General features: G+C 51.4%; 418 protein-coding genes, 8 tRNA genes, 1 other RNA gene, 17 pseudogenes and 2 other annotated features (2 of these 446 cut by a window edge). Of the genes and pseudogenes, 199 read left to right on the top strand and 245 right to left on the bottom strand.

The features are described from left to right. On the top strand, positions 1 to 229 hold the 3' portion of the coding sequence (gene potE, locus QUE74_RS04130; RefSeq protein ID WP_000075850.1) for a putrescine-ornithine antiporter. The gene continues 1,091 nt to the left of window position 1, outside the view; 229 of the gene's 1,320 nt are visible here — the last part of the coding sequence; its start codon lies beyond the left edge, outside the window; the stop codon is at positions 227 to 229. A gap of 56 nt (positions 230 to 285) precedes the next feature. Here the strand turns inward: potE and pgm are convergent, their stop codons facing one another. Together pgm and seqA are read right to left on the bottom strand one after the other, a co-directional pair. Beyond that, a complete protein-coding gene (gene pgm, locus QUE74_RS04125; protein WP_001297249.1) occupies positions 286 to 1,926 on the bottom strand; it encodes a phosphoglucomutase (alpha-D-glucose-1,6-bisphosphate-dependent) in 1,641 nt (546 codons plus the stop codon). Between the two features lie 25 nt (positions 1,927 to 1,951). Then, positions 1,952 to 2,497 (bottom strand): replication initiation negative regulator SeqA, encoded by a 546-nt coding sequence (gene seqA, locus QUE74_RS04120; protein WP_000848387.1) that lies wholly within the window; start codon positions 2,495 to 2,497, stop codon positions 1,952 to 1,954. Positions 2,498 to 2,681: 184 nt separating this feature from the next. On the opposite strand from seqA, the gene ybfF reads away from it, so the two are divergent. The 5 genes from ybfF (at position 2,682) to fur (ending at position 5,284) form a co-directional block, all read left to right on the top strand. Then, the gene (gene ybfF, locus QUE74_RS04115) at positions 2,682 to 3,446 is read left to right on the top strand and encodes an esterase (RefSeq protein ID WP_000773298.1); all 765 of its coding nucleotides are present in this window, start codon (positions 2,682 to 2,684) and stop codon (positions 3,444 to 3,446) included. A 139-nt stretch (positions 3,447 to 3,585) separates the two neighbouring features. Next, entirely contained in the window at positions 3,586 to 3,879 is a 294-nt protein-coding gene (ybfE, locus tag QUE74_RS04110; protein WP_001300829.1) for a LexA regulated protein, read from the top strand. Positions 3,880 to 4,018: 139 nt separating this feature from the next. Beyond that, positions 4,019 to 4,549, top strand: a complete 531-nt coding sequence (gene fldA, locus QUE74_RS04105) for a flavodoxin FldA (RefSeq protein WP_001018618.1) — start codon at positions 4,019 to 4,021, stop codon at positions 4,547 to 4,549. Between the two features lie 209 nt (positions 4,550 to 4,758). Next, a complete protein-coding gene (gene uof / locus QUE74_RS04100; protein ID WP_001695552.1) occupies positions 4,759 to 4,845 on the top strand; it encodes a fur leader peptide in 87 nt (28 codons plus the stop codon). Continuing rightward, positions 4,838 to 5,284, top strand: coding sequence for a ferric iron uptake transcriptional regulator (fur, locus tag QUE74_RS04095; RefSeq protein WP_000131701.1), 447 nt, complete (start codon positions 4,838 to 4,840; stop codon positions 5,282 to 5,284). Before uof ends, fur begins: the two co-directional genes overlap by 8 nt. An 83-nt stretch (positions 5,285 to 5,367) precedes the next feature. Here the strand turns inward: fur and QUE74_RS04090 are convergent, their stop codons facing one another. The 4 genes from QUE74_RS04090 to nagE all read right to left on the bottom strand — a co-directional run bounded on the left by QUE74_RS04090 (position 5,368) and on the right by nagE (position 11,606). Then, a complete protein-coding gene (locus QUE74_RS04090) occupies positions 5,368 to 5,694 on the bottom strand; it encodes a ChiQ/YbfN family lipoprotein (RefSeq protein ID WP_000733584.1) in 327 nt (108 codons plus the stop codon). Between the two features lie 49 nt (positions 5,695 to 5,743). Beyond that, positions 5,744 to 7,150 carry a chitoporin ChiP gene (gene chiP / locus QUE74_RS04085; protein WP_001258860.1) on the bottom strand — a complete coding sequence of 469 codons (1,407 nt, stop codon included), beginning with the start codon at positions 7,148 to 7,150 and terminating at the stop codon, positions 5,744 to 5,746. Between the two features lie 577 nt (positions 7,151 to 7,727). Beyond that, positions 7,728 to 9,392, bottom strand: coding sequence for a glutamine--tRNA ligase (glnS, locus tag QUE74_RS04080; RefSeq protein WP_001287134.1), 1,665 nt, complete (start codon positions 9,390 to 9,392; stop codon positions 7,728 to 7,730). Between the two features lie 267 nt (positions 9,393 to 9,659). Next, on the bottom strand, positions 9,660 to 11,606 hold the full coding sequence (nagE, locus tag QUE74_RS04075) for a PTS N-acetyl glucosamine transporter subunit IIABC (protein WP_001023142.1): 1,947 nt from the start codon (positions 11,604 to 11,606) through the stop codon (positions 9,660 to 9,662). 333 nt (positions 11,607 to 11,939) lie between these two features. Between nagE and nagB the strand changes: the two genes are divergently transcribed. The 5 genes from nagB (at position 11,940) to asnB (ending at position 17,898) form a co-directional block, all read left to right on the top strand. Beyond that, positions 11,940 to 12,740 (top strand): glucosamine-6-phosphate deaminase, encoded by an 801-nt coding sequence (nagB, locus tag QUE74_RS04070; RefSeq protein WP_001237071.1) that lies wholly within the window; start codon positions 11,940 to 11,942, stop codon positions 12,738 to 12,740. 59 nt (positions 12,741 to 12,799) lie between these two features. Further along, the gene (gene nagA, locus QUE74_RS04065) at positions 12,800 to 13,948 is read left to right on the top strand and encodes an N-acetylglucosamine-6-phosphate deacetylase (RefSeq protein WP_000271153.1); all 1,149 of its coding nucleotides are present in this window, start codon (positions 12,800 to 12,802) and stop codon (positions 13,946 to 13,948) included. An 8-nt stretch (positions 13,949 to 13,956) separates the two neighbouring features. Next, positions 13,957 to 15,177: a DNA-binding transcriptional regulator NagC gene (gene nagC, locus QUE74_RS04060; protein ID WP_000187594.1), complete on the top strand. Its 1,221-nt coding sequence runs from the start codon at positions 13,957 to 13,959 to the stop codon at positions 15,175 to 15,177. Positions 15,178 to 15,224: 47 nt separating this feature from the next. Beyond that, the gene (gene nagD / locus QUE74_RS04055) at positions 15,225 to 15,977 is read left to right on the top strand and encodes a ribonucleotide monophosphatase NagD (protein ID WP_000153129.1); all 753 of its coding nucleotides are present in this window, start codon (positions 15,225 to 15,227) and stop codon (positions 15,975 to 15,977) included. Positions 15,978 to 16,233: 256 nt separating this feature from the next. After that, positions 16,234 to 17,898 carry an asparagine synthase B gene (gene asnB, locus QUE74_RS04050; RefSeq protein ID WP_000337105.1) on the top strand — a complete coding sequence of 555 codons (1,665 nt, stop codon included), beginning with the start codon at positions 16,234 to 16,236 and terminating at the stop codon, positions 17,896 to 17,898. 41 nt (positions 17,899 to 17,939) lie between these two features. On the opposite strand, the gene QUE74_RS04045 is transcribed toward asnB, so the two are convergent. Further along, positions 17,940 to 18,377, bottom strand: coding sequence for a hypothetical protein (locus QUE74_RS04045; protein WP_000943486.1), 438 nt, complete (start codon positions 18,375 to 18,377; stop codon positions 17,940 to 17,942). A 331-nt stretch (positions 18,378 to 18,708) separates the two neighbouring features. Here QUE74_RS04045 and QUE74_RS04040 point away from each other — a divergent pair. From QUE74_RS04040 to QUE74_RS04010, 7 genes are all read left to right on the top strand, one after another. Further along, positions 18,709 to 18,785, top strand: a tRNA-Met gene (locus QUE74_RS04040). An 8-nt stretch (positions 18,786 to 18,793) separates the two neighbouring features. Then, positions 18,794 to 18,878 (top strand) — tRNA-Leu (locus QUE74_RS04035). A 23-nt stretch (positions 18,879 to 18,901) separates the two neighbouring features. After that, positions 18,902 to 18,976 (top strand) — tRNA-Gln (locus QUE74_RS04030). A 34-nt stretch (positions 18,977 to 19,010) separates the two neighbouring features. Next, positions 19,011 to 19,085, top strand: a tRNA-Gln gene (locus QUE74_RS04025). A 15-nt stretch (positions 19,086 to 19,100) separates the two neighbouring features. Next, positions 19,101 to 19,177: transfer RNA gene (locus tag QUE74_RS04020), tRNA-Met, on the top strand. A gap of 48 nt (positions 19,178 to 19,225) precedes the next feature. Next, positions 19,226 to 19,300 (top strand) — tRNA-Gln (locus tag QUE74_RS04015). Between the two features lie 37 nt (positions 19,301 to 19,337). After that, positions 19,338 to 19,412 (top strand) — tRNA-Gln (locus QUE74_RS04010). Between the two features lie 153 nt (positions 19,413 to 19,565). Here QUE74_RS04010 and ubiF read toward each other — a convergent pair. Then, positions 19,566 to 20,741 (bottom strand): 3-demethoxyubiquinol 3-hydroxylase, encoded by a 1,176-nt coding sequence (gene ubiF, locus QUE74_RS04005; RefSeq protein ID WP_000184587.1) that lies wholly within the window; start codon positions 20,739 to 20,741, stop codon positions 19,566 to 19,568. Between the two features lie 145 nt (positions 20,742 to 20,886). Here ubiF and miaB point away from each other — a divergent pair, with 145 nt between their 5' ends. From miaB to hscC, 11 genes are all read left to right on the top strand, one after another. After that, positions 20,887 to 22,311, top strand: coding sequence for a tRNA (N6-isopentenyl adenosine(37)-C2)-methylthiotransferase MiaB (miaB, locus tag QUE74_RS04000; protein ID WP_000162740.1), 1,425 nt, complete (start codon positions 20,887 to 20,889; stop codon positions 22,309 to 22,311). A gap of 152 nt (positions 22,312 to 22,463) precedes the next feature. Further along, positions 22,464 to 23,504, top strand: a complete 1,041-nt coding sequence (locus tag QUE74_RS03995) for a PhoH family protein (protein WP_001018040.1) — start codon at positions 22,464 to 22,466, stop codon at positions 23,502 to 23,504. Next, entirely contained in the window at positions 23,501 to 23,968 is a 468-nt protein-coding gene (gene ybeY, locus QUE74_RS03990; RefSeq protein ID WP_000084469.1) for an rRNA maturation RNase YbeY, read from the top strand. Before QUE74_RS03995 ends, ybeY begins: the two co-directional genes overlap by 4 nt. A gap of 89 nt (positions 23,969 to 24,057) precedes the next feature. Then, positions 24,058 to 24,936 (top strand): CNNM family magnesium/cobalt transport protein CorC, encoded by an 879-nt coding sequence (gene corC, locus QUE74_RS03985; RefSeq protein ID WP_001278605.1) that lies wholly within the window; start codon positions 24,058 to 24,060, stop codon positions 24,934 to 24,936. Between the two features lie 24 nt (positions 24,937 to 24,960). After that, the gene (lnt, locus tag QUE74_RS03980) at positions 24,961 to 26,499 is read left to right on the top strand and encodes an apolipoprotein N-acyltransferase (protein WP_000853067.1); all 1,539 of its coding nucleotides are present in this window, start codon (positions 24,961 to 24,963) and stop codon (positions 26,497 to 26,499) included. Positions 26,500 to 26,895: 396 nt separating this feature from the next. Next, positions 26,896 to 27,804 carry a glutamate/aspartate ABC transporter substrate-binding protein GltI gene (gene gltI / locus QUE74_RS03975; protein WP_001309342.1) on the top strand — a complete coding sequence of 303 codons (909 nt, stop codon included), beginning with the start codon at positions 26,896 to 26,898 and terminating at the stop codon, positions 27,802 to 27,804. 169 nt (positions 27,805 to 27,973) lie between these two features. Beyond that, positions 27,974 to 28,714 (top strand): glutamate/aspartate ABC transporter permease GltJ, encoded by a 741-nt coding sequence (gene gltJ / locus QUE74_RS03970; RefSeq protein ID WP_000020941.1) that lies wholly within the window; start codon positions 27,974 to 27,976, stop codon positions 28,712 to 28,714. Beyond that, the gene (gene gltK, locus QUE74_RS03965; RefSeq protein ID WP_000272807.1) at positions 28,714 to 29,388 is read left to right on the top strand and encodes a glutamate/aspartate ABC transporter permease GltK; all 675 of its coding nucleotides are present in this window, start codon (positions 28,714 to 28,716) and stop codon (positions 29,386 to 29,388) included. The genes gltJ and gltK overlap by 1 nt, the downstream gene beginning before the upstream one ends. After that, positions 29,388 to 30,113 carry a glutamate/aspartate ABC transporter ATP-binding protein GltL gene (gltL, locus tag QUE74_RS03960; protein WP_000631384.1) on the top strand — a complete coding sequence of 242 codons (726 nt, stop codon included), beginning with the start codon at positions 29,388 to 29,390 and terminating at the stop codon, positions 30,111 to 30,113. The genes gltK and gltL overlap by 1 nt, the downstream gene beginning before the upstream one ends. 117 nt (positions 30,114 to 30,230) lie before the next feature. Further along, on the top strand, positions 30,231 to 31,166 hold the full coding sequence (rihA, locus tag QUE74_RS03955; RefSeq protein WP_001207516.1) for a pyrimidine-specific ribonucleoside hydrolase RihA: 936 nt from the start codon (positions 30,231 to 30,233) through the stop codon (positions 31,164 to 31,166). Positions 31,167 to 31,249: 83 nt separating this feature from the next. After that, positions 31,250 to 32,920 carry a molecular chaperone HscC gene (hscC, locus tag QUE74_RS03950; RefSeq protein WP_000367901.1) on the top strand — a complete coding sequence of 557 codons (1,671 nt, stop codon included), beginning with the start codon at positions 31,250 to 31,252 and terminating at the stop codon, positions 32,918 to 32,920. Between the two features lie 59 nt (positions 32,921 to 32,979). Here the strand turns inward: hscC and djlC are convergent, their stop codons facing one another. Both djlC and QUE74_RS03940 read right to left on the bottom strand, forming a co-directional pair. After that, positions 32,980 to 34,431, bottom strand: coding sequence for a co-chaperone DjlC (djlC, locus tag QUE74_RS03945; protein WP_001354847.1), 1,452 nt, complete (start codon positions 34,429 to 34,431; stop codon positions 32,980 to 32,982). After that, a complete protein-coding gene (locus QUE74_RS03940; RefSeq protein ID WP_001030932.1) occupies positions 34,428 to 35,135 on the bottom strand; it encodes a DUF1266 domain-containing protein in 708 nt (235 codons plus the stop codon). Before QUE74_RS03940 ends, djlC begins: the two co-directional genes overlap by 4 nt. 100 nt (positions 35,136 to 35,235) lie before the next feature. Here QUE74_RS03940 and QUE74_RS03935 point away from each other — a divergent pair, with 100 nt between their 5' ends. Further along, complete coding sequence (locus tag QUE74_RS03935; RefSeq protein ID WP_001035664.1) at positions 35,236 to 35,790, top strand: tetratricopeptide repeat protein; 555 nt, start codon at positions 35,236 to 35,238, stop codon at positions 35,788 to 35,790. A gap of 9 nt (positions 35,791 to 35,799) precedes the next feature. On the opposite strand, the gene QUE74_RS03930 is transcribed toward QUE74_RS03935, so the two are convergent. Both QUE74_RS03930 and QUE74_RS03925 read right to left on the bottom strand, forming a co-directional pair. Beyond that, positions 35,800 to 37,227: a J domain-containing protein gene (locus QUE74_RS03930; protein ID WP_000786629.1), complete on the bottom strand. Its 1,428-nt coding sequence runs from the start codon at positions 37,225 to 37,227 to the stop codon at positions 35,800 to 35,802. Next, positions 37,224 to 37,931 (bottom strand): DUF1266 domain-containing protein, encoded by a 708-nt coding sequence (locus QUE74_RS03925; RefSeq protein WP_000367047.1) that lies wholly within the window; start codon positions 37,929 to 37,931, stop codon positions 37,224 to 37,226. Before QUE74_RS03925 ends, QUE74_RS03930 begins: the two co-directional genes overlap by 4 nt. Positions 37,932 to 38,094: 163 nt before the next feature. Between QUE74_RS03925 and ybeQ the strand changes: the two genes are divergently transcribed. Further along, positions 38,095 to 39,072, top strand: a complete 978-nt coding sequence (gene ybeQ / locus QUE74_RS03920) for a Sel1 family TPR-like repeat protein YbeQ (protein WP_000578174.1) — start codon at positions 38,095 to 38,097, stop codon at positions 39,070 to 39,072. A 69-nt stretch (positions 39,073 to 39,141) separates the two neighbouring features. On the opposite strand, the gene QUE74_RS03915 is transcribed toward ybeQ, so the two are convergent. Then, positions 39,142 to 39,624 (bottom strand): zinc ribbon-containing protein, encoded by a 483-nt coding sequence (locus tag QUE74_RS03915; RefSeq protein ID WP_001044880.1) that lies wholly within the window; start codon positions 39,622 to 39,624, stop codon positions 39,142 to 39,144. Positions 39,625 to 39,859: 235 nt separating this feature from the next. On the opposite strand from QUE74_RS03915, the gene leuS reads away from it, so the two are divergent. The 15 genes from leuS (at position 39,860) to lipA (ending at position 55,394) form a co-directional block, all read left to right on the top strand. Next, positions 39,860 to 42,442 carry a leucine--tRNA ligase gene (gene leuS, locus QUE74_RS03910; RefSeq protein WP_001157894.1) on the top strand — a complete coding sequence of 861 codons (2,583 nt, stop codon included), beginning with the start codon at positions 39,860 to 39,862 and terminating at the stop codon, positions 42,440 to 42,442. Between the two features lie 14 nt (positions 42,443 to 42,456). Then, positions 42,457 to 43,038 (top strand): LPS assembly lipoprotein LptE, encoded by a 582-nt coding sequence (gene lptE / locus QUE74_RS03905; RefSeq protein ID WP_001269673.1) that lies wholly within the window; start codon positions 42,457 to 42,459, stop codon positions 43,036 to 43,038. Then, complete coding sequence (gene holA, locus QUE74_RS03900) at positions 43,038 to 44,069, top strand: DNA polymerase III subunit delta (RefSeq protein ID WP_000620501.1); 1,032 nt, start codon at positions 43,038 to 43,040, stop codon at positions 44,067 to 44,069. The genes lptE and holA overlap by 1 nt, the downstream gene beginning before the upstream one ends. Before the next feature lies 1 nt (position 44,070). Continuing rightward, positions 44,071 to 44,712, top strand: a complete 642-nt coding sequence (gene nadD / locus QUE74_RS03895) for a nicotinate-nucleotide adenylyltransferase (RefSeq protein WP_000838896.1) — start codon at positions 44,071 to 44,073, stop codon at positions 44,710 to 44,712. Between the two features lie 23 nt (positions 44,713 to 44,735). After that, complete coding sequence (locus QUE74_RS03890) at positions 44,736 to 45,347, top strand: adenosylcobalamin/alpha-ribazole phosphatase (protein WP_001241880.1); 612 nt, start codon at positions 44,736 to 44,738, stop codon at positions 45,345 to 45,347. Between the two features lie 259 nt (positions 45,348 to 45,606). Then, positions 45,607 to 45,924, top strand: coding sequence for a ribosome silencing factor (gene rsfS / locus QUE74_RS03885; protein WP_001161664.1), 318 nt, complete (start codon positions 45,607 to 45,609; stop codon positions 45,922 to 45,924). Between the two features lie 3 nt (positions 45,925 to 45,927). After that, positions 45,928 to 46,395 carry a 23S rRNA (pseudouridine(1915)-N(3))-methyltransferase RlmH gene (gene rlmH / locus QUE74_RS03880; RefSeq protein WP_000776104.1) on the top strand — a complete coding sequence of 156 codons (468 nt, stop codon included), beginning with the start codon at positions 45,928 to 45,930 and terminating at the stop codon, positions 46,393 to 46,395. 30 nt (positions 46,396 to 46,425) lie between these two features. Further along, positions 46,426 to 48,327: a peptidoglycan DD-transpeptidase MrdA gene (gene mrdA, locus QUE74_RS03875; RefSeq protein WP_000776191.1), complete on the top strand. Its 1,902-nt coding sequence runs from the start codon at positions 46,426 to 46,428 to the stop codon at positions 48,325 to 48,327. A gap of 2 nt (positions 48,328 to 48,329) precedes the next feature. Continuing rightward, a complete protein-coding gene (mrdB, locus tag QUE74_RS03870; RefSeq protein ID WP_000131719.1) occupies positions 48,330 to 49,442 on the top strand; it encodes a peptidoglycan glycosyltransferase MrdB in 1,113 nt (370 codons plus the stop codon). A 10-nt stretch (positions 49,443 to 49,452) separates the two neighbouring features. Beyond that, entirely contained in the window at positions 49,453 to 50,541 is a 1,089-nt protein-coding gene (gene rlpA / locus QUE74_RS03865; RefSeq protein ID WP_001231428.1) for an endolytic peptidoglycan transglycosylase RlpA, read from the top strand. A 139-nt stretch (positions 50,542 to 50,680) separates the two neighbouring features. Further along, complete coding sequence (gene dacA / locus QUE74_RS03860; protein ID WP_001092082.1) at positions 50,681 to 51,892, top strand: D-alanyl-D-alanine carboxypeptidase DacA; 1,212 nt, start codon at positions 50,681 to 50,683, stop codon at positions 51,890 to 51,892. 109 nt (positions 51,893 to 52,001) lie between these two features. Continuing rightward, entirely contained in the window at positions 52,002 to 52,265 is a 264-nt protein-coding gene (ybeD, locus tag QUE74_RS03855; protein WP_000850550.1) for a DUF493 family protein YbeD, read from the top strand. Positions 52,266 to 52,365: 100 nt separating this feature from the next. Next, entirely contained in the window at positions 52,366 to 53,007 is a 642-nt protein-coding gene (lipB, locus tag QUE74_RS03850) for a lipoyl(octanoyl) transferase LipB (protein ID WP_000284042.1), read from the top strand. Between the two features lie 259 nt (positions 53,008 to 53,266). Then, complete coding sequence (locus tag QUE74_RS03845) at positions 53,267 to 54,220, top strand: YbeF family transcriptional regulator (protein WP_000378062.1); 954 nt, start codon at positions 53,267 to 53,269, stop codon at positions 54,218 to 54,220. A 208-nt stretch (positions 54,221 to 54,428) separates the two neighbouring features. After that, positions 54,429 to 55,394, top strand: a complete 966-nt coding sequence (gene lipA / locus QUE74_RS03840) for a lipoyl synthase (RefSeq protein WP_000042632.1) — start codon at positions 54,429 to 54,431, stop codon at positions 55,392 to 55,394. A 100-nt stretch (positions 55,395 to 55,494) separates the two neighbouring features. Here the strand turns inward: lipA and tatE are convergent, their stop codons facing one another. Continuing rightward, the gene (gene tatE, locus QUE74_RS03835; RefSeq protein ID WP_000503931.1) at positions 55,495 to 55,698 is read right to left on the bottom strand and encodes a twin-arginine translocase subunit TatE; all 204 of its coding nucleotides are present in this window, start codon (positions 55,696 to 55,698) and stop codon (positions 55,495 to 55,497) included. 128 nt (positions 55,699 to 55,826) lie between these two features. Next, a complete protein-coding gene (locus QUE74_RS03830) occupies positions 55,827 to 56,615 on the bottom strand; it encodes a deaminated glutathione amidase (protein WP_001354846.1) in 789 nt (262 codons plus the stop codon). Between the two features lie 95 nt (positions 56,616 to 56,710). On the opposite strand from QUE74_RS03830, the gene crcB reads away from it, so the two are divergent. Then, complete coding sequence (gene crcB, locus QUE74_RS03825; RefSeq protein ID WP_000939739.1) at positions 56,711 to 57,094, top strand: fluoride efflux transporter CrcB; 384 nt, start codon at positions 56,711 to 56,713, stop codon at positions 57,092 to 57,094. A gap of 53 nt (positions 57,095 to 57,147) precedes the next feature. Here the strand turns inward: crcB and cspE are convergent, their stop codons facing one another. Together cspE and pagP are read right to left on the bottom strand one after the other, a co-directional pair. Then, on the bottom strand, positions 57,148 to 57,357 hold the full coding sequence (gene cspE, locus QUE74_RS03820) for a transcription antiterminator/RNA stability regulator CspE (RefSeq protein WP_000034825.1): 210 nt from the start codon (positions 57,355 to 57,357) through the stop codon (positions 57,148 to 57,150). A 174-nt stretch (positions 57,358 to 57,531) separates the two neighbouring features. Next, on the bottom strand, positions 57,532 to 58,092 hold the full coding sequence (gene pagP, locus QUE74_RS03815; protein WP_001354845.1) for a lipid IV(A) palmitoyltransferase PagP: 561 nt from the start codon (positions 58,090 to 58,092) through the stop codon (positions 57,532 to 57,534). Between the two features lie 588 nt (positions 58,093 to 58,680). On the opposite strand from pagP, the gene dcuC reads away from it, so the two are divergent. Continuing rightward, complete coding sequence (gene dcuC / locus QUE74_RS03810; RefSeq protein ID WP_000955057.1) at positions 58,681 to 60,066, top strand: anaerobic C4-dicarboxylate transporter DcuC; 1,386 nt, start codon at positions 58,681 to 58,683, stop codon at positions 60,064 to 60,066. Between the two features lie 40 nt (positions 60,067 to 60,106). On the opposite strand, the gene dpiA is transcribed toward dcuC, so the two are convergent. Further along, on the bottom strand, positions 60,107 to 60,787 hold the full coding sequence (dpiA, locus tag QUE74_RS03805; protein WP_000126500.1) for a two-component response regulator DpiA: 681 nt from the start codon (positions 60,785 to 60,787) through the stop codon (positions 60,107 to 60,109). Continuing rightward, the gene (dpiB, locus tag QUE74_RS03800; RefSeq protein ID WP_001353363.1) at positions 60,756 to 62,414 is read right to left on the bottom strand and encodes a sensor histidine kinase DpiB; all 1,659 of its coding nucleotides are present in this window, start codon (positions 62,412 to 62,414) and stop codon (positions 60,756 to 60,758) included. The genes dpiA and dpiB overlap by 32 nt, the downstream gene beginning before the upstream one ends. 379 nt (positions 62,415 to 62,793) lie before the next feature. On the opposite strand from dpiB, the gene citC reads away from it, so the two are divergent. From citC to uspG, 11 genes are all read left to right on the top strand, one after another. Continuing rightward, positions 62,794 to 63,852 (top strand): [citrate (pro-3S)-lyase] ligase, encoded by a 1,059-nt coding sequence (citC, locus tag QUE74_RS03795; protein WP_000467722.1) that lies wholly within the window; start codon positions 62,794 to 62,796, stop codon positions 63,850 to 63,852. A 14-nt stretch (positions 63,853 to 63,866) separates the two neighbouring features. Next, positions 63,867 to 64,163 (top strand): citrate lyase acyl carrier protein, encoded by a 297-nt coding sequence (citD, locus tag QUE74_RS03790; protein WP_000700703.1) that lies wholly within the window; start codon positions 63,867 to 63,869, stop codon positions 64,161 to 64,163. Continuing rightward, positions 64,160 to 65,068 carry a citrate (pro-3S)-lyase subunit beta gene (citE, locus tag QUE74_RS03785; protein WP_000622357.1) on the top strand — a complete coding sequence of 303 codons (909 nt, stop codon included), beginning with the start codon at positions 64,160 to 64,162 and terminating at the stop codon, positions 65,066 to 65,068. Before citD ends, citE begins: the two co-directional genes overlap by 4 nt. A gap of 10 nt (positions 65,069 to 65,078) precedes the next feature. Then, positions 65,079 to 66,611: a citrate lyase subunit alpha gene (gene citF / locus QUE74_RS03780; RefSeq protein WP_000192245.1), complete on the top strand. Its 1,533-nt coding sequence runs from the start codon at positions 65,079 to 65,081 to the stop codon at positions 66,609 to 66,611. A gap of 3 nt (positions 66,612 to 66,614) precedes the next feature. Then, positions 66,615 to 67,166 carry a citrate lyase holo-[acyl-carrier protein] synthase gene (gene citX / locus QUE74_RS03775; protein ID WP_000550422.1) on the top strand — a complete coding sequence of 184 codons (552 nt, stop codon included), beginning with the start codon at positions 66,615 to 66,617 and terminating at the stop codon, positions 67,164 to 67,166. Continuing rightward, a complete protein-coding gene (gene citG / locus QUE74_RS03770) occupies positions 67,141 to 68,019 on the top strand; it encodes a triphosphoribosyl-dephospho-CoA synthase CitG (protein WP_000062467.1) in 879 nt (292 codons plus the stop codon). Before citX ends, citG begins: the two co-directional genes overlap by 26 nt. A 50-nt stretch (positions 68,020 to 68,069) precedes the next feature. Beyond that, positions 68,070 to 69,533 carry a citrate/succinate antiporter CitT gene (gene citT / locus QUE74_RS03765; RefSeq protein ID WP_000050323.1) on the top strand — a complete coding sequence of 488 codons (1,464 nt, stop codon included), beginning with the start codon at positions 68,070 to 68,072 and terminating at the stop codon, positions 69,531 to 69,533. A gap of 113 nt (positions 69,534 to 69,646) precedes the next feature. Further along, positions 69,647 to 70,453 (top strand): ribonuclease I, encoded by an 807-nt coding sequence (gene rna, locus QUE74_RS03760; protein ID WP_001354844.1) that lies wholly within the window; start codon positions 69,647 to 69,649, stop codon positions 70,451 to 70,453. A 229-nt stretch (positions 70,454 to 70,682) separates the two neighbouring features. Further along, complete coding sequence (gene rnk / locus QUE74_RS03755) at positions 70,683 to 71,093, top strand: nucleoside diphosphate kinase regulator (protein ID WP_000089742.1); 411 nt, start codon at positions 70,683 to 70,685, stop codon at positions 71,091 to 71,093. Between the two features lie 142 nt (positions 71,094 to 71,235). Then, positions 71,236 to 71,325, top strand: a complete 90-nt coding sequence (gene yldA / locus QUE74_RS29440) for a small membrane protein YldA (RefSeq protein WP_349813939.1) — start codon at positions 71,236 to 71,238, stop codon at positions 71,323 to 71,325. Positions 71,326 to 71,448: 123 nt separating this feature from the next. Continuing rightward, on the top strand, positions 71,449 to 71,877 hold the full coding sequence (gene uspG, locus QUE74_RS03750; protein WP_000278505.1) for a universal stress protein UspG: 429 nt from the start codon (positions 71,449 to 71,451) through the stop codon (positions 71,875 to 71,877). 121 nt (positions 71,878 to 71,998) lie between these two features. Here the strand turns inward: uspG and ahpF are convergent, their stop codons facing one another. After that, positions 71,999 to 73,564 (bottom strand): alkyl hydroperoxide reductase subunit F, encoded by a 1,566-nt coding sequence (gene ahpF, locus QUE74_RS03745; protein WP_001354843.1) that lies wholly within the window; start codon positions 73,562 to 73,564, stop codon positions 71,999 to 72,001. A 170-nt stretch (positions 73,565 to 73,734) separates the two neighbouring features. Beyond that, positions 73,735 to 74,298 (bottom strand): alkyl hydroperoxide reductase subunit C, encoded by a 564-nt coding sequence (gene ahpC, locus QUE74_RS03740; RefSeq protein ID WP_000052796.1) that lies wholly within the window; start codon positions 74,296 to 74,298, stop codon positions 73,735 to 73,737. Between the two features lie 372 nt (positions 74,299 to 74,670). Between ahpC and dsbG the strand changes: the two genes are divergently transcribed. From dsbG to QUE74_RS03720, 4 genes are all read left to right on the top strand, one after another. After that, the gene (gene dsbG / locus QUE74_RS03735) at positions 74,671 to 75,417 is read left to right on the top strand and encodes a thiol:disulfide interchange protein DsbG (protein WP_001360488.1); all 747 of its coding nucleotides are present in this window, start codon (positions 74,671 to 74,673) and stop codon (positions 75,415 to 75,417) included. A 207-nt stretch (positions 75,418 to 75,624) separates the two neighbouring features. After that, the gene (citR, locus tag QUE74_RS03730; RefSeq protein ID WP_001354842.1) at positions 75,625 to 76,527 is read left to right on the top strand and encodes a DNA-binding transcriptional repressor CitR; all 903 of its coding nucleotides are present in this window, start codon (positions 75,625 to 75,627) and stop codon (positions 76,525 to 76,527) included. Between the two features lie 146 nt (positions 76,528 to 76,673). Further along, positions 76,674 to 77,894 carry a phosphoadenosine phosphosulfate reductase gene (locus QUE74_RS03725; RefSeq protein ID WP_000029789.1) on the top strand — a complete coding sequence of 407 codons (1,221 nt, stop codon included), beginning with the start codon at positions 76,674 to 76,676 and terminating at the stop codon, positions 77,892 to 77,894. After that, positions 77,867 to 78,496, top strand: coding sequence for an IbrB-like domain-containing protein (locus QUE74_RS03720; RefSeq protein WP_000528558.1), 630 nt, complete (start codon positions 77,867 to 77,869; stop codon positions 78,494 to 78,496). Before QUE74_RS03725 ends, QUE74_RS03720 begins: the two co-directional genes overlap by 28 nt. Here QUE74_RS03720 and ybdL read toward each other — a convergent pair whose 3' ends face one another. After that, positions 78,497 to 79,657: a methionine-oxo-acid transaminase gene (gene ybdL / locus QUE74_RS03715; protein ID WP_000183933.1), complete on the bottom strand. Its 1,161-nt coding sequence runs from the start codon at positions 79,655 to 79,657 to the stop codon at positions 78,497 to 78,499. It lies immediately after the preceding gene. Between the two features lie 108 nt (positions 79,658 to 79,765). On the opposite strand from ybdL, the gene hcxA reads away from it, so the two are divergent. Further along, positions 79,766 to 80,854, top strand: a complete 1,089-nt coding sequence (gene hcxA / locus QUE74_RS03710; protein WP_001120478.1) for a hydroxycarboxylate dehydrogenase HcxA — start codon at positions 79,766 to 79,768, stop codon at positions 80,852 to 80,854. A 9-nt stretch (positions 80,855 to 80,863) separates the two neighbouring features. Here the strand turns inward: hcxA and QUE74_RS03705 are convergent, their stop codons facing one another. Both QUE74_RS03705 and cstA read right to left on the bottom strand, forming a co-directional pair. Next, complete coding sequence (locus QUE74_RS03705) at positions 80,864 to 81,061, bottom strand: YbdD/YjiX family protein (RefSeq protein WP_000460431.1); 198 nt, start codon at positions 81,059 to 81,061, stop codon at positions 80,864 to 80,866. 141 nt (positions 81,062 to 81,202) lie between these two features. Beyond that, the gene (gene cstA / locus QUE74_RS03700) at positions 81,203 to 83,308 is read right to left on the bottom strand and encodes a pyruvate/proton symporter CstA (protein WP_001043157.1); all 2,106 of its coding nucleotides are present in this window, start codon (positions 83,306 to 83,308) and stop codon (positions 81,203 to 81,205) included. Positions 83,309 to 83,619: 311 nt separating this feature from the next. On the opposite strand from cstA, the gene QUE74_RS03695 reads away from it, so the two are divergent. Next, positions 83,620 to 84,042 carry a DUF7832 domain-containing protein gene (locus QUE74_RS03695; RefSeq protein ID WP_000119449.1) on the top strand — a complete coding sequence of 141 codons (423 nt, stop codon included), beginning with the start codon at positions 83,620 to 83,622 and terminating at the stop codon, positions 84,040 to 84,042. A gap of 110 nt (positions 84,043 to 84,152) precedes the next feature. On the opposite strand, the gene entH is transcribed toward QUE74_RS03695, so the two are convergent. From entH to entC, 5 genes are read right to left on the bottom strand one after another with little or no spacing between them, the layout of a single operon-like run. Then, a complete protein-coding gene (gene entH / locus QUE74_RS03690; RefSeq protein ID WP_000637952.1) occupies positions 84,153 to 84,566 on the bottom strand; it encodes a proofreading thioesterase EntH in 414 nt (137 codons plus the stop codon). Positions 84,567 to 84,568: 2 nt separating this feature from the next. Continuing rightward, a complete protein-coding gene (gene entA, locus QUE74_RS03685) occupies positions 84,569 to 85,315 on the bottom strand; it encodes a 2,3-dihydro-2,3-dihydroxybenzoate dehydrogenase EntA (protein ID WP_000347644.1) in 747 nt (248 codons plus the stop codon). Beyond that, positions 85,315 to 86,172, bottom strand: coding sequence for an enterobactin biosynthesis bifunctional isochorismatase/aryl carrier protein EntB (gene entB, locus QUE74_RS03680; RefSeq protein WP_001007114.1), 858 nt, complete (start codon positions 86,170 to 86,172; stop codon positions 85,315 to 85,317). The genes entA and entB overlap by 1 nt, the downstream gene beginning before the upstream one ends. 13 nt (positions 86,173 to 86,185) lie before the next feature. Continuing rightward, positions 86,186 to 87,796 carry a (2,3-dihydroxybenzoyl)adenylate synthase EntE gene (gene entE, locus QUE74_RS03675; RefSeq protein ID WP_000027978.1) on the bottom strand — a complete coding sequence of 537 codons (1,611 nt, stop codon included), beginning with the start codon at positions 87,794 to 87,796 and terminating at the stop codon, positions 86,186 to 86,188. A 9-nt stretch (positions 87,797 to 87,805) separates the two neighbouring features. Next, positions 87,806 to 88,981 (bottom strand): isochorismate synthase EntC, encoded by a 1,176-nt coding sequence (gene entC, locus QUE74_RS03670; protein WP_001354841.1) that lies wholly within the window; start codon positions 88,979 to 88,981, stop codon positions 87,806 to 87,808. A gap of 188 nt (positions 88,982 to 89,169) precedes the next feature. Here entC and fepB point away from each other — a divergent pair, with 188 nt between their 5' ends. Beyond that, positions 89,170 to 90,126 carry a Fe2+-enterobactin ABC transporter substrate-binding protein gene (gene fepB / locus QUE74_RS03665; RefSeq protein WP_001234297.1) on the top strand — a complete coding sequence of 319 codons (957 nt, stop codon included), beginning with the start codon at positions 89,170 to 89,172 and terminating at the stop codon, positions 90,124 to 90,126. Between the two features lie 3 nt (positions 90,127 to 90,129). On the opposite strand, the gene entS is transcribed toward fepB, so the two are convergent. Further along, positions 90,130 to 91,380 carry an enterobactin transporter EntS gene (entS, locus tag QUE74_RS03660; protein WP_001041789.1) on the bottom strand — a complete coding sequence of 417 codons (1,251 nt, stop codon included), beginning with the start codon at positions 91,378 to 91,380 and terminating at the stop codon, positions 90,130 to 90,132. Between the two features lie 110 nt (positions 91,381 to 91,490). Here entS and fepD point away from each other — a divergent pair, with 110 nt between their 5' ends. Genes fepD through fepC form a run of 3 tightly spaced genes read left to right on the top strand, consistent with a single transcriptional unit; the run spans position 91,491 to position 94,296 of the window. Continuing rightward, positions 91,491 to 92,495, top strand: coding sequence for a Fe(3+)-siderophore ABC transporter permease (gene fepD, locus QUE74_RS03655; RefSeq protein WP_001354840.1), 1,005 nt, complete (start codon positions 91,491 to 91,493; stop codon positions 92,493 to 92,495). Continuing rightward, positions 92,492 to 93,484: an iron-enterobactin ABC transporter permease gene (fepG, locus tag QUE74_RS03650; RefSeq protein ID WP_000640941.1), complete on the top strand. Its 993-nt coding sequence runs from the start codon at positions 92,492 to 92,494 to the stop codon at positions 93,482 to 93,484. The genes fepD and fepG overlap by 4 nt, the downstream gene beginning before the upstream one ends. After that, complete coding sequence (gene fepC, locus QUE74_RS03645) at positions 93,481 to 94,296, top strand: iron-enterobactin ABC transporter ATP-binding protein (RefSeq protein WP_000140650.1); 816 nt, start codon at positions 93,481 to 93,483, stop codon at positions 94,294 to 94,296. The genes fepG and fepC overlap by 4 nt, the downstream gene beginning before the upstream one ends. Here the strand turns inward: fepC and wzz(fepE) are convergent. The 4 genes from wzz(fepE) to fes form a co-directional block, all read right to left on the bottom strand. Beyond that, positions 94,293 to 95,426, bottom strand: a complete 1,134-nt coding sequence (gene wzz(fepE), locus QUE74_RS03640; RefSeq protein WP_000096728.1) for an LPS O-antigen length regulator Wzz(fepE) — start codon at positions 95,424 to 95,426, stop codon at positions 94,293 to 94,295. The two genes, fepC and wzz(fepE), sit on opposite strands and share 4 nt — an antisense overlap. 214 nt (positions 95,427 to 95,640) lie before the next feature. Beyond that, positions 95,641 to 99,522 carry an enterobactin non-ribosomal peptide synthetase EntF gene (gene entF, locus QUE74_RS03635; RefSeq protein WP_000077685.1) on the bottom strand — a complete coding sequence of 1,294 codons (3,882 nt, stop codon included), beginning with the start codon at positions 99,520 to 99,522 and terminating at the stop codon, positions 95,641 to 95,643. After that, positions 99,519 to 99,737: an MbtH family protein gene (locus QUE74_RS03630; RefSeq protein ID WP_000885808.1), complete on the bottom strand. Its 219-nt coding sequence runs from the start codon at positions 99,735 to 99,737 to the stop codon at positions 99,519 to 99,521. Before QUE74_RS03630 ends, entF begins: the two co-directional genes overlap by 4 nt. A gap of 2 nt (positions 99,738 to 99,739) precedes the next feature. Beyond that, positions 99,740 to 100,942: an enterochelin esterase gene (gene fes, locus QUE74_RS03625; RefSeq protein WP_000125794.1), complete on the bottom strand. Its 1,203-nt coding sequence runs from the start codon at positions 100,940 to 100,942 to the stop codon at positions 99,740 to 99,742. Positions 100,943 to 101,184: 242 nt separating this feature from the next. Between fes and fepA the strand changes: the two genes are divergently transcribed. Then, on the top strand, positions 101,185 to 103,425 hold the full coding sequence (gene fepA, locus QUE74_RS03620; protein ID WP_001034938.1) for a siderophore enterobactin receptor FepA: 2,241 nt from the start codon (positions 101,185 to 101,187) through the stop codon (positions 103,423 to 103,425). Between the two features lie 174 nt (positions 103,426 to 103,599). Further along, positions 103,600 to 104,220 carry an enterobactin synthase subunit EntD gene (entD, locus tag QUE74_RS03610; protein WP_001364439.1) on the top strand — a complete coding sequence of 207 codons (621 nt, stop codon included), beginning with the start codon at positions 103,600 to 103,602 and terminating at the stop codon, positions 104,218 to 104,220. Positions 104,221 to 104,341: 121 nt separating this feature from the next. On the opposite strand, the gene hokE (QUE74_RS03605) is transcribed toward entD, so the two are convergent. Beyond that, positions 104,342 to 104,494 carry a type I toxin-antitoxin system toxin HokE gene (gene hokE / locus QUE74_RS03605; RefSeq protein WP_000956467.1) on the bottom strand — a complete coding sequence of 51 codons (153 nt, stop codon included), beginning with the start codon at positions 104,492 to 104,494 and terminating at the stop codon, positions 104,342 to 104,344. Between hokE (QUE74_RS03605) and QUE74_RS29435 the strand changes: the two are divergent. After that, a pseudogene (locus QUE74_RS29435) lies at positions 104,463 to 104,736 on the top strand (hypothetical protein). The gene hokE (QUE74_RS03605) and the pseudogene QUE74_RS29435 sit on opposite strands and share 32 nt — an antisense overlap. A gap of 107 nt (positions 104,737 to 104,843) precedes the next feature. On the opposite strand, the gene hokE (QUE74_RS03600) reads toward QUE74_RS29435, so the two are convergent. Both hokE (QUE74_RS03600) and hokE (QUE74_RS03595) read right to left on the bottom strand, forming a co-directional pair. Further along, entirely contained in the window at positions 104,844 to 104,996 is a 153-nt protein-coding gene (hokE, locus tag QUE74_RS03600) for a type I toxin-antitoxin system toxin HokE (protein WP_000956464.1), read from the bottom strand. A 350-nt stretch (positions 104,997 to 105,346) separates the two neighbouring features. Next, positions 105,347 to 105,499, bottom strand: coding sequence for a type I toxin-antitoxin system toxin HokE (gene hokE, locus QUE74_RS03595; RefSeq protein WP_001354838.1), 153 nt, complete (start codon positions 105,497 to 105,499; stop codon positions 105,347 to 105,349). Here hokE (QUE74_RS03595) and QUE74_RS29430 point away from each other — a divergent pair. Then, positions 105,468 to 105,697, top strand: a pseudogene (locus QUE74_RS29430) (hypothetical protein). The gene hokE (QUE74_RS03595) and the pseudogene QUE74_RS29430 overlap by 32 nt on opposite strands. A gap of 65 nt (positions 105,698 to 105,762) precedes the next feature. On the opposite strand, the gene QUE74_RS03590 reads toward QUE74_RS29430, so the two are convergent. Further along, a complete protein-coding gene (locus QUE74_RS03590) occupies positions 105,763 to 105,891 on the bottom strand; it encodes a hypothetical protein (RefSeq protein WP_001225242.1) in 129 nt (42 codons plus the stop codon). Positions 105,892 to 105,949: 58 nt separating this feature from the next. Here QUE74_RS03590 and QUE74_RS03585 point away from each other — a divergent pair, with 58 nt between their 5' ends. The 5 genes from QUE74_RS03585 to ybdG all read left to right on the top strand — a co-directional run bounded on the left by QUE74_RS03585 (position 105,950) and on the right by ybdG (position 109,918). Beyond that, positions 105,950 to 107,068 carry a YbdK family carboxylate-amine ligase gene (locus QUE74_RS03585; RefSeq protein WP_001122259.1) on the top strand — a complete coding sequence of 373 codons (1,119 nt, stop codon included), beginning with the start codon at positions 105,950 to 105,952 and terminating at the stop codon, positions 107,066 to 107,068. 65 nt (positions 107,069 to 107,133) lie between these two features. Beyond that, positions 107,134 to 107,382, top strand: a complete 249-nt coding sequence (locus QUE74_RS03580) for a DUF1158 domain-containing protein (RefSeq protein ID WP_000682513.1) — start codon at positions 107,134 to 107,136, stop codon at positions 107,380 to 107,382. Positions 107,383 to 107,446: 64 nt separating this feature from the next. Continuing rightward, positions 107,447 to 107,815, top strand: coding sequence for an MmcQ/YjbR family DNA-binding protein (locus QUE74_RS03575; RefSeq protein ID WP_000360942.1), 369 nt, complete (start codon positions 107,447 to 107,449; stop codon positions 107,813 to 107,815). Positions 107,816 to 107,909: 94 nt separating this feature from the next. Continuing rightward, positions 107,910 to 108,563 (top strand): oxygen-insensitive NAD(P)H nitroreductase, encoded by a 654-nt coding sequence (gene nfsB / locus QUE74_RS03570; protein WP_000351485.1) that lies wholly within the window; start codon positions 107,910 to 107,912, stop codon positions 108,561 to 108,563. Between the two features lie 107 nt (positions 108,564 to 108,670). Next, the gene (gene ybdG, locus QUE74_RS03565) at positions 108,671 to 109,918 is read left to right on the top strand and encodes a mechanosensitive ion channel YbdG (protein ID WP_001153126.1); all 1,248 of its coding nucleotides are present in this window, start codon (positions 108,671 to 108,673) and stop codon (positions 109,916 to 109,918) included. Positions 109,919 to 110,073: 155 nt separating this feature from the next. Here the strand turns inward: ybdG and pheP are convergent, their stop codons facing one another. The 5 genes from pheP to cusC all read right to left on the bottom strand — a co-directional run bounded on the left by pheP (position 110,074) and on the right by cusC (position 117,690). Continuing rightward, positions 110,074 to 111,456 (bottom strand): phenylalanine transporter, encoded by a 1,383-nt coding sequence (pheP, locus tag QUE74_RS03560; RefSeq protein ID WP_001354837.1) that lies wholly within the window; start codon positions 111,454 to 111,456, stop codon positions 110,074 to 110,076. Between the two features lie 101 nt (positions 111,457 to 111,557). Then, entirely contained in the window at positions 111,558 to 114,701 is a 3,144-nt protein-coding gene (gene cusA / locus QUE74_RS03555; protein WP_000573909.1) for a Cu(+)/Ag(+) efflux RND transporter permease subunit CusA, read from the bottom strand. Between the two features lie 11 nt (positions 114,702 to 114,712). Beyond that, positions 114,713 to 115,936, bottom strand: a complete 1,224-nt coding sequence (gene cusB, locus QUE74_RS03550; RefSeq protein ID WP_000717125.1) for a Cu(+)/Ag(+) efflux RND transporter periplasmic adaptor subunit CusB — start codon at positions 115,934 to 115,936, stop codon at positions 114,713 to 114,715. A gap of 15 nt (positions 115,937 to 115,951) precedes the next feature. Continuing rightward, positions 115,952 to 116,284, bottom strand: coding sequence for a Cu(+)/Ag(+) efflux RND transporter periplasmic metallochaperone CusF (gene cusF / locus QUE74_RS03545; RefSeq protein WP_000709873.1), 333 nt, complete (start codon positions 116,282 to 116,284; stop codon positions 115,952 to 115,954). 23 nt (positions 116,285 to 116,307) lie between these two features. Then, complete coding sequence (gene cusC, locus QUE74_RS03540; RefSeq protein WP_000074270.1) at positions 116,308 to 117,690, bottom strand: Cu(+)/Ag(+) efflux RND transporter outer membrane channel CusC; 1,383 nt, start codon at positions 117,688 to 117,690, stop codon at positions 116,308 to 116,310. 156 nt (positions 117,691 to 117,846) lie between these two features. Here cusC and cusR point away from each other — a divergent pair, with 156 nt between their 5' ends. The 11 genes from cusR (at position 117,847) to QUE74_RS03485 (ending at position 132,421) form a co-directional block, all read left to right on the top strand. Further along, a complete protein-coding gene (gene cusR / locus QUE74_RS03535) occupies positions 117,847 to 118,530 on the top strand; it encodes a copper response regulator transcription factor CusR (RefSeq protein ID WP_000770953.1) in 684 nt (227 codons plus the stop codon). Beyond that, the gene (gene cusS / locus QUE74_RS03530) at positions 118,520 to 119,968 is read left to right on the top strand and encodes a Cu(+)/Ag(+) sensor histidine kinase CusS (protein ID WP_000253809.1); all 1,449 of its coding nucleotides are present in this window, start codon (positions 118,520 to 118,522) and stop codon (positions 119,966 to 119,968) included. The genes cusR and cusS overlap by 11 nt, the downstream gene beginning before the upstream one ends. Before the next feature lie 263 nt (positions 119,969 to 120,231). After that, positions 120,232 to 120,663, top strand: coding sequence for an SMI1/KNR4 family protein (locus QUE74_RS03525; protein ID WP_237710163.1), 432 nt, complete (start codon positions 120,232 to 120,234; stop codon positions 120,661 to 120,663). Between the two features lie 307 nt (positions 120,664 to 120,970). Further along, positions 120,971 to 121,339: a hypothetical protein gene (locus QUE74_RS03520; protein ID WP_001139243.1), complete on the top strand. Its 369-nt coding sequence runs from the start codon at positions 120,971 to 120,973 to the stop codon at positions 121,337 to 121,339. Between the two features lie 31 nt (positions 121,340 to 121,370). Further along, a complete protein-coding gene (locus QUE74_RS03515; RefSeq protein WP_032193927.1) occupies positions 121,371 to 121,811 on the top strand; it encodes a hypothetical protein in 441 nt (146 codons plus the stop codon). 441 nt (positions 121,812 to 122,252) lie between these two features. Continuing rightward, complete coding sequence (gene nfrB, locus QUE74_RS03510; RefSeq protein ID WP_000383913.1) at positions 122,253 to 124,490, top strand: cyclic di-3',5'-guanylate-activated glycosyltransferase NfrB; 2,238 nt, start codon at positions 122,253 to 122,255, stop codon at positions 124,488 to 124,490. After that, positions 124,477 to 127,449, top strand: a complete 2,973-nt coding sequence (gene nfrA, locus QUE74_RS03505; protein ID WP_001354835.1) for a bacteriophage adsorption protein NfrA — start codon at positions 124,477 to 124,479, stop codon at positions 127,447 to 127,449. Before nfrB ends, nfrA begins: the two co-directional genes overlap by 14 nt. After that, positions 127,450 to 128,340 carry a DUF4434 family protein gene (locus QUE74_RS03500; protein WP_001224561.1) on the top strand — a complete coding sequence of 297 codons (891 nt, stop codon included), beginning with the start codon at positions 127,450 to 127,452 and terminating at the stop codon, positions 128,338 to 128,340. Between the two features lie 182 nt (positions 128,341 to 128,522). Beyond that, positions 128,523 to 129,284, top strand: a complete 762-nt coding sequence (envY, locus tag QUE74_RS03495; protein ID WP_001177464.1) for a DNA-binding transcriptional regulator EnvY — start codon at positions 128,523 to 128,525, stop codon at positions 129,282 to 129,284. Positions 129,285 to 129,796: 512 nt separating this feature from the next. After that, on the top strand, positions 129,797 to 130,750 hold the full coding sequence (gene ompT / locus QUE74_RS03490; RefSeq protein WP_001201825.1) for an omptin family outer membrane protease OmpT: 954 nt from the start codon (positions 129,797 to 129,799) through the stop codon (positions 130,748 to 130,750). Between the two features lie 186 nt (positions 130,751 to 130,936). Beyond that, positions 130,937 to 132,421 carry an alpha/beta hydrolase gene (locus QUE74_RS03485; RefSeq protein WP_001226378.1) on the top strand — a complete coding sequence of 495 codons (1,485 nt, stop codon included), beginning with the start codon at positions 130,937 to 130,939 and terminating at the stop codon, positions 132,419 to 132,421. A gap of 183 nt (positions 132,422 to 132,604) precedes the next feature. Here the strand turns inward: QUE74_RS03485 and QUE74_RS03480 are convergent. Then, positions 132,605 to 132,805, bottom strand: a pseudogene (locus QUE74_RS03480) (tail fiber assembly protein); the annotation flags it as partial. Between QUE74_RS03480 and QUE74_RS03475 the strand changes: the two are divergent. The 5 genes and pseudogenes from QUE74_RS03475 to QUE74_RS03455 all read left to right on the top strand — a co-directional run. Continuing rightward, positions 132,797 to 132,892: pseudogene (locus QUE74_RS03475) on the top strand (hypothetical protein); the annotation flags it as partial. The pseudogenes QUE74_RS03480 and QUE74_RS03475 sit on opposite strands and share 9 nt — an antisense overlap. Positions 132,893 to 132,966: 74 nt before the next feature. After that, positions 132,967 to 133,634, top strand: a pseudogene (locus QUE74_RS03470) (class I SAM-dependent methyltransferase). Between the two features lie 365 nt (positions 133,635 to 133,999). After that, positions 134,000 to 134,113 (top strand): YnaM/YnfT family protein, encoded by a 114-nt coding sequence (locus tag QUE74_RS03465; protein ID WP_120795384.1) that lies wholly within the window; start codon positions 134,000 to 134,002, stop codon positions 134,111 to 134,113. 68 nt (positions 134,114 to 134,181) lie between these two features. After that, a complete protein-coding gene (gene ydfK / locus QUE74_RS03460; protein ID WP_000836768.1) occupies positions 134,182 to 134,415 on the top strand; it encodes a cold shock protein YdfK in 234 nt (77 codons plus the stop codon). A 316-nt stretch (positions 134,416 to 134,731) separates the two neighbouring features. Beyond that, complete coding sequence (locus QUE74_RS03455) at positions 134,732 to 135,322, top strand: recombinase family protein (protein ID WP_000086514.1); 591 nt, start codon at positions 134,732 to 134,734, stop codon at positions 135,320 to 135,322. 97 nt (positions 135,323 to 135,419) lie between these two features. On the opposite strand, the gene QUE74_RS03450 is transcribed toward QUE74_RS03455, so the two are convergent. From QUE74_RS03450 to QUE74_RS03340, 23 genes are all read right to left on the bottom strand, one after another. Then, positions 135,420 to 135,995, bottom strand: a complete 576-nt coding sequence (locus QUE74_RS03450) for a tail fiber assembly protein (protein ID WP_000885616.1) — start codon at positions 135,993 to 135,995, stop codon at positions 135,420 to 135,422. Next, positions 135,995 to 138,691 (bottom strand): prophage tail fiber N-terminal domain-containing protein, encoded by a 2,697-nt coding sequence (locus QUE74_RS03445; protein ID WP_105287362.1) that lies wholly within the window; start codon positions 138,689 to 138,691, stop codon positions 135,995 to 135,997. The genes QUE74_RS03450 and QUE74_RS03445 overlap by 1 nt, the downstream gene beginning before the upstream one ends. Before the next feature lie 64 nt (positions 138,692 to 138,755). Next, entirely contained in the window at positions 138,756 to 139,355 is a 600-nt protein-coding gene (locus QUE74_RS03440; protein ID WP_001233071.1) for an Ail/Lom family outer membrane beta-barrel protein, read from the bottom strand. A gap of 70 nt (positions 139,356 to 139,425) precedes the next feature. Continuing rightward, complete coding sequence (gpJ, locus tag QUE74_RS03435; protein ID WP_286331898.1) at positions 139,426 to 142,923, bottom strand: phage attachment tail tip protein J; 3,498 nt, start codon at positions 142,921 to 142,923, stop codon at positions 139,426 to 139,428. Positions 142,924 to 142,982: 59 nt separating this feature from the next. Then, positions 142,983 to 143,555, bottom strand: a complete 573-nt coding sequence (locus QUE74_RS03430; protein WP_000847641.1) for a tail assembly protein — start codon at positions 143,553 to 143,555, stop codon at positions 142,983 to 142,985. Next, positions 143,552 to 144,295 (bottom strand): C40 family peptidase, encoded by a 744-nt coding sequence (locus tag QUE74_RS03425; RefSeq protein WP_286331897.1) that lies wholly within the window; start codon positions 144,293 to 144,295, stop codon positions 143,552 to 143,554. The genes QUE74_RS03430 and QUE74_RS03425 overlap by 4 nt, the downstream gene beginning before the upstream one ends. 5 nt (positions 144,296 to 144,300) lie before the next feature. Then, positions 144,301 to 144,999: a phage minor tail protein L gene (locus QUE74_RS03420; protein WP_069915653.1), complete on the bottom strand. Its 699-nt coding sequence runs from the start codon at positions 144,997 to 144,999 to the stop codon at positions 144,301 to 144,303. Continuing rightward, complete coding sequence (locus QUE74_RS03415; RefSeq protein WP_021562226.1) at positions 144,999 to 145,328, bottom strand: phage tail protein; 330 nt, start codon at positions 145,326 to 145,328, stop codon at positions 144,999 to 145,001. The genes QUE74_RS03420 and QUE74_RS03415 overlap by 1 nt, the downstream gene beginning before the upstream one ends. Further along, complete coding sequence (locus QUE74_RS03410) at positions 145,325 to 147,886, bottom strand: phage tail tape measure protein (RefSeq protein WP_069915654.1); 2,562 nt, start codon at positions 147,884 to 147,886, stop codon at positions 145,325 to 145,327. The genes QUE74_RS03415 and QUE74_RS03410 overlap by 4 nt, the downstream gene beginning before the upstream one ends. After that, on the bottom strand, positions 147,879 to 148,313 hold the full coding sequence (locus QUE74_RS03405; protein ID WP_000459457.1) for a phage tail assembly protein T: 435 nt from the start codon (positions 148,311 to 148,313) through the stop codon (positions 147,879 to 147,881). Before QUE74_RS03405 ends, QUE74_RS03410 begins: the two co-directional genes overlap by 8 nt. Then, the gene (gpG, locus tag QUE74_RS03400) at positions 148,295 to 148,717 is read right to left on the bottom strand and encodes a phage tail assembly chaperone G (protein ID WP_000479146.1); all 423 of its coding nucleotides are present in this window, start codon (positions 148,715 to 148,717) and stop codon (positions 148,295 to 148,297) included. Before gpG ends, QUE74_RS03405 begins: the two co-directional genes overlap by 19 nt. A 15-nt stretch (positions 148,718 to 148,732) precedes the next feature. Then, complete coding sequence (locus QUE74_RS03395; RefSeq protein ID WP_001360639.1) at positions 148,733 to 149,473, bottom strand: phage tail protein; 741 nt, start codon at positions 149,471 to 149,473, stop codon at positions 148,733 to 148,735. 7 nt (positions 149,474 to 149,480) lie between these two features. Next, positions 149,481 to 149,876 carry a phage minor tail U family protein gene (locus QUE74_RS03390; RefSeq protein WP_000683113.1) on the bottom strand — a complete coding sequence of 132 codons (396 nt, stop codon included), beginning with the start codon at positions 149,874 to 149,876 and terminating at the stop codon, positions 149,481 to 149,483. After that, positions 149,873 to 150,451 carry a phage tail protein gene (locus QUE74_RS03385; protein ID WP_001541219.1) on the bottom strand — a complete coding sequence of 193 codons (579 nt, stop codon included), beginning with the start codon at positions 150,449 to 150,451 and terminating at the stop codon, positions 149,873 to 149,875. Before QUE74_RS03385 ends, QUE74_RS03390 begins: the two co-directional genes overlap by 4 nt. 11 nt (positions 150,452 to 150,462) lie before the next feature. Beyond that, the gene (locus QUE74_RS03380; protein WP_000753007.1) at positions 150,463 to 150,816 is read right to left on the bottom strand and encodes a head-tail joining protein; all 354 of its coding nucleotides are present in this window, start codon (positions 150,814 to 150,816) and stop codon (positions 150,463 to 150,465) included. An 11-nt stretch (positions 150,817 to 150,827) separates the two neighbouring features. Further along, the gene (locus QUE74_RS03375) at positions 150,828 to 151,226 is read right to left on the bottom strand and encodes a DNA-packaging protein FI (RefSeq protein ID WP_000158905.1); all 399 of its coding nucleotides are present in this window, start codon (positions 151,224 to 151,226) and stop codon (positions 150,828 to 150,830) included. A 41-nt stretch (positions 151,227 to 151,267) separates the two neighbouring features. Beyond that, the gene (locus QUE74_RS03370) at positions 151,268 to 152,293 is read right to left on the bottom strand and encodes a major capsid protein (protein WP_000063277.1); all 1,026 of its coding nucleotides are present in this window, start codon (positions 152,291 to 152,293) and stop codon (positions 151,268 to 151,270) included. Positions 152,294 to 152,348: 55 nt separating this feature from the next. Further along, positions 152,349 to 152,681 carry a head decoration protein gene (locus tag QUE74_RS03365; RefSeq protein ID WP_001297109.1) on the bottom strand — a complete coding sequence of 111 codons (333 nt, stop codon included), beginning with the start codon at positions 152,679 to 152,681 and terminating at the stop codon, positions 152,349 to 152,351. Between the two features lie 9 nt (positions 152,682 to 152,690). Continuing rightward, on the bottom strand, positions 152,691 to 154,010 hold the full coding sequence (locus QUE74_RS03360; RefSeq protein ID WP_000123319.1) for a S49 family peptidase: 1,320 nt from the start codon (positions 154,008 to 154,010) through the stop codon (positions 152,691 to 152,693). Beyond that, positions 153,991 to 155,592 carry a phage portal protein gene (locus tag QUE74_RS03355; RefSeq protein WP_001297098.1) on the bottom strand — a complete coding sequence of 534 codons (1,602 nt, stop codon included), beginning with the start codon at positions 155,590 to 155,592 and terminating at the stop codon, positions 153,991 to 153,993. Before QUE74_RS03355 ends, QUE74_RS03360 begins: the two co-directional genes overlap by 20 nt. Beyond that, positions 155,589 to 155,795, bottom strand: a complete 207-nt coding sequence (locus tag QUE74_RS03350) for a phage head-tail joining protein (RefSeq protein WP_000198149.1) — start codon at positions 155,793 to 155,795, stop codon at positions 155,589 to 155,591. Before QUE74_RS03350 ends, QUE74_RS03355 begins: the two co-directional genes overlap by 4 nt. After that, complete coding sequence (locus QUE74_RS03345; RefSeq protein ID WP_097493970.1) at positions 155,792 to 157,717, bottom strand: phage terminase large subunit family protein; 1,926 nt, start codon at positions 157,715 to 157,717, stop codon at positions 155,792 to 155,794. The genes QUE74_RS03350 and QUE74_RS03345 overlap by 4 nt, the downstream gene beginning before the upstream one ends. Further along, on the bottom strand, positions 157,692 to 158,237 hold the full coding sequence (locus QUE74_RS03340; protein ID WP_000453580.1) for a DNA-packaging protein: 546 nt from the start codon (positions 158,235 to 158,237) through the stop codon (positions 157,692 to 157,694). Before QUE74_RS03340 ends, QUE74_RS03345 begins: the two co-directional genes overlap by 26 nt. 388 nt (positions 158,238 to 158,625) lie before the next feature. Between QUE74_RS03340 and QUE74_RS03335 the strand changes: the two genes are divergently transcribed. Together QUE74_RS03335 and iss are read left to right on the top strand one after the other, a co-directional pair. Further along, positions 158,626 to 158,820 (top strand): YlcI/YnfO family protein, encoded by a 195-nt coding sequence (locus QUE74_RS03335; protein WP_264714694.1) that lies wholly within the window; start codon positions 158,626 to 158,628, stop codon positions 158,818 to 158,820. A gap of 359 nt (positions 158,821 to 159,179) precedes the next feature. Continuing rightward, positions 159,180 to 159,473, top strand: coding sequence for an increased serum survival lipoprotein Iss (iss, locus tag QUE74_RS03330; protein ID WP_000738423.1), 294 nt, complete (start codon positions 159,180 to 159,182; stop codon positions 159,471 to 159,473). Positions 159,474 to 159,504: 31 nt separating this feature from the next. Here iss and rzpD read toward each other — a convergent pair whose 3' ends face one another. Genes rzpD through essD form a run of 3 tightly spaced genes read right to left on the bottom strand, consistent with a single transcriptional unit; the run spans position 159,505 to position 160,675 of the window. Then, positions 159,505 to 159,966, bottom strand: a complete 462-nt coding sequence (gene rzpD, locus QUE74_RS29545; RefSeq protein ID WP_001082739.1) for a prophage endopeptidase RzpD — start codon at positions 159,964 to 159,966, stop codon at positions 159,505 to 159,507. After that, positions 159,963 to 160,460, bottom strand: a complete 498-nt coding sequence (gene rrrD, locus QUE74_RS03320) for a lysozyme RrrD (RefSeq protein ID WP_001135277.1) — start codon at positions 160,458 to 160,460, stop codon at positions 159,963 to 159,965. The genes rzpD and rrrD overlap by 4 nt, the downstream gene beginning before the upstream one ends. Further along, positions 160,460 to 160,675 (bottom strand): phage lysis protein EssD, encoded by a 216-nt coding sequence (gene essD / locus QUE74_RS03315; RefSeq protein ID WP_000839596.1) that lies wholly within the window; start codon positions 160,673 to 160,675, stop codon positions 160,460 to 160,462. The genes rrrD and essD overlap by 1 nt, the downstream gene beginning before the upstream one ends. Before the next feature lie 588 nt (positions 160,676 to 161,263). Between essD and QUE74_RS03310 the strand changes: the two genes are divergently transcribed. Continuing rightward, on the top strand, positions 161,264 to 162,361 hold the full coding sequence (locus tag QUE74_RS03310; RefSeq protein WP_000737283.1) for a porin: 1,098 nt from the start codon (positions 161,264 to 161,266) through the stop codon (positions 162,359 to 162,361). A 189-nt stretch (positions 162,362 to 162,550) separates the two neighbouring features. Here QUE74_RS03310 and quuD read toward each other — a convergent pair whose 3' ends face one another. From quuD to QUE74_RS03225, 17 genes and pseudogenes are all read right to left on the bottom strand, one after another. Beyond that, complete coding sequence (quuD, locus tag QUE74_RS03305; RefSeq protein ID WP_001204780.1) at positions 162,551 to 162,934, bottom strand: antitermination protein QuuD; 384 nt, start codon at positions 162,932 to 162,934, stop codon at positions 162,551 to 162,553. 85 nt (positions 162,935 to 163,019) lie between these two features. Beyond that, positions 163,020 to 163,160 (bottom strand): YlcG family protein, encoded by a 141-nt coding sequence (locus QUE74_RS03300; RefSeq protein ID WP_032139865.1) that lies wholly within the window; start codon positions 163,158 to 163,160, stop codon positions 163,020 to 163,022. Continuing rightward, a complete protein-coding gene (rusA, locus tag QUE74_RS03295) occupies positions 163,157 to 163,519 on the bottom strand; it encodes a crossover junction endodeoxyribonuclease RusA (RefSeq protein WP_001099712.1) in 363 nt (120 codons plus the stop codon). The genes QUE74_RS03300 and rusA overlap by 4 nt, the downstream gene beginning before the upstream one ends. Continuing rightward, a complete protein-coding gene (locus QUE74_RS03290) occupies positions 163,516 to 163,806 on the bottom strand; it encodes a DUF1364 domain-containing protein (RefSeq protein WP_000774488.1) in 291 nt (96 codons plus the stop codon). The genes rusA and QUE74_RS03290 overlap by 4 nt, the downstream gene beginning before the upstream one ends. Then, on the bottom strand, positions 163,799 to 163,969 hold the full coding sequence (locus tag QUE74_RS03285; protein ID WP_000224919.1) for a NinE family protein: 171 nt from the start codon (positions 163,967 to 163,969) through the stop codon (positions 163,799 to 163,801). Before QUE74_RS03285 ends, QUE74_RS03290 begins: the two co-directional genes overlap by 8 nt. Continuing rightward, positions 163,969 to 164,424: a DNA base-flipping protein YbcN gene (gene ybcN / locus QUE74_RS03280; RefSeq protein WP_001053033.1), complete on the bottom strand. Its 456-nt coding sequence runs from the start codon at positions 164,422 to 164,424 to the stop codon at positions 163,969 to 163,971. Before ybcN ends, QUE74_RS03285 begins: the two co-directional genes overlap by 1 nt. Next, positions 164,421 to 164,522, bottom strand: coding sequence for a hypothetical protein (locus QUE74_RS03275; RefSeq protein WP_001309322.1), 102 nt, complete (start codon positions 164,520 to 164,522; stop codon positions 164,421 to 164,423). The genes ybcN and QUE74_RS03275 overlap by 4 nt, the downstream gene beginning before the upstream one ends. Positions 164,523 to 164,620: 98 nt before the next feature. Continuing rightward, positions 164,621 to 165,550, bottom strand: coding sequence for a BstA C-terminal domain-containing protein (locus tag QUE74_RS03270; RefSeq protein ID WP_000068668.1), 930 nt, complete (start codon positions 165,548 to 165,550; stop codon positions 164,621 to 164,623). A gap of 204 nt (positions 165,551 to 165,754) precedes the next feature. After that, the gene (locus tag QUE74_RS03265) at positions 165,755 to 166,072 is read right to left on the bottom strand and encodes a P22AR C-terminal domain-containing protein (protein ID WP_024165508.1); all 318 of its coding nucleotides are present in this window, start codon (positions 166,070 to 166,072) and stop codon (positions 165,755 to 165,757) included. 111 nt (positions 166,073 to 166,183) lie between these two features. Continuing rightward, the gene (locus QUE74_RS03260) at positions 166,184 to 167,710 is read right to left on the bottom strand and encodes a recombinase family protein (protein WP_000709069.1); all 1,527 of its coding nucleotides are present in this window, start codon (positions 167,708 to 167,710) and stop codon (positions 166,184 to 166,186) included. 57 nt (positions 167,711 to 167,767) lie between these two features. Continuing rightward, positions 167,768 to 167,918, bottom strand: a pseudogene (ylcJ, locus tag QUE74_RS03255) (protein YlcJ). A gap of 48 nt (positions 167,919 to 167,966) precedes the next feature. Further along, on the bottom strand, positions 167,967 to 168,299 hold the full coding sequence (gene emrE / locus QUE74_RS03250) for a multidrug efflux SMR transporter EmrE (protein ID WP_001070442.1): 333 nt from the start codon (positions 168,297 to 168,299) through the stop codon (positions 167,967 to 167,969). A 67-nt stretch (positions 168,300 to 168,366) separates the two neighbouring features. Continuing rightward, on the bottom strand, positions 168,367 to 168,669 hold the full coding sequence (locus QUE74_RS03245) for a protein ren (protein WP_000145912.1): 303 nt from the start codon (positions 168,667 to 168,669) through the stop codon (positions 168,367 to 168,369). Then, the gene (locus tag QUE74_RS03240; RefSeq protein WP_001605263.1) at positions 168,666 to 169,367 is read right to left on the bottom strand and encodes a replication protein P; all 702 of its coding nucleotides are present in this window, start codon (positions 169,365 to 169,367) and stop codon (positions 168,666 to 168,668) included. The genes QUE74_RS03245 and QUE74_RS03240 overlap by 4 nt, the downstream gene beginning before the upstream one ends. Then, complete coding sequence (locus QUE74_RS03235; protein ID WP_001605262.1) at positions 169,364 to 170,293, bottom strand: replication protein; 930 nt, start codon at positions 170,291 to 170,293, stop codon at positions 169,364 to 169,366. The genes QUE74_RS03240 and QUE74_RS03235 overlap by 4 nt, the downstream gene beginning before the upstream one ends. Before the next feature lie 86 nt (positions 170,294 to 170,379). Further along, positions 170,380 to 170,919, bottom strand: coding sequence for a toxin YdaT domain-containing protein (locus QUE74_RS03230; protein WP_001182899.1), 540 nt, complete (start codon positions 170,917 to 170,919; stop codon positions 170,380 to 170,382). A gap of 69 nt (positions 170,920 to 170,988) precedes the next feature. Further along, entirely contained in the window at positions 170,989 to 171,219 is a 231-nt protein-coding gene (locus QUE74_RS03225) for a transcriptional regulator (RefSeq protein ID WP_001067458.1), read from the bottom strand. A gap of 104 nt (positions 171,220 to 171,323) precedes the next feature. Between QUE74_RS03225 and QUE74_RS03220 the strand changes: the two genes are divergently transcribed. The 12 genes and pseudogenes from QUE74_RS03220 (at position 171,324) to QUE74_RS03165 (ending at position 177,295) form a co-directional block, all read left to right on the top strand. After that, positions 171,324 to 172,013, top strand: a complete 690-nt coding sequence (locus tag QUE74_RS03220) for a S24 family peptidase (RefSeq protein ID WP_000858975.1) — start codon at positions 171,324 to 171,326, stop codon at positions 172,011 to 172,013. A gap of 595 nt (positions 172,014 to 172,608) precedes the next feature. Further along, on the top strand, positions 172,609 to 172,815 hold the full coding sequence (locus QUE74_RS03215) for a phage encoded cell division inhibitor protein (protein WP_000233577.1): 207 nt from the start codon (positions 172,609 to 172,611) through the stop codon (positions 172,813 to 172,815). A gap of 75 nt (positions 172,816 to 172,890) precedes the next feature. After that, positions 172,891 to 173,187: a host-nuclease inhibitor Gam family protein gene (locus QUE74_RS03210; RefSeq protein ID WP_000995453.1), complete on the top strand. Its 297-nt coding sequence runs from the start codon at positions 172,891 to 172,893 to the stop codon at positions 173,185 to 173,187. A gap of 5 nt (positions 173,188 to 173,192) precedes the next feature. Continuing rightward, a complete protein-coding gene (gene bet, locus QUE74_RS03205; protein ID WP_000100847.1) occupies positions 173,193 to 173,978 on the top strand; it encodes a phage recombination protein Bet in 786 nt (261 codons plus the stop codon). Further along, positions 173,975 to 174,655, top strand: a complete 681-nt coding sequence (locus tag QUE74_RS03200) for a lambda exonuclease family protein (protein ID WP_000611716.1) — start codon at positions 173,975 to 173,977, stop codon at positions 174,653 to 174,655. The genes bet and QUE74_RS03200 overlap by 4 nt, the downstream gene beginning before the upstream one ends. After that, entirely contained in the window at positions 174,652 to 174,834 is a 183-nt protein-coding gene (locus QUE74_RS03195; protein WP_000149544.1) for a DUF1317 domain-containing protein, read from the top strand. Before QUE74_RS03200 ends, QUE74_RS03195 begins: the two co-directional genes overlap by 4 nt. Next, positions 174,807 to 174,998 (top strand): DUF1382 family protein, encoded by a 192-nt coding sequence (locus QUE74_RS03190; RefSeq protein WP_000548537.1) that lies wholly within the window; start codon positions 174,807 to 174,809, stop codon positions 174,996 to 174,998. Before QUE74_RS03195 ends, QUE74_RS03190 begins: the two co-directional genes overlap by 28 nt. A 76-nt stretch (positions 174,999 to 175,074) precedes the next feature. After that, complete coding sequence (locus tag QUE74_RS03185; protein WP_000188859.1) at positions 175,075 to 175,290, top strand: hypothetical protein; 216 nt, start codon at positions 175,075 to 175,077, stop codon at positions 175,288 to 175,290. Between the two features lie 98 nt (positions 175,291 to 175,388). Beyond that, positions 175,389 to 175,607, top strand: coding sequence for a TraR/DksA family transcriptional regulator (locus QUE74_RS03180; protein WP_264714713.1), 219 nt, complete (start codon positions 175,389 to 175,391; stop codon positions 175,605 to 175,607). A 47-nt stretch (positions 175,608 to 175,654) separates the two neighbouring features. Further along, a complete protein-coding gene (locus tag QUE74_RS03175) occupies positions 175,655 to 175,933 on the top strand; it encodes a DUF4222 domain-containing protein (protein WP_000488407.1) in 279 nt (92 codons plus the stop codon). Next, a pseudogene (locus QUE74_RS03170) lies at positions 175,905 to 175,967 on the top strand (helix-turn-helix domain-containing protein); the annotation flags it as partial. The gene QUE74_RS03175 and the pseudogene QUE74_RS03170, both read left to right, overlap by 29 nt. A gap of 164 nt (positions 175,968 to 176,131) precedes the next feature. Continuing rightward, positions 176,132 to 177,295 (top strand): integrase, encoded by a 1,164-nt coding sequence (locus QUE74_RS03165; protein ID WP_000051902.1) that lies wholly within the window; start codon positions 176,132 to 176,134, stop codon positions 177,293 to 177,295. Positions 177,296 to 177,310: 15 nt separating this feature from the next. Here the strand turns inward: QUE74_RS03165 and QUE74_RS03160 are convergent. After that, positions 177,311 to 177,387, bottom strand: a tRNA-Arg gene (locus tag QUE74_RS03160). A 242-nt stretch (positions 177,388 to 177,629) separates the two neighbouring features. Between QUE74_RS03160 and QUE74_RS03155 the strand changes: the two are divergent. Next, positions 177,630 to 177,944: pseudogene (locus QUE74_RS03155) on the top strand (response regulator); the annotation flags it as partial. A gap of 43 nt (positions 177,945 to 177,987) precedes the next feature. Here QUE74_RS03155 and QUE74_RS03150 read toward each other — a convergent pair. Further along, positions 177,988 to 179,201 (bottom strand): IS3 family transposase gene (locus tag QUE74_RS03150; RefSeq protein WP_404853199.1). Its coding sequence is split into 2 segments (ribosomal slippage): positions 177,988 to 178,913 and positions 178,913 to 179,201, totalling 1,215 coding nucleotides; the frame shifts between segments, so codons are not numbered across the junction. Continuing rightward, positions 178,804 to 178,920, bottom strand: a sequence feature (AL1L pseudoknot). (Overlaps the previous gene by 117 nt.) A 35-nt stretch (positions 179,202 to 179,236) precedes the next feature. Between QUE74_RS03150 and QUE74_RS03145 the strand changes: the two are divergent. Next, positions 179,237 to 179,575: pseudogene (locus QUE74_RS03145) on the top strand (LuxR C-terminal-related transcriptional regulator); the annotation flags it as partial. 2 nt (positions 179,576 to 179,577) lie between these two features. Here the strand turns inward: QUE74_RS03145 and sfmF are convergent. From sfmF to fimA, 5 genes are all read right to left on the bottom strand, one after another. Beyond that, the gene (gene sfmF, locus QUE74_RS03140) at positions 179,578 to 180,093 is read right to left on the bottom strand and encodes a fimbria assembly protein (protein WP_001255203.1); all 516 of its coding nucleotides are present in this window, start codon (positions 180,091 to 180,093) and stop codon (positions 179,578 to 179,580) included. A 10-nt stretch (positions 180,094 to 180,103) separates the two neighbouring features. After that, complete coding sequence (fimH, locus tag QUE74_RS03135; RefSeq protein WP_000691082.1) at positions 180,104 to 181,111, bottom strand: type 1 fimbria D-mannose specific adhesin FimH; 1,008 nt, start codon at positions 181,109 to 181,111, stop codon at positions 180,104 to 180,106. A 12-nt stretch (positions 181,112 to 181,123) separates the two neighbouring features. Continuing rightward, entirely contained in the window at positions 181,124 to 183,733 is a 2,610-nt protein-coding gene (locus tag QUE74_RS03130; RefSeq protein ID WP_001308462.1) for a fimbrial biogenesis usher protein, read from the bottom strand. Positions 183,734 to 183,763: 30 nt separating this feature from the next. Continuing rightward, the gene (fimC, locus tag QUE74_RS03125; RefSeq protein WP_000988390.1) at positions 183,764 to 184,456 is read right to left on the bottom strand and encodes a type 1 fimbria chaperone FimC; all 693 of its coding nucleotides are present in this window, start codon (positions 184,454 to 184,456) and stop codon (positions 183,764 to 183,766) included. Between the two features lie 219 nt (positions 184,457 to 184,675). Then, the gene (gene fimA / locus QUE74_RS03120; RefSeq protein WP_000776555.1) at positions 184,676 to 185,218 is read right to left on the bottom strand and encodes a type 1 fimbrial major subunit FimA; all 543 of its coding nucleotides are present in this window, start codon (positions 185,216 to 185,218) and stop codon (positions 184,676 to 184,678) included. 471 nt (positions 185,219 to 185,689) lie between these two features. On the opposite strand from fimA, the gene folD reads away from it, so the two are divergent. The 3 genes from folD to QUE74_RS03105 all read left to right on the top strand — a co-directional run bounded on the left by folD (position 185,690) and on the right by QUE74_RS03105 (position 187,399). Beyond that, the gene (gene folD, locus QUE74_RS03115) at positions 185,690 to 186,556 is read left to right on the top strand and encodes a bifunctional methylenetetrahydrofolate dehydrogenase/methenyltetrahydrofolate cyclohydrolase FolD (protein ID WP_000729155.1); all 867 of its coding nucleotides are present in this window, start codon (positions 185,690 to 185,692) and stop codon (positions 186,554 to 186,556) included. Position 186,557: 1 nt separating this feature from the next. Beyond that, the gene (ybcJ, locus tag QUE74_RS03110) at positions 186,558 to 186,770 is read left to right on the top strand and encodes a ribosome-associated protein YbcJ (protein ID WP_000190288.1); all 213 of its coding nucleotides are present in this window, start codon (positions 186,558 to 186,560) and stop codon (positions 186,768 to 186,770) included. A 107-nt stretch (positions 186,771 to 186,877) separates the two neighbouring features. After that, entirely contained in the window at positions 186,878 to 187,399 is a 522-nt protein-coding gene (locus tag QUE74_RS03105) for a metal-dependent hydrolase (RefSeq protein ID WP_001143562.1), read from the top strand. Positions 187,400 to 187,434: 35 nt separating this feature from the next. On the opposite strand, the gene cysS is transcribed toward QUE74_RS03105, so the two are convergent. Beyond that, entirely contained in the window at positions 187,435 to 188,820 is a 1,386-nt protein-coding gene (cysS, locus tag QUE74_RS03100; protein WP_000912345.1) for a cysteine--tRNA ligase, read from the bottom strand. 173 nt (positions 188,821 to 188,993) lie between these two features. Here cysS and ppiB point away from each other — a divergent pair, with 173 nt between their 5' ends. The 4 genes from ppiB (at position 188,994) to purK (ending at position 191,904) form a co-directional block, all read left to right on the top strand. Beyond that, complete coding sequence (ppiB, locus tag QUE74_RS03095; protein WP_000256010.1) at positions 188,994 to 189,488, top strand: peptidylprolyl isomerase B; 495 nt, start codon at positions 188,994 to 188,996, stop codon at positions 189,486 to 189,488. Positions 189,489 to 189,490: 2 nt separating this feature from the next. Continuing rightward, the gene (lpxH, locus tag QUE74_RS03090) at positions 189,491 to 190,213 is read left to right on the top strand and encodes a UDP-2,3-diacylglucosamine diphosphatase (RefSeq protein ID WP_000212257.1); all 723 of its coding nucleotides are present in this window, start codon (positions 189,491 to 189,493) and stop codon (positions 190,211 to 190,213) included. Positions 190,214 to 190,330: 117 nt separating this feature from the next. Next, complete coding sequence (purE, locus tag QUE74_RS03085; protein ID WP_001295318.1) at positions 190,331 to 190,840, top strand: 5-(carboxyamino)imidazole ribonucleotide mutase; 510 nt, start codon at positions 190,331 to 190,333, stop codon at positions 190,838 to 190,840. Continuing rightward, a complete protein-coding gene (gene purK / locus QUE74_RS03080) occupies positions 190,837 to 191,904 on the top strand; it encodes a 5-(carboxyamino)imidazole ribonucleotide synthase (RefSeq protein WP_000815514.1) in 1,068 nt (355 codons plus the stop codon). Before purE ends, purK begins: the two co-directional genes overlap by 4 nt. 233 nt (positions 191,905 to 192,137) lie before the next feature. On the opposite strand, the gene QUE74_RS03075 is transcribed toward purK, so the two are convergent. Genes QUE74_RS03075 through QUE74_RS03060 form a run of 4 tightly spaced genes read right to left on the bottom strand, consistent with a single transcriptional unit; the run spans position 192,138 to position 196,793 of the window. Continuing rightward, the gene (locus QUE74_RS03075; protein ID WP_000855350.1) at positions 192,138 to 193,034 is read right to left on the bottom strand and encodes a carbamate kinase; all 897 of its coding nucleotides are present in this window, start codon (positions 193,032 to 193,034) and stop codon (positions 192,138 to 192,140) included. After that, positions 193,031 to 193,846: an oxamate carbamoyltransferase subunit AllH family protein gene (locus QUE74_RS03070; RefSeq protein WP_001355193.1), complete on the bottom strand. Its 816-nt coding sequence runs from the start codon at positions 193,844 to 193,846 to the stop codon at positions 193,031 to 193,033. The genes QUE74_RS03075 and QUE74_RS03070 overlap by 4 nt, the downstream gene beginning before the upstream one ends. 10 nt (positions 193,847 to 193,856) lie before the next feature. Next, positions 193,857 to 195,116, bottom strand: a complete 1,260-nt coding sequence (locus QUE74_RS03065; protein ID WP_000495349.1) for a YlbE family protein — start codon at positions 195,114 to 195,116, stop codon at positions 193,857 to 193,859. Positions 195,117 to 195,125: 9 nt separating this feature from the next. Then, on the bottom strand, positions 195,126 to 196,793 hold the full coding sequence (locus QUE74_RS03060; protein ID WP_000580876.1) for an acyl-CoA synthetase FdrA: 1,668 nt from the start codon (positions 196,791 to 196,793) through the stop codon (positions 195,126 to 195,128). 316 nt (positions 196,794 to 197,109) lie between these two features. Here QUE74_RS03060 and allD point away from each other — a divergent pair. The 3 genes and pseudogenes from allD to allE all read left to right on the top strand — a co-directional run bounded on the left by allD (position 197,110) and on the right by allE (position 200,212). Next, positions 197,110 to 198,159, top strand: a pseudogene (gene allD, locus QUE74_RS03055) (ureidoglycolate dehydrogenase). Between the two features lie 21 nt (positions 198,160 to 198,180). Next, positions 198,181 to 199,416, top strand: a complete 1,236-nt coding sequence (allC, locus tag QUE74_RS03050; RefSeq protein WP_001355192.1) for an allantoate deiminase — start codon at positions 198,181 to 198,183, stop codon at positions 199,414 to 199,416. A 10-nt stretch (positions 199,417 to 199,426) separates the two neighbouring features. Next, on the top strand, positions 199,427 to 200,212 hold the full coding sequence (gene allE, locus QUE74_RS03045; protein ID WP_000540959.1) for a (S)-ureidoglycine aminohydrolase: 786 nt from the start codon (positions 199,427 to 199,429) through the stop codon (positions 200,210 to 200,212). 129 nt (positions 200,213 to 200,341) lie between these two features. On the opposite strand, the gene glxK is transcribed toward allE, so the two are convergent. The 9 genes from glxK to allA all read right to left on the bottom strand — a co-directional run bounded on the left by glxK (position 200,342) and on the right by allA (position 210,926). Continuing rightward, a complete protein-coding gene (gene glxK / locus QUE74_RS03040; RefSeq protein WP_001355191.1) occupies positions 200,342 to 201,487 on the bottom strand; it encodes a glycerate 3-kinase in 1,146 nt (381 codons plus the stop codon). A gap of 21 nt (positions 201,488 to 201,508) precedes the next feature. Continuing rightward, entirely contained in the window at positions 201,509 to 202,810 is a 1,302-nt protein-coding gene (locus QUE74_RS03035) for a uracil/xanthine transporter (protein ID WP_001355190.1), read from the bottom strand. Positions 202,811 to 202,866: 56 nt separating this feature from the next. Beyond that, positions 202,867 to 204,228 carry an allantoinase AllB gene (gene allB, locus QUE74_RS03030; protein ID WP_000006898.1) on the bottom strand — a complete coding sequence of 454 codons (1,362 nt, stop codon included), beginning with the start codon at positions 204,226 to 204,228 and terminating at the stop codon, positions 202,867 to 202,869. 60 nt (positions 204,229 to 204,288) lie between these two features. After that, positions 204,289 to 205,743 carry an allantoin transporter gene (locus QUE74_RS03025; protein ID WP_000401157.1) on the bottom strand — a complete coding sequence of 485 codons (1,455 nt, stop codon included), beginning with the start codon at positions 205,741 to 205,743 and terminating at the stop codon, positions 204,289 to 204,291. 169 nt (positions 205,744 to 205,912) lie between these two features. Continuing rightward, on the bottom strand, positions 205,913 to 206,791 hold the full coding sequence (gene glxR / locus QUE74_RS03020; RefSeq protein WP_000765850.1) for a 2-hydroxy-3-oxopropionate reductase: 879 nt from the start codon (positions 206,789 to 206,791) through the stop codon (positions 205,913 to 205,915). A 99-nt stretch (positions 206,792 to 206,890) separates the two neighbouring features. Continuing rightward, positions 206,891 to 207,667 (bottom strand): hydroxypyruvate isomerase, encoded by a 777-nt coding sequence (hyi, locus tag QUE74_RS03015; protein WP_000943562.1) that lies wholly within the window; start codon positions 207,665 to 207,667, stop codon positions 206,891 to 206,893. A gap of 12 nt (positions 207,668 to 207,679) precedes the next feature. After that, the gene (gene gcl / locus QUE74_RS03010; RefSeq protein ID WP_001355189.1) at positions 207,680 to 209,461 is read right to left on the bottom strand and encodes a glyoxylate carboligase; all 1,782 of its coding nucleotides are present in this window, start codon (positions 209,459 to 209,461) and stop codon (positions 207,680 to 207,682) included. An 89-nt stretch (positions 209,462 to 209,550) separates the two neighbouring features. Next, entirely contained in the window at positions 209,551 to 210,366 is an 816-nt protein-coding gene (allR, locus tag QUE74_RS03005; RefSeq protein ID WP_000141275.1) for an HTH-type transcriptional repressor AllR, read from the bottom strand. Between the two features lie 77 nt (positions 210,367 to 210,443). Continuing rightward, positions 210,444 to 210,926, bottom strand: a complete 483-nt coding sequence (gene allA / locus QUE74_RS03000; protein WP_000776388.1) for an ureidoglycolate lyase — start codon at positions 210,924 to 210,926, stop codon at positions 210,444 to 210,446. A 228-nt stretch (positions 210,927 to 211,154) separates the two neighbouring features. On the opposite strand from allA, the gene allS reads away from it, so the two are divergent. Then, the gene (allS, locus tag QUE74_RS02995; protein WP_000460133.1) at positions 211,155 to 212,081 is read left to right on the top strand and encodes an HTH-type transcriptional activator AllS; all 927 of its coding nucleotides are present in this window, start codon (positions 211,155 to 211,157) and stop codon (positions 212,079 to 212,081) included. 68 nt (positions 212,082 to 212,149) lie between these two features. Next, complete coding sequence (mnmH, locus tag QUE74_RS02990; RefSeq protein ID WP_001157975.1) at positions 212,150 to 213,244, top strand: tRNA 2-selenouridine(34) synthase MnmH; 1,095 nt, start codon at positions 212,150 to 212,152, stop codon at positions 213,242 to 213,244. A 2,524-nt stretch (positions 213,245 to 215,768) separates the two neighbouring features. Here the strand turns inward: mnmH and QUE74_RS02985 are convergent. The 11 genes and pseudogenes from QUE74_RS02985 to ybbA form a co-directional block, all read right to left on the bottom strand. Further along, positions 215,769 to 216,719, bottom strand: a complete 951-nt coding sequence (locus QUE74_RS02985; RefSeq protein WP_000556928.1) for a hypothetical protein — start codon at positions 216,717 to 216,719, stop codon at positions 215,769 to 215,771. Continuing rightward, a complete protein-coding gene (locus QUE74_RS02980) occupies positions 216,682 to 217,482 on the bottom strand; it encodes a M35 family metalloendopeptidase (protein ID WP_001063571.1) in 801 nt (266 codons plus the stop codon). Before QUE74_RS02980 ends, QUE74_RS02985 begins: the two co-directional genes overlap by 38 nt. Then, entirely contained in the window at positions 217,475 to 217,819 is a 345-nt protein-coding gene (locus QUE74_RS02975; protein ID WP_000888476.1) for a hypothetical protein, read from the bottom strand. The genes QUE74_RS02980 and QUE74_RS02975 overlap by 8 nt, the downstream gene beginning before the upstream one ends. A 77-nt stretch (positions 217,820 to 217,896) precedes the next feature. Then, positions 217,897 to 218,358, bottom strand: a pseudogene (locus QUE74_RS02970) (ISAs1 family transposase); the annotation flags it as partial. A 47-nt stretch (positions 218,359 to 218,405) separates the two neighbouring features. After that, positions 218,406 to 219,227, bottom strand: coding sequence for a hypothetical protein (locus QUE74_RS02965; RefSeq protein WP_001355187.1), 822 nt, complete (start codon positions 219,225 to 219,227; stop codon positions 218,406 to 218,408). A 23-nt stretch (positions 219,228 to 219,250) separates the two neighbouring features. Then, a complete protein-coding gene (locus tag QUE74_RS02960; protein WP_000342580.1) occupies positions 219,251 to 220,042 on the bottom strand; it encodes a M35 family metalloendopeptidase in 792 nt (263 codons plus the stop codon). Further along, positions 220,032 to 222,437, bottom strand: coding sequence for a type VI secretion system tip protein TssI/VgrG (gene tssI, locus QUE74_RS02955; RefSeq protein ID WP_052953571.1), 2,406 nt, complete (start codon positions 222,435 to 222,437; stop codon positions 220,032 to 220,034). Before tssI ends, QUE74_RS02960 begins: the two co-directional genes overlap by 11 nt. Before the next feature lie 281 nt (positions 222,438 to 222,718). Next, positions 222,719 to 222,838: pseudogene (locus QUE74_RS29540) on the bottom strand (hypothetical protein); the annotation flags it as partial. Positions 222,839 to 223,756: 918 nt separating this feature from the next. Next, positions 223,757 to 223,972, bottom strand: a complete 216-nt coding sequence (locus QUE74_RS02950; RefSeq protein ID WP_000115619.1) for a hypothetical protein — start codon at positions 223,970 to 223,972, stop codon at positions 223,757 to 223,759. A gap of 235 nt (positions 223,973 to 224,207) precedes the next feature. After that, complete coding sequence (gene ybbP / locus QUE74_RS02945; protein WP_000561886.1) at positions 224,208 to 226,622, bottom strand: putative ABC transporter permease subunit YbbP; 2,415 nt, start codon at positions 226,620 to 226,622, stop codon at positions 224,208 to 224,210. Then, positions 226,619 to 227,305, bottom strand: coding sequence for a putative ABC transporter ATP-binding protein YbbA (gene ybbA / locus QUE74_RS02940; protein WP_001110563.1), 687 nt, complete (start codon positions 227,303 to 227,305; stop codon positions 226,619 to 226,621). Before ybbA ends, ybbP begins: the two co-directional genes overlap by 4 nt. On the opposite strand from ybbA, the gene tesA reads away from it, so the two are divergent. From tesA to cnoX, 3 genes are read left to right on the top strand one after another with little or no spacing between them, the layout of a single operon-like run. Continuing rightward, entirely contained in the window at positions 227,276 to 227,899 is a 624-nt protein-coding gene (tesA, locus tag QUE74_RS02935; protein WP_001295836.1) for a multifunctional acyl-CoA thioesterase I/protease I/lysophospholipase L1, read from the top strand. The genes ybbA and tesA overlap by 30 nt on opposite strands. Continuing rightward, on the top strand, positions 227,889 to 228,698 hold the full coding sequence (gene ybbO, locus QUE74_RS02930; protein ID WP_000148959.1) for an NADP(+)-dependent aldehyde reductase: 810 nt from the start codon (positions 227,889 to 227,891) through the stop codon (positions 228,696 to 228,698). Before tesA ends, ybbO begins: the two co-directional genes overlap by 11 nt. A 60-nt stretch (positions 228,699 to 228,758) precedes the next feature. After that, positions 228,759 to 229,613 (top strand): chaperedoxin, encoded by an 855-nt coding sequence (cnoX, locus tag QUE74_RS02925; protein ID WP_001355184.1) that lies wholly within the window; start codon positions 228,759 to 228,761, stop codon positions 229,611 to 229,613. Positions 229,614 to 229,795: 182 nt separating this feature from the next. Here the strand turns inward: cnoX and fetB are convergent, their stop codons facing one another. Together fetB and fetA are read right to left on the bottom strand one after the other, a co-directional pair. Beyond that, positions 229,796 to 230,575: an iron efflux ABC transporter permease subunit FetB gene (gene fetB / locus QUE74_RS02920; RefSeq protein WP_001355183.1), complete on the bottom strand. Its 780-nt coding sequence runs from the start codon at positions 230,573 to 230,575 to the stop codon at positions 229,796 to 229,798. After that, positions 230,562 to 231,239: an iron efflux ABC transporter ATP-binding subunit FetA gene (gene fetA / locus QUE74_RS02915; protein WP_001157551.1), complete on the bottom strand. Its 678-nt coding sequence runs from the start codon at positions 231,237 to 231,239 to the stop codon at positions 230,562 to 230,564. The genes fetB and fetA overlap by 14 nt, the downstream gene beginning before the upstream one ends. A 145-nt stretch (positions 231,240 to 231,384) precedes the next feature. Here fetA and QUE74_RS02910 point away from each other — a divergent pair, with 145 nt between their 5' ends. Both QUE74_RS02910 and QUE74_RS02905 read left to right on the top strand, forming a co-directional pair. Beyond that, a complete protein-coding gene (locus tag QUE74_RS02910) occupies positions 231,385 to 232,302 on the top strand; it encodes an SPFH domain-containing protein (protein ID WP_000904502.1) in 918 nt (305 codons plus the stop codon). After that, positions 232,299 to 232,757 (top strand): NfeD family protein, encoded by a 459-nt coding sequence (locus QUE74_RS02905; protein ID WP_000970329.1) that lies wholly within the window; start codon positions 232,299 to 232,301, stop codon positions 232,755 to 232,757. Before QUE74_RS02910 ends, QUE74_RS02905 begins: the two co-directional genes overlap by 4 nt. A gap of 91 nt (positions 232,758 to 232,848) precedes the next feature. Here the strand turns inward: QUE74_RS02905 and QUE74_RS02900 are convergent, their stop codons facing one another. Beyond that, complete coding sequence (locus QUE74_RS02900; protein ID WP_001001644.1) at positions 232,849 to 233,211, bottom strand: hypothetical protein; 363 nt, start codon at positions 233,209 to 233,211, stop codon at positions 232,849 to 232,851. A gap of 365 nt (positions 233,212 to 233,576) precedes the next feature. On the opposite strand from QUE74_RS02900, the gene QUE74_RS02895 reads away from it, so the two are divergent. The 4 genes from QUE74_RS02895 (at position 233,577) to QUE74_RS02880 (ending at position 236,584) form a co-directional block, all read left to right on the top strand. Beyond that, a complete protein-coding gene (locus QUE74_RS02895; protein WP_000859808.1) occupies positions 233,577 to 234,593 on the top strand; it encodes a YadA C-terminal domain-containing protein in 1,017 nt (338 codons plus the stop codon). Between the two features lie 53 nt (positions 234,594 to 234,646). Then, positions 234,647 to 235,069 (top strand): hypothetical protein, encoded by a 423-nt coding sequence (locus QUE74_RS02890; protein ID WP_001339231.1) that lies wholly within the window; start codon positions 234,647 to 234,649, stop codon positions 235,067 to 235,069. Beyond that, on the top strand, positions 235,066 to 235,272 hold the full coding sequence (locus QUE74_RS02885; RefSeq protein ID WP_000664213.1) for a hypothetical protein: 207 nt from the start codon (positions 235,066 to 235,068) through the stop codon (positions 235,270 to 235,272). Before QUE74_RS02890 ends, QUE74_RS02885 begins: the two co-directional genes overlap by 4 nt. A gap of 88 nt (positions 235,273 to 235,360) precedes the next feature. Then, entirely contained in the window at positions 235,361 to 236,584 is a 1,224-nt protein-coding gene (locus tag QUE74_RS02880) for a hypothetical protein (protein WP_000898666.1), read from the top strand. Here QUE74_RS02880 and cueR read toward each other — a convergent pair whose 3' ends face one another. The 7 genes and pseudogenes from cueR to glsA all read right to left on the bottom strand — a co-directional run bounded on the left by cueR (position 236,585) and on the right by glsA (position 265,129). Then, the gene (gene cueR / locus QUE74_RS02875) at positions 236,585 to 236,992 is read right to left on the bottom strand and encodes a Cu(I)-responsive transcriptional regulator (RefSeq protein ID WP_001026747.1); all 408 of its coding nucleotides are present in this window, start codon (positions 236,990 to 236,992) and stop codon (positions 236,585 to 236,587) included. Beyond that, positions 236,989 to 238,164 (bottom strand): HlyD family type I secretion periplasmic adaptor subunit, encoded by a 1,176-nt coding sequence (locus tag QUE74_RS02870; protein ID WP_001014326.1) that lies wholly within the window; start codon positions 238,162 to 238,164, stop codon positions 236,989 to 236,991. Before QUE74_RS02870 ends, cueR begins: the two co-directional genes overlap by 4 nt. After that, positions 238,161 to 240,323 carry a type I secretion system permease/ATPase gene (locus QUE74_RS02865; protein WP_000739072.1) on the bottom strand — a complete coding sequence of 721 codons (2,163 nt, stop codon included), beginning with the start codon at positions 240,321 to 240,323 and terminating at the stop codon, positions 238,161 to 238,163. The genes QUE74_RS02870 and QUE74_RS02865 overlap by 4 nt, the downstream gene beginning before the upstream one ends. Positions 240,324 to 240,326: 3 nt before the next feature. After that, positions 240,327 to 261,100, bottom strand: a pseudogene (gene siiEA, locus QUE74_RS02860) (BapA-related adhesin SiiEA). Between the two features lie 108 nt (positions 261,101 to 261,208). Beyond that, positions 261,209 to 262,564 (bottom strand): TolC family outer membrane protein, encoded by a 1,356-nt coding sequence (locus QUE74_RS02855; protein ID WP_000090496.1) that lies wholly within the window; start codon positions 262,562 to 262,564, stop codon positions 261,209 to 261,211. 337 nt (positions 262,565 to 262,901) lie between these two features. Continuing rightward, positions 262,902 to 264,194 carry an APC family permease gene (locus tag QUE74_RS02850; RefSeq protein WP_000982160.1) on the bottom strand — a complete coding sequence of 431 codons (1,293 nt, stop codon included), beginning with the start codon at positions 264,192 to 264,194 and terminating at the stop codon, positions 262,902 to 262,904. 2 nt (positions 264,195 to 264,196) lie between these two features. Beyond that, positions 264,197 to 265,129 (bottom strand): glutaminase A, encoded by a 933-nt coding sequence (gene glsA, locus QUE74_RS02845; RefSeq protein WP_000883053.1) that lies wholly within the window; start codon positions 265,127 to 265,129, stop codon positions 264,197 to 264,199. Between the two features lie 261 nt (positions 265,130 to 265,390). Here glsA and copA point away from each other — a divergent pair, with 261 nt between their 5' ends. The 5 genes from copA (at position 265,391) to QUE74_RS02820 (ending at position 271,124) form a co-directional block, all read left to right on the top strand. Then, a complete protein-coding gene (gene copA / locus QUE74_RS02840) occupies positions 265,391 to 267,895 on the top strand; it encodes a copper-exporting P-type ATPase CopA (RefSeq protein WP_000083932.1) in 2,505 nt (834 codons plus the stop codon). A 428-nt stretch (positions 267,896 to 268,323) separates the two neighbouring features. After that, the gene (locus QUE74_RS02835) at positions 268,324 to 269,118 is read left to right on the top strand and encodes a TraB/GumN family protein (protein WP_000365144.1); all 795 of its coding nucleotides are present in this window, start codon (positions 268,324 to 268,326) and stop codon (positions 269,116 to 269,118) included. Positions 269,119 to 269,321: 203 nt separating this feature from the next. After that, entirely contained in the window at positions 269,322 to 269,801 is a 480-nt protein-coding gene (gene ybaK / locus QUE74_RS02830; protein WP_000186629.1) for a Cys-tRNA(Pro)/Cys-tRNA(Cys) deacylase YbaK, read from the top strand. A 23-nt stretch (positions 269,802 to 269,824) separates the two neighbouring features. Continuing rightward, positions 269,825 to 270,460, top strand: coding sequence for a DUF6896 domain-containing protein (locus QUE74_RS02825; RefSeq protein ID WP_001360451.1), 636 nt, complete (start codon positions 269,825 to 269,827; stop codon positions 270,458 to 270,460). Between the two features lie 160 nt (positions 270,461 to 270,620). Next, entirely contained in the window at positions 270,621 to 271,124 is a 504-nt protein-coding gene (locus QUE74_RS02820; RefSeq protein WP_000667003.1) for a hypothetical protein, read from the top strand. A 37-nt stretch (positions 271,125 to 271,161) separates the two neighbouring features. Here the strand turns inward: QUE74_RS02820 and ushA are convergent, their stop codons facing one another. After that, positions 271,162 to 272,814 carry a bifunctional UDP-sugar hydrolase/5'-nucleotidase gene (gene ushA / locus QUE74_RS02815; RefSeq protein WP_000771786.1) on the bottom strand — a complete coding sequence of 551 codons (1,653 nt, stop codon included), beginning with the start codon at positions 272,812 to 272,814 and terminating at the stop codon, positions 271,162 to 271,164. A gap of 217 nt (positions 272,815 to 273,031) precedes the next feature. Between ushA and fsr the strand changes: the two genes are divergently transcribed. Continuing rightward, positions 273,032 to 274,252, top strand: coding sequence for a fosmidomycin MFS transporter (gene fsr, locus QUE74_RS02810; protein ID WP_001251637.1), 1,221 nt, complete (start codon positions 273,032 to 273,034; stop codon positions 274,250 to 274,252). Between the two features lie 238 nt (positions 274,253 to 274,490). Beyond that, positions 274,491 to 276,167 carry a YbaL family putative K(+) efflux transporter gene (gene ybaL, locus QUE74_RS02805; RefSeq protein ID WP_000546224.1) on the top strand — a complete coding sequence of 559 codons (1,677 nt, stop codon included), beginning with the start codon at positions 274,491 to 274,493 and terminating at the stop codon, positions 276,165 to 276,167. 208 nt (positions 276,168 to 276,375) lie between these two features. Here ybaL and gsk read toward each other — a convergent pair whose 3' ends face one another. Continuing rightward, positions 276,376 to 277,680, bottom strand: coding sequence for an inosine/guanosine kinase (gene gsk / locus QUE74_RS02800; protein ID WP_000671574.1), 1,305 nt, complete (start codon positions 277,678 to 277,680; stop codon positions 276,376 to 276,378). Positions 277,681 to 277,831: 151 nt separating this feature from the next. Here gsk and aes point away from each other — a divergent pair, with 151 nt between their 5' ends. After that, positions 277,832 to 278,791 carry an acetyl esterase gene (aes, locus tag QUE74_RS02795; RefSeq protein WP_000801817.1) on the top strand — a complete coding sequence of 320 codons (960 nt, stop codon included), beginning with the start codon at positions 277,832 to 277,834 and terminating at the stop codon, positions 278,789 to 278,791. Here aes and hemH read toward each other — a convergent pair. From hemH to QUE74_RS02755, 8 genes are all read right to left on the bottom strand, one after another. Further along, entirely contained in the window at positions 278,788 to 279,750 is a 963-nt protein-coding gene (gene hemH / locus QUE74_RS02790; RefSeq protein WP_001250118.1) for a ferrochelatase, read from the bottom strand. The genes aes and hemH overlap by 4 nt on opposite strands. Before the next feature lie 131 nt (positions 279,751 to 279,881). After that, entirely contained in the window at positions 279,882 to 280,526 is a 645-nt protein-coding gene (gene adk / locus QUE74_RS02785; RefSeq protein WP_001220233.1) for an adenylate kinase, read from the bottom strand. A gap of 180 nt (positions 280,527 to 280,706) precedes the next feature. Continuing rightward, a complete protein-coding gene (htpG, locus tag QUE74_RS02780) occupies positions 280,707 to 282,581 on the bottom strand; it encodes a molecular chaperone HtpG (RefSeq protein ID WP_000678201.1) in 1,875 nt (624 codons plus the stop codon). A gap of 109 nt (positions 282,582 to 282,690) precedes the next feature. Continuing rightward, on the bottom strand, positions 282,691 to 283,296 hold the full coding sequence (recR, locus tag QUE74_RS02775) for a recombination mediator RecR (RefSeq protein WP_001195025.1): 606 nt from the start codon (positions 283,294 to 283,296) through the stop codon (positions 282,691 to 282,693). Next, the gene (locus tag QUE74_RS02770) at positions 283,296 to 283,625 is read right to left on the bottom strand and encodes a YbaB/EbfC family nucleoid-associated protein (RefSeq protein WP_000467098.1); all 330 of its coding nucleotides are present in this window, start codon (positions 283,623 to 283,625) and stop codon (positions 283,296 to 283,298) included. Before QUE74_RS02770 ends, recR begins: the two co-directional genes overlap by 1 nt. Positions 283,626 to 283,677: 52 nt before the next feature. Continuing rightward, on the bottom strand, positions 283,678 to 285,609 hold the full coding sequence (gene dnaX / locus QUE74_RS02765) for a DNA polymerase III subunit gamma/tau (protein ID WP_000122036.1): 1,932 nt from the start codon (positions 285,607 to 285,609) through the stop codon (positions 283,678 to 283,680). Beyond that, positions 284,281 to 284,345 (bottom strand) — a sequence feature (DnaX frameshifting element). It overlaps the preceding gene by 65 nt. Positions 285,610 to 285,737: 128 nt before the next feature. Then, entirely contained in the window at positions 285,738 to 286,289 is a 552-nt protein-coding gene (apt, locus tag QUE74_RS02760) for an adenine phosphoribosyltransferase (RefSeq protein WP_000127356.1), read from the bottom strand. 152 nt (positions 286,290 to 286,441) lie between these two features. After that, the gene (locus QUE74_RS02755) at positions 286,442 to 286,819 is read right to left on the bottom strand and encodes a DUF454 family protein (RefSeq protein ID WP_001188905.1); all 378 of its coding nucleotides are present in this window, start codon (positions 286,817 to 286,819) and stop codon (positions 286,442 to 286,444) included. Positions 286,820 to 286,888: 69 nt separating this feature from the next. Here QUE74_RS02755 and priC point away from each other — a divergent pair, with 69 nt between their 5' ends. Continuing rightward, positions 286,889 to 287,416: a primosomal replication protein N'' gene (priC, locus tag QUE74_RS02750; RefSeq protein ID WP_000844848.1), complete on the top strand. Its 528-nt coding sequence runs from the start codon at positions 286,889 to 286,891 to the stop codon at positions 287,414 to 287,416. Positions 287,417 to 287,429: 13 nt separating this feature from the next. Continuing rightward, positions 287,430 to 287,591 (top strand): pleiotropic regulatory protein RsmS, encoded by a 162-nt coding sequence (gene rsmS, locus QUE74_RS02745; protein WP_000051146.1) that lies wholly within the window; start codon positions 287,430 to 287,432, stop codon positions 287,589 to 287,591. A 211-nt stretch (positions 287,592 to 287,802) separates the two neighbouring features. On the opposite strand, the gene mscK is transcribed toward rsmS, so the two are convergent. Both mscK and acrR read right to left on the bottom strand, forming a co-directional pair. Beyond that, entirely contained in the window at positions 287,803 to 291,165 is a 3,363-nt protein-coding gene (mscK, locus tag QUE74_RS02740; protein WP_000177766.1) for a mechanosensitive channel MscK, read from the bottom strand. 127 nt (positions 291,166 to 291,292) lie between these two features. Next, a complete protein-coding gene (gene acrR / locus QUE74_RS02735; protein WP_000101739.1) occupies positions 291,293 to 291,940 on the bottom strand; it encodes a multidrug efflux transporter transcriptional repressor AcrR in 648 nt (215 codons plus the stop codon). A gap of 141 nt (positions 291,941 to 292,081) precedes the next feature. Between acrR and acrA the strand changes: the two genes are divergently transcribed. The 7 genes from acrA to pdeB all read left to right on the top strand — a co-directional run bounded on the left by acrA (position 292,082) and on the right by pdeB (position 300,635). Then, positions 292,082 to 293,275 (top strand): multidrug efflux RND transporter periplasmic adaptor subunit AcrA, encoded by a 1,194-nt coding sequence (gene acrA, locus QUE74_RS02730; protein ID WP_001353399.1) that lies wholly within the window; start codon positions 292,082 to 292,084, stop codon positions 293,273 to 293,275. 22 nt (positions 293,276 to 293,297) lie between these two features. Beyond that, positions 293,298 to 296,447, top strand: a complete 3,150-nt coding sequence (acrB, locus tag QUE74_RS02725) for an efflux RND transporter permease AcrB (protein WP_001132492.1) — start codon at positions 293,298 to 293,300, stop codon at positions 296,445 to 296,447. Positions 296,448 to 296,993: 546 nt separating this feature from the next. Beyond that, a complete protein-coding gene (tomB, locus tag QUE74_RS02720) occupies positions 296,994 to 297,368 on the top strand; it encodes an Hha toxicity modulator TomB (protein WP_000344800.1) in 375 nt (124 codons plus the stop codon). 25 nt (positions 297,369 to 297,393) lie between these two features. After that, entirely contained in the window at positions 297,394 to 297,612 is a 219-nt protein-coding gene (gene hha, locus QUE74_RS02715; RefSeq protein WP_001291435.1) for a hemolysin expression-modulating protein Hha, read from the top strand. Positions 297,613 to 297,783: 171 nt separating this feature from the next. Further along, positions 297,784 to 298,335 (top strand): maltose O-acetyltransferase, encoded by a 552-nt coding sequence (maa, locus tag QUE74_RS02710; protein WP_000102575.1) that lies wholly within the window; start codon positions 297,784 to 297,786, stop codon positions 298,333 to 298,335. Between the two features lie 115 nt (positions 298,336 to 298,450). Further along, positions 298,451 to 298,921, top strand: a complete 471-nt coding sequence (locus QUE74_RS02705; protein ID WP_000136192.1) for a YlaC family protein — start codon at positions 298,451 to 298,453, stop codon at positions 298,919 to 298,921. A gap of 163 nt (positions 298,922 to 299,084) precedes the next feature. Further along, positions 299,085 to 300,635 carry a cyclic di-3',5'-guanosine monophosphate phosphodiesterase PdeB gene (pdeB, locus tag QUE74_RS02700; protein ID WP_001355176.1) on the top strand — a complete coding sequence of 517 codons (1,551 nt, stop codon included), beginning with the start codon at positions 299,085 to 299,087 and terminating at the stop codon, positions 300,633 to 300,635. Positions 300,636 to 300,676: 41 nt separating this feature from the next. Here pdeB and QUE74_RS02695 read toward each other — a convergent pair whose 3' ends face one another. Then, a complete protein-coding gene (locus tag QUE74_RS02695; protein ID WP_000878140.1) occupies positions 300,677 to 301,030 on the bottom strand; it encodes a DUF1428 domain-containing protein in 354 nt (117 codons plus the stop codon). 119 nt (positions 301,031 to 301,149) lie between these two features. Continuing rightward, positions 301,150 to 301,246, bottom strand: an RNA gene (gene ffs, locus QUE74_RS02690) — signal recognition particle sRNA small type. 162 nt (positions 301,247 to 301,408) lie between these two features. Between ffs and QUE74_RS02685 the strand changes: the two genes are divergently transcribed. Next, a complete protein-coding gene (locus QUE74_RS02685; RefSeq protein ID WP_000409907.1) occupies positions 301,409 to 301,720 on the top strand; it encodes an MGMT family protein in 312 nt (103 codons plus the stop codon). Positions 301,721 to 301,750: 30 nt separating this feature from the next. On the opposite strand, the gene QUE74_RS02680 is transcribed toward QUE74_RS02685, so the two are convergent. After that, positions 301,751 to 302,323, bottom strand: a complete 573-nt coding sequence (locus QUE74_RS02680; protein WP_000779831.1) for a YbaY family lipoprotein — start codon at positions 302,321 to 302,323, stop codon at positions 301,751 to 301,753. Positions 302,324 to 302,540: 217 nt separating this feature from the next. Between QUE74_RS02680 and tesB the strand changes: the two genes are divergently transcribed. Beyond that, positions 302,541 to 303,401 (top strand): acyl-CoA thioesterase II, encoded by an 861-nt coding sequence (tesB, locus tag QUE74_RS02675; protein WP_001353401.1) that lies wholly within the window; start codon positions 302,541 to 302,543, stop codon positions 303,399 to 303,401. A 48-nt stretch (positions 303,402 to 303,449) separates the two neighbouring features. On the opposite strand, the gene amtB is transcribed toward tesB, so the two are convergent. From amtB to cof, 6 genes are all read right to left on the bottom strand, one after another. Beyond that, entirely contained in the window at positions 303,450 to 304,736 is a 1,287-nt protein-coding gene (gene amtB / locus QUE74_RS02670) for an ammonium transporter AmtB (RefSeq protein WP_000685029.1), read from the bottom strand. A gap of 29 nt (positions 304,737 to 304,765) precedes the next feature. Continuing rightward, positions 304,766 to 305,104, bottom strand: a complete 339-nt coding sequence (gene glnK, locus QUE74_RS02665) for a P-II family nitrogen regulator (RefSeq protein ID WP_000780338.1) — start codon at positions 305,102 to 305,104, stop codon at positions 304,766 to 304,768. Positions 305,105 to 305,284: 180 nt separating this feature from the next. Beyond that, complete coding sequence (locus tag QUE74_RS02660) at positions 305,285 to 307,066, bottom strand: SmdB family multidrug efflux ABC transporter permease/ATP-binding protein (protein ID WP_001256194.1); 1,782 nt, start codon at positions 307,064 to 307,066, stop codon at positions 305,285 to 305,287. Continuing rightward, on the bottom strand, positions 307,059 to 308,831 hold the full coding sequence (locus QUE74_RS02655) for a SmdA family multidrug ABC transporter permease/ATP-binding protein (RefSeq protein ID WP_001235620.1): 1,773 nt from the start codon (positions 308,829 to 308,831) through the stop codon (positions 307,059 to 307,061). The genes QUE74_RS02660 and QUE74_RS02655 overlap by 8 nt, the downstream gene beginning before the upstream one ends. A 29-nt stretch (positions 308,832 to 308,860) precedes the next feature. After that, a complete protein-coding gene (gene decR, locus QUE74_RS02650) occupies positions 308,861 to 309,319 on the bottom strand; it encodes a DNA-binding transcriptional regulator DecR (RefSeq protein ID WP_000884589.1) in 459 nt (152 codons plus the stop codon). Between the two features lie 152 nt (positions 309,320 to 309,471). Beyond that, positions 309,472 to 310,290: an HMP-PP phosphatase gene (gene cof, locus QUE74_RS02645; RefSeq protein ID WP_001355173.1), complete on the bottom strand. Its 819-nt coding sequence runs from the start codon at positions 310,288 to 310,290 to the stop codon at positions 309,472 to 309,474. Between the two features lie 99 nt (positions 310,291 to 310,389). Between cof and QUE74_RS02640 the strand changes: the two genes are divergently transcribed. Both QUE74_RS02640 and queC read left to right on the top strand, forming a co-directional pair. Beyond that, entirely contained in the window at positions 310,390 to 312,090 is a 1,701-nt protein-coding gene (locus QUE74_RS02640; protein ID WP_001238213.1) for an SgrR family transcriptional regulator, read from the top strand. A gap of 64 nt (positions 312,091 to 312,154) precedes the next feature. Further along, a complete protein-coding gene (queC, locus tag QUE74_RS02635) occupies positions 312,155 to 312,850 on the top strand; it encodes a 7-cyano-7-deazaguanine synthase QueC (protein WP_000817196.1) in 696 nt (231 codons plus the stop codon). A 51-nt stretch (positions 312,851 to 312,901) separates the two neighbouring features. Here queC and fadM read toward each other — a convergent pair whose 3' ends face one another. From fadM to bolA, 9 genes are all read right to left on the bottom strand, one after another. Continuing rightward, the gene (fadM, locus tag QUE74_RS02630; RefSeq protein ID WP_001194546.1) at positions 312,902 to 313,300 is read right to left on the bottom strand and encodes a long-chain acyl-CoA thioesterase FadM; all 399 of its coding nucleotides are present in this window, start codon (positions 313,298 to 313,300) and stop codon (positions 312,902 to 312,904) included. 105 nt (positions 313,301 to 313,405) lie between these two features. Next, positions 313,406 to 313,777: a helix-hairpin-helix domain-containing protein gene (locus tag QUE74_RS02625; RefSeq protein WP_000680297.1), complete on the bottom strand. Its 372-nt coding sequence runs from the start codon at positions 313,775 to 313,777 to the stop codon at positions 313,406 to 313,408. A gap of 150 nt (positions 313,778 to 313,927) precedes the next feature. Beyond that, a complete protein-coding gene (gene ppiD, locus QUE74_RS02620) occupies positions 313,928 to 315,799 on the bottom strand; it encodes a peptidylprolyl isomerase (RefSeq protein ID WP_000969382.1) in 1,872 nt (623 codons plus the stop codon). Positions 315,800 to 315,990: 191 nt separating this feature from the next. After that, positions 315,991 to 316,281, bottom strand: coding sequence for a nucleoid-associated protein HU-beta (gene hupB / locus QUE74_RS02615; protein WP_254892905.1), 291 nt, complete (start codon positions 316,279 to 316,281; stop codon positions 315,991 to 315,993). Positions 316,282 to 316,471: 190 nt separating this feature from the next. Beyond that, positions 316,472 to 318,826 (bottom strand): endopeptidase La, encoded by a 2,355-nt coding sequence (lon, locus tag QUE74_RS02610; RefSeq protein WP_001295325.1) that lies wholly within the window; start codon positions 318,824 to 318,826, stop codon positions 316,472 to 316,474. Positions 318,827 to 319,013: 187 nt separating this feature from the next. Beyond that, a complete protein-coding gene (gene clpX / locus QUE74_RS02605; protein WP_000130305.1) occupies positions 319,014 to 320,288 on the bottom strand; it encodes an ATP-dependent protease ATP-binding subunit ClpX in 1,275 nt (424 codons plus the stop codon). A gap of 126 nt (positions 320,289 to 320,414) precedes the next feature. Beyond that, on the bottom strand, positions 320,415 to 321,038 hold the full coding sequence (gene clpP, locus QUE74_RS02600; RefSeq protein ID WP_000122253.1) for an ATP-dependent Clp endopeptidase proteolytic subunit ClpP: 624 nt from the start codon (positions 321,036 to 321,038) through the stop codon (positions 320,415 to 320,417). Positions 321,039 to 321,283: 245 nt separating this feature from the next. Next, positions 321,284 to 322,582 (bottom strand): trigger factor, encoded by a 1,299-nt coding sequence (tig, locus tag QUE74_RS02595; protein WP_001198386.1) that lies wholly within the window; start codon positions 322,580 to 322,582, stop codon positions 321,284 to 321,286. A gap of 343 nt (positions 322,583 to 322,925) precedes the next feature. Then, complete coding sequence (bolA, locus tag QUE74_RS02590) at positions 322,926 to 323,243, bottom strand: transcriptional regulator BolA (RefSeq protein ID WP_000973448.1); 318 nt, start codon at positions 323,241 to 323,243, stop codon at positions 322,926 to 322,928. A 304-nt stretch (positions 323,244 to 323,547) separates the two neighbouring features. On the opposite strand from bolA, the gene QUE74_RS02585 reads away from it, so the two are divergent. From QUE74_RS02585 to QUE74_RS02545, 9 genes are all read left to right on the top strand, one after another. Then, the gene (locus QUE74_RS02585; protein ID WP_001295326.1) at positions 323,548 to 324,126 is read left to right on the top strand and encodes a lipoprotein; all 579 of its coding nucleotides are present in this window, start codon (positions 323,548 to 323,550) and stop codon (positions 324,124 to 324,126) included. Between the two features lie 43 nt (positions 324,127 to 324,169). After that, the gene (ampG, locus tag QUE74_RS02580) at positions 324,170 to 325,645 is read left to right on the top strand and encodes a muropeptide MFS transporter AmpG (protein ID WP_000098446.1); all 1,476 of its coding nucleotides are present in this window, start codon (positions 324,170 to 324,172) and stop codon (positions 325,643 to 325,645) included. Between the two features lie 460 nt (positions 325,646 to 326,105). Further along, a complete protein-coding gene (gene cyoA, locus QUE74_RS02575) occupies positions 326,106 to 327,053 on the top strand; it encodes a cytochrome o ubiquinol oxidase subunit II (RefSeq protein WP_001239441.1) in 948 nt (315 codons plus the stop codon). 21 nt (positions 327,054 to 327,074) lie between these two features. Continuing rightward, positions 327,075 to 329,066 carry a cytochrome o ubiquinol oxidase subunit I gene (gene cyoB / locus QUE74_RS02570; protein WP_000467180.1) on the top strand — a complete coding sequence of 664 codons (1,992 nt, stop codon included), beginning with the start codon at positions 327,075 to 327,077 and terminating at the stop codon, positions 329,064 to 329,066. Beyond that, positions 329,056 to 329,670, top strand: coding sequence for a cytochrome o ubiquinol oxidase subunit III (locus tag QUE74_RS02565; protein ID WP_000179807.1), 615 nt, complete (start codon positions 329,056 to 329,058; stop codon positions 329,668 to 329,670). Before cyoB ends, QUE74_RS02565 begins: the two co-directional genes overlap by 11 nt. Continuing rightward, positions 329,670 to 329,999 (top strand): cytochrome o ubiquinol oxidase subunit IV, encoded by a 330-nt coding sequence (locus QUE74_RS02560; protein WP_000019869.1) that lies wholly within the window; start codon positions 329,670 to 329,672, stop codon positions 329,997 to 329,999. The genes QUE74_RS02565 and QUE74_RS02560 overlap by 1 nt, the downstream gene beginning before the upstream one ends. Positions 330,000 to 330,010: 11 nt before the next feature. Then, entirely contained in the window at positions 330,011 to 330,901 is an 891-nt protein-coding gene (gene cyoE / locus QUE74_RS02555) for a heme o synthase (RefSeq protein WP_000971336.1), read from the top strand. 184 nt (positions 330,902 to 331,085) lie between these two features. After that, positions 331,086 to 331,397 (top strand): type II toxin-antitoxin system TacA family antitoxin, encoded by a 312-nt coding sequence (locus tag QUE74_RS02550; protein WP_001353405.1) that lies wholly within the window; start codon positions 331,086 to 331,088, stop codon positions 331,395 to 331,397. After that, the gene (locus QUE74_RS02545) at positions 331,381 to 331,923 is read left to right on the top strand and encodes a GNAT family N-acetyltransferase (protein ID WP_000227787.1); all 543 of its coding nucleotides are present in this window, start codon (positions 331,381 to 331,383) and stop codon (positions 331,921 to 331,923) included. The genes QUE74_RS02550 and QUE74_RS02545 overlap by 17 nt, the downstream gene beginning before the upstream one ends. A gap of 55 nt (positions 331,924 to 331,978) precedes the next feature. On the opposite strand, the pseudogene QUE74_RS02540 reads toward QUE74_RS02545, so the two are convergent. Continuing rightward, positions 331,979 to 332,914: pseudogene (locus QUE74_RS02540) on the bottom strand (tetratricopeptide repeat protein). Between the two features lie 416 nt (positions 332,915 to 333,330). Between QUE74_RS02540 and QUE74_RS02535 the strand changes: the two are divergent. Continuing rightward, positions 333,331 to 334,695, top strand: a complete 1,365-nt coding sequence (locus QUE74_RS02535; protein ID WP_001000949.1) for an MFS transporter — start codon at positions 333,331 to 333,333, stop codon at positions 334,693 to 334,695. Positions 334,696 to 334,822: 127 nt separating this feature from the next. On the opposite strand, the gene yajQ is transcribed toward QUE74_RS02535, so the two are convergent. Further along, positions 334,823 to 335,314, bottom strand: coding sequence for a nucleotide binding protein YajQ (gene yajQ, locus QUE74_RS02530; protein ID WP_001138904.1), 492 nt, complete (start codon positions 335,312 to 335,314; stop codon positions 334,823 to 334,825). Positions 335,315 to 335,481: 167 nt separating this feature from the next. On the opposite strand from yajQ, the gene panE reads away from it, so the two are divergent. Both panE and yajL read left to right on the top strand, forming a co-directional pair. Continuing rightward, positions 335,482 to 336,393 (top strand): 2-dehydropantoate 2-reductase, encoded by a 912-nt coding sequence (panE, locus tag QUE74_RS02525; RefSeq protein ID WP_000705835.1) that lies wholly within the window; start codon positions 335,482 to 335,484, stop codon positions 336,391 to 336,393. Then, positions 336,356 to 336,946 carry a protein deglycase YajL gene (yajL, locus tag QUE74_RS02520; protein ID WP_001276328.1) on the top strand — a complete coding sequence of 197 codons (591 nt, stop codon included), beginning with the start codon at positions 336,356 to 336,358 and terminating at the stop codon, positions 336,944 to 336,946. The genes panE and yajL overlap by 38 nt, the downstream gene beginning before the upstream one ends. Positions 336,947 to 336,999: 53 nt before the next feature. On the opposite strand, the gene thiI is transcribed toward yajL, so the two are convergent. Beyond that, positions 337,000 to 338,448: a tRNA uracil 4-sulfurtransferase ThiI gene (gene thiI, locus QUE74_RS02515; protein WP_000668697.1), complete on the bottom strand. Its 1,449-nt coding sequence runs from the start codon at positions 338,446 to 338,448 to the stop codon at positions 337,000 to 337,002. A 205-nt stretch (positions 338,449 to 338,653) separates the two neighbouring features. On the opposite strand from thiI, the gene xseB reads away from it, so the two are divergent. The 5 genes from xseB to QUE74_RS02490 all read left to right on the top strand — a co-directional run bounded on the left by xseB (position 338,654) and on the right by QUE74_RS02490 (position 344,590). Then, the gene (gene xseB, locus QUE74_RS02510; protein ID WP_001124935.1) at positions 338,654 to 338,896 is read left to right on the top strand and encodes an exodeoxyribonuclease VII small subunit; all 243 of its coding nucleotides are present in this window, start codon (positions 338,654 to 338,656) and stop codon (positions 338,894 to 338,896) included. Further along, positions 338,896 to 339,795, top strand: coding sequence for a (2E,6E)-farnesyl diphosphate synthase (gene ispA, locus QUE74_RS02505; RefSeq protein ID WP_000347242.1), 900 nt, complete (start codon positions 338,896 to 338,898; stop codon positions 339,793 to 339,795). Before xseB ends, ispA begins: the two co-directional genes overlap by 1 nt. Before the next feature lie 24 nt (positions 339,796 to 339,819). Beyond that, the gene (dxs, locus tag QUE74_RS02500) at positions 339,820 to 341,682 is read left to right on the top strand and encodes a 1-deoxy-D-xylulose-5-phosphate synthase (protein WP_000006828.1); all 1,863 of its coding nucleotides are present in this window, start codon (positions 339,820 to 339,822) and stop codon (positions 341,680 to 341,682) included. Positions 341,683 to 341,861: 179 nt separating this feature from the next. Next, positions 341,862 to 342,836 carry a 1-deoxyxylulose-5-phosphate synthase YajO gene (yajO, locus tag QUE74_RS02495; protein WP_001199776.1) on the top strand — a complete coding sequence of 325 codons (975 nt, stop codon included), beginning with the start codon at positions 341,862 to 341,864 and terminating at the stop codon, positions 342,834 to 342,836. 230 nt (positions 342,837 to 343,066) lie between these two features. Beyond that, a complete protein-coding gene (locus QUE74_RS02490; RefSeq protein ID WP_000978307.1) occupies positions 343,067 to 344,590 on the top strand; it encodes a pentapeptide repeat-containing protein in 1,524 nt (507 codons plus the stop codon). A gap of 176 nt (positions 344,591 to 344,766) precedes the next feature. Here QUE74_RS02490 and pgpA read toward each other — a convergent pair whose 3' ends face one another. From pgpA to nrdR, 6 genes are all read right to left on the bottom strand, one after another. Then, a complete protein-coding gene (gene pgpA, locus QUE74_RS02485) occupies positions 344,767 to 345,282 on the bottom strand; it encodes a phosphatidylglycerophosphatase A (RefSeq protein WP_000154047.1) in 516 nt (171 codons plus the stop codon). Further along, positions 345,260 to 346,237, bottom strand: a complete 978-nt coding sequence (thiL, locus tag QUE74_RS02480) for a thiamine-phosphate kinase (RefSeq protein WP_000742109.1) — start codon at positions 346,235 to 346,237, stop codon at positions 345,260 to 345,262. Before thiL ends, pgpA begins: the two co-directional genes overlap by 23 nt. Positions 346,238 to 346,314: 77 nt before the next feature. Continuing rightward, positions 346,315 to 346,734: a transcription antitermination factor NusB gene (nusB, locus tag QUE74_RS02475; protein WP_000801125.1), complete on the bottom strand. Its 420-nt coding sequence runs from the start codon at positions 346,732 to 346,734 to the stop codon at positions 346,315 to 346,317. Positions 346,735 to 346,753: 19 nt separating this feature from the next. Beyond that, positions 346,754 to 347,224 (bottom strand): 6,7-dimethyl-8-ribityllumazine synthase, encoded by a 471-nt coding sequence (gene ribH, locus QUE74_RS02470; protein ID WP_001021161.1) that lies wholly within the window; start codon positions 347,222 to 347,224, stop codon positions 346,754 to 346,756. An 88-nt stretch (positions 347,225 to 347,312) separates the two neighbouring features. Continuing rightward, on the bottom strand, positions 347,313 to 348,416 hold the full coding sequence (gene ribD, locus QUE74_RS02465; RefSeq protein ID WP_001150480.1) for a bifunctional diaminohydroxyphosphoribosylaminopyrimidine deaminase/5-amino-6-(5-phosphoribosylamino)uracil reductase RibD: 1,104 nt from the start codon (positions 348,414 to 348,416) through the stop codon (positions 347,313 to 347,315). 3 nt (positions 348,417 to 348,419) lie between these two features. After that, positions 348,420 to 348,869, bottom strand: a complete 450-nt coding sequence (gene nrdR, locus QUE74_RS02460) for a transcriptional regulator NrdR (RefSeq protein WP_000543535.1) — start codon at positions 348,867 to 348,869, stop codon at positions 348,420 to 348,422. A 150-nt stretch (positions 348,870 to 349,019) separates the two neighbouring features. Between nrdR and QUE74_RS02455 the strand changes: the two genes are divergently transcribed. Both QUE74_RS02455 and tsx read left to right on the top strand, forming a co-directional pair. Next, positions 349,020 to 349,559 carry a SadB/YajI family lipoprotein gene (locus QUE74_RS02455; RefSeq protein ID WP_001314529.1) on the top strand — a complete coding sequence of 180 codons (540 nt, stop codon included), beginning with the start codon at positions 349,020 to 349,022 and terminating at the stop codon, positions 349,557 to 349,559. A 297-nt stretch (positions 349,560 to 349,856) separates the two neighbouring features. Further along, complete coding sequence (gene tsx, locus QUE74_RS02450; RefSeq protein WP_001295328.1) at positions 349,857 to 350,741, top strand: nucleoside-specific channel-forming protein Tsx; 885 nt, start codon at positions 349,857 to 349,859, stop codon at positions 350,739 to 350,741. 241 nt (positions 350,742 to 350,982) lie between these two features. On the opposite strand, the gene QUE74_RS02445 is transcribed toward tsx, so the two are convergent. From QUE74_RS02445 to queA, 7 genes are all read right to left on the bottom strand, one after another. Continuing rightward, positions 350,983 to 351,963 carry an IS110-like element IS621 family transposase gene (locus QUE74_RS02445; RefSeq protein ID WP_000399529.1) on the bottom strand — a complete coding sequence of 327 codons (981 nt, stop codon included), beginning with the start codon at positions 351,961 to 351,963 and terminating at the stop codon, positions 350,983 to 350,985. A gap of 275 nt (positions 351,964 to 352,238) precedes the next feature. Then, complete coding sequence (yajD, locus tag QUE74_RS02440) at positions 352,239 to 352,586, bottom strand: HNH nuclease YajD (protein WP_000974813.1); 348 nt, start codon at positions 352,584 to 352,586, stop codon at positions 352,239 to 352,241. 128 nt (positions 352,587 to 352,714) lie between these two features. Further along, positions 352,715 to 353,686, bottom strand: a complete 972-nt coding sequence (gene secF / locus QUE74_RS02435) for a protein translocase subunit SecF (RefSeq protein WP_000046637.1) — start codon at positions 353,684 to 353,686, stop codon at positions 352,715 to 352,717. A gap of 10 nt (positions 353,687 to 353,696) precedes the next feature. Beyond that, positions 353,697 to 355,544, bottom strand: coding sequence for a protein translocase subunit SecD (gene secD, locus QUE74_RS02430; RefSeq protein WP_000934822.1), 1,848 nt, complete (start codon positions 355,542 to 355,544; stop codon positions 353,697 to 353,699). 27 nt (positions 355,545 to 355,571) lie between these two features. After that, positions 355,572 to 355,904 (bottom strand): preprotein translocase subunit YajC, encoded by a 333-nt coding sequence (gene yajC / locus QUE74_RS02425; protein WP_000007629.1) that lies wholly within the window; start codon positions 355,902 to 355,904, stop codon positions 355,572 to 355,574. Positions 355,905 to 355,926: 22 nt separating this feature from the next. Beyond that, entirely contained in the window at positions 355,927 to 357,054 is a 1,128-nt protein-coding gene (gene tgt / locus QUE74_RS02420) for a tRNA guanosine(34) transglycosylase Tgt (RefSeq protein ID WP_000667319.1), read from the bottom strand. 54 nt (positions 357,055 to 357,108) lie between these two features. Beyond that, complete coding sequence (queA, locus tag QUE74_RS02415) at positions 357,109 to 358,179, bottom strand: tRNA preQ1(34) S-adenosylmethionine ribosyltransferase-isomerase QueA (protein ID WP_001266492.1); 1,071 nt, start codon at positions 358,177 to 358,179, stop codon at positions 357,109 to 357,111. A gap of 92 nt (positions 358,180 to 358,271) precedes the next feature. Here queA and acpH point away from each other — a divergent pair, with 92 nt between their 5' ends. After that, positions 358,272 to 358,853, top strand: a complete 582-nt coding sequence (gene acpH / locus QUE74_RS02410; RefSeq protein WP_001009863.1) for an ACP phosphodiesterase — start codon at positions 358,272 to 358,274, stop codon at positions 358,851 to 358,853. Between the two features lie 20 nt (positions 358,854 to 358,873). On the opposite strand, the gene QUE74_RS02405 is transcribed toward acpH, so the two are convergent. From QUE74_RS02405 to phoB, 6 genes are all read right to left on the bottom strand, one after another. Next, the gene (locus QUE74_RS02405; protein ID WP_000155939.1) at positions 358,874 to 360,319 is read right to left on the bottom strand and encodes a hypothetical protein; all 1,446 of its coding nucleotides are present in this window, start codon (positions 360,317 to 360,319) and stop codon (positions 358,874 to 358,876) included. Between the two features lie 185 nt (positions 360,320 to 360,504). Continuing rightward, the gene (gene malZ / locus QUE74_RS02400) at positions 360,505 to 362,322 is read right to left on the bottom strand and encodes a maltodextrin glucosidase (RefSeq protein ID WP_000979372.1); all 1,818 of its coding nucleotides are present in this window, start codon (positions 362,320 to 362,322) and stop codon (positions 360,505 to 360,507) included. A 154-nt stretch (positions 362,323 to 362,476) separates the two neighbouring features. Further along, positions 362,477 to 363,850, bottom strand: coding sequence for a proline-specific permease ProY (gene proY / locus QUE74_RS02395; RefSeq protein WP_001353407.1), 1,374 nt, complete (start codon positions 363,848 to 363,850; stop codon positions 362,477 to 362,479). Between the two features lie 75 nt (positions 363,851 to 363,925). Beyond that, positions 363,926 to 365,245 (bottom strand): branched-chain amino acid transporter carrier protein BrnQ, encoded by a 1,320-nt coding sequence (gene brnQ / locus QUE74_RS02390; RefSeq protein ID WP_000149639.1) that lies wholly within the window; start codon positions 365,243 to 365,245, stop codon positions 363,926 to 363,928. A gap of 406 nt (positions 365,246 to 365,651) precedes the next feature. Further along, the gene (gene phoR / locus QUE74_RS02385) at positions 365,652 to 366,947 is read right to left on the bottom strand and encodes a phosphate regulon sensor histidine kinase PhoR (protein ID WP_000893620.1); all 1,296 of its coding nucleotides are present in this window, start codon (positions 366,945 to 366,947) and stop codon (positions 365,652 to 365,654) included. 57 nt (positions 366,948 to 367,004) lie between these two features. Continuing rightward, positions 367,005 to 367,694, bottom strand: a complete 690-nt coding sequence (gene phoB / locus QUE74_RS02380) for a phosphate response regulator transcription factor PhoB (RefSeq protein ID WP_000113933.1) — start codon at positions 367,692 to 367,694, stop codon at positions 367,005 to 367,007. A 189-nt stretch (positions 367,695 to 367,883) separates the two neighbouring features. On the opposite strand from phoB, the gene sbcD reads away from it, so the two are divergent. From sbcD to araJ, 3 genes are all read left to right on the top strand, one after another. Beyond that, the gene (gene sbcD / locus QUE74_RS02375) at positions 367,884 to 369,086 is read left to right on the top strand and encodes an exonuclease subunit SbcD (RefSeq protein WP_001221329.1); all 1,203 of its coding nucleotides are present in this window, start codon (positions 367,884 to 367,886) and stop codon (positions 369,084 to 369,086) included. Then, positions 369,083 to 372,226, top strand: coding sequence for an exonuclease subunit SbcC (sbcC, locus tag QUE74_RS02370; protein WP_000698966.1), 3,144 nt, complete (start codon positions 369,083 to 369,085; stop codon positions 372,224 to 372,226). Before sbcD ends, sbcC begins: the two co-directional genes overlap by 4 nt. Positions 372,227 to 372,351: 125 nt before the next feature. Further along, a complete protein-coding gene (gene araJ, locus QUE74_RS02365) occupies positions 372,352 to 373,536 on the top strand; it encodes an MFS transporter AraJ (protein ID WP_001360439.1) in 1,185 nt (394 codons plus the stop codon). Between the two features lie 131 nt (positions 373,537 to 373,667). On the opposite strand, the gene mak is transcribed toward araJ, so the two are convergent. Then, complete coding sequence (gene mak, locus QUE74_RS02360; RefSeq protein ID WP_001219294.1) at positions 373,668 to 374,576, bottom strand: fructokinase; 909 nt, start codon at positions 374,574 to 374,576, stop codon at positions 373,668 to 373,670. Between the two features lie 124 nt (positions 374,577 to 374,700). On the opposite strand from mak, the gene rdgC reads away from it, so the two are divergent. Next, positions 374,701 to 375,612 (top strand): recombination-associated protein RdgC, encoded by a 912-nt coding sequence (rdgC, locus tag QUE74_RS02355; protein WP_001360438.1) that lies wholly within the window; start codon positions 374,701 to 374,703, stop codon positions 375,610 to 375,612. A gap of 77 nt (positions 375,613 to 375,689) precedes the next feature. Here rdgC and QUE74_RS02350 read toward each other — a convergent pair whose 3' ends face one another. From QUE74_RS02350 to QUE74_RS02320, 7 genes and pseudogenes are all read right to left on the bottom strand, one after another. Further along, a complete protein-coding gene (locus tag QUE74_RS02350; protein ID WP_241957439.1) occupies positions 375,690 to 376,109 on the bottom strand; it encodes an SF0329 family protein in 420 nt (139 codons plus the stop codon). A gap of 32 nt (positions 376,110 to 376,141) precedes the next feature. After that, positions 376,142 to 378,421: pseudogene (locus tag QUE74_RS02345) on the bottom strand (DUF2773 domain-containing protein). Positions 378,422 to 378,564: 143 nt separating this feature from the next. Beyond that, on the bottom strand, positions 378,565 to 378,849 hold the full coding sequence (gene ppnP / locus QUE74_RS02340; protein ID WP_000941942.1) for a pyrimidine/purine nucleoside phosphorylase: 285 nt from the start codon (positions 378,847 to 378,849) through the stop codon (positions 378,565 to 378,567). 71 nt (positions 378,850 to 378,920) lie between these two features. Next, positions 378,921 to 379,598: an AroM family protein gene (locus QUE74_RS02335; RefSeq protein WP_001276407.1), complete on the bottom strand. Its 678-nt coding sequence runs from the start codon at positions 379,596 to 379,598 to the stop codon at positions 378,921 to 378,923. A 257-nt stretch (positions 379,599 to 379,855) separates the two neighbouring features. After that, entirely contained in the window at positions 379,856 to 380,047 is a 192-nt protein-coding gene (gene yaiA / locus QUE74_RS02330) for a protein YaiA (protein ID WP_001142439.1), read from the bottom strand. Positions 380,048 to 380,096: 49 nt separating this feature from the next. Further along, positions 380,097 to 380,621, bottom strand: coding sequence for a shikimate kinase AroL (gene aroL, locus QUE74_RS02325; RefSeq protein ID WP_000193393.1), 525 nt, complete (start codon positions 380,619 to 380,621; stop codon positions 380,097 to 380,099). 182 nt (positions 380,622 to 380,803) lie between these two features. After that, positions 380,804 to 381,262 (bottom strand): YaiI/YqxD family protein, encoded by a 459-nt coding sequence (locus QUE74_RS02320; RefSeq protein ID WP_000158159.1) that lies wholly within the window; start codon positions 381,260 to 381,262, stop codon positions 380,804 to 380,806. Between the two features lie 119 nt (positions 381,263 to 381,381). On the opposite strand from QUE74_RS02320, the gene proC reads away from it, so the two are divergent. Then, the gene (proC, locus tag QUE74_RS02315; RefSeq protein ID WP_001295331.1) at positions 381,382 to 382,191 is read left to right on the top strand and encodes a pyrroline-5-carboxylate reductase; all 810 of its coding nucleotides are present in this window, start codon (positions 381,382 to 381,384) and stop codon (positions 382,189 to 382,191) included. A 16-nt stretch (positions 382,192 to 382,207) separates the two neighbouring features. Here the strand turns inward: proC and adrA are convergent, their stop codons facing one another. From adrA to QUE74_RS02290, 5 genes are all read right to left on the bottom strand, one after another. Then, positions 382,208 to 383,323, bottom strand: a complete 1,116-nt coding sequence (gene adrA, locus QUE74_RS02310) for a diguanylate cyclase AdrA (protein WP_000484052.1) — start codon at positions 383,321 to 383,323, stop codon at positions 382,208 to 382,210. A 101-nt stretch (positions 383,324 to 383,424) separates the two neighbouring features. Next, positions 383,425 to 383,745, bottom strand: a complete 321-nt coding sequence (gene psiF, locus QUE74_RS02305; protein ID WP_001295332.1) for a phosphate starvation-inducible protein PsiF — start codon at positions 383,743 to 383,745, stop codon at positions 383,425 to 383,427. Between the two features lie 118 nt (positions 383,746 to 383,863). Beyond that, positions 383,864 to 385,279, bottom strand: a complete 1,416-nt coding sequence (gene phoA / locus QUE74_RS02300) for an alkaline phosphatase (RefSeq protein WP_286331896.1) — start codon at positions 385,277 to 385,279, stop codon at positions 383,864 to 383,866. Positions 385,280 to 385,379: 100 nt separating this feature from the next. Further along, the gene (gene iraP, locus QUE74_RS02295) at positions 385,380 to 385,640 is read right to left on the bottom strand and encodes an anti-adapter protein IraP (protein ID WP_000792970.1); all 261 of its coding nucleotides are present in this window, start codon (positions 385,638 to 385,640) and stop codon (positions 385,380 to 385,382) included. A 181-nt stretch (positions 385,641 to 385,821) separates the two neighbouring features. Next, positions 385,822 to 386,025 (bottom strand): hypothetical protein, encoded by a 204-nt coding sequence (locus QUE74_RS02290; protein ID WP_001353412.1) that lies wholly within the window; start codon positions 386,023 to 386,025, stop codon positions 385,822 to 385,824. A 77-nt stretch (positions 386,026 to 386,102) separates the two neighbouring features. Here QUE74_RS02290 and ddlA point away from each other — a divergent pair, with 77 nt between their 5' ends. Then, positions 386,103 to 387,197, top strand: coding sequence for a D-alanine--D-alanine ligase (gene ddlA / locus QUE74_RS02285; protein WP_000413663.1), 1,095 nt, complete (start codon positions 386,103 to 386,105; stop codon positions 387,195 to 387,197). A 182-nt stretch (positions 387,198 to 387,379) separates the two neighbouring features. Here the strand turns inward: ddlA and QUE74_RS02280 are convergent, their stop codons facing one another. Further along, a complete protein-coding gene (locus QUE74_RS02280; protein ID WP_000056900.1) occupies positions 387,380 to 387,592 on the bottom strand; it encodes a DUF2754 domain-containing protein in 213 nt (70 codons plus the stop codon). 259 nt (positions 387,593 to 387,851) lie between these two features. On the opposite strand from QUE74_RS02280, the gene QUE74_RS02275 reads away from it, so the two are divergent. Beyond that, a complete protein-coding gene (locus QUE74_RS02275; RefSeq protein ID WP_000763146.1) occupies positions 387,852 to 388,160 on the top strand; it encodes a YaiY family protein in 309 nt (102 codons plus the stop codon). 57 nt (positions 388,161 to 388,217) lie between these two features. Here QUE74_RS02275 and yaiW read toward each other — a convergent pair whose 3' ends face one another. After that, positions 388,218 to 389,312, bottom strand: coding sequence for a surface-exposed outer membrane lipoprotein YaiW (yaiW, locus tag QUE74_RS02270; RefSeq protein WP_000092059.1), 1,095 nt, complete (start codon positions 389,310 to 389,312; stop codon positions 388,218 to 388,220). A gap of 12 nt (positions 389,313 to 389,324) precedes the next feature. Beyond that, positions 389,325 to 390,545 (bottom strand): peptide antibiotic transporter SbmA, encoded by a 1,221-nt coding sequence (sbmA, locus tag QUE74_RS02265; protein WP_001353414.1) that lies wholly within the window; start codon positions 390,543 to 390,545, stop codon positions 389,325 to 389,327. Positions 390,546 to 390,896: 351 nt separating this feature from the next. Between sbmA and ampH the strand changes: the two genes are divergently transcribed. Next, positions 390,897 to 392,054 (top strand): D-alanyl-D-alanine-carboxypeptidase/endopeptidase AmpH, encoded by a 1,158-nt coding sequence (gene ampH, locus QUE74_RS02260; protein ID WP_000830728.1) that lies wholly within the window; start codon positions 390,897 to 390,899, stop codon positions 392,052 to 392,054. Here ampH and iprA read toward each other — a convergent pair whose 3' ends face one another. Then, complete coding sequence (iprA, locus tag QUE74_RS02255) at positions 392,055 to 392,678, bottom strand: hydrogen peroxide resistance inhibitor IprA (protein ID WP_001355161.1); 624 nt, start codon at positions 392,676 to 392,678, stop codon at positions 392,055 to 392,057. Positions 392,679 to 392,763: 85 nt separating this feature from the next. Beyond that, positions 392,764 to 395,751, bottom strand: a complete 2,988-nt coding sequence (locus tag QUE74_RS02250; RefSeq protein WP_000556429.1) for an autotransporter outer membrane beta-barrel domain-containing protein — start codon at positions 395,749 to 395,751, stop codon at positions 392,764 to 392,766. A gap of 525 nt (positions 395,752 to 396,276) precedes the next feature. Here QUE74_RS02250 and hemB point away from each other — a divergent pair. Beyond that, a complete protein-coding gene (hemB, locus tag QUE74_RS02245) occupies positions 396,277 to 397,251 on the top strand; it encodes a porphobilinogen synthase (RefSeq protein ID WP_001295337.1) in 975 nt (324 codons plus the stop codon). A gap of 39 nt (positions 397,252 to 397,290) precedes the next feature. Here hemB and tauD read toward each other — a convergent pair whose 3' ends face one another. From tauD to tauA, 4 genes are read right to left on the bottom strand one after another with little or no spacing between them, the layout of a single operon-like run. After that, positions 397,291 to 398,142 carry a taurine dioxygenase gene (gene tauD / locus QUE74_RS02240; protein WP_000004061.1) on the bottom strand — a complete coding sequence of 284 codons (852 nt, stop codon included), beginning with the start codon at positions 398,140 to 398,142 and terminating at the stop codon, positions 397,291 to 397,293. Continuing rightward, positions 398,139 to 398,966 carry a taurine ABC transporter permease TauC gene (gene tauC / locus QUE74_RS02235; protein ID WP_000114588.1) on the bottom strand — a complete coding sequence of 276 codons (828 nt, stop codon included), beginning with the start codon at positions 398,964 to 398,966 and terminating at the stop codon, positions 398,139 to 398,141. The genes tauD and tauC overlap by 4 nt, the downstream gene beginning before the upstream one ends. Continuing rightward, positions 398,963 to 399,730: a taurine ABC transporter ATP-binding subunit gene (tauB, locus tag QUE74_RS02230; protein WP_000942292.1), complete on the bottom strand. Its 768-nt coding sequence runs from the start codon at positions 399,728 to 399,730 to the stop codon at positions 398,963 to 398,965. The genes tauC and tauB overlap by 4 nt, the downstream gene beginning before the upstream one ends. Positions 399,731 to 399,742: 12 nt before the next feature. Further along, positions 399,743 to 400,705: a taurine ABC transporter substrate-binding protein gene (tauA, locus tag QUE74_RS02225; protein ID WP_001018414.1), complete on the bottom strand. Its 963-nt coding sequence runs from the start codon at positions 400,703 to 400,705 to the stop codon at positions 399,743 to 399,745. A 302-nt stretch (positions 400,706 to 401,007) separates the two neighbouring features. On the opposite strand from tauA, the gene QUE74_RS02220 reads away from it, so the two are divergent. From QUE74_RS02220 to fghA, 9 genes are all read left to right on the top strand, one after another. Continuing rightward, positions 401,008 to 401,637, top strand: a complete 630-nt coding sequence (locus QUE74_RS02220) for a response regulator transcription factor (protein WP_000621909.1) — start codon at positions 401,008 to 401,010, stop codon at positions 401,635 to 401,637. Continuing rightward, the gene (locus tag QUE74_RS02215; RefSeq protein WP_000089294.1) at positions 401,637 to 403,178 is read left to right on the top strand and encodes an MASE1 domain-containing sensor histidine kinase; all 1,542 of its coding nucleotides are present in this window, start codon (positions 401,637 to 401,639) and stop codon (positions 403,176 to 403,178) included. Before QUE74_RS02220 ends, QUE74_RS02215 begins: the two co-directional genes overlap by 1 nt. A gap of 72 nt (positions 403,179 to 403,250) precedes the next feature. Further along, entirely contained in the window at positions 403,251 to 404,567 is a 1,317-nt protein-coding gene (gene uhpC / locus QUE74_RS02210) for an MFS transporter family glucose-6-phosphate receptor UhpC (protein ID WP_072157011.1), read from the top strand. Further along, positions 404,564 to 405,595 carry an ABC transporter substrate-binding protein gene (locus QUE74_RS02205; protein ID WP_000783756.1) on the top strand — a complete coding sequence of 344 codons (1,032 nt, stop codon included), beginning with the start codon at positions 404,564 to 404,566 and terminating at the stop codon, positions 405,593 to 405,595. Before uhpC ends, QUE74_RS02205 begins: the two co-directional genes overlap by 4 nt. 68 nt (positions 405,596 to 405,663) lie before the next feature. After that, entirely contained in the window at positions 405,664 to 407,742 is a 2,079-nt protein-coding gene (locus QUE74_RS02200; protein ID WP_000084160.1) for an ABC transporter permease, read from the top strand. An 11-nt stretch (positions 407,743 to 407,753) separates the two neighbouring features. Beyond that, positions 407,754 to 408,800: a ferric ABC transporter ATP-binding protein gene (fbpC, locus tag QUE74_RS02195; protein ID WP_000078830.1), complete on the top strand. Its 1,047-nt coding sequence runs from the start codon at positions 407,754 to 407,756 to the stop codon at positions 408,798 to 408,800. 159 nt (positions 408,801 to 408,959) lie between these two features. Then, positions 408,960 to 409,235, top strand: coding sequence for a formaldehyde-responsive transcriptional repressor FrmR (frmR, locus tag QUE74_RS02190; RefSeq protein ID WP_001141271.1), 276 nt, complete (start codon positions 408,960 to 408,962; stop codon positions 409,233 to 409,235). Between the two features lie 34 nt (positions 409,236 to 409,269). Continuing rightward, positions 409,270 to 410,379, top strand: a complete 1,110-nt coding sequence (gene frmA / locus QUE74_RS02185) for an S-(hydroxymethyl)glutathione dehydrogenase (RefSeq protein ID WP_000842102.1) — start codon at positions 409,270 to 409,272, stop codon at positions 410,377 to 410,379. 92 nt (positions 410,380 to 410,471) lie between these two features. Then, positions 410,472 to 411,305, top strand: a complete 834-nt coding sequence (fghA, locus tag QUE74_RS02180) for an S-formylglutathione hydrolase (protein WP_000419073.1) — start codon at positions 410,472 to 410,474, stop codon at positions 411,303 to 411,305. Between the two features lie 126 nt (positions 411,306 to 411,431). Here the strand turns inward: fghA and QUE74_RS02175 are convergent, their stop codons facing one another. From QUE74_RS02175 to QUE74_RS02140, 8 genes are all read right to left on the bottom strand, one after another. Next, positions 411,432 to 411,971, bottom strand: a complete 540-nt coding sequence (locus tag QUE74_RS02175; RefSeq protein ID WP_001096714.1) for a DUF2058 domain-containing protein — start codon at positions 411,969 to 411,971, stop codon at positions 411,432 to 411,434. 102 nt (positions 411,972 to 412,073) lie between these two features. Continuing rightward, positions 412,074 to 413,285: a 3-(3-hydroxy-phenyl)propionate transporter MhpT gene (gene mhpT / locus QUE74_RS02170; protein WP_001355160.1), complete on the bottom strand. Its 1,212-nt coding sequence runs from the start codon at positions 413,283 to 413,285 to the stop codon at positions 412,074 to 412,076. A gap of 409 nt (positions 413,286 to 413,694) precedes the next feature. Continuing rightward, positions 413,695 to 414,714, bottom strand: a complete 1,020-nt coding sequence (mhpE, locus tag QUE74_RS02165; RefSeq protein ID WP_001013506.1) for a 4-hydroxy-2-oxovalerate aldolase — start codon at positions 414,712 to 414,714, stop codon at positions 413,695 to 413,697. Continuing rightward, positions 414,711 to 415,661: an acetaldehyde dehydrogenase gene (gene mhpF, locus QUE74_RS02160; protein WP_000044305.1), complete on the bottom strand. Its 951-nt coding sequence runs from the start codon at positions 415,659 to 415,661 to the stop codon at positions 414,711 to 414,713. The genes mhpE and mhpF overlap by 4 nt, the downstream gene beginning before the upstream one ends. Further along, entirely contained in the window at positions 415,658 to 416,467 is an 810-nt protein-coding gene (gene mhpD, locus QUE74_RS02155; protein ID WP_000160738.1) for a 2-keto-4-pentenoate hydratase, read from the bottom strand. The genes mhpF and mhpD overlap by 4 nt, the downstream gene beginning before the upstream one ends. A gap of 9 nt (positions 416,468 to 416,476) precedes the next feature. Next, positions 416,477 to 417,343: a 2-hydroxy-6-oxonona-2,4-dienedioate hydrolase gene (mhpC, locus tag QUE74_RS02150; protein ID WP_000121878.1), complete on the bottom strand. Its 867-nt coding sequence runs from the start codon at positions 417,341 to 417,343 to the stop codon at positions 416,477 to 416,479. A 17-nt stretch (positions 417,344 to 417,360) separates the two neighbouring features. Continuing rightward, the gene (mhpB, locus tag QUE74_RS02145; RefSeq protein WP_000543448.1) at positions 417,361 to 418,305 is read right to left on the bottom strand and encodes a 2,3-dihydroxyphenylpropionate/2,3-dihydroxicinnamic acid 1,2-dioxygenase; all 945 of its coding nucleotides are present in this window, start codon (positions 418,303 to 418,305) and stop codon (positions 417,361 to 417,363) included. A 1-nt stretch (position 418,306) separates the two neighbouring features. Next, complete coding sequence (locus tag QUE74_RS02140; protein ID WP_001007398.1) at positions 418,307 to 419,971, bottom strand: bifunctional 3-(3-hydroxy-phenyl)propionate/3-hydroxycinnamic acid hydroxylase; 1,665 nt, start codon at positions 419,969 to 419,971, stop codon at positions 418,307 to 418,309. A gap of 190 nt (positions 419,972 to 420,161) precedes the next feature. On the opposite strand from QUE74_RS02140, the gene QUE74_RS02135 reads away from it, so the two are divergent. The 7 genes from QUE74_RS02135 (at position 420,162) to lacA (ending at position 429,157) form a co-directional block, all read left to right on the top strand. After that, positions 420,162 to 420,995, top strand: a complete 834-nt coding sequence (locus tag QUE74_RS02135) for a DNA-binding transcriptional regulator (RefSeq protein ID WP_001168074.1) — start codon at positions 420,162 to 420,164, stop codon at positions 420,993 to 420,995. 114 nt (positions 420,996 to 421,109) lie between these two features. Beyond that, on the top strand, positions 421,110 to 421,886 hold the full coding sequence (locus QUE74_RS02130) for an MBL fold metallo-hydrolase (RefSeq protein WP_000705451.1): 777 nt from the start codon (positions 421,110 to 421,112) through the stop codon (positions 421,884 to 421,886). 19 nt (positions 421,887 to 421,905) lie between these two features. Then, entirely contained in the window at positions 421,906 to 422,859 is a 954-nt protein-coding gene (gene ovrA, locus QUE74_RS02125; protein WP_001247700.1) for an OI-19-encoded virulence regulator OvrA, read from the top strand. Positions 422,860 to 422,895: 36 nt separating this feature from the next. After that, positions 422,896 to 423,978 (top strand): DNA-binding transcriptional repressor LacI, encoded by a 1,083-nt coding sequence (lacI, locus tag QUE74_RS02120; RefSeq protein ID WP_000805872.1) that lies wholly within the window; start codon positions 422,896 to 422,898, stop codon positions 423,976 to 423,978. A gap of 122 nt (positions 423,979 to 424,100) precedes the next feature. Further along, positions 424,101 to 427,175, top strand: a complete 3,075-nt coding sequence (gene lacZ / locus QUE74_RS02115; RefSeq protein ID WP_000177964.1) for a beta-galactosidase — start codon at positions 424,101 to 424,103, stop codon at positions 427,173 to 427,175. A 51-nt stretch (positions 427,176 to 427,226) separates the two neighbouring features. Next, entirely contained in the window at positions 427,227 to 428,480 is a 1,254-nt protein-coding gene (gene lacY / locus QUE74_RS02110; RefSeq protein WP_000291532.1) for a lactose permease, read from the top strand. 65 nt (positions 428,481 to 428,545) lie between these two features. Further along, positions 428,546 to 429,157 (top strand): galactoside O-acetyltransferase, encoded by a 612-nt coding sequence (gene lacA / locus QUE74_RS02105; RefSeq protein WP_001355158.1) that lies wholly within the window; start codon positions 428,546 to 428,548, stop codon positions 429,155 to 429,157. Between the two features lie 102 nt (positions 429,158 to 429,259). On the opposite strand, the gene cynX is transcribed toward lacA, so the two are convergent. Genes cynX through cynT form a run of 3 tightly spaced genes read right to left on the bottom strand, consistent with a single transcriptional unit; the run spans position 429,260 to position 431,607 of the window. Continuing rightward, positions 429,260 to 430,441 carry a cyanate transporter CynX gene (cynX, locus tag QUE74_RS02100; protein ID WP_032194001.1) on the bottom strand — a complete coding sequence of 394 codons (1,182 nt, stop codon included), beginning with the start codon at positions 430,439 to 430,441 and terminating at the stop codon, positions 429,260 to 429,262. A 5-nt stretch (positions 430,442 to 430,446) separates the two neighbouring features. Then, on the bottom strand, positions 430,447 to 430,917 hold the full coding sequence (gene cynS, locus QUE74_RS02095) for a cyanase (protein WP_000616244.1): 471 nt from the start codon (positions 430,915 to 430,917) through the stop codon (positions 430,447 to 430,449). 30 nt (positions 430,918 to 430,947) lie between these two features. Further along, a complete protein-coding gene (gene cynT, locus QUE74_RS02090; RefSeq protein WP_000658646.1) occupies positions 430,948 to 431,607 on the bottom strand; it encodes a carbonic anhydrase CynT in 660 nt (219 codons plus the stop codon). 109 nt (positions 431,608 to 431,716) lie between these two features. Between cynT and cynR the strand changes: the two genes are divergently transcribed. Next, positions 431,717 to 432,616: a transcriptional regulator CynR gene (gene cynR / locus QUE74_RS02085; protein ID WP_000952468.1), complete on the top strand. Its 900-nt coding sequence runs from the start codon at positions 431,717 to 431,719 to the stop codon at positions 432,614 to 432,616. Positions 432,617 to 432,735: 119 nt separating this feature from the next. Here cynR and codA read toward each other — a convergent pair whose 3' ends face one another. The 31 genes and pseudogenes from codA to QUE74_RS01935 form a co-directional block, all read right to left on the bottom strand. Beyond that, positions 432,736 to 434,019 (bottom strand): cytosine/isoguanine deaminase, encoded by a 1,284-nt coding sequence (gene codA, locus QUE74_RS02080; protein WP_001355157.1) that lies wholly within the window; start codon positions 434,017 to 434,019, stop codon positions 432,736 to 432,738. Further along, positions 434,009 to 435,268 carry a cytosine permease gene (codB, locus tag QUE74_RS02075; RefSeq protein WP_000076233.1) on the bottom strand — a complete coding sequence of 420 codons (1,260 nt, stop codon included), beginning with the start codon at positions 435,266 to 435,268 and terminating at the stop codon, positions 434,009 to 434,011. Before codB ends, codA begins: the two co-directional genes overlap by 11 nt. A gap of 327 nt (positions 435,269 to 435,595) precedes the next feature. Beyond that, positions 435,596 to 437,482 carry a propionate--CoA ligase gene (gene prpE / locus QUE74_RS02070; protein ID WP_000010306.1) on the bottom strand — a complete coding sequence of 629 codons (1,887 nt, stop codon included), beginning with the start codon at positions 437,480 to 437,482 and terminating at the stop codon, positions 435,596 to 435,598. Between the two features lie 39 nt (positions 437,483 to 437,521). Next, the gene (prpD, locus tag QUE74_RS02065) at positions 437,522 to 438,973 is read right to left on the bottom strand and encodes a 2-methylcitrate dehydratase (protein ID WP_001275843.1); all 1,452 of its coding nucleotides are present in this window, start codon (positions 438,971 to 438,973) and stop codon (positions 437,522 to 437,524) included. 33 nt (positions 438,974 to 439,006) lie between these two features. After that, complete coding sequence (prpC, locus tag QUE74_RS02060; RefSeq protein WP_286332205.1) at positions 439,007 to 440,200, bottom strand: bifunctional 2-methylcitrate synthase/citrate synthase; 1,194 nt, start codon at positions 440,198 to 440,200, stop codon at positions 439,007 to 439,009. A 43-nt stretch (positions 440,201 to 440,243) separates the two neighbouring features. Continuing rightward, a complete protein-coding gene (locus tag QUE74_RS02055) occupies positions 440,244 to 440,822 on the bottom strand; it encodes a DUF4376 domain-containing protein (RefSeq protein WP_000701861.1) in 579 nt (192 codons plus the stop codon). Between the two features lie 14 nt (positions 440,823 to 440,836). Further along, on the bottom strand, positions 440,837 to 442,801 hold the full coding sequence (locus QUE74_RS02050; RefSeq protein WP_286331895.1) for a prophage tail fiber N-terminal domain-containing protein: 1,965 nt from the start codon (positions 442,799 to 442,801) through the stop codon (positions 440,837 to 440,839). Between the two features lie 44 nt (positions 442,802 to 442,845). Then, entirely contained in the window at positions 442,846 to 443,421 is a 576-nt protein-coding gene (locus QUE74_RS02045) for a tail fiber assembly protein (RefSeq protein WP_286331894.1), read from the bottom strand. After that, positions 443,421 to 443,975: pseudogene (locus QUE74_RS29535) on the bottom strand (phage tail protein); the annotation flags it as partial. The gene QUE74_RS02045 and the pseudogene QUE74_RS29535, both read right to left, overlap by 1 nt. Before the next feature lie 48 nt (positions 443,976 to 444,023). Next, positions 444,024 to 444,251 (bottom strand): annotated as a pseudogene (locus QUE74_RS29530) (phage tail protein); the annotation flags it as partial. A gap of 98 nt (positions 444,252 to 444,349) precedes the next feature. Continuing rightward, the gene (locus QUE74_RS02035) at positions 444,350 to 444,922 is read right to left on the bottom strand and encodes a YmfQ family protein (RefSeq protein WP_286331892.1); all 573 of its coding nucleotides are present in this window, start codon (positions 444,920 to 444,922) and stop codon (positions 444,350 to 444,352) included. A gap of 3 nt (positions 444,923 to 444,925) precedes the next feature. Then, positions 444,926 to 446,005: a baseplate J/gp47 family protein gene (locus QUE74_RS02030; RefSeq protein WP_129049175.1), complete on the bottom strand. Its 1,080-nt coding sequence runs from the start codon at positions 446,003 to 446,005 to the stop codon at positions 444,926 to 444,928. Then, the gene (locus tag QUE74_RS02025; RefSeq protein WP_000372931.1) at positions 446,005 to 446,355 is read right to left on the bottom strand and encodes a phage GP46 family protein; all 351 of its coding nucleotides are present in this window, start codon (positions 446,353 to 446,355) and stop codon (positions 446,005 to 446,007) included. The genes QUE74_RS02030 and QUE74_RS02025 overlap by 1 nt, the downstream gene beginning before the upstream one ends. 53 nt (positions 446,356 to 446,408) lie before the next feature. Then, entirely contained in the window at positions 446,409 to 447,059 is a 651-nt protein-coding gene (locus QUE74_RS02020; protein ID WP_286332203.1) for a phage baseplate assembly protein V, read from the bottom strand. Then, entirely contained in the window at positions 447,059 to 448,270 is a 1,212-nt protein-coding gene (locus QUE74_RS02015; RefSeq protein WP_286331891.1) for a phage baseplate assembly protein, read from the bottom strand. The genes QUE74_RS02020 and QUE74_RS02015 overlap by 1 nt, the downstream gene beginning before the upstream one ends. Next, on the bottom strand, positions 448,254 to 449,603 hold the full coding sequence (locus QUE74_RS02010; protein WP_225384826.1) for a DNA circularization protein: 1,350 nt from the start codon (positions 449,601 to 449,603) through the stop codon (positions 448,254 to 448,256). Before QUE74_RS02010 ends, QUE74_RS02015 begins: the two co-directional genes overlap by 17 nt. Beyond that, a complete protein-coding gene (locus QUE74_RS02005; protein WP_105282958.1) occupies positions 449,603 to 451,843 on the bottom strand; it encodes a phage tail tape measure protein in 2,241 nt (746 codons plus the stop codon). The genes QUE74_RS02010 and QUE74_RS02005 overlap by 1 nt, the downstream gene beginning before the upstream one ends. Continuing rightward, positions 451,833 to 451,991: a hypothetical protein gene (locus QUE74_RS02000; RefSeq protein ID WP_000178828.1), complete on the bottom strand. Its 159-nt coding sequence runs from the start codon at positions 451,989 to 451,991 to the stop codon at positions 451,833 to 451,835. Before QUE74_RS02000 ends, QUE74_RS02005 begins: the two co-directional genes overlap by 11 nt. A 14-nt stretch (positions 451,992 to 452,005) precedes the next feature. Then, positions 452,006 to 452,389 (bottom strand): hypothetical protein, encoded by a 384-nt coding sequence (locus QUE74_RS01995; RefSeq protein ID WP_000172649.1) that lies wholly within the window; start codon positions 452,387 to 452,389, stop codon positions 452,006 to 452,008. Continuing rightward, positions 452,386 to 452,760 (bottom strand): hypothetical protein, encoded by a 375-nt coding sequence (locus tag QUE74_RS01990; protein ID WP_000023097.1) that lies wholly within the window; start codon positions 452,758 to 452,760, stop codon positions 452,386 to 452,388. Before QUE74_RS01990 ends, QUE74_RS01995 begins: the two co-directional genes overlap by 4 nt. Before the next feature lie 12 nt (positions 452,761 to 452,772). Next, positions 452,773 to 454,194 (bottom strand): phage tail sheath C-terminal domain-containing protein, encoded by a 1,422-nt coding sequence (locus tag QUE74_RS01985; RefSeq protein ID WP_105282957.1) that lies wholly within the window; start codon positions 454,192 to 454,194, stop codon positions 452,773 to 452,775. Further along, positions 454,187 to 454,396, bottom strand: coding sequence for a DUF2635 domain-containing protein (locus QUE74_RS01980; RefSeq protein ID WP_001371970.1), 210 nt, complete (start codon positions 454,394 to 454,396; stop codon positions 454,187 to 454,189). The genes QUE74_RS01985 and QUE74_RS01980 overlap by 8 nt, the downstream gene beginning before the upstream one ends. A gap of 13 nt (positions 454,397 to 454,409) precedes the next feature. Continuing rightward, positions 454,410 to 455,063, bottom strand: coding sequence for a DUF1834 family protein (locus QUE74_RS01975; RefSeq protein WP_077788439.1), 654 nt, complete (start codon positions 455,061 to 455,063; stop codon positions 454,410 to 454,412). Beyond that, positions 455,060 to 455,491 (bottom strand): gp436 family protein, encoded by a 432-nt coding sequence (locus QUE74_RS01970; protein ID WP_000119402.1) that lies wholly within the window; start codon positions 455,489 to 455,491, stop codon positions 455,060 to 455,062. Before QUE74_RS01970 ends, QUE74_RS01975 begins: the two co-directional genes overlap by 4 nt. Before the next feature lie 3 nt (positions 455,492 to 455,494). Continuing rightward, positions 455,495 to 455,836: an HI1506-related protein gene (locus tag QUE74_RS01965; RefSeq protein ID WP_047088856.1), complete on the bottom strand. Its 342-nt coding sequence runs from the start codon at positions 455,834 to 455,836 to the stop codon at positions 455,495 to 455,497. A 3-nt stretch (positions 455,837 to 455,839) separates the two neighbouring features. Next, positions 455,840 to 456,748, bottom strand: a complete 909-nt coding sequence (locus QUE74_RS01960) for a Mu-like prophage major head subunit gpT family protein (RefSeq protein ID WP_047088855.1) — start codon at positions 456,746 to 456,748, stop codon at positions 455,840 to 455,842. Between the two features lie 10 nt (positions 456,749 to 456,758). Then, positions 456,759 to 457,154 carry a hypothetical protein gene (locus QUE74_RS01955; RefSeq protein ID WP_042966128.1) on the bottom strand — a complete coding sequence of 132 codons (396 nt, stop codon included), beginning with the start codon at positions 457,152 to 457,154 and terminating at the stop codon, positions 456,759 to 456,761. After that, positions 457,155 to 458,270: a phage protease gene (locus QUE74_RS01950; RefSeq protein ID WP_047088860.1), complete on the bottom strand. Its 1,116-nt coding sequence runs from the start codon at positions 458,268 to 458,270 to the stop codon at positions 457,155 to 457,157. It abuts the gene before it with no gap. A 209-nt stretch (positions 458,271 to 458,479) separates the two neighbouring features. After that, on the bottom strand, positions 458,480 to 459,031 hold the full coding sequence (locus tag QUE74_RS01945) for a phage virion morphogenesis protein (RefSeq protein WP_050937630.1): 552 nt from the start codon (positions 459,029 to 459,031) through the stop codon (positions 458,480 to 458,482). Beyond that, positions 459,028 to 460,194, bottom strand: a complete 1,167-nt coding sequence (locus tag QUE74_RS01940) for a phage head morphogenesis protein (RefSeq protein WP_042966127.1) — start codon at positions 460,192 to 460,194, stop codon at positions 459,028 to 459,030. Before QUE74_RS01940 ends, QUE74_RS01945 begins: the two co-directional genes overlap by 4 nt. After that, on the bottom strand, positions 460,181 to 461,373 hold the 3' portion of the coding sequence (locus QUE74_RS01935) for a DUF935 domain-containing protein (RefSeq protein WP_097759602.1). It continues 403 nt past the right edge of the window; only the last 1,193 of its 1,596 coding nucleotides appear in the window; its start codon lies beyond the right edge, outside the window; the stop codon is at positions 460,181 to 460,183. Before QUE74_RS01935 ends, QUE74_RS01940 begins: the two co-directional genes overlap by 14 nt.

Below are 461,373 nucleotides of genomic sequence, written 5' to 3'. Positions count from 1 at the left end.
TATTCTGTCGATGGCGGCATTAGTCATTATTCAGAAGGTCGCCAATGTGCCACCATCAAAAGCGAAAGTAGCAAACTTTGTTGCCTTTGTTGGTGCGATGTACAGTTTCTATGCGCTGTACTCATCCGGGGAAGAAGCCATGCTGTACGGTTCCATCGTGACCTTCCTTGGTTGGACACTGTATGGTCTGGTATCACCACGCTTTGAACTGAAAAACAAACACGGTTAAAAAAGCGAAATAAAAAAGGGCGATCTTCCGACCGCCCTTTTTCTTATTTAATGTGTTTACGCGTTTTTCAGAACTTCGCTAACAATCTCAACCGCTTCTTTCTCGATCTGCTTGCGATGTTCTTCACCGAGGAAGCTTTCGCAGTAGATTTTGTATGCGTCTTCCGTGCCTGACGGACGCGCGGCGAACCAGCCGTTGTCAGTCATCACTTTCAGACCGCCAATAGAAGCACCGTTGCCCGGAGCAGCAGTCAGGCGCGCGGTGATCGGGTCGCCTGCCAGGGTGCTGGCGCTCACCATTTCCGGAGACAGCTTAGACAGCGCCGCTTTTTGTGCGGAAGTCGCAGCTGCCTGCAAACGGTTGTAGCTCGGCGCACCAAAGCGTTTTGCCAGTTCGTTGTAGTGTTCCTGCGGGTTCTTACCGGTAACAGCAGTGATTTCCGCCGCCAGCAGACACATAATGATACCGTCTTTATCGGTGGACCACGGCGTGCCGTCGAAACGCAGGAAGGAAGCCCCTGCGCTCTCTTCGCCGCCAAAGCCGAAACTGCCGTCGAACAGACCATCAACAAACCATTTGAAGCCTACCGGGACTTCTACCAGCTTACGGCCCAAATCATTGACCACACGGTCGATCATCGCAGATGAAACCAGCGTTTTACCGACAGCAACATCTTTGCCCCACTGCGGACGATGCTGGAACAGGTAGTTGATCGCCACCGCCAGGTAGTGGTTCGGATTCATCAAACCTGCCGGAGTGACGATACCGTGACGGTCATAATCCGGGTCGTTAGCAAACGCCAGATCGAACTTATCACGCAGTGCCAGCAGACCCGCCATCGCACACTCGGAGGAGCAGTCCATACGGATCGCGCCGTCTTTATCGAGGTGCATAAAGCGGAAGGTTTGATCGACCTGATCGTTAACGATGGTCAGGTTAAGGTTGTAATACTCGCCAATACGCTTCCAGTATTCGATACCGGAACCGCCCAGCGGATCAACGCCCAGCGTCAGGCCCGCTTTCTGAATCGCCGCCATATCAACGATATCGGCCAGACCTTCCACAAACGGCTGCACCAGATCCTGCTCTTTCACATGACCGGATGCCATCGCTTCGTCAAGGGAGATACGCTTCACGCCTTTCAGGCCATCGGCCAGCAGTGCGTTGGCCCTGTCTTCCACCACTTTGGTGACGTTAGTATCAGCCGGGCCACCATTTGGCGGATTGTACTTGATACCACCATCTTCCGGCGGGTTATGGGACGGTGTAATCACGATACCGTCTGCCAGCGGGCCACCTTTTTTATTGTGAACCAGGATGGCATTGGAAACGGCAGGCGTCGGAGTGAAGCCATTGTTTTCCTGCACAATAACATCTACGCCGTTCGCTGCCAGCACTTCCAGTACGGAAATGAACGCAGGCTCGGACAGGGCGTGAGTATCTTTACCCACATAGCAAGGGCCAGTGATGCCGTTTTTCGCACGTTCTTCAGCAATTGCCTGAGCGATCGCCAGAATGTGCGGCTCGTTAAAGCTGTGGCGCGCTGCACTGCCACGGTGACCGGAAGTACCGAATTTCACCGCGTGCTCCGCATTCCCTGCTTCTGGTTTCAGTACATAATATTGCGCCGTCAGTTGGGCGACGTTAATCAAATCACTCTGTTGTGCAGGTTGGCCTGCACGATTGTGGATTGCCATTGCTTTGTCCTTTGTCTGCAACGTTTTAGATAGTTCCGCAAACCTTCTCAATCAATTCCGCCGGGAATTGCATCGACTGCATGATGTGTTCGATCATGCTGCATTTACGGCCGGTGTTGGTGTTGGTGATCACCCAATACGGCGTGCCTGGCACATGTTTCGGCTTGGTCTGATTACCATTTTTCAGCAGCGTTTGTTCATCTGCCGCAAAGTAAACGCGTGTACGACCGTGCAACGATTCCGTGGCCTCGGCAAACGCCTGGGCGTCAAGAGAATATAGTGTAGACAACAGCAGCATGAAGCGATTGACCGCTCGCTTTTGCTCTGCGTATTCGTCTGAAAGCAAAAGTTCACGCATTGCGCGAACCTTGTCTTTAATCGTTTTGACCGGCTTCGCTTCGACGATAGCAGGTGACGCAACGCGAACCTCTTTCGTCACCGGAGCAGCAGGCTGTGATGCGGCGGAAAATTTCAACATACGCCGTAAAATGTCGGATGCGCTCTCGCCGATATGCTTAGTGTGGCTGGCAATATAGCTGTAGAGTTCATCATCAACTTCAATCGTTTTCATCTTAATCCAGTGCAGTGTCTTAGCTGAATACAAGTCGCCAGGAGTATATGAATAAATCCCGGCAGCGGATAGCGTCAAGCCTGGCTTGCAGAAAAACTCGGATTAAACCTTATTTGTTGCAGCCCTGTGGCACAATGGTCAACATAATACCCTAACCCGACAACGCGAAAAAAAGAACTTTGCCATGAAATTGAATATCCGCGCGCAAACTGCACAAAACCAGCACAATAATTCTCCCATCGTTCTTGTCCATGGTCTGTTTGGCAGCCTCGACAACCTTGGCGTACTGGCTCGCGATCTGGTAAACGATCACAATATCATCCAGGTTGATATGCGTAACCACGGTCTTTCCCCGAGAGATCCGGTGATGAGTTACCCGGCGATGGCCCAGGATCTTGTTGACACTCTGGATGCACAGCAGATCGATAAGGCAACATTTATTGGACACTCAATGGGCGGTAAAGCGGTGATGGCACTGACTGCACTGGCCCCCGATCGCATCGATAAACTGGTGGCGATTGATATCGCGCCGGTCGACTATCACGTACGCCGTCATGATGAAATTTTCGCGGCTATCAACGCAGTCAGTGAATCCGACGCGCAAACTCGCCAGCAAGCAGCGGCAGTAATGCGCCAGCATCTTAATGAAGAAGGGGTGATTCAGTTTCTGTTGAAATCTTTTGTTGACGGGGAGTGGCGCTTTAACGTGCCGGTATTGTGGGATCAGTATCCGCATATTGTGGGTTGGGAGAAAATCCCGGCATGGGATCACCCTGCCCTGTTTATCCCAGGCGGCAATTCTCCGTATGTTAGCGAGCAGTATCGTGATGATTTACTGACACAATTTCCACAGGCACGAGCGCATGTGATTGCTGGCGCGGGTCACTGGGTCCATGCTGAAAAACCGGATGCGGTATTACGCGCTATCCGTCGCTATCTCAATGATTAACGTAACTGATTAAAAACCCAGCGTCCGCGTCGCTTTCCGCGCGTGGGCGTTGGCGTGACTCATCGCGCTGATGTATTATGGCGCGCTATCCATCCGGGCAGGCGCCTGGCTGATTGTTTCCCCCGAAGTCACCAAGATCATGGCCAAAGAACAAACGGACCGTACGACATTAGATCTGTTCGCGCACGAGCGTCGACCGGGACGACCGAAAACTAATCCGCTTTCGCGCGATGAACAGCTGCGTATTAATAAACGCAACCAGCTAAAACGCGACAAAGTACGTGGCCTTAAGCGTGTCGAACTGAAGCTAAACGCGGAAGCTGTCGAGGCGCTGAACGAGCTGGCGGAATCGCGCAATATGAGCCGTAGCGAACTGATCGAAGAGATGTTAATGCAGCAACTGGCGGCGCTGCGTAGTCAGGGCATCGTTTAAATTTCCACTTTCATGTAGCACAGTGTGCAGTCCTGCTCGTTTGCTGATTCCGCAAGACTGCCTGTTCTGCTATGATTGCCTTTATCCGTGGGCAATTTTCCACCCCCATTTCAATAAGTTTCAAGAGGTTATTTCACTCATGGCTATCACTGGCATCTTTTTCGGCAGCGACACCGGTAATACCGAAAATATCGCAAAAATGATTCAAAAACAGCTTGGTAAAGACGTTGCCGATGTCCATGACATTGCAAAAAGCAGCAAAGAAGATCTGGAAGCATATGACATTCTGCTGCTGGGCATCCCAACCTGGTATTACGGCGAAGCGCAGTGTGACTGGGATGACTTCTTCCCGACTCTCGAAGAGATTGATTTCAATGGCAAACTGGTTGCGCTGTTTGGTTGTGGCGACCAGGAAGATTACGCTGAATACTTCTGTGACGCATTGGGCACCATCCGCGACATCATTGAACCGCGCGGTGCAACCATCGTTGGTCACTGGCCAACTGCGGGCTACCATTTCGAAGCATCAAAAGGTCTGGCAGATGACGACCACTTTGTCGGTCTGGCTATCGACGAAGACCGTCAGCCGGAACTGACCGCTGAACGTGTAGAAAAATGGGTTAAACAGATTTCTGAAGAATTGCATCTCGACGAAATTCTCAATGCCTGATGTGATGCGGCGTAGACTCATGTCTACGCCGTATTAATAGATAATGCCAATCAAAATAATTGCTACAAATTTGTAACTTTTGCTGTTGTACCTGTACAATGTCCCGGTGTTCAAGTGGCCTTGCCGTTGTAAATGTAAGCTGTGCCACGTTTTTATTAACAATATTTGCCAGGGACTTGTGGTTTTCATTTAGGCGTGGCAATTCTATAATGATACGCATTATCTCAAGAGCAAATTCTGTCACTTCTCCTAATGAAGTGAACCGCTTAGTAACAGGACAGATTCCGCATGACTGATAACAATACCGCCCTAAAGAAAGCTGGCCTGAAAGTAACGCTTCCTCGTTTAAAAATCCTGGAAGTTCTTCAGGAGCCGGACAACCATCACGTCAGTGCGGAAGATTTATACAAACGTCTGATCGATATGGGTGAAGAAATTGGTCTGGCTACGGTATATCGCGTACTGAACCAGTTCGACGACGCTGGTATCGTCACCCGCCACAATTTTGAAGGCGGTAAATCCGTATTTGAACTGACACAGCAACATCACCACGATCACCTGATCTGCCTCGACTGCGGCAAGGTTATCGAATTTAGTGATGATTCCATCGAAGCGCGTCAGCGTGAAATTGCCGCAAAACATGGCATTCGCCTGACTAACCACAGTCTCTATCTTTACGGTCACTGTGCCGAAGGCGATTGCCGCGAAGATGAGCACGCGCACGAAGGCGAATAAGCCAGTCTGAACGAGAAAAGCCAACCTGCGGGTTGGCTTTTTTATACAAGGGACATAAGAAAAGCGAGAGTTACAGCTCTCACTTATTTGTTATTGCTGCGAATTTCCTGCCAGACCTTATCACAATCGGTTTTCACTGCCTGGTCATTACCGGTTTGCGTTGCCTGAATGCACTGCTGATAATCCAGCACACGGACACTTTCCTGCTCGGCAAATTGCTGATGTTGTTTCTCTTTCTTCAGCACGTTTAACACGCTCTGACAGGCTTCAATTTTTTCCGGCGAACCTTGCGCGGTGTTGATACAGGCGCTGTAAGCTTCTTTCAGATGGCTGTCTTCCTGTGGCGCGGTGGATTGTGCACAAGCCACCAGCCCCGATGCCATCATGGCGATGAGAATCAGTTTTTTCATTGCAAATTCCTCAAACGTGCGGCAGGCACAAAACCTGCCGCGTCGGGCATCAGAAGATGGTGAATGGTGCGATTACCATAAATTTCACGTCACGCTCATCCTGGAAGATGTTGCCGTAACCACCGCCCCAGCTTGGGATGTCGGAGTGGTTGTCGTATTCGGTAAAGTGCAGTTTGAACATCGTGCCTTTGGCGCGACCGTCCTGAATGGTGTAGACCGCATCCAGGCTGTATGCAGACTCTTCAATAGTCCGGTTTTTGTCGTAGTACGCATCCGGATTGCTCTGCCAGGTAGCGGGTTTAGCATCCCATGCGTAAACGTAGGAAGCGCCGATGGCGAAGCCTGGAAGATTCCAGTTTTTCAGGTCATACATCGCACCGAAGAAGACCGCTTTTTCGCCGTTGGCGTTGAAGTCAGAACGGTTATCCCACCAGATATCCAGGCGACCGTTCGAGGAAGCGTAGGTTGGAGTCATACGTTGCAGGAAGTATCCCTGCTGGCCGTCGGCTTTAACCCAGGTGCCTTCCAGACGCAAATCCACTACGTCAGCCGCCCGGTAACCAAAGGTCAACGCTTGCAGCCAGGCGGTGCCGTCATAAAGATCGTTGACGCTGCGATCGTCAACTTTATCGCGCGTACCGTAGAACTGGTAGCTGGTGGTTAACGGGCTACCGGCGATATCAAATTTGTAGCTGGCTTTGGCAAAATATTGATCGATATACCCTTCTGCCTGACCAAATGCCGCTTCCAGTACGAAGTTATTTTTGAAGTCGTACTTCGCCCCAAGGGAGTGTAGATAATCAACTTTGGTGGTTTTATCGTTCTGATAAAACTCATCCATTTCCAGATGCCACGGCGCTTTATATTCGTTGGTCCACATGTAGGAGAAACTCAACGCACCAGCATCGCCGTAATCAAAATTCGCCCCCGCTTCCGCCCCCTGATAAGTACCCGGCATAAAGCTCCAGTGCGGCGCTAACAGCGTCTGACCGGTTGGCTGAATATAACCTGCCCGCGCCCACACCGGACCGTATTTAAATTTGGCCGCTGCTTTATACAGGCTTATACCGCTTTTATCGCCGGACCAGTCTTCGTCATAGGCTTTATTGCTTTTTGAAAACGCGATTTCGTTCGGGTGAGAACTGTCGCCGTTTTCCGCCATTTCAATCGCCGTAAACGCCGCAATATCAAGGCCGAACATATCAGCAGCATAACCAGACTGAAAATCGAGGTTGGCATTCCAGGTGGAGTGAGAAAGGTTGGTTTTGTATTTATCGCCGTCGGTAACGTCTTTACGGTCGCGTTCACGCTGCCAGTAATAGATACCGCCGGTTAAGGTTGAATCGTCGATGAATCCTTCGGCGCGAGCCTCCGGCATTGCCATAAAGCCCGACATTGCTGTAACACTGGCGATAGCCAGCGCCAGCGTACTACGTTTGCCACTAAACGTACGCATGGGTTAATCCTCTTTGACGTATAAATTGCTGCACCAAAGGTGAACAGCGAAAAAAATAAAAATTAAAAAAGTAGCGTTGAGAAAAGTCTCGCTGACTACAGGAACAGACTATTTTTCGCGACGCGAATTATCAATCTCTTTCTGTAACCAGAATGTAAGAACATGAGCAACCGCACATATTTTGATGATTTTTGTTACAAGGCTTAAGTTTGCAGTTGAAAGGCTTGCAGAAGAATAAAAGCGTGAATTTCCAGCAAGATGAAAACGGTTACATTTTATTTAATTATGGTTTGTGATTTTAAATTTGTTTTATGGATAAATTGCGAAGCGGAATTAATTCGCGAAGAAAAGCAAAAAAAACGCCGCAGAGCGCGGCGTTTGGGTTTGTTTGCTATTTCTTGCCGGATGCGGCGTGAACGCCTTATCCGGCCTACAAAAGCACGCAAATTCAATATATGGCAGAGATCATGTAGGCCTGATAAGCGTAGCGCATCAGGCAATTTAGCGTTTGAAACTGTTTCTATGTTTCTTGCCGGATGCGGCGTAAACGCCTCACCCGGCCTGGTAGAACTTAAAATTACTCGCCTACTTTCGCCCAGGTATCACGCAGCCCAACGGTGCGGTTAAATACCGGTTTTTCCGCCGTAGAATGGCGGCTGTCGAGGCAGAAATAACCTTCACGCTCAAACTGGAATGCTTTACCCGCTACCGCATCTTTCAGCGAAGGTTCAGCAAAGCCCTGTTTGATCACCAACGATTCCGGGTTAATCACCGACAGGAAATCATCCGCAGCACCTGGGTTCGGCACGCTGAACAGACGATCGTACAGGCGGATTTCAACCGGCAGCGCATGTGCCGCGCTCACCCAGTGAATAACGCCTTTCACTTTACGACCATCTGCCGGATCTTTGCTTAAGGTGTCGGCGTCATAAGTACAGAAGATGGTGGTGATATTGCCTTCGGCATCTTTCTCCACGCGTTCTGCCTTAATAACGTAAGCATTACGCAGACGCACTTCTTTACCCAGCACCAGACGTTTGTACTGCTTGTTAGCTTCTTCGCGGAAATCGGCGCGATCGATCCAAATCTCACCGCTAAACGGCACCTGACGGCTACCCATTTCCGGTTTGTTTGGATGGTTCGGCATGGTAACCATTTCGCCTTCGCCCTGGTAGTTTTCGATAACCAGTTTCACCGGATCGATAACCGCCATTGCGCGCGGGGCGTTTTCGTTGAGATCTTCACGAATGCAGGATTCCAGCGACGCCATCTCAATGGTGTTGTCCTGCTTGGTCACGCCAATGCGTTTGCAGAACTCACGAATAGAAGCCGCCGTGTAACCACGACGACGCAGACCGGAAATAGTCGGCATACGCGGATCATCCCAGCCTTCAACGTGCTTGTCGGTCACCAGCAGGTTCAGCTTACGCTTGGACATCACGGTGTATTCCAGATTCAGGCGCGAGAATTCGTACTGGCGCGGATGAACAGGAATGGTGATGTTGTCCAGTACCCAGTCATACAGACGACGGTTATCCTGGAACTCCAGCGTACACAGAGAGTGTGTAATACCTTCCAGCGCATCGCTGATGCAGTGGGTGAAGTCGTACATCGGGTAGATGCACCACTTGTTACCGGTCTGGTGGTGTTCAGCAAACTTAATGCGGTACAGCACCGGATCGCGCATCACGATAAACGGCGAAGCCATGTCGATTTTCGCGCGCAGGCAGGCTTTACCTTCTTCAAAACCACCGGTACGCATTTTTTCGAACAGCGCCAGGTTCTCTTCAACGCTACGGTCGCGGTACGGGCTGTTTTTACCCGGCTGAGTCAGGGTGCCACGATATTCGCGGATCTGTTCCGGTGTCAGTTCATCAACATACGCCAGGCCTTTATTGATCAGTTCGATCGCATAGGCGTGGAGCTGATCAAAATAATCGGAGGAGTAACGGACGTTACCAGACCAGTGAAAACCTAACCACTCTACGTCGTTTTTGATCGAATCGACATACTCGATATCTTCTTTTACCGGGTTAGTGTCGTCGAAACGCAGGTTGCACTGGCCTTTATAGTCCTGGGCGATCCCGAAGTTCAGGCAGATAGATTTCGCATGGCCAATATGCAGATAGCCATTCGGCTCCGGCGGGAAACGGGTGTGTACTGTGGTGTGCTTACCACTGGCCAGATCTTCATCGATGATCTGACGGATAAAGTTAGTCGGGCGGGCTTCTGCCTCACTCATCGTGGATTCCTCAAAGCGTAAACAACGTATAACGGCGTATGATCTTATAAGCGGGACAGGCTGACAACTGTTAGTTAGTGAAAATCGAAAATCTCACTGAGATTATGGGGATGATTGATGAAAAAAAAAGCGGCAGAGAAGATCTCCACCGCTTTTGCCAGTCCTGCGTCATTGTTGGATGCGACGCTTAAGCGTCTTATCCAACCTGGACTGAGATTTTGTAGGCCTGATAAGACGCGTCATGCGTCGCATCAGGCATGAAGCAGATTACTTTTTGATTTCATACAGCGGCGTTTGACCCGCCACAACATGACCTTGAGCTTTAATGATAAGGCCGCTGAAATCGTCGATATTGCTGCAAACCACCGGGCTAATCATCGAACGGGCGTTAGCGTTCAGGTAATCCAGATCCATTTCCAGAATCGGTTGCCCTGCGCTTACTTGCGCCCCCTCTTCCACCAGACGTTTAAAGCCTTTGCCTTCCAGCGCTACGGTGTCGATACCCATATGGACGACAATCTCAGCGCCTTTTTCGGTTTCCAGGCAGAACGCGTGATTGGTGTTGAAGATTTTCACGATTGTCCCTGCGGCTGGCGATACGACGATTTTATCCGTCGGTTTCACCGCCACACCGTCACCCACCGCTTTGCTGGCAAATGCTTCGTCAGGAACCTGATCCAGCGCCACAACATCACCGGTAATCGGCGATACCAGCTCCGCGACAGACACCGCGTTTGGTACGGCCTGCGGTTTTGCTACAGGCACGGTAGTTGCAGGCGCAGTTTCAGCAGAGGCGGCTGCTACCGGACCACGGGCAACGACTTTCTTCATTGCATCGCCAATGGATTCCGCTTTCGCGCCAACAATCACCTGAATAGTCTGTTTGTTCAGTTTTACCACCCCAGAAGCACCCAGACGTTTACACATCGCATCGTTGACGCGAGCTGAGTCAGCCACCGTCAGGCGCAGACGAGTAATACAGGCGTCAATGGCTTTCAGGTTGTCAGTGCCGCCAACCGCAGCAATATAGTTGGTCGCCAGTTGATTGAGACCTTCTTCAGTGTTGCTGTTGGCTTCTTCAGTAACGATCTCGTCTTCTTTATCTTCGCGACCCGGCGTTTTCAGATTGAACATGCGGATAACCACACTGAACACCACGAAGTAGATAGCGAAGAACACAACCCCCATCACCAGCAGCATCCAGACGTTCTGGCTGGCGGCCGGCAGGTTATACATCAACGCGTAGTCGATAGCCCCCGCAGAGAAGGAGAAGCCAGCATGGATACCCAGCAGCGTTGCCACAAACAGGCTGATACCCGTCAGCAGTGCGTGCAGGAGGTACAGCAGCGGCGCAAGGAACATGAACAGGAATTCCAGCGGCTCAGTCACACCGGTCAGGAACGCAGTAACAGCAACAGAAAGCAGCATACCGCCAACCATCGGACGACGCTCTTTCGGTGCTGCGAAGTACATCGCCAGCGCCGCACCCGGCAGACCGAACATCATAATCGGGAAGAAGCCGGACATGAACATCCCCGCGGTGCCGTCACCGGCATAGAAGCGGTTAATGTCGCCGTGGAAAACCGTACCCGCCGCGTTGGTGAATTCACCAATCTGGAACCAGGCGATGGTGTTCAGTACCTGATGCAGACCGGTTGGGATCAGCAGACGGTTGATGAAACCAAAGATACCGGAACCCAGCGCGCCCGCAGAAACGATCCATTCGCCGCCTGCATGGATAGCGTGCTGTACCGGTGGCCAGACGTAACCAAAAATGGCCGCCAGCACCAGGCAGAAGAAGCCGGTGGCGATCGGCACAAAACGTTTGCCGCCAAAGAAGCTCAGGAAATCCGGCAGTTTAATATCGGACCAACGGTTATAGACTGCGCCACCCACCAGACCGGTAATGATACCCGCCAGTACACCCATGTTAATTTCTGGGTTGATGGTCACCATCGCTTTGGTTAATACAAAGTAACCTACCGCACCCGCCAGGGCCGCCGCACCTGCGCTGTCTTTCGACCAGCTGGATGCCACACCGATGGCGAAGATTAATGCGAGGTTATCAAAAATCGCACCGCCCGCCTGGGCAATAAACGCAACGTTAAGTAAATCTGGCTGACCGAATCGCAGCAACAGTGCCGCCACCGGCAGCACCGCGATAGGGAGCTGTAACGCCCTACCGAGTCGCTGGAAAAAACCTAAAATATTCATCTTATTCCCCCTACGAGAACCCTATTTGGCTCGTTTAAAGCCGTATTTTTATTTTGCTGCAAATTGTACTGCCGATGTTCTGTAATCAGATTGTTAGATCATCTGCTACAGAGTGTGTGAAAATTTAATTCGTATCGCAAATTAAACGCGTGTCTTTTGTGAGTTTTGTCACCAAATATCGTTATCATCACTCCCTTTTACTGGCTAAACCAGAAAACTTATTTTATCATTCAAAAAATCAGGTCGGATTGACGCCTGTCTGCGCAAATCCAGGTTACGCTTAAAGATGCCTAATCCGCCAACGGCTTACTTTTTACTTACTTGAGGTGAATAATGAGACTGATCCCCCTGACTACCGCTGAACAGGTCGGCAAATGGGCTGCTCGCCATATCGTCAATCGTATCAATGCGTTCAAACCGACTGCCGATCGTCCGTTTGTTCTGGGCCTGCCGACTGGCGGCACGCCGATGACCACCTATAAAGCGTTAGTCGAAATGCATAAAGCAGGCCAGGTCAGCTTTAAGCACGTTGTCACCTTCAACATGGACGAATATGTCGGTCTTCCGAAAGAGCATCCGGAAAGCTACTACAGCTTTATGCACCGTAACTTCTTCGATCACGTTGATATTCCAGCAGAAAACATCAATCTTCTCAACGGCAACGCCCCGGATATCGACGCCGAGTGCCGCCAGTATGAAGAAAAAATCCGTTCTTACGGAAAAATTCATCTGTTTATGGGCGGTGTAGGTAACGACGGTCATATTGCATTTAACGAACCAGCGTCTTCTCTGGCTTCTCGTACTCGTATCAAAACCCTGACTCATGACACTCGCGTCGCGAACTCTCGTTTCTTTGATAACGATGTCAATCAGGTGCCAAAATATGCCCTGACTGTCGGTGTTGGTACATTGTTGGATGCCGAAGAAGTAATGATTCTGGTGCTGGGCAGCCAGAAAGCACTGGCGCTGCAAGCCGCCGTTGAAGGTTGCGTGAACCACATGTGGACCATCAGCTGTCTGCAACTGCATCCGAAAGCCATCATGGTGTGCGATGAACCTTCCACCATGGAGCTGAAAGTTAAGACTTTAAGATATTTCAATGAGTTAGAAGCAGAAAATATCAAAGATCTGTAATTATTATCCCTGCCCTGACGCATTGCTCAGGGCAATATTTTTTTAAATCGGGGGTCAGAATGTATGCATTAACCCAGGGCCGGATCTTTACCGGTCACGAATTTCTTGATGACCACGCGGTTGTAATCGCTGATGGCCTGATTAAAAGCGTCTGTCCGGTAGCGGAACTGCCGCCAGAGATTGAACAACGTTCACTGAACGGGGCCATTCTCTCCCCCGGTTTTATCGATGTGCAATTAAACGGCTGTGGCGGCGTGCAGTTTAACGATACCGCAGAGGCGGTCAGCGTGGAAACGCTGGAAATCATGCAGAAAGCCAATGAGAAATCGGGCTGCACCAACTATCTGCCGACGCTTATCACTACCAGCGATGAACTGATGAAACAGGGCGTGCGCGTAATGCGCGAGTACCTGGCAAAACATCCGAATCAGGCGTTAGGTCTGCATCTGGAAGGTCCGTGGCTGAATCTGGTAAAAAAAGGCACCCATAATCCGAATTTTGTGCGTAAGCCTGATGCCGCGCTGGTCGATTTCCTGTGTGAGAACGCCGACGTCATTACCAAAGTGACCCTGGCACCAGAAATGGTTCCTGCGGAAGTGATCAGCAAACTGGCAAATGCCGGGATTGTGGTTTCTGCCGGTCACTCCAACGCGACGTTGAAAGAAGCAAAAGCCGGTTTCCGCGCGGGGATTACCTTTGCCACCCATCTGTACAACGCGATGCCGTATATTACCGGTCGTGAACCGGGCCTGGCGGGCGCTATCCTCGACGAAGCCGACATTTATTGCGGTATTATCGCTGATGGCCTGCATGTTGATTACGCCAACATTCGTAACGCTAAACGTCTGAAAGGCGACAAACTGTGTCTGGTTACCGATGCCACCGCGCCAGCAGGTGCCAACATTGAACAGTTCATTTTTGCGGGTAAAACAATATACTACCGTAACGGACTTTGTGTGGATGAGAATGGTACGTTAAGCGGTTCATCCTTAACCATGATTGAAGGCGTGCGTAATCTGGTCGAACATTGCGGTATCGCACTGGATGAAGTGCTGCGTATGGCGACGCTCTATCCGGCGCGTGCGATTGGCGTTGAAAAACGTCTCGGCACGCTCGCCGCTGGTAAAGTAGCCAACCTGACTGCATTCACACCTGATTTTAAAATCACCAAGACCATCGTTAACGGTAACGAGGTCGTAACTCAATAAGAGAAAGTATGACACCAGGCGGACAAGCTCAGATAGGTAATGTTGATCTCGTAAAACAGCTTAACAGCGCGGCGGTTTATCGCCTGATTGACCAGTATGGGCCAATCTCGCGGATTCAGATTGCCGAGCAAAGCCAGCTTGCCCCCGCCAGCGTAACCAAGATTACGCGTCAGCTTATCGAACGCGGGCTGATCAAAGAAGTTGATCAGCAGGCCTCCACCGGGGGCCGCCGCGCTATCTCCATTGTCACCGAAACCCGCAATTTCCACGCAATCGGCGTACGGCTTGGTCGTCATGACGCCACCATCACCCTGTTTGATCTCAGCAGCAAAGTGCTGGCAGAGGAACATTACCCGTTGCCTGAACGCACTCAGCAAACGCTGGAACATGCACTGCTGAATGCCATTGCTCAGTTTATTGATAGCTACCAGCGCAAACTGCGCGAGCTGATCGCCATTTCCGTGATCCTGCCAGGGCTTGTTGACCCGGACAGTGGCAAAATTCATTACATGCCGCATATTCAGGTAGAAAACTGGGGACTGGTAGAAGCACTGGAAGAACGTTTTAAAGTGACCTGTTTTGTCGGCCACGATATCCGCAGTCTGGCACTGGCAGAGCACTACTTCGGTGCAAGCCAGGATTGCGAAGACTCCATTCTGGTGCGTGTGCATCGCGGAACCGGGGCAGGGATTATCTCTAACGGGCGCATTTTTATCGGGCGCAACGGCAACGTCGGTGAAATTGGCCATATTCAGGTCGAACCGCTGGGTGAACGCTGCCACTGCGGCAACTTTGGCTGCCTGGAAACTATCGCCGCCAACGCTGCCATTGAACAACGGGTGTTGAATCTGTTAAAGCAGGGCTACCAGAGCCGTGTGCCACTGGACGACTGCACCATCAAAACTATCTGCAAAGCCGCGAACAAAGGCGATAGCCTGGCGTCGGAAGTGATTGAGTATGTCGGTCGTCATCTGGGCAAAACCATCGCCATTGCTATCAACTTATTTAATCCGCAAAAAATTGTTATTGCCGGTGAAATCACCGAAGCCGATAAAGTGCTGCTCCCTGCTATTGAAAGCTGCATTAATACCCAGGCGCTGAAGGCGTTTCGTACTAATCTGCCGGTGGTACGTTCTGAGCTGGATCACCGCTCGGCAATCGGCGCTTTTGCGCTGGTAAAACGCGCCATGCTCAACGGTATTTTGCTCCAGCATTTGCTGGAAAATTAATGTGCTTTTATAGTGGCGCTTATTGTTGTCAATATTCTGGGTAGTCCATGACCATTAAAAATGTAATTTGCGATATCGACGGCGTGCTGATGCACGATAACGTCGCCGTACCGGGTGCAGCGGAATTTTTGCACGGGATTATGGATAAAGGCCTGCCGCTGGTGTTGCTGACCAACTATCCTTCGCAGACCGGGCAGGATCTGGCGAACCGCTTTGCCACTGCGGGTGTAGATGTGCCGGACAGCGTGTTTTATACCTCCGCGATGGCGACCGCCGATTTCCTGCGTCGCCAGGAAGGCAAGAAAGCGTATGTGGTGGGCGAAGGCGCACTGATTCATGAACTGTACAAAGCCGGTTTCACTATTACCGATGTGAACCCTGATTTTGTGATTGTTGGCGAAACGCGTTCCTACAACTGGGACATGATGCATAAAGCAGCCTATTTCGTCGCTAACGGTGCACGCTTTATCGCCACCAATCCGGATACTCACGGACGCGGTTTTTATCCAGCCTGCGGCGCGTTGTGCGCGGGGATCGAGAAAATCTCCGGACGTAAACCGTTCTATGTCGGTAAGCCCAGCCCATGGATCATCCGCGCGGCATTAAACAAAATGCAGGCGCATTCGGAAGAAACGGTGATTGTCGGTGATAATCTGCGTACCGACATTCTGGCGGGCTTCCAGGCCGGTCTGGAGACGATTCTTGTACTGTCCGGTGTTTCGTCGCTCGACGATATCGACAGTATGCCGTTCCGCCCGAGCTGGATTTACCCATCGGTCGCTGAAATCGACGTTATCTGAATAGCAACCACGCCTCAGGGCGTGGTTTCTTATTTTTACCCATCATTAAAATTCGCCCATTCAATAAAACCCGCCAAAAAATATCGATTCATCAATAAATACACCTCCAAACCCTCCTCTTTTTCATCAATCAGCAATCACCATTACGTTTTTTATTTTCCCCCTGCCAAATCGCTTGCGCATAGTGCTGCTTTGCGGCATTTTTTTAAACAAGCAAACACAATAAGCAACAAACACCAGGTTAACGGAGAAGGTTATGTGTTCAATTTTTGGCGTATTCGATATCAAAACAGACGCAGTTGAGCTGCGTAAGAAAGCACTCGAGCTGTCACGCCTGATGCGTCATCGTGGCCCGGACTGGTCCGGTATTTATGCCAGCGATAACGCCATTCTCACCCACGAACGTCTGTCCATTGTTGACGTTAACGCGGGGGCGCAACCTCTCTACAACCAACAAAAAACTCATGTGCTGGCAGTAAACGGTGAAATCTACAACCACCAGGCATTGCGCGCTGAATATGGCGATCGTTACCAGTTCCAGACCGGGTCTGACTGTGAAGTGATCCTCGCGCTGTATCAGGAAAAAGGGCCGGAATTTCTCGACGATTTGCAGGGCATGTTCGCTTTTGCCCTGTACGACAGCGAAAAAGATGCGTATCTGATTGGTCGCGACCATCTGGGGATCATCCCACTGTATATGGGCTATGACGAACATGGTCAGCTGTATGTGGCCTCAGAAATGAAAGCCCTGGTGCCGGTATGCCGCACGATTAAAGAGTTCCCGGCGGGGAGCTATTTGTGGAGTCAGGACGGCGAAATCCGTTCTTATTATCACCGCGACTGGTTCGACTACGATGCGGTGAAAGATAACGTGACCGACAAAAACGAGCTGCGTCAGGCACTGGAAGATTCCGTTAAAAGCCATCTGATGTCTGATGTGCCTTACGGTGTGCTGCTTTCTGGTGGTCTGGATTCCTCAATTATTTCCGCGATCACCAAGAAATACGCCGCCCGTCGCGTGGAAGATCAGGAACGCTCTGAAGCCTGGTGGCCGCAGCTGCACTCCTTTGCTGTAGGTCTGCCGGGTTCACCGGATCTGAAGGCAGCCCAGGAAGTGGCAAACCATCTGGGCACTGTGCATCATGAAATTCACTTCACTGTACAGGAAGGTCTGGACGCCATCCGCGACGTGATTTACCACATTGAAACCTATGATGTGACCACTATTCGCGCTTCAACACCGATGTATTTAATGTCGCGTAAGATCAAGGCGATGGGCATTAAAATGGTGCTGTCCGGTGAAGGTTCTGATGAAGTGTTCGGCGGTTATCTTTACTTCCACAAAGCACCGAATGCCAAAGAACTGCATGAAGAGACGGTGCGTAAACTGCTGGCCCTGCATATGTATGACTGCGCGCGTGCCAACAAAGCGATGTCAGCCTGGGGCGTGGAAGCACGCGTTCCGTTCCTCGACAAAAAATTCCTTGATGTGGCGATGCGCATTAACCCACAGGATAAAATGTGCGGTAACGGCAAAATGGAAAAACACATCCTGCGTGAATGTTTTGAAGCGTATCTGCCTGCAAGCGTGGCCTGGCGGCAGAAAGAGCAGTTCTCCGATGGCGTCGGTTACAGTTGGATCGATACCCTGAAAGAAGTGGCGGCGCAGCAGGTTTCTGATCAACAGCTGGAAACTGCCCGCTTCCGCTTCCCGTACAACACGCCGACGTCCAAAGAAGCGTATCTGTACCGGGAGATCTTTGAAGAACTGTTCCCGCTTTCGAGCGCCGCAGAGTGCGTACCGGGCGGTCCTTCCGTCGCGTGTTCTTCCGCTAAAGCGATTGAGTGGGATGAGGCGTTCAAGAAAATGGACGATCCGTCTGGTCGTGCGGTTGGTGTTCACCAGTCGGCGTATAAGTAAGAAATGCGGTACTGCCCCGGAGAAATCCGGGGCTGTTTCAGTTATTGAGCTGCTTGTTGATTCTGATATGCAGTAAGGAAATGTTCCGGGTTTGCCACATCACTGTTTGACAACTCATCACTGTAGGCCACCGACCAGGTCGCCTGCTCATCCGGAATATGCAGGCTGCCATTCCCCTCTTTCAGGCGTAATAACTCAAAAGATTTGCCCTTAATTACGGCGGTATAGGATTTTTCACCTTCCTGTAATGCTTTCACTTTACAGCGAAAAATCTGGCCATCGATGTCATTATCAACATGCGATACCTGAATGAGGGCTTCATTAGAGGCTTTCGGCCCTATCCGCATCATCCACACCACAGCGCCTTCCTGCCCACGATAGCCAAAAACATATTTACCGATTTCCGGTTTGACCGTATCGGCAAACGCAGATTGCATAAGTAATAACGCACCCATCAGCGCCGTCATAAAACGCAGCATAGTATTCCCTCAATAAATCGCCTGAAGTGGTAGCAGAGATGCAGGCGTAGCGATCCCTGCCCTGTCCTGTTGCAACGGGCCAGTATTTCATAGATTAATTTCCTACCACTATTGTTGAATTCCGAATTTCATCCTGTATGACAAAAGAATGGCTGTAGGGTGGGAAAAAAACACAAAGTAAACAATAATTGACGAATATAGCGCCACGCTGTTCGCAACCTAACCAAACAGTCACTTTCGAGCAATTTTCCTTGAAAAAGAGGTTGACGCTGCAAGGCTCTATACGCATAATGCGCCCCGCAACGCCGATAAGGTATCGCGAAAAAAAGATGGCTACGTAGCTCAGTTGGTTAGAGCACATCACTCATAATGATGGGGTCACAGGTTCGAATCCCGTCGTAGCCACCATCTTTTTTGCGGGAGTGGCGAAATTGGTAGACGCACCAGATTTAGGTTCTGGCGCCGCAAGGTGTGCGAGTTCAAGTCTCGCCTCCCGCACCATTCACCAGAAAGCGTTGTACGGATGGGGTATCGCCAAGCGGTAAGGCACCGGTTTTTGATACCGGCATTCCCTGGTTCGAATCCAGGTACCCCAGCCATCTTCTTCGAGTAAGCGGTTCACCGCCCGGTTATTGGGGTATCGCCAAGCGGTAAGGCACCGGTTTTTGATACCGGCATTCCCTGGTTCGAATCCAGGTACCCCAGCCATCGAAGAAACAATCTGGCTACGTAGCTCAGTTGGTTAGAGCACATCACTCATAATGATGGGGTCACAGGTTCGAATCCCGTCGTAGCCACCAAATTCTGAATGTGTCGAATGCGTTCGGCAAATTCACAAACCAATTTGTTGGGGTATCGCCAAGCGGTAAGGCACCGGATTCTGATTCCGGCATTCCGAGGTTCGAATCCTCGTACCCCAGCCAATTTATTCAAGACGCTTACCTTGTAAGTGCACCCAGTTGGGGTATCGCCAAGCGGTAAGGCACCGGATTCTGATTCCGGCATTCCGAGGTTCGAATCCTCGTACCCCAGCCACATTAAAAAAGCTCGCTTCGGCGAGCTTTTTGCTTTTCTGCGTATATTCAATGTCGAATGCGATGTTGACACGTCTTATTCTTCAAAGTCGGATGCGACGCTGACGCGTCTTATCCGACCTACGGTTGGCATGCATTCGGCAATGTTGTAAGGCTACAACCCTAACGCATATTTCAGCGCCTGCCGTTTCAATACGCCAGCACGCTCCGCCGCCATTAACCCGAGATTACGCATAAAACGCAGTGGCGGCAGATTATTGCTGAATCCGGCATAAAACAGATCCATACCGCTTTGCATAATGAAGTTATCCGCCATACGCCGCATCTGGTAACGCTTGAGGACAGGATAACTGGCCCACGCTTCACCGTAGCTGCGGGCATTCACCAGAACGTCAATCAGCGCATCAACATCGCGATAACCAAGATTCACCCCCTGCCCCGCCAGCGGATGAATGGTGTGCGCCGCATCGCCCACCAGCGCCAGCCCTGGTTGCACATACTGCAACGCATGGCGGCGCGTCAGCGGAAACGCACCAGCGGCGAGTGGCATCACGTACCCAAGACGCGACGGGAAATGCTTCGCGATTTCCGCCTGTAGCTGCGCCATATTCATATTCTGCAACTGGCGAATGCGTGCCGGAGAGTCATACCACACCAGCGATGCCCAGTTATCAAACAACGGCAGAAACGCACGAGGTCCATCCGGGGTAAATTGCTGCCAGGTGCTGTCGCCGGGATCGTTCTCACACTGTACGCTAATCAACATACACGACTGTGCATACTGCCAGGCATGAACGCCAATTCCCGCCATTTGCCGCACCTGCGAATTTGCACCGTCAGCGCCAATCACCAGCTTCGCCTGGATCACTTCGCCCCCCTTCAGTTCCAGTTCCTGAAGATCATTATGGCGATGCAGAGCAATCAGTGAGCCTGGCACACGTAACGTTACTTTCGGATGCGCCTCCAGCGCCTGCCACAGCGCCTGTTGCAGGACAGTGTTTTCCACCATATAGCCAAGCAACGGCAGCTTCAATTCGGCTGCATCAAACACCACATGCGCCGTTTCCCACTCCCACGTTTCCAGTCTGCGATAAGGATGGCAACGCATGGCCTGTACCGCGTCCCAGACGCCTAAACCTTTAAGCAATGATACCGAAGCCGCACTAATCGCCGAGATCCGCACATCCGGCTGGCTGTCAGCGACAAACGGCGCAGGTTCTGCGTGCTCGATTACCGTTACCGAAAATCCGTGCTGTGCCAGTCCCAGCGCCAGTGCGCCGCCGACCATTCCTCCGCCGACAATGGCAATTTCCGTTGGTTGATTTGTCATGGTCAATCATCCTGTTAGCAATATGCTTTAAGTTTACAGGATTTTTACCCCCAAGGGCTGATAACGCTCATACTGGTCACAACGGCAGCAAAGCATTACACTATGCGCCCTGCATTCCTGGCTACTATTTCGCAAGAGCAAGTCGATGACCAAAAAACTCCATATTAAAACCTGGGGCTGTCAGATGAACGAGTACGATTCATCGAAGATGGCCGATCTGCTGGATGCCACCCACGGCTATCAACTGACCGACGTGGCGGAAGAAGCGGATGTGCTGCTGCTGAACACCTGCTCAATCCGCGAGAAGGCTCAGGAAAAAGTCTTCCATCAGTTGGGTCGCTGGAAACTGTTAAAAGAGAAGAATCCAGACCTGATTATCGGCGTCGGCGGCTGCGTGGCATCGCAAGAAGGCGAGCACATTCGCCAGCGCGCCCACTATGTTGATATTATTTTTGGGCCGCAAACACTGCACCGTCTGCCGGAGATGATCAACTCCGTACGCGGCGACCGCAGCCCGGTTGTAGATATCAGCTTCCCGGAAATCGAGAAGTTTGACCGTCTGCCGGAACCGCGTGCCGAAGGACCAACCGCGTTTGTCTCCATCATGGAAGGCTGCAATAAATATTGCACCTACTGTGTGGTGCCTTACACCCGTGGTGAAGAGGTAAGCCGTCCTTCCGACGATATTCTGTTTGAGATTGCCCAGCTTGCGGCTCAGGGCGTGCGTGAAGTCAACCTGCTCGGTCAGAACGTGAACGCCTGGCGTGGTGAGAACTACGACGGCACCACCGGATCGTTTGCCGATCTGCTGCGTCTGGTTGCGGCGATCGACGGGATCGATCGTATTCGCTTTACCACCAGCCATCCGATCGAATTCACCGACGATATCATCGAAGTGTACCGCGACACGCCGGAGCTGGTGAGCTTCCTGCATCTGCCGGTTCAGAGCGGTTCCGATCGCATTCTAAACCTGATGGGACGTACCCACACGGCGCTGGAGTACAAAGCGATCATCCGTAAATTGCGTGCGGCGCGTCCTGATATTCAGATCAGTTCTGACTTCATTGTCGGCTTCCCGGGCGAAACCACCGAAGACTTCGAAAAAACGATGAAGCTGATTGCCGACGTCAATTTCGACATGAGCTACAGCTTTATCTTCTCCGCTCGTCCGGGTACACCAGCCGCCGATATGGTTGATGATGTTCCGGAAGAAGAGAAGAAGCAGCGTCTGTATATTCTGCAAGAGCGCATTAATCAGCAAGCGATGGCATGGAGCCGCCGTATGCTCGGCACCACCCAGCGTATTCTGGTAGAAGGTACATCGCGTAAGAGCATCATGGAGCTTTCCGGTCGTACTGAAAATAACCGCGTGGTTAACTTCGAAGGCACGCCGGATATGATCGGTAAATTCGTCGATGTAGAAATTACCGACGTCTATCCGAACTCTCTGCGCGGTAAAGTGGTGCGAACTGAAGATGAAATGGGTCTGCGCGTGGCAGAAACACCGGAATCGGTGATTGCCCGTACCCGCAAAGAAAATGACCTGGGCGTGGGTTATTATCAGCCGTAATTCTCAGGCCCGCCGTTCCGGTGGGCCTTGTTTTTTCTCTCTTTATCCCCATCTTTATCGCAATGCTTGCGCCTTTTTCCTGTGGCGTGAATAATTTCCTTATAGGCCGGTGAATGTTCAGCTTCCGGCGGCATACAGATAAGAGGAACGGTTTGAACATAGACACTCGCGAAATCACTCTGGAGCCAGCAGACAACGCACGTCTGTTGAGCCTGTGCGGCCCGTTTGATGACAACATCAAACAACTCGAACGCCGTCTCGGCATCGAAATCAATCGCCGCGATAATCATTTTAAACTGACCGGCCGTCCGATTTGCGTCACCGCTGCGGCAGACATTCTGCGTAGCCTGTATGTCGATACTGCCCCGATGCGCGGTCAGATTCAGGATATCGAGCCGGAACAGATCCACCTTGCGATTAAAGAAGCGCGCGTGCTGGAACAAAGTGCGGAGAGCGTGCCGGAGTATGGCAAAGCGGTCAATATCAAGACCAAACGCGGTGTAATTAAACCGCGCACGCCAAACCAGGCGCAGTACATCGCCAATATTCTCGACCATGACATTACCTTCGGCGTTGGCCCGGCGGGTACGGGTAAAACCTACCTGGCAGTGGCTGCGGCAGTTGATGCCCTGGAGCGTCAGGAAATTCGCCGTATTCTGCTGACTCGTCCGGCGGTAGAAGCCGGTGAGAAACTGGGCTTCCTGCCTGGCGATTTAAGCCAGAAAGTGGACCCGTATCTGCGCCCGCTGTATGACGCGCTGTTTGAAATGTTGGGCTTTGAGAAAGTCGAGAAGCTGATTGAGCGCAACGTTATTGAAGTCGCGCCACTGGCCTATATGCGTGGCCGTACGCTGAACGACGCGTTTATCATTCTTGATGAGAGCCAGAACACCACCATCGAACAGATGAAGATGTTCCTGACTCGTATCGGTTTTAACTCAAAAGCAGTTATTACCGGCGATGTCACGCAGATCGACTTACCGCGTAATACTAAATCAGGTTTACGTCACGCTATCGAGGTGTTAGCCGATGTCGAAGAGATCAGCTTTAACTTCTTCCACAGCGAAGACGTGGTTCGTCACCCGGTGGTAGCGCGTATCGTTAACGCTTATGAAGCCTGGGAAGAAGCCGAACAAAAACGAAAAGCGGCGCTGGCAGCAGAACGCAAGCGCGAAGAACAGGAACAAAAATGAGTCAGGTGATCCTCGATTTACAACTGGCATGTGAAGATAATTCCGGGTTACCGGAAGAGAGCCAGTTTCAGACATGGCTGAATGCGGTGATCCCGCAGTTTCAGGAAGAATCGGAAGTGACGATTCGCGTGGTCGATACCGCCGAAAGCCACAGTCTCAATCTGACCTATCGCGGTAAGGATAAGCCGACCAACGTGCTCTCCTTCCCGTTTGAAGTACCGCCTGGCATGGAGATGTCGCTGCTGGGCGATCTGGTTATCTGCCGTCAGGTGGTTGAAAAGGAAGCACAGGAGCAAGGCAAACCACTGGAAGCGCACTGGGCGCATATGGTGGTGCACGGCAGTCTGCATTTGTTAGGTTACGATCACATCGAAGATGACGAAGCAGAAGAAATGGAAGCCCTCGAAACAGAGATTATGCTTGCTCTGGGCTATGAGGATCCGTACATTGCCGAGAAAGAATAATTTGCCAGGCATTTGACTGGCAGACGTCCCCGCCGTTGGTGATTAACGACGGCGTTTTGATTAACTAACATGAGAACCCATACGACGCCATGAGCGACGACAATTCACACAGTAGTGACACGATAAGCAACAAGAAGGGATTTTTCTCCCTGTTACTCAGCCAACTTTTCCACGGTGAACCGAAAAACCGTGACGAACTGCTGGCGCTGATCCGTGATTCCGGGCAGAACGACCTTATCGACGAAGATACGCGCGATATGCTCGAAGGGGTGATGGACATCGCAGACCAACGCGTTCGCGACATCATGATCCCCCGCTCCCAGATGATTACCCTGAAACGCAACCAGACGCTGGACGAATGCCTTGATGTCATCATCGAGTCCGCCCACTCACGTTTCCCGGTGATTAGCGAAGACAAAGATCACATTGAAGGGATTCTGATGGCGAAAGACTTGCTGCCGTTTATGCGCAGCGATGCTGAAGCCTTCAGCATGGACAAAGTGTTACGTCAGGCGGTTGTCGTTCCTGAAAGTAAGCGCGTAGACCGGATGCTGAAAGAGTTTCGCTCTCAGCGTTACCACATGGCGATCGTCATTGACGAATTCGGTGGGGTTTCCGGTCTGGTGACCATTGAAGATATCCTGGAACTGATTGTTGGTGAGATTGAAGACGAGTATGACGAAGAAGATGATATCGACTTCCGTCAGCTGAGTCGTCATACCTGGACCGTGCGCGCACTGGCTTCCATCGAAGATTTCAACGAAGCCTTCGGCACCCACTTTAGCGATGAAGAAGTCGACACCATCGGAGGTCTGGTGATGCAGGCATTTGGGCATCTCCCGGCGCGTGGCGAAACCATCGACATCGACGGTTACCAGTTCAAAGTGGCGATGGCCGACAGTCGGCGTATTATTCAGGTTCATGTCAAAATCCCGGATGACTCACCCCAGCCAAAGCTGGATGAATAAAACCGAAACTGGATAGATAACTACATGGCTTTTGCCTCATTAATTGAACGCCAGCGCATTCGCCTGCTGCTGGCGTTATTATTCGGTGCCTGCGGAACGCTGGCCTTCTCTCCTTACGATGTCTGGCCTGCGGCGATTATTTCGCTGATGGGGCTTCAGGCGCTGACCTTTAACCGCCGTCCACTCCAGTCTGCCACTATTGGCTTTTGCTGGGGATTTGGCCTGTTTGGCAGCGGTATTAACTGGGTCTATGTCAGCATCGCGACCTTTGGCGGAATGCCTGGCCCGGTTAACATCTTCTTGGTGGTGCTGCTGGCGGCGTATTTGTCGCTGTATACCGGACTGTTTGCTGGCGTACTGTCGCGTCTGTGGCCGAAAACCACCTGGCTGCGCGTGGCGATTGCCGCCCCTGCTCTCTGGCAAGTGACCGAGTTTCTGCGCGGTTGGGTGCTGACTGGCTTCCCGTGGTTGCAGTTCGGCTATAGCCAGATTGACGGTCCGTTAAAAGGACTGGCACCGATAATGGGCGTGGAAGCCATTAACTTCCTGCTGATGATGGTAAGCGGCCTGCTGGCACTGGCGTTGGTCAAACGCAACTGGCGTCCGCTGGTGGTGGCCGTCGTGCTGTTCGCCCTTCCCTTCCCGCTGCGTTACATCCAGTGGTTCACCCCGCAACCGGAGAAAACCATTCAGGTTTCGATGGTTCAGGGCGACATTCCGCAATCGCTGAAGTGGGATGAAGGCCAGCTTCTCAATACGCTGAAGATTTACTACAACGCAACGGCACCGCTGATGGGCAAATCATCGCTGATTATCTGGCCGGAGTCGGCGATAACCGACCTGGAAATTAATCAGCAGCCGTTCCTCAAAGCACTGGACGGTGAGTTGCGTGATAAAGGTAGCTCGCTGGTCACCGGGATTGTCGACGCGCGTCTCAATAAGCAGAATCGCTACGATACCTACAACACCATCATCACGCTGGGTAAAGGTGCACCGTATAGCTACGAATCAGCCGATCGCTATAACAAAAACCATCTGGTACCGTTTGGCGAGTTTGTCCCGCTGGAGTCGATTCTGCGTCCGTTAGCACCGTTCTTTGATCTGCCGATGTCGTCATTCAGCCGTGGACCATATATCCAACCACCGCTGTCGGTAAATGGTATTGAGCTTACTGCGGCTATTTGCTACGAGATCATTCTCGGCGAGCAAGTGCGCGATAACTTCCGCCCGGATACCGACTATCTGCTGACTATCTCCAACGATGCGTGGTTTGGTAAGTCTATTGGCCCATGGCAGCACTTTCAGATGGCGCGAATGCGTGCGCTGGAGCTGGCGCGCCCGCTGCTGCGTAGCACCAACAACGGCATTACGGCGGTGATTGGCCCGCAGGGTGAGATTCAGGCGATGATCCCGCAATTCACCCGCGAAGTGTTAACCACTAATGTGACGCCGACCACCGGACTCACACCGTACGCACGTACCGGCAACTGGCCGCTGTGGGTGCTGACGGCACTGTTTGGTTTTGCCGCTGTGTTGATGAGTCTGCGTCAACGACGTAAATAATCCCTTCTTATCGTGCCGGAATACATCCCGTATTTCGGCACGCTCGCCGGATGTGGTATCAGTGCGTTATCCGGATGACAAAATTCCCCTATCCAACTTTGGCACATCTATTGCTTTGTTATACAAGGCAAAGCTTGAACCCGCGTCAGTACAACCCGGTTGCACCATAGCAATCCACCGGTAGCACCAAAAGAGTGCATTTTAAGAGTTTTGCTTCGGAATGGTGCGGCGCATCTCGCAAAAACAAACAATAAAACATCAATATCTTTACATTTAGCCAAACTAAATGTTACCTAACAAACACAACACTGCACAATAAAGTTGCAGATGATAACAACACAAACACTCACAACGGGTATCCATGCGTTCTTAACGCAGAAGATAAAGGAGTTGGATATGCAATTACGTAAACCTGCCACAGCAATCCTGGCCCTGGCGCTTTCCGCAGGCCTGGCACAGGCAGATGACGCCGCCCCGGCAGCGGGCAGTACGCTGGACAAAATCGCCAAAAACGGTGTGATTGTCGTCGGTCACCGTGAATCTTCAGTACCTTTCTCTTATTACGACAATCAGCAAAAAGTGGTGGGTTACTCGCAGGATTACTCCAACGCCATTGTTGAAGCAGTGAAAAAGAAACTCAACAAACCGGACTTGCAGGTGAAATTGATTCCGATCACCTCACAAAACCGTATTCCGCTGCTGCAAAACGGCACTTTCGATTTTGAATGTGGTTCTACCACCAACAATGTCGAACGCCAAAAACAGGCGGCTTTCTCTGACACTATTTTCGTGGTCGGTACGCGCCTGCTGACCAAAAAAGGCGGCGATATCAAAGATTTTGCCGACCTGAAAGACAAAGCCGTAGTCGTTACTTCCGGCACTACCTCTGAAGTTTTGCTCAACAAACTGAATGAAGAGCAAAAAATGAATATGCGCATCATCAGCGCCAAAGATCACGGTGACTCTTTCCGCACCCTGGAAAGCGGTCGTGCCGTTGCCTTTATGATGGATGACGCTCTGTTAGCCGGTGAGCGAGCGAAAGCGAAGAAACCAGACAACTGGGAAATCGTCGGCAAGCCGCAGTCTCAGGAAGCCTACGGTTGCATGTTGCGTAAAGACGATCCGCAGTTCAAAAAGCTGATGGATGACACTATCGCTCAGGTGCAGACCTCCGGTGAAGCGGAAAAATGGTTTGATAAGTGGTTCAAAAATCCAATTCCGCCGAAAAACCTGAACATGAATTTCGAACTGTCGGACGAAATGAAAGCACTGTTCAAAGAACCGAATGACAAGGCACTGAACTAATTACAAGAACCAGGGGCGGAAATTCCAGCCCTCTCGATTGTTACGTAGCACGGACAGACTATACGCCTGATGGTCGTTCCCCATCGGGCCTGAAAACCGCAATACGCTGGGTAACAATCTTCGAGGGTAGCAGTTAACGCTGCTACCCTCTTTTTTCTGGAGTAGATTTATGTCTATAGACTGGAACTGGGGTATTTTTTTACAACAAGCCCCGTTCGGCAACACCACCTATCTTGGTTGGATCTGGAGTGGTTTTCAGGTGACGATTGCTTTGTCGATCTGCGCCTGGATTATCGCTTTCCTCGTCGGTTCATTTTTCGGCATTTTACGTACCGTTCCAAACCGTTTTCTCTCCGGTCTGGGTACGTTGTATGTCGAACTGTTCCGCAACGTGCCGTTGATTGTGCAATTCTTTACCTGGTATCTGGTTATCCCTGAACTGTTGCCGGAAAAAATCGGCATGTGGTTTAAGGCAGAACTAGACCCCAATATTCAGTTTTTCCTCTCCTCCATGCTCTGTCTGGGACTGTTTACTGCAGCTCGTGTTTGCGAACAAGTACGCGCCGCGATTCAGTCGTTGCCGCGTGGGCAAAAGAATGCCGCGCTGGCAATGGGTCTGACGCTACCGCAGGCTTACCGCTACGTACTGTTGCCTAACGCTTATCGCGTTATCGTCCCGCCAATGACCTCTGAGATGATGAACCTGGTGAAAAACTCCGCCATCGCCTCGACCATCGGTCTGGTGGATATGGCGGCGCAGGCCGGTAAATTGCTCGACTACTCGGCCCACGCCTGGGAGTCATTTACCGCCATTACGCTGGCGTATGTGTTGATTAACGCTTTTATCATGCTGGTGATGACGCTGGTTGAACGTAAAGTTCGCCTGCCCGGCAACATGGGGGGCAAATAATGTACGAGTTTGACTGGAGTTCCATTGTTCCTTCCCTGCCATATCTGCTCGACGGGCTGGTGATCACCCTGAAAATCACCATCACGGCGGTGGTCATTGGTATTTTGTGGGGTACGATGCTGGCAGTGATGCGCTTGTCCAGCTTTGCGCCGATTGCCTGGTTTGCCAAAGCCTACGTTAACGTGTTCCGTTCGATCCCGTTAGTCATGGTTTTGCTATGGTTTTACCTGATTGTGCCGGGATTTCTGCAAAACGTGCTGGGATTATCGCCAAAAAATGATATCCGTTTAATTTCGGCGATGGTGGCGTTTTCGATGTTTGAAGCGGCCTACTATTCAGAGATTATCCGTGCCGGTATTCAAAGTATTTCCCGTGGGCAGTCGAGCGCCGCGCTGGCGTTGGGGATGACTCACTGGCAGTCGATGAAACTGATTATTCTGCCGCAGGCGTTCCGCGCGATGGTGCCGCTGCTGCTCACTCAGGGCATCGTACTTTTCCAGGATACCTCGCTGGTGTATGTGTTATCTCTGGCCGATTTCTTCCGTACCGCCTCAACCATTGGTGAGCGTGATGGTACACAGGTCGAAATGATTCTGTTTGCCGGGTTTGTTTATTTCGTTATTAGCCTTAGCGCATCGTTGTTGGTCAGCTACTTGAAAAGAAGGACAGCATAATGATTACCCTGAAAAATGTTTCAAAATGGTATGGTCACTTTCAGGTGCTGACCGACTGCTCAACCGAAGTGAAAAAAGGTGAAGTAGTGGTGGTTTGTGGGCCGTCAGGCTCCGGCAAATCAACACTGATTAAAACCGTCAACGGCCTCGAACCGGTGCAGCAAGGTGAAATCACCGTCGATGGCATCGTGGTTAATGATAAGAAAACCGATCTGGCAAAGCTGCGTTCCCGCGTCGGGATGGTGTTCCAGCATTTCGAGCTGTTCCCTCATTTGTCGATTATTGAAAACCTGACCCTGGCGCAGGTAAAAGTGCTTAAACGCGATAAAGCGCCCGCTCGTGAAAAAGCCCTGAAATTACTGGAGCGCGTAGGACTTTCCGCACATGCCAATAAATTTCCAGCGCAGCTTTCCGGCGGTCAACAGCAGCGTGTGGCAATCGCTCGCGCATTGTGCATGGACCCTATTGCGATGCTGTTCGACGAACCGACATCAGCGCTGGATCCGGAGATGATCAACGAAGTGCTGGACGTGATGGTCGAACTGGCGAACGAAGGAATGACCATGATGGTGGTGACCCACGAAATGGGCTTTGCCCGCAAAGTGGCGAATCGGGTGATCTTTATGGACGAGGGTAAAATTGTTGAAGACTCGCCGAAAGATGCTTTCTTCGATGATCCGAAATCGGACCGCGCAAAAGACTTCCTCGCGAAAATCCTGCATTAATCACTCTGGCGCGCATACCCAAGTGCGCGCCATCTCACGCTTTATCGTTTCGCTCCTCGTATCTGTTACATCCTGGCGGTACCCTTGTCGCAAAGAAGCACACAACAAGGAGCAACAATGGCACTGCCAATTCTGTTAGATTGCGACCCAGGTCATGACGACGCTATCGCAATAGTTCTTGCCCTCGCCTCACCAGAGCTTGATGTCAAAGCAATTACGTCTTCCGCCGGAAACCAGACTCCAGAAAAAACCTTACGCAATGTTCTGCGTATGCTGACCTTGCTCAATCGCACCGATATTCCGGTAGCAGGCGGCGCGGTAAAACCGTTAATGCGTGAGTTGATTATCGCGGACAATGTGCACGGCGAAAGCGGTCTCGACGGCCCGGCATTACCGGAACCGACGTTCGCACCGCAAAACTGTACGGCGGTGGAGCTGATGGCGAAAACGCTGCGTGAAAGTGCGGAACCTGTCACGATTGTTTCTACCGGGCCGCAAACTAACGTTGCCTTGCTGCTCAATAGCCATCCGGAACTGCATAGCAAAATCGCCCGTATCGTGATTATGGGCGGCGCAATGGGGCTTGGTAACTGGACGCCAGCCGCCGAGTTTAATATTTATGTTGACCCGGAAGCGGCAGAAATTGTTTTCCAGTCAGGGATCCCGGTGGTGATGGCCGGTCTGGATGTTACTCATAAAGCGCAAATCCACGTTGAAGACACCGAGTGTTTCCGCGCGATTGGCAACCCTGTTTCAACCATTGTTGCCGAACTGCTGGATTTCTTCCTCGAATATCATAAAGACGAAAAATGGGGCTTTGTTGGCGCACCGCTGCATGACCCATGCACCATCGCCTGGCTGTTAAAACCGGAGTTGTTTACCACTGTTGAGCGCTGGGTTGGCGTGGAAACACAGGGGAAATATACTCAGGGCATGACGGTTGTTGATTATTATTATCTGACCGGCAATAAACCGAATGCTACTGTAATGGTCGATGTTGATCGTCAGGGCTTTGTTGATTTACTGGCTGATCGTCTGAAATTTTACGCTTAACACACCACATTGATTAAGATCACCACGCGTTCACAAGGTGGTCTTAATCTGTTTATCTCTTTTTCTTTCAAGATATAAATGCAATGGATAATGCAGAACTCGCCATTGGTATCGATCTCGGCACTACCAATAGTTTAATTGCCGTCTGGAAAGACGGTGCCGCGCAATTAATTCCAAATAAGTTCGGTGAATATTTAACACCATCCATAATTAGCATGGATGAAAATAATCATATTTTAGTCGGAAAACCCGCTGTATCACGGCGCACTTCGCATCCGGATAAAACGGCAGCGTTATTTAAACGTGCAATGGGCAGTAATACCAACTGGCGGTTAGGCAGCGACACATTTAACGCACCAGAACTGTCCTCTTTAGTATTACGCTCATTAAAAGAAGATGCCGAAGAATTTCTGCAACGTCCGATTAAAGATGTGGTGATCTCCGTTCCGGCTTATTTCAGCGATGAACAACGCAAGCATACCCGTTTAGCAGCGGAGTTAGCCGGGTTAAATGCGGTACGCTTAATTAATGAACCCACAGCAGCTGCGATGGCATATGGCCTGCATACGCAACAAAATACCCGCTCGCTGGTTTTTGATCTCGGTGGTGGCACGTTTGACGTCACGGTGCTCGAATACGCCACGCCGGTGATTGAAGTTCACGCCTCCGCGGGAGATAACTTTCTTGGCGGCGAAGATTTTACTCATATGCTGGTGGATGAAGTTTTAAAACGCTCCGCAGTGGCTAAAAACATGCTCAACGAAAGTGAGCTGGCAGCCCTGTACACCAGCGTGGAAGCGGCAAAATGCAGCAATCAATTACCGCTGCAAATTAGCTGGCAGTATCAGGAAGAAACGCGTGAGTGCGAATTTTACGAGAACGAACTGGAAGATTTGTGGTTGCCGCTGCTCAATCGCTTGCGAGTGCCGATTGAACAGGCGTTGCGCGATGCACGTCTGAAGCCAAGTCAAATCGACAGTCTGGTGCTGGTTGGCGGCGCATCACAAATGCCGCTGGTGCAGCGAATCGCCGTGCGTCTGTTTGGCAAATTACCGTATCAAAGTTACGACCCGAGTACTATTGTCGCGCTGGGAGCAGCAATCCAGGCCGCCTGCCGCTTACGCAGCGAAGACATTGAAGAAGTGATCCTCACCGATATTTGCCCCTACTCCTTAGGTGTTGAAGTTAACCGCCAGGGCGTTTCCGGCATTTTCTCACCGATTATTGAACGAAACACCACTGTACCGGTGTCGCGTGTAGAAACTTACTCGACCATGCACCCGGAACAGGATTCAATTACGGTTAACGTCTATCAGGGAGAAAACCACAAAGTTAAAAATAACATTCTGGTAGAATCCTTCGATGTGCCGTTGAAGAAAACCGGGGCTTATCAGTCGATTGATATTCGCTTTAGTTATGATATCAACGGGTTGCTTGAAGTTGACGTGCTTCTGGAAGACGGCAGCGTTAAGTCCAGAGTCATTAACCACAGTCCTGTAACATTGAGCGCACAGCAGATTGAAGAGAGTCGGACGCGGTTATCCGCATTGAAAATTTATCCGCGCGATATGCTCATCAACCGCACCTTTAAGGCCAAACTGGAAGAGTTGTGGGCGCGGGCGCTGGGTGACGAGCGAGAAGAGATCGGCCGGGTGATCACCGATTTTGATGCGGCGTTGCAGTCAAACGATATGGCCCGCGTCGATGAAGTTCGGCGACGGGCGAGCGATTATTTAGCCATTGAGATCCCATAAACACGGCTGCCGGATGCGGCGTAAACGCTGCATCCGGCATCGGCGCAAAAAACACATCCTCAGCTAAACAACATCGCGATTTTTCCGAGAGCATAGCCTATCACCAGCACCGTTAAGCTGATTTTGATAATGCTGGTAATGCTCTGTGGTTTTTCATCCTCATCATTTTTTTCTTCGTGGTTTTCAGGTGTTGGCTCATCGACATCTTCATCCTCCGGCTCGAGTTTCACTTTCGTCAACAGCATCCGCGTGATAATGGCCTCTAATGGATGAGCATCTCCACCTTCCAGCCTTGTATTAAGACGGGCCAGCATCTCTTGTTTCGGGAACGCTTCCAGCACAACCTGTTCCGCTACCCGATACAAATCCAGTAACGGTGAATCTTGTTCTGTCTCGCTACCGACTCTCGATTTCCACCATGCCCATGCTTTGCGTTTGAAGAATAACGACTCAATAAACGATTGACCTAACGGCGATAATTTTCCGCTATGTAAAATTTCCGCCCATAACAGCCTCGTCCGGGCGCTCTCACCAGGAACATATTTTAGCGGCTTACCTTGCGCATCAACCATACTTCGCGCTTCGATAACCATCACTAACAGCGCGAAGTAATCCGGGCAATGTTGCGCACTCCACTGCAGTAATAAATTATCGGCTTGTGTAGATGGATAACTTTCCCAGTAACCACAGAGATCGGCAAGCATGCTTTCACCCTCGCCGCAGTACAACTGTTGCGCACACTGGTAATATCGGGCATCTTCACTTTCTGGTTCTTCCGTTTGCCACTGTTGCGCTACAGAAATGAGTTCCGCCATACCTGTTTGCACCGAGCTATACCAGCGCAACAATTTGCGATGCAACTTCGCATCATCAGGAATGAACCACGGACCTTCCATTGCCATAAACGCAGTGACATAGTCAGGATGGTAACGGCAGCAGCGTTCCAGCGCGAAGTAATACTCAACAGTCTGGTTCTGCAACGCGACGGGATATTCCAGAAGGCTAAGGAAATCGAAACAATCACCAGCCTGAATGGCCTCAAGAAAAGCCTCCCTTTCTTCCTCATCCATTCCTTCGCTGTCATTAAACGAATGCCAGTTCAAACGCTCTGCCAGCAAAGAAGCACAATTTAATGAAAGATATCGCGCTTCTATAGCGACTGCACACAGCGGCCAGCGTAATTGATCGACATCCTCCATGTTCCAGGTATTTAATTGCTGAATAAATTTCTGCCAGGCGGAGGGCTGAAAACGATCACTTTCAGAATCCAGTAATGCCCTGAATGCACGTAGTATTTCATGTTCAGCGGCGGCATCTTTTTCTTCATCATCTGCTTCCTCGACAGGATTTACCGCCAGTCGCAGCGCCTCTTCATAGGCCTGGCGTAATGCTTTAAACCCCTGCGGATCGGTTTCGGGATGACACAACGGTAAGCGAGCAAGATAAGCCTGGCGGATAATTTCTATTTGCGTCGTGCTTTCAATTTCGAGGATTTGCCAACATGTTTTCATAGGTCGCTTACATCCTTAAGCGTTACCGGGCATTCAGGCTGGACAGTTAATGGCTGCCAGGGAAGCGTGGCATAGAAACGGTCGCTTCCCGCTGCCAGCTCTTCGAACATCCGACTCCCGGCGCTATCGTATTTGTACAGGGTTAGCGCCTCGCGTAGCGAAGCGTTGTCTTCGCACTGAGAAGATTGCCAGTAGAGACGCCCTAACGAATAGGCGGAAAAATAGTGCATCCAGCTGTGATAGTAATGGTGTGCTCGTATATAGACACGCGATTGCAGCCATAAACTCTCGTCTTCCGTCAGCCACTTGTTGAGCACACCAACCCGTGATAAAAAACTCATCCGCACATAATCCCAGGCTTTGATTCCCCCTTCCCCACAACACATAGCGGTTTGGGTAACGAATTGGGTATAAATCAACCCTCTCTCCGAGCCGCCAGCAATTAATGCTTTCCACTCTTCAGGGGAAGAGCGATGCCATGTCAGATATAAGCCAGCTAAATCATTGGCATGACCATCATCGGTCATCTGATAAATAGTCTGAATTAAATCATCACGATTATTTATTCCCCAGGATGATGAGAGATCGAATTCTTTTATCCCGGTATACATTTTTGGCGAGTCATGCGCTGGCTTGCAACCCTGATTAAGTATTTCCATGGGTGCAGAAAGCGCAAAAAGAAGATATTGTTCTTCCTTATTCATTTGTTAATAATCCCTTAAGTGCATTAACTGACTACTTTTTTATTATCGATGAGTATAAACTTGACGTTTTCAAAATAAAAGAAAATAGAAGTATTCAAGCATGAATAAAAAATTAATGTATATATTCGCAATATTTATAGTTGCGGCAATTACCTGTATTAGCCAACCCAAGAAAACGACCCTGCGCGATAAAGCTATGGCGAATTATGTCTTTGATTATTTAAGCTCACCGGGCAGTCTTCCGTTTACCACGGCAGCAACAGAGCTTTCCGCCATTCATGGTCACTCAACGTCGCAATATAGACTTGGCGAATTTTATCTTCATGGTAGCGATGGTAAGCCTCTGGATTATACAAAGGCGAGATACTGGTATGAGCAATCAGCGGAACAGGAAAATCCACGCGCGCAAAGTCAACTGGGATGGATCTACCTGAAAGGTTTGGGAGTCAATCCCGATACCCGTAAAGCAATTCTCTGGTATAAGGAAGCAGCTGAACAAGGGCATGTTCATGCACAATACACGTTGGGTTTGATCTACAGAAACGGCACGGGCATTAGCACCAACAATTATGAAGCTCGCAAATGGTTAGAACTGGCGGCAGAGCAACATTATAAAAATGCGGAAAGATTACTTGCAGAGCTTCCCGCACATTAACGTCGACTGTCACCCGAACAGATGGAGTATTTTCCCTATCAAACCGGCAAAGATAAAAATGTAGAAAATAATTTTGATGACGCCCAGGCAGCCCGGCCCACCATCGTCAACGAGCATCGACTGCGGTTGCGGCTCCGGTTCGACGGTTTGCTTCTCGGTAAAATTTGCCGCCTGAATTAATAATCGACGAATCATTAATGCTTCCAGTGGACAACGATCTTCTGCATCAAGGCGGCTGACGATCGGCATTAATGATTCTTCTGTCGGTTGGCTGGCCTGAACTAATTGTTTAGCAACTAAATATAATGGCCATAAGGGATGTTCTGTATCACGCGTGAGTGAGATCCGCGGCTTACGTCCTTTGTGCAAAACCATCTCGACCAGAGAACGCCCCAGCGCAGAGAGTTTTTCATCACTGAGTATTTCGTATAAATGAAAACGCGTACGAGCGCTGTCACCAGGGACATAAAGTAGCGGTTTTCCCTGATCGTTAACCAGATCACGCGCTTCAATCATCATCACCACTAACGGGTAATAATCGACCCGATGCTGACGGCACCATTGCAACATTAAAGCATCCGCCTGGGTGGAGGGATACTCGCGCCAGAAGTCACAAAGTTCTGCCAGCAGGCTTTCGCCTTCTCCACAATAGACGCGTTGCGCGTATTCATAATAACGCGCATCTTCATTATCAGGTTCAGCTACCCGCCACGACCGGGCGTAATCCAGAAGTTCGGGGATATCCAGACGGCTTGTGCTATACCAGCGGAGTAAATTTCTGTGCAAATTTGCATCATCGGGGATAATCACTGCGCGATGTTGCGCTAAATACAATGTCAGCCATTCTGGATGCGATGACCAAATCCGCGCGAACATTTGGTAAAAATCAATGGTGTCATTTTGTACGGCAACGGGCAGATGCAGAATGGTCTGGAAGTTAAAAACATTCCCCTTCGCAATGGCATATAAAAAGGATTCCAGTTCTTCTTCGTCTATTTCCCCGACGTTTTCCTCCTGCAACCACCGCAATCTTTCTGCTAATAACACCACGCACTCGAAGGATAAATGGGCAGTGTTCATGGCTATTGTGCACAGCGACCAGCGTAATTCATCAATATCTTCCATCGAGCAATAATTTAATTGCTGAATGAATCGCTGCCAGGCAGAGGGCAGAAAACGTTCGCTATCAGAGGCGAGTAACGCACGAAAGGCGAGCAGAATTTCATGTTCTGCAACTTCATGTTCTTCTGGTTGCCAAACAGATTTAGCAGGCGACTGCGCAATCCGTAGCGCGTCCTCATACGCCTGACGAAGTTGTTTAAAACCCTGCGGATCGGTTTCTGGATGAAAGGACGGTAACAGCGCCAGATAAGCGCGGCGGATAATATCGACGTCAGTCGTTTCCTCTATTTCGAGAATATTCCAGCAATTTTTCATAGGTCGCTCATATCATTAAGCGTTTCCGGACATGTGGGGTAGTCAGCCAGTGGTTGCCAGGGTAAGGTCGCGTAATATGCATCGTCACTGGCAATTAATTGATAAAACATATCATTGCCGGAATCGTCGTATTCTTTACGTGCCAATGTTTCCCGCAATAACGGTAAATTGTCATCATCAGGAGACTGCCAGTATTGCCGGCCAAAGGTATAACCGGCAAAATACTGCCGCCAGCTGGTATAATAACGTAGCACCCGCAGGTGAAGACGCGATTGGATCCACAGGCTTTCTTCTTCGCTGAGCCAGTTATTAAGTACGCCCATCCGGCTTAAAAAACCCATACGGACATAATCCCAGGCTTTTATACCGCCTTCGCCACAACATTCGGCAGTGCTGGCGACAAACTGCGCATAAGCCTGACCTTGCTCATTTAGTTCAGCAAGATAGTCACGCCATTCACATGGAGAATAACGAAACCAGCGGTGATAAAAACCAGCCAACCGCGCAGCATGACCGTTATCCATCATTCGATGAATTGTCCGCAACAGGTCTTCACGGTCATCAATTCCCCATGAGGAAGAAAGGTCAAAAAAGCGTGTACCTAAATACATTTTGGGGGATGAATGCGAAGGTAAACAGCATTCATTGCGTATTTCCATCGGAGTGGAAAGTGCAAACAATATTTTTTGCGACTCCATGTCCATATAATTTATCCTTAAACATTTATTTAATGAATGTAAACTACATTGCGAGACTCAGTTATTTATACTTTTCTGACGCAACATAATACGCATAAAATAAGGCTTACGCAAAAATGGAATACATAAAAATATAATATGTTTTATCTACAACCATAAGGAAATGATAATGATTTTTACGTCAAGTTGCTGCGATAATTTATCAATAGATGAGATTATCGAACGTGCTGAAAAAGGCGATTGCGAGGCTCAATATATTGTTGGGTTTTATTATAATCGCGATAGCGCAATTGACTCTCCGGACGACGAAAAGGCCTTTTACTGGCTGAAGCTGGCCGCTGAGCAAGGTCATTGTGAAGCACAATATTCCTTAGGGCAAAAGTATACCGAGGATAAAAGCCGTCATAAAGATAATGAGCAAGCCATCTTTTGGCTGAAAAAAGCAGCCCTACAAGGACATACTTTCGCTTCCAACGCCCTTGGCTGGATACTGGATCGTGGAGAAGACCCCAACTATAAAGAAGCGGTTGTCTGGTATCAGATAGCCGCGGAGAGCGGAATGTCTTATGCGCAAAATAATCTTGGGTGGATGTACAGAAATGGCAACGGAGTCACACAAGATTATGCGCTGGCATTTTTCTGGTACAAACAAGCTGCATTGCAAGGCCATAGTTACGCACAAGACAATCTGGCCGATCTTTATGAAGACGGTAAAGGTGTTGCTCAAAACAAGACACTCGCCGCATTCTGGTATTTGAAAAGCGCACAGCAGGGTAATCGGCATGCCCAGTTTCAAATTGCATGGGATTATAACGCTGGCGAAGGGGTGGACCAGGACTATAAGCAAGCGATGTACTGGTATCTGAAGGCTGCCGCTCAGGAAAGCGTCGGCGCTTACGTTAACATCGGCTATATGTATAAACACGGTCAAGGCGTTGAGAAGGATTATCAGGCCGCCTTTGAATGGTTTACGAAAGCCGCTGAATGCGATAATGCCACTGCCTGGTATAACCTTGCCATTATGTATCATTACGGAGAAGGAAGACCTGTCGATCTCCGACAGGCTCTCGATCTGTATCGTAAAGCTCAGTCATCCGGTACCAGGGATGTCAGTCAAAAAATCCGTGAGATTGAAGATTTACTGTAGAGATAAAAACAAGGGCCGGGGAATTTTATTCGGCCCATATTCTCTTTATTGCTGTTTGAAATCGGACCATTAAGGCTCGAACGGGCGTCTCTGGAACTGATCATGACCACATTTCGGGCATAGCGTCAGCACTTCCGGTGTGTAGATTGGGAGATGGAAGTGACATTTCTCGCAGACCAGATTCCCCAGACCTACGACTTCCCCGCTGTGATAAACCCCGTGATGATTGAGATCCTGGAAAACTTCGCGCCACTCAAGTTGCGTTTTATCGGTAATGTCCGCCAGTTCCTGCCAGAGGCTTTCTTTAATCACCCGCATAAAGACGCTGTCAGACTCTTCTTTCAGGCTCTCTTCATAGCTCATGGCGAACTCTTCCAGGTCACGTCTGACAGCTCGCGTCAGCTCATCGACCTCGGTTCGCGTTAACTCCCCTGTTTTTATTACGCGCTCGCGCGCCTGTTCCACCAGTGCGTCGATATCACGTTCGCCATTACGCAGGCGTTCGCTCAGTGACGCGACCAGTTCACGGTAATATTGAGCAACCTTGTTCATCGTTTCATCTCCCGGGTCGTTAACTGACTATAATAATAGACGTTCTTTGTTCCTTGCTTTGCTATTACGCCCACAAACTCTGTAAATTAATGTATGAATAATCCGGGCATCATTTCAACGTCGAGTGCGCGAAAGGCTGTTTTGACGCGGACGTTTGGGCTATGCTATGCGGATCTGAAAAACCACCTCTAACGCTACTTTTGTAGCCGTATTGAAAACAGGACCACTGGCTGCCATGCAAGAGCAATACCGCCCGGAAGAGATAGAATCCAAAGTACAGCTTCATTGGGATGAGAAGCGCACATTTGAAGTAACAGAAGACGAGAGCAAAGAGAAGTATTACTGCCTGTCTATGCTTCCCTATCCTTCTGGTCGACTACACATGGGCCACGTACGTAACTACACCATCGGTGACGTGATCGCCCGTTACCAGCGCATGCTGGGCAAAAACGTTCTGCAGCCAATCGGCTGGGACGCGTTTGGTCTGCCTGCGGAAGGCGCAGCGGTGAAAAATAACACCGCGCCAGCACCGTGGACGTACGACAACATCGCGTACATGAAAAACCAGCTCAAAATGCTGGGCTTTGGTTATGACTGGAGCCGCGAGCTGGCAACCTGTACGCCGGAATATTACCGTTGGGAACAGAAATTCTTCACCGAGCTGTATAAAAAAGGCCTGGTATATAAGAAGACTTCTGCGGTCAACTGGTGCCCGAACGACCAGACCGTACTGGCGAACGAACAGGTTATCGACGGCTGCTGCTGGCGCTGCGATACCAAAGTTGAGCGTAAAGAGATCCCGCAGTGGTTTATCAAAATCACCGCTTACGCTGACGAGCTGCTCAACGATCTGGATAAACTGGATCACTGGCCAGACACCGTTAAAACCATGCAGCGTAACTGGATCGGTCGTTCCGAAGGAGTGGAAATCACCTTCAACGTTAACGACTATGACAACACGCTGACCGTTTACACTACCCGCCCGGACACCTTTATGGGTTGTACCTACCTGGCGGTAGCGGCAGGTCATCCGCTGGCACAGAAAGCGGCGGAAAATAATCCTGAACTGGCCGCCTTTATTGACGAATGCCGTAACACCAAAGTTGCCGAAGCTGAAATGGCGACGATGGAGAAAAAAGGCGTCGATACTGGCTTTAAAGCGGTTCACCCATTAACGGGCGAAGAAATTCCCGTTTGGGCAGCAAACTTCGTATTGATGGAATACGGCACGGGCGCAGTTATGGCGGTTCCGGGTCACGACCAGCGCGACTACGAGTTTGCCTCTAAATACGGCCTGAATATCAAACCGGTTATCCTGGCAGCTGACGGTTCTGAGCCAGATCTTTCTCAGCAAGCCCTGACTGAAAAAGGCGTGCTGTTCAACTCTGGCGAGTTCAACGGTCTTGACCATGAAGCGGCCTTCAACGCCATCGCCGATAAACTGACTGCGATGGGCGTTGGCGAGCGTAAAGTGAACTACCGCCTGCGCGACTGGGGTGTTTCCCGTCAACGTTACTGGGGCGCGCCGATTCCGATGGTGACGCTGGAAGACGGTACTGTAATGCCGACCCCGGACGACCAACTGCCGGTGATCCTGCCGGAAGATGTGGTGATGGACGGCATTACCAGCCCAATCAAAGCTGATCCTGAGTGGGCGAAAACCACCGTTAACGGTATGCCTGCGCTGCGTGAAACCGATACTTTCGACACCTTTATGGAGTCCTCCTGGTACTATGCGCGCTACACTTGCCCTGAGTACAAAGAAGGTATGCTGGATTCCGAAGCGGCCAACTACTGGCTGCCGGTGGATATCTACATTGGTGGTATCGAACACGCCATTATGCACCTGCTCTACTTCCGCTTCTTCCATAAACTGATGCGTGATGCAGGCATGGTGAACTCTGACGAACCAGCAAAACAGTTGCTGTGTCAGGGTATGGTGCTGGCGGATGCCTTCTACTATGTTGGCGAAAACGGCGAGCGTAACTGGGTTTCCCCAGTTGATGCTATCGTTGAACGTGACGAGAAAGGCCGTATCGTGAAAGCGAAAGACTCGGCAGGCCATGAACTGGTTTATACCGGCATGAGCAAAATGTCCAAGTCGAAGAACAACGGTATCGACCCTCAGGTGATGGTTGAACGTTACGGCGCGGACACCGTTCGTCTGTTTATGATGTTTGCTTCTCCGGCGGATATGACTCTCGAATGGCAGGAGTCTGGCGTGGAAGGGGCTAACCGCTTCCTGAAACGTGTCTGGAAACTGGTTTACGAGCACACTGCAAAAGGTGATGTTGCAGCACTGAATGTCGACGCGTTGACTGAAGATCAGAAAGCACTGCGTCGCGATGTTCATAAAACTATCGCTAAAGTGACCGATGATATCGGCCGTCGTCAGACCTTCAACACCGCGATTGCGGCAATTATGGAGCTGATGAACAAACTGGCGAAAGCACCGACCGATGGCGAGCAGGATCGCGCCCTGATGCAGGAAGCGCTGCTGGCGGTAGTCCGTATGCTTAACCCGTTCACCCCGCACATCTGCTTCACGCTGTGGCAGGAACTGAAAGGCGAAGGCGATATCGACAACGCGCCGTGGCCGGTTGCTGACGAAAAAGCGATGGTGGAAGACTCCACCCTGGTGGTGGTGCAGGTTAACGGTAAAGTCCGTGCCAAAATCACTGTTCCGGTGGACGCAACGGAAGAACAGGTTCGCGAACGTGCTGGCCAGGAACATCTGGTAGCAAAATATCTTGATGGCGTTACCGTGCGTAAAGTGATTTACGTACCGGGTAAACTCCTCAATCTGGTCGTTGGCTAAGCGCGGGAGGAAGCGTGCGATATCTGGCAACATTGTTGTTATCTCTGGCGGTGTTAATCACCGCCGGGTGTGGCTGGCATCTGCGTGATACTACGCAGGTTCCTTCCACTATGAAGGTCATGATCCTGGACTCTGGCGACCCGAACGGGCCGTTAAGTCGTGCGGTGCGTAACCAGTTACGTCTGAACGGTGTCGAGTTGCTTGATAAAGAAACCACCCGTAAGGACGTTCCATCCCTGCGTTTGGGTAAAGTGAGCATCGCGAAAGATACCGCATCGGTATTCCGTAACGGTCAAACAGCAGAGTATCAGATGATCATGACGGTCAATGCGACCGTGTTGATCCCCGGCCGTGACATCTACCCGATTAGCGCCAAAGTCTTCCGTTCGTTCTTCGATAACCCGCAAATGGCGTTAGCGAAAGATAACGAACAAGACATGATCGTAAAAGAGATGTACGACCGTGCTGCCGAACAGCTGATTCGTAAGCTGCCAAGCATCCGTGCTGCGGATATTCGTTCCGATGAAGAACAGACGTCGACCACAACGGATACTCCGGCAACGCCTGCACGCGTCTCAACCACGCTGGGTAACTGATGATTCGGTTGTACCCAGAACAACTCCGCGCGCAGCTCAATGAAGGGCTGCGCGCGGCGTATCTTTTACTTGGTAACGATCCTCTGTTACTGCAGGAAAGCCAGGACGCTATTCGTCAGGTCGCTGCGGCACACGGATTCGAAGAACACCACACTTTTTCCATTGATCCCAACACTGACTGGAATGCGGTCTTTTCGTTATGCCAGGCCATGAGTCTGTTTGCCAGTAGACAAACGCTATTGCTGTTATTACCAGAAAACGGACCGAATGCGGCGATCAATGAACAACTTCTCACGCTCACTGGACTTCTGCATGACGACCTGCTGTTGGTCGTCCGCGGTAATAAATTAAGCAAAGCGCAAGAAAATGCTGCCTGGTTTACTGCTCTTGCGAATCGCAGCGTGCAGGTGACCTGTCAGACGCCGGAGCAGGCTCAGCTTCCCCGCTGGGTTGCTGCGCGTGCAAAACAGCTCAACTTAGAACTGGATGACGCGGCAAACCAAGTGCTCTGCTACTGTTATGAAGGTAACCTGCTGGCGCTGGCCCAGGCACTGGAGCGTTTATCGCTACTCTGGCCAGACGGCAAACTGACATTACCGCGCGTTGAACAGGCGGTGAATGATGCCGCGCATTTCACCCCTTTTCATTGGGTTGATGCTTTGTTGATGGGCAAAAGTAAGCGCGCGTTGCATATTCTTCAGCAACTGCGTCTGGAAGGCAGCGAGCCGGTTATTTTGTTGCGCACATTACAACGAGAACTGTTGTTACTGGTTAACCTGAAACGCCAGTCTGCCCATACGCCACTGCGTGCGTTGTTTGATAAACATCGCGTTTGGCAGAACCGCCGGGGCATGATGAGTGAGGCGTTAAATCGCTTAAGCCAGCCGCAGTTACGTCAGGCCGTGCAACTCCTGACACGAACGGAACTCACCCTCAAACAAGATTACGGTCAGTCAGTGTGGGCAGAGCTGGAAGGGTTATCTCTTCTGTTGTGCCATAAACCCCTGGCGGACGTATTTATCGACGGTTGATATGAAATCTTTACAGGCTCTGTTTGGTGGCACCTTTGATCCGGTGCACTATGGTCATCTTAAGCCCGTGGAAACGCTGGCGAACTTGATTGGTCTGACGCGAGTCACCATCATCCCTAATAATGTTCCTCCGCATCGTCCCCAGCCGGAAGCAACCAGCGTGCAGCGTAAACACATGCTTGAACTGGCGATTGCCGACAAGCCACTGTTTACTCTTGATGAACGCGAGCTAAAGCGCAATTCTCCCTCTTACACTGCACAAACACTGAAAGAATGGCGGCAGGAACAAGGGCCAGATGTGCCGCTGGCATTTATTATTGGCCAGGATTCACTGCTCACCTTTCCAACCTGGTACGAATACGAAACGATACTCGACAATGCACATTTGATCGTCTGTCGGCGTCCCGGTTACCCACTTGAAATGGCGCAACCGCAATACCAGCAATGGCTGGAAGATCATTTGACACATAACCCGGAAGATCTTCACCTTCAGCCTGCCGGTAAAATTTATCTGGCTGAAACGCCGTGGTTTAACATCTCGGCGACCATCATCCGCGAACGTTTGCAAAACGGTGAATCGTGTGAGGATTTATTGCCGGAACCGGTACTGACTTACATTAACCAACAAGGCTTGTATCGCTGATACCTGTCGTTACGGAGGGCATGATGCGACTGTGGTTAATTCGTCATGGCGAAACGCAAGCGAATATCGATGGTCTGTACAGCGGTCATGCTCCCACACCCCTGACTGCGCGCGGTATTGAGCAAGTGCAAAATCTGCATACGCTGCTACATGGTGTTTCCTTTGACCTGGTTTTATGCAGTGAACTGGAACGGGCACAGCATACCGCGCGACGGGTTCTCAGTGATCGCCAGCTCCCCGTGCAAATCATCCCTGAACTCAACGAAATGTTTTTTGGCGACTGGGAGATGCGACATCATCGCGACCTCATGCAAGAAGATGCCGAAAACTATAGCGCGTGGTGCAATGACTGGCAGCATGCTATCCCCACGAACGGTGAAGGATTTCAGGCATTTTCACAACGTGTGGAACGGTTTATCGCAAGGCTTAGTGAATTTCAGCACTATCAGAATATTTTAGTCGTCAGCCATCAGGGTGTACTGAGTCTGTTAATCGCTCGTTTAATTGGCATGCCTGCCGAGGCTATGTGGCATTTTCGCGTTGACCAGGGGTGTTGGAGCGCCATTGATATCAACCAAAAATTCGCGACGTTACGCGTCCTCAATAGCCGTGCCATCGGGGTCGAGAATACATGACTTTTCTGTTTTTTTACGGGTAAGCCGCAACGACCATTGACAGCCCCGGGCAGGCTGATATTCTCCGCAGCCAGACTTTTTTCGCCAGACACGACTTTGTAGAAATTGTTTTACAAAAATGGCGATGCAATCTGCGGCGCGGGGTGGGATGATAGCCCACTTTCGAAAGCCGATTCGGCGACAATTGTCCCGAAATCGCCTCTGGTTCAGGTATACTGACAGACCATTTTTATCTATTTGATTCACCCAGGGGGAAAACTTGCAGGGTAAAGCACTCCAGGATTTTGTTATCGACAAAATTGATGACCTCAAAGGTCAGGACATCATCGCCTTAGACGTTCAGGGCAAATCCAGCATCACCGACTGCATGATCATCTGTACGGGTACGTCCAGCCGTCATGTTATGTCCATTGCTGACCACGTTGTGCAGGAGTCTCGCGCAGCGGGCCTGTTGCCGCTCGGCGTAGAAGGTGAAAACAGTGCCGACTGGATTGTCGTGGATTTGGGCGATGTGATTGTCCATGTCATGCAGGAAGAGAGCCGTCGCCTGTATGAACTGGAAAAACTCTGGAGTTAATGCGTGAAGCTGCAACTTGTCGCCGTGGGAACGAAAATGCCGGACTGGGTACAAACCGGTTTTACCGAGTACCTGCGTCGTTTTCCGAAAGATATGCCCTTCGAGCTGATTGAAATTCCGGCCGGAAAACGCGGCAAGAATGCGGACATCAAGCGCATACTCGACAAAGAGGGTGAGCAGATGTTGGCGGCCGCAGGCAAAAACCGCATTGTCACCCTCGATATTCCAGGCAAGCCCTGGGATACACCGCAGTTAGCCGCTGAGCTGGAACGCTGGAAACTGGATGGTCGCGACGTCAGTCTACTGATTGGCGGGCCTGAAGGGTTGTCGCCTGCCTGTAAAGCGGCGGCGGAGCAGAGCTGGTCGCTGTCGGCGCTTACCCTTCCCCATCCGCTGGTTCGCGTGCTGGTCGCAGAGAGTCTGTACCGGGCGTGGAGCATCACCACCAACCATCCTTATCACCGTGAGTGATAAGGGAGCTTTGAGTAGAAAACGCAGCGGATGAAACTACAGAACTCTTTTCGCGACTATACGGCAGAGTCCGCGCTGTTTGTGCGCCGGGCGCTGGTCGCCTTTTTGGGGATTTTGCTGCTGACCGGCGTGCTTATCGCCAACCTGTATAATCTGCAAATTGTTCGCTTTACCGATTACCAGACCCGATCTAATGAAAACCGCATTAAGCTGGTGCCTATCGCGCCCAGCCGCGGCATTATCTACGACCGTAACGGTATCCCTCTGGCACTTAACCGCACTATCTACCAGATAGAGATGATGCCGGAGAAAGTCGATAACGTGCAGCAAACGCTGGACGCTTTGCGCAGCGTGGTTGATCTGACCGATGACGATATTGCTGCATTCCGAAAAGAGCGCGCACGTTCACACCGTTTCACCTCCATTCCGGTGAAAACTAACCTGACTGAAGTACAAGTGGCACGCTTTGCCGTCAATCAGTACCGTTTTCCGGGTGTCGAAGTTAAAGGCTATAAGCGTCGTTACTATCCTTACGGTTCGGCGTTGACCCACGTTATCGGCTATGTGTCGAAAATCAACGATAAAGACGTCGAACGCCTGAATAATGACGGCAAACTGGCCAACTATGCGGCAACGCATGATATCGGTAAGCTGGGCATTGAGCGTTACTATGAAGACGTGCTGCACGGTCAGACCGGTTATGAAGAGGTTGAAGTTAACAACCGTGGGCGTGTTATCCGCCAGTTAAAAGAAGTGCCACCGCAAGCCGGACACGATATTTACCTGACGCTGGATCTCAAACTGCAGCAATATATTGAAACGCTGCTGGCGGGTAGCCGCGCAGCGGTGGTAGTCACCGATCCGCGTACAGGTGGGGTGCTGGCGCTGGTTTCCACGCCTAGTTATGACCCAAACCTGTTTGTTGACGGTATCTCCAGCAAAGATTATTCCGCCTTGCTGAACGACCCAAATACACCGCTGGTGAACCGCGCCACACAGGGGGTTTATCCTCCCGCGTCTACAGTTAAACCCTATGTGGCGGTTTCGGCATTGAGCGCAGGAGTGATCACGCGTAATACGACGCTGTTTGACCCAGGCTGGTGGCAACTGCCAGGTTCGGAAAAACGTTACCGTGACTGGAAAAAATGGGGCCACGGGCGTCTGAATGTCACAAGATCGCTGGAAGAATCTGCGGATACCTTCTTCTATCAGGTGGCCTACGATATGGGAATCGATCGCCTCTCCGAATGGATGGGTAAATTCGGTTATGGTCATTACACCGGTATCGACCTGGCGGAAGAACGTTCCGGCAACATGCCTACCCGTGAATGGAAACAGAAACGCTTTAAAAAACCGTGGTATCAGGGTGACACCATTCCGGTTGGTATCGGTCAGGGTTACTGGACAGCGACCCCAATCCAGATGAGTAAGGCACTGATGATCCTGATTAATGACGGTATCGTGAAAGTTCCACATTTGCTGATGAGCACCGCCGAAGACGGCAAACAGGTGCCATGGGTACAACCGCATGAACCGCCCGTCGGCGATATTCATTCCGGTTACTGGGAGCTGGCGAAAGACGGTATGTACGGTGTTGCTAACCGCCCTAACGGTACGGCGCATAAATACTTTGCCAGCGCACCGTACAAAATTGCGGCGAAATCTGGTACCGCTCAGGTCTTCGGTCTGAAAGCGAACGAAACCTATAATGCGCACAAAATTGCCGAGCGTTTACGTGACCACAAACTGATGACAGCCTTTGCGCCATACAACAATCCGCAAGTGGCTGTCGCCATGATTCTGGAGAACGGTGGCGCGGGTCCGGCGGTTGGTACGCTGATGCGCCAGATCCTCGACCACATTATGCTGGGTGATAACAACACCGATCTGCCTGCGGAAAATCCAGCGGTTGCCGCAGCGGAGGACCATTAATCATGACGGATAATCCGAATAAAAAAACATTCTGGGATAAAGTCCATCTCGATCCCACAATGCTGCTGATCTTACTGGCATTGCTGGTTTACAGCGCCCTGGTTATCTGGAGCGCCAGCGGTCAGGATATTGGCATGATGGAGCGTAAAATCGGCCAAATCGCGATGGGTCTGGTCATCATGGTGGTGATGGCGCAAATTCCTCCACGCGTTTATGAAGGCTGGGCCCCCTATCTCTATATCATCTGTATTATTTTGCTGGTGGCGGTAGATGCTTTCGGTGCCATCTCTAAAGGTGCTCAACGCTGGCTGGACCTCGGTATTGTTCGTTTTCAGCCGTCGGAAATTGCCAAAATAGCCGTACCACTGATGGTTGCGCGCTTTATCAACCGCGACGTTTGCCCGCCATCGTTGAAGAACACTGGCATCGCGCTGGTGCTGATATTTATGCCCACGCTGCTGGTGGCTGCACAGCCTGACCTGGGAACATCAATCCTCGTTGCGCTTTCTGGTCTGTTTGTACTGTTCCTCTCTGGCCTTAGCTGGCGTCTGATTGGCGTCGCAGTAGTGCTGGTAGCGGCGTTCATTCCGATTCTGTGGTTCTTCCTGATGCATGATTACCAGCGCCAGCGCGTAATGATGCTCCTGGACCCGGAATCAGACCCACTCGGCGCGGGCTATCACATTATTCAGTCTAAAATTGCTATTGGCTCCGGCGGATTACGCGGCAAAGGCTGGCTGCATGGCACTCAGTCACAACTTGAATTTCTACCCGAACGCCATACCGACTTTATCTTCGCGGTACTGGCGGAAGAGCTGGGATTAGTGGGCATTTTGATTCTGCTCGCTCTCTACATTCTGCTGATCATGCGCGGGCTGTGGATAGCCGCCAGAGCGCAAACCACCTTTGGTCGCGTCATGGCTGGCGGCTTAATGCTGATATTATTCGTTTATGTCTTCGTAAATATTGGTATGGTAAGCGGTATTCTGCCGGTTGTAGGGGTTCCGCTCCCACTGGTCAGTTATGGAGGATCGGCGCTAATTGTGCTGATGGCTGGGTTCGGGATTGTAATGTCAATCCACACCCACAGGAAAATGTTGTCGAAAAGCGTGTAAGAGGTGCGCAATGCGTAAGCAGTGGCTCGGGATCTGCATCGCGGCAGGAATGCTCGCGGCATGTACAAGCGATGATGGTCAGCAACAGACGGTAAGTGTACCGCAGCCTGCGGTATGTAACGGCCCCATAGTTGAAATTAGCGGGGCGGACCCGCGTTTCGAACCACTGAACGCGACGGCAAATCAGGATTACCAGCGCGATGGTAAAAGCTACAAAATCGTGCAGGATCCGTCTCGATTTAGCCAGGCGGGACTGGCGGCAATCTATGATGCCGAACCAGGCAGTAACCTGACGGCCTCTGGCGAAGCTTTCGATCCGACACAGCTGACGGCGGCCCATCCAACGCTTCCGATCCCCAGCTACGCCAGAATCACTAACCTGGCTAACGGGCGAATGATCGTGGTGCGCATTAATGATCGCGGTCCTTATGGCAACGACCGCGTTATTTCGCTTTCTCGCGCAGCAGCTGACCGTCTTAACACGTCAAACAACACCAAAGTTCGTATCGATCCGATTATTGTCGCCCAGGATGGTTCGCTTTCTGGTCCTGGTATGGCTTGTACCACAGTCGCCAAACAGACTTACGCCCTGCCTGCACCTCCCGATTTAAGCGGCGGCGCAGGAACAAGTTCAGTGTCTGGCCCGCAGGGTGACATTCTTCCGGTCAGTAATTCGACGCTAAAAAGCGAAGATCCGACTGGCGCGCCGGTAACCAGCAGCGGTTTCCTCGGCGCACCAACGACCTTAGCGCCTGGTGTTCTGGAAGGCAGCGAACCAACGCCTGCACCACAGCCCGTTGTTACAGCTCCCTCGACAACGCCTGCAACCTCGCCTGCAATGGTGACACCGCAAGCCGCCTCGCAAAGCGCTAGCGGCAACTTTATGGTGCAAGTTGGGGCAGTAAGCGATCAGGCGCGTGCGCAACAGTACCAACAGCAACTGGGACAGAAGTTCGGCGTCCCCGGTCGCGTAACTCAAAATGGCGCGGTCTGGCGGATCCAGCTTGGCCCATTCGCCAGCAAAGCCGAAGCCAGTACCTTGCAGCAACGTTTGCAAACCGAAGCCCAATTGCAGTCATTTATTACCACCGCGCAGTAGCGTAAAGCAGGCATCTGATGTGTCAATTTCTGTAAATGACGTTAACAAAGTCACGCGGAAAGTCAGATGCCTGCCGGTAGTGCATTTGCTATAGTAGGGCACTTTTTTTAATTCCATCACGGATGTCGTAGTTCAGACCATGAATACCATTTTTTCCGCTCGTATCATGAAGCGCCTGGCGCTCACCACGGCTCTTTGCACAGCCTTTATCTCTGCTGCACATGCCGATGACCTGAATATCAAAACTATGATCCCGGGTGTACCGCAGATCGATGCGGAGTCCTACATCCTGATTGACTATAACTCGGGCAAAGTGCTCGCCGAACAGAACGCAGATGTCCGCCGCGATCCTGCCAGTCTGACCAAAATGATGACCAGTTACGTTATCGGCCAGGCAATGAAAGCCGGTAAATTTAAAGAAACTGATTTAGTCACCATCGGCAACGACGCATGGGCCACCGGTAACCCGGTATTTAAAGGTTCTTCGCTGATGTTCCTCAAACCGGGCATGCAGGTTCCGGTTTCTCAGCTGATCCGCGGTATTAACCTGCAATCGGGTAACGATGCTTGCGTCGCCATGGCCGATTTTGCCGCTGGTAGCCAGGACGCTTTTGTTGGCTTGATGAACAGCTACGTTAACGCACTGGGCCTGAAAAACACTCACTTCCAGACCGTGCACGGTCTCGACGCTGACGGTCAGTACAGCTCCGCGCGAGATATGGCGCTGATCGGCCAGGCGTTGATCCGTGACGTACCGAATGAATACTCGATCTATAAAGAAAAAGAATTTACGTTTAACGGTATTCGCCAGCTGAACCGTAACGGCCTGTTATGGGATAACAGCCTGAATGTCGACGGCATCAAAACCGGACACACTGACAAAGCAGGTTACAACCTTGTTGCTTCTGCGACTGAAGGCCAGATGCGCTTGATCTCTGCGGTGATGGGCGGACGTACTTTTAAAGGCCGTGAAGCCGAAAGTAAAAAACTGCTAACCTGGGGCTTCCGTTTCTTCGAAACCGTTAACCCACTGAAAGTAGGTAAAGAGTTCGCCTCTGAACCGGTTTGGTTTGGTGATTCTGATCGCGCTTCGTTAGGTGTTGATAAAGACGTGTACCTGACCATTCCGCGTGGCCGCATGAAAGATCTGAAAGCCAGCTATGTGCTGAACAGCAGTGAATTGCATGCGCCGCTGCAAAAGAATCAGGTCGTCGGTACTATCAACTTCCAGCTTGATGGCAAAACGATCGAACAACGCCCGCTGGTTGTGCTGCAAGAAATCCCGGAAGGCAACTTCTTCGGCAAAATCATTGATTACATTAAGTTAATGTTCCATCACTGGTTTGGTTAAAAATCGAACACTTGAAAGTGTGATTTCCGCCCCCATATACTAAGCATCAGTAAAAAACTCCCGCCTTCTGGCGGGAGTTGCTATTTAATTACGTTACGCCGGAGCTGACATGAAAACCAAACTTAACGAACTGCTTGAATTCCCTACTCCTTTTACTTACAAAGTTATGGGGCAGGCGTTACCTGAGCTGGTTGATCAGGTGGTTGAAGTGGTACAGCGCCATGCGCCAGGTGACTACACCCCAACGGTAAAACCAAGCAGCAAAGGCAACTACCACTCGGTATCTATCACTATCAACGCCACTCATATTGAGCAGGTTGAAACACTGTATGAAGAACTGGGCAAAATCGATATTGTCCGCATGGTTCTGTAACTCGCGTATGCTTTACCCGGCCCCTGGTCGGGTAACTCCCCTCTCCTCGCTGTGATATACTTTTCCCCCACTTTTACTCATTCTCCACGGAGATGCCGTTTTGTATCAGGATAAAATTCTTGTCCGCCAGCTCGGTCTTCAGCCTTACGAGCCAATCTCCCAGGCTATGCATGAATTCACCGATACCCGCGATGAAAGTACCCTTGATGAAATCTGGCTGGTCGAGCACTATCCGGTATTCACCCAAGGGCAGGCAGGAAAAGCGGAGCACATTTTAATGCCGGGCGATATTCCGGTGATCCAAAGCGATCGCGGTGGGCAGGTGACTTATCACGGGCCGGGGCAACAGGTGATGTATGTGTTGCTTAACCTGAAACGCCGTAAACTCGGTGTGCGTGAACTGGTGACCTTGCTCGAGCAAACAGTGGTGAATACCCTGGCTGAACTGGGTATAGAAGCACATCCTCGGGCTGACGCGCCTGGTGTCTATGTCGGGGAAAAGAAAATTTGCTCACTGGGTTTACGTATTCGACGCGGTTGTTCATTCCACGGTCTGGCATTAAACGTCAATATGGATCTTTCACCATTTTTACGTATTAATCCTTGTGGGTATGCCGGAATGGAAATGGCTAAAATATCACAATGGAGACCCGAAGCGACGACTAATAATATTGCACCACGTTTACTGGAAAATATTTTAGCGCTACTAAACAATCCTGACTTCGAATATATTACCGCTTAATTGCATACATCAATGGCCCAATTTACACTGGGTCATTACTCATAATACCTGCTAATGCTTTACATCTCCTTCGCGTTTGTATATTTTCTTTATCACTTGCAGAAATGCGATGCTACGCCTTGCTCCGTAACTCACCCCATTGATTAACTTATTGAAATAGTTGATTATGGTGAGCAAAAGCGTTCCGTTCCAATTAGACATAAGATTATTGTAATTTTTTTAAATATTATTTTTCCATGAATAAAATTGGAGTAAGTGCGTGGATAGTAATAATCAAATTGAAACCTGTTTAAGCAGAAAGTCGTCAGAAGGTAAACCACAAATATTTACAACCTTACGAAATATTGATCTTAACCTTCTGACTATTTTTGAAGCTGTGTATGTGCATAAAGGGATCGTTAATGCAGCGAAAGTGCTTAATCTGACACCCTCAGCAATCAGTCAGTCTATTCAGAAACTGCGCGTTATATTCCCTGACCCATTGTTTATTCGCAAAGGCCAGGGCGTCACTCCTACTGCATTTGCAATGCATTTGCATGAGTATATCAGTCAGGGCCTTGAATCCATTCTCGGCGCGCTGGATATCGAAGGAACCTATGATAAGCAACGAACGATAACTATCGCGACCACCCCCTCGGTCGGAGCCCTGGTCCTTCCAGTCATCTATCGGGCGATTAAAACTCATTATCCGCAGCTTTTACTGCGCAACCCCCCTATCAGCGACGCGGAAAGCCAACTCAGTCAGTTTCAAACCGATCTCATCATTGATAACATGTTCTGCACCAATCGTACGGTACAACATCATGTTCTGTTCACCGACAATATGGTGTTAATTTGCCGCGAGGGAAATTCGCTACTCTCCTTAGAAGATGACAGAGAGACTATCGAAAACGCTGCACATGTACTCCTGTTACCGGAAGGGCAAAATTTCAGCGGTTTGCGGCAGAGAGTTCAAGAGATGTTTCCGGACCGACAAATCAGTTTTACCAGCTACAACATTCTCACAATCGCTGCACTGGTTGCCAACAGTGACATGTTAGCGATTATTCCCAGCCGTTTTTATAATCTGTTTAGCCGTTGCTGGCCGCTGGAAAAGCTGCCTTTTCCGTCCTTAAATGAGGAGCAAATTGATTTCTCTATCCACTACAACAAATTCAGCCTGCGCGATCCTATCCTGCATGGGGTTATAGATGTTATCCGTAATGCATTTTGAGAAAGCGTTGTTACAGCCAGTTCACAGCGCAGCACGATAAAATGGCACAATCCAACAACAATTTTACATTTTCGCGACCGCTTTGGCTGCTTTCAAGCGCGTTTCAATGATATACTGCCAGTCGTTAATTCAAAAATAGTTGATAATTACAACAATCTATTGAATTGAAACGCTTTCCTTCGTAATTCGCAACTGGAACACGCACGCTATGAGTAAACCCATTGTGATGGAACGCGGTGTTAAATACCGCGATGCCGATAAGATGGCCCTTATCCCGGTTAAAAACGTGGCAACAGAGCGCGAAGCCCTGCTGCGCAAGCCGGAATGGATGAAAATCAAGCTTCCAGCGGACTCTACACGTATCCAGGGCATCAAAGCCGCAATGCGCAAAAATGGCCTGCATTCTGTCTGCGAGGAAGCCTCCTGCCCTAACCTGGCGGAATGCTTCAACCATGGCACAGCAACGTTTATGATCCTCGGCGCTATTTGTACCCGCCGTTGTCCGTTCTGTGACGTTGCCCACGGTCGCCCGGTAGCTCCAGATGCCAATGAACCAGTGAAACTGGCGCAGACCATTGCCGATATGGCGCTGCGTTATGTGGTTATCACCTCCGTTGACCGTGATGACCTGCGCGATGGCGGTGCCCAGCACTTTGCGGATTGCATTACTGCCATTCGGGAAAAAAGCCCGCAAATCAAAATTGAAACTCTGGTGCCGGATTTCCGCGGTCGTATGGATCGTGCTCTGGATATTCTGACCGCCACACCACCAGATGTGTTCAACCATAACCTGGAAAACGTACCGCGTATTTACCGTCAGGTACGGCCTGGTGCAGATTACAACTGGTCGCTGAAGCTGCTGGAACGCTTTAAAGAAGCGCATCCGGAAATCCCGACCAAGTCTGGTCTGATGGTGGGTCTGGGTGAAACCAATGAAGAAATTATTGAGGTAATGCGCGACCTGCGCCGTCATGGTGTGACGATGCTAACGCTGGGGCAATATTTGCAGCCAAGCCGCCATCACCTGCCGGTTCAACGTTACGTTAGCCCGGATGAGTTCGACGAAATGAAAGCCGAAGCGCTGGCGATGGGCTTTACCCATGCTGCATGCGGTCCGTTTGTCCGCTCGTCTTACCACGCCGATTTGCAGGCGAAAGGGATGGAAGTTAAGTAATCCTGTAATAATTACTTACATCTGTCTGATAAAAAACCCGCTGTTTGAAGCGGGTTTTTTGTATCGAACAAGATATTGAGGGAGCGTCCTGCTCGCCACGTCACTCTTTATGAGAGAGCTTTTCAGCCTGAAGATCAACGTCTGCGCCTTTTTTCGCCGCAGCATCGTCATCATTCATCGCCTTCTTGAACCCTTTAATGGCCGCTCCAAGGTCTCCGCCCAGCGTACGTAACTTCTTAGTGCCAAACAGCAGAACGACCAGCGCCGCAACTACCAGCAGTTTGGTAATACTAATCTCACCCATAGATACCTTCTTGACATATAACCGGCAACAGAACGCGCCTTAAAAACCAGAGAATATTAACGGTCATTCGACGCGCGCACACAATAGCAATCTGTAACAAGGTGAATCAAGCACCGAGTAAAAAAACATCATAATAATTGTGGCGGCGCAAAACGACGGTTGTTTAATACTGGAAGTTGCGCGCGCACCTGACGCACTCGTTCAGGCGTCACTTCCGCCATAATAAGGGCAGGCATTTCTGCCGCCGCCGCAATGGTGACACCAAAGGGATCTATAATCCGACTTTGCCCGATATTTTTGTTCCCGCACTCCCCCGCCGCCACCATATAACTGGTAGTATCCAGCGCACGAGCGGCAAGCAACGTTGACCAGTGATGCTCTTTGAGCGGTCCGCGAACCCAGGCCGCGGGAAGTACCAGGATTTCAGCTCCCTGTAATGCCTGTGCCAGCGCCAGCTCTGGAAAGCGTAAGTCATAACAGGTCATCAGACCAACCTTCATCCCTTCGACCTCCAGTAACGAAGCGATTTCGTTACCTGCATCAACATGGCGTGACTCCTGAATGGCAAATGCATCATAGAGATGCAGTTTGGCATAACGGGCGACAATGTTTCCCGCTTGTATGGCCACCAGCATATTCCATGCGCGCCCCGGCGTTGAAGGAACATGAATCGTCAGTATTGTCGTCATCATGTTACGTTTACTTTCTCGCCGTAAACGTCCGAGGAATTCGCCTTCCAGCAGCTGTGCTGATTTAACCGATAGATCTGCATCATGATCATCACGCGCCAACAATGCTTCCGGCAGGACAAACAGCGAAACGTCGTTTTCCGCCGCCTGCGCCATCAACGAGGCACAAATCTCAGCGTTCTTTTCCCACACAGATGTAACAGCAAACTGTCCTGCGGCAACCAGCATTGCCACCTCCTACTGTCAGAGTCGTAAAATTCGCCAACGGCGATTATTCGGCGTTACACTTATCACTCATACAAATCAAATAGCAGGATTTTGCAGTGTTACAACTTCTTTTAGCAGTTTTTATTGGCGGTGGTACGGGAAGCGTGGCGAGATGGCTGTTAAGTATGCGATTTAACCCGCTGCATCAGGCGATTCCGTTGGGGACGCTGGCTGCAAACCTGATTGGGGCATTCATCATAGGAATGGGATTCGCCTGGTTTAGCAGGATGACGAACATTGATCCAGTGTGGAAAGTATTAATCACCACCGGATTTTGTGGCGGTCTAACAACCTTCTCAACATTTTCGGCAGAAGTGGTGTTTTTGTTACAAGAGGGCCGCTTTGGCTGGGCATTACTGAACGTTTTCGTCAACCTTCTGGGGTCTTTTGCCATGACCGCACTGGCTTTCTGGCTGTTTTCGGCCTCAACCGCAAACTAAAGACCAAAAAAAACCCGCTGATTAAGCGGGTTTTGAATTCTTGCTGACGTATCTTACAGAGCGATTACGTTTGCAGCAGAAGGGCCTTTGGCACCGTTAGTGATTTCGAACTCTACGCGCTGACCTTCAGCAAGAGTTTTAAAACCATTAGTCTGGATTGCAGAGAAGTGTACGAACACGTCTTTGCTGCCGTCTTCCGGAGTAATGAAACCGAATCCTTTGGACTCATTAAACCACTTAACGTTACCTTTAATCTTAGACATCAAAATTACCTTTACATGAAAAATAGACACAAATGCTGTGTCGGTTACCAGTACACCAATTGTGGTACGCTTTGTCCAGTGCAACTTTACTAAAAAGTGATAAAAGTCGCGTTATTTTTGATGTTAATTATTTTACTCATTGATTTTAAAGAAGTTACTAAAATTTCATTTGTCTCAAAACTGAAAGCGCATCCAGGCAAAGTACACATTGCCATTGTTATAGGTACCCGGAATGTAGGTCATCTGAAAAGTCACTGGACCATAACCCACAGAGGCCAATGGCAGTAGAACCGGGAGAGGGATGTAATTCCAGTTATCGCGTGCCGTTACGCCAGCGGTGAATCCCAGTCCTAAATGAAAATTTTCATCCGCCAGCGGTCGCCAGGTACTTTCCCATCCGTATCCGGCAATCGGTTCCCATTTGTTCCACGAGTCCTTAAATGCCATGGCATACAGGCCATGCCAGTTTCCTTTTTCATCCCAACGCGACTGACCAAAACCGCCACCCCACGGTCGCTCGTTATAGCGATCGGTTTTTTCTTTGTCGTAAGCGAAACGAGCATGCCAGGTGATGGCAGGAATATATAAATCATAATGTTCAGGCTGTTGCCAGGTTTGTGTAATATTTTCTCCAAACGTTGTCATCCACTCATCTGCGTTAGCTAAAACTTTACCAACGCTGATTAACTGAATAAAAACAAAGGAAAATATAGAGACATATTTACTCACGTTCATTTGTGACCATAAAACATTTATCAAAAATCTACTATTAGCATAGCAAAACTACAATTAACATAACCTTAATAGACCCAACATGAAGAATAATCTGAATAGCTGTTCTATTTATTTCCGCTTGTTCAAGATAAATATTTCCGCGCATCTATTAAAGATGATGCGTCGTTTTCTGCGATGGGAATAGTCATAAAAGAAAAACCAAGTCTTTTTTGATGACAAAATACAATCAAGAAAAAATTACTTTATTTTTTAATAAGATACAAAAAACTTCTTAACGAAGAATATATTATATATCGTCAACCTATGCTCATGGTAGATTATTTTTTGAGCGCACGCCCGCGGCTAACACCATTGCAATTAACAAATTTGCATCAATCCACCATCAATTTACACACATTATTATGTGATAATTGCCAACCGCTAAATATGCGTTTTGTTATCTATGTATAAAAACAGCAACTTCAATGTCTTAATGGCAGTTTTTCTTGATTTTAATCAGCATTCACCGCCAATTTATTGGGCATATTTTTTCCTTAAGTTTTAGGAATTTTTTATTATTTACTTTGGGGCCTGGAGACAGGAAAAATTATGCTGACATTCATTGAACTCCTTATTGGGGTTGTGGTTATTGTGGGTGTAGCTCGCTACATCATTAAAGGGTATTCCGCCACTGGCGTGTTATTTGTCGGTGGCCTGTTATTGCTGATTATTAGTGCCATTATGGGGCACAAAGTGTTACCGTCCAGCCAGGCTTCAACAGGCTACAGCGCCACGGATATCGTTGAATACGTTAAAATATTGCTAATGAGCCGCGGCGGCGACCTCGGCATGATGATTATGATGCTGTGTGGCTTTGCCGCTTACATGACCCATATCGGCGCGAATGATATGGTGGTCAAGCTGGCGTCAAAACCATTGCAGTATATTAACTCCCCTTACCTGTTGATGATTGCCGCCTATTTTGTCGCCTGTCTGATGTCTCTGGCCGTCTCTTCCGCAACCGGTCTGGGTGTTTTGCTGATGGCAACCCTGTTTCCGGTGATGGTGAACGTTGGTATCAGCCGTGGTGCAGCTGCTGCTATTTGTGCCTCCCCGGCGGCGATTATTCTCGCACCGACTTCAGGGGATGTGGTGCTGGCGGCGCAGGCTTCCGAAATGTCGCTGATTGATTTCGCCTTCAAAACGACGCTGCCTATCTCAATTGCTGCAATTATCGGCATGGCGATCGCCCACTTCTTCTGGCAACGTTATCTGGATAAAAAAGAGCACATCTCTCATGAAATGTTAGATGTCAGCGAAATCACCACCACTGCTCCTGCGTTTTATGCCATTTTGCCGTTCACGCCGATCATCGGAGTGCTGATTTTTGACGGCAAATGGGGGCCGCAATTACACATCATCACTATTCTGGTGATTTGTATGCTGATTGCCTCCATTCTGGAGTTCATCCGCAGCTTTAATACCCAGAAAGTGTTCTCGGGCCTGGAAGTGGCTTATCGCGGGATGGCAGATGCGTTTGCTAACGTGGTGATGCTGCTGGTTGCCGCTGGGGTATTCGCTCAGGGGCTTAGCACCATCGGCTTTATTCAAAGTCTGATTTCTATCGCCACTTCGTTTGGTTCGGCGAGTATCATCCTGATGCTGGTATTGGTGATCCTGACAATGCTGGCGGCAGTCACGACCGGTTCAGGCAATGCGCCGTTTTATGCGTTTGTTGAGATGATCCCGAAACTGGCGCACTCTTCCGGCATTAACCCGGCGTATTTGACTATCCCAATGCTGCAGGCGTCAAACCTCGGTCGTACCCTGTCACCCGTTTCTGGCGTAGTCGTTGCGGTTGCCGGGATGGCGAAAATCTCACCATTTGAAGTCGTAAAACGCACCTCGGTGCCGGTGCTTGTTGGGCTGGTGATTGTTATCGTTGCTACAGAGCTGATGGTGCCAGGAACGGCAGCCGCGGTCACAGGCAAGTAAATAGTCATGCCGGAGGCAAGCTTCCTCCGGCTTTATCATGTCACCCACTGTGGTATATGCGTTGCGGTCTGCCAACTTTGCCGTGAACAATTTCAGCAATAATCAGATGGCGGCTGGCGCAATATTCAAGATAACGTCTGGCAGTGGTGCGGCTGATAGTCAGTGCCTGCGCCACCGTTTCTGCCGTATGTTGCACACCAGGCTCTTTAAACAGTTTTCGCACCGCGTTTAGCGTCAAGGGGTCAATGCCGGTCGGCAGTTCGTCTTTGGGTTCACCGCGAGCATAGGCATTAAACATCTCATCGATTTGCTTCTGGCTGGCGCTATCAATACTTTCCAGCATATGTTTACGCTGGCGGAAACGGGTTAGCGTTTGCCCCAGCCGTTCATAGGCAATTGGCTTAATGAGATAATCAAATACACCACAACGTACGGCTTCAGACACCGTTTCCATATCACTGGCTGCAGTGGTAAACACCACGTCGCCGGGATAATGCGCCTGCACCAGTTCATGCAGTAAATTAATCCCTCTACCGTCAGGAAGATAGTTATCGAGCAAGATTAGCCCCGGCTTAAAACGCTCGATCATCATTCGGGCCTGCGCCAGGTTTCCCGCCAGTAATATCTGACTGAATCCGGGAATGTGACGAATATATTCCGCATGCATCTCTGCCAGCGGCGTTTCGTCCTCAACGATCAATAGGGTTAATGGAGCTGTCATTAGGTTTCACTTTCGGAATATAGATTGAAAATAAGGTACCGCAGGGATCATTATCTTCGAGAGTGATAACACCACCGCAGCGCGTTACGTAGCTGGCAATCAAGTACAACCCAATGCCATGTTCGCCGGGCTCGTCAGCACGCGTACTGACACCCTGCTCAAATATTTTGTCTCGTAGAGACTCTGGAACGCCGCAGCCCTGATCGGCGACTTCAATCACCACATCATCGCCTTCATCGCTGAGGAATAATTCAACGATCTTGTTTCCTTCATCGCTACGCAGGCTGGCTTCGAAGGCGTTATCAAGTAAATTGCCAACAATGGCTGCAAACTCGGTGCTGTCCAGTCCTGGCGGCAGTTGCGAAAGCTGACTTCCGGGGACGATGACCATTTTTAGCCCCAGTTCGCGGGCGCGCTGCACTTTACCAAAAAGCAGCCCCGCCACCTGGCGATCGGCAAACGCCTCGCGCAGGCTATCAATGAGCTGTTGCTGGGCCTGAGACTCCCCCTGCACCATCGCCAACACGCGATCATACTCTTTCATCTGCAACAGACCATTGAGCGTCGACATCCAATTGAGATGCTCGTGTCGCAATGTGCGCAGGCTCTCGACGTATTGTTTAATTTGCGTCAGTTGTGCATTGAGGGTGGATATTTCGTCTTTACTACGAAAGCTGATAATGGCCCCCAGCAAATCATCACCAGAACGAATAGCTTCCCGGTTGGCAATAACGCTCAGACCGTTAAAGTTCGCCACCACATCCTGACGTTTTTCATCAATCTGTTCGGTAAAGAAATCGGCGGGCCTGACCACTTCAGCAATGGGTTTACCCAACCATTGCCGTCCGGGGGAACTCAGCCCCAGCATCTTTCTTGCGTTACGATTGATGGCGGTAATGTAACCGTGCGGATCCACCGCAATCAGCCCTTCATAAACCGAACTAAACAGCGCCTCTTGCTGACGGACCACGCGTGCGATTTGCTTTGGCTCCATGCCCATCATTTGCCGACGGATATGCGCGGCCAGGAACCACGACAGCAACATCAGAATCCCTAACAGCACGACAAACACGCCAGCCATCGGTAATAAAAACTCAGCCCGCCAGCTATCGATTTTACTCACCAGGTAGCCAATCGACACCACGCCGATGACTTTTCCATCGTCATCAAAGATTGGCGTTTTGGCACGCATCGCCATGCCAATTGACCCTTTCCCGGTGATAAAGTAGCTCTCCCCTTTCTCCAGCGCGCCCGGTTTGGTGAATTGCATAGGATAACCAATTTTCTCCGGATTAGGATGGTAAAGACGAATCGAGTGCCGGTCACCAATCACGACATAATCGAAATCAGTATCTCTTTGTAATTTGTTAGCGATGGTCGCCAGCCTCTTGTAGTCACGCGTTTTCACTGCGCTGATGATACTGTCATTAGAAGCAATAATTTTTGCCTGATTCATTGCCATGTCGCGCACATGAAGCGTTAAATAGTCCTCAAAACTGGCCGTAAAATATTGCGCCAGGGCTGCAATGACAAATATTGAGAACACCAGAATCAGCAAAAAGATACGCAGCGGAAATGCCAGTCTTTGGAAAAATGCAAACTGTTTATTCTCGTTAAGCTGCAACATTGTTTTCCTTGCGGGTTGTCCCGAGCCTTTTTGACGGATGTAATTAAAATGTTGAATCAAAATACATAGATATTAAATATAATCGTGGCAAATTTTATTCATTAAATCAATTAAATCACTTAAACCTGCGGGTCATTTCGTAATTACATTAATTAAAAAACTTAAAACCATTAAATAAATAAAAAACCACTAACTCTATGTGAAATAAATCAAAATTTCACGCTGCAATACTCCTTAGGATGTATAGCGAAAGGAGAAAAAGATATACCTCGATCGCCCCCCTTTCTCCCAAGTGAAAATAAAAGGTTATCAGTTTGCAACATCGAACAACATTCGTTGCAAATCGATAACAACATGCACCTTCAGGATACTATTTATTATGTTCGGCAATGATATTTTCACCCGTGTAAAACGTTCAGAAAATAAAAAAATGGCGGAAATCGTCCAATTCCTGCATGAAAATGATTTGAGCGTTGACACCACAGTCGAAGTATTTATTACCGTAACCCGCGATGAAAAGCTTATCGCGTGCGGTGGAATTGCCGGAAATATTATTAAATGCGTTGCTATCAGTGAATCCGTTCGCGGTGAAGGACTGGCGCTGACATTAGCCACTGAATTGATAAACCTCGCCTATGAGCGGCACAGCACGCATCTGTTTATTTATACCAAAACCGAATACGAGGCGCTGTTCCGCCAGTGCGGTTTTTCCACGCTGACCAGTGTACCCGGCGTGATGGTGCTGATGGAAAACAGCGCCACGCGACTGAAACGCTATGCCGAATCGCTGAAAAAATTTCGTCATCCAGGGAACAAGATTGGCTGCATTGTGATGAACGCCAATCCCTTTACGAATGGTCACCGTTATCTGATTCAACAGGCTGCAGCACAGTGCGACTGGTTGCATCTGTTTTTAGTTAAAGAAGATTCTTCACGCTTTCCCTATGAAGACCGGCTGGATCTGGTGTTAAAAGGCACCGCCGATATTCCACGCCTGACTGTGCATCGCGGCTCCGAATACATCATCTCCCGCGCTACGTTCCCTTGCTACTTCATTAAAGAACAGAGCGTCATTAACCATTGTTACACCGAAATTGATCTGAAGATTTTCCGTCAGTACCTCGCTCCCGCGCTGGGTGTAACTCACCGCTTTGTCGGTACTGAACCCTTTTGTCGCGTTACCGCCCAGTACAACCAGGATATGCGCTACTGGCTGGAAACGCCGACTATCTCCGCACCGCCCATCGAACTGGTTGAAATTGAGCGGCTGCGTTACCAGGAGATGCCGATATCCGCTTCCCGGGTACGTCAACTGCTGGCGAAAAACGATCTCACGGCTATCGCGCCGCTGGTCCCTGCAGTCACGCTGCATTATTTGCAGAACCTGCTTGAGCACTCCCGCCAGGACGCGGCAGCTCGTCAAAAGACCCCCGCATGAGAAACAGGTGAAAAATGAAAATAAACCAGCCCGCCGTTGCAGGCACCCTTGAGTCTGGGGATGTGATGATACGCATCGCCCCACTCGATACGCAGGATATCGACCTGCAAATCAACAGCAGCGTTGAAAAACAGTTTGGTGATGCCATTCGCACCACCATTCTGGACGTTCTCGCCCGCTACAACGTGCGCGGCGTACAGCTGAATGTCGATGACAAAGGCGCACTGGACTGCATTTTACGTGCACGACTGGAAGCCCTGCTGGCACGCGCCAGCGGTATCCCGGCTCTGCCATGGGAGGATTGCCAATGATTTCCGCTTCGCTGCAACAACGTAAAACTCGCACCCGCCGCAGCATGTTGTTTGTGCCTGGTGCCAATGCCGCGATGGTCAGCAACTCATTCATCTACCCGGCTGATGCCCTGATGTTTGACCTCGAAGACTCCGTAGCATTGCGTGAAAAAGACACCGCCCGCCGCATGGTTTACCACGCGCTGCAACATCCGCTGTATCGCGATATTGAAACCATTGTGCGTGTAAACGCGCTGGATTCCGAATGGGGTGTCAACGACCTGGAAGCCGTCGTTCGCGGTGGTGCGGACGTTGTGCGTCTGCCGAAAACCGATACCGCTCAGGATGTTCTGGATATCGAAAAAGAGATCCTGCGTATCGAAAAAGCCTGTGGTCGTGAACCCGGCAGTACCGGCTTGCTGGCGGCGATTGAATCTCCGCTGGGCATTACCCGCGCAGTGGAAATCGCTCACGCTTCCGAGCGTTTGATCGGTATCGCCCTCGGTGCAGAAGACTATGTGCGCAACCTGCGTACAGAACGCTCCCCGGAAGGAACTGAACTGCTGTTCGCTCGCTGCTCCATTTTGCAGGCCGCGCGATCTGCGGGTATTCAGGCGTTCGATACCGTCTATTCTGACGCAAACAACGAAGCCGGATTCCTGCAAGAAGCCGCCCACATCAAACAGCTGGGCTTTGACGGCAAATCGCTGATCAACCCGCGTCAGATTGATCTGCTGCACAACCTCTACGCACCGACCCAGAAAGAAGTGGATCACGCCCGCCGCGTCGTAGAAGCCGCTGAAGCCGCCGCTCGCGAAGGCCTCGGCGTGGTTTCCCTGAACGGCAAGATGGTGGACGGTCCGGTTATCGATCGCGCCCGTCTGGTGCTCTCCCGCGCAGAACTTTCCGGCATCCGCGAAGAATAAGGCAATCAAAATGACGCAGAAAATTGAACAATCTCAACGACAAGAACGGGTAGCGGCCTGGAATCGTCGCGCTGAATGCGATCTTGCCGCTTTCCAGAACTCGCCAAAGCAAACCTACCAGGCTGAAAAAGCGCGCGATCGCAAACTGTGCGCCAACCTGGAAGAAGCGATTCGTCGCTCTGGTTTACAGGACGGCATGACGGTTTCCTTCCATCACGCTTTCCGTGGCGGTGACCTGACCGTCAATATGGTGATGGACGTCATCGCGAAGATGGGCTTTAAAAACCTGACTCTGGCCTCCAGCTCCCTGAGTGATTGCCATGCGCCGCTGGTAGAACACATTCGCCAGGGCGTGGTTACCCGCATTTATACCTCTGGCCTGCGCGGTCCACTGGCGGAAGAAATCTCCCGTGGTCTGCTGGCGGAACCGGTGCAAATCCACTCTCACGGCGGACGTGTGCATCTGGTACAGAGCGGCGAACTGAATATCGATGTGGCTTTCCTCGGCGTCCCGTCCTGTGATGAATTCGGTAATGCCAACGGCTACACCGGTAAAGCCTGCTGCGGCTCCCTCGGCTATGCAATGGTTGATGCCGACAACGCAAAACAGGTCGTGATGCTTACCGAAGAACTGCTGCCTTATCCGCATAATCCGGCAAGCATTGAGCAAGATCAGGTTGATCTGATCGTCAAAGTCGATCGCGTTGGCGATGCTGCAAAAATCGGCGCTGGTGCTACCCGTATGACCACTAACCCGCGCGAACTGCTTATTGCCCGTAGCGCTGCGGATGTGATTGTCAACTCAGGCTACTTTAAAGAAGGTTTCTCCATGCAGACCGGCACCGGCGGCGCATCGCTGGCGGTAACCCGTTTCCTGGAAGACAAAATGCGTAGCCGCGATATTCGCGCCGACTTCGCCCTTGGCGGTATTACCGCAACGATGGTTGATCTGCACGAAAAAGGTCTGATCCGCAAACTGCTGGATGTACAGAGCTTTGACAGCCACGCTGCACAATCGCTGGCCCGTAACCCCAATCACATCGAAATCAGCGCCAACCAGTACGCTAACTGGGGTTCAAAAGGTGCATCGGTTGATCGTCTCGACGTGGTGGTACTGAGCGCGCTGGAAATTGACACCCAGTTCAACGTTAACGTGCTGACCGGCTCTGACGGCGTACTGCGTGGCGCTTCCGGTGGTCACTGCGATACCGCGATTGCCTCTGCACTTTCCATCATCGTCGCACCGCTGGTACGCGGTCGTATTCCGACTCTGGTGGATAACGTGCTGACCTGCATCACCCCGGGCTCCAGTGTCGATATTCTGGTCACAGACCACGGTATCGCAGTTAACCCGGCACGTCCGGAACTGGCAGAACGTCTGCAGGAAGCGGGGATCAAAGTGGTTTCTATTGAGTGGCTGCGTGAACGTGCGCGTCTGCTGACCGGTGAACCACAGCCGATTGAATTCACCGACCGCGTCGTTGCCGTTGTGCGTTACCGCGATGGCTCGGTGATCGATGTTGTGCATCAGGTGAAGGAATAAGCCATGCACCTGCTTCCTGAACTCGCCAGCCACCATGCGGTGTCAATTCCCGAGCTGCTCGTCAGCCGGGATGAAAGGCAAGCACGGCAACACGTCTGGCTCAAGCGCCATCCTGTTCCACTGGTCTCCTTTACCGTGGTTGCGCCTGGGCCGATTAAAGACAGCGAGGTCACACGCCGAATTTTTAATCATGGCGTGACAGCCTTGCGTGCCTTAGCCGCAAAACAGGGCTGGCAAATTCAGGAGCAGGCTGCACTGGTTTCCGCCAGCGGGCCGGAGGGCATGTTGAGCATTGCCGCCCCGGCTCGCGACCTCAAGCTCGCCACCATTGAGCTTGAACATAGTCATCCTCTCGGGCGGTTATGGGATATCGATGTCCTGACACCCGAAGGCGAAATTCTCTCCCGCCGCGACTATTCACTGCCGCCTCGCCGCTGCCTGTTGTGCGAGCAAAGCGCAGCTGTTTGCGCGCGTGGAAAAACCCATCAACTGACCGATTTACTCAACCGCATGGAGGCGCTGCTGAACGATGTCGATGCCTGCAACGTCAACTAAAACCACAAAGCTTGCGACGTCATTAATCGATGAGTACGCCCTGCTGGGCTGGCGCGCCATGCTGACTGAAGTCAATCTGTCACCGAAACCAGGCCTCGTGGATCGGATTAACTGCGGGGCGCACAAAGATATGGCGCTGGAAGATTTTCACCGCAGCGCGCTGGCGATTCAGGGCTGGTTACCCCGTTTCATTGAATTTGGTGCCTGTAGTGCTGAAATGGCACCAGAAGCGGTACTCCACGGATTACGCCCAATTGGTATGGCTTGCGAAGGTGATATGTTCCGCGCCACTGCGGGCGTAAACACGCATAAAGGCAGCATTTTTTCTTTAGGGCTACTGTGTGCGGCAATTGGCCGTTTGCTTCAACTCAACCAGTCGGTAACGCCAATAACCATTTGTGCGACGGCGGCAAGTTTCTGCCGTGGCCTGACCGATCGCGAACTGCGTACCAATAATTCACAACTGACGGCAGGTCAACGGTTGTACCAGCAACTTGGCCTTACCGGCGCGCGCGGCGAAGCCGAAGCAGGTTACCCACTGGTGATCAACCACGCCCTGCCGCATTACCTCACTCTGCTGGATCAGGGGTTAGATCCTGAACTGGCATTGCTCGATACCTTACTCCTACTGATGGCGATCAACGGCGATACCAACGTTGCATCGCGCGGTGGCGAGGGAGGCCTGCGCTGGCTACAGCGCAAGGCGCAAACATTATTGCAAAAAGGGGGCATCCGAACCCCCGCCGATCTCGATTATCTCCGGCAGTTCGACAGGGAGTGTATCGAACGAAATCTCAGTCCAGGCGGCAGTGCCGACCTGCTGATCCTTACCTGGTTTTTAGCACAGATTTAATTATTTAAGCACTTGATAAATTTGGAAATATTAATTTTCGGAGAACCCGTATGTCTTTAGCAAAAGATAATATATGGAAACTATTGGCCCCACTGGTGGTGATGGGCGTCATGTTTCTTATCCCTGTCCCCGACGGTATGCCACCGCAGGCATGGCATTACTTCGCTGTGTTTGTGGCAATGATTGTCGGCATGATCCTCGAGCCAATTCCGGCAACAGCGATCAGTTTTATTGCGGTTACTATTTGCGTTATTGGCAGTAATTACCTTCTCTTTGATGCCAAAGAATTAGCTGACCCAGCGTTTAATGCGCAAAAACAGGCGCTGAAATGGGGTCTGGCTGGTTTTTCCAGCACCACGGTATGGCTGGTATTTGGCGCATTTATTTTTGCATTAGGGTATGAAGTTTCCGGGTTAGGTCGTCGCATTGCCCTTTTCCTGGTGAAATTCATGGGCAAACGCACGCTGACGTTAGGTTATGCGATAGTCATTATCGACATTCTGCTGGCACCGTTTACACCGTCCAACACCGCGCGTACCGGGGGTACGGTTTTTCCGGTCATTAAAAACCTGCCGCCGCTGTTTAAATCATTCCCGAACGATCCGTCCGCGCGTCGTATTGGCGGCTATTTGATGTGGATGATGGTCATTAGTACCAGTCTGAGTTCGTCCATGTTTGTCACCGGTGCGGCACCAAACGTGCTGGGTCTGGAGTTCGTCAGCAAAATTGCCGGCATCCAGATTAGCTGGTTGCAGTGGTTCCTCTGCTTCCTGCCGGTTGGCGTTATCTTACTTATCATTGCGCCGTGGCTTTCCTACGTGCTTTACAAACCGGAAATCACACACAGTGAAGAAGTAGCAACCTGGGCGGGTGATGAACTAAAAACCATGGGTGCGCTGACACGCAGAGAGTGGACGCTGATTGGCCTTGTATTGCTCAGCTTAGGTTTGTGGGTATTTGGCAGTGAAGTCATTAATGCTACTGCGGTAGGTCTGCTGGCAGTTTCGCTAATGCTGGCCCTGCACGTTGTGCCGTGGAAAGACATTACCCGCTATAACAGCGCATGGAACACGCTGGTCAACCTGGCAACTTTGGTTGTGATGGCTAATGGCCTGACTCGTTCTGGCTTTATTGACTGGTTCGCCGGTACCATGAGTACGCACCTGGAAGGATTCTCACCAAACGCAACGGTGATTGTACTGGTTCTGGTGTTCTACTTTGCGCACTACCTGTTTGCCAGCCTGTCTGCGCACACCGCAACCATGCTGCCGGTTATTCTGGCCGTCGGTAAAGGTATTCCGGGCGTACCAATGGAACAACTGTGTATCCTGCTGGTGCTGTCTATCGGTATCATGGGCTGTCTGACGCCGTATGCAACCGGTCCTGGGGTGATTATTTACGGCTGCGGCTATGTGAAATCAAAAGATTACTGGCGACTTGGTGCAATCTTCGGGGTGATTTACATCTCTATGTTGCTGTTGGTTGGCTGGCCGATTCTCGCCATGTGGAACTAATACGTTCGCCAAACGCTGAATAAATCATCACGCCCGCCAGGTAAGCCCACCTGGCGGGCTTTTTTATGATTTAATAGATAGTATTCAGTGTATGTATGAGTTCCACACCCATTATGAAAGCATTCTGGCGTAACGCCGCGTTGCTCGCGGTTTCTCTGCTTCCCTTCTCTTCTGCCAACGCCGTGGCGTTGCAGGCAAAACAGTATGGCGATTTTGATCGCTATGTCCTGGCCCTCTCCTGGCAAACCGGATTTTGCCAGAGTCAACACGATCGAAATCGTAACGAACGAGATGAATGTCGCCTGCAAACCGAAACGACCAACAAAGCTGATTTTCTGACCGTACATGGTCTATGGCCAGGATTGCCTAAATCGGTTGCTGCCCGTGGTGTTGATGAACGCCGCTGGATGCGCTTCGGTTGCGCTACTCGCCCAATCCCGAATCTGCCAGAAGCACGCGCCAGCCGGATGTGTTCATCGCCGGAAACTGGGTTATCGCTGGAAACGGCAGCTAAACTAAATGAAGTCATGCCGGGAGCTGGCGGTCGTTCCTGCCTGGAACGTTACGAATATGCCAAACACGGCGTCTGCTTTGGTTTTGATCCGGACGCTTACTTCGGCACGATGGTACGTCTGAATCAAGAAATTAAAGAGAGCGAAACCGGAAAATTTCTTGCGGATAACTATGGTAAAACAGTGAACCGCCGTGATTTTGATGCCGCCTTTGCCAAAAGCTGGGGAAAAGAGAACGTGAAAGCCGTTAAGCTAACGTGCCAGGGTAACCCTGCGTATTTGACTGAAATTCAGATCTCGATCAAAGCTGACGCCATCAACGCTCCGCTTTCTGCAAACTCATTCTTGCCACAACCACACCCAGGCAACTGTGGCAAAACCTTTGTGATTGATAAAGCAGGTTATTAATCCTCTGATTTACAAAAGACGCTAATTCGTCTTCCATAAACTATGACGATTAAGATTTATACATAATGCGCTGCATTGAGGAATTCCCTGAATGTGACGCAAATCACTTCAAAGAGTGAGCAACAGTCAGTATCATCATGTGAGTTAAACCCTCGCCGCCTGACGGTGAGGGTTTTCTTTTGGGTATGTTTATCTGCGACACTCGCAGTACCGACGACATGGAGTAAAAATGTCCAGACCAACTATCATCATTAACGACCTGGATGCCGAACGCATCGATATTCTGCTGGAGCAACCTGCCTATTCTGGTTTGCCAATCGCCGACGCGTTAAACGCAGAGTTGGATCGCGCCCAAATGTGTTCGCCAGAAGAGATGCCACACGACGTGGTGACAATGAACAGCCGGGTTAAATTCCGCAATCTTAGCGATGGCGAAGTGCGTGTGCGCACGCTGGTGTATCCGGCAAAAATGACCGATAGCAATACTCAGCTTTCCGTTATGGCTCCGGTAGGTGCCGCACTGCTGGGGCTGCGCGTTGGCGATTCCATTCACTGGGAACTTCCGGGCGGCGTTGCAACCCACCTTGAAGTGCTGGAACTCGAATACCAGCCAGAAGCTGCTGGCGACTACCTGCTTTAATCCCATCTGCACAAGCGACAACTCGCTTTGCCCAGAGGATGCACTCGCATCCTCTTTCCGCTCAAATATCAACCAGATTTATCATTTTGCTCTTAAGCACAGCATTCTAATCTGAACTGGTTATTCATCTGCGGAACCCCATATGAGCGAAGCTCTCAGTATCACTGCGTTTTATATATTCATAGCAGCTATTATTGTTGCTGCAGTGCTATACCTTGAACAACGCTGGTAGTACCTGGTTTTATTTATTTTCCAGATCAATCGCAAATTCAGATCGAATCAGCCTCGCAAATCATAGATTCATAATCAATAATGTGCTGTTATGTATACATGCAAAAACAAGGAGAGAATGCTTATGTACAAAACAATCATTATGCCAGTGGATGTATTTGAAATGGAATTGAGCGACAAAGCTGTTCGCCACGCTGAATTCCTCGCCCAGGATGATGGAGTTATTCATCTACTTCACGTACTACCGGGGTCAGCCAGCCTGAGCCTGCACCGTTTTGCCGCTGATGTACGTCGTTTTGAAGAGCATCTGCAACATGAAGCAGAAGAACGTTTGCAAACGATGGTCAGCCACTTCACCATCGATCCTTCCCGCATTAAACAACATGTCCGTTTTGGTAGCGTGCGGGATGAAGTCAATGAGTTGGCAGAAGAACTGGGGGCTGATGTTGTCGTTATCGGTTCGCGCAACCCATCGATTTCGACCCATCTGTTAGGTTCTAACGCCTCAAGCGTTATCCGCCACGCTAATCTGCCTGTACTGGTCGTTCGCTAACAGACAAAAATATTTATACCGCCCTGCCCGGAGCCATCCCGGCGGGGCTTTTTATTGCAATAAAAAAGCCGCCAGGTTTGACCCCGGCGGCTAAGCAATTGCAGGTGAATCTTACTTCTTCTTATGCTGTTTTGGTGCGAATCAGGTAGTCAAAAGCACTCAGAGAGGCTTTGGCACCTTCGCCAGTGGCGATGATGATCTGCTTGTACGGAACCGTCGTACAGTCACCCGCTGCGAACACGCCTTTGACGTTGGTTTCGCATTTCGCATCAATGATAATCTCGCCCATGCGGTTACGTTCGACTGCGCCTTCGAGCCAGTTGGTGTTCGGCAGCAGACCAATCTGGACAAAAATACCGGCCAGTTTGATGTTGTGAATATCGCCGCTGACACGATCGCGATATTCCAGACCAACAACTTTGCTGCCGTCGCCTTTCACTTCCGTGGTTTGCGCATTCAGAATAATGTCGACGTTTTTCAGGCTGCGCAGTTTGTCCTGCAGAACCTGGTCGGCTTTCATTTCTGGCGCAAATTCCAGCAGAGTTACGTGTTCAACGATACCCGCCAGGTCGATTGCCGCTTCCACGCCGGAGTTACCACCGCCGATAACCGCTACGCGTTTGCCTTTAAACAGCGGGCCGTCGCAGTGCGGGCAGTAGGTCACGCCTTTGGTACGATACTGATCTTCTCCCGGAACATTCATGTTGCGCCATTTTGCACCGGTCGCCACTATAATGCTGCGTGCTTTCAGTACCGCGCCAGAAGCTGTTTCAATCTGATGCAGGCCACCTTCAACCGCTGCCGGAATCAGTTTGCTGGCGCTCTGGCTGTCGATCACATCAACGTCGTATTCATCAACATGAACTTTCAGTGCACCTGCCAGTTTTTGGCCTTCGGTCTTCGGTACAGAAATGTAGTTTTCGATATCAACGGTATCGAGGATCTGACCACCAAAACGTTCACCCATCAAACCGGTACGGATGCCTTTACGTGCGGAGTAAATTGCTGCCGCTGCACCCGCCGGGCCGGAACCAACGATTAATACGTCATAAGCATCACGCTTGTTCAGCTCTTCTGCCGCACGTTTTTCCGCGCCAGTATCAATTTTGGCGACGATTTCGGAAATAGTCATGCGGCCCTGACCAAACTCTTTCCCGTTTACGAACACTGCCGGAACGCCCATCACGTTGCGATCGGTGATTTCGTTCTGGAAGGTGCCGCCGTCAATTGCCGTATGCTTGATGCGCGGGTTCAGTACGCTCATCAGGTTCAGCGCCTGCACCACGTCCGGGCAGTTATGGCAAGAGAGCGAGTAATAGGTTTCGAATTCAAAATCACCGTCAATATGGCGAATCTGCTCCAGCAAAGACTGCGCTTCTTTTGACGGATGACCACCGGTCCACAACAACGCCAGTACCAGCGAGGTGAACTCGTGGCCCATCGGGGAACCTGCAAAACGTGGCCCCTGGTTGGAACCTGGGTTAGTGATCAGGAAAGACGGCTTACGCACCGGCAAGCTGTTATCTTCTTTAAAGGTGACTTTGTCTGACAGTTCTGCGATTTCAGCCAACAGTTCCTTGATTTCTGCCGATTTAGCGCTGTCATCCAGCGTGGCAATTAACTCAACAGGCTTGGTCAATTTCTCAAGGTAAGCCTTGAGTTGAGTTTTCATATTTGTGTCGAGCATGTTTATCTCCTGGGCTTTAAACATCATCATGCAAGCGGCCTCTGCGGCTACCTGGATGCAGCTTGCATCATGGTGCGGGGAAGAAAATCGGGTGCCGCAGCACCCGATTAATTAGGTGAATTTCCGAACTATTTCGCGCCGGAGTTGGTAGCGCGAAAGACAAAGGAAATTTAGATTTTACCAACCAGGTCCAGAGACGGAGCCAGAGTTGCTTCACCTTCTTTCCATTTAGCCGGGCAAACTTCACCTGGGTGAGAAGCTACGTACTGTGCTGCTTTGATTTTACGCAGCAGGTCAGACGCGTCACGGCCAATGCCTTCAGCGGTAACTTCGATTGCCTGGATGATACCCTGCGGGTCAACAACGAAGGTTGCACGGTCAGCCAGACCTTCATCTTCACGCATGTTGTCGAAGTTACGGGTCAGGGCGCCAGTCGGGTCGCCGATCATCGCATATTTGATTTTAGCGATAGTTTCAGAGCTGCTGTGCCATGCTTTGTGGGTGAAGTGAGTATCGGTAGATACTGCGTATACATCTACGCCCAGTTTCTGCAGTTCTTCGTAGTGGTCAGCAACGTCACCCAGTTCGGTCGGGCATACGAAAGTAAAGTCAGCCGGGTAGAAGAAGAAGACGCTCCAGCGGCCTTCGGTATCTTTTTCGGTGATTTCGATGAATTCGCCGTTTTTGAATGCCTGGTTTTTAAAAGGTTTAATTTTGGTGTTAATCAAGGACATCTATACTTCCTCCGTGTTTTCGATGAGATGTAAGGTAACCAATTTTTGCCGATTCGGCTAATGCGTTTCCATTATCAAATCGATAAGTTTTACCTTACAACCGTCGTAAGACAACTTTGTGAACTTTGCACCGCCAGTGGCGATAAAAAGTAAAATGGGCCCCCTTTCCAGGTGACCGTGTAATCTGAACTACCCTTTGGTATCTTCAGCGCCTGCCTGCAGGCTGTGGTGTTGCCCTTACAAATGCAACAACGACATGGATTACAACACCCTCATAAACAAAGGGCAATCACCTGATCTAAGCTCTTACCTATGACAGTGATAGGTTATGCCTTTTACTCCATTTTTGCACTGACTGAAAAGGACAAATTAATGTTAAAAAAGATACTTTTACTGGCTCTGCTTCCTACAATCGCCTTTGCAGAGGAACTTCCTGCTCCGGTAAAAGCGATTGAAAAACAGGGCATTAAGATCATCAAAACGTTCGATGCCCCCGGCGGAATGAAAGGTTATCTCGGCAAGTATCAGGATATGGGCGTCACCATCTACCTGACTCCAGATGGTAAGCACGCTATCTCTGGTTACATGTACAACGAGAAAGGTGAAAACCTGAGTAACATGCTTATCGAAAAAGAAATTTATGCGCCAGCCGGACGCGAAATGTGGCAACGGATGGAACAATCGCACTGGCTCCTCGACGGTAAAAAAGACGCGCCAGTCATAGTCTACGTTTTCGCCGATCCGTTCTGCCCATATTGTAAACAGTTCTGGCAGCAGGCGCGCCCGTGGGTTGATTCTGGCAAAGTACAGTTGAGAACATTGTTGGTTGGGGTTATCAAACCAGAAAGTCCGGCGACAGCCGCGGCAATTCTGGCCTCTAAAGATCCCGCAAAAACCTGGCAAGAATATGAAGCCTCTGGCGGCAAACTTAAGCTAAATGTGCCTACAAACGTAAGTGCAGAGCAAATGAAAGTGTTAAGCGACAACGAGAAACTCATGGACGATCTGGGGGCAAATGTCACACCGGCTATCTATTACATGAGTAAGGAAAATACGCTGCAACAGGCCGTGGGGTTGCCCGATCAGAAAACGCTTAATATCATCATGAGAAATAAATAGAAGGTAATTCATGGGTGGTTGAAATACATTCTTGCTTTTCAACCATTCTAAAAACGCATGAATTGCTTCTTCCCCTCCTGACAACTGTGTTACTTTAGAAAAACTTAATCCAGAGTTAAGTAATAAAACATAACAAATATAAATAAAACAGTAGAATCATTGATTGCAAGAATGATTTATGGAAAAGATAATATAACGGAGTATGTTATGGCTAATCTTTATGATTTAAAAAAATTCGACCTCAATTTACTGGTCATATTTGAGTGCATTTATCAACACCTCAGCATTAGCAAAGCAGCAGAATCATTATATATAACGCCATCTGCCGTTAGTCAGTCGTTACAACGTTTACGCGTGCAATTTAATGACCCGTTATTCATCCGCTCAGGGAAAGGTATCGCGCCGACTACAACAGGGTTAAATCTGCATCACCATCTTGAGAAAAATCTCCGAGGCCTTGAACAAACGATCAATATCGTTAATAAGTCTGAGCTGAAGAAAAATTTTATTATCTACGGTCCTCAGCTTATTTCTTGTAGTAATAACAACATGCTAATCCGCTGTCTAAGACAAGATACTTCAATCGATATAGAATGCCATGACATACTGCTTTCAGCTGAAAACGCTGAAGAATTGTTAGTTCAACGCAAAGCTGACCTGGCAATTACACTGCAACCAGTAATTAGCCGCTCTGTCATCTGCATGCCGGTACATACTATTCGCAATTCTCTTATATGTAGCAACAAACATCCTCGTATTACCGATACCAGTAACTATGAACAAATTATCGCCGAAGAATTCACCTTGTTGATATCTAAATCAGCAGGGATTGACGAAATTCAAATGGACATAGATGAACGTTTTATGAACCGTAAAGTTTCATTTCGCAGTTCTTCTTTGTTGACGATAATTAATAGTATTTCTGTTACTGACTTATTGGGCATTGTGCCCACCGAACTGTACGATTTACATCGTGATTTTTTGAAGTTACAAGAGATAAAACTGGAACGACCACTTCCTACGGTTAAACTTTATATTTCCTATAACAAGGCTTCGTTGAACAACCTTGTCTTCTCACGATTCATAGATCGTTTAAATGATAGCTTCTGATTTATTACCACGGATAAATGTTATATTACGCATCAATTGATTCATTGTGTGAATATAAAATAATGTGCTCTATCTTGCTTCGTTTACCCTATAATTAGCGGATTCATCTCACAAGTCACCCAGTAACGTTCAGAGAGCGTTTTCAGATGTCTATTTATAAAATCCCTCTTCCGCTGAATATTTTAGAAGCTGCACAGGAACGTATTACCTGGACACTTAACACCTTGCCCCGTGTTTGCGTTTCTTTTTCGGGGGGTAAAGATTCCGGATTAATGCTGCATCTTACCGCCGAACTTGCCAGAAAATTGGGAAAAAAAATCTGCGTTTTGTTTATCGACTGGGAAGCACAGTTCTCTTGTACCATCGACTATGTACAGTCGTTACGCGAGTTGTATACCGACGTTATTGAAGAGTTTTACTGGGTAGCACTCCCACTCAAGACGCAAAATTCCCTTTCACAATACCAACCAGAATGGCAGTGCTGGGAATCTGATGTCGAATGGGTGCGTCAGCCCCCGCAAGAAGCGATAACCGATCCTGACTTTTTCTCCTTTTACCAGCCAGGCATGACCTTCGAACAATTTGTACGTGAGTTTGCCGAATGGTTTTCACAAAAACGTCCGGCGGCGATGATGATCGGCATCCGTGCGGATGAGTCCTACAACCGTTTTGTCGCCATCGCCAGTTTAAATAAACAACGTTTTGCCGATGATAAGCCCTGGACCACAGCCGCACCAGGCGGTCACTGCTGGTACATTTACCCCATCTACGACTGGAAAGTAGCTGATATCTGGACCTGGTATGCTAATCATAAATCCCTATGTAACCCATTGTATAATATCATGTATCAGGCAGGCGTTCCCCTGCGTCATATGCGAATTTGCGAACCTTTTGGCCCGGAGCAACGGCAAGGATTATGGCTCTATCACGTTATCGAACCGGATCGCTGGGCTGCTATGTGCGCACGAGTTAGCGGGGTAAAAAGTGGCGGCATTTACGCCGGACATGACAATCATTTTTATGGTCATCGGAAAATCCTCAAACCAGAGCATTTAGACTGGCAAGAGTATGCATTATTGCTGCTTGATAGCATGCCGGAGAAAACGGCTGAGCATTACCGCAACAAAATTGCCATTTACTTGCATTGGTATCAGAAAAAAGGTATCGAGGTGCCACAGACCCAGGACGGGGACATTGGCGCGAAAGATATCCCCTCCTGGCGGCGAATTTGCAAGGTGTTACTGAATAACGATTACTGGTGTCGGGCATTATCATTTAGCCCAACCAAAGCGAAGAATTATCAGCGTTATAACGAACGGATAAAAGTAAAACGTCAGGAGTGGGGAATACTATGCAACAACAATTAACGCAGGATTTAACCCAATTTCTCGCCAGCTTGCCGGAAGACGATCGCATCAAAGCGATTAACGAAATCCGCCTGGCGATCCATCAGGTTAGCCCCTTTCGTGAAGAGCCAGTAGATTGTGTTCTGTGGGTTAAAAACAGCCAACTTATGCCAAATGATTACAACCCAAACAATGTGGCACCGCCCGAGAAAAAACTGTTACAAAAATCCATTGAGATAGATGGTTTTACCCAACCTATTGTGGTCACGCACACAGATAAAAATGCTCTGGAAATCGTGGATGGCTTTCACCGTCATGAAATTGGTAAAGGCTCTAACACGTTAAAAATGCGATTAAAAGGATATTTACCGGTCACCTGTCTGGAAGGAACACGTAACGAACGCATCGCCGCGACTATTCGTCATAACCGCGCTCGTGGACGCCACCAAATCACAGCCATGTCAGAAATCGTTCGTGAACTCAGCCAGTTAGGATGGGACGACAATAAAATCGGCAAAGAGCTGGGTATGGACAGCGACGAAGTGTTGCGCCTGAAACAAATTAACGGCCTGCAAGAGTTATTTGCTGACCGTCAATATTCCCGCGCCTGGACAGTAAAATAATTACAGCTGGCGCAGGCGTTCAGCTGCCGCCAGCAACGTCGATTCCTTCTTGGCAAAACAGAGACGAATGAGCTTATGGGGGAAGGGATCGGCGCAAAATACCGACAGCGGGATCGCCGCCACGCCATGCTCCCGCGTCAGCCTCTGGCAAAACTCAACGTCATCCAGCGAAGAAACCGCGCTGTAATCCACCAGCAAAAAGTAAGTGCCTTCGCACGGTAAAATCTCCAGCCGACTCTCACTTAAGGCATTCACCAGAATATCGCGCTTCTGGCGATAAAAGTCCGGTAACGCAAGGTAGTGTTCAGGTTCTGCTCGCAGCATATCGGCAAGGGCCAGCTGCGCCGGGGTATTCACCGAAAAAGTCAGATACTGATGCACTTTGCGGATCTCGGCGCTGATGGGCGCAGGCGCAACGCAATAGCCCACTTTCCAGCCGGTCATATGATAGGTCTTGCCAAACGATGACACCGCCACCGCCCGCTCACGCAGTTGCGGATGCGCCAGCACACTGGCATGGTCCTGCTGTGAAAAGTTGATATGCTCGTAAACTTCATCGCTAATGACAAAAATCTCGTGCCCGGCAATTGCCTGCCACAAAGCGGAAAAATCAGTCTGCTGCCAGACAGTAGCACTGGGGTTATGCGGGGTGTTAAGGATCACCAGTCGGGTGCGCTCGCTTAACAATGCGGCAAATTCCTGCCAGTCCACGCGAAAATGCGGTGGTTGCAGTGCAATACGTTTCACTATTCCACCCGCAAGCGTGATGGCGGGGGCGTAACTGTCATAGCTGGGATCAAAGCAAATCACTTCATCGCCATTGCGCACCAATGCAGTAATCGCTGCGTACAGCGCTTCCGTCGCCCCTGCTGTTACGGTGATATCGCTGTCGGCATCTGGTTGATAGCCATACAGCCGTTCCGTTTTCTGAGCAATCGCCTCGCGCAAGGCCTGCACGCCAGTCATAGGCGCGTATTGGTTTGCTCCCTGGGCAACGTGGTACGCCAGCCGTTCCTGCAAATAGCGCGGACCATCAAAATCAGGAAAGCCTTGTGACAGGTTAATCGCCTGGTGTTGCTGCGCCAGTGCGCTCATCTGGGTGAAAATAGTGGTGCCAAGTTGTGGAAGTTTGCTTTGTGGAATCAGAGGGTTATTTGTCATTTTTATTGTGCCTGACAAAGTTGCGTGTTGAAGCCACTATAACACGATGCTAGTATTTGGCAATCAAGACGTTTAGATGTCTAAATAAAACAATAAGGACAACACAACATGCCTCACAATCCTATCCGCGTCGTCGTTGGCCCTGCTAACTACTTTTCTCATCCCGGCAGTCTCAATCACCTGCATGATTTTTTCACTGATGAACAACTTTCTCGCGCAGTGTGGATCTACGGTGAACGTGCACTTGCCGCGGCGCAAACCAAACTTCCATCGGCGTTTGAACTGCCAAGAGCAAAGCATATTTTGTTTCGCGGTCATTGCAGTGAAAGCAATGTGCAACAACTGGCGGCTGAGTCCGGTGACGATCGCAGCATGGTGATTGGCGTCGGTGGCGGCGCACTGCTCGACACCGCGAAAGCCCTCGCCCGCCGTCTCGGTCTGCCGTTTGTTGCCGTTCCAACGATTGCCGCTACCTGCGCTGCCTGGACACCACTCTCTGTCTGGTACAACGATGCCGGACAGGCGCTACATTATGAGATTTTTGACGACGCCAATTTTATGGTGCTGGTGGAACCGGAGATTATCCTCAATGCGCCGCAAGAATATCTGCTGGCGGGAATCGGTGACACGCTGGCGAAATGGTATGAAGCGGTGGTGCTGGCCCCACAACCAGAAACGTTGCCACTAACCGTGCGGCTGGGAATCAATAATGCGCAGGTCATTCGCGACGTCTTGTTAAACAGTAGCGAACAGGCGCTTGCCGATCAGCAAAATCAGCAGTTAACGCAATCATTTTGCGATGTGGTCGATGCGATTATCGCCGGAGGCGGAATGGTCGGTGGTCTGGGCGATCGTTTTACGCGTGTGGCGGCGGCCCATGCCGTGCATAACGGTCTGACTGTACTGCCACAAACCGAGAAGTTTCTCCACGGCACCAAAGTCGCCTACGGAATTCTGGTGCAAAGCGCCTTGCTGGGTCAGGATGATGTGCTGGCGCAATTAACCGGGGCGTATCAGCGTTTTCATCTGCCGACTACGCTGGCGGAGCTGGAAGTGGATATCAATAATCAGGTGGAGATTGACAAAATGATTGCCCACACCCTACGTCCGGTGGAATCCATTCATTATCTGCCAGTCACGCTGACACCAGATACTTTGCGTGCTGCGTTCGAAAAAGTGGAATCGTTTAAAGCCTGACGTACAAATTTAGCAGCAGCGCGCGCCGCCTTTTCCACCGTAGCGCGCGTCCTGCCGCTCACGGAAAAACTCCTCGTAGGTCATCGGCGTTTGATCGGGATGGTTAACCCGCATATGTTCGACATAGTTGTCGTAATCAGGCATACCAATCATCAGCTTCGCCGCCTGACCTAAATATTTTCCGGCTTTTGCCAGTGAATCAAACATCAATACCTCCGGTAATCAGGTTGCTGAGAGAGTGCATTAATAGCTATCAACGCGCTCGGTCAGTCCCCTCGCCCCACCAGGGAGAGGGTTAGGGTGAGGGGGAACCCCAGGCACTACGCCAACATCCCCCTCACTCTGACTTTAGTGCGCGCCTTTCGCCTGCGCCACGATCTCCTCGACATTTTCCGGCATTGGCTCATACGGCGTTTCTTTCGCCGTTGGCTTCGGCTCTTTCAATGCCGCCAGTGCCGTCTTAATCGAGAACAGTGCCAGAACCACCACAACCACCATAAAGAAGATGGTTAATCCGGCATCCAGACGGTTGTTGAACACCAGTTGCGCCAGTTGTGACTCAGTATACTGCGACGGAATATTGCCGCTGTCGATCATTGCCTGGAACTTGTTAGCAATCGCCAGGAAACCGACTTTCGCATCCGGGCTAAACGCTTTCTGCCAGCCTGCGGTCAGGGTACAAATCAGCAGCCAGGCCGTTGGTACCAGCGCCACCCAGGCGTAACGTTGACGTTTCATCTTGAACAACACCACGGCACAGAGCATCAGCGCCATCCCTGCCAGCATCTGGTTGGCAATACCAAACAGCGGCCACAGAGTGTTAATACCGCCCAGCGGATCGACCACGCCCTGATGCAGAAAGTAACCCCAAGCCAGCACGCACAGCGCCGTTGCCAGCAGGTTAGCAGGCAGTGAATCGGTCCGTTTCAGGCCCGGAGAAACCACGCCCAGCAGATCCTGCAACATAAAGCGCGCAGCACGCGTACCCGCATCCACCGCCGTCAGAATAAACAGTGCTTCAAACAGAATGGCGAAGTGATACCAGAACGCCACATCCATCATGCCACCCAGCGCGCCGTGCAGAATGTAGGCCATCCCCACCGCCAGGGTCGGCGCACCGCCCGCACGGGAAATGATCGACTGTTCACCCACTTCGCTGGCAATCTGATTTAACGTATCTGGCGTAATGCTAAAGCCCCAGCTACTCACTACCTGCGCAGCAGATGCCACTACATCCGCCGTCCCCGCCGGAGCCAGCACCGCCATCGGACTGTTCATCGCGAAGTACACGCCCGGATCGATGATACAGGCAGAAACCAGTGCCATAATCGCCACGAAGGATTCCATCAACATCCCACCGTAGCCGATAAAGCACGCCTGACCTTCGTTCGCCAGCATCTTCGGTGTGGTGCCGGAAGAGATCAGCGCATGGAAGCCAGACACCGCGCCACAGGCGATAGTAATAAACAGGAACGGGAACAGATTACCGGTCCATACCGGGCCAGTGCCATCTACAAACTTGGTCAGCGCAGGCATGGTCAGCGTCGGACGCATAATCAAAATGCCTACCGCCAGACCGACGATAGTCCCGATTTTCAGGAAGGTAGAGAGGTAGTCACGCGGAGCCAGCAGCAACCACACCGGCAGAACCGCCGCCACAAAACCGTAACCCACCAGCATCCAGGTCAGCTGCACGCCGGTAAAGTCAAAGTACGGTGCCCAAGTCGGGCTTTCTGCCACCCAGCCGCCAGAGATAATGGCGAAAATAAGGAATACCAGGCCAATCACCGACACTTCCCCAATGCGGCCTGGACGCAGATAGCGCAGGTAAATCCCCATGAACAGCGCCAGCGGAATGGTGAACGCAACGGTATACGTTCCCCACGGGCTATGAGTCAGGGCTTTCACCACGATCATCGCCAGTACTGCAAGGATAATGACCATGATCATAAAGCAGGCCACCAGCGCAATCACCCCGGCGGTTGGCCCCATCTCTTCTTTAACCAGCTCGCCCAGCGAGCGACCGTCACGGCGCGTGGAAACAAACAGCACCATGAAATCCTGCACCGCACCGGCGAGAACCACCCCGGCAAGTAGCCAGATCATCCCCGGTAGGTAGCCCATTTGCGCCGCCAGTACCGGCCCCACCAACGGGCCTGCTCCGGCAATGGCCGCAAAATGGTGACCGAACAGCACTTTCTTGTCCGTCGGCACATAGTCCAGCCCGTCGTTATGGCGCACCGCTGGCGTCATACGCGTCGGGTCAACCGCCAATACATTTTTGGCAATATAAAGACCATAAAAACGGTAAGCGATCAGATAGATACAGACCGACGCCACCACAATCCACAGCGCGTTGATCTGTTCCCCACGATTTAAAGCAATGTATCCCAGAGCAAATGCTCCCATTACAGAGAGCACTGTCCAGACGAGGTATTTCCCTGATTTGTTCATAGTTGTTATCCGTGTGCGTGTCCATAGAGATGTTACATTTTGTTTCTATATCAGCAGATTTTATTTAACAACCAAGAAACCAATGCGCACAACAAAAACACCTCATATTTACATCACATTGTTAACGAGATCACTTTAGTCGCGAAAAGACGTGTACAATTACGGACAATTGAGAGGGTTGACTCACCAGAGTAGTAACACTACTTATATGCGAAAATGCATAGCCGAAATCTATAGTATTCCGCGTCAATGTTATGCAACGCAACTATACGATAGCATGGCTATTTCGTTATATGATAAGGAGTCCTCCCATGAGCTATGACAAAGCGAAATACCATTTTGACTCGGTTATAGAAGAAGGTTTACCGCTCAGCCAGGCATACATCCATACTGGTTTTTATTTAGGTTGGTTGATTGATAATAACTTGTTGGACGAGGAGTTTAAGGAAGATCTCGCTGAATCTCTTGCCCTCTTTACGCGCAGAGAAATAACAGCCCCTCAGCTTTTTGAAGAATTCGATGGTACTTTGACCGATGAAGAACTTTCGACCCAAGGAAACGCCTTTACTAAACATTATTTTGATTTTGATACAGGCGATTATCTCGAAGACTACTGCACCCATCTTGTCAAAGATCTTCCCAGCGAATTCCATGTAAAAGACACATGGGAAAACTATAAAATCGCAGCGAGTTTCATATCCAGACGCTATCAGGAATGGCTACAGAACCAATAGTCTCACCCTCTGCACATATTTTTCCGGGTAGCGCTTTCACTTACCAGGCCAACAAATTCTCGCGAATCGTAGGCCTGATAAGCGAAGCGCATCAGGCATATTAATCCAATTTAGCCGATCACCGCCGTACCCAGCCGACAAGTACAGCAACGCCGCCCCTGTTCATCGAAAACAACGATTTCCCAGCTCTGATTTTGCCGCCCAAGATGCAGCGGCTGGCAGACGCCGCGTACCTTTCCCTCAGACACTGGGCGATGATGGGTGGCGTTAAGCTCCGTGCCCACCACGCACTGTCCGTCGCGAGTCATCATAAATCCGGCCATCGATCCCAGGGTTTCCGCCAGCGCCGCCGACGCGCCGCCATGTAGTAAACCGAACGGTTGATGAGTACGGGTATCAACCGGCATTTCGGCTTCCAGCACATCATCGCCCAGACGGGTATAAACAATTCCCAGATGCGCCACCATTGTGTTATCGCTGGTGGCGTTCAGTTCGTCGAGCGTTAAATGGCGTTTCCAGATCATGCTTATGCCCCCAGCGTCGAGCCGCCATCTACCACAATATCCTGTAGGGTGATATGGCTGGCGAGGTCAGAGGCGAGGAACAAAATCGTGTTGGCGATCTCTTGTGGACGGGCGATTTTCCCCAGCGGAATGCCGAGTTTAAACTGCTCGCCAAAGCCGCGAATACGCTGCTCTTCGGCGTCATCACTCACCCACAGCGTGCGTTGCATATCGGTGTCGGTGGACCCCGGGGAAACCACATTACAGCGTACACCACTACCCGCCAGTTCCAGCCCGACGCTCAACGCCAGGCTTTTCAGCGCCGCTTTCGACGCACCGTAAGCACTCATACCAATACGCGGTGTGTGTGCGGCGTCGGACGCCACAGTAACAATCGCCCCGCCCCGCTGACGACGAAACTGGTTCATGGTCTGCTGGAACAGGTTAAACGCACCGCCGACGTTAACCGCAAAAGTCTGCTGCCAGTCCTCCTTGCTGAGCTGATCGGTCGCGCCCATGCGCAAAATTCCCGCCGCATTGACCAGCACGTCCAGTCGCTCCGTTTGCGCTAACAGTCGCTGACACACTTGCGCCACCTGCGCAGCGTCGGCTACATCCATTACTTCGGTCGCAAAGGGATATTGCTCCAGAGTGAACGCTTGATCAAAACCTGTAACTTTCGCTCCGGCCTCAACAAATGCCAGCGCCGTGGCGTAGCCAATACCTTTCCCCGCACCGGTTACCCAGACATTTTTGCCGCTGAAATCCATCATTTCACCTCGCGGGAGAGTAGCTTCCACCAGGCATCGATGGTCGGATTTTTCGCCAGCATGACAAAATCGATATCGCCATGCACTTTGCGCCAGCGCGCCGCCAGCGCCATCATGCGCACCGAATCCAGACCGTAATCAATTAGGTTGTCGTCATCGAACGGCTCATCGGACTCGTCCAGCAACGGCAGGATCACCTCTCGCAGCGCCGCTTTGGTTGAAGGGATCGGTGCAGGCAATAGTTCTTCGGTCATCACCACCCGGCCAGAACGCCCGGCTACATATTTCAGCGACATCAAATGCTCGTCACGACTGAAATCGGCCAGCGCATCCGCCACCATAAACGGTTTAATATCGCGCATAAATGCGTCGGTTGCGGTGGTCATACAGCCAATGTGGGCGTACACCCCGGTAATAATCAGCTGGTTACGTCCACTCTCTTTGAGCATTTGTTCCAGCGGAGAACGATGAAACGCGCTGTAGCGCCACTTCACCAGCACCGTGTCGTCGGCATCTGGCGTCAGGCGATCCACCACCTTTTGCTGTTCCGGTGAACGGGTCAGGCCCGGCCCCCACATATCATTCAACAGCGCCCGATCTTCATCGCTCTGCTCTTTCGGCTGGGCGGTGTAATAAACCGGAATATTGTGCTGTTTGCAGTAGTCGCGTAGTGCCGCAATATTCGCGATCACCTGCTCCATCATCGGGCAGTTCTCGCCCCAGAAGCTAACAAAATAGTCCTGCATATCATGGATTAACAACGCGGCACGTTGCGGCTCAAAGGCCCAGTTGACTTTATTGTGCGGAATATCGTGAGACTCCGGCAGTGCGTAAGCCTGTAATTTTGGAATAGCCATCGTGTTCTCTCCTTCAGGCTGATGCGCGTGACGCCAGCCACTGACGTAATTGTTTTTTATCGACTTTCCCGACCGCCGTCAGCGGAAGTGAATCTACACACTCCACGCGATCCGGTAATTTAAATTCGGCAATACCCTGTTCACGCAGGAAACGACGCACCTGCACCGCACGCAGTGGTTCTTTTACCACCAGATAAGCACAGCTTTTTTCGCCCATCAGCTCATCTTCCATACTCACCAGTGCGGCGTAGATCACCGCCGGATGGCGCAGTAACAGGTTTTCGATCTCTTCGGCAGCGATCTTCTCGCCGCCACGGTTGATCTGATCTTTCTCGCGCCCCTGCACGGTGATGTACCCCTCTGGATCAATAGAGATCAGATCGCCGGAACAGTAAAAACCGTTGGCATCAAAGGCGCTGGCATTGTGCTGTGGACTTTTGTAATAGCCGCGGAAGGTGTACGGCCCGCGCGTCATCAGGCGTCCAACCTCCCCTTGCGGCAGTGGATTTCCGTCAGCATCGGCAACCCACACTTCATCATCCGGACACATTGGATAGCCCTGGGTATGGATAATTTTTTCCGCGCTATCATCAAGACGGGTGTAGTTCACCAGCCCTTCCGCCATGCCGAATACCTGCTGTAACTGGCAGCCAATCTCTGCGGGAATACGCGCCGCAAGCGTGGCAGAAAGACGTGCGCCACCGACCTGTAACAGTTTCAGCGAGGCAAGCTGCGCCCGGCTTTCACCTTCGGTCAGCGCCTGTAACCACAGGCTGACTGCTGGTGGCACCAGCGCGGTGACGTTCACCTGATGTTTTGCAATCAATGGGAAGCAGAGCGTGGCGCTGGGGTCGGCAGCCAGAGCGACCGTGCCGCCAGCGAGAAAGACGCCCAGCGATCCTGGCGAACTCATGGCGTAGTTGTGGGCCGCAGGAATCGCGCACAGGTAGCGTGTCTGTTGCGTGAACTGACAAATCTCGACGCTACGACGTACGCTGTAGTAATAGTCATTGTGAGTGCGTGGGATCAGTTTCGGTGTGCCGGTGGTACCGCCGGAGAGCTGAAAATAGGCCACTTCATCGGCAGGTGACGGTGTGGCAGTAAAATCCTCTGCAGGATGGTTAATCGCATCCTGCAAGTTATGCTCACCGCTGTCGTTCAGCAGCTGCACCACGCGAATGGAAGAATGCTCTGCAACAAATGTGTTGAGGAAATCATCCCCGCTAAATAGCGCATGTTGGCGATCGGCAATCAGTAACGCCGGTTCAATCTGGCTGGCATAGGCGTTCAGTTCACTACGCTGATGGCTGAACAGCGCGAGCACCGGCGCAACGCCCAATTTTAGCAGTGCGAAAAAGGTAATATACAATTCAGCGACGTTACCCAGTTGTACCAGTGCGGTTTCACCGGGTTTAATGCCCTGACGACGCAAGCTACAGGCGAGATTATCCGCCGCCTGATTCAGTTTCCGGTAACTCAACTGACGCTCGCCGTCGATGACCGCGATGCTGTCGCTTGCGGCATGACGGGTCAGAATGTCGGTCAGCGGCAAATCCTGCCAGTAGCCTTTTTCCCGATAGCGACGGGCAAACTCTTCCGGCCAGCGGGTGAATGAAATGCTCATCCTCGCTCCTTAATGCAATCCAAAAACGTTCAACATGGTAGAAAGTTTGACGCCCGTTTCGCGCCATTCACCCAACGGTGAGGACGCAGGCACAATCCCCGCTCCGGCAAACAGACGCACCTGATTTTCCCGCAGCTTCGCGCAGCGGATGGTCACCACCCACTCGCCGTTACCTTCGCTGTCACACCAACCGACAATGCCGCCAAACAGTTCGCGGTCGAACGGTTCCAGCTCAGCAATCACCTGGGTCGCGGCCTGATGCGGGAAACCGCTCAGCGCGGGGGTCGGATGCAGCAGACAGGCCAGAGTCAATGCGTTTTCTTGCGAATTCGCTTTGCCTTCAAAGGGTGTTGCGAGATGCCACAGCGTCGGCGTGGTGATCAATTGTGGGGAGGATGGAACGTGTAACTCACTACTGCGTTCGCGCAGTACCTCTTTCATCGCCTGAGTGACAAGTTCATGTTCATGGCGATCTTTTTCTGACGCCAGCAGACGATTACCCGCTTCGCGATCAAGCACGTCATCCGGCTGACGACGCGCGGAACCGGCTAACGGAATCGAGCTAAAACGCTCGCCGTCTTTACGCAGCAGCAGTTCCGGGCTGGCTCCCAGCAGGACGCCACCATCAGCTAACGGCACATGGAAGTTGTAACTAACCGGGTTTTGCGCAATCAACCGTTCCAGCAATACGCCACTATCAATGGCGGCGTCAGTGGTGATATCAATCAACCGTGACAACACCACTTTGTCGACTTGCGGCGTGGCGGTCAGTGCGGCGGCGCGGGCAACCATCTGTTCAAACGTAGTTTGTTCCGGAATTGCCTGACGTTCCACCACGTTCAGCGACTGGCTGCGAGTAAAACGGCGGGCTGAAGTCTGTTTTTCCTGCCGGGAGAACAACTGCCAGGATTCGGGAATATACAGCGACGAAGGCTGACGTGGATCGAAGGGAATCGCCCCAACCATCACCGGATTTTTAATGCCCTGCGCTTTGGCATCGGCAAACAGCGCGGTGAGTTTTTGCTGGAAGGGACTGTCGGGCGAATCCCCGTTCACAGCCGGTTCATCAAAGCGGGCGAAACATCCTGACGTCGTAAAACTGCGGTACGGCGACATAAAGAAAAAGCGATTGGGCGCAAGTGTTGCCATGGTCTGCTGTACTTCCTCAGCCAGTGACGTATCCATATCATCCTCCACAAAATGATAAAGGCTTTAATAATGATTATCATTTATATTTTCGGTCGCTAACCTAAAAGCAAACGAGCACTATGTCAACTCTTGAGGTAACGCAATCTGCAAGTCGGGGTTGCATCTGCTTGTGGTTACAATGAAAATGAGAAGCATTAACTTCATTAATAACAGGAAGCTGATTTGTGAGACTCGCCCCGCTCTACCGCAACGCCCTTCTTTTAACCGGAATTTTGCTTTCAGGAATATCCGCAGTTCAGGCTGCCGACTGGCCGCGTCAGATTACTGACAGTCGTGGTACTCATACCCTGGAAAGCCAGCCGCAGCGTATTGTTTCCACCAGCGTCACCCTGACCGGCTCACTGCTGGCGATTGATGCACCAGTGATCGCCAGCGGCGCGACCACGCCGAATAACCGCGTAGCGGATGACCAGGGTTTTTTACGCCAGTGGAGCAAGGTAGCGAAAGAACGCAAACTGCAACGTCTCTATATCGGCGAACCGAACGCCGAAGCAGTAGCCGCACAAATGCCGGATCTGATTTTAATTAGCGCGACTGGCGGCGATTCAGCGCTGGCGCTATACGATCAGCTTTCCACTATCGCACCAACGTTAATCATCAATTACGACGATAAAAGCTGGCAGTCGCTGTTAACGCAACTTGGCGAAATTACCGGGCATGAGAAACAAGCGGCAGAGCGGATTGCGCAGTTTGATAAGCAACTGACGGCGGCGAAAGAGCAAATCAAATTACCGCCGCAGCCGATCACTGCCATTGTCTATACCGCCGCCGCGCACAGTGCCAATCTCTGGACAGCTGAATCAGCACAAGGACAGATGCTGGAACAACTCGGCTTTACGCTGGCCAGGTTGCCCGCAGGCTTAAACGCCAGCCAAAGCCAGGGCAAACGCCATGACATCATTCAGCTTGGTGGGGAAAATCTGGCGGCAGGGTTAAATGGCGAGTCGCTATTCCTGTTCGCCGGTGATCAGAAAGACGCCGATGCGATTTATGCCAATCCACTGCTCGCGCACCTGCCTGCAGTACAAAACAAGCAGGTTTATGCGCTGGGAACCGAGACGTTCCGACTGGATTACTACAGCGCCATGCAAGTGCTGGATCGGCTTAAGGCGCTGTTCTAAGCATTAACTGTCAGACGCTGTCACCTGCGGCGGCGTCTGGCGAAAACGACGCAACTCTACCAGTACCAGCAACAACAACACGCCGATAATCAACAAACCAAAACCACTCGCGCTTGCGGAGGCCACCGGCGTCATCATCGCGCCCAGACCGCCCAACAGCGCTGCGCCTATAGCATCGCCCGTCACGTTTTGTGCCGTCCACAAACCGTTAATCCGTCCTAACATCGCTTCCGGGGTTTGCGTTTGCAGCATTGTGTATTGCAGCAACGAACTAACCGCGCTCAACCAGCCGAACAGCGCCAGACAAACCACGCCTAAAATCCACATCGGCATCAGGCCAAACAAACCAATGGCGAGGAACGATCCCAGCGTGGAGAGCAGCATCAATAACCCTGGTCGCGCGCTATGTGCCAGCTTCCCGCTGGTTAACGCGCCAATAGCTGCACCGAGCGGGATCGCCGCATAGAGAAAACCAATCTGTGCCGCCGACATCTGCCAGTTGTCAGCCAGCGCCGGATACAGTACCCGTACCGCGCTCGCCATCGTCAATAAACCACCCAGCAGCGCAATCCCTCCCACCAGCGGGCTGGCAAGCAGAAAACGAAATCCTGCCAGTAATGATTTCAACGGATGCTCACGCGGTTGCGGTGGCGGAGGTAGCGCCGGAAGGCTTAACAACGGTAGCAAGGTAATAAACGTGCCCGCCGCCGCCAGCCCGTAGTTCCAGGCCACACCGCCAGTCGCCAGCAATAAACCGCCAATCATAGGCGAAATCACCGACCCCAGACGCACGGTCAACATGGTGATAGCCCCGGCCTGCATTAAGTTTTCACGCCCTACCAGTGCAGGTGTCGCCGCCAGTAGCGCCGTAACGCCAAGCGATGCGAAAAAACCATCCCATAATCCGAGTAAATAGATTGCCAGCAAAGACGGCTCCGGCAGTAACGCGTTCAGGCACAGACCAATGAAGCCAATGCCACAGGTGCCACGCGCCAGCAAAATCACTTTTTTGCGCTCATAGCGATCCGCCAGCACACCGCCGACCATCAAGCCGACAAACATCGCCCCGCCGGTCAGCGTCACCGAAAGCCCCACCTGCCAGGTAGAATGCGTCATCATCTGGATCTGCACCGGCACCGCGACGCCGAGCAAACCCAGAGAAACAATAGAGATAAAACGAGCGAGGAATACTGCGCGAAACGCCGGGTGCGTTTTCAACAGGCTGAGGTTAAGCAGCCAGGATTGTTTATTCATTACAATGCCTTGCCATCAAATATTTTAAATACCTATTCTTAGGCTGCACATGCTAACATATCCAAATAAGATCGATAACGATAATTAATTTCATTATCATGGAAGTTCGTATGTCTGGTTCTGTTGCCGTGACACGCGCCATTGCCGTGCCCGGATTGCTGTTATTACTGATTATCGCGACGGCATTAAGCCTGCTCATTGGAGCAAAATCACTCCCCGCTTCCGTAGTGCTGGAGGCCCTCTCCGGCACCTGCCAGAGCGCCGACTGCACCATCGTGCTCGACGCGCGACTGCCGCGTACCCTTGCCGGTTTACTGGCAGGCGGCGCGCTTGGCCTTGCCGGGGCGTTAATGCAAACCCTCACCCGAAACCCACTTGCCGACCCCGGCTTGCTTGGCGTGAACGCCGGAGCCAGCTTTGCCATTGTGCTGGGCGCGGTGCTGTTTGGTTACTCATCCGCGCAGGAACAACTGGCGATGGCCTTCGCCGGTGCGCTGGTGGCCTCGTTGATTGTTGCCTTTACTGGCAGCCAGGGCGGTGGGCAGTTAAGTCCGGTGCGTTTAACTCTGGCGGGCGTGGCGCTGGCGGCAGTGCTGGAAGGGCTGACCAGCGGAATCGCCCTGCTTAATCCCGACGTCTACGATCAACTGCGTTTCTGGCAAGCCGGTTCGCTGGATATTCGTAATTTACACACCTTAAAAGTGGTGCTGATCCCTGTGGTGATCGCCGGAGCAACTGCGCTATTACTGAGCCGCGCACTGAACAGTTTAAGCCTCGGCAGTGACACCGCGACGGCGCTGGGCAGTCGCGTAGCACGCACGCAGTTGATTGGCCTACTGGCGATTACCGTGCTTTGTGGTAGTGCGACGGCGGTAGTTGGCCCGATTGCTTTTATTGGCCTGATGATGCCGCACATGGCACGTTGGTTGGTTGGAGCCGATCATCGCTGGTCGCTGCCCGTCACGCTGCTCGCCACACCTGCCCTGCTGCTGTTTGCCGATATTATCGGGCGGGTGATTGTTCCCGGCGAACTGCGCGTTTCTGTAGTCAGTGCCTTTATTGGCGCACCAGTGCTGATCTTCCTTGTACGACGTAAAACGCGAGGTGGCGCATGATTTACGTCTCTCGTCGATTAATTATCACCTGTCTGCTGTTGCTAATAGCTTGTGTGATGGCAAGCGTGTGGGGATTACGCAGCGGTGCCGTCACGCTGGAAACCTCTCAGGTATTTGCCGCGCTGATGGGTGACGCACCGCGCAGTATGACAATGGTGGTCACCGAATGGCGTTTACCGCGGGTACTAATGGCGCTGTTGATTGGTGCGGCACTGGGCGTCAGCGGCGCGATTTTTCAGTCGTTGATGCGTAACCCACTCGGCAGCCCTGACGTAATGGGCTTTAACACCGGAGCGTGGAGCGGCGTGCTGGTGGCGATGGTGCTGTTTGGTCAGGACCTGACGGCTATCGCGCTGGCAGCAATGGCGGGCGGCATTATCACTTCGCTGCTGGTCTGGCTGCTTGCCTGGCGTAACGGTATCGACACCTTTCGGTTGATTATTATCGGCATCGGCGTTCGCGCCATGCTGGTGGCCTTTAATACCTGGCTGTTGCTGAAAGCGTCTTTAGAAACGGCGTTAACAGCGGGTTTGTGGAATGCAGGATCGCTCAATGGCCTGACGTGGGCAAAAACCTCGCCTTCCGCGCCCATCATCATATTGATGCTAATTGCCGCCGCCTTGCTGGTAAGGCGGATGCGCTTGCTGGAGATGGGCGATGACACCGCGTGTGCGTTAGGCGTCAGCGTCGAACGTTCGCGGCTATTAATGATGCTGGTGGCAGTAGTGCTTACCGCTGCGGCAACGGCGCTTGCCGGGCCGATTTCCTTTATTGCTTTAGTCGCGCCACACATTGCCCGCCGCATCAGCGGCACCGCTCGCTGGGGTCTAACCCAGGCAGCGCTGTGCGGTGCGCTGTTACTGCTGGCAGCCGATCTCTGTGCTCAACAACTGTTTATGCCGTATCAACTTCCGGTTGGCGTCGTTACCGTCAGCCTCGGCGGTATTTACCTTATCGTCTTGTTAATTCAGGAGTCTCGCAAAAAATGACCGAATCAGTAGCCCGTTTGCGCGGCGAACAGTTAACCCTCGGATATGGCAAATATACCGTTGCGGAAAATCTGACTGTAGAAATTCCTGATGGTCACTTCACAGCGATTATCGGGCCAAATGGCTGCGGTAAATCCACGTTACTGCGTACCTTAAGCCGCCTGATGACGCCTGCTCACGGGCATGTCTGGCTGGATGGCGAGCACATTCAACATTACGCCAGTAAAGAGGTCGCACGCCGGATTGGTTTACTGGCGCAAAACGCCACCACGCCGGGAGATATCACCGTGCAGGAGTTAGTAGCGCGCGGGCGTTACCCGCATCAACCGCTGTTTACCCGCTGGCGTAAAGAAGATGAAGAAGCGGTAACGAAAGCGATGCAGGCCACAGGAATAACTCATCTGGCAAATCAAAGCGTTGATACCCTCTCCGGTGGGCAACGTCAGCGAGCGTGGATCGCGATGGTGCTGGCCCAGGAAACGGCAATTATGCTACTCGACGAACCCACCACCTGGCTGGATATCAGTCATCAGATTGATTTGCTGGAATTGTTAAGCGAACTGAACCGCGAGAAAGGCTATACCCTGGCGGCGGTACTGCACGATCTTAATCAGGCCTGTCGGTACGCTAGCCATTTGATTGCATTACGTGAAGGGAAAATTGTCGCTCAAGGAGCACCAAAAGAGATAGTCACTGCTGAACTGATTGAGCGTATTTATGGTTTGCGTTGCATGATCATTGACGATCCGGTAGCCGGAACTCCGCTTGTGGTGCCGCTCGGACGAGCGGCACCTTCAACCGCGAAGATTTAAACTAAGTGGTCTGCCATGATGGCATCCTGTTTTCTGGATGCCATGGCATGGCGCAACAGCACGCTACCACAAGCCACCATACCGCCGATCAACGCAGAAAGGATCACGATAATCGCCTTACCCGGACCGTCTTTTTTTACCGGTAATGACGGACGCAACTGATATTTAAACGGCGTAAAATTCACATCGTTGACATTTGTTTTTGTTAATTGCTCGACTAGATACTGACGATTACGTAATTCACCATTCAGCTCCGCAACGTCAGTGACCGCTTTTTCAATTTCCAGTTTACGTTCAATACCGTCTGCGCCGAGAGAAATAGAAAAGTCGGGGTCATCTTTAACTGCCTGACCATTGCTATAAACGGGCTTTTTAATTCCTGCCGCGTTGGCAATGTCGAGTGAATAATTGAGGCGCTGAATGTTTGCATCAAGTTGGTTTTTCGTTTTAATGCGATCCTGAGCCAGTTTTTCTTTTTCAAACTGGGTTTTGATTTCCAGTTTATTACGGACGTTTTCTAGCGACTCTTTCACCACCAACGCAGAGATATAATCGATATACCCGCTCAAAACGGTCTGCGCCTCTTCACTGGTTGGCGCGGTGAAACTTAGCGTCCAGGAGGCATACAGTGACGGTTCATCTTTTTTCTTACTGGCATTGTCATCAACCGCTTTCATTTTTTCGCTCAATGCGACGATAGCGCGATGCAAATCCAGTTCGTCGATTTTCGCCTCTTTTAATTGGTCCATCACATAAGGTGATGAGCGCAGGTACTCTTCCAGTAAGCTAACCGACTGAAACTTCTTGATAAACAGGTTAAATGCTTCTGTACGATCAATTTTGATATCCAGATCCAGCACACGAAGCTTAGTGAATGTTTTCTCAAGCGCCTGCCACTGAACAGGTTCTGGAGGCGTGACAACCGCCGCGCTGGTCCATTTTTGCGGCAGGATGAAAGAGATCAGTAAACCTGCGCAGGCAAACGCAAAAACGACCGCCATGACCGTTTTTTTGGCCCGCCATAAAACTTCAATTAGATTAAGTAAATCAATTTCATTATTACTGGGCGACGCCAGAGGATACTCGGGAAAATGAGCGTCACTTCCCTGTTTAATATTCAGTGATGACATGCGGTATAACCTGAAATGGGTCCAATAAGAGTAAATCTCCACGGCCCCCACTTTACCAGTTGGTGAGATTTATCCGAAGCTGAAGTTTGTAAATTCCTCTCACTGAATGCAACATTCACTCTATTTCAGAGAAATATCCGTTAAATTGATAAATTAAATAAATAATAAACCCATAATCATTTATTGTAATTATGGGTTTATAGATAATATAAATTTACTTATTTAGCGCCGCACGAATAATTGGCCCTATTTTTTCAAACGCCATCGGCGAGATAATATCCACATGTGCGCAATCCTGACGATAGATATCCAGCTCCGCAATCCATGGTGCCCAGGCCCGTTCGGGAGTCATCCCCTCCTGAAGCGTGCGTTCGGCAACAAACAGCGTCGCTTTTCCATCAAACGGAACACTATGGGCAGTGGTCAACAAGCGCACTGCATCAGCGTAGTTGCCTTCAATGGTGGTAAACAGCTCCGTTGAAGTATTTCCCTGCTGTGCCGCCAGGAAGGCCTCGCGCTCGCGGTTAATCTCCGCCAGCACTTCCGGGTCCAGACCATTAGCCTCTTTTTCCTGCCAGTTTTGCGTTTCTGGCGGCCAGGTATCCAGCAAGCCAAGAAATGCCACCTGTTCGCCACGGGCACGCAGCCGTGCCGCAATCCCCTGCGCCAGCGTACCGCCCAGCGAATACCCCAGCAGGTAATAAGGGCCGTGCGGTTGTTGTTCAAGTAACGTTGCCAGATGCGCTTCGCAGACTTCATCCAGGTTTGCCGCGGTCTGCATGGGGCCATGAGGGCGCGGAGACTGGATGCCAATAATCGACCATTGAGGATCGAGATAACGCGAGAGCACGCTAAACTGCCAGGCAAAACCAGATGCTGGATGGAAACAAAACAGCGTCGGGCCATTACCTTCACGCAACGGCAGGATGGTTTCAAATCCCATGCGCTGGGTGCTGTCTTCTTCACCATCAATAACCGTTGCCAGTTTGGCGACGGTTGACGCGACCATCACCTGCCCCGGCGTCACCTGACGGGCAAACTGTCGACTAAGTTGTGCTGCCAGTTTCATTGCCAGTAGCGAATGACCGCCAAGCGCGAAGAAATCAGCGTCAGCATCCTGCACGTCACAACCCAGCAACGACGAGAATGCCGCGGCGATAATCGTTTCACTGCCCACTTTCGGCGCACGCCCCGGCACTTGTGCCTTCAGTTCCGGCAACGGTAAGGCTTTGCGATCCAGCTTACCGTTGGCGCTAAGTGGTAACTGTGGCAGTTGCAGTAGAACCACGGGCACCATATGCGGAGGCAATTTTTCGCGAAGCTGCGCCTGCAATGCGCTGGTATCCAGCGGCAGGCCCGATTGCGATACAAAATAGCCCACCAGTTGACGCGCATCCCCCCCGGTGGCTGCCGCCTGATTAATCACACAAGCGTGGGTAACTGCTTGCTCGACATCCGGCAGCGCCTGCATCACACGATCGATTTCGCCCAGTTCAATCCGCTGACCACGAATTTTTAGCTGATCATCACTACGCCCGAGATACTCCACCGCGCCGTTATCCAGCCAGCGGGCAACATCTCCGGTACGGTACATCCGTTCACCTGGCGCGAAAGGATCGGCAATAAAGCGGCTGGCTGTCAGATCGGGTCGTCCAAGATACCCCTGCGCCAGTTGAATACCGGTCAGATAGAGATCGCCTGCCACACCCGGCGGCACCGGATGCATCATCGCATCGAGAATGCGCAGGCCCGTGTTCCACACCGGGTAGCCAATCGGCACACTGCTGCCGCGTACCGCTGCAAGTTCAGCACCAAAGGCTGGATACCAGCTCACATCCACCGCTGCTTCCGTCGGGCCATAAAGATTATGTAACGGCGCGCCGGTTAACTGCTGCCATTCGCGACATAAATCGGCTGGTAAGGCTTCTCCGCTACAGAAAACCTGTTTCAACGTCGCGCAACTCTGGCGAGCGGTTTCCGGCGTCAACGAAGCAACAAACGCCGCCAGCATCGACGGTACAAAATGCGTGGTCGTTACGCCATATTCAGCAAAGAATTGCTGCATAGCGAGCGGATCGCGGTGCGCTTCCGGTTCAGCCATCACCAGTTTCGCCCCGGCAATAAACGGCCAGAAAAACTCCCACACCGAGACATCAAAACTGCACGGCGTTTTTTGGGCAACAACATCTTCGCCTGTGAGCGGGTAGTGGTTTTGCATCCATAACAGGCGGTTAACGATAGCCGTCTGCCCGACCATCACCCCTTTCGGCCTGCCGGTGGAACCGGAGGTAAAGATGATATAAGCCGTGTGGTGCGGTTGCGAAAGTTGCAGCGGCGCACTGCCCTGCGGTGTAAGCGGGGCGTTATAGCAAAGACTGGTTAAATTGGGGATATCGCTAAAGCGCGGCAGTTGATCATCGGTGGTGATTAACAGTGACGGACGCGCATCTTCCAGCATCATTTTCAGGCGATCGTCCGGATAGCCCGTATCCAGCGGTAGCCAGGCCGCACCTGCTTCAACTATCGCATGTAGCGCCATAGTCAAAAAGACCGAGCGCGGTAGTGCCACCGCTACGCTGTCGCCAGGTTTAACGCCGCGCTCACGCAGCAGATTCGCCAGCGCCACCACCTGCTCGCGCATTTCCCGATAACTGAACTGGTAACGCACATCTGCCAGTGCCGGAGCATCCGGCGTTTTTGCCGCCTGTTCTGCCACCAGCGCGCTCAGTGTGGTTTCTGGAATCTCAACCTGAGTGGCGTTGATCTGCGCCAGCTGTGCATACTCTTCTGGCAGCATAATATCGACATCGCCGCACAACCGCGCCGGATCCGCGGCAAACTGCACCGTCAGCATTTTCAGCCGTTCAGCATGCTGGATTAGCGTTGGCTCATCGTAACGCTGTTTATTGGCGAGGATCTCAATACTCAAATCACCGTTTTCATCCGGGAAAAGGGCCAGTTCAAGGTCATTAACCGGACCGGTTGCCAGGGTATGGGTTTGCGCCTGTACCCCCGGAATATCTAACTGATAATCAAATACTTTAATATTGAGCACCGGACCGAACAGCGGTTCCTCTCCCGCCGCGCGCCCGCTGTCACGGACAATTTGTTCGGCATCGTAACGTTGATGACGACGCATTTTTTTCAGTTGTGCCGCTAGTCGGGCTGCCAGTTGCGGCAATGTTTCTTGTGCCTCAATGTGAATACCCAACGGCAACACGTTGAGCACGGGTCCGGTAGCCGTCAGCGCCGCTGAGCCCAGTCGACGCATAAAGATAAATCCGGCGGCGTAGTCCATGCGGTTGCACAATCGCCCCAGCCACAAAGCCGCCAGCGCAAGGGCTATATCGGTACGCTGCACACCTGAAAGTTGCGTAGCCAACTGGCGGAATTCCCCGCCGTTAAATTCCAGTTTCAGACGCAAAATATCTGCCGAGGCGCTGCGCCCCGGTAAAGGGGCTGGAGAAAGTGACGCGGGCGGTGGTAGTTGACGACGCTGTTCCGCCCAGAATGCCGCATCACGCTGCCAGGCTTCGCTTTCGCGGTACTGCTGGTACTCTTCCACTACCTCAGCGAAAGGCGTAAACGGCGAAGCCGGTGTTGGTTCGCCACACCCCCATGCACAGTAAATGTTGGCGATCTGGCGGGTAATGACCGGGAAACTGAAGCCATCGACCAGCAAATGGTGGTAACGCTGATACCAGTACCAGCGGTTATCTGCCACCTGTATCAGTTGATGAAAAACCAGAGGTTTACCGCTATCGACGCGCAGATCTTGTTGCAAATCCGCCTGCATTAATGCCTGCGCAGTACCGTGCGGATCAATGTTGGTTCGCAGGTCGATAATTTCTGGCAGTTCGAACGTCAGCGCATCATCGACCCATTGCCAGACTTCGCCGTTATCTTCCGTAAAACGCATCCGCAGCGTATCTGCTTGCGCTAATCCGGCAACCACCGCGCGAGCCAGTAATGGCGCATCAACATCTCCGGTTAACTCAACGTAATGCGCCACGCTCCAGGCGGAGGGTAAATCCGACAGTTTTTCTGCCATCCAGATGCCGGGCTGTGCGGCAACTAAAGGTAAATGCTGGCTCATTGCGCCTCCTGCTGCTGGATGAAATTCGCCGGTGTCAGAGTACGCCAGTGGGCGTCCAGCCACTGCTGGCAGGACGCCTGTGACTGCGGCTGACACACAACATCCCAGCCTGCCGGTAAGGCGCACTGTTGCGGCCACAGACTGAATTGCCCCTGCGCATTGCGTAAAATGTAAAACACGCCCTGCGGATCATCGAAGGGATTACTGAATGCCATATTCAACTCCTGTCATGGAAAAGTGGTTGCCAGAGGTCGATTAGCCCCTGCATCAAGCCACCGCGCCAACAAAGCGCATCATGTCCGCCGTCAACCTGACGCCAGAAAATGGATTCTTTTAGGGGGGCTAATTGCGCATACAGCGCCTGATTGGCCCGCATAATCATCGGCTCGCGAATACCTGCTTCCAGCACAATGCGCAGACCTTCGGCGCTAACTTCACCAGCTTTGAGCTGTTCAAGTAACACGCCCTCTTGCTGCCCGCCCCGATGCGGCCACCAGTACGATCCCGACTGGCTTAATACACAGCCAAAGCGTTCAGGCCAGCGCAGTCCGGCATACAGCGCGGAAAGTCCACCAAAACTCTGCCCTGCGACCACGGTGCGATCGGCGCAATCGCTAAAGGGGGCGATAGCTTTCACCTGGGGTAATAACTCTTGCTGTACTGCCAGCCAGAAATCCGCATTACACGGCAGTTCGTGGGCGCGGTGCGTGGTGTCGATAGCGTCGATCAACACGTACACGGCGGGAGGAAGTTGCTGACGATGGGTCAACGAAGTCAGCGCAGGCCAGACGGGCATACTCTGCGCCCAAAATTCGCCATCAAGTAAAACTGCCAGCGGGCGTTCTTCTGCTGTTGCATCGCCGGTGGTAAAAATCCATACACGGCGTGAATTTTTCAACCTTTCACTTTTCCAGATAATTTCTTTGGCAGGCGTTTCTGGCGCTTGCGGACAATCCCATCCCGGTTGCAGGGGCGCTTGCGGCATTTCGAGTGCAGAAACAGCGTGCCCTCGCCCGCCTTTCCAGCTTTGTGGATTCAGCGGATCGGCTATCGCCTGGGGTAATAGTTTTCGCCAGCCTTCGCGCAATTCGAGGCGATCAGGGGATGGTGCAGAAAAAATGTCATCACGTTCGGTAGGAATAAAACAGTAGCTGCCGCGCCAGTTGGCATTGAGTTGTGTCGTCCACTGCCAGACATCGGTCCCTGCAATTCGCTGCATCGACTGGGGCTGGCTGTTCTGATGGTGATCGGTCACGCCAGTGATATAGACCCATACGCGCTTTATCGTCGAGTGGTCTTCAGAGCCTTGTGGATCACGCCACCAGAAAGTGACCTGATACATTTCGTCATTCAGACGCTGACATTCCGGGCCATGTTTCGACTGCCACCAGCTCTCACTTCCTACTTTTAACGCTGTCACACCATAACCCCATGTTTAATGTGCATTTTTTCATTGATTGCAGAAATATATTGATAATATTATTGATAACTATTTGCATTTGCAATAGCGTAATGACGCGCCGTGGGAAGCGCGGACATTAATTAACCAACTGCACTGCGTGTCTTTCAGGATCAAAGGTTTTCGCGGTAGCGGGATGCGTCGTGTTGATGACGACCATGCCCGACAGTTGCAATTCGTGGCAAAAATGCAGGAATAAAACAATGAACAAGAAGATTCATTCCCTGGCCTTGTTGGTCAATCTGGGGATTTATGGGGTAGCACAGGCACAAGAGCCAACCGATACTCCTGTTTCACATGACGATACCATCGTGGTCACCGCCGCCGAGCAGAACTTGCAGGCGCCTGGCGTTTCGACCATCACCGCAGATGAAATCCGCAAAAACCCGGTTGCCCGCGATGTGTCGGAGATCATCCGTACCATGCCAGGCGTTAACCTGACTGGTAACTCCACCAGTGGTCAGCGTGGTAATAACCGCCAGATTGATATTCGCGGCATGGGTCCGGAAAACACGCTGATTTTGATTGACGGTAAGCCTGTCAGCAGCCGTAACTCGGTGCGTCAGGGCTGGCGTGGCGAGCGTGATACCCGTGGTGATACCTCCTGGGTGCCGCCTGAAATGATTGAACGTATTGAAGTTCTGCGTGGTCCGGCAGCTGCGCGTTATGGCAACGGCGCGGCGGGCGGCGTGGTTAACATCATTACCAAAAAAGGCAGCGGCGAGTGGCACGGCTCATGGGATGCTTATTTCAATGCGCCAGAGCATAAAGAGGAAGGTGCCACCAAACGCACCAACTTCAGCTTGACCGGTCCGCTGGGCGACCAATTCAGCTTCCGTTTATATGGCAACCTCGACAAAACTCAGGCTGATGCGTGGGATATTAACCAGGGCCATCAGTCAGCGCGTGCCGGAACGTATGCCACGACGTTACCAGCCGGGCGCGAAGGGGTGATCAACAAAGATATCAATGGCGTGGTGCGTTGGGACTTCGCCCCTATGCAGTCACTCGAACTTGAAGCGGGCTACAGCCGCCAGGGTAACCTGTATGCGGGTGACACCCAGAACACCAACTCTGACGCTTACACTCGCTCTAAATATGGCGATGAAACCAACCGCCTGTATCGCCAGAACTACTCGCTGACCTGGAACGGTGGCTGGGATAACGGCGTGACCACCAGCAACTGGGTGCAGTACGAACACACCCGTAACTCGCGTATTCCGGAAGGCCTGGCGGGCGGCACCGAAGGGAAATTTAACGAAAAAGCGACACAAGATTTCGTCGATATCGATCTTGATGACGTGATGTTGCACAGCGAAGTTAACCTGCCGATTGATTTCCTCGTTAACCAGACGCTGACGCTGGGGACCGAGTGGAATCAGCAGCGGATGAAGGACTTAAGTTCCAACACCCAGGCGCTGACCGGAACGAATACCGGCGGTGCTATTGATGGTGTAAGTGCCACTGACCGTAGCCCATATTCAAAGGCAGAAATTTTCTCGCTATTTGCCGAAAACAACATGGAGCTGACTGACAGCACCATCGTAACGCCGGGGCTGCGTTTCGATCATCACAGCATTGTTGGCAATAACTGGAGTCCGGCGCTGAATATATCGCAAGGTTTAGGCGATGACTTCACGCTGAAAATGGGCATCGCCCGTGCTTATAAAGCGCCGAGCCTGTACCAGACTAACCCGAACTACATTCTCTACAGTAAAGGTCAGGGCTGCTATGCCAGCGCGGGCGGCTGCTATTTGCAAGGTAATGATGACCTGAAAGCAGAAACCAGCATCAACAAAGAGATTGGTCTGGAGTTCAAACGCGACGGCTGGCTGGCGGGTGTCACCTGGTTCCGTAACGATTATCGCAATAAGATTGAAGCGGGCTATGTGGCTGTAGGGCAAAACGCAGTCGGCACCGATCTCTATCAGTGGGATAACGTGCCGAAAGCGGTGGTTGAAGGTCTGGAAGGATCGTTAAACGTACCGGTTAGCGAAACGGTGATGTGGACCAACAACATCACTTATATGCTGAAGAGTGAAAACAAAACCACGGGCGACCGTTTGTCGATCATCCCGGAGTATACGTTGAACTCAACGCTGAGCTGGCAGGCACGGGAAGATTTGTCGATGCAAACGACCTTCACCTGGTACGGCAAGCAGCAGCCGAAGAAGTACAACTATAAAGGCCAGCCAGCGGTTGGACCGGAAACCAAAGAAATCAGTCCGTACAGCATTGTGGGCCTGAGCGCGACCTGGGATGTGACGAAGAATGTCAGTCTGACCGGCGGCGTGGACAACCTGTTCGACAAGCGTTTGTGGCGTGCGGGTAATGCCCAGACCACGGGCGATCTGGCAGGAGCCAACTATATCGCCGGTGCCGGGGCGTATACCTATAACGAGCCGGGACGTACATGGTATATGAGCATTAATACGCACTTCTGATGCTAACGTCAGATTGTTGACAAAGTGCGCGTCGTTCATGCCGGATGCGGCGTGAACGCCTTATCCGGCCTACAAAAATCTTGCCAATTCAATATATTGCAGGATAGTGTAGGCCTGATAAGCGTAGCGCATCAGGCAGTTTTGCGTTTGTCATCAGTCTCTAATATGGTCGACATGAAAACTACGCATACCTCCCTCCCCTTTGCCGGACATACGCTGCATTTTGTTGAGTTCGATCCAGTAAGTTTTCGCGAGCAGGATTTACTCTGGCTGCCACACTACGCACAACTGCAACACGCTGGACGTAAACGTAAAACAGAGCATTTAGCCGGACGGATCGCTGCTGTTTACGCCTTGCGGGAATATGGCTATAAATGTGTGCCCGCAATCGGCGAGCTACGCCAACCTGTGTGGCCTGCGGAGGTATACGGCAGTATTAGCCACTGCGAGACTACGGCATTAGCCGTGGCATCTCGTCAACCGATTGGCATTGATATCGAAGAGATTTTCTCTGTACAAACCGCAAGAGAATTGACAGACAACATTATTACACCAGCAGAACACGAGCGACTCGCAGAATGCGGTTTAGCCTTTTCTCTGGCGCTGACACTGGCATTTTCCGCCAAAGAGAGCGCATTTAAGGCAAGTGAGATCCAAACTGATGCAGGTTTTCTGGACTATCAGATAATTAGCTGGAATAAACAGCAGATCATCATTCGACTAGAGGATGAGCAGTTTGCTGTGCACTGGCAGATAAAAGAAAAAATAGTCATAACGCTGTGCCAACACGATTAATTGACAACATCTGGTACGATTCGCCCGCAGCCATCACTGACCACGGGCGAAAGTGTAAAGCAGGTGCCTTACCATCCTGACCTGACAACCGGATATGCGGGGATTACTCCCCGCACAACGGCTACTTCTTCGGTTCGTAAGCGAGAACAGCCCTGAACTCAATATTACGTTCCTTTACGGTGAACTCACACAGCGAGTCGCCGACCAGAAGCGTAAATCCCAGCACTGTCAAACACAGCACTATGACCGCCACAAGGGCATATTTCGTCAGCATGTTTATATTGCCTCCATGCGAAGAAGGGACTACCATCCAAATTGTCTGGTTTGGAGTGGCGGCCCCAGGGTTGATAGAAATATCTCCTGGGGCTTCATCTTTCCAGACCTCAGAGTTAACCTGAAACCGGAAAGCTTCAGGCACCCGCCGTTATCTTACCCTTCCTTAGCAAAATGGCTGTTTATTTATACAGTAAATCCTGTTCCGGACTTTTCATTAGTATTATCGCCCATGCCAGTTAAACGACATCGCCCGCAGCCATCACTGACCACGGGCGAAAATGTAAAGCAGGTGCCTTACCACCCTGAACTGACAACCGGATATGCGGGGATTACTCCCCGCACAACGGCTACTTCTTCGGTTCGTAAGCGAGAACAGCCCTGAACTCAATATTATGTTCCTTTACGGTGAACTCACACAGCGAGTCGCCGACCAGAAGCGTAAATCCCAGCACTGTCAAACACAGCACTATGACCGCCACAAGGGCATATTTCGTCAGCATGTTTATATTGCCTCCATGCGAAGAAGGGACTACCATCCGAGTTGTTGAGGTTCGGAGTGGCAGCCCCAGGGTTGATAGAAATATCTCCTGGGGCTTCATCTTTCCAGACCTCAGAGTAAACCTGAAACCGGAAAGCTTCAGGCACCCGCCGTTATCTTACCCTTCCTTAGCAAAATGGCTGTTTATTTATACAGTGAGTCCTGTTTCGGACTTCTGTTGGCAAAACTGATCATTGCTCTTAAAACGACATCGCCCGCAGCCATCACTGACCGCGGGCGAAAGTGTAAAGCAGGTGCCTTACCATCCTGACCTGACAACCGGATATGCGGGGATTACTCCCCGCACAACGGCTACTTCTTCGGTTCGTAAGCGAGAACAGCCTTAAACTCAATATTACGTTCCTTCACCGTAAACTCACACAGCGAGTCTCCGACCAGAACCGTAAATCCCAGCACCGTCAAACACAGCACTATGACTGCCACAAGGGCATATTTCGTCAGCATGTTTATATTGCCTCCATGCGAAGAAGGGACTACCATCCAAATTGTTTGGGTTTGGAGTGGCAGCCCCAGGGTTGATAGAAATATCTCCTGGGGCTTCATCTTTCCAGACCTCAGAGTAAACCTGAAACCGGAAAGCTTCAGGCACCCGCCGTTATCTTACCCTTCCTCAACAAAATAGCTGTTTATTTATACAGTTAGTCTTATTTCGGACTTCTCACTACGCATCAGATCAACCGAAACTAAACCAATTTTTCCTTCGCCCCTCAATCGTCAAAATTCTCCGCCGCCAGCCAGCTCTGCCATAACTTGGCACATTGCAAAAGTAGCCAAATTGCTTCAGTAGCAATCAGTTCACCATCACCAAAAAAAGAAACATTCCAGAACTTCCGCATCTCTCCCGGCCGCTCCCACTTCTATACTCAAATGAAAACGCCAACATAAGAGAAACCTATGCCAATACCCGATTTTCAAGTCTCTGAACCTTTTACCCTCGGTATTGAACTGGAAATGCAGGTGGTTAATCCGCCGGGCTATGACTTAAGCCAGGACTCTTCAACGCTGATTGACGCGGTTAAAAATCAGATCACTGCCGGGGAAGTAAAGCACGATATCACCGAAAGCATGCTGGAGCTGGCGACGGATGTTTGTCGTGATATCAACCAGGCTGCCGGGCAATTTTCAGCGATGCAGAAAGTCATCTTGCGAGCAGCCGCAGACCATCATCTGGAAATTTGCGGCGGGGGCACGCACCCGTTTCAGAAATGGCAGCGTCAGGAGGTATGCGATAACGAACGCTATCAACGAACGCTGGAAAACTTTGGTTATCTCATTCAGCAGGCGACCGTTTTTGGTCAGCATGTCCATGTTGGCTGCGCCAGTGGCGATGACGCCATTTATTTGCTGCACGGCTTGTCGCGGTTTGTGCCGCACTTTATCGCCCTTTCTGCCGCATCGCCGTATATGCAGGGAACGGATACACGCTTTGCTTCCTCAAGACCGAATATTTTTTCCGCCTTTCCCGACAATGGCCCAATGCCGTGGGTCAGTAACTGGCAACAATTTGAAGCCCTGTTTCGTTGTCTGAGTTACACCACGATGATCGACAGCATTAAAGATCTGCACTGGGATATTCGCCCCAGCCCCCATTTTGGCACGGTGGAAGTTCGGGTGATGGATACCCCATTAACCCTTAGCCACGCGGTAAATATGGCGGGATTGATTCAGGCCACCGCCCACTGGTTACTGACGGAACGCCCGTTCAAACATCAGGAGAAAGATTACCTGCTGTATAAATTCAACCGCTTCCAGGCCTGCCGTTATGGGCTGGAAGGTGCCATTACCGATCCGCACACTGGCGATCGTCGGCCACTAACGGAAGACACCTTGCGATTGCTGGAAAAAATCGCCCCTTCCGCAGATAAAATTGGTGCATCGAGCGCGATTGAGGCCCTGCATCGCCAGGTCGTCAGCGGTCTGAATGAATCGCAGCTGATGCGTGATTTCGTCGCCGATGGCGGCTCGCTGATTGGACTGGTGAAAAAGCATTGTGAGATTTGGGCCGGAGAATAAGTCGGGAATTGCCTTACAGAAGAATATCCCTGACAATGGTGTTTTAACTTACATTTAACAATGTTATGAAACACCCTTTAGAAACTTTGACCACCGCAGCAGGCATTTTGCTGATGGCTTTCCTCTCTTGCCTGCTGCTGCCCGCCCCCGCACTGGGGCTGACGCTGGCACAAAAACTGGTGAGCACGTTCCATCTGATGGATCTTAGCCAGCTTTACACTTTATTGTTTTGCCTGTGGTTTTTAGTGCTGGGCGCAATTGAGTATTTTGTTCTGCGCTTTATCTGGCAACGCTGGTTCTCACTGGCGGATTAAACGTCGATTATCGCCGTACTTCACGGCATACTTTGCTTATTCTCCTTCGCCTAAAGGAACGTTTATGGATAAGCAATCACTGCACGAAACGGCGAAACGCCTGGCCCTTGAGTTACCCTTTGTCGAGCTTTGCTGGCCTTTTGGCCCGGAGTTCGATGTCTTTAAAATTGGCGGCAAGATTTTTATGCTGTCGTCGGAGCTGCGCGGCGTCCCCTTTATCAATTTGAAGTCCGATCCACAAAAATCCCTGTTAAATCAGCAGATATACCCGAGCATTAAGCCAGGGTATCACATGAATAAGAAGCACTGGATTTCAGTGTATCCAGGCGATGAGATCTCCGAAGCGTTACTGCGCGATCTTATCGATGATTCATGGAATTTAGTGGTTGATGGCTTATCTAAACGCGATCAAAAAAGAGTGCGCCCAGACTAAAAGCGAAAATCTATAGCGCATTTTTCTCGCTTACCATTTCTCGTTGAACCTTGTAATCTGCTGGCACGCAAAATTACTTACACATGGAGTCTTTATGGATATCATTTCTGTCGCCTTAAAGCGTCATTCCACTAAGGCATTTGATGCCAGCAAAAAACTTACCCCGGAACAGGCCGAGCAGATCAAAACGCTGCTGCAATACAGCCCATCCAGCACCAACTCCCAGCCGTGGCATTTTATTGTTGCCAGCACGGAAGAAGGCAAAGCGCGTGTTGCCAAATCCGCTGCCGGTAATTACGTGTTCAACGAGCGCAAAATGCTTGATGCCTCGCACGTCGTGGTGTTCTGTGCAAAAACCGCGATGGACGATGCCTGGCTGAAACAGGTTGTTGACCAGGAAGATGCCGATGGCCGCTTTGCCACGCCGGAAGCGAAAGCTGCGAACGATAAAGGTCGCAAATTCTTCGCCGATATGCACCGTAAAGATCTGCATGATGATGCGCAGTGGATGGCAAAACAGGTTTACCTCAACGTCGGTAACTTCCTGCTGGGCGTTGCGGCGCTGGGTCTGGACGCGGTACCCATCGAAGGTTTTGACGCCGCAATCCTCGATGAAGAATTTGGTCTGAAAGAGAAAGGCTACACCAGCCTGGTGGTGGTTCCAGTGGGCCATCATAGCGTAGAGGATTTTAACGCGACTCTGCCGAAATCTCGTCTGCCGCAAAGTATCACCTTAACCGAAGTGTAATTCTCCCTTGCCGGGCATCTGCCCGGCTATTTCCCCTCAGATTATCCTGATTTGCATAACCCTGTTTCAGCCGTCATCATAGGCCGCTGTTGTATAAAGGAGACGTTATGCAGGATTTAATATCCCAGGTTGAAGATTTAGCGGGTATTGAGTTTGATCACACCACCTCGATGGTGATGATTTTCGGTATTATTTTTCTGACTGCCGTTGTGGTGCATATTATTTTGCACTGGGTAGTACTACGGACCTTCGAAAAACGTGCCATCGCCAGTTCACGGCTATGGTTGCAAATCATTACCCAGAATAAACTCTTCCACCGTTTAGCTTTCACCTTGCAGGGGATTATCGTCAATATTCAGGCGGTATTCTGGCTGCAAAAAGGCACCGAAGCGGCTGATATTCTGACCACCTGCGCGCAGTTGTGGATCATGATGTATGCACTGCTTTCAGTCTTCTCGTTGCTGGATGTTATTTTGAATCTGGCGCAGAAATTCCCGGCGGCGTCTCAGTTACCGCTGAAAGGGATATTTCAGGGGATTAAACTGATCGGCGCGATTCTGGTCGGCATTTTGATGATCTCGCTGCTTATTGGTCAATCGCCAGCGATTCTGATCAGCGGTCTTGGTGCAATGGCTGCCGTGCTGATGTTGGTATTTAAAGATCCGATTCTTGGTCTGGTGGCAGGTATTCAGCTTTCCGCGAACGATATGCTGAAACTGGGCGACTGGCTGGAGATGCCGAAATACGGCGCGGATGGCGCGGTGATCGATATTGGGTTAACCACCGTCAAAGTGCGTAACTGGGACAATACCATTACCACTATTCCTACCTGGTCTCTGGTTTCTGACTCCTTTAAAAACTGGAGCGGGATGTCAGCATCCGGCGGGCGACGTATTAAACGCAGTATCAGCATTGATGTCACCAGTATTCATTTTCTTGATGAAGACGAAATGCAACGTCTGAATAAAGCGCATTTGTTAAAACCTTATTTAACCAGCCGCCATCAGGAAATTAATGAGTGGAATCGCCAGCAAGGTTCTACGGAGTCGGTATTAAACCTGCGTCGAATGACCAATATTGGAACCTTTCGCGCCTATCTGAACGAATATCTACGTAACCATCCGCGGATTCGTAAAGATATGACCTTAATGGTACGCCAACTGGCTCCTGGCGATAACGGTTTACCGCTCGAGATCTATGCGTTTACCAACACCGTGGTGTGGCTGGAATATGAAAGTATTCAGGCTGATATATTCGACCACATATTTGCGATTGTCGAAGAGTTTGGTCTGCGGCTTCATCAGTCACCAACCGGCAATGATATTCGCTCCCTGGCAGGTGCATTTAAGCAGTAATTAAAAAACCGCTCTCATCGAATGGATGAGAGCGGTTTAGGATGGTCGACATCGTTTTGTCGGATGTAGCGTGAACACCTTATCCGACTTACAGAATCGTTACAAATTGTAGGCCCGATAAGCTTGCGCATCGGGCAAATCAGCCTCACATCAGCTTAATTCGCTTTTCTACGCAATGTTTTAAACGCCACAAACAGGAATACAATCCACACCGGCAGCAAAATTGCCGACAAGCGCATATCATCCATCGTGCACATCAGCAGCAAAATCATGCCGAGGAAGGCAATGCAAAGATAATTGCCGAATGGATAAAGCAGCGCTTTAAACTGTGTTTCACGCCCCTGACGTCGCATCGCCGCGCGAAAACGCAGATGCGCCAGACAGATCATAATCCAGTTCAACAGCAACGTTGCCACCACCAGCGCCATCAGCAGACCAAATGCTTTTTGCGGCAGCAGATAGTTGATCAGCACCACCAGAGAAGTGATCGCCCCGGAAAGCATCAGCGAGTTGATCGGCACACCGCGATGGCTAACGCGGGTAAGAAACTTCGGTGCATTACCCTGCACAGAAAGACCAAACAGCATCCGGCTGTTGGAGTAAACCCCGCTGTTGTATACCGATAATGATGCTACCAGAATGACGAAGTTCAGCGCAGAAGCCACCACATTGCTGTCAAGATTATGAAAAATCATCACAAACGGACTACTGTTAGATTTCACTTCCACCCACGGGTAGAGTGCCAGTAATACCACCAGCGAACCGATATAAAACAGCAGAATGCGATACACCACCTGATTTACCGCTTTTGGAATGCTTTTTTCCGGCTCGCGCGCTTCAGCAGCAGTAATCCCAATCAGTTCCAGCCCGCCGAAGGAGAACATAATCACCGCCAGCGACAAAATCAGCCCATTCCAGCCAGTGGCAAAGAAACCACCGTAGCGCCAGAGGTTGTCGATACTGGCTTTCTCACCGCCGTGACCAGAAAACAGCAGCCACAGGCCAAAGCCAATCATGCCGATAATTGCCAGCACTTTAATCAGCGCAAACCAGAACTCAGTTTCGCCATATAAGCGCACGTTCACCAGGTTAACGGCGTTGATGATAATAAAGAAGGCGGCAGCCCAGATCCAGGTGGGAACATCCGGGAACCAGTACTGCATATAGATGCCCGCAGCGGTGAGTTCAGCCATCCCCACCAGTACGAACATCACCCAGTAGTTCCAGCCTGAGAGGAAGCCCGCAAACGGTCCCCAGTATTTATAGGCAAAGTGGGCAAACGAACCGGATACCGGCTCCTCAACCACCATCTCGCCAAGCTGGCGCATGATCAGGAAAGCAATGATCCCGGCGACGCCGTAGCCCAACAATACAGCCGGACCTGCCATCTGAATCGCCGGGCCAATGCCAAGAAACAGACCAGTACCAATAGCGCCACCCAGCGCAATCAGTTGAATATGACGGTTATGTAATCCGCGATGAAGCGTCGGCTCTTTATTCGACGCAGTATCTTCCGATACGGTTGACGCGTTTTTCACGCCTTTCCCCTGTGTGTCTTTTTTGTTGAGGGGCACCTTTTAACATTTAGTGCCCATCGTCGCAAGACACAATCCACACGGTTAAACCGGGTATCCTGCTTTTATTTCCGTACCCGATGTCGGTGCAGCCACATCAGCTTATACGCCGCCGGGATAATAAACAGCGACAGCAAAGGTGCGGTGATCATGCCGCCAATCATCGGCGCGGCAATCCGGCTCATCACCTCTGAACCTGCCCCCGTTCCCCACAGAATCGGCAGCAGACCCGCGATAATCACCGCCACAGTCATCGCTTTCGGGCGCACACGCAGCACCGCGCCGTGATATAACGCTTCATCCAGCTTCTGCTCGCTGAATGTTTGCGGATTATCCAGGGATGGCTCTGCCTCTATGGCGTGACGTAAATACATCAGCATCACCACGCCAAATTCGGCGGCGACTCCCGCGAGGGCGATAAAGCCAGTGCCCGTTGCCACGGAAAGATGAAAGTCCATCCACCACAGTAACCAGATGCCACCCACCAGCGCAAACGGTACGCTGCTGATAATCAGCAACGCTTCGCCCACCCGACGGAACGCCAGATACAACAGCACGAAGATGATCATCAACGTCATCGGCACCATGAGTTTCAGCTTGTGGTTGGCACGCTCCAGCAACTCGAACTGCCCGGAGAATGCCACGCTGGTACCCGGTTTTAACTGCACTTTTTCAGCTATCGCTTTTTGCAAATCGTGAACTACCGACACCATGTCACGATCGCGGGCATCGATATAAATCCAGCTTGTCGGGCGCGCATTCTCGGTTTTCAGCATCGACGGTCCGGTAGAGACTTTAACGTCGGCCACATCCGCCAGGGTGATTTGCTGCTTCATCGGCGTCAGGATCGGTAGCTGGCGCAGCGCCTGTGGGCTATCGCGCCAGCTTTGCGGATAACGCAGATTAATTGGATAACGGGCAATCCCTTCCACCGTTTCACCAACCATCGCCCCGCCCACCGCAGATGTCACAAACAACTGCACATCCGCCACCGTCATACCGTAACGGGCGGCTTTTTCACGGTTGATCTCAACGTTGATATAGCGCCCACCTTCCAGACGTTCAGCAAGGGCTGAGGCCACGCCTGGCACCGTTCGCGCCACTTCTTCAATTTGCTCCGCCATCGCGTCGATATCCGCCAGCACAGTGCCGGAAACTTTAATGCCGATAGGGCTTTTAATGCCGGTCGAGAGCATATCGATACGGTTACGGATTGGCGGCACCCACAGATTCGCCAGCCCCGGCAGACGCACGGTGTTATCCAGTTCCTCAATAATTTTTTCCATGGTCATGCCAGGCCGCCACTGATCCTGTGGCTTAAGCTGGATGGTCGTTTCTACCATCTCCAGCGGTGCGGAGTCGGTGGCGGTTTCCGCTTTCCCGGTTTTGCCAAACACCCGCGCCACTTCAGGTACGCTCATAATCAGCTTGTCGGTTTTTTGCAGCATACTCGCCGCCTCCGCTGCGGAAATCCCCGGCAGTGTCGATGGCATATACAACAAGTCGCCTTCATTGATCTGCGGTAAAAATTCTCCGCCAACTTTATTGAGCGGCCAGAGAACCGTCAGTACCGAAAGCGCCGCCACCAACAGCGTGGTTTTAGGCCAGTGCAGTACTTTCAGCAACAGCGGATGATAAACACGAATCAAAAAGCGATTGAGCGGATTACTGCTTTCCGGTGGAATTTTTCCACGGATCCAGTAGCCCATCAGGATGGGGATCACTACGATCGCCAGCAGCGCCGCGCCCGCCATCGCATACGTTTTGGTGAACGCCAGCGGGCCAAACAGACGCCCTTCCTGCCCTTCCAGAGTGAAGATCGGGATAAACGACAGCGTGATAATCAGCAAGCTGATAAACAGCGCCGGCCCCACTTCAACAGATGCATCGGTGATCACCTGCCAGCGCGTTTTATTATCCAGCGTGGCGTCAGGATGCTGGTGCTGCCACTCTTCCAGCCGTTTATGCGCATTCTCGATCATGACGATAGCGGCATCGACCATCGCCCCGACGGCAATCGCAATACCGCCCAGCGACATAATATTGGCATTCAGTCCCTGGAAGTGCATGACAATAAAAGCAATACACAACCCCAGCGGCAACGAAATAATCGCCACCAGCGCCGAGCGCACATGCCAGAGAAACAGCGCGCAGACAACCGCCACCACAATAAACTCTTCCAGCAACTTGCCGCTGAGGTTGTCGATGGCTCGGTCAATAAGCTGGCTGCGATCGTATGTTGTAACTATCTCCACGCCTTCCGGCAGACTGCTTTTCAGCGTTTCCAGTTTGTCCTTCACGGCGGCGATCACTTCACGGGCGTTTTTGCCGGAGCGCAGGATCACCACCCCGCCCGCCACTTCGCCTTCACCATTGAGTTCGGCAATGCCCCGGCGCATCTCCGGGCCAATCTGGACCTTCGCAACATCACGCAGATAAACGGGCACGCCATTTTCGCTGGCTTTTAAAACGATGTGATTAAAGTCGTCGAGCGTTTGCAGATAGCCGCTGGCGCGCACCATATATTCCGCTTCCGCCAGTTCGATCGACGAACCGCCCGCTTCCTGGTTTGAAGCATCCAGCGCATTTTTCACTTCGGCGAGACTGATGCCATACTGCGCCAGGCGCTGAGGATCGATAACCACCTGATACTCTTTCACCACACCGCCCACCGACGCCACTTCCGCAACGTCAGGGATGGTTTTCAGCTCATATTTGAGAAACCAGTCCTGCAATGAACGTAAATCGGCCAGATCGTGCTTACCGCTGCGATCCACCAGCGCGTATTCATAGATCCAGCCAACACCCGTGGCATCTGGCCCCAACTCGGCGCTGACTCCCGCAGGCAGCTTACCCTGTACCTGGTTGAGGTACTCCAGCACCCGCGAGCGCGCCCAGTACGGATCGGTGCCATCTTCGAAAATGACATATACATAAGAGTCGCCAAACTGCGAGAAACCGCGCACAGTCTTCGCGCCAGGTACTGACAACATGGTGGTGGTTAGCGGATAAGTCACCTGATTTTCAACGATTTGCGGAGCCTGACCGGGATAGCTGGTTTTAATAATCACCTGCACATCGGAGAGATCCGGCAGCGCATCCACTGGCGTGTTAATGATAGTCCAGGTGCCCCAGATACTCAGAAACAACGCGCCCATCAGCACCAGAAAACGGTTCGCCACCGAGCGACGAATAATCCATTCAATCATTGGTTATTCCCTCAATGCGCATGGGTAGCACTTTCAGAGCGCATCCGCTCCAGTGCGCCAGAAATATTGGCTTCAGAATCAATCAGGAACAGGCCGCTGGAAACCACCTTTTCACCTTCCGCCAGACCAGAACGTAGCGCGGTGACGCCTTGCGACGCCTGGAAAACAGCAACGCGTTTCGGTACAAAGCGCCCGTCGGCATCAACGGTAATCACCCGCTGTTCGTTACCAGTATCAATCAGTGCCTGTGACGGAATGAGCAGCATCGGTTCGCTGGCGGTGTTGAGTTGCAACCAGGCGTTCATTCCCGGTTTTAGCGCCTCGTCGGCGTTGTCGACTTCCAGACGCAGTTGTAGCGTGCGGGTCGCGGCATCCACGCCAGGTAGCAGCGTCCATTTGCGGATGGTGAGTGTTTTATCCGGTCGTGCCGGAACGGTGAGCGTAAACTGCGAGGCATCTTTCACCAGCCAGGCGATGGACTCCGGGATCGCAGCAGTGACCCACACCGGGTCCATACCCTGAATTTTCGCTACCACGTTATCTTTGGCGATATTCATTCCCGCGCGCAGATCAAACGCAGTGATCACGCCATCAATAGGGGCTTTGAGCGTAAAGCGAGTCTGGATTTTTTGCGTGGTAATCAGGCGGCGAATATCGGCCTCCGGCATTCCCGCCAGTCTCAGCCGCTCAAGAATGCCTTCAGTCTGGGTCGCCGTCCCGCCGGTTTCGCGCAGCAGTAAATACTCACTCTGCGCTTCCACCCAGTCGGGAATGGTCAGGTCGAGAAGCGGTGTGCCCTTTTGCACTTTATCGCCCACGGTGAGCGGATACACCTTGTCGATAAACCCGGCGGCGCGGGCCTGCACAATGGCAAACTGATACTCGTTGTAACTCACATTCGCTGGGAAACTCTGGGCAAAAGTCAGCGGCCCGCGCGTGACGGTCGCCGTTTTCACCCCCAGATTTTGCGTCTGGGTCGGGTCAATGCGCACACCAGACGCAGAACTCTCTTCATCGGCATATTTCGGCACCAGATCCATATCCATAAACGGCGATTTACCTGGTTTATCGAACCGCGTATTGGGATACATTGGGTCGTACCAGAATAAGACTTTACGTTCTGCGGTCGACGTTTTTTCTGCGGGCGGTTCAGCCTTTGCAAACCAGGTAAAACCTGCCGCAGAAATAATACCGCCCGCGATCATGCTGCCGATAATAAGCGCGATTTTTTTCATCTCATTAAACCTGGGTTACTGGCTGACTTTAATATCCTGTAATAAAGAAAGGTTGCCCTGCTGGACAAAATTAAACGCTACTTTGTCGCCAGTTTTAATTTCACTCATTTTCGTCTGCGGGGTGATGGTAAAGCGCATGGTCATCTCCGGCCAGTTCACTGCGGCAATCGGATCGTGGTGGATGGTGATTTTTTTGCTTTCCAGATCAACACCTTTTACCACACCGGTGGCGCTAATAACCTGTGGTTGTGCTTCGCTCATGGTTTCATGATGATGTTCGTTAGCCTGAGCATTAAAGCCAATAACAGTAAACAGACTGAACATTGCAACTTGCAGTGCTTTTTTCATTTATTCTCTCCTGGAGTTAAAAATTATTGCTGCCAACCGCCACCCAGGGCGGTATATAAGGAAACTTCGTTAACCTGACGGGCATAATTCAGGTCGAGTAAAGTTTGTCGGGTTGCAAATAAGGAACGCTCGGCATCCAGCACTTCCAGATAACTTACCGCGCCGTGCTGATATAATGCCCGCGCCCGTTGCAAAGTAATTTGCAGCGACGCCAGATAACGCTGCTGGGCGCTGATTTGATCGTTCAGGCTTTGACGTAATGCAAGCGCATCTGCCACTTCTTTAAAGGCGTTCTGAATTTTCTGTTCATAATTCACCACCGACTGCTGCTGGCGAATTTCGGCGATATCCAGATTGGCCTGGTTGCGTCCGGCATTAAAAATGGGGATCTCAATTTTGGGAATAAAATTCCACATCCCGCTGCTGGCGTTAAATAATGATGACAGATCGCTGCTGGCGGTTGATATTCCACTGGTCAGGCTTATAGACGGGAAAAATGCCGCACGCGCAGCACCAATATTGGCATTAGCCGCCATTAACGCGTGTTCAGCTTCCATAATATCCGGGCGCTGCAATAAGATTTGCGACGACAAGCCCGCCGGTAATTTAACGCTTTGCAGGCTGTCGCTGTTTACTGTCTGCGCTTGCGGCAGCTTGCCGTAGTTTCCCAATAACAGTTGCAATGCATTATTCGCCTGCGCCAGTTCCCCCTGACGTTTAGCGATATCACTGCGGGTACTTTCTATCACCCCGCGAGCCTGTTCCAGCGCCAGAACATTGCTGCTACCGGTCAACAGTTGTTTTTCAACAAACGCATATGACTGCTGATAATTACGCAGCGTTTCTTCTGCTATTTGTAATTGCGCATAAGCCAGCTGCTGATTGAAATAGCTTTGCGCGACATTAGAAACCAGCAGAATATGCACCGCACGCTGAGCTTCCTCAGTGGCTAAATAATTTTGTCGCTCGGCTTCGCTCATGTTCTTTAAGCGACCGAAAAAATCGAGATCAAAGCTGGCGTTAAGGCCAGTCGAGAACTCCCGCGTCGTGGCTGAATCGCCTTTAAGATTGCCGCTCCAGCTGCCGCTACCCTCGCCATTGAGCTGCGGGTAGCGGTCGGCATCGGTCAGACGATATTGCGCCCGTGCCTCCTGCACTTTCAGCGTCGCCATGCGCAAATCCCGATTATTCACCAGCGCCTCGCTAATCAGCGTCTTCACCTGATTATCAACAAAAAAGGTGCGCCAGCCCGCGTTCTGGTAGTTATCTACCGCGTTAACCAGGCCGTTCTGGCTGAGTGAGAACTGCTGCGGCACGGGCATTGCCGGACGCTGATATTCCGGTGCCAGTGAACAACCGGTTAGCGCAAGGGCCACACAAAATGGCAGAAGTTTACAAGGAGACATAGGCTCATAATTTCTGGTGATTTTATGCCGCCAACTTTACTCGCCAGGCTCTGATTTTCCGGTGACAGGAAAATGACAAAATTGTCATTTTGCCAATAAGCGATTGCCATCTGATCCCGCTACTCTAGAATTGCCCGGGCAACATGCGGAGGAAATATGAAACTGTTGATTGTCGAAGATGAAAAGAAAACCGGCGAATACTTAACCAAAGGGTTAACCGAGGCCGGTTTTGTGGTTGATTTGGCCGATAACGGGCTGAATGGATACCATCTGGCGATGACAGGTGATTATGACCTGATAATCCTAGATATTATGCTGCCGGACGTGAACGGCTGGGATATCGTGCGTATGTTGCGTTCCGCCAATAAAGGGATGCCGATTCTGTTGCTTACCGCGCTTGGCACCATTGAACATCGCGTCAAGGGGCTGGAGCTGGGAGCGGATGACTATCTGGTGAAGCCGTTCGCTTTTGCTGAACTGCTGGCGCGGGTGCGCACTCTACTGCGTCGCGGGGCGGCGGTGATTATCGAAAGTCAGTTTCAGGTTGCCGATTTAATGGTTGATCTGGTCAGCCGCAAAGTCACCCGCAGCGGCACGCGCATCACTTTGACCAGTAAAGAGTTTACTCTGCTGGAGTTTTTCCTTCGCCATCAGGGCGAAGTGCTGCCCCGCTCGCTTATCGCCTCGCAGGTGTGGGACATGAATTTCGACAGCGACACTAACGCCATTGATGTGGCGGTGAAGCGGCTGCGCGGCAAAATCGACAACGACTTTGAGCCGAAGCTGATTCAAACCGTGCGCGGCGTGGGTTACATGCTTGAGGTGCCGGATGGTCAGTAAGCCGTTTCAGCGCCCGTTTTCGCTGGCAACCCGCCTGACCTTTTTTATTAGCCTGGCCACCATCGCGGCGTTTTTCGCCTTTGCATGGATCATGATCCACTCAGTAAAAGTGCATTTTGCCGAGCAGGATATTAATGATTTAAAAGAGATTAGCGCCACACTTGAACGGGTACTTAATCACCCTGACGAAACGCAAGCCCGACGCTTAATGACGCTGGAAGATATTGTCAGTGGTTATTCCAATGTGTTGATTTCTCTGGCAGATAGCCACGGTAAAACGGTGTATCACTCCCCCGGCGCGCCGGATATCCGCGAGTTTGCACGTGATGCCATACCCGATAAAGACGCTCGGGGCGGCGAGGTGTATCTCCTTTCCGGCCCGACAATGATGATGCCAGGCCACGGTCACGGGCATATGGAACACAGCAACTGGCGGATGATTAACTTGCCGGTTGGCCCGCTGGTGGACGGCAAACCGATTTATACGCTCTACATCGCGCTGTCTATTGATTTTCATCTTCATTACATTAATGATTTGATGAATAAACTTATTATGACCGCATCGATCATCAGCATCCTGATCGTCTTTATCGTGCTGTTGGCGGTACATAAAGGCCACGCGCCAATTCGCAGCGTCAGCCGTCAAATCCAGAACATTACCTCGAAAGATCTCGACGTTCGCCTCGATCCACAGACCGTGCCCATTGAACTGGAACAACTGGTGCTGTCGTTCAACCATATGATCGAGCGTATCGAGGATGTCTTTACCCGCCAGTCCAATTTCTGTGCGGATATCGCCCACGAAATTCGCACGCCGATTACGAATCTCATAACGCAAACGGAAATCGCCCTCAGCCAGTCGCGCAGCCAGAAGGAGCTGGAAGATGTGCTCTACTCTAATCTCGAAGAGCTGACGCGAATGGCGAAAATGGTCAGCGATATGCTGTTTCTCGCTCAGGCCGATAACAACCAGTTAATCCCCGAAAAGAAAATGCTCAACCTGGCGGATGAAGTTGGTAAAGTGTTCGATTTTTTCGAGGCGTTAGCGGAAGATCGCGGCGTAGCACTACGGTTTGTTGGCGACAAATGTCAGGTTGCGGGCGATCCGCTGATGCTGCGTCGGGCGCTAAGCAACCTGCTTTCTAACGCCCTGCGTTATACGCCGCCCGGAGAGGCAATTGTAGTGCGCTGTCAAACGGTCGATCACCAGGTGCAAGTTACCGTCGAAAACCCCGGTACGCCCATTGCGCCCGAGCACTTACCGCGTTTGTTTGACCGTTTCTACCGCGTTGATCCTTCCCGCCAGCGAAAAGGTGAAGGTAGCGGTATTGGTCTGGCGATAGTGAAATCAATTGTTGTCGCGCATAAAGGCACGGTTGCGGTAACGTCAGATGCGCGGGGGACAAGGTTTGTTATCGGGCTACCGGAGAGGGAGTGATTGGTCAGATAATGCAGTGGATGTTAATTGAATTGAGAATTAGCTATTTCGTCACGAGAAAAAGCGTAAAATCCGTTTCGTGCAGATGGTGAGTTTTATCAGGGTATGGCGGTAGCGCAACTGCCTTCGGATAATATATATAGTGTGAATGTATACCCCAGATAACTTCACCATCCAAATATATTCTTGAGATTAAAATATCGTATATTAATCGTATGGGTGAAAATCCTGTTAATATTTTAACGAATCATGAGTACTATAAAGTGGAAAAAATCATAGAACAGATAAAACCATTTTGGACAAAATATGATTCTTTGTCAGAAAAAGATATGATGTTGTTAGAGTCCAATTTCACGCATCGTTTTCCAGAAGATATGAAAGAGTTTTTTCTGTGGTCTAACGGTGGAGCAGGTAAATTTCACAATATTTACATTTCCTTGTGGCCATTAGACGAAATCAAGGAATTAAATGATGGTTATTTAATCAATCATTATCTAGGTGAACAGTTCATGGCTTTTGGTTCTGATGGTGGGCCGATATGTTTTTTACTGGATTATCGTAATCCAGAACACACCAGAATATCTTCCGTAAATTTTGGTGACCTGGATATAGCTGAAGTAAAACAAATAGCAATTTCATTCGATGTTTTTTTAGAGTTGGCAGGAAATGGAGAAATTATAAGTAATAATTTATAATCAAGTAATTTCCCCTCACGCTGGCGATTGTCGTGGAATGCAGCGAAATTAATTTTATGAATAATAAAGTATTAGGGCAGGATTAAGACATAAGATACGGATAAAATTCTCATATACAAAGGATTACGAATGGCAACTGCAAGGATAAATGTTTTTTGCACGAATGAAGAGCTGTCTGATTGGCTCGCTATTATAGCCTCAAAGTATCAATTACATTCGATTTGGTTTGCGCTACAAGATGAATACTCTCAACAACTAAATATTTTAACAGAAAAAAATCCCTGTTGTAGCATATCGAATTTATCTTATGCCCAGCATTAAATCTAACAATAGAAAAATAAAGTTTAGTAGCATTGATCGTTGTTGTGGTTGGATTGAAATAAAACCGGGGCATTTAGTTGAGCATAACGGGGCAAAGATGTTACAACTTACTGAAATTAACACTACTGATTCTGAGAATAAATTAATATGTTTATGCAAAGCCATTAACTGGCTTAAACGACAGATTAAAACCAATGAATTTTCCGGTGTAACGGGAAAGAATAAAATTTATGGTGGAGAAACTATTCACCCTCATATTTTCTATACGCATCAAGCCAAATCTCTTTTTTATGATAAAGTAATATGGAAACAAGACTTCCTATTCAATTCTGTATATGAGCCATTTATTTCATAGTTTTCAGCAAACAATATTAACCACGATGAATATGACTAAAAAAGAAGCATTAGCATTCCTTGCTCTAAATCACCCTATGCCTAATGATTATGACATCACACAGGAACTTATCAATAAATATGACGACGTAAGACTTTATTTTTGTGCAAATCCTGCTGAAGAGGCTATCCCATTATTTTTACAATCCTTTGGGGAAGGTGATGGCTTAGGAGTATATCAGTTGGTTGAAGATTTTTTGTTTAAATGTGATGAAAATATTGTAGTATCCAATATAGCCAGCATACTGGAAAATCCTCTGACAATAAAAAGCGTCCGATATTGGTGTACATTATTGGCAATGGCTTTCCCGGATAACATCTTAATTAAAGGATTAAATATTTCTCTACATTCTGATGATGAGGATACTCGAGACATGGCTATGTTAAGTTTAAAGATGATTACAGAGGAATATAAAACATTTGAATTCCAATAATTCCCCCTTGCATAAAAGATCACCATCATGACAAAAACACAAGCAAAGTTGCTTATTTATAAAGCATTTGTTATTTTAACGTTCTTTATTTCCTGGTTGAATATTAAACTTAATTAATCTAAAGAGAAATGAAGTTAGCCTTCCTGTACCCACAGCAACGCCGTCTTTTTGTTCAGCACGGGGAAAATGTTCTCCCCTGCTCACCTCCTCCAGGCACTTCCACAACATGATGACCTGATCGGTTGCCGCCTATCCTCCTCACTATGACCTTCACCTCCGCGCTTTTGTCTACATTCTACACAATCGGCAACTTTTATAACCAGTGTAAAAATAACGTGCCGCAATAATCCTACCTATTAATGATAAAAAGCTGTCACAATTCATAAAAAACTTTAATATACGCCACCCTAAACATAACCAGCGTTAATGTAAGGTTTTTGTGTGGACTGGCTTCTTGATGTTTTTGCAACCTGGCTCTACGGCTTAAAAGTAATCGCGATAACGTTAGCGGTCATCATGTTCATCAGCGGGCTGGACGATTTTTTTATTGATGTCGTCTACTGGGTACGCCGCATTAAACGCAAGTTGAGTGTTTATCGCCGCTACCCGCGAATGAGTTACCGCGAACTGTATAAACCAGATGAAAAACCGTTAGCGATTATGGTTCCGGCGTGGAATGAAACGGGCGTCATCGGCAATATGGCCGAGCTGGCGGCGACCACGCTCGACTATGAAAACTATCATATCTTTGTTGGCACCTACCCCAACGACCCAGATACTCAGCGTGATGTTGACGAAGTGTGCGCTCGCTTCCCAAACGTGCATAAGGTAGTCTGCGCGCGTCCTGGCCCCACCAGTAAAGCCGACTGCCTGAACAATGTGCTGGACGCCATCACCCAGTTTGAGCGTAGCGCCAATTTCGCTTTTGCTGGTTTTATTCTGCATGACGCCGAAGACGTAATTTCACCGATGGAATTGCGTCTGTTCAACTATCTGGTCGAGCGTAAAGATCTGATTCAGATCCCGGTATACCCATTCGAACGCGAATGGACGCACTTCACCAGCATGACTTACATTGATGAGTTTTCAGAACTGCATGGCAAAGATGTTCCGGTGCGTGAAGCCCTCGCCGGACAAGTGCCCAGCGCAGGCGTCGGCACCTGTTTCAGCCGCCGCGCCGTGACTGCACTGTTAGCTGACGGTGACGGTATCGCTTTCGACGTGCAGAGTCTGACTGAAGATTACGACATTGGTTTCCGCCTGAAAGAAAAAGGTATGACGGAAATTTTTGTCCGTTTTCCGGTGGTGGACGAAGCCAAAGAACGCGAGCAGCGTAAATTTTTACAGCACGCGCGGACATCAAACATGATCTGCGTGCGCGAATATTTCCCCGATACCTTTTCAACGGCGGTTCGGCAAAAGTCTCGCTGGATTATCGGCATTGTTTTCCAGGGCTTTAAAACCCATAAATGGACCTCCAGCCTGACACTCAACTACTTTCTCTGGCGTGACCGCAAAGGGGCAATCAGTAACTTTGTCAGCTTCCTCGCGATGCTGGTGATGATCCAGCTTTTGCTGTTGCTGGCGTATGAAAGTTTCTGGCCCGATGCCTGGCATTTCCTTTCTATTTTTAGCGGCAGCGCATGGTTAATGACCCTGCTGTGGCTAAACTTTGGCCTGATGGTTAACCGTATCGTACAGCGGGTGATTTTCGTCACTGGCTACTATGGCCTGACGCAGGGGCTGTTATCTGTCCTGCGTCTTTTCTGGGGCAACCTGATTAACTTCATGGCCAACTGGCGCGCGTTAAAACAGGTACTTCAACACGGCGATCCACGTCGTGTCGCGTGGGATAAAACAACGCATGACTTCCCCAGCGTGACTGGCGATACCCGCTCGTTGCGTCCGTTAGGTCAAATCCTGCTGGAAAATCAGGTCATCACTGAAGAACAACTCGATACAGCACTGCGTAATCGCGTCGAAGGTCTACGCCTGGGCGGTTCAATGCTGATGCAGGGGCTGATTAGCGCCGAGCAGCTGGCACAGGCGCTAGCAGAGCAAAACGGCGTGGCGTGGGAGTCCATCGATGCCTGGCAGATCCCTTCTTCGCTGATTGCCGCGATGCCGGCCTCCGTGGCGCTGCATTATGCGGTGCTACCGCTGCGTCTGGAAAATGATGAGTTAATTGTCGGCAGTGAAGATGGTATTGACCCGGTTTCGCTGGCAGCCCTGACGCGTAAAGTCGGACGCAAAGTGCGTTACGTCATTGTTCTGCGTGGACAAATTGTCACGGGGTTACGTCACTGGTATGCACGCCGACGCGGTCACGATCCGCGGGCAATGTTGTACAATGCGGTTCAGCATCAGTGGCTCACGGAACAGCAGGCCGGTGAAATCTGGCGGCAATATGTGCCGCATCAGTTCCTGTTCGCCGAAATACTGACCACGCTCGGTCATATTAATCGTTCAGCAATTAACGTGTTGTTATTGCGCCATGAACGCAGTTCTCTGCCGCTCGGCAAGTTTTTGGTCACCGAAGGCGTTATCAGCCAGGAAACGTTGGATCGCGTCCTGACAATTCAACGCGAATTACAAGTTTCGATGCAATCACTATTACTCAAAGCAGGTTTAAACACAGAACAGGTTGCGCAACTGGAGTCCGAAAATGAAGGAGAATAACCTTAATCGCGTCATCGGATGGTCTGGTTTACTGCTGACGTCTTTATTGAGTACCAGCGCACTCGCAGACAATATCGGCACCAGCGCAGAAGAGCTGGGGCTGAGCGATTATCGCCATTTTGTTATTTATCCCCGTCTCGATAAGGCGCTGAAGGCACAGAAAAATAACGACGAAGCAACCGCCATCCGCGAATTTGAATATATACACCAGCAGGTGCCGGATAATATTCCGCTGACTTTATACCTTGCGGAAGCCTATCGCCATTTTGGTCATGATGACCGGGCGCGGCTGTTGCTTGAGGATCAACTGAAACGTCACCCAGGAGATGCCCGACTTGAGCGCAGTCTGGCGGCTATTCCAGTTGAAGTGAAAAGCGTTACGACTGTTGAAGAACTGCTTGCCCAGCAAAAAGCGTGCGACGCTGCGCCGACCCTGCGTTGTCGCAGTGAAGTCGGGCAGAATGCCCTGCGGCTGGCACAATTACCTGTCGCCAGAGCGCAACTGAACGATGCGACGTTTGCTGCATCGCCGGAAGGAAAAACGCTGCGAACCGATCTGCTGCAACGGGCAATCTACCTCAAGCAGTGGTCGCTGGCAGAAACGTTGTTCAGTGAATCACGGCAACAAAATACATTAAACGCAGCTGAGCGCCGTCAGTGGTTTGATGTTCTGCTCGCAGGCCAGCTGGATGATCGGATCCTGGCGCTGCAATCAGAGGGGATCTTCACCGATCCACAGTCGTACATTACTTACGCGACCGCGCTGGCTTATCGTGGCGAAAAAGCACGCCTTCAGCGTTATCTCGCTGAAAATAAGCCGCTGTTTACCACGGACGCACAAGAGAAAAGTTGGCTCTATCTGTTATCTAAATACAGCGCCAACCCCGTTCAGGCGTTGGCGAATTATACGGTACAGTTTGCCGATAACCGCCAGTATGTTGTTGGCGCGACGCTACCGGTGCTGTTAAAAGAAGGTCAGTACGACGCAGCGCAAAAACTGCTTGCCACCCTCCCCGCCAATGAAATGCTTGAGGAGCGTTATACCGTTAGCGTGGCGACTCATAACAAGGCTGAAGCTCTGCGTCTGGCACGATTGCTGTATCAGCAAGAACCGGCAAATCTTACCCGCCTGGATCAACTGACCTGGCAACTGATGCAGAACGAGCAGTCACGCGAAGCTGCCGATTTATTGCTGCAACGCTATCCTTTCCAGGGCGATGCGCGTGTCAGCCAGACTTTAATGGCGCGACTGGCGTCTCTGCTGGAAAGTCATCCTTACCTGGCAACTCCGGCGAAGGTGGCGATTTTATCGAAACCCTTACCGCTGGCGGAGCAACGTCAGTGGCAAAGTCAGTTGCCGGGTATTGCAGATAATTGCCCGGCAATAGTTCGCTTGCTGGGCGATATGTCGCCTTCCTACGATGCCGCCGCCTGGAACCGTCTGGCAAAGTGTTATCGGGACACGCTACCCGGTGTGGCGTTGTATGCATGGCTTCAGGCCGAACAACGGCAACCGAACGCCTGGCAACATCGTGCGGTAGCCTATCAGGCGTATCAGGTTGAGGATTACGCCACCGCACTGGCGGCCTGGCAGAAAATCAGTCTTCACGACATGAGCAATGAGGATCTGCTTGCTGCTGCCAATACCGCCCAGGCGGCAGGAAATGGTGCGGCTCGCGATCGCTGGCTTCAGCAGGCAGAACAACGTGGGCTGGGAAACAATGCCCTCTACTGGTGGCTGCATGCGCAACGTTACATTCCTGGTCAGCCGGAACTCGCACTGAACGATCTCACGCGCTCAATCAATATTGCGCCTTCTGCCAACGCTTACGTTGCGCGGGCGACAATTTATCGCCAACGTCATAATGTCCCGGCGGCGGTGAGTGATTTGCGCGCCGCTCTGGAACTGGAACCGAATAATAGCAACACCCAGGCAGCGCTCGGTTACGCCTTGTGGGATAGCGGTGATATCGCACAGTCGCGGGAAATGCTCGAACAGGCGCATAAAGGGCTACCGGACGATCCGGCACTTATCCGACAACTGGCCTACGTGAACCAGCGTCTGGATGATATGCCTGCGACGCAGCACTACGCCCGGCTGGTGATTGATGACATTGATAATCAGGCGCTGATAACCCCACTGACCCCAGAGCAAAATCAGCAACGCTTCAATTTCCGCCGTCTGCATGAGGAGGTCGGTCGCCGCTGGACGTTCAGTTTCGATTCTTCTATCGGCTTGCGTTCCGGCGCAATGAGTACCGCTAACAATAATGTCGGCGGCGCAGCGCCAGGGAAAAGCTATCGTAGCTACGGGCAACTGGAAGCCGAGTACCGCATCGGACGCAATATGCTGCTGGAAGGCGACCTGCTCTCGGTTTACAGCCGTGTATTTGCCGATACCGGAGAAAACGGGGTGATGATGCCGGTGAAAAATCCGATGTCCGGCACCGGTCTGCGCTGGAAGCCGCTGCGCGATCAGATCTTTTTCCTCGCCGTCGAACAGCAGTTGCCGCTGAACGGGCAAAATGGCGCATCCGATACCATGCTGCGCGCCAGCGCCTCATTCTTTAATGGCGGCAAATACAGCGACGAATGGCACCCGAACGGTTCAGGCTGGTTTGCCCAAAACCTGTACCTCGATGCGGCGCAATATGTCCGCCAGGATATTCAGGCGTGGACGGCAGATTATCGCTTAAGCTGGCATCAGAAGGTGGCGAACGGACAGACTATTGAGCCTTACGCTCACGTTCAGGACAACGGTTATCGTGATAAAGGCACTCAGGGCGCGCAGCTTGGCGGTGTCGGGGTCCGCTGGAATATCTGGACCGGCGAGACGCACTACGACGCCTGGCCGCACAAAGTCAGTCTCGGCGTCGAATATCAACATACCTTTAAGGCGATTAATCAACGTAACGGAGAGCGCAACAACGCGTTTCTCACCATTGGAGTGCACTGGTAAATGCGTAAGTTCATTTTCGTATTGCTGACACTGCTTTTGGTCAGCCCTTTTTCCTTTGCGATGAAAGGTATTATCTGGCAACCACAAAACCGTGATAGTCAGGTTACCGATACCCAGTGGCAGGGGCTGATGAGTCAGTTACGTTTGCAAGGCTTCGATACCCTGGTTTTGCAATGGACCCGTTACGGCGATGCATTCACCCAGCCAGAACAGCGCGCATTATTGTTTAAGCGTGCCGCAGCTGCGCAACAGGCTGGCCTGAAGCTGATTGTCGGACTGAACGCCGATCCGGAATTTTTTCTGCATCAGAAACAATCATCCGCGGCGCTGGAAAGCTATCTTAATCGCCTGCTGGCAGCCGATCTCCAGCAAGCCAGATTATGGAGCGCTGCGCCTGGCGTAACGCCGGATGGCTGGTACATCAGCGCGGAAATTGACGACCTGAACTGGCGCAGCGAAGCCGCCCGTCAGCCTTTGCTAACATGGTTAAACAACGCGCAGCGGTTGATTAGCGATGTTTCGGCAAAACCGGTTTATATCAGTAGTTTTTTCGCCGGAAATATGTCGCCCGATGGCTATCGCCAACTGCTGGAACACGTTAAAGCAACCGGCGTTAATGTCTGGGTACAGGATGGCAGCGGCGTTGATAAACTCACCGCTGAACAGCGTGAACGTTATCTACAGGCCAGCGCCGATTGCCAAAGCTCCGCCCCAGCAAGCGGCATTGTTTATGAACTGTTTGTCGCCGGTAAAGGCAAAACCTTTACAGCGAAACCGAAACCGGATGCTGAGATCGCCTCGCTGTTAGCGAAACGTTCCTCTTGCGGTAAAGACACGCTCTATTTCTCTCTGCGCTATTTGCCCGTCGCACACGGCATTCTCGAGTATTAAATCCCCTCCAGGTAAGTCGGGTACGACCTGACTTACCACTTTCGCTCTCGTCAGAATTCCATCAAGATTAATTGCTAAAAAGCGTGCTAAAGAAAGAAGATCGTTATCGGCGAACGGGCCGATCACTCATGCAGGAAGCATAGATCCTTTGAGCGGAGTTTCTGATATCTGAGGAGTGCGAAATGCAATTGAGCAGCAGTGAACCTTGCGTGGTGATCCTGACCGAAAAAGAAGTAGAGGTAAGCGTCAATAACCATGCCACGTTTACCCTTCCGAAAAACTACCTGGCCGCCTTCGCGTGCAACAATAACGTCATTGAACTCTCAACGTTAAATCACGTATTAATCACCCACATCAACCGTAACATCATCAACGATTATCTGTTGTTTTTAAATAAGAACTTAACCTGTGTAAAGCCCTGGTCGCGGCTGGCAACCCCGGTTATCGCTTGTCATAGCCGTACACCGGAAGTGTTCCGGCTAGCCGCCAACCACAGCAAGCAGCAACCCAGCAAACCCTGCGAAGCGGAGTTGACGCGCGCATTGCTTTTTACCGTATTGTCTAACTTTCTTGAGCAATCGCGGTTTATTGCCCTACTGATGTATATCTTACGCAGCAGCGTCCGCGACAGCGTCTGCCGCATTATTCAAAGCGATATTCAGCATTACTGGAATCTGCGAATTGTCGCCAGTTCGCTCTGTTTAAGCCCCAGCCTGCTCAAAAAGAAATTAAAAAACGAAAATACCAGCTATAGCCAGATTGTCACAGAGTGTCGTATGCGTTACGCCGTACAGATGTTATTGATGGATAACAAAAATATCACTCAGGTAGCGCAATTATGTGGCTATAGCAGCACGTCGTACTTTATCTCTGTTTTTAAGGCGTTTTACGGCCTGACACCGTTGAATTATCTCGCCAAACAGCGACAAAAAGTGATGTGGTGAAGGGCAAAGCGGAAACAGATAAGACTGGCATAAATGAAGAAGAAATGGCGCGCCCTGCAGGATTCGAACCTGCGGCCCACGACTTAGAAGTTCCTAGAACGACATTTTAAGTCAACAAATTACCGCGCCATCTCTGCGCTCACACGTCCCACTACCTCAAAACATGTAAAGCCTTGCAAGCCATTGTGAGGCCTTATGTGTCTCAGTTTTGTCCCTCTTTTTTGTACTAAAAAACATAGCAATTGAGGATAAACCTCATGCTATTTTCGCTTATATGCCTTTAAAGGCATGGCGCTTAAATAGATAAAAACACCACAAAAGCATAAAAAACCACACAGTAAAACCGCAACATAAAACAATAACAGATAATTAAACCAAAAACAGATAGCGCATTGTGATAATCATTCAATACTAAACAAAATATAAACAGTGGAGCAATATGTGATTGACTCATTAAGTTAGATATAAAAAATACATATTCAATCATTAAAACGATTGAATGGAGAACTTTTATGCGGGCGAAACTTCTGGGAATAGTTCTGACAACCCCTATTGCGATCAGCTCTTTTGCTTCTACCGAGACTATATCGTTTACTCCTGACAACATAAATGCGGACATTAGTCTTGGAACTCTGAGCGGAAAAACAAAAGAGCGCGTTTATCTAGCTGAAGAAGGAGGCCGAAAAGTCAGTCAACTCGACTGGAAATTCAATAACGCTGCAATTATTAAAGGTGCAATTAATTGGGATTTGATGCCCCAGATATCTATTGGGGCTGCGGGCTGGACTACTCTCGGCAGCCGAGGTGGCAATATGGTCGATCAGGACTGGATGGATTCCAGTAACCCCGGAACCTGGACAGATGAAAGTAGGCACCCTGATACACAACTCAATTATGCCAACGAATTTGATCTGAATATCAAAGGCTGGCTCCTCAACGAACCCAATTACCGCCTGGGACTCATGGCCGGATATCAGGAAAGCCGTTATAGCTTTACAGCCAGAGGTGGTTCCTATATCTACAGTTCTGAGGAGGGATTCAGAGATGATATCGGCTCCTTCCCGAATGGAGAAAGAGCAATCGGCTACAAACAACGTTTTAAAATGCCCTACATTGGCTTGACTGGAAGTTATCGTTATGAAGATTTTGAGCTAGGTGGCACATTTAAATACAGCGGCTGGGTGGAAGCATCTGATAACGATGAGCACTATGACCCAGGAAAAAGAATCACTTATCGCAGTAAAGTCAAAGACCAAAATTACTATTCTGTTGCAGTCAATGCAGGTTATTACGTAACACCTAACGCAAAAGTTTATGTTGAAGGCGCATGGAATCGGGTTACGAATAAAAAAGGTAATACTTCACTTTATGATCACAATGATAACACTTCAGACTACAGCAAAAATGGTGCAGGCATAGAAAACTATAACTTCATCACTACTGCTGGTCTTAAGTACACCTTTTAACGAAGTTAACCAGATTTTCTCCCCGGTGGTATTGTATAACCCCGGGGAATTTGTTTACAGTTACAAGTAGGCAATATCCACTAATTTTGTAAGCATTTAACCTATGTCATAACGTGTAATCTCTTACCGCAACACAAGACCTCAATATATTCAAATCTTATCTTTATTCCGATATTCAGAGACACAATGCGAAAAATAATCACTCATTTCAAAGTTGTTTTAACGTTACTTCTACCAGTAACCGTATCTGCCCAGCAGATACAGTGGCAATCCTGTATGGCCAGTCAATTCAACCACTGGTTTGGTGAGGAAAAACCGTCTCCTGACTTACTATGTGGTTATTTGTCTGTTCCATTAAAATATACAGACACAGGCGGAGATGCTTCTTATGAAAAAAAATCACAAGTCAAACTAGCGTTGACAAAATTGCCGGCAAAAAGCAAGCATAAAGGAAGTATCCTGATAATAAGTGGTGGTCCCGGGTTACCAGGCATAAATCCTTATATTAACTTTGACTGGCCAGTCACAAATCTTCGTGAGTCATGGGATATTATTGGATTTGATCCTCGAGGCGTCGGACAGTCCACTCCGACAATAAACTGCCGGCAATCAGATACAGAGACTCAGGAAAACATAACCGAAAAGCAACAAGTATTAAATAAAATTAATGCCTGTATCCATAATACCGGAGCCGAAGTCATTCGCCATATCGGCTCTAACGAGGCTGTATACGATATTGATCGTATTAGGCAAGCCTTGGGGGATAAACAACTGACAGCCGTGGCGTATTCGTATGGAACTCAAATTGCAGCCTTATATGCAGAACGTTTTCCCTACAACGTAAGATCTATCGTTCTTGATGGAGTCGTCGATATCGATGACCTGGAGGACAACTTCACATGGCAACTCAAACAGGCACAGAGTTATCAGGAAACGTTTGATCGCTTTGCATCCTGGTGTGCGCGTACAAAAAGTTGCCCGCTTTCTTCAGACAGAGATAAGGCAATAACTCAGTTCCATGAGCTATTATCAAAATTACATCACAAACCTTTATTAGACAGTAAGGGAGAAAATATATCTTCAGATGAACTCATATCATTAACAACAGACCTTCTGCTATGGCGTTCATCATGGCCAACCCTTGCAACTGCCATACGCCAGTTCTCTCAGGGGATTGTCAGTAATGAAATTGAAACTGCGCTCAGTGCTCCGATAGCCTCAGAAGAGTCAAGCGATGCTTCGGGGGTAATCCTCTGTGTAGATCAGGGGGATGAGCAATTAACACCAGAAGAGCGAAAATCCCGAAAAGACGCTCTTGCGAATGCCTTCCCGGCTATTAACTTTGACAATGGACGTTCCGATTCACCTGATTTTTGTGAATTATGGCCAATACATAGCGACCTGAACAAAACTCGCCTGAAAAATACTGTTCTGCCCTCTGGTTTACTGTTTGTAGCACACAAATACGACCCAACAACGCCCTGGATTAATGCCCGTAAGATGGCAGAGAAATTTTCCAGCCCGTTACTAACAATAAATGGTGATGGGCATACATTAGCTCTCACCGGAGTTAATTTATGTGTAGATAAAGCAGTTGTACATTACCTGATCACTCCACAAAAAATAGAAAATATATACTGCCCAGGAAATTCTGAAGCAGAAATACAATAATTTCAAAATATTCCGCTATTTGCTCCCAATGCAAAACATATATTGCATTGGGAGCATATTCATATTTTTGTTATTATTGTATGAAATCGTCTCATGTACACGGTCCTTTTTTCGCCGAAAACTGATATTACTTTAATCAAAAGTTGACGTGCCAGATTCGAAGTAAATTTATAAAATATCAAATCAATATACATTTTGCACCTTCGAGATAGTAATGACTGTTACTGTAACATGAGTTACAAACAGCTTCATACCCAGAGCTACTGATGTATCAACTCGATTCAACAATACCCGATATTTATTCCATGCCTCCAGCAACGATCTTTCTTCCTCCGTTGCGATTTCCAGATCTACAGCATCCTGCAGTGGCGCAATATACTCACTGAATTCCTAGATGTAGAACTGTGTGGTGACGGTCTTCCAGCCATTCGGCTCCTGCTGTATCGAAGCATACCAGGCTATTTCAATATCGCTATGCTGCGGCAGCATTTAACCCCTTGTAATTCATCGCCATAATTGATTTAATTCACAAATAAAACTATAACATGGTGAAATTAATGAAAAAAACACAGATGATGGGGCTAAAATTTACACACCACTTACCCTAAAGCTTTATGACTGGTGGGTTTTGGGAGTATCAAATCGGCTTGCATGGGGATGTCCTACAAAGGAACACCTTCTTCCACACTTTCTGGAACATTTAGGTAACAACCATCTGGATATTGGTGTTGGAACTGGGTTTTACCTTACTCACGTACCTGAGAGTAGTCTGATATCTTTAATGGATTTGAACGAAGCTAGCCTGAACGCGGCATCTACAAGGGCTGGGGAATCAAAAATTAAACATAAAATTAACCATGATGTTTTTGAACCTTATCCCGCGGCGTTACATGGTCAATTTGATTCCATTTCCATGTTTTACCTTCTTCACTGCCTGCCTGGAAATATATCTACAAAAAGCTGTGTAATACGCAATGCGGCGCAGGCCTTAACTGACGATGGAACTCTATACGGAGCCACAATTCTTGGCGATGGAGTTGTGCACAATAGCTTCGGTCAAAAACTGATGCGCATTTACAATCAGAAAGGCATCTTTTCAAACACAAAAGATTCCGAAGAAGGCTTAACACATATACTCTCAGAGCATTTCGAGAATGTTAAAACCAAGGTTCAAGGTACTGTAGTAATGTTTTCCGCTTCAGGGAAAAAATAGCATCCAACCGCAGCACGTTCTTGCATAAGGCGTGTCTGCGGTTTTTCAACTATTCAGATACATCACTCCCATCACATTCATTCCTCCGCATCATAGGCATATAGGCTATATCACCTTGATATTTTTCTTCTTCAGATAAAAACTGTTATCTATGTATACTTTTAAACCCAATCCGTGTAGAGTCTCTGCATAAGATAGTTTGCAGTTGCCACTTCAGCTTGCGCCATAAACCGCCTGATTTTTGCCGCCACCTGTTAGCATTCCTGTATACCTGAAACGACAATGTTTATCTACGAACTTTAAGAACACCCAGGATAAAAATTGTCAACTATATCATATATAACACATTACTAATTCGAGGCTATATGAACAGCATACTGATAATCACTTCTCTCCTTATCATATTCAGCATTTTTAGTCATGCCCTAATAAAATTAGGGATTGGCATATCCAATAACCCAGACAAAACCGATGTATAAGTCAACATATCCTGAATCAGACATACAATATCGCAATGAAAATCAATAATATTTTAAGGAATATCTTCATGAAATCAAAAGACACCCTAAAGTGGTTCCCTGCGCAGCTTCCTGAAGTAAGAATTATCCTAGGGGATGCTGTAGTGGAAGTAGCAAAACAGGGAAGACCTATCAATACCAGAACATTGCTTGATTACATTGAAGGAAACATAAAGAAAAAATCATGGCTGGATAACAAAGAATTATTACAAACAGCGATATCAGTTCTTAAAGACAACCAAAATTTAAATGGTAAAATGTAATATAATAAACTTACTTTTTTATCATTTTTCCACTTTAACAACATTTTGCTCCACTTTTCCACGATCAAACAACTTGAAATCTGGTTAAAATAACACGCAACACTATTCTTCTTCCTTGAGTCCGCCCGGAACTCGAAAAACAAACCGAGTTAAAGCCATTTTTCACAAAATCGATTTTGGGTCTCACCAAAATTACGGGGTTGCATACGCATTCGTTTATTTTCGAACGTGTACATACAAATATGCACAAAAATAATCAAAATTATTTTCTGAGATGCATTATGATATGAACACCAATTTCGTATAGAGTCTCACTATGTCTCGAATTTTTGCTTACTGTCGGATATCAACGCTGGATCAGACCATCGAAAATCAACGCCGGGAAATCGAAAGTGCAGGTTTTAAAATCAAACCTCAGCAAATAATCGAAGAACACATTAGCGGCTCAGCAGCAACCAGTGAGCGTCCTGGTTTTAACCGGTTGCTTGCTCGCCTGAAATGTGGTGATCAATTGATTGTGACAAAACTGGATCGCCTTGGTTGTAATGCAATGGATATCAGGAAAACAGTGGAACAACTGACCGAAACAGGTATCAGAGTGCATTGCTTAGCATTGGGGGGCATTGACCTGACCAGTCCAACAGGAAAAATGATGATGCACGTAATTTCAGCAGTCGCTGAATTTGAACGAGACCTTTTACTTGAACGCACTCATTCCGGGATAGTAAGAGCCCGCGGCGCAGGGAAACGTTTTGGTCGACCACCTGTGTTAAATGAAGAACAGAAACAGGTGGTATTCGAACGAATTAAGTCAGGTGTAAGTATAAGTGCCATTGCCCGGGAATTCAAAACCTCACGGCAAACCATTTTAAGAGCCAAAGCAAAACTTCAGACACCTGACATATAAAAAATAATCTCGGTGTGAGATGCTTTACGTCTTCCAAGCCCCCTTCCTTGCCGTAAATGGAAAGATACATCTAATTATAGAATTTATATGTTTTACCCTACGGCAGTGCTGGCCATTCAATATCCTGTGCAGTTGACGTATCAACACGGTTCAGCAACACCCGATACTTTTTCCAGGCTTCCAGCAATGAGGTTTCTTCCTCCGTTGCGATTTCCAGATCTACAGCATCCTGAAGTGGCGCAATATGCTCACTGGCTACCTGCATCAGGCTGTTTTTTGTTTCTTCCGCCTCTCGGATCCGGAACAGTTTTTCTGCTTCTGCATCTTTCACCCAGGCTGTGCCGTTCCACTTCTGAAACTCCCCTTCCGGCGATAACCAGGTAACATTTTCCGGTAACGGACCGAGTTCAGAAATAAATAACGCGTCCCCTGACGCTACGTCATAAACCGTTTTACCCCGATGGTCTTCAACGAGATGCCACGATGCCTTATCACTGTTGAAAACAGCCACAAAGCCAGCAGGAATATCTGGTGGTGCAATATCGGTACTGTTTGCTGGCAGACCTGTATGAGGCGGAATATATGCGTCACCTTCACCAATAAATTCATTAGTTCCGGCCAGCAGATTATAAATTTTTATGGTCCGTGGTTGTTCACTCATTCTGAATGCCATTATGCAAGCCTCACAATATAGTTAAATGCGATGTTTTTGACGGTGTTTTCCGCGTTACCAGCAGCGTTAACGGTGATGGTGTGTCCATGTGAACCAATCGCAACGGAGTGCGTATGAGCACCAATACCGACAGTATGCGCGTGTGCACCTGCAGATGCTGCTGTGCCGGACAGTGAATGGCTATGATTACCATCTGTACTGGTATTCGCTAACCACCCCGTAGACATACCTACTGAGCCTTGTACACCCCAGGTATTTTGACCTGAGCTTGTATAACCATATTGATAAGTATCTTTAAAAACACTGGGGTTAAATCGACGGCCATCTCTATGGCTGTGATTACCAGCTGCATTCGTGCTGCCACTTAAACTATGGGTATGCGCACCAGTGTTATTCGTGGATTTAGTGCCGTAATCAAACGACGATGTGGTTTTCGTCCCCAAATCCGTACTGGATGCGCTGGCGCTGTGGGTATGCGATTTAATGCCGTCCTGTTCCTGAGACAATACGGCCCGACCACTGGCAGGTTTGCCCTTAATCGTCCAGCCACGCATATCAGGGATCACGCCTGACGGATAAGCGGCTGCAAGTTTCGGGTATGCAGATTTGTCAAAAGTCTGCCCCTGCATCAGGGCATAGCCAGACGGAACGGTATCTGATGGCCACGGGATTGGTGCGCCAGGCGGATAAAACTGCTCTGATGGCGTATAGAGTGAATAAACTGTACCGTCCGTTAACCCTTCCGGCTTATTAGCAGAATATGCTGGTGACGTATGAATCGTCACGCTGGCATTACTGGTATAATCCCATTGAATATTTACACCAGTCGCATAATTTCCGATTGCAACGTAAATATCGTAAGTATCACCAGATGTATTGACCCAGGCAAAATTTGTAAACCCTGTCGATGTGCGCTGCCATAAAGCACCAGTAATCCCCTTCGGATTACCATTACCTGCACGTAAAACAAGTTCAGATATACCTGCCTGTTGAGGTGACCCCACGTTAAATCCAGCGCCACCAATCAACGTAATTGAAACAACAGAACTCGCCTGTGGCATGGTTACCGTTGCTAATTTGAACCAACCAGCACCACCGCTGAATGACATTGTTGTTGAGTTAAGCGTACCAATATCTTTCGGCGTCAGTGTTATATCCGCTGAAAGCGCCTTACCATTCACCTTACGGGCAGAAGGTACCCGACCATTCGCATTGTCATTAGCTGCTTTCACTGCTTTCGGTGTCGCAGCAAGCGTTTCAGATGTGCTGTTGGTTGCACTGCTGAGCTGTACTATCCCCTTTTTCGTCGTGCTCGCATCCTCAAGCGCCACGGCGGATGCAATATCCTCTGCCCGTTTTGCTGCTGTCTCGGCGCGCGTTGCCGCGGATTCCGCCGTACTTTTGCTCTGTGCTGCCGCTGCCGCACTGCCAGCAGCCTCTGTCGCCTTCGTGGATGCCGTCGTGGCGCTGCCCCTCGCTGCTGACGCCTGTCTGGTCGCCTCATCTTTTGAAGCAGACGCAGATGATGCCGATGACGCCGCCGAACTGGCGGACGATGCGGCAGCCGTTTTTGAGGATTCTGCGCTGGTTTCCGACGCTTTCGCGTTCGTTTCGGATGTCTTCGCTGCGGAAGCAGACCTCGCTGCTGCGCTGGCCTGTTCAGTGGCTTCGCCAGCCTTCGTTGTGGCTGTTGAAGCGGATGATGCGGCGCTTTCTGCCGATTTTCCGGCGGCGGTGGCACTGACTGCTGCCTCCTCTGCCTTAATGGACGCCTCACGGGCCGATGATGCAGCTGCTGTCTCAGAGTCTGCCGCAGCTGAGGCGCTCTGTTCCGCTGCCGTTTCAGAAGACCTGGCATTCGTCTCGGACGTTTTTGCCGCCTTCACGGAATTTCCTGCCGCCGTTGCCGAGGAGGCTGCACTGCTGGCGCTTGTGGAGGCGTTCGTTTCTGATGATTTTGCCGCCTCTTTGGAGGCCGCCGCATCTCTGGCTGAAGTGGCGGCTTCTGACGCTTTCGTCGTCGCAGTGGATGCAGAAGTGGCTGCTGATTTTTGTGACGCTGCAGCATTCGTTTCTGACGTTTTCGCCGCACCGGCACTGGTGGCCGCCGCGCTTTTTGAGGACTCTGCAGCGGCAGCACTTTTTGATGCTTCAGTGGCCTTTGTTGATGCCGTTCCTGCGCTGGAAGACGCCTCCTGAGCCGAAGTCGCGGCCTGTCCGGCTGACGTGCTGGCTGCACGCGCTGAGCCTGCAGCATCAGTCGCATGGGTTGCCGCCTCACGGGCAGATGTGCCGGCATCACTGGCTGACTTCTTCGCGGCTGCCGTGTTCTGTGCCACCGCGGACGCGTTACGCGTCACCTCTTCCACCATCAGTTCAAAACGGCGCAGAGCCTCCGGACGGGCATCATCCTCCGTCATGGCACCGAGAAAATCATTCAGCGTACCGGGTCGGGAATCTTCATACACGGTGATGGTCCCGGCATGTGACGGCGGGAATCCTTCCACCAACAGAATAACGCTGTACTGACCGTACTCAACGTCCATGCTGTAACGCCCGGCTTCATCCGGATTTTCTGAGGCCAGCGTGTTCACCACCACCGTGGTGCTGTTACGTTTTGCTTTCAGCTGGATTGTGCAGTTCTGTACCGGTTTTCCTGTGCCGTCTTTCAGTACACCTGAAATCTTTACTGCCATATTCACCCCACAAAAAAGCCCGCCTGAACCGGCGGGCTGTCATAACACTGTGTTACCTGGCTAATCAGAACTTATAACCGACACCCACGATGAAACCGTCAGTGCGCCAGTCGCCACTGCCGGAGCCTTCATAAGCAATATCAATGGCCACGGATTCGGTCGGGTTAAACTGCACGCCAGCTCCCCACGCCAGAGACGTGTTGCTGTGGCGACCGTCATCACTTCCGGTCAGCACGTCGTGCGTTTTCCCCTTGTTGTCAGTTACGCGGAGATAATCCCCGGAGAAAGTCGACACACGGCTGTAAGCCACACCCGCCATCGCATACGCGCTGAACCATTCATTCACGCGCACAGACGGCCCCGCCATTACGCTGAACCAGCGGTTACGAACGGAATCTTCATGCCAGCGAGTATCGCTGTAATGGGTCAGCTGGCGATTCTTGTCTCCTGCATAGCTGAATGACGTCACCAGCCCCAGCGTATCCGTAAACTCATAACGGTATTTCACGTTAATCCCGTTCAGATCATCACTGCCGGGAACGTTGGTCCGGGCATGAAGATACCCCGCGCTCAGCGTGGACTGATGTTCAGACGCCCATGCAGGCGCACCGGATACGGCCAGACAAATGGCTGCGGACAAAATGGCGGCACAAACTTTACGCATAATTACCTCTCGCTTTTCTGCAATAAAAAAGGCGTCATTCCTGACGCCATTTATTGGGGTTATAAATATTTCAACGAATACTGATGCCGGAAGCCGCTTTTTTGGTCACAATCACCGTACAGTCGGTGATATTGCCTGCCCCCTGATTGCCTTTCTGGAAAATCTTAAACTCCAGAGTGACGCTACCACCACCACTAGGCATATCAATAACTGCACTGTAACTACCGGGAATGGCCCCTTTAGTTTCTCTGGATGCGATTAATACGCCGTTTTTGCGAACTTCAAAACCATAACCCGTGTATCGCGTGCCTCCCGGGTTATTTCCGCTCCCCGGATCGTCATACGCTATACCGTTAAAAATAATGGGCGGAATAATAATCTGGCGGTCAAAGTTATGATCATCGCTGATGGTGACTGTAACCGTACCGTTTGGTGTTTCCGTGTTACCCCACGTACCGACTTTTTTCGGGAAGGCTTTTGATACAGCTTTAACGAAATCTCCTCTGACCTGGGTCGCCTCCAGCATGCCCTTAATCGTACAGTTCTGGTTAATCGTGACATTGTTGAGCGTTCCTGAGTTCGCATTCACACTGCCACTGATATCCGCATTTTTCGCCGTCAGTCTCCCGTCTGATGTCAGGGAAAATGCCGGAGGATTACCGCCGCTGGTAATGGTGGGGGCCGTCAGGCGTTTCAGGAACACTTCATTCATGAATATCTGATCGCCCTGACCAACAAACATCGGCTTTGTGTTGCCATTCGCAGGATTAATCATCGCAATCCTGTCTGCTGCCAGCAGCACCTGACTCTGCATGCCGTCAGGGGTGTTCTCAATACCGGCACCGATACCCGCAATATAAAGGCGTCCGTCCTGCATCTGCTGCAGCTTCACTGCCCACATGCTGTTCAGGTTATTATTTGTATCAACCTGAACCTTCTGTATCTGCTGGATCGCTGCACTCTGGTCTTCCAGTTTCTTATTGACGGTCTGTGTTATTTCATTGCTGACATCCGTTATGGACGTCCTGATTTCAGTCAGGTCAGGCGCAAGCTGACCGTTATCAATCTGCGTCCACAGCTCCTGAGCCAGATGGGTTTTCCCTATCTCGCCTTTGAAAAAATCCAGATAGCCTGATGCATCATCACTCGGCTGACCGACAGCCTCCACGAATGCCGATTTGCCAACGGTGTTCACACTGCGAACGTAAAAATAATAATCATGGCCCGGTTTGATATTGATACTGGCGGCTATCCAGTACAGTGCCGTACCAAGATAACGCGCGCTGGTTTCAACCTGCCTGATATCCGCAATCCGTTTTTCCGAGAACCAGAACTCAAACTGTACCGTCGGGTCATAAACCGCAAGATGCGGCGTGGCGGTTATCTGAAAATAGCCCGGCGTCAGCTCAATCCGCGACGGCGCTGCCGGTGCGGCAATCCGGAACGATACCGACGCCGGATCGCCCTGCTGTCCCCACGCATTTACCGCCCGGACTGTCAGCGTGTACCGTCCCAGCGCCAGTTGCGTGAAGCGGTATGTGGTTTCCGTCGTCCGGGCCGTGCTGACCAGCCGCTCACTGCCGTCGTCCGCTGTTACGGTCAGACGGAGCAGGAAGCTCACGCCCTTCACCACCTTCGGTGTGTCCCATCGCGCCAGCACCTGATATTCCCCGCTGTCTGCAGTGACTTCTGCGGTCAGGTGCTGCACCGCTGGCGGCGTGACACCATTCACCGTGCCACTCTGTTCGCCGTCAAAGTGCGCCCCGTTATCCACGATGGCCTCTTTTTCCGGCACATGCTGCACGGCGGTGATGGCATACGTGCCGTCGTCGTTCTCACGGATACTCACGCAGCGGAACAGTCGCTGGCGCAGCGTCGGCAGCTTCAGCCCCCATACGCTGTATTCAGCAACACCGTCAGGAACACGGCTCACTTTTACCTTCACGCCGTCGGTGACGGACTGAACCTCCACGCTGACCGGATTGCCACTTCCGTCAACCAGGCTTATCAGCGCGGTACCGGAGGATGGCAGCGTGATTTCACGGTCGAGCGTCAGCGTCCGGGTCTGGCTGTTCACCGCCAGCACACGACCACCGGTGCTGATACCGGCATAGTCATCATCGCAGATTTCAATAACATCGCCCGGTACATGGCGAAGCCCTTCTGCGCCGACGCTGAAATCCACGGTCTGCATTTCCAGCAGTTCTGTTTTAATCAGCCACAGCCCGGCGCGGTGTGCCTGCCCCCGGCTGGTACAGCCAAAGGCATCCATCTTCGTAACATTACGACCGTAACGGGCAATGGCCTGCGTATCTTCAACAAGCTCTGTCGCCGTCTCCCAGCCGTTGTTCGGGTCAATCCAGTTCACCTCAACGGCATTATGGCGGTCCTTCAGGGCGCTGAAGCTGTAGCGGAACGGCGCGCCATCATCCGGCATCACCACATTACTGCGGTTATAGGTCCACACCTTATCCGACGGTCGGTCCTGCACGAACGTCAGCGTCTGCCCGTTCCATACCGGCATACAGCGCATCGCCGAGCAGAAATCACTGAGAACATCCCACGCCTTACGCTGTGTGGTCAGGTACGCATTACAGGTGATGCGCGGCTCCGTGCCGCCAAAACCGTCCGGCACCGACTGCTCGCAATGCTGGCCGATGACATACAGCGCCCATTTGTCCACATCCGCCGCACCAAGACGTTTCCCCATGCCGTAGCGCGGATGGGTCAGCATATCCCACAGACACCAGGCCATGTTGTTGCTGTATGCTGGCTTAAACGTTCCGTCCCAGATACCGCTGTATTGCCGCGTCTGCGGGTTATAGTTCGACGGCACCTGCAGAATGCGTCCGCGAAGATGATAATTACGGCTCACCTGCTGGCTGCCGAACTGCTCCGAGTCCACCTGCACGCCGACCAGTGCCGTGTTCGGGTAGCACTGTTTCACATCGATGATTTCGGTGTATGACGACCAGAGCGTTTTGTTCTGCAGCTGGTCTGTGGTACTGTCCGGCGTCATCCTGCGCATCCGGATATTAAACGGGCGCGGCGGCAGGTTACCCACCACCACCGAAGCCAGATACTGCGAGGTGGTTTTGCCCTTAATGGTGATGTCTTTTTCCGTCACCCAGCCACCGTTACGTTGTATCTGAACCAGCAGGCGGACTTCCGATGGATTCCGGTCCCCCTTTGAGGTGGTTTCCACCAGTGCCTGCACACCGAAGGTAAAGCGCAGACGGTCGATGTTTGCAGACGTGATGGTCCGGGTGATCGGCGTGTCGTATTTCACTTCCGTACCCAGCACCGTCTCGGAGCCGGAGGATTCAAATCCCTCCGGCGGTGTCTGCTCCTGCTCACCGGCCCGGAACACCACCGTGACGCCGGAGATGTTGGTATTCCCCTCACTGTCCAGCACTGGCGTACTGTTCAGCAGCACACTTTTTAATCCATCCACCGGACCTTCAATCGGCCCTTCGCTGATGGCATCGATCACACTCAGCAACTGCGTGGACTTCAGGTTGTCCTTCGCTTCGCGCGGAGTATGCCCCTTACTGCTGCCTTTACCCATTCCTCACGCTCCATAAACGACAAAACCGCCCGGAGGCGGTTTCACATAAACGTTTTTCATCAGCGACCAATCACCACAACCTGACCACCATCCCCTTCGTCTGCCGTGCTGATCTCCTGAGAAACCACGCGTGACCCCACGCGCATTTCACCGTACAGAACAGGCAGAACATTGCCCTGGGCAACCATGTTATCCAGTGAGGAGAAATAGGTGTTCTGTTTGCCGTTATCCGTTGTCTGTGTACGGGGAGTTCTGGCTTTCGGTGCCAGCATCTGCGCCACACCACCGAGCACCATACTGGCACCGAGAGAAAACAGGATGCCGGTCATACCTCCGGCCCCAATGGCTGCCCCCCATGCTGCAAGGGTGGCTCCGGCGGTAAAGAATGATCCGGCAATGGCGGCTGCTCCCAGGACAATCTGGAATACACCACCAGACTTGGCCCCGGCGACTCTGGGAACAATATGAATCACAGCGCCATCAGGCAGAGTCTCATGTAACTGCGCCGTTAATCCGGACGTGCTGACATCCTGCCCGGCAATCCGTACCTGATACCAGCCGTCGCTCAGTTTCTGACGAAACGCCGGGAGCTGTGTGGCCAGCGCCCGGATGGCTTCAGCCCCCGTTTTCACACGAAGGTCGATGCGGCGGCCAAATCGTTGCAAATCCCCGTAAAGGCAGATGCGTGCCATGCCCGGTGACGCCAGAGGGAGTGTGTGCGTCGCTGCCATTTGTCGGTATACCTCTCTCGTTTGCTCAGTTGTTCAGGAATATGGTGCAGCAGCTCGCCGTCGCCGCAGTAAATGGCAGCATGATTCGGCACCGATGAACCAAAGCTGCACAGCAGCACATCGCCCGGCTGCGCCTCTGTCAGTGCGACACGGTAAAAACCCGTTGCCTCCATATTGTCAAGATAGAGATTCTGACCGTGACGCCACCAGTCATCCTCGCGGTGAAAATCCGGCATCTCAATTCCCGCCAGATGGTAAGCGTCCCGGAACAGCGTGTAACAGTCCGTCACTCCGTGCTCAAAGCGCCGCCCGGTGAGATACGGCACACAGCGGAACTTGTGAATCACGCCCAGGCAGACCAGCCACCACGGCAAATCACTCTGCACCTGCAGCCGCCGGTCAGCCTCACTCAGCCAGGGCAGACCACCGGGGTGGCTGTGGACCAGCGCCACAATCTCACCCTGCATTTCTGCCTGCAGCCAGTCCTCCGGAGCCATCCGGAAATAATCCTCCGGCTCACCGGAAATATTCACGCCGGGAAAATATCTTTCCCCCTCCGGCGCTCTCACCACGAAGCCGCACGACTCCGCTGGCGCACATCGTCGGGCGTGCGCCAGAATCGCTGATTCTGTCTGTGTCATGGGATTTACTGCGAAAGTTTGTTAATGGAAAGGAAGCCGCCAAAGTTGCCGACGTTATTGCGAAACTTACAGCCACTCAGGCATTTGCTGCATTTATCCTTCGTGATATCGGACGTTGGCTGGTCATATTCATCCGCGACCGCCGGACCGTGATAACCGCACTCATCGCCGCGATAGGTCCAGGTGCAGGTGTTGGCCAGCATGATACGTCCCGGAAAAACAGCGCCATCTGTTTCCGTCGGCGTGGACAGTACAAAGGAGGCACTCACCGCGCTCAGTTCGCTGCACTGCTCAATGCGCCAGCGGCTGATCACCTCCTGCTCCGGATCGGCGCCACTGTTTCCGTTGACGAAGTTCACCGCATCCAGAAAACGGGCGTAAACCTTACGCCGGACCACCGTTCCGCCGACCAGACTCTGCATATCTTCCACCATACCGGTGACCATGCCGTACAGGTTAGAGACTGCCAGCGTGGGCCGCGTACTGGTGCCTTTGCCATTCAGTTCAAAACCGCTCCCCTGAATGGGATACGGCTGATACTGTCGCCCCTGCCAGGTGACCGGCTCACCTTTTTCGTTCTGCTCATTACAGAAAAAATAACGTTCTCCACCGACCTCTGTCAGGTCGATTTCCCAGAGCACCACGCTGGCCGACTGCTCCGCACGGGTGCATTCATTCAGTGTTTCCTGCCGGATATCCTGCATCAGTTCACCACCTGTTCAAACTCTGCGCTGAACTCAACACGCAGCATACTGACCCGCGACGTCCATTTTGCGCAGGTCACCTTTATCTGCCGCCAGTCATAAGGCGGTGTCCACAGAAAGGCTTTCCAGCCTCCGTGCTCTGCCAGAAACGACTCCAGTACCGTGGCCTCCTCACGGGGGACAGAAAGCGTCACGCTGTACGTTTTCAGGTTGGCATTCAGCCCGGCAGGCGCTCGCTGGGAATAGCCATCACCAAAGCGCACCTTTCTTACAGAAGGGGCCGAAGCCACATCCATACCGGGTTTCACTTTCCAGCGGAAGGTTTTCATCGTCCACCTCCGGAGAACAGGCCACCATCACGCATCTGTGTCTGAATTTCATCACGGGCACCCTTGCGGGCCATGTCATACACCGCCTTCAGAGCAGCCGGACCTATCTGCCCGTTCGTGCCGTCGTTGTTAATCACCACATGGTTATTCTGCTCAAACGTCCCGGACGCCTGCGACCGGCTGTCAGCCAGACTGCCCGGTGTACCGACATAACCACCGGTGGCATAGCCGCGCATCAGCCGGTAGAGATTCCCCACGCCAATCCGGCTGGTTGCCTCCTTCGTGAAGACAAATTCACCACGGTGAACAATCCCCGCTGGCTCATATTTGCCGCCGGTTCCCGTAAATCCTCCGGTTGCAAAATGGAATTTCGCCGCAGCGGCCTGAATGGCTGTACCGCCTGACGCGGATGCGCCGCCACCAACAGCCCCGCCAATGGCGCTGCCGATACTCCCGACAATCCCCACCATTGCCTGCTTAAGCAGAATTTCTGTCATCATGGACAGCACGGAACGGGTGAAGCTGCGCCAGTTCTGCTCACTGCCGGTCAGCATCGCCGCCATATTCTGCGCAATACCATCAAAGGTCTGCGTGGCTGCACTTTTAACCTGCGACATACTGTCCGTGGCGCTCTCTTCCCACTCACTCCAGCCGGACTTCAGGCCTGCCATCCAGCTCCCGCGAAGCTGGTCTTCAGCCGCCCAGGTCTTTTTCTGCTCTGACATGACGTTATTCAGCGCCAGAGAATTATCGCCATACTGTTCCTTCAGGCGCTGTTCTGTGGCTTCCCGCGCTGCCTGCCGGTCAGTCAGCCCCCGGTTTTTCGCATCAATGGCGGCCCGTTTTGCCCGTTGCTGCTGTGCGAATTTATCCGCCTGCTGCGCCAGCGCGTTCAGGCGCTCCTGATACGTAACCTTGTCGCCAAGTGCAGCCAGCTGGCGTTTGTACTCCAGCGTCTCATCTTTATGCGCCAGCAGGGATTTCTCCTGTGCAGACAGCTGGCGACGTTGTGCCGCCTCCTCCAGTACCGCGAACTGACTTTCAGCCTTCCACAAATCCCGGCGCTGCTGGCTGATTTTCTCATTTGCTCCGGCATGCTTCTCCAGCGTCCGGAGTTCAGCCTGAAGCGTCAGCAGGGCAGCATGAGCACTGTCTTCCTGACGATCGCCCGCAGACACCTTCACGCCGGACTGTTTCGGCTTTTTCAGCGTCGCTTCATAGTCCTTTTTCGCCGCCGCCATCAGCGTGTTGTAATCTGCCTGCAGAATTTTCCCGTCCTTCAGTGCCTTGTTCAGTTCTTCCTGACGGGCGGTATATTTCTCCAGCGGCGTCTGCAGCCGTTCGTAAGCTTTCTGCGCCTCTTCGGTATATTTCAGCCGTGACGCTTCAGTATCGCTCTGCTGCTGCGCATTTTTGTCCTGTTGACTCTGCTGTTCAGCCTTCTTTCTCGCGGCTTCAAGCGCAAGACGGGCCTTTTCACGATCATCCCAGTAACGCGCCTGCGCTTCATCGTTAACGAAATAATCATCCTTGCGCAGACTCCAGATGTCGTCCGCTTTCTTAAACGCAGCCTCTGCCTTAATCAGCATCTCCTGCGCGGTATCAGGACGACCAGTATCCAGCACCGCATCCCACATGGATTTGAATGCCCGCGCTGTCCTGTCTGCCCAGGTCTCCAGCGTACCCATGTTCTCTTTCAGGCGGCGGGTCTGGTCATCAAACCCTTTCGTCGCGGCCTCGTTCGCAGCCTGCAATGCCCCGGCTTCATCGCCGGAATGCTGCAACTGAGCAACATACGCAATCTGCTCCGCCGTCACGTTATGGAACTGGCGTGCCATCGCTGTCAGCCCTGACGTCGGGTCTGTGGTCAGCTTCCCGAAGGCTTCAGCGACCTTGTCCACCTCCACGCCGGATGCAGAGGAGAAACGCGCCACACTCTGGCTGATGGATGCAATCTGAGCCTCACCGCTTACTCCCGCCTTAACCAGTGCGCTGAGTGACTCGCTGGTCTGGTTAAACGTCAGCCCTGCCGCCTGCCCGGCTCTGGACAGGACCAGCATACGATCTGCCGTCAGACCCGACTGATTGCCGGAAAGGACCAGCGTTTTGTTGAAATCGGACAGGGTTGAGTTGCCCTGATACCAGGCATACGCCAGCGCACCGGTCGCCACCGCCAGCGAGGTGGCCCCGACCATCGGCAGGGTGATCGCACCGGCAAGCCCCCTGAACATGGGGATCATCCCGCCGAAGGAGTCCTTCACCTGACCACCCTGTTGCAGCAGGATCAGCCACGGACTTTGCCCGCCTGCAAGCTGCGTGGCCACGTCGGTGAACTGCGCAGGCAGCATACGCATGGCAGCTTTATACTGCCCGACGGAAATCCCCGCTTTCTGTGCAGCCAGTGCCTGTCGGCTCAGCGACTGTTCAACGACTGCCGCTGTTTTTTTCGCATCACTTTCCGTACCGGAAAAATGACGCCTGACTCTGGCCATCTGCTCGTCAAATCTGGCCGCATCCAGACTTAAATCAACGACCAGATCGCCTACCGGTTCAGCCATACCGGACTCCTCCTGCGATCCCTTCTGATACTGTCATCAGCATTACGTCATCCTCCGTCATGTCCGCCACATCCGGGGAAGCGGGGATAACTTCATTCCCGTCCGGGCCAAAGCGGACACCTCCGGCAAGCCCTGCCGCTTTCTGCATCAGCACATCATCTTCAGGCTCTTCGTCAGCCTCGCGCCGGTTCAGCAGACTGAAATCCAGCGGATGCATATCCGGATCGCTGAAAAACAGGCTGAGCACGGTGTACGTCAGCCCGGAAAAGTGCATATCCAGCAGAACATCATGAAAATAATGGGTACTGTAAAAGCGGTGCCAGTCGGCATACTCCGTGGATGACATCCCGGCAAGCATGGCACGCCAGTCAGGTCGCCCCATCTCACGCGCCAGTTTCAGGGCAAAACTCAGCTCACCGTCGAACACTTTCCCGCAGAAACAGGCTCTGCGGGCCCGGCGTCCTCTGTCTGTTCAGGGGCATTATTCACCACAAACTCATACATACCAGACAGCCGGTACACCACGTTTTCAGCATGAGAAATTGCCTCCGTGGGCCAGGTGGTAAGCACTTCCTGCTCAATCTGTTTAACGGCTTCATTCATGGACGGCAGCTTTGTCTTCTGCGGATGGTTATGCCACAGGGACATCGCCACCAGAAACGCGCCGGTTCTGATGGCGTCTTCCACAGTAAACTTCCGGTTGCTGTCTGACTCCGCCTGTTCTGCCTGCCGTTTCATCAGGGCGAGATGCTCAATGCGCTGCAGGGCTGACAGTTCAGAAAGCGTGACGGTCACACCGTTATGTTCAAATGATTCGGTTTTCAGGAACATCGCTGACTCTCCGGATTAACTGTCGGTGACAGTGATTTCTGCAACCGCAGCAAGTTCACCATTACCGGATAAAACCGGAATGTTGACCTTACCTGCAGCAACGCCTTTCACGGTGATGGTCATACCACTGACCGACACGGTGGCTTTTGTTTTATCCGCTGACACCGCACGGAAGCTCTTGTCAGTTGCGCCCTCCGGCTGGAATGCCACGGTCAGCGTGGTGCTCTGCCCTTTCACCACCGAGGAGCTGGCAGGCGTCACGGTCATACCGGTTGCCGCTGTTACCGTGCTGCGATCTTCTGCCATTGACGGACGGCCCACATTGGTGACCTTCACCGTACGGGTGATCACTTCCTTCGCCGTCACCGCCTTACCGATACTGCTGACCCAGCCACGGAACACATCGACCGTGCCGTTCGGGAAGCGGATTTTATAGGCACGGGTATCACCTTCATTAAACCACGCCAGCAGCGCCTGCTGCCCCTGCTCTCCGGGCATCCACGCCAGCGTGAAGCTGGTATCTCCGGCGGATTTCTGCCCCTGCCCGGTCGCGGTCCAGTCCGCATCTTCATCATCGAGATAACTGTCGTCATAGGACTCAGCGGTCAGTTCGCCGGGCGTCAGGTCTTTAACTTTAGCCAGACGCGACCAGTCAACGTCTGAAAGCGGGTTCGCATAAGGGTCGCCGCTCCCGTTATAAACCCACAGGGTGGTCCCGGCACCTTTCACCGGTATTGCTGGATTTGGTACAGGCATATCGTCCTCACATTTCATAGGTAATGACATAAGTCAGATCGGCAGAACTCCACAGGCCCGCATCATCGTCGCGCCGGTAGTCATAGCCACTGGCCACCATACTGGTGAGCAAATCTGACAGTGCCGGGATATCGCTCATCACCGGATAAATCCGGGACTCCATCCACGAATCCAGCTCTGAATCCGGCACCTGAGCAGGCAGGAAAACTTCGATATGCAGCTCCGCCTGCCAGGTATCGCTGTCCAGCTCTTCGCCCGTGTATTCAGCGCCGGTGAGATAAACGGCAACTGCCGGAAAATCCGCCTCATCAAAAACAGCGGGGCGACCATCAAAAAACGTCGCCCCGGTGTCATGCTTCTCCAGTGCATCCAGTACGGCTGCACGGAGTTCAGTATGTTTCATCGCTTTATTACCATCCTCAGTTGATGCTGCAGCGCATAGCCCAGCTCTTTCGGAAGACGTTCACGCCGTATCCGCTCAATATTTTGTTTAAACGCCGTGGTCAGCGGCACCGCCATCGGGATTTTCACCACATCAATGGGGTAACGGTTTTTCCCGGCCACACGCTGCATAACATGCCACCGGCCATTTTTCAGTTGCTGAATAAACGCGCCGGGAATACGACGGTTACCCACCACAAGCACGCTGCCGCCACCTTTCAGGGCTGAACGCTGCCCCTTTTTACGACGCCTGCGGCGCGAAAGGACAACCCGCGCATTACCCAGCCTGATTACGGGCAAATCCCCCCGGTTAACCTTGATTCTGGCCTGCGGATTTTTGACCGTGGCCCTTTTCAGCCTGGCCCTTTCCTTTACCAGTTTCCGGCGTACCTTTGTCTCACGGGCAACCTGTGACGCCGACTGCGATATCGCGGATGAAGCAACGCGGTTAATGGCCATTGCGGCGGCACCAGGCACCGCCGTTTTGCTGATACGGCTGAGGTTTTCAACGGCCTGCTCAAGACCTTTTATGGCCATACATCCCCCTTTCAGCGGCGACGGTTAACGGCAGGCGGTACGCCCCGTCCAAGCCAGAGATGACAACTTCCGCCATCATCCGGCGAAACCCGATCTACCCAGAAATTTTCCTCACCGATGGTCAGCGTGTCTCCACGCCGCAGCTGCCGCACCTCATCAGTCCGGACAAACAGGGACGGGCTGGAGCCTTCAACGCGCACGCCCTGTCCGGCATAGCTGATATTTTCAGGGTCATCAAAAACACCACGTATCACCGCACCTGACTGCTCACCGGATGTCATGGTGGCTGACGTTCCCATGTACCCGCGTATCGTTTCATCGGCGCGGGCAATGGCAGCATCGAACAGGTTATCGAAATCAGCCACAACGCCTCCCGTTATTGCATTCTGGCCAGGCCGCGCTCTGTCATTTCGGCTGCCACACCGGCAGAGACACGAAACGCCGTTCCCGGCAGCACAAATGCCACAGGTTCATCCCGCGTGGCGTGAAGTGCATCAGTATGCAGCTTCACCAGTGCCACGACCGTGACCAGTTCAGACGTATCCAGAATCACGGTATCCGGCTGCGCTGATCCCACCTCATTTTCATGTCCGGTCAGCACATTTTCCCGGCTGAGAGGGGTGTCCTGACCGGCAGTTTCATCCGTGTCATCAAGCTCCTCTTCCAGCTCTGCCACACGGAGCGCCAGTTCTTCTTTCGTCCCCGTCAGGCTGACATCACGGTTCAGTTGTTCACCCAGCGAGCGGAGACGGGCAATCAGTTCATCTTTCGTCATGGACTCCTCCACAGAGAAACAATGGCCCCGAAGGGCCATGATTACGCCAGTTGTACGGACACGAACTCATCAGGGTCAGCCAGCAGCATCAGCGGTGCTGACTGAATCATGGTGAACTCACGCGCCGGATCGCCGGTGGTCACCCAGTTTTTCGGGTAACGGGCAGAGGCGTTAATGCCTTCGCGCTGTGCGTCCGCATCCTGAATGCAGCCATAGGTGCGCAGACCGCGTGCCTGAGTGTTCCCCAGCACCATCGTGTTGTCCGGCAGGAAGTTCTTTTTGACGCCGTTTTCCACGTACTGTCCGGAATACACGACGATGGCCACATCGCCATACATCCCCTTATAGGACACCGCTTTACCCAGGTCTTTCACCGCTGTCTCCAGCTCGGAATGAGAGCCACGACGGGTATCCAGCTTCTCCTTGACGGCTTTGAAGGAACGGAACAGCGCCCAGCCTTTCGGATCGAACACGATGATATTCACCACACCGCTGGCGTTCAGCGCGTAGGCTTCGATATCGTCGGTCGGGTCATACGTGGACTTGTCACGCTTGCTCCACTCCGTGCCGCCGGACTGCGTGATGTTATTCTCCTCACTGCGGCCCATATCCACCTCAACCGGATCGAAGGCTTCACCGGTCATGGTGTATTTGCCCTTAAGCACGGCAGAAACTGCCTGCATCTCTTCGACCTGAGCAATAGCCAGCTCTTCGTCACGCATGTTCTGCATGATGATGCGACGGCGGCGGTAAGCCGGGTCCGCCAGATTCTGCGGATCTTCATCCGGCAGGCGACGCAGGGTCATCTGCGGATTCACTTCATGCTTCGGCTTGACATATCCCGGCGTAAATTCAGAGGTGGAGCCGCCACGGGAACGGATAACCTCACCGGAAACAATCGGCGAAACGTACAGCGCCATGTTTACCAGTCCCGGAATTTGTGAGAGATAGACTTTCTCCGTGGTGAAGGGATAGCTCTCACGGAAAAAGAGACGCAGAAACAGCGGATCAAACTTAAATTTCTGCTCATTTGCCGCCAGCAGTTGGGCGGTTGTGTACATCGACATAAAAAAATCCCGTAAAAAAAGCCGCACAGGCGGCCTTTAGTGATGAAGGGTAAAGTTAAACGATGCTGATTGCCGTTCCGGCAAACGCGGTCCGTTTTTTCGTCTCGTCGCTGGCAGCCTCCGGCCAGAGCACATCCTCATAACGGAACGTGCCGGACTTGTAGAACGTCAGCGTGGTGCTGGTCTGGTCAGCAGCAACCGCAAGAATGCCAACGGCAGCACCGTCGGTGGTGCCATCCCACGCAACCAGCTTACGGCTGGAGGTGTCCAGCATCAGCGGGGTCATTGCAGGCGCTTTCGCACTCAATCCGCCGGGCGCGGTTGCGGTATGAGCCGGGTCACTGTTGCCCTGCGGCTGGTAATGGGTAAAGGTTTCTTTGCTCGTCATAAACATCCCTTACACTGGTGTGTTCAGCAAATCGTTAACGGCATCAGATGCCGGGTTACCTGCAGCCAGCGGTGCCGGTGCCCCCTGCATCAGACGATCCAGCGCAGTGTCACTGCGCGCCTGTGCACTCTGTGGTGCTGCGGCCAGAATGCGGCGGGCCGTTTTCACGGTCATACCGGGGGTTTCTGCCAGCACGCGTGCCTGTTCTTCGCGTCCGTGAGCCTCCTCACAGTTGAGGATCCCCATAATGCGGCTGTTTTCTGCCGCAACCGCTGCGGTGATCTGCGCGTTCACGTCCGGCTGCGCCGCGCTGGCGTTCTCGCCCTCCGTCGCTGGCACCACGTCAGTAACGTCAGCCTGCGAAGCAGTGGCTGAAACAGTTGTTGATTGAGTCTCTTTGGTCATTCGCCCTCCTGAGAGACGGGATTTACGTGCATCCAGTGCATCACGCATGACGGTGATCGCATCGGTGCTGTTAACAAGTTCATCAGCCAGTCCGGCATCAATGGCCTCCTGACCGCTGTACACTGCAGCCTCGGTATCCAGCACAGCCTGCACGGACAGGCCGGTATATGCCGACACCTTCTGCGCAAACATCCGGCGGGTTGCGTCCATCCGGGACTGCAGTGTCTCCCGGACGTCATCCGGAAGATGGCTGTAGGGGTTGCCATCCACCTTATGGCTGCCGCTGTAAATCAGCGTGATTTCCACACCCTGTTTCTCCAGCGCAGCACCGTAATTACTGTGAGCCATCATGACGCCGATGGAGCCTGTCCGGGCGGTCTGCGTGACCAGACGCCGGGAGGCGGCACTGGCAAGCAACTGACCTGCACTGCAGTTCATGTCGTTGGCAAGCGCCCATACCGGTTTTATGTCACGCACACGGGCGATGATGTCAGCGCAGTCAAATGCCCCCGCCACCATCCCGCCGGGCGTGTCCATATCGAGCAGAATGCCGTCCACCATCGGATCGCTGGCAGCCTGTTGCAGACGGGCGATAATGCCGTTGTAACCGGTCATCCCCGAGTACGGCTGCAGCGCCCGCGTCCGGCTGACCAGCGTGCCGGACACCGGCAGCACGGCGATGCCGTTCATGACCTGATAACTGCGGGCCTGTCGTGGTCCGTCATCATCACCGGATAATGCCAGCGTCGCGAGTGCCTCCTGGGCAGTCAGGCTGTCGCCGGACACCGCATCCGTCAGGCGGCTGATCCCAAGCTGGCCTGCAAGCGCACAAAAGAAAACCCGCGCATAGGCGGGTTCAAGCATCAGCGGCTCATTAAAGGCCATGCTGGCAATATGCGGGAGATTACGCAGCTCTGCTGTCACTCTTCTCCTCCTCTGTTGATTGTCGCAGCCCGGATTCAAATGCTGCAGCCGCCCAGGCGGGCGGTTTAAGACCGGCTGCACGGCGCTCCATCGTTTCACGGACCTGCTGGACAAAAATTTCCTGATAGTCGTCACCGCGTTTTGCGCACTCTTTCTCGTAGGTACTCAGTCCGGCTTCTATCAGCATCACCGCTTCCTGAACTTCTTTCAGACCATCGATGGCCATACGACCGGAGCCTATCCAGTCGCAGTTCCCCCAGGCACTGCGGGCTTCCTGAAAACTGAAGCGCGCTTTTGAAGGTAACGTCACCACGCGGCGAACGATGGCCTCTTCCAGCCAGCACAGAAACATCTGGCTCGCCTGACGGGATGCGACGAATTTTCGCCGCCCCATAAAGTACGCCCACGACTCGTTCGCACTGGCCCGTGCCGTGGAGTAGCTCATCTGGGCGTAATTCCGGGAAAGCTGCTCATACGAGACACCCAGCCCGGCAGCGATATACCGCAGCAGTGACTGCTCAAACACGGAGTAGCCGTTATCCGTATCCTGAGCCGTCTGCAGGTTCAGTGAGTCACCCGGCATCAGGTGCGGTACTTTTGCGCCTCCCAGCCGGACCGGCGCTGCGGCGTAATACGCGGCAATTTCACCAATCCAGCCGGTCAGCCTTTCCCGCTGCTCCTGACTGTTCGCGCCCAGAATAAAATCCATCGCTGACTGCGTATCCAGCTCACTCTCAATGGTGGCGGCATACATCGCCTTCACAATGGCGCTCTGCAGCTGCGTGTTCTGCAGCGTGTCGAGCATCTTCATCTGCTCCATCACGCTGTAAAACACATTTGCACCGCGAGTCTGCCCGTCCTCCACGGGTTCAAAAACGTGAATGAACGAGGCGCGCCCGCCGGGTAACTCACGGGGTATCCATGTCCATTTCTGCGGCATCCAGCCAGGATACCCGTCCTCGCTGACGTAATATCCCAGCGCCGCACCGCTGTCATTAATCTGCACACCGGCACGGCAGTTCCGGCTGTCGCCGGTATTGTTCGGGTTGCTGATGCGCTTCGGGCTGACCATCCGGAACTGTGTCCGGAAAAGCCGCGACGAACTGGTATCCCAGGTGGCCTGAACGAACAGTTCACCGTTAAAGGCGTGCATGGCCACACCTTCCCGAATCATCATGGTAAACGTGCGTTTTCGCTCAACGTCAATGCAGCAGCAGTCATCCTCGGCAAACTCTTTCCATGCCGCTTCAACCTCGCGGGAAAAGGCACGGGCTTCTTCCTCCCCGATGCCCAGATAGCGCCAGCTTGGGCGATGACTGAGCCGGAAAAAAGACCCGACGATATGATCCTGATGCAGCTGGATGGCGTTGGCGGCATAGCCGTTATTGCGTACCAGATCGTCTGCGCGGGCATTGCCACGGGTAAAGTTGGGCAACAGGGCTGCATCCACACTTTCACTCGGTGGGTTCCACGACCGCAACTGCCCTCCAAATCCGCTGCCACCGCCGTGATAACCGGCATATTCGCGCAGCGATGTCATGCCGTCCGGCCCCAGAAGGGTGGGAATGGTGGGCGTTTTCATACATAAAATCCTGCAGGTCCCCTGCGTCGCTGTGTCATGCCGGTCTGCACTTCCAGCTCTGCAATATATTTTTTCAGGTCAGACACGGAAGTGGCCGTAAACTCCACCCTTCGTCCGTCTTTCTGTACTGTTGCCACCCGTTTACCTGTCATCAGGTCATGCAGTGCCGCACGGGCAGCGGCAAGTTCTTCCTGTCGCGTCATTCATCCTCTCCGGATAAGGCACGGGCGTAATCTGCCAGTGTTTTCTTGTTGGTTGCTGCACCATCCTCTTCCTGCAGGCTCGCCAGCAGCGCACTGAGATCCAGCTGCCAGCGGGAAATACTGATGCGCAGCGCCGCCAGCGCATAAACGAAGCAGTCGAGTGCCTCATTGCGTCGCTTTTTGCTGTCCCACAGTATTTTTTTCCTGCCATCCACCCATTTTTCGACCTGCTCTTCAGCAGTCAGCTGCTGCGCTTCGGTCAGATCAAAAATATCCGGGTTATTCGGGAAGTGAACGGCACCGGGAAGCGGTTCATCCCCTTCCGGCGTCAGTGTGAAGCGGTTATAAATCTGCTCTTTCGCGGTATCCGTACCGATTTCGGTAAGGTAAACCCCGTTTTTGTTTCGCTTACGTGGCATGCTGGCCACCGGCTTTCCGTAGACGGATGCCCCTTTAATGGGGATCACCCGGAACAGCCCATGTTTTTTCGAGCGTTCATACACAATGGTCGGGTCAATCCCGCCAGTATCCCAGCAGATACGGGATATCGACATTTCTGCACCATTCCGGCGGGTATAGGTTTTATTGATGGCCTCATCCACACGCAGCAGCGTCTGTTCATCGTCGTGGCGGCCCATAATAATCTGCCGGTCAATCAGCCAGCTTTCCTCACCCGGCCCCCATCCCCATACGCGCATTTCGTAGCGGTCCAGCTGGGAGTCGATACCGGCGGTCAGGTAAGCCACACGGTCAGGAACGGGCGCTGAATAATGCTCTTTCCGCTCTGCCATCACTTCAGCATCCGGACGTTCGCCAATTTTCGCCTCCCACGTCTCACCGAGCGTGGTGTTTACGAAGGTTTTACGTTTTCCCGTATCCCCTTTCGTTTTCATCCAGTCTTTGACAATCTGCACCCAGGTGGTGAACGGGCTGTACGCTGTCCAGATGTGAAAGGTCACACTGTCAGGTGGCTCAATCTCTTCACCGGATGACGAAAACCAGAGAATGCCATCACGGGTCCAGATCCCGGTCTTTTCGCAGATATAACGGGCATCAGTAAAGTCCAGCTCCTGCTGGCGGATGACGCAGGCATTATGCTCGCAGAGATAAAACACGCTGGAGGGGTCATCCGGCGTCCATTTGAGGCCAAACGGCGTCTCTTTGTCGCCAAATTTAAGATACTGCTCCTCCCCGCAATGCGGGCAGGCAACATGAAAACGCATAAAATGCAGGGATTCACTGGCTGCACGCTCAATCTGGCAGGTGCCTCTCACTTTGGGCGTGGAGCCACGGATGGACTTTGGCCAGACCGAGCCTTCAATACGTTTGTCGCCAAGGAACGTCGGAGAGCCTTCCTGTTCAATATCCTCATCAAAGGCAGCAAGTTCATCATAACCCGCCACATCCACCGACTTTTCACGGTAGTTTTTTGCCGCTTTACCGCCCAGGCACCAGAAGCCACGACCATTGGAAAAACGCTTCATAGTGAGCGTGTTATCCCGGTGCTTTTTGCCATACCACGGAGCCAGCGCCAGCAGCGACGGAATATCGCGGATGGTCGGCTCAACGTGGGTTTTCATAAAGTTCTCGGCATCACCATCCGTCGGCAACCAGATAAGGGTGTTGCGCTGCTTATGCTCTATAAAGTAGGCATAAACACCCAGCAGCATTTTGGAATAACCGACACGGGCAGACTTCACCACATTCACCTCACGGATGTAGTCGCTGCCCATCGCATTCATGATGGCCCGCTGAAAGGGCAGTGTTTCCCAGCGCCCTTCCTGGTATGCGGATTCTTTCGGGAGATAGTAATTAGCATCCGCCCATTCAACGGCGGTCTGTGGCTCCGGCCTGAACAGTGAGCGAAGCCCGGCGCGGACAAAATGCCGCAGCCTGTTAACCTGACTGTTCGATATATTCACTCAGCAACCCCGGTATCAGTTCATCCAGCGCGGCTGCTTTGTTCATGGCTTTGATGATATCCCGTTTCAGGAAATCAACATGTCGGTTTTCCAGTTCCGGAAAACGCCGCTGCACCGACAGGGGGAGCCCGTCGAGAATACTGGCAATTTCACCTGCGATCCGCGACAACACGAAAGTACAGAATGCGGTTTCCACCACTTCAGCGGAGTCTCTGGCATTCTTCAGTTCCTGTGCGTCGGCCTGCGCACGCGTAAGTCGATGGCGTTCGTACTCAATAGTTCCTGGCTGGAGATCTGCCTCGCTGGCCTGCCGCAGTTCTTCAACCTCCCGGCGCAGCTTTTCGTTCTCAATTTCAGCATCCCTTTCGGCATACCATTTTATGACGGCGGCAGAGTCATAAAGCACCTCATTACCCTTGCCACCGCCTCGCAGAACGGGCATTCCCTGTTCCTGCCAGTTCTGAATGGTACGGATACTCGCACCGAAAATGTCAGCCAGCTGCTTTTTGTTGACTTCCATTGTTCATTCCACGGCCAAAAACAGAGAAAGGAAACGACAAAGGCCCAAAAGTTCGTTTTCAGCACCTGTCGTTTCCTTTCTTTTCAGGGGGTATTTTAAATAAAAACATTAAGTTACGACGAAGAAGAACGGAAACGCCTTAAACCGGAAAATTTTCATAAATAGCGAAAACCCGCGAGGTCGCCGCCCCGTAACCTGTCGGATCGCCGGAAAGGACCCGAAAAATGATAATAATTATCATCTACATATCACAACGTGCATCTACGCCATCAAACCACGTCAAATAATCAATTATGACGCAGGTATCGTATTAATTGATCTGCATCAACTTAACGTAAAAACAACTTCAGACAATACAAATCAGCGACACTGAATACGGGGCAACCTCATGTCAACTAAGAACAGAACCCGCAGAACAACAACCCGCAACATCCGCTTTCCTAACCAAATGATTGAACAAATTAACATCGCTCTTGAGCAAAAAGGGTCTGGGAATTTCTCAGCCTGGGTCATTGAAGCCTACCGTCGGAGACTAACGTCAGAAAAGAGAGCATATACATCAATCCAAAGTGATGATGAATAAACATCCCGGTTTCTTCCACCATCGCACCGGAAAAGCGACTATGAGGGTAACCCTGCGTCTGTCAGCACAGTAAAACCCGGTGTGCATCGTTTTTGATTATTCCCGCACACTCACGCAGAAGGAATTCCCCGTCGGGCTACGGTCATGGTTAATGCGGGAATACGGCGACGATACAGCGCAGCTAAAAGGGTAATGGACAGAAAGAGCGGTTTATTTCATTCCACAGGATTCTGAGTGCCCCCCTCCTCCAATAGGCTGAGCATCCACCTATATAGTTTTAATTTTCATCAATCCATTTAACTATCGTTTAATTGTTGTCACATAGGATTCTGCCGTTTTTAACAATGCAGGATAATAAGATGAAAAAAATGTTGTTTTCTGCCGCTCTGGCAATGCTTATTACAGGATGTGCTCAACAGACGTTTACTGTTGGAAACAAACCGACAGCAGTAACACCAAAGGAAACCATCACCCATCACTTCTTCGTTTCGGGAATTGGACAGGAGAAAACTGTTGATGCAGCCAAAATTTGTGGCGGCGCAGAAAATGTTGTTAAAACAGAAACCCAGCAAACATTCGTAAATGGATTGCTCGGTTTTATTACTTTAGGCATTTATACTCCGCTGGAAGCGCGTGTGTATTGCTCACAATAATTGCATGAGTTGCCCATCGATATGGGCAGCTCTATCTGCACTGCTCATTAATATACTTCTGGGTTCCTTCCAGTTGTTTTTGCATAGTGATCAGCCTCTCTCTGAGGGTGAAATAATCCCGTTCAGCGGTGTCTGCCAGTCGGGGGGAGGCTGCATTATCCACGCCGGAGGCGGTGGTGGCTTCACGCACTGACTGACAGACTGCTTTGATGTGCAACCGACGACGACCAGCGGCAACATCATCACGCAGAGCATCATTTTCAGCTTTCGCATCAGCTAACTCCTTCGTGTATTTTGCATCGAGCGCAGCAACATCACGCTGACGCATCTGCATGTCAGTAATTGCCGCGTTCGCCAGCTTCAGTTCTCTGGCATTTTTGTCGCGCTGGGCTTTGTAGGTAATGGCGTTATCACGGTAATGATTAACAGCCCATGACAGGCAGACGATGATGCAGATAACCAGAGCGGAGATAATCGCGGTTACTCTGTTCATTGCTGACCCCACAAACAGATTTCACGCTCAATCTCACGACGAGTCATGAGACCTTTCCATTGCTTACCGCCAGCATATGTCCAGCGACGTAGCTGATCACATGCGCCTTTGATATCGCCCTGGTTTATTTTGCGAAGAAGCGTCGATGTTCTGAAATTGCCAGCACCCACGTTGTAAACGAATGAGTAAAGAGCGCCGCGCATTGTTTCCGGTATATCGACTTTGATGTACGGGTTAATTTGTCTGGCGACCGTGGCAAGGTCTTTATTCAGGAGGGCTTTGCATTCTGCTTTGGTATACGTTTTACCGAGCATGATGTCTTTTCCTGTATGCCCGTGACATACAGTCCATACACCAACAATATCTTTGTATGGTATGTAGCTGACACCTTCCAGACCATCGTTACCACTTGGGCCAGTGATTAACACTGATGCTATAGCAATTGCTCCGCCACCAATAGCAGCAGCAACGGCTTTTCGTAATGATGGAGGCATTATTCACCTCTCGCAGCCTTGCGCTTATCTTCTTTAATCTTGAAATAAAGGTTTGTCAGGTACGTCAGCAGGCCAAATACCAGGCTACCCAGCACACCTATTGCTGCCCACTGTGAGGGCGTGACTTTATCGAGCAGCTGTAAAAACCAGTAACCGGCACTACCTGCTGAGGTGCCATAGGCGACACCCGTTGTTAACTTATCCATGGATTTCATAACCCCACCTCGCAGACAAAGCGGGTGTAAATTGAGGGAATACAACGTATCGCAAAAAAGCAGAAACGTAACAGACTCGGAGTCAGTGAATAACTCAGGTATTGAGTTATCAGCTAATATCGAGACTCAAAAAATGGAAAAACCAGCTCGACGGCGGGTTTAAGCTGTGTGACGAAGTAACCACTCTTAACAGCATAACCAATTTTTTACGTACGTAAACCACTGAATGATATTTATGAGAATGCTACCGAGTGTTCAAAACACCACCACAAATACATAAGAAAACCTCAACAAATAACCAATAAATAATTTCCAGCGTTATTTTTAGTTAATTTAAATTAAACCACCGAATTATAGAACCCCCATAAATAACAGCCATTAATATAAATTAGCTAATAGGTTTATTTTTGTTCAAATAAGAGCCATAAATAGGTTTCGATAGAAAAAGTTCAGATAAAAATAGAGATCTACTTCACAAATTAAATGAGAAACTAAAACTTACATCTTGAAATAATCACATTGATTAGATGAATATTTATCGCGCAGTGACATCATTTTTTAATAATAGTTCAAAAAAAAGGGCTCACGATGAAAAAATTAACAGTGGCAATTTCTGCTGTAGCTGCATCAGTACTGATGGCGATGTCTGCTCAGGCAGCTGAAATTTATAATAAAGACAGTAACAAGCTGGATCTGTACGGGAAAGTTAATGCCAAGCACTACTTTTCCTCTAACGATGCAGATGATGGTGATACTACTTATGTTCGTCTGGGCTTCAAAGGCGAAACCCAAATCAACGATCAGCTGACTGGTTTCGGTCAGTGGGAATATGAATTCAAAGGCAACCGCGCTGAATCTCAAGGTTCCTCCAAAGACAAAACCCGTCTTGCATTTGCAGGCCTGAAATTCGGTGACTACGGCTCAATCGATTACGGCCGTAACTACGGTGTAGCATACGACATCGGTGCGTGGACTGACGTTCTGCCAGAATTCGGTGGCGATACCTGGACCCAAACAGATGTGTTCATGACTGGTCGCACCACTGGTGTTGCAACCTATCGTAACAACGACTTCTTTGGTCTGGTTGATGGTCTGAACTTTGCTGCTCAGTACCAAGGCAAAAACGATCGTAGCGATTTCGATAACTACACCGAAGGTAACGGTGATGGCTTCGGTTTCTCTGCTACCTATGAATACGAAGGGTTCGGTATCGGTGCAACTTATGCGAAATCTGATCGTACCGACACTCAAGTTAATGCAGGGAAAGTTCTTCCTGAAGTATTTGCTTCCGGTAAAAATGCAGAAGTTTGGGCCGCAGGTCTGAAATATGACGCTAACAACATTTACCTGGCCACTACCTATTCTGAAACCCAGAATATGACTGTATTTGCTGATCACTTCGTTGCTAATAAAGCTCAAAACTTCGAAGCTGTTGCACAATATCAGTTCGATTTCGGTCTGCGTCCGTCCGTTGCTTACCTGCAATCTAAAGGTAAGGATCTTGGAGTATGGGGCGATCAGGACTTAGTCAAATATGTTGATGTAGGTGCAACCTATTACTTCAACAAAAATATGTCTACTTTCGTTGATTACAAAATCAACCTGCTTGACAAAAATGACTTCACTAAAGCACTCGGTGTAAGCACTGATGACATCGTTGCTGTAGGTCTGGTTTACCAGTTCTAATCTGATTACGAAAAAGATATGTTGCGGGAGGCTTTGCCTCCCCAACATATAAGTGGCTCCCTCAAGCCACTTCCTTTAGGAGCACAACCTTGCTTCTAACTATATAAACCTTCTGTTATATATTACCCTTTATTTTTGGGGGCGTTGCAACGCCCCATTTTTAATAATTTTTAGTAAACAATTGGCATATTAATTAGAGTTATTAACAACGATATCCATCTCTAACCGGATATCTAATGCCATTAACATCCCTTCAATTATGCCCTCAGCCTTCTGTAACCTTTTCCCGATATAACCATCAGAGCAGCAATGCTTACCTGCCAGTGACATGAATGTCATACCGACTACATAATAATCTACTAATAAATCGTGCAAATCGCTGTTGTTCTTTTTCAGACGGGCCATGCACCCGCAAATGATCATCGCGTCATCGTCACAACATTGCGGGCGAGATTTTACTTTTGAAGGAATTAATCCCTTAAAACCGGCGGCAATGGACGACCAGGTCACATCTTCATGATTATTAGCCGCCCACGCTCCCCAACGCTCAAGAACCATCTGAATATCACGCATCAACTTACTCCACAAAAATCAGACCAGAACGCCAATTACAAGCAAAAATCAACAAAACAGTATTAGTTGATTGTTATCTCTGACTTCATACTCCTGCTCCTGTCAGGGTTTTGGCGTAATTCTTCAGTATTCGGTAATCGGTCAAAACAGAACCGGGGAAACGATATAAGCGCAGACGCCCCCAGCGGTGGCGAAGAAATTCTGCCATATTAAACTCAAACATCATTCATTCCCCATTTCGGTGATGGTCAGTTCCAGCCTCCCACCTTTGGTAACAGGCATCTTCACAACGCGGTAATCAACGACCTGAGCATCATCCAGCCAGAAACCTGCTTTAGTGAGTGCGTCAAAAGCGGCTTTTTGCAGATTATCCAGGTCACGGCGACGGCGATCCGGCATGTGGCACTCAATGCGGATTTTCACAGGCATAGCCAGGCCGATATCCAGCATTGCGTTTTTAATGATTCGGGCGACGTTATCGCGGTATGCCTGCCCCTCTGCGCTGACGTGCGTGCGCCCGCGATTATGGCGGTAATAGCGATTATTGCTCGGAGGCCAGGGTAATGTGATACTGTAGGTATTCACGCCTTAATAACCCCCTCTTTCAGCCAGATAACCTGTGTTCTCGCCATACCTTCCAGCGCGCATTCTTTTGCATATGCAGCATCGACAAAATGTGTGCGGCGGTCGATTTCGTCGTGGCAGGCAGAACATGCAATGGTGGCAATCAGGTCTGGCGGTTTGATACCGGTACCGCACAATCCAGCCAGCCGGATATGTGCCAGTACAGACGTCTCAGAATTGCCATTACATACGCCAGGGATTCTTACCTGGCATTCCCGACCACGCGCTGCTTTTCTCAAATCAGCCATGATTCCTCCTTGCTGCCAGTCGCAACCATTTTTTATCAACCAGGCTAGCGGTATATCCGAGCAGTGTTGGTATTTCGGATGGCTTCGGCTCAGGCTTACGCTTACGACGATTTGATACTCTGTAGATGTGTCCGTTCATGACACGAATAAGCGGTGTAGCCATTACGCCTCCTGCTTGTCACGGAGCAGCTGGAACTCGCAGCTCTGCGGAATAGTCAGGTGGCAGCCAATATTCACCGCCCAGGCTTCAACCTTACACAGGAAGACATACATCTCTCCGGTATCAAGATCGGAGGTATGGCGTAACGACTGGATAGTGGTGATATCACCGGTTACGACATCAACCAGGTCTTTGGTTTCATAACCGAGATATGTGTGTTTGAGAGCATCTTTTACCCAAGCTGGAGTGGCGAACGTTTTACCCCTGTTGATGAGGTATTCACTGATTTCGCTGTACCACATGTGGCTGAGTGCATTCTGGGAAAGACTGCGTTTCTCACGCCACGGTTTAAGCACCATGCGAAAGCATTTGCCCTCCTCCAGATAAGGCTGGATCTGCCGACCGATAGCGGTGAAGTTACCGCGATGTAATTTGATGCCATCTTGTGGGAGATTCACGCTTCACCTCCGCAGAGGTCAAACGCTGGATGCAAAAAATCGCAGGTGCATCTCTGCATCTGTGAAGGGAGAAGAGAGTTTGGATTGTATGTGCGCATAAACGTCCCCGTTTAGCGCAGAAGTCACCGGAGTTGTTCAGGCTCCGATGACATGATTATGGCAAAATGATTATGTAAAATCAAAAGCCAAAAAACAATTATGGTTTATTTTCTAGCTCTGATTTTTTGAAAGCTTCTATCAGACGATTAGCATCTTCTGTACCACCAGGAAGCACGTTTGATTTTTTAAGAATATACGGTGGGAACTTTGTGGTTAAATATTCATGCTTAAACCATCTACGAAACTCTGACAATGCAGAATCAGGATAGGCATTAATGATCTGAGGATTGGAACTTGCCTGAAGAAAATCTTCAGGGTAATAATGCTCACAGTCTACTCTTTCTCCAAATTCTGTTGCTAACCCCTTTGCTTTCCAGTGACGCGCCCAGCAAGAACCAACACTGCCATCAGGTACGGTATGCTGATTAATCGCTAATCCAGCATTGATGAGATCTACCATCATACCTGCAATTTCATTAAATATAATGAAATACCCATCAGGTATGGTTCCCTTATCTTTTAATAAAGATACTCTGTCATGGTAATGCCTCCACGGGTCCTCCGGTTGATATTTTAGCGCCTCGTATATAAATGTCTTGAGGCCTTTTTTAGCAAGCTCTCTGTAAGATCTAATTGCAGTCTCACTTTCTGCTTGTTTTGCTTCAAAGGCATAGTATTCAAGTATAGCCATGCATACAACATCTGGATAAGCATGGTACTCAACACCATTTCGAATTATTGGTATATAAAGTTTTTCATCTGTAAAACCTTCATTAAGAAGATATGTACCAATAAAAGTCATTCTTCCTTTTTTGAAAATACCGTTCTCAACAGATTGAGCCCACTCATCGGTAATTTCCTTGATTCGCAAACGCTGAACACCACAAACATTTGCCAACCCATTCTGAGTAAGGTACGGAATTCCGTTATCGAGTACCCCCATTTCTATACCGTTAATGACAGCCTCTTGCTTAACATCTAAGTCTAAAGGTATGGATCTGAGGGAGGTAGTTCTCTGTTGTGCCATTTTTGATCCTATCAATTTGAATTCATTGAAAAAATTAGGTGTTCCCTATGCATTAGAACACTCATCATAGTAACCCCACTCGTTTGTGAAAAAAACTAATTTCACAATCAGTTAACTCTCAAAATAACTGATATTCATACTCTCGCTATCCCATATATAGACATCCTTGTTTTAATACAACACTCATGGCTGGCGGCTATACTCCTAACAGATTTGACGCAAATACGGCAATACTCGACTCCACTTATCATCCTGCCACGGCTGAAGTTTTACATGTGCCGTTTCTCGGACGAGGATTGCTCGCGCTCTGTTGAGTATCTGGGGATATTCTTGCTCGATGGAAGTGAAGTGACCAGCTTCACCATGCTCCGCATCCTGAAGAAGATGAGTAACGTTCTGGTAGGCAATTAACATCACATTCCCTGCTCGCCATAACCAGGCGAGTGTGCAAAGTTCGTTATCAGTGAATTGTTTTGTGATTGGGGATTGTTGAACTGCTAGAACGAGAACGCTAGCATCCATTGGCAGTCCCTATAGTAAAACCATGGCTCAGGACGCTTCGTTCAGGATAGATAATTTTATTGTACTTACCTAACTTTCTTACTATAGCACGGTTGAAAAAGTGATTATTACTCAAAAATAAACCTCACCATCAACCATATATTTGAGAGTACTTATCGCCTGCTGGGCGGATATTGTTTTCATTAAAGGATAGTGTTTAAAAACAATGCCATTCATAAAATAGATATCACAGGTTTTATTATCTGTATTGATTATGATTTTTTCGAATGTTTTATAGGCAAGTGTACGACATAGCTCTCGCCCATTTTTACTGGTTAAGTCAATAGCATGAAAATCACCAAGTGAGCTCACCGCTTTACTCTTCAAAGTTTTTAATGATACAGAAGCCCTTCGTAATTCCTTATCTAATACTCTGATTTTTTCTGCTATAGCGGTAACTTCAGGCGCAACAGATAATGCAGCAATTAAATTATTAATTTTCATCTGGAGCTCAATAATTTTCAACTCTAAAGTTTCATTAGCATCTTTCTTGTTTTCAACTGGTTGGATTTTACTACAATTAAAAAGCAACTCATTAATGATATTATAATCAACCAAATCTCTCTTTATTGATGGCCTGTCACATCGATGCAGTCTTCTCATCGGACAAACATAATAGCCATGCAAACTTCCAGATACCGCATGAACAATCATGGTATTACCACAAGCCTCGCACTTCATAACTGTTCGAAGTAGATTTATCAACATAGGATTTTTGCTACTATTGCTAATACCAAAAGGTGCCAACCGAATTTCCTGCACAGCGTAAAACAAATCATCTGATATGACTCTGGGATAATAGCCAGCGATTTCACTTATTCCTTTACCTCTTGCACGATATGAAGGTACGCATATACCTATCAGAGCTTTATTCGCTAATAATTTTTCAATTACAGAAGGTCCCCATGCACTTTCTTTTCCTGAGAAATTCTTTACAGCATGATCATTTAAATACTTGGCTATTGCATTCAATGAGCGCCTTTCCATCCTGAGTTTAAAAATTAGCTCAATAGTTTTCACCCTGTCGGGGTCTGGAACAAAAGCCGTTCTTTTGTCATCTAAGGAGAGCCATCTCGGACAAGACGCCGTCATAATCGTGCCTGACTCCAGTGCATCCTGCCGTTTTTTCTTCCATGATAATTTAACCCGACTTGACTTTATCTCGCTTTCTTCATTTGCCCTTTGTGCTATAAGTATGGCTTTTATTAATGAATATGGATCATTCAAAGAGTCAATATTATAGACTGTATTATCGCAAAGAGTTATAACATCAATACCGTGATTCAAAATCAATTTCAGACGCTCAATCGCTTCACCGACTTTTTCTCTTGAAAGTCTGTCCAGACTTTCAACTAACAATGTAGTTCCTGGCAATATATAACCATGCTCTATAGCATCTAAAAATTCCGAAAAAGCTCCTGATTGTGCATGCTTTCCTTTGAATGCACTTAATCCTAAATCTTCATATGTTATGGTATCAAGATAATAATCACTATTTACCTTTAACCATTCAGCAATAAGTCTTCTCTGTCGGTTTAATGAGTCGCCAGACATCTGACCTGGTGATGAAAATCGCATATATGCTATGGCTTTTTTCATGGTGACACCTGCTAACGTATGCTTTTATAAACCTTAGTGGTGAGATATAATTTTTGTTTAATTTTTATTTAAAAAGACAATTAAGGTCACATTATCTTGAATATACAACAATAATCGTATTGCAATTTTCTTACGCCATAATCTTGAAAGCACAAAAGAATACATAAAAAAATAAAGACATTAACAAAAAGCATAAAACGAGGCTCATATAAATATAAGAGCCTCCATATTTTAGTCGTTTAGAAACAAATTATTTTTAATGTGGTGTGCTTCGTGACAATAAATTAATAACCAACACACCGGCACAAATCAACATCATGCCTATAATGGCTGGCAGGTCCAGCCGTTGGCCGAAAAATCCCCATGACAGTAAGCTAATCAGGACAATACCGACTCCTGACCAGATAGCATAAGCAATCCCTGTAGGAATATAAGCCAGCGTCTGAGCTAATAACCAGAATGATGCACAATAACAAATAATTGTACCAACAGATGGCCATAACCGTGTAAAACCTTCTGAAAACTTCATTAAGGTTGTACCAATGACCTCTGCAAGTATTGCACCACCAAGATAAATATAAGGGTTCATAGCATATTCTTTCCTGTTCAAACTGGAGAGAATTGTACTACAGTTTGAAATCAACTCACCTGTTTCATCATTGTGTACCCATTGATGTTCTTTTATATACCCTCAATAAGCGTTTCATCGCGGCACTCTGGCGACACTCCTTAAAAATCAGATTCGTGCTCACCTTTCCTTCCCGTTCTTCTCTGGTAGCGAACCGGTAATACACCGTTCGCCAGACCTTACCATCAACGACCAGGATTCCTGCCCGCGCCATTTTAGCCGCAGCCTGATTTATGCTGGTTACGGTTGCGCCTGTTACCGCGGCAACGTCCTGTGCACAGAAGCTCTTATGCGTCCCCAGGTAATGAATAATTGCCTCTTTGCCCGTCATACACTTGCTCCTTTCAGTCCGAACTTAGCTTTAATTTCTGCGATCTTCGCCAGAGCCTGTGCACGATTTAGAGGTCTACCGCCCATAACAGGAAGTTGTTTTACTGGTTCAGGGATCGCCTCACCACGGTTAATTCTCGCAGTCATATGGACAAGCTCATCTGCGGCCTTACGGCGTAATTCCGCATCAGTAAGCGCATTGGCCCGCATGTTCTGATACAGGTTGGTAACCAGCCAGTAGTGCGCGTTTGATTTCCACGGATAAGACTCCGCATCCGGATACAGGCCTCGCTTCCGGCAATACTCGTAAACCATATCAACCAGCTCGCTGACGTTTGGCAGTCCGGCGATAACGGATGCTTCTTCCCGGCACCATGCAACAAACTGCCCGGGTGATGGCAGAAATGGTCGATTCTGCCGACGGGCTACGCGCATTCCAGCGTTAACCTGTTCCATTGTGGTGATCCCGTTTTCCCGGAAAGCCAGAACCCACTGGCGGCGGATTTCGTTCAGTTCATTCTGGTCACGGTTAGCCAGGCTCGCCGGGAAAGTTGCCAGTAACTGGCTGAACACACCATTGATGATCTGCGCTACCTGCTGTACCTGAGGCTTTTCGTCGTACTGTTCCGGCATGTTGTTGGCGATCCGACGCATCTGCTCACGGTCAAAGTTAGTCATCTGTGCGGCGATGTTTTTCATAGATCCACCCCGTAAATCCAGTCTGTGTTTGTCAGGTCGAGTTTTGGTTTGCTAGCTGTCACGCCTGCCTGTTGCTTGTTACGGTTGATTTCGAGTTGGGTCCACTTGTCGCGGAGTTTGGCCGGACTTAGCACGTTACCGGACCAGAAGTTGTCCTGGCATGCCCAGCGGAACAGCACGCACATGTCGCGGTGGTTACGTCCGTCACGTTCACGCATCAGGCGGATATCGTTAGCCCACCCTGCAAAATTCGGTTTTCTGGCTGATGGCGCGATGGTCTTCACCATGTCAAACATCCACTCTGCGGCGGTCAGGTCTTCTGCTGTCCCCCACCTGCTGCCGCTCTGAATTGCAGCATCTGGTTTCTCCACAGGAAGGTCGTTTTCTGGCTGGTCAGAGGATTCGCCAGAATTCTCGGACGAAAAAGGTTTTATATTGTCTTTTGTTAGTTTGTCTTTTGTGTTTACCTGATTCGGGTAAACGTCTTTACCTGATTTGGGTAAACTTTTTTTACCTGATTCAGGTAAATTTACCTCTTTCAGGTAAACTTTATTTTTCTTACCTGATTCGGGTAATGTTGACCATTCACTGACCACATTATTAATGCCGGTATTCCGCCCGCTCTGAATAAGAATCCCACGCTTTACCAGAACACTTTTTGCAGCAGAACATTTGTGCGGCAATATCCCGGTCAATTCGGACAGTTGCTCGTTGCTCACCCAATCCAGTTTTTTATTAAAGCCATATGTTTTGCGCATGACAGCTAGGAAGACCAGAAGCTGGTGCTGTGTTAATCCGGCCAGCATCACAGCTTCCAGCAACTCATTTGCAATGCGCGTATAACCATCATCGAGATCTGCCACGCGCGGCTCCTTTTGTGCCGCATCCGGCACTGGAAAATTGAATATCTCAGCAGTGTTTGCCATAATTCCTCCCGCAATGAGTGTGTTACGATTTGCACCTGAAAGTCGGTTCTGTTCCAGCAGACCGGCTTTCGCCATTTCTGAACCTGTCATATCGCCCCCAGCATGGTAGTAACCATCGCCATCAATGGACCAGCCAGATCTGGGTCCACACGAAACATCGACACAATACCTTCACTAATTTCCTTCAGTTTCTGGTGGCGTGGTGCGTTGAGAATGACAGCCTGTTTTGCCTCACTGAGTTCCTTTTCCATTTCAGCCAACCTAGCCATGAAGCTATCCTGCTCAACCAGGTAACCGCGATATTCCAGCGGTAGTACCGCCAGAATTGCCGGGGTCAGTTCACGCACGTTATTTCGGTATTTTTCAGAATCGAATTTGTTATCGAGGAAGCGGAACAGCTTCTGGCGTGCACGGCTGACATCATCAGGGAAATCGATGGTGCCGCCGCCCTGCTCCCGATACTCATTCACAATGAGTGTGGCAACGACATCCTGATTATCTTCAGCCGACCAAGCGCGGACGGCATCACGGATTTTTTCGTGGCCTGGCACCTGTTTTGTTTGAGAACGATTTATCACCGCAGTCGGGCTAAATCCGCTAGTCTGTTGGTATGTAAGTGGTTGCATAATTGACTCCTTTAGTTTGAATTGACTGTTAAGTTGATTGCTTATTGTTAAAGAGCGTGAAATGGAAATTTAAGCTGCGTTCTTTTCGGTGTGTGGAAACAACTTCGGAAGATCCGGGCGAATCTGGTATGCCTTCACTACTCCACCAGTAGCCGTAACAATGCTGCCGACATGTTCAGGGGATACCTTTGCTTTGTTGTGAAGCCACTTATAGACGGCCTGCTGTGAAACTTCGCAAGCAGCGCCCAGTTTCTTTTGTGAACCAACGATATTGATCGCTGTTTTGATAGCTGGGTTCATAACAACCTCCGTGGTTAATTTGAATCAAGATTAAAACTATGGTTGTTTTTAGTCAACAACCATTTTCGTTTGATGAAATAAAACCTTGGTTGTACATTTGGACTATGAAAACAACACTCTCAGAAAGACTTAAAGAAGCCAGATTAGCGCGAGGCCTTACACAAAAGGCGCTTGGGGATTTGGTCGGGGTTAGCCAAGCTGCTATTCAGAAAATCGAAACAGGGAAAGCTAATCAAACAACTAAAATCGTGGAGATCGCGAACGCTTTGGGTGTGCGCGCAGAATGGTTATCTTCTGGCGTTGGAAATATGTCAGACAGTACAGTGCAACCAATACAATCAACTGTCAGCCATTCCAAATACTTCAAGATTGACGTTCTTGATATAGAAGTCAGTGCTGGGCCGGGAGTCATCAACCGTGAGTTTGTAGAAGTTCTACGCTCGGTTGAGTACTCGTTTGACGATGCTCGTCATATGTTCGATGGTAGGAAGGCGGAAAATATCCGCATCATTAACGTGCGTGGTGACAGCATGTCAGGAACGATCGAACCAGGTGATCTGCTGTTCGTTGATATCACAGTTAAATCTTTCGACGGTGATGGTATCTATGCGTTTCTGTACGACGACACAGCCCATGTAAAGCGCCTGCAAATGATGAAGGATAAGCTGCTGGTCATCTCTGATAACAAAAGCTACTCACCGTGGGACCCGATCGAGAAAGACGAGATGAACCGGGTGTTCATCTTCGGTAAGGTTATTGGGAGCATGCCGCAGACATATAGGAAGCATGGGTAGTACCAATTAAAAATTATCAACTGGGCATTGTGCTCATTCAGTAAAGAACTAATTCCTATCTTTGCTCTAGGTAGTAATATTAAGCCACCGCAATAATATCTTTACCTAACGGCGTAAGAATCCCGGTCACCGTGCCGGGTTTTCTTTTGCCCTCCCCTCATCACACACACCGTTAAAAAAACCACCATAACCTCGCTTCAGTTATCGCTATGCGATTCAAGTCACAAAATAAATCCATCCTAAATACAACCAGTTATATCTAAAAAAACCAATAAAACAACTTTTGTTGTTGACGGTAAAACAACTATAGTTTTAAATAAGTTCATCGCAACAACACAACGATACGGCAACCACCTGATTCACCGTTGCGATGACCGCTTAGATCCGCAGTTTGAATTTCAGCAGGCTTCGGGGAGTGCGAGGGGTGAAACGGACGCGTGAACGTCGGTGTGACCAGCTGAAATCAACTCAACATTTCATACCTTAGTCGCTTCAACGAGGCGGCTTAGTTATGACAACCGGCGGCCATCCACCGCCTGAATACGCGCAGAAGTCTCTATATGTTCAGCAGCCCAGCTTACGGGCAGGAGTTTTTATGGTTCATCAACATTACGGAACGCAGACCGTTAATCGCGGCGCGGTCATGCCAGGAATGCTGGTCAAACACAAAGATGGTACCTGGACTGCATCAGCTAATTTACGCGGACGGCTTTATCTGCATCGCGGCATCGAGCGCACTTATACCCGTGATTTGCTCGTGGAAGTTTTTCTCGACGGACGCGGTAACGGCCTGAATCGCTAATCCCCTTTCCTGTTTTCCTAATCAGCCTGGCATTTCGCGGGCGATATTTTCACAGCCATTTTCAGGAGTTCAGCCATGAACGCTTATTACATTCAGGATCGTCTTGAGGCTCAGAGCTGGGCGCGTTACTACCAGCAGATCGCCCGTGAAGAGAAAGAGGCAGAACTGGCAGACGACATTGAAAAAGGCCTGCCCCAGCACCTGTTTGAATCGCTATGCATCGATCATTTGCAACGCCACGGGGCCAGCAAAAAAGCCATTACCCGTGCGTTTGATGACGATGTTGAGTTTCAGGAGCGCATGGCAGAACACATCCGGTACATGGTTGAAACCATTGCTCACCACCAGGTTGATATTGATTCAGAGGTATAAAACGGATGAGTACAGCACTCGCAACGCTGGCAGGGAAGCTGGCTGAACGTGTCGGCATGGATTCTGTCGACCCACAGGAACTGATCACCACTCTTCGCCAGACGGCATTTAAAGGTGATGCCAGCGATGCGCAGTTCATCGCATTGCTGATCGTCGCCAACCAGTACGGCCTTAATCCGTGGACGAAAGAAATTTACGCCTTCCCTGATAAGCAGAACGGCATTGTTCCGGTGGTGGGCGTTGATGGCTGGTCCCGCATCATCAATGAAAACCAGCAGTTTGATGGCATGGACTTTGAGCAGGACAATGAATCCTGTACATGCCGGATTTACCGCAAGGACCGTAATCATCCGATCTGCGTTACCGAATGGATGGATGAATGCCGCCGCGAACCATTCAAAACCCGCGAAGGCAGAGAAATCACGGGGCCGTGGCAGTCGCATCCCAAACGGATGTTACGGCATAAAGCCATGATTCAGTGTGCCCGTCTGGCCTTCGGATTTGCTGGTATCTATGACAAGGATGAAGCCGAGCGCATTGTCGAAAATACTGCATACACTGCAGAACGTCAGCCAGAACGCGACATCACTCCGGTTAACGATGAAACCATGCAGGAGATTAACACTCTGCTGATCGCCCTGGATAAAACATGGGATGACGACTTATTGCCGCTCTGTTCCCAGATATTTCGCCGCGACATTCGCGCATCGTCAGAACTGACACAGGCCGAAGCAGTGAAAGCTCTTGGATTCCTGAAACAGAAAGCCACTGAGCAGAAGGTGGCAGCATGATACCGGACATTATCCTGCAGCGTACCGGGATCGACGTGAGAGCTGTCGAACAGGGGGATGATGCATGGCACAAATTACGGCTCGGCGTCATCACCGCTTCAGAAGTTCACAACGTGATAGCAAAGCCCCGCTCAGGAAAGAAGTGGCCTGACATGAAAATGTCCTACTTCCACACCCTGCTGGCTGAGGTTTGCACCGGTGTGGCTCCGGAAGTTAATGCTAAGGCGCTGGCCTGGGGAAAACAGTACGAGAACGACGCCAGAACCCTGTTTGAATTCACTTCCGGCGTGAATATTACTGAATCCCCGATCATCTATCGCGACGAAAGTATGCGCACCGCCTGCTCTCCCGATGGTTTATGCAGTGACGGCAACGGCCTTGAACTGAAATGCCCGTTTACCTCCCGGGATTTCATGAAATTCCGGCTCGGTGGTTTCGAGGCAATAAAATCGGCTTACATGGCCCAGGTGCAGTACAGCATGTGGGTGACGCGAAAAGATGCCTGGTACTTTGCCAACTATGACCCGCGCATGAAGCGTGAAGGCCTGCATTATGTCGTGATTGAGCGGAATGAAAAGTACATGGCGAGTTTTGACGAGATGGTGCCGGAGTTCATCGAAAAAATGGACGAGGCACTGGCTGAAATTGGTTTTGTATTTGGGGAGCAATGGCGATGACGCATCCTCACGATAATATCCGGGTAGGCGCGATCACTTTCGTCTACTCCGTTACAAAGCGAGGCTGGGTATTTCCCGGCCTTTCTGTTATCAGAAATCCCCTGAAAGCACAGCGGCTGGCTGAGAAGATAAATAATAAACGGGAGGCGGTATGCACAAAGCATCTCCTGTTGAGTTAAGAACGAGTATTGAGATGGCACATAGCCTTGCTCAAATTGGAGTCAGGTTTGTGCCAATACCAGTAGAAACAGACGAAGAATTTCATACGTTAGCCACATCCCTTTCACAAAAGCTGGAAATGATGGTGGCGAAAGCAGAAGCAGATGAGAGAGACCAGGTATGACAACCACTGAATGCATTTTTCTGGCAGCGGGCTTCATATTCTGTGTGCTTATGCTTGCCGACATGGGGCTTGTTCAATGACACCTCAGCAAGAAAACGCCCTTCGCAGCATTGCCCGTCAGGCTAATTCTGAAATCAAAAAAGCCAGACAGCATTTTCCGGATAAAAACGTCGATGACATTTGCCGTAGCGTACTAAAGAAGCACCGCGAAACGGTAACGCTGATGGGATTCACACCGACTCATTTAAGCCTGGCGATCGGCATGTTGAACGGCGTCTTTAAGGAACGGTGAACATGAAAAGCAAAATCATCAGGGAGCTACAGGCTCCTTTTTTATTATTCGCATTTACCCTCAAGCGTATTAACCAACAATTCAGGGATTAATGAAAGATGGCAGACATCATTGATTCAGCATCAGAAATCGAAGAATTACAGCGCAATACAACAATAAAAATGCGTCGTCTGAACTACCAGACTGTATCCGCAACTCATTGTTGTGAGTGTGGCGATCCGATAGATGAGCGAAGACGCCTGGCTGTTCAGGGTTGTCGAACTTGTGCGAGTTGCCAGGAGGAGATCGAACTTAAGAACAAACAATGGGGACTGTGATGGCCTCAAAGCAGCAAATTTCAACATCGTCCAACTGAGGTGTAAAAATGTTCAGAATCATTTTTCCTAACACCTGGTACGTCGACCACCACGGCACTCCCTGCAAAATCCTGCGTTCTACCCACAACAAAGTTCACTACATCCGAAAAGGCAGAACATGTATCGCCAGCATGTTCCGCTTTAATCATGACTTTGAACCTGTGAATAAAGCTGATGCAGATCGGATAGCAGAAGAGATCGAAACGGCAGAACACATTAAGAAGTTACGTGACATGCGTTCAAAAAGCAGAGGTAACCATGGAATCATACAGCCTCACACTCGATGAGGCCTGTCAGTTTCTTAAGATATCCAGACCAACCGCCACCAACTGGATACGAACAGGCCGCCTACAGGCAACACGTAAAGATCCAACCAAGCCAAAATCTCCTTACCTCACAACACGGCAAGCCTGCATTGCGGCGCTTCAGTCTCCGCTGCATACTGTCCAGGTGAGCGCGGGTGATGGCATAACAGAGGAAAGAAAATGTCACTCTTCCGCAGAAATGAAATATGGTATGCCTCGTATTCGCTCCCGGGCGGGAAACGAATTAAGGAATCTCTTGGCACAAAGGACAAGCGGCAAGCTCAGGAGTTGCACGACAAGCGAAAAGCAGAACTCTGGCGAGTAGAAAAGCTAGGGGATTTACCTGATGTCACTTTTGAAGAGGCCTGCCTAAGATGGCTTGAGGAAAAAGCTGATAAAAAATCTCTCGATTCAGATAAAAGCCGGATTGAGTTCTGGCTTGAACATTTTGAGGGTATAAGGCTTAAAGATATCTCGGAGGCAAAGATTTACTCTGCTGTAAGCAGAATGCATAACAGAAAGACGAAAGAAATATGGAAACAGAAAGTTCAGGCCGCCATCAGGAAAGGTAAAGAACCGCCTGTTTATGAACCAAAGCCAGTATCAACTCAGACAAAGGCAAAGCATCTTGCCATGATAAAGGCCATTCTCCGTGCTGCAGAACGCGACTGGAAGTGGCTGGAAAAAGCGCCTGTCATCAAGATACCAGCGGTCAGAAACAAGCGAGTCAGATGGCTGGAAAAGGAGGAAGCAAAACGCCTTATTGATGAGTGCCCCGAACCACTGAAATCTGTCGTCAAGTTTGCGCTGGCAACTGGTCTGAGAAAGTCGAACATCATAAATCTGGAATGGCAACAAATCGACATGCAGCGACGAGTTGCCTGGGTGAATCCAGAAGAGAGCAAATCAAACCGCGCCATTGGTGTGGCGCTGAACGATACCGCCTGTAAAGTGTTGCGTGATCAAATAGGCAAGCATCACAAATGGGTGTTTGTACATACCAAGGCGGCTAAGCGAGCAGATGGAACATCAACGCCTGCGGTCAGGAAGATGCGCATCGACAGCAAGACATCATGGCTATCAGCTTGTCGTCGTGCAGGAATTGAAGATTTCCGTTTCCATGACCTCAGACACACCTGGGCAAGCTGGCTGATTCAGTCAGGCGTCCCATTATCAGTGCTTCAGGAAATGGGCGGATGGGAGTCCATAGAAATGGTTCGTAGGTATGCTCACCTTGCGCCTAATCATTTGACAGAGCATGCGAGGAAAATAGACGACATTTTTGGTGATAATGTCCCAAATATGTCCCACTCTGGAATTATGGAGGATATAAAGAAGGCGTAACTGATTGAATTGTAATGGCGCGCCCTGCAGGATTCGAACCTGCGGCCCACGACTTAGAAGGTCGTTGCTCTATCCAACTGAGCTAAGGGCGCGTTGATACCGCAATGCAGTGTAATCGCGTGAATTATACGGTCAACCCTTGCTGAGTCAATGGCTTTTGATCTGGTTGCTGAACAAGTGAACGACCACGTCTGATTTTCTGATTTATTTCGCTATAGCGGCAAACAAACGCACCCCGCTGCGCATCTGAATCAAGAAAACCCGTATTTTCATGTATCAAAGTACAATTTCCAGCCCTAACGGAAAATTGTCCTACCCTGTGAGACTGGTAACTATGAAACCAACGTCGGTGATCATTATGGATACCCATCCTATCATCAGAATGTCCATTGAAGTTCTGTTGCAAAAAAACAGTGAATTGCAGATTGTCCTGAAAACGGATGATTACCGCATAACCATCGATTATCTCCGAACCCGTCCTGTTGATTTAATCATTATGGATATAGACTTGCCCGGTACAGACGGTTTTACCTTCCTGAAAAGAATCAAACAAATCCAGAGTACGGTGAAGGTATTATTTTTATCATCAAAATCAGAATGCTTTTATGCGGGCAGAGCGATACAAGCGGGTGCTAACGGTTTTGTCAGTATGAACCGCCCCGGGTTTCCTGGAGAGTGTTTTATCTGTGAACTCAGGCTGCCAGATCATTGTTTCCGATGGAAGCATAATAAGCTTTTTCTGCTTCTGCCGGAGGAGTATGGCCCAGCCTTCCCAGCAATCGTCGATTGTTATACCAGTCCACCCACGTGAGTGTGGCCAGTTCCACTTCTGCACGGTTTTTCCAGCTCTTACGGTGTATTACCTCCGCTTTGTAAAGACCATTGATGCTCTCAGCCATCGCGTTGTCATACGAGTCGCCTGTACTCCCTGTTGATGCCAGCAGTTTTGCTTCTTTTAGTCGCTCCGTATAGGCCAGTGACACATACTGAGAGCCTTTATCGCTGTGATGGATGGTGCCAGACGGACGACGGGCCCACAACGCCTGCTCCAGCGCATCCAGCACGAATGTCGTTTCCATAGACGATGAGACCCGCCACCCCACGATGTATCCGGCAAACACATCAATGATGAACGCCACATAGACGAAGCCCTGCCATGTGCTGACGTAAGTAAAATCAGCCACCCACAGCTGGTCAGGACGTTCTGCCACGAACTGACGGTTTACGCGGTCACCTGTGGCAACGGTTTTCCGGCTGACGGTAGTGCGGACCTTTTTACCCCGGAGAACACCGGCAAGTCCCATAACCGCCATGAGGCGCGCCACTGTACATCTGGCCACCCTGATTCCTTCCCGTAACAACTGACGCCAGACTTTACGCACACCGTACACCTGATGATTTTCATCGTATACGCGCTGTATCTCTCTCTTCAGCCAGTCATCGCGCTGCGCACGGGCACTGCGTTTATCAGGATGATGCCGCTGCTGCTGACAATGGTAATACGTTGACGGGGCAATATGCAGTTCACTGCATACCGGTCCGACCCCGTACTGCTCACGCAGCTTATCCAGCAGTGGCATTATTTTTTCCAGAGGCGGTCGAACTCCGCCTTCGCAAAATAAGCGGAAGCCTGGCGAAGGATATCGTTACTGCGGCGCAGTTCACGATTTTCACGTTCCAGCTCTTTCAGACGCTGACGTTCAGCGGTGGTGAGCCCACCATCACCGCTCCCGGTATCCCTCTCATGCTGGCGAACCCAGACACGCAGAGTCTCTGGCGTACAGCCAATCTTTGGAGCAATGGAACAAATTGCCGCCCATTGTGAGTCATATTCGCCCTGACTTTCCAGAACCATACGAACTGCGCGTTGACGGACTTCGGGGGAAAAACGAGTATTTTTAGTCATCCTGTTTACCTCTTTCTCAGGAAGTTTAGTCTCCAGGATTTCCGGGGCGGTTCAGTAAATGCAATGATCAGAATGATATTTTTCATGCCGTCCAGATGATTCTCTCTGGATACACTTTTTTTCCCAGTGAAACGCTCAACTATATAAAAAGTAATAAATGCAGCACCAATAATTCAACAGCTACGGTGCTATCTAATCGTGAAGTGACTATATTACGCTATCTGGTTAGCGGATTATCTAATAAAGAAATTGCCGACAAACTATTACTTAGCAATAAAACAATTAGTGCGCATAAATCTAATATTTATGGCAAACTCGGTTTGCATTCAATTGTAGAACTTATCGACTACGCCAAATTATATGAATTAATATAATATTAATTATAATTGATCATAAATATCGCATCCGCTTTCGCCACACCTGGTTGGACACCGCTGGCTAACGCTCGATAATTGGCAAAAAAGTTTAGCGTTACATTGCCATTTGCATCTACCTCCTCAGTCGGGCTCGCCTCGCCCAGCGCAAGCCGGGAGCGATCGCTCTTGCGTAATTCGATGGCGACGGTTTGTGCCATTGCGGGATCGTCCAGGGCCAGCAGGTTGGCATCGGATGCCGGCGTTCCCGTAAATAAAATCGCGACTGATCCCGGAGGACATCCTTCCAGGCGCAGACTAAAAGGAACAGGTGCCGTGGTATCGCCAGCGGTCAGTAGTTGTGTCGTAGGCCATCTGCCTAAATCTACCGTCTTATCAACATCCGCTGTGTTTACGGTACAGGAGAAATCAACAACGTTACCGTGCAAATTGATATTAATCGTTCCTAAAGGGTCAGCTGCCCATCCACTGGAACTCCACAGTAGCCCGCAGAAACAGCTAAAGATTACTCTTCTCATTCTCCGTACCTCATTGATAATCGACGCGTAAATACCCCAGCGCGCTAAACGGCCCTTCGGTCGGTTTTTGACCGGTAATACTGATAGGCCAGGCGCGAAGTGTGACATTGGCTGCCGCAGCTGCATCCAGACGGAAAGGAATAACGCTATTGAGATCGTTAGGCGTGATCGGCGTATCGTTCTGATCGGCGACAATAAAACCTAAATCCTGATTGTCCGACACCATCGCCTGACCAGAAACGGCACTGGCTTCCAGACGCATTGTTAAATAAGCCTGCGCAGCAACATTCGTACATTTGATCGCAATATTCTTGGTTTGTGGCATGACACCATTAGGTCGATTCCCCGGCCCTGCCGCACTAAATAACGATGCACCGATATCACCAAAATCAAATTCAACAATTTGCCCGGCATTTAATTCGCAGTTTTGCGGTACTTCAACCCGGCCACCAAAACTAATGGTATAAACAGGTGTAACCAACGGATCGTAAGGCGTTGATGTCACATACACGGTAAACATCACCTGTCTGGGGATCTCCACCATGTTAATAAAAGGACGAATAACCTTTAAACGAAATATCAAACGAGAATCCATCACCCCGAACGGAAGGTTTTGCGAAACGTTAGGATCTGTTCCCATACGGATATAATTTTGCGGGGGAAACTGAATATCCATCACGCTATCAACCAGACTCATCGCACCTAATAGATAATCATTTAATTGCATATATTTATAATTATCGATAGTTTCCTGAACAACAAAGTTGGTGACATAACTACGGTATGTATAATTCACCAGCGTACCGGGTGGGCAAATTGCTGACACACCTACCCAGCCGGATTTTTCCGGTAAAACAACAATCTGACCTGGCTGGTTATTGGTGCTATTAAAGACATTTGAGAGATCATAGTGTTCATCTTCTGCTACGCCAGTACTATTTGCACAAACAGTAGCCCACGATATGTTCGTTAACCACAAACATGCCATTGCCAATAATGACCTGCAGATTATCTTCATTGATAATTTCCTTTATGAGCCAGGATGTGTGCAAACTGCCGAAATAACAGTGACGGCTTGCTGTAAGCTTTGCTTCGGCAATACATAGTGCGCAATGCAGCGTGAGTTCGCGCCGTCTCCCCACTGAACCAGTAATTCACCAGACAATGGCGCACCACTTAAATAAACTTGCCCGTCATCACCCACCATACTGGTTATTCCGGTACTGTTTTCCCGTACCAGTGATCCAAACGGCACCGGTTTTCCGCCCTGGGTAACGGTAATGAGCGCCCGCACGCCTATGCGGGTATCAAAATTGGCACGAACCAACGCGCCTTGCGTCGGCACAACGCTGCTAATATTTTTTTCAACATCGATGGAATTCCCCATCGTATTGGTATCAAGCGCGATACGGTTATACCGATAAACCGTGGCATACGGCATCACCGCATAGCCGCGCCAGTCGGTTAAAATTCCAGTTTGATTTTCAATGCGTACACCGCCTGCGCCAGGCGCTTTAATCAAAACATTGGTATCCCCTAAAGGCTGGCTCAGCGTTATACCATTTTCATGCCCGACCACACCGCCAGACAGCTGCCAGTTAACGTCATGTTGATCGCGGTCGTAGTTATACCCGACCCCCAGCGTACCGTAAGCGGCCTGCCAGTTTGCCGTGGCGCTGCCCGTGTACCCATTATTCGAGGTATCGCCCTGGCTTACGTGATAACTCAGGTTGTGGCCTTCCAGTAAGGTCCCACCAACGCCTGCCAGCCAGCTATTTTGCCCGTTGCTGTTACGGTTGGCGTTAAAGGAGGCATAAGCGCGATCGAGCGCATTTTCCCGGGTGTAGCGACGTTTGGTCAGAACATTGAAAGGCACTGAAACATTAAGTCCGACAATACGTTCGTTATCGGGGATCCCTACAGATTCATTCCACGAAAATGAGAGTGAATAACTGATGCCAACCCAGCTGCTGGTATACCCCACCTGATACCAGGTATCTGAATCCGAAGTATTCCAGTATTTTTGATGGGTACCAGAAATATAAAGCGAGCCAAAGTCATTAAGTGATTGTGAAATATTTAACTGCAAACGGTCTTTACGACTAAAGCGTAAATTGTGGTAATTCACGATTATCGGTTCATCGCGATGCTCACCGTCATAATCGTAATCATATTCGTACCCCTCCATTCGACGATACGCAACATCATCAAGGGTATAAAAACCTTGTGTCGAATAGCGGTAACCCATTAACTGAAAATTGGTGCCGAAAGTGTTCATTGATTTCGCATAGAGGAAGCGAATGGAATCCCCCTCATGACGACTGTCGTCGGCTAACTGACTGCGCGCATGCGTTACATCCAGCGACACTGCGCCCCAGTTCCCGAGGTTGCGCCCCAGCCCTAACAAAAAGGCGGTGTAATTTGCAGATAATTGCGTCCCGCCGTAGGCAGTAAATTCCTGTGGTAAACCGCCGAGTGCCGTGCCCTGAAAAAAGAAAGGCGACGATTGCTGACTATTACCGCTACGAAAATCGCCCGCCGTCAGGTCAAATTTGAAACGCCCTTCGCGTTGTAAAATTGGCACTGTTGAATACGGAATAGTGTAATTCTGCTGATTACCATCGCGTTCGTCGATGGTGACGTCCAGATCGCCATTTGAAGATGTCGGGTGCAAATCTGTAATTTCGAAAGCGCCGGGGGAAACATAGCTTTGATAGATAATAAAACCATTTTGCCGAATCGTTAGCTGGGCCGCCGTACGGGCAATCCCACGTACCGTTGGGGCAAACCCTTGCTGGCTATCTGGATACATATTATCAGAAGAATAAAGCCGTACACCTCGAAATCCGACGCCATCGAAAATATCACTCCCTGTATTACCGTCTCCCATTACCAGTTCACTTTTCAGCGGAATAATGGCGCGCTGTACCCAGGTGCCAATATTATTCCACTGTTCTGAATGATATCCATTTCCGCGAAAATAGTTCCAGGAACCATTGTTGCGTAAACGCCACGGGCCAATATTAATCCCACTAAGTTCACTAAAAAAATAGCTATCGTTACCATTACCTCTGTTACCGGTGAAATTATAATTCAGGAGTAAAGCAGGAATACCTTCATCCCACTCTTCAGGCGGAATGTAACCGTGAGCGCTACTCAACAACGCTATCTGAGGAATAGTGATGTTCAGGCGCATCGCTGCAAAATCAAAGTTAATTGTGGCATCAGGTACAGCTTTCAGTAAATTAATGCATTTATTATTTTGCTGCTGGGCTAACTCGGGGAATGCACTGCTATTAAGGCCAATTCGTTCAAGGAGTGCCTGGTTAAAACAAGGCATTAACCCACCTGATTTATCACCTGTATTTACTGTCGTCGATTCAAATACGATATCCTGTGAACCAATGAACTCATCATTACGCCAGAGATCCACCCGATACACACCCGCAGGTTGATGATTACCTCTCTCAAAGCGCGATAAATCAGCAACGGATGTGCCATTCTCTAATAAAAATGCCGGGTTGAAATAACTTTCCGCATAACTTAAAAAGGAGGGTAAAATGGCAAGAGATGAATAACAAATTCCGGCCAGACACCAGGTATACCTCTGCGGAATATCCGTAGTAGTGGGTATTTTCATAATTAGCTCTGATATTGTCAGATGATTCGGTTAGTTTAAGTTCACTTCTCTGACCGGAGTTACTGAACCATAATCATTAACGGTCTGAAATTTCAGTTTTCCCCGCACTCCTGAGGGTAAGGGAATTTGTGAATTAACTCTGGGTGCAGCCATAGCATTCCCCAACTTTTGGCTGCCCACTTGCAGGTTAACCAGGGTGACATAAAAAGGTGATGGATTATGAACATTGATATAGTTACCGGATCGCGAAAACTTGAGTGTGTCCGGCGCTTCTGCGGGTAATTCTTGTAGCTGAATTGGACGGAGAAATAACTTCATGCGCGATAAAATCGCCAGTTGCAAAACATTCCTGCCGTTCAATGCATTTTTATCTACCGAAGGGATCGTCTTAACATTCATCCAGAACAAAGACTCACGATCTGCCGCCAGCGGTGGACCGGTGTAAATAATACGCAAGGTATTTTCGCTTTTGGGTTCACTAACAAACAGTGGCGGTGTAATGATGAATGACTTTTCTTTTACACCGCTACTGTTTTCAATCCACGAATTGACCAGAAAGCGCTCATTGGTATGGCTATTTCTAATCCATACCGCAGTCTGTTTAGCATCAGCGGGATAAATAATACGCGTGGCACCTAATGCGATCCCTCCGGCAGCATGGGCGCTGGCCGAAATGATTAAATAAAATATAATGGGCATCAATAACTTTATTTTAGTCATCATAGTTAATACGCCTTGTGTATTCCTGACGGCAAAAATAAGGAGTATAAAGAAATGATTGCTTTGGTTTATTACAACACATCATTCCCTTTTCATTTAATAAAGCGGCATGATACAAAGTGAGCGTGATTTCGATTTACATTGCCACCATACCGCTTCAGACAACCGGTACATTACTTTGTTATAAGACGTGATATATAATTCAAAACTACGTAGTTTTGATTATTCGTATCTCATAATAAAAGTCGCGTCAGCATTTGCTTGCCCTGCTGATGCACTTGTACCGGTGCCTTTATAACGCGCAGAAAAATGAAGAACGTTGGTCCCGGGGATCAAGTTCTGGTTGGTTGAGAAGCTATTCCCATCAGGTTTGAGAATTGCGGATGTATTATCAAGTATTTCAATACCGACACCCGTTGCTGTTGTTGTATTGGTACTGGATGCAATGGCCAATAAATTATCATTGATTGCATCCGCCTGACCAGAAAATGCAACGGCAGCATTAGCGGCAACAACAGGATCGCAGTCGTTCAACTGTATAGTGAATGGAATTAATGCAGAGGTATTACCAACAGCATTGAAAATATCGGTACGATATTGACCGAGTGTGACAACCTGGTCTGCCGAGTCAGTATTCACTGAACAGGCAGCATTCACCAGTTCGCCTTCAAAGTGAATTGTACCGCCATCTACAACGGCAGCATAACTACCCGTAGCGGCGAATAGTGCGGCAGCCAGCGCAGACGAAATAAATCTTAATTTCATATATATTCCTTCAATCTCATTTATCGACTCCACATCCGTATATAACCGATTACTTTATTTAAGACACTGATAGTAGTAAAATTCCTTTTTATCCTCTAAGAATGTCTTAATTGAAAATATGCACTCTATTCTAAAAAATAGAGAGCCCCGTTAGATGAATATTTCCGCGCAAAATATATTCAACACAAATATAGACCTGAAGCGGTAAATTACCAGGCTGAAAATTCTTTTTATATTGTCAGGTATTTCTTAAATTATCTTAATCCTTAGACAAGGAAATAAATCAGTTCCAGATTTACAACGTCATCATGGACGAAAAATGAAGCTTTCAATCTCAGCGACGGTGCGCCTCACCTTCGCAAGAGGTCGCTTCACGCGATAAATCTGAAACGAAACCTGACAGCGCGCCCCGCTTCTGACAAAATAGGCGCATCCCCTTCGACCTACGTAACAGATGGAATCCTCTCTCTGATGGCAGCAAAGATTATTGACGGTAAAACGATTGCGCAGCAGGTGCGCTCTGAAGTTGCTCAAAAAGTTCAGGCACGTATTGCAGCTGGACTGCGGGCACCAGGACTGGCCGTAGTACTGGTGGGTAGCAACCCTGCATCGCAAATTTATGTCGCAAGCAAACGCAAAGCTTGTGAAGAAGTCGGGTTCGTCTCCCGTTCTTATGACCTCCCGGAAACCACCAGCGAAGCGGAGCTGCTGGAGCTTATCGATGCGCTGAATGCCGACAACACCATTGATGGCATTCTGGTCCAACTGCCGTTACCGGCGGGTATTGATAACGTCAAAGTGCTGGAACGAATTCACCCGGACAAAGACGTTGACGGTTTCCATCCTTATAACGTCGGTCGTCTATGCCAGCGCGCGCCGCGTCTACGTCCTTGCACCCCGCGTGGTATCGTCACACTGCTTGAGCGATACAACATTGATACCTTCGGTCTTAACGCCGTGGTGATTGGCGCATCGAATATCGTCGGTCGCCCAATGAGCATGGAACTGCTGCTCGCAGGTTGCACCACCACCGTGACTCACCGCTTCACTAAAAATCTGCGTCATCACGTAGAAAATGCCGATCTACTGATCGTTGCCGTCGGTAAACCGGGCTTTATTCCTGGTGACTGGATCAAAGAAGGCGCGATTGTGATTGATGTTGGCATCAACCGTCTGGAAAATGGCAAAGTTGTGGGCGACGTGGTGTTTGAAGACGCGGCTAAACGCGCCTCATACATTACGCCTGTTCCGGGCGGCGTTGGCCCGATGACGGTTGCCACGCTGATCGAAAACACGCTACAGGCGTGCGTTGAATATCATGATCCACAGGGTGAGTAACATGGCGACATTTTCTTTAGGTAAACATCCGCACGTTGAGCTGTGCGACTTGCTGAAACTGGAAGGCTGGAGCGAAAGCGGTGCGCAGGCGAAAATCGCGATTGCCGAAGGCCAGGTGAAAGTCGACGGCGCGGTTGAAACGCGCAAACGCTGCAAAATCGTCGCCGGTCAGACAGTGAGTTTTGCAGGTCACAGCGTACAGGTTGTTGCCTGATCCCTTTCCCGGCCTGTATCAACAGGCCGGTTCTCTTTTCAGACTTTTGCCCTCTACGCCCCGTTCATCCATGCTGATAGCATCGACATTTTGCCGAAGCGACCATCATGCCAACCGTTATTACGCACGCCGCCGTTCCCCTTTGCATTGGTTTAGGGTTGGGTTCGAAAGTCATCCCTCCGCGCCTGTTATTTGCCGGAATCATCCTGGCGATGCTGCCCGATGCTGATGTATTGACATTTAAATTTGGCGTTGCTTACGGCAATGTTTTTGGTCATCGCGGGTTCACCCATTCGCTGGTGTTTGCGTTTGTTGTCCCGCTGTTATGTGTGCTGATTGGACGTCGATGGTTCAGGGCTGGGCTGATTCGCTGCTGGCTGTTTTTAACCGTTTCGTTGCTATCGCACAGCTTGCTGGATTCGGTAACCACTGGCGGTAAAGGCGTTGGCTGGCTGTGGCCGTGGTCAGATGAACGCTTTTTCGCTCCCTGGCAGGTGATTAAAGTCGCGCCGTTTGCATTGTCTCGTTACACCACGCCGTACGGGCATCAGGTGATTATTTCTGAATTGATGTGGGTGTGGTTGCCGGGGATGCTACTGATGGGAATGTTGTGGTGGCGCAGACGATAACCGGATGCGAAAACTCGCATCCGGCAATAGCGCAATTACTTACGACGCCAGGTGGTCCCTTGCGGGCCATCTTCCAGCACGATCCCCATCTCGTTAAGACGGTCACGCGCCGCATCTGCCGCCGCCCAGTCTTTCGCTTTACGGGCATCCAGACGCTGTTGAATTAAGGCTTCAATCTCAGCCACTTCGCTGTCGTCTGCCTGCGCGCCGCTTTGCAGGAACGCTTCCGGTTCTTGCTCCAGCAGGCCCAGCACGGCTGAAAGTTTACGCAGATGAGACGCCATCGCGTTTGCCGCTGCCATATCTTCTGCTTTCAGACGGTTCACTTCACGCGCCATATCAAACAGCACGGAATAGGCTTCCGGGGTGTTGAAATCGTCGTCCATCGCTTCAATAAAGCGCGCTTCAAACGCTTCGCCACCGGCAGGCGCAACGGTTTTATCTGTGCCGCGCAGCGCAGTGTAGAGGCGCTCCAGCGCCGCACGCGCCTGCTTCAGGTTCTCTTCGCTGTAGTTCAGCTGGCTGCGATAGTGGCCCGACATCAGGAAGTAACGCACGGTTTCCGCGTCGTAGTATTTCAGCACATCACGCACGGTAAAGAAGTTACCCAGCGATTTGGACATCTTCTCTCGGTCAACCATTACCATCCCCGAGTGCATCCAGTAGTTCACATACTGACCATCATGGGCACAGGTGGACTGCGCGATTTCGTTCTCGTGGTGCGGGAACATCAGGTCTGAACCACCGCCGTGGATATCAAAGTGGTTACCCAACTGCTTGCAGTTCATTGCCGAACATTCAATGTGCCAGCCTGGACGGCCTGCGCCCCACGGAGACGGCCAGCTCGGTTCGCCCTCTTTCGACATCTTCCACAGAACGAAGTCCATCGGGTTGCGTTTGTCGTCGACCACGTCAACGCGCGCGCCTGCCTGCAGCTGGTCGAGATCCTGACGCGACAGCACGCCATAAGTTGGATCGGTCGGTACGTCGAACATCACGTCGCCGTTGTCCGCCACATAAGCGTGACCTTTGGCGATCAGTTGTTCAGTGAGTTCAATGATTTCTGCGATATGGTGCGTCGCGCGCGGCTCCATATCCGGGCGCAGAATGTTCAAAGCATCAAAATCTTTGTGCATTTCGGCGATCATGCGATCCACCAGCGCTACAAAGCTTTCGCCATTTTCATTGGCACGCTTGATGATTTTGTCGTCGATATCGGTAATGTTGCGCACATACTTCAGCTTATAGCCGAGGAAACGCAAATAGCGTGCAACCACGTCAAAGGCAACAAAGGTACGCCCGTGACCGATATGACAGAGATCGTAAACGGTGATTCCACACACGTACATGCCGACTTCCCCGGCGTGAATAGGCTTAAATTCCTCTTTTTGGCGTGTCAGAGTATTGAAGATTTTTAGCATCGAAGATTCCGTTTAGACATGTGTGGGTAATTGAGTTGCGTATAATACCCATATTTCCCGCGCGAATCAGCATACATTGCGTGATGATCCGATCGTGCGGTTATGCTATAACACCACCCTATATATGACCCGAATCGGGTTGAAGCACCAATCAAACGGAACAGGATGCAAAAATGGTTACTTTCCACACCAATCACGGCGATATTGTCATCAAGACTTTTGACGATAAAGCACCTGAAACAGTTAAAAACTTCCTGAACTACTGCCGCGAAGGTTTTTACAACAACACTATTTTCCACCGTGTTATCAATGGTTTCATGATTCAGGGCGGCGGTTTTGAACCGGGCATGAAACAAAAAGCCACCAAAGAACCGATCAAAAACGAAGCCAACAACGGTCTGAAAAATACCCGTGGTACGCTGGCAATGGCCCGTACTCAGGCACCGCACTCTGCAACTGCACAGTTCTTCATCAACGTGGTTGATAACGACTTCCTGAACTTCTCTGGCGAAAGCCTGCAAGGTTGGGGTTACTGCGTGTTTGCTGAAGTGGTTGAAGGCATGGACGTGGTAGACAAAATCAAAGGTGTAGCAACCGGTCGTAGCGGTATGCACCAGGACGTGCCAAAAGAAGACGTTATCATTGAAAGCGTGACCGTTAGCGAGTAATCGTGGCGACACTCTTTATTGCAGATCTTCATCTCTGCGTGGAAGAACCGGCGATCACCGCCGGTTTTCTGCGTTTTTTAGCGGGGGAAGCCCGCAAGGCCGACGCGCTGTATATTCTTGGCGATCTGTTTGAAGCATGGATTGGCGATGACGATCCCAACCCACTCCATCGCCAGATGGCCGCAGCGATCAAAGCGGTATCCGATTCCGGCGTTCCCTGTTATTTCATTCATGGCAACCGTGATTTTCTGCTCGGCAAACGCTTTGCCCGTGAAAGCGGGATGACGTTATTGCCGGAAGAAAAAGTGCTCGAACTTTATGGCCGTCGGGTGCTGATTATGCATGGCGACACGCTGTGCACCGATGACATCGGTTATCAGGCTTTTCGCGCCAAAGTCCACAAGCCGTGGCTGCAAACGCTATTCCTCGCCCTGCCGTTGTTTGTGCGCAAACGCATTGCCGCGCGAATGCGAGCGAACAGCAAAGAAGCCAACAGCAGTAAATCGCTGGCGATCATGGACGTTAACCAAAACGCGGTGGTCAGTGCGATGGAAAAGCATCAGGTGCAATGGTTGATTCACGGGCATACGCATCGCCCGGCGGTGCATGAACTGATCGCCAATCAGCAACCTGCTTTTCGTGTCGTGTTGGGTGCCTGGCATACGGAAGGTTCGATGGTGAAAGTCACGGCAGATGACGTTGAGTTGATCCATTTTCCATTTTAAAAAACGCGCAACTTTGCTGATTTCATAGCCGCGCAACCGTTTTCCTTGCTCTCTTTCCGTGCTATTCTCTGTGCCCTCTAAAGCCGAGAGTTGTGCACCACAGGAGTTTTAAGACGCATGTCTTCCCGCAATAATCCGGCGCGTGTCGCCATCGTGATGGGGTCCAAAAGCGACTGGGCTACCATGCAGTTCGCCGCCGAAATCTTCGAAATCCTGAATGTCCCGCACCACGTTGAAGTGGTTTCTGCTCACCGCACCCCCGATAAACTGTTCAGCTTCGCCGAAAGTGCCGAAGAGAACGGTTATCAGGTAATTATTGCGGGCGCAGGCGGCGCAGCGCACCTGCCGGGCATGATTGCCGCCAAAACGCTGGTGCCAGTGCTGGGTGTGCCAGTACAGAGCGCCGCACTGAGCGGTGTCGATAGCCTCTACTCCATCGTACAAATGCCGCGCGGCATTCCGGTGGGTACGCTGGCGATTGGTAAAGCTGGCGCGGCAAACGCGGCGTTACTGGCAGCACAAATTCTTGCGACTCATGATAAAGAACTGCACCAGCGTTTGAATGACTGGCGCAAAGCACAAACTGATGAAGTGCTGGAAAACCCGGACCCGCGAGGTGCGGCATGAAACAGGTTTGCGTCCTCGGTAACGGGCAGTTAGGCCGTATGTTGCGCCAGGCAGGCGAACCGTTAGGCATTGCTGTCTGGCCGGTCGGGCTGGACGCTGAACCGGCGGCGGTGCCCTTTCAACAAAGCGTGATTACCGCTGAGATCGAACGCTGGCCGGAAACCGCATTAACGCGCGAGCTGGCACGCCATCCGGCCTTTGTGAACCGCGATGTGTTCCCGATTATTGCCGACCGTCTGACTCAGAAGCAGCTTTTCGACAAGCTTCACCTGCCGACTGCACCGTGGCAGTTACTTGCCGATCGCAGTGAGTGGCCTGCGGTGTTTGATCGTTTAGGTGAACTGGCGATTGTTAAGCGTCGTATTGGTGGCTATGACGGTCGCGGTCAATGGCGTTTACGCGCCGATGAAACCGCACAGTTACCAACTGAATGCTACGGCGAATGTATTGTCGAGCAGGGCATTAACTTCTCTGGCGAAGTATCGCTGGTTGGCGCGCGCGGCTTTGATGGCAGCACTGTGTTTTATCCGCTGACGCATAACCTGCATCAGGACGGTATTTTGCGCACCAGCGTCGCTTTCCCGCAGGCCAACGCACAGCAGCAGGCGCAGGCCGAAGAGATGCTGTCGGCGATTATGCAGGAGCTGGGCTATGTGGGCGTGATGGCGATGGAGTGTTTTGTCACGCCGCAAGGTCTGCTGATCAACGAACTGGCTCCGCGTGTGCATAACAGCGGTCACTGGACACAAAACGGTGCCAGCATCAGCCAGTTTGAGCTGCATCTGCGGGCGATTACCGATCTGCCGTTACCGCAACCGGTAGTGAATAGTCCGTCGGTGATGATCAACCTGATTGGTAGCGATGTGAATTATGACTGGCTGAAACTGCCGCTGGTGCATCTGCACTGGTACGACAAAGAAGTGCGTCCGGGCCGTAAGGTGGGGCATCTGAATTTGACCGACAGCGACACATCGCGTCTGACCGCAACGCTGGAAGCCTTAATCCCGCTGCTGCCGCCAGAGTATGCCAGCGGCGTGATGTGGGCGCAGAGTAAGTTCAGTTAACCTGGTGCTCAAATTCTTGCCGGATGCAGCGTGAACACCTTATCCGACCTACTAATCCGGTACCCATTGTAGGCCTGATAAGACGCGTCAAGCGTCGCATCAGGCATGGTGCGCCGATTACCGGATGCGGCGTGAACGCCTTATCCGACTACCAATCCGGTACCCATTGTAGGCCTGATAAGACGCGTCAAGCGTCGCATCAGGCATGGTGCGCCATATGCTGGATGCTCCCATCACGACAGCGAAATACAGGTCCCCGCTTCGCCCGCCAGCGTCTCTTCAATCCGCGATAAAGCCCCAATCCACGCAGGTTTACCACGGCTTCTGACATAGCCACTCACCGCCGTTACCTTCGGCCCCATCGCCCCATCGGCTTTGGCAAATGGCGCTAACTCATCCGGTGTGGCATGGCGAATGGCGCGTTGCTGCGGCGTTCCCCAGTTTTCATAAACCGCGTCAGCATCGGTGAGGATCACCAGTCCATCGGCATTAATCTGCTCGGCAAGCAACGCCGCGGCGAGATCTTTATCAATCACCGCTTCACTCCCTGCTCCGTCATCCGTCACCGGAACACCGCCGCCGCCACTGCAAATCACCACATGCCCCTCTTTGAGCAACAACTCGATGGCTTCGCTGTCGAGAATTTTACGAGGCTGGGGAGATGCCACCACCCGGCGTAAATATTTGCCATCACGCTTCATTTTCCAGCCGTAAGCCGTTTCCAGTGCCTCTTGTTCTTCTGGCTGATAAACCGGGCCGATAAACTTCTCTGGCTGCAAAAACGCCGGATCATCAGACGAAACTTCAATGCGTGTCAGCACCGTCGTCACAGGCGGCATCTGCGGCTGTGCGCTCAAACTCTGCGCCAGCATATAGCCAATCATCCCCTGACTTTCCGCCACCAGCACATCCAGTGGATACGGTTCGACCTCTTTCCACGCCAGATTCTGTAACGCCAACAACCCCACCTGCGGCCCGTTGCCGTGAACAATCGCCAGCCGATAAGCACGCGCCAGGCGCGCCAGCGCGGGAACAGCACTGGCAATATTGCGATATTGATTTTCTGCCGTCAGCGCCTCACCGCGCTGGAGTAAGGCATTGCCCCCAAGAGCTACAACCAGTGTTTTCATGGTGTTCCTTGTAATAATTGTTGACCAAGCCAGAACCCCAGCAGCGTATCAGCCCCTGACGTATGCCCCAGCGCCAGCAGCGAATCAATCGCAACAGCGGTACGTTTCGGGCAACTCAGAGCATGAACAAAGTGCAGGAGTGGCGAGGCGAAGTATCCTTGCGCGGCATAACGTAAATAATTAACGCTCACCGCTGTGGTAACGAGTTGAAGATTGTCGGAACAGGCAAAAAACGGGCGACCGGAGCGCGCATCTAAAGCGCCATAATACCAGGCTGCCAGCAGCATTCCCGTTAGCGTGTCATCATGACTCGGCGTTAATCCCGGCCCTTTACCCAGCCAGTGCCGCCAGTCGGTCTTAACGCCATTGAGCGCGGCCTGAAAACAGTGACGAAACTGGCGTAATTCAGCGGGAAGCGGATCGCCTGCCGCCAACGCCAGCGGCCCGAAAAGCCCGGTTTCCTCCGCGCGTTGCATCCATGCCGCTGCAAGTGGTTGAGGATGCGCAGGCGGCGTAATACGCAGCAAACAATAACGCTGTGGCTGTTTAACCGTGAAACGCCCGAGGCGAATCCCTTGAGCCATAACCTGTGGTCGTTCATTGCCGCATAATCCACCGCATAACGCATCGAATTGCGCGCGGCGAAGCACCCATCCTCCGGGACCGAAACCACTTCCCTGACGATGCAGCGTTAACAATTCACCGCTTTCCGTCATCAGGTTAATCGCCCGCCGCCACACGCCCGCTAACCGCCAGGACTGGCGATAATTCGGTGCACTACGGCTGGCAAGCAGAGGATGGATGATCGTCATTGCGCGTTCCTCAACCAATCCCCATGCTTTCAGCCAGAGCTTCCAGCGCCTGTTCAAAGCACGCCAGCGGTGCCCGCACAGTGCCTGCACCAATCTGCCCGATCCCCGCCTCTTTATGGGCGATACCCGTATTGATGAGTGGTGTAATGCCGGTTTCTACCACGCGACGAATATCCAGCCCCAGGCACGCGCCCTGGAAATCCCAGCCAGGGATCTGCAACTGCATATTGCGCTCAAGGAAGATTTCTGCCATCTCTTCAGATACCGCTCTGGCTGCTTCCATGCCACCCGCACCGACAAAGCGCGTTACGCCAGGCGCTGCGATCATCGCGGCACCACCGATACCAAAGGTTTCGGTAATCGCGCTATCGCCCATATCCGGGTTCGCCTGCTCCTGCGAGAAGCCGGTGAAAAACAGACCTTGCGGAGTGTTAACTGGCGCAGTAAACCAGCGCTCGCCCAGCCCGCTGACCCGAATCCCGAACATATTGCCGTTGCGGGTCATAGCCGTGACGATGCTGCCCGCGCGGATCATCGCGCCTGCATCCATCGCCGCCTTGCAATAGGCCATCGCGAGGTTGAGGAAGAACTGATCGGTCACGCTGAGGAAATCCATCACTTCCGCGATGTGCTGTTTATCGTGATTGAGGCGAGCAATTTGTGGGGCCAGCGCACGCATTAACAGTGCTGAGGAAGCAATATTGCGCTGATGGAATTCATCGCCCATCGTAATGCCCTGCGCCATCATCGCGGTGAGATCGATACCGCGCTCCATGCGCCCCAGCGCCGCGCTTAATACCGGCATTAACACATCACGCATCCAGCGATGGCGAGTCAGGACATCTTCGCCGTAAGCGCCAAAACGCATCACTTTACCGATACCTTCATTGAGGTTGCAGTACGCCCGGTTACCGTCGGTCACGTTCTCGACCACCAGCATCGGCATACTGGCAGAAGTAATTCCGCCCATTGGCCCGACGGCATTCACATGGTGACAAGGAATGAAGTTCACTTCCCCCTGCTCCAGCATCGCCAGTGCCTGCGCTTCATCTTTCGCCCAGCCTTCAAACAGACACGCACCCACGCACGCCCCTTTCATGGGGCCGGTCATCTCCTGCCAGCGCATCGGCGGCCCGGCGTGAAGCAGTGTTTTACCCTGATTTAATTCATTAATGAGTGAAGACGCCGGTTGCACATCCAGCCAGTGTGGACGAGCGCGACGAATTTGTTCGATAACCGCAGCATTGGCTTGCGCCACTGATGTAAACATGGGAACCCCTTATTGCAAACATTCTAATAAACGAGCCAGTTTTTTATTGCCGCCAGCGACTGGTGACCATTGGTAATGCACAACCGGTTTGCTGGCGCTTTGTAGTTCCAGCGCAAAGCTGCGTAATCCGATGTTAATCACGGCGACGTTTTCCAGTAATGACGGTGTGTGTGGCTGTGTGGCAGGCGAGAGCGGATGAATTAACGCCGCCGCCAGCAAGGTGGCTTCCGGCAGCGAACTCACTACCGCGATCCCTGCATCTTCCAGCGTGGCGATTTGTTGCGAGCGGCATTGCGGGTCACGTTCAGTGCCTGTCACCGTGGCAATGGCATACAGTGGTTGATTGTCTGGACGCGCGGCACAGGCTTTTTGCCAGGCGCTTACCAGCGAGGCTGCAGGATCGGTGGTCGCACCGAAGCCAATCACCACATCAAGCAGCAATACGCGCACTTGCGGTTTAGCGCCGAGATCGGCAATTAACTGGTTGCGTAAGGTTGGGTCGATCATCGGATGGGGACGCCCGACGGTGTAAAAATCATCGCCGAGGTCAATAATCTGGTGACCATCGGCGTCGAGCATCATGCCGTGATGATGGGTATCGTCGGCTACCACGCCAAGATGCGCGGCAAGTAATCCCGCCGCTTCGGCGGCTAACGTACCGCCGGTATACAAGCCGCAAATAAGTCCGCTGCTGACAGGTGCTATTGCGTTACGTCGCGCCGTAACGCGTGAAAGCAGGCAAGCCAGGCGTGCAGCCTCATCCAGCGAGGAGGCAAACCAGACATTCTCGTCGCGGGCCACCGCCGGGATATAACCTAAAAACAGCGCCACCGTTGGTTTGCCGGTTGCTTTCATGGCATTAACAATTTTCAGACGCACAGCTTCGGCAGGCGGTTTTGAAACAAACGCCAGCACTTCGCTTTTCTCATCTACACTGAGCATTTCCAGCGCCGTTAGCGCACTGATGCCGCCCACGTCACGGCTGAGGTCGCGCCCGCCAAGACCAATCGCGTGAGTAATTCCCTCACCTGCCAGTGCAATCTGCGAACACAGTTCCTGAATCCCGGTACCGGAAGCGCCAATGACGCCAATGTTGCCTTCCGGCATCACGTTAGCAAAAGCCAGCGGCGTGGCGGCAATCATCGATGTACCGCAGTCCGGCCCCATCACCAGCAAACCTTTTTCCCGCGCGTGGGTTTTAAGTTGGATTTCATCTTCCAGCGTGACGTTATCGGAGAACATCATCACGTTGAGGTTGCGATCCAGCGCCTGGTTCGCCAGTTCCGCCGCATACTCGCCAGCCACTGAAATCAGCGCCAGATTGGCATTGGGTAATTTCTGACAGGCACTGTCCCAGCGACGCACCAGCGTCAACGCCTGGCTGCTGCCCGTTCCCTGCGCCAGTTGCTTTAGCGCCTCTTCAAGCTGCTGCATAATCGCCTGCGCGATCCCCGCATCCGCCGCTTCGCTACGAATTGCCACGCAAATATCGTTCGGCGTGGCGTTATTAAAATCGTCATGCCAGAAACCTGTGGTATCTAATAACGCTTTATTGGCGGGCGTACCCATCATTACGGAAACATCATCAACATTTTCTGATTCGCTGAGTTTTCGTGAAATAATCATTAAACTGACCGAATCCTGAAAACACCCTTTTTTAATAAAGGCGTGGATCATAACAACTCCTTAAAAATTGCACCCATGGCAATTGCACGAGCAGTGTTAATGTGGCGATTACGGTATCGATGGATGGTGACAAATAAGGTGATGAATATCACACGGAGATTATTAGCAAAAGAATTCAAATAACCGCCAGACTATTACGCGTTATTTTTTAATAAGCATAGTTGTTTTAAAAACCAGGTTAAAAGCGAGCGGATTATCAAATAAATTCTAACTATATTTTTTTGCCTGTCTGGATCACATAATCCAGATATTTTCCCTGTATGTTAATTGCAGTCATGCTTCACACCGTCGTTAAAAAGGAAGACAGATGAAAATCAGTCGGGAAACACTCCACCAGCTAATCGAGAATAAACTCTGCCAGGCTGGGTTAAAACGTGAGCACGCTGCAACCGTGGCTGAAGTATTGGTTTACGCCGATGCCAGAGGGATCCACTCTCATGGCGCGGTGCGCGTTGAATACTACGCAGAGCGCATATAAAAAGGCGGCACCAACCGCGAACCAGAGTTTCGTCTTGAAGAAACCGGACCGTGCTCGGCAATTTTACATGCCGACAATGCCGCCGGACAGGTCGCGGCAAAAATGGGTATGGAACATGCCATCAAAACCGCCCAGCAAAAAGGCGTTGCGGTGGTCGGTATCAGCCGGATGGGTCACAGCGGCGCAATCTCTTATTTTGTGCAGCAGGCAGCCCGCGCCGGATTGATTGGCATTTCGATGTGCCAGTCCGATCCAATGGTGGTGCCGTTTGGCGGCGCGGAAATTTACTACGGCACTAACCCACTGGCCTTTGCCGCGCCGGGAGAAGGCGACGAGATTCTTACTTTTGATATGGCGACTACCGTACAGGCGTGGGGGAAAGTTCTCGATGCACGCTCGCGCAATATGTCTATCCCGGATACTTGGGCGGTCGATAAAAACGGTGCACCAACAACCGATCCCTTCGCGGTTAACGCCCTGCTCCCGGCTGCCGGACCGAAAGGTTATGGCCTGATGATGATGATCGACGTCCTCTCAGGCGTCTTACTCGGCTTACCGTTCGGGCGTCAGGTCAGTTCGATGTATGACGATTTACACGCCGGACGTAATTTGGGGCAATTACATGTAGTTATTAATCCGAACTTTTTCTCCTCCAGCGAATTATTCCGTCAACATCTTAGCCAGACCATGCGCGAATTAAATGCCATTACCCCCGCGCCCGGTTTTAACCAGGTTTATTATCCCGGACAGGATCAGGATATTAAACAACACAAAACCGCCGTCGAAGGTATCGAAATTGTTGATGATATTTACCAGTATTTAATTTCCGACGCGCTTTATAACACGTCATACGAAACGAAAAATCCCTTTGCGCAATAATTGTTGAGACAGGACTTTCTTATGATTACACATTTCCGTCAAGCCATAGAAGAAACGCTGCCCTGGCTTTCCTCTTTTGGCGCTGACCCAACGGGTGGAATGACCCGTTTACTTTATTCGCCGGAGTGGCTGGAAACCCAGCAGCAATTTAAAAAAAGAATGGCAGCAAGTGGGCTGGAAACACGTTTCGATGAAGTGGGGAATTTATACGGCCGCCTGAACGGCAGCGAATACCCCCAGGAAGTGATTCTGAGCGGTTCGCATATTGATACCGTGGTTAACGGCGGTAACCTCGACGGACAATTCGGCGCACTGGCGGCGTGGCTGGCGATTGACTGGCTGAAAACGCAATACGGCGCGCCGCTGCGAACGGTCGAAGTGGTGGCAATGGCGGAAGAAGAAGGCAGCCGCTTCCCGTATGTCTTCTGGGGCAGTAAAAATATCTTTGGGCTGGCGAATCCTGACGACGTGCGGAATATCTGTGATGCCAAAGGAAATAGTTTTGTCGATGCAATGAAGGCTTGCGGATTTACTCTGCCGAACGCCCCACTAACTCCGCGTCAGGATATTAAAGCCTTTGTCGAACTGCATATCGAACAGGGCTGTGTGCTGGAAAGTAATGGGCAGTCAATTGGCGTGGTGAATGCAATTGTCGGGCAACGTCGCTATACGGTGACGCTGAACGGCGAATCAAACCATGCAGGCACCACGCCGATGGGTTATCGTCGTGATACGGTTTACGCTTTCAGTCGCATTTGCCATCAGTCAGTTGAGAAAGCGAAAAAGATGGGCGATCCGCTGGTGCTGACCTTTGGCAAGGTGGAGCCGCGCCCGAATACGGTGAATGTAGTGCCGGGTAAAACCACGTTCACCATTGATTGTCGTCATACCGACACTGCCATGTTGCGCGATTTTACCCAACAGTTAGAAAACGACATGCGGGCGATTTGCGATGAAATGGACATTGGTATTGATATCGATTTATGGATGGACGAAGAACCCGTGCCGATGAACAAGGAGCTTGTCGCCACCCTGACAGAATTGTGTGAAAGCGAAAAACTGAATTATCGGGTAATGCACAGTGGTGCCGGGCACGACGCACAAATTTTCGCGCCTCGCGTGCCGACCTGCATAATTTTCATTCCCAGCATCAACGGGATCAGCCATAACCCGGCGGAACGCACCAATATTACCGACCTTGCCGAAGGGGTCAAAACGTTGGCACTCATGCTTTATCAACTTGCCTGGCAGAAATAAGGAGTTATAAATGGGATATTTAAATAACGTCACCGGTTACCGCGATGATTTACTGGCTAACCGTGCGATTGTTAAACACGGTAATTTCGCGCTGCTAACCCCGGACGGTCTGGTAAAAAATATTATTCCGGGCTTTGAAAATTGTGACGCGACAATCCTCTCCACGCCAAAGCTGGGGGCCTCTTTTGTTGATTATCTGGTCACACTGCATCAAAACGGCGGCAACCAACAGGGCTTCGGTGGTGAAGGAATTGAAACGTTCCTGTATGTGATTTCTGGAAATATCACTGCCAAAGCCGAAGGGAAAACATTTACCTTAAGCGAAGGTGGCTATCTTTATTGCCCGCCGGGTTCCTTAATGACGTTTGTTAATGCTCAGGCCGAAGACAGCCAAATATTCTTGTATAAGCGCCGCTATGTTCCGGTAGAAGGCCATGCGCCGTGGCTGGTTTCTGGCAATGCCAGCGAACTGGAACGCATTCACTATGAAGGTATGGACGATGTGATCTTGCTGGACTTCCTGCCCAAAGAGTTAGGTTTTGATATGAACATGCATATCCTCTCTTTTGCGCCAGGTGCCAGCCACGGTTATATCGAAACTCACGTCCAGGAACACGGTGCCTATATTCTTTCCGGTCAGGGGGTTTATAACCTCGACAATAACTGGATCCCGGTGAAAAAAGGCGATTACATCTTTATGGGCGCTTATTCCTTACAGGCCGGTTATGGCGTAGGGCGTGGTGAAGCGTTTAGTTATATTTATTCGAAGGATTGTAACCGCGACGTTGAGATTTAAGTCATACCACACGCCTGATTATTTTTAGCTATGTTGGATTTTGCCACGGTTTATACCGTGGCTTTTTTTGTAGTCAATTCAGGTAAAAAAAAGATGCGATATAAATCGCATCCGCTTTAAAGGTAAGAGTCAGTTTTTAATTCCCTGACCTATTTTAATGGCGCAGGCAATATTTCGCGCACTGTTGAAGAGATTGGTTTCACCGCTGGCGAGCACTTCGGCTAAAGGTGCCAGACGTGGCAAAATGCTGAATACCGCGTCAATGCCGTACTGGTGCACCACTTCCACGCCATCACCCAATACACCAGCAATCCCAACCACCGGGACATTAAACTGCTTCGCCACCGACGCCACACCCAGCGGCGCTTTACCGCCTGCCGTTTGCGAGTCGATGCGCCCTTCCCCGGTGATCACCAGTGCTGCACCCTGCACCGCCTGCGCAAGATTGACCGCATTCAACACAATCTCAATACCCGGTTTAATATCCGCATTGAGGAATACCGCCGCCGCAATGCCCATACCGCCCGCCGCACCGCCGCCCGCCATCTGGCAGACGTTGATTTCAGTTAGCTGTTGTAAAACACGGGCGTAATTTTGCAGCCCCTGTTCCAGCTCTTCGACCATTTCTGGCGTTGCCCCTTTTTGCGGGCCAAACACCGCCGCCGCGCCGCGTGCCCCTACCAACGGATTATCTACATCGCACGCTACTTCAATATGGCAGTTCGCCAGGCGCGGATCGCACTCCTCCATCTCAATGCTTGCCACGCGCGCTAAATTGCCACCGTTAGCCGCCAGCGCCTGACCGTCGGCATCAAGGAAACTCGCACCAAGCGCCTGCGCCATGCCCATACCGCCGTCGACCGTCGCGCTACCACCAATGCCGAGAATAATATGGCGAATATCGTTATCCAGCGCATGGCGAATTAACTCCCCCGTACCAAAACTGGAGGCCAGCAACGGATTACGCTTTTCAGGCTCGACCAGCATCAGGCCACTTGCCGCCGCCATCTCAATCACCGCCGTTTTCCCGTCGCCGGTAAGGCCATAAAAAGCATTCACTGTTTCCCCCGTCGGCCCACAGACTTCAAGCGTCACGATTTTGCCGCCCGTCGCTGCGACCATCGCATCCACCGTTCCTTCGCCGCCATCCGCTATCGGCAAACAGATATAGTGCGCATCGGGAAATATGGTCGAAAACCCGGCTTTAATTGCCTGACAACATTTTTCTGCACTTAAGCTCTCTTTAAACGAGTCTGGCGCAATGACAATCTTCATTATCAATCCTTTTTCAACAAATTATTCGATGCGTTCCCACGGAATAAGATTATCCATAAGAACAGCCAGTAAAATTCCGACCAGTAAGCCGTTACTGAGCAGAGGACGAAGCGTTAATGGAAGGTCTTGCAGATACACAGGCGGTAATGCCATTAAAAATATGCCGACAAATAACGGCAATGCGAGTCGATAAATATTGCGAGCGGTAAACGTTATTTGCTGACTAAACACCAGCGCGGAAAAGAGTAAAGGCAGATAAGAAACCAGCATGACCGCGCTACTCACTGGTAAGGGGATACTGCAAAACAGTCGCGTGAATGCCGGAACCAGTGCCACCAGCAGGCAAATAACGCTGCCATAAATAAACGAACGCCGCGTGTAATCGCCAGTCTGGGTTAATAAACCAATGGATGAAACGAACGGTGAAAATGGAATTACCGCCAACGGCACGGTTATCAGCGTCATAAATCCGGTCGCCACAAAGCTGCGCCGGTAACGCGAATTCCCCGCGCCCTGTTGCGGATAAAAAACATCCGTTCCGCGAATCGCACCGTAGGTATTACTGATATTTACCAGACCTGTAATCACCGCCGTCAGAATAATCCCCGGCGACAAAGCACCGCCACTGCCGAGCGGGAACCACTGCCAGTGCAACTCACCGGAGAGCGAATGCGAAGAAGGAAAGCAAAAGTACCACAACAACCAGCCGGTTATGGTACCGACCAGCAGGCCATAACGGGCAAAACGTTGCGGCAGGAAGATAATCATCGCCAGTACCAGGCACATCACCGCCACCGAGAGCGCGAACGGCGGTAACTGAATTTTAAAATTCGGGTCGGCTATGCCAAACGGCAGGCCGAGCATACCTTTGAAAAAGATAGTGGTCAGCTGCGCGCCCAGCATCAACATAAACAAGACCATCACAGACGGCGTAAATAACCACGCCAGGCGATGACCTAATCCGCTAAAACCAATCAACATCGTCAGCACGCCAGAGAGCGCAATTCCCACCGCCAGGCTGGTAGCAATATCGTTGATCGGTGTCCCGCGCGATGCTTCGCCAAGGGTGATAGTAAGGATGGTTCCCCACCACAGGCCACCCGGCCCTTCCATAATAGCGCGACGATGACCGCAGAACGCCTGAGCGAAGCAGGCCAGTGCGGTAGCAAGAAAAGCATATTGCGTGAGCGTAAGCAGGCTACTTTGCGGCAACTGAAAAGCAGAAAGTAGCGTAGGAGGAACCACAACAGTGTTGCAAAAAATAAAGAAAAACCACTGAAATCCTGATAACAGGCTTTCGCGGCTGACTGCAAAATTGAACATAAACACACCTTAACCGGAGAATGCCCGCCGCAAGGACGGGCATTGCAGGGGCCAGATTACTGCTGATGTTTAAGGATAAATTGACCTTTCGGCGCAACAGGGAAGCCCTGTTCGATGTCGTAAATCACATCACCACGTAAGAGGGTTTTCGTGATACGCGCGCCAATGGTACGGCCAACATACGGGCTGACTTTGTGGCGATATTCCAGATCGTCATTGGTAAGAACATAGCTGCTATTCGGCTGAATGAAGACGAAGTCGGCATCTTTTCCTGGGGCGATCCGGCCTTTTTGCTGCAAACCGAAAATATCTGCTGCGTTAGTTGCCATTAATTTGCCGAACATCGGCAGAGACATACCACGTTTCTGTACTGCTTCATCGAACATCACGTCCATGCAGCTTTGCAGACCGGCGATACCGCCCCATGCTTTCATGATGTTGCCTGCTTTCATTTCCGGCGGGCATGGAGAGTGGTCGGAAACCAGGCAGTCGATTTCACCGTTAAACAGTTTTTCCCACATGCCTTTCTGGTTTTCCAGATCGCGGATCGGTGGTGAACACTTCGCCAGAGTACCGATTTCTTCGAACTGATCGGTATCCAGTACAAAGTAATGCGGGCAGGATTCACAGGTAACGTCCTGGCCTTCCTGACGCGCACGAGTCACCTCTTCAACACCTTCCGGGCTGCTGATGTGGCAAACGTGCAGACGGCAACCGGCGACTTTCGCCAGGTACAGTACGCGGCGAATCGCTTCCACTTCGGTAAACACCGGACGCGAAGCCACATAGTCATGAGCGGTTACGCGACCTTCGCGCTTCGCTTCTTCGCCCAGTTCGTCACAGATCAGCGCATTTTCGCAGTGCACCAGCACTGGCTGACCCAGTTCGCCCAGCTTCTGTGCGCCTTTGAAAAACTGCCAGTCGTTTACGTCACGGAAGTCGTTGTCGATACCGCGATCGCCACAGGTTGCAACGAAGCATTTGAAGCCGACAACGCCCACTTCATCCAGCTCATGCAGACGGTCGATGTTGTAAGACACCAGGCCACCGAGTTGCGCCGCATCGATAGTCAGCTTGCCTTTAGCGGCATCAAACTTCAGTTCAATCGATGCGCGGTCAACCGTTGCAGGCAGCTGGTTGAGCGGCATTTCGATCATGGTGGTGATACCCCCTTTTGCCGCTGCGCGAGTACCCGTTTCATAACCTTCCCAGTGGCTACGACCCGGTTCAGAAATATGGGTGTGCGCATCAACCATGCCTGGCGAAACCACCAGACCAGACGCATCCATAACTTCTTTTGCATCGCCCAGATCCTGACCGATAGCAGCAATTTTTCCGCCTTTAACGGCGATATCTACAACGCGAGCTTCGTTTTCTAAAATAACGGTGCCGTTTTTAATGATTAAATCAAAAGACATAACAAACTCCTTGTAAAATACAGATTGGTTTTTTAACTCAATGTTCAATATCGGGATTAATTAACCTGTGACTTTTTGTTCTCCTGTTTTTTCTGCTGCAGTACGTTTCTTTAATAAGGCGTAGGCCGCAAAGGCGACAATAACGCCGACAAACCATGAAATGCGTGATAAAGGCTCCATGAACGGAATAAATTTACCACCGAGAGATAAAATAACGGCGACCAAAGTTACTGAGAACGCGGTGAGGTTAAAGCCGTTATCATAATATTTATAATCGCCTGCTGCGGTGTACAGCTCATCAAGATTAATTTGCCCACGCATCACCACAAAATAATGCGCCATCATCACACCAATGACCGGACCAAGCATTCCGCCGATAATATCGAGGAACAGATAAATACTGTCCTGATTTTCCATTAACTTCCACGGGCAGATCAGCAGGCTAATAATACTGGCAATCAGTACGCCATTTTTATAAGTCAGTTTCGTCGGCGCAATAGCGGCAATCTGATATCCGGCTGGAATAATATTACCGGTGGCATTAGTGGAAATGGTCGTCATCAGAATAACCAGTACCGCAAAGAACGAGGCAAACAGGCTATCCCAACGCTGAACAATATCCAGCACGTTCCAGGTGTCAGCGCCGTAGTGAATACTGGCTCCGGCAATAATACATACCCCGGCGACCGCAAACAGAATATAGGCCACAACTAAACCCAGCGTTTGCCCCAGCGCCTGCTCACGAAACGAGTGGGCGTTTTGCGTAAAGTCGGATGCGCTCACCGCCGGTGCCGCCCAGACCGCAACCACCGCGTTGATCACCACCAAAAACAGGAAGCCACTGTTTTCTGCTTTCTGAATACCGCTCGGGATGTAGTCAAAGATGGGACCAATCCCGACGAGCGAAATCGCCCAAATTGCCATGCCGCCGAAAACGATATAGATACACGGATTAAGAATAGCGGTGAATTTATTTAAAACTTTGCCACCACCGAAACCGATTCCGACGTTCACCAGCCAGAAGAGTACGAAAGTGATTAAGCCCGGTAGAGAAAGCCCTAACAGGGTAAAATCACCACCGAGAGTTAAAAATCCCGGCCAGATTTTGCCAATCAGGATCAAGCAGGCCAGCGATCCGGCGTAACATTGCAGGCCAAACCACATAATGGCAGCAATCCCGCCTCTTAATAATCCGGGAAACAGTGCACCACGTACGCCGTAAGAAGCACGCAGGATCATGGCAAACGGTACGCCGTATTTACTGCCCGTAGCACCGTTTAATACCATTACCGCGGCAATGAAAAAGGCACTGAGGATAATTGCCAGCATAATACTAAAGGTAGACAAGCCGAGAATAAAAAAGCCGCCAACCATCACATAATTGGGAACGTTATGAACCGAACCCATCCATAAGGTAAAATAGTTAAATGTTTTCCAGGTCCGCTGGCTTTGCGTTTTCGGCAATAGATCTTCGCTATAGCCGCGTTGCTGGAATAGTTTTCTCTGATGTTCCATAAATCCCTCTTAATTTCACGTATCGAATAACGCTGTTTTTAATCTAGCTATGAGGAACAAATAAAAAACAAATATTATTTTAAATACTGAAGCAACATCTTTGGCTGCTTTCTTTTTTAATATTGCTGGCCGATTCATTTTCTGATATCGGCCATTTTTATTGCGGGTATCAGGCCAGTTTATGGTTAGCCATTAATTCCAGCGCCTGCACTAACGCAGAGTGATCCAACTGGCTGCCACCGTTTGCCGCACAGGTATTAAACAATTCCTGGCAGGTCGCGGTGTTTGGCAGGTTCAGCGCCAGTGCTTTCGCACTTTGCAGTGCCAGGTTGAGATCTTTCTGGTGCAGCGCAATTTTGAAACCTGGATTAAAGGTGCGTTTAATCATGCGCTCACCGTGAACTTCCAGAATACGTGAGGAAGCAAAGCCGCCCATCAGCGCCTGGCGCACACGTACCGGATCCGCTCCGGCTTTTGAAGCAAACAGCAGGGCTTCAGAAACCGCTTCAATATTGAGCGCCACGATAATCTGATTTGCCACTTTGCAGGTCTGGCCGTCGCCGTTACCGCCCACGAGGGTGATATTTTTACCGAGCAATTCAAACAGCGGTTTAACACGTTCAAATACCGCTTCGTCGCCGCCAACCATAATCGACAACGTCCCTTCACGCGCGCCGATTTCACCGCCGGAGACGGGCGCATCGAGATAATCGCCGCCCAGTTCATTCACCTGACGAGCGAAACGCTTAGTTTCAATCGGGGAAATGGAGCTCATATCAACAATGGTTTTGCCCTTCAGCGAGGCTTTGGTACAACCATTTTCACCAAACAGAACTTCTTCAACCTGTGGCGTATCCGGCACCATAATAAAAATGATGTCCGATGCTTCCGTTACCTGGCGCGCAGTTTCAACACTGACGGCACCCAGTGACAGTAATTCATCAACAACCGGACCAATGGTTGTGACATGCAGTTGATGACCGGCACGCGCCAGATTAATGGCCATCGGTGTACCCATAATGCCTAAGCCAATAAATCCCAGTTTCATAATTAACCTCTTTTAAATTTCGATTTTCCTGAATTCAGACAACACGATCCCCTGCCAACTTAGCGGCCTAAAAAAGCATTGCCTGAACAGCGTTACGTTTTAACGGTACGGATCCATCCAGCGTAAACCGGCTTCCGTGGTGGTTTGGGGTTTATATTCACACCCAACCCAACCGTTGTAGTCAGAATTTTCAATTACCGTAAAGAGATACTCATAATTAATTTCTCCGGTTCCCGGTTCGCCGCGATGCGGATTATCGGCAATTTGCAGGTGGCCAATTTTATCGGCCCATTGAGTCATAGTGTTGGTTAATTCACCTTCCATCCGCTGCATATGATAAATGTCATACTGAATTTTCAAATTGCAGCAACCAACATCATCAATCAATTTCAGCGCCTGTTGAGTTCCGGTGAGATAGAAACCAGGAATATCAAAATGGTTAATAGGTTCAATCAGTAATAAAATATCTTCTTTCATCAACATATTCGCGGCATAACGCAGGTTTTCTACAAGCGTTGCGTGAATCTGTTCACTGCTGAAACCAGCCGGCGTTTTACCGACCAGACAGTTGATTTTTTTATTACCCAGCGCACGAGCATAACGAATCGCTGCTGCTACGCCATCCCGAAACTCTTCTTCACGGCCAGGAATACAAGCAATACCGCGCTCCCCCGCCGCCCAGTCACCCGCCGGTAAATTGTGCAGAGTATGTTCGAGTTTATTACTCGCCAGCACCTGTTTTAATTCTTCAATGTCGTAGTCATAAGGAAACATAAATTCAACGCCGCGAAAACCACACTGCGCTGCTTTCTCAAAACGGGCGAGAAAATCATATTCACCAAATAACATCGATAAATTCGCAGAGAAACGTAACATTATTTATCTCCCTTATTCATAGTGCATGAAGCAGGTTTCAGTCGGTGCATCCACTGCGTTATCGGCGATATCTTCAAATTCCATGACATTATCCAGTTCGCTGCCCATCGAAATATTGGTCACACGTTCGAGAATAACTTCCACAACTACCGGAACACGGTATTGATTCATTAATGCTTTCGCCTGTTCAAATGCCGGAGCAATATCTTCCGGTTTGAAAACACGAATCGCTTTACAACCTAAACCTTCCGCTACTTTTACGTGGTCTACGCCGTAACCGTTCACTTCGCTGGAGTTAATATTTTCGAATGCGAGCTGTACGCAGTAATCCATATCAAAGGCGCGTTGCGACTGACGAATCAGACCCAGATAGGCGTTATTCACCAGCACATGGATGTACGGAATGTTGAACTGTGCGCCAACGGCTAATTCTTCAATCAGGAACTGGAAGTCGAAGTCACCGGAAATCGCCACCACATTGCGCTCTGGATCAGCGGCACACACGCCCAGCGCTGCCGGAATGGTCCAGCCCAACGGGCCTGCCTGCCCACAGTTGATCCAGTGGCGGTCTTTAAAGACATGCAGCATTTGTGCCGCAGCGATTTGTGACAGACCAATGGTGGTGACATAACAAACATCGCGACCAAAGGCTTTGTTCATCTCTTCATACACGCGCTGCGGTTTCACCGGCACATTGTCGAAGTGGGTTTTGCGCAGCAAAGTGCGTTTGCGCTGCTGGCAGTCGGCGACCCATTCTTTACGACACGGCAGACGACCCGCTTTTTGCATCTCCTGCGCCACTTCAACCAGTAAAGTCAGGGCAGCTTTAGCATCAGAGACAATCCCCAGATCCGGGCACAGCACGCGGCCAATTTGCGTCGGCTCAATATCGATATGGACGATTTTGCGCCCTTCGGTGTATTTCTCTACCGAACCGGTATGACGATTGGCGAAACGGTTACCGATACCAAACACCAGGTCGGACGCCAGCAGCGTTGCGTTACCGTAACGATGCGCGGTTTGCAGACCCACCATCCCGGCCATCAGTTCATGATCGTCCGGGATACAGCCCCAGCCCATCAGCGTTGGGATCACCGGAACGCTGGTCAGTTCAGCAAACTGTTGTAACAGTGCAGCTGCGTCAGCATTGATGACCCCGCCCCCAGCAACAATCACCGGACGTTCAGCCTGGATTAACATTTCGACCGCTTTTTCAATCTGCATACGGCTGGCAGCAGGTTTATAGACCGGCAGCGGTTCGTACATGTCAGGATCAAACTCGATTTCCGCCACCTGAACGTCGAACGGTAAATCCACCAGTACCGGACCCGGACGACCAGAACGCATCAGGTGAAATGCCTGTTGCAGCACGCGAGGCACCAGCGCCGCTTCACGAACTGTAACCGCCATTTTGCTGACCGGTTTAGCGATAGCTTCGATATCTACGGCCTGAAAATCTTCTTTATGCAGACGGGCGCGCGGTGCCTGGCCGGTAATGCACAGAATAGGAATGGAATCAGCAGAAGCAGAATAGAGCGCGGTGATCATGTCCGTGCCCGCAGGACCGGAAGTCCCCAGACATACGCCGATATTCCCTGCCGTTGCGCGGGTATAACCTTCCGCCATGTGCGAAGCACCTTCCACATGACGCGCCAGAATGTGACGAATACCGCCGTGCTTACGCATCGCTGAGTAGAACGGATTGATTGCAGCCCCCGGAACGCCGAAGGCGGTGGTAATACCTTCTTTCTCCAGCACATACATTGCCGCGTCAACGGCTCTCATTTTTGCCATTTTATTCCTACCTCTATTAATTGGAAAAATTTTCCAACTTTCAAATTTTGTCAAAAAAACCCGCTCCGCAGAGCGGGATGCGACAGACACTATGGATGTGCTTTCAGTCCCAACGCCGTGCTGATATCGCGGGCGGTGTCTCTGACCAGCTCACCCTGACTGACAAAACGATCTTCTGTCAGTCTTGATGAAGGCCCGGAGATGGAGATAGCGGCAACAACGCTACCTACATCATCGTAAATTGCTGAAGCTATGCAATTCAGACCTACAACATGCTCTTCTTTATCTACGGTATAGCCCAGTTCACGCGCTTGTTCCAGGTCCTTCAGCAAGGTGGGCATATCCACAAGCGTAGTTGGCGTAAACTGCTGCAAACCGGTTTGCAGAATGATGCTCATCAACTCCTCTTCCGCCAGCGGATAAAGCAGCGCTTTGCCCGCACCGGAAGCATGCAGCGGCAGACGACTGCCCAGCGGCGCACACATCCTGACCATCGATTTACACTCTAATTGACCAATTAATACTGCTTCATTGCCGTTACGAATCGCGACATTGACCGTTTCGCCGGAAAGTAACATCAGGCGGCGCATAAATGGCCCAGCGACGGAGAGGACATCGCGGTTATGGATGTACGCCGCACCGACGTTAAAGACACCTAATCCTATATGCCACCAGCCTAACTGACTGTCCTGATAGACAAAATCCGCTGCCTGTAAAACCTTCAGCAAGCGAAAGGTCGTGGAGAGCGGCAAATCCAGATTGAGAGAAATATCGCTAACCGACGAACTTCCCCCACTTTTTTCCAGATATTGCAGAATCGCAATTCCCCGCTCTAACGCCTGTGCGCCCTTTTGTGCCACAGGCTCCGCCTGTCCTGGCCTGCCGCGCCGTCTAACTTCCGTCATACCTACGTTAACTCCGACCTACAAGTGAGCATAAACAATGAACAATTAGTTTATCTTATGCAAGTCGGTTGCAGGCGTCACGCAAAACAGAGTTCCTGTTCAGGAATACTTTCAACATCACAGTTGTCACTGCCGCCGCGATCGATGGTCAGAAAATCGGTGACGCGCTGCCAGGCGAAAAGTGGGTGATGCCAGACGTTACGATGGTAATTCACTCCCTGTTCACCGTTGGTAATAAACGCCCGCAGGGTTGACAGGTCTGGTTTGTCGTCACCTAACGCCACGACCACCACAAACACTTCCCCTTTCATCGGAATAAAGGCCTGAGTGCCCAGCGGATGACGTTCGAGTTCGTGAATGGTCAGCGGCAGATTCGCCGGTTGCGCGCGGTTAATGCTGATAAGCGTACGGTCTTGCTCAAGAATCTCAACCAGCGCCAAATCGTGGTAACGCTCCACCAGGCCATTGTTAATATGGAAAAAATCCCGTTGCTGCGTTTCGATTACGTCGCCATAAGCACTAAAGGCTTCCTGACTTAACGGTAATACCTGAAGTTTCATCTTTTTGTCCTTGTAACATAATTCCGTTCAACCACCGCCGACCGGTCAATGTGGTTCAATAACAGGCAATCTAAAACCTTAAGAGAACAACATCAATACAAATGTTGGAATATTTTTCCAAAACTAGATTTAGTCCACAAATCACACAGGGTTATCATGTAAAAATACTGATAAATCAGAGGATAAGAAAATCACGCAACTTGCGGATTTAAAAGGGGATACCTGAAGATGTTCGATCCAGAAACCTTGCGGACTTTCATTGCGGTTGCTGAAACAGGAAGTTTTTCAAAAGCGGCAGAACGATTATGTAAAACCACGGCGACGATCAGTTATCGCATTAAACTTCTGGAAGAGAATACCGGAGTGGCGCTGTTTTTCCGCACGACTCGCAGCGTGACGTTGACAGCGGCTGGCGAGCATCTACTTTCTCAGGCCAGAGACTGGCTGAGCTGGCTGGAAAGTATGCCCAGCGAGCTGCAACAGGTGAATGATGGCGTGGAACGCCAGGTGAATATTGTCATCAACAACCTGCTCTACAACCCCCAGGCCGTCGCCCAGCTGCTGGCGTGGCTGAATGAACGTTACCCCTTTACCCAGTTTCACATCTCCCGACAAATCTATATGGGCGTCTGGGACTCGCTATTGTACGAAGGTTTTTCACTGGCTATCGGCGTCACGGGAACCGAGGCGCTGGCAAATACCTTTAGTCTTGATCCCTTAGGATCGGTGCAATGGCGCTTTGTCATGGCGGCGGATCATCCGCTGGCGAAAGTTGAAGAGCCGCTAACAGAAGCGCAGTTGCGGCGCTTTCCGGCGGTTAATATTGAAGACAGCGCCCGCACCTTAACCAAGCGCGTCGCCTGGCGTTTGCCGGGGCAAAAAGAGATTATTGTTCCCGATATGGAAACGAAAATCGCCGCCCATCTGGCGGGCGTTGGCATTGGTTTTTTGCCAAAATCACTTTGCCAGTCAATGATCGATAATCAACAATTGATCTGCCGGGTAATCCCAACGATGCGCCCTCCTTCGCCATTGAGTCTGGCATGGCGCAAATTTGGCAGCGGCAAAGCGGTAGAAGATATTGTGGCCTTGTTTACCCAGCGCAGGCCGGAAATCAGCGGATTTTTAGAAATTTTCGGCAACCCACGCAGTTAAAAATCAAGTTTCCTTGCGCGTTGGCGCGTAAAATAGCGTGCAAGCTGATTTGAGGTTCACTTTTAACTATGCAAGAGAGACACACGGAACAGGACTATCGTGCCCTGCTGATTGCTGATACGCCCATTATTGATGTTCGCGCCCCCATCGAGTTTGAGCAAGGCGCAATGCCCGCCGCTATCAACCTGCCGTTAATGAATAACGATGAACGCGCCGCCGTTGGCACCTGCTACAAACAGCAAGGGTCAGACGCGGCGCTGGCGCTGGGGCATAAACTGGTGGCGGGTGAAATTCGTCAGCAGCGCATGGACGCCTGGCGGGCTGCGTGCCTGCAAAACCCGCAAGGTATTCTCTGCTGCGCCCGAGGCGGTCAACGTTCACATATTGTGCAACGCTGGTTGCATGAAGCGGGGATTGATTATCCGCTAGTGGAAGGCGGTTATAAGGCACTGCGCCAGGCCGCGATTCAGGCAACTATTGAACTGTCACACAAACCGATAGTGCTGATTGGCGGTTGTACCGGCAGCGGCAAAACGCTGTTAGTGCAACAGCAACCGAACGGTGTTGATCTGGAAGGGCTGGCGCGTCACCGCGGCTCTGCTTTTGGTCGCACGTTACAACCACAACTTAGCCAGGCGAGTTTTGAAAACCTGCTGGCTGCCGAAATGCTAAAAACCGACGCCCGTCAGGAGCTGCACCTGTGGGTGCTGGAAGATGAAAGCCGGATGATCGGTTCGAATCACCTGCCGGAATGCCTGCGCGAACGCATGACGCAGGCGGCGATTGCAGTGGTAGAAGATCCGTTCGAGATCCGTCTTGAACGCCTGAACGAAGAATATTTCCTGCGTATGCATCATGATTTTACCCACGCGTACGGCGACGAACAGGGCTGGCAAGCGTATTGCGAATACCTGCATCACGGACTTTCGGCGATTAAGCGTCGGCTGGGGCTACAACGCTATAACGAACTGGCTGCAAGGCTGGATGCGGCGCTGACAACGCAACTCGTAACCGGTAGCACCGACGGTCATCTGGCCTGGCTGGTGCCGTTACTTGAAGAATATTACGACCCGATGTATCGCTATCAGCTTGAGAAAAAAGCGGAAAAAGTTGTCTTTCGCGGTGAGTGGGCGGAAGTGGCGGAGTGGGTTAAGACGCGGTAATGAGGGACACGGTGCCTGTTTCATAAAGATCATTTATACCCGTCATACTTCAAGTTGCATATGCGTTGGCAAGTTATTCAGGGATAGCCGGATGAGTGACATCACCATCCGGCTTAAGATTCCATACTATAATAATTCGAGTTGCAGGACAAAACGCCAGTGGCGTTTTGAACAACGCTTGCGTTGACCCTGAAAGGGTGAGGCCTAAGGCCGAGTAACGCGACAGGCGAGTGACAAATTCGTCGGGAACGAATTTGACCAGCCTCTGGCTGGCCTTCGGTGAAAGGCATCCTGCCTTTCAGTCATCCCCAGTCACTTACTGGGGTGAGCGACAAATCCGCATGGAGCGGATTTGAACGCTGCTTGCAGCGGTCCCGTAAGGGGTGAGGCCCATGGATGGGCCGAATAACTCGCAGACGCAGCACATGCAACTTGAAGTATGATGGGTATATACACAATGAACTTCAAGACACTTGCTTCGGTATCTGGAAATTATCATTAATTCTGGATGCGACCAGCCTTGCTATATCTGGCAATGTTTCTTCAAAAACGTCGATATTGTATCCCAGAAATCTCACACACTGCTGAACCGGCATGTTCATTAATTATTTATCCAGGCCATTTGCAATCAGTACCATCACTATTATATGCCTCAATATTTTCTTCAAACTCAGTTATTTTTCCACTTTTCGATTTATAGTAAGAGCTATTAAATCTTGCACCCTGCGTAGCAACAACATACAATCCGTTGACTTTACATCCTATAACCTCACTCCATGTATATGTAAACTCTGAAGGTCTATCATCGAAAGTCACTTCCAATTTTTTCGTAAATGCAAGAGGTATGAAATTTGAGGATATTCCATAAACCACATAACCTAAAACAACATCACCAGAAGATACTTCAACAAATTTTAAATTTATCTTCCCGAAACTAAAACAGCCAACCGTAGTTTGTTATTTAGCAAATAAGAAAAAGGGCATCAAACAAAAAATTAAAACAAATAATTTAACTTTCATATCATTTACTCCAATTCAGTTATTCGCCTCTGTACAAAAGCACACACAGATTTTGAATTAATGGCGTACAAAAACATAATCGGATGAAAATACCACACCGGAATATTACTGATATAGCGGGATCTTACTCATTCGCTAGACTGAAAATGCAATTGAACAGAAATTTCTTACTAGTGTTTTTATCAGATGATCGGAAAGGAAATCAACTCACTGGCAAGTATCATAAGCTCAAATTGGCATATTGTATATTCCCATAAATACTTTTATTTTTTGATTAACATACTCAATACTACACATCACTAATTGAGAGAAGATTAACTTCATCATCTTTGATTAGGTACGTTTTTTAATTTTCAATGACGCATCATAAAAAAGGGCTTACCAAGTTTAACACTAATAACAGGATATAAAGAAAACATATTGCTATATGAATCCTTTGGCGATGTTTTGGTTATGGTAATCTTTCCTTCTTTCAAGTGCTCTGCTATTATATGAAATTGAATCGGTCTTGTTGCATCACTTACCCGCAATGGATTACCAGCGTAAGCTTCATATCCTCCACCATTATTCATATGTAAAATAGTGTATTCGTCATTTAAAAATGACTGCTTACTATCGTAGACTTGGTAGTATATATTACTTATATCAAGATAAATTACTATAGAGATATACTTAATTTTTCATTTAGCATTAATGATGTATCCATGGAATCTATACATCTTTCAATATCAGTTATTTTTTCTTCTATATACGTAGCATAATTTTTTGGCACTGGCGTGTTTAGCCCTCATATACCCTCATTAACTAAGACACCATTTTGCTTGCTTTTTACATTGTAATAAAGACAATCAATATTGAATTTATTATTTTTATATTTCAGTGTTGTATATACAGTAAAATCATGCAGCGAACGCCCATCTAAAACAATTGCGGGCGTGTCAGAAAAAAGTCAAATGAATAAGATGGATTATTTTCATAATCAGTCATAAATTTCATCTTTCTTATTTCATGATCAACGATCGCATAGATCTCATGATTAGATTCATCATATCCATAAATGATTTCACCACCAGTACTGGCAGTAGCAGTAGCACTACTACAAATCAACATAATTACAAGTACATATCTAGTCAAGTTGAAAATCCTTAGGGGCAGATGATGTTTTTTCCAAGATGGATTGAAATTTTTCAACATAAGAATCCATTAATTGCTTCTGATATTTTTCATTAATTATTTTTCGCGTATTATTATATTAAATTTTATCACTGTTAATATATGTGGGGATTTTTACTCGTAAAAATCCCCGCCTCAATTCCCCAAATCATAATTGATACAGGACACAACTCTAGCAATGGTATCGTGAATAGTTTTCTTTAATAAGGCACGTCTCAATTCTTGAACATAAATTCGAATTATTTAGTAAAAAAACATCATCCCTGGGAGTATTACCTATTTTTGTATAATGCTATATTTATAGTAAACAATTCACAAGAAAATATTATTACTAATATTTATATTCCTCCCACTGAGCACCGTATCGATGCTTTAACAGTTTAACTTTAATTTCATCATATGTTTTAACTTTACTACCATCAATCTTAAGGCGAATTTTATTCGAGGTGATATCAACATAATTTCTATTTTCCCCACCCGCAGGGAAAAAATCAAACATAAAATTAGACATGTTTTGTTCTTTTTTCATGAGAGCTCCATACTCACACATGTCATTTATATTTTGTATGTATGGAGTGCCCCCCTGACATGATGGATAATGAAAATCAATTATAGTAAAAAGCGATTTATTGACACTCCTCTGAAAGAACCACTTATTATTTACAATACGATAGGTTAAAGATTTAAATGTATACCAGTGACTTCCTGGAAGAAAAGAGTAAGCTTCATTAAGATTGACAGTAAATACCTTAGTTTCTCCAGAGGAAAGCTTTACCCATTCTGATTTTATATCACAATTATCGCCCATACCAAAATAAAGCTCATCATTGGCATCATCCTCAACAAAATCACATATATTGGTTGCGGAAGGACGGAATTTCAGATAGAAACCACTTGTGGATATTAAAAAAGAATCCTCACATAAAGGAGAAAAAAAATAAGGCTCCGATGTGTGTGAGGAGATAGGTAATAATCGTCTATGAATGAAATTTTCGCTACCCCCCAAATTTGTAAAACTTATTTTTGCTAACACACGAGAGTCAATTTGCTTAACGGTTAATCTAACATCAACATCAAACATATTACGATTTGGCAATTTTTCCTCGACTCCGTCAGTGTAATGTGATAACTCAAGTATATTGTCCTCAAGAGTCATCGAATTTAATTTTTGTTCGGAAACATATTGTGCAATAACCTCATCATTGCAGTATCCATGAAATGAAATAAACATTAGCACTGCAATCTTAACTAATCTCAAAATACTTTTCAATATTGTATGCATTATTAAAAACCAGCGGGTCATGTTTTGATTTTAATTCTTTTGCATTGGCAATTTCTCTTTTTTTTCCCAAATCGTTACTGCTTAATCCACCATAATACTGTTCTCCATCCCAGATAATAAAAAGGTGAGATAACTCATGGCATAATGTGGAGACTCGAGAGTTTTCTCCCGTTGGATTTTTACATGTGAAATTTTGTAAGATATCTATAGATATTCTTTCTCGATACTCTAACTTTAAAAGTTCAGCCTTCGACTTATTTTTATACTCACTACTTTGGTATTGGGGCCGATTTAGATCTATATGAGTCGTCTGAGCAGCCGGTATACGGGCTGAACCATTGACTAAATTGGTATAATTTTTAAAATTGCCATATATTAGTTGTACATTATCTTGCGTTCGAGTTTCAATGATCAAGCTATCACAAATCATGATCATTCTGTAAACCCCCTCTTTTATAAAAGTATGTGCGTCAATATTCTTGGTTTGTGGAGTGAAGTTCCCATTATTATCTGACTTTTGACAAGGAGCATAGTGTTCCATTGTTATAATAGCATCACCTGGTAATCCAAATATATCTTCAAAATTTTTCTGATCTGCTGGTGTCCATGCTTCCAGATTTTTCGCTCTGATATTCAATACTCGCTTTGTTTCTTCCAAAGCAGGCGTTATCATGTTGTAAAATTGATCAGTAACCTTTGCTTCTTTTTTACATATATTGCCTTTTTGAGTTACCCCTTGTGAACTTCCTTTGTTATTATTCATAAACACCTCCCTCAATCATATCTATACTTTGATGCAATAGCCTGACTTTTATCGTCAGCTCACTGTCAGTGATAAATATTTCCGTATACCCATCCTTATCCGTTTCCCCTCGCGCTTGTGTGCCGTCCTCAAAAAAGGCAATGTAGCGTGTTTCTGAATACGGTATCCCGTCATCGTCTGTAAAATGAAACTGGAGGGTGTATTTCTCAGGTTCATCCTTATCTTCATTGTCGTTCCCAGAATCATTTCCATCGCCACCACCGACCCCGCCATTGCCTTGCCCGCCCTCTGCACCACCATCTTTATCACTACCTTCATCCGTCAGTGCCTCCAGCACGCCCGGTTGCAGTGTCGGTACCGGAGTCCCCGGACTACCCCCACCATTCAGATTTATCTTCGGCCCCCAGGGAAAGATTACGAAAGCCCGCTCCCCGCAAGGACTGACGCCAGATACTTTCTGTCCATGGCTGCTTTTCGCATCTTACGTCTTAACCCTGCCTTGAATACCTTATCATTCGTCAAAATATTAATAGCGATGTGCCGTATCCCTGAAAATAATTCTGCTGCATTTCCTCTTCTTATTTTGCAGTCGTCTTCATTCATTACCACGTCCAGACGCCAGTGCAGCTTATTCTCCACGTGCCCGTGGTTTCGGATTGCTGTGGCGAACTTCTCTGCGGTTAAATCAGCAGAACTGATATAATATCTGACCGTCATTTCTGGCTCTTTCTTTTGTTCTGCTATTATGGACCGAAAGGAGACTGCCACGCATAATTTCTTCAGCCCTTTCCATTCAAACGTGAAATCAATAAGTTCATCAGGGACATCGCAAACAATATGAAGACGGATTTCTTCTCTGCCGTGACTAAAATGCGAATTATTTAGTACAAAAAAAGCGGCGCACCTTGTTCTTTCCCAGATTCCTAATATGGCAACTTTAAGTTATCGCCGTCTATACTTATAGAAATTTCATCAGGGGTGACGTAAATAGAATTTTTTTCATCCTCAATTGCCCATAACTGATTAATAAAAAAGTGTTTTTTTTCATCTAATAACAAATTATCACATGTAGTAAAATTATTAATATCAAAAAGATCATCAGCACAATTAATTTTTAAATTTAAAAAATAAAGAAAAATATTATTGATTGATTTGAGTGTAAACCACTTGTCATTAACAAATTTATAGCCAGATGATTTTATAAAATAATAATTATCTCCTGGTATAAAGGCATACATATCATTTAAGGTTATACTCAACAAAAAACTACGACCTGGTTTAATAGTATTCCACCGTTCAGGATTCGTATTAATTTCAAAAGGACATGAACCACCTAAGTAGTCCAACGTGATATTCCCAGAGTTGATTCTGAATGGTTTTTTGCATATTGCATCATATTCATCTCCTTTTCCATCTTTTACTTTCATAGGTAGATAATATTTAGAAAAAAAATACGTGGTAGAGCTTTTGTTAGTAAAGGTTATGTTAGCAAAAATCCTGTTATTTTTTTTACTCATAGCTAATTGAGCATTGACATCCGCTATATAATTTATATGATTACATTTTTTCTTACACTCATCATAATTTTCGATAGGATAAATTAATGGCCTTCCTTTGATATCTCTCTCAAGCCCAAACCCGTATTTTTTTATTAAAACCATTTCATCTGCAGTCGATTGAAAGGAATAGAAAAATATAATATTTACGATTGTCATTATTATGATTTTTTTTATAGCTTGCAGCATTAATATATTTCTCGACTTATTAGTTAATGGAGAAGTGCTTTTTCTAATTCCGCTATTTTTTTCTTAACTAAATTGCTTAATATTTCATCATTAATCGAGTCTATCTCACTTTCAATTAATCTTATTTCAAAATATCTTTCTATGTTATATGCATTCTCAAATATTTGATCTTTTTGTTTAGAGATCAGTTTAGTTGCAATACGGATATGTTCGTCATATGAAACTTCATCCTCTTTGCACGTTGAATATTTATCAGTAGTTGTATAATCCTGTGACCACATACCACCTTTTTTATTATCCCTATAATACCACTGAATATGAGACATTTCATGACATAAAGTAGCAACATGAGAATCCTTTCCCGTTACTGGATTTTTTTTGCCATCTCTATACTCAAATTTTGCGCCTATGTTAATTATATAGGGCATATCCTTACTTGGGCTGACGAATGCTGCAAATTCATTACAACCTGTATAATTTATAAAACTGCTCATTGTTAAATCATTAGCTATAATCATTAATCTTCTCACACCATCCATCATAAGAAATCTAGCATTCATGCGCCTGCCTGTATTATGTCCATATTTTCTTATATTAACTTCCTTATTTCCTTTAACACCAAAGATCTTACTGAAATCATATTCCTCCTGTGCTCCCCATCTCAAAAGATCATCTGCTCTTTTTATCAAAACCAACTTTTGTGCCTTACGAGCCTTATCAATCATTATTTTAAAATGATCAGTTATTTTTTGCTCTTTCACACATTCTTCTGGCTCTGGCTTTGGTTGTCCAGAAGTTTGATTATTATCGTCCATAGTGTCCTTCCATTGAGAGAAAATCATCATTCGCAAATAGCAACTTCACTTTAATTTCATGTTTGCTAGATACAAAAAAACGCTCTGTATACCCCTCTTCATCCGTTTCTCCGCGGGTCTGCGTGCCATCCTCAAAGAAGGCAATGTAGCGGGTTTCTGAATACGGTATCCCGTCATCGTCTGTAAAATGGAACTGGAGAGTATATTTTTCAGGTTCATCCTCATCGTCACCTCGATCATCACCACCACTTCCGGTCACGCAGTTCCCTCCAGAGTTTTCATTTTCTTCTCCGGAATCACTGCCATCACCACTCTTCTCATCCCCCAGTGTCTTCAGCACCGCCGGTTGCAGCGTCGGTACAGGCGTCCCCGGACTGCCTCCCCCGTTCAGATTTATCTTCGGCCCCACTATATCCACGCCCCCTGAATGGATGACCACAAACGAGCCACCCAACTTCAGGCTTATCCGGCTGCTGCTCTCCAGCACGATATCCCCGTCCACCTTTATCCCCAGCGCACCACTCACCTTCCTCGCCAGGTCCCCCTTCACCACCAGGCTGTGTTTCCCCTCCACCAGGCTGATATGGTTCCCCGTCGTCTTATGCTCCTGCTTCCCTTCCACCGTCACTTTACGGTCGTTTCTGACGTACAGACCGTCATCGTGACTCACGCTCACCGTCCGGTCATTCGTCACCTTCAGCGTCTGGTCATTACGTACCGTTATGCGCCGGTCGTTCGCCACCGTGATACTCTGGTCGTGGCCCCCTTCTTTTCTGGTGCCGACCTCAACCGTCTGCCCCTTCACCACCCTTATCTTCTGGTCGTTACCGATGGTCTCCGTATGGTCATGCTTCACGTCCGTCGTCCGGTCGTTAAGCACCTCCGTGTCCATGTTCTTCTGCGCGTGGATATACACCTGCTCACTGTCCGTCGCATCCTCGAAACGCAGTTCATTAAAGCCGCTTCCTTTATAGGTCTTCGAGCGGATGGTCATCTGCGTCCGCGTGCCCGGTAAATCCCCCGGTGAACGGTTATCTTCATGGTAGGTCCGCCCCGTCACAATGGGCTGGTCCGGGTCGCCGTTCAGAAAGTCCACTATCACTTCCTGACCCACACGCGGTATCGCCAGATTGCCGAACCCCGGTCCCGCCCATGCCTGCGACACCCGTATCCAGCATGAACTCTCCTCCGTCATCCCGTGATAACGGTCCCAGTGAAACTTCACCCGTACCCGGCCATGCTCGTCGCAGAATATCTCCTCGCCCTTCGGCCCGGTCACGATGGCACTCTGCGGGCCGTCCACCTTCGGCTTCGGCAGCGGCGCGTGACGCCACGTCCTGTCTGCCGGTATCACCTCAAACTGGTTACTCAGCGTCGTCCCTTCACCGTGACTGCCGTGCAGCGCCTGCGGCTGTTCTCCCCGCAGTGTGCTTCCCACAACCTGCCATTCCCGGTTCAGCGTATCCGACGGGTGACCCGACAGGGTAAACCGCGTTCCCGGCCACAGCCGCGCCGTGTTACACACCCCGCTCGCCGTCTCCGCCCCGTTCCGCCACCCTTCCGTCTGGTAACGCGCAAAATCCTGGCCATGCTGCTCATCCTTGAAACGCCCCGGATAATCAAATATCTCGTACTGCGTTCCCTGCCCGTTCAGGCTCTCCCCGTCATGGCTGTAGTACCCCGGCCACCCCGGCACTTTAAACGTATAATCCTGCGTCTCCACCGACGCCACGCTTATCTGCGCACGGTAACGAAACTCACTGATGTACTCCGTCGTTCCCCCGGTCGTCGTGTTCGGGTTAAACGCCAGCGCCCCCATTCCCGTCAGCCCCGCCACGTCATCACACACCGCCAGCTTCTGTTCCGGCCCGTCCTGACTGCAGCGTTCATAAAAGAAGATACCTTCCTCCGCCCACAGCCGGGTCAGGAACGCCAGGTCGCTCTCCCCGTACTGCACGCAGAACTCCCGCGCCGGATGGTCTTCATAAAACAGCGGCATCCACGCCGTCACCCCGTTCTCTCTCAGAAGCTGTGCTGATATCGTCCCGATGTCCTGCTGCTGGAAGATACGGAAGTTCTGCCGTAACCCTGCCCGCCACAGCGGCGGGCTGATGCTCAGGGAATAACGCATCTGCCAGTCGTTGTTCTCACCGAGCTGCACCTCCGTCACGATACCGCTGACGTAACGCTGTGCAGTGTCGCCCTGCCAGACCGTCAGCACCGCGCTTTTCTCCAGAAAATCCTCCGCCGTCAGGTCGGACAGCCCGCTGGCGATATCCACATCCAGGATGAACGGTGTGCAGTGGTGCTGGTACAGACGGAAGCTCACCACCGCCGTCGCCATCTCCACGATGTCGTCCACCGACAGCGTGAAACGTAATCCTTCTGAGGACATATAAACCCCATAGCTACCGCACTCATGGTGCAAACCCTACAGAATTATAAGAAAGACTTAAGTGAGATATCCGTCAGATAGCAACTATTAGGAAAATATTTATATACATTTCATGAATACATTCATTAATACCGAGATGTTTTTGTCTATATAAACAGAGCAAGCTAACGTCCTCACTCCATGAAAGAAACTACGTAGGGGCCTTTCGGTCCATAACAACTTTTTCCCTGTTATATCCTGACGTTCTGGTCTACTGGTGTAGTCATGCATATTGCAACGTTCTACCCATGGAAAGATAAATAAAGCCAGCTCTCCGCAAGGACTGAAGCGAGGTGCTTTCTGTCCATAGCTGCTTTTCGCAACTTACTCCTTAACCCAACACTGAATTTCTTATGATTTGTCACAGTATGAACTTTTAATTTCATACATTGCTCTTTAGTCAATAGAAGAAAAATAAGCACCCTCTCCCAAACGACACAAATAACCTGCAAATGGGAAATGACTTATTACTTAGAAATTTGCAGAGATATAAATCACGAGATATATCCACCTTTTGAGTTAACAGTTACAGACGTTATAACATTATCTTTTATCCAGATATCAACAAAAAAGTCCTTACCACAATAAAGACATTCACAATATCCTTCAGAGATAAAGTTGTCCTTAAGTTTATTTCTGGTTATATTAATAAGTTTATCGCCAGGATTGTAATGTACTAAATTTCCAGATGGCACAAACATCTCAATTTCACACTGTCCTGACGTTCCACATCGAGGGCAAACGCACCATGCTTTCAATAAATCATAATTCGACATTATATTACCTTAATTTATTTCACATCAGCATCCCCCCTTGCAAACCACAACTAAACTATTCCCATAAAATACAACGAGATAATTTTACTGTTAAACGTACATTCACAAAACTCAGGGGAAGAAAAATGACCATCAGTCAAAAATAAAGATAGTTTGCTTAGTGCGTAATCAATTGAATCAAGCGACAAGTATAATTTTATTACTAGTGAGTTCTGTATCAGGACATCATTTTCATTGGGGGATTGTAAAAGTAATAAATTTTTATACGCTACAGGTGATCTGTTTTCCAGTCTAATAGGTTTGCTTGCTTCCGTCTCCAATAAACTATAAAGAGCACAAACCATCTCATGAGCATCATCTTTCTCAAAATGTAAATGAAACCCGCCCAGAGATTTATTAGCAATCATAATACGTTTCTAAAGTTGATTTGAAATTTTGCATTTCATGCTCATCAAAAAAATAAATATATTTTAACTACAAAGCAAACATCACAGCGCATAGCGGTTAATATTCTACCTTAACGACTTTCATTCCTCTTTCAATCATACCATTAATTAATTGATAATACTCTTTATCCCCTACATCTACTATTAGAATATGTCCGGTAAGTTCATTGATGAATAAATACTCAGGTTCCTCATCTGTACCAGCATTTGAAATAACCCAACCTGGATCAGTACCATCTATAAAAAACTCCCACTCTTTAAAATTAACACTCATTTAATCCTCCTTTTTATACTCGCAAGAAAAGGAGAGTATCGTTTCTAACTCTGAAATAAAAGTATGATAAAAGACAGGACCTGGCCTCATTGAATGTTATTTCTCAATTCTTGATAGTTTTTGCCGGATGCGGCTTGAACGCTTATCTGGCCTACACAATCTTGCAAAATCAATATATTGCACGCTCTTCGTAGACCAGATAAGCGTAGCGCATCAGGCAATCTAACACCTGTCATCACCCCGCAAACTGCCTGAACAGCGCCTTACCCTTAACCAGTCGCGCACCCAACCAGCCGCCGAAAAGCGACAGCAGCAGTGCACCGCTACAAGGCAGAACAATCCACAATCGCCAGTCTGGCTCCCACGGGAAATCAAACACTTTTGATTGCAGTACCGCCAGTGCCGTTTCCGCACCAATTGCGGCCACCAGGCCGGAGACAAACCCGAGCATGGCGAACTCACACCACAATGTCGTGCGCAGCAGTTTTTTGCCCGCACCGAGAGTGCGCCACACCACCAGCTCCTGATGACGCTGACGCATTCCCACCTGCACCTGTGCCAGCAACAGCAACATACCGCAGGCGGTGACCAGCACCACCATCACTTCCAGCGCCCGACTTACCTGCTCCAGCACCTGACCGACCTGTTTTAAAATCGCGCCAATGTCTAACAGGCTAATGGTCGGGAACTGGCGGTTGAGTTGCGTCAACATGCCGTTGCCATTCTCCCAGCGGAAACTGGTAAGCCAGCTCTGCGGTTGCCCGTCTAATGCCCCTTCCGGGAAAATAAAATAGAAATTAGGCCGCAGACTTTCCCAGTCCACTTTGCGCAGGCTGGTCACTTTAGCGCGGAACTCCTGGGTATCGCCCATAAAGGTGACGGTATCGCCGAGGGTAACATTTAAGCGTTTCGCCAGCCCCTCTTCCATCGATACTTCATCGGCTTTTGGCGGCCAGTTACCAGCGACAATCGGATTATGATCGGGCCGCGTATTTTGCCAGGTGAGATTGAGTTCGCGGTTGAGCGCCTCATCTTCATTGCCTTCTGTCGGCTTGCCGTTAATCGCCGTCAGCCGCGCCCGCACCACCGGATAAAACGATTCCGGGACTATCTGATGTTCCGCGAGGAACGCTTTTAGCGGAGTAACCTGTTCTGTGGCGATGTTGATTAAAAAGTAGTTAGGACTTTCTGGCGGTAGCTGCTGTTGCCAGCGATCGAGCAGATCGCCACGCAACACCAGCAACAGTGCCAGCAGCATAAAGGAGAGCGAAAATGCCGAAAGCTGGCTTAACGTTGACCACGGCTGACGTAACAGGCGGCTAACCGCCAGGCGCAGAGGCAGCGATTTCAGCGTCATGCGGCGAAGTACATTCAGCAGCATCCAGCCCAGGACACCGCACAGCAAAGCTAGTACTATCGCGCCCGCCAGCACCGCCCAGAGCAGCATACTGCCGCCCATCAGTCCGGCGAGCAGCAGCACAACCACCACACTGACAATCGGCAGATAAAACTTGAGCGGCCAGACGTTCGCTACCACATCATTACGTAATACGCGTAAAGGCTGCGTTGCCAGCAACAAGCGGTACGGTCGTAGCCCCACCAGCAGCGAGATGACCGTCATGGTGCCAAGCGCCCACAGCCATGGCCAGAGGCTGGCAGGCGGTAGTGCGGCAGGCAGAACGGGCTTGAGCAGTACCATCAACACGTTTTCGAACAACAGGCCTATCGCCCCGCCGGTAACGGCTGAAAGCGCCAGCACCATCAGCCACTGACCGACGATTAGCTTACGCAGTTGCGCTCGCCCAGCCCCCAGCGTTTTGAGGATCGCCACCAGATCGTAGCGACTACGACAGTAATGATTCATCGCCACCGCCACCGCTGCCACTGCCAGCAGCAAGGTCAGAAGCGCCGAAAGCAGCAGAAACTGTTGCGAGCGTTCCATCGATCGCCCCAGCGCGCCTTCGTCCTGTTCCAGACCGTACCAGCGTTGTTCGGGTTTAAGCTGGGGTAACAACCATTTCTCATAGCCGTCGAGCTGGTTCTCGCTGCCGCCGAATTTATAGCGCCAGGTGACCCGACTCCCCGGCTGCACGGCTCCGGTTTTATCGACATCCGCCAGATTCATCATCAGACGCGGAGCCATCTGGAAGGGGTTAAAACCGGAATCCGGTTCCTGAATCACTTCTCCGGCAATCCGCAAGGTGGCATCGCCCACGTCAATGGTGTCGCCTGTTTTCAGGTTAAGCAGTGCCATCAGGCGTGGGGCCAGCAATACGCTGCCCGCCTGCGGTTTCAGGCCAGGGGGATTGGTTTGCAGATCGCCATACATCGGGTAGATATCATCCACCGCTTTAACATTCGCCAGCTGCGGCGTATCGCCCGCAAAAGTCATCGTGGCGAAAGTCAGCTGCTTGCCGACTTTCAGGCCGCGCTTTTGCGCTTCCTCCAGCCACGCTTGCGGCACTTCGCGTGAACTGCGCAACGCCCGATCGCCCGCCATAAACTCACGGCTTTGCTGGCTTAAGCCCTTCTCCATGCGATCGCTGATATTGCCCAGCGCCAGCACGCAGGCCACCGCCAGGCTTAGCGCCAGCCAGACAATTAATAGCGACGGCGAGCGCCATTCGCGCCAGAACCAACGTGCAATCATGCTTCCTCCTGCAACTGCCCGTTCACCAGCCGTAAGCAGCGGTCGCAACGTGCCGCCAGTTGAAGGTCGTGGGTCACCATAATCAACGTGGTGCCATGTTCACGGTTGAGAGAAAACAGCAGGTCGGCAATTTTATCGCCTGTCTGGCGGTCAAGGTTGCCGGTGGGTTCGTCGGCAAACAGCACATCAGGCCGACCGTTAAAGGCACGCGCCAGCGCCACTCGTTGCTGTTCGCCGCCGGAAAGCTGTGCCGGAAGATGATCAAGACGTTTACCCAGCCCTAACTGTTCGAGCAACGCTTTCGCCCCATTACGACTTTCCACGCTACTCTCACCGCGCAGCAGCGCCGGAAGCTCGACGTTTTCCAGCGCGTTAAGGGTAGGAATTAACATAAATGACTGAAAAACAAAGCCTACGTGCTTCGCGCGCAACTTTGCCCGCGCTTCTTCGTCCATATTATGTAGCGGTTGTCCCACCAGATTTACTTCGCCACTGCTGCCGTCATCCAGTCCGGCGAGGATCGCCAGCAACGTTGACTTACCCGATCCCGACTCGCCTACCAGCGCGATGGTCTCGCCACGTTTGACAACCAGCTCAACTCCGGTGAGGATGGAGAGTTCATGCTCCCCCTGACCGACGGACTTCTTAAGATGATGAACTTCAACAATGTTTTCCGCTGGCATTTGCCCTTCCTGTTCCTGGTCCTGTTAACCTTCCGTGCCGCCGCAGCGGACACGTTATTGATTCTGGGTGATAGCCTGAGCGCCGGGTATCGAATGTCTGCCAGCGCGGCCTGGCCTGCCTTGTTGAATGATAAGTGGCAGAGTAAAACGTCGGTAGTCAATGCCAGCATCAGCGGCGACACCTCGCAACAAGGGCTGGCGCGCCTTCCGGCTCTGCTGAAACAGCATCAGCCGCGCTGGGTGCTGGTAGAACTGGGCGGCAATGACGGTTTGCGTGGTTTTCAGCCACAGCAAACCGAGCAAACGCTGCGCCAGATTTTGCAGGATGTCAAAGCCGCCAACGCTGAACCATTGTTAATGCAAATACGTCTGCCTGCAAACTATGGTCGCCGTTATAATGAAGCCTTTAGCGCCATTTACCCCAAACTCGCCAAAGAGTTTGATGTTCCGCTGCTGCCCTTTTTTATGGAAGAGGTCTACCTCAAGCCACAATGGATGCAGGATGACGGTATTCATCCCAACCGCGACGCCCAGCCGTTTATTGCCGACTGGATGGCGAAGCAGTTGCAGCCTTTAGTAAATCATGACTCATAAAGCAACGGAGATCCTGACAGGTAAAGTTATGCAAAAATCGGTCTTAATTACCGGATGTTCCAGTGGAATTGGCCTGGAAAGCGCGCTCGAATTAAAACGCCAGGGTTTTCATGTGCTGGCAGGTTGCCGGAAACCGGATGATGTTGAGCGCATGAACAGCATGGGATTTACCGGCGTGTTGATCGATCTGGATTCGCCAGAAAGTGTTGATCGCGCAGCCGATGAAGTGATCGCCCTGACCGATAATTGTCTGTATGGGATCTTTAACAATGCCGGCTTCGGCATGTATGGCCCCCTTTCCACCATCAGCCGCGCGCAGATGGAACAGCAGTTTTCTGCCAACTTTTTCGGCGCACACCAACTCACCATGCGCCTGTTACCCGCGATGTTACCGCACGGTGAAGGGCGTATTGTGATGACCTCATCGGTGATGGGATTAATCTCCACGCCGGGTCGCGGCGCTTACGCAGCCAGTAAATATGCGCTGGAGGCGTGGTCGGATGCGCTGCGCATGGAGCTGCGCCACAGCGGAATTAAAGTTAGCCTGATCGAACCCGGTCCCATTCGTACTCGCTTCACCGACAACGTCAACCAGACACAAAGCGATAAACCGGTCGAAAATCCCGGCATCGCCGCCCGCTTTACGTTGGGGCCGGAAGCGGTGGTCGACAAAGTGCGCCATGCTTTTATTAGCGAGAAACCGAAGATGCGCTATCCGGTAACGCTGGTGACCTGGGCGGTAATGGTGCTCAAGCGCCTGCTGCCGGGGCGCGTGATGGACAAAATATTGCAGGGGTGAGTTGAAGCGCGCGCTTAAGCCCCCATGTCAAAGAAAATATCGACAACAGAGAGCGACTCCATGTCCGTAGAAAATATTGTCAACATTAACGAATCTAACCTGCAACAGGTTCTTGAACAGTCGATGACCACACCGGTGCTGTTCTATTTTTGGTCTGAACGTAGCCAGCACTGTTTGCAGTTAACCCCAATTCTGGAAAGCCTCGCGGCGCAGTACAACGGGCAATTTATTCTGGCGAAGCTGGACTGCGACGCGGAGCAAATGATTGCCGCGCAGTTTGGTCTGCGCGCGATCCCGACCGTGTATCTGTTCCAGAACGGGCAACCGGTAGACGGATTCCAGGGGCCACAACCGGAAGAAGCGATCCGCGCCCTGCTGGATAAAGTGCTGCCGCGCGAAGAAGAACTGAAAGCGCAGCAGGCAATGCAGCTGATGCAGGAAGGAAATTACACCGACGCCCTGCCATTGCTGAAAGACGCCTGGCAGTTGTCGAATCAAAACGGGGAGATCGGCCTGCTGCTGGCAGAAACGCTGATTGCGCTGAACCGTTCTGAGGATGCAGCAGCCGTGCTGAAAACCATTCCTTTGCAGGATCAGGACACCCGCTACCAGGGGCTGGTGGCGCAAATCGAACTGCTGAAGCAGGCGGCTGATACGCCGGAAATTCAACAGCTACAACAGCAGGTAGCGGAGAATCCAGAAGATGCCGCACTGGCGACGCAACTGGCACTGCAACTGCATCAGGTTGGGCGCAATGAAGAGGCACTGGAGTTGCTGTTTGGGCATCTGCGTAAAGATCTCACCGCAGCAGACGGTCAGACACGTAAAACGTTCCAGGAGATCCTTGCTGCGCTGGGTACGGGTGATGCACTGGCGTCGAAGTATCGCCGCCAGCTGTATGCGTTGTTGTATTGATTTTCCGTTGAAATGCGATGCTGTGCTGGTTTGTAGGCCTGATAAGACGCGCCAGCGTCGCATCAGGCATCCGCGCATAGCCGCCGGATGCGGCGTGAACGCCTTATCCGGCCTACCAAACCGTGCTAATTCAATACATTGCAGGTGCCATGTAGGTCTGATAAGACGCATCAGGCATCGCATTATTTCTTCTTCAATTGCGTCACCACCAACTGGTGGCGCGAATTATAAAACTTACGATAGGTTAAATAGCAGGCAATAATGGTCGACAAGCTGGCGGTGGAGAGCAGCATAAAGGTCACCATAATCTGATATTTAATCGCCTTCACCGGATCAATCCCGGCAAATATCAGCCCGGACATCATTCCCGGTAAACTCACTAAGCCAACCGTTTTTGCTGAATCGACCGTCGGAATTAAAGCCGCGCGAATACTGTCGCGAATCAATATCGCTGAAGCCTGTTTCGGCGTCGCGCCAAGACTCAGTTTCTCCTGAATCTGTTGTTGTTCGCTAATGACCCGTTGCCCTAAATTGTTGTAACACAGCCCTACCGCGACCATCGCGTTACCGGCAATCATCCCGGCAATAGGAATCACTTGCATCGGGATAAACTCAATCGACCCTGAGAGTATCAGCACCGCCAGGGTAATTCCCGCCCCGACCGTAATAGCAATAAACGATGAAACAAAGGCTTTAGCAATATATTTACTGCGTTTTTGCGCATTCCACGCCGCATTAAAGCAGATAAATAACACCATCAATAATGTCAGGCTGGCATCATCCACGCTGAAAATATACTTCAGCACATAGCCGACAATAATCAGCTGAATTATCGCCCGCCCGACGCTCCAGAGAATATCTTTCTCCAGCGCCAGTTTTTCTTTATGGCTAATTAAGATTGCTACCACCACCAGCATTAATGCCAGTGCCAATGATTCGTTAGTAATATTATGCGAGTTCATAGCGTGCTTCCTGCATTTCTCCGGCATGCGGTTGCAGTGTAATCACTTTATCCGCATGATTAATTTCGTCTTTATCGTGTGTCACCCACAGCACGGCAATATTTTGCTCGCGCACATAACGGTGGATCATCTCATTAACGTTATGTTTATTACTTTCATCCAGTGCACTGGTGATTTCATCCAGCAATAATACCTTTGGCATAAATTGCAGGTTACGAATCAATGAGATGCGTTGTTTTTCACCACCAGATAGCTCGGCGATATTCTTTGTCAAAATGCTGTCCGGCAAAGCGAAGCGTTCGAGAAAATCGAGAAAAATGGCTGGGTCAGGCTGCTGGTTACGGATCTGCCAGGGAAAGATCAGATTATCGTATACCGTATCGCCAAACAGCGTCGGCGTCTGGGCGCAGTAAGATACTTGCTGGCGGTAGATTTCTGGCTTGAGTGTACTGACATCCTCACCTTCAAACAGCAACGTTCCGCTGGTTGGGCTGATTAATGAAGCAACAATTTTCAGCAGCGTACTTTTGCCACAACCGGAAGGGCCGGTAATTAACTTAAATTCGCCAGCACGTAGCGAAAAATTGATGTTATTAAGAATCTTCGTATCACCCGCCAGATATCCTACGTTTTGTAGCTGAAGCAAAGGACTATTTTCCTGCATCGCTGTTCCCTTTTTCTGATTTTTACTAAAAACAGTTTATCCTTCGCAGGAATAAGGGGGAACTCTCTTTCAGTAATCAGGTATAATTTGTTTAATCAAGCAGCAATTTTGCTGATTATGGACGGTACAACAGGAGGTTTTTCCGATGCTTATCTTTATCCCGATTCTCATTTTTGTCGCGCTGGTCATTGTTGGCGCGGGCGTCAAAATCGTGCCGCAGGGCTATCAGTGGACAGTAGAACGTTTTGGTCGCTATACCAAAACGTTACAGCCAGGGCTAAGTCTGGTGGTGCCGTTTATGGATCGCATTGGTCGCAAGATCAATATGATGGAGCAAGTGCTCGATATCCCTTCCCAGGAAGTTATCTCGAAAGATAACGCCAACGTTACCATCGACGCCGTGTGCTTTATTCAGGTGATTGATGCCCCGCGCGCGGCTTATGAAGTCAGCAATCTGGAGCTGGCGATCATCAATCTGACCATGACTAACATCCGTACCGTACTGGGTTCAATGGAACTTGACGAAATGCTCTCCCAGCGCGACAGCATCAACTCACGCCTGCTGCGTATTGTCGATGAGGCCACCAACCCGTGGGGGATTAAAGTCACCCGTATTGAAATTCGCGACGTGCGCCCACCGGCAGAGCTTATCTCTTCAATGAACGCGCAGATGAAAGCGGAACGTACCAAACGCGCTTACATCCTTGAAGCGGAAGGGATCCGTCAGGCGGAAATCCTCAAAGCCGAAGGTGAAAAACAGTCGCAAATCCTGAAAGCGGAAGGTGAGCGTCAGTCGGCATTTTTGCAAGCTGAAGCGCGTGAACGTTCCGCCGAAGCAGAAGCCCGTGCCACTAAAATGGTGTCGGAAGCCATCGCCTCTGGTGATATTCAGGCAGTGAACTACTTCGTCGCACAGAAATACACCGAAGCGTTACAGCAGATCGGTTCATCCAGTAACAGCAAAGTAGTGATGATGCCATTAGAGGCCAGCAGCCTGATGGGGTCGATTGCCGGGATTGCCGAGCTGGTGAAAGACAGCGCCAACAAACGGACTCAGCCATGATGGAGTTAATGGTCGTTCATCCACATATTTTCTGGCTCAGTCTCGGCGGGTTGTTGCTGGCAGCCGAGATGTTGGGCGGAAATGGTTATCTGTTGTGGAGCGGCGTGGCAGCGGTGATTACCGGCCTGGTGGTCTGGCTGGTGCCGCTGGGTTGGGAGTGGCAAGGGGTGATGTTTGCCGTCCTGACGCTGCTCGCCGCCTGGTTGTGGTGGAAATGGCTGGCACGAGGCGTGCGCGAACAAAAGCACAGTGACAGTCATTTAAACCAGCGCGGGCAGCAGCTTATTGGCCGACGTTTTGTGCTGGAATCTCCGCTGGTCAACGGGCGCGGTCATATGCGCGTCGGTGACAGTTCATGGCCTGTCAGCGCCAGCGAGGATCTCGGCGCAGGTACGCATGTTGAGGTGATTGCGATAGAAGGGATAACGCTGATTATCCGTGCGGTCATCGCCTGACGCGTCTTATCACACCCGGAAATCTGTACTAAAAATCATGCCGGATAAGGCGTTTACGCCGCATCCGGCATATAGCCGAGTAGTGGCAAAATTACTCTTCCCGGCCTTTCCCCATACTTTTTTGGTCTTCATCCGGATAGTGTTTTTTTAGATATTCCAGGACGTTTTTATTGACCTTGTGTTGCGTATACACCCACCCTTTCCAGTAATCAGGCTGGTCCAGATAAACTTCTGGCGGAATGGTGAAATCAGAAAGCGTTAACCATTCGGCTAACAGATCGGGGTTTCGCTTCTGGATCAACTGCAACAGCATGATCAGCGACATGGCAGAGGCAGGAGCCGTACTATCGCCACTTAAATATTTCCACACCGTTGATCGGTTCGAACGAAAAAGGATGGGAAGCAGCGCCCGGTCCAGATTCATTTCATTAAAAATCTTCTCAAATTCATTCATTTAATTTTCCTGCCTGGCGTAAACCTCTTAAAAATTGAGATTTATCAAAGAAACGCATTTTAGCACACATCAGGAACTGCTTCACGTTTAGTCCAGAAACAGAATTTATTTCGCTTATCAAAACAAGTCTTTACTCTTTTTTACATTGAAAGAGCACGAAATGATTTCCTTTTTTATTTATATAAGAAACCATTTTTGTTTCTTATTGATGGCGTTTACGCTTACACCAGACAAAAATGCGCTTTACATCACACAAATGGCGGCGTAGATTTCGATTAAATTGCAACGTAGTTTATTTCTTAAAACAATATTATTTGTTTCTTATAGAAACATTAATGCGACTTATTTTGAACAAGAGAAAATGAATGAAAACTGTAAACGTAGCTTTACTGGCACTCATAATTTCAGCAACATCCAGCCCTATTGTTTTAGCTGGTGATACCATTGAAGCGGCGGCAACAGAGCTTTCAGCCATTAACTCTGGCATGTCGCAATCGGAGATTGAGCAGAAGATTACCCGCTTTTTAGAACGCACCGACAACAGCCCCGCTGCATATACCTATTTGACTGAACATCACTACATCCCTTCTGAAACACCTGATACCACTCTGACTCCCCCTGTCCAGACAGATCCTGACGCAGGACAAAAAACCGTTGCCGCTACAGGTGATGTACAGACAACCGCCCGTTATCAGAGCATGATCAACGCCCGACAGTCTGCGGTAACTGATGCCCAGCAAACGCAAATTACAGAGCAACAGGCGCAGATCGTAGCCACACAAAAAACGCTCGCCGCGACTGGAGATACGCAAAATACCGCGCATTATCAGGAGATGATTAATGCCAGGCTGGCGGCTCAAAATGAGGCTAATCAGCGCACTACCACTGAACAAGGGCAGAAAATGAATGCGCTGACAACCGATGTGGCAGCACAACAGCAATATGAAAGGACTCAATACGATAAACAAATGCAAAGTCTGGCGCAGAAGTCTGTCCAGGCACATGAGCAAATTGAAAGTCTGAGACAAGATTCCGCACAAACGCAGCAACAGTTAACCAACACCCAAAACCGGGTCGCTGATAACAGCCAGCAAATTAACACGCTCAATAACCATTTCGATTCGCTGAAAAACGAAGTTGAGGACAATCGTAAAGAAGCCAATGCGGGAACTGCATCTGCCATCGCTATCGCCTCACAACCACAGGTGAAAACCGGTGACTTGATGATGGTGTCAGCGGGAGCGGGAACGTTCAACGGTGAATCTGCGGTGTCTGTAGGAACATCTTTTAATGCCGGAACGCATACGGTACTTAAAGCAGGTATTTCTGCGGATACACAATCTGATTTCGGTACGGGTGTCGGCGTGGGATATTCGTTCTAATTTTAACAGCAATTTCTTATTCGCAATTTTCCGTACATTATTTAAGGTTAACAATGATGAATAGCTCCATTAAATCGTTTTCCCTGCTGGCGGTTATATTACTGGCTGGCTGTAGTTCACCCACTTCCCGCATCGCAGATTGCCAGGCGCAGGGCGTCAGTCATGATACCTGTTATCTCGCAGAACAACAGCGTCAGACGGCTATTTTAAGTGCATCCGAGGCGCAGGCATTTAAAAATGCAGAAGCCGCACAACATGCCCAGGCGGCAAAGAAAGCCATTTATAAAGGATTTGGCATGACCTTTAGAATGAGCAGTAAGAACTTTGCTTATCTCAATGATTCATTATGTGCAATTGATGAAGACAATAAAGATGCCACTGTTTATCAGTCAGGTCTTTATAACGTCATTGTTTATCACCACACGGGAAAAGTCGCCTTAATGAAGGAAGGTCAGTTTGTGGGTTATTTAAAATGAAGGAGCAAAGGAAAATCCCCCTGACGCATATTATGATTATCGGTGCGTTTATTTTTGCCTTCTTACAAGTGGTGTTATTAGCCTCCCTGGTTCACGCTGTGAATGTTAACAACGAAATCCAGGAAGGCTTATTTCAGTCGGGGCGCATTATGGTAGAAAGTTTGCAGCATATTCTGTCTGTGCAACCGGTGATTAACGGGTAAGAGCACCGCTTCCATTTATAGAGCAATAGTCACCAGCGTAATTTTCTGGCACAGTTCAGGGAACTGAAATTTTGGCTAAGGAGTGGCCATGCTTTTTCCCTTTCGAAAACCTGAAGTACGTCTGCTGAAAAATACCGCTGCGGGCGTCATTTTTTCGGTGAAGTCAGGTAAAGGATTTCTGCGTCAATGTGTGATTTACGATCCGCACCCTTATGGGCTTATCCGTTCGCTCTGCTGGCAGGATGTCCCGTTAATACGTTTCTGGTCCGAGGCTGGCTGCCCCACCTGTGCGGAATTTGTCTACAGCGGTTTTGCGGATGATGAACAGGGAGCCGCCCGGTTTTTGTCTGCTCTCGAAAACTGGAATCGCCCGTGGTCTGGCATGACGGACGCTTTTGCCGCGCTGACACCGCTGTTCTCATGCATGGCTGATGGCTATTATCTGCTCGAAGATCGTGAACTTTACCCGACGGATGGCAACGGGCATTTCTTTTGGGCGGCAACGGACCATAGCGCCAGTAATCCGGCGACCGTTGCCGTCTGGGATCCTGAATATTGCTATTTCAGTGACACCGCCCCCTGTTTTCTTCTACCCGGCCAGCCGCCATCACATTTTAATCCTGAGCGTGCGACGTTTTATCGCGATAAACCGGACGCCCGCGCTCTGGCCTGGTATCTCCCTGATTCCTATCTCTGCGTTCTGCTCGACGGACACCATAAAGCAACAGCCGCCGCGCTGGAAGGGCGACCGCTCAAAACACTGGTGCTCAGCACGGCAACCCATTTTAATGATGAGCAACAAACCCTGGTATTTCCGGGCGGAGAATGTCTGCACAAAACAGAGCTACTGTGCCAGGTTCCCAAACTCACTGAGTGGAAAACATTACCGCCCGGCGCATGGGAGAGTTTCGGCCCTGATAAGCACATCAGCCCATCCGAAACCTGGTCAGAAGAGTTGCAGCAGAGCGTCAGTCGGTACCCTTCACTGGATCAAGCCTGGCAAATTGTTGAGGCCGGGAATTTGAGCGAAGCTCGTATTAAGCGCATGATCCAACAAGGTTTGGAGGGGGATGAAAAGGCTGATGTTATTTTGCAGGCACTGTTTTCCACATACTCGCCGCTTTTTGTTGACTTTGCTCGATTCGTTATCAGCCATCCGGCATACGCCATTTATCGCCCTCTCACCTTCCGGTTGATGGCGCAAAACCGAACGCCGCAAGCAGATGCTTTTTTTCTGGATTTTGCCATCAATGATGACGGCGAACGTCCGGAGTTGACGAAAATAATGGACGACTATTTTCGCAAGCCTTAATCACCCCGCCCGATGATGACAGCAGCCGGAGAGATTTTCGATAATTGGGCAGTCGGCGCTGTCATCACCGGGGCAGGCATTCGCCAGCGCCAGTAGCTGGTCGCGCATGGATTGCAGCTCCTCAATGTGCCGTTCGATCTCCGCTACCTTCTCCAGCGTACGACGTTTGACGTCGGCACTGTGACGCTGCGGATCGTTAAACAGATTCACCAGTTCGCCGCTCTCTTCCAGGTTAAAGCCCACCTGGCGCGCCTGGCGCAGTAAGGTCAGTTCGTTGAGATGCTGCTGCGTGTAGGTTCGATAACCATTTTCGCTGCGCATCGGCGGCGTCACTAGCCCCTTTTCTTCATAGAAGCGAATGGCTTTGCTGGTCAGGCCGGTAATTTTTGCTACATCGCTAATGTTCATCGTTCGCGCAACGCCTCCTGTGCTTTGTTAAAGGGTTTCAACAGATAATCCAGCACGCTTTTTTTGCCGGTGCGGATATCGACCGTCGCCACCATGCCGGGAAATATCGGAAACTGCTGTTTATGTTTATTTTCCAGATGGTTGCTGAAAGTGCGAATGTACACCCGATAGTAATAAACATCGCGTCGCACTTCATCCTGCACGGTGTCTGGTGATATCACCGCCACTTCCCCCGGCAGGCCGCCGTAGATGGAGTAGTCGTAAGCGGTTATTTTCACCAGCGATTTTTGCCCCGGATGGATAAACGCCACATCGCGGGGGGAGATTTTTGCCTCGATCAACAGTTGCTCATCCAGCGGCACGATAGTCATAAGTTTACCACCGGGGGCGATGACGCCGCCAACCGTGGTGACGTCAATGTCCTGAACAATGCCTCGCACCGGCGCAGTAAAGTTGAGCCGGGTGAGAGAATCTTCCCGCCCGCGGATCACCGAACGCTGGGTTTCCACTTCCGCATTGGCTTTCGCTAACTCTTCCCGCGCCTGTACGTAGTATTGCGTACGCACGTCGCTAAGTTTGTTTTCCAGTTCATTGGCCTGGCGTTGCAGGCGCAGCACTTCAACGCTGCTCGCCGCCCCCTGTTTCACCAGCGGCTGGGTCATCGCCAGTTCGCGGTTGACCAGGCTGATCCCCTGCGTCAGCCCGGTGGTGGCTTTGTTCAACCCGTCGCGGCGAGTGTTATATAACGCCGTTTCCGACTCGATAAGTTCGGGGAATTTATTCAGTTCGTCAGGAAAGACCAGCGGTTTATTGCTCACTTCTGCCCGCAGCCGCGCCGAGGTTGCCAGCGCCGCATACAGCCGCGACATCGCTTCCTGGACGTCGGATTCCGTTTTGGTGCGGTTAAGCTGCGCCAGCGGCTGCCCCTGTTCGACAATATCGCCAACCTTCACGTCGAGATGATACAAAATCCCGCCTTCCAGCGACTGCACCACCTGTTCGCGTCCAGAAGGTTCTACCGTGCCGCTGCCGGTGGTGACTTCATCAAGCTGGAAGTACCACGCCCAGCCGAGAAAACAGAGCAGCATCACAGCGGTAACGCGCACCGCCAGCGCCGAACGTGGCAGGCGGGGTTCAGTCAGGCCACGGTTGTATTGCAGTTGTCCGTTCATGCGGCAGACCCCTTATTCTTCTCCTGCAACACCACGCGTCGCGTCGTGGGTTCGCCCTGTTCACGCAAAATGGTCTCTTTCGCGCCGTCCATCACAATGCGCCCCTGATCCATCACAATTATCCTGTCCACCAGTTGCAGCATTGCCGTGCGGTGAGTAGCGATGACCAGCGTGCGATGCCCAATCCACTGTTTTAGTTGTTCAATTAAATACGCTTCCGCCATTTCATCCAGCGAGGCACTGGGTTCATCGAGCAGGACGATATTGGGTTGAGAGATGAGCAGCCGCGCCAGCAGCAGCGTTTGCCGCTGGCCGCCAGAAAGACCAAATCCCCCTTCCTGAATCATGTAGTTAAGGCCGTTTTTCTGCTTCTGCACAAACGGCAGCGCCCCGCTGAGGGTCAACGCGCGTTCGATATCTTCATCGCTGGCTTCTGGCATCCCCATGGTGAGATTTTCCCGCAGCGAACCGAAGAACAGTCGCCCAGTCTGGCTCAGCAGCCCCATGTCGCGGCGCAGATCCGCCGGATCAAGTTGCCCGATGCTGATGTTATCCAGCAGCACCTGCCCCTGCTGGGCGATACGCATTCCGGCGAGCATTTGCAGTAGCGTTGATTTACCCGCGCCGTTGCGCCCGAGAATGGCGATTTTCTCTCCGGCCTGAATGTTGAGTTTGCCGATCGCCACATCGGCAATCTTCTCTTCTTCGTCGTAATAAAACACCGCGTTGCTGAACTGATAATTTCCGTGCAGCACTGCTTTATGCACCAGTTTGCCGTGTTCCGGCTGATCCACCGGGCGCTTCATCAGTTCATCAAGGCCATTACGCGCCACTTTCGCCTGCTGCCAGCGCGAAAGCACGCCGGATATCTGCGACAGCGGCGCAATGGTGCGCGAAGCCAGGATCGTCGTCCCGACCAGCGCGCCGGTGGTCATGTCGCCGCTCATCACCATAAAGCAGCCCACCAACAGCACCACCACATAGACGATGGATTGCACTTCCTGCGTCCAGGTGAGCAGCAGCCCGGTGAGAAAACGTTGCTTCATACTGATGGACGAGGCCACGTCGTTGGTGTGATTCCACTGATTCTGGAAACGCTGTTCAGCACGCAGCAGTTTAATGTCTTCAATCGACTGCACGGCCTCGACAAGCGTAGCGTTGCGCACTGCCGATTCGCGCATCCCTTCGTTCGCCAGCCGCGCCAGCGGGCGTTGCACCAGCAGGCCGGGGATCACCAGCAACGGCAGCGCCAGCAAAACAACCAGCACCAGCCAGCCGCCGATCATCCACAGAATAAAAACAAACAGCAGGAAGAACGGCAGATCCGCCACCGCGCCAATGGTGGTGGAGGTGATCAGCTCCCGCACCGATTCCAGTTCGCGGATCTGTGAGATAAACGATCCGGTGGATTTCGATCGCACGTTATTTTTCAGCCGTAATGCGTGACCAAACACGCGATCCGAAATACGCAGATCCGCCCGTTTGCCGATCACATCGGAAAGGTGTGTGCGCACCATGCGCATACAGAACTCAAACAGGATCGCCATCATCACCCCGGCGAACAGCACCCATAGCGTCGGGTAGGACTGCGCCGGAACAACGCGGTCGTAAACCTGCATCGAGAAAATCATCGCCGCCAGCGCCAGCACGTTCGCCACCAGCGAGGCCAGCATAATATCGCCATAGCGCCGCCAGTCTTTTAGCGAAAGATTCCAGAACCAGTTAGCCTGATACGGGCGAATGTAGTCATCCACCCGCGCATCGGGGATGGCGCTGAGCGGGCGCAGTAGCGCCAGTTCAACGATTTTGTCTTCTATATCCGTGACGTTTAGCGTAGTTTCCAGCCCTTCGTCACCGCTGAACTGAACGCTGATATTATCGTGATTGTCGCGGCGGGTGATCACGCCAATCTGTTGATTATCAAACACCGCGATCAACGGCAGACGCCAGGGGTTAAGCGAATCAGTGGAAAACTCCACCAGCCGTAGCCCCATCCCCAACTGCCGCGCCATGTCGGTGAGCAACTCTTCCCGCTTGCTGTCGCGCTCCCAGTTGACGGTCGCGCGCACGTTCTCCTGGGAAAAATCGAGGCGGTAATAACGCGCCACGGCGATCATCGCCTCCAGCCAGGCTTCCACGGACTGGGCATTTTTTTTCATTCTCTACACCACCATCAACTGATGATTCGCCAGTAAGGTGGCGAGGTCGGTATGCACGCCCGTCAGCGTGACCACGTTAGTTGTCGCAAAGCCGCCGCCCGTGCCGTCACGGTCGATCTGCACGATGGTGTCGCTGCCGCTCTGGGTGACTTTGACAAAATCACCGATGTTCCCGACCTGGGCATCCAGCGTTGCCACACCGTTGACATAGCTAGCTTTGCCGTTTCCGGTGTAGCCGCTGCCCTGTAACAGTTCACGAATATCAATGCGATCGGTGTCGGCGGTGCCTTCCCAGGTGCCTACCGTAAAGCCATTCACCACGTCCGAACCGTTGCCCCCGGTGGCGTCACTGGCGTTAAGCAGTTTATAGAGCAAGGTATCGTGGCCGCCGTTGCCGATGTTGAGCGTGTCGTTACCGCCGCGCCCTTCCAGTTGGTTATCGCCGCTGCTGCCGGTCAGAGTGTCATTAAAATTCGAGCCGGAAATCCCTTCGATATTGGTAAATGTCGAGGTATTAAAACCGGTGGCCTGTGCAGTGGTGACGCTTAAGTTAGCGGTGACGCCCACCGTTGAGAGACGGAAATCGACCACGTCCATGCCGCCGTTCGCCAGCCAGGTTCCTGTGCCGGAGCTGTACACCCAGCCGCCGGAACCGTCGTAGGTGTCGGTGCCTGCGGTGGCGAAGAAGGTGTCGTTATAGCCAGTGCCGACAAACTTGCCGTTGTTGCTCGCCGTACCCGCTTCAGCACTGAGATCGTAAGCGTGAGTAGCATCGGTGGCCTGTAAGCCGCCCCATGTGGTGTTTACCGTCTGGTCGATATTGCTGGCGGTAGTACCGGTGGATTTGATCAGCACCGCGTTGTAGGTTTCTCCCGCGTTAAGTCCGTAGAAGTTGACCAGCGCCGAGGTGTCGTTAACGCCCATTCCCGACTGCGGGTTGATGATTTGTGTCGCCACCAGCACACCCGCCGAGTTGTACAGCTTCACGGTATTGCCGTAATAGACGTTAATACCGTTAGGATCGGTGATACGCAGGTGCAGCGAGGTGCCGTAGCTCACCGTGTTGGTGTTGCGGATCAGGAACACGCTGCCCGACTGTTTGGTCACCAGCACATCCACCGCGCCGTCCCAGTCGTAGTCCATTGCCGCCACGCCGCTGGTAGTGCCGCTCTGGCTGCCACCGAGTGCCGATTGTGTCCAGTTACTGGCGTTACTGACGTTGGTATAAAGATACGACTGCCCGGTCTGGGCGATACGGGCGATGTCCATTAACCCGTCATGATCCCAGTCGACGGCCAGGCTGAATTGACTGGCGTAGGTGGTTGCCGTCGCGCCGACCGCCACCGGGCTACCCAGCACGCCGTTGGTGTTGAATAACAGCGAGCCGTAGTTAGCTCTTCCCTGGCTGGCGGGCAGGAAGAGATCCATATCGCCGTCACCATCGAAATCGGCCCATGTCATGGAAACGGATGCCGAGTTTCCCCCCGAGCCAGGACTACTGAGGAAAGTATTGACGGTGTTTTGTCCCCAGACGAAGGTGCCATTGCCCTGACTTATCAACGATGAGAGGGTGAAGTTGTTGTTCAGGTTGAAAGTGTGCTGAACCAGATCAATTCTGCCGTCATTATTGAGATCGACACCGGAACCTTCGTTGAGTGACAGATAACCGGTTACCGCCCCACCGACCGTAGCACTCCCCCCGTTATTAGCGGTGGTGGAGTTGCCTGTCAGGGTGCCGGCGTTGTTCCACAGGAAGGTATTAGAGTCCGGTCCACCGGCGTCGCCAATCCAGAAATCAAGATAACCGTCGCCCTCTTTATCGAACGCCACAATCGAGCCATACCACGTCAGGGTGCCAACGTTCACCTGGATGGCGCTGGAAAACGTACCATCGCCGTTATTAGTAAAGCCGTTGATATACCCCGTGCCGTAGTCATCACGGGTAATAAACAGATCGCCCGTACCGTTACGGTTGTAATCGGCGATGGAGCTGGTGGCATAGTTGTTGCCACTTTGCACCAGCGTCAGGGCGGTTTTCGACCAGGTGAGCGGATCGGTGGATTGCATAATTTGCTGGTTGGCCAGCACTGTCCACATCCCGTGTGTGTCGAGGCCGTAGGTCAGCCCCCATGCGGTGGATTTGCTGGTGGTGGTCCAGGTCGGTGTGTAATCTATCGCCGCGTTAACCGTCACCGTGCCAGTGCTGACGTTAGCGGTGTTACCGTTACCCGCCGAGCTTTTTACCTGCGCGGTGACGTTATAGGCGGTCGCAGACGCCGCCAGCGCGTCGGTATCCGGCAGTTGCACATACCAGGTGTTGTGCGCCGGATCGACCACCACCGCACCGCCCGGTTGCGAGGTGTAAGTTTTGCCGTTGATCACCACTTCAACATACTGCCCACTGGCAAGTGCCGCCGTGATTACGCCGCTGATAATCGGCGTGGTATCGCGTGTGGTTTGATTGGTGATTTGCGCAAGCGTGGTCGGAATAGAGGTATCGACAGTCAGGATAAAATCGCTGGAGGAGGTGATATTCCCTGCCAGATCCACCACTCGTGCGCTGTAGGTATAGGCACCGCTGACCAGACCACTGTCGCTGTAAGTCCAGTTCAGCGCGCCGACCATCGTTACCGCACCTAACAGCAGACCGTTACGGTAGAGGTAAACGACTTCACCGCTGGCAAGCGGCGCAGAGAGCACGCCGTTTAACAGCGGCGTAGTGTCGTCGGTGGCCTGCGAACTGCTTAATGTCCCCTGCCGCTGCCCGACATCATCGGTATACGACACAATGGTCGGCGTGGCGGTGGGGTTAATCGTATCGACCACCACCGTTTTCGATACCACCGGGCCTGTATTTCCCGCCAGATCCAGCACCCGTACCTGATAAACGTAGCTGCCGTCGGTCAGCGTGCGGCTGTCAGTGTAAGTCCACTGCGTACCGTTGGTGGTGAGCGTGGTCCAGGTCGCGCCGCCATCGAGGCTAATCTGCGCCACTTCGCCGCTGGCAAGCCCCGCCCCCAGCGAACCGGTCAGCGTGAGCGTGGTATCGCTGGTGATAAAGTCGGTGGCCGAACTCCCCGTATCGGTGCTGATGCTGGCGATGGTGAGCACCTGCGCCGGGTTAACGGTGTCAATCTGCGCCGACTGGCTGCCGGTTGCGCCAACGTTGCCCGCTAAATCAACCACCCGCACCTGCCAGGTGGTGGTGCCGTTGGTCAGCGTACGCCCGTCCACATATGTCCAGTTCAGACCGTCTGCGGCAACGGTCACGTTCACCCAGGTTGAGCCGTTGTCGGTACTGATTTGCGCGAACTCATTAGCGCCGAGCGCCGCGCCCAGCACGCCGCGCACGGTAAGCGTGGTGTCGCTGGTAATAAAATCGCTGCTGCTGGCTCCGGTGTCATCGCTGATACCGGTAATAGTGATGCTTTTCGCCGCTTCCGGGATGATGGTGTCGACCACCACATTTTGCGTCGCGGTCTGCCCGACGTTCCCCGCCAGATCCACCACCCGCACCGTGTAGTTCCAGGTGCCGTCGGTCAGTGTGCGACCATCGGCATAGCTCCAGCTGGTGCCGATAACGGTTAACGTAGCCCAGGTAACGCCACCATCAAGGCTGATTTGCGCCCGTTCATCTGCCGCCAGCGCCGCGCCGAGCGTCCCGCGCACGGTCAGCGTAGTGTCACGGGTCACAAAATCGCTGCTGCTTAACCCGGTGTCATCGCTGATGCCCGCAATGACGATGGTTTTGCTCGCCAGCGGCGCGGTGGTATCCACGGTGACTATCTGGCTGGCGGTCGCGCCGATATTTCCGGCGGTGTCGATCACCCGTACCTGATAGTTGTAGTTACCGTCGGTCAGCGTGCGCCCGTCAAGATAAGTCCAGGTTAATCCATTTACCGCCAGATTCTGCCAGGTGGTGCCGCCATCGATACTGATTTGCGCGAACTCACCAGCAGAGAGCGCCGCGCCGAGCGTACCACTCACCGCAAGCGTCGTGTCGCTGGTGACAAAATCATTAGTAATCAGACCTGTATCGGTGGTGATCGCGCTAATGGCGATGGTTTTCACCGCGGGATCTGGCGCAGTAGTGTCGATCACCACATTCTGGCTATCAGTCGCCCCGACGTTGCCCGCCGCATCAATAACCCGCACCTGATAGAGATAGTTACCATCGGTCAGCGTGCGGCTGTCGTTATAGCGCCAGGTCGTGCCAGTAACGGTAAGCGTGCTCCAGGTTATACCGCCGTCGATACTGATTTGCGCCGTCTCGTTACTGGCAAGCGCGGCGGTGAGTGAGCCGTTGACCACCACCGGGCTGACGCTGGTGATAAAGTCGCTGGCGCTAAGGCCAGTGTCGGCTTGCAGGGAATCAATATTAATGCCCATCGCCGGGGCGCTGAGATCGACGGTAATGGTGTGATTGCTGCTACCGATGTTGCCAATGGCATTGCTCACCGAAGCGTTAATCACATAGGCATTGCCGTCCGCCAGCGCGGTGACATCGGCGCTGCCGAGGGTGTAGCTCCAGCTACCGCCGGTCTGTACCGTGGTGGTGTAGGTTTTGCCATTTAAGGTCAGGGTTAGCGTCTGCCCGACCGGTGCGGTCGTGGTGCCGCTGATAACCAAAGACGCGCCGTGTTCCGCCGCGTTCACTACATCATCGCCCGCAAAGGTGTTGATGGTGACGGTGGGCACGTCGCCATTCAACGTCACGCCACGGCTGGCGCTACCGGGGTTTCCAGCCTGATCGCTGACCGTCGCGCTGATGGTGTAGCTGCCGTCGCTTAATCCGGCAAACTGCTGCGCCGGAATAAATACCGACCAGCTTCCGCCACTGCCGACCGTTGCGGTCCAGGTCTGTCCGTTAAAGGTGACGGTGACAGTCTGACCTACTTCGGCGGTGGTGGTGCCGCTGATAGTCTGCCCGGCAAGCTGTTCGGCGTTGTTGATAATATCGTCACCCGCAACGGTGGCGATGGTGACCGTCGGCGCAACGGTGTCAACAGTCAGGGCGTGCGTGGTTTGACCGGGGTTACCGGCGCGATCGTTCACGCTGGCGGTAATGGTCTGCGCGCCTTGCCCGAGTGCTGCCAGATCCGCCGCAGGCACGTTCAGCGCCCAGGTGCCATTGGCGGCAACCGTGGCGGTATAGGTTTTGCCGCCAAAGGTGACAGTGACCGTCTGCCCCACTTCCGCGCTGGTCGAGCCGTTAAGGGTTAACGGCTGCTGCTGTTCGGCGGCGTTGAGTCGGTCATCCGTCGAAACGGTATTAATGTTGATAACCGGTGCGGTGAGATCCACCGCCACGCTGCGCGAGGCCGTGGCGCTGTTTCCTGCGCTGTCCTGGGCGGAGGCGCTAACCGTGTAGCTGGTGCCATCCGCAAGTGCCGCGACGTCTGCCGCCGACACATTCACGCTCCAGCTCCCGTTGTTCTGAATGGTGGCGCTGTAGCCCTTGCCATTAAGCAACACGGTCACCACCGTGCCTGTCGCGAAATTAGTGCCAGTGCCGCTCAGGGTCAGCGCACTGCCTGCTTCGGCGGCGTTAATAATATTATCGCCACTGATGGTGCTGACTGAGAGCGACACCACCGCCGTATTGACCTGCACGTTGTGCGTCTGCGTGCTGCTGTTGCCTGCGCTGTCGGTGATGGTGGCGCTGATGGTCACCGTGCCGTCTGCAAGGCCGGAAACCACGCTGGCTGGCACGCCAACGCTCCAGTTGCCGCTGGCATCGGTGCTGGTGACATACTGCAGCCCGGCGATGGTCACCACCAGGCGGTCACCCGCCACCGCGCCCGTGGCGGTGCCGCTGATAATCTGCGCCTGAGAGTGTTCGACGTTGTTAATCACGTCATCGCCTGCCACGGTGTTGAAGCTGATGACGGGCGCGGTGGTATCGACGGTGACGCCTTTGCTGGCGCTGCCAGGGTTACCCGCCAGATCGCTGACCGTGGCGGTCAGGGTGTAGCCGTTATTAGCAAGTGCGGTTAAGTCACTGGCAGGCAGCGTTAAGCTCCAGCTGCCGTCTGCCTGCACCGTGGTCTGGTAGTTAGTGCCGTTTAGCGTGACGGTGAGCGTTTGCCCGGTTTCCGCGGTGCTGGTGCCGGACACCGTGACGCCCGCCGCCGCTTCGCTGGCGTTGATGATGTTATCGCTGGCAATGGTGTTGATGGTCACCGTTGGCGCAGCGCTATCGATGCTGTATTCATGCGTTGCCGTGGCGCTGTTGCCGTTGACGTTAGTCACCCGTACCTGGGCGCTGGCATCGCCGTCACGAAGAGCCGCCATATCCGCTGCCGGAACGGTGGTGCTCCAGCTACCGTTTGCCGCCACCGTGGTGGTGTAGGTTTTGCCGCCAAAGGTAATAGTAACGGTTTGCCCCGCTTCGACGCCGGACGTGCTGCCGGAAAGCGTTAGCGCCGCGCCTTTTTCGGCGGCGTTAATCACATCATCAGGGGTAATAGCGTTAATGCTGATGGCGACGGTAGTGAGATCAACGCTCAGCGGATGGGTAATGCTGGTTTGCGTTCCGGCACTGTTCGCGCCGCTAACGGTAATATTCAGCGTTCCCGCAGGCCAGTTACTGACATCCGCCGCCGGAATGCCGACGCTCCAGGTGCCGTTCGCCAACACCGTGGCGGCATAAGTTTGGTTATTTATCACCACGGTCAGCGCCGTGCCTGCCGTAAAGCCGGAGCTGCTCCCGGTAATCACCTGCGCCTGAGCGTGTTCGATGATATTGACCACATCATCTCCTGCGACGGTATCCACCCGCAGACCGGGCAGACTGGCATCGATGGTGATATCGCGCGTGCTGCTGCCGGTGTTGCCAACGGCGTTGGTCACCGAGGCATTAACCGTTAATTCACCGTTACCCAGCGCCTGCCAGTCGGCGGCAGGCACGCTCACATTCCAGCTTAAATCTGGCTGGACGGTGGCGGTGTAAGTTTTACCGCCCAGCGTAACGGTGACGGTGCTGCCCGCCGCCGCACCGGTTACCTGGCCGCTGATGGTTTGCGCGCTGCCCGCCTCTGAAGCGTTGATAATATCGTCCGTCGCCACCGGATTGATGGTGACGCCCGGCAGCGCGGTATTGACCTGTACGTTATGGCTGGCGGTGCTGCTGTTGCCCTGAGCGTTGGTAACGCTCGCCGTGACGCTGTAGGTGGCTTCGCCAAGCGCACTGACCGCCGAGGCGGGCACGGTGACGCTCCAGTTGCCGGAGGCGTCGGTAGTGGCGCTGTAGTTTTGTCCATTCAGCGTGACGGTGATCGCCGTACCCGCAGGCTGATCGCTGGTGCCGGAAAGCGCCAGATCAGATCCTTTTTCCGTCGCGTTGATCACGTCATCGCCCGCGATGGTGTTGATGCTAATCGCTGGCGCGGTGAGGTTAACAGTGACGGTTCGGCTGGCGTCGTCGCTGTTGCCCGCCCTATCGCTAACGCTGGCGGTGATGCTCTGTGCGCCGCTACCGAGCGCCGTAACATCCGCCGTCGGTACGCCAACGCTCCAGTTACCGGAGGCATCCAGCGTCGTGGTATACGTTTTGCCATTGAGCACAACGCTCACCACATCGCCCGCTTCCCCGCCCGTGCTGGTACCGGAGATCACCAGCGCCTGGGCGTGTTCGGCGTCGTTGATGATGTCATCGCCCGCCACGGTGTTAATGGTGAGAACCGGCGCGGTGGTGTCTACCGCCAGATTATGGCTGGCGCTGCCGGGATTGCCCGCTTTGTCGTTGACCGTGGCGCTGACGGTGTAATTGCTTGCAGTCAGAGCGCCCAGGGCTGAAGTGGGAACGCTGACGCTCCAGCTACCGTCCGCCTGTACATTGCCGGTGTAGGTTGCGCCGTTAAGAGTGACGGTCACCGTCTGTCCGGTTTCGGCGGTGCTGGTGCCGCTGATGGTGAGCGGGCTTCCGGCTTCCGTGGCGTTAAGAATATCGTCGCTGGCGATGGTGTTAATGGTGAGCGTCGGTGCGCTGGCGTCAACGCTATACGCATGAGTTGCCGACGCGCTGTTGCCGCTCGCGCTGCTGACACTGGCCTGCACGTTCGCCGCGCCGTCTGGCAAGGTTGCCAGATCTGCCGCTGGAACGTTCACGCTCCAGCTACCGTTAGCGGCGACGCTTGCGGTGTAGTTTTTGCCGCCAAAAGTGACGGTAACGGTTTGCCCACTTTCAATTCCGCTGGTGCTGCCAGAAAGGGTCAGATTGGTGCCTTTTTCGGCGGCGTTAATCACGTCGTCGCTGGCAACGGTGTTGATGCTGATTGCCACCGCCGTTAAATCGACGGTGAACGGATGGCTGACGCTGACCGGGTTTCCGGCGCTGCTCTGGCCTGCCACCTCAACGGTTAACGGCCCCGCAGGCCAGGCGCTGACGTTTGCCGCTGGAATGCCGACGCTCCAGCTCCCGTCTGCCTGTACCGTGGCAGAATAAGCCACACTGTTGATGGTAACCGTCAGCACAGTACCTGCATTCAGGCCACTACTGCCACCAGTGATCACCAGTGCCTGACCATGCTCGATGCTGTTGACGATATCATCGCCCGCCACGGTATCCACCCGCAGCCCCGGCAGGTTGGCATCAATGGTGATATCCCGCGTGCCGCTGCCGGTGTTGCCATTCGCGTTGGTGACCGAGGCGTTAATGGTCAAATCGCCATTTCCCAACGCCTGGAGATCGGCTGCCGGAACGGTGACGCTCCAACTTAAGTTGCCCTGTACCGTAGCGGTGTAAGTGTTACCGCCCAGCGTCACGGTGACTGTATCGCCTGCGGCGGCGCGGGTCACCACCCCGCTGATGGTTTGATCGGCCCCGGCTTCGGCGGCGTTGATAATATCGTCGTCAGCCACGGTATTGATGGTGACGCCTGGCAGGCCGCTGTCGACCAGTAAATTCGCCTGGCTGCTGGCGGTGTTGCCTGCCGCACTGGTGGCGCTGGCGCTGACGGTATAGTTAGCCTGACCTAAGGCCGCCAGATCGCTCACCGGTACGGTTAAGGTCCAGTTGCCTGCTGCGTCGGTGGTAGCGCTGTAGTTATGACCGTTGAGCGTGACGGTAACCTGTGCGCCGGTCGCCAGCCCCGTACTGCTACCGCTGATGGTCAACGGCTGGCCTTTTTCATCGGCGTTCAGGACGTTATCGCTGCTGATGGCGTTAAAGGTAATGGTCGGCAGCCCGGTATTGACCGTCACCTGATGGGTGGCGCTGCCGCTGTTTCCGGCGGCGTCAGTGACGCTGGCGTTAATGGTCACCGTGCCGTTTGCCAGTGCCGAAACAACGCTTGCCGGGACGCCGACGCTCCAGTTGCCGCTGGCATCCAGCACCGTGGTGAAGGTATTTGTGCCGATAGTCACCGTCACGGTGTTACCGGTTGCCGCACCCGTGGCGGAGCCGCTGATAATCTGCGCCTGGGCGTGTTCCGTCGCGTTGATCACATCATCACCCGCGACAGTGTTGATGGTGACGACCGGAACGGAAGTATCCACCGTCAGGTTGTGGTTAACCGAGGTCGGGTTTCCGGCCTTGTCGCTCACCGCCGCGCTGACGGTGTAGATGCTGGCGGTCAGAGCGCTTAAGTCGGCTGGCGGTACGCTGATACTCCAGCTGCCGTCCGTTTGTACCGTGCCAGTATAGTTTGCGCCATTGAGCGTGACGGTCACCGTCTGCCCGGCTTCCGCCGTGCTGCTGCCAGTGATGGTCAGCGCCGCACCCGCTTCGGCGGCGTTAAGAATATCGTCGCCCGCAATGGTGTTAATGGTCACCGTTGGCGCGGTGGCATCGACGCTGTAAGCGTGGGTAGTGGTGGCACTGTTGCCGTTAACGTTGCTGACGCTGGCCTGTGCGCTGGCATCGCCATCACGCAGGGCCGCCATATCTGCCGCCGGAACCGTGGTGCTCCAGGAACCATTCGCCGCGACGCTTGCCGTGTAGGTTTTGCCGCCAAAGGTCACGGTGACCGTTTGTCCGGCTTCGACGCCGGAAGTGCTGCCGGAGAGCGTTAACGCCGCGCCTTTCTCAGCGGCGTTAATCACATCATCGGCGGTAATGGCGTTGATGCTGACCGCCACCGCCGAGAGATCGACAGTCACCGGATGGGTGACGCTGACCGGGTTTCCGGCAGTAGTGCTGCCGCTCGCCGTAATCGTCACCGCCCCCGCAGGCCAGGCGCTGACATCCACCGCCGGAACGCCGACGCTCCAGGTGCCATCCGCCAGTACCGCCGCAACATAGGTTTGCCCACTGATGGTCAGCGTGACGTTGCTGCCCGCTGCCAGACCGGAGCTGCTGCCGGTAATCACCAGCGCCTGATCGTGCTCGATAATGTTGACCACATCATCGCCCGTCACGGTGTCAATCCGCAGACCGGGCAAATTCGCGTCTATGGTGATTTCACGCGTGCCGTTGCCGGTATTGCCTACGCTGTTTGTCACCGAGGCCGAAATGGTCAGTTCACCGTTGCCCAGCGCCTGTAACGCCGGGGCCGGAACATCGACGCTCCAGCTAAAATCCGCCTGCACCGTGGCGGTGTAAGTCGCCCCGCCGAGCGTGACGGTCACCGTGTCGCCAGCCGCAGCACCCGTGACCAGCCCGTTGATAGTTTGATCTGCCCCTGCTTCGGCAGCGTTAATAATATCGTCCGTTGCCACAACGTTAATGGTGACGCCCGGCAGCGCGGTATTAACCTGCACGTTATGGCTGGCGGAACCGCTGTTACCATCGGTGTCAGTGGCGGAAGCGGTCACCGTATAACTGGCTTCACCGAGGGCGCTCACCCGTGACGCCGGAACAGTCACGCTCCAGTTCCCGGAAGCATCGGCAGTGGTGGTGTAATTTTGCCCGTTGAGCGTAACAGTTACCTGCGTGCCCGCAGGCTGGTTGCTGGTGCCGGAAATCGACAGATCCGCGCCTTTCTCCGTGGCGTTGATGATGTCATCGACGGCGATGGTGTTAATGGCGAGTATCGGTGCACCGAGCGCCACGCTGACAGTGTGCGAGGCCGTGCCGCTGTTGCCTGCGGAGTCGGTAACCGTGGCGGTAATGGTCACATCGCCCTGGGCCAGCGCGGAAATCACGCTGGCAGGCACACCGATGCTCCAGTTGCCGTTGGCGTCCAGCACGGTGGTGTAGGTGGTCGAGCCAATCGTCACGGAAACCGTGTTACCCGTCGTCGCGCCCGTTGCCGAGCCGCTGATAATCTGCGCCTGAGCATGTTCCGTGGCGTTAATCACGTCATCGCCCGCTACCGTGTTAATGGTGACGACCGGAGCGGCAAGGTCTACCGTCAGGTTATGCGTTGCCGAGGCCGGATTTCCGGCTTTGTCGCTTACCGAGGCGTTGACGGTATACGAGCTGGCAGTGAGGTTAGCTAAATCGCCAGTTGGTACGCTGACGCTCCAGCTCCCGTCTGCCTGCACGTTGCCGCTGTAATTGATGCCGTTTAGCGTCACGGTCACTGTCTGCCCGGCTTCTGCGGTGCTGGTGCCGCTGATAGTCAGCGCCGATCCCGCTTCGGCGGCATTAAGAATATCGTTGCTGGCAATGGTGTTGATGGTGACGGAGGGCGCGGTGGCATCGACGCTATAAACATGCGTTGCCTGGGCGTTGTTACCCGCGACGTTGCTGACGCTGGCCTGGACGTTTGCTGCGCCATCCGGCAAGGTTGCGAGATCGGCGGCTGGGATCGTCAGCCCCAGGTATTATCCGCGGCAACCGTGGTGGTGTAGCTTTTGCCACCGAAAATAACGGTAATGGTCTGCCCCGCTTCCACGCCGGAGGTGGTGCCGGAAAGCTGCAAATCAGTGCCTTTTTCGGCGGCGTTTATTACATCGTCAGTGGAGAGTGTATTGATGGTAATCGCCACGGCAGCGAGATTGACCGTGACCGGATGAGTAATGCTGGTTGTGGTTCCTGCGGTATTGGTGCCAGAGACGGCAATATTAACCGTCCCCGCAGGCCAGTCAGCCACGTCCGCTGCCGGAACGCCGACGCTCCAGGTGCCATCGGCGAGTACCGTTGCGCCGTAGGTGACGTTGTTGATGACTACCGTCAACGCCGCGCCCGCCGCCAGTCCGCTACTGCTACCGGTGACCACCAGCGCCTGAGTGTGCTCAATGCTGTTAATCACATCATCGCCTGCCACGGTATCGACCCGCAGGCCTGGCAGATTGGCGTCTATCACGATGTCGTGCGTTGCGGTGCCAGTATTATTTGCGGAATTAGTCACCGAGGCGCTGATGGTCAGTTCACCGTTACCCAGCGCCTGCAAATCTGCCGCAGGCACGCTGACGCTCCAGCTTAAATCTGGCTGCACGGTGGCAATGTATTGATTACCACCAATAGTGACAATCACCGTATTCCCCGCAACCGCCGTCCCCGTAACCTGTCCGCTGAGGGTCTGGTTAACGGCGATTTCAGCGGCGTTGATAATGTCATCACCCGCCACAGTATTAATGATTACCCCTGGCAGGAGCGATTCGACATTCACCGTATGGGTAGTACTACCGCTGTTACCCGCGCTGTCGGTGGCGCTGGCGCTAATCGAATAAACCGCCTCGCCCAGTGCGCCGACCGCCGAAGCCGGCACGGTAACGCTCCAGTTGCCGGAGCCGTCGGTGGTGGCGCTGTACGCCAGGCCGTTCAACATCACGGTGACCGTAGTGCCTGCCGCCAGGCCGCTGGAGACGCCGCTGATGATCAGATCCTGGGTTTTCTCCGCATTATTAATAATGTCATCACCGGAGACAGTGTTAATGGTCAGCGTCGGGCCACTGAGATCAACGGTCACATCGTGAGTCGTGCTGTCGCTGTTGCCCGCGCGATCGCTCAGGCTGGCGGTGATGGTCTGGCTACCGGTTGCCAGTGCCGTGACATCCGCCGCCGGAATACCCACACTCCAGTTACCGGAGGCGTCCAGCGTTGTGGTGTAGTTTTTACCGTTCAGCGTGACGGTCACCACATCGCCTGCCGCCGCGCCCGTACTGGTTCCGCTCACCACCAGCGCCTGCCCGTGTTCGATGGCGTTGATAATGTCATCGCCCGCGACGGTGTTAATGGTGAGATCCGGCGCGGTCACGTCCACCGCCAGTGCATGATCCGCGCTTGCCGGATTGCCCGCTTTGTCGCTCACCGTGGCGGTCACGGTATAACTGCTGGCGGTTAATCCGCTTAAATCTGTCGCCGGAACGTTCACACTCCAGGTGCCATCGGCCTGGACGGTAGTCTGGTACGTGTTGTTATTGAGCGTGACAGTCAGCGTCTGCCCGGCCTGCGCCGTGGTGGTGCCGCTGATGGTTATCCCCGCGCCCGCTTCGCTCACGTTGAGAATATCGTCGCTGGCGATGGTGTTGATGGTCACAAGCGGCGCGGTGGCATCGACGCTGTACGCGCGATCGGCCTGGGCGCTGTTGCCGTAAATGTTGCTGACACTCGCCTGCACGTTGCCCGCGCCGTCCGGCAACGCAGCGAGATCGGCAGGCGGCACATTCACCGTCCAGCTACCGTTGGTTTCCACAGTGGTGGTGTAATTTTTGCCGCCAAAGGTGACGGTCACCGTCTGCCCGGCTTCTACACCGCTGGTACTGCCGCTCACCACCAGCGTTTCGCCTTTTTCGACGGCATTGATCACATCATCGCCGGAGAGAGTGTTAATGGTTATGGCGACCGCCGCCAGATCGACGGTAACCGGATGGGTAATGGTGGAGGTTGTTCCGGCACTGTTGGTGCCGCTTACCGTGATATCCACCGTACCCGCAGGCCAGTTGCTGACGTCTGCCGCCGGAACGCCGAGGTTCCATGTGCCGTCGGCTAACACCGTGGCAGCGTAAGTGACGTTGTTAATCACGACCGTTAATGCCGTTCCTGCCGTCAGCCCGGTGCTGCTACCTGTTATCACCAGCGCCTGATTGTGCTCAATGCTGTTAATAACATCATCGCCCGCTACGGTATCGACCCGCAAACCAGGCAGATTGGCATCGATCGTAATATCGCGCGAGCCGCTGCCGGTATTACCAACGTCATTGGTGACCGAGACGTTAACTGTCAGGTCGCCGTTACCCAGCGCCTGAATATCCGCCGCTGGAACGCTAACACTCCAGCTTAAATTAGCCTGCACCGTGGCGGTGTAGGTGTTGCCGCCCAGCGTGACGGTAACCGTATCCCCCTGCGCTGCGCCCGTGACCTGGCCGCTGATGGTCTGGGCGTTACCAGATTCAGCGGCGTTAATAATATCGTCAGTCGCCACTGCGTTAATGGTGACGGCAGGCAAGGCGCTGTTGACCAGCACATTATGGCTGGCGGAATTACTGTTGCCTGCCGTATCAGTGACGTTCGCGGTTACTGTGTAGTTAGCTTCACCCAACGCGCTAACCGCTGACACTGGCACCGTGGCGCTCCAGTTGCCACTGCTATCGGTGGTAGCGGTGTAATTTTGTCCGTTCAGCGTCACTGTAATGGTGGTGCCTGCGGGCTGATTACTGGTGCCAGTAATTTGCAGATCCGCGCCTTTTTCTGTGGCGTTAATCACGTCATCGCTGGCGATAGTGTTGATGCCAATGGTTGGCGCGGTGAGATTTACGGTGACCGTGCGGCTGGCATCATCGCTGTTGCCTGCCGCATCGGTAATGGCCGCAGTGATGGTTTGCGGGCCGCTGCCCAGCGCAGTGACGTCTGCTGCCGGAACGCCGACGCTCCAGTTGCCGGAGGCGTCCAGCGTGGTAGTGTAGGTTTTACTGTTTAACGTGATGGTGATGACATCGCCCGCTTCGCCGCCAGTGCTGGAACCGGAGATCACCAGCGCCTGTCCGTGTTCGGCGGCGTTAATGATGTCATCGCCGGAGACGGTGTTAATGGTTAAAACTGGCACGGTGAGATCCACCGCCAGGCCGTGAGTGGCGGTCGCCGGGTTACCCGCTTTGTCGCTTACCGAGGCGCTGACCGTGTACGGGCTGGCGGTCAGATTGCTGAGATCTGTTGTCGGCACGCTGACGCTCCAGCTACCGCCCGCCTGAACGGTGCCGATGTAAGCCACACCATTAAGCGTGACGGTTACCGTTTGCCCCGCTTCGGCGGTGCTGGTGCCGCTGATGGTTAACGGATTTCCCGCCTCAGCGGCGTTAAGAATATCGTCGGTGGCGATGGTGTTAATGGCAAGCGTCGGGGCCGTGGCATCGACGCTATAGGCGTGGGTTGCCGAAGCCGTGTTGCCGTTAATATTGCTGACACTGGCCTGTACCGTGGCGTCGCCGTCACGTAACGCGCTGAGATCGGCGGTGGGTAGCGTAGTTGTCCAGCTACCATCGCCCGCTACGGTAGCGATATAGGTTTTGCCGCCAAAGGTGACGGTGACGGTTTGCCCCGCTTCCACGCCGGAAGTGCTGCCGGAAAGGGTTAAATCTGCCCCTTTTTCGGCGGCGTTAATCACATCATCGCCGGAAACGGTGTTAATGGAGATCGCCACCGCCGCCAGATCGACGGTGACCGGATGGGTGATGGTGGAGGTTGTTCCGGCAGTGTTAGTGCCGCTTACCGTGATATCCACCGTCCCCGCAGGCCAGTTGCCCACATCTGCCGCCGGAACGCCAACGCTCCATGTGCCATCGGCTAATACTGTCGCGCCATAGGTGACGTTATTGATCACCACCGTCAGCGCCGCGCCCGCCGCCAGCCCGCTGCTGCTACCGGTTATCACCAGTGCCTGACCGTGCTCGATGCTGTTAACCACATCATCGCCCGCCACGGTATCAACGCGCAGACCTGGCAGATTGGCATCTATCACAATATCGCGCGCACCGCTGCCAGTATTACCCACGCCGTTGGTTACCGAGGCGTTAACTGTCAGGTCGCCATTACCGATGGCCTGAATATCCGCCGCCGGAACGTCCACGCTCCAGCTAAAATTGCCCTGCACAGTAGCGGTGTAGGTTTTCCCGCCAAGCGTCACGGTAACCGTATCGCCCGCCGCCGCGCCCGTCACCTGGCCGCTGATGGTCTGCGCCACGCCCGATTCCGCCGCGTTAATAATATCGTCGGTCGCCACCGGATTAATGGTGACACCCGGCAGCGCGGTATTCACCTCCACGTTATGGCTGGCGGAATTGCTGTTGCCCGCGCTGTCGGTGACGTTCGCCGTCACCGTGTAACTGGCTTCGCCCAGCGCACCGACGGCAGAGGCTGGCACCGTGGTGCTCCAGTTGCCTGCGGCGTCCGTCGTGGCGGAGTAATTTTGCCCGTTAAGCGTCACCGTAATTGTGGTGCCTGTTGGCTGATTACTGGTGCCGGAAATTTGCAGATCCGCGCCTTTTTCCGTGGCATTAATCACGTCATCGCTGGCAATGGGGTTGATGCCAATGGTCGGCGCGGTAAGGTTAACGGTGACCGTGTGCGTCTCGTTGTCGCTGTTGCCAGCCACATCGGTAACGGTCGCCGTCACGGTTTGCGGGCCGCTGCCCAGCGCAGAGACATCCGCAGCCGGAACGCCGACGCTCCAGTTGCCGGAGGCATCCAGGGTGGTGGTGTAGGTTTTATTGTTTAGCGTGACGCTGACGATATCGCCCGCCTCCCCGCCAGTGCTGGAACCGGAAATCACCAGCGCCTGCCCGTGTTCGGCGGCGTTAATAATATCATCGCCCGCAATGGTGTTAATGGTCAGTACCGGAACGGTGAGATCCACCGCCAGATTATGCGTGGTGCTCGCCGGGTTGCCCGCTTTGTCATTAACCGTGGCGGTCAGGGTGTGGCTGCCATCCGTCAATGCCTCAAGGTCTGCCGCCGGAATAGTAATACTCCAGCTGCCGTCGGCCTGTACCGTTGCCTGATAGGTCTGCACGGTCGGGCTATTGAGCGTTACCGTAACAATCTGCCCCGCTTCAGCGGTGGTGGTGCCGCTCACCGTCACACCCGCATCGGCTTCGCTGGCGTTGACGATATTGTCGCTGGCGACGGTATTGATAATGATGGTTGGCGCGCTGCTATCGACGCTGTAGTTATGCACCGCCGAGGCGCTATTGCCATTGATATTGCTGACGCTGGCCTGCGCGGAGGCGCTGCCCTCAGGTAATGCTGCCAGATCGGCGGCAGGAACGGTGGCAGTCCAGCTACCATCGCTCGCCACGCTGGCGGTGTAATTTTTCCCGCCAAAGGTGACGGTGACGGTTTGACCGGGTTCTACATTCGTGGTGGTGCCGGAAAGGGTTAAATCAGCGCCTTTTTCTGCGGCGTTAATCACGTCGTCCGTAGCGATGGTGTTGATGGTGATCGCCGCTGGCGTGAGATCGACCGTTACCGGATGCGTAATGCTTATCGGATTTCCGGCGCTACTTTCCCCGGACACAGTAACCGTCACTGTTCCCGCAGGCCAGGCGCTAACCTGCGCCGCCGTGACGCCCACGCTCCAGCCACCATCGGCCAGCACCGCAGTGGTGTATTCCACATTGTTAATCATAACGGTAAGCGGCGTGCCTTCTGCCAGCCCCGAGCTGCTGCCGCTGACCACCAGCGCCTGCCCGTGTTCGATGATATTGACCACATCATCACCCGCCACCGTATCGACCCGCAGACCGGGCAGATTGGCGTCGATGGTGATATCCCGCGTGCCGCTGCCGGTGTTGCCGTTTTGATTGGTGACCGAGGCGCTCACCGTTAAATCACCATTACCCAGCGCCTGAATATCCGCCGCCGGAACGCTCACGCTCCAGCTTAAACCGGCCTGCACGGTGGCGGTGTAAGTATTACCGCCAAGCGTAACGGTTACCGCGTCGCCAACGGCGGCTCCGGTAACCTGCCCGCTGATGGTTTGCGCAACGCCCGCTTCGGCGGCGTTAATAATATCGTCGGTTGCCACCGGGTTAATGGTCACGCCGGGCAACGCGCTGTCGACCAGCATGTTATGGCTGGCGGTGGCGCTGTTACCGATACCGCTGGTCACTGCTGCTGTCACCGTATAGTTGGCCTGGCCCAAGGCGGTTACCGCCGATGCCGGAACGGTGACGCTCCAGTTGCCGGAAGAGTCGGTCGTGGTGGTGTAATTTTGCCCGTTCAGCGTCACTGTGATGGCGGTATTGGCAGGCTGATCGCTGGTGCCGGTAATCTGGAGATCGGCTCCTTTTTCGCTGGCGTTGATCACATCATCGCCCGCGATAGTGTTAATGCCAATCACCGGCGCGGCGGTATCAACCGTGACGGTCAATGACTGGCTGCCGCTGTTTCCAGCGCGGTCAGTCACTGAAACGTTGATCGGATAACTGCCGTCCACCAGTCCGCTGACAACGGAGGCCGGAACGCCCAGACTCCAGTTGCCGGAAGCATCCACCACCGTGGTGTAATCCACATTATTCAGCGTCACGGTGACAATATCACCCGCCTGCGCGCCGGTGACCGTGCCGCTGATAATTTGCGCCTGAGTGTGTTCCGGCGTGTTAATGACGTTATCGGTTGCCACCGGATTAATGGTCACCACGGGCGGCGTGGCATCGACCAGCGCCACCCGTGAGACGCTGGTCGGATTACCCGCGACATCGTTCACGCTGGCGGTCACCGTGGCGTTGCCGTCAGCCAGTACGCCAACGTTGGCGGCGGGAACGGTCACGCTCCAGGTGCCATCTGACTGCACGACGCCCTGATAGGTCTGCCCATTAAGCGTGACGGTCACCGTCTGCCCCGACTGGGCGTCGGTGATGCCAGTGATTTGCAGATCCTGACCACTTTCGGCGGCGTTGATGATGTTATCAGCCGTCAGCGAGTCAATGCTTAAGGCCGGGGCCTGGCTGTCGACGGTAATGGTGCGGGAGGTGTTGCCGGTATTGCCGCTGAGATCCGTCACTGAAGCGGTAATCGCCACCGCGCCGTCAGGCAGATTTCCCATCGCGGCGGCAGGTACCGTCAGACTCCAGGAGCCATCGGCCTGTACGGTAGTGGTAAAACTCTGTCCAGCCAGGGTTACTGTGACAGTTTGTCCTGTCTCGGCCTGTTGAGTGCTACCGGTAAGGGTCAGTGGCGCACCTTTTTCTGCGCCACTGATAATGTCATCGCCGGAGACGGTGTTAATGGTGATCAACGGAGAAACACCGACCAGCGTGATTGCTCGAGACGCCGCGCCGGTATTTCCTGCAGCATCTGTCACGGTGACGAAAATCGTATTGGCTCCGCGATCCAGCGTGCGGGTTACCGCCGGGTCCAGTGCCACATTCCAGCTGCCATCTGCCAGCACGATGCCCGTCAGGACATGAGTGCCCAATTTCACCGTTACCGTATCGCCTGGAGAAGCACCGCTGACTTGTCCGGAGATGATCTGCGCGACGGCCTGCTCGGCATTATTAAGAATATCGTCGCCCGCCACGGTGTTAACGCTGACCACGGGTGCTGAGGTGTCTACCGTGAAATTCGCGCTGTTGCTGGTGGTGTTCCCTGCCCGATCGCTGACACTGGCATTGACAGCGTAGTTCCCCTCCGCCAGTGCCTGGACCTCCGTGGCAGGCAGCGTCACTTGCCAGGTTCCGTCGCTACCGACGGTTGCTGAATGGCTTTTCCCGTTAACGTTCAGTGTTACGGTTTGCCCGGCTTCTGCGTTCGAAGTGCCGCTCACTACCAGCGCGGCGTTATGTTCTGAGGCGCTGACAATGTTGTCCTGAGCGATGGTGTTGATAGCAAGTGTTGGCGGCTGGGTATCGACCGTTAGCAGCTGCGCTCCGGTGACCGTATTGCCCGTGGCATCTTTCCCACTGACCAGCACCGCCTGATTCCCTTCGCCTAACGCTTGCGCGTCGGCGGTCGGCACCTGCACGCTCCACGCGCCGTTAGCGCCTACGCTGGTGGTGTAGGTTTTACCATTTAGCGTGACGGTGAGTTCGGTTCCCTGCGCCAGGTTGCTCGTCGTGCCAGAAAGCGTAAACCCGGCGGCCTGTTCGCTGGCGTTAATGATGTTATCGCCTGCGGTGGTGGCAACCTGTACGACAGCCTGACTATTGTCGATGGTTAACGTTATCGACCCAGCGTTGGTAATGGTGCTGCCGACGATTTGCACCACTGACCAGGTATGTTCGCCCGCGCTTTGTGTGGGTAAATCGACGCTCCAGCGCCCGTTGCTGTCTACCTGAGTGCTGGCGATAGTATTGCCGTTACTGTCTTTGATCTGAATGGTCGCCCCCGCCTGACCGCTGCCGCTAAAGGTTGGCGTGGTGTCATCGGTGATATCGTTGGCGGAAAGAATACCGCGTTGATCGCCCTGATTATCGGTTACCAAAAACGATGGCGTGGCATTGCCGGGTTCGGCTGGCGGTGGGTTGTTAACCACTTCAGTTTTTGAGTCATCATCACCACCGCTTGCCAGTAAAGCGCCAAGCGCGCCACCACCTACCGCGGCACCCGCTAACCATCCCCACGGGAAGGCACTGGTCTGAGCGACGGTATCAAGATACGGCGCAATGCTTTCAATTGCGGTAGTCTGAGCGGTCAGCTCCACGGGCGCTAATCCACCCGCCGCGGTATCGGCAAAGGTGACATGAGTCAGCTGTTGACCATCGGCAAACACCAGTTGAGATTGTTCGCTGGTATTTGCCGCTTGCAGGAAATAACCGTTGCAGCGGATCACCGTGCCGTCTTGCATATAGATCAACAGGTCATTTCCGTCACGGACATAACGCACAACGGCAGATGCCTGAGCATGAACCTGCACTACAGAGGGCTCATAAATGACAACCGTAACGTCGCCTGGATTAATCAGCGTTTGTTTGACGGATGTTTTTCGCGAAATAACATCAATAATCAGGCTCATAATGGCATTCCTGATAAATGGCGCACATCCTTAGCGAGTCCATTTATCTAAATAAGACAAAGGTAATCACTCAACAACGATGCATACCTGATATTAATAATGGCAGGATTATTTCAAGTCGGGTAAGTCGTTGTATAAGCCCTGCTTAATTCCCGCTAATGGAATAAGGTTATTCACCGCAGCGGCATAATTCACAGCGGCAACCCAGCCATCATAATTGGCATTTATTTCAGCTGATTGCGCCTGAAAGACATCTTGCTCAACGGTTAAGAGATCGTTCAGGCTGCGTTTACCCAATTTATATTCATTTTGGTACACATCTCGCGTTCTGTGCGCACTTTCAGATTGCGCTAACCCAGCCTCTTCACGACCCCGTGCCCCAGTCCAGTTGGCATACGCCACCGACGCCCGTTGCATAACATCTAATTTCGCCTGCTCAACCTGCGACGCGGATATTTTTTGTTGCCCTTCGGCTTGCTGAACCTGAGCCGAAACCGCGCCGCCCTGATACAACGGCGCGTTGACGTTCAACTGTAACTGGTCGTCCCAGTACGAGCGGTCGCTGGTCTGGTAGCGTGTTTTGCCGCCCTGAATACTGAGCGTCGGCCAGTATTGCGCTTTCGTTTTTTCCACACCGTACTGTGCTGACTGGCGTAAGTTTTCTGCCGCCAGCACCAGTGGGATGGACTGGTAATCAATATTTTTCAGCGATACCGGCTGCTCGGCTAATTCAGCAGGTGGCGCGGCTATCGCCTCCGGCTGTACGCCAGTAAGCACCGCCAGTTGCGCTTTGGCGCTCGCCATCTGCGCTTGATATTTCTCCAGGGTTGAGCGCATTCCGGCAATACGCGTCTGGGCCTGTAATTCATCCGACGATGAGTTCAGGCCAGCGTTAGCGCGCAGCGCCGCCATGTTGTAGACGTTTTCCAGCGAGTGGATATTGCGTTGAGCCGCATCGCACAACGCCTGATAACGACTGACCTCCATATAGGCAGTCGCCGTTTTTTCGGCAACATCGGTTAAAGTTGCCATCAATTTAAAGCGGTAGCTGTCACGAGCGGCGGTTTGCAGTTTGATATCGTTATCTGTTTTACCGAAGTCATACACCAGCTGTGTCAGGGTTATGCCATACGAAACGTTGTTATCAAGCCTGCCGCTGGAGTCCGTTTGCCGTGACGGCCCCGCGTTGCTGGTTAATCCAACGTGTGGATACCAGGCACTTTTGGCTTCATCAATTTGCGCTTCGCCAATACCTATCTGCGCCGCCTGTTGAGTGACGTCGGGATTTCGCGCAAAGGCGCGTAATATACTTTCCTGTAAAGATAATCGGGCAACTGGCGTTACCGCTGGGGCGTTCGCCCATTGTGGCAGCGGTGCAGCAATTGTAGCTTCTCCCATCACCATAAAACTTATTAAAAAAATAAGTCCATTATTTTTACGGTTTTTAAACTGGAATCGCGCCATAGATAAGTCACTTCCTTCCAGGTCATTATTTTAACTAGTTTTTACAACCAGTCTCATTTTATTAAGAAGGGTAATAACTTGTGCACCTCTTTTGTCGAACATTGAGATTGGAAAAGAAATGCAGTTAAAAAGCTTATACGTTATTTATTTAGAATACACTACGACTTTTAGATTACCATCATACGCATTAAGAATAATCCACAGCAATAAGTGATTAGCATCACAGATTTATCGCGTATATATCATTTTTTTGTGACTTATTTATTAAAGGAATAAGAAAGGAAATTTGAATTAAAGACAAAGGCGCAGTACAGAAAGTACTGCGCCCAGAGAGGTTTTATACGGCTTTATTGCGCTTCATGACCATTGCCACAATAAGGCTGAGTAAGAGCGCGCCAATAATCCATACCAGAGCACGACTGCCCTGGGACCACAGACTGTAGATGAAGCCAACGATCACCAACAACATAACCAACGTGCCAACGATAAGAATCGGCAACGAGGCATGGATATCATGACGCAGGCGGATCGCCACCACAAACACCGCCAGGTAGCAGATCAAAAAGGTGGCACTGGCAACGCTGGCGAGTGAGCCTAAATTTAGCGCCGCCGTCATCAACATAATCAACACCACGACGATGATGTTGCCCCAGGTACTCTGCCGCCACAGAGATTTATTCATTAGCTTCGGCAGTTCGCGTTCGCTTCCCATGTTGTCCATGATGTTAAACACGGCGAACAGGTTCGCGTTGATGGCTGAAGCCGTCGCCAGTAAAGCACCGATGACAACGATCACATAACCCACATGCCCGAGGAGCGGAGATGCGGCCTGCGCTACGGCGGTATCGGCATATTTTTCTAACTCTAATGCCGATACATCGCTAAGCAGTACCAGCGCCAGCGAGATATAAAGCAACGTGGTAACGCCAATCGCCACCAGAAACGCCCGTGGCATAATGACCGCCGGATCTTTCACTTTATCCGCCGCGTTCGCCATCATGCCAAAGCCCGCATAGGCAAGGAAGGTTATCCCGATACAGGAGAAGAACGCACCGGAGCTGGGAGGCGCAGAGACGGAAATATGCGCCGGTTGTAGCGACCAGACACCGGCAATAATCAGCAATAACAGGATCATCATTTTAATGCCGACGAGGATCACTTCCAGCCGTCCTACCGCATGGTTGCTTAAGGAGTTGAATAGCGTCATCACCGCAATGATCCCCAACGCGTAGAGCAGAATAAGGTGCTCCTCCTGGCTGCCTTCATGCAAAAACTGCACGGCATAAGCGCCAAAAGCACGGGCGACCATGGCGATGCTTACCGCCAGCGTCAACAGGTACAGTAACGAGAGCGCCAGCGAAAAGACGCCGTTGCCTAATCCGCGACGAAAGAAGTCGATAATACCGCCATTGCTGGGATAGCTCGCCCCCAGACGCGCATAGGCATAACCAGAAAACATCGCCACAATACCACCAAAAGCAAAGGCGACCCAGGTCGAGGCTTCCATTAGCAACGCAGCCTGCCCCAGCAGCGCGAAGATCCCCGCCCCCACCATTGCCCCAATGCCAATGGAAACGACGTTCCATAGACCGAGGGGTTTGTTACCGTTATTACCTTCCGTGTTCATCATGATCAGCCCTTAAACACGTTATAGCCGAGTTGCTTAGCGACCGATGCCACCATTTTTTGACCGCGAACACTATTGCCTTCTTCGTCCAGCGGTGGTGAGAACGCGGCAATTCCCATCACACCAGGAACGACCGCCAGAATACCGCCACCTACACCGCTTTTGCCCGGTAAACCAACGCGATATGCCCAGTCACCGGAGCGACCATACAGCCCTTCCATCATCATTTCGGCCAGAATGTACGGCACATTGTCGGCCTGAAGAACGCGTTTATGCGTCAGCGGATTCACTCCGCCCGCCGCCAGCGTCGCGCCAAGCGTTGCCAGTTCAATAGTATTGATGAGCGTGGAGCACTGACGGGTGTACACGTCACAGGCTTCCATTGCATCACAATAGAGATATCCGGCGGAGTACAGCAGCCAGGCAATGGCCCGGTTATGGAAGTTGGTTGTTTGTTCCGACTGGTTGACTTCATCAGAGAGCGCTACCTGCTCACCAGCCAGTTGTTGTTGGATATGTAAAATTCGCTGCCAGCGTTGTTCGGCATTTTCAGCGTTAATCAGGCTGGTGGTGGCAATAGCGCCAGCATTTACCAGTGGCGAAAGCGGTTTGCCGCCATGCAACTCTAAGGCGATAACCGAGTTAAAGGGCAATCCGGTCGGGTCAGCGCCAATTTTGTCCTGTACCGCCTGCGGGCCGACATCTTCTAACGCGAGGGCTAACGTACAGACTTTTGAGATGGATTCCAGCGCAAAGCGGTAATCACTGTCACCCGCGCTAAAGACTTTACCATCGCAGGTCACGATAGCCACTGCCGCCAGTTGACTGGGCACATTCGCCAGAAAGGGAATGTAATCGGCATTTTGTCCGCCGTTAAGTGAGTGAAATTGGGTGTAAGCCTGATCCACTGCCTGCTGTAATGTGTTTGCATCTAACATCTTTTGTTAACTCCTTTTTATAGATGCGGGAGGGGATTCCTCACCCTGGTGCCGATTTTCAGGCATCCTGATTTAACTTAGCACCCGCGACTTAACTACAGGAAAACAAAGAGATAAATGTCTAATCCTGATGCAAATTGAGCCGATTTTTTAATCTTTACGGACTTTTACCCGCCTGGTTTATTAATTTCTTGACCTTCCCCTTGCTGGAAGGTTTAACCTTTAACACAGTCAGTCAACACTGTCTTAAAGGAGTACGTTATGTCACAAACTATCGACCTGACCCTGGACGGCCTGTCCTGCGGTCACTGCGTTAAACGCGTGAAAGAAAGTCTCGAACAGCGCCCGGACGTTGAGCAGGCGGATGTGTCTATCACTGAAGCACACGTTACGGGTACTGCCAGTGCAGAACAGCTGATCGAAACCATCAAACAAGCGGGTTATGACGCATCTGTAAGCCACCCAAAGGCTAAACCGCTGGCGGAGTCATCAATCCCGTCGGAAGCACTGACAGCGGTTTCTGAGGCGCTTCCGGCAGCAAACGCCGATGACGATGACAGCCAGCAGTTGCTGCTGAGCGGCATGAGCTGCGCCAGCTGTGTCACCCGCGTACAAAATGCGCTGCAAAGCGTACCGGGCGTCACTCAGGCACGGGTAAACCTGGCGGAGCGTACTGCGCTGGTGATGGGCAGTGCCTCTCCACAAGATTTAGTGCAGGCGGTGGAAAAAGCGGGCTACGGCGCGGAAGCGATTGAAGATGACGCTAAACGCCGCGAGCGCCAGCAGGAAACCGCCGTCGCTACCATGAAGCGCTTCCGCTGGCAGGCAATTGTCGCTCTGGCGGTAGGTATCCCGGTGATGGTCTGGGGGATGATCGGCGATAACATGATGGTCACCGCCGACAACCGCAGTCTGTGGTTAGTTATCGGCCTGATAACGCTGGCGGTAATGGTTTTCGCCGGCGGGCATTTTTACCGTAGCGCATGGAAAAGCCTGCTGAACGGTGCGGCGACAATGGATACGCTGGTGGCGCTGGGTACTGGCGTGGCGTGGCTCTATTCAATGAGCGTCAACCTGTGGCCGCAGTGGTTCCCGATGGAAGCGCGACATCTTTATTACGAAGCCAGTGCGATGATTATCGGTCTGATTAATCTCGGTCATATGCTGGAAGCGCGCGCACGTCAGCGTTCTTCAAAGGCGCTGGAAAAGTTACTCGATTTAACCCCGCCGACGGCGCGCCTGGTCACTGACGAAGGTGAAAAAAGCGTGCCGCTGGCAGATGTTCAGCCTGGTATGTTACTGCGCCTGACGACCGGCGATCGCGTACCGGTAGATGGTGAAATTACCCAGGGCGAAGCGTGGCTGGATGAAGCAATGCTGACGGGCGAACCTATCCCACAGCAAAAAGGCGAAGGCGATAGCGTTCATGCAGGTACCGTGGTGCAGGACGGTAGCGTGCTGTTTCGTGCCAGTGCGGTTGGCAGCCATACTACGCTGTCACGGATCATTCGTATGGTGCGCCAGGCCCAGAGCAGTAAACCGGAAATCGGCCAGTTGGCGGATAAAATCTCTGCCGTATTTGTGCCGGTAGTGGTGGTGATTGCGCTAGTCAGTGCGGCCATCTGGTACTTCTTTGGTCCGGCACCGCAAATTGTTTATACCCTGGTGATTGCCACTACGGTACTGATTATCGCCTGCCCGTGTGCGCTGGGGCTGGCAACGCCAATGTCGATTATTTCCGGCGTCGGGCGTGCGGCTGAATTTGGCGTGCTGGTACGGGACGCCGACGCGCTGCAACGCGCCAGTACGCTCGACACCGTAGTGTTCGATAAAACCGGGACGCTGACCGAAGGGAAGCCGCAGGTTGTCGCAGTGAAAACATTTGCTGATGTTGACGAAGCGCAGGCGCTGCGTCTGGCGGCGGCACTGGAACAAGGTTCCAGCCATCCGCTGGCACGAGCGATCCTCGATAAAGCAGGCGATATGCAACTGCCGCAGGTCAACAGCTTCCGTACATTGCGTGGGCTGGGCGTGAGCGGTGAAGCAGAAGGTCATGCGTTATTGCTGGGTAATCAGGCGTTGTTAAATGACCAGCAAGTCGATACTAAAGCGATTGAAGCAGATATTTCAGCTCAGGCATCGCAAGGGGCAACGCCTGTGCTGCTGGCGATTGACGGGAAAGCGGTGGCCCTGCTGGCGGTGCGCGATCCGTTGCGTAACGATAGCGTGGCGGCACTGCAACGTCTGCATAAAGCGGGATATCGTCTGGTGATGCTAACCGGGGATAACCCGACCACCGCCAATGCGATCGCCAAAGAAGCAGGGATTGATGAGGTGATAGCCGGGGTGCTGCCAGACGGTAAAGCCGAAGCGATCAAACGTCTGCAAAGTGAAGGACGTCAGGTGGCAATGGTGGGTGACGGCATTAACGACGCGCCAGCACTGGCCCAGGCGGATGTCGGTATTGCGATGGGGGGCGGCAGCGATGTTGCCATTGAAACCGCGGCGATTACCCTGATGCGCCATAGCCTGATGGGTGTTGCGGATGCGCTCGCAATTTCCCGCGCAACGCTGCGCAACATGAAGCAGAACCTGCTCGGTGCGTTTATCTACAACAGCATTGGTATTCCGGTCGCCGCCGGTATTTTGTGGCCGTTCACTGGAACCCTGCTTAACCCGGTGGTTGCCGGAGCGGCAATGGCGCTCTCGTCGATCACCGTAGTGAGTAACGCCAACCGGTTGCTGCGGTTTAAACCGAAAGAGTGATTGGTATTTACTTAATGCGTTTGTGAGATCCAGTTCTTGTTGCGCTCCTTTTATGAGTCATGCCATATAAAGTGACTGGCGCAAGGAGCGCGCAGGGGGCGGCCAATCGCCGCCGCCCCCTGCACCCCCGGGCTCTGGCGAACAAAATCGCCGCTGCGCGGTACCCTCGGCTTATCCCTTGCGGCTACCGGGTCGGGCGCGAGGTAACATCCCTGTAAAACGCGCCCTCAGCCCACATCCATGTGGGCTGCCCCGGCCTTCAGGGAACGCCTCGGCGATTTTGACGCCACCAACACCCGTGCAGTCTTTCGTTTCAAAGCAAAAACAATTTTTCGATCATATTTAAGCTACCACTGAACAAGCCTCATAACTCCATTTGCGCCATCCCTCACCGCGCGCTAGCATGATATTTCACAAAGGGAGGTCGTATGGATCTGTTGTACCGGGTAAAAACGCTTTGGGCCGCGCTGCGCGGTAATCATTACACCTGGCCTGCTATCGATATCTCTCTTCCCGACCATCGCCATTTTCATCTGATCGGCAGTATTCATATGGGTAGCCACGATATGGCTCCCCTGCCCACCCGTTTGCTCAAAAAGCTCAAAAACGCCGATGCGCTGATCGTCGAGGCGGATGTTTCCACCAGCGATACGCCTTTTGCCAATTTGCCTGCCTGCGAGGCGCTGGAAGAGCGCATTAGCGAGGAGCAACTCCAAAACCTGCAGCACATTAGCCAGGAGATGGGCATTTCTCCGTCGCTCTTTTCTACCCAACCGCTGTGGCAAATCGCGATGGTTCTTCAGGCGACGCAGGCACAAAAACTGGGGCTGCGGGCAGAATATGGTATCGATTACCAGCTATTGCAGGTGGCGAAGCAACAACATAAACCCGTGATTGAACTGGAAGGGGCAGAAAACCAGATTGCCATGTTGCTCCAGCTCCCTGACAAAGGACTGGCGCTGCTGGACGATACGCTGACCCACTGGCACACCAACGCTCGTTTGCTGCAACAAATGATGAGCTGGTGGCTGAATGCACCACCGCAAAATAATGAAATAACGCTGCCTAATACGTTCAGTCAGTCGCTGTACGATGTGCTGATGCATCAGCGAAATCTCGCCTGGCGGGACAAATTACGCGCTATGCCGCCGGGGCGCTATGTGGTCGCGGTCGGTGCACTACACCTGTATGGAGAAGGGAATTTGCCACAAATGTTGCGCTAAAAAAATGGCCAATATCGCTATTGGCCCGTCAAAGAGGAATTTCATTTTTTTATTATTATGCCGTCACTTTAAGCGACGGTGTAACTCGATTGTCGCTCAATCTCACCATCCTGCCAATACTCTTAGGCAAGATGACTCTTTTTTTTGGACCGCCATCAGGCGTATGCTTGCTTCGTTTTTTTGTTTAAGGCAGGAAAATTACCATGACACCCGCAGTTAAATTACTCGAAAAAAACAAGATTTCGTTTCAAATCCACACCTACGAGCACGATCCGGCTGAAACCAATTTTGGCGATGAAGTCGTCAAAAAATTAGGTTTGAATCCGGATCAGGTCTACAAAACGCTGCTGGTGGCAGTGAATGGTGATATGAAACACCTTGCCGTGGCCGTTACGCCGGTCGCAGGTCAACTGGATCTTAAAAAAGTAGCAAAAGCGCTGGGTGCCAAGAAAGTTGAGATGGCCGATCCGATGGTCGCGCAGCGTTCGACGGGGTATCTGGTTGGGGGGATTAGCCCACTGGGGCAGAAAAAGCGTCTGCCAACGATTATCGACGCCCCCGCGCAAGAATTTGCCACTATTTTTGTTTCTGGCGGCAAGCGCGGGCTGGACATCGAACTGGCGGCAAGCGACCTGGCGAAGATCCTTGATGCCACATTTGCTGATATCGCTCGTCGCGATTAAGTGATGCACACGGAAGATGAGATGTGGAAAGGATTACAGAGACATTAAGTATCGCTTGTGCAGATGAGATACCGGATATCGCCTTACTTCGGCAAACATCGAGAGAGAAGGTATTACATCTGCATTTTGCCAGCGAAGCAGAGAGGTATCGTGAGGAATTCGGGCTGGTGCTGAAAGCACAGCTCGATGAATTTGTTGTTGGCATGCATTCTGCCGACCCGGTTATCAGGATCGCCAGATTAATATCGCTTGAAGAGATTAACCGCCATCAGGATTTTTTCGAACACTGCGCGAAAGAATATCGTAAGCTGGCGACAGAGCTTATATTTGCATTGGCTGAACAACTGAATGTTGAGATGGCGGAAAATAACCCGCTAGTTACCTTTGCCCCCTTCAAATGCAACCGTAAGCGAAAAGGCAAAATGGGAAAGTGGCAGTATTGTTTTCACGGTTTTCATTGTGCATTTGAGAATAAAAAAACAGAGCAAAATATTGAAGTTCCCCTCGCCTACGGCTTTGATTTCGGCGATCTGGACCCGTATTTTTTTCCGGATTTATCAAATCGACCCCCGACTGGCAGCCTCTGCCAGTGGCTATTTACGATGATTACCACGACGGCAGCAGGATCATTCAACAACTGCTGGCGCTGGGAAAGTTAGAAAAAATCCCTTCACCGATCCCACAATACACGGGGGTTGCTGCGGTAGATCGGTCCAATGTCGACATCGCAAATTTTCGCTCAACACTGGAGAGTCGCCTGCACCGATGTAAATTACGCTGGCTTTTGAAGCGTGTAAAAAATTCACAAAGGAGCGAAAGATGAAATTTGACCATCTTGTTGATGTTAGCTTCCACAATTTTGTCTTTAACGGAAAATTAGATTTTGTCGAACCGGGGCAAACAATGGCATGGCTGGAACAAAACTTTGTTGAGCCGGACTCTAAAAATGATATGGGAAATGGTTTTTATATCTGGCTATTTGGCAATGTTGAGTTTCATTTCGAAAGCAACAAGCTATATATGATTTGGTGCGATTATTTGAGCCAAATCCATTTGGGCAAAGCGATCCGATTTGATAAAGGAATATTGAATAACGTCGCTGAGTTGAACGTTACGCGTGTATTTAACATGCTTGTTAACGAAGGCGCTGATCTGCAAATCCGCCGTCAATCGCCCCATACACTATTAATCCACGTCAATCGCTCAGGCGTGACACTTTGGTTTGAAGCAGATGAAGAACAGTCTGGTGAACCGCAGAATTATATGCTGATGGCATTTGGTTTGACACATCGCGATTACGATGCAAGATTTCAATATTCATAAATGGCGGCGTCATATCATGACGCCGCGACGGGGTTCATTACTGCCAGCTCACCTCACCTTTCGGTTCATAGACACTCACATCCAGCGGCGAGCTTTTCTGGATATACGCTTTCAGCACTTCGGCATCAATAAAGCCAGTATTCACATAGCCCGGTTTGTTATCCAGACGCGGATAGCCATCACCGCCAGTGGCATTGAAGTTTAATGTCGCCATACGGTAAGTTTTCGCCGGATCGACCGGTTCGCCTTTGATTTTCAGGTCGTTCAGTTTGCCGTCTTTCGCCACAAAGCTAACGTTGGCAAATTGCGGATAGGCACCAGAATCAGGCTTCATTTGTGCGACGGCGGTCAGGTAATCAATCACCTCTTTACCGGTCATGTCGGCATACACCACCACATTGCCGAATGGCTGCACTTTCAGCACATTTTTATAGCTGATATCACCTGCTTCGATAGAATCACGAATTCCGCCTCCGCTCATCACCGCAAAGTCGGCACCAGTGCGATCCATTTGTGCTGCCAGAATCAACCGCCCCATATTGGTCTGTACAAAACGCACTTTGCTGCGGTCGCCTTCCAGACGACCATTGGTTTCGCCTATTTTCACTTCCAGCTGCGCTTTGCCTTTGTTCTGGAAAGGTGATAACAGCGAAATCATTTGCTGGTTTTCGGCGATTTCAGGGGTGTAAAGCACACGCTCGCTTTTCCCGTCTTCCCAGGTCACTTTCTTCTTCAGGTTTACTGGAATCAACTGGTAGTTGACCATTTTCATTTCGCCGTTGCGAAACTCAAAGTCGGCCCGACCAACGTACTTGCCCCACTCATGCGCCTGTACAATCCAGATGCCATTTTGTTGATCCGGTTTGCATGGCGTACCAGGAACGTAATCGACCTGTTTTTTATTTTCTGCCGCCATACAGACTGGATCTTGCGAGTGACCTCCGACGATCATCGCCAGCGATCCGGCAGGCAGCGCGCGTGCCATCTCCACATCGCCCGGTGCATTAGAGCCGTGCTCACCGTTGTCGTAATGCCCCATATGGGTCGCCGCGATAATAATGTCTGGCTTTTCTGTCTGTTGCAGCTCCTGAATCACCAGCTTCGCTTCATCAGCGGGCTTACGAAATTCGATATCAGTGAAATATTCCGGATTACCAATTTTGGCTGTGTCATCGGTTGTCAGCCCAATAACGGCAATTTTCAGATCCTGACGCTTAAACAACGCCCATGGTTTAAACAGGCGCTCACCAGTGCTTTTTTGGTAGATATTGGCGGAAAGCAACGGGAACTTAGCCCACTTTTCCTGCTGGCGTAATACGGTGAGCGGGTTATCAAATTCATGATTACCGATCGCCATTGCATCATAGCCCACCAGATTCATACCGCGAAAATCAGGTTCGGCATCCTGTAAGTCGGACTCGGGCACGCCAGTATTAATGTCGCCACCGGAAAGTAGCAGCACGCTACCACCTTCAGCCGCAACCTCTTTGCGAATACCGTCCACCAGCGTTTTTTGCGCCGCCAGACCATATTCGCCATATTCATTACGCCAGAAATGACCATGATGATCATTGGTATGCAGAACTGTAATTTTGTAGGTTTTATCCTGCTCATAAGCCAGAGCAGTTTCACTCGCCAGTGTAAATGTGGTTAACAGTACTAACGCCACGCCCCGCTGCAATAATTTCATACTTCTCTCCCTGATCAGATTTCAACGTGTTGAAAAATAGTATGACGCGACATCAGAGACAAGTCTGCGTCCGGTGAAGATAAATCTGCATCCAGATTAGAAATTCTGTATTCAGCGTTGAGACTTCCTTCAGGCGGCGCATACAGGTATGTTAGTCGGGTAATAATCACAAATAAGATCATTCTTTACATCGCAACCCTGAAAAAGTGACTTTCCTATGGCAATGAGTGAACAAACCCAGCCAGTGGCTGGCGCTGCTGCGTCAACGACCAAGGCCCGAACATCGTTTGGTATTTTAGGTGCTATCAGCCTCTCACATCTGCTGAACGACATGATCCAATCGCTGATTCTGGCGATTTATCCCCTGCTTCAGTCAGAATTTTCTCTGACATTTATGCAAATTGGCATGATAACCCTCACCTTCCAGCTCGCCTCTTCACTATTGCAACCGGTGGTCGGCTACTGGACGGATAAATATCCGATGCCGTGGTCGTTGCCGATTGGCATGTGCTTTACCTTGAGCGGTCTGGTGCTGCTGGCGCTGGCGGGCAGTTTTGGCGCAGTTCTGCTGGCGGCGGCGTTGGTCGGCACTGGTTCGTCGGTCTTTCATCCGGAATCCTCACGCGTGGCCCGAATGGCTTCCGGCGGGCGTCATGGCCTGGCGCAATCTATCTTTCAGGTCGGCGGCAACTTTGGCAGTTCCCTGGGGCCCTTGCTGGCAGCGGTGATTATCGCGCCTTATGGCAAAGGCAACGTGGCCTGGTTTGTGCTTGCAGCACTGCTGGCAATCGTGGTGCTGGCGCAAATCAGCCGTTGGTACTCGGCACAGCACCGAATGAATAAGGGCAAACCCAAAGCAACGATTATCAATCCACTGCCGCGCAACAAAGTGGTACTGGCGGTCAGCATTCTGTTAATCCTGATTTTCTCGAAATATTTCTATATGGCGAGCATCAGCAGCTATTACACCTTTTATCTGATGCAAAAATTCGGATTATCTATCCAGAATGCCCAGCTTCATCTGTTTGCATTCCTGTTTGCCGTTGCGGCAGGTACGGTGATCGGCGGGCCTGTAGGGGATAAAATTGGACGGAAATATGTGATTTGGGGCTCTATCCTCGGCGTTGCGCCGTTTACGCTGATTTTACCCTACGCCACCCTGCACTGGACGGGGGTTTTGACGGTGATTATTGGATTTATCCTCGCTTCGGCGTTCTCTGCCATTCTGGTCTACGCTCAGGAGCTACTTCCGGGACGTATCGGTATGGTTTCTGGACTCTTTTTCGGTTTTGCTTTCGGCATGGGAGGTCTGGGAGCGGCAGTTCTGGGGCTTATCGCCGACCACACCAGCATTGAGTTAGTCTATAAAATCTGTGCTTTCCTGCCACTATTGGGGATGCTAACCATATTCCTGCCTGATAACCGGCCTAAAGACTGATTTCATCGCAGCCAAAGGCAAACTTTGGCTGCATCGTTTTACAGTCGCCATAAGCCTTTCCTCTGTTAAACCGCCTTCTGTTTTCCGATCCGTGCTTTTTTTTGCCGCTAATTCCATTTTTCTGCAAAATTCAACAATTATTCATAAACATCACCAATGAAATTGTCATAAACTATTACCTGTAATTTTGGTTTTCCCGGCCAAAAATGGACAATAACCACCAGGAAAAGGAGACGGAATGCATCACGCCACCCCGCTTATCACCACCATTGTTGGCGGCCTTGTGCTCGCCTTTATCCTCGGCATGCTGGCCAATAAACTACGCATTTCTCCTCTGGTGGGATATCTGTTAGCGGGTGTGCTGGCGGGACCATTCACTCCTGGCTTTGTTGCCGATACCAAGCTCGCGCCGGAACTGGCGGAGCTGGGCGTTATTCTGCTGATGTTCGGCGTCGGTTTGCACTTTTCGCTGAAGGATTTGATGGCGGTAAAGGCCATCGCCATTCCCGGCGCGATCGCCCAGATAGCCGTGGCGACGCTGCTGGGTATGGCGCTCTCCGCCGTGCTGGGCTGGTCGTTAATGACCGGTATCGTGTTCGGTTTATGTCTTTCCACCGCCAGTACCGTGGTGTTACTGCGCGCACTTGAAGAACGGCAATTAATAGACAGCCAGCGTGGGCAAATCGCCATCGGTTGGTTGATTGTGGAAGACCTGGTCATGGTTCTGACGCTGGTATTGCTGCCCGCAGTAGCAGGAATGATGGAACAGGGTGATGTGGGCTTTGCCACTCTTGCAGTCGATATGGGGATCACCATCGGCAAGGTGATCGCATTTATCGCCATTATGATGCTGGTAGGTCGCCGTCTGGTGCCGTGGATTATGGCACGCAGCGCGGCAACCGGTTCCCGCGAGCTGTTTACCCTGTCGGTGCTGGCGCTGGCGTTAGGGATTGCCTTTGGTGCGGTAGAGCTGTTTGATGTCTCCTTCGCACTCGGTGCGTTCTTTGCCGGGATGGTACTGAACGAGTCTGAACTGAGTCACCGTGCTGCCCACGATACGCTGCCATTGCGCGACGCGTTTGCGGTGCTGTTTTTTGTCTCCGTCGGAATGCTGTTTGATCCGTTAATTCTGATTCAGCAACCACTGGCGGTGCTAGCGACGCTGGCGATTATTCTGTTTGGTAAGTCATTAGCCGCGTTTTTCCTGGTGCGACTGTTTGGTCACTCTCAACGTACGGCATTAACTATCGCCGCCAGCCTGGCGCAAATTGGTGAGTTCGCTTTTATCCTGGCGGGGCTGGGGATGGCGCTGGATCTGCTGCCGCAGGCCGGGCAGAACCTGGTGCTGGCAGGGGCAATCCTGTCGATTATGCTTAACCCGGTGCTGTTCGCGCTGCTGGAGAAATATCTGGCGAAGACCGAAACGCTGGAAGAGCAGACGCTGGAAGAGGCAATCGAAGAAGAGAAGCAGATCCCAGTGGATATTTGCAACCATGCGCTACTCGTTGGCTATGGTCGTGTAGGCAGCCTGCTGGGGGAGAAATTGCTCGCCTCTGATATTCCTTTAGTGGTGATTGAGACGTCACGTACTCGCGTCGATGAGCTGCGCGAGCGCGGGGTCCGCGCAGTATTGGGCAATGCGGCGAACGAAGAGATCATGCAACTGGCGCATCTGGAATGTGCAAAATGGCTGATCCTGACGATTCCCAACGGTTATGAAGCGGGCGAGATTGTGGCGTCTGCCCGCGCGAAAAATCCGGATATTGAGATTATTGCCCGCGCCCATTATGACGATGAAGTGGCGTATATCACCGAACGTGGCGCGAATCAGGTAGTGATGGGTGAGCGTGAAATTGCCCGAACTATGCTGGAACTGCTGGAAACGCCACCGGCGGGTGAAGTGGTGACGGGGTAAGACATTGATTTCATTGCCGGATGCGATGCTGGCGCATCTTATCCGGCCTACAGGTGCCACCTTCCGAAGGTCGGATAAGGCGTTTATGCCGCATCCGACTGTCATTGCCGGATGCGATGTTGACACATCTTATCCAGCCTACAGGTGCCATCTTTCGTAGGTCGGATAAGGCGTTTATGCCGCATCCGACTGTCATCAGTCCGATAACTTAACGATCCCAGTAAGACTCTTCCAGACTGTCTTCACGCTCCGGTAAGCCGCGCGTTAAACGAGGTGAATGCTGGTTCAGTACCTGATAGCTCACACGGTTAGCATATTTACACACCTGCGCTAATGACGAATACGTTAACCAGGTGAATTTATGTTTGCTGGAGTTTGGTACGTTGCTACGGTGGTAGCTGTTGGCGGTAATGTCATGCAGCAATGCTGCCAGTGCGCCATCCCCCGCTCCGTTAGTGTTCATGATTTTTTCCGGCCCGCCCATGTACGGCGCAATGTGCGAATAGACACGCAACGGATTCTGACAATCCTTGTGGCGCATGGCGCGGCTAAACTCATACTGGTTAAATTCCGCGATAGCGCCCGGCAGCAGCGGATGCTGGGTTTTGCGTTTCGCTTCGTCTTCGGTAAAGCCCGCCATATACAAGCCGATTGGTCCGGCGGTACACAGCACCAGATCAACCCAGTCCAGCGCCTTGTCAGATGCCAACAACGGATCGCTTTCTCCGGTCAACGCTTCGGCCTCATCTTCGTTCATCGCAAGGATAGAGACGTGATCTTTGAGGAATTGCTGCCACCACTGCGGATTCTCGGCAATGACAAACTTGGTGCCCAGCGTCAGCACCACCGGTACGTTATATTTCTTCGCGTACTCAATGGCTTTCATGGTTGCTTCCGGCATGGGTTCACCCGGCTTGCAACGCACCAGATAAGAAGTGAGAACCAGCGCCGAGGCTCCGGCAATCACATCTTCCGGAATACTTTCAGCCCGCAGCTGGTTCATGTGGCCAGGGCTGATAGCAAAGGTACGTTCCCCGGACTCGCCAATCAGCGTAAAGCAACGACCAATCGGGCCATCCACGCCTTGTAGATAGTTAAGATCGGTACGGCTGGAGGTGTTACATAGGTAACGATAGGCATAGCTGCCAATTTCAATATTGCTGCACATGACGCCCAGCAGCACCGAACGGTCGTCCGCGAGCACCGAGTAGTTGTGCATGGTGTTACCAATAGTGCCACCCGCAAATTGATGGGTAATCAGGTTTTTCTGTTTCAGCTCCTGATAAAGTGCTTCGGCAACATCATCCTCAATCACCAGTGAATGCCCGGCGCTTAATCCATAACGCTCAATGAACTCATCATCCACTTTCGCTTCAATATCGACCAGCGTTTGATCGATACCCACTACCCAGGCAGCGCTGGTTTCGTTTTCTGGCTGGAATTGCTGAAGCAGCGGATCTCGTGCGTTTACGGGAAAATAATGTTTGGATTTACGTTTGCCGGGAAATTTCATGGTTGTTTTTACGGGTGGTTAACTGAGCGGCGAATGTTAACACAATCTGACGGGAGCGCGCGAGACGCAGCCAGTTTCAATATCAGCAGGCGGGATCGCATTTTCATGGCAGTGGTTCCTTACAATGACGTAATTTGAAAGGAGTTTTTGCATGAAGCCGGAAAACAAATTACCCGTTCTGGACCTTATTTCTGCTGAAATGAAGACCGTTGTGAATACTCTTCAGCCGGATTTACCGCCCTGGCCCGCAACGGGAACGATTGCAGAGCAACGTCAGTATTACACGCTTGAACGCCGATTCTGGAATGCTGGCGCTCCAGAAATGGCAACCAGCGCTTACATGGTTCCCACACCTTATGGTCAGGTCGAGACTCGCCTCTACTCACCCAAAAGTCACAGCCCGGCGACACTATTTTATCTGCATGGTGGTGGTTTTATTCTCGGCAATCTTGATACCCACGATCGGATTATGCGACTGCTGGCAAATTACACCCAATGTACAGTGATTGGTATTGCTTACACTCTTTCGCCGGAAGCACGTTTTCCGCAGGCAATAGAGGAAATTGTGGCTGCCTGTTGCCACTTCCACCAGCAGGCAGAGGATTATCAAATCATTATGTCCCGCATTGGTTTTGCCGGTGATTCCGCAGGTGCCATGCTGGCGCTCGCCAGTGCGTTGTGGTTACGTGATAAACAGATAGATTGCGGTGAAGTTGCGGGCGTTTTGCTGTGGTATGGGCTTTACGGATTACGGGATTCCGTGACTCGTCGTCTGTTGGGCGGTGTCTGGGATGGCTTAACGCAACAGGATTTACAGATGTATGAAGAGGCGTATTTAAGCCACGACGCTGACCGCGAGTCGCCGTATTACTGCCTGTTTAATAATGATCTCACTCGTGAGGTTCCGCCCTGTTTTATTGCCGGAGCGGAGTTCGATCCGCTGCTGGATGACAGCCGTCTGCTTTACCAGACGTTAGCGGCGCATCAGCAGCCCTGTGAGTTCAAACTCTACCCAGGCACGCTGCACGCCTTTTTGCATTATTCACGGATGATGAAAACCGCCGACGATGCTCTTCGCGACGGCGCTCAGTTCTTTACCGCTCAGCTTTAGCGATACGCAGCAACAAGATTAGCCATCATTTCGATATGTTCCGGTGTGGCATTAAGCGCCGGAATATATTCGTATTTTTTCCCGCCCGCACCGAGGAAGACCTCACGGTTTTGCTCGGCAATCTCTTCCAGCGTCTCCAGACAATCTGCAGCAAAGCCCGGGCACATCACCTGAATATGACCTACGCCTTTTTCTCCGAGCATTTTCAGCGTTTCGTCGGTATAAGGCATCAGCCAGGGTTCCCGCCCAAAGCGCGACTGAAAGGTCATCATCACTTTTTCCGGTGCCATCCCCAGTACGGAAGCCAGTTCGCGAGTCGTTGTGCGACAACGTTGCGGGTAATCATCGCCTTCATCGGCATAACGCTGGGGAATACCGTGATAAGAGAGCAGCAGTAGATCCGGTTCGCCATGTTTGGCAAAAGAAGCACGTACGCTGTTCGCCAGTGCATTAATGTAATCGTGGTTATCGGCGTAATCACGAATAAACGATATCCCCGGAATGCTACGTTTGCGCGCCAGAATGCGTGCCAGTTCATCCCATACCGCACCGACCGTTGAACAGGAGTATTGCGGATAAAGCGGCAGCACCACGATATGATCTACATGTTCTGCCAGTAGTTCATCTACGGCGCTTTCCAGTGATGGCGAGCCGTAGCTCATTCCCAGCGCCACGGGCGTCTCCGGTAAACGTTGTGCCAGCGCCTGCTGTTGCTGGCGACTGTAAACCATCAGCGGCGAGCCGCCTTCCATCCAGACCGAGGCGTACAGCTTAGCTACGCGCGGTGAGCGCAGCGGCAAAATTACGCCGCGCAGCAACGGCCACCACAACAGCCGTGAGGTATCAACCACGCGTCTGTCGCTTAAAAATTGTTTCAGGTAGCGTTTTACCGCTTCAGGTGTGGGGGCATCGGGCGTACCCAGGTTTGCCAGCAGAATACCGGTTTTAGTTTGACGCATTACCGCCTCTTATCGATTCAACTTGTTGATAATTGTAGCGGAAAAGTGAAGAAGAAGAACTAATTGCTGCAAGAGGTATTGCCTGAGGAGAATGAGCAGACCTGCCCGAAAGCAGATCTGCTGCGGCTTGATTAGCCGAGGATTTTTTCCAGATCAGCGCGAACTTCAGCAACCGGTTTGGTGCCGTCAACTTTCGCGTATTTGGTGTTACCCGCTTCCGCTTCTTTGGAGTAGTAGCCGATCAGCGGTGCAGTCATCTGATGGTATTCAACCAGACGTTTACGCACGGTTTCTTCCTGATCGTCTTTACGGGTAGTCAGTTCTTCACCGGTAACGTCGTCTTTGCCTTCTACTTTCGGCGGATTGAATTTAACGTGATATACACGACCAGACGGCGCGTGAACGCGGCGGCCTACGATACGGTCAACAATCAGTTCGTCCGGTACGTCGAATTCCAGAACGTAATCAACGTTGATGCCCGCTTCTTTCATCGCGTCTGCCTGCGGAATGGTACGCGGGAAGCCGTCCAACAGGAAACCATTACGGCAGTCTTCCTGAGCAATGCGCTCTTTAACCAGCGCGATCACCAGTTCGTCGGTAACCAGTTTGCCAGCATCCATAATGTCTTTTGCTTGTTTACCCAGCTCGGAGCCAGATTTGACCGCAGCACGCAGCATATCGCCAGTGGAGATTTGCGGAATACCATATTTCTCCATGATGAACTGAGCCTGAGTCCCTTTCCCCGCGCCCGGAGCGCCAAGCAGAATGATACGCATTGCGAAAATCCCCTTAAAATGTGTCGAATTTTTTGAAAAAGCGATAAACGATACCACCAACAAGCGATTGCCTCAAGAAAGGCACCTGGGGCTGAAACGGTTAATGGCGAGATAATTTGCGGAAAGGACAGATGATGAAAAGAAAAATGCCGGATGACACGAGGGTCATCCGGCATTACATCAGGAAACCAGCAGCTGGTTCATACGACGAATAAACAGGTTCGGATCTTCCAGCGTACCGCGCTCTGCCAGCAGCGCCTGATCCAGCAGCAGTTCTACCCACTCGCTGAACTTCGCTTCATCTTCAGTATCTGCCGCACGTTTCACCAGTACGTGATCCGGGTTCAGTTCGAAGATGTATTTCACTTCTGGTACTTTCTGGCCCGCCGCAGCGAACAGTTTCGCCATCTGGGTGCTCATTTCGTCCGCGTCGGTCGAAACGATCGCTGGCGTATCGGTCAGACGGTGAGTCAGACGGACATCTTTCACGCGCTCGCCGAGCAGGGCTTTCACACGGTCGATGAACGGAGTCAGTGCTTTCTCCGCTTCTTTCGCGCTCTCATCAACTTCGTCAGCCAGTTTTTCCAGCGACTCGTCAACTTTAGACACAGACTGGAACGGTTTACCGTCGAACTCAGTCAGATAGTTCATCATCCACTCATCAATGCGGTCGGAAAGCAGCAGAACTTCGATGCCTTTCTTACGCAGCAGCTCCAGGTGCGGGCTGCTCTTCGCTGCCGCGTAGCTGTCTGCGGTGATGTAGTAGATTTTCTCCTGCCCTTCTTTCATGCGGGAAACGTAGTCTTCCAGAGACACGGTCTGCGCAGAAGAGTCGGTATGTGTAGAAGCAAACCGCAGCAGTTTGGCGATCGCTTCCTGGTTAGCGAAATCTTCCGCCGGACCTTCTTTCAGCACCAGGCCAAACTGTTGCCAGAAGGTCTGATATTTTTCCGCGTCGTCTTTCGCCAGTTTTTCCAGCATTTGCAGCACACGCTTAGTCAGCGCATTGCGCAGGTTGCGCGTTACTGTGCTGTCCTGGAGGATTTCACGGGAAACATTCAGCGGCAGATCGCTGGAGTCAATCAGACCACGCACGAAGCGCAGATAGTTCGGCATGAACTGTTCTGCGTCGTCCATGATGAACACACGCTGGACGTACAGTTTCAGGCCGTGCTTATGATCGCGGTTCCACATATCCCACGGTGCCTGCGACGGGATGTACAGCAGGCTGGTGTACTCCTGCTTACCTTCGACACGGTTGTGGCTCCAGGTCAGCGGATCGTTAAAGTCGTGAGCGATGTGTTTGTAGAACTCTTTGTACTCTTCATCGGTAATTTCCGACTTGTTACGGGTCCACAGCGCCTGCGCTTTGTTGATTTTCTCCCAGGAGATAACGGTTTCGCCGTCTTTCTCTTCGCGTTTTTCGATCTCTACCGGCAGCGCGATATGGTCGGAGTATTTGCTGATGATGGAACGCACACGCCAGTCATCGAGGAACTCGTCTTCGCCTTCACGCAGATGCAGGGTGATTTCAGTACCACGATCTTCTTTGGTGATGTCGGCAACGGTATATTCACCTTCGCCAGCCGATTCCCAGAAGACGCCGTTTTCTGGTTTTTCGCCTGCCGCGCGAGTACGCACGGTCACTTTGTCGGCCACGATAAACGCAGAGTAGAAACCAACACCAAACTGACCGATCAGTTGGCTGTCTTTCGCCTGGTCAGAACCCAGGGATTCGAGGAATGATTTGGTGCCGGATTTAGCGATAGTCCCCAGATGGTCAATCACTTCGTCGCGGGTCATCCCCACGCCGTTATCGGAGATGGTCAGCGTACGCTTGTCTTTATCGAAAGAGACACGAACGCGCAGTTCGCCATCACCTTCGTACAGGTCCGGGTTAGAGAGCGCGCGGAAACGCAGCTTGTCCGCCGCATCGGAGGCGTTAGAGATAAGCTCACGCAGGAAGATTTCTTTATTGGAATAGAGAGAATGGATCATCAGGTGCAGAAGTTGTTTCACTTCTGACTGAAAACCACGAGTTTCTTGTCCTTTCATGTAGGTCTACCTCAATAATGCCATTTTAAGGTTAAAAACAGGATGAGGGAGAGATGGGGACAAGGGAGAATAATTTCAAGCGAGAGCAGGTGATCCTGCTCTCGTTTGCTTAAAAACGAATCTTATGACGCCCGGCAAGGGAGTGTGACAGCGTGGTGCCATCGACCATTTCCAGCTCGCCGCCAACCGGTACGCCATGAGCGATTCGGCTGGCTTCCACGTCATATTGCGCGCAAAGCTCGGCAATGTAGTTAGCGGTAGCTTCACCTTCAACCGTGGGGTTGGTGGCGAGGATCACTTCAGTGATTTTTTCCTCTGCCAGACGCTGTTCCAGACGATCAAGGCCGATATCATCCGGACCGATGCCGTCCAGCGGTGACAGATGTCCCATCAACACAAAATAACGACCTGAAAACTGCCCCGTCTGCTCAATGGCGTAAATGTCCGCCGGACTCTCCACCACGCAGATTTGACCGTTTTCCTGACGACGCGGATTCGAACAGATGTTACAGACTTCCTGTTCGGTGAAGGTGCGGCAATCGGCGCAGTGGCCGATTTCCGACATCGCCCGGGTGAGCGCCTGCGCCAGACGCATCCCGCCGCTACGATCGCGCTGAAGCAGCGTGAACGCCATACGCTGCGCCGACTTCGGGCCAACGCCCGGCAGACAGCGCAGTGCTTCCATAAGCTGTGTTAACAGCGGGCTGGTTTGCATCAGAACGGCATCTTAAAGCCAGGCGGCAGCTGCATTCCGGAGGAAACAGAGGCCATTTTTTCTTTCTGCGTTTCTTCGATACGACGTGCCGCGTCGTTGAATGCTGCAGCCACCAGGTCTTCCAGCATCTCTTTGTCGTCTTCAAGCAGGCTCGGGTCGATCTCTACGCGACGGCAGTTGTGTGCACCGTTGATGGTCACTTTTACCAGACCTGCGCCAGATTCGCCGGTCACTTCCAGCTGCGCGATCTCTTCCTGCATTTTCTGCATTTTTTCTTGCATCTGCTGGGCTTGCTTCATCAGGTTACCCAGACCGCCTTTACCAAACATAGGTTTCTCTCTCAATCACGTTAAGGATGACGAACGTAAGCTGTGCTTACGATCAAATGGGGCGGATACTTTCTTCATCCAGCTCCGCATCGAAGAACCGACGCAGGGTCTGAATATTATTATCCGCAATAATGGACTCGCGCGCCTGCGCAAGTTTTTCTTCGTATATCGCCTGACGCCATTCCAGCGGCGTACGCACCGCGGGATTATCATCTTCAACGATAGTCAGTTCAACCGTTGAACCTTTTAACGTGCTCAACGCTTCAGCCAGTTTTTGCTGTGCGCCGCTGTTATTCAGATGACGCTGAGAGGAGCGCAAATGCAGACACACCGTGTTGCCGTTCTCCTCTTTCCAGGCATTTAACGCCACCTGTTCGACCAGTTTTGGTAGCGAAAGTTGACTCACCTGAGCCGCCCACGGGTCGCGCTCAATGGCTTCTGCCGCCAGCTTCGCCGCCAGTTCCGGCGTTTTTTCATGTTCCAGCGCTTTTTTTAGCGCCTTCGGCGTGGCGACCACTTCTTTTTGCTGCATCACTGGAGTGGTAGCCTTCCAGCGATACGCTTCTTTTTTGGCTGGTGCTTTTTCCAGCGCCGATGGCACCGGACGCGCCTGAACGCGATCGGTGACCGAAGCCAGTCTTTCCAGCGCAGCGTTATTCACCGGCCGCGCGCGGGTAGCGGCTGCCGGTTCACTCTTTTTTGCTTTGGTTGCTCCCTGTGCGCGCTGCAGTTGTTGGCGCGCCGCCAGCACCTGGCTGGTGGTTTCTGAGAGCGGTACAGTCGGTGCCTGCTGCGGAGCTGATTGCGGTTGCGGCGGCACCTGGGTTGGCGTCATTACTGCCGTTGGCGCGACGGGCGCAAAAGACTGGCGTGGCACTTCTGGCTCAGGCAGCGGCATACGCGGATGAAACGCCAGTGCGCGCAACAGCGTCATCTCAACGCCCATGCGGCGGTCCGGCGCATACGGTAATTCTTTGCGACCAATCAACAGCGTTTGATAGTAAAGCTGAATATCCGTCGGCGGTATGGTGCGCGCCAGTTCACGCATCCGCAGCTCGATGGCGGCCATGTCGTTGCCCAGCGCAGCAGGGGAAAGTTGCACCATTGCAATGCGGTGCAACAGGCCGAGCATTTCTACCAGCAACGCTTCCCACTCAATACCACGAGCGGCGGCTTCATTAATCAGCGACATTACACGCTCGCCGTTGGCTTCAACCATCGCTTCAACCAGCGACAGCGCCTGATCGTCGTCAAGCGTACCCAGCATCGCACTGACCGCCTGAGTTGAAACCTGGCCGTCACCGCTGGCAATCGCCTGGTCGGTCAGACTTAAGGCATCTCGCAGGCTGCCTTCAGCGGCGCGCGCCAGCAATTGCAGCGCCCGCGGCTCGTGAGCGATATGTTCTTCGTTGAGGATGTGCTCAAGCTGATGGCGAATTTGCTCGACATCCAGCGCTTTGAGATGAAATTGCAGACAGCGTGACAAAATCGTCACCGGCAATTTCTGCGGATCGGTCGTCGCCAGCAGAAACTTGACGTGCTCCGGCGGTTCTTCAAGGGTTTTTAACAGTGCGTTAAAGCTGTGGCGCGACAGCATATGCACTTCGTCGATCAGATAAACTTTAAAACGACCACGCGCTGGCGCGTACTGGACGTTATCCAGCAGGTCGCGGGTATCTTCGACTTTGGTACGCGAGGCGGCGTCGATTTCAATCAGATCGACAAAGCGCCCCTGCTCAATTTCACGACAGTTATCGCACACGCCGCACGGCGTCGCGGTAATGCCGGTTTCGCAGTTTAGCCCCTTCGCCAGCAGTCGGGCGATAGAGGTTTTTCCGACGCCACGGGTGCCGGAAAAAAGATAAGCATGATGAATACGCCCTAACGACAAGCCGTTCGCCAGTGCGGTCAGCACATGTTCCTGGCCGACGACGTCAGCAAAGGTTTGTGGGCGCCATTTTCGGGCTAAGACCTGATAACTCATTGGCAGGCTCTGAAACGCTGGAAGGTGGATTCACGAAGGGGTAATGCTAACACAGCCCCGTCAGAACGGCGAGGCTGAATGCACATCTTGTGCTGCCCGTAGCGTGAGCAGCGCAAGACTGACGATAATTAATGGCCCGGGAACGGAACAAGGCTGTAGCTGGTAATGCCCTGTTTTTCGAGACGCTGTTCGCCGCCGAGATCGAACAGGTTGATAATGAACGCAGCATCAGCCACTTCACCACCCAGACGACGGATCAGTTTAACGGTCGCTTCGATAGTGCCGCCGGTTGCCAGCAGGTCGTCCACCACCAGAACTTTGTCGCCCGGTTTGATGGCATCAACGTGGATTTCCAGCTGATCGGTGCCGTATTCCAGATCGTAAGTTTCACTGATGGTCTCACGCGGCAGTTTGCCCGGTTTACGGACCGGTACAAAGCCAACGCCCAGACCCAGAGCTACCGGAGCGCCAAACAAGAAGCCACGCGCTTCGGTGCCGACAACTTTGGTAATGCCCGCATTTTTGTAACGCTCAACCAGCAAGTCGATGCTGAGAGCGTAAGCTTTCGGGTCTTCCAGTAAGCTGGTGACATCACGGAAAAGAATGCCGGGTTTTGGGTAGTCCTGAATGCTTTTGATGCTATTTTTGAGATACTCAAGCTGCTGTGCAGTCGCGGTCATAAGTGTATGCCTGCTTGTTACGGTGGTACTCACGGCGCGTTTTAAACGTATCAAAAGTAACAGTTGTTTAACCTTTGACCGCCTGCGCCTGTGCTCGAAAACGCCAGAATGTACTGGCTGTACGCAATAATTGCAACTGCGATTGTTGTGCTTCAGTGCTTTTCTTGCTTTTCATCAATCACCGGAATTCGCCACATATAAAAAAGCAAACAGGCGAGAATTACCAGCAACATGATGCGCACCCATGGCATCTGGACGAACCACAGAGAAATGGCAAACGTGAGCAAAATAAGCAAAATCGCCCGCGGTTTGACGCCGCGCGGCATCGCATGATGTTTCTGCCAGAAACGTAGATAGCTACCAAACCATGAGCGGTACAGCAACCAGGCGTGAAAGCGCGGGGAAGAACGGGCAAAGCACCAGGCCGCCAGCAGGATAAACGGCGTCGTCGGTAATACCGGTAATACCACGCCCAGCGTACCCAGCACTACCGCCAGCCAGCCAATGATGATTAAAATGATTCGTTGCATATTGAGTGTTGTCAGCTTACAGAGTTGCTACTTTAGCATAACAATTATCATTTTCATTGAGGTCTTATCGTGAAAACCGCCCTGCTGCTGGAAAAACTGGAAGGACAGCTCGCCACGCTGCGTCAGCGTTGTGCCCCGGTAGCGCAATTTGCCACGCTAAGTGCCCGTTTTGACAGGCACCTTTTTCAGACCCGTGCGACAACACTACAGGCTTGTCTCGATGAGGCGGGCGATAATCTGGCTGCGCTTCGTCATGCGGTTGAGCAGCAACAGCTGCCGCAAGTGGCCTGGCTGGCGGAACATCTGGCTGCACAACTGGAAGCCATCGCGCGTGAAGCCTCCGCCTGGTCATTGCGCGAGTGGGACAGTGCGCCACCGAAAATTGCCCGCTGGCAGCGTAAACGTATTCAGCATCAGGATTTTGAGCGGCGGCTACGTGAGATGGTAGCCGAACGTCGAGCCCGCCTGGCGCGGGTGACCGATCTCGTGGAACAGCAAACGCTGCATCGTGAAGTGGAAGCCTATGAAGCGCGCCTGGCACGCTGCCGCCATGCGCTGGAAAAAATCGAAAACAGGTTAGCGCGTTTAACCCGCTAGCAATGGAGAGAGTATGTCACTGGAAAATGCCCCTGACGATGTCAAACTGGCTGTCGATTTGATTGTGCTGCTGGAAGAAAATCAGATCCCAGCACGCACCGTGCTGCGCGCGCTGGATATTGTAAAACGCGATTATGAAAAGAAATTAACGCGCGATGATGAGGCGGAAAAGTGAGAAATAAATGGGGCCGCTAAATGTCCCCTAAGATTGCGGGCAAACGCAAAACTGCCTGATGCGCTACGCTTATCAGGCCTACACCGCTCCTGCAATATATTGAATTCTTGCGGTTTCGTAGGCCGGAGAAGGCGGTCACGCCGCATCCGGCATGAACAACGCGCACTTTGTCAGTAATCTCGGGGCAACTAAATGTCGCCCCCTTTGGTTATTACCCTACCGCTGGTGTTGGATCGTCGCCTTTGTAGTCGCGTTTCACTTCCGTCACTTCATCGCCCTTCTCGTTGTGCAGATGCACTTCAAGCTGGTTAAAGGCAATGTTGATGTCGTTTTCACGGCACAGCTGATCAATAGTACGGTTCAGCTCATCAACAGTACGACTGCGGTCACGCAGTTCACGCACGTAAAGGCGCAGCTCGTGATCCAACGTGCTGGCACCAAACGCCGTAAAGAAGACTTCCGGCATGGGTTCGTGCATCACCCTTGGGTGCTCAGTCGCCGCCTTCAGCAACACTTTACGCACTTTTTCCAGATCGGAGCCATAGGCCACGCCCAGGCGGATCACCAGACGCGTGGTGGTGTCGGTTAACGACCAGTTGATCAGACGCTCGGTAACAAACGCTTTGTTCGGGATGATCACTTCTTTGCGATCGAAATCGGTAATCGTTGTCGCACGAATACGGATCTTACTGACCGTCCCAGAGTAGGTACCAATGGTTACCGTGTCGCCAATGCGCACCGGACGTTCGAACAGGATAATCAAACCGGAGACGAAGTTACCGAAGATCTCTTGTAAACCAAAACCAAGACCTACGGATAATGCCGCCGCCAGCCACTGGAGTTTATCCCACGAGACACCCAGCGATCCGAACACCGTCATCGCACCAACGGCAATAATGATGTAGTTAAGGATGGTAGTAATGGCATACGACGCGCCCTGGCGCATATTCAGTCGCGAGAGCACCAATACTTCCAGCAAACCAGGCAGGTTGCGAATCAACGCCCAAGCTACCATTGAGGCGATAATCGCAAACAACAGACTGCCCATGGTGACGTTTTTCACCACCGCAGCGCCAGCTTCAGTGCCGTTGTAATGCCAGAGCGTGATGCTGTCGAGATAGCTGAAAACGGTGATCAAATCTGACCAAATTGCCCAGAACATGACACCGAACAGCGCAAACATCAGCAACATAGTAATACGCAGCGTCTGTTGGTTAACCTGCTCCAGTGCAATGGTAGGTTCTTCCGGCGGTTCGGCCCCTTCTGCGCCCTCTTTCACCAGATTCTGTCGACGCGCCAGCGCACGACGCCAGGCGATACGCCGCGCCGCTACGCTTAAGCCGCGCAATACCGTCTGGTACAGCAGGTTCCAGATAATCACCAGATACACGGTTTCAATCCAACGTCCGGAGAGGCGCAGTGTGGTGTAGAAATAACCCGTGGCGGTCAGCACCATCAACGCAATCGGGATTATCGACAGTATGGTAATGGTGACAAGTCGCATGGTGTGCGACTCTTTATCACGCCAGCTTTCGCGGCACATTGGCCATACCAGGAAGGCAATCAGCAGCAGGTTGAAGAAAATCATCGCCTGCCCCAGCACATCATCCATCAGATGCAGCGGGGAAAGTTCTGCCACCACAGACCAGAAATGGATAGGCAGCAACGCGAGACTGATGCGGACAATTTGCCGACGCCAGTGGCTGGTCTGCTGTTCCGGCATGCCGAAGTGACGCACGGCAACACCGTTTTTCTCCAGTACCTTCCAGCACAGGCCAAACACCAGCCAGAAAATCGCCAGTTTTTTGCTGAACGACCATAGCAGTTCGCTGATGTTGAGTTGCATGGTCAACAGAATCAGACCAACCGCAAGAATAATCAGACATACTGGCAGTGCGCGAATCAGGTCGATAAGGATCGCTTTTGGTGTGTTGAGCTGGCTGTCGTTACGCAGGGAGCCCACAGCGGAAGCCAGTTTTTGTTGATACGCTTTCAGCCAGCCCAGACGCCAGTGGATCAGCCCGGCAATTAATAGCAGTGGTAAACCAGCGAGGAAAGCGATAAAGACGGCAGGCCAGGCTTTTTCCCAGTTTACCGTGATCTTCATCGACTTAAATTCATCTTTCAGCGTTTGTGGGAACGCTTTGATCCAGTCCCAGTCCATTGGACGGTTACTGTTCACCCAAAAGATTTGCTGAGTCAGGATGGATTTCAGGTTTTTCGACACACTCATTAACTGCTGCTGGTTGATTTGCAGGTTAATGGCCATCATCAATTGGTTACCCAACTGTTTGTTAAGCTGATCCAGCAATTCGCGACGCATATCAACCACTTGCAATAATGCATCGTGAACTTCGCTGTTGACTTCGTTGGTGTGACCTTCTTCCAGTTTGTTGACGAACGCATCGCTCTGGAAGAGTGCATCACGCTGCTGGTTAACTTCAAACTGTTCGAGACGCAAATCCGCGATGCGGTTGGTCATGTTTTCCAGTTCATCCGCCGAGGGCAGCGTTTGTTGTTGCTGGTAAAGGATACGAGACAACAGCAGGCTGCCCTTCAGGACGGCAATCTGCTCTTTAATATTTCGTTCCGATTGCAGCGCCCGCTCAAGCCAGTTTTTGACTTTAATGTTTTGCTGCATTAGCTGATTACCGTTTTCAGTCGCGGTAATCAGACGCTGACTCAACTGCTGGTTAATTTCCAGTTCCTGTTTCACCAGAGGATTAGCCTGAATACGTGCAGCTTCATCCGGAGAGACGGCTTCCTGCGCCGTTTTTTCGGTTAAGGTCAGGCGCTTACTGTTTACCGCTTCTTGCAACAGTTGCAACTGGTGTTCCAGACGAGCACTGTTCGCCGTCACGTAATCACGCTGCTTTTGCAAGGTATCCTGTAAGACGGTGTTCCCTTCCAGGCTTTTTCGTTGCTGGTCAATCTCAGCATTCAGCAAAACCTGCTGGGCCTGCATCAACACTTTCTGGCTGGGACGTAAGGCAGTATCGCCAACATCAGTGCCATCCAGGCGGCTGCGAATTTGTTGCAGCTGCTGCGAAGCGTTATACATCGCATTTTGCACGCGTTCGGGCTGCGTCTGTAACGAAACCAGCTGGCTGTTATAAGACGCCAGATCGTTTTGTGCGTTTTGCAAATCGTCCAGCGCCTGGGCAACGCGAGTTTCCAGCTGGCGCAACGAAAGCGTGCTCAGAATTTTGCGCGTTTCTTCGTCGTTATCGACATCGCTAAGTGCTGTTAACGCCGCGGTCGCCTGACGCATTTTTTCCGGCGCTTCAGCGACTTTTTGCCGTAGCTGAACTGTCTCTTCTTTTATGCGATCGATTTTATCGAGGGTGGCTAATGTATCTGTCAGATCCTGCTGCACCAGTTTGTCCTGAGCAGAAAGATCTTTTTGTTTATTCAGTGAGTCAAGTTGTGCCTGCAGGTCCGCTTTTGTCGGCAGATCACCATTCGATGGCGCCCGCGCAAACGCCGCATTCTGGCATAACAAGACCAAAACAAAAGCAATGAATGCTGAAAAAACAAAATGCCGTGATCGTTTGTAATACTGGAACATAGTCATGATGAATGAAGGTTTCTGAACCTGAAGAACGACCTGAAAAAGTCAAACCGTAAGAATATCACGACGCAATGAACCAGAATAGCAACGGCGAAAATGTCCAGGAAAAATCCTGGAGTCAGATTCAGGGTTATTCGTTAGTGGCAGGGTAACGAAGCGTGGGGCACAGGAGATACATCTCGAGTAAGATGGCGACGTAATCGCGAGCTTCTTTTTTAAGATCAAAAGATTGCGGGGCAAAGAGCCAGTTTTCCATCAGGCCGGAAATATAGCCACGCATAATAATTGCTGCGCGACGTGTCATTAAATCCGCAGGCAACATTTTTGCTTCAATACAATGTTTTAACGTTTGTTCTATACGGTCATAACTTTCCAGACAGAGATTACGTTGTGCCTGTTGCACAACAGCCATTTCTCCGACAAATTCGCATTTGTGGAATATAATCTCCATCAATAATCGACGCCGTTCTTCTGTCACCGTGGATTCAAGAACATGAATTAATATCTCTCTTAATACTGAGAGTGGATCGCCAGGGAATTTTGCCTGATACTCAAGCTCTAGTTCACCAATATTGGATTCTGACAGTTCCCAGATCTCACTGAACAAATCCGACTTGTCTTTAAAATGCCAGTAGATTGCACCGCGCGTAACGCCAGCTGCTTTTGCAATCTCGCCCAGCGAGGTGGATGATACCCCCTGCTGTGAGAAAAGACGAAGAGCCACATCGAGGATGTGTTGGCGCGTTTCCTGCGCTTCTTGTTTGGTTTTTCGTGCCATATGTTCGTGAATTTACAGGCGTTAGATTTACATACATTTATGAATGTATGTACCATAGCACGACGATAATATAAACGCAGCAATGGGTTTATTAACTTTTGACCATTGACCAATTTGAAATCGGACACTCGAGGTTTACATATGAACAAAAACAGAGGGTTTACGCCTCTGGCGGTCGTTCTGATGCTCTCAGGCAGCTTAGCCCTAACAGGATGTGACGACAAACAGGCCCAACAAGGTGGCCAGCAGATGCCCGCCGTTGGCGTAGTTACAGTCAAAACTGAACCTCTGCAGATCACAACCGAGCTTCCGGGTCGCACCAGTGCCTACCGGATCGCAGAAGTTCGTCCTCAAGTTAGCGGGATTATCCTGAAGCGTAATTTCAAAGAAGGTAGCGACATTGAAGCAGGTGTCTCTCTCTATCAGATTGATCCTGCGACCTATCAGGCGACATACGACAGTGCGAAAGGCGATTTAGCGAAAGCCCAGGCTGCAGCCAATATCGCGCAATTGACGGTGAATCGTTATCAGAAATTGCTCGGTACGCAGTACATCAGTAAGCAAGAGTACGATCAGGCTCTGGCTGATGCGCAACAGGCGAATGCCGCGGTAACTGCGGCGAAAGCTGCCGTTGAAACTGCGCGTATCAATCTGGCTTACACCAAAGTCACCTCTCCAATTAGCGGCCGCATTGGTAAGTCAAACGTGACGGAAGGTGCCCTGGTGCAAAACGGTCAGGCGACTGCGCTGGCAACCGTGCAGCAACTTGATCCGATCTACGTTGATGTGACTCAGTCCAGCAACGATTTCCTGCGCCTGAAACAGGAACTGGCAAATGGCACGCTGAAACAAGAGAACGGCAAAGCCAAAGTGTCGCTGATCACCAGTGACGGCATTAAGTTCCCACAGGACGGTACGCTGGAGTTCTCTGACGTTACTGTCGATCAGACCACCGGGTCTATCACCCTACGCGCTATCTTCCCGAACCCGGATCACACTCTGCTGCCGGGTATGTTCGTGCGCGCACGTCTGGAAGAAGGGCTTAATCCAAACGCCATTTTAGTCCCGCAACAAGGTGTAACCCGTACGCCGCGTGGCGATGCTACCGTCCTGGTGGTAGGCGCGGATGACAAAGTGGAAACCCGTCCGATCGTTGCAAGCCAGGCTATTGGCGATAAGTGGCTGGTGACAGAAGGTCTGAAAGCAGGCGATCGCGTAGTAATAAGTGGGCTGCAGAAAGTGCGTCCTGGTGTCCAGGTAAAAGCACAAGAAGTTACCGCTGATAATAACCAGCAAGCCGCAAGCGGTACTCAGCCTGAACAGTCCAAGTCTTAACTTAAACAGGAGCCGTTAAGACATGCCTAATTTCTTTATCGATCGCCCGATTTTTGCGTGGGTGATCGCCATCATCATCATGTTGGCAGGGGGGCTGGCGATCCTCAAACTGCCGGTGGCGCAATATCCTACGATTGCTCCGCCGGCAGTAACGATCTCCGCCTCCTACCCCGGCGCTGATGCGAAAACAGTGCAGGACACGGTGACGCAGGTTATCGAACAGAATATGAATGGTATCGATAACCTGATGTACATGTCCTCTAACAGTGACTCCACGGGTACCGTGCAGATCACCCTGACCTTTGAGTCTGGTACTGATGCGGATATCGCGCAGGTTCAGGTGCAGAACAAACTGCAGCTGGCAATGCCGTTGCTGCCGCAAGAAGTACAGCAGCAAGGGGTGAGCGTTGAGAAATCGTCCAGTAGCTTCCTGATGGTTGTCGGCGTTATCAACACCGATGGCACCATGACGCAGGAGGATATCTCCGACTACGTGGCGGCGAATATGAAAGACGCCATCAGCCGTACGTCGGGCGTGGGTGACGTTCAGCTGTTCGGTTCTCAGTACGCGATGCGTATCTGGATGAATCCGAATGAACTGAACAAATACCAGCTAACGCCGGTTGATGTCATTACCGCCATCAAAGCGCAGAACGCCCAGGTTGCGGCGGGTCAGCTCGGTGGTACGCCGCCGGTGAAAGGCCAACAGCTTAACGCCTCTATTATTGCTCAGACGCGTCTGACCTCTACTGAAGAGTTCGGCAAAATCCTGCTGAAAGTGAATCAGGATGGTTCCCGCGTGCTGCTGCGTGATGTGGCGAAAATTGAGCTGGGTGGTGAGAACTACGACATCATCGCAGAGTTTAACGGCCAACCGGCTTCCGGTCTGGGGATCAAGCTGGCAACCGGCGCGAACGCGCTGGATACCGCTGCGGCAATCCGTGCTGAACTGGCGAAGATGGAACCGTTCTTCCCGTCAGGTCTGAAAATTGTTTACCCGTACGACACCACGCCGTTCGTGAAAATCTCTATTCACGAAGTGGTTAAAACGCTGGTCGAAGCGATCATCCTCGTTTTCCTGGTTATGTATCTGTTCTTGCAGAACTTCCGCGCGACGTTGATTCCGACCATTGCCGTACCGGTGGTATTGCTTGGGACCTTTGCCGTCCTTGCCGCCTTTGGCTTCTCGATAAACACGCTAACAATGTTCGGGATGGTGCTCGCCATCGGCCTGTTGGTGGATGACGCCATCGTTGTGGTAGAAAACGTTGAGCGTGTGATGGCGGAAGAAGGTTTACCGCCAAAAGAAGCCACCCGTAAGTCGATGGGGCAGATTCAGGGCGCTCTGGTCGGTATCGCGATGGTACTGTCGGCGGTATTCGTACCGATGGCCTTCTTTGGCGGTTCTACTGGTGCTATCTATCGTCAGTTCTCTATTACCATTGTTTCAGCAATGGCGCTGTCGGTACTGGTGGCGTTGATTCTGACTCCGGCTCTTTGTGCCACCATGCTGAAACCGATTGCCAAAGGCGATCACGGAGAAGGTAAAAAAGGCTTCTTCGGCTGGTTTAACCGCATGTTCGAGAAGAGCACGCACCACTACACCGACAGCGTAGGCGGTATTCTGCGCAGTACGGGGCGTTACCTGGTGCTGTATCTAATCATCGTGGTCGGCATGGCCTATCTGTTTGTGCGTCTGCCAAGCTCCTTCTTGCCAGATGAGGACCAGGGCGTATTTATGACCATGGTTCAGCTGCCAGCAGGTGCAACGCAGGAACGTACGCAGAAAGTGCTCAATGAGGTAACGCATTACTATCTGACCAAAGAAAAGAACAACGTTGAGTCGGTGTTCGCCGTTAACGGCTTCGGCTTTGCGGGACGTGGTCAGAATACCGGTATTGCGTTCGTTTCCTTGAAGGACTGGGCCGATCGTCCGGGCGAAGAAAACAAAGTTGAAGCGATTACCATGCGTGCAACACGCGCATTCTCGCAAATCAAAGATGCGATGGTGTTCGCCTTTAACCTGCCTGCAATCGTGGAACTGGGTACTGCAACCGGCTTTGACTTTGAGCTGATTGACCAGGCTGGCCTTGGTCACGAAAAACTGACTCAGGCGCGTAACCAGCTGCTTGCAGAAGCAGCGAAGCACCCTGATATGTTGACCAGCGTACGTCCAAACGGTCTGGAAGATACCCCGCAGTTCAAGATTGATATCGACCAGGAAAAAGCGCAGGCGCTGGGTGTTTCTATCAACGACATTAACACCACTCTGGGCGCTGCATGGGGCGGTAGCTATGTGAACGACTTTATCGACCGCGGTCGTGTGAAGAAAGTTTACGTCATGTCAGAAGCGAAATACCGTATGCTGCCGGATGATATCGGCGACTGGTATGTTCGTGCTGCTGATGGTCAGATGGTACCGTTCTCGGCGTTCTCCTCTTCTCGTTGGGAGTACGGCTCTCCGCGTCTGGAACGATACAACGGCCTGCCATCCATGGAAATCTTAGGCCAGGCGGCACCGGGTAAAAGTACCGGTGAAGCAATGGAGCTGATGGAACAACTGGCGAGTAAACTGCCTACCGGTGTTGGCTATGACTGGACGGGGATGTCCTATCAGGAACGTCTCTCCGGCAACCAGGCACCTTCACTGTACGCGATTTCGTTGATTGTCGTATTCCTGTGTCTGGCGGCGCTGTACGAGAGCTGGTCGATTCCGTTCTCCGTTATGCTGGTCGTTCCGCTGGGGGTTATCGGTGCCTTGCTGGCAGCCACCTTCCGTGGCCTGACCAATGACGTGTACTTCCAGGTAGGCCTGCTCACAACCATTGGGTTGTCGGCGAAGAACGCGATACTTATCGTCGAATTCGCCAAAGACTTGATGGATAAAGAAGGTAAAGGTCTGATTGAAGCGACGCTTGATGCGGTGCGGATGCGTTTACGTCCGATCCTGATGACCTCGCTGGCGTTTATCCTCGGCGTTATGCCGCTGGTTATCAGTACTGGTGCTGGTTCCGGCGCGCAGAACGCAGTAGGTACCGGTGTAATGGGAGGGATGGTGACCGCAACGGTACTGGCAATCTTCTTCGTTCCGGTATTCTTTGTGGTGGTTCGCCGCCGCTTTAGCCGCAAGAATGAAGATATCGAGCACAGCCATACTGTCGATCATCATTGATACAACGTGTAATCACTAAGGCCGCGCAAGCGGCCTTTTTTAGATGCATAACCTACGAGTTGAATGGGGAACTGAACAATCAACTCAGAATCTCATATGAAAACCAGTATTAACTTCGCATAAAATTCATAAAAAATACTGATTGTTAGTTAATTTATATTAAGTAGCGCTAATAGATTTAATAATCCATAATCATTTAGAGGCTTTTCTTAATTATTTGCGGTAATTCTTTATTCATTCATCGGTTATTACGACATATTCAGAGCATTCCTGGTATTAGTGTGACCAATTTCATCTGGCGATAATCTTGAAATGTTATGAACAGTTCGAGCAAACTGCTTTTACCTGCAGCGGGTTGGTGCTAGTATGAAAAAGTGAGTCCTATCCCGCTTCCTTCCTATTTGTAATTTTTCGTAATAATGCGATGAAAACCTGCAAAGAGTGGCTTATAGTTAAGCTAACAAACGAGAGGGCAAGTCCAGGTCAGTAAGTTTTTTCCATCCCGAAAGGTGTCCGTTAGTTCAACCGCTAAGAAGGGGACGCGTTATGGATGAATACTCACCCAAAAGACATGATATCGCACAGCTTAAGTTTCTCTGTGAAACCCTGTATCATGATTGCCTTGCAAACCTTGAAGAAAGCAACCATGGCTGGGTTAACGACCCAACCTCGGCGATCAACCTCCAGTTGAATGAACTGATTGAGCATATTGCGACCTTCGCACTTAATTACAAAATTAAGTATAATGAAGACAATAAGCTCATTGAGCAGATCGACGAATATCTGGATGACACCTTTATGTTGTTCAGTAGTTATGGTATTAATATGCAGGATCTTCAAAAATGGCGGAAGTCAGGTAATCGACTATTCCGTTGTTTTGTCAATGCGACGAAAGAGAATCCTGCGAGTTTATCTTGTTAGAATTATTACAACCATGGGTAGAAGTATGTCCGAAAAACCTTTAACGAAAACCGATTATTTAATGCGTTTGCGTCGTTGCCAGACAATTGACACGCTGGAGCGTGTTATCGAGAAAAATAAATACGAATTATCAGATAATGAACTGGCGGTATTTTACTCAGCCGCAGATCACCGCCTCGCCGAATTGACTATGAATAAACTGTACGACAAGATCCCTTCCTCAGTATGGAAATTTATTCGCTAATAAATAATTGGCTTTCGGAGCTATAACCAGCTGTTTATTAAGAATTTTATACTTTATCGCCATGAAGGCGCACCCTATGTGATCTTCATCACACAGACGTAATGGGAACGTTCTCTTCACTGACTTTTCGTCTTACTGTGTTGCCGCATTTTCAGCAACCGGAGGTCAGTAATGAGCACAGAAAAAGAAAAAATGATTGCTGGTGAGTTGTATCGCTCGGCAGATGAGACGTTATCTCGCGATCGCCTGCGCGCTCGTCAGCTTATTCACCGATACAATCATTCCCTGGCGGAAGAGCACACATTACGCCAGCAAATTCTCGCTGAATTATTCGGTCAGGTGACAGAGGCTTATATTGAGCCAACGTTTCGCTGTGACTATGGCTATAACATTTTTCTCGGCAATAATTTTTTCGCCAACTTCGATTGCGTGATGCTTGATGTCTGCCCTATTCGCATCGGTGATAACTGTATGTTAGCGCCAGGTGTTCATATCTACACGGCAACACATCCCATCGACCCTGTAGCACGTAATAGCGGTGTTGAACTGGGGGAACCCGTCACCATCGGTAATAACGTCTGGATTGGCGGACGCGCAGTCATTAACCCTGGTGTGACCATTGGTGATAACGTCGTGGTAGCCTCAGGTGCAGTTGTCACAAAAGATGTCCCGGACAATGTTGTCGTGGGCGGTAATCCAGCCAGAATCATTAAAAAATTGTAACCTGTTTTTCGCAACTGTTATGCAAAATCGTGGCAAATCTGTTACTTTCCCTCTACTATTCCCACGTTAAAATAGGGTGTTCCCTGGAAAGTTGCAGATACCACGAAGGCAAACGATGACCGAAATACAACGCCTGCTGACCGAAACGATTGAGTCTCTGAATACCCGCGAAAAACGCGACAACAAACCCCGCTTTAGTATCAGTTTTATCCGTAAACATCCGGGGCTGTTTATCGGTATGTACGTTGCTTTTTTTGCCACCCTGGCGGTGATGTTACAGTCCGAAACGCTGTCAGGCTCTGTCTGGCTACTGGTTGTATTATTTATCCTGCTTAATGGTTTCTTCTTTTTCGATGTCTACCCACGCTACCGCTATGAAGATATCGACGTGCTGGATTTCCGCGTTTGCTATAACGGCGAATGGTACAACACGCGCTTTGTACCTGCCGCGCTGGTTGAAGCCATCTTGAACTCTCCGCGTGTCGCGGATGTTCATAAAGAACAACTGCAAAAAATGATCGTCCGTAAAGGTGAACTGTCTTTTTACGATATTTTTACCCTCGCTCGCGCCGAATCAACATCTTAAGTTAGGGTTACATACCAGGCGTAAAGCTCTGCGCCTGGTCAAATGACAACGTTCGTTTCCACCCATCTCTTCATGAAATCCCGGCTCTACCTCCTTATCTCCTGCCAGCCTTTTTCCACAATCAGATATACTTTCCCTACACTGTGTTAATAAGGATATGCTGGTGAGAACACGACATCTGGTCGGCCTTATTTCGGGAGTACTGATTCTTTCAGTATTGCTGCCTGTCGGCTTAAGCATCTGGCTGGCCCATCAGCAGGTAGAAACATCATTTATTGAAGAGCTGAATACGTATTCCTCCCGCGTCGCTATTCGGGCCAATAAGGTGGCGACACAAGGGAAAGATGCGCTGCAAGAGCTGGAAAGGTGGCAAGGTGCGGCCTGTAGCGCAGCCCATCTCATGGAAATGCGTCGGGTATCTTACAGTTATCGCTATATTCAGGAAGTGGTTTATATCGATAACAACGTTCCCCAGTGTTCGTCTCTGGAGCATGAAAGCCCGCCCGATACCTTCCCCGAGCCAGGTAAAATTTCGAAAGATGGTTATCGTGTCTGGTTAACATCGCATAACGATTTAGGCATTATCCGTTACATGGTTGCCATGGGAACGGCACATTATGTCGTCATGATCGACCCCGCTTCCTTTATTGATATCATTCCCTATAGCTCATGGCAAATTGATGCCGCCATTATTGGCAATGCCCATAACGTTGTGATAACCAGCAGTGATGAAATTGCTCAGGGAATTATTACCAGGCTACAAAAAACACCCGGTGAGCATATCGAAAATAATGGAATTATTTACGATATCCAGCCCTTCCCGGAGATGAATATTTCGATCATCACCTGGGCTTCAACGAAAATGTTGCAGAAAGGCTGGCATCGGCAAGTCTTTATTTGGTTACCGCTCGGGTTGGTGATTGGCCTGCTGGCAGCGATGTTTGTGCTGCGTATTTTGCGCCGTATCCAGTCACCGCATCATCGGCTGCAGGATGCTATCGAAAATCGTGATATTTGCGTGCACTATCAGCCGATTGTCTCCTTAGCCAATGGCAAAATTGTCGGTGCTGAGGCACTGGCGCGCTGGCCGCAGACAGACGGTAGTTGGTTGTCACCAGATAGTTTTATTCCGCTGGCACAGCAAACGGGGCTTTCTGAGCCGTTGACGCTACTGATTATAAAAAGTGTCTTTGAAGATATGGGCGACTGGCTGCGTCAGCATCCGCAGCAGCATATTTCGATCAATCTTGAATCCACCGTACTCACCTCGGAAAAAATCCCGCAATTGCTGCGTGAAATGATCAATCACTATCAGGTTAATCCCAGACAGATCGCGCTTGAACTCACTGAACGCGAGTTTGCCGATCCGAAAACCAGCGCCCCGATAATTTCTCGCTACCGGGAGGCGGGCCATGAAATTTATCTCGATGATTTTGGTACGGGGTATTCAAGTTTAAGCTATTTACAGGATCTGGATGTCGACATTCTGAAGATCGATAAATCTTTCGTTGATGCGCTGGAATATAAAAATGTCACGCCACATATCATCGAAATGGCAAAAACACTGAAACTGAAAATGGTAGCGGAGGGAATCGAAACCAGTAAACAAGAAGAGTGGCTACGCCAGCATGGCGTGCACTACGGCCAGGGCTGGCTCTACAGCAAGGCATTACCGAAAGAGGATTTCTTACGCTGGGCCGAGCAACATTTGTGAATTTTTGGGCTGACGGCACGCCGCACAGCCCGTCACGCTACCTATTCGTCGATGATTGACTCGAATCCGCCATAGATCATTCGCTTGCCATCAAACGGCATGGACTCGCCGAACTCCTTCATCCGTGGGTCCGACATCATCTTTTGATTAGCAGCGTCGCGGACCTCTTTTGAAGGGTATTCAATCCAGCTAAAGACAACCTCTTCATTCTCTTCCGCTTTCACCGCCATACGAAAATCGGTCACTTTGCCATCCGGTACATCGCTGGCCCAGCATTCGACAATACGAAGCGCGCCAAACTCTTTAAACAATGGCGCGGCCTTAGCGGCCATTTCCCGATAGGCATCCTTTTTATCGGCAGGAACGGCAACCACAAAACCATCAACATACTTCATCAGACATACCTCCGAAGCGTACTGCGCAGCCAGACAATTCTTGCGACGTCAGTTGTGGTTAAAGTTTAGCCATGTTGGGATTTTTTGACGAAACGGGGGGAGGCAGAAATGGGTGGGGGCCCTGCCAGCTACATCCCGGCACACGCGTCATCTGCCTTGGCTGCTTCCTTCCGGACCTGACCTGGTAAACAGAGTAGCGTTGCGGGAGAACCAACAGAGCCCCCATTGAGAGCGTTGAGAACCAACGCGCAGGCGCATTATCACTGCTGCCCCGGCTAATTGCAACCCATTGCGTGCCAGATGCTGGTTTCTTGCGCAATGCGGCTTCACTCGGGCGTTTTTCCAGATTATGCTGAAAAATTACCTCAGGAAGAAAAGATGGAAAAAGAAGATTCATTTCCCCAACGCGTCTGGCAAATCGTAGCCGCTATTCCCGAAGGCTATGTCACCACTTACGGTGATGTGGCGAAACTGGCGGGATCGCCCCGCGCCGCGCGCCAGGTGGGTGGTGTGTTAAAGCGTCTCCCGGAAGGCAGCACCTTGCCCTGGCATCGGGTGGTTAATCGCCACGGCACCATTTCGCTAACCGGACCGGATTTACAGCGTCAGCGACAGGCATTACTGGCAGAAGGTGTGATGGTGTCAGGAAGAGGGCAAATCGACTTGCAGCGTTATCGCTGGAACTACTAACCCTCTCCGGGCGGAGAGGGTTAACTTCGCTTAATATTGCGTAGGAGCCGGAACTGCCGAAGACGGATTCACCTGGGTTGGTGAGGTCGAAGGTACGGTAGTCGTTGCGCCACCGCTGGCCTGAACCGGCACGGCGGTTTGCTGCACCGGCACTAATGTCAGGTCCGCTTTGGTCCCGCCCTGGTTGATCACCGGCTGAACGGTATCGGTGATAAATACCAGTTTGTCATTCACGGTAATCGCCGCACTCAACAGAATACGCGCGTTCGGCTGAACGTCTGCCGGGTTAAATGGCAGAACAAAGCTGAATGGTGACTGTTTACCTTCAGTACGCACCGCTTTTTGCGCCAGCACTTTTGACGGTGCATCGGCTAATGATGCGTCAGAAAGTGTCACGGTCAGCACGGCATCAGGCGGCAGTGCGACTTTCTGACGGATCCAGACGGTACCGGAAACATTCGGTTGCTGGATAGCAGGTTGCTGTGTTGCTGAAATAGACGTATTTGCAGCCGGTGCTGGCGTCTGAATATCCGCGCTTTTATCTGCGCAAGCCGCCAACGCAATCGCAACCGCTAAACCACTGGCCATGTGCACGAGTTTCATTTACTTCTCCTTATTATCAATGCACCAGCGGGCTAACTTTCCTCGCCGGAAGAGTGGTTAACAAAATAGTAACGTCAACAAGTGTGGCACACATCACGCATTTCTGCCTGTAATTGGCTAGTAATTCAGACTATTGCACCCATCGGACCAGTGGCAAATTTGCGTTATACTCAACTCACTTTGGCTTGCTGCGGCAGCTTTGTTACTGGAGAGTTATATGAGTCAGGCGCTAAAAAATTTACTGACATTGTTAAATCTGGAAAAAATTGAGGAAGGACTCTTTCGCGGCCAGAGTGAAGATTTAGGTTTACGTCAGGTGTTTGGCGGCCAGGTCGTGGGTCAGGCCTTGTATGCTGCAAAAGAGACCGTCCCTGAAGAGCGGCTGGTACATTCGTTTCACAGCTACTTTCTTCGCCCAGGCGACAGTAAGAAGCCGATTATTTATGATGTCGAAACGTTGCGTGACGGTAACAGCTTCAGCGCCCGCCGGGTTGCTGCTATTCAAAACGGTAAACCGATTTTCTATATGACAGCCTCTTTCCAGGCTCCGGAAGCGGGTTTCGAACATCAAAAAGCTATGCCACCCGCACCCGCACCTGATGGCCTGCCTTCAGAAACGCAAATCGCCCAATCGCTGGCGCACCTGCTGCCGCCAGTGCTGAAAGATAAATTCATCTGCGATCGTCCGCTGGAAGTCCGTCCGGTGGAGTTTCATAACCCACTGAAAGGGCATGTCGCAGAACCGCATCGTCAGGTATGGATCCGCGCAAATGGTAGCGTGCCGGATGATCTGCGCGTTCATCAGTATCTGCTCGGTTACGCTTCTGATCTTAACTTCCTGCCGGTAGCTTTACAGCCGCACGGCATCGGTTTTCTCGAACCAGGGATTCAGATAGCGACCATCGACCATTCCATGTGGTTCCATCGCCCGTTTAATTTGAATGAATGGCTGCTGTATAGCGTGGAGAGCACCTCGGCGTCCAGCGCACGCGGCTTTGTACGCGGTGAGTTTTATACTCAGGACGGCGTGCTGGTTGCCTCGACCGTTCAGGAAGGGGTAATGCGTAATCACAATTAAAAAAATAGCCGGAGGTGAAAACCGTCCGGCTGTTTTTTGCAGTGCTTATTACGCGTTATAGGCATTTTCGCCGTGGCTGTTGACGTCCAACCCTTCTCGCTCCTGTTCTTCCGGTACACGCAGACCAACCGTCAGATCCGCCAGTTTGTAGCCAATAAACGCCACCACACCGGACCAGACAATCGTAATGGCAATGCTTTCCAGCTGTACCAGCAACTGATGGCCCATCGTCACACCTTCAGCGAAGCCCACGCCGCCCAGCGAGCTGGCGGCAAAAATCCCGGTCATGATACAGCCGACAATGCCACAAACGCCGTGCACACCGAAAACATCGCAGGGATCATCCACCCGCAGCAAGCGTTTGAGCATGGTAACGCCCCACAAGCCCGCCAGACCAGCTACCACGCCGATAATCAACGCGCCGCCAACACCAATGTAGCCACAGGCTGGCGTCACGCCGACCAGACCGGCAATCGCGCCTGAACACGCTCCCAGCAGTGAAGGCTTACCACGCAGCGCCCATTCACCGAAGATCCAGCCAAGAATTGCCGCCGCCGTTGCGACCACAGTATTCACAAATGCCAGTGCTGCGATTTCATTCGCCGTGCCCGCTGACCCGGCGTTAAAGCCAAACCAACCGATATAGAGAATGGCAGTACCGGTAAAGACCATCGGCAGGTTGTGCGGTTTAAACGCCTCTTTGCCGAAGCCCACGCGTTTGCCAATTAGATATGCGCCCACCAGACCTGCAATTGCGGCGTTAATGTGCACCACCGTGCCACCCGCAAAATCCAGCGCACCGTGAGAAGCCAGCAAACCGCCGCCCCAGACCATATGCGCAATCGGAATGTAAGAGAGCGTCAGCCACACCACCACGAAAATCAGCACAGCTGAGAAGCGGATCCGTTCCGCCAGCGCCCCGACGATCAAGCCTACGGTAATGCAGGCAAACGATCCCTGAAACGCCACGTGGATATACTGATAAATGCTGCCCATCACCGCCGTCAGTTCGATGTTTTTCAGCATCAACCAGTTAATGTTGCCAAAGAAGTTGTTGCCCTCACCAAACGCCAGCGAGTAACCGTAAACCACCCAGAGAATACAGACCAGTGCAAACGTCACCGTCACCTGCGTCAGCATCGACAGCACGTTTTTGCCGCGAATTAACCCACCGTAAAACAGGGCAATCCCCGGAATAGTCATAAACAGCACCAGCGCAGTACAAATCATCATAAACGCATTGTCGGCTTTATCGGCCACCGCAGGTGCAGCCATTACCAGTCCCGGCAGCATCGCCAGTGAAGCAAGCCCAGTTTTTATCGTCGCTATCTTCATTTTTCGTTCCTGTTGCTGTGTGCCAGAGATTACAGCGCCGCTTCGTCGGCTTCGCCGGTACGAATACGAATGACGCGTTGCAATTCAGCGACGAAGATTTTGCCGTCGCCAATTTTTCCGGTGTAAGCCGCTTTGCTGACGATATCGATCACTTCATCGAGTTGGTCATCAGCAATCGCCACATCAATTTTTACTTTTGGCAGAAAGTTGACGCTGTATTCCGCCCCCCGGTACAGCTCGGCATGCCCTTTCTGACGCCCGAAACCTTTCACTTCGGTGACGGTCAGGCCCTGAATACCAATGGAAGATAACGCTTCACGAACGTCTTCCAGCTTGAATGGTTTGATTATCACGGTCACCAGCTTCATAGATCCCCTCCGGTCAGAATTCGGTAATGGTTCTGCTACACGAATAAGGTATTGCAAGCGGTGTGCCAGAAATGAAAAACGAGAAAGAGAGCAGGAAGTTAAGAAGATTGAAAACAAAAACGCACTATGACAGTGCACAGTGCGTTACATTTTTGCACCAACGATGAAATATTGCGCTATTCAGGCGCTCAATGACTCCTCTTCACGCACGCTGGCTGCCAGCTCTTCGCCCGCAAGTTGCAGTTGATACATCTGCCAGTAGCGCCCCTGGGCGGCCAGCAGTTGCTGGTGAGTCCCCTGTTCCACAGCCTGACCACGATGAAGCACCAGAATGGTGTCGGCATCGACAATGGTCGATAAGCGGTGAGCTATCACCACAAGCGTAGTGTGTTCACGCACCGCCGCCAGTGCGTGTTGAATCGCCTGTTCAGTACCGGAGTCAATGCTGGCGGTTGCCTCATCAAGGATCAGGATTTGCGGCGTCTCCACCAGCACGCGCGCCAGTGCCAGCAGTTGCTTTTGCCCGACGGAGAGATTATTCCCTTGCTCGCCCAGCGGCGTATAAATACCATCGCTCATGCTGCGCGCCAACTCCGCCAGTTGCACAGTTTCCAGCGCCTGCCAGACGCGTTCTTCGGAGATATCACGTCCCAGCGTCACGTTGGCGAGGAATGTATCCGCCAGCACTACCGGATCTTGCTGCACCATTGCCACGCCCTGGCGCAGCGCGCTGTGACTTAGCGAACTTAATGGACGACCATCAAGGCGAATATCACCTTCCGTTAGCGGGTAATAGCCCATCAATAAACTGGCGAGGGTACTTTTACCACTGCCGGTATGCCCCACCAGCGCCACAAAGTTGCGCGAAGGCACCGAGAGATTAATGTTCTTCAGTACCAGATTGTCATCGCGATAAGCAAATGACACGTTATCGACTTCAATGTTGCCGCTCTGTAAGGGGCAATCATCATTGCCATATTGCTGGCGCGGCCCGTCCATCAGCTCAAACACGCGCTCACCAGCAACAACAGCCTGTTGCAGCATCGCCTGTTGCGTGGTCAGTTCGATTAAGGGTTCGTTAAGCCGCCCAAGATAGCTGATAAACGCATACAGTACGCCCACTTCAATGGTACCGCTGGCGGAGAAGCCAAACAGCATCAACAAGCCACAAAGAATGAGCGATGAAAACAGACTCAGCAGCGGACGCAGCAGAAAACCGTCGAGGCGCAGGGTTTGCATCCTCGCCATATAGTGTGAACGACTGGCCTCACCCATACGTTCGCCAAATCGCGCCTGCTGACGGAACTGCTGGATGACGCTCATGCCATTGATGATTTCGTTAAAGCCGTCGTTGATATCTGCCAGATAGGCGCGCACACGACGGACAATCGGCGTGCTGTAACGCTGGTATATCACCATTACCACCAGCACCACCGGGAAAATCATTATCGCTACCAGCGCCATTCGCCAGTCGAGACTAAACATCGCCACCAGCATCGCACCCACCAGGGCGGCGCTACGCAGGACCGTTGCCACTACGGTAACGTAGAGGTCGCGGATCACTTCAGTATCATTGGTAACGCGGGAAATCACCTGCCCGACAGGCTGGGTATCAAACTCGCTTAATGGCTGGCGCAACGCGGCATCCATCACGTCGGTACGCAACTGTTGCACTACACCTACTGCCGCCCGATTAAACAGCAGCGACTGCGCGTAATGTAGCCCGGCGGCAAACAGTTGTAGCCCAACATACGCCGCAGCCAGCCCGGCAACCACTTTCAACGGCAGGTTATTTTTCGCTACCATATTGTCGATAAAATAGCTGATAAGCAGCGGCCCACTGACTTCCGCCGCCGCCGCAACCCACATCATCAGGACCGCAATGCCCAGCGGTTTCCGCCACGGTGAACCGTACGCTAACAAGCGTTTGAGAGTTGGCCAGAGTTGGCTAAAACTACGCATCAACGGCCTCCTCGCGAATTTCCGGAGCGTCGTCGAGCGCCGCCTCCAGTTGTTGATAGCGATACATATCGCGATACCAGCCGCTTTGTTGTGCCAGCACATCATGATTGCCACGCTGGGCGATATGTCCGTGCTGCATCACAATAATTTCACTGGCTTCCGTCAGTGCCGAAAGGCGATGGGCACTGATGATTACCGTTCTTCCCTGCCCCCACTGACGCAGGTTATGCAGGATCTGGTGCTCTGTGCGTCCGTCCACCGCCGAAAGCGCATCATCAAGGATGAGGATTTCCGCGTTGACTAATAACGCACGAGCAATGGAGATACGCTGTTTTTGCCCACCAGAAAGCATCACGCCGCGCTCGCCCACCTCTGTATCGTAACCTTGCGGTAGACGCAAAATATCGTCATGTACGCTGGCTAACCGCGCGACATGCTCAATCTCTTGTTGGGTGGCATTCGGGCAACCCAGCGCGATGTTGTTCGCCACGGTGTCGGAAAAAAGGAATGGCGTCTGGCTGACCACCGCCAGGCGGCTACGCCAGCTATCGAGTTGTAACTTCGTCAGAGGAATATCATGAAAGCGAATATCCCCCTCGCTGACGTCGAAATGACGCTGAATGAGCGACAACAGGGTACTTTTGCCGGAACCAGTCGGCCCGCAGATACCCAGCATCTGACCGGGTTTCAGGGCGAAATTGACGTTTTCCAGCGCAGGATGGTCAGTCTGCGGATACATAAACTGGCGAATATTTACATCCAGTTCACCACGACCTTCTGGCACGGGTTCGCTACCATCGTTCACCACCGGCGCTTCCGCCAGCATCGCGCGAATACGGCTGTACGCAGCACTACCACGCTCCACTATGTTAAACATCCATGCCAGCGCCAGCATCGGCCAAATCATCAGACCTAAATACATCATAAAACTGGTGAGCTGGCCCAGCGTTAAACTGCCCTGCACCACCATCCAACTACCGCCGCCAATCGCCAGCAAGTTCGCCATACCAATCGCGATATAGATGGTCGGGTCGAAACGAGCATCAATACGCGCCACCCGCATGTTTTTCTTACCGGTGTCTTCAGCATCTGCGGCAAATAACGCAGACTGACGATCTTCCAGACCAAAGGCTTTGATCATGCGGATACTGGTGAGGCTTTCCTGGGTGCGGTCATTAAGACTGGAAAACGCCGCCTGTGCCAGCTTAAAGCGTTCATGCAAGGCATCGCCGTTGCGCTTAATCATGATCGCCATCACTGGCATAGGTAACAGGGCAAATAAGGTCAACTGCCAGCTAATTTGCGTAGACATCATAATCAACACAGCGCAGCCCATCACCAGTGAATCCACCAGCGTCAGCACCCCTTCTCCGGCGGCAAACACGACCCGATCGACGTCATTGGTCGCACGAGCCATGAGGTCCCCCGTGCGATGACGCAGGTAAAACTCAGGATGCTGCCGGCTTAGCTGACGGTAATAATCTTCACGCAGTTCAACAGCCAGTTGATAAGACGCGCCAAACAGCAATACGCGCCAGACGTAACGCAGGAGATAAACCACAACAGCAATCAGCACCATGGTGGCGATCCACATCAGGATCTGCCCGGTAGTAAAGTGTTGTTCTGTCACGCCATCGACAACAATACCAACCACTTTCGGCGGAACCAGTTGCAGCATCGCGATAATGACAAGCAAGGCAACAGCCCCGAGATAGCGACGCCATTCCCGACGGAAATACCAGCTTAATTGAGCAAATAATCGCACGCGTAGTGTCCTGACCTGATTCTGGATATTTATTCGATGGGTAAAGAAGTGGTGTATTTAATCTGTTCCATCGCGAAGCTGGAAGTGACGTCCGACAGCCCCGGCACGCTGTTTACCAGACGCTTATAAAACTCGTCGTAGCGTTTCATGTCGGCAACCTGGACGCGCATCAGATAATCGTATTCCCCGGCCATGCGCCAGAACCCCAGCACTTCTGGCATTTCAGTAACCACCGTCACAAAGCGGCAATACCATTCGCTGCTGTGATGTTGCGTTTTTATCAGCACAAAGGCGGTCAGACCGAGGCCAATTTTTTCCGGGTCCAACAGGGCGACTTTGCCGATAAGGATACCGTCATCCTCCAACCGTTTCAGTCGCTTCCAGCAAGGCGTGGTTGTCAGATTAACGGCTTCAGCCAATGCCTGCAAAGAGAGGGTGCAATCCTGCTGTAGTAAGGCCAGCAGCTTACGGTCAATTTTATCTAACATAACCCTTCCACAGAGAATTTTTTTCTCTTTTAATTCTATTTTAAAGGTGAAATCGCGACAATTTATTCTGTGCGGTTTAAACATCACGGCACAAAATGACAAATTCAACGCAAAAAAAACCGGGCAATTGCCCGGTGCTGGAAGGGATCTCGTTATTCGGGGGAATAAGGTAGATGTGGATAGTCCAGCCAGTGCGTCAAATAGTGAGAGACCGCCTGATTTCGGCAATGTCCAATCACCGGTAAATGCGGGAGCTCCGCGCGCAGTTGCGGCATCGCATTGCCCATAATAAAGCCACTACCGACGCTGCCTAACATTTCGCGATCGTTCATCGCATCACCAAAGGCCATGCATTCGCGCAACGATAAACCTAAATGTTGGGTCAGCACCGTCAATGCAGCGCCTTTATTGCAGCCCACCGGGAGCACTTCGAGGCAATCCGTCGCGGAAAAACACAAATGTGCACGCTCGCCTAATGCTTCGTGTAGTTGGATCTGCAAGCGTGTAAGATCGTCGTGATCGCCACAGAAGCAGATCTTGGTGACGCTGCCGAGTGGCATTTTTTTAACATCGATTATCTGATAACGAAAACCGCTATAGACAAATGCCTGCAACAACGCAGGGATCTCTTTTCCGGTAAACCAACCATCGTCATTGAAAATATGCATGCTGGCTCGGGTATCCCATTGCTGATACAGCACCAGCTCTGCCACATCCGCAGGTAAATCATCACGATGTAAAAGTTCACCTTCCAGAGAATGCACGCGCGTTCCGTTGCCGGTAATCAAATACGCATCCAGCGATAGCGCCCCGAGAATATGCTGCATCTCCAGCGCATGACGACCTGTGGCGAAAGTGAGGGTAATGTCGCGTTCACGCAGTCGTGCCAAAGTAGAGAGTGTTTTCTCACCTAAATGATGGTCAGGCATCAATAAAGTGCCGTCCATATCAAATGCTGCCAGACGAGCCATTTCTTTCTCCACTCTGTGACACGGTTAATAGTGATTGAGTATCACCTGATATATACGGAAGTAATAGTGAATAGTTAAATAATATTGTTCCGGGTTTATATGCGACTGCTCAACCGTCTTAACCAGTATCAACGTCTGTGGCAACCTTCCGCCGGAAAGCCGCAAACCGTCACCGTCAGCGAACTGGCCGAACGCTGTTTTTGCAGCGAACGCCATGTTCGTACTCTGTTACGCCAGGCACAGGAGGCGGGATGGCTGGAGTGGCAGGCGCAGTCAGGACGCGGAAAGCGCGGTCAACTACGCTTTCTGGTCACGCCGGAATCGCTACGCAATGCGATGATGGAACAGGCGCTGGAAACCGGAAAGCAGCAAGATGTGCTGGAGCTGGCGCAACTGGCCCCAGGTGAGCTGCGCACTCTGTTACAGCCGTTTATGGGCGGACAATGGCAAAACGACACGCCAACGTTGCGTATTCCCTACTATCGCCCGCTCGAACCGTTACAACCGGGCTTTTTGCCCGGCCGTGCCGAGCAGCATCTCGCCGGGCAAATATTTTCCGGCCTGACCCGCTTCGATAATCATACCCAGCGCCCGATTGGCGATTTAGCGCATCACTGGGAAACCTCTACTGACGGGTTACGCTGGGACTTTTATATTCGCTCAACCCTACACTGGCATAACGGCGATGCAGTAAAAGCCACACAGTTACACCAGCGGTTAATGATGCTGTTACAGCTGCCGGCACTGCATCAATTATTTATTAGCGTGAAGCGTATTGAAGTCACCCATCCGCAGTGTCTGACCTTCTTTTTACATCGCCCTGATTACTGGCTTGCGCACCGGCTGGCGAGCTATTGCAGCCATCTGGCGCATCCGCAATTCCCCCTGATCGGCACTGGTCCTTTTCGCTTAACACAATTCACAGCGGAACTGGTGCGCCTGGAGAGTCATGATTATTACCATTTACGTCATCCGCTGCTTAAAGCGGTTGAGTACTGGATAACTCCGCCGCTTTTCGAAAAAGATTTGGGAACCAGTTGTCGGCATCCCGTGCAAATCACTATCGGCAAACCTGAGGAGCTGCAACGGGTCAGCCAGGTCAGTAGTGGCATCAGTTTAGGTTTTTGCTATTTAACGTTGCGCAAAAGTCCCCGACTGTCCCTCTGGCAGGCGCGAAAAGTGATCTCCATTATTCATCAATCCGGTTTATTACAAACGTTAGAAGTCGGAGAAAACCTGATCACCGCCAGTCATGCATTACTGCCTGGCTGGACTATTCCACAATGGCAAGTACCGGATGAAGTCAAACTACCGAAAACCTTGACGCTGGTTTACCACCTGCCGATAGAACTTCATACCATGGCAGAACGCTTACAGGCGACGCTGGCCGCGGAAGGCTGTGAACTTACAATTATTTTTCATAACGCAAAAAACTGGGACGACACGACCCTACTGGCACACGCAGACCTCATGATGGGCGACAGGTTAATTGGCGAAGCGCCGGAATATACCCTGGAGCAATGGCTGCGATGCGATCCGCTGTGGCCACATGTTTTCGACGCTCCAGCATTTTCACATCTGCAATCGACACTGAACGCAGTGCAAGTAATGCCTGATGAGGAAAACCGATTTAATGCCCTGAAAACGGTCTTTAGCCAGTTAATGGCAGACGCGACACTGACGCCGCTGTTCAACTATCACTATCGCATTAGCGCTCCACCCGGCGTGAATGGTGTGCGACTGACTCCGCGCGGCTGGTTTGAATTTACCGAAGCCTGGCTTCCCGCACCGTCACAATGAATAGCTGGTCCGGGTTAATCGCAGGCGTTACCATAACGCTTTTATTGTTCAAGCAGGATTATCTATGAAACGTGCTGTCGTTGTGTTCAGTGGAGGCCAGGATTCCTCCACCTGTCTGGTGCAGGCATTACAACAATATGATGAAGTCCATTGCGTGACGTTCGATTACGGTCAGCGACATCGCGCGGAAATCGACGTGGCACGCGAACTGGCGCTGAAACTGGGGGCACGCGCGCATAAGGTTCTTGATGTAACGCTGCTCAACGAGCTGGCGGTCAGCAGCCTGACGCGTGACAGCATTCCGGTGCCTGATTATGAACCTGAAGCTGATGGCATCCCGAATACGTTTGTCCCTGGACGTAATATTTTGTTCCTGACACTGGCGGCAATATATGCGTATCAGGTAAAAGCAGAAGCCGTAATTACCGGCGTCTGCGAAACGGATTTCTCCGGTTACCCGGATTGCCGCGATGAGTTTGTGAAAGCACTAAACCATGCCGTCAGTTTAGGCATGGCGAAAGATATTCGTTTTGAAACGCCGCTGATGTGGATTGATAAAGCGGAAACCTGGGCGCTGGCTGATTATTACGGCAAACTAGATTTAGTCCGTAACGAAACGTTGACCTGTTATAACGGCATTAAAGGCGACGGTTGCGGTCATTGTGCGGCGTGTAATTTACGCTCCAACGGTTTGCATCATTATCTGGCCGATAAACCGACGGTGATGGCAGCGATGAAGCAGAAAACCGGGTTGAAGTAATTATTCCGGGTGTCGCCGGATGCGGCTTGAGCATCCGGCACCACAAAACGTTTACTTAACCATCTGCTCCAGCTTTTCGCGCAATTCCCCTTCCAGAGCTAATGCTTTCTGCGTTTTAAGATCAATACAAACAAACGTAATAAGCGCATCCGCGACCACCTGCCCTTCCGGCTCCAGTGTAATGACCTGGCTTAAGATGCCGCTTTTACCGTTTAATTGCTGCAACTGACTGGTAATGGTTAACAGGTCGCTTAATACCGCCGGGCGACGATAATTAATATTGATATTGACCACGATGAAGGCAATGTTATGGGCGGTCATCCACTGGAAACTTTCGCTATTTTCTAGTCCATCCCAGCGGGCTTCTTCCAGAAATTCAAGGTAGCGGGCATTGTTAACGTGCTGGTAGACATCGAGATGATATCCACGAACTTTGATTTGTGTTTGCATAGCGCAATAACCTTACGTTGTTGTTATAAGAACTGTTATAAGTACAGAGGTCATAACTGGTATGACCTCTTCAGTCTGGCAAAAATTTGCCACTATGCAAATTAATTACAGGGTTAATACCGCCAGATTACGTTCCACCAGCGAATTGCCCATCCCCGGCACCTGCTTGAGATCCTCCACCGTTTTAAACGGACCGTACTCTTCGCGATAACTGACAATCGCCTGCGCCTTCTTCAGGCCAACGCCATTCATCGCGCGGGCTAACTCTTCCGCGCTGGCATTATTAATGCTGACCCGGGTACCTTCTTCGTCACTGGCTTTAGTCGGTACTGCTGCTTTACTTTGTGCTGCAGGAGCTTCCGCTTTGGTTTCTACCGTTGTCGGTTTCGCCGCAGGAGCTGCCGCCAGCGCGCTATGAGACATTCCGGCACAGGCCAGGGACAGGGTAATGAGCAGTGCTTTAATTCCGTGTTTCATACTGTTTTCTCCTTGTTTGTTAACAGTGGAATCACCTTAACGACAGTGAAAACAGGAAACAAATGGCAATGTTCAGAAATGGAAAAGGCCGCGAAAGCGACCTTTTCTTGTTACAGCTGCAAAGCATTTTTTTGCGAGGCGGCTTCAGGATTATTGCTGTTCCAGCGCATCGCCAATTTTGATTTTCGCCTCTTTACGCAGGTTACTCATCAGAGCTTCAAAGACGATTTGTGCGTTGTTCTGGGTGATACCCTGCACCATCGCTTTTTTCTGATCTTCCGGCATTGAACCTTGTTTCACTTCATCCAGCGCCAGCAGAACCACATTACCTTGCATATCGGTCGCCATACCGTAGCTCGGTTTGTCTTTCGCTGGCAGTGGCAGTGCAAACGCCGCCTGGCTAATCGGGTCACGACCGGAACGGCTTAAGGTTTTCGGCTCGCCAAATTTCAGACCGGCGGCCTGCATAGCTTCTGCACCTTTGCCGGCTTTCAAATCAACCAGCAGTTTTTCAGCATCCACTTTCGCCTGTTGTTCAGCTTTGTTGTGCTGAACCAGTGCCTTAACTTGTTCCTGAACATCTGCCAACGGTTTCACCGCTTCCGGTTTGTGCTCGCTGATGCGCAGCACGAATGCGCGGTCGCCGTCTACGGTGATGATGTCAGAGTTGATGCCCGGTGCGCCGTTTTCACCTACCAGACCGCCATTAAAGATAGCGTCTGCAACCGGCTTAAAGTTCAACTCTTCCGGCAGGTTATCTTTGCTGAACCAACCCGTCTGAGTGGCTTTTACGCCCGCAGCTTGCTCTGCACCGGCCAGAGACTCGGTATCATTGCTTGCTGCATCGCTCACTTTCTGCTGCAGTGCGTAGTACGCATCGAGGGCTTTTTCGTGTTTCACTTTCGCCGCGACATCGTCACGCACTTCGTCTAACGACTTCACTTTCGCTGGCTGAATGTCGTCCAGACGTACAATCAGGAAACCGACCGAGGATTTGATGACACCAGAGAGTTGGCCTTTTTCTTTCAGACCAGCATTTTTCAGTTCGTCCGGGATAGTGGCATCTTCTAACCAACCCATATCGCCGCCGTTACGGGCAGAGATAATATCGGCAGATTTTTCTTTGGCTAACGCAGCAAAATCACCGCCTTTATTCAGCTCATCAAGTACCGCTTTCGCTTCATCTTCAGTTTTGGTCTGGATGATGCTGTAGCGGGTACGCTGCGGCTGGGTGAATTGATCCTGATGCTGATCGTAGTAGCTCTGGATATCCGCATCGCTAACCGGTTGCTGCATCGTTGCGGCATCCAGCTTGATGTAACTCACGCGGAATTGTTCCGGCGTCATGAAATTGTTTTTGTTTTGTTCGTAGTAGCTGGCAATTTCCTGTTCGGTCACAGGCTGCTTCGCCGCCAGCGCGTTAACATCGATAGTCGCTTCACGTACCACGCGTTGTTGAGCTACCAGTGCCGCCAGCTCGTCGGTTTCACCTTTCAGCATAAAATCGGTACCGGCAACGCCGTTAATCAGCTGTTGGGTAGTGAGCTGGTTACGTAGCGCCTGGGCGTACTGATCGGCGGTCATCCCCATCTGGTTGAGGATACCGTTATAGCGGCTGTTATCAAATTTGCCGTCAACCTGGAAGGCTGGGGTCGCGAAAATCGCCTGTTTAACCTGCTCATCACTGATACCCAGTTTCAGCTCACGAGCGTACTGATCCAGCAGCGCCTCGTCGATCAGACGATTCAGCACCTGTTGACGCAGGGTTTTCATATAGCCTTCGTTCGCTGCAAGCTCAGAGTATTGATCGCCCAGCTGTTGCTGCATGCGATTACGCTCGCTGTTGAAGGCGTTCTCGAACTGCCCACGGCTGATTTCCTGGTCATTCACTTTTGCGGCGTAGTTATTGCCTCCGCCAATCAGGTAACCACTCACGCCGGTCAATATGAACGACACGATAATGATACCGAAAATAATCTTGAGCACGAGACTGTTTGCAGCCGTGCGTAAGCTGTCCATCATGGTGTAACAACACTCCGCTGTAGATGACTGTGTACCTCACGCAACGTATCGATGCGCGCAAAGGCCTATTGTGACAAGAAACGGGGGCAATTGTCAGCCCACAAGACGCAGAAAGTCACCGAATACAAATAAAAAAGGCACATCAGTAGATGCGCCCTTGAACTTCGTCACATCCCCACTGGGGACAACGCTTAGTTTACCGCGTCTTTCAGTGCTTTACCTGCACGGAAGCTCGGTACTTTAGCGGCAGCGATGGTGATCTCTTTACCGGTCTGCGGGTTGCGGCCAGTACGGGCAGCACGCTCTTTAACGGCAAAAGTACCAAAACCTACCAGTGCTACATCATCCCCTTCTTTCAGAGATTCAGTTACGGAAGCAATAATAGCATCTAACGCACGGCCAGCCGCAGCTTTAGAGATATCAGCCCCTGCAGCAATCTTGTCGATCAATTGAGATTTATTCACTCTTCTCTTCCTCTTTATAATTTATATCGCACTTGAATCCTTCAAGGTACGAACGCGCAGCAGTTATATCAGGCCAGCCATCCCCTTACAACACCCCTTAATAAGGGCAAGCCCAATCCGCCATCTAACTTAGCGAGACAAAAAAAGGCTGGCAAGTCCGAATTAGCCTGCCAGCCCTGTTTTTATTAGTGCATTTTGCGCGAGGTCACTATTTTGCAGTCACAACCTGCATGCCAGACGGTTCATTTTGCAGCGCCAGAGTCAGAACTTCCTCAATGCGTTTCACAGGATGAATGTCCAGATCAGCAATTACGTTGTCAGGAATCTCTTCCAGATCGCGTTTATTTTCGAACGGAATTAACACTGTTTTAATCCCGCCGCGATGCGCTGCCAGTAGTTTTTCTTTCAAACCACCGATCGGCAGTACCTGACCACGCAGAGTGATCTCACCGGTCATTGCCACATCGGCACGAACCGGGTTACCGGTCAGGCAAGAAACCAGCGCGGTGCACATAGCAATACCGGCACTCGGACCATCTTTCGGCGTCGCACCTTCCGGTACGTGGACGTGGATGTCGCGTTTTTCGTAAAAATCAGGGTTGATCCCCAGTTTTTCCGCACGCGCACGAACCACCGTTAACGCCGCCTGAATGGACTCTTGCATTACTTCGCCGAGCGAACCGGTATAGGTCAGTTTGCCTTTACCCGGAACGCACGCGGTTTCAATGGTCAGCAAGTCACCGCCCACTTCCGTCCACGCCAGACCAGTTACCTGACCGACACGGTTTTCGTTATCCGCGCGACCATAGTCGAAACGCTGAACACCGAGATAGTCGTGCAGGTTATCGCCGTTAATTTCGATATGTTTTAAAGACTTATCGAGCAACAACTGCTTAACCGCTTTACGGCACAGTTTGGAGATTTCACGCTCCAGGCCACGCACGCCCGCCTCACGGGTGTAGTAACGAATAATGCCGATAATGGCGCTATCGTCGACGGTCAGTTCACCTTTTTTCAGTGCATTACGTTCAATCTGCTTCGGCAGCAGGTGACGTTTGGCGATGTTCAGTTTTTCATCTTCGGTATAACCGGAGAGGCGAATCACTTCCATACGATCCAGCAGCGGTGCCGGAATGTTCATGGAATTCGACGTCGCGACAAACATCACGTCGCTGAGATCGTAATCCACTTCCAGGTAGTGGTCGCTGAACGCTACGTTCTGCTCTGGATCCAGCACTTCAAGCAGTGCGGAAGCCGGATCGCCTCGCATGTCAGAAGACATTTTGTCGATCTCATCGAGCAGGAACAGCGGGTTTTTCACGCCCACTTTCGCCATTTTCTGGATCAGTTTACCCGGCATAGAACCGATGTAAGTACGGCGGTGACCACGGATTTCCGCTTCGTCACGCACGCCGCCCAGCGCCATACGAACATATTTACGTCCGGTAGCTTTGGCGATGGACTGACCAAGAGAAGTTTTACCTACCCCCGGCGGCCCTACCAGGCAGAGGATCGGTCCCTTGATTTTGTTGACACGGCTTTGAACCGCAAGATACTCAAGGATGCGATCTTTCACGCGCTCCAGACCATAATGGTCGGTATCAAGGATTTCCTGCGCCTGACGCAGGTCTTTTTTGACCTTGCTACGCGCATTCCACGGTACCTGTACCATCCAGTCGATATAACCACGCACTACGGTCGCTTCTGCCGACATCGGAGACATCATTTTCAGCTTCTGCAACTCTGCTTCCGCTTTCTCTTTTGCCTCTTTCGGCATTTTCGCCGCGTCGATTTTGCGCTTCAGTGCTTCGTTTTCGTCCGGCGCATCGTCCATTTCGCCGAGTTCTTTCTGAATAGCTTTCATTTGCTCGTTCAGATAGTACTCACGCTGGGATTTCTCCATCTGCTTTTTAACGCGGTTGCGAATGCGTTTCTCAACCTGCAGCAGATCGATTTCCGATTCCATCATCGCCATCAGATATTCCAGACGTTCGTTGACGTCGGACATCTCAAGCACGGACTGTTTGTCAGCCAGTTTCAGCGGCATATGCGCAGCAATGGTATCCGCCAGACGCGCCGGATCGTCGATGCTGTTCAGCGACGTCAGCACTTCTGGTGGAATTTTTTTGTTCAGCTTGATGTAGCCTTCGAACTGGCTGATTGCAGTACGCACCAGCACTTCCTGTTCCCGCTCATCAATGGTCGGCGACTCCAGATACTCCGCCTTCGCAGAAAAGTGTTCGCCATTGTCAGAGAGCGCAGAAATACGCGCGCGCTGTAACCCCTCGACCAGCACTTTGACGGTGCCGTCAGGCAGTTTCAGCATCTGCAATATAGAGGCCACGGTCCCGACGGTGAAAAGATCGTTTACACCCGGCTCATCCGTTGAAGCTTCTTTCTGCGCGACCAGCATAATTTTTTTATCATGGTCCATCGCCGCTTCCAGACAACGGATAGATTTTTCCCGCCCGACAAATAAGGGGATGACCATGTGCGGATAAACCACCACATCGCGCAGCGGCAATACGGGGATTTCAATGCGTTCAGAACGCTCAGGATTCATAGAGCTCTCTCTTAGTTTAATTTCCGCCAGGTAATCAGATGACACGACTGTGCTTCACGCCATCTATTAACATGTACGTCAGTATATGGGGATGTTTCCCCCACATTCAACGCCGAGAATAGAGGAAAAATTAAAGGGGAGATAAAATCCCCCCTTTTTGGTTAACTAATTGTATGGGAATGGTTAATTATTCACCAGATGCCTGTTGCGCTTCCGGCTTGCCATAAATCAGCAACGGTTTGCTTTGACCATCAATTACCGACTCGTCGATAACCACTTTCTCGACATCTTCCATGGACGGCAGATCGTACATGGTATCGAGCAGTGCGGCTTCTACGATGGAACGCAGGCCACGGGCACCGGTTTTACGCGCCATCGCTTTCTTAGCGATAGCATCCAGCGCCTCGTCACGGAATTCCAGATCCACGCCTTCCAGATTAAACAGCGCCTGATACTGCTTGGTCAGGGCGTTTTTCGGCTCTTTGAGGATCTGAATCAGAGCTTCTTCGCTCAGTTCATTCAACGTTGCGACAACCGGCAGACGACCAATGAACTCAGGGATCAGACCAAACTTGATCAGATCTTCCGGTTCAACCTGCGCCAGCAGCTCGCCTTCACTTGCTTTGTCAGATTTCGCTTTTACCGTCGCGCCAAAACCAATGCCGGAGCCTGTTTCTACACGATGGGAAATCACTTTATCCAGACCGGCAAACGCACCGCCACAGATAAACAGGATCTTAGAAGTATCAACCTGCAAGAATTCCTGCTGCGGATGTTTACGCCCACCTTGCGGCGGAACAGCAGCTACCGTACCTTCGATCAGTTTCAACAGTGCCTGCTGTACGCCTTCACCGGAAACGTCTCGGGTAATGGACGGGTTGTCTGACTTACGAGAAATCTTGTCGATTTCATCGATGTAGACAATCCCGCGCTGCGCTTTCTGTACGTCGTAATCGCACTTTTGCAACAGCTTCTGAATGATGTTTTCAACGTCTTCGCCCACATAACCGGCTTCGGTCAGCGTGGTTGCATCGGCCATGGTGAACGGGACGTCCAGCAGGCGCGCCAGCGTTTCGGCCAGCAGCGTTTTACCGGAACCGGTCGGACCGATCAGCAGAATGTTACTTTTGCCCAACTCGACACCATTGCTGGTATCTCCGTTGCGCAGACGTTTGTAGTGGTTGTATACCGCGACCGCCAGCACTTTTTTCGCCTGTTCCTGACCGATAACGTAATCGTCCAGGTGGTTGCGAATTTCATGCGGCGTCGGTAGCGCACTGCGTTCACGATGCGGTGCAACTTCTTTAATCTCTTCGCGAATGATGTCGTTACATAAATCAACACATTCGTCGCAGATATACACGGATGGACCGGCAATCAGCTTGCGCACTTCATGCTGGCTTTTGCCGCAAAAAGAGCAATACAGCAATTTGCCTGAGCCATCTTTGCGTTTATCTGTCATGGGTCAAAACCTCTTCTTTGTTCTTTGTGCCGCACACGACGACGCAAATGCCATTCTCAGGCGCAAGCCGCTTTATAGCGTTGTGCCGCCCTGGATAAGTATAGCGGCACAGTTGCGCCTCTGGCATCAATTACGATGGGTCAGAATCGAATCGACCAGACCGTATTCCACCGCTTCAGGGGCGGAAAGGAAGCGATCGCGCTCGGTGTCACGTTCAATCTGTTCTAATGATTGACCCGTATGAAGCGCCATAAGTTCATTCATACGCCCTTTAACTTTCAGAATTTCACGGGCATGAATTTCGATATCGGTCGCCTGGCCCTGGTAGCCGCCCAACGGCTGGTGAATCATCACGCGCGAATTCGGCAGGCAGAAACGTTTACCTTTTGCCCCTGCAGTCAGCAAGAAAGCGCCCATCGAAGCCGCCTGGCCCATACAGATGGTGCTGACATCAGGCTTGATAAACTGCATGGTGTCATAGATAGACATCCCGGCAGTGATCACCCCGCCTGGGGAGTTAATGTACAGATAGATATCTTTTTCTGGGTTTTCTGCTTCCAGGAACAGCATCTGCGCCACAATCAAGTTAGCCATGTGGTCTTCAACCTGGCCAGTCAGAAAAATGACGCGTTCCTTAAGTAGACGAGAATAGATATCAAAAGAGCGCTCACCACGTGAGGTCTGTTCAATGACCATCGGCACCAGCGCCATATGGGGTGCAAAGTTATCTCGTTCGCCGCTGTATGACATTTCCGTCTCCTGGATAAAATTGAAAAAACCTGCTGTACCGATTGTAACCTTATGGACGGATTATCAGCTAGTCCCTGTGTTATGGGTACGGCATCACCATATTTCAAGCATAACAATCTTTTGTTGTTACGCTAACACCGAAAGAGGCTTTTCGCACGGTTCCATGCAAAATTCATGACAAAAAAAGGCCCACCACCTGGCGGTGATGGGCCTTTGTGCGAATTTAGCGCGTTATGCTGCGAAAATTACGCCTGCTGGTTCATCAGCTCGTTGAAAGTGGTTTCTTTTTCAGTCACTTTCGCTTTCGCCAGTACAGCTTCAACAGCCTGTTCTTCCAGAGCAACATTGCGCATGTTGTCCATCAGTTCTTTGTTTTTGCTGTAGAACTCGATAACTTCTTTCGGATCTTCGTACGCAGAAGCCATCTCTTCGATCAGGCCTTTAACGCGTTCTTCGTCAGCTTTCAGCTCGTTGGTGCGGATAACTTCGCCCAGCAGCAGGCCAACAACTACGCGGCGTTTAGCTTGTTCTTCGAACAGTTCGCGCGGCAGTTCCAGAGCCTGTTTTTCGTTACCGCCGAAACGCTGTGCAGCCTGGCGACGCAGAACGTCGATTTCGCTGTCGATCAGCGCAGCCGGTACGTCGATGTCGTTAGCTTTTACCAGACCTTCGATCGCCTGAGACTTAACGCGGTTACGGATGGCGCTCTTCAGCTCGCGCTCCATGTTTTTACGCACTTCAGCGCGCAGACCTTCTACGGAACCATCTTCAACGCCGAAACGTTTGATGAATTCTGCAGTCAGTTCCGGCAGTTCACGCTCTTCAACTTTCTTCAGGTTGATAGCGAATTTCGCTGCTTTACCTTTCAGGTTTTCTGCGTGGTACTCTTCCGGGAAGGTCACGTCGATGGTGAACTCTTCGCCAGCTTTGTGGCCTTTGATACCGTCTTCAAAGCCCGGGATCATACGACCCTGGCCCATCGCCAGTACGAAATCAGACGCTTTACCGCCTTCGAACTCTTCGCCGTCTACAGAACCGGTGAAGTCGATGGTTACGCGGTCTTCTGCTTCAACAGCGCCGTCTTTTTCTTTCCAGGTCGCCTGCTGTTTACGCAGAGTATCCAGCATGCCGTCAACGTCAGCGTCGGTCACTTCAACGATCGGTTTTTCAACTTCGATCGCTTCCAGACCCTGCAGTTCAACTTCCGGATAAACTTCAAACTCTACAGAGTAGGTGAAGTCTTCACCCAGCTTGTATTCGCCCGGAACATAAGTCGGTGCGCCAGCCGGATTGATTTTTTCTTTAATGATGGCGTCAATGAAGTTACGGCTCATCAGGTCACCCAGAACGTCCTGGCGTACAGAGGCGCCATAACGCTGAGCAACGATATTCATTGGCACTTTGCCTTTGCGGAAGCCGTCAATACGTACTTTTTTCGCAACGTTGACCAGCTCGCTTTTAACAGCGGTCTCGATGCTGTCAGCAGCGATAGTAATCGTTACACGGCGGCCAAGGCCTTGAGTGGTTTCAACTGAAACTTGCATCTTGTTACCTCAAAAAATCACAGTGCTCGGTCAACTCTTACCCCGCAAGCACAGGTTGTTGGCTTCGCGGAACCGGGATGTTCTTATAATCAATCACATTCCCTGTTACCAGAATCATCCCGAAAGCATTCAAATAGGACGCGGCATTATAGCGGCATCACTTTTATGAGTCGAGAACGGTTATTGCGCGCTGTCGCGTATTTTTTCACAATTCCCGGGCAATTTTCGTCTGAATGCTGGGCAAAAAGCGCAAAATCCAGACAAAACAAAACGGCCCGCAGGCCGTTTTTCATAAAATCTTTAGCAACATACTGGAAAAGCGCCGACAGTTGCAAATGCGTTTTTACGCGATGCTTCCTGCTCCACGACAGGGAGGAGAGGCAAAGACGGTGTCCTGCAACCCTTCCCACTCCTTAATAGTGTAAGTATGCAGAGCCAGCGCATGAACGGTAGTAGAGAGTTCCTCCGCTAAAGTACTGTAAATCATTCGATGACGATTCAGAAAACGTTCACCCGTAAAACGATCGCTGACCAGCACAACTTTAAAATGGCTTTCAGAGCCGGCTGGGACATTGTGACGATAGCTTTCATCCACTACTTCGAGGAATACGGGTTGGAACGCCGCCCTTAATTTTTCTTCTATCCGCTCACGTATCATCATGAAATATCTCCTCCGACAACGCTGAGATGTCATCCATCCCTTTAAATACTAGCCGCTTTTACCGTTTCCATTGCAGCTTAACAACAAATATTTAGGTTTCGTCCTGGTTTTTCCGTCAAGCGTATGAAGTTTACTGATTTAAAGATTGAAACACAGGCCTCGCATCAGCGTTTCTTTTACCAGGGGCGATTATTTCGTCAACATGATGAATTTACATGCCTTACCCACTTCCCCTCGCCGTTGGCAATGTTATGATGGCGGGAATTTTTACCAAACACGCTTAAGAGTCTCTGAGAGCCCGAACATGTTCAAAAAAATCCTCTTCCCGTTAGTTGCTCTGTTTATGCTTGCAGGATGCGCAAAACCGCCAACAACTATTGAAGTTTCTCCGACGATAACGCTGCCACAACAAGATCCAAGTCTGATGGGCGTCACCGTCAGCATTAATGGTGCTGATCAGCGTACCGATCAGGCGCTGGCAAAAGTTACCCGCGATAATCAAATCGTTACCCTGACAGCCTCCCGCGATCTGCGTTTCCTGCTGCAAGAAGTGCTGGAAAAACAGATGACCGCGCGTGGTTACATGGTTGGTCCGAATGGCCCGGTTAATCTGCAAATCATCGTTAGCCAACTGTATGCTGACGTGTCCCAGGGCAACGTGCGCTATAACATCGCCACCAAAGCGGATATCGCTATCATCGCTACCGCGCAGAATGGCAACAAAATGACCAAAAACTATCGTGCCAGCTACAACGTTGAAGGTGCGTTCCAGGCCTCCAACAAAAATATCGCCGATGCGGTTAACAGTGTGCTGACCGATACCATCGCTGATATGTCTCAGGACACCAGCATCCACGAATTCATCAAGCAGAACGCGCGTTAATTTCTGCCCTCTGGCCCGGTGCAAGCCGGGCCTGTAGACGCCCATGTCCAGTCAATATTTACGTATTTTTCAACAGCCACGTTCAGCCATATTGCTGATTCTGGGTTTTGCTTCCGGGCTACCGCTCGCCCTGACATCCGGCACCTTACAGGCCTGGATGACGGTCGAGAATATCGATCTTAAAACCATTGGTTTCTTCTCTCTGGTAGGCCAGGCTTACGTTTTTAAATTCCTCTGGTCACCGCTGATGGACCGCTACACGCCCCCATTTTTCGGGCGGCGGCGCGGTTGGTTGCTCGCCACACAAATCCTGTTATTAGTCGCTATTGCGGCGATGGGGTTTCTCGAACCTGGCACCCAACTCCGCTGGATGGCGGCGCTGGCAGTAGTGATTGCTTTTTGCTCTGCATCCCAGGATATCGTCTTCGATGCGTGGAAAACCGATGTGCTCCCGGCAGAAGAGCGTGGTGCGGGCGCGGCAATCAGCGTGCTGGGGTATCGTCTGGGGATGCTGGTTTCCGGCGGGTTAGCCCTGTGGCTGGCAGATAAATGGCTGGGCTGGCAGGGCATGTACTGGTTGATGGCGGCGCTGTTGATCCCCTGTATTATCGCGACGTTGCTTGCACCAGAACCAACCGACACCATTCCTGTGCCAAAAACGCTGGAACAAGCGGTTGTTGCACCTCTGCGCGATTTCTTTGGTCGCAATAACGCGTGGCTTATTTTGCTTCTTATCGTGCTGTATAAGCTGGGCGACGCATTCGCCATGAGCCTGACAACCACGTTTTTGATTCGCGGCGTCGGGTTTGATGCAGGTGAAGTAGGCGTGGTTAACAAAACGCTTGGCTTGCTGGCGACCATTGTTGGCGCGTTGTACGGTGGGATTTTGATGCAGCGCCTGTCACTGTTCCGGGCACTGCTGATTTTCGGCATTTTACAAGGTGCATCTAACGCCGGTTACTGGCTGCTGTCGGTTACTGATAAGCATCTCTACAGCATGGGCGCAGCCGTCTTTTTCGAAAACCTCTGTGGCGGGATGGGTACATCAGCCTTTGTCGCGCTGTTAATGACGCTGTGTAATAAGTCCTTTTCTGCGACGCAGTTTGCCTTGCTCTCAGCGCTTTCTGCTGTAGGGCGAGTTTATGTCGGCCCCGTGGCAGGTTGGTTTGTTGAATCACACGGTTGGTCGACGTTCTATCTTTTTTCCGTCGCCGCCGCCGTACCAGGGCTTATTTTATTGCTGGTTTGCCGCCAGACGCTTGAATATACACGGGTAAATGACAACTTTATCTCCCGCACCGAGTATCCGTCAGGTTATGCCTTTGCCATGTGGACACTGGCGGCGGGCGTCAGCCTGTTGACCGTGTGGTTACTGCTGTTGACGATGGACGCGCTGGATTTGACGCACTTCTCTTTTCTGCCTGCTCTGCTGGAAGTCGGGGTTTTAGTCGCCCTTTCTGGCGTCGTGCTTGGTGGTTTGCTGGATTATCTGGCGCTACGAAAAACGCATCTGACGTAATCTGTAAATATTATTTAGCTGTAGTAATCACTCGCCGTAATTATTACGGCTAAATAAACATCAGCATCGCTTATTAATATTTGTTCTTTTGTGCGGCTTAGTGTTTGGAAATTATTGACGCCATTTATGAATTCTATTTTTTCTTACACGATTCAGCTAATGAGACTTTATTTCCCCACCACCCAATTGTCACCTTAATGATAATTATTTGTTAAATAAATGTTTTATTTAGCATTGATTATACCAATTGCCCGCTCAGACTCCTTCTGCACTCCCCTTTCGTTATAACGCCCTTTTGCAACAGCTTCTTAAAATCAACTTGATATGTTTTGCAACATATGTGACCTGGCAGCCAAATCCAAGTAACAGGAATTTAATCATGTTTACAGTAATGTAACCTTCCCGTAAAATGCCCACACACTTTAAACGCCACCAGATCCCGTGGAATTGAGGTCGTTAAATGAGACTCAGGAAATACAATAAAAGTTTGGGATGGTTGTCATTATTTGCAGGCACTGTATTGCTCAGTGGCTGTAATTCTGCGCTGTTAGATCCCAAAGGACAGATTGGTCTGGAGCAACGTTCACTGATACTGACGGCATTTGGCCTGATGTTGATTGTCGTTATTCCCGCAATCTTGATGGCTGTTGGTTTCGCCTGGAAGTACCGTGCGAGCAATAAAGATGCTAAGTACAGCCCGAACTGGTCACACTCCAATAAAGTGGAAGCTGTGGTCTGGACGGTACCTATCTTAATCATCATCTTCCTTGCGGTACTGACCTGGAAAACCACTCACGCTCTTGAGCCTAGCAAGCCGCTGGCACACGACGAGAAGCCCATTACCATCGAAGTGGTTTCCATGGACTGGAAATGGTTCTTCATCTACCCGGAACAGGGCATTGCTACCGTGAATGAAATCGCTTTCCCGGCGAACACTCCGGTGTACTTCAAAGTGACCTCCAACTCCGTGATGAACTCCTTCTTCATTCCGCGTCTGGGTAGCCAGATTTATGCCATGGCCGGTATGCAGACTCGCCTGCATCTGATCGCCAACGAACCCGGCACTTATGACGGTATCTCCGCCAGCTACAGCGGCCCGGGCTTCTCAGGCATGAAGTTCAAAGCTATTGCAACACCGGATCGCGCCGAATTCGACCAGTGGGTCGCAAAAGCGAAACAGTCGCCGAACACCATGTCTGACATGGCAGCGTTCGAAAAACTGGCCGCGCCTAGCGAATACAACCAGGTGGAATATTTCTCCAACGTGAAACCAGACTTGTTTGCCGATGTGATTAACAAGTTTATGGCTCACGGTAAGAGCATGGACATGACCCAGCCAGAAGGTGAGCACAGCGCACATGAAGGTATGGAAGGCATGGACATGAGCCACGCGGAATCCGCCCATTAAAGGGGTTGAGGAAGAATAAAGATGTTCGGAAAATTATCACTTGATGCAGTCCCGTTCCATGAACCTATCGTCATGGTTACGATCGCTGGCATTATTTTGGGAGGTCTGGCGCTCGTTGGCCTGATCACTTACTTCGGTAAGTGGACCTACCTGTGGAAAGAGTGGCTGACCTCCGTCGACCATAAACGCCTCGGTATCATGTATATCATCGTGGCGATTGTGATGTTGCTGCGTGGTTTTGCTGACGCCATTATGATGCGTAGCCAGCAGGCCCTTGCCTCTGCGGGCGAAGCGGGCTTCCTGCCACCTCACCACTACGATCAGATCTTCACCGCGCACGGCGTGATTATGATCTTCTTCGTGGCGATGCCTTTCGTTATCGGTCTGATGAACCTGGTGGTTCCGCTGCAGATCGGCGCACGTGACGTTGCGTTCCCGTTCCTCAACAACCTAAGCTTCTGGTTTACCGTTGTTGGTGTGATTCTGGTAAACGTTTCTCTCGGCGTGGGCGAATTTGCGCAGACCGGCTGGCTGGCCTATCCACCGCTATCGGGAATAGAGTACAGTCCGGGAGTCGGTGTCGATTACTGGATATGGAGTCTCCAGCTATCCGGTATAGGTACGACGCTTACCGGTATCAACTTCTTCGTTACCATTCTGAAGATGCGCGCACCGGGCATGACCATGTTCAAGATGCCAGTATTTACCTGGGCATCTCTGTGCGCGAACGTACTGATTATTGCTTCCTTCCCAATTCTGACGGTTACCGTCGCGTTGTTGACCCTGGATCGCTATCTGGGCACCCATTTCTTTACCAACGATATGGGTGGCAACATGATGATGTACATCAACCTGATTTGGGCCTGGGGCCACCCGGAAGTTTACATCCTGATCCTGCCTGTTTTCGGTGTGTTCTCCGAAATTGCAGCAACCTTCTCGCGTAAACGTCTGTTTGGTTATACCTCGCTGGTATGGGCAACCGTCTGTATCACCGTGCTGTCGTTCATCGTCTGGCTACACCACTTCTTTACGATGGGTGCAGGCGCGAACGTAAACGCCTTCTTTGGTATCACCACGATGATTATCGCCATCCCGACCGGGGTGAAGATCTTCAACTGGCTGTTCACCATGTATCAGGGCCGCATCGTGTTCCATTCTGCGATGCTGTGGACCATCGGTTTTATCGTCACCTTCTCGGTGGGCGGTATGACAGGCGTGCTGCTGGCAGTACCGGGCGCGGACTTCGTTCTGCATAACAGCCTGTTCCTGATTGCGCACTTCCATAACGTGATCATCGGCGGCGTGGTCTTCGGCTGCTTCGCAGGGATGACCTACTGGTGGCCTAAAGCGTTCGGTTTCAAATTGAACGAAACCTGGGGTAAACGCGCGTTCTGGTTCTGGATCATCGGCTTCTTCGTTGCCTTTATGCCGCTGTATGCGCTGGGCTTCATGGGCATGACCCGTCGTTTGAGCCAGCAGATTGACCCGCAGTTCCACACCATGCTGATGATTGCAGCCAGCGGTGCTGTACTGATTGCGCTGGGTATTCTCTGCCTCGTTATTCAGATGTACGTTTCTATTCGTGACCGCGACCAGAACCGTGACCTGACTGGCGACCCGTGGGGTGGCCGTACGCTGGAGTGGGCAACCTCTTCCCCGCCTCCGTTCTATAACTTTGCCGTTGTGCCGCACGTTCACGAGCGTGATGCATTCTGGGAAATGAAAGAGAAAGGCGAAGCGTACAAAAAGCCTGACCACTATGAAGAAATTCATATGCCGAAAAACAGCGGCGCCGGTATCGTCATTGCGGCTTTCTCCACCATCTTCGGTTTCGCCATGATCTGGCATATCTGGTGGCTGGCGATTGTTGGCTTCGCAGGCATGATCATCACCTGGATCGTGAAAAGCTTCGACGAGGACGTGGATTACTACGTGCCGGTGGCAGAAATCGAAAAACTGGAAAACCAGCATTTCGATGAGATTACTAAGGCAGGGCTGAAAAATGGCAACTGATACTTTGACGCACGCGACTGCCCACGCGCACGAACACGGGCACCACGATGCAGGCGGAAACAAAATCTTCGGATTTTGGATCTACCTGATGAGCGACTGCATTCTGTTCTCTATCTTGTTTGCTACCTATGCCGTTCTGGTGAACGGCACCGCAGGTGGCCCGACAGGTAAGGACATTTTCGAACTGCCGTTCGTTCTGGTTGAAACTTTCTTGCTGTTGTTCAGCTCCATCACCTACGGCATGGCGGCTATCGCCATGTACAAAAACAACAAAAGCCAGGTTATCTCCTGGCTGGCGTTGACCTGGTTGTTTGGTGCCGGATTTATCGGGATGGAAATCTATGAATTCCATCACCTGATTGTTAACGGCATGGGCCCGGATCGCAGCGGCTTCCTGTCAGCGTTCTTTGCGCTGGTCGGCACGCACGGTCTGCACGTCACTTCCGGTCTTATCTGGATGGCGGTGCTGATGGTGCAAATCGCCCGTCGCGGCCTGACCAGCACTAACCGTACCCGCATCATGTGTCTGAGTTTGTTCTGGCACTTCCTGGATGTGGTTTGGATCTGTGTGTTCACTGTTGTTTATCTGATGGGGGCGATGTAATGAGTCATTCTACCGATCACAGCGGCGCGTCCCATGGCAGCGTAAAAACCTACATGACAGGGTTTATCCTGTCGATCATTCTGACGGTGATTCCGTTCTGGATGGTGATGACAGGGGCTGCCTCTCCGGCCGTAATTCTGGGAACAATCCTGGCAATGGCAGTGGTACAGGTTCTGGTGCATCTGGTGTGCTTCCTGCATATGAATACCAAATCAGATGAAGGCTGGAACATGACGGCGTTTGTCTTCACCGTGCTAATCATCGCTATCCTGGTTGTAGGCTCCATCTGGATTATGTGGAACCTCAACTACAACATGATGATGCACTAAGAGCGGCGGTTATGATGTTTAAGCAATACCTGCAAGTAACGAAACCAGGCATCATCTTTGGCAACCTGATCTCGGTGATTGGGGGATTCCTGCTGGCCTCAAAGGGCAGCATTGATTATCCCCTGTTTATCTACACGCTGGTTGGGGTGTCACTGGTTGTGGCGTCGGGTTGTGTGTTTAACAACTACATCGACAGGGATATCGACAGAAAGATGGAAAGGACGAAGAATCGGGTGCTGGTTAAAGGCCTGATCTCTCCTGCTGTCTCGCTGGTGTACGCCACCTTGCTGGGTATTGCTGGCTTTATGCTGCTGTGGTTTGGCGCGAATCCGCTGGCCTGCTGGCTGGGGGTGATGGGCTTTGTGGTTTATGTCGGCGTTTACAGCCTGTACATGAAACGCCACTCGGTCTACGGCACGTTGATTGGTTCGCTCTCCGGCGCAGCGCCGCCGGTGATTGGCTACTGTGCAGTGACAGGCGAGTTCGATAGCGGCGCAGCAATCCTGTTGGCTATCTTCAGCCTGTGGCAGATGCCTCATTCTTATGCCATCGCCATTTTCCGCTTTAAGGATTATCAGGCGGCAAACATTCCGGTACTGCCGGTGGTGAAAGGCATTTCGGTAGCGAAAAACCACATCACGCTGTATATCATCGCCTTTGCTGTTGCCACACTGATGCTCTCTCTTGGCGGTTACGCAGGATATAAATATCTGGTGGTCGCCGCGGCGGTTAGCGTCTGGTGGTTAGGTATGGCCCTGCGTGGTTATAAAGTTGCTGATGATCGAATCTGGGCACGCAAGCTGTTCGGCTTCTCGATCATCGCCATCACTGCCCTCTCGGTAATGATGTCCGTTGATTTTATGGTGCCGGACTCACATACGCTGCTGGCTGCTGTGTGGTAACACAACCTCTCTATAAAAAAGGTGCTACGGCACCTTTTTTATTGTCTGAGAACAGAGATACGGCTAATAACCGTATCTCTTGACAGAGTGAGTATATGAACATAAATTAATCATACGGTTGATAGCCGTATTATGCATGAGATCGACTCCCTACGATTTCATTCAGTTAATCAAAGAGGTCATAATGCCTGGAAAAACAGTCGCTCTACCCGATATCGATAAAACGCTGAAAAATGCGCGGGTTGAACTCAAAACCAGTCCCGACGCCAAAAACAAACTTCGTGAAGCTGCGCAAGCCGTTGGGGTAGATTTAAGCGCTTTTATTTTGAGCGCAGCTATGGAACGCGCCGAAAGTGTGCTTGATAACCAACGTCGCCGTGAGCTTTCGAATCAAAGCTGGGAACTGATGAACCAACTCATCGCTGAACCTGCTCAACCGACGCTCGCCCTCAAGGCGTTAATGAAAAGGAAAAACAGCGATGGTCGACAAGCATGAAGAGATTACTCTGCCCATAGTCCTCTCCTGTAATTATCAGTCTGATATTACTTATCCTGGGCAAAAACAGTTTGATTGCGGTAACCCTGTTATCGATAAATTTGTACGCGCATCGCTAAAGAAAAGTGTGCGTAATAGCGACTGTGCTGCTAAAGCACTTATTGACAGACAAAGTGGTGAACTGATTGGCATCTGTACTTTTACGGCATATTCGCTGGAAAAACAACGCGTTTCTGGCGTCCTTCAGGGTTCACAACCTTCAGAGATTGGTGTTGTCAGATTAGTCATGTTAGGGGTAGCGCGGAAATATCAAAAGCGGGGCTTTGGTCAGGACCTACTATGTGATTTTTTTGAACATGTAAAAATAATTCACCGGGCATTACCAATTAAAGGGGTTTATCTTGATGCTGACCCTGCCGCCATTAACTTTTATACTCGTCTCGGCTTTGTTCAGCTTTCAGCGAGGCCCAATGTTTTCGGTGCTGTACCGATGTTTTTAGCGATTCAGCATATTCTCGCGGCTTAGATTTTTATCGCCTCCGGCCATGGCAAGTTTTGCCTCAGCCGGAGACTGAACAGCGTTACCACTTTTGTTCAATTGCCCCCGCTTTCATCAGGTCCACATCCTTGCCTTTAATGGTTGCCGTTGCGGCAACGATCGTGGTCCTTATAGCTGCACAAGATTTTCGTTCAAATTCCGGTTTATAAAGAATAAGCAACGAATTACTGGTAAATGAATCAAGCCGGTAATCTGTAAAGTTAATATCCAGTCAGTTTAAGCCGAAAGGTGCAAAGCCGACCGTTTGAATAGTTTCCTTACCTGACGGACTCTTGATGTTGTACGTAACACGAAGATTGGCCACTTCGCCTAATTTATTGGTTTTGGCAAAGAGGCTATCCATGCAGGAAAAACCTTTATCTAAAAAATTATCCCGCATTCCAGAACGGGTAATCGTGATCACCGGTAACGTATCGTCAACCGTTTTTCTGTCAATCATATCTTTTCGACAGGCGGCCATAAAGTCTTCCGGACCAGCATAAATGTGAACACCCTTATCAAGATATTCTTTCGCTTTACTACAATCCACCTCGACATACTGACCATTGGCGTACATCATGCCCAACCTGGACCATGCTAAATTCACACCGCGTTGCGTAGCCTGATTAAATAACGCATACGCTTTGGCATAATCCACCCGCACCTGTTCACCTTCGTAGTAGATATCCCCCAGCGCTAACGGAGCTTCTTCATCACCTTGTTTAGCGGCTAACTCGAACCATTTAATGGCTTCCGGAACGTTGGGTTTGGTATCGTAGCGGGGCTGATAATATTCCCAGCCTAACAGGCTTTGCGCGTCGACATCCCCCGACTCAGCCATTTTATGCAGTGTCCTTATCACATCGGGGGCAGGCTTTTCACTGTATATGCTGTCATACAATTCATGCGCTTTCTCGCTTGCCAGTGAACCTTGTGAGGCAATTAATAAAATAGCCAATAAACTCTTTTTATTTAACATAAATAACCTTTATGCATCCATCACTGTATTTTTCAATATACCTAACCACCAAACATCCACTTCATGAATAAATACACAGCCATAACAACCTCAGGTAATAAGCAAACATTTAAGCTGAAGCAGAATAACCAGCACCGCCAACACCTCTATTTATTGCGATAAAATAACACCATCCTTTAATAAAAAATCACACGCTCATCAACAAATCCGAAAATAATATCATTCGTGGCAGGATAAAATCAGGCGAGCTTTTCATTTGTTATATTTAACGCGCAAAGTATTAATGGCAAGAATACGAGAGAAGCGCATGCCTGACGTAAAAATCACGCTCTTATGTAATATTTACTCATTAACACTCTGTTTACCCAACATGCGCTCCGCACTACACTATGTGGGCAATTTTTTAAGAGGTGGTAATGAACGATTATAAAATGACGCCAGGTGAGCGGCGCGCGACCTGGGGTTTAGGGACCGTATTTTCATTGCGCATGCTGGGCATGTTTATGGTACTGCCGGTTCTAACTACGTACGGTATGGCACTGCAAGGTGCCAGTGAAGCATTAATCGGTATTGCCATTGGTATTTATGGCCTGACTCAGGCCGTTTTTCAGATTCCGTTTGGCCTGCTCTCAGACCGTATTGGTCGCAAACCATTAATTGTCGGCGGGCTGGCGGTGTTTGCTGCCGGTAGTGTTATCGCTGCGCTTTCCGACTCAATCTGGGGAATTATTCTGGGCCGGGCGTTACAAGGTTCTGGAGCGATTGCCGCTGCCGTTATGGCGCTACTTTCTGATCTCACGCGCGAACAGAACCGTACCAAAGCGATGGCGTTTATCGGCGTGAGTTTTGGTATTACCTTCGCCATTGCGATGGTGCTTGGCCCAATCATCACTCACAAACTTGGGCTGCATGCGCTGTTCTGGATGATCGCTATTCTGGCAACAACCGGCATTGCGTTGACCATTTGGGTGGTGCCCAACAGCAGCACGCACGTACTTAATCGTGAGTCCGGGATGGTGAAAGGCAGTTTCAATAAAGTGCTGGCGGAACCGCGGCTGCTGAAACTCAACTTCGGCATTATGTGTCTGCACATGCTGCTGATGTCGACGTTTGTTGCCCTGCCCGGACAGTTGGCTGATGCGGGATTCCCGGCGGCTGAGCACTGGAAGGTCTATCTGGCGACGATGTTAATCGCCTTTGGCTCGGTTGTGCCTTTCATTATCTACGCGGAAGTTAAGCGCAAAATGAAGCAAGTCTTTGTCTTCTGCGTCGGGCTGATCGTCGTTGCGGAAATTGTGTTGTGGAACGCACAAACGCAGTTCTGGCAACTGGTGGTCGGCGTGCAGCTTTTCTTTGTGGCGTTTAATTTGATGGAAGCCCTCCTCCCCTCGCTTATCAGTAAAGAGTCGCCAGCCGGTTACAAAGGTACGGCGATGGGCGTTTACTCCACCAGCCAGTTTCTTGGCGTGGCCATTGGCGGTTCGCTGGGTGGCTGGATTGACGGCATGTTTGACGGTCAGGGCGTATTTCTCGCTGGCGCAATGCTGGCCGCAGTGTGGCTGGCAGTCGCCAGTACCATGAAAGAACCGCCGTATGTCAGCAGCTTGCGCATTGAAATCCCATCGGACATTGCCGCAAACGAGACGTTAAAAGTGCGTTTGATGGAAACTGCGGGTGTCAAAGAAGTGTTGATTGCAGAAGAAGAACATTCAGCTTATGTGAAAATCGACAGCAAAGTGACGAATCGCTTTGAGGTTGAACAGGCAATTCGTCAGGCATAAAAAACGAGGCGAATTGCCTGTTGCGCTACGCTTTTCAGGCCTACAAAGTTCCTGAGTGACAAATCTTTGTAGGCCGAATCAGACGTTCATGCCGCATCTGACATGAACAAAGCGCAGGTTGTCGCGATTAATCGCGGAAGTTTTTGAACTGGAACGGCTGACCCAGATCGCCACCACGTACCATCGCCATGACAGCCTGCAAATCATCACGAGATTTGCCCGTCACACGGATCTCATCGCCCTGAATTTGCGCCTGCACTTTCAGTTTGCTGTCTTTGATCATCTTGACGATTTTCTTCTGGGTCGCGCTTTCAATGCCCTGTTTCAGTTTCGCTTCCACAAACCAGGTTTTACCGCTATGAACGATATTTTCCGGTACATCCAGCGAACTGCCTTCAATGCCGCGCTTCAGCAGCTTGGCACGCAGAATATCCAGCAACTGATTGACCTGGAAGTCGGACTCGCTCAACACTTTGATGGTTTTGCTGGCGTCGTTCAGCTCAAATGAGGCTTCAACGTTACGGAAGTCAAAACGGGACTCCACTTCGCGGCTCGCGTTATCGACCGCGTTTCGTGCTTCCTGAAGATCAACTTCAGAGACAATATCGAAAGATGGCATCTTTTCCTCTCCCTTCATTTTTGATGCGAAGCATAATACCTGCAAAGTTAAATAACCGACAGTCCTGCACCAGGACGTATCCCTTAATTGTGCATAGTCGCAACAGCATGCACAATTAAGGGATAGCCTTATTGAACACCCGGAGTGGTTGCGGGTGAGGAGGAACAATGAAAATTACCGTATTGGGATGCGGTGCCTTAGGGCAATTATGGCTTACAGCACTTTGCAAACAGGGTCACGACGTTCAGGGCTGGCTGCGCGTACCGCAACCTTATTGTAGCGTGAATCTGGTTGAAACCGACGGTTCGATATTTAATGAGTCTCTGACCGCCAACGATCCCGATTTTCTCGCCACCAGCGATCTGCTCCTGGTGACGCTGAAAGCATGGCAGGTTTCCGATGCTGTCAAAAGCCTCGCGTCTACACTGCCTGTAACCACGCCAATACTGTTAATTCACAACGGCATGGGCACCATCGAAGAGTTGCAAAACATTCAGCAGCCGTTACTGATGGGCACCACCACTCATGCCGCCCGCCGAGACGGCAATGTCATTATTCATGTGGCAAATGGTATTACGCATATTGGCCCGGCACGGCAACAGGATGGCGATTACAGTTATCTGGCGGATATTTTGCAAACCGTATTACCTGATGTCGCATGGCATAACAATATCCGCGCCGAGCTGTGGCGTAAGCTGGCGGTCAACTGTGTGATTAATCCACTGACCGCTATCTGGAATTGCCCGAATGGTGAATTACGACATCATCCGCAAGACATTATGCAGATATGCGAAGAAGTCGCGGCGGTGATCGAACGCGAAGGGCATCATACTTCAGCGGAAGATTTGCGTGATTATGTTATGCAGGTGATTGATGCAACGGCGGAAAACATTTCGTCGATGTTGCAGGATATCCGCGCGCTGCGCCACACCGAAATCGACTATATCACTGGTTTTCTCTTACGCCGCGCTCGCGCGCATGGGATTGCCGTACCGGAAAACACCCGCCTGTTTGAAATGGTAAAAAGAAAGGAGAGTGAATATGAGCGCATCGGCACTGGTTTGCCTCGCCCCTGGTAGTGAAGAGACTGAAGCCGTCACCACTATCGATCTCTTGGTTCGCGGCGGTATCAACGTCACCACTGCCAGCGTCGCCAGCGATGGTAATCTTGCGATTACCTGCTCACGCGGCGTGAAGCTGCTGGCGGATGCGCCGCTGGTCGAAGTAGCTGATGGCGAATATGACGTGATCGTGCTGCCTGGTGGCATTAAAGGCGCGGAGTGTTTTCGTGATAGCACCCTGCTGGTTGAAACCGTTAAACAGTTCCACCGTTCCGGGCGTATCGTCGCGGCTATTTGCGCCGCGCCAGCCATCGTGCTGGTCCCGCACGATATCTTCCCGATTGGCAATATGACCGGCTTCCCGACGCTGAAAGACAAAATTCCCGCTGAACAATGGCAGGACAAGCGCGTCGTCTGGGATGCTCGGGTAAAATTGCTGACCAGTCAGGGGCCAGGTACCGCTATCGACTTTGGTCTGAAAATTATCGATCTGCTGGTTGGGCGTGAGAAGGCCCATGAGGTGGCATCACAACTGGTGATGGCGGCAGGGATTTATAATTATTACGAGTAGTGTCGGATGCGGCAAACGTCGCATCTGACCAGATGCGACGTAAAAACCACAAATTACGGACGATACACCTTCACATTGTTAAAGCCCTGCTCGCGTAGATAGAGCGCCTGCAGGCGGCTCATCACCCCGCGCTCACACCACAACAGCCAGGTTTTGTTCTGGTCGAGATCGCCAAATTTGGTGCTCAGTTTATAGAACGGCAGAGAAACCACGTCGATACCTTCAACTTTCAGCGGCTTATCTTCTTGTTCATCAACAGAACGGATATCGAGGATCACGTCGTTCGGGCCGAAGCCGTTGACGGTTTCCACTTCCACCACTTCCTGCTCGGTCTGCTGAGCGATTTCGCGGATATCAACGTTATTCGCTTCCTCAACCACTTTATCGAGAATGCTGAAGTCGAACTTCTCTTCTTCCGCTTCAATCTTCGACTTAACCGCTTTCACAGTTGGGCTTTTGGAGATCACGCCGCAGTATTCCGGCATGGTGCGGGCAAAATCTTCGGTGCCAATCTGGCGGGCCAGGTTGATGATGTGCTCTTTGTCGTAAGAGATCAGCGGACGCAGGATCAGCGTATCGGAGACGTTATCAATCAGGCGCAGGTTGGTTAGCGTCTGGCTGGACACCTGTCCCAGCGCTTCGCCGGTGACCAGCGCCTGTACGCCGTAACGTTCAGCCACTTTAGACGCGGCACGCACCATCATACGTTTGAGGATTACGCCCATCTGACCGTCGTCGACTTTCTCGAGAATTTCACCGACTACCGGCTCAAAGTTAATGGCGACAAAACGCACGCGGTGGGAGCTACCAAAACGGTTCCACAGATAATGCGCCACCTGACGAACACCAATTTCATGCGCAGCGCCGCCGAGATTAAAGAAGCAGTAATGCACGCGGCAGCCGCGACGCATCAACATATAGCTGGAAACTCCGGAGTCGAAACCACCGGAAATGAGCGAAAGCACATCTTCCTGAGTGCCGATTGGGAATCCGCCAATACCTTCGTAACGACCTTTGATCAGCAGGAGACGATCGTCTTCAACTTCCAGATGGACAGTCACATCCGGATTGGTCAGCTTCACGCGCGCGGATTCAATATGCTGATTTAAACCGCCGCCGACGTAACGTTCCACATCAATCGAGCTAAACTCATGTTTACCACGGCGCTTCACGCGTACGCAGAAGGTTTTACCTTCCAGCTGATCGCGATACTGAACCAACGCTTTCTCAAAAATATCGTGCATGTCGGTAAACGGCACGTCTTCGACTTCGAGAATATGGTGGATACCCGGAATACGGGTCAGGGCGTCGCGAATAGCCAGACGCTGGTTTTCATCTTTTGCGCGAACTTCGATGTTATCCCAGTGGCGGACGACAGCGAGCGTCTCATCATAGTGCTTTAAAACGTTACGAATGTTCCCGGTAAGGATTTTTATAAAGCGCAAGCGCACAGATTGGCTTTTGATGGTGATTTCCGGGAACAATTTAATGATAAACTTCATGGCGGCAATGGTTCGTTGGCAAGTCTTAAGCGACTTGTATAGGGAAAAATACAGCAGCCCACACCTGCGGCTGCATCCAGGCGCGGAAGTATACCACTAACATCGCTTTGCTGCGCACATCACCTTACCATTGCGCGTTATTTGCTATTTGCCCTGAGTCCGTTACCATGACGGGGCGAAAAATATTGAGAGTCAGACATTCATTATGCCGAAGAAAAATGAGGCGCCCGCCAGCTTTGAAAAGGCGCTGAGCGAGCTGGAACAGATTGTAACCCGTCTGGAAAGTGGCGACCTGCCGCTGGAAGAGGCGCTGAACGAGTTCGAACGTGGCGTGCAGCTGGCACGTCAGGGGCAGGCCAAATTACAACAAGCCGAACAGCGCGTACAAATTCTGCTGTCTGACAATGAAGACGCCTCTTTAACTCCTTTTACACCGGACAATGAGTAATGGACTTTCCGCAGCAACTCGAAGCCTGCGTTAAGCAGGCCAACCAGGCGCTGAGCCGTTTTATTGCCCCACTGCCCTTTCAGAACACTCCCGTGGTCGAAACCATGCAGTATGGCGCATTATTAGGTGGTAAGCGCCTGCGACCGTTCCTGGTTTATGCCACCGGCCATATGTTCGGCGTTAGCACAAACACGCTGGATGCACCCGCTGCCGCCGTGGAGTGTGTCCACGCGTATTCATTAATTCATGATGATTTACCGGCAATGGATGATGACGATCTGCGTCGCGGTTTGCCGACCTGCCATGTGAAGTTTGGCGAAGCAAACGCGATTCTCGCGGGCGACGCTTTACAAACGCTGGCGTTCTCGATTTTAAGTGATGCCGATATGCCGGAAGTGTCGGATCGCGACAGAATTTCGATGATTTCTGAACTGGCGAGCGCCAGCGGTATTGGCGGAATGTGCGGTGGTCAGGCATTAGATTTAGATGCGGAAGGCAAACACGTACCTCTGGACGCACTCGAGCGTATTCATCGCCATAAAACCGGCGCATTGATTCGCGCCGCCGTTCGTCTTGGTGCATTAAGCGCCGGAGATAAAGGACGTCGTGCTCTGCCAATTCTCGACAAGTACGCAGAGAGCATCGGCCTTGCCTTCCAGGTTCAGGATGACATCCTGGATGTGGTGGGAGATACTGCAACGTTGGGTAAACGCCAGGGTGCCGACCAGCAACTTGGTAAAAGTACCTACCCTGCACTTCTGGGTCTTGAGCAAGCCCGGAAGAAAGCCCAGGATCTGATCGACGATGCCCGCCAGTCGCTAAAACAACTGGCTGAACAGTCACTCGATACCTCGGCACTGGAAGCGCTAGCGGACTACATCATCCAGCGTAATAAATAAACAATAAGTATTAATAGGCCCCTGATGAGTTTTGATATTGCCAAATACCCGACCCTGGCACTGGTCGACTCCACCCAGGAGTTACGACTGTTGCCAAAAGAGAGTTTACCGAAACTCTGCGACGAACTGCGCCGCTATTTACTCGACAGCGTGAGCCGTTCCAGCGGGCACTTCGCCTCCGGGCTGGGCACGGTCGAGCTGACCGTAGCGCTGCACTACGTCTATAACACCCCGTTTGACCAACTGATTTGGGATGTGGGGCATCAGGCTTATCCGCATAAAATTTTGACCGGACGCCGCGACAAAATAGGCACCATCCGTCAAAAAGGCGGCCTGCACCCGTTCCCGTGGCGCGGCGAAAGTGAATATGACGTGTTAAGCGTCGGGCATTCATCAACCTCTATCAGTGCCGGAATTGGTATTGCGGTTGCTGCCGAGAAAGAAGGCAAAAATCGCCGCACCGTCTGTGTCATTGGCGATGGCGCGATTACCGCAGGCATGGCGTTTGAAGCGATGAACCACGCGGGCGATATCCGTCCCGATATGCTGGTGGTTCTCAACGATAATGAAATGTCGATTTCCGAAAATGTTGGCGCGCTCAACAACCATCTGGCGCAGCTGCTTTCCGGCAAGCTTTACTCTTCACTGCGCGAGGGCGGGAAAAAAGTATTCTCCGGCGTTCCGCCCATTAAAGAGCTGCTCAAACGTACTGAAGAACATATTAAAGGCATGGTAGTACCAGGCACGCTGTTTGAAGAGCTGGGCTTTAACTATATCGGCCCGGTTGACGGTCACGATGTGCTGGGGCTTATCACCACGCTTAAGAACATGCGCGACCTGAAAGGCCCGCAGTTCCTGCATATCATGACCAAAAAAGGTCGTGGTTACGAACCGGCAGAAAAAGATCCAATCACCTTCCACGCCGTGCCTAAATTTGACCCCTCCAGCGGTTGCCTGCCGAAAAGCAGCGGCGGCCTGCCGAGCTATTCAAAAATCTTTGGCGACTGGTTGTGCGAAACCGCAGCAAAAGACAACAAGCTGATGGCGATTACCCCGGCGATGCGTGAAGGCTCCGGCATGGTCGAGTTTTCACGTAAATTCCCGGATCGCTACTTCGACGTGGCAATCGCCGAGCAACACGCAGTGACCTTTGCTGCGGGTCTGGCGATTGGTGGCTACAAACCCATTGTCGCGATCTACTCCACTTTCCTGCAACGCGCCTATGATCAGGTGCTGCATGACGTGGCGATTCAAAAGCTCCCGGTTCTGTTCGCCATTGACCGTGCGGGTATTGTCGGTGCTGACGGTCAAACCCATCAGGGCGCTTTTGATCTCTCTTACCTACGCTGCATTCCGGAAATGGTCATTATGACCCCGAGCGATGAAAACGAATGTCGCCAGATGCTCTATACCGGCTATCACTATAACGATGGCCCATCAGCGGTGCGCTACCCTCGCGGCAACGCGGTAGGCGTAAAACTGACGCCGCTGGAAAAGCTCCCGATTGGCAAAGGCATTGTGAAGCGTCGTGGCGAGAAACTGGCGATCCTCAACTTTGGTACGCTGATGCCGGAAGCAGCGAAAGTCGCTGAGTCGCTGAACGCTACGCTGGTCGATATGCGTTTTGTGAAGCCGCTTGATGAAGCGTTAATTCTGGAAATGGCCGCCAGCCACGAGGCGCTGATCACCATTGAAGAAAACGCTATTATGGGCGGCGCAGGCAGCGGCGTGAACGAAGTGCTGATGGGCCATCGTAAACCAGTACCCGTGCTGAATATTGGCCTGCCGGACTTCTTTATTCCACAAGGAACGCAGGAAGAAATGCGCGCCGAACTCGGCCTCGATGCCGCCGGTATGGAAGCCAAAATCAAAGCCTGGCTGGCATAATCCCTACTCCACTCCTGCTATGCTTAAGAAATTATTCATAGACTCTAAATAATTCGAGTTGCAGGAAGGCGGCAAACGAGTGAAGCCCCAGGAGCTTACATAAGTAAGTGACTGGGGTGAACGAATGCAGCCGCAGCACATGCAACTTGAAGTATGACGAGTATGGCAGGAGTGGCAGCATGCAATACAACCCCTTAGGAAAAACCGACCTTCGCATTTCCCGACTTTGCCTCGGCTGTATGACCTTTGGTGAGCCGGATCGCGGTAATCACGCATGGACACTGCCCGAAGAGAGCAGCCGTCCCATCATTAAACGCGCGCTGGAAGGCGGCATAAATTTCTTTGATACCGCCAATAGTTATTCTGACGGCAGCAGCGAAGAGATCGTCGGTCGTGCACTGCGGGACTTTGCCCGTCGTGAAGACGTGGTCGTTGCAACTAAAGTGTTCCATCGCGTTGGTGATTTGCCGGAAGGATTATCCCGTGCGCAAATTTTGCGCTCTATTGACGACAGCTTGCGACGTCTCGGCATGGATTATGTCGATATCCTGCAAATTCATCGCTGGGATTACAACACGCCGATCGAAGAGACGCTGGAAGCCCTGAACGATGTGGTAAAAGCCGGGAAAGCGCGTTATATCGGCGCGTCATCCATGCACGCCTCGCAGTTTGCTCAGGCGCTGGAACTGCAAAAACAGCACGGCTGGGCGCAGTTTGTCAGTATGCAGGATCACTACAATCTGATTTATCGCGAAGAAGAGCGTGAAATGCTGCCGCTGTGTTATCAGGAAGGCGTAGCGGTGATTCCGTGGAGTCCGCTGGCGCGGGGACGTCTGACGCGTCCCTGGGGAGAAACCACCGCACGACTGGTTTCCGATGAAGTAGGAAAAAATCTCTACAATGAAAGCGACGAAAATGACGCGCAGATAGCAGAACGGTTAACTGGCGTCAGTGAAGAACTGGGGGCAACGCGAGCACAAGTCGCGCTGGCATGGTTGTTGAGCAAACCTGGCATTGCCGCGCCGATTATTGGTACTTCGCGGGAAGAACAACTTGATGAATTGCTGAACGCGGTGGATATCACCTTGAAGCCGGAACAGATTGCTGAACTGGAAACGCCGTATAAACCGCATCCGGTCGTAGGATTTAAGTAAATTTCGCTTTTCACCCATTTTATCTGCTGAATTCCCCATCGTCTGCGATGATGGGGACAACGTACCTCCCATCATCTTCTGTAACCATAATCCACCTCTGCAAGAGAAATTCTTGGTGAATGAGTTTGCAGCTATTCATCATCTTCATCCCTTTGAGCGATTTTTGATAGTTTCTCCAGGTAATATCCCCTAAAACTGTCTTATTTAGTCAATGTAAGAGGATTACAATCATGATGAAAACCATTTCCAGCCAACCTATCCGGTTTTCTGATGTACCGGTTGAAGATTTAATAAAATCAACGAAAAGAGATTACAATAAAAATTTTATTGAAAAACTATGGGACATAATTTGTGATTTTTTTCTATACACTGATAAACAAAAGGCATTTAAATCAATTAATAAATACATGAATACATTAAGTATTGGAAATGAACGTATAGAACCGGATCCCAACTTTAATATAGATGCAAACTCAGATTTAGACTCATATTTAAATCTGGATTTTAATCTCCTCTCGCCCAAACAGAAGCAGACCACGCTTTGTTGTTTCTGGAAGAAAATAGCCTCTACATTTCCAGAGCCATACAACACTACGTTCAAGCATGAGATTATATTTTCTGATAACCAAAATAGTTTGGTAGTCACTGGAACTATCTCTGTTATGAACGAGGTAGTAAATATATATTCTATCAAATTAGATAAGGATAATAATGGAGTTGTCGATTTCAGCGGCCTATATTTAGGACACAGTAATATTTCCAATATGAATATGGAAAACTGTATCTTCTCCAATGTCAACTTCGAACATACTTATTTTGATGACGTCAATTTTACAAAGGCGAATTGTACAAAAGCTAATTTTAACAGTTGTAGATTTATGAAATGCGATCTAACAAATATGAATTGCACTGGCGCAATTTTTGATAATGCGGTGATATATGGTAAAGAACCTGAGATGCAATATCCAGAAGGAGATCAAATAATACAAAGGATAACTTATCAAAAAACACATGGGAATGAAACGAAAGGGATGATTCTAACTAACTGCTCCTGTGTTAAAACCACTTTCAATTGGGCAGATTTATCAGAAAGTGATTGCCAAAAGGTGGACTTTAGCGAGGCTAATCTTTCAAACACTATTCTTCCTGACATCGTCAGGATGAAAGGCACGAAACTTTACCGTACCGACCTTTTTAACCCAATATTAAAAAAAGAAGCAGAATCAACAGAAGAAAAAGACATTAGCCCATTAGCAAAAATTATTCTTGACTATATTGAATCAGATAAAAACCCTGAGTCATTAAAATTTGATGAAAAATTAACAACCACTAAAATAACACAAGATATCGATAATTTTATTTTCTACAATCAGCATTTAAAAAACATATTCAATCGCGCAATGAATCGTGAAGGAAAAATAAGCAGGAAAAAGTATAATGAAATTTTTAAATATATAGAAGCACAAGCCAAACAAGATTTCACCGACCAGTATAAAATAACAAAAAATGATTATTTAAAGAAAATACCTTTAACTGCACAATTAATTGCAAAATACAAAATGGATGATCAATTAAATCAACTTTTGGTTACCCGTGAAATTCAAGATGAAATCAAATCAAAGATTCAAGACAAAATAGATGATCTTTCTAACAAATTATTCAACACTATTAATGAAACAATTAAGCATAATTTTGATGATACTTTTCGGCATCAGTCAGAGAATATGAGCAATTATTATGAGTTCGTCGACTGACGATATTTCAGTGTCATTGAATTATGAGTGACAAAGTTACACCTTGAAATATCGCCGCATAATATATTCGGTGATGTCGGATTTTACTTTAACAGAGTGCCCCAAAATTGGGGCTCTGTTCATTTATAAATCAAACCGGGTGGTCTGGAATCGACTACACCACCCGGTCAATGGCATCAAAGAATACCCAGCGGCCAATGATGACCGATAAAGTACAGGACGCCAGCGGAGATCACCCCGGCGACAATATCATCTATCATGATCCCCATGCCGCCATGCACATTGCGATCAAACCAGCGGATCGGCCACGGTTTCCACATATCCAGAATACGGAAAATCACAAACCCGGCGGCGACCCACTGCCAGTCATTGGTCGGCAGCGCCATGAGCGTGATCCACATACCAATAAATTCGTCCCAGACAATGCTGCCGTGATCGTGCACGCCCATATCTTTCGCCGTTTGATGACAAAGATAGACGCCGATACAGATCCCCAGCATGACTACCAGCGAATAGAGCTGCCAGGGCAAAAAGGTCATCAGATACCAGAACGGAATCGCCGCCAGCGATCCCATCGTGCCAGGAACGATTGGGCTTAATCCACTTCCGAATCCGACAGCAAGCAGATGCCACGGATTACTCATCTTCAGGCGACTTTTCGCGACATCTTTATGGCGTGGCAAAATGGTCATATCCTTTCCAGTCTAACGTGACAGGTTCGCCATCACGAATAAAACAAAGCCCTTCGATATCGGCGGTCATTTGCCCGATACAGGTAAACGGTACGCCCAGGTGTCCGAGAGCCACATCCAGCGCGCCACGGTTAAGCTCCGGCACCGTGAAACACAACTCGTAATCTTCACCGCCAGAGAGCGCCCAGCGCAGCGCCTGTTCCGGTTCAACATGGCGAGAAAGCGCATCAGAAAACGGCAGCAATGCCAGGTCAATACGTGCGCCGCAGTCGCTGGCTTTCACGATATGCCCGAGATCGGAAATCAGACCGTCTGAGAGATCGATGGCTGAATTTGCCAGATCGCGCAGCGCCTGCCCCTGTAAAATACGCGGCGACGGACGGAGATGACGTTTGATTAAGTAGTCCGCATCTTTAGCATCGGCAACCTGCAAACGATTTTGCAAAATCGCCAGCCCGGCGGCGCTATCGCCCGGTGTCCCGGTCACATAAATCCAGTCCCCCGGTTTCGCACCAGAACGCGTTAAGGCTCGCCCCATCGGGACAAAACCGTGGATACCCAACGTCATCGATAGCGGTCCACGTGTGGTATCGCCGCCAATGAGTTGCATATCGTAATAATTAAGTAGATCAAACAAACTGTCGCTGAAGGACTCAAGCCACGCTTCGTCGACGTCCGGTAAGGTTAATGCCAGCGTCAGCCAGGCCGGATCGGCGCCCATCGCGGCCAGATCGCTTAAATTCACTGCCAGAGCTTTATATGCCAGATCCGCAGGATCGATATCAGGGAGGAAATGGTTGCCCGCCACCAGCGTATCAGTGCTGATCGCCAGGGTCTGTTTCTCGGGGATATTGAGAAGTGCGCAATCGTCGCCAATGCCCAGTTCGACATCAAGACGAGAACTTCTTACACGGTCAAAATAACGGGCAATCAGGGAGAACTCGCCACATGCCATACGTTATGCCTCAGCAGGTAAAAAAGAAAAGGCCGGCGATCGCGGAACGGTCTTCCGTGAATCTACCGGCCTGGATATCACTTTTTGTTAGGGCGAATCACAGGTGCTGCTTTATCGAGTACGCCGTTGACGAACTTATGGCTGTCTTCTGCGCCGAACGATTTCGCCAGTTCGATCGCTTCGTTAATGGCCACTTTGTATGGCACATCGCTACGTTTAGACAGCTCGTACAGCGCAATGCGCAGTACTGCTTTTTCTACCTGGCCCAGTTCTTCCAGCAGACGGGACAGGTACGGCTTCATCAGTCCGTCGAGGTATGCGGTGTTAGTCGCCACCCCGGCCAGCAGCTCTCGGAAGTACAGGACGTCAACGTCTTTTACATCCTGTTCAGCCAGGAACTGGTATTCAACATCAGCGATGTCGTTCTGGGACAACTGCCAGGAGTAGAGCGCCTGGACGGCACACTCACGAGCGCGGCGACGAGCAGCAGGTTTCACGGATTTCCCCTTACTAATTTCAGGCCTTGATGGCTTTCAATACATTAATCATTTCAAGCGCGGTCAGTGCAGCTTCTGCACCTTTGTTGCCAGCTTTAGTGCCAGCACGTTCGATCGCTTGTTCAATGCTTTCAGTGGTCAGAACACCAAAAGCAACCGGAATTTCGCTGTCCTGGGCAACATGCGCCAGGCCGTTGCTTGCACCACCAGCGACATATTCAAAGTGGGCAGTGCCACCACGAATAACCGTACCCAGCGCAATCACCGCGTCATATTTACCGGTTTTAGCCAGTGCACCCGCCGCCAGCGGCAGCTCATAGGCACCAGGCACCCAAACAACGGTAATGTTTTCATCTTTTACCTGACCGATACGTTTCAGTGCGTCAATTGCACCTTCCAGCAGGCTGTCATTGATAAAGTTGTTGAAACGCGCAATGGTGATGGCGACGCGAGCGTCCGGGGTAGCAACGTTAGCTTCAATAATGTTCATTTTCTTCCTTCGGGTTCGAGTATGGCCCCGCAGGGGGGCGGATTTTAGCATAATATTTCGTGCGCTGCTTCCCTTTCGAGCCGGGAGATCATGCACCCACTAAATGCAGGCAAACATCCGGGCCTACATGACGTATCTCTTTGAATTTAAATTGGGGGACGTCGGCTAATTTCTCAAGCCCCGGCAACGTACATAATCCGCGGGCGTCACTGCCTAATAGTTTAGGTGCGATATAGACAATCAGCTCATCGACTAAGCCCGCCTGTAGCAATGCGCCAGCGAGCGTTGGCCCAGCTTCCACCCAGATGCTATTAATCTGCTGTTTACCCAGTTGCATCATCAATACAACCAGATCCAGATGACCTTTATGCTCTGGAATCAGCAAGGTTCGCACCGTTTCCGGCCACTCGCGAGAATCTTCCTGCGTACGCGCGAACCAGGTTTCGCCAGACTGCTGCACAATACGGTGTTCCGGCGTCACGCGATTTTGGTTATCAATCACAATACGTACTGGCTGGCGGAGATTTTGTTGCGGATAGAGCGCCTGAGTTTGTTCATCCAGTTCAGACCAACGCACCGTTAAGGCTGGATCGTCCGCCATGACTGTTGCGCTGCTGGTTAAAATGGCATGACTTTGCGCACGCAGACGTTGTACATCGCGTCGCGCCTGAGGAGACGTGATCCACTGGCTCTCACCGCTCGCCATCGCTGTGCGGCCATCTAGCGACGCGCCAAGTTTTAACTGGATATAAGGAAAGCCGGTGCGCATGCGCTTGAGAAAGCCTTTATTCAATTGCTCGGCTTCACTCATCATCAGGCCGTGGCTGACGTCAATGCCAGCCTGTTGCAAACGATAAAGTCCACGCCCAGCGACCTGCGGGTTAGGATCCTGCATCGCGGCAACCACGCGCGTGACCCCCGCAGCAATCAACGCATCGCAACATGGCGGCGTACGACCATGATGACTACAAGGTTCGAGTGTGACATACGCCGTGGCACCTTTGGCTTTTTCGCCAGCCATGCGCAACGCGTGTACCTCGGCATGCGGTTCACCCGCTCGCTGATGGTAACCTTCACCGACGATTTCGCCATCTTTTACAATGACGCACCCGACATTCGGGTTGGGATGAGTGGTAAAACGTCCTCGTTGCGCCAGCTTTAGCGCCCGCGCCATGTAATACTCGTCCTGCACGGCTTAGTCCTCCAGGCGCGCGATCTCTTCGCCAAATTCTTTGATATCTTCGAAACTGCGATAGACAGAGGCAAAACGGATATAGGCGACTTTATCGAGCTTTTTCAATTGCTCCATCACCAGATTGCCAATCATCTTGCTCGGCACTTCACGCTCACCGGTGGCGCGCAGCTGCGATTTAATATGATTGATTGCCATTTCGACGTCATCGGAACTCACCGGACGTTTTTCCAGCGCCCGCAGCATTCCGCTACGTAATTTCTCTTCATTAAACGGTTCACGCACGTCATTGCTTTTTACAACACGTGGCATAACCAGCTCCGCCACTTCAAAGGTGGTGAAACGTTCATTACACACCAGACACTGCCGACGGCGGCGTACGGATGAGCCCTCGCCTACGAGACGAGAGTCAATTACCTTAGTGTCCACGGCGAAACAGAATGGGCAATGCATACGGCGTCCTGACCAGGTGGTTAACAGAAATCTATTTTACCCTGAACTGACGATACAACAAAGGCGCAACGCTTTTGAGATAAAGGATCGATGCTTTCGCTGCTTTTACCCTCTACCATTAGGCAAATTGCGACGAGAAAGGGACGACCTATGAATACAAACGTTTTTCGACTGCTCCTGCTGGGAAGCCTGTTCAGCCTTAGCGCCTGTGTGCAGCAAAGCGAAGTGCGGCAGATGAAACACAGCGTCAGCACACTGAACCAGGAGATGACGCAACTCAATAAAGAAACGGTCAAAATCACTCAGCAAAACAGGCTGAATGCAAAATCCAGCAGTGGGGTTTACCTTCTGCCTGGAGCGAAAACACCAGCAAGACTGGAAAGCCAGATCGGTACTTTACGTATGTCGCTGGTGAATATTACGCCTGATACAGATGGCACCACCCTGACGCTACGTATTCAGGGCGAGTCGAATGATCCCTTGCCCGCATTCAGCGGAACTGTTGAATATGGGCAAATTCAGGGAACAATAGACAACTTTCAGGAAATCAATGTGCAGAATCAATTGATTAACGCCCCTGCCAGCGTCCTCGCCCCCAGCGATGTTGATATTCCGTTACAGTTAAAGGGTATTTCTGTGGATCAGTTAGGCTTTGTACGTATCCACGACATTCAACCTGTTATGCAGTAAACGTATCGCGGGGCGTTTTGTGCGTCCCGCAACATCTTTCCCCGTCATTTTGTTACTCTGCTTACATCACCCAGATTGATAGTAAAAGTTTGCAACAAGGGTGAAAGTCAGTACAATCCCCGCCCGAATGTGTGTAAACGTGAACGCAATCGATTACGTAAATGATAGAACTGTGAAACGAAACATATTTTTGTGAGCAATGATTTTTATAATAGGCTCCTCTGTATACGAAATATTTAGAAACGCAATTTGCGCCTTTTTCACTCCCGCAAGGGATTTTCAAACAGTGGCATACATATGAAAAAAACATTACTGGCAGCCGGTGCGGTACTGGCGCTCTCTTCGTCTTTTACTGTCAACGCAGCTGAAAACGACAAACCGCAGTATCTTTCCGACTGGTGGCACCAGAGCGTTAACGTTGTCGGAAGCTATCACACCCGTTTCGGACCGCAGATCCGCAACGATACCTACCTTGAGTACGAAGCATTCGCTAAAAAAGACTGGTTCGACTTCTATGGGTATGCGGATGCGCCGGTATTCTTCGGCGGTAACTCCGATGCAAAAGGTATCTGGAACCACGGTTCCCCGCTGTTTATGGAAATCGAACCACGTTTCTCCATCGACAAGCTGACCAATACTGACCTTAGCTTTGGTCCGTTCAAAGAGTGGTACTTCGCGAACAACTACATTTACGACATGGGTCGTAATAAAGATGGTCGCCAGAGCACCTGGTACATGGGTCTGGGTACCGACATCGATACTGGTCTGCCGATGAGCCTGTCCATGAACGTCTATGCGAAATACCAGTGGCAGAACTATGGAGCAGCGAATGAAAACGAGTGGGACGGTTACCGTTTCAAAATTAAATACTTTGTGCCGATTACCGATCTGTGGGGCGGTCAGCTGAGCTACATCGGCTTCACCAACTTCGACTGGGGTTCCGATTTAGGGGATGACAGCGGTAATGCAATCAACGGTATTAAGACCCGTACCAATAACTCCATCGCTTCCAGCCATATTCTGGCTCTGAACTACGATCACTGGCACTACTCTGTCGTAGCTCGTTACTGGCACGACGGTGGTCAGTGGAACGACGATGCAGAACTGAACTTCGGCAACGGCAACTTCAACGTTCGCTCTACCGGCTGGGGTGGTTACCTGGTAGTAGGTTACAACTTCTGATGAATGAAATGCCGGATCTTGTATCCGGCATTTCAGATTGTTAACAACGTGCGCTTTGTTCATGCCGGATGCGGCGTAAACGCCTTACCCGGCCTACAAAAGCACGTAAATTCAATACATTGCTGAGATTACGTAGATACTGTTATGGCCTGCAAGTTTTTTTCTACCCTGGTTTCCCAGATTGCAGGCATGCCAGACACAGCGCCGTCAGGCGCTGTTTTTTTCATCCCTTCCGCGATTTTTACGCAGCTACCGGATTATGCCGTGACGCATCGAACGGCACGCCTGACTTCAGCACTCCATACGCCACCTGTGCCAGCTTGCGCATCATCGCGCCAAGAATCACCTTTCCTTTCTTGCCATTAGCCGTCAGACGGTCACGGAACATCCGTCCCCACTCAGTCTTACTGGTGGCTACCATTGCAGGCATATACAACGCCCTGCGAAGCGACACATGTCCGGCTTTACTCAACCGGCTTGCCCCTCTCACACTACTGCCTGATTCATAACGCCGTGGTGTCAGACCCGCAAAAGCGGCGAACTGTCTGGCATGGGCGAAGCGGTCCTTCAGACCTATATAAGCCAGTAATACCGCAGATGTTTTCTCTCCGATACCCGGGATACTTTCCAGCAGTTTCCTGCGGTGTTTCATATCCGGATCATCGTCTGTCAGGTCTTTTATCTGCTTCTCAAGACGCTTCAGCTCTGCTTCAAGCCACAGAAGGTGAGCATCAATGCTCGGTCTCTGGACTTCCCGCGCCGTTTCAGTGCGGTTCAGTTCCTGCGTGTGCATATCTGTCAGCGCCTGGTGGCGTACTACCAGGGCACGCAACGCGCGTTCAAGCGGGTGAGGCGCTTCCCAGGCTGCAGGGCGCTTCTGACGACAGAACTCTGCCAGCATGCGCGCATCCACGGTATCAGTCTTGTTACGCAGTCCTTCACTCTGAGCGAAAGCTTTACCCAACGCAGGATTAATGACTGACACTATGTAACCTGCATCGTAAAGGCACTCTGCGACAGGTTCCATATAGGTGCCGGTCGCTTCGATGCAGATATGCGCATGGTCAATCTTGTGACCCTTCAGCCATCTCACCAGCTCATCGTGCCCTTTAGTGGTGTTAGCGAATTTTTTGGTGCGATGACGACCATCAGGACGCAACACATCGACATCCAGTTTCTCTTTAGCGGTGTCGATACCGATATAATGAAGTTCATGTTCCATCGTGAAACCAACCTTGCAAATACGGATTACCGGGAAAACCGGTCCATGATACTGTCCGGTTTATCACTTTGGGAGAAAGGCAGTCCGCTGCATAAATCTACGCAACAGGTTGAAAACCTAAGGCCCGATACGGCATGCGGACTGCAGGCAGAGAAAACTGGCCGATTTTCTCTGCACAGGAGGGATAATACAAGGCCTGATAAGCGTAGCGCATCAGGCAATTTTGCGTTTGTCATAAAGCTCAAATAACGGATTTTGTATCCGTCATTTTTTTATCACTTCTTCTTATTCATCATCGCTTTTAAATCAGCGAATGGGTTGTACTTCGCTTCACCGACATCTTTCTGCGCATCTTCCCCTGCGATAACGGTCGTACCATACTGATCCGCTTCGGTATATTTCGAATGCTCATGATCGTGGCAATAGAGACACAACAATTCCCAGTTACTGCCATCTTCCGGGTTATTAGTATGGTCGTGATCGATATGGTGAACGGTAAGTTCACGCAGATTGGAGTAGACAAACTCGCGGGAGCAGCGTCCACACACCCACGGATAGATTTTTAATGCTTTTTCGCGATAGCCGCTTTCTAACCGCGCATAATTTTTTGGGATGATAGCCATGAGAAGTTACCTGGATGAAATGTAGGGTTAGGCGCAGTTTCCCAAGATGCGAGGGTTTTCGCAATCACCTTACATCAAAAAAAATCCCGATCTTCTGACCGGGATTTTCAACATCAGCTGAAACTTGATTAAGGCAGAATTGACGGCTGATCCGCCCCTTCTTTTTCCACTTTCTGCTGCAGCATGTGTTCGCGCTTCATACCCAGTTTCAGAGCCAGCGCCGATGCTACGTAGATGGAAGATGCAGTACCGATGGAAACACCGATAAGCATGGTCAGCGAGAAGCCTTCCAGTACCGGACCACCGAAGAGGTACAGCATCAGGATAACCATCAAGGTAGTACCGGATGTGATCAAGGTACGGTGCAGCGTCTGGGTCAAGGACACGTTAAAGATTTCGTAAGGCGTACCGCGACGGATCTTGCGGAAGTTTTCACGAATACGGTCCGATACCACGATACTGTCGTTAAGCGAGTAACCGATAACCGACATCAACGATGCCACAATGGTCAGGTCAATCTCGATATGGAATAACGACAAAATACCCAGCGTAATGATAACGTCGTGCGCCAGCGCAATAACAACCCCTGCCGCCAGTCGCCACTCAAAGCGGAAACCAACGTACACGAGGATAGACAGCAGCGCTGCCATCAGCGCCATCGCACCGGTTTGCGCAAGGTCTGCCCCCACGCTCGGACCGACGAACTCAATACGCTTCACTGCCGCATTCTGATTGGTGGATTCGTTAATCACCTTCAGAACCTGGCTGCCCAGCACTTGACCGCCGGTTTCGCCTTCAGCAGGCGGCATACGGACCATGATGTCGTGGCTGCTACCAAAGTTTTGCAGCATCGGCTCTTCAAAGCCCGCTTTCTGCAATGCATCACGCATCACATCGATTTCAGCCGGTTTTTCGAGCGTAATTTCGATAACCGTACCACCGGTGAAATCCAGCCCCCAGTTAAAGCCGCGCACGCCCATAATAACGATAGCGGCGATTAACAGCAGACCAGAGATGCCGAAAGCCCAGTAGTCCCAGCGCATAAAGTCATAGACTTTACGGCCGTGGTTTAGTTGTTCAACAGTATATTCCTGTGCCACATCGCACTCCTCAGATTGACAGCTTCTTGACGCGCTTGCCGCCATATAGCAGGTTTACGATGGCACGCGTACCGACAATCGCGGTAAACATCGACGTCGCCACACCGATACCGGTAGTAATCGCGAACCCTTTAATTGCCCCGGTACCCACTGCGTACAGGATGATGACTTTAATCAGCGTGGTGATGTTCGCATCGAAGATGGAACTGAATGCGCCACGATAACCTTCATCAATTGCCTGCTGAACAGTACGCCCGTTGCTTAACTCTTCTTTAATACGTTCGTTGATCAGTACGTTCGCATCGACCGCCACCGCAAGGGTTAAGACGATACCCGCGATACCCGGCATACTCAGCGTTGCGCCTGGCAACAGCGACATAATGCCGACGATCAAGATCAAGTTGGCAATCAAAGCACTGGTCGCAATCAGACCAAACTTCTTATAGAAGATGATCATGAACAGAATAGAAACCAGCAGACCGGCAAGGCAAGCCTCCAGCCCCTGTTCAATGTTCTGCATACCCAGAGTCGGGCCAATGGTACGTTCTTCCACAATCTGAATTGGCGCGATCAACGCACCGGCACGCAGCAAAAGTGAAAGCTGACGGGCTTCGTTCGGGTTGTTGATGCCGGTGATACGGAAGCTGTTACCCAGACGAGACTGGATGTTGGCGATGTTAATCACCTCTTCCTGTTTCACCAGAACAGCACGACCGTTAGCATCTTTCTTGCCGCTGTCTTTGTACTCCACAAACAGGGTCGCCATCGGTTTGCCGATGTTGTCCTTGGTGAAGTTAGACATGATGTTGCCACCAGCGCTATCGAGCGAGATGTTAACCTGCGGCTGGTTGTATTCGTCCTGGCTGGAAGTGGAGTCGGTGATATGGTCACCGGTCAGAATTACGCGTTTGTACAGCACAACCGGCTGACCTTCGCGGGTCTGTTTCACTTCAGAGTCGCCCGGTACGCGGCCGGATGCCGCTGCGGCCTGATCAACGTTGGTGTTTACCAGACGGAATTCCAGCGTCGCAGTAGCGCCAAGAATCTCTTTCGCACGCGCGGTATCCTGAATACCTGGCAGCTCAACGACAATGCGGTCTGCGCCCTGACGTTGTACTACAGGCTCCGCCACACCAAGCTGGTTTACACGGTTACGCAGGATGTTGATGTTCTGTTGCACCGCGTATTCACGCGCTTCACTCAGACGCGCATCGCTCATTACCGCACGCAGCTGATTGCTGCCCTGGCTGCTAATCACCAGGTCCGGATGACGCTTGCTCAGATACGCAATGGCTTCATCACGAGCTTTAGCATCGCGGAAAGTGATGCTCAGGCCGTAGTTGTTTTCTTTACGAACGGTGGTATACGGGATGCCCTTTTCGCGCAGGTCGCTGCGCAGGCTATCGATGTTTTGTTCCTGGAGTTTGCCAAGCGCGGTGTCCATATCCACTTCCATCAGGAAGTGAACGCCGCCACGCAGGTCAAGGCCGAGCTTCATCGGCTCAGCGTGAATAGCTGCCAGCCAGCGCGGCGTTGCCGGGGCAAGGTTAAGCGCCACGACGTATTTGTCACCCATAACGCCCATTAATGCTTCACGAGCGCGTAGCTGGGTGTCAGTGGAGTCGAAGCGCGCAAGAATAGCGCCCTCTTCCAGTGCCACAGACTTAGCAGTTATTTTTTCTTCTTGTAACGTTTTCTGGACCTGGATCAGCGTTTGCTCACTGGCGGCGACTCCGCGCGCACCAGTGATCTGAACAGCCGGATCCTCACCAAACAGGTTGGGAAGCGCATACAGCAGACCGATGACAATCACCACGATCAGCATGACGTACTTCCACAAAGGATAACGGTTTAACACGGCAATTCCCTTAGGGAAAAATTTTAATTACAGCGCCTTCATGGTGCCTTTCGGCAGGACGGCAGCTACGAAGTCACGTTTAATAACTACTTCAGTGGTGTCATTCAGCGCGATAGCAATGTAGCCGTTTTCCGCTACTTTGGTTACGCGACCGACCAGGCCACCGTTCGTCAGAACTTCATCACCTTTGGCAATGGAGTCCATCAGCTTTTTGTGTTCTTTGGTGCGCTTCTGCTGTGGACGCAGGATCATGAAATAGAAAATCAGACCGAATACCACCAGCATCAAAATCAAAGACATCGGGCTACCTTGCGCCGGTGCACCCGTTGCCGCTACCGCATCAGAAATAAAAAAGCTCATTAAATTTCCCTCATTATTAATATTAATCAACGTTCAAAGGTGGTACTTCTCGCCCCTGACGCTGGTAAAAATCAGTTACGAAGCTCTCTAATTTACCCTCTTCAATAGCCTTGCGTAAACCCGCCATCAAACGCTGGTAGTAACGAAGGTTATGAATGGTATTGAGTCGCGCGCCTAATATTTCGTTGCAACGGTCGAGATGATGCAAGTAAGCGCGTGAATAATTGCGACAGGTGTAGCAATCACACTCAGGATCGAGTGGGCCAGTATCGCTCTTATACTTCGCATTGCGGATTTTCACCACGCCATCGGTCACGAACAGATGACCATTTCGGGCGTTGCGGGTTGGCATTACGCAGTCAAACATATCGATACCGCGACGTACGCCTTCAACCAGATCTTCCGGTTTACCAACGCCCATCAGGTAACGCGGTTTGTCTGCCGGAATTTGCGGACACACATGCTCCAGAATGCGGTGCATATCTGCTTTCGGCTCACCCACAGCCAGACCGCCGACAGCGTAGCCATCAAAACCGATATCTACCAGACCTTTAACAGAAATATCACGTAAATCTTCGTAAACGCTGCCCTGAATGATACCAAACAGCGCATTTTTGTTTCCGAGACTGTCAAAACGCTCACGGCTACGCTTCGCCCAACGCAGAGACATCTCCATGGAGCGTTTTGCGTAATCCCAGTCAGCAGGATACGGCGTACACTCATCAAAGATCATGACGATATCCGAACCAAGATCGTACTGAATCTCCATCGACTTTTCCGGGTCGAGGAAAATCGGATCGCCGTTGATGGGGTTACGGAAGTGAACGCCCTGTTCGGTGATTTTACGAATATCGCCAAGGCTGAAGACCTGGAAGCCGCCGGAGTCGGTAAGAATCGGGCCTTTCCACTGCATAAAATCGTGCAGATCGCCATGCAGTTTCATGATTTCCTGGCCCGGGCGCAGCCACAGGTGGAAGGTGTTACCGAGAATAATTTGTGCGCCAGTGGCTTCAACTTCTTCCGGCGTCATCCCTTTTACGGTGCCGTAGGTGCCAACAGGCATAAAACAAGGCGTTTCCACTACGCCACGATCAAAGACCAGGCGGCCACGGCGTGCGCGACCGTCGGTGGTGTCCAGTTCAAATTTCATTTTTTCTCCACTACGTCAGAAAAACAGTCCAACGTTTAAACCAGCGCCGCGGAATTACTCCCCGACGCGCTCATTAATTGCCTGCGGATTGTACGTGATAAACATCGCATCACCGTAACTAAAAAAGCGATATTTCTCTTCTACCGCCGCTTTATAGGCATTCATGGTGTGTTGATAACCGGCAAAGGCCGAAACCAGCATAATCAGTGTCGACTCTGGCAAGTGGAAGTTCGTCACCAGCGCATCGACCACTTTGTACTGGAAGCCCGGATAGATAAAGATTTGGGTATCGTCAAAGAACGGTTCAATGAGATCGTTTTTCGCCGCCTGGGCCGCGCTTTCCAGCGAACGTACCGAGGTGGTGCCAACCGCAATCACCCGATTGCCGCGCGCTTTTGCTGCCAGTACCGCGTCTACAACATCCTGCGGCACTTCAGCGTATTCTGAGTGCATGATGTGATCTTCAATGGTGTCGACGCGCACCGGCTGGAAAGTACCCGCACCAACGTGCAGAGTTACGAACGCCATCTCCACGCCTTTGGCGCGCAATTTTTCCAGCAAAGGTTCGTCAAAATGCAGCCCGGCAGTCGGGGCCGCTACCGCGCCCGGTTTTTCACTATAAACTGTTTGATAAAGTTCGCGGTCTGCATCTTCGTCCGGACGGTCGATGTACGGCGGCAGTGGCATGTGGCCGATACTGTTGAGGATATCCAGTACAGAACGATCATCATTAAATTCGACTTCAAACAGTGCGCCGTGGCGAGCGGTCATTGTTGCGTTGATACTTTCGTCATCGCCCAGCAGCAGCTCTGCGCCCGGTTTTGGCGCTTTCGAGGCGCGAATATGCGCAAGAATGCGTTTGTCGTCGAGCATACGCTCGACCAGCACTTCAATCTTGCCGCCGCTGGCTTTACGCCCAAACAGGCGCGCCGGGATCACGCGGGTATTATTAAAAACCAGAAGATCGCCGGGGTTGAGCTTATCGAGTAAATCGGTGAAAGTACCGTGCGTCAGCGCGCCCGTCGGCCCGTCCAGCGACAGTAAACGACAGCTACTGCGTTCAGGCATTGGATAGTGGGCAATCAGGGATTCGGGTAATTCAAAGGAGAAATCGGTAACGCGCATGACACTGACTCAGACTAAAATAAGAGGCGGGTAGTCTAGTGCCGGGGCGCTCTCCCTGCAACCTTTACCCCCCTTTGGATAGAATATAATCGATGAATTTTTTAGCTCACCTGCATCTAGCCCATCTCGCGGAAAGCTCGCTTTCCGGCAATTTACTGGCTGATTTCGTACGCGGAAATCCTGAAGAAAATTTTCCTCCCGACGTCGTGGCTGGCATTCATATGCATCGCCGTATCGACGTACTGACCGATAATCTGCCGGAAGTCCGCGAAGCAAGGGAGTGGTTTCGTCGTGAAACCCGCCGCGTTGCGCCTATTACGCTGGATGTCATGTGGGATCACTTTCTTTCCCGCCACTGGTCGCAGCTATCACCGGACTTTCCGCTACAGGAATTTACCTGTTATGCCCGTGAGCAAGTGATGACTATTCTTCCAGACTCACCGCCACGCTTTATCAATCTGAACAACTACTTATGGTCTGAGCAATGGCTGGTGCGCTATCGCGATATGGATTTCATCCAGAACGTGTTAAACGGCATGGCAAGCCGTCGCCCACGTCTGGATGCCCTGCGTGACTCCTGGTACGATTTAGACGCCCATTACGACGCTCTGGAAACCCGCTTCTGGCAGTTTTATCCGCGGATGATGGCGCAGGCGTCACGCAAGGCGCTCTGAAACTTCAAGCTCCAGCGTCACTATTTTTTAGCATTCGCATCCAGCGGGGCGGCATAACAGCTGTAAGAAAAACATTCGCTGGAATGATTGGCGATATCTTTAAAGTTGCTTTCAGCAACCCCCTCGAACATGAGTACCGTTCTGGACAAATCTCCGTTTTCATTTATATGTGGAAAATCAAATTGTGCACTGAATCGCCATACATCTGTCTTTTCTGGCTCGCTGTTCACAGAGATACGTCGATGGAAGACCCCTCCTGTAAACGTGCGCCAGAACAATTGTTGATCAAAATCTTGTAATATCTCAGAGTTGGATGCTATTTGATGTAGTAAACCTGCATACCGTGGACTGCCATCACGAGCAACATTATGCAACCCCTGACTAAAAGCATCAAACAAACAATACATGTGATCACTAGTGAAAAAAGGTCTTAATTTGTTTTGTTCTTCATCGCTGTAATCCAGGAGCATCTCATTGATTTCTTCCTGTGAGAATTTTAAGACAAAATTATCCTCAGGATTTGTTTCTTTCTTGTTTTTTTCGATATTCTTCTCCTCAATGGTCTTCGCATTTTGTTTCGCATTTTCTTCCTCAGTTTTTTTCTCAATTACTTCCGCAATTTTTTCCCGAGTTTTTGATTTTAGACTAACACCATCGATGTCAACCGGTGTTGTTTTCAGATCTCTCTGCGCGTCTTTCAAATTTGTCTTATAGAGATCGGGCACTTTATCGGCAGATAAGTATCCGGATGAAGAAATCTGGTGTGTACGCATGGGGGGCTGTTCACAAAGCATCGAGGCTATATCGTCTTTAAACTCTTTTACATTAAAGTTATCGGCATTAAGCTTCCCTGTTATAAACCCCGCATCGGCAATTTTCTTCTCTAATTGTTTTGTACGTTTAGAATAATAAGCGTTGTTATCATAAAACTTTTCAAGAAGGGCCCACTCCTCAAGTTGCCTTATGTGATTTTTCAACTGTTGATGATCTATTTTATATTGATGTGTACTAGAATCATTTTGGTTGCAGGAGTTACAGATTTTTAAGCATAATTTTCCATCAGATTTATCATCTATGGTATCAGTGAAAATATAGGACACTTCAATACTCTGCCCGTACTTATCAGTCATCTCATATGACCATTGCCCCGTTCGTTTCGCATTCTTAATGACTTCGATGGACTCTGCAGGGCAACCATGAAGAATGGCCAGAATTTTATCAGGATGCTTAATTAGTAAAATTATTATATTTACAACGTTTGAAAAGAAACTTTTGCTATTTTTTATTTCATCGATTTTTTCCGCTGAAATGTTTACTAAGTTTTCATTTCCGGAAATGAAAAGCAATTTGCCATGGGGGCTTTTTTTAAATTGTTCTTCTGTTTTAGAAAAGACATCCTCTTTAAAAGGTGGCAACTCAGTACCAGTAATAAACGGTTTCAATAAATTCGAATTTGAAATTGTCATATCTTTGCTCCACTACAGGGTTATCCTGGAGCAGGTTGTACATAACCTCATGGGCAAAGAATACCAAAAATCGCTCATATCGATCGGGACAAATATTTAACAAACTCAGCCCTGACATTGTGCAGCTTTTTCGCTGCGTAGTGTCAGGGCTGATGACTAACGACGTAACAAATAAAACAGATGCTTTAGTTCATCCACACCGTAGCCGAAATGGCAGACAAAGCCAGAATCCCGTCCGTCAGTTGCCCATGCCCCTCCTTGCGTTGCCATTGCGCGACATTGAGTAACGGCGACGCGGGTAGCACCACTTCACAGGCTTCGCCACGGTTGATAGCCACCAGCACACGCTGCTGATTCAGCACGCGGACAAATACCACTACGTGATCTTCCGCATATACCACCTGGCAGCCACCACGACGCAGCGCATGGCTTTTCTTACGTAGCGCAATCATTCGCTGGTACAGCGCGAATAATGCCGTATCCTGTTTATCCACCTGCCAGGGGAACGGTTTACGGCAAAACGGATCGTTTTTGCCATCCACCCCCACTTCATCACCGTAATAAATACACGGTATGCCAGGCCAGGTAAGAAGCCAGACCACCGCCAGCGGCAGACGCGCGACATCTCGACCGAGAAGTGTTTTAAATCGCGCAGTATCGTGGCTGTCGAGCTGATTAAACATGCGCAATTGCTGTTGATGAGAAAGCCCTGCGCGGTAATTATCCATCCAGGCCATACAGGTTTGGGCGTCAATCTGCTGAGGATCGTAAGAGATATCAGTGTTGGCAAGAAATCCCCACAACGGGAATGTGAAGCCGCGATAGTTCATGGCGGCATCTTCCACATCGGCCTGTAACCATTGCCGTGCATCGCCAAAATGCTCTCCGACAATATACGCTTCCGGCTGAGTTTCTTTCGCCGCTTCGGTGATCCCAGCAACGTGCTGCAAATTATTGCGCGCCCCACCCGCTTCTCCCAGCATATGCACCACATCCAGCCGCCAGCCGTCCATATTCCATGGTGCTTTCAGCCAATGGCGGACAATGCTGTCTTCCCCGCGATAAATTTCATTCACCAGACTTTCCGATTGATAATCCAGCTTCGGCAGGCTGGCATAGCCCAGCCAGTCGAGCGCCGTGCCATCATCGCTAAATGAGTACCAGTCACGCCAGGGCGATTCGGGGTTGTGACAAGCGCCACCTGTCCCCCGATTATGTCGGTCAAACCAGGCATGGGAATCGCCACTGTGGTTAAACACACCGTCCAGCACCAGCCGCATTCCCATCTGCTGTGTATTGTGTCGTAAACGCAGCAACGCCCCATCGCCGCCAAACTGCGGATCGACATGGCGATAATCCTCGGTATCGTATTTGTGTACGCTGGGGGCTTTAAACACCGGATTAAGATACAGCGCCGTCACGCCGAGCTTTTTCAGATACGGCAGTTTTTCGCTGATACCGTCAAGATCGCCGCCATAGAACGTTGATCCACCCGCCTGCGCCGTGACCGGTTCATCCCAGTCACGCAATATGATCTCTTGTCCGGCTGCGTGATGGTAATAAACATGATCCTGTTCAGCTTCGCGAGGAAGACTACGGGCGAAACGATCAGGGAAGATCTGATAAAAAATCTGATCCGCAGCCCATTGTGGGCCGATATCCGGGACATCGACGGCAAACTGCTCCAGTCGTGCTGGCGGCATTCGGCTGAAGCCCTGCGGTGTAAACCAACGCTGGCGATCGTGCCACAATAATTTGAAGCTATAGCGCCGCCGGGGTTGCCCAATGGAAATATCGATGGCCGCCCGCCATGCCGTGACACCAGGCTGGGGCTGACTGCGCTGCTTATGCATCGGTACTGACGTTTCTTCGTTATCGTTTTCTGTACGTAGCATAATCCGCTGCGGTGGGTCTTCGCCTGTCAGCCACAGTGTAATGAGTAGTTGATCTTTGCTTTGTTTAACAAATGGGGGCACCGGCAGGTGCCATGCATTTAACATCATAATTCCCCTGTGATGAAAATCTGATCACCTTGCCATAGCCTAATGCAGGATCACTCATCATCTGAAGGATATTTGGGGGAGGAGGACGGGGGCGGATAACTTTCGGAATAGCCGGATCAGGGCTTGCCTTGATCCGGCTTACAGAACGCAGTGATTAGTGATTTTCAGCCAGCTGACGATCGTGGCGGCGTTTAAACATCCAACCAATCAACAGCAGAACAATCCACGCGAAACCAACGTACAGCGAGATACGTGTGTCCGGATGATAACCAATCAATCCGATAATAAAGAGCAGGAAAATCAAACCGCCGATGGTCGTTGCTACCCCACCTGGTACTTTAAATTTCAGTGCCTTCACTTCTTCTGGCGGCAAACGGCGACGGAAAGCAATTTGCGACAGCAGGATCATAATCCATACCCACACCGTGGCGAAGGTTGCCAGCGAAGCGATCACCAGGAAGACATTTTCCGGCATGATGTAGTTCAGATATACCGCAAACAATAGCGCGGTAGTCATCACCAGCACCGTGACCCACGGAATACCGCGACGCGAGGTTTTGCTGAAAATTTTCGGCGCGCTACCCTGCTCTGCCATGCCGTGAAGCATACGACCTACGCCAAATACGTCACTGTTAATTGCTGACAGCGAAGCGGTCAGCACAACAAAGTTAAGAATGCTGGCGGCAAAAGTAATGCCCATATGCTGGAACGTCAGCACAAACGGGCTACCGGCAGTGCCAACCTGATTCCACGGATAGATAGACATAATGACGAACAGCGTACCGACGTAGAACACCAGAATACGCATCGGCACGGAGTTAATCGCACGCGGAATCGATTTTTCCGGATCTTTCGCTTCCCCGGCGGTAATCCCGATAATTTCGATCCCACCGTAAGCAAACATTACCATTTGCAGCGACATCACCATGCCAAGCCAGCCGTTACTGAAGAAGCCGCCGTTGCTCCAAAGATTATGGATACCGGTCGGTTGCCCGCCGTTGCCAATCCCCCAGATGATGATGCCGAAACCGGCGACAATCATGATGATGATGGTGGCGACTTTAAAGAACGAGAACCAGAACTCAAGCTCACCAAATACCTTCACGCTCATCAGGTTTACGGCGCAGATAATCAGCACTACGCTCAGTACCCAAATCCAGTGCGGCACCGTCGGGAACCAGACGCCCATATAGATACCGAAAGCGGTCACATCGGCGATGGCGACAATAAGGATTTCAAAGCAGTAGGTCCAGCCAGTGATATAACCTGCCAGTGGACCGAGGTTTTCCTGCGCATAGCGCGAGAAAGAGCTGGCTGCCGGGTTATGTACCGACATTTCCCCCAGCGCACGCATAATGATATACGCCGCGATACCACCGATAATATAGGCCAACAACACGCTCGGACCGGCCATTTTGATGGCGTCTGCCGAACCGTAAAACAACCCGGTGCCAATTGCTGAACCCAGTGCCATAAAGCGTATGTGTCGGGTACTTAGCCCACGCTTTAGCTTGTTCTTACTTTCCATCAATTCCTAACCCATCAACAAAATAAAAAACCACGGGGCATCGCAGCCCCGTGGTTAAAACAAATATTCAGTGATTTAGTGAGCGCTGGAGGTCACCTGACGACCTGCCGCGCGATCCCAAATAATGGCCAGAACCACCATCACCACTGTTGGCATTAACCACGCAAGACCTTGTTCGGCCAGCGGTAAACGCTGCGCCCAGGACGGTAAGATATCGCTGAATGCAGATGCTTTGATCCCGTCGAGAATACCAAAAAGCAGGCTGATAAACATCGGCGGAGCAATCACGCGGGACGAATTATGCCACCATGAGCGTGTAAAACTTAATACAACCAGTGCGATACACGGCGGATAAATAGCGGTCAGCACCGGTACGGAGATCTGAATCAGCTGGCTCAAGCCGAGGTTAGACACCACCATCGAGAAGCCGCCGAGGATGAACACCAGCGTACGATAGGAGAGCGGTACGTACTGAGCAAAGAATTCTGCACAAGCACAGGTCAGGCCAACCGCCGTGACCAGGCAGGCGATAAAGATTAACGCCGCCAGCAGGAAGCTACCACCGCCGCCAAAGGTGTGCTGAACGTAAGCATGCAGAATAGCCGCACCGTTTGCAGACTGATCGACCAGCGACGCGCTGTCTGAACCCAGACGGAACAGCGCCAGGTACAGCAGAGTCAGACCGACACCCGCCATCAGGCCAGCCCAGACGGTATAACGGGTCAGCAGACGCGCTTCGGTAACGCCGCGAGAACGCGCCGCATTAACAATAACGATACCAAAAACCATCGCGCCCAGCGTATCCATGGTCAGATAGCCATTAACGAAGCCGTTAGAAAACGCGGCGTTTTGATAAGCCTCAGTCGCCGTGCTGATAGAGCCCGCTGGCCAGACAATTGCCGCAACAGACAGGATGACCAGCGCGATAATTTTCAGCGGTGCCAGGAAGTTACCGACGGTATCCAGCAGTTTGCCCGGATAGAGCGAAACCAGAATAACGATAGCGAAATAGACCAGGCTGTAGATAAACAGCGGCAGCGCGGAGTCACCCGTCAGGGGCGCAATGCCCACTTCAAAGGAGACGGTGGCTGTACGCGGCGTGGCGAACAACGGCCCTACAGCCAGGTAGCAAACCGTTGCCAGCAGTACGCCAGCGACTTTACCAATTGGCGTGCTGAGGCTGTCAACACCACCGCCAACTTTCGCCAGCGCCACCACCGTTAATACCGGCAGGCCAACGGCAGTAATGAGGAAGCCGAATGCCGCAGTCCAGACGTGTTCGCCTGCCTGCAAGCCGACCATTGGAGGGAAAATGATGTTACCTGCGCCGACGAACAACGCAAATGTCATAAAGCCCAGAGCGATGATATCGCGCGATCTTAATTGATGGGTCATAAATCATACTGCCTGTGGATGTGGTGTTGTAACGTTAAATTTTTGTGCCAATCCCTGGGGATGATACAGCGGTATATTTAAACAATTTTAGCGGGAAATACTCCCAACCAGGCGCGGCGAAGAATAGTTTTTCGATTTACCGCGTGAATGCAGTCAGTATGACAGCACCTGAAGCGCAATTTAAACGCTTATAACGTTTTAAAGCAAGAAGGGATCTAAAAACCAGAGGTATATAGCGATAAGAAATCACCAACCAGTATAAAACACTATTTCCGTGAAAAAGACATGGCTAATCATGCGAACAAAAAATCACCAGCCGTTGTAAAATCTAACGCCCGTATTTTGACTGCAAAGAAAATAAGCCAGCATCAGCTGGCTTATGGCAATAAAAGATGACAAAGGCGGATTATTCGCTGTTTTTGGCAATTAAACGTTCCGGGATAACAAAACTGAAACGCGTACCTTTTCCCACCGTACTCTCAATATGCAGGCGACTTTCGTGATGATTCACCGCATGTTTCACGATCGCTAACCCTAATCCGCTACCGCCAGTTTGTCGGGAACGTGCTTTATCAACGCGATAAAAACGCTCGGTCAGGCGCGGAATATGCTCCGGTGCGATGCCCGGTCCATTATCTTCAACGCTAAATTCGGCACCGTGCGGCACTCGCTGCCAGCGTACGGTGATATGCGTACCTTCCGGCGTATGATTCACGGCATTATAAACCAGGTTAGAAATCGCGCTGCGAAGTTGGTCTTCGTTGCCAGACACCTTGAGGTCGTTATCTATTTCAAAGGTAAATGTCTGTCTCTGCTGGCTCAGAGTCTGGGCCTCACGCTCAACGACCCGCAGCATCATCGGCACATCAACCTTTTCATTAAGCAACTGCGTTGGCGCGGCTTCTATTTTTGACAGCGTCAGTAACTGCTTCACCAGCCCTTCCATCCGCTGGGTCTGCTCGCGCATGGTGTGCAACGCTTTTTCACGTACCGCACCTTGCAGTGGTTGCTCATCCATCATCTCCAGGTAACCCTGTAACACTGTCAATGGCGTACGCAACTCATGGCTCACGTTGGCAAAAAAGTTACGCCGCGCCCCTTCCAGTTGATGCATTTGCGTGACATCACGCGCCACCATCAGCAACTGTTTGTGGGTATAAGGCATGACGCGAATTTCCAGATGCCGCCCGGTATTGAGCACCAGATTGAGCGGGCGAGAAAAATCACGCGTTTTCAGATATTGCGTAAACTCCGGATAACGCAGCAGATTAAGGATGTTCTGCCCATTATCTTCCGGCCAGCGCAAACCAAGAATTTGTTGCGCCAGACCATTACACCAGAAAATACCGCCCTCTTCCGTGGTCAGCACCACCGCATCAGGCAGCGACTCCGCGCCGCTACGAAAGCGTTTAATCAGATTGCCCAGTTCGCGGCGACGTTTTTTATTACGCAGCTGCATCTGGTGTAAGCCGTATAGCAGCGGTTCCCAGCTACCACGCCCCGGAGGCGGGGTCATACTGCGATCCACCCACAGCCACCATGAAAGGCGCAATAAATTCCAAAAATGCCAGATAAGCAGTCCTGTTACCGATGCCAGCAAAAACCAAGGCAGGTAACCAAAAAATGCACCCAGGATGAAAGCCGGGAGGCAGCAAAGTAGCAGCTCCAGCACCAGCCTTTTCCACGACAGCCGTTCCAGCACGTAAGATACTCCAGTTAAGAAATCATAAGCCCTGCTCTGCGTCCGATGAGCAAGGCGTTAAAAGCGGGTTGAAAAACGATATCCTGTACCGCGTACGGTCTGCACCATGCGGTCATGTCCGCCGGGCTCCAGTGCCTTACGCAGGCGACGAATGTGAACATCGACCGTGCGGTCTTCCACATATACGTTGGTTCCCCAGACGTGGTTTAACAGCTGCTCGCGGCTGTACACGCGCTCGGGATGTGTCATAAAAAAGTGCAGCAGTTTAAATTCTGTCGGCCCCATCTCCAGCGGTTCTTCGCCCGCCATCACCCGGTGAGATGTCGGGTCGAGACTGAGCCCCTGCATCTCGATCACCTCTTCCACCGCCATTGGCGAAATACGGCGCATTACCGCTTTGATTCGCGCCACCAGTTCCTTCGGCGAAAACGGCTTGGTGATATAGTCATCCGCACCGGTTTCAAGGCCGCGCACGCGATCTTCTTCTTCCCCTCTGGCGGTCAGCATCACCACTGGAATATCTCGGGTCATCGACTCGCGCTTGAGGTGTTTGATGAACTGGATACCGGAGCCGCCAGGTAACATCCAGTCAAGGAGAATTAAATCCGGCCAGGGTTCATTCAGTTGATTCACAGCACTGTCATAATCTTCCGCTTCGACCGGCTGAAAGCCATTTTGTTCGAGCACGAAGCAGACCATTTCGCGAATTGGAGCTTCATCTTCTACGACCAGAATACGTCTCGCCATGATTTGCCCTGTTGTAATAAATAGGTTGCGATCATTAATGCGACGTCATTATGCGTCAGATTTATGACAGATTTATGAAAAGCACGTCGCACATATCTTCAGGTAGTTGATTTCCGTGGCGCAGAAAAAAGCAAATGGCACATCTGTTTGGGTATAATCGCGCCCATGCTTTTTCGCCAGGGAATCGTTATGCGCATCCTTCACACCTCAGACTGGCATCTCGGCCAGAACTTCTACAGTAAAAGCCGCGAAGCTGAACACCAGGCCTTTCTTGACTGGCTGCTGGAAACAGCGCAAACCCATCAGGTGGATGCGATTATTGTTGCCGGTGATGTTTTCGATACCGGATCACCACCCAGTTACGCCCGCACGTTATACAACCGTTTTGTTGTCAATTTACAGCAAACGGGCTGTCATCTGGTGGTACTGGCAGGAAACCATGACTCGGTCGCCACGCTGAATGAATCGCGCGATATCATGGCGTTCCTCAATACTACCGTGGTCGCCAGCGCCGGACATGCGCCGCAAATCTTGCCTCGTCGCGACGGGACGCCAGGCGCAGTGCTGTGCCCCATTCCTTTTTTACGCCCGCGTGACATTATTACCAGCCAGGCGGGGCTTAACGGTATTGAAAAACAACAACATTTGCTGGCGGCTATTACCGATTATTACCAACAACATTATGCCGATGCCTGCAAACTGCGCGGCGATCAGCCTCTGCCCATCATCGCCACGGGGCATTTAACGACCGTTGGTGCCAGCAAAAGTGACGCCGTGCGTGACATTTATATTGGCACGCTGGACGCCTTCCCGGCACAAAACTTTCCGCCAGCCGACTACATCGCGCTCGGGCATATTCACCGCGCACAGATTATTGGCGGCATGGAACATGTTCGCTATTGCGGTTCCCCCATTCCACTGAGTTTTGATGAATGCGGAAAAAGTAAATATGTCCATCTGGTGACATTTTCAAACGGCAAATTAGAGAGCGTGGAAAACCTGAGCGTGCCGATAACGCAACCGATGGCGGTACTGAAAGGCGATCTGGCGTCGATTACCGAACAGCTGGAACAGTGGCGCGATGTATCACAGGAACCACCTGTCTGGCTGGATATCGAAATCACTACTGATGAGTATCTGCATGATATTCAGCGCAAAATCCAGGCATTAACTGAATCACTGCCTGTCGAAGTATTGCTGGTACGCCGCAGCCGTGAACAGCGCGAGCGTGTGTTAGCCAGCCAACAGCGTGAAACCCTCAGCGAACTCAGCGTCGAAGAGGTGTTTAATCGTCGTCTCGCACTGGAAGAACTGGATGAATCACAGCAGCAACGTCTGCAACATCTTTTCACCACGACGCTGCAGACCCTCGCCGGAGAACACGAAGCATGAAAATTCTCAGCCTGCGCCTGAAAAACCTGAACTCGTTAAAAGGCGAATGGAAGATTGATTTCACCCGCGAGCCGTTCGCCAGCAATGGGCTGTTTGCGATTACCGGCCCAACCGGCGCGGGGAAAACCACCCTGCTGGATGCCATTTGCCTGGCGCTGTATCACGAAACTCCGCGCCTTTCTAACGTTTCACAATCGCAAAATGATCTAATGACCCGCGATACCGCCGAATGTCTGGCGGAAGTGGAGTTTGAAGTCAAAGGTGAAGCGTACCGTGCCTTCTGGAGCCAGAATCGGGCGCGTAACCAGCCAGACGGTAATTTGCAGGTGCCGCGCGTAGAGCTGGCGCGCTGTACCGATGGCAAAATTCTCGCTGACAAAGTGAAAGATAAGCTGGAACTGACGGCGACGTTAACCGGACTGGATTATGGGCGTTTCACCCGTTCGATGCTGCTTTCGCAGGGGCAATTTGCTGCCTTCCTGAATGCCAAACCAAAAGAACGCGCGGAATTGCTCGAGGAATTAACCGGCACCGAAATCTACGGGCAAATCTCTGCGATGGTCTTTGAGCAGCACAAATCGGCCCGCACTGAGCTGGAGAAACTGCAAGCGCAGGCCAGCGGCGTCGCGTTATTAGCGCCAGAACAAGTGCAATCGCTGACAGAAAGTTTGCAGGTACTCACTGTCGAAGAGAAACAGTTACTCGCCGCACAGCAGCAAGAACAACAATCGCTAAACTGGTTAACGCGTCTGGACGAATTGCAGCAAGAAGCCAGCCGCCGTCAGCAGGCATTGCAACAGGCGTTAGCCGAAGAAGAAAAAGCGCAACCTCAACTGGCGGCGCTCAGTCTGGCACAACCGGCGCGAAATCTTCGTCCGCACTGGGAACGCATCGCAGAACACACTGCGGCACTGGCGCATACTCGCCAGCAGATTGAAGAAGTAAATACTCGCTTACAGCGCACAATGGCGCTTCGTGCGAGCATTCGCCACCACGCGGCGAAGCAGTCTGCAGAATTACAGCAGCAGCAACAAAGCCTGAATGCCTGGTTACAGGAACACGACCGCTTCCGTCAGTGGAACAACGAACTGGCGGGTTGGCGTGCGCAGTTCTCCCAACAAACCAGCGATCGCGAGCATCTGCGGCAATGGCAGCAACAGTTAACCCATGCAGAGCAAAAACTTAATTCACTTCCGGCGATCTCGTTGACGTTGAGCGCCGATGAAGTTGCTAGCGCCCTGGCGCAACATGCTGAGCAACGCACGCTGCGTCAGCGCCTGGTCGCGCTGCATGGGCAGATTGTTCCCCAACAAAAACGCCTGGCGCAATTACAGGTCGCTATCCAGAATGTCACGCAGGAACAGACGCAACGTAACGCCGCACTTAACGAAATGCGCCAGCGTTATAAAGAAAAAACGCAACAACTTGCCGATGTGAAAACCATTTGCGAGCAGGAAGCGCGCATCAAAACGCTGGAAGCTCAACGTGCGCAGTTACAGGCAGGTCAGCCTTGCCCACTTTGTGGTTCCACCAGCCACCCGGCAGTAGAGGCGTATCAGGCACTGGAACCGGGTGTTAATCAGGCCCGCTTACTGACGCTTGAAAACGAAGTGAAAAAGCTCGGGGAGGAAGGCGCGGCGCTGCGCGGGCAACTGGATGCATTAACGAAGCAGCTTCAGCGCGATGAGAACGAAGCGCAAAGCCTCCGACAAGATGAGCAAGCACTTACTCAACAGTGGCGAGCTGTCACAGCCAGCCTCAATATCACCTTGCAGCCACAGAACGACATTCAACCGTGGCTGGATGCACAAGATGAACATGAACGCCAGTTGCGGTTACTCAGCCAACGACATGAATTACAAGGGCAGATTGCTGCGCATAATCAACAAATTATCCAGTATCAACAGCAAATTGAACAACGCCAGCAGCAACTCTCTGCGGCATTAGCGAGTTACGCGCTGGCATTGCCACAGGAAAATGAAGAAGAGAGCTGGTTAGCGACACGTCAGCAAGAAGCGCAGAGCTGGCAACAGCGTCAGAACGAATTAACCACGCTGCAAAACCGTATTCAGCAACTGACGCCGATTCTGGATACGTTACCGCAAGGTGATGAGTTACCGCACAGCGAAGAAACAGTGGCACTGGAAAACTGGCGGCAAATTCATGAACAATGTCTCGCGTTACAAAGCCAGCAGCAAACGTTGCAGCAGCAGGGCGTTCTGGCGACACAAAGTCTGCAAAAAGCCCAGGCGCAGTTTGACACCGCGCTACAGGCCAGCGTCTTTGACGATCAACAGGCGTTCCTTGCAGCACTGATGGATGAACGAACACTAACGCAACTGGAACAGCTCAAACAGAATCTGGAAAACCAGCGCCGTCAGGCGCAAACGTTGACCGCTCAGACAGCAGAAACGCTGGTACAGCATCAGCATCACCGACCTGACGGGTTAGATCTCTCTATGACGATGGAACAGATTAAACAAGAGTTAGCACAAACTAACCAAAAGTTGCGTGAAAACACCACGAGTCAGGGCGAGATTCGTCAACAGCTGAAACAGGATGCGGAAAACCGTCAGCAACAACAAACCTTAATGCAGCAAATTGCTCAAATGACGCAGCAGGTTGAGGACTGGGGATATCTGAATTCGCTAATAGGTTCCAAAGAGGGCGATAAATTCCGCAAGTTTGCCCAGGGACTGACGCTGGATAATTTAGTCCATCTCGCTAATCAGCAACTTACCCGGTTACACGGGCGCTATCTGTTACAGCGCAAAGCCAGCGAGGCGCTGGAAGTCGAGGTTGTCGATACCTGGCAGGCAGACGCGGTACGCGATACCCGTACGCTTTCTGGCGGCGAAAGTTTTCTCGTCAGTCTGGCGCTGGCGCTGGCACTTTCGGATCTGGTCAGCCATAAAACGCGTATTGACTCGCTGTTCCTCGATGAAGGTTTCGGCACGCTGGATAGCGAAACACTGGATACCGCCCTTGATGCCCTGGATGCTCTGAATGCCAGTGGTAAAACTATCGGTGTGATTAGCCACGTTGAAGCGATGAAAGAGCGTATTCCGGTGCAGATCAAAGTGAAGAAGATCAACGGACTAGGCTACAGCAAGCTGGAAAATGCATTTGCAGTGAAATAACTATTCAGCAGGATAATGAATACAGAGGGGCGAATTATCTCTTGGCCTCGCTGGCCGTTATCCTGCAAGCTATCACTTTATTGGCTACGGTGATTGGTAGCCGTTCTGGTGGTTGTGATGGTGGTATGAAAAAAGTTATTTTATCTTTGGCTCTGGGCACGTTTGGTTTGGGAATGGCCGAATTTGGCATTATGGGCGTGCTTACGGAGCTGGCACATAACGTAGGTATTTCGATTCCTGCCGCCGGGCATATGATCTCGTATTATGCGCTGGGGGTGGTGGTCGGTGCACCAATCATCGCACTCTTTTCCAGCCGCTACTCGCTCAAACATATCTTGTTGTTTCTGGTGGCGTTGTGCGTTATTGGCAATGCCATGTTCACGCTCTCTTCGTCTTACCTGATGCTCGCCCTTGGTCGGCTGGTTTCCGGCTTTCCGCATGGCGCTTTTTTTGGCGTCGGGGCGATTGTGTTATCGAAAATTATCAAACCCGGCAAAGTCACCGCCGCCGTGGCGGGGATGGTTTCGGGGATGACAGTTGCCAATTTGCTGGGCATTCCGCTGGGGACGTATTTAAGTCAGGAGTTTAGCTGGCGTTACACCTTTTTATTGATCTCTGTGTTTAATATCGCGGTGATGGCATCGGTCTATTTTTGGGTGCCGGATATTCGCGACGAGGCGAAAGGAAAGCTGCGCGAACAATTTCACTTTTTGCGCAGCCCGGCCCCGTGGTTAATTTTCGCTGCCACGATGTTTGGCAACGCGGGTGTATTTGCCTGGTTCAGCTACGTAAAGCCATACATGATGTTTATTTCCGGTTTTTCGGAAACGGCGATGACCTTTATTATGATGTTAGTTGGGCTGGGGATGGTGTTGGGGAATGTGCTAAGTGGCCGGATTTCAGGACGTTATTCACCACTACGCATTGCGGCAGTGACTGATTTCATTATTGTGCTGGCATTGCTGATGCTCTTTTTCTTCGGCGGCATGAAAACAACGTCGCTTATTTTTGCTTTTATTTGTTGCGCGGGATTATTTGCCCTTTCAGCACCACTGCAAATATTGTTACTGCAAAATGCCAAAGGTGGAGAATTATTAGGTGCCGCAGGTGGGCAAATAGCGTTTAACCTCGGTAGCGCGGTCGGCGCATATTGCGGAGGTATGATGCTGACGCTGGGGCTGACTTATAATTACGTGGCGCTGCCTGCCGCCCTGCTTTCGTTTGCTGCGATGTCGTCGTTGCTGCTGTATGGTCGCTATAAGCGCCAGCAAGCGGCGGATAGTCCGGTGCTGGCGAAACCAGTGGGATAGGTTGCAGTCACTGCTTGTTGTCGGATGCGGCGCGAGCGTCTTATCCGACCTACGCGGGCTGCTCATTTTGTAGGCCTGATAAGACGCGGCAAGCGTCGCATCAGGCATGATGCACCAATTGCCTGGTTTTTTTACTCTTGTGGCCATAACCACGCAGCGCCGCGTACGCCACTGGAATCACCATGTTTCGCCTTACGCACCGGCGTTTCACATTCGCCGCCGAAGACAAATTGTTTAATCAACTGCGGAACCGTTTGATATAAACGATCTACATTGCTCATCCCTCCCCCCAACACAATCACATCCGGATCGAGAATATTCACTACGTGTGCCAGCGATTTTGCCAGCCGCAGCTCGTAGCGACGCAATGCCAGTTCCGCTACCGGATCGCTTTCTTCTACCAGGCGGATAATTTCACTGCCTTTCAGCGCATGTCCGCTCAAACGACGATAATCCGTCGCGAATCCCGTGCCCGAAATAAAGGTTTCAATACAACCTTGTTTACCGCAATAACAAGGGACTTCCTCGCGATAACGCAGTTCATCTTCGTCCATCCACGGTAGCGGATTGTGTCCCCACTCGCCTGCCGTGCCATTGCCGCCGATATGCGCTCGACCATTGAACGCTACGCCCGCGCCGCATCCCGTGCCGATAATCACGGCAAATACCGTCTGCGCTCCCGCTGCTGCGCCATCTACCGCTTCCGAGACCGCCAGACAGTTGGCGTCATTTGCCAACCGCACTTCCCGTTGCAACCGCGCGCTTAAATCTTTATCAAATGGCTGACCGTTAAGCCAGGTTGAATTGGCATTTTTCACCACGCCAGTGTAAGGCGAAATCGAGCCTGGAATGCCCATGCCTACCGTTCCGCGCTGCCCTGTCGCCTGCTCCGCCATATCAACCAACGTGGCGATCGTTTCGATGGTCTGATGGTAATCATCACGCGGCGTGGGCAGACGATGACGATACAACTGCTCCCCTGCATCGCCCAGTGCAATCACTTCAGTTTTAGTGCCGCCTAAATCGATACCTATACGCACGGTACTCTCCTTATTTTTTTCAATATCAATAGCGTAGAGACGGACAACCGGATTGGCAATGCAAGGCCGCCGACAATTCGTTATCATGCCCGCTAAATTTAACGACAAGGCCGTGGAAATTATCATGCTGTGGTTCAAAAATTTAATGGTTTACCGTCTTAGCCGCGAGATTTCGCTGCGTGCAGAAGAGATGGAAAAACAGCTAGCCTCGATGGCATTTACCCCATGCGGCAGACAGGACATGGCGAAGATGGGCTGGGTTCCTCCGATGGGATCGCACAGCGATGCGTTAACGCACGTTGCCAATGGTCAAATTGTTATCTGCGCACGCAAAGAAGAAAAAATCCTCCCGTCTCCGGTGATTAAACAGGCGCTGGAAGCAAAAATCGCCAAGCTGGAAGCGGAACAGGCGCGCAAGCTGAAGAAAACCGAAAAAGATTCGCTGAAAGATGAAGTGCTGCACTCTCTTCTGCCGCGCGCTTTCAGCCGTTTCAGCCAAACCATGATGTGGATCGACACGGTAAACGGTTTGATTATGGTGGACTGCGCCAGTGCCAAAAAAGCAGAAGATACGCTGGCATTACTGCGTAAAAGCCTGGGGTCGTTACCGGTTGTACCATTGAGCATGGAAAACCCGATTGAACTGACGCTGACCGAATGGGTACGCTCTGGTAGTGCGGCACAAGGCTTCCAGCTGCTTGATGAAGCCGAACTGAAATCGTTGCTGGAAGATGGCGGCGTGATCCGCGCGAAGAAACAAGATTTGACCAGCGAAGAAATCACCAACCACATTGAAGCAGGAAAAGTGGTGACTAAACTGGCGCTCGACTGGCAGCAGCGCATTCAGTTTGTGATGTGCGACGATGGTTCACTCAAGCGTCTGAAGTTTTGCGACGAGCTGCGCGATCAAAACGAAGATATCGACCGTGAAGATTTTGCCCAACGTTTTGATGCCGATTTCATCCTGATGACCGGTGAACTGGCAGCATTAATCCACAACCTGATCGAAGGATTAGGTGGCGAAGCACAACGTTAATTGCTGATTTGCCTTTAATGCCGGATGCGACGCCTGCGGCGTCTTATCCGGCGTACGAATCCACACCAGGCATATAATCATTCGCTACGGCGGGCAATAATTTTTAGCGCAGCAATATTATGCGTTTTACGCCGTAACTGATCCAACCGTCTCATCCCTATTCGCCTGTCAGCGGCACGCAGAATATTCACTAACCCCCATTTATCGCTGGTAAATTGTTTCGTTAACAGCTCCGCTTTTGGGGTATCAATATATTCACGCAATAAATCAGAAATTGAACAAATATCCGTCAGATAAGGATACCAGCAAGTTTCACCATGAAAATTACGCACTCCACCATTGCCTGCCATAAAGTCTTTTGGGTAATCCCAGATCACGTCTTTATCCAACGTGATCCAATAACGCGGTAAATCGGTGCTTCCACCATTTTGGCTGCGCATGGGATAACGGGTACAGTGAATTTGCAGGTTGATCGTTGGCGTCAGTAAGTCATAAATCTCCCGCTGTAACTTGCTTCAGGGGCGTTGTGTCATTGTTTTTCCTCAAGCCGGTTACGCGCTTCACTGCGAATTTGCCGCGTTGCCCCGGTTTTCACTAAATCACGTAACTGCGAAAGATCGGGCTGATCGACAAATAAGATTAATGATGGATCCTCTTTTAACCACGCCGTTTTCACATCGGCAGCCAACTGTGAATTATTAATAGCCAGCGCCCGATCCTGTGACTCAGTCAATGTCGTTAACAAAGAGGCTGGGGTATGTACATTGTGCAACGCCGTCTGCCGCAAATGATCATTGTGACTTTTCAGCAATCCGCACCACCATTCATCATCTGATTTATCTTTTATCGTATCCAGCTCCGCAAAAATATCGCTTTCCTCATGATTCCAGCGGAGTAATCCTCTTTCACTTTGTCTACGGGTGCTATTTTTCATACTGACAACAGACTACGCCCAGTCGGAGTTAAAACGATACTGTTGATCGAGTTTGTTGATAATTCCGGAGGGTAAATCTTTATTATCAAATAACTGGTTTCGCATCCGATAGCGGTATTCAGCAGGTAAATAAACCAGTAAATCGATAGCATTATTAAGCATCTCTTCGTCAATAATACCATTATCAATCAGCGCCAGCTGTACTTCGTAGGCTTGCTCTTGATCTTCTTGCCGTTTACTCATCATTAATTTTAAGGTGTGTTGCCATAATTGTTTCTTATACTCCAGAGGTAACAATTTATCGCGTGCCAGCTCATACCAGATGCTGGGAATGTCATGCTGATTCAGTAGATAACTAATCCCTTCCTTCGAGGTCAGATAACGCATGCCGTCACGTAAATTGTGCACATCTTCTTTTGCCAAAGTCAGTTGACGCGACTCCGGCAAAGCGACAAATAACGCCTTCACGATATTTTTATTTTCTTTATTATCCAGATACATTTGTTCTGCGATACGTTCAACATCCTCTGTCCTCAGGGTCGCTGACTGTTGGGTGATTTTTAGTTCAGTAAGCGTCCGGGCTAATGCTTGACGAACTTTCAGCGATTTATCTTTACTCAACAACACCGCTTGTTGTGCGGTTAAATCGGTTCCGGTAATTCTTTCGCGTAACTCCGGATCTTCGCTATTTATCAATTCATCAACCACTGCAGTTGGAACCAGCCAGGCGTAATCGTAATGGCTGATTAATGTCTTGCGCACACTGAGAAAAGGGCTTTGACTTAACGACACAACAATATCAGGAGAAAGATTATCCTGTCTGGCCTGCTCCAGCTGTACGCTCTCGACGGGTACAGACATTAATTTTTTATTCACTTCGGCGGAAATGTTACTGTTTTTAACCAGCCCTCTGGCAACAGCTTCATCTTTAATTAATTCATCGGTAAGCAAATGCATGTGTTGAGCAGGCCAGGACTGCGCCATTGATTCACGCGTCTGGTCATCGGGGTGCTGTAACAGTTGCAGCATAACGGCGGTTGACAAACTTTCTATATGAGTCAGAAAACGTGCCACCAGTGGATCTTCATGCTTTATTTTATCCGCAAGGAAATTATCGAGTTTCCCCGTTTCAATCCATTTTAATTTCTCATTAATTTCAGGAGCAGCTTTATCTCGAAAAACAGGTAACCCCTGAATTATATTGTCTACGACGCTATCATAGTCAGGATACGCATTGGAAATATTATCGGTTTCGATTTCAGTATGATCGTAAAAGTCGGGATTCACCAGTGAATAGGATTTTTGAATATTCTCATCCCAGCTATATCCTTCACCGCTTTCATCTTCATTGATATAAAACTCAGCTTTGATGACCTCAAATTGCGTTGCTTTATCGGAAACAATAATGCCTCGCGCGCTAATTCCTTTCATCACTTCAAAGTTGTGATCATTATAATCAGCATAAACCAAACCTTTCGCTGTCATCTGCCCTTTCACATACGCGAAATCATGATTAATAAAGTTGTCGACAATAACATTACCTAATACAATCAGATGACCATTACCTGACAGATAATCATCATAATCGCCGGAAATCGTTAAATTACCGTTCACCACCAGTTTATTTTGATTGCTGAAGTTAGCGGGTAATGATAGGTCACCATTATGATAATACCAGCGGATATTATCTTTTAGCATATAAGCAGCTTCCATACTATCGTTGGTTGCCGCTTTAACCACGTTGCGCTCATCTGCCGTCATAAGATGAAAGTCAGAGGTGATAAGGTCCTCGCTACTGATCCACTCTGTGGCACATGCATTGCCAGTCATAAAAAACACGACCATACAGATGACCAATATATTAATTCTATTCATAATCTTCACTGATATTTATATCAACCTTGATGAATTATGAATATATCGGAAATCGAAAAAATCTCAGCAAAGGAAATATTATTATGGGTTAAAGAGAGGATATTTCAGAAAAATGCCCTCCCGTTCATGGGGAAGGCGAGGAATTACAGATAGCGGCACAGATAAGAGGTGGGTTCGGCAACTTGCAGATGAAACTCGCTGTGACCGGGAACATTAAACACCGAACCGGCTTCATACACTTGCCAGTCGGTCGCGTCAGGCAGTAACACATTCAGCGCACCACTGATTACCGTCATCTCTTCAGGCTCAGCGGTGCTGAAGGTGTATTCGCCTTCAACCATAACACCCACGCTGGCGCGACCAGTGCTGCTGCTGGAAAAGCCGATCGATTTCACTTTGCCGGAAAAGTACTCATTACTTTGAAGCATAAACTGGCCCTGTCTGGTAGTTGAACATCTACTTCACTATAGGGGCCAGAGGCGCTGGCTGTCACGCAAAATTACACCAGTAATTCCGCAGCTAGCCGTGCAATCAATACGTTAGAGAGCAAGACAGGAACATCGAGCTGTTTTTGCAGTAAATCGCGATGACGTTGGTTAAATCCCAAACAATCCAGCATGATGACATCTGCGCCTTTTGCCAGTAATTCTTTCCCGGCATCAATGATTTTTTGTTCCGAATCATGAATGGGGTTACCCAATGAAAATACTGGCGGTTTCTGCAAAATTTGCCATTTTTGCGCCTGAACGGTCAGTAGCTCTTCAACCGGTACGATAACCCCCACCTGATGATCTTCAACAATAGATGAAACCAGCGGTGGCAATATTCGCAACGGCTCAAGAAAGATCGTATTACGCGCAGTCATACTCCTAATGTTTGCTGTACTCATTAATATAATGACGTCGTAGCCCTGATTATCGAGCACTTCAACCACACCTTGTAAGTCACGCTCCACTTTGCGACGCGAGACATGGGCCAGTTGGTTGTCATTTAATAATGTGAGAATTGTGTCTTCGCCTGCTTCTGGCGCGTACTCCGCCATCACTTCTTCGCGGCTTAACTTCCCCAGCAGGCTATGATGGGAAATATTATCTTCGTCAATGTATTCTGTCAGGAGCGGCAAAACTTCCTGCATAGGTACAATGCCGATGGTCAGGATCGCCAACGACGCACTCATTGTTCTTCCACCTTACTTTTATTTCGTCGTTAATTACCGGGCAAGCGCTAAGCACCACTGCCGACACTTACCTGTGCTACAAATGACAAAAAGCGTAGCAGCAGACCTGCACGGCATAATGTAAAGATTCCAAATGATTCCAGTAATGGATTGTTATTGTTTAATATTCTAATTATTTGAAAAACATGAATTGTGAAAAATGTGACGCAGATCCCTTGTGGTGGCACTCAGAATCCCTTCCGAGCAGTCTGATGCGGTCACTCTTTGTCAGGGTCCTCATAGCGTTTTTTCGCATCCATCGCTTCCTGAGCGGTCGGATGTTCACTGATCAACGAGTCTGGTTTAGGATGATCGGCTCTGAGTTGGTACCAGGTTACCGTCTGTCCTGGCTTTCCTTTTTCAATCGTCACTATATATGCTTCACGAGGATAAGGCGGTTTCGTTGGCATCGTTCTTCCTTATTTCACGGGATGAACGTTAAGTATAGGCGCTCGAAAATCAACAATTGATCGTCTGTGCCAGGGCGCTACGAATTTCAGAAATCACCTGGCTGGGTTCGTTTGTTGCGTCGATGATAATATGCGCAACTTCGCGATATAGCGCATCGCGTTCTTCCAGCACTTCCTGAACTTCTTCGCTCAGCGGTTTCCCCGTTAAGGTTGGCCGTAAATCTTCTTCCGGTGCAGCTTGCAGTCGGTTAACCAGGACTGATACTGGCGCACACAAATAAACCACGATCCCGTTATTTTGCATAAAGTGACGATTAAATTCCGTCAGGATAATGCCGCCGCCCGTGGCGATAACGGTGGATGGCGCAGTTACCGCTTCCAACGCCGCCGTTTCTCTGGCGCGGAATCCCGCCCACTCTTCCCTTTCGACGATCTCCGCGACCGTCATATTGAGCTGTGATTGCAACCACTGGTCGGTATCGACAAATCGACGGTTAAGCGAATCGGCAAGGGCCATTCCGACCGTTGTTTTACCACAGCCCCGAGGCCCGATCAGAAAAAGAGGTTGTGTCATCGTGGGTTTTCCCCAATAGGTCGCAATGCGGCGAAAGCCGGTGTCATGAGAATAGCGATCATACCATCAAACTAGTACAATTTCGATTGTAAAGAAAAAATTCCACTTAAAGTGAAAATTTTAATACATCCCTTACTATACCAATAAATTTTCAAGAATGAAGTGTAAATAATAAATTACATTCAGCCACGACTACGTTGCACTTCCAGCCACCACTTCTCCAGCTCCGCGGCAAAGGCCTGGCGGTCACGTTGTGAAAGGCTATCTGGTCCCCCGGTCTGGATCCCACTGGCGCGTAAGGTATCCATAAAATCGCGCATCGTCAGGCGCTCACGAATGGTCGCTGGTGTGTAACGTTCGCCGCGTGGATTAAGCGCCGCAGCGCCTTTCTCGATGGCTTCAGCAGCCAAAGGAATATCTGCGGTGATCACCAAATCGCCAGCTTCACACTGCCGGACAATTTCGTTATCGGCAACGTCGAAACCTGCCGCGACGCGCAGCGTTCGAATAAATCGCGAAGGCGGTACGCGTAAACTCTGGTTTGCTACCAGCACCAGCGGCATCTGCATACGTTCAGCCGCGCGATACAAAATCTCTTTAATTACATTGGGACACGCGTCGGCATCCACCCAAATTGTCATAAAGTCATCCTTTGTTGGGTAATTCTCTATTGTGTCGCGCTTTTGCCTTCCGGCATAGTTCTGTTTATGCTTCTGCCAGCGATTATCAAAACAATGAATTTCACGGCAGGAGTGAGGCAATGGAAAAGAAAATCGGTTTTATTGGCTGCGGCAATATGGGAAAAGCCATTCTCGGCGGTCTGATTGCCAGCGGTCAGGTGCTTCCAGGGCAAATCTGGGTATATACCCCCTCCCCGGATAAAGTCGCCGCCCTGCATGACCAGTTCGGCATCAACGCCGCAGAATCGGCGCAAGAAGTGGCGCAAATCGCCGACATCATTTTTGCCGCCGTTAAACCAGGCATCATGATTAAAGTGCTTAGCGAAATCACCTCCAGCCTGAATAAAGACTCTCTGGTCGTTTCTATTGCAGCAGGTGTCACGCTCGACCAGCTTGCCCGCGCGCTGGGCCATGACCGGAAAATTATCCGCGCCATGCCGAACACTCCCGCACTGGTTAATGCCGGGATGACCTCCGTAACGCCAAACGCGCTGGTAACCCCAGAAGATACCGCTGATGTGCTGAATATTTTCCGCTGCTTTGGCGAAGCGGAAGTAATTGCCGAGCCGATGATCCACCCGGTGGTCGGTGTGAGCGGTTCTTCGCCAGCCTACGTCTTTATGTTTATCGAAGCGATGGCCGACGCCGCCGTGCTGGGCGGGATGCCACGCGCCCAGGCGTATAAATTTGCCGCTCAGGCGGTAATGGGTTCCGCGAAAATGGTACTTGAAACGGGAGAACATCCGGGCGCACTGAAAGATATGGTCTGCTCACCAGGAGGCACTACTATTGAAGCGGTACGCGTACTGGAAGAGAAAGGCTTCCGTGCCGCAGTGATCGAAGCGATGACGAAGTGTATGGAAAAATCAGAAAAACTCAGCAAATCCTGATGACTTTCGCCGGACGTCAGGCCGCCACTTCGGTGCGGTTACGTCCGGCTTTCTTTGCTTTGTAGAGCGCCAAATCTGCCGATTTCAACCACTCCCGATAGTGACTCATTTGTGGATTCAGCGGCGCGACACCCACACTAATCCGTAACATCACCTGCGGTGTATTCGGCAAACGTAACGTATTTAGCCCTTCATGTACCCGTAACATGGCGGTAATGGCGCTCTCAGCTGGCGTACCGGACATGATCACCGCAAACTCATCGCCACCAAACCGACCAATCACATCGCTACCGCGCAGGGTAATTTGTAATTGTCGGGTAAGCGCCACAATCGCTTCATCGCCCACATCATGGCCCCAGGTATCGTTGATGCTCTTGAAATGGTCGATATCGATAATCAGTAACGTCGCATCGCGGTTATGCCGCCGACAGTTATCAAATTCATTGCGTAACATCGTTTCCCAATGACGTCGGTTATACACGCCCGTCATACCGTCGCGGGTACTCATGACCTGCAACCTGCGTTTATGTTCCGCCAGTTTGGTTGCCGTCTGGTAGCTGACCCAGCCAAACAGCATAGGATAAATGACGATAATGGGAAGGGAGAGCCACCATTCCAGCGGCGCACTATTGAACGACACGGTGATGCCCGTCAATTCGAGGGTGACAAGGCAGGAAACCACCATCAACACCAGACCCGCGACAAACAGACGGGGGCCGCCTGCCCCCATCAAATTCAGACACATAATCATCAACATCGCGGTGGAAGGCAGCACGTTTACGCCCATTACGCCTACCCACATTCCCGCTAATACTGCATCGGTTTTTAAGTTATAAATTTCCCGGCTAAGCGGATCGACAGCCCTACTCGCAATCTGCCAGGCTAAATGCGGCCAGACGAACGCCCAGCCGACCAACACCAGCCACCACCAGCCCGGCGGCGGGTGCGAAACCAGCGTTGAAGCAATCGGTAAGAACATGCCAGCCAGGCCAACCGCGCGGGGTAGTCTGACGCGACGGGCGAAGCGCAGCCCGGACCGCTGATGTTCGTTTTGAGGAGTTAAAGGAGGTTCCTCCCCATGCGCCGCCGCTTTTTTGAAAAAGTTTTCATCATTCATTATTTTTGGGAACATTCAGAAACAATTTTCCCAAATTATAGAGACGGGGCTAAAGGCAGAAGTATGAAATTTCGGGTGAGCCATTTTCGTAGCTCACCCGTTAGCACTATCAGGTATCAGGCGGCTTTCTTGAGGCAGGCGCTCATAAACTTATTACGATCATCACCTTTCAGAGATTGTTGCGTTGCTTGATTATTACATTCGCGCATCTTTTGCTGCTGTGGCGTCAAACTTTTTTCACCAGGCGCAGACTTGCTGTTCTTCAGGCAATCACTCATGTAGGTCTTACGAGCATCCCCTTTCAACGCCTGCGCCGTCGCCTGCTGATTACAGGAGGTCATACGCTGTTGTTGCGGGGTTAAGGTTCTCTCGGCAGCGCCGACGGTGGTTAAAAAAACCAGTCCGAAAAGCAAGGTAACCAGTAATGTTATTTTCATAGCACCATCCCTCTTCATGTTTTAACCATGAGCGTTTGCGCCCGTGATCTGCCATTAAGTCTGGTTGCTAACCGCAAAAAAACCACCCGACAGCGAAAATTCACCGCCGGGCGCGGTTTTATTTCAGCCCCAGGGCGGCTTTCATGGTGTAGAAGAGATCGGTCTGGTCGGTCAGTCCAACGACATTGGCGGCATGTGGGCCATACGCCGCAATACGCAGCTGACTACCGGTATGTTCTTGTGAATCCTCTTCGGAGTTCCCGTAACTCATTACCATCACCGCGCCATCTTTGGTATTTAGCGCCTGGGTGAGGCCCGGCGCTTTGGTGTCCGGCGCGACAATCTGGCTGGCGTGGGCGTGATCAGCGGTGACTATGACCAGCGTGTTGCCATCCTTTTTAGCGAATTCCAGCGCCCGTTGTACGGCTTCGTCGAGATCGACCGTCTCGCCAATTTGCCCACAAGGATTCGCCGCGTGATCCTGTTTATCGATTGATGCACCTTCAACTTGCAGGAAAAAGCCTTTCTCATTTTTACTCAACAATTCAATGGCTTTATCAGTCATCTGCGCCAGGGGCGGTACGCTGTCATTACGTTGCGGATTAGGCGTACAGGTAACTGCGGGCTTGTCGATATTGCCGTGGTACGTTGCTTTCGGTCCTTGCCAGCGCACTGGCATATTGCCGTCAGCAAACAGGCCAAGCAGGGGTTTTTGCTGGTTCGCTTCCGTCACCGCGTTCAGCGAGGCAGCATCGTTCACTAACTGATAACCACGCACCTGCGCCTGTTCACGCAGCGTTTTTCCCTGCCATTCACCAGCGGTTGCCGTTTCCGCAAAGGTTTTTGCGCCGCCGCCAAGCGTAACATCGGCACGGGCGTTAAGCAGCTGTTCGGTAATCGATCCTTTTCCGCCTTTTTCCAGCGCGTTACCCGGACATTTTTCACTGGTCGCGCTCGGACCGTAGCATTTGCGCGAAGTCACATGCGCCACCAACGCGGCGGGAGTGGCATCCTGCAACTCTGCGGTAGAAACGTTACCGGTCGCCAGCCCTGCGGCTTTTGCCATTTCCAGAATCGTTGGGTGATCTTTTTCATGAATATCGACACCCAATGCGCCATTATAGGTTTTGACACCGGTTGACCAGGCAGTTGCTGATGCAGCCGAGTCGGTAACGTAGTCCGGTTTGCCGGTTTTTTTATTCAGCGCATAGTGAGTGTATTGCCCAGTAAGCGGTAAGGCATCAATACCTTTAAAAAAGCCGCCCGCACCTTCGGCATAATTACGTGCGGCAGTAATTTCCGAATCCCCCATCCCATCGCCAATCAGCAAAATAATATTTTTTGCAGGCTTATCGCTAAGAGAATCACGCAGAGCGGCGCTCTGATCACCCGTTAAGCGGCGAGCACCGCCGGGTGCAGTAATATCGCCCTGAGCAGCCCGGTTTTCCAGAATAGGCATTTCTGGTGTCCGGGCTTTTGTCACAGGGGTAAACAGTAACGGTAAGAGTGCCAGTGCAATAGTGCTTTGTTTCACTTTATTTTCTCCATGTACAAATACATTAAAAAATAAAAACAAAGCGACTATAAGTCTCAGCCGTGACAGCTTTATGACAGCTGTTGAAAAGATTACCTTTTTACTGACGAGGATGCTTCAATAACTTCTTTACATAATCGCGCAGCAGCTCCGTATCGTCGTCAGGAATGCTGGCATCGGGCTTTACCTCGTAAAGCGCCCCCTCTACCTGATCAATCAACCGCTGTTGGTCATTTTGCGCCATATTACGAAGCATTGCAGTGACGATAATCTCCAGTGCTTCTACCTGCGCGCACAGTTCTTTCGACTCTTCTTCTTTTTGGGCAAGCTTAAATAACAACTCAGCAATGAGATTTTTCATGTCTGTATTTCCTTATCCAAAGTATGGAGAAGTTAACATTATGCTTCACAACTTCATAGTGTCTGGAGGTAGTATTTTTATGACGAATGAAATACTTTGCGCAAATATTTTTTCCATATTTATCAGCGAAACGTTTCTCTTATTTAAATAAGTAACCATACAAAGTATAGGTTTTTAATTATCAACCTTTATTATAAGTAAAAGTTATGAAATATATTCTCTTTGCTAACTTATAATTAAGAGAAAAAAACTCACTGCATGGCCATTTAAACCAGGAATAAATTAGCTTCCCGTTCATCATTTTTGTGATCTTGCGCACATCTTTGAGATAACGCACTTTCTTCACCAGTACGTTGCACACTTTGTCAGTAGAAGATTGCAACATTCTGTCAGAAGGCCGCGAATCCCCCGTTTTGTCGTGGTAATGTATGCACTTTGTGTTAGACGGGATAGGTTTTCAAGATGGAAAAACTGCGGGTAGGAATCGTTTTTGGTGGTAAATCAGCGGAACATGAAGTGTCTTTGCAATCGGCAAAAAACATTGTCGATGCCATTGATAAAAGTCGCTTCGACGTTGTGCTGCTGGGCATTGATAAACAAGGGCAATGGCACGTCAGCGATGCCAACAATTATCTGCTAAATGCAGACGATCCTGCCCATATTGCGTTGCGCCCTTCGGCGACCAGTCTTGCGCAGGTGCCTGGTAAACATGAGCATCAGCTTATCGACGCGCAAAACGGTCAGCCATTGCCGACGGTGGATGTCATTTTCCCGATTGTTCACGGTACGCTAGGCGAAGATGGTTCCTTGCAGGGAATGCTGCGGGTCGCCAATTTACCGTTTGTGGGTTCTGATGTTTTGGCGTCAGCGGCCTGTATGGATAAAGATGTCACCAAACGTCTGCTACGCGATGCCGGGCTGAACATTGCGCCATTTATTACCCTGACACGCACCAATCGTCAAAACATCAGTTTTGCCGAAGTGAAGTCAAAACTGGGGTTACCGCTGTTTGTAAAACCCGCTAACCAAGGCTCTTCTGTTGGTGTCAGCAAAGTAACCAGTGAAGAAGAGTACGCAATTGCCGTCGATCTGGCGTTCGAGTTCGATCATAAAGTGATCGTTGAGCAAGGGATCAAAGGTCGTGAGATCGAATGCGCGGTTCTGGGCAACGACAATCCGCAAGCCAGTACCTGTGGCGAGATCGTACTAACCAGCGATTTCTATGCCTACGACACCAAGTACATTGACGAAGATGGCGCGAAAGTGGTGGTTCCGGCAGCCATTACGCCTGAAATTAACGATATGATCCGGGCAATTGCCGTTCAGGCTTATCAAACGTTGGGTTGCGCAGGCATGGCGCGTGTAGACGTGTTTTTAACCCCAGAGAACGAAGTGGTAATCAACGAGATCAACACACTGCCAGGCTTCACCAACATCAGTATGTATCCGAAGCTGTGGCAAGCCAGCGGTTTGGGTTACACCGACCTGATCACACGTCTGATCGAGTTGGCGCTGGAGCGTCACGCTGCGGATAACGCATTGAAAACCACGATGTAATTTTTAAATGCCCAATAACTGTTATTGGGCATTTAAGACTGTAAGATTGCCTGATGCGCTTTGCTTATCAGGCCTACAAGATAATTGCAATATACTGATTTTGTAGGCAGGATAAGGCGTTCGCGCCGCATCCGGCAAAAACAACGAGCACTTTGTCAGCCCCCAGAACGCCCAATCCTCTGTTATTGGGCGTTTTCAGTTTCTTCATCGCGACGACGAATAATCAGCCCCGCGAGCCAGAAACTAATCACCCACGTCACCAGACCAACGGCATAGGTCTGCCAACCTTTTGCTTCAAATCCCAGTAACCCCACCACGCCATTAAGAATGAATATCAGGCCAATGGCGAACGCATAGTAGTGCCAGTCACGGCGAATTTTTACAGGCAGACTCATGGCAGCTCCGTTAACGAAAAATAACATCTTCGCATAATCGATAACTTACGTCTGTGGGGTAGACAGCATTTCCCGTATCGTTAAAAAATTTAACTTAAAGTTACCGTTTTGTGACTCGTGACAAATATTCCCGCTTCGGGAATATTCCCAACATCAATTTACCATGATTCTGATATTGACAATCTTAATGACCTGTCAGACTTGCCATAAGCCGCTGGTATGACACCAGAAGAGAAGCAGATGACTTCCGGAGGTTTTTATGGCTGATTTCACCCTGTCAAAATCGCTGTTTAGCGGAAAATATCGCAATGCCTCTTCTACGCCTGGCAACATTGCCTATGCGTTGTTTGTGCTGTTTTGCTTTTGGGCTGGGGCGCAATTGCTGAACCTGTTAGTGCATGCGCCCGGCGTCTATGAGCGTTTAATGCAGGCTCAGGAAACAGGCCGCCCACGGGTGGAAATTGGTTTAGGTGTCGGTACCATTTTCGGGCTGATCCCATTTTTAATTGGCTGCTTCATTTTTGCAGTGGTGGCGCTATGGCTGCACTGGCGACATCGCCGCCAGTAAGAGTAGGTTGCCAGATGCGGCCTAAAATGCCTTATCTGGCCTGGCGTTGCCTTTTGCTTACTGTTTCATACAACGCGCCCGCCGTTCATCTACGCGCTTCGCAAACCAGGCCGTAGTCAGATTGCGGGTAATTTTCGGGCTTTCCAGTTGGATGCCGGGCAACATTTCGCGGGGTAGTGATCTACCCGTTTTTGCTTCGGCAAGTTGATAAACTTCCTTGTACAGCGCCGTCTCCTCAAAAGAGAAGCTGTCCCCTTTCTCTAACTGACGGCGAATTTCGCTGTCGCTCATCCCCAGTTTGCTTGCCAGTTTGCGCGTTGCCAGCTCTGTTTTCCCAGGTTCTTTACTGTCGTAACGAATTAAATCACCGTCCAGCGCCAGCTTTATGCCAGTGGCCTTACTGACCGCGTTCTGAAAAGCGGCATTACGACTGGCGTACCAGCCAGCGTTAAAATCGGCAAAACGGTATATCGGCGCGCTATAACTGGCAGGATAATTCAGTAAATGGTAAGTTCCGAACCACAATCCGCCGCGGCGACTGAAGACTTCCTGACGGACTGTACCGTCCATTTTCCACGGATACCCTTTGGTATGCTGTTCGGCAAACGCAATGCTGACCTGCATCGGTCCACCGGTACGCACTGGATTAAGCGAACCAAACAGCGTCTGCCCCATTGGCACCATGCTGATCAAATCGTCAAAAATCGCGCTTAATTGCTTTTCTGTACGCACAGAATCTAACCGCTCACTATAACTTTTGCCGTTTGGCGATTTGATTTTTAGCGCGGTATGAACCAGAAAAGCAGGGATGTGCATCCGTTCGGCACGACGGTCAATCTCTTGCCATGCTATCTTGCTTAAGCCCGGAACGGGCGGATCTGCCTGATAATTTGACTCCTGCTGCGCCACCGCCAGCACCGAGCAGACATTTTCCAGCGTCGGTGCCAGCCCCTGACTTTCAAACGTGGTGGCAAGATCTTTCGCCCAGGCATCGCGGTCTTTCACACTCGCGGGCACCTTCTGCCGCACGACGCTCGCCACATCTATCGCTTTTTCGCCCTTTTTCAACGGTTGCGGAGCCTGACTACTACACCCTGCTAAAACCAGAACCGCCAATAACGAAAGCGAAGATAGATGATTGACGCGCGACATTACTTCTCCTTTTTAACTCAAGGTATGGGTTACTTCCTGAATTTTGTCACCATCCAGCTCATGTTCAAAGCTGCGCAGACGTTTGTAGATAGACATCAACTCAACCAGCGTGGTCCATGAGTTAATCAGGTACTGAAAAGCACCGCGAACCTGACCAAAAACGTTGGTAATCTGCGTCATCAGGCCGAGCGTAATCGTACCGGCAACAATCGACGGAAACAGCAAGAACAAACCGAAAACGTTATCGACCTGCAAATAGAGAATGCGGGCGATGTTGAAATACATATAGTGAAAATAGAGGCGGAAATAGTTTTTCCGCACGGCGCTAAACAGCTCGCGTACCGTAGGCGGCGTCGCGCGCGATGCATCGTCTTCACCATAAACCAACTCTTTACGGTAGGCAGCTTCTACACGCTGATTTTTAAACTCCAGTCCCGGCAGTTTGATCCCAACCACTGCCAGTAATCCGGTCCCCATCAACGACCATACGATAGCAGCAATCACCAGACCATACGGAATATGCCCGACAATCGGCAGCTCTGGCACATGCGCAGAGAGCGTTACCAGTACCGGCAGGAAGGCGATCAACGTCATGATAGCGTTGATAAAACTGACGCCCATATTCTCAAGCGTTGAAGCAAAACGCATGGTGTCTTCCTGCACACGCTGGGCGGCACCTTCGATATGACGCAGTTGTTGCCAGTTCGCCATGTAATATTCGTTCATCGCCGTACGCCAGCGGAACACGTAGTGACTGACAAAGAAGTTGTTCAGCACACTGATCACCACCGCGATCAGCGCAATCCCCAGAAAGACACCCACTTCGCGGTAAAATTGTTCGATAGTGACTTTATGCGGCGAACTTAGCGCAGTTTGAATCAGATCATAAAACGGCGCATACCAGGCGTTGACGGCAACTCCAACTTCTACCAAAAACCAGGTGACGAAGATAATCAACGCAGTACCGAGTATTGACCAGTATTGCCAACGATGCGGGCTATAAATAAACCAGAACAGTGCAAAAAGCCCTACGCAAACAATGTAGTAAGCGTAAAAAATCAGGAAATCTAACGACCAGAAACGCGCGGCGCTAATTGGGATCTGCCCGGAAGCTCCGGTGATGCGCGCCACCCAATCCCCCCCACCGGCTTGCCAGAAGATAACGGCAATCAATGCCCAAACAAAGGCCGAGAGAAAAAACGTTCCCGGCTTTGGGAAAAAAGACTTAAACATATGCACTCCTGCTAACTTCTTATCGTTTTAACAACTGCTGTGTATTAACCGCATGACCGCTACAAAGAATCAGCCAAATGAAACCGCCCATTGTGACCCATAGCAAGGCGCATAGTTCGCCAGCCTGACCATAAGAATTGTTTCGACGGATTTCACAAACCAAAGATTATTTACATTAGCGGATTAACACGCGCAGGATCACAAATGCAGGCATTGGTGAGCAGGAAAAAGATCGTGTTTACGCGCCGTTAGGTTTTTAACACTATTATTGCACTAATTCGCCCTTTGCAATCCATCAATGAGTAGTATAAATACGCTCAGTTACCTTCATTCAATCTATGGACACCACCGTTGAAACGTAGTCTGCTTTTTTCTGCCGTGCTTTGTGCGGCGTTATTGACCCCCGTCCATGCGGCGCAGCCGATCACTGAACCGGAGTTCGCCTCTGATATTGTCGATCGTTATGCCGATCATATTTTTTATGGCAGTGGTGCCACGGGGATGGCGCTGGTTGTTATCGACGGTAACCAGCGCGTCTTTCGCAGTTATGGCGAAACGCGCCCGGGTAATAACGTTCGCCCGCAGCTGGATTCGGTCGTGCGTATTGCTTCGCTCACCAAGCTAATGACCAGTGAGTTGCTGGTGAAATTGCTCGACCAGGGGACCGTGAAGTTAAACGATCCGCTAAGTAAATATGCTCCACCAGGCGCACGTGTGCCGACTTACAATGGCACGCCTATTACCCTGGTGAATCTGGCAACCCATACCAGTGCCTTGCCACGTGAACAGCCGGGAGGCGCGGCACATCGTCCAGTGTTTGTCTGGCCAACGCGCGAGCAACGCTGGAAATACCTTTCTACGGCGAAGCTGAAAGCCGCGCCAGGCAGTCAGGCGGCATACTCTAACCTTGCGTTCGACCTGCTGGCAGATGCACTGGCGAATGCTTCTGGCAAGCCTTATACCCAGTTGTTTGAAGAGCAGATTACCCGTCCGTTGGGGATGAAAGACACGACCTATACTCCATCGCCGGATCAGTGCCGACGTTTAATGGTTGCTGAGCGCGGTGCCAGTCCATGCAATAACACGCTGGCGGCAATTGGCAGCGGCGGCGTCTATTCCACGCCTGGCGATATGATGCGCTGGATGCAGCAGTATTTGTCATCTGATTTTTATCAGCGCAGTAACCAGGCAGATCGCATGCAGACGTTGATTTATCAGCGAGCGCAGTTTACAAAAGTGATTGGCATGGATGTCCCCGGCAAAGCGGATGCGCTTGGTTTAGGCTGGGTATATATGGCCCCGAAAGAGGGTCGTCCAGGGATTATTCAGAAGACAGGTGGTGGTGGCGGTTTCATTACCTATATGGCGATGATCCCGCAGAAGAATATTGGCGCATTTGTGGTGGTCACTCGTTCGCCATTGACGCGCTTTAAAAATATGAGCGATGGCATCAATGACCTGGTGACCGAACTGAGCGGGAATAAACCGTTGGTCATCCCCGCGTCCTGATTAATACTCTGAAGGCAAACGGTTGATAGCGACCAGTTTGCCTTTATTCATTTCGATATAGCCGCCTTTACGTAAAGCAGCGAGAACTTCTGCGACGACAGAACGCGATATGCGTGTACGTTGATGGATATAATTCATCACGCCAATACGTGAGCGCAATTCTTCATTCCAGTCAATCATTGATAATAACGTGGCGCGGATTTGTTCGTAGGAATTATGTCCAATGAGCTGCACATCGCGTAATTCCAGAATTCTATTTTGCCAGGCTAACCAGTAAAAAGCGTCTCGCCAGAGTTGATTTTGTTCAATAAGCGTAATGGTTTGTTTGGCTGGCAGATGATATCCCGTACAATTTCCTTCTGATATTAATTTGTATGGTATATCGTTTTTCATCAATCCATCAGCCAGTCCCATAATATAAGGTGCCAGGGTAATACCGATAAGTACGTTTTCTTCTCTACGCAGAGATATAATGCCTTCTAAAATAACGAAAGTATCTTCGCTATTGACATCACTTGAAAATATAACTTGCTTTTCATTATTAAACTCGAAGCGCGTGCCGTATCTGGACAAACATTTATCGAGCTTACCAAATTCCTGAAGAGGTTTAACTACAGATAACATTTGCGCGTCCTTTGCAGTAATGCCCGTCAAATCCTTGACGGGCATTATTTAGATTAAATTACCTATTTCTTCGGAGTGAAGAATATTACCAGGTATATTTAACACCCACATTCGCGGACCAGTCTTGATCTACGTCACCACCACCGAGGTAGTTAGCATCGGTATAGGCGCTGAAGTTCTTGGTGAAGCTGAACTGAGTACCCAGACCAACACGTACCGCAGACCCTTCAGTACCGTTATCGATGGAATCACCGTTCACATCGTTATCGTTGTTAGAGTCGTCGTAGACGTAAGCCAGTTTGAAGTACGGAGTCAGAGCCTGGTCTTCGCTGTAGGTGAAGGTATAACCTGCATCTACACCCAGTTCATAACGCATGCTGTCGTAAGACTGACCGTCAACTTTCATGTCGTTACTCAGCTGGTAGTCATCACCAGACTGGAACAGACCAGAAATGCTGCCGTAAGGAGTCACGTAACCAGCATCACCCAGTTTGAAGTCGTAACCGGCTTTCAAACCGAAGCCCCAAGCGTCAGAGTTGGTGCTACCGTCAACGTAAGTACCGTTGCTCATGGTTGCAGACAGGTCGTTGTTGAAGTGAGAGTAGCTCAAGCTACCATCAACAAAGACGTTGTTCGCGAAGTGAGCAGAAGAGTAGATGTAGGCAGTCTGGCTGTCTTGATCCACCTGACCAGAACGGTCATTCATGTCACCTTTAGCGAAGCCTGCAGCCGCACCGACGATCCACTTAGCGTTGTTACCGTCAATTTTGGTATCAACACCGACCATGATGCCGTTAACATCCTGATCATAGTTGATGGTGCCGTTGTCGCCGTTGAAGTTACCACCGAAGTAGCTTACCCATGCGCCGCCGTTATCAGCCAGACCATGACGAGAGTTGGTCAGACGAGTACCAACGGTGTCTTGTTCCAGGTTCCAGATATTGGTGTTTGCAGACGGGATGCTCAGCGCCATGTTAGCGTAGTCGGTCAGCTCCATCTGTTGCAGAACAACGGTGTTACCGCGCTGCTCAGCCTGATAGGTGTATGCACCCAGGTCAGCTTTGTTAGCAGCAGAGAAGGTCGCGTTGGTATTAACGTCGTTTACATAGATAATTTCTTTATCTTTGTAATCAGCGATAGCGCCAGCGCCTGTTGCGTTGTCGATACGAACTTTATAGTTACCGGTTGCAGCAACAACGTTGTCTACAGAGCTGTTATCCAGTTCAGTACCATTGTCTACATCGCCGTTACCGTTGATAGTCAGGTGACCATCAGAGTTCATAGCAACAATACCGTAACCGTAGTTAGACTTGGTAGTATCCCAGGTACGGTCGTTCACAAGATCAGCGTTCAGAACATAATCGCTGCTGTTGATGTCGAACACACCAGCAACTACGTTGCCGTTGTGGTCAGCGATGTTGCCGCTAGTCAGTTCCAGTTTATCTGTACGGAAAGCTTCAGTATCGAACTGATCAACATTCACATCCAGCACACCACCGTTAGTTACGGTGATAGTATTGGTATACAGATTAGAATAATTATTCCAACCAGTAGATTCGGTTAAATTAACGGTACTGTAGCTATCAACAGTCAGGTGGTCTGTAGCAACCACGCCATTTGCACCAATATTCAGTGAAGAACCGTTGGTTAAACCAATGGTATCTGATACCAGAGAGGAATCAGTAACATTTACCTGAGAGCCATTATTTACAGCTAATGTATCAATTACTGAACTATTAACGGTATTCCATTCTGAACTATTGTTCAGTGCTACGTTAAATACGCCGCTCTGGAATACTTTGTTGTCAATAATACGGCCCCAATCATTAGCTTCGATGGTGGCACCAGGGGTCAGGCTGTTCGGCGCAACGTCATACATATCTGCCGGAGCAATTACTTCAGCACTCATGTTTGCTGAACCAACCCACTTACTACCGTTATTCAGAGTAATGTTCAGTTCGTCAACGTTCTGAGCGTCATCTACCCAACCGCCGTTGGTATCAAGGACGCCGTCGCCGTTGCTGTCATGACCGGTGGAATAGAAGAATACGCCATCGTTATTCCAGTGACTTGTAAATTCGACATCACCCAACAGAGTTGAATGGTCAAAGTTTACATTGTTTTTCATGGAATAATTTGAGCTAGCATTGTCAGTGAATGACAGTGCTACGTCATTCTGACCACCATCACCAGCGTAATCACTTGGTTCATCAGATTTACCAAAAAAGCCATTGCTTTCTTCCAGCGGAGTCTGTGATCCTGAAGTTACAGTGGAGTTAGACACATTAATGTTGTTGTCCCACTGATGATATTCGCTAGTATAAGTTGTGTTGCTTGTATTGCCTTCAGACAGCGCAATACCAGCAACACGGGAGTTGTTGGTAATATTGATATTGCTTTCAACATCAAGATTTACTGCAACACCCAGAGCGGTATAGAACGTTTCATTGGTTGACTTAGATTTATCACCATCAAGATATGTGTCAGTGAAGTAAAGCGCTTCATAGTCATCATCAATGGTGGAATTGGATACGTTCAGAGTGAATACATCACCATCGTACCAATTGTAGTCAAGGTCAGTAGTGGTTCCATTATGGAAAGTGTAGCCGTTATAAATCTGTGGTGATGTAACTTCACCTTTCTCATTAACTTTTTCAGGCGTAATGCTGTAATAACCAAATGGCAGTTCAGAGGTGATTGCCCCATGAATTACTGAATTGCTGATATCTACCTGGTTAACAGAACCGCTAGCGTAATCATGATTCAAGTAATAAGTAGAAATGGTACCGTTAACGGTATCGCCTTTAAAGACGGTATCGAAATCACCATTGGCATTGTTATAGTAAACAAAACCATTGTAAGTTACGTAGTTACCATCTGAACCCATCGGGTCCATACCGCCAACATCGGCAATTCCATCATTGTCAGTGTCATACGGCCAAACTAAATCGGTCGTGGTGTTGTCATGATACCCCCAGGTATCATAGTTTGCTGCATTAGCCTGAGAGGTGATAGCCAGAGTGCAAGCCAATGCTAATTGTGATACTACAAGTTTCTTTTTCCAGGAGTGCATTTGTCATCCCTCCTCAGGGACGTAATAAGTTGATCCATCAATTATCAATGCATAGAAAACATATTATGTTTCGCGTTTACGATTATGCGGCGTTATAGAGGAATGGTTCAATTATTCTTTCCCCTAAGTCCGATTGCGGACATATATAAAGCACGTGAACACACATAAAGAAATAAATAACAAAAATACATTATTTCAATAGGTTAATGAAAGCGCCAATTTTAAAACATAGACCATAAAAATATAAAACAACCAAACCAGACAAATAATGTATCAATAAGCAATGAACTTTACGCTATTCACTTTTTGAAAACGTCACCAAATCCCCAAAAACAATAATCTATAGCTATAAATAAAAATTAAAAATATTTTCAATGAATATAAATTTATTGCTATTTCTATTACAAAGATGTCCTGACCTCTCATTCATTCTCTTCTTGTCAACATCGCGACAACTTTCGTAAAACATCCCCACCCTGCTTCAGGTATACTATGCCCCTCGATTCCACAAACATCAGGCAGACCATGACAGATTTAATCCAACGCCCTCGTCGCCTGCGCAAATCTCCTGCGCTGCGCGCTATGTTTGAAGAGACAACACTTAGCCTTAACGACCTGGTGTTGCCGATCTTTGTTGAAGAAGAAATTGACGACTACAAAGCCGTTGAAGCCATGCCAGGCGTGATGCGCATTCCAGAGAAACATCTGGCACGCGAAATTGAACGCATCGCCAACGCCGGTATTCGTTCAGTGATGACTTTCGGCATCTCTCACCATACCGATGAAACCGGCAGCGATGCCTGGCGGGAAGATGGACTGGTGGCGCGTATGTCGCGCATCTGCAAGCAGACCGTGCCAGAAATGATCGTTATGTCAGACACCTGCTTCTGTGAATACACATCTCACGGTCACTGCGGTGTGCTGTGCGAGCATGGCGTCGACAACGACGCGACCCTGGAAAATTTAGGCAAGCAGGCCGTGGTTGCAGCTGCTGCAGGTGCAGACTTCATCGCCCCTTCCGCCGCAATGGATGGCCAGGTACAAGCGATTCGCCAGGCGCTGGACGCTGCGGGCTTTAAAGATACGGCGATCATGTCGTATTCGACCAAGTTCGCCTCTTCCTTTTATGGTCCGTTCCGTGAAGCGGCGGGAAGTGCATTAAAAGGCGATCGCAAAAGTTATCAGATGAACCCAATGAACCGTCGCGAGGCGATTCGTGAGTCACTGCTGGATGAAGCCCAGGGCGCAGACTGCCTGATGGTTAAACCAGCCGGAGCGTACCTCGACATCGTGCGTGAGCTGCGTGAGCGTACTGAATTGCCGATTGGTGCGTATCAGGTGAGCGGTGAGTACGCGATGATTAAGTTCGCCGCGCTGGCGGGTGCTATAGATGAAGAGAAAGTCGTGCTCGAAAGCTTAGGTTCAATTAAGCGTGCGGGTGCGGATCTGATTTTCAGCTACTTTGCGCTGGATTTGGCTGAGAAGAAGATTCTGCGTTAATGATCATTATGCCGGGTTATCCAACCCGGCATTTCCCCCTCACCCCGCCCGATAAAACGGAATATCCCCAAGAATCGTCGCCCGATGCATAATCCGCCGCTGTGGCAGGTAATCCGCATTGGCATAGTGCTGAGTCACGCGGTTATCCCAAATCGCGATATCATTTGGCTGCCAGCGCCAACGTACCTGAAACTCCGGTTTGGTGATATGGGCAAACAAAAAACCTAACAAGGCTTCGCTCTCTTTCTCGCTGACATCAACAATTCGCGTAGTAAAGCCTTCATTCACAAACAGCGCCTGTTTACCGCTCACCGGATGCGTTCGCACCACCGGATGGAGCAACGGCGGATTTTTCGCGACCGCCTCGCGCCAGCGTTGATGCTCCTCCTCCGTTTTGCGGTATTTGTATTCCGGGAACGATTTACGGAAATCATGCTCCGCACGCAGCCCGCTCAACAGCTGGCGGAAGGGAACAGAGAGCGCCTCATAGGCCGCAATGCCGCTGGTCCAGAGCGTATCGCCGCCAGTCGAGGGTAACTCTTTCGCCGCCAGAATCGCCCCTGCGGGTGGCGTTTCAATAAATGTCACATCGGTGTGCCAGTTATCGTTATCCGGCGGATTATCGTTATGAGTATCCAGTACGATGATCTCCTCAACCCCTTCGGCATGAGGGTAAACAGGATGAATATGCAGTTCGCCAAAACGCTGGGCCAGCGCGCGTTGCTGCTGCGGTGTAATGGCTTGTTCACGCACAAATACCACCTGATGGCGCAGTACCGCATGGTAAAGCTGTTCAAACTGGTTATCACTTAACGGGCGCGTCAGGTCGACACCCGAAATTTGTGCACCGATATACGGCCCCAGCGGGGTAATGCTCAGACGTTCACTCATTGTACTTCTCCATGCCAGGGCGTCAGGCGGCGCTGTAACGCGCGCAGACCCAGCTCTAAAAGAAAGGCGATAATCGCAATCACCGCGATCCCCGCCAGCACCACGTCAGTCGCGAGAAACTCACCCGCTGACTGAACCATAAATCCTAAACCGCGCGTTGCAGCAATCAGCTCCGCCGCTACCAGCGTAGACCAGCCCACACCCAGACCAATGCGTAATCCGGTGAGGATTTCCGGCAGCGCGCCGGGTAAAATAACAAACCACAGCACCTGCGCACGGCTGGCACCCAGCGACTGGGCGGCACGAATGCGAACCTGCTGCGCGCTTTTCACCCCCGCCAGCGCCGACATCGCCACCGGTGCAAAAATCGCCAAATAGATCAGTAAGATCTTCGAGGTTTCACCAATACCAAACCAGATCACCATCAGCGGCAAATAAGCCAGCGGCGGCACCGGACGATAAAGCTCGATTACCGGATCGAGAATGCCGCGCACCGTCGGACTTAGCCCCATGGCGATCCCGACCGGAATACCGATCAACACCGCCGCAATTAACGCCAGCACAATGCGCGTCAGGCTGGCGGCCAGATGCTGCCACAGGGTGGCGTCCATAAATCCCTGCGGCCCGGCAATGGTGAGCAGTTTTGCCATTACCTGTTGCGGCGGCGGCAGAAACAGCGGGCTAATCAGTTGCAGCGCCGCCACCGCCCACCATACCGTGAGTAAAACCGCTAACGTGCCAATGCTTAAGGTCACCTGACGCGAGAGCGGCCAGCGCCATTTCAGCCGATGCGAATGCAGTTTTTCATTAATGAGCACACTCATGAGAACGCCTCCCGTTGCTCAAATACGCGGCTTAAAACATATTCGCGCATGGCGATGAATTGTGGATCGGACTTGATGCTGCGGCTCGGTTCCCCGGCAACAAAGCGGCGGGCGAAGTTGAGCGGCAGGCGTTCCAGCACGCGGCCTGGGCCGGGTGAAAGCAGAACCAGTTCAGTCGCCATAAACACCGCTTCTTCTATATCGTGGGTAATCAACAGCACCTGCTTGCCCGTCTCCTGCCAGAGTTTCAGCAGCAGGGTTTGCATCTGGTCGCGGGTGAAGGCGTCCAGCGCGCCAAACGGTTCGTCGAGTAATAACAGCTGGGGATTTGCCGCCAGCGCGCGGGCAATCCCCACCCGCTGACGTTGACCACCGGAAAGCTGCCAGATGTAGCGTTTTTCTGCGCCTTCCAGCCCCACTTTTTTCACCATCTGGTGTGCGATTTCCAGTCGCTGCATTTTCTCTACACCTGCCAGTTGCAGGCCGAACGCCACGTTGTCCTGTACATTGCGCCACGGTAACAGCCCTTCATTCTGAAAAACTACGCCACGCTCTGCTCCCGGTCCCTGAATACCCTTACCCGCCAGTTGAATGCTGCCATGCTGATAAGGCACAAAACCAGCAATCAAATTCAGCAACGTAGTTTTGCCGCAGCCAGACGGCCCCAGCACCACCAGAAGCTCGCCGCTTTCCAGCGTCAGGTTGATATCTTCCAGCGCCGGTTTGCCGCCATAATCGGCATAGAGATGAGAGACTTGCAGCATTTTCGTCTCCTTTTATTGCACAAAGCGTGAGGTAACGTACTGGCTGTAATCCTTCGCCACAGCGGGAACTTTGCCCTGATCTTTCAAAAACTGGGCGGTATCGATGATCGCTTTGTTCACCGGTCCAGTCAGTTCTGCCGTTTGTTGCTGCGGCGTCAGATAGGTGTTTCCTTTAACCAGCCCCGGAACGTCACCTTCCGGCACACCGCTTAAACGCGCCAGTTTGCTGATGTTTTCCGGCTGTTTCAGCCACGCGTCTGGGTTAGCAATGTACGGTTGCTGAGCATCGATGGCGCTTTTAGCGAACGCTTTCACTACCTCAGGATGTTTCTCGGCAAAATCTTTGCGCACTACCCAAACATCCAGCGTTGGCGCGCCCCACTGCCCGACCTGTTCAGAATCGGTCAGCACCTTGCCGTCTTTTTCCAGTGCGTTAACCGCCGGTGCCCAGACATAAGCACCATCAATGTCTCCCCGCTGCCAGGCGGCGATAATCGCAGGCGGCTGCAGGTTCACAATCTCCACTTGCCCGGGTTTAATGCCCCAGTGTTTCAGCGCCGCCAGCAAGCTGTAATGCGTGGTGGAGATAAACGGTACGGCAATGCGTTTGCCAATCAGATCTTCCGGTTTGCTGATGGTTTTCTTCACCACCAGCGCTTCGGAGTTACCCAGTTTTGACGCCAGCAAGAAGACTTCAATCGGCACCTGTTGGCTGGCTGCAACCGCTAATGGGCTGGAACCGAGGTTGCCGATTTGCACATCGCCTGAAGCCAGCGCCCGCACGATGCTGGCTCCGCTGTCAAACTTGCGCCAGTCCACCGTCGCCCCGCTCTCTTTAGCAAAGGTGTTATCAGCCTGAGCTACTTTCGCCGGTTCAGCGGAGGTTTGATAGGCCACGGTGACGTTCACCGCCTGTGCCTGAAAAGCGATGAATGCCAGTGCGGCAAGAAGTGTGTTACGCGATGAAATTGCCATGATTGTCTGCTCCCCTGTCTTGTTATGGGAGCAGTATTTCGTTGCTGGTCAGTTTGATAAAGGAATTAAAACGTCTTGTTAAGAACAAAGCGTTTTTAGAAAAAAACTGGCAATGGTTAGCGAGTTTACGCATTTTGCAGCTTGGGCGAATGTAGCATGCCGATTCACAAACCAGATCAGATGTTCGCGCTCCGGCAAATTATTGCCATTTTGTTACATCCATTCCATATCTGTCGCTGGTTGATTGCCAGCGACGCGCCGTGATGCATGATAGGAGAATGAGATAATAAGAGAAGAAAAGTATGATTAGGGTTGTGCTGGTGGATGACCATGTGGTGGTGCGCTCTGGCTTCGCACAGTTACTCTCTCTGGAAGACGATCTGGAGGTCATTGGTCAGTACAGTTGTGCCGCGCAGGCATGGTCGGCATTAACTCATAATGACGTTAATGTTGCCGTCATTGATATCGCCATGCCGGACGAAAATGGCCTCAGTCTGCTTAAGCGCCTGCGTGCACAAAAACCGCAATTTCGCGCCATTATTCTTAGCATTTATGACGCGCCCACCTTTGTGCAAAGCGCGCTGGATGCCGGTGCCAGCGGCTATTTGACCAAACGCTGTGGGCCGGAAGAGTTAGTACAGGCGGTGCGCTCGGTCGGGCTGGGCGGGCATTATCTCTGTGCCGATGCAATTCGGGCTTTACGCGGCGGCGGGCAACCTGCCCAGGCGCTGGAAATTCTCACCCCACGAGAACGTGAAGTGTTTGATTTACTGGTCAAAGGAGACAGCGTTAAAGAGATCGCCTTTAAACTCGAACTCAGTCATAAAACGGTACATGTGCATCGCGCCAATGTGCTGGGAAAACTGAACTGCCATAGCACCATTGAACTGGTACATTTTGCGCTCGACCACCATCTGCTGGCGGGGCATTAATGTCGCGTAACCTTCGTCATTGGGTGATTTCGCTGTTTATTGTGCTGGCCTGGGGAAGCGGCTGGCTGATGTTGTGGACGCTCAGCTTTTATCTGACCAATAACGGTCAACAGGCAGTGTTATTTCTGCCGCACGGAGTTTACCTCGCTCTTCTTATTTTGCTCTCTCGCCGTTACTGGCCTGCGTTGGTGCACCCCCCTTTGCTGATGATGTTCTGGCTGCACAGCGAGCAACTGTTGAACGGCTATCTCATGCTGGCAACGCCGGTTATTAGCCTGCTTCCTGCCATCCTTGCACAAAACGTCTGGCACCGTTTTCCACTTTACTGGCAGCGTCTGACGTTGCTGTTAGCCTCAGTAACAGCAGCTTCATTGCTGAATACAGCCATGCTAACCCCTTTTATGTCAGGCCCAATAATGCTGCCCGGTCTGACCTCATTTACCGGCAGCGTATTGTTGACGCCGTTTGTCTATCTCATCTTTGAGTTTCTGCGCCAGCAGCATCGCTATCAGCTTCTGAGACTCGATACGCATAATCCCCCCTTGCGAACCTCTTTAATCATCTGGTGTAGCCTATTTTTTATTATTGGTATCGGCACCCAGATGGTGTTGTCGCCTGAAATCGAACGCCTGCTGCTGATCGTGGTATTTCTACCCAATGTGGTCATGGCCTGGAAATTTGGCTGGCAAGGTGGCGTACTCTCGGGGCTTTTGGGCAGCATGATGATCACTATTGCCCGCCAGATTGGCGTGGGCTTTAGTAACCTGGTGGAACTGGAGATTTTTCTCGCAACCCAGGCATTGCTGGGAATTGGCCTGGGCATTGCCATCAGTCGCCAGCAACATCTGGCGCTAAACCTGCATCATTACCGTCAGCGACTGGAGGCAGAACTGGCAGCACGGCGGGCATTGGCTGAAAAGCTGATCCACACCGAGGAAGACACGCGTAAAAGCCTGGCTCGCGAGCTGCACGACGAAATCGGTCAGAACATTACCGCCATTCAGATCCAGTCGCAACTGGTGACGCGGGCACGCGATCCGGCGCAAGTTCATTCCGCAGCTAGCCAAATCAACGAACTCGCCCGCCGCATTCATCTCTCCACCCGCCAGTTGCTGCGCCAGTTGCGGCCACCCGCGCTTGATGAACTGACATTCCGCGAAGCATTACTTCATCTGATTAATGAATTTGCCTTTAGTGAACGCGGCATTCATTGCCAGTTTACCTATCAACTAACCACCACGCCAGAAAACGAAACGGTTCGCTTTACACTGTATCGGTTATTGCAGGAGTTACTCAATAACGTCTGTAAACACGCCGAAGCCAGCGAAGTGACGATTATTCTGCGCCAGCAGGGAGAGATATTGCACCTGGAGGTCAGCGACAACGGTATAGGAATCGCCAGCGGGAAAATGACCGGATTTGGCATTCAGGGGATGCGTGAACGCGTCAGTGCCCTGGGCGGCGACTTAACGCTCGAAAAACATAACGGTACGCGGGTAATTGTTAACCTGCCCACATTTTTGCAACAAATCGCCGGATAACCAGGAAAAAGTCTTAGGCATCCCGGATTTTCTCTCATCCTCTTTCACTTTCATTTTCATATAGTCAGCAACATGGAGACGACCATGCACGCGCGTTCAGCGAGAGAGATTAATCAATGCTACCGGACATTACGTCCGCGATTGCTGATGTGCATGATTATTGGCTACGCCGCATTTTATCTGACGCGAAAAAGCGTGAATTACGTCCTTCCGGCGCTGCAAACCGACCTCGGACTGGATAAAGGCGACATTGGCCTGCTGGGTTCGCTGTTTTATCTCAGCTACGGATTGTCGAAATTTACCGCCGGACTGTGGCATGACAGCCACGGACAACGCGGTTTTATGGGCGTCGGCTTGTTCGCCACTGGGCTATTGAACGTGGTGTTTGCCTTTGGCGAATCACTTACGCTTCTGCTTGTGGTCTGGACACTGAACGGATTTTTTCAAGGCTGGGGGTGGCCACCGTGTGCCCGCTTACTGACCCATTGGTACTCCCGTAATGAACGTGGTTTCTGGTGGGGCTGCTGGAATATGTCGATCAACATTGGCGGAGCGATTATTCCGCTGATTAGCGCCTTTGCCGCCCACTGGTGGGGCTGGCAGGCCGCGATGCTGACACCGGGGATTATCAGCATGGCATTAGGGATCTGGTTAACGCTACAGCTTAAAGGCACCCCCCAGGAAGAGGGATTACCGACGGTGGGTCAGTGGCGTCACGATCCGCTGGAATTACGTCAGGAACAACAAAGTCCGCCGATGGGGCTGTGGCAAATGTTGCGCACCACAATGCTGCAAAATCCGATGATCTGGCTGCTGGGTGTCTCTTATGTACTGGTTTATGTGATCCGGATTGCGTTAAACGACTGGGGCAATATCTGGCTGACGGAAAGCCACGGCGTCAACCTACTCAGCGCCAACGCCACGGTAATGCTGTTTGAAGTGGGCGGCTTACTCGGCGCGTTATTTGCCGGATGGGGTTCGGATTTGCTGTTTAGCGGGCAGCGAGCCCCCATGATTTTGCTGTTTACCCTGGGGTTGATGGTTTCGGTCGCTGCACTCTGGTTGGCACCGGTTCATCACTATGCCCTTCTGGCTGTGTGCTTTTTTACTGTGGGCTTTTTTGTCTTTGGCCCGCAAATGCTGATTGGACTTGCGGCAGTGGAATGTGGACACAAAGCTGCGGCGGGTTCAATCACCGGATTTCTCGGTCTGTTCGCCTATCTCGGTGCGGCGCTGGCAGGCTGGCCATTGTCGCTGGTTATCGAACGCTACGGCTGGTCAGGAATGTTCAGTTTACTCTCGGTCGCCGCAGTACTTATGGGTTTACTGCTGATGCCGTTACTGATGGCGGGCATCACCACCACTCACGCTCGAAGGATAAAACAATGAAAATGCCCCTTACCTCTACTCTGATTGCTTCTGCCGTTGCGCTGGCAACCTTAACGGGTGCCGCACAAGCGAAAGGTCGACTGGTGGTCTATTGCAGCGCCACCAATGAAATGTGTGAGACCGAAACCAAAGCGTTTGGCGAGAAATATGATGTGAAAACCTCGTTTATCCGCAACGGCTCCGGTAGCACCCTGGCAAAAGTCGATGCTGAAAAGAAAAACCCACAGGCTGACGTCTGGTACGGCGGCACCTTAGACCCGCAGTCGCAGGCCGGCGAGATGGGTCTGTTACAGGCATATAAATCGCCTAACCTTGAACAGATCATGGAAAAATTCCGCGATCCGGCAAAAGTGAAAGGAAACCTTTCCTCCGCCGTTTATGTGGGGATCCTCGGGTTTGGCGTCAACACAGAGCGTCTGAAAGAGAAAAACCTGCCTGTGCCGAAGTGCTGGAAAGATCTCACCAAACCTGAATATAAAGGCGAAATTCAGATTGCCGATCCACAAAGTTCCGGTACCGCCTACACCGCGCTGGCTACCTTTGCGCAGCTGTGGGGGGAAGATCAGGCCTTTGATTATCTAAAACAACTTAACACCAACGTCTCCCAGTACACCAAATCAGGCATTGCCCCGGCACGTAACGCCGCCCGCGGCGAAACGGCGATTGGTATTGGTTTCCTGCATGACTACTCGCTGGAAAAAGAACAGGGCGCACCACTGGAGTTGATTTCCCCGTGTGAAGGTACGGGCTACGAAATTGGCGGCGTCAGCATTCTGAAAGGCGCGCGCAACCTCGACAACGCCAAACTGTTTGTGGACTGGGTATTATCAAAAGAAGCTCAGGAACTGGCGTGGAAGAAAGGGAAGTCTTATCAGATCCTGACCAATACCACCGCCGAAACGTCGCCAAATTCGCTGAAGCTCGACGACCTGAAATTAATCAACTACGACATGGATAAATACGGTTCCACGGATGTTCGTAAGGCATTGATTAATAAATGGGTCAGCGAAGTGAAGATGGGTAAATAAACCCGCATTGCGTGCATTTGCCGGGCGCAGCACAAACGCCTGCCCCGGCCAACCATACCGGAACTGCTATGTCACAGACACTTGCACTCCATCCCGTGAAAAAGCGGGATGCGATTTTCCTTTGGGTTTTGCTGGGCTGGCTGGCATTTATCCTGTTGCCGAGCTGGAGTCTCGATTATGGTCTGCTGGAGTCCACGAGTGATGAGATCCTCGAGGCGTACAGCTGGTCGCATTTTAATATCAGCTGGCTGTGGTATTTACTCCCGAGTTTGCTGCTGGTTCGCCCGTTTAATGAGGCCAAACGCGAGCAGCGTAGCCGTCATTATTTTGATGCCGGCTGGGCATTGCTTTGTTTAGCGTTTATGGTCATCAGTGCCACCATCGTTGGCCGCGGTCTAGGCTACGCCGCCATCGTGCTGTTTATCGAATTAAGCGCGATAATGACGCTGGCCTTAACCCGCCTCGAATGGCTGGGTGGCGACCGCTTTGTGATCGGCTCGCTGATTGCGATTGTGGCGCTGATTGGCATTTTTATCGTCTGGCCGAGCATCGCCATTTTTATCCCGATGTTCACCAACGACGCGGGAGGGTTCGCCCCACTGGCGTTTATGAATGTGCTCTCGCAGGCACATATTGTTCAGGTGATCGTCAACTCCATCGTCTTATCGATAGCGGTGGGTATTGGCTGTACTTTCTTCGGTCTGGTGCTGGCGATATATACCACGCGCATCGCCAAACGCAGCGCCGTAATCGGCCGCATCTTTTCCATTCTGCCAATTGTCACGCCACCGTTTGTGGTCGGCTTAGGCGTTACGCTCATGATGGGGCGCTCCGGCTACATAACGGAATTTATGGTGGAGTGGTTTGGGCTGACCAACACCAACTGGCTGTATGGTTTTACCGGGATCTGGCTGGCACAGGTCCTGGCATTCACGCCAATGGCTTTTATGATCCTTGATGGGGCCATTAAAACCATTCATCCCTCGCTGGAAGAGGCCTCCTACACCCTGCGTGCCAGCCGCTGGCAAACCTTTAACGGCGTGTTTGTGCCGTTGCTAAAGCCCGCGCTCGCCAATGCCTTTTTAATCGTCGTGGTACAGTCACTGGCTGATTTCAGTAACCCGCTGGTGCTTGGCGGCAACTTCGACGTACTGGCGACGCAAATTTACTTCTACATTACCGGCTCGCAGCTGGATTATCAGGCCGCCAGCACCCTTGGCGCTTTCCTGCTGCTGTTCTCGCTACTGGTGTTCTGCGTCCAGTATATGTGGATTGGTAAACGCTCTTACGTCACGGTTTCCGGAAAGTCCTACCGCGGCGATGTCCAGCCACTACCGGTCACCCTGGTGTGGAGCGTGGTCGCCATACTTGCGATATGGATTGTCTTTAACGCCCTGCTCTATGGCAGCATTTTCTACGGCAGCTTCACCGTGAACTGGGGCGTAGACTACACCCTAACGCTGGATAACTTTATCAAGTTATTTGGTCAGGGGATGAGCGACGGCGCGTGGCCTTCACTGTTAGATACCTTGCTCTACGCCGGGATTGCCGCACCCATTACCGCTATCTTTGGCCTGCTCATCGCCTGGGTGGTGGTGCGCCAACAATTCAAAGGCAAAAAGACCATCGAGTTCACCACCATGTTGTGCTTTGCCGTACCGGGTACGGTGGCGGGCGTCTCGTATATTCTCGCCTTTAACAGCGCTCCGGTTTATCTCACCGGAACGGCGGCAATTGTGATTATCTCGATGGTGATGCGTAACGTTCCGGTGGGTATTCGCGCCGGGATTGCGGGTCTGGGGCAGATCGACAAATCGCTGGATGAAGCCTCACTTAGCCTGCGTGCGGGTTCCCTGCGAACCATTACGCACATTTTACTGCCGTTGTTACGCCCAGCTATTCTCTCGGCCCTGATTTACAGCTTTGTGCGGGCTATCACGACGGTCAGCGCCATCGTCTTTCTCGTCACGCCGGACACACGCGTGGCAACCGCCTACATCCTTAACCGCGTAGAAGACGGCGAATATGGCGTAGCCATCGCCTACGGTTCGATTCTGATCGTGGTGATGCTGGCGATTATTTTCCTCTTTGACTGGCTGATCGGTGAAGCACGTATTTCCCGTTCTAAAGCCAAAAACCAGGCGTAATGGAGCGCACTATGAGTCAGAAAAATTTTGTGGAACTGCGCAACGTCACTAAACGATTCGGCAGTAATACGGTTATCGACAATATCAATCTCACCATCCCACAAGGGCAAATGGTGACGCTGCTCGGTCCTTCCGGATGCGGCAAAACCACCATTCTGCGTCTGGTTGCCGGGCTGGAAAAACCGAGCGAAGGGCAAATTTTTATAGATGGCGAAGATGTCACGCATCGTTCCATTCAGCAACGCGATATCTGCATGGTGTTTCAGTCATACGCTCTGTTCCCACATATGTCGCTGGGCGAAAACGTTGGCTATGGGCTGAAAATGCTTGGCGTGTCGCGTAGTGAAGTGAAGCAGCGGGTGAAAGATGCGCTAGCAATGGTGGATCTGGAAGGATTCGAAGACCGCTATGTCGACCAGATTTCCGGTGGTCAGCAACAGCGTGTGGCTCTGGCCCGTGCGTTGATCCTTAAGCCTAAAGTGCTGCTGTTTGATGAGCCGTTAAGTAACCTCGATGCCAACCTGCGTCGCAGCATGCGCGATAAAATCCGCGAGCTGCAAAAGCAATTTAACATCACTTCGCTCTATGTGACTCACGATCAAAGTGAAGCTTTCGCGGTGTCCGACACCGTGTTGGTGATGAATAAAGGTCACATCATGCAGATTGGTTCACCGCAGGATCTCTATCGTCAGCCCGCCTCCCGCTTTATGGCAAGTTTTATGGGCGACGCCAACCTGTTCCCGGCGAACTTTAGCGAAGAGTATGTCGATATCTACGGTTATCGCCTGCCGCGCGCGGCGCATTTCCCGGCGCAAGGTAGCGGCACCGTCGGCGTTCGCCCGGAAGCCATCACCTTAAGCAATCACGGCGAAGAGAGTCAGCGTTGTGTTATTCGCCATGTCGCCTACATGGGGCCGCAGTACGAAGTGACCGTAGAATGGCATGGTCAGGAGATTTTATTGCAAGTCAACGCCACCCGTTTACAGCCCGATATTGGTGAGCACTATTACCTCGAAATCCATCCTTACGGGATGTTTGTTTTAGCGGATGCGGCATAAAAATAGCAGATAAACGGTCCCAACCTGTCTTGAGGGACCGTTCACCTGTTTAAACGTCGGACAACAATTATTCTCCGGCGTTATATACTATAGGGGGGTATGCATTGACATATAGCATACCCCCCTATAGTATATTGCGTGCAGATGATGAGGTGCGAAATGCCCAGTACTCCGGAAGAGAAGAAAAAGGTCCTTACTCGAGTTCGTCGTATTCGGGGGCAAATTGATGCTCTGGAACGGTCGCTGGAGGGTGATGCCGAATGCCGTGCCATACTCCAACAGATCGCTGCCGTTCGGGGCGCGGCTAACGGGCTGATGGCAGAAGTGCTTGAAAGCCATATCCGGGAAACGTTTGACCGAAATGACTGCTACAGCCGCGAAGTCAGCCAATCCGTTGACGACACTATTGAACTGGTTCGTGCCTATCTTAAATAGCTGAATCTATTACCATATTGAGGAAGAGCGAGAGATGAAATCACGTGCTGCCGTTGCATTTGCTCCCGGTAAACCGCTGGAAATCGTTGAAATTGACGTTGCACCACCGAAAAAAGGTGAAGTGCTGATTAAAGTCACCCATACCGGCGTTTGCCATACCGACGCATTTACCCTCTCCGGCGATGACCCGGAAGGTGTATTCCCGGTAGTTCTCGGTCACGAAGGGGCCGGCGTTGTGGTTGAAGTCGGTGAAGGCGTAACCAGCGTCAAACCTGGCGACCATGTGATCCCGCTTTATACCGCAGAGTGCGGCGAGTGTGAGTTCTGTCGTTCCGGCAAAACTAACCTCTGCGTCGCAGTTCGCGAGACTCAGGGCAAAGGCCTGATGCCAGACGGCACCACCCGTTTTTCTTACAACGGGCAGCCGCTGTATCACTACATGGGATGCTCTACATTCAGTGAATACACCGTGGTTGCGGAAGTGTCTCTGGCCAAAATTAATCCAGAAGCAAACCATGAACACGTCTGCCTGCTGGGCTGTGGCGTGACCACTGGCATTGGCGCAGTGCACAACACCGCTAAAGTCCAGCCAGGTGATTCTGTTGCCGTGTTTGGTCTTGGCGCGATTGGTCTGGCAGTAGTTCAGGGGGCTCGTCAGGCGAAGGCGGGACGGATTATCGCTATCGACACTAACCCGAAGAAATTCGATCTGGCGCGTCGTTTCGGTGCTACCGACTGCATTAACCCGAATGACTACGACAAACCGATTAAAGATGTCCTGCTGGATATCAACAAATGGGGTATCGACCATACCTTTGAATGCATCGGTAACGTCAACGTGATGCGTGCGGCGCTGGAAAGTGCGCACCGCGGCTGGGGTCAGTCGGTGATCATCGGGGTCGCGGGTTCCGGTCAGGAAATCTCCACCCGTCCATTCCAGTTGGTCACCGGTCGCGTATGGAAAGGTTCCGCGTTTGGCGGCGTGAAAGGTCGTTCCCAGTTACCGGGTATGGTTGAAGATGCGATGAAAGGCGATATCGATCTGGAACCGTTTGTCACGCATACCATGAGCCTGGATGAAATTAATGACGCCTTCGACCTGATGCATGAAGGCAAATCCATTCGAACCGTAATTCGTTACTGATTTCCCGCTGATTTCGCCCCGTCCAGTTCAGACGGGGTTCTCAATACCGTCCCCGGGCAGCCGTCCGGGGATTAACCGTGAGATAATGACTGATGGAACTCATTGAAAAACATGCCAGCTTTGGCGGCTGGCAAAATGTGTATCGGCATTATTCCCAATCACTGAAATGTGAAATGAATGTCGGCGTCTATCTCCCACCAAAAGCCGGGAATGAAAAATTGCCGGTACTGTACTGGCTTTCGGGCCTGACCTGTAACGAGCAGAATTTCATTACTAAATCGGGGATGCAACGTTACGCGGCTGAGCACAACATTATTGTTGTTGCGCCAGACACCAGTCCGCGAGGCAGTCATGTCGCAGATGCCGACCGTTACGATCTCGGACAAGGTGCCGGGTTTTACCTGAACGCAACGCAAGCGCCGTGGAATGAACATTACAAAATGTATGATTATATCCACAACGAGCTGCCGGATTTAGTGATGCAACATTTTCCGGCAACGGAAAGAAAGTCAATCGCGGGTCATTCAATGGGCGGGCTGGGCGCGCTGGTGCTGGCGTTACGTAACCCAGATGAATATGTCAGCGTCTCGGCGTTTTCGCCCATTGTCTCCCCATCGCAAGTACCGTGGGGACAGCAAGCCTTTACCGCATATCTTGGTGAAAATAAAGATGCCTGGTTGGATTACGATCCGGTGAGTCTTATTTCACAAGGTCAACGCGTTGCGGAAATCATGGTTGATCAGGGGTTGAGTGATGATTTTTACGCAGAACAGCTGCGGACTCCAAATCTTGAAAAGATCTGCCAGGAGATGAATATCAAAACGTTAATCCGTTATCACGAGGGTTATGATCACAGCTATTATTTTGTCTCCAGTTTTATTGGCGAGCATATTGCCTACCACGCCAATAAACTGAATATGCGTTGAGCATCCGCGCACGCCAGCCGGATGCGGCGTGAACGCCTTATCCGGCCTACATTTCGCCCATGAGCCGTAGGCATGATAAGACGCGCAAAGCATCGCATCAGGCATCTGTGCACGGCTTATCGATGATTACCACATCAAATCATCAGGCACTTTAAAGTCGGCATACGGATCGTCTTCATCCTGCTCTTCGGCGCTGAGCGCGCTGTGCAACACAATACTGCTGGCGTCACGCTGAGCAATTTTATCGGCAACGCTGGCGGGAATAATGGCGTATTCACCTTCGCTATTGTTATCGACCAACAAGCGGGCAATCGCCAGACGACCATTAATCAACTGCGTTTGTGTGAGCTTATCGACAAAAATCTTCTTAATCAGATTGCTATCGGTAAAGTTAAAACCGATATCGCCATTGGCAATGGTGATCCGGTTCATTTCAATAAGCTGCTTCACCTGAGCTTTATATTCTTTCGCCAGTGCCGCTTGTTTTTGCTGCTCGCTAAGCTGTTTATCACGCTCAAGCTGTGCCTTTTTATTTTCTTCTACCGCCGCCCGAGCCTCACGCGCCTGAACGCGCGATTTTTTCGCCGTTCTCTCGACCTTCGCCGCTTTTTTGCTGGTGACTAATCCTGCTTTGAGCAACTGCTCTTGTAAGGTAAGTTTTGCCATCTTTGTTTCCAAACCCGCTGAATAATTTTTAGCGAGTATACCTGTAAACGCCGTGGGTGTATTGGGGGGCAAGTCCCTTTCGCCCCGGCTTAATAAGGCGCGTCAGGCATCAGCGCACGGCTGCATTCGTGATTTTCGACTCATCAAAATAAACACCGCTAATCCAGCAACAAGAATACCCGGCGCAGATGCGGCCATTACGCCAACCGTGCCAGTGCCTAATGCCAGCATTTTCCCTGCCAGCAACGGGCCGCTCATGGCACCCAGACGCCCAATCGCCACGGCGGTTCCCACGCCGGTTGCGCGGATCTGCGAACTGTAAAACAACGGAGCCAATGCATACAAAACGCTTTGCCCACCTGTTGCAAACAACCCTGCGACGAATCCCGCCAGCAACATACCGTTAAATGATGACACCGTTCCCAGCGCTAACAGCGAAGCTAACATACCGCTATAAATCAGTAGCGACATGGTCATTGGACGCAGTTTATCCATCAGTGCGCCCAATATTAACGTCCCGCTTGCCGCCCCCATTTGTAGTGCAAACATCACCCCTGCCGCCTGCGATGGCTGGAATCCTTGTTCCACTAAAAGCAGCGGTAGCCAGTTGATCAACATGTAGACCACCAGCAAAGTGAAGAAATAACACAACCACAGCAGCAGCGTTGCGGTTGCCGTGTCGGGCGCAAATAACGCACGCAGCGGCGGCGCGGCCTGTTTTTCGCCAGCGAACACCGCCGACTCCGGCAGCCAGCGCATTAACAGTGGCACCAGAATCAACGGCACCACACCACCTACCCAAAACACCGTTTGCCAGGCTAAGTTTGCCCCGGCAAAACCCAGTGTCGCCGCCAGCGCCGCGCCAATGGGAACCCCGCAATACATCAGGCTCACCGCCGTTCCACGAAAACGTGGCCCCGCCGCTTCAGACGTCAGGGCGATAAGATTCGGCAACGCCGCCCCCAGCCCGACACCGGTCATTAGCCGCGCAAAGACCAGTGAGGGGAAATCCCAGGCAATAGCCGTTGCCAGCGAGAACAAACCAAACAGCGCAACTGAACCAATCAAAATGCGTTTACGACCATAACGGTCCGCCAGCATTCCGCCAACCAGCGCGCCGGGTAGCAAACCGAGTATTCCGGCACTGAATATCCAGCCCATTTGCATTTTATCGAGTGCAAAAGCCTGGGCGATGCCACCCGCCGCAATGCCAGCCGCCTGAAGATCCAGTCCTTCCATCAGAGCGACTAAAAAACAAAGCCCGATGGTCAGCATCAGGCGGGATGAAGATGATGAAGGGGTACGAGTCGACATAAGATGAACCTCGTTGCGAATGCAGGTGAATCGCGGCTGATACATTGCCAGCCGCGTAATCAAAACCATTTAATGACTGCCTACGGACGAAAGTAGGCCGGATAAGGCGTTTATGCCGCATCCGGCTGTCGTGCGCCATTGCCTGATTCGACGCTGACGCGTCTTATCATGCCTACAAATTCCCGCGCCATCCGTAGGCCGGATAAGACGTTTACGCCGCATCCGGCAGTCGTGCACAGATGCCTGATGCGACGCTGACGCGTCTTATCATGCCTACAAATTCCCGCGCCATCCGTAGGCCGGATAAGGCGTTTATGCCGCATCCGGCAGTCGTGCGCCATTGCCTGATGCGACGCTGACGCGTCTTATCAGGCCTGGGATGGGTATACAAAATGCACGTTGCCAGCAGTCAACATGATTTGTTGTTGCACAGATCCAGCGCCACGTCGACGATCATATCCTCCTGGCCGCCGACCATCCGGCGTTTACCCAGCTCAACGAGAATATCCACCGCGCTTAAACCATAACGCGCCGCCGCCGTTTCACAGTGACGCAAAAAGCTTGAGTAAACACCAGCGTATCCCAGCGCCAGCGTTTCGCGGTCGACACGTACCGGACGATCCTGCAACGGACGCACCAGGTCGTCAGCGGCATCCATTAACGCATAGAGATCGGTCCCATGCTGCCAGCCCAGTTTATCCGCGGCGGCAATAAACACTTCCAGCGGTGCGTTACCTGCACCCGCGCCCATCCCCGCGAGGCTGGCGTCAATGCGGTCACAGCCCTCTTCCACCGCCGCGATAGAGTTCGCCACGCCAAGACTCAAGTTATGGTGAGCATGCATGCCGGTTTGCGTTTCCGGTTTGAGCACCGCTTTCAGGGCGCGGAAACGGTCACGGATATCGCTCATGTTCATCGCACCGCCAGAATCCACCACATAAATACAGGTCGCACCGTAGCCTTCCATCAGCTTTGCCTGTTTTGCGAGATTCTCTGGCGTGGTCATGTGGCTCATCATCAGAAAGCCAACGGTATCCATTCCGAGTTCGCGGGCATACTGAATATGCTGAGCGGAAACATCAGCTTCGGTGCAGTGCGTAGCCACACGAACCACCCGCGCGCCAGCCTGCCAGGCATTTTTCAGATCGTGAATAGTGCCAATTCCTGGCAGCAACAATGTCGCGATTTTGGCGTGCTTCACCACATCCGCCGCAGCTTCAATCCATTCAAGGTCGCTATGCGCACCGAAACCATAGTTAAAGCTGGAACCCTGCAAACCATCCCCATGGGCCACTTCAATCGAATCCACGCGGGCATCATCCAGTGCTTTGGCAATCTGGCGGACATTTTCAAGTGAATACTGATGACGAATGGCGTGCATACCGTCACGCAACGTGACGTCTGAAATATAAAGTTTTTTACCGTTCATGCCGCTTCTCCTGCCTTGCGCGCCAGTGACTGGGCCATTTTTTCTGCTGTCGCCAGCGCACTGGAAGTCATAATGTCGAGGTTGCCTGCGTAGGCAGGCAGATAATGCGCTGCGCCTTCGACCTCCAGCCAGACCGCCGTTTTCAGCCCAGAGAACTGACCAATGCCCGGTAAATTAACCGGTTTATCCTGCGGGATAACTTCAAACTGCACGCGCTGTTTCAGGCGATATCCCGGTACGTAAGCCTGCACCGCCTCAGCTATTTCATTGATTGAGGCTTCGATATCATCTTGTGAAGCTTCATCGCTCAATACATACACCGTGTCGCGCATCATCAACGGCGGCTCTGCCGGATTAAGCACAATAATCGCCTTCCCTTTTGCCGCGCCGCCTACGACTTCAATGGCTCGCGAGGTGGTCTCCGTAAATTCATCGATATTGGCACGCGTGCCAGGGCCAGCAGATTTACTGGCGATAGAAGCGATGATTTCGGCGTAATGAACACGCGCCACGCGTGAAACCGCCGCTACCATCGGAATGGTGGCCTGGCCGCCGCAGGTGACCATGTTGACGTTCAATTGATCGACGTTTGCGTCGAGATTAACGACCGGCACGCAGTAAGGGCCGATGGCAGCTGGCGTCAGGTCGATTAAGCGAATATCCGGTTTCGCTTCGCGCAAAGCGGCATCGTTTTTCACATGTGCGCCCGCGCTGGTCGCATCAAACACTATATCGATATCAGCAAATTCAGGCATGTTCATCAGCCCAATCACCCCTTCATGGGTGGTAGCGACGCCCATACGTCTGGCACGCGCCAGACCGTCGGACTGAGGATCAATGCCGACCATCACCGCCATCTCCAGATGCTGACCGTGACGCAAAATTTTAATCATCAGGTCGGTGCCAATGTTGCCAGAACCGATAATGGCGACTTTACGCTTACTCATGACAGACTTCCTTTTAGGGCTGCGTTTGAAAATGTCGCAGCAACTGAACCTATGCCTTCGATATGGGCTTCAAAACAATCGCCCGCATTTACCGCCACCATCGGACCTAATGCCCCGGTAAGAATGATATCTCCGGCGCGCAGCGGTTCACCCAGGCTGGCCATTTTGCGTGCCAGCCAGACGGCGGCATTAAGTGGATGCCCCAGACATTCGCTGCCGCGCCCGCTGGAAACCTCTTCGTTATTACGCGTCATCGTCATAGTGCAGTTTTTCAGATCTAACCCTGCCGGACGTTGCGCCGGACCACCGATGACATATACCCCACAGGAGGCGTTATCTGCCACGGTATCGACAAACTGAATCGACCAGTCGCGAATGCGGCTGCCCACCACCTCCAGCGCCGGAAGCACCCATTCAATGGCGTTATACAGTTCGTCGAAGGTAATATCCGTTGCGGGTAAATCGCGGTTTAGCACCAGTGCGATCTCTGCTTCAATACGAGGTTGCAGAACACGGGAAAAAGGAATGGTTTCGTTATCGCCATAACACATGTCGGCAAATAATGTTCCGAAATCCGGTTGATCAACCCCCAGTTGTTGCTGCACTTTCGGATGCGTCAGTCCCACTTTACGCCCCACAACGCGACGCCCCAGCGCGACGTCATGTTGCACATTTATGTGCTGAATGCTGTAGGCCGCTTCAGCGTTATCAATACCAATCAGATCGCGCAGCGGCGCAATCGCTTCGCCCTGCTCTGCGGCGCGGCGTAAATCCGCCGCCAGTTGCTCAAGAGTATGCTTCGTCATGACCGTTCCTTAAGGACGTGCGAGGAAATTCAGTACCAGTTGATTGAAAGCGTCGGCATGTTCCCACTGCGCCCAGTGACCACAGTCGCGGAAGATATGCAGCTCAGAACCGGCGATGCCAGAAAGCAGACGCAGCCCTGCGTCCATCGGCACAAAACGGTCGTTACGCCCCCAGACAATCAGAGTTTGCGCTTTGATTTCCGCCAGACGTGGGCCAAAATCCGGGAACTGTTTCGGATTGGCTTCCAGGCTCTTAACGAAGTTTTCCAGGTGATCGCGACGCGACAGCATATTATTCAGGCGCGCTTCAAACAGGGCGTCAGTCAAATCGCTGGTATCGAAAACGAAGATATCCATCATCAGCTTCAGATTTTCGATAGTCGGCTGGCGATAAAGCTGATTCAGTCGCTTAATGCCTTCAGTTGGCATCGGCGTAAACAAACTCATGCCACCTGTACCGCCGCCCATCAGCACCAGTTTGCCGACGCGCTCCGGCCAGTTAAGGGTGAACGCCACAGAACTGTGGCCGCCCATCGAGTTGCCCAGCAGGTGGATTTTGGCGATATCCAGTTGATCCACCACGCTTTTCAGGATGCGCGCATTGAGATCCGATCGCGAACCACTGTTAACGATCGAATCGCTCTTACCCCAACCAGGACAATCCAGCAGGATCACCCGATAACCAGCTTCTACCAGCGGATCGATATTGCGGCTGAAGTTCGCCCAGCCCGTAGCCCCCGGGCCGGAGCCGTGCAGCAGGACAACGGTTTCGTCGCCTTGACCGCAGTCATTAAAATGGATGCGCAGCGTTTTACCCGCTTCTTCTACATTCAGAAAACAGCTGGTGGCGGCTTCGGTTTGTGGCTGATAACTCATCATCTTCTCCTGCATATTCAGTTCTCTGTTCTGGCGCTTAACGAGCCAAATCCGGCAATCCACTCCGGGATCGGGCGGTAATAACGCCCTTCGCTACGCCAGTTGCCAAACGCAGAAATAGCGGCAAAAGCAGCGACCCAGGTTTTGATTTCATGTGTCGACTTTCCTGCAATGGCGGAAAGCTCTTCGTTACTGACGGCATCCAGTTCCTGTATGCGTCCCTGCTCCAGCAAAGACATGAACTGGTTATCCCAAATCGGGTTGAGCGGATGCAGAGTTCTCTGATCCTCAACAAACCTCTCAGCGGCGCTAATCACCCGTTGCTGGCGCATTTCGCGCTCATTGGCGGGCAAATCTTTCCCGCTACCCAACAGACGATCGCGCATATGGGCATCCGCTTTCGCCAGTTCTGGCACCGGCGGCTGATGGGAAAGCCCACCGGAACCCAGGAACAGCACGCGCTTATTCAGCGTACTGGTGAAACGTCCAATGGCTTCACCCAACATGCGGGTACGCTGAAAACCAGGTAGCGGCATGGCGACACCGTTGATGAATACAGGCAGGACCGGCACCTTATCCAGCCCACCGAGCAAGAACTCCAGCGGCTGGGCGAACCCATGATCCACCTGCATACAGTAAGAAACGGCAAGATCAATCCCGCTCTTCATGACGGCATGCGCACAAGCCTCCGCCAACTCCACAGGCACAGGAAGCTCTCCTGCCGCACTGCCGAAATCGCCAATTGCCGTCGCCCCAACGCCTAAACAGAAGGGTGGCATCACGTCATAGAAAAAACCGTTGTAATGATCTGGCGCAAACAGCACCACCAGTTCAGGGGAGAAGGCCGCAATACGCTCGCGGGCACTGGCAATCACGCCATTGACCTCATCAAGTATCTCTTGCGCCGGGTCGACATACCCTACCAGCGGCGAGTGGGAAAGACAGTGAAGATAAGCGTGCATATCAGGCTACCTTTTCGACAGAAACGTCGACATCAGGGCGGTTGAGTGTCATCACGGACGCCAGTTTATTCAGCGTATTACCCAGAGTTTGCGGAATGGCGATGGCGGCAACAAAGCGATCCGGGCGCATCACCACCAGCGAAGCATTATGTTGTGCGAACCAGCTACGCAGGCGACCTTGCGTATCGCCCACGCGCAGCACGCCGTCGTAGTTATCCTGCGCGGTATGAATTTGCACATCCGGCACCACCTGAATGAAGCGAGTACCCAGCGCGCGCCATTGCTGGATTTGCTCATCGCTCATCCCCCACAGTGGATTGCATCCCCAGCCAATTACCGCGAAGTTCGCGCCGATCGCGTTATCGAGCAACGTCACGTCGCCGTTTTCCAGCGTGACTTTCGGCTGAATAAACATCTTGCCGACCGGAGAGTGCTTCGCTTCGCCTTCACGCACCAGCGCACCGGCGTAATATTGCGGCATCGGCTTGAAGCGCATTTCGAGAAAGTAGCGTTTTACTGGCGGTAGATAATTCAGCAGCCAGGAAACACCGTCACGTAACGTACCCTGCCAGCGTTTCGGCGGAGCCAGTACGTTGCCCGCCGTCACCGACAGATCAATCATCGCTTTGGCGTGATCGCGACGTTCTTGTTGATAGGTATCGAGCAGCGCATCGCGAGCTTTCCCCTGGATAACCAACGCCAGTTTCCAGGCGAGGTTAAAGGCGTCGCGCATACCACTGTTATAGCCCTGCCCCTGCCACACCGGCATGATATGTGCGGCATCGCCCGCCAGCAGTACGCGGTCAATACGAAAACGTTGTGCCAGTCGCGCGTTGTGGGTGTAGACACGCTGGCGAATCAACTCGACGTTGTCCGGATTAGGCAGCACTTTGCTTAACAGCTTGCGCATATTTTGCGGCTCGCGGAGCTGTTCTTCGGTTTCGCCCGGCATCACCATAAATTCAAAGCGACGTACCGCATGAGGCAGAGCCGCAGAAACATACGGGCGCACCGGATCGCAACACAAATAGATATGCGGCGTACTTAACGGATCGTTGGCGATATCCACCACAATCCACTGATTTGGTGCGGTTTTACCTTCAAACGGCACATTCAGGGTGCGCCGGACAAAACTTGCTCCACCGTCACAGGCTACCAGCCACTGGGCTTTGACCGTTTCCCGCTGCCCTTCTGCCGTTTTCAGATACAAGGTCACTTCGTCATCTTGCTGGCTAAAGGCCTCCAGCTCGCGGGAAAACAGGCAGCGCACATTCGGAAACCGCGATAACCCTTCCAGCATCACCGCATCGACCTGCGGCTGAATAAAGGCGTTACGACGCGGCCAGCCAAATTCATCGGTCATTGGCTGAATATCAGCAAAACAGCGGCCTTTTGGGGTAAGAAAACGCATCGCATGCCACGGCGTAGTGTGCGGCAGAACATTATCGACAAGGCCAACCGACTGCATGGTGCGCAGCGCCTCGTCATCAATTCCAATCGCGCGTGGATAGTCGATCAACTTATCGAGTTTCTCCACCACCAGCACGTCAATGCCCATCTGGCCGAGATAGTTCGCCATCATCAGCCCGACCGGACCGGCACCAGCGATCGCCACCTGAACGCAATGGTTAACAGCAGGCTGGATGTCAGGGTGTTGTATTGCCATTTCAGTACCTCACGACTCGGAAAAAATGCCGTTGCGCGCACAGTTCAACGCAACTTATTTTGTTAAAAACATGTGAATGATTTTTTATTGTGCGCTCAGTATAGGAAGGGTGTTTTCGGCTACAATCGAAACATGCCTGAGTGTGCACCAAGTGCACAACGTTGTTTTAACTATAGAAATGTCAATTAATATGCAGAAAGATGAGCAGACGGAATACAAAACCGTGCGCGGCTTAACCCGCGGTCTAATGTTATTAAATATGTTAAATAAACTCGATGGCGGTGCCAGCGTCGGGCTGCTGGCGGAGCTCAGCGGCCTGCATCGCACCACTGTGCGGCGACTGCTGGAAACGCTGCAGGAAGAGGGATATGTCCGGCGCAGTCCCTCCGATGACAGTTTTCGTCTGACCATCAAAGTGCGGCAATTAAGCGAAGGATTTCGTGACGAACAATGGATTTCTGCACTGGCAGCCCCGCTGCTGGGCGATCTGTTGCGCGAAGTGGTATGGCCGACAGATGTGTCCACGCTGGATGTTGATGCAATGGTGGTACGCGAAACCACCCACCGTTTCAGCCGTTTATCCTTTCACCGGGCAATGGTCGGGCGACGTTTACCGCTTCTGAAAACCGCCTCGGGCCTGACCTGGCTGGCCTTTTGCCCGGAACAAGAACGCAAGGAGTTAATCGAAATGTTAGCCGCCCGCTCCGGTGATGACTATCAGCTGGCACGGGAGCCGTTAAAGCTGGAAGCCATTCTGGCGCGCGCACGCAAAGAGGGTTACGGACAGAACTATCGTGGCTGGGATCAGGAAGAGAAGATCGCCTCCATTGCCGTGCCCCTACGCAGTGAACAACGGGTGATTGGCTGTCTGAATCTGGTGTATATGGCGAGCGCAATGACCATCGAACAGGCAGCGGAAAAGCATCTTCCGGCGCTACAACGGGTAGCAAAACAGATCGAAGAAGGGGTTGAATCGCAGGCTATTCTGGTGGCCGGACGGCGAAGCGGCGTGCATTTACGCTAGTTGCGCCAATGTGTAATTTGGCCCATTCTCATCGTTATTCGCCCATTTGCCCACATGCACAGTACGGGCTGCACGCTACGCTAATGCCATCAATACTGTGATGTGGAGCAAATCATGAAAATTACTCAAATTCGTAATGCCACCCAAATTATCCAATACGCTGGCAAAACATTTCTTATTGACCCGTTACTCGCGCCTAAAGGAAGTTATCCGGGTTTTGCCGGAACGGCACGCGCAGAAATCCGCAATCCAACGGTAGAATTACCGTGCGATTTAACAACGTTACTCAACGTTGACGCCCTAATAGTGACCCATTTGCATGAAGATCACTGGGACGAAACAGCCTCCCGCGTCGTCCCCAAAGATAAACTGATTTATGTGCAAAATGAGCAAGATGCTGAATCACTGCATAAACAAGGATTTACGCATCTTACCGTACTTGCCGACGAGACTAAATTTGGCGATATTACTCTGCATAAAACGACAGGGCAGCACGGCTCCGATCGCACCTATGCAGACCCGGCTATGGCGAAGCGTTTAGGCGCAGCCTGCGGCGTTGTTTTCCAGCACCCGACAGAGAAAACGCTCTATCTGGCTGGCGATACCCTCTGGCGTGATGACGTCGAGGCTACAATGCTAACTTTCCAACCAGAAGTGGTGGTGTTGAATGCCGGATTTGCGCATGTTCTGGGGCATGGCGCGATAATTATGGGAGCTGAAGATATTCTCAAAACACATTTTACCCTGCCAGAAGCGCAAATTGTCGCGACACATATGGAGGCCGTAAACCACTGTTTGCTGACGCGTGATGCGCTCAAGGAATACGCCAGAGATAATCAAATTATCGAATTTGTGAACGTACCAGAAGATGGTGAAACGTTGACATTCTAATTCGGAGATAAAGAGTGTTATGCGCCCGCTAACTGTTGCCATTATCGCCGTTGCCGGTTTTAGTCCTTTTCACCTTTCCGTACCGTTTATCGTGTTTAGCGAAAAAATGGCGGAGAAAAAACGCTTTCATGTAATTATCTGCGCTGAAAAGCCGGGAAATGTGGACTCTGCCGATGGGTTTTCCGTAACCGCCACCCATGACTATACGGCAGTCATCCAGGCGGATATTGTGATAATTCCTTACTGGGGAACAATTACACAAAAACCGCCACAAAAACTGCTGGAAGCCTTAACGACCGCACGAGATAACGGGGCACAGATTGTCGGGCTTTGCCTGGGCACGTTTGTGCTCGGCTATGCAGGTTTACTGAACAATAAGCGTGCTGCCACGCACTGGGAGTTCGAGCGTGAATTTCAGGCACGTTTTCCACAAACACATCTGGATATTAACGCGTTGTATGTAGACGATGATGGCATTATTACCTCTGCCGGTACTGCCGCGGCGCTGGATTGCTGTTTGTATATTGTTCGGCAACATTTTGGCAGCGACTATGCTAACCATATTGCCCGACGGATGGTCGTACCGCCATATCGCACCGGCGGTCAGGCGCAGTTTATAGAGCAACCGGTGCCGAAAAATACCCATGATGAACGCATTAACCTCCTGCTGGATTACCTGCGGCAAAACATTGCGCAACAGCATGATCTCGACTCGCTGGCTCAGCGAGTAATGATGAGTCGCCGCACACTAACCCGTCATTTTATGAAAGCGACCGGTTCGAGTATCGCCGAATGGCTCATCACTGAACGCTTACGCCGTAGCCAGGAACTGTTGGGATCCAGTCAGTTGCCCGTTGAGCGGATAGCGGCTGAGGTGGGTTTTCTCTCACCTGTGACCTGGCGTCAGCATTTTAAATCTCACTTCGGCGTCAGCCCCGCAGAATGGCGCAAAACCTTTCGTGGTATGGCATGATAGCGCCCGGAAGAAAGTCAATTCAGGGTGGTGAATGTGAAACCAGTAACGCTATACGATGTCGCGGAGTATGCCGGTGTCTCTTATCAGACCGTTTCGCGCGTGGTGAATCAGGCCAGCCACGTTTCAGCGAAAACGCGGGAAAAAGTGGAAGCGGCGATGGCGGAGCTAAATTACATTCCCAACCGCGTAGCACAACAGTTAGCGGGCAAACAGTCGTTGCTGATTGGCGTTGCCACCTCCAGTCTGGCCCTGCACGCACCGTCGCAAATTGTCGCGGCGATTAAATCTCGCGCCGATCAACTGGGTGCCAGCGTGGTGGTGTCGATGGTAGAAAGAAGCGGTGTCGAAGCCTGTAAAGCGGCAGTACACAATCTTCTCGCGCAACGCGTAAGTGGTCTGATCATCAACTATCCGCTGGATGACCAGGATGCCATTGCTGTGGAGGCAGCCTGCGCTAATGTTCCGGCGCTATTTCTTGATGTCTCTGACCAGACTCCCATCAACAGTATTATTTTTTCCCATGAAGACGGTACGCGGCTGGGCGTAGAGCATTTGGTCGCATTGGGTCACCAGCAAATCGCGCTGTTAGCGGGCCCATTAAGTTCTGTCTCGGCGCGTCTGCGTCTGGCGGGCTGGCATAAATATCTTAAACACAATCAAATTCAACCGATAGCGGAACGGGAAGGCGACTGGAGCGCCATGTCCGGTTTTCATCAAACCATGCAGATGCTGAATGAGTGCATCATTCCTACCGCGATGCTGGTTGCCAACGATCAGATGGCGCTGGGTGCAATGCGCGCCATTACCGAGTTCGGGCTGCGCGTCGGCGCGGATATCTCGGTAGTGGGATACGACGATACCGAAGACAGCTCGTGTTATATCCCGCCATTAACGACCATCAAACAGGATTTTCGCCTGCTTGGGCAAACCAGCGTGGACCGCTTGCTGCAACTCTCTCAGGGGCAGGCAGTGAAGGGCAATCAGCTGTTGCCCGTCTCACTGGTGAAACGAAAAACCACCCTGCCACCCAATACGCAAACCGCTTCTCCCCAGGCGTTGGCTGATTCCTTAATGCAGCTGGCGCGACAAATTTCCCGACTGGAAAGCGAGCAGTGAGCGCAACGCAATTAATGTGAGTCAGCTCACTCATTAGGCACCCCAGGCTTTACACCTGATGTGTCCGACTCGTATGTTGTATGAAATTGTGAGCGGATAACAATTTCACACAGGATACAGCTATGACCATGATTACGGATTCACTGGCCGTCGTATTACAACGTCGTGACTGGGAAAACCCTGGCGTTACCCAACTCAACCGCCTTGCGGCGCATCCTCCTTTCGCCAGCTGGCGAAATAGTGAAGAGGCCCGCTATAATCGCCCTTCCCGGCAGTTACGCAGCCTGAATGGTGAGTGGCAATTTGCCTGGTTCCCGTCCCCAGAAGCGGTGCCGGAAAGTTGGCTGGAGCGCGATCTTCCTGACGCCGATACTGTCGTCGTCCCCTCAAACTGGCAGATGCTCGGTTACGATGCGCCTATCTACACCAATGTGACCTATCCCATTGCAGTCAATCCACCGTTTGTTCCCACGGAGAATCCGACAGGTTGTTACTCGCTCACATTTAATGTTGATGAAAGCTGGTTACAGGAAGGCCAGACGCGAATTATTTTTGATGGCATTAACTCGGCGTTTCATTTGTGGTGCAACGGGCGCTGGGTCGGTTACGGACAGGACAGCCGTTTGCCGTCTGAATTTGACCTCAGCGCATTTTTACGCGCCGGAGATAACCGCCTCGCGGTGATGGTGCTGCGCTGGAGTGACGGTAGCTATCTGGAAGATCAGGATATGTGGCGAATGAGCGGCATTTTCCGTGACGTCTCGTTGCTGCATAAACCGACCACACAAATCAGCGATTTCCATGTTGCCACTCACTTTAATGATGATTTCAGCCGCGCGGTACTGGAAGCAAACGTTCAGATGTGCGGTGAACTGCGCGATGCGCTGAGGGTGACGGTTTCTTTGTGGCTGGGTGAAACGCAGGTCGCCAGCGGTACGGCTCCTTTCGGCGGCGAAATTATCGATGAACGTGGTGGTTATGCCGATCGCGTCACGCTACGCCTGAACGTTCAAAACCCGGCGCTGTGGAGCGCCGAACTCCCGAATCTCTATCGTGCAGTTATTGAACTGCACACCGCCGACGGCACGCTGATTGAAGCAGAAGCCTGCGATGTCGGTTTCCGCGAGGTGCGGATTGAAAATGGTCTCCTGCTGCTGAACGGCAAGCCGTTGCTGATTCGCGGCGTTAACCGTCACGAGCATCATCCTCTGCATGGTCAGGTCATGGATGAGCAAACGATGGTGCAGGATATCCTGCTGATGAAGCAGAACAACTTTAACGCCGTGCGCTGTTCGCATTATCCGAACCACCCGCTGTGGTACACGCTGTGCGACCGCTACGGCCTGTATGTGGTGGATGAAGCCAATATTGAAACCCACGGCATGGTGCCAATGAATCGTCTGACCGATGATCCACGCTGGCTACCGGCCATGAGTGAACGCGTAACGCGGATGGTGCAGCGCGATCGAAATCACCCGAGCGTAATTATCTGGTCGCTGGGTAATGAATCGGGCCACGGTGCCAATCACGACGCACTCTATCGCTGGATTAAATCTGTCGATCCTTCCCGCCCGGTGCAGTATGAAGGCGGCGGAGCAGACACCACAGCCACCGATATTATTTGCCCGATGTACGCGCGCGTGGATGAAGACCAGCCCTTCCCGGCAGTGCCAAAATGGTCCATCAAAAAATGGCTTTCGCTGCCTGGAGAGACGCGCCCACTGATCCTTTGCGAATACGCCCACGCAATGGGTAACAGTCTTGGCGGCTTCGCGAAATACTGGCAGGCGTTTCGTCAGTACCCCCGTTTACAGGGTGGATTCGTCTGGGACTGGGTGGATCAGTCGCTGATTAAATATGATGAAAACGGCAACCCGTGGTCGGCTTACGGTGGTGACTTTGGCGATACGCCGAACGATCGCCAGTTCTGCATGAACGGTCTGGTCTTTGCCGACCGCACGCCACATCCGGCAATGACAGAAGCAAAACACCAACAGCAGTTTTTCCAGTTCCGTTTATCCGGGCGAACCATCGAAGTGACCAGCGAATACCTGTTTCGTTATAGCGATAACGAGCTCCTGCACTGGTCGGTGGCGCTGGATGGCAAGCCGCTGGCAAGCGGTGAAGTGCCTCTGACTGTCGCTCCACAAGGTAAACAGTTGATTGAACTGCCTGAACTGCCGCGGCCGGAGAGCGCCGGACAACTCTGGCTTACGGTACACGTAGTGCAACCGAACGCGACCGCCTGGTCAGAAGCCGGACACATCAGCGCCTGGCAACAATGGCGACTGGCGGAAAACCTCAGTGTGGCACTCCCCTCCACGTCCCACGCCATCCCGCAACTGGCCACCAGCGAAACGGATTTTTGTATCGAACTGGGTAATAAGCGTTGGCAATTTAACCGCCAGTCAGGCTTTCTTTCACAGATGTGGATTGGCGATGAAAAACAACTGCTGACGCCGCTGCGCGATCAGTTCACCCGTGCCCCGCTGGATAACGACATTGGCGTCAGTGAAGCGACCCGCATTGACCCGAATGCCTGGGTAGAACGCTGGAAGGCGGCGGGCCATTACCAGGCCGAAGCCGCGTTGTTGCAGTGCACGGCAGATACGCTTGCCGACGCGGTGCTGATTACCACTGTCCACGCCTGGCAGTATCAGGGGAAAACCTTATTTATCAGCCGGAAAACCTACCGTATCGATGGGCACGGTGAGATGGTCGTCAGTGTGGATGTTGAAGTAGCGAGCGACACACCGCATCCGGCGCGGATTGGCCTGACCTGCGAGCTCGCACATGTCGCAGAGCGGGTAAACTGGCTCGGATTAGGGCCGCAAGAAAACTATCCCGACCGTCTGACTGCGGCCTGTTTTGACCGCTGGGACTTGCCATTGTCAGACATGTATACCCCGTACGTCTTCCCGAGCGAAAACGGTCTGCGCTGCGGGACGCGCGAATTGAATTATGGACCACACCAGTGGCGCGGCGACTTCCAGTTCAACATCAGCCGCTACAGCCAACAACAACTGATGGAAACCAGCCATCGCCATCTGCTGCGCGCGGAAGAAGGCACATGGCTAAATATCGACGGTTTCCATATGGGAATTGGTGGCGACGACTCCTGGAGCCCGTCAGTGTCGGCGGAATTCCAGCTGAGCGCCGGTCGCTACCATTACCAGTTGGTCTGGTGTCAAAAATAATAATAACCGGGCAGGCCATGTCTGCCCGTATTTCGCGTAAGGAAATCCATTATGTACTATTTAAAAAACACAAACTTTTGGATGTTCGGTTTTTTCTTTTTCTTTTATTTTTTTATCATGGGAGCCTACTTCCCGTTTTTCCCCATTTGGCTACATGACATCAACCATATCAGCAAAAGTGATACGGGTATTATTTTTGCCGCTATTTCTCTGTTCTCGCTATTATTCCAACCGCTGTTTGGTCTGCTTTCTGACAAACTCGGGCTGCGCAAATACCTGCTGTGGATGATTACCGGCATGTTAGTAATGTTTGCGCCGTTCTTTATTTTTATCTTCGGGCCACTATTACAATACAACATTTTAGTAGGGTCGATTGTTGGTGGTATTTATCTTGGTTTCTGTTTTAACGCCGGTGCGCCAGCAGTAGAGGCATTTATCGAGAAAGTCAGCCGTCGCAGTAATTTCGAATTTGGTCGCGCGCGGATGTTTGGCTGTGTTGGCTGGGCGCTGTGTGCCTCGATTGTCGGCATCATGTTCACCATCAATAATCAGTTTGTTTTCTGGCTGGGCTCTGGCTGTGCACTCATCCTCGCCGTTTTACTCTTTTTCGCCAAAACGGATGCGCCCTCTTCTGCCACGGTTGCCAATGCGGTAGGTGCCAACCATTCGGCATTTAGCCTTAAGCTGGCGCTGGAACTGTTCAGACAGCCAAAACTGTGGTTTTTGTCACTGTATGTTATTGGCGTTTCCTGCACCTACGATGTTTTTGACCAACAGTTTGCTAATTTCTTTACTTCGTTCTTTGCTACCGGTGAACAGGGTACGCGGGTATTTGGCTACGTAACGACAATGGGCGAATTACTTAACGCCTCGATTATGTTCTTTGCGCCACTGATCATTAATCGCATCGGTGGGAAAAACGCCCTGCTGCTGGCTGGCACTATTATGTCTGTACGTATTATTGGCTCATCATTCGCCACCTCAGCGCTGGAAGTGGTTATTCTGAAAACGCTGCATATGTTTGAAGTACCGTTCCTGCTGGTGGGCTGCTTTAAATATATTACCAGCCAGTTTGAAGTGCGTTTTTCAGCGACGATTTATCTGGTCTGTTTCTGCTTCTTTAAGCAACTGGCGATGATTTTTATGTCTGTACTGGCGGGCAATATGTATGAAAGCATCGGTTTCCAGGGCGCTTATCTGGTGCTGGGTCTGGTGGCGCTGGGCTTCACCTTAATTTCCGTGTTCACGCTTAGCGGCCCCGGTCCGCTTTCTCTACTGCGTCGTCAGGTGAATGAAGTCGCTTAAGCAATCAATGTCGGATGCGGCGCGAGCGCCTTATCCGACCAACATATCAGGACGGAATGATCGCAATGAACATGCCAATGACAGAAAGAATAAAAGCAGGCAAGCTATTTACCGATATGTGCGAAGGCTTACCGGAAAAAAGACTTCGTGGGAAAACGTTAATGTATGAGTTTAATCACTCGCATCCATCAGAAGTTGAAAAAAGGGAAAGCCTGCTTAAAGAAATGTTTGCCACGGTAGGGGAAAACGCCTGGGTAGAACCACCCGTCTATTTCTCTTACGGTTCCAACATCCATATAGGCCGCAATTTTTACGCAAATTTCAATTTAACCATTGTCGATGACTACACGGTAACAATCGGTGATAACGTATTGATTGCACCCAATGTTACTCTTTCCGTTACGGGACACCCTGTACACCATGAATTAAGAAAAAACGGAGAGATGTACTCTTTTGCGATAACGATTGGTAATAACGTCTGGATCGGCAGCCATGTGGTCATTAATCCAGGCGTCACCATCGGGGATAATTCTGTTATTGGCGCGGGAAGTGTCGTCACAAAAGACATTCCACCAAACGTCGTAGCTGCAGGCATTCCTTGTCGGGTTATTCGCGAAATAAACGACCGGGATAAGCAATATTATTTCAAAGATTTTAAAGTTGAATCGCCAGTTTAAATAAGCAAAATTGCCTGATGCGCTCCGCTTATCAGGCCTATAAGTTCAGTGATCTACGTAGGCCGCATCCGGCGTAAACAAAGCGCAGGAACGAGCGTCGCATCATGCCTCTTTGACCCACAGCTGCGGAAAACGTGCTGGTGCAAAACGCAGGGTTATGATCATCAGCCCAACGACGCACAGCGCATGAAACGCCCAGTCCATCAGGTAATTGCCACTGATACTACGCAGCACACCAGAAAACCACGGAGCAAGCCCGGCAATGATAAAACCGATCCCCTGCATAAACGCCACCAGTTTGCCAGCAATAGCGGGTTGCGCAGAGTGATCGAGCGCCAGCAGCAAACAGAGCGGAAATGCGCCACCCAGACCTAACCCACACACCATTGCCCACAATACCGGCAATTGCAGCGGCAGCCAGATAAAGCCGCAGAAACCCACCAGTTGTAACGCCAGTGCCAGCATTAATAGTTTGCGCCGATCCTGATGGCGAGCCATAGCAGGCATCAGCAATGCCCCTGCGGCTTGACCAAGCGTCATCAACGCCAGCAAGGAACCGCTGTACTGCGTGCTGGCACCGATCTCAATATAGAAGGCGGGTAACCAGGCAATCAGACTGGCGTAACCGCCGTTAATCAGACCGAAGTAAATACCCAGCGTCCAGGCGCGGGGAGTGAAGACTACGCGAACCGGAGTGGTTGTTGTCTTGTGGGAAGAGACGACCTCGCGGCAGCTTTGCCACCACCAGGCAAAGAGCGCAATAATGGCAGGCAGCGCCCACCAGGCGAGAGTCTGGAACCAAATCTCGCTGTGTTGAACTAACCAGGGCGTCAGGGCGGCACCAAGTCCACCGCCGCCCATCAGAGCCGCAGACCACAGCCCCATCACCAGTGGCGTGCGCTGCTGAAACCGCCGTTTAATCACCGAAGGCATCACCGCCTGAATGATGCCGACCCCCACTCCACCGAGCAGTGCGCTGCTAAGCAGCAGCACACTTTGAGGGTAAAGCTCTCGCATCAATGCGCCGACGGCTATCAGCAACAAACTGATGGCGACGCTGCGACGTTCGCTGACATGCTGATGAAGCCAGCCTCCGACCAGCGCCAGCCCGCCCATGGTGACCACCGGCAGAGCCGTCAACAGGGCAGCCACGCTAAAGCTCATTCCGCTCGCCTGGCGCAATTGCGGTAGCAGTGGCCCGACGGAGGTGAGCAGTGGTCGCATATTAAGACCAATCAGCACCAGAACCAGCAGCATCGTGAACGTCTTTTGATGGTCGCGCATGGCTGTCAGAACGGTTTGGTCGGCAGATATTTACCATCTAAAGTGATGACCGCACGTTCGCCACCTTCCGGGTCCGCCACTTTCTTGACGTCGAGTTTGAAGTTAATCGCACTGATAATGCCATCGCCAAACTTCTCATGAACCAACGCTTTCAGGGTCGTACCGTACACCTGCAACATTTCATAGAAACGGTACATCGTTGGGTCGGTTGGAACACGGTCATCAATGCAGCCACGCAGTGGAATCATCTGCAACAGTAAAATGGCGTCTTCGTCGAGCTCCAGCTTCGCCCCGACCAGGCGGGCAGCGTCGGCAGGAAGCGCCTGCTGCCCCAGCAAAGCCGCGGTCACAAAGGCTTCTGCCAGACCGGTGCCGTCGGCAATCTCGGCAAATGAGAGATCTTTTTTAGCTTTGCTGAGCAAAATGGCATCGGCAAGATCAAGACGAATATTGCGGTTAATTTGCGACTGAATCATGGTGAATCTCCTGATGGTTTAAAAATAAGGTTACGCTGCGGTCGGCTGGCGTAGCGGTATGGCACAAACGCAAGGATTAGCTGCCAGTGGCACAAACTGGCGGGTTGCGCCGTCAAAGGCTGCGATACTGCCGCTTTCAATGTCGTAGACCCAGCCGTGCAGGGCGATCCACCCCTCTTCGAGCGCCAGGCGCACCGATGGATGAGTTTGCAAATTAGCCAACTGAGCAATGACGTTTTCACGTACCATCGCCGCAGCTTTTGACGCTAAATCGGAATGCGGGCGCGCCTCATTAACGACGCGGGCTGAATCGGCATAACGCAGCCAGTGGGAAACAGCAGGCATATGGTCCATGCACTGACAGCTGGCAATGGCGGTCATCGCGCCACAGTTGGAATGACCGCAAATCACAATGTCAGATACCCGAAGCGCAGCGACGGCATACTCCACCGAAGCAGAAACGCCACCAGGTTCCGGTCCGTAGGAAGGGACGATATTGCCTGCGTTGCGAATAACGAACAGATCGCCAGGTTCGCGTTGCGTCACCAGCTCAGGGACCAGACGGCTGTCGGAGCAGGAGATAAAAAGTGTGCGCGGGCTTTGCTGTGTCGCCAGCTGTTTAAACAAGGCTTCCCGCTTCGGAAATGCCTCGCGCTGGAATTTAAGGAATCCATCAATAATCTCTTTCACCGTTAACCTCTGTCTGTCTCTGGAATGAGAGGCAGACTACTCGCCGATTGCCATAAGGTAAAAGACTCATTTATGATGAGTTCTATTGGATTTGCTTATAGGTTGGCGAATGCTCTCTCGACATATCAATTACTTTCTTGCCGTGGCTGAACATGGCAGCTTCACCCGTGCCGCCAGTGCGTTGCATATCTCCCAACCTGCGCTTTCCCAGCAGATTCGCCAGTTAGAAGAGAGTTTGGGCGTACCGCTGTTTGACCGTAGCGGGCGAACGATTCGTCTCACCGATGCGGGAGAAGTCTGGCGACAGTACGCCAGCCGTGCGTTACAGGAACTGGGGGCGGGTAAACGGGCGATTCATGATGTTGCCGATTTGACGCGAGGATCGCTGCGCATCGCCGTCACCCCCACCTTCACGAGCTACTTTATCGGCCCTTTAATGGCGGATTTCTATGCGCGTTATCCCGGCATCACGCTCCAGCTACAGGAAATGTCACAGGAGAAAATCGAAGATCTGCTTTGCCGCGACGAGCTGGATGTTGGGATTGCCTTCGCGCCGGTGCATTCGCCGGAACTGGAGGCAATACCTTTACTGACAGAAAGTTTAGCGTTAGTCGTGGCGCAACATCATCCACTGGCAGACCATGAACAGGTGGCGTTGAGTCGCTTGCATGATGAAAAACTGGTACTGCTCAGCGCGGAATTTGCCACCAGAGAGCAAATTGACCACTACTGCGAGAAAGCGGGGCTACATCCACAGGTGGTGATAGAGGCGAACTCAATTAGCGCAGTTCTGGCGCTGATTCGCCGCACTTCCCTTTCCACATTGTTGCCAGCAGCGATTGCCACACAACATGACGGGCTTAAAGCTATATCCCTTGCCCCACCGTTACTGGAGAGAACGGCGGTTTTGTTGCGGCGGAAAAATAGCTGGCAGACAGCCGCCGCGAAGGCATTTTTGCAAATGGCGTTGGATAAATGCGCGGTTGTTGGCGGGAATGAATCGCGGTAGCCGCTGACACAGGTCAGCGGCTGGAATTGCCTGATGCGGACGCTTATCAGGCCTACGAGTTCAGTGCAAGGCGTTCACGCCGCATCCGACATAAACTACGCTCGCTGCAACCCAGCCGATTACCGTTTGTAATCGATGGCTTCTGGCTGCTCCAGATATACGGTGGTTTGTGCCGGTTGTGTGCTGGCAATCACCTTGCCGCCACGTACCGAATAACGTACCGGAACCTGACGGCGCAGCGCATCAAATCCATTTTCAGCCGGCAGGATAATCAGGTTGGCGCTGTTTCCGGCGGCAATGCCGTAATCCTGCAAATTCAACGTCCTGGCGCTGTGGTGGGTGATTAAATTCAGGCCATCGTTAATCTGCCCGTAGCCCATCAGCTGGCAAACATGCAGCCCCATATGCAGCACTTGCAGCATATTCGCCGTTCCCAGCGGATACCACGGATCGAAGACATCATCGTGACCAAAGCAGACGTTAATGCCGGACTCCAGCATCTCTTTAACGCGCGTAATACCGCGACGTTTTGGATACGTATCGAAACGCCCTTGTAGATGAATATTGACCAGCGGGTTGGCGACAAAGTTAATACCGGACATTTTCAGCAAACGGAACAGGCGCGAGGTATACGCCCCGTTATAGGAGTGCATTGCCGTGGTGTGGCTGGCGGTGACTCGCGCGCCCATGCCTTCACGGTGAGCCAGGGCGGCAACGGTTTCGACAAAGCGCGACTGTTCGTCATCGATCTCATCACAGTGAACATCAATGAGACGGTCGTATTTTTGCGCCAGGGCGAAGGTTTTATGCAGCGACTCCACGCCATATTCACGGGTAAATTCAAAATGCGGAATCGCCCCCACTACGTCAGCCCCTAAGCGTAACGCCTCTTCCAGCAACGCTTCACCGTTGGGATACGACAAAATCCCTTCCTGCGGGAAGGCGACGATTTGCAGATCAATCCACGGCGCGACTTCCTGCTTCACTTCCAGCATTGCTTTCAGCGCAGTCAGGGTTGCATCCGAAACATCGACATGGGTACGCACATGCTGAATGCCGTTGGCAATCTGCCATTTCAGCGTTTGCCAGGCGCGTTGTTTCACATCGTCATGGGTTAATAACGCTTTGCGCTCGGCCCAGCGTTCAATGCCTTCAAACAGCGTGCCAGACTGATTCCAGTTCGGTTGCCCGGCGGTTTGCGTGGTATCCAGGTGAATATGCGGCTCCACAAACGGCGGTAAAACTAAACCTTGCTCGGCATCCAGGCTGTTTTCTGTTACGGGCATCACGCCGGATTGCGCATCAATGGCGCTGATTTTTCCGTCCTGCAGATGAATCTGCCATAGCCCCTCTTTGCCGGGTAACCGGGCGTTAATAATTGTCTGTAAAGCGTTATTCGACACTGTTAGCCTCCACATGCGTCATTGCAGCTGTCGTTTTGCGATTCAAAATCGGGTTAAGGATCAGATAACTCAGCGCACCACCTAATACCGCGTTGACCGGAACAATGCCCGGTAACCAGTGGCCTGCGGCAATCCCCAGCGCGACCGCCAGAATCGCCACCCAATTGACACTCATCATACGCGTGGTCGCAAAGTGCTCATAGCGGCGACGGTTCATCAGATAGTCGGCGATGATCACGCCACCCACCGGAGGAATAGCAGCCGAAAGGAAGGTTAGCCAGCCGACAAAATTGTTATACAGCCATAGTGCGCAGACCGTGCCGATAATACCGTTGATTACTGAAAGAGTTTTGCTCGACATACCGGTAATATTGGCGAAACCTAAACCCGACGCATAGAGCGCGTTATCGTTGGTGGTCCAGATATTCAACCCCAGCACCACAATCGCGGGCAGCAGCAAGCCCTGAGCAATCATCACATCAGAGATATCCGCCATCCCCAGTGCCGCAGCGCCTGCCGCACCGAAAATAAACATCAACGAGTTGCCGAGGAAAAAGGCCACCATCGCCACCAGCACCGCCAGTTTGGCATTGCGACCAAAGCGGACAAAGTCAGCGGTGAGCGTACCCGCACTGATAAATGACCCCACAACCAGCGCCAGCGCGACATTGAAATCTAGCGGTTGTGCGGGAACGACCGCTTTTAAGGCGTCCAAACCGCCCATGCCGTTAACGGCCAGCCATACGGAATAACCGCCAAGGCAGGCAATCGCCGGAACCGCAATCACCGAAAGTACCGTCAGCGCCGAAATGCCAAAGAAGACGGTGACGGTCATCAGTAAACCGGAAACGGCAATCAGCAAATTAATATCCAGCCCGGTTGCCTTGCCCACCGGAATAGCAAACATCGCCACGCCAACACCAAACCAGCCGACCTGAGTGCCGCCCAGCAGCAGTGAAGGCAGCCATGAGCCTTTAACACCAAACGAGAAGCGAGCAAGAAGATGGGTGGTCAGGCCGGTTTTTGCGCCAATGTAACCAAGAAATGAAGTGTAAATACCGAGGAGAAGATTACCGATGAGGACTGCGAGGAAGAAATCATGATAGCTAAGACCGGTTCCGAGAGTGCCGCCGGTCCACATACTGGCGGAAAAGAAGGTTAATCCCAGCATGACGAACGTCAATGCCAATACCCCTTTCCGCGCCGACTGCGGGACTGGCCCCTGGCTAAAGTTGTTATCTTGCGACACGAAATTCCCCCTTTTTGCTGTTTGAAACCCAAAAAATCCGCCGCATTCTATTCATCTGAAGATAAAAAGCAATCGTTTTCGTGGAGGGGATATATTTTTTATATGGATGAATGCGGAAAAGTGGATAAAAACTTATTTGAGAAAAAATGGGTACACATGATAAGACACGCCTGCCTCGCATCAGGCATCTGCGCACAGTGTCGGATGCGGCGCGTGCGCCTTATCCGACCTACGGTTCAGGCCTGTAGGCATGATAAGACGCGTCAGCGTCGCATCAGGCATCTGCGCACGGTGTCGGATGCGCCACACGACACATCCGACAACGCCTTACTCTTCCATCGCCTGGCGGATCTGATCCAACGACGCAGGATCATCAATGGTCGTCAGATCTCCAGGATCGCGTCCTTCGCAAATCGCCTGGATCGTGCGGCGCAGCATTTTTCCGGATCGCGTTTTTGGCAATTGCGAGACAAACCAGACGTGCGCCGGGCGACCAAAGTTGCCAATCTGGCTGTCCACCAGCGCCATAATCGCCTTCTCTTGCGAGTGCGCCACCTCGCGATCTTCCAGGCTATCGCTCTCTTTCGGAATGACAAACGCCACCGCCACCTGCCCTTTCAGCGCATCTTTCACCCCAACCACCGCCACTTCAGCAACGCCCGGATGACTGGAGATACTCTCTTCAATCTCGCGTGTGCCAAGCCGATGCCCGGCAACATTAATTACATCGTCAGTACGCCCGAGAATAAAGTGATAACCGTCAGCATCGCGGATGCCCCAGTCAAAGGTGGCGTACACCGGACGGGAAAACAGCGACCAGTACGTCTTCACAAAGCGGTCGTCATCGCCCCAGATGGTTTGAATACACCCCGGCGGCAGCGGCCCTTCCACCACTACCATCCCTTTCTCGTTGACACCGCACGGTTCGCCGGTGACTTCATTGAGCAACTGCACGTTGTATCCATACATCGGCACGCCGGGGCTTCCCAGACGTGTCGGCCTGTCGTCCAGACCACGAGCAATCGCCATAATCGGCCAGCCGGATTCGGTCTGCCAGTAATTGTCGATGACCGGCACATCCAGCGTATTGCTCACCCAACTGGCAGTCGGCTCATCCAGCGGCTCCCCCGCCAGATAGAGCACTTCCAGCGACGAGAGATCGTGTTTGCGAATTTCAGCGGTAGGGAATTTTTTCAGCACGCGGATGGCGGTCGGCGCTGAGAACATCCGGCTAACCTGATATTTCTCGACGATTTTCCACCACACACCGCAGTCAGGATAAGTCGGCAATCCTTCGTAAACAATGGTCGCCATCCCCGCCAGCAGCGGCGCGTAGACGATATACGAATGCCCCACTACCCAGCCGATATCTGACGCACAGAAGAACACACCGCCCGCTTTGCCACCAAAAATGGTGTCCATTGAGGTCGCCAGCGCCACCGCATAACCGCCGACGTCACGCTGTACACCTTTTGGTTTGCCGGTCGTGCCGGAGGTGTAGAGAATGCAGGAGGTTTCGTTGGATTCCAGCCACGCCACCGGCACCCGCGCGCCGATGTGCTGATGGCGCAATGACGCGAAATCGACATCCCGTCCGGTAACGCGCGCCATTTTCGCCAGCCCGCGATCCACCAGCAAAACGTGGCGCGGCTGATGCTGCGCCTGACTTATCGCATCGTCGAGCAATTTTTTATAAGGAATGATTTTGCCACCGCGCGCTCCGGCATCTGCCGAGACAATCAGCACCGGTTTAGCGTCATCAATCCGCGCAGCCACGCTGTGCGAGGCAAATCCACCAAACACTACCGAGTGAATAGCGCCAATGCGCGCGCAGGCCAGCAGGGTAATATGCGCTTCGGCAATCATCGGCATATACACCAGCACCCGATCGCCACGCCGTACGCCCAGTGAGCGCAGCATTGACGCCACCGCGTTCACTTCGTCATGCAACTGGCGAAAGGTAAAAGTGCGCTCTTCTTCTGTTTCCGAAGAGACGGCAATTAATGCCAGCGCCTCTGGCTGTTTCTCCAGCCAGCGGTCGATGGCGTTGTGGCACAAATTGGTTCGGCCTTCACAAAACCAACGGGCAAACGGCGGATTGCTGTGATCGAGCGTTTGCGTAAAGGGCGTCTGCCAGTCAATACGCCGGGCCTGCTCGGCCCAGAATTGCTCCGGTTCGTTAATCGAACGCTGATAAAATTCGCTAAAAGACATAATGCTCTCCTGTTGAACTTACGCCTTACCGCCGTTTACTTAAATGACGTACAGATCGAGATACTCATTGACCGGCATCTGTTCCAGGCGAGCTCTGTCGAGAGAAACGTCCAGAATGCGCTGCTGCTGTCGAGTCGGGAACTGGCGCGCGAGGTTGATTTTGAATTTATCGACCAGTTTTGGAATACCGTCCTGACGGCGGCGAGCATGACCAATTGGGTACTCCACCACCACTTCTTCAAAGCGCGTGCCGTCGGTGAACTCAAGGGTAATGGCATTGGCGATGGCGCGTTTTTCCGGGTCGTGGTAGTCAGCGGTAAATGCCGGATCTTCAAAGCAATTGATCTTCTCGCGCAGGGTGTCGATGCGTTTATCTTGCGCAAGGTTGTCTTCGTAATCTGCCGCCGTTAAGCGCCCGAATAGCAGCGGGATCGCCACCATGTACTGAATGCAGTGGTCGCGGTCTGCCGGGTTATTGAGCGGCCCTTTTTTGTCGATGATGCGAATACAGGCTTCGTGGGTGCGAATGGTCACTTTTTCGATATCTGCCGCCGTTTTGCCTGCTGCCTGCATCTGTTCATAGAGCGTCATCGCCGCTTCAACTGCCGTCTGGGAGTGGAACTCCGCCGGGAAGGAGATTTTGAACAGCACATTTTCCATGACGTAGGAACCGTACGGACGCTGGAAGCGGAACGATTCACCTTTAAAGGAGACGTCGTAGAAGCCCCATACCGGCGCAGTCAGAGCTGACGGGTAACCCATTTCGCCCGTTTTCGCCATCAGCGCCAGACGTACCGCGCGGGACGTGGCATCGCCCGCCGCCCAGGATTTACGCGTGCCGGTGTTCGGTGCATGACGATAGGTGCGCAGCGACTGTCCGTCTACCCATGCCAGCGAAACGGCGTTGAGGATTTCATCACGGGTCAGGCCAAGCATTTCGGCGACCACGGCGGTGGAAGCCACTTTCACTAACAGAACGTGGTCAAGGCCGACGCGATTAAAGGAGTTTTCCAGCGCGATGCAGCCCTGAATTTCATGGGCTTTAATCATTGCGGTCAGCACCTGTTTCATGGTCAACGGCGCTTTGCCGCTGGCGACCGCGTTGCGTGAAAGCCAGTCTGCCGTTGCCAGAATACCGCCGAGGTTGTCGGAAGGATGGCCCCACTCCGCCGCCAGCCAGGTATCGTTGAAATCGAGCCAGCGGATCATCGCGCCAATGTTAAATGCCGCCTGGACGGGGTCGAGCTGGAACTGAGTTCCGGGGACGCGTACGCCGTTAGGTACAACGGTGCCGGGGACAATTGGCCCCAACAGTTTTTTACAGGCCGGGTATTCGAGAGCTTCCAGACCGCAGCCGAGGGTGTCGAGCAGGCAGTAATGGGCGGTGTCATAGGCCACTCTGGAGCTGATTTCGTAGTTCATGACGTAATCGACAATATCAATAATTTCGCGGTCGAATTCCGGGCGGATGTTGTTGATTTGAGCTGACATTGGGTACGTTTCCTTCTTGTTATTCGTAGAGGTTTACTGGCGCTTATCCAGCGCGACAAACTGGCGGTCTTCAGGGCCAACATAATTGGCGGAAGGACGGATAATTTTGTTGTCCTGACGTTGTTCGATAATGTGCGCCGCCCAGCCGGTGACGCGGGCGATAACAAACAGTGGCGTGAACATCTCGGTGGGAACGCCCATCATGTTGTAGGAAACAGCGGAGAACCAGTCGAGATTGGGGAACATTTTTTTGCTCTCCCACATTACCGTTTCCAGGCGATCGGCGATGTTGTACATCTTCAGCGAGCCGCCTTCCTGCGAGAGCTGCTTCGCCACTCGTTTAATCACCTGATGACGCGGGTCGGCGATGGTATAAACCGGATGCCCAAAACCAATCACCACTTCTTTGTTTTCAACCCGCTTGCGGATATCAGCTTCGGCTTCGTCCGGCGTTTCATAGCGTTGCTGGATCTCCAGCGACACTTCATTCGCCCCGCCGTGTTTCGGCCCGCGCAGTGCGCCAATCGCGCCGATAATGGCTGAATACATGTCAGAGCCGGTGCCCGCAATCACCCGGCTGGTAAAGGTGGAGGCGTTAAACTCGTGTTCGGCGTACAGCACCAGCGAAATATGCATCGCCTTTTCCCAGCTTTGCGACGGCTTTTCGCCGTGCAGCAAATGCAGGAAGTGACCGCCGATGGAGTCGTCATCGGTTTCCGGCTGGATGCGTTCGCCGTTGTGGCTGTAGTGATACCAGTAGAGAAGAATCGAGCTAAGCGACGCTAATAATTTGTCGGCAATATCCCGCGCGCCGGAAACGGTATGCCCCTCTTTTTCTGGCAGCGTGCAGCCGAGCGCGGAAACCCCGGTGCGCATAACATCCATCGGGTGCGACGCCGCTGGTAAGGCTTCCAGCACGGTACGCACGTTAGCCGGTAAACCGCGCAGGGCTTTCAGTTTTGTTTTGTAAGCGGCGAGTTCGTCACGGGTCGGCAGTTTGCCATGGATCAGCAGATGCGCCACTTCTTCAAATTCGCAATGTTCCGCCAGATCAAGAATATCGTAGCCGCGGTAATGCAGGTCATTGCCGCTTTTACCCACCGTACACAGCGCCGTATTGCCCGCCGGAACGCCAGAAAGTGCCACAGATTTTTTCGGTTTAATGACATGGGTACTGTTTTGCAGGATCGTGTAACTTCGCGATTTTTTCTGGGCTAATTGACGTATAATTCTGGGCGGAAAGCGCGCCCAAAAAGCCCGGAATTGACCGCTAATTATCGCTAATCACCATTTCCCTGATTGAACGCAAATCATCCAGATTATTCAGTTGTTCCTTCATCTCGCGCTGGCGTTCGTGGATTTTAAAGCCCTCCGTCACCATGGCCGCCATCATGGCATCGTTCAGCGCAATAAGTTTCTCCCTGGTCAGTACTACGTTGTTATTATCCGCATCAGTCCAGAAAAAACCCTCCGGAAGCAGTCCGGCCTGTGCTGTTGCAACCACGGGGGCAAGGCGTGACTGCGAGGTTTTTCCACCATCAAAACGACGGCCATCAAACGTGAAAATAAACTCAACGTTTTCCTGACTGTCGCGCCATGCCTCAATTTCCCGCTTTTTGGCATCCTTTGCCGCTGCAATAAGTTCCGGCGTGACGGTGAACGGGGCGATTTCGCCCCATTTCCCGCTTTGCAGCTCCTGCCAGATGTGCTGGCCTGTCGGGGCCATATCATCCTGTATGGCAGTATACAGGGCGAACTCCGTTTCACCTTCAAATAACACCTCGCAGTCAACCGCACCATTTTCAAGATAATGTGCGTTTCTGATACCTTTCACCGCTCTGATTTTCATGCCTGATTTCCTCATTACTCAATGCGTACAAAAAGACCGATAAAGCCACGCTGAGTACCATAATTGTTACCCAGGCCCGAAAGCGCCGTGTAACGACCGGGGAAGTTGTATTCACCGGCACCGCCAATCACAACCTGCGGTGAGGATGCGTATGTCCCTGTATCACTAACCTGTGCACTCATGGCCAGAGGACCAAGACGGGAACCCGGCACAGTATCACCGAGTCCCAGAGAAGCATTTTCACCAAAACTTTCTCCCTGATATACCGCCATAATCGGCACACCGACGGCCGGGTATTGGTAATATGAGAACGGACCATTACCGGCGGTTGAGGACATCAGATATGCCAGGGAGTTGCCGTCATACACAATAAGGCTTGATGTTGCATTCCAGCTGTTACCACTGTAGCGATAACGCATACAATGTATGCTGTGCTCATCCTCGTAATACTGGTTGTAGTACAGCAGCGTTTTGAATTTACGCGCCGTGTCTGATTCGTCGTTATCAGACGGTGACCACATCACATCAATGATACCGTTAAATTTCGTGGTCCCCTTCAGCAGCGTGGAGGAGTCCGCAATACTGACCGCATAACGCCCCGGGGTGACTGTCTGCAGCCATATAACGAAATCAGCCTGTCCGTTAAATGACAGAGCTTCGGCGCTGGTGAATGCCTGTCCAAACCCATACATCCCGGACAGGGCCAGCCTGCCCGGTGTGCGGTCACGGATATCACTCTGGGGTTCCATCGTCGCAGCCGCGTTCAGCTCAAGCTCCGTGCGCATGGCTTCAGCCGTGTCATGCGCCAGTAATGCGCGGGCCTTCTCTGACAGCGGAGACAGTGAGGCATTCCCGTCCGTATTGAAGTACAGAAGATTATCTGCCCGTTGCGTCAGTGCGCTGATTGCCGTTAAGACGTCATTAAGCGGTTGTTTGCCTGCCAGCGCGTTTGTGATTGTCGTCGCAAAGTTCGGGTCATTGCCCAGCGCCGCTGCCAGCTCGTTCAGGGTGTCCAGAACTTCCGGCGATGAGCCAACCAGCGCAGCAAGCAGTTTGCGCACAAACGCTGCGTTCGCTGCTTCCAGACCGGCGGCATCATCCGGTGGGGTTGGTGTGGTTGGCGTGCCGGTGAACGCCGGGCTGTCCAGTGGCGCTTTTGTTTTCGTCTCGTCCATGACGGCTTTGACGGCTTTTGGTGTGGCTGCCAGTTCTTCGCTGTCGTTGTCTGTATCACTACAGAGTTGCACCAGACCTTTTTCTGTCGTGGAAGCATTACTTCCCTTCAGGTCATCAACTATCCGTTGCGCCTCGTCCCTGTGCTGTTTCGCGCTCTGCTCGCTTTTTGCTGCCGCTTCGGCGCTGGCTTTTGCCTCGCCGGTCAGCGTTGCGGCTTCACCGAGTTTATCAACCGCTTTCTGGACTATCCTGTCGGCATCCTTTACGGCCTGCTCTGCGCGGGCCGCATCCTGTGTGGCAGATGATGCCAGCTGTGCCACCTGCTTTTTATCTTCGGTAACGGATTCTGCATTCTGCTGTACGTTATCCGCCAGTGTCTGGCAATCCCCCTTAATCTTCTGCGCATCAGCGACATGTTGCCCTGCCTGCTGCTCGCTTTTCGCTGCGGCTTCGGCGCTCTGCTGCGCCTGTGCCACCATTTCCTCAAAGCGTTTAACGACATCCGGCTTCAGGTCGCCTTCATCGAGGGCGGTCAGAAAGTCGTTCAGCGTGCCGGGCTTTGAGTCGTCGTAAACCGAAATATCACCCACGCAGCACTTAGGGCCGTTCTTTTGCTTGATGTGAACGGTGTATTTGCCTTTTTGCGCTTCAAAGGCATACTGTCCCGCCGCATCGGTTTCAATAACCGCGAATGATTCAGTGACCACTTCACTGGTATTAACCAGTGCATCTAAATAAATTTTGCATTCCGCCATCGGAACGCCGGCACCATTAATAAGCACACCTGAGATTAATACAGACATAAAACCTCTGAATGATAAAAAGCCGCCTGCGGCGGCTGTCTGATTTATTCAAAGTCTGACCAGTCGATATCTGGTGCATTTTCCGGTTGAATACGATTTAACTTTATTCGTAATTTTCTGAGGGCTGTCAGTTGCTCCTGTTCCTCTGGTGTTGCTTCACCAAAATCAACAGCATCCTGTAAGATTGCGATTTGTTCTCCAGTCTGTTTCAGCAGGCTGGCTTTCTTTTCTGCCGCCTGATTAATCAGCGCATCACGCTTCGCCTCTTCATCCGTCATCCACTGACTGCCATCCCAGCGCTGGTATTCTCCGTCTGGTGCAATAAATGTGACATTTTCAGGAAGTTCCCCCAGTTCAGATATCGGGACTGCATTTCCGGTTTCTGTTGAATAAACCGTTTCCCCCCGATGGTCTTCAACCAGACGCCATGAATTGTCAGCAGTATCAAACATTGCTGTAAAACCTTCGGGGATTTCCGGCGGTACAATATCCGTACAGTTTGCGGGTAATCCGGTATGAGGCGGTATATAAGCGTCACCACTGCCGATAAATTCTTTTGTATCTTCAAGAAAATTAAATACACGAATGGTCTGTGCTTTATCACTCATTTTAAAAGTCATTATGCAAGCCTCACAATATAATTAAATGCGATGTTCTTGACGGTATTTTCTGCGTTACCGGAAGCGTTAACAGTAATGGTGTGACCGTGTGAACCAATGGCGACGGCATGATTATGAGGGCCGATATATACGCCATGCGCATGGTTTCCTGCCTGCCCCGTGTAAAGGTTTCTTACACCGCTATTCATGTTTACCGTTGAGCCACCACCGGCACTGACAGATACCTGCTGACCGACATCATGATTATGCAGTCCACCCGCATCTGTCGATTTTGAACCATAATCAAACGAACTGGTTATTTTCGTTCCCAAATCGGTATTTGACGCACTGGCACTGTGGGCGTGTGATTTAATGCCGTCCTGCTCCTGAGACAATACAGCACGACCACTGGCAGGCTTACCCTTGATTGTCCAGCCGCGCATATCAGGAATAATCCCGGACGGATAGGCAACCGCAAGTTTAGGGTAAGAGCCTTTATCAAAACTTTGCCCCTGCATTAAGGCATAACCGGATGGCACTGAATCAGATGGCCACGGGATTGGTGTTCCAACCGGCAAAGCTGTACCCTGTAAATCAGTGATTTTTTCTGCTAACGACTTTATTGCCTTTGGGGTGGCAGCCAGTTCTTCTGAATCACTGTTTATTGCGCTGCTGAGCTGAACGACACCCTTATTCGTTAATGATGCATCAGGAACTTTTTTCCCGACATATAAGGCCAGCGCCTCAAACAGTTGATTCTGTTTTTTCGGGTCCGGGGTTACGCCAACCCCTTTAAGAACGTTAATCACCTCCTGCTGCAAATCGCGCGTTGCTGCCTGATGATTATTCATATATTCGGCGTAAACGATGGTTCCCTCAATTCCCTGAGTGGGGTCACCATCATGAAATAGCTTATCCGGCGTATTCACCGGAGGCATTAAATTCTGCATTATTCCTTCACCTCATATGTGAAATAACAGTCTGTAAAAGCCGGTTTAAGGTCTTTAAACGTGTTTTCTAAAATGGATTCACCAAAGGCCGTCAGCGGTTCGCCGGTTGCCGACGCCCCCGTTCTGAAACGGTAGACCGGTGTTTTTGTCCCGATAACATTGACCTGCCACACCCAGCGGATTTCCGGTATCAGCAGACGGTCGCCGCAGCGGTTTATCCCCACCCGGAACGCTCGCGGCTCCGTAATGGTGATGGTGTAGCCCAGGCTGGCGGCAAGGCTCTTAAAGTAAGGGATTGACAGCCCACCTGTGGCGGCCATCCTGACCAGGATGTTCTGCCGCCGCTCCTGTTGTGTTGCTCCTTCACGGGGGACAATGCCGTACACGCGCTCCCAGTCGGACAGCGTCATCGATGCCTGCAATGGGGTGATTTGTGCCAGAACGCTTGCCGCTGATGCCTTCACGGCCTCCATGACGTCAGCCTCGGCGGTCAGCTCCGCGGAAATATATTTCCCGTTCTGGTCATAACTGACAGGCGGCAGCATGGCGCGAAATAAATCGACCATATTCATGAATCACCCCTCACGCGGAAAAGGCTGAATATCAATATTTCCCGGGCGCAGCCATTCCCACGTTGACGCGTTAATAATGGCTTTTACATTGTCTGCTGGCGTAATGATTCGCCGGTCACTGACACCGGAAATTAATGAAATCTGGGTTTCCAGTTGTGAAATAATTAATTCCTGCCCCGGCTCCAGTCGGTTCATAAAATCCGTGATAACGTCAGTTATCTGCGGTTTTATCTGCTCAACGGTCAGGCCGCTGGTTTTTACCCGAACAACGAAATCAACGGCTTTTTTCGTCGGGGCCAGTACCATTGTGTCCTTCGCTGTGACCGGGCGGACTTCCTCAATATGCGCCAGCACGGCATTAATCAGTTCCTGCGAAGGGAGGTCATTGGCTGACGTAATGGCCACATCAACCGTCCCCAGCCCACGACGTAACGGCTCCACATACGCAGACGTAACGCCATCCACTTCCAGCGCCCAGCGTTTGTAATCATATTTGTTACCGCCAGCGGGCGGCCTGCGCAGAATATCCAGATAACGCGCCAGCAGGTCGGCGTCGCTTTCCCTGTCCGTTCCGCCGGTCAGGGATTTAATCGTCACCGTGCTGTTGATGCCTTCCGGCGGGCTGACCAGCGTTGCCGTCTGCGTCGTGGATGCATTCGTCTGTGCACCCGTGGTGGTGCTTTTTACCGCCACCTCTGCGCTGCCTTCATCACCGATGGTGCAGTCTGCTGTGGTGGCCACGCTGACACCTTCACCGCGAATTTCCGCACCGGCTGGCAGCGTCTTACCGGGTGTGCCGGTAATCACCACCGGACCGGATGAGGCCGTTGCTTTTTTACGAAAAACATTGCGCGTGCGGCAGTGCAGCTCCAGATATTCAGGGTCTGCCGTGTCAGGAAACACCTGACGGAGGATCCATCCCTGATGCATATAAAGCCCGTCAGCCACGCCGGATACGGCATTTGCACGAATGCGGTAGTCGCTGTCAGCGCCGGTGTCGATGGTTTCTCCCGGCAGGGCGTTAGCGATATCACGTAGCTGGCGTTCTGTGTTTTCAGCAACGCCCGGAACAGGAAACGGCATTACATAATCCTCACAGGGTGTTCAAACGTCTGCGGTGTGCCCGCGTTATCCGTGACGGTGATTAGCAGCAACAGCCAGCCGCGCTGACCCGCTTTCGTGTCAACGGTAATGGATTTTGCCCGCCCGTCATCAAGCAGGGGCTGAAGTGCCTGGCTGGCATACTGCGCCGCCAGCCTGTGAACACGGGAAACGTCTTTTTCCCGCTTCAGTTCGTGCAGGCGTGACCCCAGCGACGCATCCGCCCAGTAACTGCCAAGCGGTGTCGCCAGTCGCAGATAAACCGCGTTATGGAGTGTATAAATCCGGCGGCGTTCGTAGTCGCCGGTTGCAGGTGAAATCGTCTGGTCCATGCCGCCAGTCTGGCAGCATGGACAGGTCAGAATCAGGTGAGGGTGTTCAGCACTTAGTTAACCGGCGTGTCAGACATGCCGTGTGGGGTCGGGTGTTTGTGCGTTCCGATTTTAACGCCATTAATGGTGACGTCAACGGAGGTAATCACACCGCCCACATGGTTGATGTTGCCTTCAAAGGTGGCGGCGTATTTCTTGCCCCCACTGATGGCCATGCCACCGTTGCCGGTGATTTTACCTTCCACCGTCAGCTTATCACTGGCCGTCAGTAACGGTGTCGTGAATGCGGCACTTTCCTGTGCCTCGACCTCATAGCGTTTGCATTTCACCCGATAAACATCACATTCATGCTCAATAACCCGTCCGCGCTTCAGTACGATTTTCGCGCCTTCGTCGGTATACAGGGCCACCTCGCCGGGTTTCAGTTCCGTCAGGCGATATGCGCCGTGCTCTGTGGCCACGACGACAGTATGGGAGGTATTACCGTTCAGCGGAACGGCAATACCCATTGAGCCGGGCGGCGGGGATGTGGTGAGGCCGTAATGCTGAAAATACTCCGCACCGTCCAGCTGTTCGCCTGCCAGCCCGTTCAGCTGAAGTAGCTGTACTTTGGTCGAACTGTCCACCGTACCGGTCACCACCCTGAACGCCTGGCGAACGGCGACCAGTGCCTGCTGTATGCGCTGATTAACCTTGTCCCACATCATTTCTCCCAGACCTTAACAATGGCGACCTCTTTTTTCTTTTTGCCCCTGCGATGATGGCGTTTCTTCTCGCGCGGGTAGGCATCAGGTATCCACACGCCATCCTCCTTAAAGCGGAGCCGGGTTGTCTGCCCGTTCCGGCCTACGCTGAACTCACGCCCCATCAGAAAAAAGATGGCATCGATGCCGTGGGGTTCGCTGACAATCCGCACCCGCTGGCCGGGCTGCCACAGAACACCATCTGCCGTGCGATGACCTGCAACCAGTGCGACGATATCCAGCCCCGACAGGCGGGCATCACTCATCATTTTTTTTGCGCGCCAGTTCACCTGCTCCAGATTGCTGGTGTCGCCCTGGGTGATTATCTGCGGGCGGTAATAATCCACGGTGGGGTCGGTGGCAACGGCTTTCATGTTATGAATGCCTGTCTGGCCACTGTCCGTATTACCGCTGTCCTGCCCGGACAATGTGCGCACGCTGCCGTCCTCGTTCCAGATATCCAGCGGCACCACGGCCACCTGTTTCTTGCTGTCTGCGCGGCGGGCGTGGCTCTGGGCCAGCACCGTTAGCTCGGAGAAACAGCCGTTAATGGACCGGGTATCGTCCAGCTCCATCACGTTGTTCCCGGTGCCGTCCAGCTTCATAATCAGTGTATCCACCGGCGTGGTGGTGTAGTCAGGGCCACCCACAACCAGCGTCCCGTCAGGCTCAAACCACGGCCATAAGCCGCGACCGGCGGCAGCTTTAGCCAGTGCATCCCACGCACGCATCCCCGGCTCTATAACGACCTTGTCATTACGTGACACACCGGACGCCTGAATACGGATGCGCTGTATCCCCAGCGGTCTGACTATCCTGTCGATGACCTCGTCCAGTGTCAGCTGGTTGGCGCTGAACACCGGTGCGGCACAGTCCACCAGGATGGCGGCATCATCACGCCCGGACAGGGTCAGCGTGCAGCTCTGACGGGATACACTGCGGCGCACGCTGTCCACGCGACCACTGAGGACCGTCTCGTCTCCCACCTGCAAACGGACCGGCGCACCCCGGACGATATCCGCCGGGAACACCTTTTCAGGCAGTCCCAGCTGAAGCTGCCAGCCGTCGGCGGCTTTCAGGAAATCGCTGTCAATACGATAACTGCTCCAGTCAGAATGCGACCTTCCGGCAATGACCAGGCTGATTTTGTCGTCGTTATTTTGCATAGGCATTAATCACCATCCCGGCGGTTATGTTGTTCGGGTCACGCAGCTGCGGATTCAGACGTTGCAGCTCTGCCGCACGGCTGTAATCACCGTACCACTGCCACGCCAGCAACAGCAGACAGCTGTCCGCCTGCACCTGTTTCTGCGTCAGCGGTGGGCGGCGAGACAGAACCAGCAGGCCGACATCCTGCACGGATGCCGCCACGTTCTTCATGCTCTGAATGATTTCCGGGTACATCAGCCCCAGCGGTGATGCGGTTTCGGTTATCCGTTCGCGTTCGCCTTCATAGCGTTCACGGAACAGCGTGATGGCGGCCTGTAAGCGGGTGCGCACATCCCCGACCAGTCGCCCGATATCCGCCGGTATAAGCTGCTCTGACTGGGCCTCATCTGACAGTATCGCCGTCGCCACGCTGGCCAGCTCTGAGGCTGCCAGAACCGCATAAGCCGCTTTCACGTCCTGCACGTCTTCCACGGATGCATCCGGCGGAAGTGCCACAGACGGCGTTTTATCACCGCTGACCAGTGCGACCGGCAGCGCGACCAGCTCATCCATATCTGCCATCACCTCATTCCAGCAGGTCATCACTGTCGCAGAACTGGCGACGCTGTCTTCCCCGGTCAGTCCGGTCGTGGTGGCGGAATCAGTACGCTCCAGCACCGGCACCGCGTGTCCGACATCTGACGTGTGGATTTCCAGCACCTCTGCCAGCCCGCCGATGAACTTTCCGGGTTCGCTGGCCAGTGACATCATATTGTCGATGGATGAGAGAAAATCGCTTTTGAACGTCAGCAGGGTATTCACCAGCGTGGCGCGTACCGTCTGGATTTTTTTAATCACGCTGTTAATGGTCTTTAAAGGGGCCGTAACAGCGTCAAATAATTCGCTTAACTGTGCCAGTAACTTATCCAGTTCTTCAAATAACTGCTGTGCAAACAGCTCCGGTAACGGAGTGCTGAACAACGCGCTGCCGGTGCGGTTCTCCAGAAAACTCATGTCGATGGTGCAGCTGTCCGGGCTTTCTGCGTCATGGCGGATGCTGTAGCCGGTCACAATCACCGACGGTACGGAGCCGTAAACCGGGTGAATCAGCTCACCATCACCGCCTTTATCCAGGGCGGCGATCAGCTTTTCAAGTTTATATTCGTAATACTCCCCCCACAGGAACGCCGTCATGCGGAACGGTCGCGCCTTGCGTCCGAGGTCGTGCAAATCCGCCCCGTCAACAAACGGGTATTCATAGACCGCATGGTCGCGGCTGATTTGTTCATCCGTGTTCAGTACATCAAACTGCACGCCACGAAAGGAGGCGTTTTGCAGGTTTTCAGCCCAGCCCATCAGTAAGTTCCTCCCGTGCCTCTGTTGCCGTCCTGAAGGTTGTATTTGTTCACTGCCTCCGCCACGACCTGACCATCGAGCACCAGTTGTGTGGTGAAATTAATGGGGCTGGCAGGTGGTCCCCAGTGCGTGAGGTATTCCGGCTGGGTGATGCGTCCGGGTTGCTTTGATGCTGATTCAGGCGTTGTGTTTCCGGCGGCTGTGTTCACCTGCTCCGGTGATGGCAGAGCATCAGCTGCGGCTTTCAGCTCATTATCCCGTTTAAGCATTCCTTCACGGGTAAAGAACAAGGAGCCATCGTCTGCAAAAAACAAACCATGATTATCTGTAAAGTTCTTGATGGTATCGCCAACAACAGCCCCATAAAGTTCTTCTGCGGCCTCATAGCCTGCGTAAATGGTTGCAATTTTTCCGGCAGCGCCCATTATTTTTCCCAGACGTCCCTGATTGCCGGAAGCGACTTCACTGATATCTTTAACTTTGGATGCAGTATCCCCAGTATCATCGGGCTTATCTGCTCCTCCGGACACTGGATTACCGGTAATAAGTTTCAGCCCCGCAAACGTGACGGCCGCTGCTGTCATCGCTTTAATGGCTGTGGTAGCTGTCACCACTGCTGTGGTCAGCCCCGGAAATTTTTCACCCGCCCAGCTTATGGCATCGGCCACAGTCCCGGATGCATCAGCCAGTTTTTTCACACCATCCATTTGTGAAAATTCAAGCGTGTTTTTAGCCTGTTCGGTTTTAAAGTCATTGAGGCCGGATATGAAGTTAAAATCCACATCACCCGCGCGCTGACCTTCCGGCAGGGTGCGCTGCTGATTAACCGCATCTTCAACCTTCTTGCGGTATTCAGGGTTGTTACGGTAAGCCAGCAACGCTTTTAACGCCTGTTGGTCTGCAACCAGTTTCCCGACACCAAAGCCTTCAAGGAGTTTTGCCATCGAATCGTAAACAGCCGTCTGCTCACCTTTATCCCGGGCGGAGGCCAGTTTCTTTTGCAACTCCTGAAAGCGTTTATCGCTGGCAACGATTTTGTCTATCAGGCTGGACAGCGCATCTATCGGATCAAGCCCATGCTCGCGCGCCTGAACCAGCGTACCGGAAAAATCAATTCCTTTACCGTTGTAATCAATGCTCTTTGCCGCTGTTTCAATATCGTGGCTGGTCAGTTTAGCCAGCAGGTTAAACACGTTATTTCCGGCCTCATCACTGCTTCCCGCCGTGATGGCAGCAGCTTCATTCAGTGCCAGAATCTTGACGAAATCATCTTTGCCTTTCATCCCCGCAGCTGACGCTGACCCCAGTTGCGAAGATAACCATCGGGCCATGTCGCTCAGTTCAAAGCTGCCTTCTTTGCCCGCTGCAATTGCCATATTCAGAACGGTGGAAATATCTTCATCCCTGAATCCAAAAGTCTTTTTGCCCTTAAGCATCACATTAGCCAGGTCTGTCGCTGATGCACCGGAAGCCGTGGCGTATTTCATCAGTTCAGGCAGCCACTTGCTGGCTGTGTCAAATGAAATACCGCCATCTTTCAGCAGGGCATCCAGTGTTTCGGCTGCATCCTCTTTTGTGCCGCCACCATAGGTCACCGCGTTACGGATGCTGCTTTTCATCTGCTCAAGACCGGCTTTGCGCCCCTCCAGTCCGCCATCACTGAAGGCGGTATTGGCCATCATTGCCAGCTGGCGTTCGTAGCTCATCTGCTTTTTGACCGGCTGCGCCATAATGGCAGCACCTGCCGCGATACCACCACCTATTGTCACGGCATTCCCGCCAAATGCTGCCGCACGTGCAAAACGCCCCGGCTCCGGGATAACAGGTGTTTTCGCCATCTTCATCTGAGCCTGAGTGACGCCATCCAGTTCACGCTTGAGTGCCCGGGCTTTTTCCCGGGCGGCCTGCATGGCGCGCTCCTGCTCCTGCGCAGATTCAAAACCGGCGCGGGCCAGACGGTTATAGCTGGCAACTGTCTGATAAATTTCACGCCGGATTTCACGTTCTGCACGAATACCGAGCGTTTCCCGGGCACGGGCGGCACGCTGTATCTCTTTTGCGGCCTTTTTCGTGCTGTTAATGCTTTCCTGCTCGGTACGCTTCTGCTCTGCGCCTGCCTTCCGTGTTGCCTTTGTTACACCTTCGGTGGCTTTGATAACCTGTTTTTGTCCCTTTTCCAGAACCTGCGAGGCTTCGTCCTTCGCAGTCAGGGTCATGCCAACTTTGAAATTACCGGCCATTTTTCTGCTTACCTTTTCTGCGTTTCTTTCTGAGGGATTTAAATGACTGGCGGGTGGTCTGTGAGGTGTCCTTTCTTCCTGAACCGCCGCCGTTCAGCCTGTCAACGGCGGCAAGCCAGCCGTCCAGCTCGGGACGGCTCATGGTCATGATTTGCTCTTCGGTTATTCCGTAGCGCCCGAGGATAAGGACTGCGAGCCGGAGTCCGGCGAGCCGGGATTCCCGCCGTTCCGCTTTACCTTCAGGACGTTGCGTGATGCCAGCAGAATATTAAAATCGTCCGGCGTCATGTTGTCGTGCAACAGATCCGCCGTCAGTTCTTCCTGCGGGATATCCCCAAGACGGACCAGCGTTGCCGCCATCACTGCGCAACGGTAGTAATAATCTGCCGCGAAGCCGTCCACCGTCTGAAAGCGTTCTTCGGTTTCTTCCAGTGCCTGCCCGTTATCACGCATGACCGGCAGACGCAGCTCAAAGTTTTTATGAACGGTGCCGTTAAATACCACGCCATCAGACAGTTCGCCGGTCTGTGTATTAATCAAAGTCATCCTGTCACCTTCCTGAGTGCAGCCATTTTGATATCAATTTTCGCTTCACTGTCGACGGTGTATTTCTCACCCACTTCAACAGTGAAGCAGTCCAGATAGGAGGTGCGCTTGCCGCTGTTGCTGAGCGGATAAATTGAAATTTTCACACCTTCCAGATTTTCCCAGTCCGGCTCGTTGGTATCAGGGATAACCGCCGAAACTGAAATATCGTAAGTGGCAATGCCACGGGCAAAGCCTTTTGCCCTGCCAGTTTTGTTCATGGTCTTGACCAGCTTTCGCCCGGTGTTGATCTGAACATCGAAGTCGGTGATCTCGATTTCCTGGCTGTCCACCTCCAGCACAATCGAGCCGACATATTCTTTAATGGACATTTACCGCGCTCCTTACAAAATCATGTCGATGCGACCGGCAAACACATGCAGGCCGTTAACCACATCCGCCGGAACCACGCAGTCGAGACGGTTTGCATCTTTCCCGTTTCGCTGAACGCGCAGCTTTGCCTTGTTCGCTTCCACGTTCTCCAGAATTTCCGCTTCCTCCAGCTTAATCAGCACGTCATACAGTTCGCTTTCCACTTTTGCGATAGTGCGGGTGCTGAGTTTTTCGCGCGGGAAGCGAAGGCTGATGCGTTCGCGGCACGCCTTGCGGGTGTAGTCCAGCGTTCTGATGGACGTGATATCCAGTAACGAGACGTCAGTCACGCCCTGTGCGTTAACCGTGTACGTACTGACCGCACGCACAATCTGCACCGTGTTACCCGGGCCAACCTCAACCGGCGTCAGGCCGTTATGCAGGGCGTTTTCCTGCTCGTTACGGCTTTCACGCTGTGACATGGCGACCACATCCAGCCCGGACAGCGCCAGCGAGTTCAGCGGACGCGCCGGGTCTTCCTCGCCCGCCATCACAGCGCCGTAGATGGCAGCCAGTACCGCTGGCAGCTTCACGGAGCCGCGATACCAGGGGACGGACACGCGCCCGCTGTTCACACCGGCTGCCAGGGTGATCCCGTTTCCGAGACTGCCCGTCCAGCCCGCACAGCCAATCGCGCCGCGCTGTTCCATCGCGTTCCCGGTTTTCTCCAGATGCTGCTTCAGGGCGGCAAGGGCTGGCGTGGTACTGAACGGACAAATCAGAATGTTGTGACCGGCGGCAAAGACCGCATCCAGTGCGGGCTGAATATCCGGGTCCATTTCACCGTTCGCCATCGGCGTGGCGCTCACGGTCAGACCACCTGCCGTGGTGGATGCTGACAGGGTAATGTCATTCCCCCAGGCTCCTTTGGTCCGGGTGGTCACCGTCAGCTGAGAGGCTTCTGATTTGTATTCCCCCGTGACCAGAAGCGATGGCGTCTGCGTCATTGCCTCCACCAGTGCAGGAATGATTTTCGACGGTTCATCGCCGGTTTCCACATCCACCGTGACCTGCTCACCAGCAACCCATACCGACAGTGTGCCGCTGCTGATTGCCGTACCGCTGACGGTAACCGCGCCGGTTGCTGCCTTTCCTGCGCCACTGTCTGCAATACCGATAACATCCAGTTGCAGATAGCTGTTGGCATTAATAGCCGCGCGCGCCATTGCAGCGGCCAGCGAACCGGCCCCGAAATACAAATCCGCTTCGTCTTCGGAATACACGGAAACCGCATTCAGGGGCGTGGCGGTGCCGCCTGACAGCATCGGGCCAATCACCAGAACACGCTGTTCGTTACCCGGCAGCGTGTTAACGGCCAGCCGGGTATTGAACTCAAAATGCACACCGGGCTTACGGATGCCGCCCGAAATGGTGTCAAACTGAATTTCACTCATCGGAATCCACCTGTTTCTCTCTCTTCGCCTTCGCTTTTACCTGCACGGCGTCCTGTTCAGCCGTCACGGTGGTTTCAGGCTCATCCTTCACCAGAATCAGGTCACCGTCCTGAACGGCGCGCCGGTAATAAGCGGTGTTCTCAACGGTCACTGCTTCCGTGGTGATGTATTTCCGGGCGTTATCCTCCATCGGGAACTTCATCCCGGGAGCCGCCTTAACCTTCATTTTGTTCATGCTGTTGCTCTCTTAATTCAGTCAGCCCTGATATTTCAGCGTCGCTGTCCTGCATCTGGTACAGGATGCCAAGGTTCAGCAGTTCCGGGTCAGGGTCTGACAGCCTGCCGTGGTAGCGGTTGAAGAGGCGGTCCGCTTCTGCGCCGCGCTCCGGCCATTTGCCGTTCTCCAGCGCGTGCTCCACCCAGCGGGTATCGAACTCACAGGCAAATACGGACATTGCCCGCTCTGCCACGCCGGTGTTAAACAGCGTCCTGACCCGCCCGGGTTCGAAATAATCAATCTCCAGCCCCAAATCCTGACCGGTCAGCAGACGGCGGACGGATTCAACCAGCAGGTTTGTCCCGACTTCATCCCGGACGGTGCCTCCCTGTCTGGCGCTCTGTTCGCTGCGGGTGTTGTAATCACCCACCACAACCACAAAGCGTCCGGTGGCAATGTATTTCCGGCGTGACGTGGAATAGCGTTCGGTTTTCACGATGCCGCCGAACGTCACCCAGGCTGCCGGAAGGCTGCGAACAATCCGGCCCGGGTCTTCATCCAGTTCACCGGCATAGGTGCGGACATCCTGCACCATATGCCCCAGACCACAGCGCAGACGCTCAACCAGCGCCCGTTCAATTTCAGTAATCAGAATGCACCTCCCCGCGTGGACTCACGCCCGAACTGACGGGAGCCGGAGCGGATACGCACCTGTGACGATGACTGGATCACGCTGCCGGACGTATCCCGTCCGAGGTTGATTTGTCCTGCCGCGACTTTCTCCAGAAAGCGGATGGCGTCCCGGTAGCGCATCTGAATTTCTTCTGAGCAGATACGGTAATCGGTCGCCAGGTGATAACGGGCGATATCGCAGCAGTAACCCACCAGAATCCCCGGGCTGTCAGGCCACGGGGTCCGGTAACGCCCCACCAGATAGCCATCAATCTGGGCACTGGCACGCGCAAGCGCGGAGGCCAGCTTTTCTTCGTCGATGAATCCCGTCATGTCTTCATCCGTCAGTGTGCGTGCCTCGCGTTCACTGAACGCCCTGATGAACTGTTCCGGTGTGGCGTAAGACATGGGTTACTTCTCCTTTTTGTCCGCTTTTTGTGTTTTCTGTGCGGCGTTCAGCCGTGCGGTCAGTTCACTGACTTTCTGGCGCTCTTCTTCCAGTTGCGCCGTCAGTTCGCTGACTTTCTGACGCTCGGCATCAAGCTGTGCGGCCAGTTCATCACCCCGGAGCGCGTCGTTCTGGCCGGACGCTTTATCGCGCTCCACCACAATCAGCATGGGGTCAGCCTTCAGCACCGCCAGCTGTTCCGGGGTGAACGCATCCGCAGGCCATGCCTTCGTGGTTGCACTGTGCGCCACACCGCAGCGGCGAAAACCTTCACGGCGGGCGGTAATTTCAATCACCTTTTCCATGCATTACTCCGTCGTACCATCAGAACCAAATGCCATCTGCCAGAAGCCGTAACCGCCGTTACAGCGCGCTTCGGCACCAAACAGGAACTTCTTACGCGCGAACACGTTGTCGCTGCTGTAGTCCGTCTGCTCCACAAAAACAGGCTTTTTACGCAGCTGATAAATCAGCGGTTTCACCGGTTTGGTGGTGTCAAACAGGAACCATGCAGAATCCGACGCCAGCTCCGGCATCACCAGCACGTCGGCGGTGTTGCGGTACGGGTTCGGCGTACCGTCCGGGAACTTCTCGGCGGTCATCAGGTAGTTCGCGTCATCTTCCAGCGCCGGTGGCACAACCAGCAGATTCGGGCGAATTTTAAGGGATGCGCCTTCGTCATCTTTCAGGCTGCGCATGGATGTACGGGCGGCACCGTAGGAGGCTTTCGCCTCGGCAAGCGAGCCAACTTTGAGTTTTTTGGTGCCTTTGTTGGACACCGATTTACCGGCGACCAGGTGGTCGGTATCAAAGAACGGCTGGCCGTCGTAACAGGGATTGGTAAAACCGTTACTGATAAGGGACGCCACAATATCTGCTGGTAGCTCTGCCGCCGACTGTCCGGCCCCTTTCGCCTGAAGGGCATAGCCCATAATCTGGTCGTCCTCGATGTCGTTACGATCGACTTCAACCGTGGCTTCCCAGTCCTTGTTACGGATGGTGTAGTTAAATGCCGCCAGTGATTTAACGACCTTGTCACCAATCCACTCGCGCATTTTCGGGAAACGACTTAACCAGCTGTAGTCGTTCTCCTTGCCGTTTGATGGCACTTCCATTGCCACCTTCTGCCAGTCAGTTGGTGACTGGTCGAAGGCTTTCTGGAAGGTGGCCTTCAGATTGATAAAAATCTGTTTGACGTTTTTAACGTTGACTATCACGTTTTGCTCCTTAACTGAAATGAACCCAGACGCCATCGTCACCGATGCCGATTATTTTCCCGGCGACAGGGCGGGCGCTGCTGTTGTCGGTTTTTGCCACGGTCACGCTGTCTTCCACGTAGCACACCTTGCCGACCTGCGATTGCGTGACCGGGTCTGAGGTGCTGTTCGCCATCAGAAAGGCTTTGCCGCAACGCACCAGAACGGTGGCGTCGCCATCGCTGCCGGTGCTGTTATCCACCCAGCCATCAGACACGCCCAGCGTAATCTGTGAGGCCGTGGCACTGGCCGGAACGGCATAACCGGATGCGTTAACGGCCACCATATGGCCGCCAAAAATTTCGGTCGCAGCGGCAACCGGCACCGGGTTCAGCTCGCCGTCACGATAGGGGGTATTGCGATCCATTTACTTGTCTCCTGCGTAACGGGCGACATCCTCTGGATCAACGCCCATCATTGAACAAATGGCGATATCGACATCGATGTCATCACCGGTTTTAATCTGCGCCGGGGCAGGCGACGGCGTTTGGGGTGGTTTACCGCCGGTCTGGGTCTGACTGAGTGCAACAAGTTTTGGTGCGTTATCCAGCCAGGACTTAAAGCCGTTGATATCGCGGCTGGCGTAATCTTTCGCCCAGTCTTCCTGCGCCGGAAGCAGTCGCCCGTCAGACAGCGCCGCCTGAATCAGTGCCCCGGCTTCGGCCTCACCGGACTGTTGCGCCAGTGCGGCATAACGCCCCTGAAGTTCTTCAAAGGCCGCAAGGGAAATGTGTTTTGACGGGTCATAGGCACTGGCTGACAGGCTGGCGATTTGCTCGTCTTTCTGATTCAGCAGGGCCAGCAGGCTGACGGATGCCGCCGCCGTTCCCTGACCGTTCGAAATCATGTCAACGACCTTTTGCAGCTCGTTTTTGATATCTTCCGCCGTTGAGGTAACCGGGAGGTTAAGCATCCAGCGCAGACTGGACAGCAAGTCGTTTAACAGTTCTTCATCCACCGTTGTGTTCTCCGTTTCAGTTGACAGACTCGCCAGACGGCTGGCCGCAGCCAGCATGACCGCGTCCATACCGTCGAGCGCCGGGGTATTGGTCAGCGCAGCATGTAACAGCTCCAGCACTTCGCCGCGCTTGTTGTAGGCAAAAACAGGGGAAATAAATTTGTACTCACCGGCGGCAATCATGGCCACCGCGTTATCCGTCCACTCCACACCGGTGGCATACAGGCCCGCGCCTTCTCGCCATTCCACCTGGCTGAACCAGCCCGCCGCCGGGGCGGGCTTGCCGTTGTTTACGGCGCGCAGCGTCTGATGTTCGTAATCAATGACAAAAGGCGTGGTACGGGCGGCCACCTGCGCGACAAGCTGCGCGGCCAGTTCAGCGGTCAGCACCCATTTACCGCTTTCGACTTCATCGGTATGTGGGCGACCATCCACCGCGCTGAACTCGCCCGCCGGAAACAGCTGGATTTCGCTGTGGGTTGCTTTAGTAATTTCGAGGCTTAACGCCGCAATGTTCAGTTTCATACGCGGCATGATGACGGAAGGGGAACACGGGGTACTGTGGAGGGTGTTCAGCACCCAGCCATAACGCGAAAGGATAAAAGGGGAAATAAAACCGTTTTTAAAACCCTTTTAAAAACGATTCTGACAGCATTTACGGGGTGCGGTGCTGTAATGCCTCATCCGTGAGGCGTTTATGTTGCCACAGACGATTACAGCGCGTTTGTGGTCATTCAGTCAATCACACGCGCAAAATAGCGGTTTGCGGTGTTCTCCAGCTCGTCGATGTCGTCCTGTACAAGCTGAAGGAAGGGGCGCGCGGGCATGTTGACCGTATACGCTCCGACCGTTGCGCTCTGCACAAAATTACTGTTGCGCTTTTTCACAAAGCGGGTGCTGACGCTGCCGTTTTTGTACTGTTTAAAATACAGGTTCTGCGTCCGTGCCTGATGGCGGATTTCGCCGCCTTCGTTGTGGATACGGGCATAACGGACGTTTGTCCCGACCGTGGCCTCGTTATTGTTAACCGCAGAGCGGATACTGGCAGCCAGTCGCCCGGATTTCTGAAGGATTTGCCCGGGGCCGCGCCGTTTCGCATAAGCCGGACTCCAGCCCATCCATTTCGGGCGCCCCTGTTGTTCAAAGTTAGTCTCAACCGCATCCAGCATGGAACCCGCAAGTGCCGTCATCAGATCGCGCCGGTCCTTCACGGAACGAATCAGTTTCCCCAGCGTGGTGTTATACGCGCTTAAATCAATCTTAATATCCAGTTTACCGTTGCTCATGATGCCTCCGGGGTATCCTGCATAACCCAGTCTGTCAGCACGTCATCCTCAACCGTCGCCACTGACCAGCGGTCGCCCGACTGTAACGCATACCGCCACGCGTTGCCGTCCTGCGTGACATGCTCCGCCCGTTCGATGGTCTGCTGCATCAGCACATAGTCGGCGGCGGCCGGGGGCGTGTCTGTTGCACTGAGGCGCTTCATAACGTCAGCCGTAAGGTTTACCGTCTGCCGTGCAGCGCCCGTGGCGGCGACCTGTTCCGGTGAACGGATGGCCAGCGGATATCGCTGGCGCGCATCCAGTTCGCTGACGTTCGCCAGTCCCCGGGCAAAATCCGGCCCGGTCAGAGTGCCGGTGACATACTGGCGGGCACTGCGGTAATCATATTTCTCCAGTTCCGGCTGCCATGCCACCCGACCGGGATTAAATCCGAAGCCCGGGTCGGCGGTATACACGGAGCCGTCCGGCATCTTCAGTCCCATTGTTCTGATGGTCAGGCCCGGCTGGCCATATTCCTGCTCAACCTCAACCAGTCGCCCCTCGCTGCTCTGCACCGTCAGGCCATATTTCTCCACATCAGACGCCGAACGCGCCCGGATACGGCAGCGGCATCCGTACCCGTCAGGGGCGTAGAAATACTCCCAGACCGGGTCATCCGCCCGGGCGGTAAAGCCGTTCAGGGCGGCGTGTTTCGGGCGTGTGTGAAGGTCCATCACCGCCACGCGCTCAAAATAAGGCCGGTCGGCCACGTTCGCCATCTGTTGCTGATAACGTCCGGCGTTGTAGGACGACTGAATGTTGGTATCAAATATCGTGCGCAACCGGCGCGGCGTCAGCTGTCTGCCGTGCAGTTCGCCGGTGTCCTCGTCCACAATCAGTTTTTTACCCAGCCAGCCTTTTTTCTCCAGCAGTGGCTCCAGTTGTGCAGCAAACTCCCGGAACGTCCCGCCGTCAGCCAGTGCGGCCGTCAGGCCATCACGGATATCCTTCAGCACATCCAGTTTCAGCACGCCAGCCACCGTGAACGCCCGGGCGTTGGCGATATCCTTCACATCGTGCCAGCGGAAGCCGATAACGTATCCCTTACTTTCGAAATACTTAATCGCTTCTTCCGGTTTCAGTGTGTACGCATACCCCAGGTCAACATCGTCAGCTGTCGGCATTCAGTCGCCCCCAGATATCCGCCACAAAGAATGCCTGCGCCAGCAACTGCCGCAGTGTGTCATCCGGCAGCTCCGTCCATGCATCCGCCAGTACGTTCATGACCTCGTCTGCATTCCGGCCTTCCTGTATGGCCTGCACCAGCGGGGCCACCAGTTCGTTCATTCCCTGCGCGATGGCCTCTGCCGGAAGTGCTGCCCGGTCGATGGCGCGCTGTGCCGGGTCGTCCTCCCCGTTGTCCTGCTGACTGAGTGCGGCAACATTCATCCGCTCACGCAGCTGGCTGAGACCGGCCTGCACAGGGAGACGCTGTGCCACCGGAACCAGTACCTCTTCGCCGTCTTTCGGGGTGGGGATACCGGTTTTTTTGCGCACCCACGACACCGGGATATCCTTCATTCCCACATTGTTGACCAGCACACTGACGGCTTCCGCCACCCCCTTAATGTCGGCTTCCTGCTGCACATCAAACACCAGACGCGGCAGACGGCGTGGCGGGATATCCTGCCAGCCGTTGAGGCTGGCCATCATCTGTATCAGGCTGCTGAACATGCCGGACAGCTGGCGCGCATCGGCGGCCAGAATGTCGTGCCGGACCTCGTTATGCACATTACCCAGCGCGTTGGTGGAGGTTTTACCGTCAGCCTGGCTGGTCAGCGTACTGCCCAGAATCACTTTTGAGGTGGTACGCTCCGCCCATTCCACCATCGACATGAACGCCTCCGGCCCACCGGACGCGGCTTCCTTGAACTCGATTTCGTTACCCTGCGGCAGGGCTGCCACCGCTTCATGGCCCAGATTAACCAGGGCTTCGAGAATGTTGTCCCGGTCTTCGTCACTGGTGCCCTGTGCATAGTACGCAATGCGCGCCGGAAGGCCGTAAATCTCCAGAAATTCCGCCATATCACGCAGCGCGAAGTTTTTGAACAGATACGGCCAGACCAGTACGCGGAACAGGCCGGATGAACCCAGGAACCCCGACCGGGCGTTGTAACGGTGAACCAGCCAGCCGAACGGCCACAGCGCGGAACCGTCTTTACCATCTTCCCCACGATTGCCGTCATCCAGCCGGAGTTCGTCATTGTGTTCCGGCAGGGTAATAAACCAGTTATGCGGTCGCAGCGTCACCGCATCCGGTAACCACGTTTTATCCACGAACGCCCAGCTGATTTCCTGACAAC

The sequence above is a fragment of the Escherichia sp. 10290 genome (genome assembly GCF_030295155.1).
In the GTDB taxonomy this organism is placed as follows: Bacteria; Pseudomonadota; Gammaproteobacteria; order Enterobacterales; family Enterobacteriaceae; genus Escherichia; species Escherichia coli_F.
Note: the sequence above shows the minus strand (reverse complement) of the source record. Positions and strands in the feature narration are given on the sequence as shown.

Coding starts and splice junctions, on each gene's coding strand:
- emrE (WP_001070442.1), bottom strand. CDS start 168,299: ATGAACCCTTATATTTATCTTGGTGGTGCAATACTTGCAGAGGTCATT.
- QUE74_RS03235 (WP_001605262.1), bottom strand. CDS start 170,293: ATGGCAAACACTGCTGAGATATTCAATTTTCCAGTGCCGGATGCGGCA.
- QUE74_RS03630 (WP_000885808.1), bottom strand. CDS start 99,737: ATGGCATTCAGTAATCCCTTCGATGATCCGCAGGGCGTGTTTTACATT.
- QUE74_RS03410 (WP_069915654.1), bottom strand. CDS start 147,886: ATGGCTGAACCGGTAGGCGATCTGGTCGTTGATTTAAGTCTGGATGCG.
- ribH (WP_001021161.1), bottom strand. CDS start 347,224: ATGAACATTATTGAAGCTAACGTTGCTACCCCGGACGCTCGCGTCGCC.
- QUE74_RS03260 (WP_000709069.1), bottom strand. CDS start 167,710: ATGAAAAAAGCCATAGCATATATGCGATTTTCATCACCAGGTCAGATG.
- rsmS (WP_000051146.1), top strand. CDS start 287,430: ATGTCACTGGAAAATGCCCCTGACGATGTCAAACTGGCTGTCGATTTG.
- QUE74_RS03340 (WP_000453580.1), bottom strand. CDS start 158,237: ATGGAAGTCAACAAAAAGCAGCTGGCTGACATTTTCGGTGCGAGTATC.
- cueR (WP_001026747.1), bottom strand. CDS start 236,992: ATGAACATTAGCGATGTAGCAAAAATTACCGGCCTGACCAGCAAAGCC.
- QUE74_RS02890 (WP_001339231.1), top strand. CDS start 234,647: ATGATGAATAGCTCCATTAAATCGTTTTCCCTGCTGGCGGTTATATTA.
- sbmA (WP_001353414.1), bottom strand. CDS start 390,545: ATGTTTAAGTCTTTTTTCCCAAAGCCGGGAACGTTTTTTCTCTCGGCC.
- adrA (WP_000484052.1), bottom strand. CDS start 383,323: ATGTTCCCAAAAATAATGAATGATGAAAACTTTTTCAAAAAAGCGGCG.
- ybaK (WP_000186629.1), top strand. CDS start 269,322: ATGACACCCGCAGTTAAATTACTCGAAAAAAACAAGATTTCGTTTCAA.
- QUE74_RS01980 (WP_001371970.1), bottom strand. CDS start 454,396: ATGAAGTTCCCGATGGAGGATAACGCCCGGAAATACATCACCACGGAA.
- cynR (WP_000952468.1), top strand. CDS start 431,717: ATGCTCTCTCGACATATCAATTACTTTCTTGCCGTGGCTGAACATGGC.
- QUE74_RS02985 (WP_000556928.1), bottom strand. CDS start 216,719: ATGCATACAATATTGAAAAGTATTTTGAGATTAGTTAAGATTGCAGTG.
- QUE74_RS02895 (WP_000859808.1), top strand. CDS start 233,577: ATGAAAACTGTAAACGTAGCTTTACTGGCACTCATAATTTCAGCAACA.
- mhpB (WP_000543448.1), bottom strand. CDS start 418,305: ATGCACGCTTATCTTCACTGTCTTTCCCACTCGCCGCTGGTAGGGTAT.
- QUE74_RS02455 (WP_001314529.1), top strand. CDS start 349,020: ATGAATACAAACGTTTTTCGACTGCTCCTGCTGGGAAGCCTGTTCAGC.
- hokE (WP_000956464.1), bottom strand. CDS start 104,996: ATGCTGACGAAATATGCCCTTGTGGCGGTCATAGTGCTGTGTTTGACA.
- cusA (WP_000573909.1), bottom strand. CDS start 114,701: ATGATTGAATGGATTATTCGTCGCTCGGTGGCGAACCGTTTTCTGGTG.
- QUE74_RS02685 (WP_000409907.1), top strand. CDS start 301,409: ATGGAAAAAGAAGATTCATTTCCCCAACGCGTCTGGCAAATCGTAGCC.
- nagD (WP_000153129.1), top strand. CDS start 15,225: ATGACCATTAAAAATGTAATTTGCGATATCGACGGCGTGCTGATGCAC.
- QUE74_RS02055 (WP_000701861.1), bottom strand. CDS start 440,822: ATGAAAATCAGAGCGGTGAAAGGTATCAGAAACGCACATTATCTTGAA.
- citR (WP_001354842.1), top strand. CDS start 75,625: ATGGCTAATCTTTATGATTTAAAAAAATTCGACCTCAATTTACTGGTC.
- gpG (WP_000479146.1), bottom strand. CDS start 148,717: ATGTTCCTGAAAACCGAATCATTTGAACATAACGGTGTGACCGTCACG.
- rdgC (WP_001360438.1), top strand. CDS start 374,701: ATGCTGTGGTTCAAAAATTTAATGGTTTACCGTCTTAGCCGCGAGATT.
- pgm (WP_001297249.1), bottom strand. CDS start 1,926: ATGGCAATCCACAATCGTGCAGGCCAACCTGCACAACAGAGTGATTTG.
- ybdG (WP_001153126.1), top strand. CDS start 108,671: ATGCAGGATTTAATATCCCAGGTTGAAGATTTAGCGGGTATTGAGTTT.
- mhpC (WP_000121878.1), bottom strand. CDS start 417,343: ATGAGTTATCAGCCACAAACCGAAGCCGCCACCAGCTGTTTTCTGAAT.
- QUE74_RS03190 (WP_000548537.1), top strand. CDS start 174,807: ATGCACAAAGCATCTCCTGTTGAGTTAAGAACGAGTATTGAGATGGCA.
- QUE74_RS03270 (WP_000068668.1), bottom strand. CDS start 165,550: ATGGCACAACAGAGAACTACCTCCCTCAGATCCATACCTTTAGACTTA.
- glxR (WP_000765850.1), bottom strand. CDS start 206,791: ATGAAACTGGGATTTATTGGCTTAGGCATTATGGGTACACCGATGGCC.
- ubiF (WP_000184587.1), bottom strand. CDS start 20,741: ATGACAAATCAACCAACGGAAATTGCCATTGTCGGCGGAGGAATGGTC.
- QUE74_RS02215 (WP_000089294.1), top strand. CDS start 401,637: ATGTCGCGTAACCTTCGTCATTGGGTGATTTCGCTGTTTATTGTGCTG.
- QUE74_RS03440 (WP_001233071.1), bottom strand. CDS start 139,355: ATGCGTAAAGTTTGTGCCGCCATTTTGTCCGCAGCCATTTGTCTGGCC.
- QUE74_RS02950 (WP_000115619.1), bottom strand. CDS start 223,972: ATGAGTGTTAATTTTAAAGAGTGGGAGTTTTTTATAGATGGTACTGAT.
- allC (WP_001355192.1), top strand. CDS start 198,181: ATGATTACACATTTCCGTCAAGCCATAGAAGAAACGCTGCCCTGGCTT.
- hemB (WP_001295337.1), top strand. CDS start 396,277: ATGACAGATTTAATCCAACGCCCTCGTCGCCTGCGCAAATCTCCTGCG.
- QUE74_RS02695 (WP_000878140.1), bottom strand. CDS start 301,030: ATGAAGTATGTTGATGGTTTTGTGGTTGCCGTTCCTGCCGATAAAAAG.
- QUE74_RS03390 (WP_000683113.1), bottom strand. CDS start 149,876: ATGAAACATACTGAACTCCGTGCAGCCGTACTGGATGCACTGGAGAAG.
- QUE74_RS03065 (WP_000495349.1), bottom strand. CDS start 195,116: ATGTTTACATCAGTGGCGCAAGCCAATGCTGCGGTTATCGAACAAATT.
- psiF (WP_001295332.1), bottom strand. CDS start 383,745: ATGAAAATAACATTACTGGTTACCTTGCTTTTCGGACTGGTTTTTTTA.
- QUE74_RS03465 (WP_120795384.1), top strand. CDS start 134,000: ATGAACAGCATACTGATAATCACTTCTCTCCTTATCATATTCAGCATT.
- QUE74_RS03515 (WP_032193927.1), top strand. CDS start 121,371: ATGACTAAAAAAGAAGCATTAGCATTCCTTGCTCTAAATCACCCTATG.
- glsA (WP_000883053.1), bottom strand. CDS start 265,129: ATGTTAGATGCAAACACATTACAGCAGGCAGTGGATCAGGCTTACACC.
- QUE74_RS02050 (WP_286331895.1), bottom strand. CDS start 442,801: ATGTCTGTATTAATCTCAGGTGTGCTTATTAATGGTGCCGGCGTTCCG.
- QUE74_RS03930 (WP_000786629.1), bottom strand. CDS start 37,227: ATGAAAAATTGCTGGAATATTCTCGAAATAGAGGAAACGACTGACGTC.
- QUE74_RS02545 (WP_000227787.1), top strand. CDS start 331,381: ATGGTCGACAAGCATGAAGAGATTACTCTGCCCATAGTCCTCTCCTGT.
- yajL (WP_001276328.1), top strand. CDS start 336,356: ATGAGCGCATCGGCACTGGTTTGCCTCGCCCCTGGTAGTGAAGAGACT.
- QUE74_RS02020 (WP_286332203.1), bottom strand. CDS start 447,059: ATGTGGGACAAGGTTAATCAGCGCATACAGCAGGCACTGGTCGCCGTT.
- sfmF (WP_001255203.1), bottom strand. CDS start 180,093: ATGAGAAGAGTAATCTTTAGCTGTTTCTGCGGGCTACTGTGGAGTTCC.
- fur (WP_000131701.1), top strand. CDS start 4,838: ATGACTGATAACAATACCGCCCTAAAGAAAGCTGGCCTGAAAGTAACG.
- entB (WP_001007114.1), bottom strand. CDS start 86,172: ATGGCTATTCCAAAATTACAGGCTTACGCACTGCCGGAGTCTCACGAT.
- QUE74_RS03365 (WP_001297109.1), bottom strand. CDS start 152,681: ATGACGAGCAAAGAAACCTTTACCCATTACCAGCCGCAGGGCAACAGT.
- rnk (WP_000089742.1), top strand. CDS start 70,683: ATGTCCAGACCAACTATCATCATTAACGACCTGGATGCCGAACGCATC.
- ybcJ (WP_000190288.1), top strand. CDS start 186,558: ATGGCGACATTTTCTTTAGGTAAACATCCGCACGTTGAGCTGTGCGAC.
- lacY (WP_000291532.1), top strand. CDS start 427,227: ATGTACTATTTAAAAAACACAAACTTTTGGATGTTCGGTTTTTTCTTT.
- QUE74_RS03915 (WP_001044880.1), bottom strand. CDS start 39,624: ATGAACAAGGTTGCTCAATATTACCGTGAACTGGTCGCGTCACTGAGC.
- tgt (WP_000667319.1), bottom strand. CDS start 357,054: ATGAAATTTGAACTGGACACCACCGACGGTCGCGCACGCCGTGGCCGC.
- dpiA (WP_000126500.1), bottom strand. CDS start 60,787: ATGACAGCTCCATTAACCCTATTGATCGTTGAGGACGAAACGCCGCTG.
- gltL (WP_000631384.1), top strand. CDS start 29,388: ATGATTACCCTGAAAAATGTTTCAAAATGGTATGGTCACTTTCAGGTG.
- cnoX (WP_001355184.1), top strand. CDS start 228,759: ATGTCCGTAGAAAATATTGTCAACATTAACGAATCTAACCTGCAACAG.
- mhpT (WP_001355160.1), bottom strand. CDS start 413,285: ATGTCGACTCGTACCCCTTCATCATCTTCATCCCGCCTGATGCTGACC.
- QUE74_RS02865 (WP_000739072.1), bottom strand. CDS start 240,323: ATGAAAAAAAATGCCCAGTCCGTGGAAGCCTGGCTGGAGGCGATGATC.
- amtB (WP_000685029.1), bottom strand. CDS start 304,736: ATGAAGATAGCGACGATAAAAACTGGGCTTGCTTCACTGGCGATGCTG.
- fimC (WP_000988390.1), bottom strand. CDS start 184,456: ATGATGACTAAAATAAAGTTATTGATGCCCATTATATTTTATTTAATC.
- QUE74_RS02980 (WP_001063571.1), bottom strand. CDS start 217,482: ATGAATAATAACAAAGGAAGTTCACAAGGGGTAACTCAAAAAGGCAAT.
- gpJ (WP_286331898.1), bottom strand. CDS start 142,923: ATGGGTAAAGGCAGCAGTAAGGGGCATACTCCGCGCGAAGCGAAGGAC.
- tauB (WP_000942292.1), bottom strand. CDS start 399,730: ATGCTGCAAGTCTCTCATCTCTATGCCGATTATGGCGGCAAACCGGCG.
- entS (WP_001041789.1), bottom strand. CDS start 91,380: ATGAATAAACAATCCTGGCTGCTTAACCTCAGCCTGTTGAAAACGCAC.
- QUE74_RS02175 (WP_001096714.1), bottom strand. CDS start 411,971: ATGGCAAAACTTACCTTACAAGAGCAGTTGCTCAAAGCAGGATTAGTC.
- ahpF (WP_001354843.1), bottom strand. CDS start 73,564: ATGCTCGACACAAATATGAAAACTCAACTCAAGGCTTACCTTGAGAAA.
- clpX (WP_000130305.1), bottom strand. CDS start 320,288: ATGACAGATAAACGCAAAGATGGCTCAGGCAAATTGCTGTATTGCTCT.
- iraP (WP_000792970.1), bottom strand. CDS start 385,640: ATGAAAAATCTCATTGCTGAGTTGTTATTTAAGCTTGCCCAAAAAGAA.
- QUE74_RS02445 (WP_000399529.1), bottom strand. CDS start 351,963: ATGGAACATGAACTTCATTATATCGGTATCGACACCGCTAAAGAGAAA.
- QUE74_RS03310 (WP_000737283.1), top strand. CDS start 161,264: ATGAAAAAATTAACAGTGGCAATTTCTGCTGTAGCTGCATCAGTACTG.
- QUE74_RS03275 (WP_001309322.1), bottom strand. CDS start 164,522: ATGCGCACATACAATCCAAACTCTCTTCTCCCTTCACAGATGCAGAGA.
- QUE74_RS02885 (WP_000664213.1), top strand. CDS start 235,066: ATGAAGGAGCAAAGGAAAATCCCCCTGACGCATATTATGATTATCGGT.
- QUE74_RS03935 (WP_001035664.1), top strand. CDS start 35,236: ATGAATAAAAAATTAATGTATATATTCGCAATATTTATAGTTGCGGCA.
- QUE74_RS02030 (WP_129049175.1), bottom strand. CDS start 446,005: ATGCCGTTTCCTGTTCCGGGCGTTGCTGAAAACACAGAACGCCAGCTA.
- QUE74_RS03060 (WP_000580876.1), bottom strand. CDS start 196,793: ATGATCCACGCCTTTATTAAAAAAGGGTGTTTTCAGGATTCGGTCAGT.
- adk (WP_001220233.1), bottom strand. CDS start 280,526: ATGCGTATCATTCTGCTTGGCGCTCCGGGCGCGGGGAAAGGGACTCAG.
- corC (WP_001278605.1), top strand. CDS start 24,058: ATGAGCGACGACAATTCACACAGTAGTGACACGATAAGCAACAAGAAG.
- QUE74_RS03175 (WP_000488407.1), top strand. CDS start 175,655: ATGTTCAGAATCATTTTTCCTAACACCTGGTACGTCGACCACCACGGC.
- yaiA (WP_001142439.1), bottom strand. CDS start 380,047: ATGCCAACGAAACCGCCTTATCCTCGTGAAGCATATATAGTGACGATT.
- QUE74_RS02250 (WP_000556429.1), bottom strand. CDS start 395,751: ATGCACTCCTGGAAAAAGAAACTTGTAGTATCACAATTAGCATTGGCT.
- QUE74_RS03420 (WP_069915653.1), bottom strand. CDS start 144,999: ATGCAGGATATCCGGCAGGAAACACTGAATGAATGCACCCGTGCGGAG.
- QUE74_RS03395 (WP_001360639.1), bottom strand. CDS start 149,473: ATGCCTGTACCAAATCCAGCAATACCGGTGAAAGGTGCCGGGACCACC.
- nfrA (WP_001354835.1), top strand. CDS start 124,477: ATGAAGGAGAATAACCTTAATCGCGTCATCGGATGGTCTGGTTTACTG.
- entA (WP_000347644.1), bottom strand. CDS start 85,315: ATGGATTTCAGCGGCAAAAATGTCTGGGTAACCGGTGCGGGGAAAGGT.
- citG (WP_000062467.1), top strand. CDS start 67,141: ATGTCGATGCCTGCAACGTCAACTAAAACCACAAAGCTTGCGACGTCA.
- entC (WP_001354841.1), bottom strand. CDS start 88,981: ATGGATACGTCACTGGCTGAGGAAGTACAGCAGACCATGGCAACACTT.
- QUE74_RS02220 (WP_000621909.1), top strand. CDS start 401,008: ATGATTAGGGTTGTGCTGGTGGATGACCATGTGGTGGTGCGCTCTGGC.
- QUE74_RS02755 (WP_001188905.1), bottom strand. CDS start 286,819: ATGCAACGAATCATTTTAATCATCATTGGCTGGCTGGCGGTAGTGCTG.
- holA (WP_000620501.1), top strand. CDS start 43,038: ATGATTCGGTTGTACCCAGAACAACTCCGCGCGCAGCTCAATGAAGGG.
- QUE74_RS02560 (WP_000019869.1), top strand. CDS start 329,670: ATGAGTCATTCTACCGATCACAGCGGCGCGTCCCATGGCAGCGTAAAA.
- QUE74_RS03500 (WP_001224561.1), top strand. CDS start 127,450: ATGCGTAAGTTCATTTTCGTATTGCTGACACTGCTTTTGGTCAGCCCT.
- QUE74_RS02905 (WP_000970329.1), top strand. CDS start 232,299: ATGATGGAGTTAATGGTCGTTCATCCACATATTTTCTGGCTCAGTCTC.
- QUE74_RS01985 (WP_105282957.1), bottom strand. CDS start 454,194: ATGAGTGAAATTCAGTTTGACACCATTTCGGGCGGCATCCGTAAGCCC.
- citE (WP_000622357.1), top strand. CDS start 64,160: ATGATTTCCGCTTCGCTGCAACAACGTAAAACTCGCACCCGCCGCAGC.
- QUE74_RS02000 (WP_000178828.1), bottom strand. CDS start 451,991: ATGACCATGAGCCGTCCCGAGCTGGACGGCTGGCTTGCCGCCGTTGAC.
- panE (WP_000705835.1), top strand. CDS start 335,482: ATGAAAATTACCGTATTGGGATGCGGTGCCTTAGGGCAATTATGGCTT.
- entE (WP_000027978.1), bottom strand. CDS start 87,796: ATGAGCATTTCATTCACCCGCTGGCCGGAAGAGTTTGCCCGTCGCTAT.
- fimA (WP_000776555.1), bottom strand. CDS start 185,218: ATGAAATTAAGATTTATTTCGTCTGCGCTGGCTGCCGCACTATTCGCC.
- dnaX (WP_000122036.1), bottom strand. CDS start 285,609: ATGAGTTATCAGGTCTTAGCCCGAAAATGGCGCCCACAAACCTTTGCT.
- QUE74_RS03450 (WP_000885616.1), bottom strand. CDS start 135,995: ATGGCATTCAGAATGAGTGAACAACCACGGACCATAAAAATTTATAAT.
- QUE74_RS02535 (WP_001000949.1), top strand. CDS start 333,331: ATGAACGATTATAAAATGACGCCAGGTGAGCGGCGCGCGACCTGGGGT.
- mhpE (WP_001013506.1), bottom strand. CDS start 414,714: ATGAACGGTAAAAAACTTTATATTTCAGACGTCACGTTGCGTGACGGT.
- fetA (WP_001157551.1), bottom strand. CDS start 231,239: ATGCAGGAAAATAGTCCTTTGCTTCAGCTACAAAACGTAGGATATCTG.
- entH (WP_000637952.1), bottom strand. CDS start 84,566: ATGATCTGGAAACGCCATTTAACGCTCGACGAACTGAACGCCACCAGC.
- acrR (WP_000101739.1), bottom strand. CDS start 291,940: ATGGCACGAAAAACCAAACAAGAAGCGCAGGAAACGCGCCAACACATC.
- QUE74_RS03455 (WP_000086514.1), top strand. CDS start 134,732: ATGTCTCGAATTTTTGCTTACTGTCGGATATCAACGCTGGATCAGACC.
- cusC (WP_000074270.1), bottom strand. CDS start 117,690: ATGTCTCCTTGTAAACTTCTGCCATTTTGTGTGGCCCTTGCGCTAACC.
- prpE (WP_000010306.1), bottom strand. CDS start 437,482: ATGTCTTTTAGCGAATTTTATCAGCGTTCGATTAACGAACCGGAGCAA.
- QUE74_RS03245 (WP_000145912.1), bottom strand. CDS start 168,669: ATGACGGGCAAAGAGGCAATTATTCATTACCTGGGGACGCATAAGAGC.
- cusB (WP_000717125.1), bottom strand. CDS start 115,936: ATGAAAAAAATCGCGCTTATTATCGGCAGCATGATCGCGGGCGGTATT.
- envY (WP_001177464.1), top strand. CDS start 128,523: ATGCAATTGAGCAGCAGTGAACCTTGCGTGGTGATCCTGACCGAAAAA.
- tssI (WP_052953571.1), bottom strand. CDS start 222,437: ATGTCCTCAGAAGGATTACGTTTCACGCTGTCGGTGGACGACATCGTG.
- lacZ (WP_000177964.1), top strand. CDS start 424,101: ATGACCATGATTACGGATTCACTGGCCGTCGTATTACAACGTCGTGAC.
- decR (WP_000884589.1), bottom strand. CDS start 309,319: ATGTTAGATAAAATTGACCGTAAGCTGCTGGCCTTACTACAGCAGGAT.
- cyoB (WP_000467180.1), top strand. CDS start 327,075: ATGTTCGGAAAATTATCACTTGATGCAGTCCCGTTCCATGAACCTATC.
- frmR (WP_001141271.1), top strand. CDS start 408,960: ATGCCCAGTACTCCGGAAGAGAAGAAAAAGGTCCTTACTCGAGTTCGT.
- queC (WP_000817196.1), top strand. CDS start 312,155: ATGAAACGTGCTGTCGTTGTGTTCAGTGGAGGCCAGGATTCCTCCACC.
- ybeY (WP_000084469.1), top strand. CDS start 23,501: ATGAGTCAGGTGATCCTCGATTTACAACTGGCATGTGAAGATAATTCC.
- ybbA (WP_001110563.1), bottom strand. CDS start 227,305: ATGCCAGCGGAAAACATTGTTGAAGTTCATCATCTTAAGAAGTCCGTC.
- QUE74_RS01990 (WP_000023097.1), bottom strand. CDS start 452,760: ATGTCCATTAAAGAATATGTCGGCTCGATTGTGCTGGAGGTGGACAGC.
- QUE74_RS03370 (WP_000063277.1), bottom strand. CDS start 152,293: ATGTCGATGTACACAACCGCCCAACTGCTGGCGGCAAATGAGCAGAAA.
- QUE74_RS03285 (WP_000224919.1), bottom strand. CDS start 163,969: ATGGCTACACCGCTTATTCGTGTCATGAACGGACACATCTACAGAGTA.
- QUE74_RS02025 (WP_000372931.1), bottom strand. CDS start 446,355: ATGGACCAGACGATTTCACCTGCAACCGGCGACTACGAACGCCGCCGG.
- QUE74_RS02960 (WP_000342580.1), bottom strand. CDS start 220,042: ATGGACGATAATAATCAAACTTCTGGACAACCAAAGCCAGAGCCAGAA.
- pgpA (WP_000154047.1), bottom strand. CDS start 345,282: ATGACCATTTTGCCACGCCATAAAGATGTCGCGAAAAGTCGCCTGAAG.
- gltI (WP_001309342.1), top strand. CDS start 26,896: ATGCAATTACGTAAACCTGCCACAGCAATCCTGGCCCTGGCGCTTTCC.
- dcuC (WP_000955057.1), top strand. CDS start 58,681: ATGCTGACATTCATTGAACTCCTTATTGGGGTTGTGGTTATTGTGGGT.
- QUE74_RS03830 (WP_001354846.1), bottom strand. CDS start 56,615: ATGCTGGTTGCCGCAGGACAGTTTGCTGTTACATCTGTGTGGGAAAAG.
- QUE74_RS02405 (WP_000155939.1), bottom strand. CDS start 360,319: ATGACAATTTCAAATTCGAATTTATTGAAACCGTTTATTACTGGTACT.
- dsbG (WP_001360488.1), top strand. CDS start 74,671: ATGTTAAAAAAGATACTTTTACTGGCTCTGCTTCCTACAATCGCCTTT.
- hscC (WP_000367901.1), top strand. CDS start 31,250: ATGGATAATGCAGAACTCGCCATTGGTATCGATCTCGGCACTACCAAT.
- QUE74_RS03105 (WP_001143562.1), top strand. CDS start 186,878: ATGCCAACCGTTATTACGCACGCCGCCGTTCCCCTTTGCATTGGTTTA.
- mscK (WP_000177766.1), bottom strand. CDS start 291,165: ATGACTATGTTCCAGTATTACAAACGATCACGGCATTTTGTTTTTTCA.
- QUE74_RS01950 (WP_047088860.1), bottom strand. CDS start 458,270: ATGAAACTGAACATTGCGGCGTTAAGCCTCGAAATTACTAAAGCAACC.
- QUE74_RS04090 (WP_000733584.1), bottom strand. CDS start 5,694: ATGAAAAAACTGATTCTCATCGCCATGATGGCATCGGGGCTGGTGGCT.
- QUE74_RS03130 (WP_001308462.1), bottom strand. CDS start 183,733: ATGAAAATACCCACTACTACGGATATTCCGCAGAGGTATACCTGGTGT.
- quuD (WP_001204780.1), bottom strand. CDS start 162,934: ATGCGTGATATTCAGATGGTTCTTGAGCGTTGGGGAGCGTGGGCGGCT.
- acrB (WP_001132492.1), top strand. CDS start 293,298: ATGCCTAATTTCTTTATCGATCGCCCGATTTTTGCGTGGGTGATCGCC.
- cyoE (WP_000971336.1), top strand. CDS start 330,011: ATGATGTTTAAGCAATACCTGCAAGTAACGAAACCAGGCATCATCTTT.
- QUE74_RS03075 (WP_000855350.1), bottom strand. CDS start 193,034: ATGAAAACACTGGTTGTAGCTCTTGGGGGCAATGCCTTACTCCAGCGC.
- hokE (WP_001354838.1), bottom strand. CDS start 105,499: ATGCTGACGAAATATGCCCTTGTGGCAGTCATAGTGCTGTGTTTGACG.
- leuS (WP_001157894.1), top strand. CDS start 39,860: ATGCAAGAGCAATACCGCCCGGAAGAGATAGAATCCAAAGTACAGCTT.
- QUE74_RS02820 (WP_000667003.1), top strand. CDS start 270,621: ATGAAATTTGACCATCTTGTTGATGTTAGCTTCCACAATTTTGTCTTT.
- proC (WP_001295331.1), top strand. CDS start 381,382: ATGGAAAAGAAAATCGGTTTTATTGGCTGCGGCAATATGGGAAAAGCC.
- allA (WP_000776388.1), bottom strand. CDS start 210,926: ATGAAACTTCAGGTATTACCGTTAAGTCAGGAAGCCTTTAGTGCTTAT.
- tauD (WP_000004061.1), bottom strand. CDS start 398,142: ATGAGTGAACGTCTGAGCATTACCCCGCTGGGGCCGTATATCGGTGCA.
- djlC (WP_001354847.1), bottom strand. CDS start 34,431: ATGAAAACATGTTGGCAAATCCTCGAAATTGAAAGCACGACGCAAATA.
- QUE74_RS03425 (WP_286331897.1), bottom strand. CDS start 144,295: ATGACACAGACAGAATCAGCGATTCTGGCGCACGCCCGACGATGTGCG.
- yaiW (WP_000092059.1), bottom strand. CDS start 389,312: ATGTCGCGCGTCAATCATCTATCTTCGCTTTCGTTATTGGCGGTTCTG.
- cusF (WP_000709873.1), bottom strand. CDS start 116,284: ATGAAAAAAGCACTGCAAGTTGCAATGTTCAGTCTGTTTACTGTTATT.
- QUE74_RS02705 (WP_000136192.1), top strand. CDS start 298,451: ATGACCGAAATACAACGCCTGCTGACCGAAACGATTGAGTCTCTGAAT.
- rna (WP_001354844.1), top strand. CDS start 69,647: ATGAAAGCATTCTGGCGTAACGCCGCGTTGCTCGCGGTTTCTCTGCTT.
- rzpD (WP_001082739.1), bottom strand. CDS start 159,966: ATGAACAGAGTAACCGCGATTATCTCCGCTCTGGTTATCTGCATCATC.
- ybaL (WP_000546224.1), top strand. CDS start 274,491: ATGCATCACGCCACCCCGCTTATCACCACCATTGTTGGCGGCCTTGTG.
- queA (WP_001266492.1), bottom strand. CDS start 358,179: ATGCGCGTTACCGATTTCTCCTTTGAATTACCCGAATCCCTGATTGCC.
- QUE74_RS03520 (WP_001139243.1), top strand. CDS start 120,971: ATGCCCAGCATTAAATCTAACAATAGAAAAATAAAGTTTAGTAGCATT.
- QUE74_RS02275 (WP_000763146.1), top strand. CDS start 387,852: ATGGCTGATTTCACCCTGTCAAAATCGCTGTTTAGCGGAAAATATCGC.
- htpG (WP_000678201.1), bottom strand. CDS start 282,581: ATGAAAGGACAAGAAACTCGTGGTTTTCAGTCAGAAGTGAAACAACTT.
- acrA (WP_001353399.1), top strand. CDS start 292,082: ATGAACAAAAACAGAGGGTTTACGCCTCTGGCGGTCGTTCTGATGCTC.
- QUE74_RS02880 (WP_000898666.1), top strand. CDS start 235,361: ATGCTTTTTCCCTTTCGAAAACCTGAAGTACGTCTGCTGAAAAATACC.
- apt (WP_000127356.1), bottom strand. CDS start 286,289: ATGACCGCGACTGCACAGCAGCTTGAGTATCTCAAAAATAGCATCAAA.
- ovrA (WP_001247700.1), top strand. CDS start 421,906: ATGCGCCCGCTAACTGTTGCCATTATCGCCGTTGCCGGTTTTAGTCCT.
- QUE74_RS03070 (WP_001355193.1), bottom strand. CDS start 193,846: ATGACGATCATCCATCCTCTGCTTGCCAGCCGTAGTGCACCGAATTAT.
- aes (WP_000801817.1), top strand. CDS start 277,832: ATGAAGCCGGAAAACAAATTACCCGTTCTGGACCTTATTTCTGCTGAA.
- QUE74_RS02550 (WP_001353405.1), top strand. CDS start 331,086: ATGCCTGGAAAAACAGTCGCTCTACCCGATATCGATAAAACGCTGAAA.
- QUE74_RS03695 (WP_000119449.1), top strand. CDS start 83,620: ATGAGCTATGACAAAGCGAAATACCATTTTGACTCGGTTATAGAAGAA.
- QUE74_RS03200 (WP_000611716.1), top strand. CDS start 173,975: ATGATACCGGACATTATCCTGCAGCGTACCGGGATCGACGTGAGAGCT.
- ushA (WP_000771786.1), bottom strand. CDS start 272,814: ATGAAATTATTGCAGCGGGGCGTGGCGTTAGTACTGTTAACCACATTT.
- yldA (WP_349813939.1), top strand. CDS start 71,236: ATGAGCGAAGCTCTCAGTATCACTGCGTTTTATATATTCATAGCAGCT.
- QUE74_RS03350 (WP_000198149.1), bottom strand. CDS start 155,795: ATGACGCGACAGGAAGAACTTGCCGCTGCCCGTGCGGCACTGCATGAC.
- purE (WP_001295318.1), top strand. CDS start 190,331: ATGTCTTCCCGCAATAATCCGGCGCGTGTCGCCATCGTGATGGGGTCC.
- entF (WP_000077685.1), bottom strand. CDS start 99,522: ATGAGCCAGCATTTACCTTTAGTTGCCGCACAGCCCGGCATCTGGATG.
- QUE74_RS03375 (WP_000158905.1), bottom strand. CDS start 151,226: ATGACGAAAGATGAACTGATTGCCCGTCTCCGCTCGCTGGGTGAACAA.
- tesA (WP_001295836.1), top strand. CDS start 227,276: ATGAACTTCAACAATGTTTTCCGCTGGCATTTGCCCTTCCTGTTCCTG.
- QUE74_RS03940 (WP_001030932.1), bottom strand. CDS start 35,135: ATGAATAAGGAAGAACAATATCTTCTTTTTGCGCTTTCTGCACCCATG.
- QUE74_RS03415 (WP_021562226.1), bottom strand. CDS start 145,328: ATGAAAACCTTCCGCTGGAAAGTGAAACCCGGTATGGATGTGGCTTCG.
- tauA (WP_001018414.1), bottom strand. CDS start 400,705: ATGGCAATTTCATCGCGTAACACACTTCTTGCCGCACTGGCATTCATC.
- allR (WP_000141275.1), bottom strand. CDS start 210,366: ATGACGGAAGTTAGACGGCGCGGCAGGCCAGGACAGGCGGAGCCTGTG.
- QUE74_RS03035 (WP_001355190.1), bottom strand. CDS start 202,810: ATGTTCAATTTTGCAGTCAGCCGCGAAAGCCTGTTATCAGGATTTCAG.
- uof (WP_001695552.1), top strand. CDS start 4,759: ATGATACGCATTATCTCAAGAGCAAATTCTGTCACTTCTCCTAATGAA.
- dacA (WP_001092082.1), top strand. CDS start 50,681: ATGAATACCATTTTTTCCGCTCGTATCATGAAGCGCCTGGCGCTCACC.
- QUE74_RS01995 (WP_000172649.1), bottom strand. CDS start 452,389: ATGACTTTGATTAATACACAGACCGGCGAACTGTCTGATGGCGTGGTA.
- ybfF (WP_000773298.1), top strand. CDS start 2,682: ATGAAATTGAATATCCGCGCGCAAACTGCACAAAACCAGCACAATAAT.
- fldA (WP_001018618.1), top strand. CDS start 4,019: ATGGCTATCACTGGCATCTTTTTCGGCAGCGACACCGGTAATACCGAA.
- QUE74_RS03485 (WP_001226378.1), top strand. CDS start 130,937: ATGCGAAAAATAATCACTCATTTCAAAGTTGTTTTAACGTTACTTCTA.
- ybbP (WP_000561886.1), bottom strand. CDS start 226,622: ATGATTGCACGTTGGTTCTGGCGCGAATGGCGCTCGCCGTCGCTATTA.
- mrdA (WP_000776191.1), top strand. CDS start 46,426: ATGAAACTACAGAACTCTTTTCGCGACTATACGGCAGAGTCCGCGCTG.
- QUE74_RS02205 (WP_000783756.1), top strand. CDS start 404,564: ATGAAAATGCCCCTTACCTCTACTCTGATTGCTTCTGCCGTTGCGCTG.
- yajD (WP_000974813.1), bottom strand. CDS start 352,586: ATGGCTATCATCCCAAAAAATTATGCGCGGTTAGAAAGCGGCTATCGC.
- fsr (WP_001251637.1), top strand. CDS start 273,032: ATGGCAATGAGTGAACAAACCCAGCCAGTGGCTGGCGCTGCTGCGTCA.
- citT (WP_000050323.1), top strand. CDS start 68,070: ATGTCTTTAGCAAAAGATAATATATGGAAACTATTGGCCCCACTGGTG.
- QUE74_RS02280 (WP_000056900.1), bottom strand. CDS start 387,592: ATGAGTCTGCCTGTAAAAATTCGCCGTGACTGGCACTACTATGCGTTC.
- QUE74_RS02660 (WP_001256194.1), bottom strand. CDS start 307,066: ATGCGTAGTTTTAGCCAACTCTGGCCAACTCTCAAACGCTTGTTAGCG.
- cynX (WP_032194001.1), bottom strand. CDS start 430,441: ATGCGCGACCATCAAAAGACGTTCACGATGCTGCTGGTTCTGGTGCTG.
- QUE74_RS02135 (WP_001168074.1), top strand. CDS start 420,162: ATGCAGAAAGATGAGCAGACGGAATACAAAACCGTGCGCGGCTTAACC.
- QUE74_RS03925 (WP_000367047.1), bottom strand. CDS start 37,931: ATGGACATGGAGTCGCAAAAAATATTGTTTGCACTTTCCACTCCGATG.
- thiI (WP_000668697.1), bottom strand. CDS start 338,448: ATGAAGTTTATCATTAAATTGTTCCCGGAAATCACCATCAAAAGCCAA.
- QUE74_RS01955 (WP_042966128.1), bottom strand. CDS start 457,154: ATGGATCGCAATACCCCCTATCGTGACGGCGAGCTGAACCCGGTGCCG.
- QUE74_RS03585 (WP_001122259.1), top strand. CDS start 105,950: ATGCCAATACCCGATTTTCAAGTCTCTGAACCTTTTACCCTCGGTATT.
- QUE74_RS03590 (WP_001225242.1), bottom strand. CDS start 105,891: ATGCGGAAGTTCTGGAATGTTTCTTTTTTTGGTGATGGTGAACTGATT.
- bet (WP_000100847.1), top strand. CDS start 173,193: ATGAGTACAGCACTCGCAACGCTGGCAGGGAAGCTGGCTGAACGTGTC.
- recR (WP_001195025.1), bottom strand. CDS start 283,296: ATGCAAACCAGCCCGCTGTTAACACAGCTTATGGAAGCACTGCGCTGT.
- pagP (WP_001354845.1), bottom strand. CDS start 58,092: ATGAACGTGAGTAAATATGTCTCTATATTTTCCTTTGTTTTTATTCAG.
- QUE74_RS02140 (WP_001007398.1), bottom strand. CDS start 419,971: ATGGCAATACAACACCCTGACATCCAGCCTGCTGTTAACCATTGCGTT.
- cysS (WP_000912345.1), bottom strand. CDS start 188,820: ATGCTAAAAATCTTCAATACTCTGACACGCCAAAAAGAGGAATTTAAG.
- lon (WP_001295325.1), bottom strand. CDS start 318,826: ATGAATCCTGAGCGTTCTGAACGCATTGAAATCCCCGTATTGCCGCTG.
- citC (WP_000467722.1), top strand. CDS start 62,794: ATGTTCGGCAATGATATTTTCACCCGTGTAAAACGTTCAGAAAATAAA.
- QUE74_RS03165 (WP_000051902.1), top strand. CDS start 176,132: ATGTCACTCTTCCGCAGAAATGAAATATGGTATGCCTCGTATTCGCTC.
- cstA (WP_001043157.1), bottom strand. CDS start 83,308: ATGAACAAATCAGGGAAATACCTCGTCTGGACAGTGCTCTCTGTAATG.
- fadM (WP_001194546.1), bottom strand. CDS start 313,300: ATGCAAACACAAATCAAAGTTCGTGGATATCATCTCGATGTCTACCAG.
- nfsB (WP_000351485.1), top strand. CDS start 107,910: ATGGATATCATTTCTGTCGCCTTAAAGCGTCATTCCACTAAGGCATTT.
- QUE74_RS03240 (WP_001605263.1), bottom strand. CDS start 169,367: ATGAAAAACATCGCCGCACAGATGACTAACTTTGACCGTGAGCAGATG.
- ybeQ (WP_000578174.1), top strand. CDS start 38,095: ATGATTTTTACGTCAAGTTGCTGCGATAATTTATCAATAGATGAGATT.
- ydfK (WP_000836768.1), top strand. CDS start 134,182: ATGAAATCAAAAGACACCCTAAAGTGGTTCCCTGCGCAGCTTCCTGAA.
- iprA (WP_001355161.1), bottom strand. CDS start 392,678: ATGTTATCTGTAGTTAAACCTCTTCAGGAATTTGGTAAGCTCGATAAA.
- QUE74_RS02640 (WP_001238213.1), top strand. CDS start 310,390: ATGCGACTGCTCAACCGTCTTAACCAGTATCAACGTCTGTGGCAACCT.
- QUE74_RS02965 (WP_001355187.1), bottom strand. CDS start 219,227: ATGCTGCAAGCTATAAAAAAAATCATAATAATGACAATCGTAAATATT.
- QUE74_RS02335 (WP_001276407.1), bottom strand. CDS start 379,598: ATGAGTGCGTCGTTGGCGATCCTGACCATCGGCATTGTACCTATGCAG.
- QUE74_RS03290 (WP_000774488.1), bottom strand. CDS start 163,806: ATGGCTGATTTGAGAAAAGCAGCGCGTGGTCGGGAATGCCAGGTAAGA.
- glnS (WP_001287134.1), bottom strand. CDS start 9,392: ATGAGTGAGGCAGAAGCCCGCCCGACTAACTTTATCCGTCAGATCATC.
- gsk (WP_000671574.1), bottom strand. CDS start 277,680: ATGAAATTTCCCGGCAAACGTAAATCCAAACATTATTTTCCCGTAAAC.
- gltJ (WP_000020941.1), top strand. CDS start 27,974: ATGTCTATAGACTGGAACTGGGGTATTTTTTTACAACAAGCCCCGTTC.
- QUE74_RS03725 (WP_000029789.1), top strand. CDS start 76,674: ATGTCTATTTATAAAATCCCTCTTCCGCTGAATATTTTAGAAGCTGCA.
- QUE74_RS03355 (WP_001297098.1), bottom strand. CDS start 155,592: ATGAAAACGCCCACCATTCCCACCCTTCTGGGGCCGGACGGCATGACA.
- QUE74_RS03195 (WP_000149544.1), top strand. CDS start 174,652: ATGACGCATCCTCACGATAATATCCGGGTAGGCGCGATCACTTTCGTC.
- mnmH (WP_001157975.1), top strand. CDS start 212,150: ATGCAAGAGAGACACACGGAACAGGACTATCGTGCCCTGCTGATTGCT.
- proY (WP_001353407.1), bottom strand. CDS start 363,850: ATGGAAAGTAAGAACAAGCTAAAGCGTGGGCTAAGTACCCGACACATA.
- nagC (WP_000187594.1), top strand. CDS start 13,957: ATGACACCAGGCGGACAAGCTCAGATAGGTAATGTTGATCTCGTAAAA.
- uspG (WP_000278505.1), top strand. CDS start 71,449: ATGTACAAAACAATCATTATGCCAGTGGATGTATTTGAAATGGAATTG.
- QUE74_RS01970 (WP_000119402.1), bottom strand. CDS start 455,491: ATGTCTTACGCCACACCGGAACAGTTCATCAGGGCGTTCAGTGAACGC.
- cynS (WP_000616244.1), bottom strand. CDS start 430,917: ATGATTCAGTCGCAAATTAACCGCAATATTCGTCTTGATCTTGCCGAT.
- QUE74_RS03210 (WP_000995453.1), top strand. CDS start 172,891: ATGAACGCTTATTACATTCAGGATCGTCTTGAGGCTCAGAGCTGGGCG.
- QUE74_RS02835 (WP_000365144.1), top strand. CDS start 268,324: ATGGATCTGTTGTACCGGGTAAAAACGCTTTGGGCCGCGCTGCGCGGT.
- rlpA (WP_001231428.1), top strand. CDS start 49,453: ATGCGTAAGCAGTGGCTCGGGATCTGCATCGCGGCAGGAATGCTCGCG.
- fetB (WP_001355183.1), bottom strand. CDS start 230,575: ATGAACTCGCATAATATTACTAACGAATCATTGGCACTGGCATTAATG.
- QUE74_RS02910 (WP_000904502.1), top strand. CDS start 231,385: ATGCTTATCTTTATCCCGATTCTCATTTTTGTCGCGCTGGTCATTGTT.
- QUE74_RS02005 (WP_105282958.1), bottom strand. CDS start 451,843: ATGGCCGGTAATTTCAAAGTTGGCATGACCCTGACTGCGAAGGACGAA.
- QUE74_RS03185 (WP_000188859.1), top strand. CDS start 175,075: ATGACACCTCAGCAAGAAAACGCCCTTCGCAGCATTGCCCGTCAGGCT.
- thiL (WP_000742109.1), bottom strand. CDS start 346,237: ATGGCATGTGGCGAGTTCTCCCTGATTGCCCGTTATTTTGACCGTGTA.
- QUE74_RS02200 (WP_000084160.1), top strand. CDS start 405,664: ATGTCACAGACACTTGCACTCCATCCCGTGAAAAAGCGGGATGCGATT.
- ybfE (WP_001300829.1), top strand. CDS start 3,586: ATGGCCAAAGAACAAACGGACCGTACGACATTAGATCTGTTCGCGCAC.
- uhpC (WP_072157011.1), top strand. CDS start 403,251: ATGGAGACGACCATGCACGCGCGTTCAGCGAGAGAGATTAATCAATGC.
- QUE74_RS02035 (WP_286331892.1), bottom strand. CDS start 444,922: ATGAATATGGTCGATTTATTTCGCGCCATGCTGCCGCCTGTCAGTTAT.
- malZ (WP_000979372.1), bottom strand. CDS start 362,322: ATGATGTTAAATGCATGGCACCTGCCGGTGCCCCCATTTGTTAAACAA.
- chiP (WP_001258860.1), bottom strand. CDS start 7,150: ATGCGTACGTTTAGTGGCAAACGTAGTACGCTGGCGCTGGCTATCGCC.
- mhpF (WP_000044305.1), bottom strand. CDS start 415,661: ATGAGTAAGCGTAAAGTCGCCATTATCGGTTCTGGCAACATTGGCACC.
- aroL (WP_000193393.1), bottom strand. CDS start 380,621: ATGACACAACCTCTTTTTCTGATCGGGCCTCGGGGCTGTGGTAAAACA.
- QUE74_RS03890 (WP_001241880.1), top strand. CDS start 44,736: ATGCGACTGTGGTTAATTCGTCATGGCGAAACGCAAGCGAATATCGAT.
- QUE74_RS02045 (WP_286331894.1), bottom strand. CDS start 443,421: ATGACTTTTAAAATGAGTGATAAAGCACAGACCATTCGTGTATTTAAT.
- QUE74_RS03300 (WP_032139865.1), bottom strand. CDS start 163,160: ATGATGTTTGAGTTTAATATGGCAGAATTTCTTCGCCACCGCTGGGGG.
- hcxA (WP_001120478.1), top strand. CDS start 79,766: ATGCCTCACAATCCTATCCGCGTCGTCGTTGGCCCTGCTAACTACTTT.
- miaB (WP_000162740.1), top strand. CDS start 20,887: ATGACCAAAAAACTCCATATTAAAACCTGGGGCTGTCAGATGAACGAG.
- ispA (WP_000347242.1), top strand. CDS start 338,896: ATGGACTTTCCGCAGCAACTCGAAGCCTGCGTTAAGCAGGCCAACCAG.
- QUE74_RS04045 (WP_000943486.1), bottom strand. CDS start 18,377: ATGCTGCGTTTTATGACGGCGCTGATGGGTGCGTTATTACTTATGCAA.
- QUE74_RS03215 (WP_000233577.1), top strand. CDS start 172,609: ATGGTTCATCAACATTACGGAACGCAGACCGTTAATCGCGGCGCGGTC.
- QUE74_RS02320 (WP_000158159.1), bottom strand. CDS start 381,262: ATGACAATTTGGGTGGATGCCGACGCGTGTCCCAATGTAATTAAAGAG.
- fepG (WP_000640941.1), top strand. CDS start 92,492: ATGATTTACGTCTCTCGTCGATTAATTATCACCTGTCTGCTGTTGCTA.
- cyoA (WP_001239441.1), top strand. CDS start 326,106: ATGAGACTCAGGAAATACAATAAAAGTTTGGGATGGTTGTCATTATTT.
- QUE74_RS02625 (WP_000680297.1), bottom strand. CDS start 313,777: ATGAAACACGGAATTAAAGCACTGCTCATTACCCTGTCCCTGGCCTGT.
- ompT (WP_001201825.1), top strand. CDS start 129,797: ATGCGGGCGAAACTTCTGGGAATAGTTCTGACAACCCCTATTGCGATC.
- QUE74_RS03230 (WP_001182899.1), bottom strand. CDS start 170,919: ATGCAACCACTTACATACCAACAGACTAGCGGATTTAGCCCGACTGCG.
- cusS (WP_000253809.1), top strand. CDS start 118,520: ATGGTCAGTAAGCCGTTTCAGCGCCCGTTTTCGCTGGCAACCCGCCTG.
- fbpC (WP_000078830.1), top strand. CDS start 407,754: ATGAGTCAGAAAAATTTTGTGGAACTGCGCAACGTCACTAAACGATTC.
- lipA (WP_000042632.1), top strand. CDS start 54,429: ATGAGTAAACCCATTGTGATGGAACGCGGTGTTAAATACCGCGATGCC.
- tatE (WP_000503931.1), bottom strand. CDS start 55,698: ATGGGTGAGATTAGTATTACCAAACTGCTGGTAGTTGCGGCGCTGGTC.
- frmA (WP_000842102.1), top strand. CDS start 409,270: ATGAAATCACGTGCTGCCGTTGCATTTGCTCCCGGTAAACCGCTGGAA.
- QUE74_RS02870 (WP_001014326.1), bottom strand. CDS start 238,164: ATGAACGGACAACTGCAATACAACCGTGGCCTGACTGAACCCCGCCTG.
- fepC (WP_000140650.1), top strand. CDS start 93,481: ATGACCGAATCAGTAGCCCGTTTGCGCGGCGAACAGTTAACCCTCGGA.
- hha (WP_001291435.1), top strand. CDS start 297,394: ATGTCCGAAAAACCTTTAACGAAAACCGATTATTTAATGCGTTTGCGT.
- ybbO (WP_000148959.1), top strand. CDS start 227,889: ATGACTCATAAAGCAACGGAGATCCTGACAGGTAAAGTTATGCAAAAA.
- QUE74_RS02900 (WP_001001644.1), bottom strand. CDS start 233,211: ATGAATGAATTTGAGAAGATTTTTAATGAAATGAATCTGGACCGGGCG.
- QUE74_RS02290 (WP_001353412.1), bottom strand. CDS start 386,025: ATGTTGCAATCTTCTACTGACAAAGTGTGCAACGTACTGGTGAAGAAA.
- QUE74_RS02850 (WP_000982160.1), bottom strand. CDS start 264,194: ATGATGAACACGGAAGGTAATAACGGTAACAAACCCCTCGGTCTATGG.
- maa (WP_000102575.1), top strand. CDS start 297,784: ATGAGCACAGAAAAAGAAAAAATGATTGCTGGTGAGTTGTATCGCTCG.
- dpiB (WP_001353363.1), bottom strand. CDS start 62,414: ATGTTGCAGCTTAACGAGAATAAACAGTTTGCATTTTTCCAAAGACTG.
- hyi (WP_000943562.1), bottom strand. CDS start 207,667: ATGTTACGTTTCTCTGCGAATTTATCGATGTTATTTGGTGAATATGAT.
- nrdR (WP_000543535.1), bottom strand. CDS start 348,869: ATGCATTGCCCATTCTGTTTCGCCGTGGACACTAAGGTAATTGACTCT.
- tsx (WP_001295328.1), top strand. CDS start 349,857: ATGAAAAAAACATTACTGGCAGCCGGTGCGGTACTGGCGCTCTCTTCG.
- QUE74_RS02015 (WP_286331891.1), bottom strand. CDS start 448,270: ATGCCTATGCAAAATAACGACGACAAAATCAGCCTGGTCATTGCCGGA.
- allE (WP_000540959.1), top strand. CDS start 199,427: ATGGGATATTTAAATAACGTCACCGGTTACCGCGATGATTTACTGGCT.
- cof (WP_001355173.1), bottom strand. CDS start 310,290: ATGGCTCGTCTGGCAGCATTTGATATGGACGGCACTTTATTGATGCCT.
- brnQ (WP_000149639.1), bottom strand. CDS start 365,245: ATGACCCATCAATTAAGATCGCGCGATATCATCGCTCTGGGCTTTATG.
- QUE74_RS02770 (WP_000467098.1), bottom strand. CDS start 283,625: ATGTTTGGTAAAGGCGGTCTGGGTAACCTGATGAAGCAAGCCCAGCAG.
- QUE74_RS03335 (WP_264714694.1), top strand. CDS start 158,626: ATGTCAACTAAGAACAGAACCCGCAGAACAACAACCCGCAACATCCGC.
- lnt (WP_000853067.1), top strand. CDS start 24,961: ATGGCTTTTGCCTCATTAATTGAACGCCAGCGCATTCGCCTGCTGCTG.
- rrrD (WP_001135277.1), bottom strand. CDS start 160,460: ATGCCTCCATCATTACGAAAAGCCGTTGCTGCTGCTATTGGTGGCGGA.
- yajO (WP_001199776.1), top strand. CDS start 341,862: ATGCAATACAACCCCTTAGGAAAAACCGACCTTCGCATTTCCCGACTT.
- citD (WP_000700703.1), top strand. CDS start 63,867: ATGAAAATAAACCAGCCCGCCGTTGCAGGCACCCTTGAGTCTGGGGAT.
- QUE74_RS02680 (WP_000779831.1), bottom strand. CDS start 302,323: ATGAAACTCGTGCACATGGCCAGTGGTTTAGCGGTTGCGATTGCGTTG.
- entD (WP_001364439.1), top strand. CDS start 103,600: ATGAAAACTACGCATACCTCCCTCCCCTTTGCCGGACATACGCTGCAT.
- yajQ (WP_001138904.1), bottom strand. CDS start 335,314: ATGCCATCTTTCGATATTGTCTCTGAAGTTGATCTTCAGGAAGCACGA.
- gltK (WP_000272807.1), top strand. CDS start 28,714: ATGTACGAGTTTGACTGGAGTTCCATTGTTCCTTCCCTGCCATATCTG.
- QUE74_RS03575 (WP_000360942.1), top strand. CDS start 107,447: ATGGATAAGCAATCACTGCACGAAACGGCGAAACGCCTGGCCCTTGAG.
- lacA (WP_001355158.1), top strand. CDS start 428,546: ATGAACATGCCAATGACAGAAAGAATAAAAGCAGGCAAGCTATTTACC.
- cspE (WP_000034825.1), bottom strand. CDS start 57,357: ATGTCTAAGATTAAAGGTAACGTTAAGTGGTTTAATGAGTCCAAAGGA.
- mrdB (WP_000131719.1), top strand. CDS start 48,330: ATGACGGATAATCCGAATAAAAAAACATTCTGGGATAAAGTCCATCTC.
- glxK (WP_001355191.1), bottom strand. CDS start 201,487: ATGAAGATTGTCATTGCGCCAGACTCGTTTAAAGAGAGCTTAAGTGCA.
- tauC (WP_000114588.1), bottom strand. CDS start 398,966: ATGAGTGTGCTCATTAATGAAAAACTGCATTCGCATCGGCTGAAATGG.
- QUE74_RS03180 (WP_264714713.1), top strand. CDS start 175,389: ATGGCAGACATCATTGATTCAGCATCAGAAATCGAAGAATTACAGCGC.
- purK (WP_000815514.1), top strand. CDS start 190,837: ATGAAACAGGTTTGCGTCCTCGGTAACGGGCAGTTAGGCCGTATGTTG.
- dxs (WP_000006828.1), top strand. CDS start 339,820: ATGAGTTTTGATATTGCCAAATACCCGACCCTGGCACTGGTCGACTCC.
- QUE74_RS01965 (WP_047088856.1), bottom strand. CDS start 455,836: ATGGAAAAGGTGATTGAAATTACCGCCCGCCGTGAAGGTTTTCGCCGC.
- nagA (WP_000271153.1), top strand. CDS start 12,800: ATGTATGCATTAACCCAGGGCCGGATCTTTACCGGTCACGAATTTCTT.
- QUE74_RS01945 (WP_050937630.1), bottom strand. CDS start 459,031: ATGAGCAACGGTAAACTGGATATTAAGATTGATTTAAGCGCGTATAAC.
- allS (WP_000460133.1), top strand. CDS start 211,155: ATGTTCGATCCAGAAACCTTGCGGACTTTCATTGCGGTTGCTGAAACA.
- glnK (WP_000780338.1), bottom strand. CDS start 305,104: ATGAAGCTGGTGACCGTGATAATCAAACCATTCAAGCTGGAAGACGTT.
- mhpD (WP_000160738.1), bottom strand. CDS start 416,467: ATGACGAAGCATACTCTTGAGCAACTGGCGGCGGATTTACGCCGCGCC.
- hemH (WP_001250118.1), bottom strand. CDS start 279,750: ATGCGTCAAACTAAAACCGGTATTCTGCTGGCAAACCTGGGTACGCCC.
- xseB (WP_001124935.1), top strand. CDS start 338,654: ATGCCGAAGAAAAATGAGGCGCCCGCCAGCTTTGAAAAGGCGCTGAGC.
- QUE74_RS02565 (WP_000179807.1), top strand. CDS start 329,056: ATGGCAACTGATACTTTGACGCACGCGACTGCCCACGCGCACGAACAC.
- QUE74_RS03445 (WP_105287362.1), bottom strand. CDS start 138,691: ATGGCAGTAAAGATTTCAGGTGTACTGAAAGACGGCACAGGAAAACCG.
- tesB (WP_001353401.1), top strand. CDS start 302,541: ATGAGTCAGGCGCTAAAAAATTTACTGACATTGTTAAATCTGGAAAAA.
- QUE74_RS03225 (WP_001067458.1), bottom strand. CDS start 171,219: ATGAACCCAGCTATCAAAACAGCGATCAATATCGTTGGTTCACAAAAG.
- araJ (WP_001360439.1), top strand. CDS start 372,352: ATGAAAAAAGTTATTTTATCTTTGGCTCTGGGCACGTTTGGTTTGGGA.
- nadD (WP_000838896.1), top strand. CDS start 44,071: ATGAAATCTTTACAGGCTCTGTTTGGTGGCACCTTTGATCCGGTGCAC.
- nagE (WP_001023142.1), bottom strand. CDS start 11,606: ATGAATATTTTAGGTTTTTTCCAGCGACTCGGTAGGGCGTTACAGCTC.
- sbcD (WP_001221329.1), top strand. CDS start 367,884: ATGCGCATCCTTCACACCTCAGACTGGCATCTCGGCCAGAACTTCTAC.
- QUE74_RS01940 (WP_042966127.1), bottom strand. CDS start 460,194: ATGCCGACAGCTGACGATGTTGACCTGGGGTATGCGTACACACTGAAA.
- yajC (WP_000007629.1), bottom strand. CDS start 355,904: ATGAGCTTTTTTATTTCTGATGCGGTAGCGGCAACGGGTGCACCGGCG.
- fepD (WP_001354840.1), top strand. CDS start 91,491: ATGTCTGGTTCTGTTGCCGTGACACGCGCCATTGCCGTGCCCGGATTG.
- folD (WP_000729155.1), top strand. CDS start 185,690: ATGGCAGCAAAGATTATTGACGGTAAAACGATTGCGCAGCAGGTGCGC.
- QUE74_RS03705 (WP_000460431.1), bottom strand. CDS start 81,061: ATGTTTGATTCACTGGCAAAAGCCGGAAAATATTTAGGTCAGGCGGCG.
- fimH (WP_000691082.1), bottom strand. CDS start 181,111: ATGAAGATAATCTGCAGGTCATTATTGGCAATGGCATGTTTGTGGTTA.
- ahpC (WP_000052796.1), bottom strand. CDS start 74,298: ATGTCCTTGATTAACACCAAAATTAAACCTTTTAAAAACCAGGCATTC.
- QUE74_RS03580 (WP_000682513.1), top strand. CDS start 107,134: ATGAAACACCCTTTAGAAACTTTGACCACCGCAGCAGGCATTTTGCTG.
- QUE74_RS03385 (WP_001541219.1), bottom strand. CDS start 150,451: ATGGCCATAAAAGGTCTTGAGCAGGCCGTTGAAAACCTCAGCCGTATC.
- QUE74_RS02490 (WP_000978307.1), top strand. CDS start 343,067: ATGATGAAAACCATTTCCAGCCAACCTATCCGGTTTTCTGATGTACCG.
- ppiD (WP_000969382.1), bottom strand. CDS start 315,799: ATGATGGACAGCTTACGCACGGCTGCAAACAGTCTCGTGCTCAAGATT.
- asnB (WP_000337105.1), top strand. CDS start 16,234: ATGTGTTCAATTTTTGGCGTATTCGATATCAAAACAGACGCAGTTGAG.
- clpP (WP_000122253.1), bottom strand. CDS start 321,038: ATGTCATACAGCGGCGAACGAGATAACTTTGCACCCCATATGGCGCTG.
- phoB (WP_000113933.1), bottom strand. CDS start 367,694: ATGGCGAGACGTATTCTGGTCGTAGAAGATGAAGCTCCAATTCGCGAA.
- tig (WP_001198386.1), bottom strand. CDS start 322,582: ATGCAAGTTTCAGTTGAAACCACTCAAGGCCTTGGCCGCCGTGTAACG.
- bolA (WP_000973448.1), bottom strand. CDS start 323,243: ATGATGATACGTGAGCGGATAGAAGAAAAATTAAGGGCGGCGTTCCAA.
- fepA (WP_001034938.1), top strand. CDS start 101,185: ATGAACAAGAAGATTCATTCCCTGGCCTTGTTGGTCAATCTGGGGATT.
- QUE74_RS02130 (WP_000705451.1), top strand. CDS start 421,110: ATGAAAATTACTCAAATTCGTAATGCCACCCAAATTATCCAATACGCT.
- ybdL (WP_000183933.1), bottom strand. CDS start 79,657: ATGACAAATAACCCTCTGATTCCACAAAGCAAACTTCCACAACTTGGC.
- QUE74_RS02585 (WP_001295326.1), top strand. CDS start 323,548: ATGTTCAAAAAAATCCTCTTCCCGTTAGTTGCTCTGTTTATGCTTGCA.
- QUE74_RS03265 (WP_024165508.1), bottom strand. CDS start 166,072: ATGGATGCTAGCGTTCTCGTTCTAGCAGTTCAACAATCCCCAATCACA.
- ppnP (WP_000941942.1), bottom strand. CDS start 378,849: ATGCTTCAAAGTAATGAGTACTTTTCCGGCAAAGTGAAATCGATCGGC.
- nagB (WP_001237071.1), top strand. CDS start 11,940: ATGAGACTGATCCCCCTGACTACCGCTGAACAGGTCGGCAAATGGGCT.
- acpH (WP_001009863.1), top strand. CDS start 358,272: ATGAATTTTTTAGCTCACCTGCATCTAGCCCATCTCGCGGAAAGCTCG.
- ppiB (WP_000256010.1), top strand. CDS start 188,994: ATGGTTACTTTCCACACCAATCACGGCGATATTGTCATCAAGACTTTT.
- iss (WP_000738423.1), top strand. CDS start 159,180: ATGAAAAAAATGTTGTTTTCTGCCGCTCTGGCAATGCTTATTACAGGA.
- prpD (WP_001275843.1), bottom strand. CDS start 438,973: ATGTCAGCTCAAATCAACAACATCCGCCCGGAATTCGACCGCGAAATT.
- seqA (WP_000848387.1), bottom strand. CDS start 2,497: ATGAAAACGATTGAAGTTGATGATGAACTCTACAGCTATATTGCCAGC.
- ybeD (WP_000850550.1), top strand. CDS start 52,002: ATGAAAACCAAACTTAACGAACTGCTTGAATTCCCTACTCCTTTTACT.
- ddlA (WP_000413663.1), top strand. CDS start 386,103: ATGGAAAAACTGCGGGTAGGAATCGTTTTTGGTGGTAAATCAGCGGAA.
- copA (WP_000083932.1), top strand. CDS start 265,391: ATGTCACAAACTATCGACCTGACCCTGGACGGCCTGTCCTGCGGTCAC.
- citF (WP_000192245.1), top strand. CDS start 65,079: ATGACGCAGAAAATTGAACAATCTCAACGACAAGAACGGGTAGCGGCC.
- QUE74_RS03220 (WP_000858975.1), top strand. CDS start 171,324: ATGAAAACAACACTCTCAGAAAGACTTAAAGAAGCCAGATTAGCGCGA.
- rihA (WP_001207516.1), top strand. CDS start 30,231: ATGGCACTGCCAATTCTGTTAGATTGCGACCCAGGTCATGACGACGCT.
- allB (WP_000006898.1), bottom strand. CDS start 204,228: ATGTCTTTTGATTTAATCATTAAAAACGGCACCGTTATTTTAGAAAAC.
- citX (WP_000550422.1), top strand. CDS start 66,615: ATGCACCTGCTTCCTGAACTCGCCAGCCACCATGCGGTGTCAATTCCC.
- QUE74_RS03025 (WP_000401157.1), bottom strand. CDS start 205,743: ATGGAACATCAGAGAAAACTATTCCAGCAACGCGGCTATAGCGAAGAT.
- QUE74_RS02010 (WP_225384826.1), bottom strand. CDS start 449,603: ATGGGCTGGGCTGAAAACCTGCAAAACGCCTCCTTTCGTGGCGTGCAG.
- fghA (WP_000419073.1), top strand. CDS start 410,472: ATGGAACTCATTGAAAAACATGCCAGCTTTGGCGGCTGGCAAAATGTG.
- QUE74_RS02855 (WP_000090496.1), bottom strand. CDS start 262,564: ATGGCGCGATTCCAGTTTAAAAACCGTAAAAATAATGGACTTATTTTT.
- essD (WP_000839596.1), bottom strand. CDS start 160,675: ATGAAATCCATGGATAAGTTAACAACGGGTGTCGCCTATGGCACCTCA.
- sbcC (WP_000698966.1), top strand. CDS start 369,083: ATGAAAATTCTCAGCCTGCGCCTGAAAAACCTGAACTCGTTAAAAGGC.
- tomB (WP_000344800.1), top strand. CDS start 296,994: ATGGATGAATACTCACCCAAAAGACATGATATCGCACAGCTTAAGTTT.
- cusR (WP_000770953.1), top strand. CDS start 117,847: ATGAAACTGTTGATTGTCGAAGATGAAAAGAAAACCGGCGAATACTTA.
- hokE (WP_000956467.1), bottom strand. CDS start 104,494: ATGCTGACGAAATATGCCCTTGTGGCGGTCATAGTGCTGTGTTTGACA.
- gcl (WP_001355189.1), bottom strand. CDS start 209,461: ATGGCAAAAATGAGAGCCGTTGACGCGGCAATGTATGTGCTGGAGAAA.
- ampG (WP_000098446.1), top strand. CDS start 324,170: ATGTCCAGTCAATATTTACGTATTTTTCAACAGCCACGTTCAGCCATA.